Origin of the sequence: Flavobacterium praedii (assembly GCF_026810365.1) — a bacterium.
In the GTDB taxonomy this organism is placed as follows: Bacteria; Bacteroidota; Bacteroidia; order Flavobacteriales; family Flavobacteriaceae; genus Flavobacterium; species Flavobacterium praedii.
On record NZ_CP113948.1, the window covers coordinates 955001 to 1416373 of the forward strand.

Annotated in this window: 375 protein-coding genes, 6 tRNA genes, 2 other RNA genes and 1 pseudogene (2 of these 384 only partly in view); 199 read left to right on the forward strand and 185 right to left on the reverse strand. The window is 32.3% G+C overall.

The window, feature by feature from the left end; translation table 11 throughout:
* The 6 genes from OYT91_RS04115 to OYT91_RS04140 all read left to right on the forward strand — a co-directional run.
* Positions 1 to 311, forward strand: partial view of a PH domain-containing protein gene (locus tag OYT91_RS04115; RefSeq protein ID WP_281239619.1) — the 3' portion only. It extends 205 nt beyond the left edge of the window; the window shows 311 of its 516 coding nt (coding positions 206-516); its start codon lies beyond the left edge, outside the window; it ends in the stop codon at positions 309 to 311.
* Positions 311 to 1831, forward strand: coding sequence for a PH domain-containing protein (locus OYT91_RS04120; RefSeq protein ID WP_281239620.1), 1521 nt, complete (start codon positions 311 to 313; stop codon positions 1829 to 1831). The genes OYT91_RS04115 and OYT91_RS04120 overlap by 1 nt, the downstream gene beginning before the upstream one ends.
* Before the next feature lie 116 nt (positions 1832 to 1947).
* Positions 1948 to 2910 carry a 1,4-dihydroxy-2-naphthoate octaprenyltransferase gene (gene menA, locus OYT91_RS04125; RefSeq protein ID WP_281239621.1) on the forward strand — a complete coding sequence of 321 codons (963 nt, stop codon included), beginning with the start codon at positions 1948 to 1950 and terminating at the stop codon, positions 2908 to 2910.
* 57 nt (positions 2911 to 2967) lie between these two features.
* Entirely contained in the window at positions 2968 to 3645 is a 678-nt protein-coding gene (locus OYT91_RS04130) for a metal-dependent hydrolase (RefSeq protein WP_269222907.1), read from the forward strand.
* Between the two features lie 137 nt (positions 3646 to 3782).
* Positions 3783 to 4976 (forward strand): tetratricopeptide repeat protein, encoded by a 1194-nt coding sequence (locus OYT91_RS04135; protein ID WP_281239622.1) that lies wholly within the window; start codon positions 3783 to 3785, stop codon positions 4974 to 4976.
* A 323-nt stretch (positions 4977 to 5299) separates the two neighbouring features.
* Complete coding sequence (locus tag OYT91_RS04140) at positions 5300 to 6343, forward strand: o-succinylbenzoate synthase (protein ID WP_281239623.1); 1044 nt, start codon at positions 5300 to 5302, stop codon at positions 6341 to 6343.
* A 415-nt stretch (positions 6344 to 6758) separates the two neighbouring features.
* Here OYT91_RS04140 and OYT91_RS04145 read toward each other — a convergent pair whose 3' ends face one another.
* From OYT91_RS04145 to dnaX, 3 genes are all read right to left on the reverse strand, one after another.
* The gene (locus OYT91_RS04145) at positions 6759 to 7316 is read right to left on the reverse strand and encodes an acetate uptake transporter (RefSeq protein ID WP_281239624.1); all 558 of its coding nucleotides are present in this window, start codon (positions 7314 to 7316) and stop codon (positions 6759 to 6761) included.
* Between the two features lie 109 nt (positions 7317 to 7425).
* On the reverse strand, positions 7426 to 7713 hold the full coding sequence (locus OYT91_RS04150; protein WP_281239625.1) for a DUF8439 domain-containing protein: 288 nt from the start codon (positions 7711 to 7713) through the stop codon (positions 7426 to 7428).
* Positions 7714 to 8090: 377 nt separating this feature from the next.
* The gene (dnaX, locus tag OYT91_RS04155) at positions 8091 to 9176 is read right to left on the reverse strand and encodes a DNA polymerase III subunit gamma/tau (RefSeq protein WP_281239626.1); all 1086 of its coding nucleotides are present in this window, start codon (positions 9174 to 9176) and stop codon (positions 8091 to 8093) included.
* A gap of 176 nt (positions 9177 to 9352) precedes the next feature.
* Between dnaX and OYT91_RS04160 the strand changes: the two genes are divergently transcribed.
* The 7 genes from OYT91_RS04160 (at position 9353) to OYT91_RS04190 (ending at position 14892) form a co-directional block, all read left to right on the forward strand.
* Positions 9353 to 10483, forward strand: coding sequence for an NAD(P)/FAD-dependent oxidoreductase (locus OYT91_RS04160; protein ID WP_281239627.1), 1131 nt, complete (start codon positions 9353 to 9355; stop codon positions 10481 to 10483).
* An 84-nt stretch (positions 10484 to 10567) separates the two neighbouring features.
* On the forward strand, positions 10568 to 11281 hold the full coding sequence (locus OYT91_RS04165) for a methyltransferase domain-containing protein (RefSeq protein WP_281239628.1): 714 nt from the start codon (positions 10568 to 10570) through the stop codon (positions 11279 to 11281).
* Positions 11282 to 11324: 43 nt separating this feature from the next.
* Positions 11325 to 12377 (forward strand): type III polyketide synthase, encoded by a 1053-nt coding sequence (locus tag OYT91_RS04170; RefSeq protein WP_281239629.1) that lies wholly within the window; start codon positions 11325 to 11327, stop codon positions 12375 to 12377.
* Positions 12378 to 12395: 18 nt separating this feature from the next.
* Positions 12396 to 12824, forward strand: a complete 429-nt coding sequence (locus OYT91_RS04175; RefSeq protein ID WP_281239630.1) for a 3-hydroxyacyl-ACP dehydratase FabZ family protein — start codon at positions 12396 to 12398, stop codon at positions 12822 to 12824.
* A gap of 12 nt (positions 12825 to 12836) precedes the next feature.
* Positions 12837 to 14111: a beta-ketoacyl-[acyl-carrier-protein] synthase family protein gene (locus OYT91_RS04180; protein ID WP_281239631.1), complete on the forward strand. Its 1275-nt coding sequence runs from the start codon at positions 12837 to 12839 to the stop codon at positions 14109 to 14111.
* Positions 14112 to 14152: 41 nt separating this feature from the next.
* Positions 14153 to 14407: an acyl carrier protein gene (locus OYT91_RS04185; RefSeq protein WP_269222899.1), complete on the forward strand. Its 255-nt coding sequence runs from the start codon at positions 14153 to 14155 to the stop codon at positions 14405 to 14407.
* Entirely contained in the window at positions 14404 to 14892 is a 489-nt protein-coding gene (locus OYT91_RS04190; RefSeq protein ID WP_281239632.1) for a 4'-phosphopantetheinyl transferase family protein, read from the forward strand. Before OYT91_RS04185 ends, OYT91_RS04190 begins: the two co-directional genes overlap by 4 nt.
* 11 nt (positions 14893 to 14903) lie before the next feature.
* On the opposite strand, the gene OYT91_RS04195 is transcribed toward OYT91_RS04190, so the two are convergent.
* On the reverse strand, positions 14904 to 15500 hold the full coding sequence (locus tag OYT91_RS04195) for a 3'-5' exonuclease (RefSeq protein ID WP_281239633.1): 597 nt from the start codon (positions 15498 to 15500) through the stop codon (positions 14904 to 14906).
* 2 nt (positions 15501 to 15502) lie between these two features.
* Positions 15503 to 17419 carry a DUF294 nucleotidyltransferase-like domain-containing protein gene (locus OYT91_RS04200; protein WP_281239634.1) on the reverse strand — a complete coding sequence of 639 codons (1917 nt, stop codon included), beginning with the start codon at positions 17417 to 17419 and terminating at the stop codon, positions 15503 to 15505.
* A gap of 172 nt (positions 17420 to 17591) precedes the next feature.
* Here OYT91_RS04200 and OYT91_RS04205 point away from each other — a divergent pair, with 172 nt between their 5' ends.
* On the forward strand, positions 17592 to 18098 hold the full coding sequence (locus OYT91_RS04205; RefSeq protein ID WP_281239635.1) for a DUF2911 domain-containing protein: 507 nt from the start codon (positions 17592 to 17594) through the stop codon (positions 18096 to 18098).
* Positions 18099 to 18423: 325 nt separating this feature from the next.
* Here the strand turns inward: OYT91_RS04205 and OYT91_RS04210 are convergent, their stop codons facing one another.
* Positions 18424 to 18924, reverse strand: coding sequence for a CAP domain-containing protein (locus OYT91_RS04210; protein ID WP_281239636.1), 501 nt, complete (start codon positions 18922 to 18924; stop codon positions 18424 to 18426).
* Positions 18925 to 19088: 164 nt separating this feature from the next.
* Between OYT91_RS04210 and OYT91_RS04215 the strand changes: the two genes are divergently transcribed.
* Positions 19089 to 19355, forward strand: coding sequence for an MFS transporter (locus OYT91_RS04215; protein ID WP_281239637.1), 267 nt, complete (start codon positions 19089 to 19091; stop codon positions 19353 to 19355).
* Between the two features lie 439 nt (positions 19356 to 19794).
* Here the strand turns inward: OYT91_RS04215 and OYT91_RS04220 are convergent, their stop codons facing one another.
* The 6 genes from OYT91_RS04220 to OYT91_RS04245 all read right to left on the reverse strand — a co-directional run bounded on the left by OYT91_RS04220 (position 19795) and on the right by OYT91_RS04245 (position 26880).
* The gene (locus tag OYT91_RS04220; RefSeq protein WP_281239638.1) at positions 19795 to 20991 is read right to left on the reverse strand and encodes a PAS domain-containing sensor histidine kinase; all 1197 of its coding nucleotides are present in this window, start codon (positions 20989 to 20991) and stop codon (positions 19795 to 19797) included.
* 300 nt (positions 20992 to 21291) lie between these two features.
* A complete protein-coding gene (locus tag OYT91_RS04225; RefSeq protein ID WP_269222893.1) occupies positions 21292 to 21792 on the reverse strand; it encodes a hypothetical protein in 501 nt (166 codons plus the stop codon).
* Positions 21793 to 21820: 28 nt separating this feature from the next.
* Positions 21821 to 23092, reverse strand: coding sequence for an NAD(P)/FAD-dependent oxidoreductase (locus OYT91_RS04230; RefSeq protein ID WP_281239639.1), 1272 nt, complete (start codon positions 23090 to 23092; stop codon positions 21821 to 21823).
* Positions 23093 to 23163: 71 nt separating this feature from the next.
* Positions 23164 to 24498 (reverse strand): DEAD/DEAH box helicase, encoded by a 1335-nt coding sequence (locus tag OYT91_RS04235; protein WP_281239640.1) that lies wholly within the window; start codon positions 24496 to 24498, stop codon positions 23164 to 23166.
* A 206-nt stretch (positions 24499 to 24704) separates the two neighbouring features.
* The gene (locus OYT91_RS04240) at positions 24705 to 26243 is read right to left on the reverse strand and encodes a DEAD/DEAH box helicase (protein ID WP_281239641.1); all 1539 of its coding nucleotides are present in this window, start codon (positions 26241 to 26243) and stop codon (positions 24705 to 24707) included.
* A 109-nt stretch (positions 26244 to 26352) separates the two neighbouring features.
* Complete coding sequence (locus tag OYT91_RS04245; RefSeq protein WP_281239642.1) at positions 26353 to 26880, reverse strand: DUF6155 family protein; 528 nt, start codon at positions 26878 to 26880, stop codon at positions 26353 to 26355.
* 104 nt (positions 26881 to 26984) lie between these two features.
* On the opposite strand from OYT91_RS04245, the gene OYT91_RS04250 reads away from it, so the two are divergent.
* Both OYT91_RS04250 and OYT91_RS04255 read left to right on the forward strand, forming a co-directional pair.
* Entirely contained in the window at positions 26985 to 27260 is a 276-nt protein-coding gene (locus tag OYT91_RS04250; RefSeq protein ID WP_281239643.1) for a DUF3817 domain-containing protein, read from the forward strand.
* 3 nt (positions 27261 to 27263) lie between these two features.
* Positions 27264 to 28520, forward strand: coding sequence for a mechanosensitive ion channel family protein (locus tag OYT91_RS04255; RefSeq protein WP_281239644.1), 1257 nt, complete (start codon positions 27264 to 27266; stop codon positions 28518 to 28520).
* Positions 28521 to 28706: 186 nt separating this feature from the next.
* On the opposite strand, the gene OYT91_RS04260 is transcribed toward OYT91_RS04255, so the two are convergent.
* Positions 28707 to 29093 (reverse strand): acyl-CoA thioesterase, encoded by a 387-nt coding sequence (locus OYT91_RS04260; protein WP_281239645.1) that lies wholly within the window; start codon positions 29091 to 29093, stop codon positions 28707 to 28709.
* 70 nt (positions 29094 to 29163) lie between these two features.
* On the opposite strand from OYT91_RS04260, the gene OYT91_RS04265 reads away from it, so the two are divergent.
* The gene (locus OYT91_RS04265; RefSeq protein ID WP_281239646.1) at positions 29164 to 29565 is read left to right on the forward strand and encodes a glyoxalase; all 402 of its coding nucleotides are present in this window, start codon (positions 29164 to 29166) and stop codon (positions 29563 to 29565) included.
* Positions 29566 to 29671: 106 nt separating this feature from the next.
* On the opposite strand, the gene OYT91_RS04270 is transcribed toward OYT91_RS04265, so the two are convergent.
* From OYT91_RS04270 to pckA, 12 genes are all read right to left on the reverse strand, one after another.
* On the reverse strand, positions 29672 to 32851 hold the full coding sequence (locus tag OYT91_RS04270) for a starch-binding protein (protein ID WP_281239647.1): 3180 nt from the start codon (positions 32849 to 32851) through the stop codon (positions 29672 to 29674).
* A 358-nt stretch (positions 32852 to 33209) separates the two neighbouring features.
* On the reverse strand, positions 33210 to 34865 hold the full coding sequence (locus OYT91_RS04275; RefSeq protein ID WP_281239648.1) for a M1 family metallopeptidase: 1656 nt from the start codon (positions 34863 to 34865) through the stop codon (positions 33210 to 33212).
* 159 nt (positions 34866 to 35024) lie between these two features.
* Complete coding sequence (gene hisIE, locus OYT91_RS04280; protein ID WP_269222882.1) at positions 35025 to 35624, reverse strand: bifunctional phosphoribosyl-AMP cyclohydrolase/phosphoribosyl-ATP diphosphatase HisIE; 600 nt, start codon at positions 35622 to 35624, stop codon at positions 35025 to 35027.
* 75 nt (positions 35625 to 35699) lie between these two features.
* Complete coding sequence (gene hisF / locus OYT91_RS04285; protein ID WP_281239649.1) at positions 35700 to 36455, reverse strand: imidazole glycerol phosphate synthase subunit HisF; 756 nt, start codon at positions 36453 to 36455, stop codon at positions 35700 to 35702.
* A 56-nt stretch (positions 36456 to 36511) separates the two neighbouring features.
* Positions 36512 to 36877, reverse strand: a complete 366-nt coding sequence (locus OYT91_RS04290) for a four helix bundle protein (RefSeq protein WP_281239650.1) — start codon at positions 36875 to 36877, stop codon at positions 36512 to 36514.
* Positions 36878 to 37075: 198 nt separating this feature from the next.
* On the reverse strand, positions 37076 to 37801 hold the full coding sequence (gene hisA, locus OYT91_RS04295; RefSeq protein WP_281239651.1) for a 1-(5-phosphoribosyl)-5-[(5-phosphoribosylamino)methylideneamino]imidazole-4-carboxamide isomerase: 726 nt from the start codon (positions 37799 to 37801) through the stop codon (positions 37076 to 37078).
* A gap of 82 nt (positions 37802 to 37883) precedes the next feature.
* Positions 37884 to 38471 (reverse strand): imidazole glycerol phosphate synthase subunit HisH, encoded by a 588-nt coding sequence (hisH, locus tag OYT91_RS04300; RefSeq protein ID WP_281239652.1) that lies wholly within the window; start codon positions 38469 to 38471, stop codon positions 37884 to 37886.
* Positions 38472 to 38548: 77 nt separating this feature from the next.
* The gene (gene hisB / locus OYT91_RS04305) at positions 38549 to 39685 is read right to left on the reverse strand and encodes a bifunctional histidinol-phosphatase/imidazoleglycerol-phosphate dehydratase HisB (RefSeq protein ID WP_269222877.1); all 1137 of its coding nucleotides are present in this window, start codon (positions 39683 to 39685) and stop codon (positions 38549 to 38551) included.
* A gap of 31 nt (positions 39686 to 39716) precedes the next feature.
* Complete coding sequence (hisC, locus tag OYT91_RS04310) at positions 39717 to 40772, reverse strand: histidinol-phosphate transaminase (RefSeq protein ID WP_281239653.1); 1056 nt, start codon at positions 40770 to 40772, stop codon at positions 39717 to 39719.
* Positions 40762 to 42054, reverse strand: a complete 1293-nt coding sequence (hisD, locus tag OYT91_RS04315) for a histidinol dehydrogenase (RefSeq protein ID WP_281239654.1) — start codon at positions 42052 to 42054, stop codon at positions 40762 to 40764. Before hisD ends, hisC begins: the two co-directional genes overlap by 11 nt.
* Before the next feature lie 124 nt (positions 42055 to 42178).
* Entirely contained in the window at positions 42179 to 43036 is an 858-nt protein-coding gene (gene hisG, locus OYT91_RS04320) for an ATP phosphoribosyltransferase (RefSeq protein ID WP_281239655.1), read from the reverse strand.
* Between the two features lie 434 nt (positions 43037 to 43470).
* The gene (pckA, locus tag OYT91_RS04325) at positions 43471 to 45105 is read right to left on the reverse strand and encodes a phosphoenolpyruvate carboxykinase (ATP) (protein ID WP_269222876.1); all 1635 of its coding nucleotides are present in this window, start codon (positions 45103 to 45105) and stop codon (positions 43471 to 43473) included.
* Between the two features lie 283 nt (positions 45106 to 45388).
* Here pckA and OYT91_RS04330 point away from each other — a divergent pair, with 283 nt between their 5' ends.
* Complete coding sequence (locus tag OYT91_RS04330) at positions 45389 to 47089, forward strand: putative transporter (protein ID WP_281239656.1); 1701 nt, start codon at positions 45389 to 45391, stop codon at positions 47087 to 47089.
* Between the two features lie 157 nt (positions 47090 to 47246).
* On the opposite strand, the gene OYT91_RS04335 is transcribed toward OYT91_RS04330, so the two are convergent.
* Positions 47247 to 49223: an alpha-ketoacid dehydrogenase subunit alpha/beta gene (locus OYT91_RS04335; RefSeq protein WP_281239657.1), complete on the reverse strand. Its 1977-nt coding sequence runs from the start codon at positions 49221 to 49223 to the stop codon at positions 47247 to 47249.
* A gap of 170 nt (positions 49224 to 49393) precedes the next feature.
* Between OYT91_RS04335 and OYT91_RS04340 the strand changes: the two genes are divergently transcribed.
* From OYT91_RS04340 to OYT91_RS04360, 5 genes are all read left to right on the forward strand, one after another.
* Positions 49394 to 50362, forward strand: coding sequence for an isopenicillin N synthase family dioxygenase (locus OYT91_RS04340; protein ID WP_281239658.1), 969 nt, complete (start codon positions 49394 to 49396; stop codon positions 50360 to 50362).
* A gap of 96 nt (positions 50363 to 50458) precedes the next feature.
* The gene (locus OYT91_RS04345) at positions 50459 to 50788 is read left to right on the forward strand and encodes a translation initiation factor (protein ID WP_269222872.1); all 330 of its coding nucleotides are present in this window, start codon (positions 50459 to 50461) and stop codon (positions 50786 to 50788) included.
* A gap of 108 nt (positions 50789 to 50896) precedes the next feature.
* Complete coding sequence (locus OYT91_RS04350) at positions 50897 to 51769, forward strand: nucleoside phosphorylase (RefSeq protein WP_281239659.1); 873 nt, start codon at positions 50897 to 50899, stop codon at positions 51767 to 51769.
* A gap of 1 nt (position 51770) precedes the next feature.
* Positions 51771 to 52241: a DUF4265 domain-containing protein gene (locus OYT91_RS04355; RefSeq protein ID WP_281239660.1), complete on the forward strand. Its 471-nt coding sequence runs from the start codon at positions 51771 to 51773 to the stop codon at positions 52239 to 52241.
* Positions 52242 to 52270: 29 nt separating this feature from the next.
* Positions 52271 to 52837, forward strand: coding sequence for a hypothetical protein (locus tag OYT91_RS04360; protein ID WP_281239661.1), 567 nt, complete (start codon positions 52271 to 52273; stop codon positions 52835 to 52837).
* Between the two features lie 32 nt (positions 52838 to 52869).
* On the opposite strand, the gene OYT91_RS04365 is transcribed toward OYT91_RS04360, so the two are convergent.
* The 5 genes from OYT91_RS04365 to OYT91_RS04385 all read right to left on the reverse strand — a co-directional run bounded on the left by OYT91_RS04365 (position 52870) and on the right by OYT91_RS04385 (position 56907).
* Entirely contained in the window at positions 52870 to 53835 is a 966-nt protein-coding gene (locus tag OYT91_RS04365; RefSeq protein ID WP_281239662.1) for a sodium-dependent bicarbonate transport family permease, read from the reverse strand.
* Between the two features lie 53 nt (positions 53836 to 53888).
* Complete coding sequence (locus OYT91_RS04370) at positions 53889 to 54635, reverse strand: carbonic anhydrase family protein (RefSeq protein WP_281239663.1); 747 nt, start codon at positions 54633 to 54635, stop codon at positions 53889 to 53891.
* Positions 54636 to 54818: 183 nt separating this feature from the next.
* Positions 54819 to 55772: an L-threonylcarbamoyladenylate synthase gene (locus tag OYT91_RS04375; protein ID WP_281239664.1), complete on the reverse strand. Its 954-nt coding sequence runs from the start codon at positions 55770 to 55772 to the stop codon at positions 54819 to 54821.
* A gap of 9 nt (positions 55773 to 55781) precedes the next feature.
* Entirely contained in the window at positions 55782 to 56618 is an 837-nt protein-coding gene (locus tag OYT91_RS04380) for a DUF6671 family protein (RefSeq protein ID WP_281239665.1), read from the reverse strand.
* Position 56619: 1 nt separating this feature from the next.
* Positions 56620 to 56907 (reverse strand): hypothetical protein, encoded by a 288-nt coding sequence (locus OYT91_RS04385; RefSeq protein ID WP_281239666.1) that lies wholly within the window; start codon positions 56905 to 56907, stop codon positions 56620 to 56622.
* 387 nt (positions 56908 to 57294) lie between these two features.
* On the opposite strand from OYT91_RS04385, the gene OYT91_RS04390 reads away from it, so the two are divergent.
* The 3 genes from OYT91_RS04390 (at position 57295) to OYT91_RS04400 (ending at position 60492) form a co-directional block, all read left to right on the forward strand.
* Entirely contained in the window at positions 57295 to 58218 is a 924-nt protein-coding gene (locus OYT91_RS04390) for a LysR family transcriptional regulator (protein ID WP_281239667.1), read from the forward strand.
* 65 nt (positions 58219 to 58283) lie between these two features.
* Positions 58284 to 59408, forward strand: a complete 1125-nt coding sequence (locus OYT91_RS04395; protein ID WP_281239668.1) for an SDR family oxidoreductase — start codon at positions 58284 to 58286, stop codon at positions 59406 to 59408.
* A gap of 151 nt (positions 59409 to 59559) precedes the next feature.
* Positions 59560 to 60492: a transglutaminase-like domain-containing protein gene (locus OYT91_RS04400; protein WP_281239669.1), complete on the forward strand. Its 933-nt coding sequence runs from the start codon at positions 59560 to 59562 to the stop codon at positions 60490 to 60492.
* Between the two features lie 189 nt (positions 60493 to 60681).
* On the opposite strand, the gene OYT91_RS04405 is transcribed toward OYT91_RS04400, so the two are convergent.
* Together OYT91_RS04405 and ung are read right to left on the reverse strand one after the other, a co-directional pair.
* Positions 60682 to 61827, reverse strand: coding sequence for a serine hydrolase (locus OYT91_RS04405; RefSeq protein WP_281239670.1), 1146 nt, complete (start codon positions 61825 to 61827; stop codon positions 60682 to 60684).
* On the reverse strand, positions 61824 to 62498 hold the full coding sequence (gene ung, locus OYT91_RS04410) for a uracil-DNA glycosylase (RefSeq protein WP_281239671.1): 675 nt from the start codon (positions 62496 to 62498) through the stop codon (positions 61824 to 61826). Before ung ends, OYT91_RS04405 begins: the two co-directional genes overlap by 4 nt.
* Positions 62499 to 62679: 181 nt before the next feature.
* On the opposite strand from ung, the gene OYT91_RS04415 reads away from it, so the two are divergent.
* The 3 genes from OYT91_RS04415 to OYT91_RS04425 all read left to right on the forward strand — a co-directional run bounded on the left by OYT91_RS04415 (position 62680) and on the right by OYT91_RS04425 (position 65526).
* Positions 62680 to 64845: an endonuclease MutS2 gene (locus OYT91_RS04415; protein WP_281239672.1), complete on the forward strand. Its 2166-nt coding sequence runs from the start codon at positions 62680 to 62682 to the stop codon at positions 64843 to 64845.
* Positions 64846 to 64907: 62 nt separating this feature from the next.
* Positions 64908 to 65324, forward strand: a complete 417-nt coding sequence (locus OYT91_RS04420) for a thiol-disulfide oxidoreductase DCC family protein (protein ID WP_281239673.1) — start codon at positions 64908 to 64910, stop codon at positions 65322 to 65324.
* Between the two features lie 76 nt (positions 65325 to 65400).
* On the forward strand, positions 65401 to 65526 hold the full coding sequence (locus tag OYT91_RS04425) for a hypothetical protein (protein ID WP_281239674.1): 126 nt from the start codon (positions 65401 to 65403) through the stop codon (positions 65524 to 65526).
* A 71-nt stretch (positions 65527 to 65597) separates the two neighbouring features.
* Here the strand turns inward: OYT91_RS04425 and ettA are convergent, their stop codons facing one another.
* The 4 genes from ettA to holA form a co-directional block, all read right to left on the reverse strand.
* Positions 65598 to 67289 carry an energy-dependent translational throttle protein EttA gene (gene ettA, locus OYT91_RS04430; protein ID WP_281239675.1) on the reverse strand — a complete coding sequence of 564 codons (1692 nt, stop codon included), beginning with the start codon at positions 67287 to 67289 and terminating at the stop codon, positions 65598 to 65600.
* A 51-nt stretch (positions 67290 to 67340) separates the two neighbouring features.
* Entirely contained in the window at positions 67341 to 67523 is a 183-nt protein-coding gene (locus OYT91_RS04435) for a CAL67264 family membrane protein (protein ID WP_269222859.1), read from the reverse strand.
* 69 nt (positions 67524 to 67592) lie between these two features.
* Positions 67593 to 69611, reverse strand: coding sequence for a type I pullulanase (gene pulA, locus OYT91_RS04440; RefSeq protein WP_281239676.1), 2019 nt, complete (start codon positions 69609 to 69611; stop codon positions 67593 to 67595).
* Positions 69612 to 69622: 11 nt separating this feature from the next.
* Positions 69623 to 70627, reverse strand: a complete 1005-nt coding sequence (holA, locus tag OYT91_RS04445; RefSeq protein WP_281239677.1) for a DNA polymerase III subunit delta — start codon at positions 70625 to 70627, stop codon at positions 69623 to 69625.
* Positions 70628 to 70712: 85 nt separating this feature from the next.
* On the opposite strand from holA, the gene OYT91_RS04450 reads away from it, so the two are divergent.
* The 3 genes from OYT91_RS04450 (at position 70713) to OYT91_RS04460 (ending at position 73132) form a co-directional block, all read left to right on the forward strand.
* Positions 70713 to 71168 (forward strand): type I restriction enzyme HsdR N-terminal domain-containing protein, encoded by a 456-nt coding sequence (locus OYT91_RS04450; RefSeq protein ID WP_281239678.1) that lies wholly within the window; start codon positions 70713 to 70715, stop codon positions 71166 to 71168.
* A 39-nt stretch (positions 71169 to 71207) separates the two neighbouring features.
* The gene (locus tag OYT91_RS04455) at positions 71208 to 72200 is read left to right on the forward strand and encodes a glycosyltransferase family 2 protein (protein ID WP_281239679.1); all 993 of its coding nucleotides are present in this window, start codon (positions 71208 to 71210) and stop codon (positions 72198 to 72200) included.
* A gap of 74 nt (positions 72201 to 72274) precedes the next feature.
* On the forward strand, positions 72275 to 73132 hold the full coding sequence (locus OYT91_RS04460) for an OmpA/MotB family protein (protein WP_269222856.1): 858 nt from the start codon (positions 72275 to 72277) through the stop codon (positions 73130 to 73132).
* Between the two features lie 444 nt (positions 73133 to 73576).
* Here the strand turns inward: OYT91_RS04460 and OYT91_RS04465 are convergent, their stop codons facing one another.
* Positions 73577 to 74197, reverse strand: coding sequence for an L-threonylcarbamoyladenylate synthase (locus OYT91_RS04465; RefSeq protein ID WP_269222855.1), 621 nt, complete (start codon positions 74195 to 74197; stop codon positions 73577 to 73579).
* An 87-nt stretch (positions 74198 to 74284) separates the two neighbouring features.
* Positions 74285 to 76618, reverse strand: coding sequence for an ATP-dependent helicase (locus OYT91_RS04470; RefSeq protein WP_281239680.1), 2334 nt, complete (start codon positions 76616 to 76618; stop codon positions 74285 to 74287).
* A gap of 339 nt (positions 76619 to 76957) precedes the next feature.
* On the opposite strand from OYT91_RS04470, the gene OYT91_RS04475 reads away from it, so the two are divergent.
* Entirely contained in the window at positions 76958 to 77440 is a 483-nt protein-coding gene (locus tag OYT91_RS04475; RefSeq protein WP_269222854.1) for a hypothetical protein, read from the forward strand.
* Positions 77441 to 77571: 131 nt separating this feature from the next.
* Here the strand turns inward: OYT91_RS04475 and OYT91_RS04480 are convergent, their stop codons facing one another.
* The 9 genes from OYT91_RS04480 to OYT91_RS04520 form a co-directional block, all read right to left on the reverse strand.
* Complete coding sequence (locus tag OYT91_RS04480; RefSeq protein WP_281239681.1) at positions 77572 to 78495, reverse strand: polysaccharide deacetylase family protein; 924 nt, start codon at positions 78493 to 78495, stop codon at positions 77572 to 77574.
* Between the two features lie 19 nt (positions 78496 to 78514).
* Positions 78515 to 79270, reverse strand: coding sequence for a LytR/AlgR family response regulator transcription factor (locus OYT91_RS04485; protein ID WP_281239682.1), 756 nt, complete (start codon positions 79268 to 79270; stop codon positions 78515 to 78517).
* A gap of 83 nt (positions 79271 to 79353) precedes the next feature.
* Positions 79354 to 80364, reverse strand: coding sequence for a sensor histidine kinase (locus tag OYT91_RS04490; RefSeq protein WP_281239683.1), 1011 nt, complete (start codon positions 80362 to 80364; stop codon positions 79354 to 79356).
* Positions 80365 to 80470: 106 nt separating this feature from the next.
* Positions 80471 to 80863 (reverse strand): hypothetical protein, encoded by a 393-nt coding sequence (locus OYT91_RS04495; protein ID WP_281239684.1) that lies wholly within the window; start codon positions 80861 to 80863, stop codon positions 80471 to 80473.
* A 67-nt stretch (positions 80864 to 80930) separates the two neighbouring features.
* Complete coding sequence (locus OYT91_RS04500) at positions 80931 to 83912, reverse strand: TonB-dependent receptor (RefSeq protein WP_281239685.1); 2982 nt, start codon at positions 83910 to 83912, stop codon at positions 80931 to 80933.
* Positions 83902 to 84882, reverse strand: coding sequence for a YHYH protein (locus tag OYT91_RS04505; protein WP_281239686.1), 981 nt, complete (start codon positions 84880 to 84882; stop codon positions 83902 to 83904). Before OYT91_RS04505 ends, OYT91_RS04500 begins: the two co-directional genes overlap by 11 nt.
* A gap of 11 nt (positions 84883 to 84893) precedes the next feature.
* Positions 84894 to 85574 (reverse strand): SCO family protein, encoded by a 681-nt coding sequence (locus OYT91_RS04510; protein WP_281239687.1) that lies wholly within the window; start codon positions 85572 to 85574, stop codon positions 84894 to 84896.
* Entirely contained in the window at positions 85513 to 86082 is a 570-nt protein-coding gene (locus OYT91_RS04515; protein WP_281239688.1) for a toxin-antitoxin system YwqK family antitoxin, read from the reverse strand. Before OYT91_RS04515 ends, OYT91_RS04510 begins: the two co-directional genes overlap by 62 nt.
* Positions 86083 to 86862, reverse strand: coding sequence for a YHYH protein (locus tag OYT91_RS04520; protein ID WP_281239689.1), 780 nt, complete (start codon positions 86860 to 86862; stop codon positions 86083 to 86085). It abuts the gene before it with no gap.
* A 335-nt stretch (positions 86863 to 87197) separates the two neighbouring features.
* On the opposite strand from OYT91_RS04520, the gene OYT91_RS04525 reads away from it, so the two are divergent.
* Positions 87198 to 87941, forward strand: a complete 744-nt coding sequence (locus OYT91_RS04525) for an LOG family protein (protein ID WP_281239690.1) — start codon at positions 87198 to 87200, stop codon at positions 87939 to 87941.
* 184 nt (positions 87942 to 88125) lie between these two features.
* Here the strand turns inward: OYT91_RS04525 and OYT91_RS04530 are convergent, their stop codons facing one another.
* A complete protein-coding gene (locus OYT91_RS04530) occupies positions 88126 to 88896 on the reverse strand; it encodes a sulfite exporter TauE/SafE family protein (RefSeq protein ID WP_281239691.1) in 771 nt (256 codons plus the stop codon).
* Positions 88897 to 89089: 193 nt separating this feature from the next.
* Here OYT91_RS04530 and OYT91_RS04535 point away from each other — a divergent pair, with 193 nt between their 5' ends.
* Positions 89090 to 89611: a DUF7935 family protein gene (locus tag OYT91_RS04535; protein WP_269222840.1), complete on the forward strand. Its 522-nt coding sequence runs from the start codon at positions 89090 to 89092 to the stop codon at positions 89609 to 89611.
* 115 nt (positions 89612 to 89726) lie between these two features.
* Here OYT91_RS04535 and OYT91_RS04540 read toward each other — a convergent pair whose 3' ends face one another.
* Entirely contained in the window at positions 89727 to 91790 is a 2064-nt protein-coding gene (locus OYT91_RS04540; protein WP_281239692.1) for a M1 family metallopeptidase, read from the reverse strand.
* Positions 91791 to 91894: 104 nt separating this feature from the next.
* Here OYT91_RS04540 and OYT91_RS04545 point away from each other — a divergent pair, with 104 nt between their 5' ends.
* Entirely contained in the window at positions 91895 to 92635 is a 741-nt protein-coding gene (locus OYT91_RS04545) for a Dph6-related ATP pyrophosphatase (protein WP_281239693.1), read from the forward strand.
* Between the two features lie 136 nt (positions 92636 to 92771).
* On the opposite strand, the gene OYT91_RS04550 is transcribed toward OYT91_RS04545, so the two are convergent.
* The 3 genes from OYT91_RS04550 to OYT91_RS04560 all read right to left on the reverse strand — a co-directional run bounded on the left by OYT91_RS04550 (position 92772) and on the right by OYT91_RS04560 (position 95644).
* Entirely contained in the window at positions 92772 to 94232 is a 1461-nt protein-coding gene (locus OYT91_RS04550; protein WP_281239694.1) for an aminopeptidase P N-terminal domain-containing protein, read from the reverse strand.
* Positions 94233 to 94594: 362 nt separating this feature from the next.
* Positions 94595 to 95140 (reverse strand): DUF1697 domain-containing protein, encoded by a 546-nt coding sequence (locus OYT91_RS04555; protein ID WP_269222838.1) that lies wholly within the window; start codon positions 95138 to 95140, stop codon positions 94595 to 94597.
* Positions 95141 to 95197: 57 nt separating this feature from the next.
* Positions 95198 to 95644 (reverse strand): NanQ anomerase/TabA/YiaL family protein, encoded by a 447-nt coding sequence (locus OYT91_RS04560; protein ID WP_281239695.1) that lies wholly within the window; start codon positions 95642 to 95644, stop codon positions 95198 to 95200.
* Positions 95645 to 95811: 167 nt separating this feature from the next.
* Here OYT91_RS04560 and recG point away from each other — a divergent pair, with 167 nt between their 5' ends.
* The 5 genes from recG to pheT all read left to right on the forward strand — a co-directional run bounded on the left by recG (position 95812) and on the right by pheT (position 106738).
* Positions 95812 to 97920 (forward strand): ATP-dependent DNA helicase RecG, encoded by a 2109-nt coding sequence (gene recG / locus OYT91_RS04565; RefSeq protein WP_281239696.1) that lies wholly within the window; start codon positions 95812 to 95814, stop codon positions 97918 to 97920.
* 270 nt (positions 97921 to 98190) lie between these two features.
* Complete coding sequence (locus OYT91_RS04570) at positions 98191 to 99258, forward strand: efflux RND transporter periplasmic adaptor subunit (protein WP_281239697.1); 1068 nt, start codon at positions 98191 to 98193, stop codon at positions 99256 to 99258.
* A 253-nt stretch (positions 99259 to 99511) separates the two neighbouring features.
* Positions 99512 to 102610, forward strand: coding sequence for an efflux RND transporter permease subunit (locus tag OYT91_RS04575; RefSeq protein WP_281239698.1), 3099 nt, complete (start codon positions 99512 to 99514; stop codon positions 102608 to 102610).
* 77 nt (positions 102611 to 102687) lie between these two features.
* Positions 102688 to 104001 carry a TolC family protein gene (locus tag OYT91_RS04580; protein WP_281239699.1) on the forward strand — a complete coding sequence of 438 codons (1314 nt, stop codon included), beginning with the start codon at positions 102688 to 102690 and terminating at the stop codon, positions 103999 to 104001.
* Positions 104002 to 104317: 316 nt separating this feature from the next.
* A complete protein-coding gene (gene pheT / locus OYT91_RS04585; RefSeq protein WP_281239700.1) occupies positions 104318 to 106738 on the forward strand; it encodes a phenylalanine--tRNA ligase subunit beta in 2421 nt (806 codons plus the stop codon).
* Between the two features lie 109 nt (positions 106739 to 106847).
* Here pheT and OYT91_RS04590 read toward each other — a convergent pair whose 3' ends face one another.
* From OYT91_RS04590 to OYT91_RS04670, 17 genes are all read right to left on the reverse strand, one after another.
* Positions 106848 to 109103 carry an OmpA family protein gene (locus OYT91_RS04590; protein ID WP_281239701.1) on the reverse strand — a complete coding sequence of 752 codons (2256 nt, stop codon included), beginning with the start codon at positions 109101 to 109103 and terminating at the stop codon, positions 106848 to 106850.
* A 10-nt stretch (positions 109104 to 109113) separates the two neighbouring features.
* Positions 109114 to 110049 (reverse strand): PorP/SprF family type IX secretion system membrane protein, encoded by a 936-nt coding sequence (locus OYT91_RS04595; protein ID WP_281239702.1) that lies wholly within the window; start codon positions 110047 to 110049, stop codon positions 109114 to 109116.
* 30 nt (positions 110050 to 110079) lie between these two features.
* Positions 110080 to 113577: a gliding motility-associated C-terminal domain-containing protein gene (locus OYT91_RS04600; RefSeq protein ID WP_281239703.1), complete on the reverse strand. Its 3498-nt coding sequence runs from the start codon at positions 113575 to 113577 to the stop codon at positions 110080 to 110082.
* A 276-nt stretch (positions 113578 to 113853) separates the two neighbouring features.
* Positions 113854 to 116166, reverse strand: a complete 2313-nt coding sequence (locus OYT91_RS04605) for a DUF7619 domain-containing protein (RefSeq protein WP_281239704.1) — start codon at positions 116164 to 116166, stop codon at positions 113854 to 113856.
* 134 nt (positions 116167 to 116300) lie between these two features.
* Positions 116301 to 118079, reverse strand: coding sequence for a 30S ribosomal protein S1 (gene rpsA, locus OYT91_RS04610; RefSeq protein WP_269222827.1), 1779 nt, complete (start codon positions 118077 to 118079; stop codon positions 116301 to 116303).
* A gap of 514 nt (positions 118080 to 118593) precedes the next feature.
* On the reverse strand, positions 118594 to 119970 hold the full coding sequence (locus OYT91_RS04615; protein WP_281239705.1) for a nucleoside permease: 1377 nt from the start codon (positions 119968 to 119970) through the stop codon (positions 118594 to 118596).
* A gap of 69 nt (positions 119971 to 120039) precedes the next feature.
* Positions 120040 to 120732 carry a (d)CMP kinase gene (gene cmk / locus OYT91_RS04620; RefSeq protein WP_281239706.1) on the reverse strand — a complete coding sequence of 231 codons (693 nt, stop codon included), beginning with the start codon at positions 120730 to 120732 and terminating at the stop codon, positions 120040 to 120042.
* A gap of 75 nt (positions 120733 to 120807) precedes the next feature.
* The gene (gene porQ, locus OYT91_RS04625; protein ID WP_281239707.1) at positions 120808 to 121830 is read right to left on the reverse strand and encodes a type IX secretion system protein PorQ; all 1023 of its coding nucleotides are present in this window, start codon (positions 121828 to 121830) and stop codon (positions 120808 to 120810) included.
* A 148-nt stretch (positions 121831 to 121978) separates the two neighbouring features.
* Entirely contained in the window at positions 121979 to 124432 is a 2454-nt protein-coding gene (gene lon, locus OYT91_RS04630) for an endopeptidase La (protein ID WP_281239708.1), read from the reverse strand.
* Between the two features lie 232 nt (positions 124433 to 124664).
* Positions 124665 to 125597, reverse strand: a complete 933-nt coding sequence (locus OYT91_RS04635) for a DUF6252 domain-containing protein (RefSeq protein ID WP_281239709.1) — start codon at positions 125595 to 125597, stop codon at positions 124665 to 124667.
* 148 nt (positions 125598 to 125745) lie between these two features.
* Positions 125746 to 127047 carry an MFS transporter gene (locus OYT91_RS04640; RefSeq protein WP_281239710.1) on the reverse strand — a complete coding sequence of 434 codons (1302 nt, stop codon included), beginning with the start codon at positions 127045 to 127047 and terminating at the stop codon, positions 125746 to 125748.
* 193 nt (positions 127048 to 127240) lie between these two features.
* Positions 127241 to 128053, reverse strand: a complete 813-nt coding sequence (locus OYT91_RS04645) for a M48 family metallopeptidase (protein WP_281239711.1) — start codon at positions 128051 to 128053, stop codon at positions 127241 to 127243.
* Between the two features lie 658 nt (positions 128054 to 128711).
* Complete coding sequence (glgB, locus tag OYT91_RS04650) at positions 128712 to 130619, reverse strand: 1,4-alpha-glucan branching protein GlgB (protein ID WP_269222822.1); 1908 nt, start codon at positions 130617 to 130619, stop codon at positions 128712 to 128714.
* A gap of 43 nt (positions 130620 to 130662) precedes the next feature.
* Entirely contained in the window at positions 130663 to 132291 is a 1629-nt protein-coding gene (locus OYT91_RS04655) for a maltokinase N-terminal cap-like domain-containing protein (RefSeq protein WP_281239712.1), read from the reverse strand.
* Positions 132291 to 134225 (reverse strand): alpha-1,4-glucan--maltose-1-phosphate maltosyltransferase, encoded by a 1935-nt coding sequence (locus OYT91_RS04660; RefSeq protein WP_281239713.1) that lies wholly within the window; start codon positions 134223 to 134225, stop codon positions 132291 to 132293. The genes OYT91_RS04655 and OYT91_RS04660 overlap by 1 nt, the downstream gene beginning before the upstream one ends.
* A gap of 369 nt (positions 134226 to 134594) precedes the next feature.
* Entirely contained in the window at positions 134595 to 135875 is a 1281-nt protein-coding gene (locus OYT91_RS04665; RefSeq protein WP_269222821.1) for a glucose-1-phosphate adenylyltransferase, read from the reverse strand.
* Entirely contained in the window at positions 135865 to 137295 is a 1431-nt protein-coding gene (locus OYT91_RS04670) for a glycogen synthase (protein ID WP_281239714.1), read from the reverse strand. The genes OYT91_RS04665 and OYT91_RS04670 overlap by 11 nt, the downstream gene beginning before the upstream one ends.
* Before the next feature lie 189 nt (positions 137296 to 137484).
* Here OYT91_RS04670 and OYT91_RS04675 point away from each other — a divergent pair, with 189 nt between their 5' ends.
* Both OYT91_RS04675 and msrB read left to right on the forward strand, forming a co-directional pair.
* Positions 137485 to 138348 (forward strand): alpha/beta fold hydrolase, encoded by an 864-nt coding sequence (locus OYT91_RS04675; protein ID WP_281239715.1) that lies wholly within the window; start codon positions 137485 to 137487, stop codon positions 138346 to 138348.
* Positions 138349 to 138352: 4 nt separating this feature from the next.
* Positions 138353 to 138745, forward strand: coding sequence for a peptide-methionine (R)-S-oxide reductase MsrB (gene msrB, locus OYT91_RS04680; protein WP_269222819.1), 393 nt, complete (start codon positions 138353 to 138355; stop codon positions 138743 to 138745).
* A 128-nt stretch (positions 138746 to 138873) separates the two neighbouring features.
* Here the strand turns inward: msrB and OYT91_RS04685 are convergent, their stop codons facing one another.
* From OYT91_RS04685 to OYT91_RS04730, 10 genes are all read right to left on the reverse strand, one after another.
* Positions 138874 to 139302, reverse strand: a complete 429-nt coding sequence (locus tag OYT91_RS04685) for a hypothetical protein (RefSeq protein ID WP_269222818.1) — start codon at positions 139300 to 139302, stop codon at positions 138874 to 138876.
* A gap of 142 nt (positions 139303 to 139444) precedes the next feature.
* Positions 139445 to 140317, reverse strand: a complete 873-nt coding sequence (sucD, locus tag OYT91_RS04690) for a succinate--CoA ligase subunit alpha (protein ID WP_269222817.1) — start codon at positions 140315 to 140317, stop codon at positions 139445 to 139447.
* Positions 140318 to 140404: 87 nt separating this feature from the next.
* Positions 140405 to 140704 (reverse strand): nuclear transport factor 2 family protein, encoded by a 300-nt coding sequence (locus tag OYT91_RS04695; protein WP_281239716.1) that lies wholly within the window; start codon positions 140702 to 140704, stop codon positions 140405 to 140407.
* A 64-nt stretch (positions 140705 to 140768) separates the two neighbouring features.
* The gene (locus OYT91_RS04700; protein ID WP_281239717.1) at positions 140769 to 141698 is read right to left on the reverse strand and encodes a UDP-3-O-(3-hydroxymyristoyl)glucosamine N-acyltransferase; all 930 of its coding nucleotides are present in this window, start codon (positions 141696 to 141698) and stop codon (positions 140769 to 140771) included.
* Between the two features lie 81 nt (positions 141699 to 141779).
* On the reverse strand, positions 141780 to 142346 hold the full coding sequence (gene efp, locus OYT91_RS04705) for an elongation factor P (RefSeq protein ID WP_100430761.1): 567 nt from the start codon (positions 142344 to 142346) through the stop codon (positions 141780 to 141782).
* A 106-nt stretch (positions 142347 to 142452) separates the two neighbouring features.
* Entirely contained in the window at positions 142453 to 143238 is a 786-nt protein-coding gene (lpxA, locus tag OYT91_RS04710) for an acyl-ACP--UDP-N-acetylglucosamine O-acyltransferase (protein WP_269222813.1), read from the reverse strand.
* A 61-nt stretch (positions 143239 to 143299) separates the two neighbouring features.
* Positions 143300 to 144688 (reverse strand): bifunctional UDP-3-O-[3-hydroxymyristoyl] N-acetylglucosamine deacetylase/3-hydroxyacyl-ACP dehydratase, encoded by a 1389-nt coding sequence (locus tag OYT91_RS04715; protein ID WP_281239718.1) that lies wholly within the window; start codon positions 144686 to 144688, stop codon positions 143300 to 143302.
* On the reverse strand, positions 144681 to 145724 hold the full coding sequence (lpxD, locus tag OYT91_RS04720; protein ID WP_281239719.1) for a UDP-3-O-(3-hydroxymyristoyl)glucosamine N-acyltransferase: 1044 nt from the start codon (positions 145722 to 145724) through the stop codon (positions 144681 to 144683). The genes OYT91_RS04715 and lpxD overlap by 8 nt, the downstream gene beginning before the upstream one ends.
* A 130-nt stretch (positions 145725 to 145854) precedes the next feature.
* A complete protein-coding gene (locus OYT91_RS04725) occupies positions 145855 to 147084 on the reverse strand; it encodes an HD domain-containing protein (protein WP_281239720.1) in 1230 nt (409 codons plus the stop codon).
* 226 nt (positions 147085 to 147310) lie between these two features.
* Positions 147311 to 147451: a hypothetical protein gene (locus tag OYT91_RS04730; protein WP_194640663.1), complete on the reverse strand. Its 141-nt coding sequence runs from the start codon at positions 147449 to 147451 to the stop codon at positions 147311 to 147313.
* Positions 147452 to 147678: 227 nt separating this feature from the next.
* On the opposite strand from OYT91_RS04730, the gene OYT91_RS04735 reads away from it, so the two are divergent.
* Entirely contained in the window at positions 147679 to 148812 is a 1134-nt protein-coding gene (locus OYT91_RS04735) for a hypothetical protein (protein WP_281239721.1), read from the forward strand.
* A 186-nt stretch (positions 148813 to 148998) separates the two neighbouring features.
* Here the strand turns inward: OYT91_RS04735 and OYT91_RS04740 are convergent, their stop codons facing one another.
* The 3 genes from OYT91_RS04740 to OYT91_RS04750 form a co-directional block, all read right to left on the reverse strand.
* Positions 148999 to 151998, reverse strand: coding sequence for a DEAD/DEAH box helicase (locus OYT91_RS04740; protein ID WP_281239722.1), 3000 nt, complete (start codon positions 151996 to 151998; stop codon positions 148999 to 149001).
* 65 nt (positions 151999 to 152063) lie between these two features.
* The gene (locus OYT91_RS04745) at positions 152064 to 153002 is read right to left on the reverse strand and encodes a nucleotidyl transferase AbiEii/AbiGii toxin family protein (RefSeq protein ID WP_281239723.1); all 939 of its coding nucleotides are present in this window, start codon (positions 153000 to 153002) and stop codon (positions 152064 to 152066) included.
* Positions 152993 to 153778: a type IV toxin-antitoxin system AbiEi family antitoxin gene (locus tag OYT91_RS04750; RefSeq protein ID WP_281239724.1), complete on the reverse strand. Its 786-nt coding sequence runs from the start codon at positions 153776 to 153778 to the stop codon at positions 152993 to 152995. The genes OYT91_RS04745 and OYT91_RS04750 overlap by 10 nt, the downstream gene beginning before the upstream one ends.
* 775 nt (positions 153779 to 154553) lie before the next feature.
* Between OYT91_RS04750 and OYT91_RS04755 the strand changes: the two genes are divergently transcribed.
* The 7 genes from OYT91_RS04755 (at position 154554) to OYT91_RS04785 (ending at position 162351) form a co-directional block, all read left to right on the forward strand.
* Positions 154554 to 155876: a tyrosine-type recombinase/integrase gene (locus OYT91_RS04755; RefSeq protein ID WP_281239725.1), complete on the forward strand. Its 1323-nt coding sequence runs from the start codon at positions 154554 to 154556 to the stop codon at positions 155874 to 155876.
* 1 nt (position 155877) lies between these two features.
* On the forward strand, positions 155878 to 156732 hold the full coding sequence (locus OYT91_RS04760) for a hypothetical protein (protein ID WP_281239726.1): 855 nt from the start codon (positions 155878 to 155880) through the stop codon (positions 156730 to 156732).
* Between the two features lie 84 nt (positions 156733 to 156816).
* Positions 156817 to 157101, forward strand: a complete 285-nt coding sequence (locus tag OYT91_RS04765) for a helix-turn-helix domain-containing protein (protein ID WP_269223894.1) — start codon at positions 156817 to 156819, stop codon at positions 157099 to 157101.
* Between the two features lie 17 nt (positions 157102 to 157118).
* Positions 157119 to 157427 carry a hypothetical protein gene (locus OYT91_RS04770; RefSeq protein ID WP_281239727.1) on the forward strand — a complete coding sequence of 103 codons (309 nt, stop codon included), beginning with the start codon at positions 157119 to 157121 and terminating at the stop codon, positions 157425 to 157427.
* Positions 157428 to 157573: 146 nt separating this feature from the next.
* Positions 157574 to 159874 carry a VapE domain-containing protein gene (locus OYT91_RS04775; RefSeq protein ID WP_281239728.1) on the forward strand — a complete coding sequence of 767 codons (2301 nt, stop codon included), beginning with the start codon at positions 157574 to 157576 and terminating at the stop codon, positions 159872 to 159874.
* A gap of 526 nt (positions 159875 to 160400) precedes the next feature.
* Positions 160401 to 161774 carry a hypothetical protein gene (locus OYT91_RS04780; RefSeq protein WP_269223890.1) on the forward strand — a complete coding sequence of 458 codons (1374 nt, stop codon included), beginning with the start codon at positions 160401 to 160403 and terminating at the stop codon, positions 161772 to 161774.
* A gap of 10 nt (positions 161775 to 161784) precedes the next feature.
* Positions 161785 to 162351, forward strand: a complete 567-nt coding sequence (locus tag OYT91_RS04785; protein ID WP_269223889.1) for a DUF6705 family protein — start codon at positions 161785 to 161787, stop codon at positions 162349 to 162351.
* Between the two features lie 1185 nt (positions 162352 to 163536).
* Here OYT91_RS04785 and OYT91_RS04790 read toward each other — a convergent pair.
* Positions 163537 to 163611: transfer RNA gene (locus OYT91_RS04790), tRNA-Val, on the reverse strand.
* Positions 163612 to 163818: 207 nt separating this feature from the next.
* Between OYT91_RS04790 and OYT91_RS04795 the strand changes: the two genes are divergently transcribed.
* On the forward strand, positions 163819 to 165606 hold the full coding sequence (locus OYT91_RS04795; protein WP_281239729.1) for an ABC transporter ATP-binding protein: 1788 nt from the start codon (positions 163819 to 163821) through the stop codon (positions 165604 to 165606).
* A gap of 95 nt (positions 165607 to 165701) precedes the next feature.
* On the opposite strand, the gene OYT91_RS04800 is transcribed toward OYT91_RS04795, so the two are convergent.
* Positions 165702 to 166871, reverse strand: a complete 1170-nt coding sequence (locus OYT91_RS04800; protein ID WP_281239730.1) for a proline dehydrogenase family protein — start codon at positions 166869 to 166871, stop codon at positions 165702 to 165704.
* A 93-nt stretch (positions 166872 to 166964) separates the two neighbouring features.
* Here OYT91_RS04800 and aroB point away from each other — a divergent pair, with 93 nt between their 5' ends.
* From aroB to OYT91_RS04830, 6 genes are all read left to right on the forward strand, one after another.
* Positions 166965 to 168032, forward strand: coding sequence for a 3-dehydroquinate synthase (gene aroB, locus OYT91_RS04805; protein ID WP_281239731.1), 1068 nt, complete (start codon positions 166965 to 166967; stop codon positions 168030 to 168032).
* A 295-nt stretch (positions 168033 to 168327) separates the two neighbouring features.
* Entirely contained in the window at positions 168328 to 169725 is a 1398-nt protein-coding gene (locus OYT91_RS04810) for a type III PLP-dependent enzyme domain-containing protein (RefSeq protein ID WP_269222810.1), read from the forward strand.
* A gap of 110 nt (positions 169726 to 169835) precedes the next feature.
* Positions 169836 to 170807, forward strand: coding sequence for a deoxyhypusine synthase family protein (locus tag OYT91_RS04815; protein WP_281239732.1), 972 nt, complete (start codon positions 169836 to 169838; stop codon positions 170805 to 170807).
* A gap of 9 nt (positions 170808 to 170816) precedes the next feature.
* Positions 170817 to 171218, forward strand: a complete 402-nt coding sequence (locus OYT91_RS04820; protein WP_281239733.1) for a DNA primase — start codon at positions 170817 to 170819, stop codon at positions 171216 to 171218.
* An 82-nt stretch (positions 171219 to 171300) separates the two neighbouring features.
* Positions 171301 to 173412 carry a DNA helicase RecQ gene (gene recQ, locus OYT91_RS04825; protein WP_281239734.1) on the forward strand — a complete coding sequence of 704 codons (2112 nt, stop codon included), beginning with the start codon at positions 171301 to 171303 and terminating at the stop codon, positions 173410 to 173412.
* Between the two features lie 4 nt (positions 173413 to 173416).
* On the forward strand, positions 173417 to 173896 hold the full coding sequence (locus OYT91_RS04830; RefSeq protein WP_281239735.1) for a DNA-deoxyinosine glycosylase: 480 nt from the start codon (positions 173417 to 173419) through the stop codon (positions 173894 to 173896).
* A gap of 1 nt (position 173897) precedes the next feature.
* Here OYT91_RS04830 and OYT91_RS04835 read toward each other — a convergent pair whose 3' ends face one another.
* The 4 genes from OYT91_RS04835 to OYT91_RS04850 form a co-directional block, all read right to left on the reverse strand.
* Positions 173898 to 174413 carry a DinB family protein gene (locus tag OYT91_RS04835; protein ID WP_269222806.1) on the reverse strand — a complete coding sequence of 172 codons (516 nt, stop codon included), beginning with the start codon at positions 174411 to 174413 and terminating at the stop codon, positions 173898 to 173900.
* Positions 174414 to 174431: 18 nt separating this feature from the next.
* Entirely contained in the window at positions 174432 to 177017 is a 2586-nt protein-coding gene (locus OYT91_RS04840; RefSeq protein ID WP_281239736.1) for a phosphoenolpyruvate carboxylase, read from the reverse strand.
* 91 nt (positions 177018 to 177108) lie between these two features.
* Entirely contained in the window at positions 177109 to 177588 is a 480-nt protein-coding gene (locus OYT91_RS04845; protein ID WP_024981770.1) for an Lrp/AsnC family transcriptional regulator, read from the reverse strand.
* Between the two features lie 76 nt (positions 177589 to 177664).
* Positions 177665 to 178819 carry a M14 family metallopeptidase gene (locus OYT91_RS04850; RefSeq protein ID WP_281239737.1) on the reverse strand — a complete coding sequence of 385 codons (1155 nt, stop codon included), beginning with the start codon at positions 178817 to 178819 and terminating at the stop codon, positions 177665 to 177667.
* A gap of 310 nt (positions 178820 to 179129) precedes the next feature.
* Between OYT91_RS04850 and OYT91_RS04855 the strand changes: the two genes are divergently transcribed.
* On the forward strand, positions 179130 to 179579 hold the full coding sequence (locus OYT91_RS04855; RefSeq protein ID WP_281239738.1) for a helix-turn-helix transcriptional regulator: 450 nt from the start codon (positions 179130 to 179132) through the stop codon (positions 179577 to 179579).
* Positions 179580 to 179679: 100 nt separating this feature from the next.
* On the opposite strand, the gene OYT91_RS04860 is transcribed toward OYT91_RS04855, so the two are convergent.
* Complete coding sequence (locus OYT91_RS04860; RefSeq protein ID WP_281239739.1) at positions 179680 to 180234, reverse strand: 1-acyl-sn-glycerol-3-phosphate acyltransferase; 555 nt, start codon at positions 180232 to 180234, stop codon at positions 179680 to 179682.
* Between the two features lie 62 nt (positions 180235 to 180296).
* Here OYT91_RS04860 and OYT91_RS04865 point away from each other — a divergent pair, with 62 nt between their 5' ends.
* On the forward strand, positions 180297 to 180962 hold the full coding sequence (locus OYT91_RS04865) for a spermidine synthase (RefSeq protein WP_281239740.1): 666 nt from the start codon (positions 180297 to 180299) through the stop codon (positions 180960 to 180962).
* A 61-nt stretch (positions 180963 to 181023) separates the two neighbouring features.
* A complete protein-coding gene (locus OYT91_RS04870) occupies positions 181024 to 181734 on the forward strand; it encodes a potassium channel family protein (protein ID WP_269222801.1) in 711 nt (236 codons plus the stop codon).
* A 1-nt stretch (position 181735) separates the two neighbouring features.
* On the opposite strand, the gene kdsB is transcribed toward OYT91_RS04870, so the two are convergent.
* The 4 genes from kdsB to OYT91_RS04890 all read right to left on the reverse strand — a co-directional run bounded on the left by kdsB (position 181736) and on the right by OYT91_RS04890 (position 185691).
* The gene (kdsB, locus tag OYT91_RS04875; RefSeq protein WP_281239741.1) at positions 181736 to 182461 is read right to left on the reverse strand and encodes a 3-deoxy-manno-octulosonate cytidylyltransferase; all 726 of its coding nucleotides are present in this window, start codon (positions 182459 to 182461) and stop codon (positions 181736 to 181738) included.
* A 3-nt stretch (positions 182462 to 182464) separates the two neighbouring features.
* Positions 182465 to 183268 (reverse strand): KilA-N domain-containing protein, encoded by an 804-nt coding sequence (locus OYT91_RS04880; RefSeq protein WP_281239742.1) that lies wholly within the window; start codon positions 183266 to 183268, stop codon positions 182465 to 182467.
* A 59-nt stretch (positions 183269 to 183327) separates the two neighbouring features.
* The gene (gene ygiD, locus OYT91_RS04885) at positions 183328 to 184158 is read right to left on the reverse strand and encodes a 4,5-DOPA-extradiol-dioxygenase (RefSeq protein WP_281239743.1); all 831 of its coding nucleotides are present in this window, start codon (positions 184156 to 184158) and stop codon (positions 183328 to 183330) included.
* A 108-nt stretch (positions 184159 to 184266) separates the two neighbouring features.
* The gene (locus OYT91_RS04890) at positions 184267 to 185691 is read right to left on the reverse strand and encodes an ATP-dependent DNA helicase (protein ID WP_281239744.1); all 1425 of its coding nucleotides are present in this window, start codon (positions 185689 to 185691) and stop codon (positions 184267 to 184269) included.
* Between the two features lie 366 nt (positions 185692 to 186057).
* On the opposite strand from OYT91_RS04890, the gene OYT91_RS04895 reads away from it, so the two are divergent.
* Positions 186058 to 186870 carry a DUF3822 family protein gene (locus tag OYT91_RS04895; protein WP_281239745.1) on the forward strand — a complete coding sequence of 271 codons (813 nt, stop codon included), beginning with the start codon at positions 186058 to 186060 and terminating at the stop codon, positions 186868 to 186870.
* Positions 186867 to 187469, forward strand: coding sequence for an RsmD family RNA methyltransferase (locus OYT91_RS04900; RefSeq protein ID WP_281239746.1), 603 nt, complete (start codon positions 186867 to 186869; stop codon positions 187467 to 187469). Before OYT91_RS04895 ends, OYT91_RS04900 begins: the two co-directional genes overlap by 4 nt.
* Before the next feature lie 63 nt (positions 187470 to 187532).
* Here the strand turns inward: OYT91_RS04900 and OYT91_RS04905 are convergent, their stop codons facing one another.
* The 3 genes from OYT91_RS04905 to OYT91_RS04915 all read right to left on the reverse strand — a co-directional run bounded on the left by OYT91_RS04905 (position 187533) and on the right by OYT91_RS04915 (position 190960).
* The gene (locus tag OYT91_RS04905) at positions 187533 to 188180 is read right to left on the reverse strand and encodes a hypothetical protein (protein ID WP_281239747.1); all 648 of its coding nucleotides are present in this window, start codon (positions 188178 to 188180) and stop codon (positions 187533 to 187535) included.
* 3 nt (positions 188181 to 188183) lie between these two features.
* On the reverse strand, positions 188184 to 188732 hold the full coding sequence (locus tag OYT91_RS04910) for a hypothetical protein (RefSeq protein WP_281239748.1): 549 nt from the start codon (positions 188730 to 188732) through the stop codon (positions 188184 to 188186).
* Positions 188733 to 188842: 110 nt separating this feature from the next.
* A complete protein-coding gene (locus tag OYT91_RS04915; RefSeq protein WP_281239749.1) occupies positions 188843 to 190960 on the reverse strand; it encodes an outer membrane beta-barrel family protein in 2118 nt (705 codons plus the stop codon).
* Between the two features lie 140 nt (positions 190961 to 191100).
* On the opposite strand from OYT91_RS04915, the gene OYT91_RS04920 reads away from it, so the two are divergent.
* Together OYT91_RS04920 and OYT91_RS04925 are read left to right on the forward strand one after the other, a co-directional pair.
* On the forward strand, positions 191101 to 192459 hold the full coding sequence (locus OYT91_RS04920; RefSeq protein ID WP_281239750.1) for a sensor histidine kinase: 1359 nt from the start codon (positions 191101 to 191103) through the stop codon (positions 192457 to 192459).
* A gap of 10 nt (positions 192460 to 192469) precedes the next feature.
* Positions 192470 to 193159 (forward strand): response regulator transcription factor, encoded by a 690-nt coding sequence (locus OYT91_RS04925; RefSeq protein ID WP_269222792.1) that lies wholly within the window; start codon positions 192470 to 192472, stop codon positions 193157 to 193159.
* A gap of 1 nt (position 193160) precedes the next feature.
* Here OYT91_RS04925 and OYT91_RS04930 read toward each other — a convergent pair whose 3' ends face one another.
* The 7 genes from OYT91_RS04930 to OYT91_RS04960 all read right to left on the reverse strand — a co-directional run bounded on the left by OYT91_RS04930 (position 193161) and on the right by OYT91_RS04960 (position 198695).
* Entirely contained in the window at positions 193161 to 194090 is a 930-nt protein-coding gene (locus OYT91_RS04930) for a ketopantoate reductase family protein (RefSeq protein WP_281239751.1), read from the reverse strand.
* Positions 194091 to 194116: 26 nt separating this feature from the next.
* Positions 194117 to 194452: RNase P RNA component class A (rnpB, locus tag OYT91_RS04935), an RNA gene on the reverse strand.
* A 74-nt stretch (positions 194453 to 194526) separates the two neighbouring features.
* Positions 194527 to 195186, reverse strand: a complete 660-nt coding sequence (locus OYT91_RS04940; RefSeq protein ID WP_281239752.1) for an SOS response-associated peptidase — start codon at positions 195184 to 195186, stop codon at positions 194527 to 194529.
* A 1-nt stretch (position 195187) separates the two neighbouring features.
* Positions 195188 to 196447: a Y-family DNA polymerase gene (locus tag OYT91_RS04945; protein ID WP_281239753.1), complete on the reverse strand. Its 1260-nt coding sequence runs from the start codon at positions 196445 to 196447 to the stop codon at positions 195188 to 195190.
* 3 nt (positions 196448 to 196450) lie between these two features.
* Entirely contained in the window at positions 196451 to 196909 is a 459-nt protein-coding gene (locus tag OYT91_RS04950; RefSeq protein ID WP_269222788.1) for a LexA family protein, read from the reverse strand.
* Positions 196910 to 197178: 269 nt separating this feature from the next.
* Entirely contained in the window at positions 197179 to 198036 is an 858-nt protein-coding gene (locus OYT91_RS04955; RefSeq protein ID WP_281239754.1) for a DMT family transporter, read from the reverse strand.
* A 62-nt stretch (positions 198037 to 198098) separates the two neighbouring features.
* The gene (locus OYT91_RS04960; protein ID WP_281239755.1) at positions 198099 to 198695 is read right to left on the reverse strand and encodes a 2OG-Fe(II) oxygenase; all 597 of its coding nucleotides are present in this window, start codon (positions 198693 to 198695) and stop codon (positions 198099 to 198101) included.
* A 206-nt stretch (positions 198696 to 198901) separates the two neighbouring features.
* Between OYT91_RS04960 and OYT91_RS04965 the strand changes: the two genes are divergently transcribed.
* The gene (locus OYT91_RS04965) at positions 198902 to 199696 is read left to right on the forward strand and encodes an RMD1 family protein (RefSeq protein ID WP_281239756.1); all 795 of its coding nucleotides are present in this window, start codon (positions 198902 to 198904) and stop codon (positions 199694 to 199696) included.
* 47 nt (positions 199697 to 199743) lie between these two features.
* On the opposite strand, the gene OYT91_RS04970 is transcribed toward OYT91_RS04965, so the two are convergent.
* The 6 genes from OYT91_RS04970 to OYT91_RS04995 all read right to left on the reverse strand — a co-directional run bounded on the left by OYT91_RS04970 (position 199744) and on the right by OYT91_RS04995 (position 204277).
* Positions 199744 to 201207 (reverse strand): sigma 54-interacting transcriptional regulator, encoded by a 1464-nt coding sequence (locus tag OYT91_RS04970; RefSeq protein ID WP_281239757.1) that lies wholly within the window; start codon positions 201205 to 201207, stop codon positions 199744 to 199746.
* Positions 201208 to 201331: 124 nt separating this feature from the next.
* On the reverse strand, positions 201332 to 202450 hold the full coding sequence (locus OYT91_RS04975) for a vWA domain-containing protein (RefSeq protein WP_281239758.1): 1119 nt from the start codon (positions 202448 to 202450) through the stop codon (positions 201332 to 201334).
* Positions 202451 to 202690: 240 nt separating this feature from the next.
* Positions 202691 to 203479, reverse strand: a complete 789-nt coding sequence (locus OYT91_RS04980; RefSeq protein WP_281239759.1) for an META domain-containing protein — start codon at positions 203477 to 203479, stop codon at positions 202691 to 202693.
* Between the two features lie 21 nt (positions 203480 to 203500).
* A complete protein-coding gene (locus OYT91_RS04985) occupies positions 203501 to 203881 on the reverse strand; it encodes a YchJ family protein (RefSeq protein WP_269222781.1) in 381 nt (126 codons plus the stop codon).
* Between the two features lie 5 nt (positions 203882 to 203886).
* On the reverse strand, positions 203887 to 204114 hold the full coding sequence (locus OYT91_RS04990) for a hypothetical protein (RefSeq protein ID WP_269222780.1): 228 nt from the start codon (positions 204112 to 204114) through the stop codon (positions 203887 to 203889).
* 10 nt (positions 204115 to 204124) lie between these two features.
* Positions 204125 to 204277 carry a hypothetical protein gene (locus OYT91_RS04995; RefSeq protein ID WP_269222779.1) on the reverse strand — a complete coding sequence of 51 codons (153 nt, stop codon included), beginning with the start codon at positions 204275 to 204277 and terminating at the stop codon, positions 204125 to 204127.
* Between the two features lie 416 nt (positions 204278 to 204693).
* Between OYT91_RS04995 and OYT91_RS05000 the strand changes: the two genes are divergently transcribed.
* Positions 204694 to 207384 carry a PAS domain S-box protein gene (locus tag OYT91_RS05000; RefSeq protein WP_281239760.1) on the forward strand — a complete coding sequence of 897 codons (2691 nt, stop codon included), beginning with the start codon at positions 204694 to 204696 and terminating at the stop codon, positions 207382 to 207384.
* Positions 207381 to 207776, forward strand: a complete 396-nt coding sequence (locus OYT91_RS05005; RefSeq protein WP_281239761.1) for a response regulator — start codon at positions 207381 to 207383, stop codon at positions 207774 to 207776. Before OYT91_RS05000 ends, OYT91_RS05005 begins: the two co-directional genes overlap by 4 nt.
* Here the strand turns inward: OYT91_RS05005 and OYT91_RS05010 are convergent.
* The gene (locus tag OYT91_RS05010; protein WP_281239762.1) at positions 207773 to 208318 is read right to left on the reverse strand and encodes a hypothetical protein; all 546 of its coding nucleotides are present in this window, start codon (positions 208316 to 208318) and stop codon (positions 207773 to 207775) included. The genes OYT91_RS05005 and OYT91_RS05010 overlap by 4 nt on opposite strands.
* 313 nt (positions 208319 to 208631) lie before the next feature.
* Here OYT91_RS05010 and OYT91_RS05015 point away from each other — a divergent pair, with 313 nt between their 5' ends.
* From OYT91_RS05015 to OYT91_RS05040, 6 genes and pseudogenes are all read left to right on the forward strand, one after another.
* On the forward strand, positions 208632 to 208877 hold the full coding sequence (locus OYT91_RS05015; RefSeq protein WP_269222774.1) for a hypothetical protein: 246 nt from the start codon (positions 208632 to 208634) through the stop codon (positions 208875 to 208877).
* A gap of 169 nt (positions 208878 to 209046) precedes the next feature.
* Entirely contained in the window at positions 209047 to 209487 is a 441-nt protein-coding gene (locus OYT91_RS05020; RefSeq protein ID WP_269222773.1) for a KTSC domain-containing protein, read from the forward strand.
* 185 nt (positions 209488 to 209672) lie between these two features.
* Complete coding sequence (locus tag OYT91_RS05025) at positions 209673 to 209906, forward strand: hypothetical protein (RefSeq protein WP_269222772.1); 234 nt, start codon at positions 209673 to 209675, stop codon at positions 209904 to 209906.
* Positions 209907 to 210127: 221 nt separating this feature from the next.
* Complete coding sequence (locus OYT91_RS05030; RefSeq protein ID WP_281239763.1) at positions 210128 to 210883, forward strand: DUF4369 domain-containing protein; 756 nt, start codon at positions 210128 to 210130, stop codon at positions 210881 to 210883.
* 18 nt (positions 210884 to 210901) lie between these two features.
* A pseudogene (locus tag OYT91_RS05035) lies at positions 210902 to 211288 on the forward strand (TlpA family protein disulfide reductase); the annotation flags it as partial.
* Between the two features lie 172 nt (positions 211289 to 211460).
* Positions 211461 to 211541 (forward strand) — tRNA-Tyr (locus tag OYT91_RS05040).
* 127 nt (positions 211542 to 211668) lie between these two features.
* On the opposite strand, the gene OYT91_RS05045 is transcribed toward OYT91_RS05040, so the two are convergent.
* The gene (locus OYT91_RS05045; protein WP_281239764.1) at positions 211669 to 212364 is read right to left on the reverse strand and encodes an SIMPL domain-containing protein; all 696 of its coding nucleotides are present in this window, start codon (positions 212362 to 212364) and stop codon (positions 211669 to 211671) included.
* A 30-nt stretch (positions 212365 to 212394) separates the two neighbouring features.
* Positions 212395 to 213033: a rhomboid family intramembrane serine protease gene (locus tag OYT91_RS05050; RefSeq protein ID WP_281239765.1), complete on the reverse strand. Its 639-nt coding sequence runs from the start codon at positions 213031 to 213033 to the stop codon at positions 212395 to 212397.
* Between the two features lie 124 nt (positions 213034 to 213157).
* Between OYT91_RS05050 and OYT91_RS05055 the strand changes: the two genes are divergently transcribed.
* The 3 genes from OYT91_RS05055 (at position 213158) to OYT91_RS05065 (ending at position 215960) form a co-directional block, all read left to right on the forward strand.
* Positions 213158 to 214036, forward strand: coding sequence for a lysophospholipid acyltransferase family protein (locus OYT91_RS05055; protein ID WP_281239766.1), 879 nt, complete (start codon positions 213158 to 213160; stop codon positions 214034 to 214036).
* Between the two features lie 81 nt (positions 214037 to 214117).
* Positions 214118 to 214987 carry a lysophospholipid acyltransferase family protein gene (locus OYT91_RS05060; RefSeq protein WP_281239767.1) on the forward strand — a complete coding sequence of 290 codons (870 nt, stop codon included), beginning with the start codon at positions 214118 to 214120 and terminating at the stop codon, positions 214985 to 214987.
* A 103-nt stretch (positions 214988 to 215090) separates the two neighbouring features.
* A complete protein-coding gene (locus OYT91_RS05065; RefSeq protein ID WP_281239768.1) occupies positions 215091 to 215960 on the forward strand; it encodes a lysophospholipid acyltransferase family protein in 870 nt (289 codons plus the stop codon).
* Between the two features lie 141 nt (positions 215961 to 216101).
* Here OYT91_RS05065 and OYT91_RS05070 read toward each other — a convergent pair whose 3' ends face one another.
* Positions 216102 to 217589, reverse strand: coding sequence for an aminotransferase class V-fold PLP-dependent enzyme (locus OYT91_RS05070; RefSeq protein ID WP_281239769.1), 1488 nt, complete (start codon positions 217587 to 217589; stop codon positions 216102 to 216104).
* Positions 217590 to 217723: 134 nt separating this feature from the next.
* Entirely contained in the window at positions 217724 to 218368 is a 645-nt protein-coding gene (locus tag OYT91_RS05075; protein ID WP_281239770.1) for a hypothetical protein, read from the reverse strand.
* Positions 218369 to 218797: 429 nt separating this feature from the next.
* On the opposite strand from OYT91_RS05075, the gene OYT91_RS05080 reads away from it, so the two are divergent.
* Positions 218798 to 218871: transfer RNA gene (locus OYT91_RS05080), tRNA-Pro, on the forward strand.
* A 42-nt stretch (positions 218872 to 218913) separates the two neighbouring features.
* On the opposite strand, the gene glmM is transcribed toward OYT91_RS05080, so the two are convergent.
* Positions 218914 to 220302, reverse strand: a complete 1389-nt coding sequence (gene glmM / locus OYT91_RS05085) for a phosphoglucosamine mutase (protein ID WP_281239771.1) — start codon at positions 220300 to 220302, stop codon at positions 218914 to 218916.
* Positions 220303 to 220538: 236 nt separating this feature from the next.
* On the opposite strand from glmM, the gene OYT91_RS05090 reads away from it, so the two are divergent.
* The 42 genes from OYT91_RS05090 to OYT91_RS05295 all read left to right on the forward strand — a co-directional run bounded on the left by OYT91_RS05090 (position 220539) and on the right by OYT91_RS05295 (position 270057).
* A complete protein-coding gene (locus OYT91_RS05090) occupies positions 220539 to 221123 on the forward strand; it encodes an acyl carrier protein phosphodiesterase (protein ID WP_281239772.1) in 585 nt (194 codons plus the stop codon).
* Positions 221120 to 222808: a gamma-glutamyltransferase gene (gene ggt, locus OYT91_RS05095; RefSeq protein ID WP_281239773.1), complete on the forward strand. Its 1689-nt coding sequence runs from the start codon at positions 221120 to 221122 to the stop codon at positions 222806 to 222808. Before OYT91_RS05090 ends, ggt begins: the two co-directional genes overlap by 4 nt.
* Before the next feature lie 294 nt (positions 222809 to 223102).
* Positions 223103 to 224260, forward strand: a complete 1158-nt coding sequence (locus OYT91_RS05100; protein ID WP_281239774.1) for a S1 family peptidase — start codon at positions 223103 to 223105, stop codon at positions 224258 to 224260.
* A 382-nt stretch (positions 224261 to 224642) separates the two neighbouring features.
* The gene (locus OYT91_RS05105) at positions 224643 to 226424 is read left to right on the forward strand and encodes an AMP-dependent synthetase/ligase (RefSeq protein ID WP_281239775.1); all 1782 of its coding nucleotides are present in this window, start codon (positions 224643 to 224645) and stop codon (positions 226422 to 226424) included.
* Between the two features lie 86 nt (positions 226425 to 226510).
* Positions 226511 to 228304: a chloride channel protein gene (locus OYT91_RS05110; RefSeq protein ID WP_281239776.1), complete on the forward strand. Its 1794-nt coding sequence runs from the start codon at positions 226511 to 226513 to the stop codon at positions 228302 to 228304.
* A 278-nt stretch (positions 228305 to 228582) separates the two neighbouring features.
* On the forward strand, positions 228583 to 231426 hold the full coding sequence (gene uvrA, locus OYT91_RS05115) for an excinuclease ABC subunit UvrA (protein ID WP_281239777.1): 2844 nt from the start codon (positions 228583 to 228585) through the stop codon (positions 231424 to 231426).
* Between the two features lie 183 nt (positions 231427 to 231609).
* Complete coding sequence (locus OYT91_RS05120; protein ID WP_281239778.1) at positions 231610 to 232338, forward strand: LOG family protein; 729 nt, start codon at positions 231610 to 231612, stop codon at positions 232336 to 232338.
* A 126-nt stretch (positions 232339 to 232464) separates the two neighbouring features.
* Positions 232465 to 235287, forward strand: a complete 2823-nt coding sequence (locus OYT91_RS05125) for a gluzincin family metallopeptidase (protein ID WP_349293195.1) — start codon at positions 232465 to 232467, stop codon at positions 235285 to 235287.
* Between the two features lie 188 nt (positions 235288 to 235475).
* Positions 235476 to 237884, forward strand: coding sequence for an alpha-ketoacid dehydrogenase subunit alpha/beta (locus OYT91_RS05130; protein WP_281239779.1), 2409 nt, complete (start codon positions 235476 to 235478; stop codon positions 237882 to 237884).
* Positions 237885 to 237966: 82 nt separating this feature from the next.
* Complete coding sequence (locus OYT91_RS05135; protein WP_281239780.1) at positions 237967 to 238644, forward strand: peptidoglycan DD-metalloendopeptidase family protein; 678 nt, start codon at positions 237967 to 237969, stop codon at positions 238642 to 238644.
* A gap of 170 nt (positions 238645 to 238814) precedes the next feature.
* Entirely contained in the window at positions 238815 to 243254 is a 4440-nt protein-coding gene (locus OYT91_RS05140) for a CheR family methyltransferase (protein WP_281239781.1), read from the forward strand.
* Positions 243255 to 243439: 185 nt separating this feature from the next.
* Positions 243440 to 243985 (forward strand): helix-turn-helix domain-containing protein, encoded by a 546-nt coding sequence (locus OYT91_RS05145; protein ID WP_269224628.1) that lies wholly within the window; start codon positions 243440 to 243442, stop codon positions 243983 to 243985.
* 59 nt (positions 243986 to 244044) lie between these two features.
* Positions 244045 to 246999 carry a PAS domain S-box protein gene (locus tag OYT91_RS05150; RefSeq protein WP_281239782.1) on the forward strand — a complete coding sequence of 985 codons (2955 nt, stop codon included), beginning with the start codon at positions 244045 to 244047 and terminating at the stop codon, positions 246997 to 246999.
* Positions 246996 to 247430 (forward strand): response regulator, encoded by a 435-nt coding sequence (locus OYT91_RS05155; RefSeq protein ID WP_269222753.1) that lies wholly within the window; start codon positions 246996 to 246998, stop codon positions 247428 to 247430. Before OYT91_RS05150 ends, OYT91_RS05155 begins: the two co-directional genes overlap by 4 nt.
* 12 nt (positions 247431 to 247442) lie before the next feature.
* Positions 247443 to 247793, forward strand: a complete 351-nt coding sequence (locus OYT91_RS05160) for a hypothetical protein (protein WP_281239783.1) — start codon at positions 247443 to 247445, stop codon at positions 247791 to 247793.
* A 44-nt stretch (positions 247794 to 247837) separates the two neighbouring features.
* Positions 247838 to 248032 carry a hypothetical protein gene (locus tag OYT91_RS05165; protein ID WP_269222751.1) on the forward strand — a complete coding sequence of 65 codons (195 nt, stop codon included), beginning with the start codon at positions 247838 to 247840 and terminating at the stop codon, positions 248030 to 248032.
* 564 nt (positions 248033 to 248596) lie between these two features.
* Positions 248597 to 249070 carry a Dps family protein gene (locus OYT91_RS05170; protein ID WP_269222750.1) on the forward strand — a complete coding sequence of 158 codons (474 nt, stop codon included), beginning with the start codon at positions 248597 to 248599 and terminating at the stop codon, positions 249068 to 249070.
* A gap of 28 nt (positions 249071 to 249098) precedes the next feature.
* A complete protein-coding gene (locus OYT91_RS05175) occupies positions 249099 to 249272 on the forward strand; it encodes a hypothetical protein (RefSeq protein WP_281239784.1) in 174 nt (57 codons plus the stop codon).
* Between the two features lie 37 nt (positions 249273 to 249309).
* Positions 249310 to 249570 carry an NAD(P)H-dependent oxidoreductase gene (locus OYT91_RS05180; RefSeq protein WP_281239785.1) on the forward strand — a complete coding sequence of 87 codons (261 nt, stop codon included), beginning with the start codon at positions 249310 to 249312 and terminating at the stop codon, positions 249568 to 249570.
* Positions 249571 to 249643: 73 nt separating this feature from the next.
* Positions 249644 to 250789 (forward strand): AI-2E family transporter, encoded by a 1146-nt coding sequence (locus tag OYT91_RS05185; RefSeq protein WP_281239786.1) that lies wholly within the window; start codon positions 249644 to 249646, stop codon positions 250787 to 250789.
* 190 nt (positions 250790 to 250979) lie between these two features.
* Positions 250980 to 252434, forward strand: coding sequence for an OmpA family protein (locus tag OYT91_RS05190; RefSeq protein ID WP_281239787.1), 1455 nt, complete (start codon positions 250980 to 250982; stop codon positions 252432 to 252434).
* A gap of 481 nt (positions 252435 to 252915) precedes the next feature.
* Positions 252916 to 253959: a glycoside hydrolase family 130 protein gene (locus tag OYT91_RS05195; protein ID WP_281239788.1), complete on the forward strand. Its 1044-nt coding sequence runs from the start codon at positions 252916 to 252918 to the stop codon at positions 253957 to 253959.
* Positions 253949 to 256345, forward strand: a complete 2397-nt coding sequence (locus OYT91_RS05200) for a glycosyltransferase (protein WP_281239789.1) — start codon at positions 253949 to 253951, stop codon at positions 256343 to 256345. Before OYT91_RS05195 ends, OYT91_RS05200 begins: the two co-directional genes overlap by 11 nt.
* A 120-nt stretch (positions 256346 to 256465) precedes the next feature.
* A complete protein-coding gene (locus OYT91_RS05205) occupies positions 256466 to 256945 on the forward strand; it encodes a PA2169 family four-helix-bundle protein (RefSeq protein ID WP_281239790.1) in 480 nt (159 codons plus the stop codon).
* Positions 256946 to 257005: 60 nt separating this feature from the next.
* Positions 257006 to 257800 (forward strand): MlaE family ABC transporter permease, encoded by a 795-nt coding sequence (locus OYT91_RS05210; RefSeq protein ID WP_281239791.1) that lies wholly within the window; start codon positions 257006 to 257008, stop codon positions 257798 to 257800.
* A 2-nt stretch (positions 257801 to 257802) separates the two neighbouring features.
* Positions 257803 to 258579, forward strand: coding sequence for an ABC transporter ATP-binding protein (locus tag OYT91_RS05215; protein WP_281239792.1), 777 nt, complete (start codon positions 257803 to 257805; stop codon positions 258577 to 258579).
* 19 nt (positions 258580 to 258598) lie between these two features.
* A complete protein-coding gene (locus tag OYT91_RS05220; protein ID WP_269222740.1) occupies positions 258599 to 259378 on the forward strand; it encodes an MlaD family protein in 780 nt (259 codons plus the stop codon).
* Positions 259379 to 259499: 121 nt separating this feature from the next.
* Positions 259500 to 259994, forward strand: a complete 495-nt coding sequence (locus OYT91_RS05225; RefSeq protein WP_269222739.1) for a hypothetical protein — start codon at positions 259500 to 259502, stop codon at positions 259992 to 259994.
* Between the two features lie 11 nt (positions 259995 to 260005).
* On the forward strand, positions 260006 to 260245 hold the full coding sequence (locus tag OYT91_RS05230) for a hypothetical protein (RefSeq protein ID WP_281239793.1): 240 nt from the start codon (positions 260006 to 260008) through the stop codon (positions 260243 to 260245).
* On the forward strand, positions 260242 to 260631 hold the full coding sequence (locus OYT91_RS05235) for a hypothetical protein (RefSeq protein ID WP_269222737.1): 390 nt from the start codon (positions 260242 to 260244) through the stop codon (positions 260629 to 260631). Before OYT91_RS05230 ends, OYT91_RS05235 begins: the two co-directional genes overlap by 4 nt.
* A 114-nt stretch (positions 260632 to 260745) precedes the next feature.
* Complete coding sequence (locus OYT91_RS05240) at positions 260746 to 260877, forward strand: hypothetical protein (protein WP_281239794.1); 132 nt, start codon at positions 260746 to 260748, stop codon at positions 260875 to 260877.
* Entirely contained in the window at positions 260874 to 261329 is a 456-nt protein-coding gene (locus OYT91_RS05245; RefSeq protein WP_281239795.1) for a low affinity iron permease family protein, read from the forward strand. Before OYT91_RS05240 ends, OYT91_RS05245 begins: the two co-directional genes overlap by 4 nt.
* A 133-nt stretch (positions 261330 to 261462) precedes the next feature.
* Positions 261463 to 261648, forward strand: a complete 186-nt coding sequence (locus OYT91_RS05250) for a CsbD family protein (RefSeq protein WP_269222735.1) — start codon at positions 261463 to 261465, stop codon at positions 261646 to 261648.
* A gap of 89 nt (positions 261649 to 261737) precedes the next feature.
* Positions 261738 to 262202 carry a sll1863 family stress response protein gene (locus tag OYT91_RS05255; protein WP_281239796.1) on the forward strand — a complete coding sequence of 155 codons (465 nt, stop codon included), beginning with the start codon at positions 261738 to 261740 and terminating at the stop codon, positions 262200 to 262202.
* Between the two features lie 72 nt (positions 262203 to 262274).
* A complete protein-coding gene (locus tag OYT91_RS05260) occupies positions 262275 to 262430 on the forward strand; it encodes a lmo0937 family membrane protein (RefSeq protein ID WP_269222733.1) in 156 nt (51 codons plus the stop codon).
* Between the two features lie 18 nt (positions 262431 to 262448).
* On the forward strand, positions 262449 to 262706 hold the full coding sequence (locus OYT91_RS05265; protein ID WP_281239797.1) for a YtxH domain-containing protein: 258 nt from the start codon (positions 262449 to 262451) through the stop codon (positions 262704 to 262706).
* 181 nt (positions 262707 to 262887) lie between these two features.
* Positions 262888 to 263361, forward strand: coding sequence for a nuclear transport factor 2 family protein (locus tag OYT91_RS05270; protein WP_281239798.1), 474 nt, complete (start codon positions 262888 to 262890; stop codon positions 263359 to 263361).
* A gap of 2 nt (positions 263362 to 263363) precedes the next feature.
* Positions 263364 to 263807: a DUF1572 family protein gene (locus OYT91_RS05275; protein WP_281239799.1), complete on the forward strand. Its 444-nt coding sequence runs from the start codon at positions 263364 to 263366 to the stop codon at positions 263805 to 263807.
* A 408-nt stretch (positions 263808 to 264215) separates the two neighbouring features.
* Entirely contained in the window at positions 264216 to 266450 is a 2235-nt protein-coding gene (gene pflB, locus OYT91_RS05280; RefSeq protein WP_281239800.1) for a formate C-acetyltransferase, read from the forward strand.
* A 92-nt stretch (positions 266451 to 266542) separates the two neighbouring features.
* Complete coding sequence (gene pflA, locus OYT91_RS05285; protein ID WP_269222728.1) at positions 266543 to 267325, forward strand: pyruvate formate-lyase-activating protein; 783 nt, start codon at positions 266543 to 266545, stop codon at positions 267323 to 267325.
* 118 nt (positions 267326 to 267443) lie between these two features.
* Positions 267444 to 268745, forward strand: coding sequence for a DcaP family trimeric outer membrane transporter (locus tag OYT91_RS05290; protein ID WP_269222727.1), 1302 nt, complete (start codon positions 267444 to 267446; stop codon positions 268743 to 268745).
* Positions 268746 to 268872: 127 nt separating this feature from the next.
* On the forward strand, positions 268873 to 270057 hold the full coding sequence (locus OYT91_RS05295) for an OFA family MFS transporter (RefSeq protein WP_281239801.1): 1185 nt from the start codon (positions 268873 to 268875) through the stop codon (positions 270055 to 270057).
* Between the two features lie 84 nt (positions 270058 to 270141).
* Here OYT91_RS05295 and OYT91_RS05300 read toward each other — a convergent pair whose 3' ends face one another.
* The 4 genes from OYT91_RS05300 to OYT91_RS05315 form a co-directional block, all read right to left on the reverse strand.
* Positions 270142 to 271032 (reverse strand): Ppx/GppA phosphatase family protein, encoded by an 891-nt coding sequence (locus OYT91_RS05300; RefSeq protein ID WP_269222724.1) that lies wholly within the window; start codon positions 271030 to 271032, stop codon positions 270142 to 270144.
* A gap of 33 nt (positions 271033 to 271065) precedes the next feature.
* Positions 271066 to 273141: a polyphosphate kinase 1 gene (ppk1, locus tag OYT91_RS05305; protein WP_281239802.1), complete on the reverse strand. Its 2076-nt coding sequence runs from the start codon at positions 273139 to 273141 to the stop codon at positions 271066 to 271068.
* Between the two features lie 8 nt (positions 273142 to 273149).
* Positions 273150 to 273635 (reverse strand): SixA phosphatase family protein, encoded by a 486-nt coding sequence (locus OYT91_RS05310; protein WP_269222722.1) that lies wholly within the window; start codon positions 273633 to 273635, stop codon positions 273150 to 273152.
* Positions 273636 to 273945: 310 nt separating this feature from the next.
* Positions 273946 to 274446, reverse strand: coding sequence for a CAP domain-containing protein (locus OYT91_RS05315; protein WP_281239803.1), 501 nt, complete (start codon positions 274444 to 274446; stop codon positions 273946 to 273948).
* Between the two features lie 1471 nt (positions 274447 to 275917).
* Between OYT91_RS05315 and OYT91_RS05320 the strand changes: the two genes are divergently transcribed.
* From OYT91_RS05320 to OYT91_RS05340, 5 genes are all read left to right on the forward strand, one after another.
* Positions 275918 to 276514, forward strand: coding sequence for a hypothetical protein (locus OYT91_RS05320; protein WP_281239804.1), 597 nt, complete (start codon positions 275918 to 275920; stop codon positions 276512 to 276514).
* A gap of 34 nt (positions 276515 to 276548) precedes the next feature.
* Positions 276549 to 291992 (forward strand): CLIPPER-2 domain-containing protein, encoded by a 15444-nt coding sequence (locus OYT91_RS05325; protein WP_281239805.1) that lies wholly within the window; start codon positions 276549 to 276551, stop codon positions 291990 to 291992.
* Positions 291993 to 292135: 143 nt separating this feature from the next.
* Entirely contained in the window at positions 292136 to 293047 is a 912-nt protein-coding gene (locus tag OYT91_RS05330; RefSeq protein WP_269222716.1) for a PorP/SprF family type IX secretion system membrane protein, read from the forward strand.
* A 91-nt stretch (positions 293048 to 293138) separates the two neighbouring features.
* Entirely contained in the window at positions 293139 to 293819 is a 681-nt protein-coding gene (locus OYT91_RS05335) for a tetratricopeptide repeat protein (RefSeq protein WP_281239806.1), read from the forward strand.
* 51 nt (positions 293820 to 293870) lie between these two features.
* On the forward strand, positions 293871 to 295832 hold the full coding sequence (locus OYT91_RS05340) for an OmpA family protein (protein ID WP_281239807.1): 1962 nt from the start codon (positions 293871 to 293873) through the stop codon (positions 295830 to 295832).
* A 70-nt stretch (positions 295833 to 295902) separates the two neighbouring features.
* On the opposite strand, the gene OYT91_RS05345 is transcribed toward OYT91_RS05340, so the two are convergent.
* The 7 genes from OYT91_RS05345 to OYT91_RS05375 all read right to left on the reverse strand — a co-directional run bounded on the left by OYT91_RS05345 (position 295903) and on the right by OYT91_RS05375 (position 300904).
* On the reverse strand, positions 295903 to 296403 hold the full coding sequence (locus tag OYT91_RS05345; RefSeq protein WP_281239808.1) for a CAP domain-containing protein: 501 nt from the start codon (positions 296401 to 296403) through the stop codon (positions 295903 to 295905).
* Between the two features lie 160 nt (positions 296404 to 296563).
* Complete coding sequence (gene pdxH, locus OYT91_RS05350; RefSeq protein WP_269222712.1) at positions 296564 to 297208, reverse strand: pyridoxamine 5'-phosphate oxidase; 645 nt, start codon at positions 297206 to 297208, stop codon at positions 296564 to 296566.
* Between the two features lie 32 nt (positions 297209 to 297240).
* Complete coding sequence (locus tag OYT91_RS05355; protein ID WP_281239809.1) at positions 297241 to 298146, reverse strand: ribonuclease Z; 906 nt, start codon at positions 298144 to 298146, stop codon at positions 297241 to 297243.
* Between the two features lie 271 nt (positions 298147 to 298417).
* Positions 298418 to 298750 (reverse strand): ribonuclease Z, encoded by a 333-nt coding sequence (locus OYT91_RS05360; RefSeq protein ID WP_281239810.1) that lies wholly within the window; start codon positions 298748 to 298750, stop codon positions 298418 to 298420.
* Between the two features lie 24 nt (positions 298751 to 298774).
* Complete coding sequence (locus OYT91_RS05365) at positions 298775 to 299701, reverse strand: aspartate carbamoyltransferase catalytic subunit (protein WP_281239811.1); 927 nt, start codon at positions 299699 to 299701, stop codon at positions 298775 to 298777.
* 65 nt (positions 299702 to 299766) lie between these two features.
* Entirely contained in the window at positions 299767 to 300306 is a 540-nt protein-coding gene (pyrR, locus tag OYT91_RS05370; RefSeq protein ID WP_281239812.1) for a bifunctional pyr operon transcriptional regulator/uracil phosphoribosyltransferase PyrR, read from the reverse strand.
* Between the two features lie 151 nt (positions 300307 to 300457).
* Entirely contained in the window at positions 300458 to 300904 is a 447-nt protein-coding gene (locus tag OYT91_RS05375) for a DUF418 domain-containing protein (RefSeq protein WP_349293202.1), read from the reverse strand.
* 53 nt (positions 300905 to 300957) lie between these two features.
* Between OYT91_RS05375 and OYT91_RS05380 the strand changes: the two genes are divergently transcribed.
* Positions 300958 to 301842, forward strand: a complete 885-nt coding sequence (locus OYT91_RS05380; RefSeq protein WP_432419415.1) for an IS982 family transposase — start codon at positions 300958 to 300960, stop codon at positions 301840 to 301842.
* On the opposite strand, the gene OYT91_RS05385 is transcribed toward OYT91_RS05380, so the two are convergent.
* From OYT91_RS05385 to OYT91_RS05410, 6 genes are all read right to left on the reverse strand, one after another.
* Positions 301843 to 302649, reverse strand: a complete 807-nt coding sequence (locus OYT91_RS05385) for a DUF418 domain-containing protein (RefSeq protein ID WP_281239813.1) — start codon at positions 302647 to 302649, stop codon at positions 301843 to 301845.
* A gap of 169 nt (positions 302650 to 302818) precedes the next feature.
* On the reverse strand, positions 302819 to 304435 hold the full coding sequence (locus OYT91_RS05390) for an ABC-F family ATP-binding cassette domain-containing protein (protein WP_281239814.1): 1617 nt from the start codon (positions 304433 to 304435) through the stop codon (positions 302819 to 302821).
* Between the two features lie 298 nt (positions 304436 to 304733).
* Positions 304734 to 306806, reverse strand: a complete 2073-nt coding sequence (locus tag OYT91_RS05395) for a beta-N-acetylhexosaminidase (protein WP_281239815.1) — start codon at positions 306804 to 306806, stop codon at positions 304734 to 304736.
* Positions 306807 to 306937: 131 nt separating this feature from the next.
* Entirely contained in the window at positions 306938 to 308875 is a 1938-nt protein-coding gene (gene nagB, locus OYT91_RS05400; RefSeq protein WP_281239816.1) for a glucosamine-6-phosphate deaminase, read from the reverse strand.
* A 343-nt stretch (positions 308876 to 309218) separates the two neighbouring features.
* Positions 309219 to 310808, reverse strand: coding sequence for a RagB/SusD family nutrient uptake outer membrane protein (locus tag OYT91_RS05405; RefSeq protein WP_281239817.1), 1590 nt, complete (start codon positions 310806 to 310808; stop codon positions 309219 to 309221).
* A gap of 10 nt (positions 310809 to 310818) precedes the next feature.
* The gene (locus OYT91_RS05410; protein ID WP_281239818.1) at positions 310819 to 313872 is read right to left on the reverse strand and encodes a SusC/RagA family TonB-linked outer membrane protein; all 3054 of its coding nucleotides are present in this window, start codon (positions 313870 to 313872) and stop codon (positions 310819 to 310821) included.
* A gap of 268 nt (positions 313873 to 314140) precedes the next feature.
* Between OYT91_RS05410 and OYT91_RS05415 the strand changes: the two genes are divergently transcribed.
* The 3 genes from OYT91_RS05415 to OYT91_RS05425 all read left to right on the forward strand — a co-directional run bounded on the left by OYT91_RS05415 (position 314141) and on the right by OYT91_RS05425 (position 317506).
* The gene (locus OYT91_RS05415) at positions 314141 to 315181 is read left to right on the forward strand and encodes a sensor histidine kinase (protein ID WP_281239819.1); all 1041 of its coding nucleotides are present in this window, start codon (positions 314141 to 314143) and stop codon (positions 315179 to 315181) included.
* Positions 315171 to 315872, forward strand: a complete 702-nt coding sequence (locus OYT91_RS05420; protein ID WP_269222702.1) for a LytR/AlgR family response regulator transcription factor — start codon at positions 315171 to 315173, stop codon at positions 315870 to 315872. The genes OYT91_RS05415 and OYT91_RS05420 overlap by 11 nt, the downstream gene beginning before the upstream one ends.
* A 194-nt stretch (positions 315873 to 316066) precedes the next feature.
* A complete protein-coding gene (locus OYT91_RS05425; protein ID WP_269222701.1) occupies positions 316067 to 317506 on the forward strand; it encodes an MFS transporter in 1440 nt (479 codons plus the stop codon).
* A 293-nt stretch (positions 317507 to 317799) separates the two neighbouring features.
* Here the strand turns inward: OYT91_RS05425 and fsa are convergent, their stop codons facing one another.
* The 3 genes from fsa to ffs all read right to left on the reverse strand — a co-directional run bounded on the left by fsa (position 317800) and on the right by ffs (position 319621).
* On the reverse strand, positions 317800 to 318456 hold the full coding sequence (fsa, locus tag OYT91_RS05430) for a fructose-6-phosphate aldolase (protein ID WP_264564496.1): 657 nt from the start codon (positions 318454 to 318456) through the stop codon (positions 317800 to 317802).
* A gap of 138 nt (positions 318457 to 318594) precedes the next feature.
* Complete coding sequence (locus tag OYT91_RS05435; RefSeq protein ID WP_281239820.1) at positions 318595 to 319398, reverse strand: SDR family oxidoreductase; 804 nt, start codon at positions 319396 to 319398, stop codon at positions 318595 to 318597.
* A 125-nt stretch (positions 319399 to 319523) separates the two neighbouring features.
* Positions 319524 to 319621: signal recognition particle sRNA small type (gene ffs / locus OYT91_RS05440), an RNA gene on the reverse strand.
* Positions 319622 to 319709: 88 nt separating this feature from the next.
* Between ffs and OYT91_RS05445 the strand changes: the two genes are divergently transcribed.
* Positions 319710 to 320759, forward strand: coding sequence for a glutaminyl-peptide cyclotransferase (locus tag OYT91_RS05445; protein ID WP_281239821.1), 1050 nt, complete (start codon positions 319710 to 319712; stop codon positions 320757 to 320759).
* A 4-nt stretch (positions 320760 to 320763) separates the two neighbouring features.
* A complete protein-coding gene (gene hutI, locus OYT91_RS05450) occupies positions 320764 to 322014 on the forward strand; it encodes an imidazolonepropionase (RefSeq protein WP_281239822.1) in 1251 nt (416 codons plus the stop codon).
* A gap of 153 nt (positions 322015 to 322167) precedes the next feature.
* Here the strand turns inward: hutI and OYT91_RS05455 are convergent, their stop codons facing one another.
* Positions 322168 to 323043, reverse strand: coding sequence for a DUF8428 domain-containing protein (locus OYT91_RS05455; protein ID WP_269222697.1), 876 nt, complete (start codon positions 323041 to 323043; stop codon positions 322168 to 322170).
* An 85-nt stretch (positions 323044 to 323128) separates the two neighbouring features.
* Here OYT91_RS05455 and OYT91_RS05460 point away from each other — a divergent pair, with 85 nt between their 5' ends.
* From OYT91_RS05460 to OYT91_RS05470, 3 genes are all read left to right on the forward strand, one after another.
* Positions 323129 to 324169: a formimidoylglutamase gene (locus OYT91_RS05460; protein WP_281239823.1), complete on the forward strand. Its 1041-nt coding sequence runs from the start codon at positions 323129 to 323131 to the stop codon at positions 324167 to 324169.
* A gap of 98 nt (positions 324170 to 324267) precedes the next feature.
* Complete coding sequence (locus OYT91_RS05465; protein ID WP_281239824.1) at positions 324268 to 325518, forward strand: DEAD/DEAH box helicase; 1251 nt, start codon at positions 324268 to 324270, stop codon at positions 325516 to 325518.
* A 158-nt stretch (positions 325519 to 325676) separates the two neighbouring features.
* Positions 325677 to 326144, forward strand: a complete 468-nt coding sequence (locus OYT91_RS05470; RefSeq protein WP_281239825.1) for an Hsp20/alpha crystallin family protein — start codon at positions 325677 to 325679, stop codon at positions 326142 to 326144.
* A gap of 29 nt (positions 326145 to 326173) precedes the next feature.
* Here OYT91_RS05470 and OYT91_RS05475 read toward each other — a convergent pair whose 3' ends face one another.
* The 3 genes from OYT91_RS05475 to aroC form a co-directional block, all read right to left on the reverse strand.
* Positions 326174 to 328384 (reverse strand): response regulator, encoded by a 2211-nt coding sequence (locus OYT91_RS05475; RefSeq protein ID WP_281239826.1) that lies wholly within the window; start codon positions 328382 to 328384, stop codon positions 326174 to 326176.
* A 174-nt stretch (positions 328385 to 328558) separates the two neighbouring features.
* Complete coding sequence (locus OYT91_RS05480) at positions 328559 to 329824, reverse strand: dicarboxylate/amino acid:cation symporter (RefSeq protein WP_281239827.1); 1266 nt, start codon at positions 329822 to 329824, stop codon at positions 328559 to 328561.
* Positions 329825 to 329890: 66 nt separating this feature from the next.
* Positions 329891 to 330952 (reverse strand): chorismate synthase, encoded by a 1062-nt coding sequence (aroC, locus tag OYT91_RS05485; protein WP_281239828.1) that lies wholly within the window; start codon positions 330950 to 330952, stop codon positions 329891 to 329893.
* Positions 330953 to 331272: 320 nt separating this feature from the next.
* On the opposite strand from aroC, the gene OYT91_RS05490 reads away from it, so the two are divergent.
* Entirely contained in the window at positions 331273 to 331773 is a 501-nt protein-coding gene (locus OYT91_RS05490; RefSeq protein WP_269222691.1) for a hypothetical protein, read from the forward strand.
* 42 nt (positions 331774 to 331815) lie between these two features.
* On the opposite strand, the gene bshA is transcribed toward OYT91_RS05490, so the two are convergent.
* From bshA to OYT91_RS05545, 12 genes are all read right to left on the reverse strand, one after another.
* Positions 331816 to 332949, reverse strand: coding sequence for an N-acetyl-alpha-D-glucosaminyl L-malate synthase BshA (gene bshA / locus OYT91_RS05495; RefSeq protein WP_281239829.1), 1134 nt, complete (start codon positions 332947 to 332949; stop codon positions 331816 to 331818).
* Between the two features lie 162 nt (positions 332950 to 333111).
* Complete coding sequence (locus OYT91_RS05500; RefSeq protein WP_281239830.1) at positions 333112 to 335097, reverse strand: heavy metal translocating P-type ATPase; 1986 nt, start codon at positions 335095 to 335097, stop codon at positions 333112 to 333114.
* A 63-nt stretch (positions 335098 to 335160) separates the two neighbouring features.
* Entirely contained in the window at positions 335161 to 336315 is a 1155-nt protein-coding gene (locus OYT91_RS05505) for an efflux RND transporter periplasmic adaptor subunit (RefSeq protein ID WP_281239831.1), read from the reverse strand.
* 9 nt (positions 336316 to 336324) lie between these two features.
* Positions 336325 to 340626, reverse strand: coding sequence for a CusA/CzcA family heavy metal efflux RND transporter (locus tag OYT91_RS05510; protein WP_281239832.1), 4302 nt, complete (start codon positions 340624 to 340626; stop codon positions 336325 to 336327).
* Positions 340627 to 340732: 106 nt separating this feature from the next.
* Positions 340733 to 341050: a DUF6660 family protein gene (locus OYT91_RS17775; protein ID WP_432419416.1), complete on the reverse strand. Its 318-nt coding sequence runs from the start codon at positions 341048 to 341050 to the stop codon at positions 340733 to 340735.
* A gap of 76 nt (positions 341051 to 341126) precedes the next feature.
* Complete coding sequence (locus OYT91_RS05515; RefSeq protein ID WP_281239833.1) at positions 341127 to 341741, reverse strand: phosphatase PAP2 family protein; 615 nt, start codon at positions 341739 to 341741, stop codon at positions 341127 to 341129.
* A gap of 19 nt (positions 341742 to 341760) precedes the next feature.
* The gene (locus tag OYT91_RS05520; protein WP_281239834.1) at positions 341761 to 342243 is read right to left on the reverse strand and encodes an ABC transporter ATPase; all 483 of its coding nucleotides are present in this window, start codon (positions 342241 to 342243) and stop codon (positions 341761 to 341763) included.
* A gap of 77 nt (positions 342244 to 342320) precedes the next feature.
* Positions 342321 to 343097 carry a phosphatase PAP2 family protein gene (locus OYT91_RS05525; protein WP_281239835.1) on the reverse strand — a complete coding sequence of 259 codons (777 nt, stop codon included), beginning with the start codon at positions 343095 to 343097 and terminating at the stop codon, positions 342321 to 342323.
* A 1-nt stretch (position 343098) separates the two neighbouring features.
* Entirely contained in the window at positions 343099 to 343890 is a 792-nt protein-coding gene (locus OYT91_RS05530) for a (Fe-S)-binding protein (RefSeq protein WP_281239836.1), read from the reverse strand.
* 82 nt (positions 343891 to 343972) lie between these two features.
* Positions 343973 to 345307: a 4Fe-4S dicluster domain-containing protein gene (locus OYT91_RS05535; RefSeq protein ID WP_281239837.1), complete on the reverse strand. Its 1335-nt coding sequence runs from the start codon at positions 345305 to 345307 to the stop codon at positions 343973 to 343975.
* Positions 345308 to 345324: 17 nt separating this feature from the next.
* Positions 345325 to 346275, reverse strand: a complete 951-nt coding sequence (locus OYT91_RS05540; RefSeq protein ID WP_269222683.1) for an MlaD family protein — start codon at positions 346273 to 346275, stop codon at positions 345325 to 345327.
* A 57-nt stretch (positions 346276 to 346332) separates the two neighbouring features.
* Complete coding sequence (locus tag OYT91_RS05545) at positions 346333 to 347469, reverse strand: N-acetylmuramoyl-L-alanine amidase family protein (RefSeq protein WP_281239838.1); 1137 nt, start codon at positions 347467 to 347469, stop codon at positions 346333 to 346335.
* A 128-nt stretch (positions 347470 to 347597) separates the two neighbouring features.
* Here OYT91_RS05545 and OYT91_RS05550 point away from each other — a divergent pair, with 128 nt between their 5' ends.
* Entirely contained in the window at positions 347598 to 350273 is a 2676-nt protein-coding gene (locus OYT91_RS05550; protein WP_281239839.1) for a putative LPS assembly protein LptD, read from the forward strand.
* Positions 350274 to 350391: 118 nt separating this feature from the next.
* Entirely contained in the window at positions 350392 to 350772 is a 381-nt protein-coding gene (locus tag OYT91_RS05555) for a RidA family protein (protein WP_269222681.1), read from the forward strand.
* Here OYT91_RS05555 and OYT91_RS05560 read toward each other — a convergent pair.
* From OYT91_RS05560 to OYT91_RS05580, 5 genes are all read right to left on the reverse strand, one after another.
* Positions 350753 to 351127, reverse strand: a complete 375-nt coding sequence (locus OYT91_RS05560; RefSeq protein ID WP_269222680.1) for a methylglyoxal synthase — start codon at positions 351125 to 351127, stop codon at positions 350753 to 350755. The two genes, OYT91_RS05555 and OYT91_RS05560, sit on opposite strands and share 20 nt — an antisense overlap.
* A 4-nt stretch (positions 351128 to 351131) precedes the next feature.
* Positions 351132 to 351983, reverse strand: coding sequence for an N-acetylglucosamine kinase (locus OYT91_RS05565; protein ID WP_269222679.1), 852 nt, complete (start codon positions 351981 to 351983; stop codon positions 351132 to 351134).
* Positions 351984 to 352118: 135 nt separating this feature from the next.
* A complete protein-coding gene (gene gap / locus OYT91_RS05570) occupies positions 352119 to 353123 on the reverse strand; it encodes a type I glyceraldehyde-3-phosphate dehydrogenase (protein ID WP_269222678.1) in 1005 nt (334 codons plus the stop codon).
* Between the two features lie 43 nt (positions 353124 to 353166).
* Positions 353167 to 354153, reverse strand: coding sequence for a 6-phosphofructokinase (gene pfkA / locus OYT91_RS05575; protein WP_281239840.1), 987 nt, complete (start codon positions 354151 to 354153; stop codon positions 353167 to 353169).
* Positions 354154 to 354458: 305 nt separating this feature from the next.
* Positions 354459 to 358979, reverse strand: a complete 4521-nt coding sequence (locus tag OYT91_RS05580; protein ID WP_281239841.1) for a translocation/assembly module TamB domain-containing protein — start codon at positions 358977 to 358979, stop codon at positions 354459 to 354461.
* Between the two features lie 121 nt (positions 358980 to 359100).
* Here OYT91_RS05580 and tsaD point away from each other — a divergent pair, with 121 nt between their 5' ends.
* The 7 genes from tsaD to OYT91_RS05615 all read left to right on the forward strand — a co-directional run bounded on the left by tsaD (position 359101) and on the right by OYT91_RS05615 (position 365710).
* Entirely contained in the window at positions 359101 to 360123 is a 1023-nt protein-coding gene (gene tsaD, locus OYT91_RS05585) for a tRNA (adenosine(37)-N6)-threonylcarbamoyltransferase complex transferase subunit TsaD (protein WP_269222675.1), read from the forward strand.
* Positions 360124 to 360126: 3 nt separating this feature from the next.
* Positions 360127 to 360834: a 16S rRNA (uracil(1498)-N(3))-methyltransferase gene (locus tag OYT91_RS05590; protein WP_269222674.1), complete on the forward strand. Its 708-nt coding sequence runs from the start codon at positions 360127 to 360129 to the stop codon at positions 360832 to 360834.
* Between the two features lie 30 nt (positions 360835 to 360864).
* Complete coding sequence (locus OYT91_RS05595) at positions 360865 to 361506, forward strand: DUF4159 domain-containing protein (RefSeq protein ID WP_281239842.1); 642 nt, start codon at positions 360865 to 360867, stop codon at positions 361504 to 361506.
* A 333-nt stretch (positions 361507 to 361839) separates the two neighbouring features.
* Positions 361840 to 362790 carry a zinc metalloprotease gene (locus OYT91_RS05600; protein ID WP_281239843.1) on the forward strand — a complete coding sequence of 317 codons (951 nt, stop codon included), beginning with the start codon at positions 361840 to 361842 and terminating at the stop codon, positions 362788 to 362790.
* A 75-nt stretch (positions 362791 to 362865) separates the two neighbouring features.
* Positions 362866 to 363957 (forward strand): AI-2E family transporter, encoded by a 1092-nt coding sequence (locus tag OYT91_RS05605; protein ID WP_281239844.1) that lies wholly within the window; start codon positions 362866 to 362868, stop codon positions 363955 to 363957.
* Positions 363958 to 363959: 2 nt separating this feature from the next.
* Positions 363960 to 365138, forward strand: a complete 1179-nt coding sequence (locus OYT91_RS05610; protein ID WP_281239845.1) for a THUMP-like domain-containing protein — start codon at positions 363960 to 363962, stop codon at positions 365136 to 365138.
* A 5-nt stretch (positions 365139 to 365143) separates the two neighbouring features.
* Positions 365144 to 365710, forward strand: coding sequence for a hypothetical protein (locus OYT91_RS05615; protein WP_269222670.1), 567 nt, complete (start codon positions 365144 to 365146; stop codon positions 365708 to 365710).
* 64 nt (positions 365711 to 365774) lie between these two features.
* Here the strand turns inward: OYT91_RS05615 and OYT91_RS05620 are convergent, their stop codons facing one another.
* Together OYT91_RS05620 and OYT91_RS05625 are read right to left on the reverse strand one after the other, a co-directional pair.
* Entirely contained in the window at positions 365775 to 365954 is a 180-nt protein-coding gene (locus tag OYT91_RS05620; protein WP_269222669.1) for a hypothetical protein, read from the reverse strand.
* 450 nt (positions 365955 to 366404) lie between these two features.
* Positions 366405 to 367058 (reverse strand): M15 family metallopeptidase, encoded by a 654-nt coding sequence (locus OYT91_RS05625; protein WP_281239846.1) that lies wholly within the window; start codon positions 367056 to 367058, stop codon positions 366405 to 366407.
* 500 nt (positions 367059 to 367558) lie between these two features.
* Here OYT91_RS05625 and cfa point away from each other — a divergent pair, with 500 nt between their 5' ends.
* The gene (cfa, locus tag OYT91_RS05630; RefSeq protein ID WP_281239847.1) at positions 367559 to 368677 is read left to right on the forward strand and encodes a cyclopropane fatty acyl phospholipid synthase; all 1119 of its coding nucleotides are present in this window, start codon (positions 367559 to 367561) and stop codon (positions 368675 to 368677) included.
* A 227-nt stretch (positions 368678 to 368904) separates the two neighbouring features.
* On the opposite strand, the gene OYT91_RS05635 is transcribed toward cfa, so the two are convergent.
* The 3 genes from OYT91_RS05635 to OYT91_RS05645 form a co-directional block, all read right to left on the reverse strand.
* Positions 368905 to 370050 (reverse strand): hypothetical protein, encoded by a 1146-nt coding sequence (locus OYT91_RS05635; RefSeq protein ID WP_269222666.1) that lies wholly within the window; start codon positions 370048 to 370050, stop codon positions 368905 to 368907.
* Positions 370051 to 370087: 37 nt separating this feature from the next.
* Positions 370088 to 372721, reverse strand: coding sequence for a DUF5916 domain-containing protein (locus OYT91_RS05640; protein WP_281239848.1), 2634 nt, complete (start codon positions 372719 to 372721; stop codon positions 370088 to 370090).
* Positions 372722 to 372789: 68 nt separating this feature from the next.
* The gene (locus OYT91_RS05645) at positions 372790 to 374646 is read right to left on the reverse strand and encodes an alpha-amylase family glycosyl hydrolase (RefSeq protein WP_281239849.1); all 1857 of its coding nucleotides are present in this window, start codon (positions 374644 to 374646) and stop codon (positions 372790 to 372792) included.
* A 205-nt stretch (positions 374647 to 374851) separates the two neighbouring features.
* Between OYT91_RS05645 and OYT91_RS05650 the strand changes: the two genes are divergently transcribed.
* Positions 374852 to 375922 carry a sensor histidine kinase gene (locus OYT91_RS05650; RefSeq protein ID WP_281239850.1) on the forward strand — a complete coding sequence of 357 codons (1071 nt, stop codon included), beginning with the start codon at positions 374852 to 374854 and terminating at the stop codon, positions 375920 to 375922.
* Positions 375909 to 376646 carry a LytR/AlgR family response regulator transcription factor gene (locus OYT91_RS05655; RefSeq protein WP_281239851.1) on the forward strand — a complete coding sequence of 246 codons (738 nt, stop codon included), beginning with the start codon at positions 375909 to 375911 and terminating at the stop codon, positions 376644 to 376646. Before OYT91_RS05650 ends, OYT91_RS05655 begins: the two co-directional genes overlap by 14 nt.
* Before the next feature lie 117 nt (positions 376647 to 376763).
* Here the strand turns inward: OYT91_RS05655 and OYT91_RS05660 are convergent, their stop codons facing one another.
* The 5 genes from OYT91_RS05660 to OYT91_RS05680 form a co-directional block, all read right to left on the reverse strand.
* Positions 376764 to 378980: a glycoside hydrolase family 3 C-terminal domain-containing protein gene (locus OYT91_RS05660; RefSeq protein ID WP_281239852.1), complete on the reverse strand. Its 2217-nt coding sequence runs from the start codon at positions 378978 to 378980 to the stop codon at positions 376764 to 376766.
* A 210-nt stretch (positions 378981 to 379190) separates the two neighbouring features.
* The gene (gene susR, locus OYT91_RS05665; RefSeq protein WP_281239853.1) at positions 379191 to 380768 is read right to left on the reverse strand and encodes a SusR family glycan utilization regulator; all 1578 of its coding nucleotides are present in this window, start codon (positions 380766 to 380768) and stop codon (positions 379191 to 379193) included.
* A gap of 310 nt (positions 380769 to 381078) precedes the next feature.
* Positions 381079 to 381152, reverse strand: a tRNA-Arg gene (locus OYT91_RS05670).
* Positions 381153 to 381172: 20 nt separating this feature from the next.
* A tRNA-Pro gene (locus tag OYT91_RS05675) sits at positions 381173 to 381247 on the reverse strand.
* Positions 381248 to 381314: 67 nt separating this feature from the next.
* Positions 381315 to 381398: transfer RNA gene (locus tag OYT91_RS05680), tRNA-Ser, on the reverse strand.
* A gap of 475 nt (positions 381399 to 381873) precedes the next feature.
* Between OYT91_RS05680 and OYT91_RS05685 the strand changes: the two genes are divergently transcribed.
* Complete coding sequence (locus tag OYT91_RS05685) at positions 381874 to 383058, forward strand: acetyl-CoA C-acyltransferase (RefSeq protein WP_281239854.1); 1185 nt, start codon at positions 381874 to 381876, stop codon at positions 383056 to 383058.
* A gap of 191 nt (positions 383059 to 383249) precedes the next feature.
* The gene (locus OYT91_RS05690; protein WP_269222658.1) at positions 383250 to 384011 is read left to right on the forward strand and encodes a C40 family peptidase; all 762 of its coding nucleotides are present in this window, start codon (positions 383250 to 383252) and stop codon (positions 384009 to 384011) included.
* 61 nt (positions 384012 to 384072) lie between these two features.
* Here the strand turns inward: OYT91_RS05690 and OYT91_RS05695 are convergent, their stop codons facing one another.
* The 3 genes from OYT91_RS05695 to gyrA form a co-directional block, all read right to left on the reverse strand.
* Positions 384073 to 385140 (reverse strand): tetratricopeptide repeat protein, encoded by a 1068-nt coding sequence (locus OYT91_RS05695; RefSeq protein WP_281239855.1) that lies wholly within the window; start codon positions 385138 to 385140, stop codon positions 384073 to 384075.
* 616 nt (positions 385141 to 385756) lie between these two features.
* Positions 385757 to 387025 carry a tetratricopeptide repeat protein gene (locus OYT91_RS05700; protein WP_281239856.1) on the reverse strand — a complete coding sequence of 423 codons (1269 nt, stop codon included), beginning with the start codon at positions 387023 to 387025 and terminating at the stop codon, positions 385757 to 385759.
* Positions 387026 to 387062: 37 nt separating this feature from the next.
* On the reverse strand, positions 387063 to 389708 hold the full coding sequence (gene gyrA / locus OYT91_RS05705; protein ID WP_269222655.1) for a DNA gyrase subunit A: 2646 nt from the start codon (positions 389706 to 389708) through the stop codon (positions 387063 to 387065).
* A gap of 260 nt (positions 389709 to 389968) precedes the next feature.
* Here gyrA and OYT91_RS05710 point away from each other — a divergent pair, with 260 nt between their 5' ends.
* From OYT91_RS05710 to OYT91_RS05720, 3 genes are all read left to right on the forward strand, one after another.
* Positions 389969 to 392536, forward strand: coding sequence for an ATP-dependent Clp protease ATP-binding subunit (locus OYT91_RS05710; RefSeq protein WP_281239857.1), 2568 nt, complete (start codon positions 389969 to 389971; stop codon positions 392534 to 392536).
* A 139-nt stretch (positions 392537 to 392675) separates the two neighbouring features.
* Complete coding sequence (rimK, locus tag OYT91_RS05715) at positions 392676 to 394046, forward strand: 30S ribosomal protein S6--L-glutamate ligase (RefSeq protein ID WP_281239858.1); 1371 nt, start codon at positions 392676 to 392678, stop codon at positions 394044 to 394046.
* Between the two features lie 110 nt (positions 394047 to 394156).
* Positions 394157 to 394672, forward strand: a complete 516-nt coding sequence (locus OYT91_RS05720; RefSeq protein WP_281239859.1) for a DUF421 domain-containing protein — start codon at positions 394157 to 394159, stop codon at positions 394670 to 394672.
* Positions 394673 to 395063: 391 nt separating this feature from the next.
* On the opposite strand, the gene OYT91_RS05725 is transcribed toward OYT91_RS05720, so the two are convergent.
* From OYT91_RS05725 to hutH, 3 genes are read right to left on the reverse strand one after another with little or no spacing between them, the layout of a single operon-like run.
* Positions 395064 to 396398, reverse strand: a complete 1335-nt coding sequence (locus OYT91_RS05725) for an inorganic phosphate transporter (RefSeq protein ID WP_281239860.1) — start codon at positions 396396 to 396398, stop codon at positions 395064 to 395066.
* Positions 396399 to 396426: 28 nt separating this feature from the next.
* The gene (locus OYT91_RS05730; protein ID WP_269222651.1) at positions 396427 to 397071 is read right to left on the reverse strand and encodes a DUF47 domain-containing protein; all 645 of its coding nucleotides are present in this window, start codon (positions 397069 to 397071) and stop codon (positions 396427 to 396429) included.
* Positions 397072 to 397120: 49 nt separating this feature from the next.
* Entirely contained in the window at positions 397121 to 398635 is a 1515-nt protein-coding gene (gene hutH, locus OYT91_RS05735) for a histidine ammonia-lyase (RefSeq protein ID WP_281239861.1), read from the reverse strand.
* Between the two features lie 654 nt (positions 398636 to 399289).
* Between hutH and thrA the strand changes: the two genes are divergently transcribed.
* The 3 genes from thrA to thrC all read left to right on the forward strand — a co-directional run bounded on the left by thrA (position 399290) and on the right by thrC (position 404121).
* Positions 399290 to 401737 carry a bifunctional aspartate kinase/homoserine dehydrogenase I gene (thrA, locus tag OYT91_RS05740; RefSeq protein ID WP_281239862.1) on the forward strand — a complete coding sequence of 816 codons (2448 nt, stop codon included), beginning with the start codon at positions 399290 to 399292 and terminating at the stop codon, positions 401735 to 401737.
* An 88-nt stretch (positions 401738 to 401825) separates the two neighbouring features.
* Positions 401826 to 402746 carry a homoserine kinase gene (locus tag OYT91_RS05745; protein ID WP_281239863.1) on the forward strand — a complete coding sequence of 307 codons (921 nt, stop codon included), beginning with the start codon at positions 401826 to 401828 and terminating at the stop codon, positions 402744 to 402746.
* A gap of 85 nt (positions 402747 to 402831) precedes the next feature.
* Complete coding sequence (thrC, locus tag OYT91_RS05750) at positions 402832 to 404121, forward strand: threonine synthase (protein ID WP_281239864.1); 1290 nt, start codon at positions 402832 to 402834, stop codon at positions 404119 to 404121.
* A 218-nt stretch (positions 404122 to 404339) separates the two neighbouring features.
* Here the strand turns inward: thrC and OYT91_RS05755 are convergent, their stop codons facing one another.
* Together OYT91_RS05755 and OYT91_RS05760 are read right to left on the reverse strand one after the other, a co-directional pair.
* Positions 404340 to 405194, reverse strand: coding sequence for a DUF4249 domain-containing protein (locus OYT91_RS05755; protein ID WP_281239865.1), 855 nt, complete (start codon positions 405192 to 405194; stop codon positions 404340 to 404342).
* Between the two features lie 4 nt (positions 405195 to 405198).
* Positions 405199 to 407457, reverse strand: coding sequence for a TonB-dependent receptor (locus OYT91_RS05760; RefSeq protein WP_281240365.1), 2259 nt, complete (start codon positions 407455 to 407457; stop codon positions 405199 to 405201).
* 863 nt (positions 407458 to 408320) lie between these two features.
* Here OYT91_RS05760 and OYT91_RS05765 point away from each other — a divergent pair.
* Entirely contained in the window at positions 408321 to 408767 is a 447-nt protein-coding gene (locus tag OYT91_RS05765) for an SRPBCC family protein (RefSeq protein WP_281239866.1), read from the forward strand.
* Positions 408768 to 408903: 136 nt separating this feature from the next.
* Positions 408904 to 409311 (forward strand): VOC family protein, encoded by a 408-nt coding sequence (locus tag OYT91_RS05770; protein WP_281239867.1) that lies wholly within the window; start codon positions 408904 to 408906, stop codon positions 409309 to 409311.
* A gap of 330 nt (positions 409312 to 409641) precedes the next feature.
* Here the strand turns inward: OYT91_RS05770 and OYT91_RS05775 are convergent, their stop codons facing one another.
* The 3 genes from OYT91_RS05775 to OYT91_RS05785 all read right to left on the reverse strand — a co-directional run bounded on the left by OYT91_RS05775 (position 409642) and on the right by OYT91_RS05785 (position 411946).
* A complete protein-coding gene (locus OYT91_RS05775) occupies positions 409642 to 410025 on the reverse strand; it encodes a DUF3037 domain-containing protein (RefSeq protein ID WP_281239868.1) in 384 nt (127 codons plus the stop codon).
* Entirely contained in the window at positions 410003 to 410797 is a 795-nt protein-coding gene (locus OYT91_RS05780) for a HipA family kinase (protein ID WP_281239869.1), read from the reverse strand. The genes OYT91_RS05775 and OYT91_RS05780 overlap by 23 nt, the downstream gene beginning before the upstream one ends.
* 300 nt (positions 410798 to 411097) lie before the next feature.
* Entirely contained in the window at positions 411098 to 411946 is an 849-nt protein-coding gene (locus OYT91_RS05785) for an NAD(P)H-hydrate dehydratase (protein ID WP_281239870.1), read from the reverse strand.
* A 362-nt stretch (positions 411947 to 412308) separates the two neighbouring features.
* On the opposite strand from OYT91_RS05785, the gene OYT91_RS05790 reads away from it, so the two are divergent.
* The 14 genes from OYT91_RS05790 (at position 412309) to OYT91_RS05855 (ending at position 425894) form a co-directional block, all read left to right on the forward strand.
* On the forward strand, positions 412309 to 412890 hold the full coding sequence (locus OYT91_RS05790) for a hypothetical protein (protein ID WP_269222640.1): 582 nt from the start codon (positions 412309 to 412311) through the stop codon (positions 412888 to 412890).
* A gap of 348 nt (positions 412891 to 413238) precedes the next feature.
* Entirely contained in the window at positions 413239 to 414333 is a 1095-nt protein-coding gene (locus OYT91_RS05795; RefSeq protein WP_281239871.1) for a serine hydrolase domain-containing protein, read from the forward strand.
* Entirely contained in the window at positions 414330 to 415139 is an 810-nt protein-coding gene (blaOXA, locus tag OYT91_RS05800; RefSeq protein WP_281239872.1) for a class D beta-lactamase, read from the forward strand. The genes OYT91_RS05795 and blaOXA overlap by 4 nt, the downstream gene beginning before the upstream one ends.
* Positions 415140 to 415355: 216 nt before the next feature.
* Complete coding sequence (locus tag OYT91_RS05805; RefSeq protein WP_281239873.1) at positions 415356 to 417215, forward strand: peptidase U32 family protein; 1860 nt, start codon at positions 415356 to 415358, stop codon at positions 417213 to 417215.
* Between the two features lie 170 nt (positions 417216 to 417385).
* The gene (locus tag OYT91_RS05810) at positions 417386 to 417967 is read left to right on the forward strand and encodes a hypothetical protein (RefSeq protein WP_281239874.1); all 582 of its coding nucleotides are present in this window, start codon (positions 417386 to 417388) and stop codon (positions 417965 to 417967) included.
* A gap of 172 nt (positions 417968 to 418139) precedes the next feature.
* On the forward strand, positions 418140 to 418715 hold the full coding sequence (locus tag OYT91_RS05815) for a DJ-1/PfpI family protein (protein ID WP_281239875.1): 576 nt from the start codon (positions 418140 to 418142) through the stop codon (positions 418713 to 418715).
* A gap of 146 nt (positions 418716 to 418861) precedes the next feature.
* On the forward strand, positions 418862 to 419368 hold the full coding sequence (locus OYT91_RS05820) for a GNAT family N-acetyltransferase (RefSeq protein ID WP_281239876.1): 507 nt from the start codon (positions 418862 to 418864) through the stop codon (positions 419366 to 419368).
* Positions 419369 to 419510: 142 nt separating this feature from the next.
* The gene (locus OYT91_RS05825) at positions 419511 to 419975 is read left to right on the forward strand and encodes an Mpo1 family 2-hydroxy fatty acid dioxygenase (protein ID WP_281239877.1); all 465 of its coding nucleotides are present in this window, start codon (positions 419511 to 419513) and stop codon (positions 419973 to 419975) included.
* Between the two features lie 165 nt (positions 419976 to 420140).
* Positions 420141 to 421718 carry a contractile injection system sheath protein gene (locus OYT91_RS05830; RefSeq protein ID WP_281239878.1) on the forward strand — a complete coding sequence of 526 codons (1578 nt, stop codon included), beginning with the start codon at positions 420141 to 420143 and terminating at the stop codon, positions 421716 to 421718.
* A 40-nt stretch (positions 421719 to 421758) separates the two neighbouring features.
* Positions 421759 to 422223 (forward strand): phage tail protein, encoded by a 465-nt coding sequence (locus OYT91_RS05835; RefSeq protein WP_281239879.1) that lies wholly within the window; start codon positions 421759 to 421761, stop codon positions 422221 to 422223.
* Positions 422216 to 422680 (forward strand): phage tail protein, encoded by a 465-nt coding sequence (locus OYT91_RS05840; RefSeq protein WP_281239880.1) that lies wholly within the window; start codon positions 422216 to 422218, stop codon positions 422678 to 422680. The genes OYT91_RS05835 and OYT91_RS05840 overlap by 8 nt, the downstream gene beginning before the upstream one ends.
* Before the next feature lie 4 nt (positions 422681 to 422684).
* Positions 422685 to 424484, forward strand: a complete 1800-nt coding sequence (vgrG, locus tag OYT91_RS05845) for a type VI secretion system tip protein VgrG (protein WP_281239881.1) — start codon at positions 422685 to 422687, stop codon at positions 424482 to 424484.
* Between the two features lie 5 nt (positions 424485 to 424489).
* On the forward strand, positions 424490 to 424789 hold the full coding sequence (locus OYT91_RS05850; RefSeq protein ID WP_281239882.1) for a PAAR domain-containing contractile injection system baseplate protein: 300 nt from the start codon (positions 424490 to 424492) through the stop codon (positions 424787 to 424789).
* 154 nt (positions 424790 to 424943) lie between these two features.
* Complete coding sequence (locus tag OYT91_RS05855; protein ID WP_281239883.1) at positions 424944 to 425894, forward strand: NmrA/HSCARG family protein; 951 nt, start codon at positions 424944 to 424946, stop codon at positions 425892 to 425894.
* Between the two features lie 80 nt (positions 425895 to 425974).
* On the opposite strand, the gene hypE is transcribed toward OYT91_RS05855, so the two are convergent.
* The 4 genes from hypE to OYT91_RS05875 are packed head-to-tail and all read right to left on the reverse strand — an operon-like array spanning position 425975 to position 428423.
* Positions 425975 to 426985 (reverse strand): hydrogenase expression/formation protein HypE, encoded by a 1011-nt coding sequence (hypE, locus tag OYT91_RS05860; RefSeq protein ID WP_281239884.1) that lies wholly within the window; start codon positions 426983 to 426985, stop codon positions 425975 to 425977.
* Between the two features lie 10 nt (positions 426986 to 426995).
* Entirely contained in the window at positions 426996 to 427232 is a 237-nt protein-coding gene (locus OYT91_RS05865; RefSeq protein ID WP_269222623.1) for a HypC/HybG/HupF family hydrogenase formation chaperone, read from the reverse strand.
* A gap of 4 nt (positions 427233 to 427236) precedes the next feature.
* Positions 427237 to 428073 (reverse strand): hydrogenase nickel incorporation protein HypB, encoded by an 837-nt coding sequence (hypB, locus tag OYT91_RS05870; RefSeq protein WP_489886108.1) that lies wholly within the window; start codon positions 428071 to 428073, stop codon positions 427237 to 427239.
* A 5-nt stretch (positions 428074 to 428078) separates the two neighbouring features.
* Positions 428079 to 428423, reverse strand: coding sequence for a hydrogenase maturation nickel metallochaperone HypA/HybF (locus tag OYT91_RS05875; RefSeq protein ID WP_281239886.1), 345 nt, complete (start codon positions 428421 to 428423; stop codon positions 428079 to 428081).
* 135 nt (positions 428424 to 428558) lie between these two features.
* Between OYT91_RS05875 and OYT91_RS05880 the strand changes: the two genes are divergently transcribed.
* The 11 genes from OYT91_RS05880 (at position 428559) to OYT91_RS05930 (ending at position 442323) form a co-directional block, all read left to right on the forward strand.
* A complete protein-coding gene (locus OYT91_RS05880) occupies positions 428559 to 429680 on the forward strand; it encodes a hydrogenase small subunit (RefSeq protein WP_281239887.1) in 1122 nt (373 codons plus the stop codon).
* A gap of 20 nt (positions 429681 to 429700) precedes the next feature.
* Entirely contained in the window at positions 429701 to 431437 is a 1737-nt protein-coding gene (locus OYT91_RS05885) for a nickel-dependent hydrogenase large subunit (protein ID WP_281239888.1), read from the forward strand.
* 21 nt (positions 431438 to 431458) lie between these two features.
* Positions 431459 to 432178: a Ni/Fe-hydrogenase, b-type cytochrome subunit gene (gene cybH, locus OYT91_RS05890; protein ID WP_281239889.1), complete on the forward strand. Its 720-nt coding sequence runs from the start codon at positions 431459 to 431461 to the stop codon at positions 432176 to 432178.
* Positions 432175 to 432705 carry a hydrogenase maturation protease gene (locus OYT91_RS05895; protein WP_281239890.1) on the forward strand — a complete coding sequence of 177 codons (531 nt, stop codon included), beginning with the start codon at positions 432175 to 432177 and terminating at the stop codon, positions 432703 to 432705. The genes cybH and OYT91_RS05895 overlap by 4 nt, the downstream gene beginning before the upstream one ends.
* Entirely contained in the window at positions 432695 to 434977 is a 2283-nt protein-coding gene (gene hypF / locus OYT91_RS05900) for a carbamoyltransferase HypF (RefSeq protein WP_281239891.1), read from the forward strand. Before OYT91_RS05895 ends, hypF begins: the two co-directional genes overlap by 11 nt.
* 24 nt (positions 434978 to 435001) lie before the next feature.
* On the forward strand, positions 435002 to 435631 hold the full coding sequence (locus tag OYT91_RS05905; protein WP_281239892.1) for an FKBP-type peptidyl-prolyl cis-trans isomerase: 630 nt from the start codon (positions 435002 to 435004) through the stop codon (positions 435629 to 435631).
* A 22-nt stretch (positions 435632 to 435653) separates the two neighbouring features.
* Positions 435654 to 436733: a hydrogenase formation protein HypD gene (gene hypD, locus OYT91_RS05910; protein ID WP_281239893.1), complete on the forward strand. Its 1080-nt coding sequence runs from the start codon at positions 435654 to 435656 to the stop codon at positions 436731 to 436733.
* A 5-nt stretch (positions 436734 to 436738) separates the two neighbouring features.
* A complete protein-coding gene (locus tag OYT91_RS05915) occupies positions 436739 to 437440 on the forward strand; it encodes an urease accessory protein UreH domain-containing protein (RefSeq protein ID WP_281239894.1) in 702 nt (233 codons plus the stop codon).
* Between the two features lie 74 nt (positions 437441 to 437514).
* Positions 437515 to 438519, forward strand: coding sequence for a metal-dependent hydrolase (locus OYT91_RS05920; protein WP_281239895.1), 1005 nt, complete (start codon positions 437515 to 437517; stop codon positions 438517 to 438519).
* Positions 438520 to 438530: 11 nt separating this feature from the next.
* Complete coding sequence (locus OYT91_RS05925; RefSeq protein ID WP_281239896.1) at positions 438531 to 439727, forward strand: phospholipase D-like domain-containing protein; 1197 nt, start codon at positions 438531 to 438533, stop codon at positions 439725 to 439727.
* Positions 439728 to 439749: 22 nt separating this feature from the next.
* Entirely contained in the window at positions 439750 to 442323 is a 2574-nt protein-coding gene (locus OYT91_RS05930; RefSeq protein WP_281239897.1) for a cation-translocating P-type ATPase, read from the forward strand.
* Between the two features lie 9 nt (positions 442324 to 442332).
* On the opposite strand, the gene OYT91_RS05935 is transcribed toward OYT91_RS05930, so the two are convergent.
* The 3 genes from OYT91_RS05935 to OYT91_RS05945 all read right to left on the reverse strand — a co-directional run bounded on the left by OYT91_RS05935 (position 442333) and on the right by OYT91_RS05945 (position 445253).
* Positions 442333 to 444177 carry an adenylate/guanylate cyclase domain-containing protein gene (locus tag OYT91_RS05935; protein ID WP_281239898.1) on the reverse strand — a complete coding sequence of 615 codons (1845 nt, stop codon included), beginning with the start codon at positions 444175 to 444177 and terminating at the stop codon, positions 442333 to 442335.
* Positions 444174 to 444710 carry a hypothetical protein gene (locus OYT91_RS05940; protein ID WP_281239899.1) on the reverse strand — a complete coding sequence of 179 codons (537 nt, stop codon included), beginning with the start codon at positions 444708 to 444710 and terminating at the stop codon, positions 444174 to 444176. Before OYT91_RS05940 ends, OYT91_RS05935 begins: the two co-directional genes overlap by 4 nt.
* A gap of 90 nt (positions 444711 to 444800) precedes the next feature.
* Positions 444801 to 445253, reverse strand: a complete 453-nt coding sequence (locus OYT91_RS05945; RefSeq protein ID WP_269222604.1) for a hypothetical protein — start codon at positions 445251 to 445253, stop codon at positions 444801 to 444803.
* 419 nt (positions 445254 to 445672) lie between these two features.
* Here OYT91_RS05945 and OYT91_RS05950 point away from each other — a divergent pair, with 419 nt between their 5' ends.
* From OYT91_RS05950 to OYT91_RS06025, 16 genes are all read left to right on the forward strand, one after another.
* Positions 445673 to 446560, forward strand: a complete 888-nt coding sequence (locus tag OYT91_RS05950; RefSeq protein ID WP_281239900.1) for a YitT family protein — start codon at positions 445673 to 445675, stop codon at positions 446558 to 446560.
* A 3-nt stretch (positions 446561 to 446563) separates the two neighbouring features.
* A complete protein-coding gene (locus tag OYT91_RS05955; RefSeq protein ID WP_269222602.1) occupies positions 446564 to 447157 on the forward strand; it encodes an HD domain-containing protein in 594 nt (197 codons plus the stop codon).
* Between the two features lie 82 nt (positions 447158 to 447239).
* Positions 447240 to 447716 (forward strand): DUF1569 domain-containing protein, encoded by a 477-nt coding sequence (locus OYT91_RS05960; RefSeq protein WP_281239901.1) that lies wholly within the window; start codon positions 447240 to 447242, stop codon positions 447714 to 447716.
* A gap of 447 nt (positions 447717 to 448163) precedes the next feature.
* A complete protein-coding gene (locus OYT91_RS05965) occupies positions 448164 to 449207 on the forward strand; it encodes a tyrosine-type recombinase/integrase (RefSeq protein WP_281239902.1) in 1044 nt (347 codons plus the stop codon).
* 152 nt (positions 449208 to 449359) lie between these two features.
* Positions 449360 to 450457 (forward strand): YbjQ family protein, encoded by a 1098-nt coding sequence (locus OYT91_RS05970; protein ID WP_281239903.1) that lies wholly within the window; start codon positions 449360 to 449362, stop codon positions 450455 to 450457.
* Between the two features lie 168 nt (positions 450458 to 450625).
* Positions 450626 to 451363 carry a hypothetical protein gene (locus OYT91_RS05975; protein WP_281239904.1) on the forward strand — a complete coding sequence of 246 codons (738 nt, stop codon included), beginning with the start codon at positions 450626 to 450628 and terminating at the stop codon, positions 451361 to 451363.
* A 172-nt stretch (positions 451364 to 451535) separates the two neighbouring features.
* Positions 451536 to 452258: an SEL1-like repeat protein gene (locus OYT91_RS05980; protein ID WP_269242523.1), complete on the forward strand. Its 723-nt coding sequence runs from the start codon at positions 451536 to 451538 to the stop codon at positions 452256 to 452258.
* Between the two features lie 165 nt (positions 452259 to 452423).
* Positions 452424 to 453398: a hypothetical protein gene (locus OYT91_RS05985; protein WP_281239905.1), complete on the forward strand. Its 975-nt coding sequence runs from the start codon at positions 452424 to 452426 to the stop codon at positions 453396 to 453398.
* Between the two features lie 641 nt (positions 453399 to 454039).
* A complete protein-coding gene (locus tag OYT91_RS05990) occupies positions 454040 to 455041 on the forward strand; it encodes an IS30 family transposase (RefSeq protein ID WP_281239906.1) in 1002 nt (333 codons plus the stop codon).
* A 153-nt stretch (positions 455042 to 455194) separates the two neighbouring features.
* Positions 455195 to 456094, forward strand: a complete 900-nt coding sequence (locus OYT91_RS05995) for a hypothetical protein (RefSeq protein WP_281239907.1) — start codon at positions 455195 to 455197, stop codon at positions 456092 to 456094.
* Between the two features lie 167 nt (positions 456095 to 456261).
* Entirely contained in the window at positions 456262 to 456666 is a 405-nt protein-coding gene (locus tag OYT91_RS06000) for a hypothetical protein (RefSeq protein WP_281239908.1), read from the forward strand.
* 216 nt (positions 456667 to 456882) lie between these two features.
* The gene (locus OYT91_RS06005; protein WP_281239909.1) at positions 456883 to 457341 is read left to right on the forward strand and encodes a hypothetical protein; all 459 of its coding nucleotides are present in this window, start codon (positions 456883 to 456885) and stop codon (positions 457339 to 457341) included.
* Positions 457342 to 458187: 846 nt separating this feature from the next.
* The gene (locus OYT91_RS06010) at positions 458188 to 459039 is read left to right on the forward strand and encodes a tetratricopeptide repeat protein (protein WP_281239910.1); all 852 of its coding nucleotides are present in this window, start codon (positions 458188 to 458190) and stop codon (positions 459037 to 459039) included.
* 166 nt (positions 459040 to 459205) lie between these two features.
* Positions 459206 to 460006 (forward strand): hypothetical protein, encoded by an 801-nt coding sequence (locus OYT91_RS06015; RefSeq protein WP_281239911.1) that lies wholly within the window; start codon positions 459206 to 459208, stop codon positions 460004 to 460006.
* Positions 460007 to 460230: 224 nt separating this feature from the next.
* Positions 460231 to 461337 carry an adenine-specific methyltransferase EcoRI family protein gene (locus OYT91_RS06020; protein WP_281239912.1) on the forward strand — a complete coding sequence of 369 codons (1107 nt, stop codon included), beginning with the start codon at positions 460231 to 460233 and terminating at the stop codon, positions 461335 to 461337.
* A 2-nt stretch (positions 461338 to 461339) separates the two neighbouring features.
* Positions 461340 to 461373, forward strand: partial view of an HNH endonuclease family protein gene (locus tag OYT91_RS06025; protein ID WP_281239913.1) — the beginning only. The gene runs 1049 nt beyond the window's last position; only the first 34 of its 1083 coding nucleotides appear in the window; its start codon is at positions 461340 to 461342; the stop codon falls past the right edge of the window.

The following is a 461373-nucleotide window of genomic DNA, read 5'->3' on the forward strand; positions in this document are numbered from 1 at the left end:
TTGGAGTTTTAGTACTTTTGGTTCTTTTCTTTTCGAGAATAAGTTTTAAGAAAAAAGGTTTTGCATTTAGAACTCATGACGTTTTGTATAGAAATGGCATAATTGCTACCAATACACTTGTAATTCCTTATAATAGAGTACAGCACGTGGCTTTACATGAAGGATTAATTTCTCGTTTTTTTGGGTTGGCAAAAATCCAAATTTTCACTGCTGGAGGAAGTTCCAGTGATATAGAAATCCCTGGAATTGCCAAAGAACAAGCTGAAAATATCAAACAACTTTTGATGGGTAAAATTCAAAAACAATTGTAATGGGAGCCGATTTCAATGAACCCCAAAGACAATCTATTGTTGGGATTTTTGTAATGTTTGTTTATTCGCTTCAAGGATATGCCAAAGCTTTATGGCCTATTTTGGTGATTTGGATTTTTAAATTTGATCAAATCAATAAAGGGTATTTGTTGGTAGGGACTATAGCTGTTTTTGCTGTAATCGGAATTGTTTCTTATTTAAAATATTTGAATTTTACCTTTTATATCGATCAAGAAAATGAGGAGTTTATTATAACGGAAGGCATTTTCAATAAAACTAAAACAACGATACAACTTTATAAAATTCAACAAGTAAATATTAATCAGTCATTAATACAGCGATTGGTAGGTGTTTATGAATTGGCTGTAGATACGGCTGGCTCCAATAAAAAAGAAGGAGATATCAGAGCTATTTCACATGAATTGGCTTTAGATTTGAAAGCTCGTTTATTAGAGAATGAAAATAAAAAGGTTCCAAATAACGACGATTCAATTAGTATTTCAGATAAAATTTTAACTGATAAAGCTATTCATTCTGAAGCTCCGTTTATAAAAATCGGTTTTTTAAGTTTATTGAAAATTGGAATTACTTCAAACTATATAAAAAGCTTTTTTGTATTACTGGCTTTCTTTTTTACACTTTTCGATCATATCAAGCAAATAACTGGAAGAGATGTTTTGCACGATGAAAATATCGAAGATTATGTGGATAAAAGCCAAGTTGCTACTGCATTTTTGATATTTTTTATCATTTTCTTTTTGGCTGTTATTGTTATTAATTTGGTTAAAACAATTTTTACCTATTTTGATTATAAAATTGCGCGGCAAAAAGGATCGTTATTGCTTTCTTATGGCTTGTTGAATACTAAAAGTACGATCTTAAAACCTGAAAAGGTTCAAATTACAAGTATAACTCAGAATTTTTTTCAAAAGAAGTTGAATGTACTGCATCTTAAAATCAAACAAGCAACTGGTGGAGAAAAAGAAGATCACAAACTCGCTATCGAAATTCCCGGTTGTGACAAACTGGAAAAAGATGCGATTTTAAAATTATTGTTTCAAAAGATTCCCGAAAAAGGAGTAATGCTCAAACCTAATTTTAGAAAACTTGGTTTTTCCGTTTTCCTAACAATCGGATTACCAATGTTGGGCTTTTATTTTGTTAGAGATTTGCTAATGGAAGAATTGCCTACTATTGATTATTTTGTGTTGTTATTTGTTGTTTTTATTGGAATAATTCAGTTTTTTATATTCAAAAACAATCGTCTTTATATTAATGATGATTTTATAATTCTGCAAAGCGGTGCTTGGGATGTAACAAATAAAATTATTATACCCAGTAAAATTCAGGCGATTACAACTTCTCAACTCTTTTGGCATAAAAATATCAATATTGGTTCCTTAACTTTGTATACCGCAGGAGGGAATATTAGTTTTCAATTGGGTAATTTTACAGCTATAAAACAATATGTCAATCTTTGGTTGTACGAAATGGAAACTTCCGATAGCAATTGGATGTAGCCCCCTAACCCCCGAAGGGGGAAAGATTGTAGGTTTTAGAATACAGATTTATAAAAAAATGAGTATTTGTTTAAACTATCAAACAAATTAAACTACTAAACAAACTAAATAACATAATGAAACACTGGATTGAAGCCGCAAGATTAAGAACATTACCATTATCAGTTTCTGGAATAATCGTAGGAAGTATGTATGCGTTGGCAAACCCTACTGATAATGTGTTGACACCAACTGATGTTTTCAATTGGGAAATATTTGCTTTTGCGCTATTAACAACTTTAGGGTTACAAGTACTTTCTAATTTTGCCAATGATTACGGCGACGGTGTCAAAGGAACCGATAATGAGGATAGAGTAGGGCCAAAACGCGCCATACAAAGTGGAGTGATAACACCCCAAGCAATGAAACGTGCCTTGGTAATTACATCAATATTAACTTTGTTTTCGGCAGTGTTTTTGATTTATGTTGCTTTTGGAGAAACAAATCTGGTGTATTCTTTGTTCTATTTAGCTCTTGGAATTATGGCTATAATTTCTGCAATTCGGTATACTGTTGGTAATTCAGCTTATGGGTACAAAGGATATGGTGATATTTTTGTATTCGTATTCTTCGGATTGGTAAGTACTTTGGGGGTTAATTTTCTGTATTCTAAACAATTGGATTCAATACTTATTTTGCCAGCTACGGCAATTGGATTATTGAGTGTCGCTGTTTTAAATCTGAATAATATGCGTGACCAAGCATCTGATGCCAAAGCAGGTAAGAATACTGTTGTGGTAAAAATGGGTGCCGAAAAAGCCAAAAAATATCATTATTTCCTAATTGTTTCCGCTATGATTTCGGTAGTTGCATTTGCGATATTAAGCGATTTTCGTTTTGATCAATACCTGTTTTTATTGGCATACATTCCGTTAACAAAACATTTAATTACAGTATCCAAAAATCAAGATCCAAAATTATTAGATCCCGAATTAAAGAAAGTAGCGTTGAGCACCTTTTTACTTTCGATATTATTATCGGTATGCATGATTTCTTTGATTTCGGATATTTTTGTTAATGTTTTCTTGGGAGGACGATAAGTAATTTCAAAAAATAATCAAAGTAGTATTTTCTAACATTTTTAAACGTATACTAAAATGAAAATAACATTCTACGGTCACGCCTCTTTGGGAATCGAAGTTAGTGGCAAACACATTCTTGTAGACCCTTATATTTCGGCCAATCCAAAGGCGTCACATATCAATATTAACGATCTGAAAGCTGATTTTATACTTTTAACACACGCTCACGGTGATCATATTCTCGATGTCGAATACATTGCGTCAAGAACCAATGCGGTGATTGTTTCGAATGCTGAAATTGCTGGTTATTACGGTAAAAAAGGATTTCAAACACACCCAATGAATCACGGTGGAAGCTGGAATTTTGATTTTGGAAAACTAAAATATGTAAGCGCGATTCACTCCAGTTCTTTTCCGGATGGAACGTATGGCGGGAATCCAGGTGGTTTTGTAATCGAGGGCGAACACAAAAACATTTACATTGCTGGCGACACCGCGCTTACTATGGATATGAAATTGATTCCGATGCGAACCCAACTCGATTTGGCGATTTTGCCAATAGGAGATAACTTCACAATGGATATTGAGGATGCCATTATTGCCTCCGATTTTGTGGCCTGCGATAAAATTCTTGGTATTCACTACGATACTTTTGGTTATATCGAAATCAATCACGAGCAAGCCATCAAAAAATTCTTCGATAAAGGAAAAGACTTGATGTTGCTCGAAATCGGAAGTTTTATCGAATTATAATAATTAGGAGCTATTTCCTGCTATTCGTTTCAATCTTGTGAGCCGAACCCCGGCTCACAAGGATTTTCACTACTATCAGGGCTAGGGCATACCGGATTTCAAGATCATTTTTCTAAAACCAGATTAACTTTTTAATAATGACCAAGCAGCTTCTTTCTTTCATTACACTTCTATTTACAACATTTGCATTTGCTCAACAAGACGGTTACTGGGACAAAGACAGATCGACAACCAAAGAAATCAAGGTTTCCGCCAGAGACCGAATCGTCATAAAAACCGAAGATTTACCCCTTGGAACTACCGAAATTGTTTATAGAATCACTCTTTTGGATGAAAATCAGCAATTGGCCGGCAGTTTGGTTTCGGTTCTGAAATCAATTCCCGATCCTACTGGTATCAGTCAAGGATCTGCAGGAGCTGTTTTTGTCTTGTCCAAAATATCTGGAGACGATAAATGTACATACGCTGTTTTTTCATCCGATAAATTGGCTTTAGAATACAAAGATTCAGGAAAAACAATGGAATCCTGTTTGGTTCAGGACGAACCAGTCAGTAAAGACGCCAAACGTCTTTCAATCGAAAAATCAAAGTGTCTTAATGGAAATGCGTTGTGGTTTGGTTTTGAAAGCAAAAACTGGATCATGAACCAAAAAATCATTTTGGAAGTTGTGCCTTGGGTAGATAAAAAACTAAGTCGAGGATGGAGTCTGGATAACCGAAAAAATATTATTGACCAATGCAAAACATCCAGCTTGGCTCAAAAAATGGTTAATTCTGATGATTTTTGCGTTTGTGTTTTGGATAAAATTCAAACGAAGTACAAATATCAGGAGTTTCAAAAGCTATTGACAGTAGAGCGATCCAAAGCTTTTAAAGATTCAGGAAGCAGTTGTTTTGGCGAAACAAGTACTTCTAATGCAGTTTATTCTGATTTGCGTAATCAAGCTTCGCTTTTGATAAAAAAAGCCAAATATGGGGATGCAATTGAAAAATTAGGGGTAATTGTAAACGATGGTAAAGCTACGGTATTAGATTATAGTGCAATTGGAAGCTGTTATCTGTTGACCAAACAATACGGAAAAGCATTAAAGTATCTTCAAGACGGTGAAAAACTCGATAGTACAGAGTTGTTGTTGCAATTGAATTTGGCGCATGCCTATTTGTTAAATGACAATTACAAAGAAGCCAAAAAAATATACAAGAAATACCAAAATCAAAACGTTACTGATAGTTTGAGTTGGGTTCAAAAAACGGAACAGGATTTCAAGGCTTTTCAAAAAGCGGGAATTCAGAGTGAAGATTTTGAAAGAGTATTGAAATTACTGGAGTAATTAGTTTATTTGGTTTTGCATTGTAAATAGTATGGAAAGATTAAATAATAAATCATAAAAAAAAATAAATTTATTCATACTATATATAGGATTTTTTGTTTTTTCAGTTGGAATAATTTTAAACTTTAAAATGTTTATTTTTAATGAATGGCCAACATACTTGTTTTTTTTTATAATCCTTTTTGGAATTTTATTAATTGGAATTTCTTATTTAAAATTTAAGAAACTCACTTAACATTACATTTGTTTTACCATTCACCATTCACCAATCACTATTAACCATTCACTATTAACCATTCACCATTCACTATTCACTATTCACTTTGAAAGCAACCTACCACAAATACATATTAAATTTCAAACGCCCATCCGGAACTTCTCGTGGAGTGATGACCGAAAAAGAAACTTGGTTTATTGTTTTGGAGCAAGACGGTAAAAAGGGAATAGGAGAGTGTGGTCTTTTGAGAGGGTTGAGTATTGACGACCGTCCCGATTATGAAGATAAATTGCAATGGACGTGTGCTAATATTCATCTTGGTAAAGATCAACTTTGGGAGGCCTTGTTAGAGTTTCCATCCATACAGTTTGGAGTCGAAATGGCATTCCAGTCTTTGGCTAGTAAAAATCCTTTTTTACTCTTTCCATCAGACTTCACAAACGGTACAAAATCGATTGCTATAAATGGATTGGTTTGGATGGGTTCAGCCACTTTTATGAAGCAACAAATCGAGGAGAAATTAGCTGATGGATTTCGATGCATTAAACTCAAAATTGGTGCCATAGATTTCGATAAAGAATTGCAATTATTGCGTTATATTCGGCAACATTTCAGTCCAGAGCAAGTAGAAATAAGAGTCGATGCTAACGGTGCTTTTGATTCGAATGAAGCTTTATATAGATTAAATCAACTAACTGAATTTAAACTACATAGTATAGAGCAACCTATTCGAAAAAACAACACTGACAGTATGGCAGAGCTATGTAGAACCACTCCTTTTCCTATTGCTTTGGACGAAGAACTAATAGGCGTGTTTACAGTTGCTGAAAAAGAAGAATTATTACTCAAAATAAAGCCTCAATACATCATTTTGAAACCTAGTTTTGTGGGTGGATTCCGCGGTACTCAAGAGTGGATTACCTTGGCTGAAAAGCTTAATATTGGATGGTGGATAACCTCTGCATTGGAAAGTAATATTGGCTTGAATGCTATCGCGCAATGGACTTTTTTGCTTAACAATTCGATGCCGCAAGGATTGGGAACAGGTGCATTATATACTAATAATTTTGACTGCCCTTTGCAAGTTTCTCAAGGTCAATTGTGGCACAGCAATGCGTTAAATTGGGATTTGGATATTGATACATTTTAATTAAACCCAGATTCCGCATTAGAAATCTACTACAACTAAATTCTTCTTCAAAACCAAGAACTTACTCCTATTTTTAAATTCAAAATACAAAAGTATTCCTTCTTCAAAAATAGTCCGTGAGCTCTTGCTTTTATTGAATAATTTAGTTTCGCTACTAAGTCTAATGCGGATTCTGGGTTAAAACGAGAATAGGTTATATGCAGTTTTTGCGAGAGTGATGGAAGTGGAGCTCTTTTTTGATGCCGTTTTTTTACGGGATCAAAAAAAGCGGGAACGAACAGCACGACCCGAAGTTTTTACGAAGGGACTCGCCCAAATTAAGAATCATTAAATAATATTTATATAATTTAAACTGAAAAAGGCTCCGAACGAATGATTGTTTGGAGCCTTTTGTATAGTATTGAAGAACTGTATATTAATAAGGTAAAACTCTTTTGTTTTTTACTTCTTCCAAAAGTTCGGCCATTGCGAGGTAAAAAGCACTGCTTCCGCAAATTATGCCAAGACCTCCAGCAATGACTGTGATGGTTTCGCTTCCAGTGAATTTTGATACCGCCAAAAGGAAAAATAAAATGGTTAATGAAAGGAAAACAAATTGCTGTACTTTACTGCCGCCCCAAGTTCCCCACCACATAAATGCGGTAAAAATCCCCCAAATGGCTAAATAGCATCCGAAGAAAGGAGCTGGCGTTGTGCCGGCCATTTCAAAACCGGTGTTTGGAAAAAGCCAAATACCCACTAGGGAAATCCAGAAAAAACCATATGAGACAAAAGCAGTTCCTGCAAATGTTTTTCCGTTTTTGAATGACAATATTCCGGCTATTATTTGGGCCAATCCGCCATAAAAAATACCCATCGATATGATTACAGCACTGACGGGAAAGAAACCCAAATTATGAATATTCAATAAAATTGTGGTCATTCCAAAACCCAAAAGGCCTAAGGGTGCAGGATTTGCTAGTTTATTCTCCATTTTTAGTTTTTTTAATTGTTAGTAAAGTTTAAAAATAACGTTATAGTTTGTTGTTAATTGATATAAAAATAACATTTTGTAATAGAAAAATTTCATTTCTATCCTTTTTTTATGCATCTAAATCCAAACCAAAAGTAGTTCTCAGTAATTCAATATTTGGGTTGATTTCTAGAAATCTGTTGTAGCGATCTTGGTCGGTGAAGCTTCTTTTGATTTCGATACTTTCGTTTACATTTACTTCTATAGTGATATTGTGATTGTGTAAATGGCCGCGTAAATGTCCCAAGAGTCCAATCATTTCGCTTTCAAAATCTATTTTAGAGCCCTCATTAGGTAGTTCAAAAGTAATATTGGCACCATTAAGTTTTGGATCATTGATTAAAAGTAAGGATTCCATTATTTTGTATCCCTTTTCGCCAAGTTTTTGTGCGTATTTTGTCCATTGTAGAAGCATTTCTGTTTCTGAGAAAGGTTCTGTAGGCAATGTGGCTGTATTGTCTGTTTTGACAAATCCTTTTAAATTTTCTTCTAATGCCTTTTTGGCTCGGATACTGGAAAGCGATAAAGCTGAAAATTTAGTTTCGTTATTGGGAATATTAGGTGTTTCAGTATGTTGAGCTTTTGGTTTTTCTGCTATTGAAACTGCGGGTTTTGAGATTTCGCTATTTGAAATTTCCTTTGCATTTACTTCGGTTGCAATTGGAGTTTGAACTTTTTCCTTCGAAATTTCGGCTATGGAATAATCTGCAACTTTTCTAAAATAAGTAGGCGGAATTATAAATTGCTCAACTTTTTTTTTTCTCCATCATAAGTGATAGAGGCTAGTTGCATCAAACAAAGCTCGACAAGTAGTCGTTGATTTTGACTGGCTTTGTATTTTAAATCACAATCATTGGCAATTTCGATTCCTTTTAACAGAAACTCTTGACTGCATTTTTGTGCTTGAATTCCGTACATTTTTTGTGCTTGCTCTCCAACCTCAAGCAATACAAGTGTCGAAGGCGTTTTGCTTACCAATAAATCTCTAAAATGAGTTGCTAATCCTGATACAAAATGATGGCTATCAAAACCTTTGGATAAAATATCATTAAAAGCCATCAATAAGTCTGGTATTTTATTTTCCAGAATTAAATCGGTGACGTTGATGTAGGTTTCGTAGTCTAAAACGTTTAAATTTTCGGTAACCGCTTGACGAGTTAGGTTATCGCCACAAAAAGAAACCACTCTATCAAAAATAGACAAAGCATCACGCATCGCACCATCTGCTTTTTGGGCAATAATATGAAGCGCATCATCTTCAAAAGCAACGCCTTGACTTGTAGCGACATCAGCAAGATGTTCTTTAGCGTCTTTTACGGTAATTCTTTTGAAATCAAATATTTGACAACGCGATAAAATCGTTGGAATAATTTTGTGTTTTTCGGTGGTTGCCAATATAAATATGGCGTGTTTTGGCGGTTCTTCCAATGTTTTTAAAAAAGCATTAAAAGCTGCCGAAGACAACATATGAACCTCATCAATAATATATACTTTGTATTGTCCGGTTTGTGGAGGAATACGAACTTGATCGATCAAATTTCGAATATCATCTACTGAATTGTTGGAAGCAGCATCTAGTTCGAATACATTAAAAGCAAAATCTTCAGTAGGATCATCGTATCCAGGCTGATTGATTTTTCGAGCCAAAATACGGGCGCAAGTTGTTTTTCCAACACCACGAGGTCCTGTGAATAAAAGCGCAGAAGCTAAATGGTTGTTTTCTATGGCGTTGAGTAGTGTGTTGGTAATTGCTTTTTGTCCCACCACATCTTTAAATGTTTGTGGACGGTATTTACGTGCCGATACTACAAATTGTTCCATAGGTTTTTTATTCGAAAGCAAATATAGGACTTGAAAAATCAAAAAACAAATTCCAAAATTTTAATTTTTTAGATTATTATTTTCTTGTAAAATTACTACTTCAATTCGTTTTTCAGATAACATTTGTGTATTTTCACCAAAGATTGAAGATTAATTGTCATAAAAATGACTTTTCTATGAATGATTCTAAAGAGATTGTTATTATCGGAGGAGGTTTGGCTGGACTTACAGCTGCCATACATTTGACTAAAATTGGATTAAAAGTCATTTTGTTCGAAAAAAATGAATATCCAAAACATAAAGTTTGCGGAGAATATGTTTCAAATGAAATACTTCCTTATTTGGATTGGCTATCGCTAAATATATCCGATTTAAATCCTACTCATATCTCGAAACTGGAGTTTTCAACTGCAGATGGAACTAAAGTCAATTGTGGTCTACCGCTCGGGGGTTTTGGCGTTAGCCGATTTGCTTTGGATGCTTTTTTATGTAAAAAAGCCATCGAAAATGGATGTATAATCATAAAGGATAGTGTTGATAATGTTATTTATGAAAAAGATAGTTTTACAATTTCAACTTTAAGCAGTGGGATTTTCGTCTCTTCGATTGTAATTGGCGCTTTTGGTAAAAGATCCACTATTGACCAGAAATTAAAACGGTCATTTGTTCAAAAAAAATCACATTGGTTAGCTGTAAAAGCTCATTATTCGGGAGAATTTCCAGATGATTTGGTGGGTTTGCATAATTTTGAAGGGGGGTATTGTGGGGTTTCAAAAGTTGAAAATGACACTATAAATATTTGTTATTTGGCTAGTTATGAATCTTTTAAAAGATTTAAAAATATTGAGGATTTTCAAAATCAAATTGTAGTTAAGAATCCGCATCTGAAATTGATTTTTGCAAGAAGTAAAATTCTTTTTGAAACTCCATTGTCGATTAGTCAGGTGTCATTTGATAAAAAAGAGATGGTAGAAAATCATATTTTGATGATCGGTGATAGTGCGGGTCTCATTCATCCTCTGTGTGGAAACGGAATGGCGATGGCGATTCACAGTGCTAAGATAGTATCTGAATTGGTAGGGAAATTCTCTTTTGGTACAATCAAATCTAGAAAAGAATTGGAAGAAAGATATATTCGAGAATGGAATGTTAATTTTAAAAAAAGGTTGAAAATGGGACGTGTTTTAACATTTATACTGCAAAAACAAAAATTTTACAAGTTATTGATGAGGATAATGATTAAATTTCCGTTTTTAATACCAGTCATTATTAAACAAACACACGGCAAGTTAATTACGGTTGGATGATTAATTTTAATAACAATTGCAATAGTCATGCCCTTCCAAAATAAATAAGAACTATAGCGTTTAATCTGAAATAATTTAAAATTAGTGCTTGTAGATACACAAAACAGAACAGACGACCCTGAAATCATGGATGATTTTGATTTAGAAGGAGACGAATTAAAAGAGGCGCTGGATAAAATTGCTTCTATAAACCATTTGTTAGGAGGAAATCAATTGACTTTGAGAGGGGTTCGCAAATTGCTTAAAAAAGTTCCACATTTAGGAACTATCACAATTGTAGATGTTGGTTGCGGGAATGGAGATATGTTGCGAAAATTAGCTGATTTCGGTTTAAGTGCTAATTTGAATTTAGATCTGATTGGGGTTGATGCTAATCATTTTACTGTAAATTATGCAATAGATTTGTCAGTAAATTATCCAAATATAAAGTATAGGTGTGAAGATATTTTTAGTAAATCTTTTAATGAATTAAAATGCGATATAATATTGTGTACTTTGACTTTACATCATTTTAAAAACGATGAAATTATTAAATTACTAGCTTTGTTTAACAAAAATTCAAGTATTGGTTTTGTGGTGAATGATTTGCAAAGAAGTAGCATAGCTTATCGATTATTTCAAGGGTTTTGTATTGTTTTTAGACTGAATAAAATGTCGCGAAATGATGGTTTGGTATCTATATTAAGAGGGTTTAAAAGAGAAGAACTGATTGCCTTTTCTGAAGAGTTAAGGTTTAAAAAGTTTAGTATCCAATGGAAATGGGCTTTTCGTTACCAATGGATTGTAGAGAAATTTTAGTGTTGATTATTGAATTTAAAAATAATAGCTTCAAAATAAAATAATGAGTGTAAAAATAAAATGTGTTGCCAAGCAATTGCCTAAGTATTCAAGGACTACAGAGGAAATTCTTCCATTTTTGGATGTTTGGTTAGAAGGGCAGGAGGAACGTTTTATTCGAAAAGTAAAGAAAATATTTGAGGGTGCAGCCGTTGATAAACGATATTCGATTATGGATCCGATAGAAGTTTTTGAAAGCGCATCGTTTGAAGCCAAAAATGATATTTATGTTCGAGAGGTGATTGATTTGGGTGAAAAAGTTTTGGAAAAAGCTTTAAAAAAAGCGCAATGGTTACCGGAGGATTTGGATTATATCATCACTGTGAGTTGTACGGGAATTATGATTCCTTCGTTAGATGCTTATCTGATTAATAGTTTAAAATTGCGACAGGATATTATACGATTGCCTGTTACCGAAATGGGTTGTGCGGCAGGAATTTCTGGAATTATTTATGCCAAGAACTTTCTTCAAGCCAATCCCGGAAAAAGAGCAGCGATTATTGCGGTTGAAAGTCCTACGGCTACTTTTCAATTAGATGACTATTCGATGGCAAACATAGTAAGTGCGGCTATTTTTGGTGATGGTGCGGCTTGTGTTTTGCTTTCCTCGGTTGAAGAGGAGGAAGGACCTGAGATTTTGGCTGAAGAGATGTATCATTTTTATGATAATATTCACATGATGGGTTTTAAATTGACGAATTCAGGTTTGCAAATGATTTTGGATATTGGAGTGCCAGAGACTATTGCTTCTCATTTTGAAGATATTATTCATCCTTTCCTGAAAAAGAACAATTTGGAAATAGAAGATATAGATCATTTAATTTTTCATCCCGGTGGAAAAAAAATTGTTCAAATTGTGGAGGATCTCTTTTCGGGATATGGTAAAAATATTGATGACACTAAAGAAGTTTTGAAGCTTTATGGAAATATGTCAAGTGCAACTGTATTGTATGTTTTAGAACGTTTTATGGATAAAAAACTAGAAAAAGGCTCTAAGGGTTTGATGTTGAGTTTTGGACCTGGGTTCTCAGCTCAACGGGTTTTGTTGCAGTTTTAGTTTTTTTATAATATTTGAATGGAAAAAATTGATATAATTTCAAAATTGCCATATTCCAAACCGTTTTTGTTTGTGGATAAAATCATCAAAATTGATGAAAATGGTGTAGAAGGGGAATATACTTTTGATGCTGATTTGGATTTTTATAAAGGGCATTTTAAAGATAATCCAGTTACACCAGGAGTTATTTTGATCGAAGTGATGGCTCAAATAGGATTGGTTTGCTTGGGTGTATTTTTATTAAATGAAAAAGTTAATAAAAATACTTTAATGGCTTTAACATCAACAGAAATAGAATTTTTAAAACCTGTTTTTCCGAATGAAAAAGTAACTGTTCATTCTCGAAAAATCTATTTTAGATTTGGAAAATTGAAATGCAAAGTGAGTATGCAAAATGAGAAAAAAGAAATAGTTTGCAGTGGGACAATCTCAGGAATGGTGATTTAAAATACAAATAAAATGAAAAATCGAGTTGTCATAACAGGTCTTGGTATAGTAGCTCCAAATGGAGTGGGACTGGATGCGTTTGAACATGCTGTAAAAAACGGTATTTCTGGAATCAGACATTTTGAGGAATTAGAAAGATTGAAATTTTCCTGTCAAATAGCTGGAATGCCTGTTGTTTTAAATGAATTGGCTTTGCACTATTTTACTGAATTAGAGCTTAAAAATTTCAATGCGACAGGTATTTTATATGGTGTTATCGCTGGAATCGATGCTTGGAAAGATGCAGGTTTATCAATGGAAATACGAGACGATCCTGATTGGGATAGTGGAACTATTTTTGGAGCAGGAACATCTGGGATAGAAAAATTTAGAGAAAGCATATATAAGATTGATGATTTTAAAACCCGAAATTTAGGAAGCACAAGTGTTATTCAAACGATGAATAGTGGTATAAGTGCCTATTTAGCAGGTAAATTGGGCTTGGGTAATCAAGTTACAACTAATTCTTCAGCCTGTACAACAGGGGCTGAAAGTATAATTATGGCTTATGACCGCATAAAATCGGGACAAGCCAAGAGAATTTTAGCAGGTAGTACAAGTGATTCTGGACCCTATATTTGGGGAGGATTTGATGCAATGCGAGTTTGTACTTTCAAACATAATGATTCACCAGAAACAGGATCAAGGCCTATGTCTGCCAGTGCTTCGGGATTTGTTCCAGCCAGTGGAGCAGGGTCATTGGTTTTAGAGGATTTAGAAACTGCTTTAGCAAGAGGAGCTAGAATATATGCAGAAGTTTTAGGAGGGGCCTTAAATTCTGGAGGACAAAGAGGATTGGGAACATTAACAGCACCAAATCCAGTTGCGGTTCAAAAATGCATTCAGAAAGCCATGGCAAATGCTGGAATTAAAGGTCAAGATGTTGATGCTATTAATGGGCATCTTACCGCTACGACGAAGGATAGTTTGGAAATTTCAAATTGGAGTGAAGCATTAGGGCGTAAAGGAATAGATTTTCCGTATATCAATTCTTTGAAATCCACCGTAGGTCATTGTTTGTCTGCGGCAGGAAGTATAGAAAGTGTAGCATCTGTATTACAGTTGTATAAAGGATATGTTTTTCCGAATCGAAATTGTGAAGATGTACATCCTGAAATTACTTCAATAATCGATGTTTCTAGAATTCCCATGGAGCTTATTGAAAAAGAGGTGACAATTGTTTTGAAAGCTAGTTTTGGTTTTGGAGATGTAAATGGATGTGTGGTTTTTAAAAAATTCACAACCTAATAATCACTATGAAAATATAATAATTTTAATACAAAATAAATATGGATAGAGAAATTGCATTAGAACAATTAAAGGAAATTGTAAAACCATATGTACAAGATCAAGAATCATTTGATTCGTTAACAGAAGAAACTACTTTTATAAATGATTTGAAAATAAATTCAGCAAATTTAGTTGATGTGATATTGGATATTGAAGAAAAGTTTGATATTATGATTGATAATGAATCAATGGAGAAAATGGCAAATGTAAAAACTGCAATTGAAATTATTGAAATCGAGTTGGCGAAAAAATGATAGGCAATGATATTGTTGATTTATTTTTAGCTCGAAAAGAAAGTAATTGGCGAAGAAAAGGTTATTTGGAGAAAATTTTTACTCAGGAAGAACAAAATTTAATTCATAATGATTCCAATCCAGAACAAATGGTTTGGAATTTATGGACTAGAAAAGAGTCATCGTATAAAATTTATAATCGCGAAACAGGAATTAGCGGTTATTTTCCTTTGCGCTTAAAGTGTCATTTTGAAGATGAATTCTCAGGAATAGTTTCGATTGGTGATTTTGTATTTTATACACAAACGCAAATAACAGATTCTTATATTTATTCAATTGCTGTTTCTAGGCTTGAATTATTAGATAACATTATTACTTTAGAGAACTTTGAAAACATAAAGAAAGAAAATGGAATTCCTTTTATTTTTGATTTACCTTCAAATTCAATTAAACCTGTTTCAATTAGTCATCACGGACGTTTTCAAAGAATAATTACTTTAAGATAATTTTCTAAACATTATTTTATACCCAACCTTTTTTTTAATTTTAAAAATAACAATGCAATAGTGTATGCATCTTCTGCAGGTGAATTTCGATAGTATTTTGGAAGTTTAAAAATAGCTGATAATTCATCAAGTGAAAATTCTTTATCATTAATTTCCATTAATTTGCGATACATAACATCTATATCTAATGCTTCATTTTTTAATCGACCACATCCCAATTTTGTTAATGCACTATTAATCATATCTACATCAAAATCAACATGATGTCCTATTAGAACAGCATTTTCAATATAATCTATAAATGATTGTATTGCTTCAGGCTCACTGAGTTTCTTCATTTTGCTTTCTAAAATAAATTCATTAGATAAACCATTATCATGAAAGTATTTGTATTGCAATAGAATAGTTTCAAAACTATCTCCAATTTGTATGCAGTCATTTATTATAGCGAAAGAACCTATGGATAAGATTACATCTTTTTCTGGGTTCAATCCTGAAGTTTCAGTTGTAAAAACAACAAAACGGTTTGATTTATGTTCAAACTTAGCTAAGTAAGTTTTCCAAAAATCAGGATATTCTTTATTTATGTTTTTTAACCAGTCGAGCATAATTATGAGAATTGAGTAAGTTTGAAATTACTTTTAATTAATTCTTCCAGTTCTTTCATTGGAGCTAAAGCATTTTTTAATTTTTCTTTATCTAGTTTAGACAATTCTTCTAAATTGATAAACTGGCCAGAATTTTCATTTTTCAAGCCTTCATTTACTCTAAATTTAGATAATGTTAGGAAAGCATCCGCACAGTTTAAATAGATATCTGAATTTTTATTATCAATAATAGCTAGTTGTTTGAATCGTAAGTATGTATTGTTTAGTGCTTTTATATTAAAATGTAGTGCAAATAACCTCGCACCATCTATAAGAGGCATTAAAGCTTTGGTTTTTATATCAAATTTATTTTTGTTAGGTTCTTCTTCTTCTACAGCGAATTTTTTAAAGAAAGTAAGAGGTGCATTTTTTCTTAAAGCATCGTTGCCTAAAAAATCAAAAAACAAAACATTATGTTCTAAATTTTTAGAAATTACATTTTCAATAACTTCAAATATTTTTTTCTCACCAAAAATAAGTTCTAAATCAAAGAAAATACTACTTAAATCATTGCTGTTTTCACCTGGAGTATTCATCCAGTTGTCATATTGTTTAGTCCAGTCTGTTAGTGATTTACACCAAAGCATATTGCTTGCCATATGACCATTTGGACATAATTCATATCCCACTTTTTCAAGAATTGCAGTTGTTCGTTTGGCTAATTTTAAAAAATAATCCCTCACATCTCTATATTTGTCAGGTGTAACATCTTCAAATATCAACATACTATCTTGATCAGTTAGTAATAATTGTTCTTTTCGACCCTGACTACCGATGCTCATCCAGACAAATCGAGCAGGGGGTGATCCCAAGTCTAATATTGATAATTCAACGGAACGTTTTAATATAGCTGAATTAATTTCACTGGCAATATTGTTTATATTTGAAAGAGGAATATTTTTTTGAATTGAATTTTGGATTAATTCAGTTAATCGATCTCTAAGATGTTTTAGATCCTTTGCGCTTGTAGCTCTTTTTATCTCTTTGATTAAAACCCCTGGATTATTTGCTTGAGCAATAATTAAATCATGTTCGGAAATAACACCTTTAACAGCAGATTTATCGGTTCCATCAAGAGTTACACACAAATGGGTAACATTGTTTTTTAGCATTATAAGTTGTGCTTCAGCCAAAGAAACGTTTTCAACAACTGTAACAACGGGTGAAGACATAATAGTTTTCATTGTAATTGTAAGTGGAAATACACCAGTTGCTATCTTGGAGCACATATCGGTATGAGTTACAATTCCAATGGGTAAAAAATTTTCGCAAATAACAACACTATTCGATAGATTTTCTGTCATTCGAAAAGCTATGTCTTTGGCAGTGTCATTAATAGTGGCTGTTAGTGGAGATCTATTGTATGAAAGTGTTTGAAAATATTGCATTTCCGATTTTTGATCAACATACGATATGTTGTCAGAAGCGAGTTTACTTCTCAGATTTTCTTTTTCTTTTGGATTCCATGTATTGTTGGCAAAGCTTTCCAGAAGGAAGTTTAATACATCAGGATTATTGGCTACAAATGGTCTAAATGTTGCAATAGGTATTCCATAAACAATACTTTCTTCTCTTGCTTTGGCAGTCATCATGTAATTGTTTTTAGCAAAGAACGGTCTTAATCCTAAAATGTCACCAGCATGGCATTTGTTTAATAAAGTTTCTTCTGCATCAGCGATGACAGATAAATGGATAGCGCCAGATGCCACAACATAAAAACAATCGTGCAATTTATCGTTAATTTGAAATAAAGTGTCGTTTTTCTCTAAATTTAAAACGCGAATACTGGTAGCTATCTCTGATAGTTCTCGAAAAGTTAAGTTGTCAAATGGTGGGTATTCTTTTAGAAAATCAGCAATATGTTCAGCAATTGTATTCATAGTTTTGTAGTAAAGTAATACTTGTAAAAATAATAAAAATAGGCTTCTAAATAAAGCTATAAAAACTATTTTTAATAAATTGTATTATTGTTAAAATTATCATAAAATTTAATATTTTAGGTTGGTATTGTTTCTAAATATTTATTTTTATTGCTAAATAAATAAATAAAATATGAAAATTTTAAAAATATATCTCCTAGTTTTATTCTCGTTTTTTGCTTTTTCATTTGCAAATGCGCAAGATAAGCCAAAGAGCTCTGCCGAAAAAGTAACTGGAATGATTAATGGAGCTAAAATTGAAATTAATTATGGAAGTCCTTCAGTAAGAGGAAGAAAAATATGGGGTGAATTAGTTCGTTTTGGTGAAGTTTGGCGTGCTGGAGCAAATGATGCAACAACATTCGAGACGGATAAAGATCTTACAATAGAAGGTATGAGATTGCCATCTGGAAAATATTCGTTTTTTGTTATACCTAACAAAGAAGATTGTACAATTATTTTTAATAAGGAAGCTAAACAATGGGGCGCTTATAAATACAATTCAAAAGATGATCAGCTACGTATAAAAGTAAAACAACAAATCGCAGATTCTACTACTGAAAAATTAACTTATATCATGAATGCAACAGATGTTGAACTAGTTTGGGATAATTGGATAATTGGTTTTGAAGTGAAATAGGTTGTAAATTAAAACATTAAAAAAGCGTCTTAAATTTTAAGATGTTTTTTTTAGGTTAAAACATTGTGGATATTCACATCAATTTAAAGGGGCAACATTATTATTATACATATGGTTTTTGATAAATTCTATTTTACATAATATAAATTATAGTTCAAATATGTCTAGACAAAAAAAAGTTCAAAATTACTAATACAATTAGAATTATATTTATTATTCATCGTTAAATATGAAAATCTGCAAAAAGTACTCTTTTTAAACTTAAATAAGGAAAGCTATCTAATTAGTGTTTTATTTCTTAGGTTGCATTTTTGTTTTAAAACACTTATATTTTTACAAATATATTGGTATAATATTTTTTATGATTAATTGGGTCTTCTCGTATTGAAATTCCAAAATTTGAAAAATCTCCTTCAATATTTTCTCTATGTTCTGGACTCTTCAACCAAGCATCAAATGCACCTTGTGGACTATTATAGTTATACGCAATATTTTCACTAACTCGTAATGCTCCCAATGCATTAATAATATTCTCAGATCGAGCTACAAAATCATCATGATTTACAACATTGTTGGTAATCATATAATCGTTATGCTCTTCAGATTTATAGGAGACATGATTAATTTTTACCAGAGCATTCAACCCAATACTTGTCCTGTAATCATTAATTAGAGTCATAGTTTTAATTTCTTCAGAACTATAATTATAAACAGTGACAATTGGTAATTTTGCTTCAACTGCATCTGAGTTTTCATTAGATGAACAGGAAGTCATGATAGTTATTATTGATGCAATCAATAATAAACGGAGTTTTTTGGTGTCCATAGCGATAATAAAATTAAGTATGTAAATTGGGGGGATATTAAATGCAAAATTAGGTTCAATGTCTTGCTAGAGTGTTATATAATTATTGATTTGATTTGCATCTTTATTTTTTCAAAACAAATTGGTCAATGAAAGTGTTCTAAAACCTGATTTAAGAGTTCCTTTTGCAAAAATTTTTTGGAATTGCCAATGACCTTCAAACTACTGTGGCTGCTGTTTCTATGTCGTTATCCAGTTATTTTATTGGAATATCGGCAGGACAATTATTATATGGGCCGTTATTGGATCATTTTGGCCGTAAAAAAACCATTGTTTATTGGATTGTTGGTCTATATTTTGGCTTCGCTAGGTTGTGTATAACCTTTGCTCCTTTTGCTAAAAATACGGGAAGTGCATCTGCATTAATGGGTGCTACTCAATTGGTAATTTGAGCTTTAGCTTCGCTTGTAGTGGGAGTTTTTGTTAAAGATTCTATGGTGCCGATGGTTGCCATTATGACTTTTATCACGATTGTAGCTTTCATTATTTTGAATATTGGCAAAAGAATTATGAAATCATGATAGGGCATTAAGCTTTGCTACTATAATGAAATCAAAAAACTTCTTTTTTGGTGAAATATTCCAAGCCCAAAACTAAAAATATTGATACAGCAAAGGTGATAAGATTACTGATATAGTTGTTTTTCTTATCTTAACCTATAGAATTTTTGTTTAATTGTGATCCACCTGGATAGTAAACTGTTGCTACGACCAACAATATAATCAAAATAAATATTACCAATAAATGCAATGTCTTTTTAGCATATACTATTTGATTTAGAAAGTAAAAAAATCTATTTTAAAATTATAATGTCTCTTTTCAACGACAAAATTAGGCACTTTCATCAAACATAATTTCGTCTGAACTGCCAATTTTATATAAAGGTTTCTCAATAGGTAATGTAAAATAAAAAGTAGAACCCTCCCCTTCAATACTTTCGACCCAAATTTCACCACCGTTTTTTTCTAAAAAGCCTTTTACCAATAACAATCCAATTCCGGCTCCTTTATTCTTTTTTCTTGTTTCGGAAAGCGTTTTCATTTGCGGAGTAAAAAGTTTCTCCATTATTTCTTTAGACATTCCAATTCCGGTGTCCTTAATCTGAACAATAATTTTGTCTTCTTTACTTTTTGCCGAAACTGTAATTGAACCCCCTTTTTCGGTATGTTTTATCGCATTTGAAACAATATTTTGAATGATGGAAATCAACATTTTACTGTCGGCAAACACAGAGGTATTCTCTTCGATTTCATGATGAAGATTTATGGTGTTTATTGTAGCCGTTTCATTTAAAGTATCAAAAACCTTATCAATGTATTCGATTAGTTTTAATTTTGTTGGAGAAAAAGTGTCCGATGCGTATTTTATTCTTGCCCATTCTACCAAATAGTCCAACATTTCTAATTCATCAGTAGAAGATTTATAAAGCAAGTCTAGCATTTCCTGCACATTATCAGGATTCATTTTATGGAAATTATCTTTTAAATATTTTGCAGTTCCAATAATTGCTGATAATGGACTTCTTAAGTCGTGCGAAAGGATTGCCATAACGCTCTCTTTGTGAGTATTAAGATCTTCCAGTTCTTTGACGTAATTTTTTATGGCATCCTCAGATTGCTTTCTGTCAGTCAAATCCCTTAAAACCTTGACGTAGCCAAGCATTTCTCCGTTTAAACCAATGAGCGGAAAAACCAATCCATAGGCATAAAACAGGCTTTTGTCTTTGGCAATGTGCCATCTATTATCGGTTGCTCTGCCTTCTTTTAAAGCGGTTTCGATTTCTTTTTTAGGAACACCATTCTTTAAATCTTCCTCTGTAAAAATTAAATCAAAAGGTTCTCCAATAACTTCATCTGTTTCGTATCCAAATATCTTTGTTGATCCTGAACTCCAGCTATTTATTATGAAATCATTATCTAATGTAAAAATGGAATAGTCTTGTAAACTATCAATTATTTGACTATAAAACTCAGCTGTTGGTATGTATTTATTTTTAAGAATTTTAATGTTGTCTTGTTTGTTTTCCATTTAATTTATTTGAGTCATTTTGTTGATATAGCAGCTTATATCAAACCACTATTGATTATACTGTTTCGATTGTATAGCTGATTTTCGGCTAAATTAAGTCTAATCTTCGGATATGTAGCAACATCCAATAAAAACTATTTTTGTATTGAGGAACGAATTGAAATTTATTGTAATTGAAGGAAGTTTTTATTCTTAATATTGAGAAACAAAGGATAATCTTTAATGTGGATTTATTCTGCTTGTACGGATTGAAAATCCAACAATCGGGTTTATAACGCTATAGGGTTTTCATTTATTTTATTATTTTGTTATTTGACCTATACTCAAATTATCAACTATAGTCAAACTAAATAATACTTGCCCATTCATATCTACATTTTTATAATTTCCATCTGCATCAAATTCAACAAATTCTAAAGCGTTACCAGTCCAATATACTTGATTTTCAGAACTAGCATGAATATTAATTTCATTAGAAAATTCTCCGTTACGGTTAATTATTTGCGGATTCCAATTTGTTCGAACATCTAGTTTTTCTGCAACAAATCTTGAAGCTTCTATTGCACATTCCATAAAATCAATTTTACCGTAAGTATTATGCATAATTGCAATTCTATTTCGTAAAAATCTAAACGTTGCATCGGGACTTCTTTCAAACATTGTTGAGACACTTATTGAACATTGTCTTGCTTGTCTTCTTAATTGTCCATGTTTAATAGAATCGCCTAAGTCATGAATTATTTCATACGCCCTATTTTCTTTAGCTAACTGATTTGGGTCAGCTTGTAAAACATTCTTCAACTTGTTTCATAGTAAAAACTATTTTGAGCTATGCATCAACTTTTGTTCTCTTCTCCGGTCTGATAATCATACGTAAGGATTGGTCTTTGGAGAAGTAGGCAATCATCCAATGATAAAAAGTATTCAATCTATTGCGATACGTTATCAAAGACATCAGGTGCACAAATAGCCAAATCATCCAAGCAAAAAAGCCTTTGAAATGCATTTTGGGTTTGGGCAAATCAACAACGGCTTTGTTTTTTCCGATGATGGCCATAGAGCCTTTGTCTTTGTATTTAAAGGGTTTAAGCGACTTGTTTTGAAGTGTTAGTTTAAAATTTTCGGCCAAATTTATTCCTTGTTGGATTGCCACTTGCGCTACTTGCGGGTGACCGCTCGGGAAATCTACATCGTTGAGTTGGATGCATGTATCGCCAATGGCGTAGATGTTTTCGGTACCATTCACTTTGTTGAAAGCATCAGTTGCCATTCGTTTGCCACGGCCGTAACTTTCTGCAGGAATTCCTTCAAACTCCCTTGCTGAAACTCCTGCCGCCCAAATTAAGTTTTTGGTTTGAATGGTTTTACCATCGGCAAAGAATACGGTGTCGTCTTTGTAATCGATCACACGGGTGTTTAGCTTTACGACAACCCCAAGTTTTGTTACTGCTTCAAGTGTATCTGCTTGTGATTCCAAACTCATAGGCGACAACAAGGCGTCTCCCCCATCGACCAAATAAATATTACTGGCTGTGGTGCCTAATTCGGGATATTCTTTGAGTAAAATATTTTTGCTCATTTCGGCAAACATACCAGAAACTTCGACTCCTGTAGGTCCGCCACCAGCAACAACAATGGTTAACAGTGTTCTTCGTTTGCGAATGTCTTTGCAAATAGCAGCTTTTTCGAGGTTTTTCAATAAAGCATTGCGCATTTCAATGGCATCATTCAGCGTTTTCATCGGAATGGCATTTTTCTTGACATTTTCCATCCCAAAATAACTGGTTTCGGCGCCCGTTGCAAAAACCAAGCGGTCATAATGCAATTCTCCGTTATTGAGGACGATTTTGTTTTCGGCAGAAATTACTTTTTGCAATTCGCCCAAACGAAATTGCAGATTCTTTTTACCTGCAAAAAATTTACGGAAAGGATAACTGATACTTGAGGGTTCCAGAAAAGCGGTTGCTACCTGATAGATGAGTGGCGGAAAAAAATTATAATTGTTTTTGTCAACAAGAATTACTTCTATTCCTTTGTGGTTGGCAAGTTCTTTGGCTAAATTAATTCCAGCAAAACCACCGCCTATGATTACTATTTTCATATTGAGACTTTTATGAGAAAGATTGTTTTAATACTATCTCATAAAAGTACAATATATATTAGGCCTAAAATTTAGTTTTTGAATTTTTTAACAGGCTTTTCTGCTATTTCAGTTTTGTTTTGCAATAAATAGTTGGCCAACAATTTTTCAATCAATTCGTCTTTGGTCAGATGATGAAAAATGGTTTTAATTTTTGTTTTTAATTCGGCATCCACATCGTGATTGGGTTTGGTTTTGAAGATTTGCTTCGCCCACAAAAGGGTGTTGTTTTCTTCAATACTCGCAACAGACGGTTTTTTGTATTTGGTAAACTGTATTCCCAATTCTTTTTCGAAATCTGCTATTTCGGCGACTTCTTCAGGTTGCAAAATAGTCAAAGAAAGTCCCTTGGCTCCTGCTCTGGCTGTTCTTCCACTACGGTGCACATAGTTTTCATAGGTGTCAGGCAAATGATAATTGACCACATAAGCCATTTCCTTTACGTCGATTCCTCTGGCTGCCAAATCGGTAGCTACCAAAATATTGATGTGTCCCTCACGGAATTGCTCCATGATTCGGTCACGGATACCTTGTGACAAACTTCCGTGCAAAGCACCTGATGAAAATCGGTTAATGGCTAGATTTTTGGCCAGTTTATTGACAGCAGCTTTGGTTTTGCAAAAAATAATACCGCGTTCTCCGTCTTTAGAATTCAAAAAATGCATTAAAACATCGAGTTTTTCTATCGGATCTACCACTATATAGTTGTGATCAATTCCTTGATTACCGACAGTTTCCATGTTGGCACTTACCTGAACTACATTTTTGTTTAAGTAATTCTGGATCAATTGCTTAATGGTTCCTGGCATAGTCGCCGAAAACAAAAAGGTTCTGTATGTTTTGGGTAATTCGGTTATGATTTCGTCTAGCGCTTCTTTAAGGATCGACACCATTTCGTCGGCCTCGTCGAGAACTAAGAACTTAGTTTCTTTTAGGCTAATGGCAGAGCGTTGCAACAAATCGATTAATCGACCGGGTGTTGCTACGACGATGTGTGTTGGTGTTTTTAATCGTTCGATTTGTGGTTTAATTGGAATTCCGCCACAAACGGCCGCTATAGAAACATCAGGAAGATACTTGGCATAACTTTCTAAATTAGTAAAAATTTGTTGCCCTAATTCTCTTGTAGGTACTAAAATTACGGCTTGTACAGCAGAAACGGTAGTGTCTACTAATTGTATTAAAGGCAAACCAAAAGCAGCGGTTTTTCCCGTTCCCGTTTTGGCAAGTCCCACAACATCGGTACTGTTTGACAACAATAACGGAATGGTTTTTTGCTGAATTTCGGTTGGGGTTACAATTCCCATTTCGGTAATCGCTTTTAGTATTCCTTTTGAAACGCCTAAATCTGAAAATTGTGCTGACATGCTTTTTTGTTTTTTAATTGTAAAATGCTATTGAATAGCAGAATGTTGTTTTAGCCCCGATAGCAGTGAAAATCCTTTGTGGGCTGGGGTTCAGCCCACAAAGATTGTAACGGATAGCGGGATTGGCTCTTGAAAAATATCACCCCCGATCGCTATTTGATTCATATTTTTACTGAATACTAAAAACTGATCACTGATCACTATTTTTAATCGGCTTCGTTCATGATTTTTTCACGATATTTTTTTCCGATTAACAGGGTCATTTTTAGTTTGTAATCGTCCATCAGCCATTCTCTGTAATTCTTGCTGCATTGGCTAAGGCATTTTGAAAAACGTTTGACGCGGTATTCAATATCGGCTTCTAATTCTCTTGAAAGTGCTTTAGCTTCATTTAATTCTTCGGTATTGTCTACGCACATAGCGGCGTGTTGATCTATCGATTTTTCTAGAACCACTTTAGATCTTAAATTTTGAGCGATGACCAATTTATGTTCTTCGTCTACATCAAAAGTTACATCTTCGGTTTTTGGAAATTTGGCACGCAATTCAGGAGGCATAGTGTACTTAAAATGCAATTCTATTTCGCTATCATCTCTTAAGTTTTCTAAGTAAAATTCTGGAGATTTAAAGATATGTTGCCAATTGATTGGGTCACTCCATAGTCCAAAACGAGCAGCATTATTTCCTAAATCAATAACATAGAATTCATCTTTGTTGGGTAGTTTTCGTGAACCACGTCCAATCATTTGATAATATAAGGTCAATGATTTTGTGGCCCTATTTAATATTATGGTTTCTACAGTTGGTTCATCAAAACCGGTGGTAAGAATACCAACAGATGTCAAAATTGCATCTGGTGTGTGCTTGAACCAATGTAAAATTTCTTTTCGTTCTTCGTTACTGCTAGTATTGTCTAAGTGACGAATGGCATAGCCTGCTTCTCTAAAAGTTTCATATACATATAAAGATGTATTGATACCATTATTAAAAATTAAGGTTTTTTTACCTAAAGATTTCTCGGTATAGGCGTGCAATAATTTTTCTTGCATGGCCATATTGGTATATAAATCATCGGATGATTTTACGGTATAATCTCCGTTGATACCTACTTTTAATGATGTTAATCCCACATCATAACTATAGGTAACGGCTTTTGCCAAGAAACCATTTTCGATTAATGAACTGATGGTGTCTCCTACGATTAATTCATCGTAGCTTTCGTGCATGGGTAATTTTATGTTTGAGCTCAATGGTGTTGCAGTCACTCCAAGTATGAATGCATTTTTGAAAGAGCTCAATAATTTTCTGAAAGAGTTGTAATGTGCCTCATCAATAATAACTAAACCGATATTATCCAAATGAAGTTTTTCGTCATTAATTCGATTTTTTAAAGTTTCTACCATCGCCACAAAACAAGAAAAGTCATTCTGGTCTGGAAGTTCTTTTACTTTGCTGTTGATGATTTTATTTTTTACGTCGAATCCTTTTAACATTTTTGAAGTTTGCTTACACAATTCAATACGATGTGTAAGCACCACCACTTTTTTGTTGTGTTGGGATAAATAACGACGAACGATTTCAGAAAAAATCACTGTTTTTCCTCCACCTGTTGGCAATTGATATAATAAATGGTGTTTTGCAGGGGCATTGTCTATTCGCTCAAATATGGCGTCAATGTCTCCTTGTTGGTAAGCGTAAAGTTCCTTTTTGACTTCAATTTCAATTTCTAAAGTGTCTTGATGCATTGTGAATTTTTGGATTTTTGCAAAAATACGCCTAAAAAACAGTTATTCAGCCAAATTTTTTTAAAAATATATAGGACAGATTAATTAAAATTGATTCTAAATTTAACATTTAGTCCTCTAGAAGTTCGATATTTGTTTTGAAATCAGCGACATTCTTCCATTTTTGGGTTAAAGTTTCATTGGTAATAGCAATTAATCGGCTTTTAAAATCAGTGATAATTCCGTTTGAAATGATGAATTTTATGGCCTGTTCGAAAGAGTTGAAGATACTTTTATAAAATAATTCTTGTTTTATTGTGTTTTCTGAAGCAAAAGTTTGAGCAATTTCGATGTTATAAAGCATCACATCAGCAATAACAAATGGGTCTACACCTAAAAGAATAAAATGCTTGATGTATTTTTGTGCTACAGAACGTCGCATTTTTGGTTTCTTTCTTCTTCCTTTTGTTTGCAGTGGAAAATATTCATGGGAAATTTTGAGTTTGCATTCCTGTAATAAAGTTTCCTCCTTTGGGTTGAAGACAAAATTGTAATACACCTTTACAGGACTGAACTTTTCATACAATTCCAGAATTTGTTCTTCCAATTGCTCTTTATTAAGTTCATTCAAATATTTTTTTAAATCGCGCTTGCTCATTTTCAAAGTTTAAGAATACAAAAGTAATTTACTTTGTTAATCAATACAGCAATAATCAATGTTATTACCTAATTTTGCCTTCTTTAATTGTAAAAAAACGACAAATGCTTAAAATTTTTAAAATTACTGCCATTTTAGAAGGCATCTCTTATTTGGTTTTATTTTCGAATATGCTTTTTATTAAGCCAACAAATATCGAACTTTACAAAACATTGTTGTATCCCATCGGAATGAGTCATGGTGTATTATTTATAGGATACATTTTATTGGCTTTTTTGCTAAAAAAGGCTCAAAATTGGAATTTTAAAGTTTTCGGAATTATATTGATTGCTTCGTTATTGCCGTTTGGAACTTTTTATATCGAGAAAAAATATTTGTAAAACATGAACAAAATCATCCAATTTATTTTTGAATTTCTTTACCCTATTTTTAGAAATTGGGGTATGAGTAGAAGTGCGTCAACTTATTGGAGTTTATTTTTTAATACTATTTTATTGTGTTTTTTGGCGTATGGTCTATATGTAGTATTCCGATTTATATTGGTAACTATTATGGCACTCGTTGCTCAAAGAACCAAAACTAAGTTTGATGATTTATTAGTAAGCAATAAAACAGCTAAGTACATTGCTTATCTTTTTCCATTATTTTTTGTCTACAAATCGGTTCCAGTACTACTAGAAAAATTTGAATATTGGGAAAGTATTTTTGGAAAAACTGTTGGGGTTTACATCGTATTGCTTATTTTATGGATTATAAGAACTATTTTTAATTCCTTACGCGATTATTTAAAATTAATTACGCGTTACAGTGATAAACCTATTGATAGTTTTATTCAGGTAATTATGATTGTGCTTTGGATGTTTGGAATTGCATTGATTATTTCTAAACTCTTTGATATTGATCAAAAGGAATTATTAACTATACTTGGAGCGGTTTCTGCAGTAATTATTTTAGTTTTCAGAGATACTATTTTGGGTTTTGTAGCAAGCGTTCAAGTAGCCATAAATGATATGGTGCGAATTGGCGATTGGATTACCATGGATCGTTATGGTGCTGATGGGGATGTGATCGAAATCAATTTGGCTACCGTGAAAGTTCGAAATTTTGACAATACAACCACTACGATTCCAACCTATAGTTTGAGTTCCGACTCTTTTCAGAACTGGCGAGGAATGCTCAATTCAGACGGCAGACGTATCAAAAGACATATCATTATAAAAGCCAGTAGTATTCGATTCTTGGAAGATCAAGAACTTATTGATTTGAAAAAAATAGATCTTTTAAGCACTTATATTGATCTTCGAAAAACTGAAATTGACAACTACAATCGAGGTCATAAAATTGATAAAAGTTTGGCTATAAATGGTCGAAACTTGACAAATCTTGGATTGTTTCGAAAATACATTACCCAATACTTACAGCAATATCCAGGATTAAATAAAGATATGCTGATGCTTTGCAGGCAATTACAACCAACTCCTTATGGTGTTCCTCTAGAAATTTATGCTTTTTCTAAAGACAAACGTTTTGAGAATTACGAATACATTCAAGCTGATATATTTGATCATATCATTGCTTCGATTACCTATTTTGATTTGGAAATTTTTGTTATGCCTTCTGAAAATATAGTAAAATCTTAGCAGTATTTTCTAAGATGAGTAACATTTAATTTTAACCATTTAAGAAATATAAGTTCATTTTAGCCGGGTAAAAAACAATAACTTATATTTCATTTGGGGTTAACCTTTTCAGTCCAATCTACTTTATTGATACGTTAGGGCGCATTTTTTATTATCCATCAGAATTGTAGTCTCTTAGTCTCTTTTTTACCCTATCCTATCTTTTACATACTCAATCTCCGTTTTTCCATGGGCTTTTGGTTTTCCATCAACTCCTAAATTGACCATAGTCGTACTGTCAATAGTGATGATTGTTTCACGTGTCATCATATTTCTGGCTTCGCAAATTAATTCTATCGAACTACGACCAAATTTAACCACATCAATACCAATTTCTATAATATCCCCTTGTCTTGCAGAGCTTCTAAAATTGATTTCCGACATGTGTTTGGTAACTATTCTGGAATTTTCGAGTTGGATGATGGTATATAAAGCCAGCTCTTCATCAATCCAAGCCAATAATTTTCCACCAAATAAAGTGCCGTTAGGGTTTAAGTCTTCTGGTTTTACCCATTTTCTAGTATGAAATCTCATAATTTTTTATTTAATAATGCTAAAATAAGATATTACTAACAGTAATTTTTATATTTTTAAAGAAAAAAAGATGAATCAGAGAGATCAATTAATCAAAGAAATTCGAGGAGAATCATTAGGAAATGTGAGTAATCAGTCATCTTCAGATGAATTATTTCAAAATGAGGTACTTAGGCCTATATTGAAATTTCAAAATGATTTGTTTATTGCTTCTTTTTTAAATTACATCAGTAAATACAAAAGAGATTTTTATACTAAAACAGTCGAAAATAAATTGGCAATTATAGAAAATGCCATTCAAAAAGACATCAAATTTCGAAATGCTTTAAAAGGAATGATTATCGCATTGTTTACTACGGATGAATACTCACTTTATATCCAAAATTCTTCAAGTCTTAACAAAAGAATGATGAATTTATTAATTGAACGATTAAAAAGTCAAGTACAGTTATTTGAAAATTTGGAGCATTAAAGAAAGTGAAATTTAAAACATATTCCTCTTCTTTTTTTAAATTAAATAAAACAAAAAGGCTCAAACTTTAAATCAGTTTGAGCCTTTCTTTTAATATGTAAAAACTTTATTTTTTAATAATTTTTTGTTTGTATTCTTGTCCGTTTTCAAAACGAATTTGAATAAAATACAAGCCATTATTTAAGTTACTCATATCTATAGTATTGTTAACCGCTTTTCCAGCTTGAATCATAATACCATTAATAGATAAGATTTGATAATCTAAAACTGCTGAACTTGAAGATACTTGCAGTTGGCTGCTTACCGGATTTGGAAATATAGAAATGGATGTTGTTTCTGTTAAGGTCTCTTTTGCTAAACTCAATTTAGCAGTACTAGCACCCCATGTATAAGAATATCCATTTGTTTTGTTTAATAAATCTGCCGTTTGATTAGCAGTACCACTAGATCCATTATTAAAAATTAAATTGATAGATGTTGGGCCAGTTATGGTATATTTATAAAAACCATTAACGTCTGCTACCATAGCAATTCCAGGCCAAGTTGTATTTGCAACACTTCCGGCAGGAACGGCATTCCAATAATGTACTTTTGGCACTCCAGTCCAAGTTGTTGGTGGTTTAAAATAAACTGTTAAAGTTGGTACAGTTACAAAAGTATACACTTCTGTTTTCACGGCAGAAGAAGTACCGACAGTATTTATGACCAATGCTTTTACAGTAGTATTTGCAGTAATTGAGAACGTTTTTGCTCCAACAGCTGATGGTGAAGATGTCGTTGGTGTTGTCCCATCCAATGTGTAATAAATTGTTGATGTATTTACATTGGCAGTCAATACTACATTAACTGTTGTTCCTGTAGTAAAGGTACCTCCAGCAGATACGATTGTTAAATCAGGTGCAATTATAGGACATCTATTAGTTGGTTCAGTTGCAAGCCATGCATTATCATAATATTTGATTCCTGCAGTAGCTGTTAAATCGGCAGTTTTTAAAGTCCCGTCATTGAATATCAAGTTAGTTGCACTTACTGTAGATGGGAAAGTATATTTATACCAATCGCCACAGTCTTGTGTCATTGCAACTCCAGGCCAAGTTACAACTGGAGCTGTACCAGTTGGTGCCCAATAGTAGACTTTTACAGCTGCATTCCAATTTGTTGGTTTTTTGAAGTAAACAGTAAATGTGGTTGGTGTTGTAAAATTATAAACTTCAGTTTTTACAGCAGACGAAATTCCAGTAGTATTTTTAACAAATGCCTTTAGAGTTGTATTTACAGTAATGGTAATTGTTTTTGTACCAACTGCAGACGGTGATGTAGTACTTGGCGTTGTGCCATCCACAGTATAATAAATTGTGGATGTATTTACATTTGCAGTCAAAACTGTTGTAATTGTAGATCCAGTTGTAAATGTTCCTCCAGCTTGAGAGATCGTGAAATCTGGAGCAATGATAGGACATCTGTCAACAGGTTCTGCACTTAACCATGCGTTGTCGTAATATTTGATTCCTGCAGTAGCAGTCAAATCGGCTGTTTTTAAAGTGCCGTCATTGAATAACAAGTTTGTTGCACTCACAGTTGAAGGAAAGGTGTATTTGTACCAGTCACCACAATCTTGCGTCATAGCAACTCCTGGCCATGTTACAACTGGCGCTGTTCCTGTTGGTGTCCAATAATATACTTTTACAGCAGCATTCCAATTGGTTGGTTTTTTAAAATATACAGTAAAAGTAGGAGGAGTTCCAAAAGTATAAGTTTCAGTATAAACAGAAGAACTAACGTTAGCTGTATTTTTTACGAAAGCTTTTAATGTTGTATTTGCTGTAATTGCTAAAGTTTTTGTGCCAAGAGCAGAAGCAGAAGTTGTTGTAGGCACTGTACCATCAGTTGTATAATATATAGTTGAAGTTGCATTGTTGGCAGTTAAAACTACATTGACAGCTGTTCCTGTGGTAAATGTTCCTCCTGGTTGTGAAATGGCTAAACTTGGAACATCTACTACATTTCCTTTGTCCCAAATAGCATAATCAGTTCCTGACGCTTTTAAAACCCATCCAGTACCTGGATTCCATAAACCTGGGCCAATTTTTACAGTTACTTTATTGTCTATAGTTGCAGAATAAAATGTTGAAGAATTAGAAACAACAACACTACTATATGCATTTATTCCATTTGCTTTTCTAACGGCCAATATACTATTTATAGCAGTTTCATTAGCAGTATAAACAACTGTTACCCCATCTTTTTTATAAGTTCCTCCATGATAATGTGGAAAAAATACACATGGAATACCTGGATGTGTAAGTATATAAGCATATGCTTTCATTATATTATCGTTAGATGTAAAACTACCAGCTTTTACAAAGGTATCATGATTGTCTACAAACGTAACCGATTTATCAGCATAACCAAATTGACCCGCTAAACCTGGATTTCCGGCTAATACACTGTAGTTTCCATTATTAAACGCAGGTTGTAATGTATTATAATAAAGAGCAAAATCAAAAGCTGCTGATTTTTTACCTGCACCATCAATCCATGTTTTTAAATTATTGATGTTTCCATCCCAATATTCACCTACTGAAGCATAAGGAGTAGAAGAAGAAATATAATCTCCAAAATAACTAGCAGAAAATCCTTTTGCTACATCCCATCTCCAACTATCAAAGCCTAAAGCTTTTAATCGAGTTAAATACTCTTTTACTCCAGTTTGAACTTGAATATTAGTATGATCTAAATCTCTTGCACCATTAAAATCTTCTCCTGTATCAGCATTACCACAAGGCTTAACACCTGTTATGGTTACAAAATTGGCCTCATCACTATTTGTAATTGAACTGCAATCCCAAGTTGGATTTGTAAAATCAGTCCAATTAGTACTTCCAGCTCTATGATTGACAACAATATCAGCCATAGGGTGAATTTTAGGAGAACTTGTATTTAAAGTAGTTAAAAGCGTTCTTAATTGTGCCTCAGAACCATAAGAAGTCTGAGTAAAATTAAACAACTCTGTAGGTATATATCCTACTCCACCCGTTGATTTGCTTGGAGGTGGTAACCATATAAGATTAAAACCAGCAGCAGCATATCCAGCAGCACGGTTATTTAAATAATTGTACAATCCACCTTCTGCAACAACTGAAGGCTGGGTATGCACATCCCATCCAAAAGACTGTAGCATAACATCATTCACATTTGCCGATGATTGTGCTTTTATAGTCATAACAGATGAACAAAAAAACAATACAAATAGTAGTGTTTTTTTTAATAATAAAATATTTTTCATAAAGTTAATTTGGGTTAATAAAGTATGAAATTAACAAATTATTCGTATAATTTTTACTATATATATTATTTAAATCATGGTTTTTTAAAGTTATCACAACTCTATCGTTGTAGTGAAGTTGAATGTTAATAAATTATTATGAAAATATTTAAGTGAGTGAATTTCAATAAACTAAAAATCGATCAAATTGTTTTCTTTATGAGTAATTAACCCAAATGATAGAATTCAAAATTATGGGTTATATCATTTTAATTTTAAACAAAAAAAATGCTCAAACTTTTATTTTGTTTGAGCATTTTTAAACTTTCAAGATTAAAAAAAGTTGCTTTTTAATCTAAGTATTTGACCAATAAGATTCTTATTTTTCCATCTTTTTATTCAAAATGTATAAATTAGGATTCACAACAATTGTTTCAATTTTAGAGGAACTTTCAAATTCAGTCCATTCTGATTTTGGATTCAAAGTCACTTCTGTTCCGTTTAGAGTAACTTTTACAGGTATTTGAAAACCAGCAACAATATTTGTCCAATGGTATTTTAAAGTGTTACCATCAAAAGAATATTCTAATGTTGGAATTCGAATATCTCTCAAATATTGATTAAAGAATGGATTTAAATCCATTCCTACTTGTTGACTCAAATAATCTTCGATTTGTTTGGTGGTAACGGTTTGATGATAAAAAGTACTATTCAAACCTCTTAGAATAGTTCTCCATTTTTCATCATTGTTTACTAACTGGCGTAATGTATGGAGCATATTGGCACCTTTGTAATACATATCTCCTGAGCCTTCATTATTTACATCATAATGTCCGATAATAGGCTTGTCATTTTGGATGTTTTTACGAATGCCTCTTACATATTCATATCCAGCTTCTTTTCCATAATAATATTCCAGAAATAGGCTTTCAGAATAACAGGTAAAACTTTCATGAATCCACATATCAGCTATGTCTTTGTATGTAATATTATTTGCAAACCATTCGTGTCCAGATTCATGGATGATGATAAAATCGAATTTCAACCCCCAACCCGTTCCACTCAAATCACTTCCTAAATAGCCGTTTTTAAAACCATTTCCGTAAGTTACACAACTTTGATGTTCCATTCCTAAATATGGAGCTTCTACCAGTTTGTAACTATCTTCGTAAAAAGGATATGGACCAAACCAATGTTCAAAAGCTTTCAACATTCTCGGAACATCTTTAAAATGTTCTTTAGCTTTTGTTAAATTATCTTTCAAAACATAATAGGTACAATCCAAATTGCCTTTTTCCCCTTTGTATTTCTCAGAAAAAGTCACATAATCTCCAATATTAATATTTACTCCATAGTTATTAATCGGATTTTTTACAACCCATGTATAGGTTTTGGTTCCGTCTTTCAATGCTTTTACAATTTGCAAACGACCATTGGAAACATCGGTCAATTTTCCGGGAACATTCACACTAATTTTCATTCCTTCGACTTCATCATACATGTGGTCTTTGTTTGGCCACCAAACACTGGCTCCTAACCCCTGGCAAGAAGAAGCAATAAAATCATTCCCATTTTTGTCTTTTTCCCAAGTGATTCCGCCATCCCATGGTGGTCTAACCGCTACTTTTGGTTTACCTTGATAAAAAATTTCAATCTCTTTTATAGCCCCAACACTTTGCTCAGAAATCAATGTTATAAAGAAAACATTGCCTTCTCTTTTGTATTTTAATTCTACGCCATCTTGGATTATTTTAGTAATTTCCATTGGTTTTTGCAAGTCAATTTGCATTACAGAATAAGGTTGTAAAACTTTATATAGAATGGTATTAGATCCTGTAATTGTGCTGTCTGCAGGATTTACTTTTATGTCAAGATTGTAATGTTTTATGTCCCACCAAGCTCTTTCTTTGGTGATACTTCCTCTTAAAGAATCTTGTCTTGTAAAAACAATTTCAGATTTGGAAAGCAAACCTTGTGCTTGAACGCCAGTGGAGATTAAAAAAGAGATTACTAATAAATTAAAATATTTTTTCATAAAATTGATTATTTCTCTTCAAAACTACATACTTTTTTTAGATAATTTTCAATAAAAAAAGCCCAAAAGTAATTTATACTAATTGGACTTTGATTGTCTATTAAAATGAATTTTATTATATCTTGATTGTGAATAAGTCAGATAATTGAAAGCTTATTTTTATTTCTGACGACTTTTCAAAACTTCAACCACGTCATTCAGTTGAAAACCTTTGGCTTGAAGTAAGATTAAATAGTGAAAAAGCAAATCAGCGCTTTCGCTAAGGAACAAATCATCGTTATCATCTTTGGCTTCAATTACAACCTCGACTGCTTCTTCTCCTACTTTTTGGGCAATTTTATTAATTCCCAATTTGAATAAGGAAGCTACATAACTTTTTTCAGAATCAGCATTTTCTCTTCTGGTTTTGATAGTGTTCTCTAAATTAGAGATAAAACCATAATCCTGTTTATTTTCGGTTGCCCAGCAAGTATCAGTTCCTTTATGACAGGTTGGCCCCACAGGTTTTGCTTGAATCAATAATGTATCACTGTCACAATCGTTTTTGATGTCAACCAAATTCAAAAAATTACCGCTTTCTTCGCCTTTGGTCCAAAGTCTTTGCTTGGAACGGCTGTAAAAAGTTACTTTTTGAGTATCGATTGTTTTTTGATAGGCTTCGGCATTCATGTAACCCAGCATCAAAACATTCTTGGTTTCACTATCTTGGATGATGGCAGGAATTAACCCGTGCGCGCTTTTTGAAAAATCTATGTCCATAATATAAAGTTAGAAGTTAGAAGTTAGAAGTTAGAAGTTGAAGAATTGAAGTTTAAAACTTTAATTCCACCAACACTATACTCTAACCTCAATATTATTATTTTTAAGTTCTTTTTTTAACGCTTTGATTTCAATTTCTTTAAAATGAAATACGCTTGCGGCCAATGCTGCATCAGCTTTCCCCTCGATAAAGGTATCTACAAAATGTTGCACATTCCCTGCTCCTCCTGAAGCAATTATTGGGATATTAACCAATTGTGATAATTTTGCCAAAGCTTCATTTGCAAATCCATTTTTGGTTCCGTCGTGATTCATTGAGGTAAAAAGGATTTCTCCAGCTCCTCTCTCTTCCACTTCTTGTGCCCAATCGAATAATCGAATTTCAGTAGGAACCTTCCCTCCAACCAAATGCACCATCCATTCGCCTTCAATTTGCTTGGCATCGATGGCAACTACTATGCATTGGCTCCCGAATTTTTGTGCCAAATCATTAATCAACTGCGGATTTTTTACTGCCGAAGAATTGATAGAAACCTTATCTGCTCCGTTTTGAAGCAAAACTTCCACATCTTCTACTGTCGAGATTCCTCCACCCACAGTAAATGGAATATTGATAGTCGCAGCCACTTTTCGAACCAAATCTACTAATGTTTTTCTACGTTCTTCTGTTGCCGAGATATCTAGAAAAACCAATTCATCAGCACCTTCATCCGAATAGATTTTGGCCAATTCGACAGGATCTCCAGCATCACGCAAATCTACGAAATTAACGCCTTTTACGGTTCTTCCGTTTTTGATGTCGAGACAAGGTATTATTCTTTTTGTTAACATTATTTAAAGTTAGAGGTTAGAGGTTAGAATTTAGAAGTTCATAACCGAGAAAAAAATCACTTTAATTTACTTTTAGCTGTGTTTATAGAAGCTACTATTATTGCAACTAATTCATTCGCTTCTTTGCATAATCTTATCATTTCATTTTTCACATTTTCATCTTCTAAATCATATAGTTCCAATAAAATTTCAATAAAAAAATGGCTTTCATCAGCTTCTTCCTCAACTATTTTTAATTTATTGATAAAATCTGCTGTAGATTTGCCTCTTTGAGATGCCCTATAATTTGCACCGACAGAACTCGAACATCTAATCAATTGATTGACATAAGCATTATATTCTCTGGAATGAGGAAAACTTCTACAAAGTTTACCACAATCAATTGCGAATTTTTTAGTTCTTGCTTTTAAATCTTGGGCCATAATTTAAAGTTAGAGGTTAGAAATACGAATTTAGAAATAAATTAGAAAAATTAAATCTTGAAAATTTAGAATCCAAAATATAATTAAAATGATTCAAAGTTTTTTTTCATTCCAACTACTTCTAACCTCTAACTTCTTACTTCTAACTTCTTATTTCTAACTTCTTATTTCTAACTTCTTATTTCTAACTTCTTATTTCTAACTTTGAATTATATAATTTTCCAATTGTTTCAACGAAATTCGACCTTCGTAAATCGCTTTCCCGATGATAGTCCCTTCACAGCCCATTTCAGCTAATTTAGGAAGTTCATCAAATGTAGATATTCCTCCAGAGGCAATCAATTTTATGCCATTGGCTTCCGCTAAAATTTTAGCATACAAATCAAAACTTGGTCCTTCCAGCATCCCGTCTTTGGCAATATCGGTACAAATCACGTACTGAATTCCTTTGCCTTGATAGTCTTGGATAAATGGCACCAAATCTTCATCAGAATCTTCCAACCAACCTGAAACGGCTACTTTTTCGTTATTGGCATCAGCTCCTAAAATAATTTTATCCGAACCATATTCGGCAATCCATTTTTCAAAAATGGCTCTGTTTTTTACAGCAATACTTCCACCGGTGATTTGATTAGCACCAGATTCAAAAGCTATTTTTAAATCAGAATCAGCTTTCAATCCGCCGCCAAAATCAATTTTCAGTTTGGTTTGCGTAGCAATTTGTTCCAATATTTTATAATTTACAATTTTGCTCGATTTAGCGCCATCCAAATCTACCAAATGCAAGTATTCGATACCGTGTGCTTCGAATGATTTAGCTACTTCAAGCGGGTTTTCATTGTATATGATTTTTGTATTGTAATCGCCTTTGGACAAACGAACACATTTTCCTTCTATAATATCTATTGCGGGTATTATTCTCATTTATTTTTATTTAAAGATTTAAAGATTGAATGATTTAAAGATTTGTTAACAAAGCCGTTTAATTTTTAAATCATTAAATCTTTCAATTATTCAATTTTAGAAAATTTGCTAAAATTTTCTCCCCAACATCACCACTTTTTTCGGGGTGAAATTGCGTTCCAAAGAAATTATCATTCTCTAAAGCCGAAGAATATTCCACTTCATAATCAGTAGTTGCAATGGTTTCTTTGCAAATAGGTGCATAAAAACTATGGACCAAATACATGTATTCATTCTCAGCAATTCCTTTGAACAAATCTGATTTAAGATTGTAAATAGTATTCCAACCCATTTGGGGCACTTTTACTTTTGGAGAAAATTTGATGACATCTACATCAAAAATGCCCAATCCTACTGTATTTCCTTCCTCGGATTTGTTGCACATCAATTGCATTCCTAGACAAATTCCGAAAACGGGTTGTTTTAGCGTTGGAATCAAATTATCCAAACCACTTTCTTTAAGCATTTTCATTGCATAACTAGCCTCTCCTACTCCAGGAAAGATTACTTTATCGGCAGCTTTTATTTCTTCCGGATCATTGCTCAAAACTGCCTTGAATCCCAATCTTTCGATGGCAAACATGATGCTTTGAATATTTCCTGCTCCGTAATTTATGATTACTATTTTCATGTTTTTAAACCATTAAGAAATTAAGGTATATTAAGAATTTAAATCTCAATAATTTATAATTCTAAATTTATAATTATCTAAAGCATTCCCTTCGTACTCGGCAAAATCATCTTCTCTGTATCGCGTTTTACGGCAACTTTTATCGCTTTCGCAAAAGCTTTAAAGATGGCTTCAATTTTATGATGTTCATTGGTTCCTTCGGCTTTAATGTTGATATTGGCTTTGGCACCATCTGAGAAGGATTTGAAGAAATGATAAAACATCTCTGTTGGCATTTTACCTACCATCTCCCGTTTGAATTCGGTTTCCCAAACCAACCAGTTTCTGCCTCCAAAATCAATCGCTACTTGGGATAAGCAGTCGTCCATTGGCAAACAGAAACCATAACGCTCGATTCCCAATTTATTTCCTAATGCTTTGGCAAAAACTTCACCAAGCGCAATGGCTGTATCTTCAATCGTATGGTGCTCGTCAACTTCTAAATCTCCTTTAACCAAAATTTCTAAGTCCATTTGTCCGTGGCGTGCAATCTGATCCAGCATGTGGTCGAAAAAAGAGATGCCAGTTTCGATTTTGCTTTTTCCGGTTCCATCCAAGTTCAAATTGATGTAAATATCGGTTTCATTGGTTTTTCTAGAAATAGTTGCCGAACGCGCTTCTAGTTTCAAAAACTCATAGATTACTTTCCAATCGGTAGATTGCAAGATAATCACATCATCTAATTCCTCTCTTTTTACAGCAATTTCGGTGCTTCCTGCTCCTTCGGTGGTATTCATAAAAATAGCTTTTGCACCCAAGTTTTTGGCCAATTCCACATCGGTCAAACGATCACCCAAAACAAAGGAATTGGCTAAATCATATTCAGGATTGTCAATGTATTTAGTCAACATTCCAGTTCTTGGCTTGCGGGTTGGTGCATTGTCTTCCGGAAAAGAACGATCCACAAAAATATCATCAAAAAGAACGCCTTCGTTTTCAAAAGCTCTCAAAATAAAATTTTGGGTTGGCCAAAAAGTATCTTCCGGAAAACAGTCGGTTCCCAATCCATCTTGATTGGTCACCATAACTAATTCGTAGTCCATTTCTTTGGCTATTTTTGCCAAATATTGAAATGCTTTTGGGTAAAATTCCAGTTTGTCTAAACTGTCTAATTGGTATCCTTCTGGTTCTAAAACAATGGTTCCGTCACGATCTATAAAAAGTACTTTTTTCATTGGTTTCTTATTAATTTAACTCTTTCAGGGTTTAAAACCCTGAAAGAGTTATTGCATTGATTAATTTTTTATTTTCTTCCTCTGTTCCAATAGTCAAACGCAAACAATTTTCGCATAAAGGCTGCGTTGTTCTGTTGCGGATTACGATTCCTTTGGCTATCAAATTATCGTATCTTTTGTTGGCATCATCCACTTTAATCAATATAAAATTGGCTTCAGTTGGATAGATTTTTTCAACATATTTTATATCAAGTAATACTTTAAGTAATTCCTCTCTTTGCTTTATTATTGATTTGATTTCAGATTGTATTTCATCGGTATTATCCAATCTTTCCAAAGCTCTTTTCTGAGATAACTCGTTTACATTATAAGGTGGTTTTATTTTATTTAAAACGGCAATTATTTGAGCGGAAGCATAACAAATTCCCAATCGGATTCCCGCCAAACCGTATGCTTTTGAAAGTGTTTGTGTGATGATTAAATTAGGATATTGCTCCAGTTTTTGCAACCAACTTTCTTTTTCCGAAAAATCGATATACGCTTCATCAATCACTATCAAACCATTAAAATGCTCTAATAAAGTCATTACGCTTTCTTCCGAAAATGAATTTCCTGTTGGGTTATTGGGAGAACACAAAAAGATCATTTTCGTATTATCATCAATTGCCTTAAATATTTTTTCAATTTGAGGCTGAAAATCCGTGGAAAGCAATACTTCTCTATTTTCTACCGCATTGATATTAGCCAAAACGCCGTACATTCCATATGTAGGTGGTAACGTAATCACATTATCCACTTTTGGCTCACAAAACGCTCTAAAAATTAAGTCCAATACCTCATCACTACCGTTTCCTAGCAGCATTTGGTTTGTATTTACGTTGTTTTGTTTGGCAAGAATACTTTTTACAGAAGCTTGTTGTGGGTCAGGATACCGATTTACACCATTATTGAACGGATTTTCATTGGCATCCAAAAAAACCATTTCGGCGGTGTCAAAATCCTCAAATTCATCTCTTGCCGACGAATAAGGCTTTAAAACCTTGACGTTGTCACGAACTAAACTATCTAAATTAAAACTATTTATCATTTTCAAGGGCTTTTAATCGTAAAGTAACTGCATTTTTGTGGGCCTGTAATTCCTCGGCTTCAGCCATAATTTCAATAGCCGAACCAATATTTTGTATTCCAACTGCGCTGATTTTTTGAAAAGTCATCGATTTGGTAAAACTGTCTAGATTTACACCGCTATAATTTTTGGCATAACCATTCGTTGGTAAGGTGTGATTGGTTCCTGAAGCGTAATCACCAGCACTTTCTGGAGTATAATTTCCGATGAAAACAGAACCGGCATTGGCAATATTATCAACGTAAAAAGCTTCGTCTTTGGTGCAAATGATAAAATGTTCTGGGCCATATTCATTAATTAATTCTAAAGCGACTACATCATTTTCGACAAAAATCAATTTTGAATTGGCAATAGCTTTTTCTGCAATGACTTTTCGAGGTAAAACCTCCATTTGAGAGTAAATTTCCAGTTCGACAGCGTCAATCAATGTTTTTGAAGTCGATACTAAAATCACTTGGCTGTCTGTTCCGTGTTCGGCTTGAGACAATAGATCGGAAGCAATAAAAGCAGGAACTGCAGTATCGTCAGCCACAATCAATAATTCTGATGGACCAGCTGGCATATCGATAGCGACACCAAACTGAGTAGCCAATTGTTTAGCCACCGTTACAAATTGGTTTCCGGGACCAAATATTTTATACACTTTCGGAATTAATTCTGTACCAAAAGTCATTCCAGCGATGGCTTGAATACCTCCCACTTTTAGAATTTTGGTAACACCACATAAATACGCGGCATATAAAATAGCTGGATTGATGTTTCCTTTTTTGTCTGGAGGCGAACACAACACGATTTCGCTACATCCAGCAAGATTTGCGGGTACCGCCAACATCAATACGGTTGAAAATAAAGGAGCGGTTCCCCCTGGAATGTATAAACCAATTTTTTGGATTGGTCTTTTTTCCTGCCAGCAATTTACACCTTCAATAGTTTCTACTGTAACTCGATTCGTTTTTTGGGCTGCGTGAAATTTTTCAATATTTGACTTTGCCAATTGAATGGCTTGTTTTAATTCATCAGAAATTGTTGCGATGGCAGTTGCAATTTCACTTTGAGAAACTTCTAAATTTGGAACTGAAACGCCATCAAAAAGAGAAGTATATTTTGCCACAGCAATATCCCCTTTGGATTGTACTTCCTTGAAAATTCCTTTGACAGTTACCTCGATATCATCAACTGTTTTGGTTGGTCTTTCTAAAAGGGTTGACCAAGTTTCTGGTTTTGGATTGTATATTTTATTCATTTTAGCCCCCTAGCCCCCAAAGGAGGAATTGCTACAAGAGAGGTTGCCTGTATTTTTAATGTTTTTCAATTTTTTTTTAAATTTCTAGACTTCTAGAGAATTCCCCCTTCGGGGGTTAGGGGGCTTACAGTACCATTTTCTCAATTGGGCAAACTAGAATTCCTTCTGCGCCAACCTCTTTTAGTTGGTCTATTACTTCCCAAAAAGTGTCTTTGTCAATTACCGAGTGCACACTGCTCCAGCCTTCTTCGGCCAATGGCAAAACGGTTAAACTTCGCAATACAGGTAGAATTTTTCCGACTGCCTCAATTTTGTCATTTGGAATATTCATCAATATGTATTTTGATTTTCGTGCTCGTAAAACCGATTCTATTCTGAATTTTAAGGTGTCTATTATTTTTTGAGATTCAGGGCTTACTTTTGGAGAAACAGCTAATACCGCTTCACTTTTAAAAATAACCTCAACTTCTTTCAAATTATTTTTGAATAAAGTGCTTCCGCTAGATACAATATCGACAATTGCATCTGCCAGACCTATATTTGGAGCAATTTCTACTGAACCTGATATTTGGTGAATATCAACTGTTACTCCTTTAGAATTAAAAAAATCAATTACCGTGTTTGGATAAGAAGTTGCAATTCGCATTCCTTCTAAATCTTTTACGGATTTGTAATCGAATGTTTTTGGAACTGCTACCGAAACTTTGCATTTTGAAAAACCTAATTTTTGAATTACTTCAATTTTTTTTCCTTTTTCAACCAATAAATTATCTCCAACAATAGCTATGTCTACGACTCCATCAATTAAATATTGAGGTATATCCGAATTTCGTAAATACAAAACCTCCAAAGGAAAATTAGAAGCTTCTGCTTTTAATTGGTCTATACCATTATCGATAGAGATACCTGCATCTTTAAGGATTTGAATGCTTTCTTCGTTTAAACGACCTGATTTTTGAATGGCAATTTTAAGTGTACTCATTTTAGTTTTTTTAGTTTTTTGTTTAGATTAAAGCTTGAGTACAAAGAATAGGCAATAAAAAACCCGTTTGATGTACTCAAACGGGTTTAGATTATTGTGATTTACACGCATACCATTAACACATCGCTTGAGAGCAATTATGAGAATGATGATGATGTAATTGAATTGATAACATAACTTTATAATATTAGATAACTCTTTGTTTCTTTTGCAAATATAGAGGATAAATCAATTACAATCCAATTTTTATTTTAACGTTTCGATAATTATTTGTTAAATTAAATATGCTTAGGCAATAAATATGATAAAATAGTGAAAAGTAATTAAATATTGTAAAAAATCATGGTTGTTTAAAAATGTTAAACACCTATTAGTACTATTTTACATATTACCAACAGGTGTTTAACCAATCCTAAATAATTATTAGTAATTTACTAATTTAAAACAGCTTCCAAAGAAGGTCCAGCAGCGACTAAACGTTTTCCTTCTTCAGTATCTGTATATTGTTCAAAGTATTTGATGTAACGAGAAGTTAAATCTCTTGCTTTGCTTGCCCATTCTTCTTTATCAGCATAAGTATCTCTTGGGTCAAGGATTCCTTCGCTTACTTTTGGTAATTCAGTTGGAATCGTCAAGTTTAAGAATGGAATGTCAATTGTAGGTGCATTTTCAATTTCACCACTAATAATTGCATCAATTATTGCTCTAGTGTTTTTTAATGAAATTCTTTTTCCAGTTCCATTCCATCCTGTGTTAACTAAGTATGCTTTTGCATTGTGTTCTTTCATTTTACCAATTAATGTTTTAGAATACATTGTTGGGTGTAATGTTAAGAATGCTTCACCAAATGCTGGAGAGAAAGATGGTTCTGGAGCAGTAATTCCTCTTTCAGTTCCTGCTAATTTAGAAGTGTATCCACATAAGAAGTGGTATTGAGCTTGATCATCAGTCAATATAGATACTGGAGGCAATACTCCAAATGCATCAGCAGAAAGATAGATAATTTTGCTTGCGTGTCCTGCTTTTGAAGGCAATACAATTTTGTTAATATGGTGAATTGGGTAAGAAACTCTAGAGTTTTCAGTAATTGAATGATCGTAATAGTCGATTTCTCCATACTCATCAACAATTACATTCTCTAATAATGCATCTCTTTTGATTGCTCTCCAGATGTCTGGTTCATTGTTTTCGCTCAAGTCAATTACTTTTGCATAACATCCACCTTCATAGTTGAATACACCATTGTTATCCCATCCATGTTCGTCATCTCCAATTAAGTAACGTTTTGGATCTGCAGATAAAGTAGTTTTTCCTGTTCCAGAAAGTCCAAAGAATACTGCTACATCTCCTTTTTCACCTACGTTAGCTGAACAGTGCATTGAAGCCATTCCTTTTAAAGGCAAGTAGTAGTTCATCATTGCGAACATTCCTTTTTTCATTTCTCCACCGTACCAAGTTCCACCAATAATTTGGATTTTTTCAGTAAGATTAAATAAAACGAAGTTTTCTGAATTTAATCCTTGTTCTTTCCAGTTTGGATTAGTTGCTTTTGAACCATTCATTACAATGAAATCTGGCTCACCAAAGTTTTCCAATTCATAGATAGAAGGTCTGATAAACATATTTGTAACAAAATGTGCTTGCCAAGCCACTTCCATTACGAAACGAACTTTAAGTCTTGTATCCGCATTTGTACCACAAAATGCATCAACAACATATAGTTTAGGTGAAGTTGAAAGTTGTTCTAATGTTAAAGCTTTTAATTCATCCCAAATTGCTTTAGTTGTAGGATAGTTAGGAGAACTAATTCCACTTTCTTTATCCCAGCAAATTGTATCTTTTGTTACATCATCTTTAACAATATATCTATCTTTAGGAGAACGACCAGTGAAAATTCCGGTTTTTACAGCTACAGAACCAGTATCAGTTAACGCTCCTTTTTCATACCCTTTTCTTTTATGAGAAACTTCTGCTTGGTATAATTCTTCATAAGATGGGTTATAAACTACTTCATGGTATCCTGTGATTCCTAAGTTGTGTAATTCCTGAATAATTTTAATGTTTTTCATGATTTGTTATTTATAATTTGATGTGTTATTTTCTTTCTCAAAGGTACTTTAGTAAATAAGGAAAAAAGCTGATTTTTATCATGTTTAGTAAAAAAATATACGCAAACGTTTTCGCTTTCGTCTTGTTTTACAAGGGTTTACAAAGGTTTTTTATAACTCAAATGAATTGGTTAACAATTTGATTCTTAGAAACAAAATAAAACAAAACTGACTTTTATCATATAAAATTAGCAAATTTTTCAATTTATTTACACTATTATTTACAACTAAAATACTATAAAATATGTTTGAATGGTTTAAATTATTGTTTACTCCGACCGAAACACCGGAGATGACTCAGTCATTAATTGTATTATTTTTGACTATAAGTGTAGGTTTTTTTGCGGGTAAACTTAGAATCGGTAGCGTTTCGCTTGGTGTTTCCGCGGTAATGTTCGTAGGTCTTTTTCTAGGGCATCTTGGCTTTAGTATGGAAGCAGAATTAATTCAATTTGTACGAGAGTTTGGTTTAATTCTTTTTGTTTATGGAATTGGTATTCAAGTAGGGCCAACTTTCTTTTCTTCTTTCAAAAAAGAAGGATTAATTTTTAATGCTTTGGGAGTGGGAACTGTTTTTTTAGGAGGAATTATCACCTATTTAATTCACTTATTTGCCAGCGTTAAAATTGAAAATGCTGTTGGATTAATGTCAGGTTCCGTTACTAATACACCAGGATTAGGAGCTGCAAAATCCACTCTTATTGAAATTCAAAAACAACTCAATTTCCCTTCAGACCATTTTGCGGATCCTGCTGTTGCTTATGCTATTACTTATCCGATCGGTGTATTTGGGATAATTATGATTATAATTTTGGCAAAAAACGTTTTGAAAATTGATTTAAAAAAAGAAGTAGTGTTGCTTAAAGAAAAAAATAAAGATCATGAAAATCAAATCGTTCGTCAAAAATGTAGAGTAACAAAACCTGAAGTTGTTGGAAAAACAATCCGTCAAATATTGAAGGAGTTTCATATTGATGATGTGATTATTTCCAGACAAAAACAAAGTGGAACTAAAGTAGTATTTTCTCCTTCATTAGATTCGACAATAAAAGATAAAGACGTTTTGATGGTAGTGGCCAAACAAAAAGACATTAATAAATTCATTGATATTGTTGGAAAAGTTTCTACAGATTTATTTATTGAGTCTGAAGATGATATTACTACCAAAATACTTAGTGTAACCAAAAAAACAGCTACTCATAAAACATTGGCACAATTGGATTTGTACAATCAATTTGGATTGAAAGTAACTCGCGTTGTGCGTTCTGGATTAGAAATTTTAGCTCAACCTACTTTAGAACTTTATTATGGCGATACTTTATTGGTAGTAGGTGGCAAAGAAGCTATTCAGGAGGCTGAAAATATTATTGGAAATTCTAAAAAGATACTTTTGGAACCTGATTTTCTTTCTCTTTTTGGGGGATTGATTTTTGGAGTTATTATTGGTTCAATTCCAATTATGATTCCTTCTTTGCCTGTTCCTTTAAAATTAGGATTAGCTGCAGGACCTCTTTTGGCCGCTTTATTTATCAGTAGATATGGTGGTGTTGGAGTTATTCATTCGTATATCAATAATGGTGCAATTCACTTCATGAAAGATTTTGGTATTTGTTTGTTCTTTGCTGCCGTAGGGATTAAAGCAGGACATGGTTTTTATGATAATTTTATAGCAAATGATGGATGGATGTGGATTTATTATGGTTGTTACATTACTTTTATACCATTAACAATATTGGTTTTGATAAGTCGTTTTGTGTTCAAACTTAATTTTTATCAAATGGTGGGTATTATGAGTGGTTCTTATACGGATCCAGCTGCTTTGGCTTTTAGCACCAAATATTTAGATTCGGATATCCCAAATCAATCGTATGCAACGGTTTATCCTTTGGTTACCATTAGTAGAATTTTGGTTGCACAATTGCTTATTTTACTCTTTGCGAGTTGATGTTGTAACTATTTATTTCAATTAAAAAGAGGCTGTCTAAATTTAAATAGACAGCCTCTTTTTAATATACAATTGATTTGAACCATTAAGATATTAAGAAAATTAAGTCTTGAAGTCTTCCTTAATAAACTTAATATCTTAATGGTTAAAAAATTTTTTAATACTCCAAAAGCGCTTTTAATTCGGTTTCAAATCGCCCTTTCGGCAAATATTGATCTTCGAGTGCCTTTGTAAACGGAATAGGAGAATCCAAACTGGCCACACGTTTTACAGGAGCATCCAAGAATTCAAAACAATTTTCCATTATCAATGCCGAAATATCGCTGGCAACGCCGCCAAACATAGAATCTTCTTGGTAAATGATGACCCTTCCCGTTTTCTTAACCGATGCATAAATAGCTTCAGTATCCAAAGGTTGAAGCGTTCTTAAATCCAATACATCTGCTTTTATTTCAGGGTTTTTATCTAAAGTTTCCAAAGCCCAATGTACCGCTGCTCCAAAAGAAATAATCGTGACATCATTTCCTTCTTTGAGTAAGGCCGCTTTCCCCAAAGGAATGGTATAATAATTTGTTGGAACATCTTGAGAAAAACTTCGGTACAATTGTTTGTGTTCGAAGAACAATACAGGATTTGGATCATTGATGGAGGCATTCAGCAAACCTTTTACATCATACGGAAAGGCAGGATAAACGACTTTTAATCCCGGTGTTTTGGTAAACCAAGCTTCATTGGTTTGGGAGTGAAAAGGCCCTGCTTGTGTTCCAGCACCGCAAGGCATTCGAACCACAACATCGGCTTTCTCCAACCAACGGTAATGTGATTTTGCCAATAAATTTACTATTGGATTAAATCCTGTCGAAACAAAATCTGCAAATTGCATTTCGACAATCGCTTTGTAACCGTTAATGGACAATCCCATAGCAGTTGATATCACTGCACTTTCGCAAATGGGTGTATTTCGAACGCGCTCTTTGCCAAATTGCTCCACAAAACCATCTGTTATTTTGAAAGCACCACCATATTCGGCAATATCTTGTCCCATGATAACCGATTTTTCGTGTCGTTCCATTGATTGGCGTAAACTGTTGGAAATAGCATCTATAAAACGGATATTTTCTGTTTCCGAATTAGGTTGAAATTCTTCGTGAATATACGGTTTATAAACATCGTTTAATTCTTCTTCATAAGTAGCTCCTATTTCGGGTTCGGCATTGGCCATGGCCCAACTTTCATCAATGTCTTTTTTGATTTCATGTTGAATTTCATCATCATATTCTTTTGTCAGAATATCATTTTGATACAAATAGCTTCTGTAATTGTCTACTGGGTCTTTTGCGGCCCATAAATCCATTAACTCTTTGGGGACATATTTTGTGCCACTAGCCTCTTCATGGCCTCGCATTCTAAAGGTTTTGAATTCCAATAAAATGGGGCGAGGATTTTCAGTCATAGCTATTTTTAGTTCGGTAATTAAATTAAAAACGTCCAAAATATTATTCCCGTCAACAATATGACTTTCGATACCGTAGCCTATTCCTTTATCGGCTAGATTTTCACAACGGTATTGTTCGTTTGTTGGTGTTGATAAACCATATCCATTATTTTCGATGATAAATAGAACTGGTAAATCCCAAACCGCCGCAATATTCAAAGCTTCATGAAAATCACCTTCGCTTGTGGCGCCTTCTCCGGTAAAAACAGCTGTTACTTTTCCGTTTTGTTTTAATTTATTGGCTAATGCTATTCCGTCTGCAACCCCCAGTTGAGGTCCCAGATGCGAAATCATTCCGATAATTTTATATTCTTGCGTTCCAAAGTGAAAACTTCGGTCTCTTCCTTTGGTGAAACCATTGGCTTTGCCTTGCCATTGTGAAAAAAGACGTTGCAAGGGAATATCTCTTCCTGTAAATACACCTAAATTGCGGTGCATGGGTAAAATGTATTCATCTGTATCCAAAGCTGCTGTAATTCCAACAGAAATAGCTTCTTGCCCGATTCCGGAAAACCATTTGGACACTTTTCCTTGTCTGATGAGGATTAACATTTTTTCCTCTACCAATCTTGGTTTCAAAATTCTTTTATATAAATTTAGTAAGGTATCGTTGGATAGGTTTTTTTTATCGAAATTCATTTTTAGGGGTTTATTGATACAATTCAAAGATAAATAAATATAACAGTTTCAATGTTAATTGTTATAATATTTTGAATTATGAATAATTAATGAAAAGAGTTATCTGTTTTATTCTTTATATTTGTCGTTACGAAGTTTTAGACTTCTAAAGTATAAAATACAGACATAATATGCAAAACATTCCTAGTGTTAACTTGCGTGATTTCCTTTCGGACGACCCGAAACGTAAACAAAAATTTGTAAATGAAATCGGTAGTGCATTCGAAGATATAGGCTTCGTAGCGCTCAAAGGGCATTTTTTAAACGATCAATTGGTTGATGAATTGTATGGTGAAATTCGAAATTTCTTTTCGTTGCCATTAGACACAAAACACAACTACGAAATTCCTGGAATTGGCGGGCAAAGAGGTTATGTTTCTTTTGGAAAAGAACATGCCAAAGGCCGTAAAGAAGGAGATTTGAAAGAGTTTTGGCATTTTGGACAATATGTGGATGAAGATTCCAAATATGCTTCAGAATATCCAGATAATGTTGAAGTAAAAGAATTGCCACGTTTTAATATTGTAGGTAAAGAAGCTTATCAAATGCTAGAGAAAACGGGTGTTTATGTATTGAGAGCTTTGGCTTTGCATCTTGGATTGAATGAATTCTATTTTGACGAATTTGCCAAAGACGGAAATTCAATCCTAAGACCTATTCACTACCCTCCTATTACATCAGAGCCGGAGAATGCCATACGTGCAGCTGCTCATGGTGACATCAACCTAATTACTTTGTTGATGGGTGCTCAAGGCAAAGGCTTGCAAGTTCAAAATCACAATGGAGATTGGATTGATGCAGTTGCTGAACCAGATGAATTGGTCATTAATGTGGGTGATATGTTATCCCGTCATACCAATAATAAACTGAAATCTACGATCCATCAGGTGGTGAATCCCCCAAGAGAATTATGGGGTACATCCCGTTATTCTATTCCGTTTTTTATGCACCCCGTAAGTGACATGAAATTAAATTGTTTAGAAAATTGCATTGATGCCGAAAATCCTAAAAAATTCGAGGATATTACCGCAGGAGACTATTTATATGAACGTTTAGTTGACTTAGGTTTAATTGCCCCTCAGCCCCCGAAGGGCGAGTAAAAGAGACTATTTCAAAAACCAAATTCCAATGGTACACTTTTGGAATTTGGTTTTTAATTTTTACAAGTTGAGTTTTATTTTTAGAATAAAAAATTTATGGATTTACAAGACCAATTGAAAAATCTTTTTCCGGATCATGAAATGGGTCCAGAAGAAGTAATCGAAAAAGAAGCGCATGAATTATACGTTCAAAAAGTGCCTATGATTTGCAAATTCGAAAAAAGAAAAGGCAAAGCGACTACTATAATTGAAGGTTATGAAGGAACCGACGAGGATTTTAAAATTCTGGCCAAAGAAATCAAAACCAAATTAAGTGTTGGCGGGACTTTCAAAGATGATTCTATTATCATTCAAGGTGATTATCGTGATAAAATAATGATTATTTTAAAAGAAAAAGGCTTTAAAGTAAAACGTGTAGGGGGATAAGCCCCCTAACCCCCGAAGGGGGAATATTAAGCCTGATAAACTAAAAATCAAATTAAACCTATTTACCCCTAATAGGAGTTCCCCCTTTGGGGGTAAGGGGGATTAACTATGGCTATTCAACAATCCGAATTAATACTCAATCCTGATGGGAGTGTGTATCATCTTAACTTAAAACCCGAAAACATTGCCCACGACATTATTTTTGTGGGAGATCAAGATCGAGTGGCAAAAATTACCAAACACTTTGATTCCATTGAATTTTCGACTCAAAAAAGAGAATTCAAAACCCAAACAGGAATATATAAGGGCAAACGCTTAACGGTGATGTCTACTGGAATTGGGCCTGATAATATTGACATTGTGATCAATGAATTGGATGCACTTGTTAATATTGATTTGGAAACTCGAAAACCAAAAGAAAAATTAACTTCATTAAACATTATTCGTATTGGGACATCAGGTTCTTTGCATGCCGATATTCCTGTAGATAGTTTTGTGATGGCACAATTTGGCTTAGGACTAGACAATATGCTCCGCTCCTATTTGATTGATGCTGTTTCTAATAGTGAAATGGAAAATGCATTTATTGAACACACCAATTGGGACTTACTAAAAGGTAGACCAACAGTAATTCCTTGTTCATCGGTATTAGAAAAAAGAATAGAAAGTAATGTAATATTCAAAGGAATCACGGCAACTGCAGGTGGTTTTTACGGACCACAAGGTCGCGTTTTACGTTTAAATATTAAAGACCCAACCTTAAATTCCAAAATGGATAATTTCCAATTTGAAGGAACCAGAATAACCAATCTCGAGATGGAAACGTCTGCTATTTATGGACTTTCGGCACTTTTAGGACATCAGGCTTTGTCATTGAATGCTCTTATTGCCAATCGCGCCAACGGAACTTTTAGCAGTGATCCATACAAAGCTGTAGATGAATTGATTGCCTATACTCTGGATAAATTGGCAGAGCAATAAAATGGCAGAAACTCACTCAAAAATTTTATTCCGATTTCATAGTGCTATTTTAGATGAAGAAGTAGTTGAAACCATTTGGTCACAAATAATTGATTTGGAAAAAGGAATCTTTAAATTAGATAACGTTCCTTTCTATGGGCCACTTATTGCAACAGAAGATATTTTCTATGCTAAATACGATGAAAATGAAGAAGCCATTGTATATAAAGAAACGATTTCAATTTCTGGGAATTCGATTATTCAAGTTGTGATTTTAAAAGACAATTATGATAAGGAAATTATTAGAGAAAAACTCAAAGTAATGAATTGTCGGTCTGAAGGATTTAATGAAAAGTATTTTGTTGTTGAAATTAAAAAAGAGGTTGATTATGTTGTAGTAAAACATTTTTTAAATGAATATTCTGAATTAGAAGTATTAGATTTTGCGGAACCCTGTTTGTCCAAAAAACACAGTGATGATTTATTGAAATAGTTTTTATATCAGATTTAAAGGCAATGTAAATGATTAAAACAATTTTCAAATCTTCCGATTTATTAACCCAACAAATTCAAAATTTAGGAATTGATACTTGGGACGATTTATTGATTTACGTTAAAAATATTCCCTACGGCCGAAACGCCAACCGTGAAGATTTGTCATTAATTTTAAAAGAAAACAAAGGCACTTGCAGTTCCAAGCATGCTTTTTTGAAAGAAATTGCCAACCTAAATAAAATTCCAAACGTAAAACTCATTATTGGAATTTATAAAATGAACGAAATCAATACTAAAATTGGAACTATTCTCTCTGATAACAGTATTGATTTCATTCCTGAAGCCCATTGTTACTTGAAAATTGATAAAAATCGTATTGATTGTACAACTCCCAAATCGAATTTTGCTAAAATCGAAAAGGATTTATTGGAAGAAATTGAAATTGAACCCTACCAAGTTGGAGAGTTCAAAATCAAATTCCATAAAAATTTCATCAAAAAATGGTTGTCGGACTCAAATGCTACTATCACTTTTGAACAATTGTGGGCGATTCGAGAACATTGTATTACTTATTTATCACAACAATATTTATAAAATTATTTTTATTTTTTAAATATAATTTATTATTAGAAGTGTTGAACAATTAGATAGTAAATTGGCATACCAATTGTGATGTTTACCGGGAATGTTACCGCGAGTGCCATGGGCAAATAAAGACCGGGATTTGACTTGGGTACCGAAATTTGCATTGCTGCTGGAACGGCGATATAGGATGCACTTGCGGCCAATACGGCAAAGATGAATCGGTTGGTGATATCATCGGTGACAAAGGAACTCAAAACTGCGAATATGCAACCGTTGACCAAAGGAATAATCATTGCAAAAAGGAAAGGAAACCATCCGAATGAGAAGAAGGATTTTAGTTTTCTACCACTTGTTACTCCCATATCCAGAAGAAAAATGGCCAAAAATCCTTTGAAAAGGTCATTAGTAAAGGGTTTGATTCCCTCTGCTTGTTTGGTACTCGCCAAAAAGCCGATTACCAAACTGCCAAGGATTAACAATACACTACTATTGGTCAAAGAGTGTTTTAGGACAGCACTGAATTTTATTTTATCAGAAGATTGATCTTTATTGAATATAGATATCAGGACGAGCCCAATGATAATGGCAGGTGACTCCATTAAAGCCATTATAGCGACCATGTGTCCATGAAGGGTTAATTGCTGTGATTCGAGATAGGAAACCGCCGTGACAAAGGTAACAGCACTTACCGAGCCGTAGGCCGCCGCAATGGCTCCTGCATCATAAACACTGAGTTTTCTTTTTAGGATAAAAAAGGTGTACAATGGTATTAGCATCGAAATCATGATTCCAAAGAGCATGGACAAGGCAATCTCGCTCGAGAATTCTTCATGCGACAGTTCTTGTCCTCCCTTAAAACCAATAGCAAACAGCAAGTAAAGTGAAATAAATTTTGATGTATTAGGTGGTATTTCCAAATCACTTTTTAGGAGTACTGCAATCACGCCAAGCACAAAAAAAAGTAATGCTGGATTGGTTAGGTTCTCGAGTAATAGGTTTAAGTTCATGATATTCTGTGTTTATTTATTATTTTATTATTTACTGTCAATTTAAAAAAGTGTTACTCAATAAACTCAAGTTCTCCTGTGCGTAATGTGTAAAAGGCTCCTACAATTTTGATTTCCCCTTTACTTTCCATTGTTCGTAATATTTCGCTTTTTACCCTAATCTCACTTATGGTATGACGAACATTGTTTTGGGCAACTTCTTTGACAAAGGATTCGTTTTTGGATGATTTTTCACCATGAAAATCTTTGCTCATCTCAACTGCGGGCTTTATGTTTGCGAGCATTGAGGTTATGTTTCCTAACTTTACATCATCTATTGCACTTTTTACCGCTCCACAGTGTTGATGCCCCATTACCAATATTAGTTTTGCCCCAGCTACTTTACAGGCAAATTCCATACTTCCCAAAAGGTCTGTGTTTACAAAATTGCCCGCTACCCTGCCCACAAATACATCTCCAATTCCCTGATCAAATACATCTTCTACAGGCACTCTGCTATCGAGACAACTTAGAACCATCGCCTTTGGGTGTTGACCTCCCGTTGCAACTTTTCTAATTTCGTCTGAATGCTCGCGTTGCGTTACGTTACCGCTTTTAAAGCGTTGGTTGCCTTCTTTGAATTCAAGTAAAACCTGATTGGGTGTTAATTGATCCTGTTCTGCTTTAGTCAGCACATGCTGATGTTTATAGGATCCCGTGTGAGATGTATTGTTTTCATTTGAAATCTTGTTTGAATTCGTTTTACATGATGGAAACAATTGTAGGAACAAAACTAAGGTTGCAACTTGTAACATTTTCATAATTTGTTTGATTTAAAATTTGACATTGCAAATGTGGGAACTAAAAAACATAAATTTTCATTTATATTATTAATTAAAAGCATTAAAATTTTTTATGTTTTTATTTCGATTTAATTCTTGTTCGGCATTAATTATTCTGCCATCGTTTACAATGGAAGCGTTTCGTATGATTGATTTCATTCTTTACTTTTTTATAGCTCTTTCCAAACGGTCATTTATAGATTTACCAAGTCCTTTGTTGGGCAAACGCTCTGCAATGATTACGTCCAAGTTGCTTTTGTCCAAACGGTGCATTGTGGCATATAAATTCTTTGCGGCTTCGGCTAGATCTCCTGTTCTGGAGAGCACTTCTTGAAGTATATTTTCGGTACCTGTAATTTCATCCTTGAACAAAAGCAACCCAACTTTTTTACCAGAGAATGATGGTATCAACTCGGGTACATTGTCGGTAAGATAGGTGCTGGTTTTTGGTGCGTAATGTCGCGAAAGCATTCCTGGAGCATCGGGTGTACTGTTTTTAGTAGTTGTGACTTGCACCTTTCCCACGATTCGTTCTATAGCTTCTATTGAAATTGAACCGTGCCTGTAAAGAATCGGTTTATCATTTTCGAAACCAATTATTGTAGATTCTATTCCGTTTTGGCACGCTCCTCCATCCAATACAATTTCCAAATTCTCTTTGAAATAGTTTGAAACATGCATGGCAGTTGTAGGACTTATACAACCGAAAGGATTAGCACTTGGTGCTGCCAGCGGAAATTCAAGTAGTTCCAAAAGCGCTAATGCCACAGGGTGATTCGGTACTCTTACAGCAACAGTCTCTTTGCCAGCAGTGACGATGTCTGGAATGTGAGGTTGTTTTTTCAAAACTAACGTTAACGATCCTGGCCAAAACTCCTTGGCAAGCTTCCAGGCCATGTCTGGAATATCAGAGGCAACCGTGTCTAAAAATGCGGTAGACTTGATATGTACAATTAATGGGTTGTAAAAGGGTCTCTTTTTTAATTCGAATATTTTTTTCAAAGCATTTTCACTATAGGCATTTCCGGCCAATCCATAAACGGTTTCGGTGGGAATAGCTATTATCTCATCATTTATCAAAGCCTGCGCGGCTTTGGTTATATTAGTTGTTGTCATGGATTTTTTTTAAGGATTACAATTGTCGCAATACGTAGGGTCTTCAGATTTTTTTTGGTTTGGATACATTTCTTCTTTTACATAAGAACATTTTTGGCAGGTATAGATATGACTTAAAGTGGATTGGGTTGGAAAACGACACCATTCACAAGGAAGACCCAGTTTGGCATCCGTCACCCCAAAACCTGGGGTATTGCAATTAGGACAACAGGAATTGATTTTATCGGCTAATTTTAGGGCAGCACTTTCAATAACATTCATACGGGTAGGATTGTACATTGCCCGCATATCGGTTTCAATATAAACTGATCCATATAATTTGATGAAATGATTGTACACGTCCACTAATTTTCCCCAATCGCTGATGCCTTTTTCTATTTCAATAAAATCATCGATGGATTTCCTGGCAATCAAGGCGTGTGATGGGAATTTTGCCCTTCCAGCAAATTCATCCAACTCCTGTTTGCTATGTATTACAGCACCACTAAAATTGGTGTCCATACTTAACTCTCTGGCAACAATCTCCAAATTATTTTTTTTGTCGATAAAAAATAAAAACTCATCATCGGCAGGAGCAAAGAAAATGGATGGGTGTGAGCCAAAAGAACCTTCGCTTGCTATGGCCATATCACAATTGGTCAACTCCATAGCCATAAGGCATTTTTTCTTGGCGGTGTTTATTGGATCCTCTTTCCTATCTATTTCTCCTGTAAATGTTCCAAGTTCATCGGTGTCAAAATTTGAAACTACAAAACATTTCACACCTAATTCCCTTGCTAAAATTGGAGCAATTACTTTTTCTTTTTCATGTTTGGTTGCAATTAGCAGTTTTCTTCCAGCAAACATTTTATTCTTCAGTATTAGAAAAACGAATATGAACCGTTGATGTTATCACTATATTCTGGTTTTGTGTTGTTCCTTCAGTTATTATTCTGGAGATTGCTTCAACACTTTCTTTTAGTTCGGGAATTCTTCTTATTGCGATTTCGTCTTCCTTTCCATAACGCTCCTGTGAACTGAAGTTCTTCTTTTGATGGAAATTGATTTTGTTGATGAATAAGTCCATCAATAGTTCCTTTGCCTCAGTTGGTGAAAAATTACCGTCTATAAGTATAATTTTCTCAGTTGTTTTCATGTGCAATACTATTATGATTATAAATTTGAAGATTTTTTAGTCCCGATACTATTGAAATCGCAAGAAATAATTTTTGAAAAATAAACTCTCCTTCCATTAAAGTGGTTATAAAAAAAAGAACCGTCAATATTGCGCTTGCAAAAATTATAATTTCGACTGTTTTCATTTGATACTATGTAGGTTAATTTAAAGTACTTTATGCTTAATTTTTATGGTCTATCTTTTGTATTTTGTATTTTCGAAAGGAACTTTTTAAAAGAAACTCTTGCCTACCTTTATTGATATTTTTCTCAATAATTTTAGAAATTTTATTTAACAGCACAAAACTCCGAATTCAAATTCATTAATTTTTATTTATATTTGTAATGTAATATATTAGATTTTTTTATGAATTATACTTTAAATCAACTCCAGATATTTTTGAAAATAGTAAAAACACAAAGTGTAACAAAGGCATCGGAGGAATTACATCTAACCCAGCCCGCGGTATCGATACAGTTAAAGAATTTTCAGGAACAATTTGACATTCCATTGACAGAGGTGGTTGGGAGGAAAATTTACATCACCGATTTTGGCTATGAAATTGCCGAGGCAGCCGAGAATATCATAAACCAAGTACATGCCATCAACTATAAAACGTTAGCCTACAAAGGACAAATGGCTGGTAAATTGAAAATTTCAATCGTTTCGACAGGTAAATATGTGATGCCCTACTTTCTCGCCGATTTCATGAAAGAACATTCGGGGATCGAGTTGCTGATGGATGTAACAAATAAAAGTAGGGTTATTGAGAGTTTAGAAAACAATGAGGTCGATTTTGCACTAGTTTCCATTTTGCCTTCCAAACTCAATATAGAAAAACTAGACCTGCTTCAAAATAAACTGTATTTAGTGGGGAATACTGATATCACTATCGAAAAAGAGGATCAGGAAGAAAGTTTCTTCGAAAATTTGCCTTTAATTTTTAGGGAAAAAGGTTCTGGAACAAGGCAAACCATGGTTAGTTTCTTTGAAAGAAACGCCATTTCGGTATTGAATAAAATGGAACTCACCTCAAACGAAGCCGTAAAACAGGCATTAATAGCTGGTTTGGGTTATTCAATTATGCCTTTAATTGGAATAAAAAGCGAACTGAGTAACAATGAACTGCAAATAATTCCAGTTAAAGGATTGCCTATTACAACCAACTGGAGTTTAATATGGCTCAAAGGAAAAAAGCACTCCCCTGTTGCAAAAGCAATTTTAAACTATATTGAAAAAGAAAAATCAAATATCGTACATGATAAGTTCGAATGGTACGAAAAATACTAAAAAATATTTTTAAAATAATGAGATTCCTTTTTTAAATCTATCTTTACTTTTTCAAAAAATAAAAAATGAAAATAATACTTACGGGAGCTACAGGTGTTTTGGGATCGCATATTATGTATGATATTCTAGAGCTTTTTATCAAAGAAAAGAAAAACGGAAAACTTTTTATTATTGCCAGAAACAAAGGAAAAGTAAGTGCTTTAGATCGTATTAATGAGCTTTTGACTAGTGATTACACCCCTCAAATTTTACAAAAAAGCGGTTTAGAAAAAGTACATGAATATATCGAAATTATTGATTCGGACTTAGCGAATCTTAAAGGTAGTTTTTCAGAGAAAATTAAAGGGGCTTACTTTATTCATTCTGCAGGCTATGTCAATTTATCTACTGACGAAAACCTAAAAGAAAAGATTTTTGATGAAAATGCCAAAATAACCAAATCTCTTTTCAAGACTTTTTCCCCTTTTATCACGAAGTTCATTTATATCGGCACTGCGTTTTCATCCGGAATACGAGACGGTATAATCGAGAATGATTTCCATAACCTAGATTTCACTCCTGAACATCGCAATGCGTATGAGGACGCCAAATTTCATTCGGAGAATTATATTGCTCAGGAATGCAAAGCTTTGGGATTACCATTTCAGATTTTGAGACCAAGTGTGATTGGAGGTAAAATGCTGGGTACCGAAAGTCCTTATTTCATTCCAAAATACATGGTTTTTTATCTTTTGGCCAAGTTTTTTCATTTTACTTCACAGCGAAGAGGAGAGCAAGAAAATGTGCGTTTCATCATCAATGAAGAAACAGGTTTAAATATCATTCCTGTTGATTATGTGGCCAGAGTAATTGTAAACACTTTTGAACGAGATGACATCGAGCAGCTGAACATTGTAAGTGACAAAAGCTTTAATATCGTGAAAGGATTACAGTTGATTATGAAAGAAGTGGGTTATACCAATTTTACTTTAATCAAAAATCCACTCGATTTTACATATAAAAATACAATCGAAAAGCTGTATTATGAAAGTATTGGTAAGCATTTGAAACCTTATTTTATAACCAGTCCTAACGAATACGACACCACTTTGCTGAATTCAATTCTGGAAATTCCAAAATTAGACAGTCAGGCCTTTACCAATATGATTCGCTATGCCATATCCAATGATTTTAAGGATATTAATGTGTAATTAAAGTTGCTGAGTTGCAAAGTCCCTAAAACTTTTATAAACTTAGTGACTTTGAGAAAAACTTAATGACTTAGTATCTTAGAAACTTAGTAACTTTAAAAAAAAAAAGTACTTTTACAAAAAGCAATAAAGATCCCTACTTTTGGGTATTATGATACAACTTAACAAAACTAATTTTCATATAGTAAAGTCCAAGTTTCAGCTGAAAAAACCTTGGGATAGTTTTGTTATCTTTTTTTTAAGCATCCTGATTACAATTCCTTTATTTATAGTACTTCACCAAAATTTAATCGATCCACATTGGTATTTTAATTTGGATCGAATACTTCTTTTTATTTTAGTTCTGACAATAATTCACTTCGCATTGTACACATTGCGAACCATAATTATTGTTTGTTTAGCACTCTATTTGTTGGTCCTTATTTATGGAACTTTATTTGGGAATTTTAGTTTCAATTCTGTTTTTGAAGATTATAATTCCATGTTGTACACTATGAATAATAATCCATTTCCACAAGATATTATCATCGCCAAATTGCTGCCATTTCCTAATAAAGAAGAGATTTTAAAGGCAATAGAATACGAAAATCCAAAAGTTAGAAACTTTGCGATTATGGCCACTACAAAACATTTCAAAAATTGCAAGGGATATTCAGAGTATAGAAACTTGATTCAATGTTTTGCAGTTTTTAAAGAAATAAATAGTCGTTGGAACTATGTGAATGATCCCAAAAATGGAGATTATATAGCAACCGCACACGAATCCTTACGCTACTTTTCTGGAGATTGTGACGATCATTCCATTTTGATGGCGGCTGCTATTAGGTCCATTGGCGGAACCCCAAGATTGATTCATACCAAAGGTCATATCTATCCCGAAATATTAATTGGAAATATGAAAGACCTTGAAAAAGCAAATTTGCTAATAAAAAATGTATTATTTCCATATGAAAGCCAACACAAGCAACTTAATTACCATATCGACGAGCGCAATCAAGTCTGGCTAAATCTTGATTATACCGCAAAATATCCCGGAGGTCCTTTTCTGTCCGAAGAAATTTTGGGTGCATTGACATTAGAATAAACGATAAAATTAATTCTAGTGTTAGTCTTTTTATTGAAGCTATTTCCCGCGTTTCGTTACAAGTCCTCACAAAAAAAGTAAAGTTTCTAATGTTCTGAAAAGAGCTTCCTTTGGTCGCTTTTCCAGAACAAGAAACTTTTACTTTTTTTGCTCCGGGCTTTCCACTTCACTCGGGGCTAGGGCATTTGTTTATTTCAATTTACTTTTATCGTTTAACCAATAAAGTTGTCTCCCTAATTCGGCCAAAAAAGGCAAACCTATTTCATCATATTCGTAAACGTTGTCATTAAAAATTCCGTCTTTATTGACTAATATTGTGGCCGAAACCATAAACTCAATATTTTTTTCTGAGTCTACAATGTAAGCACAATCAATAAGTGTTCCGTAAGCATCGCCTACTTTATTGTATATTTTTATTGAAGCTGGGATATTTTCTTTAGTATCACCAAACATAAAAAATTTGCAATAACCATCATAATATTCTTTTGGATCGTAACCTGCATTTTTTGGTAAATTTTGCATCGAAAAAAGAATAAATTCTCTGTCTTTTTCTGTAATATGAAATCGTTCACTTTTCTTGAAATTATTGGGAAAAATGATTCTTTTCAAAGTATTATGTAAAGTTTCAAGCGGATAGTAATTCTTATTCGAAAAGTCAAAAGGTTCCTTTACAAGTGTGTCATTATCTAGGTATCCAATTCCTTTTTTGATTTTATTCAATTGCAAAGGGTTATATTTTTCGGTTGTATATTGAGGGAAATTTTCAATAGAAAGATCGTCTTTGTATAACGCAATCGATTTGATGGTTTTACTACCCGAATTTGGAGTTGATAAACGATGATTGATTCTAAAAGGTTTTAATCCTTTAATCTCCATATTTTTATTTAGATAATCAAAACCAATAAATTCAAATAAATTATTGCTAGCATCATTATCGCTTACAGCAAAAATCTTAGAGATTTCATCAGAAAATCTTATTTTATTTGGATTGCCGTCAATTGTAAATTGACTGTTTATAGAAGTATTTGGAATACTATTTAATTTTTCCAAAGCCATAACGGCAATAGGAAATTTTACAGTGCTGGCAGGATAGAAATAGTTGTTTTTGTTGAGGTTATAGGTATAATCTTTAAAGATAATTTTATTATTTTTTTCTCTAATAATTTGAGTATAAATAATTTGAAGTTCATAGGCTTCAGGATTATTCATCACTTTTTTTATCTTGTCATTATCTGAAGTTAAAGCTTTTTTAAGCAAGTTTTGAGCATTGCTAATATTTGTAATCGTACAAATGAATACAATTATAACTAATGAATTAAAGTGTTTTTTTATCATATTATCCAATATATTGGTTCCAATTTATTACTTTTCAAATATATATTTGCTTGACTAAAGTGTTTATTCCCAAACCATTTTCCTTGATTGGCACTCATCGGTGAAGGGTGCCCTGATTCCAATACCAAATGTTTATTTCTGTCAATTTTAGCTCCTTTTTTTTGGGCAAAACTTCCCCATAACATAAATACAATATTTTCTTTTTCTTCCGATATTTTTTGAATAACGGCATCTGTAAAAAGATTCCATTTAAGGTGTTTATGACTATTTGGATTGTCTTTTCTAACAGTTAATGAAGCGTTTAAAAGTAAAACACCTTGTTTGGCCCAAGATTCCAAATTTCCTGATGTGGGCATGAAAATCGAATCCAAATCGGTATTGATTTCTCTAAAAATATTGCGCAACGAAGGTGGAATTCGCACTGAATCATTTACCGAAAAAGATAAACCATTGGCTTCGCCATCGCCGTGATATGGATCTTGACCAATAATAACCACTTTTACATTCTCAAAAGAACAAGTATTTAAGGCTGAAAAAATCAACTCTTTGGGAGGAAAACAAACTGAATTTTGATATTCTTGATCAACAAGCTCGATCAATTCCAGGAAATAAGGTTTCTCTATTTCCTCAGATAAAATAGTTTGCCAGGAAGGATTCAAGTTGATTTGCATATTCAAAGTTTATTTCACAAAGATACACGAAGATTCAAAAGAGATTCGCAAAATTGGCAAAACAAAAACATTATGTTTCTTAGTAAATCGCTGTGGTTTCTATTTTGCTAATCTCTGTGAAATAACCCTATGTTTCTTTCTTAAATAACCTTATTTTTGTAGCGTCAAATCAAATTTATAAATGATCTCCATTACCGAAAAAACGTTACAAGATTTACAATTTCCTACGGTTCTCGAAACGATTTCCGATATTTGTAATACTGATATAGGAAAACAAAAAGCCTTAGAAATAACTCCTTTTAGAGACAAAGATACTTTGATGAGCGCTTTATTGCAGACTTCTGAGTATGTTTCTTCTTTTCAAAACAACAATGCCATCCCCAATCACGGTTTTGATGCTATTACATACGAAATAAAATTTTTAGCCATCGAAGACAGTTTTCTAGAAGTCGGTGGTTTTAGAAAAATTGCCACAATATCCGAAACGACGAATGTACTATTGACGTTTCTGAATAAATTCAATGATTATTACCCTAATCTTTGTGCCAAAAGTTCTGGAATTCAACTTACCAGAGCGATTATCACGCTTGTTGATGCTGTAGTTGATAAATATGGAGAAATAAAAGACAATGCCTCACCAGAATTACTAAACATTCGCCGCAATATGAATTCGGTTCGAGGGAAAATGAACCAAAGTTTTGGAATAGCACTTACGCAATACAACGGTTTGGGATATTTGGATGATATTAAAGAAAGTTTTGTGCAAAATCGTCGTGTTTTGGCTGTTTTAGCAATGTACCGACGCAAAGTAAGAGGCTCTATTTTGGGTAGTTCCAAAACAGGGAGTATTGCTTATATTGAACCAGAAGCTACGCTGAATTACTCTCGTGAACTCAGTAATTTGGAATATGAGGAAAAAGAAGAAATTACTAGAATTCTAAAGCAATTATCGAATGCAATTCGACCATTTTTACCATTGTTGATTCAATATCAAGATTTCCTGAGTGATATTGATGTGATTGCTGCAAAAGCGAAATATGCCAATAGAATCAATGGAATTTTGCCAACAATTACAGAGGAACGCCGTCTTTATTTTAGAGATGCCTATCATCCTATTTTGTATTTGAATAACAAGCAAAAAAAGGAAGTTACGCATCCACAAACCATCGAATTAAGTCAAGAAAATAGAATAATTGTTATTTCAGGACCCAACGCGGGAGGTAAAACCATCTCGATGAAAACGGTTGGTTTGTTGCAATTAATGTTGCAATCGGGAATGTTGATTCCTGTACACGAACGCAGTGAAACGTTTCTATTTGATAGAATACTCACGGATATTGGAGACAACCAATCAATTGAAAATCATTTAAGTACTTATAGTTATCGATTGAAAAACATGAACTACTTTTTGAAAAAGTGCAATAAGAAAACCATGTTTTTGATTGATGAATTTGGTACCGGTTCTGATCCTGAATTGGGAGGTGCTTTGGCCGAAATTTTCTTGGAAGAGTTCTACCATCGGGAAGCTTTTGGATTAATCACGACGCATTATTCGAATCTAAAAATTTTAGCAAATGAGCTCCCTTGCGCTACTAATGCCAACATGCTCTTTGACGAAAAATCATTAGAACCCATGTACAAATTGGCTTTGGGACAAGCGGGAAGTTCATTTACTTTTGAAGTAGCTTTAAAAAATGGAATCCCATTTAGTTTAATCAACCGCGCTAAGAAGAAAATTGAAGTAGGAAAAGTTCGTTTTGATAAAACAATTGCCAACTTGCAGAAAGAGCGTTCCAAAATGGAGAAAACGTCACAAACGCTAAAAGAAGAAGAAACCAAAGCGCGTCAGGAAGGCAAAAAAATGGAAGATATTAATGTCAAAATCAAGCAAAAACTGGAAAGCTACCAGGAGTTATATGACAGCAATCAAAAGACAATTTACATAGGTCAAAAAATTGAAGATATTGCTGAGAAATATTTTAATAATAAAAATAAAAAAGACCTGATAGGTGAGTTTCTGAAAATCATCGAAATAGAAAATTCCAAACGCAAAAAAGCCACTCCTAAAGAAGCAAAAGCGATTATCCAGAAGAAAAAAGAAATTATAGAGGAAGTTACTGTTGTCGTAGAAGAAATCCGCAAGGAAAAGAAAGAGAAGAAATTAAAACCTGTAATTGTAAAACCCAATGTTATTCTAAAAATAGGAGATCGTGTGCGTATGCAGGATGGAAAATCAGTGGGAACCATTGATAAAATTGAAAAAAACAAAGCCGTAGTGAATTATGGTGTGTTTACTTCAAAAGTGAGTTTGGATGAATTGGAGTTTGTTGAACATGGGAAAAAATAGTATTCATTAACACAACTTTGTCAAATTTTTGAACTTTAGCAAATATTTTTAGAAACCTTATCATGCAAAACCTCCCTCTCCATAAAAAAATAATCCTCTTTGACGGTGTTTGTAACCTCTGTAATTCTGCGGTGCAATTTATTATCAAACATGACAAAAAGGATGTCTTTAGATTCGTTCCTTTACAATCAGATTTGGGTTTAGATATTTTGAAATACATTGGAATTGATTTTGCCAAGATAGATAGTATTGTACTTTATGAGCCTGGAGTCGCTTACTACTACAAATCGGATGCAGCATTGCAAATTGCAAAAAGTTTGAATGGTTTATATTCATTTGGAATTATTTTTAAAATTATTCCAAATGGAATCAGAAATCAATTATATGACTATATAGCCAGAAATAGATACAATTGGTTTGGCAAAAAAGAGAGTTGCATGATACCTACTCCAGAATTAAAAATAAAATTTTTAGAATAATTGTATTCTATGATAAATGTCATCTCTTTAGATGGATTGTTATCTTAAATTTGACCAATCTAAAAAATTAATTTTTATGAGAAACTTATCGCTTTATTCTTGGGAAAACGGTGCATTTATAATGGTAATTGTTTTCGGATTGGTAATTATTGGTTTAATTGGAGCAGTTGTATTGATGATAAATTCTGGTAAAAAAAAATGATTAGTTTTTTTGTCTAAAAAAAAGAGGATGCCTTTCTGTGGACATCCTCTTTTACTTTTTATAGAAATAAATTATCTAATCAATTTTCTGTATTTCAATCGTTTCGGAGTCAAATCACCACCCAAACGTTTTTTCTTATTTTCTTCATAATCAGAGAACCCACCTTCAAAATAATACACTTCTGAATTTCCTTCAAACGCAAGGATATGAGTACAAATTCTGTCTAAGAACCATCTGTCGTGAGAAATCACTACCGCACAACCTGCAAAGTTTTCTAAACCTTCTTCCAATGCACGAAGCGTATTCACGTCCAAATCATTCGTAGGTTCATCCAGTAACAATACGTTACCTTCTTCCTTCAAAGTCATAGCTAGATGCAAACGGTTTCTTTCTCCACCAGAAAGCATGGATACTTTCTTGTTTTGTTCGCCACCACCAAAGTTAAAACGGGATAAATAAGCTCTTGAATTCACTTGTTTCCCTCCCATCATGATCAGTTCTTGCCCATCGGCAAAGTTTTCCCAAATGGATTTGTCAGGATTAATATTCGAATGCGCTTGATCTACATAAGCGATTTTCACAGTATCACCCACCAAAAATTCACCATTGTCTGTTTTTTGCTCTCCCATAATCATTTTGAAAATAGTCGATTTACCAGCACCGTTTGGTCCAATAATTCCAACAATTCCAGCTTGTGGTAACGTAAAATTTAAATTATCATACAACAATTTATCTCCAAAGGCTTTAGCTACGTTTTTGGCTTCAATAACATTAGTACCTAATCTTGGACCATTCGGAATATAAATTTCCAAGTTTTCATCCAATTGTTTTTGGTCTTCGTTCAAGAGTTTATCGTAGTTCTGTAAACGTGCTTTTTGTTTGGTTTGTCGTCCTTTTGCTCCTTGACGAACCCAATCCAACTCGCGTTCCAACGTTTTTCTACGTTTAGAAGCTACTTTTTCTTCCAATGCCATACGGTTTGATTTTTGGTCTAGCCAAGAAGAATAATTCCCTTTCCAAGGAATACCTTCACCTCTATCCAATTCTAAAATCCAACCTGCAACATTATCCAAGAAATACCTGTCGTGTGTTACCGCAATTACAGTTCCAGCATATTGTGCCAAATGTTGTTCTAACCAAAGTACACTTTCAGCATCCAGGTGATTGGTAGGCTCATCCAGAAGTAAAACATCAGGCTGTTGCAATAGTAAACGGCACAAAGCTACACGGCGACGTTCTCCTCCAGATAAATTCTTAATGGGTGTGTCACCTTCTGGCGTGCGTAAGGCATCCATTGCAATTTCTAATTTGGTATCAATTTCCCAAGCGCCCAAAGCATCGATTTTATCCTGCAAAGCTGCTTGACGATCCATTAATTTATCCATTTTATCTGCATCTTCGTAGTTTTCTGGAAGACCAAATAAATCATTAATTTTATTGTATTCTTCCAAAACAGCCATTGTTTCAGCAACACCTTCACGAACAATTTCAATAACAGTTTTAGAATCGTCAAGTATAGGTTCTTGTTCTAAATACCCGACGGTATAACCTGGTTGAAAAACTACATCACCTTGATAGTTTTTATCAATTCCTGCAATAATCTTCAAAAGGGAAGATTTTCCAGAACCATTTAGACCTAAAATACCAATTTTAGCTCCATAAAAGAAACTCAAATAGATGTTTTTCAAAACAGGTTTATCTGCACCTTGATAGGTTTTACTCAATTTTTGCATTGAGAAAATTACTTTCTTATCGTCTGACATATTTAAATGTTTTAATTTATTATATGATTAATTATTGGTTTTGAATGTCAATTACAGCCTACCTTTTAGAGAACTAAATACCCATGCGATAGCAAAGAAACCAATACCAACAGCGGCAAATCCCCAGCCTGATACATCTCTGTATTTAAAAACGCCTAAGCCTATTAGTAATAATCCCATGAGCACCATTATAAAGGCAGCCCATCCTAAAATAGTATTTTTATTCATTCCCATAATTGTGGTATTTGTTTTTTGAAAGTTGCAAATATCGGTATTTTTTAGTAGATTTTTAGTTTAAAAGATTTATTCCTGATATAAAATAATTGCACTTCTGCCAGGGATACTTATGCTTTGATTTTGAATTGCTTCTATTCCATTTAAATTGATAATCGCTCCATTACATACCATCTTCCAAGTGCCTTCAAGCTCTTGTTGGATCTCATTTTCGTTTCCATTAAAATAGACTCTTATTGTTTTCCATTTATCACCATTTGCATTATTTTTTAAAGTATAACCAACCAAAAAGGGAGAATCTAAAGTTAAGAATTCCAAATGCTCTTGGATCATTTTTTCAGATGTCATTTTGAATGCTGGATGATTGTTTCTTAATGCAATTAGATTTTTGTAATATTGATTAAGCTCTTTGTTCTCGTGTTTCCAATTCCAATCTATTTTATTGATGCTATCAGAAGAATTATAAGAGTTCTCAACGCCCAATTTGGTACGTTTCATTTCTACTCCCATATGCAAAAAAGGAATACTTTGTGAGGTTAAAATAATGGTGTTAGCTAGTTTGTCCATTTGTACTAACTCCTCTTCACTTGCTTTTGGATTAGAGATTTTTAGCTTGTCATACAAGGTATTGTTATCATGACAAGATACATATCCTATTACTTTTGTTGGGTTATCCGAATATGGAAACTGAGCATAACTACGTTTTAAATCATATTTAACTTGCGGATGATTTGTTGAGGCTACGATTCCAAATTGAATTACGTCTTTGTATTCTTTATTTCCACTTACAAAACCTTTTTCTTCTACATTAGACCAATGTCCTTTTACTGCATCTCTTATATCATCGGAGAAAACAGAAATGTCTTTAAGTTTTTTTACATTGTTTTTTAGCGCTCTTTTTTCAATAGGTAAAGGAGAATCTCCTGCAGTCCATCCTTCTCCATAAAGAAAAATGGTTGGATCTATTTTCTTTAATGCTACCGAAATTTGATTCATTGTTTCAATGTCGTGAATAGCCATTAAATCAAATCGAAAACCATTTACATGATATTCTTTTACCCAATATTTTAAAGATTCTATCATAAATTGGCGAGCCATTACACGGTCTGAAGCAAATTCATTACCACAAGCCGAAGCATCCGAACGTTTTCCATCAGGCCAATTTCTATAATAATAACCAGGAACTAATTGGTCAAAAATATCAGTAGAACTAGTGTGATTGTATACCACATCCATAACCAAACGAATATTGGCTTGATGCAAAGCCAAAACCATTTCTTTATATTCTTTGATACGAACTAAACCATCAAAAGGATTGGTGGAGTAAGAACCTTCTAATGAATTGTAATTCTGAGGGTCATACCCCCAATTGTATTGTTTTTTATCCAAGTTATATTCATCAATTGATTTATAATCAAATACTGGAAGTAAGTGTAAATGCGTAATTCCTAATTCTTTTAAATGGTCTAATCCTGTTGTTTCGTCATATTCATTTTTAGTATTTTTCTCGGTAAAGGCTAGAAACTTACCTTTGTTCTTAATACCTGATGATGGATCAATTGAAAAGTCTCTTACATGTGCTTCATACAAAATTATATCCGAAACTGACTTCAAAACGGGTTGCTTGTCTGTATTCCAGTTGGACGGATTGGTTAGTTTAGGGTCGAATATTAAACCTCTATTTCCATTTACTCCAACTCCTTTTGCGTAAGGATCTGGCATTTCTTTTGACCAATTACCTTTGTTTTTAGCTTGTAAAGTATAATAGGTATTGTGATAATTTCCGTTTAATATGATTTCCCAAACACCGGTTGTTTTATTATACAGTAAATTTTGAGTTGCAATAGGACTTCCGCCGTTTCCTAGTTTGTATAGATTAATTTTTACTTCTTCGACATTGGGACTCCATAACTTAACTATAGTTTTGTTTGTGGTGTATGTTACTCCAAGATCATTCTTTAAATAAAGGGGATATGCATCAAATGAAGCATATTTTAAATTATTTATTTTTGAATTTTGTGCCATAGCAAAATTAACGATAAGTAATATCCCAATTGTGACTAGGATATTTTTTGATAAAGTAAACATAATTTTATTTTTTAATTAAAAATTTTATATAACATTTCTCGTAATAAATCCGCTTGTGTTAAGCTATTTGCTCCTACTCCTTTACTTTTTACGTCGGTATCTCTAAGGGACGCAATAATTTGGCTTACTTTTTTCATTGGGTAATTTTTTAAAGCCATATCGTAGTCTTTTAGAAAAAAAGGATTAACTCCTAATGCCGAAGCCACATTTTTAGGATTTTTGTCTTTCAATCCGTGGTATTTTAATAATTGAATAAAAAAACTAAAAACCAATGCAGTTGTCATAACCAATGGATTGTCTTTTGGGTTTTGGGCAAAATTATCTGCTATTTTGTATGCTTTTAGTTGGTTTCGTTCACCAATCGCTTTTCGCAATTCGAAGACATTGTAATCTTTACTGAAACCAATATTTTCTTCAATATCTTTGGCCGAAATTGTACTTCCAGCGGGCAATATGATTTGAAGTTTTTCGAGTTCATTATTAATTTTACTCAAATCAGTTCCAAGGAATTCGACTAGCATTGCTGAAGCTTTGGGCTCTATGTTGTATTTTTTGCCTGCTAACACTCGCTTAATCCAATCTCCAACTTGATTTTCATAAAGTTTTTTGCTTTCGTAAACAACTCCGTTTTTGGCTAAGAGCTTGGTTACTTTTTTTCTTTTGTCTAATGTTTTGTATTTATAACAAAAAACCAAAACGGTTGTAGACATCGGATTTTCTACATAATGCTCAATTTTATCAATAGTTCTGGATAAATCCTGTGCTTCTTTGACTATAACCACTTGACGATCTGCCATCATCGGATATCGTTTGGCTGTCGAAACTACATCTTCAATAGTAACATCTCTACCATATAAAACAGTTTGATTGAATCCTTTTTCTTCTTCGGATAAAATATTTTTTTCGATATATTCAGCTAATTTGTCAATATAATAAGGCTCCTCTCCCATCAAAAAATAAATGGGTTTGATATTTCCGGCTTTTATATCATTAACAATCTTTATAACTTCGTCCATATTTTGGGTTTCGGGTTTCGGGTTTAAAGTTTCAAGTTAGATCCTTAATCTTTAAACTTTAAACTAAATTAACTAATTTCGCAACATGCAAAAACTCAATTTTCCTTCTTATTCATTTCGTTTCAAAAATAGCGAAAATAAAGTATCTATTTTTGATAGTATAAGGAAAAAATTCATCATCCTTACGCCAGAAGAATGGGTTAGACAACATGTAGTTCACTATTTATTAGAAGAGAAAAAGTTTCCAAAATCCCTTATAAACGTTGAGAAAGTATTAATGGTTAACGGTTTGCGTAAACGGTATGATGTAGTTGTTTATAATTCTAATGGTTCTATTTTTTTATTAATCGAATGTAAAGCTCCTGAAGTAAAAATTACTCAGGCTACTTTTGATCAAATAGCAAGATATAATATGACAATGGAAGCTGAATTTTTGATGCTTACCAATGGACTAAATCATTATTTTTGCCTAATGGATTTTGAAAATGAAAAATATACTTTCCTCGAAAATCTGCCAAAATATAACCATAAAAGTATTTAGATTCTAAATATCTAAATACTCAATATCTAAAAATCTCGAATGAAAATAGCCGTAGTTATTTTGAATTGGAATGGCGTAAAACTTTTAGAACAGTTTTTGCCATCAGTTATTCAATTTTCACCAGAAGCAACTATATATGTTGCCGATAATGCATCAACTGACGAATCAGTTGCATTTGTAAAAAAGAATTTTCCTTCTGTAATGATTGTGCAAAATAAAACCAATCAAGGGTTTGCAGGTGGCTACAATGATGCCTTGCACTCTATTGATGCAGATATTTATGCATTGGTGAATTCAGATATAGAAGTGACTAATAATTGGTTAAAACCCATTTTAGAAACATTTGAATTCGAAACGGAAACGGCTATTATTCAACCTAAAATATTGGATTTCAAAAAGAAAAACTATTTTGAGTATGCAGGTGCGGCTGGCGGATTTATAGATCAATTTGGTTATCCATTTTGCCGTGGGCGAATTTTTGATACTTTAGAAAAAGACAACGGTCAGTATAATGACAAAGTAGATATATTTTGGGCTTCGGGAGCGTGCTTTTTTATTCGCTCTACTGTTTATAAAGAATTAAAAGGTTTTGACGAAGATTTTTTTGCACATCAAGAAGAAATTGATTTATGTTGGAGAGCAATTAATAAAGGATATAAAATAAAATACATTTCTGATTCGATTGTTTATCATGTTGGAGGCGCCACTTTGCAGCAAGCCAATCCTCAAAAAACCTATCTCAATTTTAGAAATTCATTATTAATGTTAACCAAGAATTTACCGCAAAATACATTATTTCAAGCACTTATAATCCGAATGTTGCTGGATGGAATCGCAGGTATTAAGTTTGTTTTTGAAGGTCAATTTACTCATTTTTGGGCAGTTATACGTGCACATTTTTCTTTTTACAGCTTATTTTTAAAGAATTATAAAAAAAGAGAAAAAAATCAAGTTAAAATATACTTTAAAACTAGAAGTGTCGTTTTTGAATATTATGTTAAAAATGGCACAGTTTTTGTTGATGTAATTTAACAATAAATTACATTTAAATTTAACATTTAAAAACTAACTTTGTAAATCACATGTTTAATTAAAATATGCATTCTATGAAAAAAATAATGATTACGCTATCCGCTTTAGCACTTCTAACTTCTTGTGTATCCAAAAAAGAATATGCAGCTTTGGAAGCTAAAAATAAGGAAACACAGGATTTGTTAAATACATGTACAGTAAAACTAAATTCTTGCTTAGAAGAAAGAGCTGGTCTTAAAGCTACAGTAGATGGTTTAAAAGAAACCAACCAACATTTGATAAGTACTTCTAAAGATATGACCGTTTTATCAACTAAAGGTGCTGAAAATATTGAAAAAGCTTTAGAATCTATCAAAGAAAAAGATTTGAAAATTAGCAGAATGCAAGATGCATTAACTAAAAAAGACAGTGTTACTCTTGCTGTTGTAACTAGTTTGAAATCAGTGGTAGGATTAGATGATAAAGACATCGAAATTAACGTTGATAAAGGTGTTGTTTTTATTTCAATATCTGATAAAATGTTATTCAAAAGCGGTAGTTATGAAGTTAGCGACAAGGCAAAAGGCGTATTAGCTAAAGTGGCTAAAGTAGTAAACGACAAACCCGATTTTGAATGTATGGTAGAGGGACACACCGATTCTGATGTTTTGAAAGGAAATGGTGTTTTACTTGATAACTGGGATTTGAGTGTAAAACGTTCTACTTCCATTATTCGTTTATTAACAAATGAATTAGGAGTAAAACCAGAGCAATTAATTGCAGCAGGTAGAAGTTCATTTGTACCTTTAGTTCCAAATGACTCTCCTGAAAACAAATCAAAAAACAGAAGAACTCGCATCTATGTAATGCCAAAAATAGATCAGTTTTATGATATGGTTGAAAAAGAAATGAAAAAGCAACCAGGAGCAACTGCAGAACCGGTTCAGAAATAATAAATTCATTTTATTTTATATTAAACGCCTCGATAGTCTCGAGGCGTTTTTTTGTTTAAACCCAGAATCCGCATTAGAAATCTGGTTTAAATCATATTCATTATGACTTTTATTATTATGAATATATTTATTTAAAGATCGTTTGATTTTTTAATACTGTGGATTTTAACCTTTTCATTGCGCCAAAACATAAAATACAAATTATCTATTTTATAAATACCAATGTACATCTACTCAACAAAGAGCATAAAAAAAGCAGAACCGAAGTCCTGCTTTTATGAATCCCTAATTTTTTCTTTAACAACCAATTAAATATAAATTAAGAATTTCATTCTATGAATTCTAAAAAAAAGTATTAATTATTTAAATATTTTACTAATTAAATACATTATTCCGTACAAAACAATTTTTTTGTAAAAAAATTATATAAAATTTAATATATTTTTAAATAATATCAAGACTTCCCTTACCTTCTCTTATCACAATTGGCTCATCTCCAGACAAATCTATAATAGTAGAACCTATATTATCCCCATAACCACCATCGATAACTATGTCGACTAAATTTTGCCATTTTTCAAAAATAAGTTCAGGATCAGTTGTGTATTCAATTACTTCGTCTTCATCTCGAATAGAAGTTGAAACGATAGGATTTCCCAATTGACGTACAATTTCTAACGCAATCGAGTTATCAGGAATCCGAATACCAACAGTGGTTTTCTTTTTAAACTCTTTGGGTAGATTATTGTTTCCTGGAAGAATAAAAGTATAAGGACCTGGTAATGCTCTTTTGAGTAATTTAAAAGTAGAAGTATCAATCTGCTTCACATAATCGGATAAATTACTTAAATCGTGGCAGATAAAAGAAAAATTGGCTTTTTCAAGCTTAACCCCTTTTATTTTGGCTATTTTTTCTAGTGCACGGGAATTGGTGATATCACAACCGAGTCCATATACGGTATCAGTTGGATAAATTATCAAACCACCATCTTTTAAAACTTTAACAACTTTGGCAATTGCCGCTTCGTTTGGTTTGTCGGGATATATTTTTATTATTTGAGCCATTTCTTTATTTGTTTAAAGTTGAAAAAAAGTTTAAAGGCCTAAAATTCAACTGAATTAAACTTAAAACCTTAAACCTGAAACATTTTCTTATCCAATAATATCCAATTTTGCAAAACGTAACAGCAATTTTTTTAAACCACCTACCTCAAATTTGATTTCTGCTTTTTTGTCAGCTCCTACTCCTTCTAGTCCAATTACTTGTCCTTTTCCAAAACGTTCGTGCATAACAATATTTCCCGGAATCAATTTGTTGTCAAATAAATTAGCCGATCCTGCAGCAGTTGGATTACTGACTGATACTGGTTTTAGTTTTCTAATATTTAAATCCGGTTTTACTCCCCCTTCGGTCGTTGGAGGATTTCCCCCTATCGGTTTTGCCAATCGCAATTTTGATTTATCTACATCTCCAAAAATATCACTGTCAATCGTTGGCTTATAGCGGTAATTACTCTCTGCAGGAGTAAGATATTCGAGGTACTGACCATCAATTTCTTCAATAAAACGGGAAGGTTCACTATCTGTCAATTTTCCCCAACGGTAACGTGATTGAGCATACGTCAAATAGGCTTGATGCTCTGCACGTGTTAAAGCTACGTAAAATAAACGACGTTCTTCTTCTAATTCGCTTCGCGTACTCATACTCATGGCACTTGGAAACAAATCTTCCTCCATTCCTACCACAAATACATGAGGAAATTCTAGTCCTTTCGCCAAGTGAATGGTCATTAAAGCCACACGGTCTTCATCACTTGTATCGTTATCAAGATCGGTTGCAAGAGCCACATCTTCCATAAATTCGGATAAAGCACCACGCGCGCCATCAATTTCTTTTTGCCCCTCAGTAAAATCTTTGATACCGTTTAATAATTCTTCAATATTTTGAATTTTTGCCATTCCTTCAGGAGTAGCATCTTTCTTTAATTCTTGAACTAATCCTGTTTTTTTGGCCACATGATCAGCTAGGTAAAAAGCATCTTGATTCTCATTAATTACTTGAAAACTTTGTATCATAGTCACAAAATCAAGCAATTTATGTTTTGTCCCTGCATTCAGTTTCAAATCAATGCGCTCTATGTTTTGCATTACCTCAAAAATGGATCTTTTGTAATGATTGGCCGCAATTGTTAGTTTTTCGATGGTTGTATTTCCAATTCCACGTGCTGGGTAATTGATAACACGAATCAAAGCTTCTTCGTCTTTTGGGTTAATCACTAATCGCAGGTAACACAATACATCTTTCACTTCTTTGCGTTGGTAAAAAGACAAACCACCATAAATACGGTATGGAATATCTCTTTTTCGCAATGCATCTTCCATGGCACGGGACTGCGCGTTGGTTCTGTATAAAATGGCAAAGGCACCATTATGTAACTGGTTTTTCATTTTTTGTTCCCAAATTGTGCTGGCAACAAAACGGCCTTCTTCATTATCGGTAATACTCCGATTTACTTTTATTTTTGGACCAAATTCATTGGCTGTCCAAACCACTTTATCCAGTTTTACTTTGTTTTTGTCAATAATAGTATTGGCTGCTTCTACAATATTTTTGGTCGAACGGTAATTTTGTTCTAGCCTAAAAGTTTTTACCCCTTCATAGTCTTTTTGAAAATTCAAAATATTATTGATATTTGCTCCACGAAAGGCATAAATACTTTGCGCATCATCTCCTACCACACAAATATTCTGAAATTTATCCGATAAAGCGCGAACAATCAAATACTGTGAATGATTGGTATCTTGGTACTCATCCACCAATAAATAACGAAAACGGTTTTGGTATTTAGCTAGAACTTCCGGAAAACGAGTCAATAATTCATTGGTTTTCAATAATAAATCATCAAAATCCATTGCTCCAGATTTAAAGCAACGCTCGACATAATTTTGATATATTTCACCCATTCTAGGCTTTTTGCTCATGGCATCGGCCTCTTGTAAATCAAGGTCATTAAAATAGGCTTTAACTGTAATCAAACTATTCTTAAAGTTCGAAATTCTACTCAAAACCTGTTTCGGTTTGTAGACATCCCGATCGAGTTGCATTTCCTTGATTATTCCCGAAATAGCTCTTAAAGAATCTTGTGAATCATAAATCGTAAAATTGGAAGGATATCCCAAATGCTCCGCTTCAGAACGCAAAATTCGAGCAAAAACAGAGTGAAAAGTTCCCATCCATAGATTTTTAGCTTCACTGGCTCCCACGATGTCCGAGATACGTTTCTTCATTTCTCGCGCTGCCTTATTGGTAAAGGTAAGGGACAAAATACTGAAAGGATCCACGCCTTGATGCATCAAATATGCAATCCTGATGGTAAGCACACGAGTTTTTCCTGAACCCGCACCAGCAATAATGATCATAGGACCATCCTTTTGCAATACAGGTTCACGTTGTGCCTCGTTAAGTTGTTCTATATATTTTTGCATGAAATAACTACTGTTTGATGCAAAAATAAGAATTTAAGAATGAATAAACGAGCCTTAACAGAATTCAAATAACATAATTTGGATAGCAGTTTTCTGTAGGTAGTTTTTAGATGGTAAACTCTTAATCCGAATACCGAAATTTACATTTGACCTTTGTATTATAAAATTATCCATTTATGATTACATTGTTTTAAAATGCAAACAATTATAAAAATATTCGTATCTATATTCATAGCTTTTTATCGATATGATTTTCAATTAAATATAAAACAATAAACCCCAATTTTTTGTAAATTAGCAATGACTATTGTCACAATTATTAACTTAAAAATTATTACCATGAAAAAACTAGGTCTATTTTGTTTACTGTTGGTTTGCATTGGGCTCCAAAATTGTAAAAAGAAGGAGACACCAAAAGATATTGAAACTATCAAAGCTGGGGATGAAAAACCAATTAGTGTAACATGCTACAAAGCACTTTATGAACAGGATACAATTGATCTGAAAATGAATACTTTAAAAAATGGAAAAATAAATGGTGATATGGTAATGAAAATTATCGATATGCCTGAAAAATCAGGAAAAATCACTGGTGAATTTCATGGAGATACTTTATTTGTTGACTATACGTTTATTCAAGGAACCAACGATAAAAAAGTATTCAAAAATCCGATGGCATTGTTAAAAAAAGACAATCAGCTCATTTTGGGTAGTGGAAAAATTGAAACTTATTTAGGAAGGTCTTATTTTGTTAAAGATACTCCAATAGATTTTGAAAAAGTAAAATATAAATTTTCTACTGTGGAGTGCGCCATTAAATAATTAAAATTCAATTAGGTTTTATTAGTCCTAGCAATTTTTGATAGTTATCTGATTTTGCTAGGACTTTTTTTTTCGATTAAAAATTAATTTTTTGCATTGTAAAACATCCTACCGATGGAGAAATTCTGATATTAAGATAAGTTCATCGTAGTACCTGCCATAACTTTGAAAATGGTATTGTTTATTTTGATATAAACATTAATGGCGCTTGTATTGGTCACTATATTTTTATCTATCGAGAATTTCAGGTTTCTAAACGCATTGATATAATCAACCAAATCAATTTGTTTGGAGTAATATATTGCTTCATTATTGGCTAATATTTTAAAGAATTTTTCGGTTTCATTCCATTTGTTTTGGTCCGTTCCCATTTCCCAACTGTGTCCCCAAATATCTAATACAGCCAATTCTTTGGTTTGCAAAAAATCTTTAATAACGGTATAAAAATGTGCCATTTCTTGAGCATCTTTCTCTGGTTGGTTGGGCTCCCAATACGCTTTCGCAAATTGATGCATCGTTGGAAACCATCTTAAAAAATCTTTTGGGATTTCAAAATTGTATGTATCTCCAACGGTTCTGGCGTATTCAATTCCCAGTCCATTCATGGCATCAATTACAAAATCGTTGGTATTACCAAAAGGATAAGCCATTCCTCTCACGGGATATCCCATCAAGCGTTCGAGCTCTTTTCGATCTTCTACAATTTCATAAATGACGTCTATCTTAGAAATATCAGGTAAATTGGGATGATTAGCCGTATGTACTGAAACTTCGTGACCTTTATAAAGATCCTTCATTTCAGTTCTATCAAGATAACTGGTTGTGCCCAGTTTGTTAGAATTTAAATGAAAAGTTCCCACAAGATGATATTTATTCATCAATTTTACCAATTGTCGGTCTTCGGTTCTGCCATCATCATAACTCAAAATTAGTGCTTTTGTTTTCCCTTCTGGAAAAAGCATTTCAATTCTGGTAGCACTTTTAGCAATTTCAGGATTGGTTTGAGCAACCGTAGAAAAAGCAATCAATAACAGTAATAGGGATATTTTTTTCATAAGTATATAATGTTTGTGTTTAATTATCCAACCATTTTTTGAAATCATTAACGCGATCCCGGCTTACAATTCTAGCATCAGTATCCAGAAATTTTGTAGCAATAGATAAGCGGCTGTTAAAATACGTACTGACTTTCTCTATCGAATGAATATTTAGGATTATTTTCCTGTTGATTCGGAAGAAATTTTTGGGTTGCAACATTGTTTCTAGTTGGTCTAAGGTATAATCAATAAGATGGTGATTTCCTTTTTTCGTAACTAAAAAAGACAAACTTTCTTTGGTTTCAAAATGATGAATTTCATCAATTGGAATAGTATCAATGGTTTGACCAGATTTGACTAAAAAACGTGTTTTAAATTCTTTATTCAGTTGTTGATACGCTGTTGCAATACTCGAAATAAGATCTTTGTTTCCTGATTTTTGTTGCTTTTTAAATTTCGCTATAGCAAATTCTAATTCTTGTAATCCTATGGGTTTTAGCAAATAATCAACGCTGTTTTGCTTAAAAGCTTGAATGGCATAATTATCGAAAGCGGTGGTAAAAATAACAGGAATATCTAGATTTATTTGATTGAAAATCTCAAAACTATTCCCATCCGCCAGATGAATATCCATGAAAATTAAGTCGGCATTTAAGCCTTCTCGGAAAGCTGCTACCGAAGTTTTAATCGTATCGAAATACTCCATTACAATTATAGCTGTGTCTATTTTCTGCAAGAGAACCGTCAAATGTTCTGCTGATAATTTTTCGTCTTCAATAATGACAACTTTCATCTGGTTCTATTTATTGTTTTTTATTGGTCGGATGGAATGTCCAGTTCCTCTTATTTTTTTGACTAATTAATGCAATTGGCATTTCATCTTCTTTGGATTAAAGGTAAAATTACTTTAAAAATTTTGCCGTTGTTAGAAATGATAACTTTGTCATCAGTAAAAAATGAGTAGCGTTTTTCTATATTTTTCAAACCTGTTTTTGTACTGTCGGCAACGTTGCTTCTTGGCAAAATGGGGTTTTCGATTATTAATGAATTGTTCTCCGTGTAAATTAAAACTTTCAACGGATTGGCTTGCGAAGTTTCGTTATGCTGAATGGTATTTTCGACCAGCATTTGCAAACACATTGGTAATAGAAAATCATTTTTCTTGCTTTCTTCTATTTTTATTTCAAAAAGTATACTTTCTTCAAATCGAATTTTTTGCAGATAGATATAATGATTTATAAAATCCAATTCTTCTTTTAAGGGTACTAATTCTGAATTTTTATTATCCAAAACATAACGATAGACTTTGGATAATTCATTGATAAAATGAGCGGCTTTGTCTTGATTTTTATAAACCAACGAAGTCAAAACACTGAGATTATTGAACAGAAAATGCGGATTCAATTGATTTTTTAAATTTTCCAATTGTGCATTGGCACTTTCTGTTTTGTATTTTTCGACTTCAAGCAAGCTATTTTTTAAGGCATTAAAAAACTCAGTTCCAATTTTTATAGATAAAAGTACAAGAGTAAAGAGTATGGCTGGAGGAAATATTTCCATCATTTTACGATCGATAATCCTACCATCACCAAATCTTAATTGATGAAGCGTATACATCAATGTAAATAAGGTAATTGATGTAAAAAAAAGCGAAAGTAAACTCTGAATAATCAATCTTTTTTTTGCGTTTTCAATCCAAGGATGTCTCGTATTTAGAAAACCGTCGATAGCTTCATTTCCTTGCCAAATAATCAGTACAATTGCTGTAATAAATACTAAATCCCACTCAAAAAAATCCTCAATCCGAAAAAAGACAATTTTAAAAAAGAGTGTTATTGCAACCGCAATCCCTAATTTTTGTGTTATTTTAAATTTTGAATTCTTCATTTTTTTCTTGAAACTGCAATTTATAAATAAAATTTGTAAAGAAATCCGGTTTACAGATTAGTTATTTATTGAAAACCTATTTCGTAGTCGTTTGCTAAGCTGTTTTTTACTTGGGAGGATTTCCTTCGTGTGGTGGACGAGTCGATTTTTCGAGTTCGAGATACTTTACAAATACATTTTCAGGGATGACTTTTTTTACTTTGGAATCTCTAATTTTTGCAAGTGCCTCTACTTTCGGTTTTTCCGGCATACGGGGTGGATTAGATTTAAAATCAATTAACTTATCCATTTCTGTAAAAAACTCCTTGTAGACAACACTTATTTTTGCCGTTTGGTTTTTGTCGAGTTGGAGTGGTTGACAAATTTTTTCGTTTACCATTTTTAATCGTTCTTCAATGGTGGGGGGTTTACGTCCTTTTCCATCAGCTTGGGGCTGGGCAAAGCAAAAACCTGCAAATAACACAGTAAATAAGGAAGTTATTACAATAATTGATCTCATAATTATTTGATATTTAATTGGTATTGATTTTGGTTCTAAAAGTAAATTTTACGATTCTTTTTGTCTCTTAAAATTGTAATTTATAAATAAAATTAGGAAAAAAGCCCAATTGATAGGTTGTATTCAAACTCATATTTTTAGTATCATACGTTTGTGAAAATATATTTTTATGATTGGTCACATTTTGTAAATCCAATGAAAAGGATTGGGATAGTTTTTTGGTTTTGCTATTAATGGTATAACTTCCTTTTAAATCCAATCGAAAATAATTTGAATAATTGGCCGAATAGGCAGCTGTTGAAAATACTTCTTGACCCGTTGTTTGCGAAGCTGTTAGGTCTATTGGTGTATAAGCCCTACCGCCAGCATTGGTGAACTTAAGGTCTGTCGAAATTTTATTTTGACCACCTACTTTCCATTCTTTTCCTCCTAAAATATTAAAAACATATTTTCCGTTGAAAGCCGTATTTCGCTCCACGCCATCGCTTCCTTTGTATTTTGAACTGTACAAAGACGATGTAAACAAACCGTAATACCCCTTACTGAAGAATTTTTCAATGGTAACTTCTGCACCATAATTGGTTCCAGTTCCTGCATTGACCAGATTGTCTTCCAAATCGGTTTTGAAGCTTGAACCCGTGTTCAACATCGAATAACTGCTGGAAAAAGTATTCACTGGAACATTAGAAATAGATTGATAATAGACTTCGGTTTTCACCCTCCAATCTTGAAACGGTTGCAAATCGTATCCTAAAACAAAATGCTGACTTTTGGTAAAATCTAAATTTTTGTTGTTAAAAGCATACGAACCATCCGTTTTTTGAGTTTGCAAAAAATATACATTTATCGGCTGCATTTGCGAATGCAATCCATACCCCAAACTAAAACTACTGTTGCTATTTACAGCATATTTCAACCCTAATCGTGGTTCAATTGAAACCGAATTATTCAAGAAAAACTTTTGCGAATGCATGCCTGCATTTAAAGTTAGTTTTTCGTTAAGGTTGAATTTGCCATGAAAAAACACTTGCGCCAAATTTGTAAAACTGCTTGTATCCCAAACCTGTTTCCATGCATCAGTATTATTTTGTTTTGTTTTATAAAATAAATCCAAGCCCATCAATTCATCTTGAATACCTGCTTTTATAAAAAATTTGGAGTTTACTTTTAAACTATAAGTAGAGCCAAAATTATAGCCCGTTTTGGCCACATTGCTAACTTCTTTGGAAAAAGAAGCGTTTGCCATTCTGTCAAAATCATACGAAGTTTGGTCTGTTTTAGAATAATTCAATCCAATAGTCGAACTGATAAATGATTTGGTATTGATTTGTTTGAAATGATTCAACCCTACTATTCCAATTTTACTAGCAAAATCAACTTGATTGCCGTTTCCGTATAAAGAATTTGAATTTCCACCATCAATATTTATGGTGCTGGAAGCCAAAATTCCGAACATGGAGAATTTACCCAATTTAGAGGTACCGCTGTTCAATTTAAACGATAAATCTTGATAGGACGGAGTTGCTGTTGTCCCGATATCAACACCAACCAGTTTAGCAACTCCTGCTAATCCGTAGCGATATCCTACCAAATAGGAAGAACCTTTTTCTTTGTTTATGGGGCCTTCAGTCGTGGCTTCAAGACCAGTAATAATTCCCAATTGAATGGTAGTTTCTCGCTTTTTTGAATTTCCATTTCTAAAACCAATATCAAAAACACCCGAAGTGGCATTCCCATATTCAGCTGGAAAAGCGGATGTAAAGAAATCGGAATTCTTCAACAAATTGGTATTCAATGCACTTACGGCTCCTCCAGTCGTCCCAACCGATGCAAAGTGATTGGGATTGGTCACATTCATTCCGTCAATTCGCCACAAAACACCAACCGGAGAATTTCCTCTAATAACAATATCATTTCTGCTATCATCGGGCGTGCTTACACCCGCAAAATTGGCGGCCAATCGGGCAACATCGCTTCTGCCGCCTGCAAAGCGATTGACTTCTTCCATAGAAAATGTTCTCGCACTTATGGAGGCCAACTTATTAATCGTGCCCGCTTTGTTGGATGTTTTTATAACCACTTCGTCCAGTTTTTTATATTCATCTTCCATCGTTATATCCAAAATCACTTCTTTACCCGAAGTTACAATCACATTTGGAATTACAACTTCTTTATAGCCTACAAACGTGACTTTAATTTCGTAACGATCAGGAGTAATATCTGTTAGAGTATAATTCCCTTTTTCATCGGTTACCGTTTGTTTTTCGGAATTGTTTATTTGCACGGTTGCCCCAATTAGGGCTGTTTGCGATAGTTTATCGATCACAATTCCGCGAATATTCTGCTTGTTATTTTGAGCAAATGTAGCCGTAGAAAGGAACAGAAGAAAAAGTAATTTTTTCGCCCCAAGTGTAGGCTTTATTCGTTTGAAAAATAGCACAATACTCAACAGTAGCACTATTAATAAACCCCAAAAAAATAAAGGCGACATTGCTTTGTCTGAATTTGCAGCTGTTGATTTCCATTTCCCATTTTCTAAAACCAAATTAATTTCTTGCTTATTTTCGTTATTCAAAACGAAAAGTTGGTTGGGCAAGCCTTTTTTTAAAATAATCAAGGAGCTCTGATTGTGTGGAATATCCATAAAAAGTGTATTTTTAAAATACATCGATGTGATTTTTTTTGGAAAACCAAATACCTCTGTTACCAATTTAGTTTCATGTCCTAACAAAACTTGTGGTTTACCAAATTTAAGCGTGTCTTTTGCATTACAAATAAACAAAACACTTTTGTTGAAATGGGCTATTACTAATGCTCGGAATTCTTCGGGTGTTTTGTATGCATTTTTTGAATATTTATAATCAACCTCACCTTCAAAAGCGGTTAATGAACTGTAGATCTGCAAAAAGCATTTCCCTGTTTCATCTTGATAAATCATTACGGTTGACAAATCCGGCTGATGTGCAAATATTGAAAAACTATAAAAAAGGAACAGAATTCCAATTATATATTTTTTCTTTGTTTTGGGATTAAAATAATTAGTTAACATAAGCTCCTTTCAAACAATTAATAAAATTATTTGCTCCAGCTTTGTCTACATGATAATGATATCCTCTTATTGCATCACTATGTCCTCTGCATTCATCGAGATCGGTTGATTCAGCTCCTTTTGTATCCAGTCTTGCATACAATCCATGACCATCAATTGCATAACCAATCATAGGTGCATGTCCATCCGTTTGGGCAATTTCTTTCGATTTTCCATTGGCTGCATGATAATGGTAACCCGCTCCCAAATTGATATGTCCACCGGCATCGTCAAATGGTGCTAGTGTATATGCTGCCAAAATAATGCTAACCGGTGCCGGAGCATCAAATCGAACTCCGTTAAAAGCAATTCCTCTTAGACTAGGTCCAGAAGATTGTGGCCCCATTCCGAATTGTATGGAATTAGTTAGTTTAACAGGACTTACTGGGAGATAATAGGTTTGAGTTAAATTAGCAACGTACGAAGGTAAACATTCCACACAAAAATTTTTGTATTCTGGTCCTACACTTGGGTTTGCAGCTGCCTGGCATTCGGCTTGTGTTTTGGTTTTAATCACTTCGCCTGTACTACTTTTGTACATCATCCAAGTAGGATCAGAAAAAAAAGTGGCTAAATTTTTTATAAATGCACCATCCACATCATATACATTTCCGTCTTTTAACCAAATTCCACCAGCATCTGCTCCATCCGAAATATTTGTGGGACACCATGGACCCATCGCATGATCAGTGGGAGTACCTTTGCTAACAATTTTATAACAATCCACAGTTGTTCCATTTGAGAGTGTCTTGGAAACAATACTTATTGGTTCCGCTAATCCTGCAAGAATAAAATTATCCGAATTTACTTTTACAACGGTGCTAACAGTTGTGTCAACTGCATTTTCATTGTCTTTGCTACATCCGAAAGTAATTAATACTATTACAATTAGCACTGCTATTTTCTCGATTTTGATTTTTTTGTTTTTCATATTAAGTTTTTTTAGTAGGTTTCTTTTTCTAATGTTTTGATATCATCCAGCATTTGTTGCATTTCCAATTCCAAAGTTCCGTTGTAAATGCCTCTTATTCTTTTGGTTTTATCCACCAAAATAAAATGTTCTGTATGCAGGAATTCCGTGCTGTCTTTACTAAAACCAATGTCTTCTTCGGCAAAATAGGATTTGCGGGCCAAACTGTAAATGTCATTTTTAGAACCCGTCAGAAAATGCCAATTTGGATTCGAAATTTCATTTTTAGCTTTATAATTTTTTAATACAGTCGGTGTGTCAATCCAAGGCGTAACCGAATAGGAGAGCAATACAATATTGGAATGGAATTTTAGGCTTTCGTTTACAATTTTTAGGTTGGTTGTCATTTTTGGGCAAATGCTGCCACAGGTCGTGAAGATAAAATTGGCAATGTGAATTTTCCCTTCAATCGATTTTTGAGAAATCAGAATACTATCTTGATCCCAAAAAGAAAAATTAGCAATCGTGTGTTTGATTTTAGATTCCATTTCGGATTTATCGGTAAGGAATATTGGCGTGAATTCGGGCTCGTTATAATAGGGTAAAGCAATGGCTTCCTCTTTTTTATTCGAACAACTTATCAATATTAAACTACTGAACAACAAAAACACTATCCGATACATTTTTACAATTTTTAGTTCCCAATAAACCATATCTTTTTCCTTTTATAATTACATAGTTGGCTCTAATTTTGCCATTGTCATACCATAATTTTTGACTTCCTTCTTCCTGACCGTCTTTAAAATGTGCCAAATGAATTAATTTTCCATCGAACGTCCATTCGCTCAATTCGCCTTCATATCCATCATTTTTGGCAATGAATTCAAACCGTTTGTTTCCGTTTTCCCAATAAGCCAATTGTTTTCCGTTCTTTTTCCCATTGAAATAAAAACGTGATTCCATCAGTTGTTTGTTGGGATACCATTTTTGGCAAACGCCACTCAATTGACCGTTGATAAAACCTTCTGAAGAAATAGTATCTTGATTGGGATATAATTCAAATAAAAAACCGGAATATTTTTCTTTATTTAAATAGACAACATCATTCAAAACCGTAATTTCTTTGGATGATTTTAGGCTATAGATTTTAGGTACTTTTGACTCATTCTTGGAACAGGAACAAACCAAAAGAAACAGAAAATAAATTTTGAAAAATTTCATTTATTGTGAAATAGTTCCAGGTGTTCCGTAAAATCCGTTTCCGTTTAAATAGGGTGCTTCATCGGTAAAATGGTAATGATAAATACCATTTGGATAATCAACAGTTGCGTGAGTATGACCGTGATAAACATCTAAAACGGCATTGGTAACCACCGTTCCGTTCTCTTCTTGTGGGCCATAAACAGGAAAACCATCCAATAAAAATCCTATCAAACCCGATTTTGTCGATTTTACAGTAGTTAAATACAAAGGCTCCACGTGATAATGATACACTCCTTGTTGTTGTGGATGTCCATAATATTTGTCGAAAGTGGCAATTTCGCCTGTCAAAGCTTGGTTGTTAGGTCCTGCATATTGGTTGAAAAGCGCCACTCCATTTATAGCTACACCAATTGCACCTAAAGGCGTAGCAGCATGTGTCGAAGCCACTACAGGATTTAATGGTATTTTGATTGTAGCGGTTTGTTCAATTATCGAATTTGGATTTTTGACAAAAGTATTACCACCAAAAGTGGTTCCAGAATAGGATTCGTATAAGGCATTAGTTGTTGGATAATAAGCACTTTTATGATCTGGCAGATCTTTTGTTTTAATGTAAATATAGGTTCCATCACTGGTAATGCTGGTCGCTCCATATATTTTTTTGTAAACAGCTGGGATTTCAGTTGTTGCTGTGGTTGTATTTGTTATGGTATCTTCGCTGTCATTATTACTGCAACTTATAATGCTGCCAAAAGCAATTCCAATTACTAACAAAGCACTCATTTTTATATTTCTCATACTTGAATATTTTAAAGTTTATTCAAAAGTATTTCTTGTATTCGCTTCTAAAAAGTTAGTTTTGGTTGAGTTGTAGAAAAATCGTGTTGAGTCGTTATAGAGACACAGTTTTCAAAATTTGCAAAGGTAGTTTCGAGAATTTTTTTTTTCAATACTAATAAAGCAAACTGACAAAGTTAATTAAGCACTTTCTTCATTGAATTGGCGTTAATTCGTGTCAAATTTTTGTCAAGTCTAAATTGTGACGACTTTCAAAACAATAATAAAAAATTAATCTTAAATACTTCATCGTCTAGTTGTTATAAAATAAACTATTTAATAACTTTATGGTTGCCATGAAAAAGCTGTCACCATATCGACTATCCAAAGACGAATCGGCTTTCGTCCAAGGACCTTTGTCTCGTTTTAAGGAGTTGGTTTTTACTTTCAAGGTACAATATAACTTTATCAAGGCTTTTCGTAAAATGCACTTTATTGGGCCCTGTGTCACGGTTTTTGGGTCGGCACGTTTTGGTCCGGAGATGGATCATTATCAGGATGCGGAACGAATTGGAGCTGCAATGGCAAAGCTGGGTTTTACCGTAATGACTGGTGGCGGCCCCGGTATTATGGAAGCTGCCAATAAAGGCGCTTATGAAGCAGGTGGCTATTCCGTGGGTTGTAATATTGTACTTCCCGTGGAGCAAAAACCAAATCCGTATCTCCACAAATGGATTTATATTCCGTATTTTTTTGTTCGAAAAGTGATTCTTGTGAAATATTCCTTCGCCTTCATAGTGATGCCTGGCGGAATTGGCACTTTGGACGAATTGTTTGAAGCCCTGACTTTAATTCAAACCAAAATTATTGCCGGATTTCCCGTCGTGATTTTTGATACTGAATATCATAAAAATTTGTGTGAACATATTGATATGATGGTGCAACACGAAAGCATCAGTCCTGCAGATATGCAATTATTGTTTGTAACGGATTCCGTTCCCGATTTGGTAGCGCATATCGAAAATCACGCCATTAAAAAGTTTGGACTGAGGAAGATTCAATATAAACCAAAATGGTGGTTTGGAGAGCGTAGCAGGTAATGTATTTGTTTTTTCTTTTTGGAGTAGTAAGGCAATTGGGTGATTTAGCAGAGCTTTCCTAGAATTAAATAGAATTTGTTTTTTTTAGAAATACTTCGGGGAGTGGGTTTTCAATAAGAATGTAGTTATAGTAGTTTTCTAATGATAAATCTAGGTTTAAGTCTACTTTCAAAATAAGTTTTAATTATTTTTTTAAAAACACATCGTAAGCAAATCGAATTAATGTACCTAATACAACGACTAAAAAGAAGATTCGGATGAATTTATTACCTCGATTGATGGCTATTTTGGCCCCTATCCAACCACCAGTTGCATTACTGGCAGCCATCGGTAAGGCGATAGCCCAGATGATTTTACCTTTGAGCATGAATAAACAGATAGAACCAAAATTTGTTGCCAGATTTACCATCTTGGCATTGGCAGAAGCGTGCAAGAAGTCAAATCCCATTAAGGCGATAAAGGCAACAACAAGAAAGCTTCCCGTGCCAGGACCAATAAATCCATCGTAAAATCCTACCACAAAACTGATTCCAACGCCATTCAAAATTTGGGTTCTTGGAGAAATATCTCTAACTTGATGTTGTCCAAAATTTTTCTTTGCATAAGTATAAATTGCCAATAAAGAAAGAACCACCAGTAATAATGGTTTCATGAAATCATTGCTCACATAGGTTAATACTGTCGATCCCAAAAAGGCAGCTGGAAAGGCCAAGAGCATCATGATAATGAGGATTCGCCAATTGATTGTGACTTTTTTCATGTATTGATAAGCGGCGAATGAAGTACCACTAAAGGCTGGAATTTTCAAGGATCCTATCACTGTAGATACGGGAAGATTAGGTAATAAGATAAGTCCCACCGGAGTTTGTATGAGACCGCCACCACCTACAATTGCATCAATAAAACCTGCGAAAAAAGCAGCTAAACAAAGTAAAACGATGATGTAGGTCTCCATATAATTTGAATTCGATTTGGTATTTCTCTCTTGCAGATTAACTTAGAAAATAAGATTTTTTTTTAAAACTTTACGGTTGTTCGATTTTAAGACAGATAACAAAAATACTATTCCACATTCTATTATTGCAAAAAATTAGCTATTGATTTCGTTTCAAAAACATTATTTTTGCTTTTTTAAAAAATAGAACAAAATGGATATTTCAAAAATACTAGAATTATTGAGTTATACTTTACCCGCAATTATCACAGGGATGGTTGCTTATTACTTTTTTAATTTACATACCAAAAATGAAGAAGGAAGGCGTCGCTATTTATTGATGAAAGACGGGCAAAAAAACTCCATGCCTTTGCGTTTACAAGCTTACGAGCGTATGACCCTGTTTTTGGAACGCATTAGTCTTTCTAATTTACTGACTCGTATTTCTCCTATTTCGACCGACAAAAATGATTACGCCAATTTTGTTATTGCTCAAATCGATCAGGAATTTGAACATAATTTGGCACAACAAATTTATATGACCGATGAATGTTGGACAATTATTACGACTGCCAAAAATGCTACAATCCAAATGATTCGAAAAGCGGCTATGAGTCCAATTGTAAATAATGCGGATCAATTGAGAGAAACTTTGTTGAATGATTTACTAGAAAGGCAAACGCCAAGCAATGCAGCTTTGGGTTATATCAAAAAAGAAGTGAGCCAGATGTGGTAATTTTAGTTGCTTAGATTCTAAGAGGCTAAGTTTCTAAGTTTTTGTTTTAGAAACTTAGCTTTTTTTTGTTCTTTTATAAAATTCTTATAGTCATAGTAACTTAGAATCTTAACCTCTATTCTTTAAGTAATCGATCCAATTGAAATTGTTCTTTTTCATTCAAACTGGGCAATAACGTTTGAAAAGAAGTTCTAATTTCAGGATTTTTTAATAATACTCGAATATTTTCTCTTCCAAATTTCGAAAATTGCCACATATGGTGCGTGGTGGCATTGACTAAATTTTTTAAAATTGCTTCATTGATTATATTGAAATTAATTAAGTATTCTAAAGCATTTTGTCTGGTTGTAGCTTCATAATTGGGAGAAGAATAATTGACCAATTCCTGAATGACTTTTTCTTTATTAACACTATATTCGGGTGTTGAAATGGCTAATGATAACCATAAAATCCTCAAATTTAAATCATTAAACCCAATCCAGTTTTTTGATTTGTCTAAATACTCATTTCTTTTATTTCCAAAATTATTCCATAAATTATACAATGCGAATTCTTGAGTTTGATACGACTTATCATCGAGTAACGTTTCATATTCGATTCTGAATTCTTCAGGTATTTTTTGAAGAGTACTTGCCACGGCCTGACGAACTTGAATGTTTTGAGTTTTCAACGCCAGTCCCAATAATTGCTTTTTGTCTTCAAAGTTCTCTTTCATAAGTTGGCCTACAATTGCTTCTTTTACGGTGAAAAACACATTAGATTGCAATGTTTTTTCGAAAAAGTTATATTTCTCTGCCAATGGTTTGTTTCTGAGTTTATCAACTTCAAGTTGTACTTGCATTGCTTTGTTTTTGGCTAATAATGTATTGGCTACTTCGCTATTAAAACCAGAAGATTCTAGCCATACTTTACTGAAATTTGCCAAATCATAATCAGAAACTTTCTTAATCTCGTCAAAGAAATTTTGTGTAGTTACATTTTGGTAAGCATACTTATTCAGATAACTTTTTACCGCTTTTTTGAAGGCTTTCTCCCCGATTCCATCTCTTAAAACGTGTAATGCCCAAGCTCCTTTTTGGTAAAATGACAGAGAGCTGGCTTTAGCATTCAGCACCGGAATGGTATCCGTTTTGGAGGCCTGTTTGAGTTGCATGGATGATTCGTTTAATTTGGAATAAAAATAATCCTCCCCGTAGATTTCTTTTTCGGCTAGCAAAGCATAATAGGTGGCAAAACCTTCCTGAAGCCAATGATCTTTTCCGCTTTGAGCAGTTATTAAATCCCCAAACCATTGATGTGCTAGTTCGTGTGCATTAACATTGGTATAACTTCTATCTTCAAAACCAACTTCATCGACTACATAACGGGTTGTAAATAAAGTTGCACTAGTATTTTCCATACCAGCATAGAGAAATTCTGAGACAGGAATTTGTCTGTAAATTTTCCAAGGGTACTTCACTCCTATTTCTTTTTCCAAATAATCAAAAATTTCCTTAGAATAGCGATAAGTAGGTTCTTGTTTGCTAATGTCTTTTGGATTAATGTACATATCTAATGGAATTCCAGATTTAGATTTTTGGTGACTTTTGTTAAAATTTCCTATTGCAATCATCAACAAATACGAACTCATTGGTTTTTTCATTTGGTAACTCCAATGTGTCATGTCTTTTTCGTTATATTTTTTTTTCAAAACTCCATTGGACAAAATTTGGTATTTAGAATCAAATATTATTTCCATATTAAAAATTACTTTTTCATTGACATCATCAAAACTAGGAAACCAATGACTGGTATATTTTCCTTGTCCTTGTGTCCAAATTTGTAAGTTTTGGGTTGTTTCTGAACCTACAAAATACATGGTTTGTTTGGGTTTGGCTTGGTATGAAAACTGTAAGTGATTTTTGCCTTTGTGGAAAGGATAAATCAGCAATAATTCATTTCCGTTGGTTACAAAAGGAATCTTTTTGTTGTTTAGTTCCACTTCAGAAAATGTCATATTTTGCGCATCAATTTTGATGGTGTCAATTGGTTTTAAGACATTAAAAACATAGGAAACTGCGCCTGTAACACTTTTTGTATTCGGATTGACACTTATTTTACCGTTAACAGTTTTGAAATCAACCGATTTGGTTTGTTGTGCAAATGTATATAGAGATAGAAGCAGGAAAAGGTATTTCATTACAATTAAATTTGGTACTAAAGATATTCAAAGTTACAAAGGTTTGATTAACAAATCGAACATAATTTGTAAGTTTACTGCCAAAATAAACTAATATAATACCATTGAAAAAGAAAGCCTTATTTAATTGGAGCAGCGGTAAAGATTCTGCTCTAGCATTATACAAAATCTTGCAAGGAGAAGAATTTGAAATTCACTGCTTATTAACCAGTGTAAACCAACAATATCAGCGTATTTCTATGCATGGTGTTCGAGTAGAATTATTGGAACAACAAGCAAATAGTATCGGATTGCCACTTGAAATAATGCAAATTCCCGAAATGCCAACTATGGAAGTGTACGAAGCAGTTATGCAAACCACACTTGCCAAATTAAAGGAACAAGGTGTAACGCATTCCATTTTTGGCGATATTTTTCTAGAAGATTTAAGAAAATACAGAGAAGATAAATTGGCTGAAATAGGTTTTGAAGGCGTATTCCCGTTATGGAAAGTTCCTACCCAAAATTTGATTCAGGAATTTATTGCATTGGGATTTAAAACTATTGTAGTTTGTGTCAACGAGCGTTTTTTGGACAAGAGTTTTGTTGGTCGCATCATCGATCAGGATTTTATTAATGATTTACCCGAAAATGTTGATGTATGTGGTGAAAACGGTGAATTTCATACGTTTACTTTCGATGGACCGATATTCTCCAAGCCCATAGATTTTGAAATTGGTGAAACCGTATATCGTAAATATGAAAAACCAGAAAACAAAGAGGAAACTAATACGGCATGTGATACATCAGCTTCTGATGCCTTTGACTTCGGGTTTTGGTATTGTGATTTGTTGAATAAGCAGTAATTAAACCCTTTTTGTATTTGAATATTTGGCTCTTTAAAACGATAAAAGAGTTGTATTATATAGAATTTTAAAAAATAGAAACCATAACTGATAATGAAGAAATGGTTTCTATAGTGTTATAATTAAGATTTAAAACTTAATCTATTTCAGGTAAAATAAAATCATTCAAAACACTTTTTTCAGACATGAGAGCCTCTATTTTATTTGATTTTCTAGGTGCAATTTCAGATAAGTTTATTGGACTTCCATTAGTTACTAAAATGTTGTCTTCTATTCGAACAGCAATTCCCCACCATTTTGGATCGCAATTACTGCCAATCGGAATATATATTCCGGGTTCAACGGTAACCACCATATTTTTTTCAAATGTTAAAAATAAACCAGGATCATGTACATCTAGTCCAATATGATGTGTTGTTCCATGTGGGAAGTATTTTCTAGAATCTTCTGCTTTTTTAATAATGCCTAATTGTAATAATCCATTTGTAATCACTTTTCGCGCTGCCTGATCGGATGCTGTAAAAACATTTCCAACTCGTACTGATTCAATTCCTTTTTCTTGTGCTTCGTAAACCAAATCATAAATTATCTTTTGCTCTTCAGAAAATTTACCATTGGCAGGAATAGTTCGGGTTAAATCGGCAGTGTAACCATGATATTCAGCACCAAGATCCATTAATACGAGTTCGTTTTCAACTTTGATTTTACTGTTTTCACTATAATGTAATACGCAACCATTATTTCCTGCACCAACTATTGATGGGTAACCCTCATATTCGCTTCCATATTTTTTGTAAATAAATTCATGAACACCTTGAATTTCTGCTTCAGACATTCCTGTATGCATGGCTTTCATTATTTCGCGTTGTCCCATTGCAGAAATTCGAATGGTTTTTGTTAATAATTGAATTTCTTCATCGGATTTTATTTCACGCAAACTGGCCATGTACGTATTTAAAGTTTTTGTATCTATCTTTGCTTTTTTAGGTACAATTCCATTACTATTTGTATTATTCGTTTCCAAATTTGTAGAGTACCCAATTTGTTTTTTAAATGAATTTACTAATTTAAAAATATCAGCTTCTTCATTTTTTAAATCTCGGTAATCTTCTTTAAATTCTGTAAAAAACACATTGTCAAAGCTATAAAAATTTACACTTTCCTTTAGAAATTCTTTTCCATTAAGAGCATTGTCAAATCCTAATTTTTTTACGGCACCTTCAATTCCTAACCGTATACCGGTCCATTGTTCAGCTTTTGGATTTTTTTCTTGAATATATAATTGTTCGTTATAAATTTTACCAAATTTATCAGTTTGTTTATCTGAAAAAATCAATAAAACACAGTTTGATTCTCTATAACCAGTTAAGTAATAGAGGTTTGGATCCTGATGATACACAAAATCGACATCATTGGCTCTGTTATGTATTGGATTTCCAAAAAATACTGCTACACTATTTTTCGGCATTTTTTTACGCAATGCTTCTCTTCTTGCTTTATGAAATTGAGGTGTTAAATAATCATTAGGATTGCCATTTTGTGATATTGCTGTATATACAATTGTGATAATTAGGATGATAGAAAATTTGATTTTCATTTTAATTGGTTAACTATTAGTAGAGAGGTTTTTTTGTTAGAAAAAATGTAAATATATATATTTTTAGTTATGATTTTTTTCTAAAGAAATGATTTTTGAAATATCACTCAAAAAAAAAAGAGAACAATAAAGTAGCTATACTTTAAAGTTCTCTTATAAGAATGTGCAATAATTGAAATTAACCAAACATCAATTTATTAGCCAAACTCTCTAAACGTATCTTGTTTGAATACTTTTGTGTATTCCAATAAAAAATACAGGTATTTTGAATAGAATAATTAAAACTCAGTTTCAAAATATTTAGTTTAGTTAATAGTATAGATGGCATAATTTGTAAAAGGTTGCGTCAATTTTTATAATTATTATTTTTCTTCATAAATTTTAAACAACTGCGACACAGTATTCCAATTGCGAATAGTTGCCGTTACATTCAGTTTTTTCTCGATGTATTTTTGATCAAATCTTGTTTTTCCCGCTCCTACAGCATACTTAATAAAAATTCGATTTTCATCAATATGTGCTTCATCGGGTTTTACCTGACTCATTTTTAAATCATTGATAGAATCACTTCGCAACGCAATGGAAGTAAAAGCTACATATAATTTTTTAGTGTCAACATCTTTCTCTTTCAGAAATGGATTGTTTTTGAGACTTTTTTCTAAATCCGATTTTCCAATTACAACAATAGGAACTTCGTGACCAAATGCTTTAAAAATTTCTTGTTTAATTTGAAAACCCACTTTTGCAGCATTTTCTTCTTCGGTATCCACAAAAACATTTCCGGATTGTATATACGTTTGCACATTCTTGAAACCAATAGCTTCTAAAGTTGCTTTCAAAGCGTCCATTTTCATCATATTGTGCCCTGAAACATTGATGCCACGAAGAAGTGCGAGATGAGTTGTCATTTTTTTATTTTTAGAATTGCAAAAGTATTGTGCTTATTAGTAATAATTAGATATTTCTTAAATTTTTACTTTTACAACCACTTTTTTTACTTTCGAAATTTGCCCTGCTTTTACACCAGGTCTATGAAGATCCTCTGGAAAAAAAAGCGTAAACATTCCTTCCTCTACTCGAAGCATTGACGTTTCGCCTTTGTAGAAAGTGTAATCTTTTTCTAAGTTTTCTTCAACAACCTCTTGATTTGTTAAAGGAGTAAATCCCATAAGTTCAACTCCTTGAATTACGTATTGAATGTCTATGTATTTATGATGACCTTCTAGAACAGAATCTTGCTCTTCCTTGGTATCATATTCCTGAACAATGGCAAAAATAGCATCATTGTCAATTTCGTATTTCCCTGGCTCTATTGTCACTAAATCAGTGTTGGTAATGAATTCAAATCCTTTGGCCAATCTTTTGGTAAGGGTACTGTATAATCTGTAGTTTTCTATTTTGTCAATAACCATTTTATGCTTTTTATATTTGTTCCAAAGATATTGTGAATTATAAGAATTTCCTAAACAATCCCATTTCCAAATTTCCAAACAAAAAACTATCTTCGCTTCAAAAATAAAAATCCGTTTTCATCAGCGCTTTTGCATTTGCAAATTTGTTTAATCCGTGTACAAAAAAAATGTCCAATAATCTCCTAGATACTCCCATAGAATTTCTCAAAGGCGTTGGTCCCAATCGGGGCGTGTTGTTGCGTAAGGAATTGGGGATTTTTAAATATGGTGATTTAGTCAATTTTTTTCCAAATCGGTATATTGACCGCACTCGGTACTATAAAATTAATGAGTTGCAAAATAATATTGCCGAAGTACAGATTATTGGTAAAATTATCAATATCAAAACGGTTGAATTTGGTCGTAACCAAAAACGTTTGGTCGCTACATTTGTTGATGATACAGGACAAATGGATCTCAACTGGTTTCAAGGACACAAATGGATTAAAGAGAGTTTGAAGCTCAATGAAGTCTGTGTTATTTTCGGAAAATGTGCCCAATACGGAAATCAATACAGCATGGCTCATCCCGAAATCGAGTTGTTGAGCGAGCACGAAAAAAGCCTGCGTTCGGCCATGCAACCCGTATATCCATCCACTGAAACTTTGGCCAATCGCGGCATTACAAATCGAGTGATTAACAAAATAATGCAGCAATTGTTTCTGGAAACTCAGGCCTTATTCAGTGAAACTTTGCCTTCTTATTTAACAAATGAACTTAAGCTGATTCCCAAGAATGTAGCTTTGTTCAATATTCATTTTCCCAAAAGTGCCGAAATTTTGGTGAAAGCCCAATTCCGATTAAAATTTGAAGAATTGTTCTTTATTCAATTGCAATTGATAACGAAGAATCTAATTCGGAAACATAAAATAAAGGGACATCCTTTTTCAATAGTAGGACAATTTTTCAACGACTTTTATAAAAACCACTTGCCTTTTGAATTGACAAATGCCCAAAAAAGAGTAATTAAGGAAATTCGAACTGATATGGGAAGCAATGCCCAAATGAATCGATTACTCCAAGGTGATGTGGGTTCTGGGAAAACCATTGTTGCTTTTATGAGCATGCTTCTGGCATTAGACAATGGTTTTCAAGCCTGTTTAATGGCACCAACGGAGATTTTGGCGAATCAGCATTTTATAGGATTGTCTGAATTGGCAGCTTCTTTAAATATCAATATAAAAATACTGACGGGTTCAACCAAAATCGCTGCACGTAGAATTATACACGAAGAACTGGAAAATGGTACTTTGCAAATCCTTATCGGTACCCATGCTTTGCTGGAAGACAAAGTAAAATTCCAAAATTTAGGACTGGCGGTTATTGATGAACAACATCGTTTTGGCGTAGAACAACGCTCCAAATTATGGAAAAAAAATGTTATTCCTCCCCATATTTTGGTCATGACGGCCACACCTATTCCGCGAACTTTGGCAATGAGTTTGTATGGAGATTTAGACATTTCGGTGATTGACGAATTGCCTCCCGGAAGAAAACCTATTCAAACCGTGCATCGTTTCGATTCCAATCGATTAAAAGTATGGAAATTCATTCGGGATGAAATCGCTTTAGGACGCCAAATTTATATTGTCTATCCTTTAATTCAAGAATCAGAAAAAATGGATTATAAAGATTTAATGGACGGTTACGAAAGTATTTCTCGTGATTTTCCATTGCCTACCTACTCCATTTCAATCCTTCATGGCAAAATGAAACCCGTCGAAAAAGATGCAGAAATGAAACGTTTCTCCGAAGGAAAAACTAATATTATGGTTGCAACAACCGTAATTGAAGTCGGTGTTAATGTACCCAACGCCTCTGTAATGATTATCGAAAGTGCCGAGCGTTTTGGATTATCGCAACTACACCAATTGCGCGGTCGTGTTGGGCGTGGTGCCGATCAAAGTTATTGTATCTTGATGACTTCATTTAAATTGTCCAGTGACAGTAAAACCCGTATGGAAACGATGGTGAATACCAACGACGGTTTCGAAATTGCCGAAGTCGATTTGAAATTACGTGGACCCGGTGATTTAATGGGAACCCAGCAAAGTGGTGTGCTCAATCTTCAAATTGCTGATATTGTCAGGGATAGAGAAATCCTATTATTGGCTAGAAATTATGCCATTCAAATTCTCAAAGACGATGCCCCTTTACAAAAACCTGAAAACGCAATCCTTAAAGCCGTTTTTATAGAATTAACCAAAAAGAAAAATATTTGGAATTATATTAGTTAGTTTTTAAAGTTGCTAAGAGGTTAAGAATCTGAGTTTCTATTATTATAAGTAAATTTTTTTTCAACTCACAACATATTTTTCTAATCTTAGTTTCTCAGTATCTTAGAAACTTAGTATCTCAATTTCCAATATTTGTATGTACAAACGTTAAATAATAATCAACAATTCTAATATTCCCAATTCTATAACCTAAATTTGCATTTAACTAAAATTTCTGAAACCTAACCCTATTTTTATATCTAATTTATATAAAGATAAATAGCTCTCCCCATGAAAATAAAAAACATCATTTACACCCTATTAATAATTGGATTTGTTGGATTCATTGGTTATAGAATTGCTTCGAATAAAGCAAAAAACAGCGAGCCAAAAGACAAAGAAGGAAAAGATAAACCAATTACAGTAACAGGAATAGTTGTTCTTCCTAAAACTTTTGACAATAATTTATCGCTTTCCGGTTCTATTGAGGCAAATGAACAAATTGAGATTCGATCAGAAGTATCAGGAATTGTTGAGGGTATTTATTTTCAAGAAGGAAGTAATGTATCCAAAGGGCAATTGTTGTTCAAAGTAAATGATACAGAGTTAAAAGCACAATTAACGCAAACCAGTACCAAAGAAGGTTTAGCCGCAGAAAATGAGAGAAGAGCAAAATTATTGTTGCAAAAAGAAGCGATAAGTCAAGAAGAATATGATTTTGCAAGAGCTGATTATAAATCTGCACAAGCCCAAACCCAATTAATTAAAGCTCAAATTGCCAAAACTGCTGTTCGTGCTCCTTTTTCAGGAAAAATTGGACTTCGTTCTATTTCACCAGGAACTTATATAACTCCAACAGTTTTAGTCGCAAAATTGGTTAACAGCAGTAAATTGAAAATCACTTTTTCAATTCCAGAGAAATATGCTTCCCAAGTAAAGACAAACACAACTTTGAGTTTTACAGTCGAAGGTTCGGATGAAAAATTCACTGCCAAAGTATATGCTATTGAACCTGAAGTTGCTATTACTACTAGAACTCTTCAAGTTAGGGCAATTACCGAAAACAGTCAAGGGAAATTATTGCCAGGAACATTTGCTAATGTACTTTTGCCGCTGAGTGTTATAAAAGATGCAATTGTAGTTCCAACCGAAGCTATTGTTCCTGTTCAAAATGGCAAAAAAGTATATATTTCTAAAAATGGAATGGCCAAAGAGATTATGGTTGAAACTGCCAATAGAACAGATGCTTCTATCTTGGTGCTTTCGGGCTTAAAAGCGGGAGATACTTTGTTGACAAGTGGAGTAATGTCTTTAAAAGATGAAGCCCCTATTAAGGTGATTTTAAATTCAAAAAATTAGATTTTTGATTTAAAAAAACAATCCTTTATTTCAAATTTATATAAAGTTGTATATATAGAATTGTTTTTTTAAATCTAAAATCTTTATTTATAAGTCAAAGCATACGACGCACCCAATTGATAACTAACTATATTGTCTTTAAGTAATTCAAAACTTAATTCAGCAAATTTTAATAGTTTAAAAAAAGAATATTCATTGCTAGCAGAAACATCATAAATCTAAAATCTGCGTTTTAAAATCTAAAATCTTTTAAATGAGTTTATCTACATTAAGTATAAAAAGACCTGTAATGACAATCGTTATGAATTTAACGATTATTTTATTTGGTATTATCGGTTACACTTATCTAGGTGTGCGGGAATTTCCATCTATAGATCCTGCTCAAATTTCGATACGAACCAATTATACAGGAGCCAATTCGGATATTATAGAATCACAAATTACTGAGCCTTTAGAAAAAGCAATCAATTCGATAGATGGTATTCGAAATGTAACATCTTCTAGTATTCAAGGAAGTAGTAATATAACAGTTGAATTTAATTTGAATAAAAATCTAGAGGAAGCTGCTAATGATGTTCGCGACAAAGTATCTCAAGCTATTCGAGATTTGCCGCAGGATATAGATGCTCCTCCAGTTGTTTCTAAGGCTGATGCCAATGGAGATGCAATTATTTCGATGACCGTTCAGAGTGATTCCAGAAATGCCTTGGAACTAAGTGATTATGCAGAAAATGTTATAGGCCAACGATTAGAAACAATACCAGGTGTAAGCGGAATTCAGATTTGGGGACAAAAAAGATACGCTATGCGTTTATGGATTGATCCAGTTAAATTAGCTTCGTATGGATGTACAGTATCGGAAGTTAGAGAAGCATTAAACCAGCAAAATATTGAATTACCTTCTGGAAAATTAACGGGAAGCAACACGGAACTTACTGTAAAAACGGTCGGAAATCTTTCTAAACCAGAGGAATTTAATAATATTATTATTCGCTCAGATGGAGAGAAAATTGTTCGTTTTAGCGATGTTGGTTCTGCAATTTTGGGACCCGAAAATGTAGAAACCAAAATGAGCCAATCTGGTTTACCATTGGTAGGTGTTGCCATCGTACCACTTCCGGGAGCTAATTATTTGGACATTTCTAAAGCTTTTTATAAACAATTTCAAAAGCTTAAAAAAGATTTACCCAAAGATATTAAACTAAATATTGTAATTGACAATACTATTTTTGTTAAACAATCGGTAATTGAAGTAGCTGAAACATTAGGAATTTCGATTATTTTGGTGATTTTGATTATTTTCTTGTTCTTTAGGGATTGGGCAATTGCTTTTAGACCATTAATTGATATACCAGTTTCACTTATTGCTACATTTTTCATTATGTGGCTTTTTGGCTTTTCTATTAATGTGCTTACTTTATTGGCTATTGTTCTTGCAACTGGTTTAGTTGTAGATGACGGTATTGTGGTAACCGAAAATATTTACAAAAAAGTCGAAGAAGGAATGTCACCAATTGAAGCGGCAATTAAAGGCTCGAATGAAATATTTTTTGCGGTAATTTCTATTTCAATCACCTTAGCTGCGGTATTTTTACCGGTTATTTTCCTCGAAGGTTTTGTCGGGCGATTGTTTCGGGAATTTGGTGTAGTGATTGGTGCAGCCGTTTTAATTTCAGCTTTTGTTTCTTTAACTCTAACACCCATGCTCAACGCTTATTTAATGAAAAGCGGAGAACAAAAAAAATCTAAGTTTTATATACAAACAGAACCGTATTTCGAAAAATTAAATAGTTCATATGCTGATGCTTTGAATCGTTTTATGAAGAAAAAATGGTTGAGTTTTCCCATTCTAATAGCTTGTTTTGGACTGATTTATTTGTTTTTTAATATAATTCAAAAAGAAACGGCTCCTTATGATGACCGTTCGGCTATAGTTATGTCTGTAACAGCTCCAGAGGGTTCTTCCTATGAATATACGGATCGATTTATGCAAGAAATTTCAAGATTGGTAGATGATTCTATTCCAGAAAAAAAAGTCGCTTTGGTGATAACTTCCCCAGGTTTTGGCGCTTCAACCGTAAACAGCGGTAGAGTACGTATTGCTCTAGTGGATCCTTCTGAAAGAAAGTTGAAACAAAAAGAAATTGCCGAAAAATTAACAAAAATCACTAAACAATATTCAGTTGCAAAAACGTCAGTTATTGAACAGCCAACTATTGCGGTAAATAGACGTGGTGGTTTACCCGTACAATACATTATTCAAGCACCAAATTTTGAAAAATTAAGAGAAAAAATTCCATTATTTATGGATGAAGCTGCCAAAAATGAAACTTTTTCTATAACAGATGTGAATTTAAAATTTAATAAACCCGAAATAAATGTTTCAATAAATAGAGAAAAAGCAGAGAGTTTAGGCGTTTCCGTAAAAGATATTGCTCAGACTTTGCAACTTTCACTCAGCGGACAACGTTTTGGTTATTTTATGAGAAATGGAAAGCAGTATCAAGTTATTGGCCAGTTCGAAAGACAAGATCGTTCCAAACCTTTGGATTTAACTTCAATGTATGTAAAAAATAGCAAAGGACAACTCATTCAAATGGACAATGTGGTTACTATTGAAGAGCAAAGTAATCCGCCACAATTGTATCATAATAATAGATATATGTCGGCGACAGTTTCTGCAGGTCTCGCTCCAGGCAAAAGTATAAGCGATGGAATTGATGCAATGAATGAAATTAAAGCCAAAGTACTCGATGATTCTTTTACAACCGATTTAGGGGGAGAATCTAGAGATTTTGTTGAAAGTAGTTCGAATACTTCTTTTGCTTTCGGATTGGCATTGTTACTCATATTTTTAATATTAGCAGCACAATTTGAAAGCTTTATAGATCCTTTTATTATTATTTTGACAGTGCCAATGGCTGTTGCTGGTGCTTTATTTTCACTTTGGTTGTTCAATCAAACTTGGAATATTTTTAGTCAAATTGGAACCATTATGTTGATTGGATTGGTAACCAAGAACGGAATATTAATTGTGGAATTTGCCAATCAATTGCGTGAACAGGGAAAATCAAAATTAGAAGCAATTCTAGAAGCTTCGGAAGCGCGGTTACGTCCTATTTTAATGACAAGTTTGGCTATATCCTTGGGTGCATTGCCTATCGCATTATCTTTAGGAGCAGCATCAACCAGCAGAATTGGAATGGGAGTTGTCATTGTAGGAGGTACTATTTTTTCATTGGTACTTACTTTATTTGTAATTCCGGCTTTGTATTTAATGTGGTCTAAAGCAAGAAAGCATTATCCTGAATTTGACCATATTGACGAATATGAAAACGAAGTAAAAAAATAAATTTTCAATTGATTAAAGAAATGGTTTTAATTCAAAAAAAATCAATTCTTTGATAATATAAATGAAAGTAAATAATTATGATAAATACCAAACTATTTTTTAGAAGTCTACTGTTGCTTTTCTTTTGCTTTGCAATAGGAAATGCACAAGGAATTTTAACATTAGAAAATGCCATTAAAATTGCATTGGAAAACAATTATGAAATAAAAATTGCCGACAATAATTTAAAAATGGATAAAACCAATGTTGCCATTGGTAATGCCGGAATGCTACCATCAATTAGCGCCAATGCATCTGATAATAAAAGTGTTCAAAATACTTCGCAAACTCGTTTAGATGGTACTACAGTTGAATTAAAAAATGCTCAGAATAATAATTTAAATTATGGTGTAGGTTTAGACTGGACCATTTTTGATGGTTTAAAAATGTTTGCCCGATTCGATCAATTGAAAGAATTACAAAATTTGAGCGATGCACAGTTAAAAAAGACTATTGTAAATACCGTAAGTAGTGTAAATTCTGTTTATTATGATTTGATTCAAGAACAACAAAAACTAGAAGATTTGGATTCTACAATAGTAATTTCCAAGAAAAGATTAGAATTCACAAAAAATCGTTATACCATAGGAAAAGGTTCAAAACTGGATGTTTTAAATGCTCAAGTTGATTTGAATACCGATCTTGGAAATTTATTAAAAGAAAAACAGATTTATGCCAACGCAAAAACACTTTTAAATAAAATATTGGCTAGAGATTTAAAAAGCGATTTTATTGTTTCTAAGAATATAACCGTTGATAGAAAATTACAGCTATCAGAATTATTAGCATTGGCAGAAAAACAAAACCCTGAATTGATTATTCAAATCATTAATAAAAAGGTATCAGAATTGGATTTAAAGCAAATTAAAGCGGATCGCTATCCAATTGTACAAGTAAATACGGGATACAATTTTAATGAATCAACTTCTAGCCTTGGTTTTAATACCCAATCTTCTGCGCGCGGATTGAATTATGGTTTTACAGCTTCATTAAATTTATTTGATGGAAATGCTCAAAACAGAAATGAAAAAATTGCTAAAATGCAAGTAGAAAATTCAAAGTTAGTAATTGAACAGCAAACAATTAACTTGCAGAGTAACTTGACAGTGGCTTTTCAAATTTATTTAACCAATTTAGATTTGATTGATTTAGAAGAAAACAATACAGCCATTTCAAAACAAAATCTAGATATTACAGCCGAAAAATTCAAAATAGGAACAATAACTTCTGTTGAATTTAGAGCCGCTCAATTGAATTATATCAATTCAAAAATTCGTTTGAGTACAGCACAATTTCAAGCAAAATTATCCGAAATTACTTTAAGGGAACTCGCAGGAAATCTTCAGTTTTAAGAGATTTTCTTAATTAAAATACCCGATTCTTATAACCTTTCTATAGAATTTGATGCTTTTTTTGGTTTTTATTAATCGCGTTCAACAACATTAAAAATTAAAAATATAAAAAAACATGTTGAGGAAAAAATTTAAATACAGCGTTGAACTTTGTTGTAATAGTTTTAAACTTTGATACAAACTAGCTTTGACCCTCAAGAAACATTGATTATATTTGCAGTCTTAAAAATTTTACAATTTAATTACAATTATTCCAAAACAACCTGGAATCAATAGTAGTGGTACTTATTAAATAAAAAACAAATATTAGCTTCGCATGAAAATATCATATAACTGGTTAAAACAGTTCATTAAAATAGATTGGAAATCAGATGAAACAGCTGCATTGCTTACTGATTTAGGACTTGAAGTTGAAATCGTAGAAAAATACCAATCCGTAAAAGGTGGATTGGAAGGAATTGTAGTGGGACATGTTCTTACTTGTATTCCACACCCGGATGCCGATCGATTGAAAATAACCACTGTTGATCTTGGAGATGGAGTTCCTTTGCAAATTGTTTGTGGTGCCAGTAATGTTGACGCGGGACAAAAAGTGCCTGTAGCTACTATTGGTACTGTATTATATGATAAAGATGGAAGTTCTTTTACCATTAAAAAAGGAAAAATAAGAGGACAAGAAAGCCATGGAATGATTTGTGCCGAAGATGAATTGGGTCTTGGCGAAGGTCATGAAGGAATTATGGTGCTTGATAATGCAATTCCAGCTGGTACATTGGCTTCTACAGTTTTTAAAATTGAAAATGACGAAGTTTTCGAAATTGGTTTAACACCAAACCGTGCAGATGCAATGAGTCACTTTGGAACAGCACGTGATTTAAGGGCTGGATTAATCCAAACAGGTATTAATGTAGAATTAATTACTCCATCGGTAAGTAATTTTAGAGTCGATAAAAGAACTCTAAAAATTGATGTTGATGTAAAAGACATTCAATTGGCTCCAAGATATTGTGGAGTAACTATTTCAGGAATTACTGTTAAAGAATCTCCAGATTGGTTAAAAAATAGATTAAAAGCAATTGGAATCAATCCAAAGAATAATATTGTTGACGTCACTAATTATGTATTACATGATTTAGGTCAACCTCTTCACGCCTTTGATGCTGGAAAAATTACTGGAAAAATCATAGTGCAAACCCTTCCGGGCGGAACAAAGTTCACAACATTAGATGACATAGAAAGAACTTTGCATGAAGAAGACTTAATGATTTGTGACGAAAAAGGCCCTATGTGTATCGCTGGTGTTTTTGGTGGTAAAAAATCTGGAGTTTCTGAAACTACTAATTCTATCTTCCTTGAAAGTGCCTATTTTAATCCAGTAAGCATTCGAAAATCAGCCAAAAGACATCAATTAAATACAGATGCTTCTTTTCGATTTGAAAGAGGTATTGATCCAACAATAACAGAATATGCTTTAAAAAGAGCAGCCTTATTAATACAAGAAGTAGCGGGGGGGGAAATTACATCTGACATTGTTAATATATACCAAAAGAAGATCGAAGATTTTGCCGTGTTTTTAAATTTTAAAAATGTAGCAAGAATTATTGGACAAGAATTGCCTAAAGATACAATTAAACAAATTTTAGCTTCGTTAGAAATTAAAGTAAATAGTATTTCAGATGCTGGTTTGGGTTTGACTATTCCTGCTTATAGAGTTGATGTACAAAGAGAAATCGATGTTATCGAGGAAATTTTGAGAGTCTACGGATATAATAATATTCTGTTCTCCAAAAAATTGAATGCTACCGTTTCAAATTCTCCACGAAATGAGGATTATAAAGTGCAAAACATTGTTGCTTCTCAATTAAACTCACAAGGATTTAATGAGATGATGGCCAATTCATTGACAACAGCTTCTTATGTACAACTTTCTGAAATGCTAAAAGAAGAGTATAATGTGACAATGCTAAATCCATTGAGTAGTGATTTGGCAACAATGCGCCAATCTTTATTGTTTTCTGGATTGGAAGCTATATCGTATAACATTAACCGAAAAAATTCCGATTTAAAATTATTTGAATTTGGGAAATCGTATCATAAATTCCTATCCGGTTATGAGGAAATTAAACATTTAACATTATTTCAAACAGGAAATAGAAACCAAGAGAATTGGGCAAGTCCCCAAAAACCTTCCGATTTCTTTTTGTTCAAAGGATATATTGAAGGAATTTTATCAAGATTAGGGATTTCAAATGCAAAAAATGTTGCAGTAAATACAGATGTGTTTTCAGAAGGAATTGCTTTAGGAATAGGTAGTGATATTTTGGTTGAATTTGGTGTTGTTAAGAAATCAGTTCTAAAACATTTCGGAATCAAACAAGAAGTTTTCTATGCCGATTTTAATTGGGCTATAGTTTTAAAATTAATGTCTAGTAAAATTAAATACACTGAAATTCCAAAATATCCTGAAGTTCGCAGAGATTTGGCTTTATTAGTAGATCAAAGTGTATCATATGATTCAATTTATAATATTGCAAGACAAACCGAAAAGGCATTGTTAAAAGATATTAATTTATTTGATGTCTACGAAGGACAAAATTTACCAGAAGGTAAAAAATCCTATGCTTTGAGTTTTATCATACAAGATACAACCAAAACGCTAGAAGATGCTCAAATTGACAAAATTATGAATAAACTGAAAAAGAATTTTGAAACAGAACTTGGTGCAAGTTTGAGATAAAATCTTTTTACTATTTATGAAAAACCTAATTTCAATTAAGAAATTAGGTTTTTTTTATATCTTAAAATCTGTGCCAATCTGTGAAATGGGTGTCGTTTTTTTTGATAAATTACAAATTCTTAATCACAAATTCACTTCTTCTGTTTAATTCGTGTTGCTCTTCATCACAGGAATCTTCTGGAATGCATTTTACAATTGGAACCGATTCACCATAACCTTTGGCAGAAATTCTATTTTTTGGTATTCCTTGTTCCAAAATATAGGTTCTTGTAGCATCTGCTCTTTTTTGAGAAAGGTCTTTGTTGAATTTATCATTCCCGCGATTGTCAGTATGCGAACCAATTTCAACCACCATTTCTGGATATTTATTCATCAGTTCCACCACACGATTTAATATTTTTTTGGATTCTTTTCGAATATACCACATATTATAATCAAAATAAATTGGATCGGTCTTGATGATTAAACGGTCTCTATCTTTTACAACATCTTTCTCGGCGGCAACAATGGCAGCTGTTTTTTCTTTTTTCTTGGCTTCTGCTATTTCTTTAGCCTTTTGATCTGCAATCAATTTGTCTTTTCTCAATTGTTGCACTGCTGCTATATCTGCCAATTTCCTCGCTTCAAGTGCAATAGCATCTTCTTTTTTCTTTAGTTTTAGAGCATTGACATCAGCTATTTTCTTTTCCTGTAGAGCAATTGCATCTACTTTCTTTTTCTTTTCCAAAGCAACCAATTCGGCAGCTTTCAATTGTTGCGCTATAAGTAAATCGGCAGCAACTTTTTTATCCAAAGCCACTTGCTCTTCCTTTTTGATAATTTCTAAGGAACGAATTTCCATAGAACCATCATTTACTTTGTTTCTTTCTCCTGAAATATTGAAGCTTTTTGAATTTTCAGTATAATTTTCTTTGGTAGCAAATACCGAATAATTGGATTCACATTCTATTGTAAAACTAAATTTCCCATCGGCTGAAGTTATTGCTTTTTCCAGCTCTTGATTCGAAGTGTTTTTCAAAATTACAATTGCATTTTCAAGTGCTAAATGGGAATCCACATCAGTAATAACACCAGCAATATATTGTTTGCAATCTTCAATCAGTAAATCTTTGGTTTCTTTCAAAGAATAAATATCATCTTTCCCTTTACCTCCTAGCCTGTCGGATGAAAAATAACCTTCCTTGGAGTCCGAATCAATATAATAAGCAAAATCGTCATAACCCGAATTTACAGGTAATCCTACATTTGAAGCTTTGGAATACGAATTACTTTGAATATCGGAAACAAAAATATCCAAACCACCATAACCTTCAAGCCCATTGGAAGAAAAGTACAATTTGTTGTCTTTGGAAATAAATGGAAATTGTTCTCTCTTGGATGTATTTATCTTATCTCCTAAATTTATTGGAGTACCAAAACTAAAACCATCTACTGTTACGCTAAAAATATCCAATGAGCCCAATGTTCCAGGCATATCCGATGCAAAATACAATGTTTTTTCATCTGGACTTAAGGCAGGATGTTCGACTGAATAATCTGGGCTATTGAAAGGCAAAGTTTTAATATTGATCCATTTGCCGTTGACTAACTCAGCTCTAAAAATCTGAATATTCGAAATTTTGTCTGCATTCTTTCCTCTTCTTCCATTATTAGAATTGTTTCGAGTAAAATACATTGTTTTGCCATCTTTGGTGAAAATAGCATTAGATTCGTGCATAGGCGATTTTAAATCTTTAGAAAAATAGCTTACTATAGAATCATTTGCATTTATATTTTTTAATGAAATACTAACTAAATTAAGATATGATTCATTATTCCATTTGTACTTTTTGTCCAATAGAGTTGGTTTCTTTTTAACCGCTGCAAATACTAAATTATCCCCCAAAACAACCCCTCCAAATTCTGATTTTTTTGTGTTTAATGCCAAATTTTGAATCGAAAATCGTTCGCCAATAGCAGTCACATTTTTAAGTTCTTTTATATCCCTTTCTAATTTTTCAATCGCTGCTTTATTATTTGAACCCAAATAAAATTTTCGCATTAAATCATTTGCTTCTGCGTATTTTCCCCTGGCTTTCAGCGTTTTAGAATATCTAAAATAATATCCTTCGTCCAAATTTTTGTTTTGAGCTAATAAGGAATATTGTTCTTGAGCTTTATTATAATCATTAGTAAAATAATAACAATCACCTAGTTTTTGAATTACATCAACGCTCTGATTTTTAACCATTACCTTTTCATACAAAGGAATAGCAGCGCTATAATAGGTTTTACCAAATAAAACATTTGCCCTTTGCAAATCCTGCTTTTGGGCTTTTGCAAATTGGATTGAAAATACGAAAAGGAGTATGTATATATATTTCATGTTTACTTTTTTAGAAGAACCTAGGTGATTTATCATACCCTTTACCCAATAAATCCAAATTGTATAAGAGTACAATTTCGTGAGAACCCGAATTAAACTGACTTAGATTTGAGGTGGTGTAATCATAAGAATACCCTATTCTTAAACTAGGTGTTACATTGACATTCATTAGTATACTAACCGAATCACCAAATCGATAAGCTGCTCCAAGTTCAAATTTTTCATTGTATAACACATTGGCTGTCAGGTCAACAGAAACCGGAGCGCCTTTTACAAAAATGGACATAAAAGCAGGTTTGAATTTGAAGTTTTCATCAATATCAAAAACATAACCTCCAGTAAAATAAGTATGTATTTCTTGTGGTCCAAACGAATTAATAGGAGCTCTTGATTTGATATGTTCTGCCGAAAGCAAGTTGGGTATTGAAATACCAACATAATAATTATCGGTAAAATAATACCCTCCTACTCCGATATTGGGTACTGTTTCATTTGTGTTTTGAGAAAATGCATCATCGGTAGAAATATTACCACTATTCAATTGAAAGCCATTAAAATTGGTGCTTATGGAAGAAAAACCAGCTTTTAGTCCAAATGAAATTTTTTGTTTTTCATTCAATTGAAGGATATAGGCAAAATCAGCAAAGAAATTGGTTTCCTTTTTGGCGCCATCACCAATATCATCAGAAATTAAAGAGAACCCTGTTTCTATCTTTTCATTTATTGGTGTATGAGCAAAGAGTGTTAGCGTTTTTGGGGCTCCTTTAATTCCAGACCATTGGTAACGATACAAACTTCCTAAATTAAGTATGGAAGGTGTATTGGTAACATAGGCTGGATTTACTGCACTCATATTTGTCATATACTGCGTAAAATGAGGGTCTTGCTGTGCGGATGCCTTTAGTATAGAAAGGAAAAAAAACACTAGAAGTATTATTTTCTTCATTAGAATAAATTTTATAAGTAAAAAATTGAATTATCGGTTTAAATAAAGTTGGCCTTGTTTTGGAGACAAATTGTCTTTATTATAATTGATAACATAAAAATAAACTCCTGTTGGTGCGTCACCATTAATAAAGCTGGAATTGGAATTTTTTCCGTCCCAAGCAGGTTTGTAGATATTGCCTTTAAACATCAAATTGCCATAGCGATTGTAAATTTCTAAAGTATAATTAGGGAATAAAAATTCGATATCAACTATTTCAAAGGTTTCATTTACTCCATCTCCATTTGGTGAAAATCCATCAGGAATCAAGAAGTTATCTTCTGTTGCGGTACAATCGGTTAGAGTAACCGTTGCTACCAATGGATTGGAATAACAGTTTGTATTTGTATCTAAATTAAAACCATAATAAGTTGTTCCTTCCAAAAGCAACTCGCTATTAGTCAGTACCGTGCCATTTGTAGCTGAATCATACCAGGTTAAATTACTATTCGAATTTGTATTGTTTGATAAATTAAGAATAGTAGGTTTATCTATTCCGCAAAATTTTTGCCCGTTTTGATTTAAAGTTGGAGAAGGCACAACATTTATAAACACATTAATTGAAGCCGCAGCTGATTCACATCCAGTTGTACCATTAGCTTCTTTTACATAATAAGTACCTGAAACCAAAAGTTTATTACTAGCCAATGGTGTTGAATTAGAAAGTGAATCATACCATTTGTATTGATTCCCATTTGGATTTAAACTGGCTACCGTTTTTAAATCTGTCTCACAAAATTTTTGATCAGTTGCAATTGGAATATTAGGTATTGTATTTATATCAAAACTTTTGGATATTGGACTTGGAAATAGTGCTGAACAACTATTTGATACATTGGTTAAATTATTTATATTCAAAGTATTATTGCCATTTGCTGAAAGCGAAGATGCTGGAATTAAAAAATTTGTTTTACCCCCACTTACTGCCAAAGAAACTGTTTGAGAACCTATTGTATTAGCTCCATTTACAGCATAGCTCAATGTGATATTCGTTAAAGTTCCCAATCCAGTAATATCAACATTTACGTTTTGACCCAAACATCCATCTTTGACATTCACAACCATATTTGTGACATCTGGTACCGCATTGACAACAAAAACTTTCGTTAGAGTAGAACTGTTGGTACAAAGTGTCAATGAATTTGTAATATTGGTAATTGATAGCGTAGTATTTCCTGCATTTGCAATTAAGTTGGACGCAATTTGAAATGATCCCAAACTGCCAGCAATAGTTAAAATTGCAGATTTGGCTGAAACAATATTAGCGCCTGTTAAATTGTAAAGAATATCATAATTCCCGTCCGCCAAATTGGAAGCTCCAGAAAAATTGACCATAGCATTGAATCCTTGGCAAATAGGCAAAATTGTAAGTGTTGCATTATTGATTTGTGGTGTACTATTGATTTGTACTGCAATCATTTGTAAAGGAGATTCACATTTTGTCAACGCATTTACGTCTTTTACAATGTAATTTTCAGATAGTAATGGAGTTGTACTTATTAATGGAACTGTACTTAATGCAGAATCGAACCATTGATATTGTGCACCTTGTGGTTGTAAATTGGCAACTGTTGGAGTATCAGCAGTACAAAAATTTTGGTCAATTGCAACAGGAATTGCTGGAATTGGATTTACAGTAAAATCTTTAGGAATTAATGTTGTAATCGAACAACCAGTTAATACATTGGTCACTTTGGTAATAGTAAATGTCTTCAATCCAACATTTGGAATATCTGCCGCTGGAATAACAAAACTCTTTGTGCCTCCAACAACAGTCAACGCTAAAGTTTGAGTTAATACAGAATTGACTCCAGAAATTAAATAATCTATAGAAATATCCGTCAAAGAACCTAAGCCAGTCAGGTCAATTGTTGCAGGCAGTCCTTGACAAATATCTTTTATGACAATGGTCAAATTTGAAACATCAGGTAAAGGATTTACAGTAAATTCTTTATTCAATGTCGACAAATTGGTACAACCAGTTGTAGTATTAGTGATTTTGGTAATGGTAACAGTCGTTTTACCTGATTTAGGTATTAAACCACTTGAAATTGGAAAAGAAGAAACTCCTCCAATAACATTCATAACACCCGAAACTCCACTTATTATATTTAATCCTGTCAAATTGTATAAAATATCATAAGTCCCATCGGTAAGATTTGAAGTTCCCGAAAAAGCTACTGTTACATCTTCATTTTGGCATACAGGATTAATCGTTAGTGTCGCATTGTTAATTTTAGGAATTGGGTTAATTTGAATCACTCCTGAAATTAACGGAATTATATTGTTACAAATATTAAGTGTTGACCCACTAACAATATTTGTAACGGTTATGGTATAATCTCCAGAAGCAGAAAAATTACTTCTATCAATTGGAAAAGTCAAAACATTATTAAAAAAGCTACTAGTTTTAGTTATTGGTGATCCATTACCCGATATTGTATAGGTCACGGAATAGGTTCCGTCTGGAATATCTGTAACATTTTGTATAGTTCCAGAAAATGCAGTTGTTGCAATTTCATTTTCACAAATTGGAGTATTTAAGTTTAAAGTGGCTCCTGTATAATCAAGTAGTTTTTCTATTGTGATATCGACATTCGAGGTTTCATCATCACAAACATTATTATCTGTGAATACCGTATACGTAAAACGATAACTTCCTGGACCTTTGGTATTATAAATATTTTGGATATCAACAGTAGAATCTGTATCGTCGTTATTGTCAATTTCATCAGTTAAGACTTCGGTCCAAACTCCACCTTGGTCTTCACCTGTTAATAGATCATTTAAATTAAAATTGGTATAAGAACTTAACCCATTAGAGCACAATCTTAAATCAGTAGGAATTCCAGGTTCCGGAGAACGATAAATTGTAACAAAAACTTTAGCATCAGGAGGTGCCGCACAAGAACCTATAGCGGGTATTGAATACGTATATTCGTAAGTAGTATCATAATTTAAATTTGTAGCATTTAGAATATTTTTGGTTAAACCCACAGCACTTGTATTTCCAACCCAAGTGCCTCCAGACTGAGGTGCTAGAAAGCTACCATTAAAAGCCTCAAATAAATTATAGGCCATATTGGCATTACAAATCGAAGAATTGAGCGCAGGTACCCCTGTGTATCCTCCAATGGTAACGGTTACAATGGCAGTGTTATCAAGACAACCAGAAACTCCAGTAACGGTATAAGTATAATGATACACACCACTTTTTCTGATTAATTGTGCATTTAGAATACCCGTTGTTTTATCAAATCCTCCTGATTTATCATCATCTTTCCATGTTCCTCCAAGAGTATGACCTAAGTCTAATATTAGATTAAGATCAATATTTTGACTAGCAGGATTTGTAATATCACAAACATCAATGGATTTGTCATTTCCTGCACATTGCGCATTTACTTTTGTAGAGCATAAAAAAAATATATAGAAACTTAAACAAACGTAGCATATAAAATGTTTTGACGAAAATAGTTTTGGAATCATATAAAATGTAGGATTTTCCCAAAAATAAACATTTTCTCATAACTTAACATACATTTAACTTAATATTTAAGATATTTTTTTTTAATAATACATTCTTTAGTGAAATAATTCAAAATAGTAGTTGATATAAATAATTATACTTTCGTCATTTAATAGTAATATAAGAACTGAAATTTATTGTGATTAAATATAGCACAAAAAACAGCCCCACATTGCTGTGGGACCTTCTATATTCAAAAAATCAAGAAATTATTTTTTTTCTGATTTTTTTAAAATTTAGTTTTTTATAAACTTCATACTTGAACTTCCTTTGTCTGATTTTATTTTTATAAAATAATTTCCAGAACTTAAATTAGATACATCAATTTTTGAAGTATTTTTTAAATTAGGAAGCGCAATTACCATTTGTCCCAAAATGTCATAAACAGCAATGGATTGAATTTCGACATTCTGAATTTCAGAAATGTTTAAAACTTCATCTGCTGGAATTGGATACACTTTAAAATAATTAGAAAATTCAAAGTCTTGTGTTCCTAAAGTTGTCGCAAATTTAGTTGTCGCTTTATTAGTTAACACAGGGAAATTATAATCAAAATAGATGTTAGCTTCATTATCAAATGAATCTCCTACTTTCAAAGTCGATTTGGTTTTGATCTTAAAAGCAATATAACCGTCATTGTTGGCATCATCAAAAGGAAGATTAATATTCTCAAAAATAAACTCCACTTTATTGCCGTCAGAAATTTTAGTGATGTACGAATGGCTGGCATCATTTGGAACCAAAGTCGAAATATCGAATTTTGATAAGTCAATCATATCTTTTACAACAATATTCTGTGCAGCATAATTTCCAGTATTTTCAAAACGGATTAAATAATGTACATATTCACCAATTAAACTCGGAGTAATAACATCACCTTCTAAACACGTTTTGTCATTTGGATCTAAAGAACCTACAACTGTATGATTCAAAACAAACATATTGTCATTTGGATTTTCATCAACATCAGCTGAGTTTACTGTTGCTGTATAATGCAAAACAGTGCCGCTATTTACTGCTGGAGTTTCCATCGGACTATTTACATTTAAAGTAAAGGTAATTTCACGAGTTTCAAATGGCTTTAAATCGGAGAAATTCCAAGATAAACTATTTGTGTTTTGACTAGAAACTATAGGATTCGAAACCACTACATCCAAAACAGCATCGTCAAAAGATAAATTAACAGTTCCTGATTGAGCTACATTTCCTTTGTTTTTGTAAACTAGTTTATACTTTGAATCAAAACCAGGTCTAGCCACTTCTAATGGAATTAAGGTGATTTCTAAATCAGGATGTACACCATTTGCAGTAATACAAAAATCTTGAATAAATGGACTCGTTTGTGATGGGAAATCAACATTTACTGTTGAAGGTGATACACTAAAAAATGATGAATTTTCTACAATAATAGGGGTAATAATATGTTTTCCTTCTTGAGGATGAAGGTTGTAGTTTCCTGATTTATCACTTATGAAATCTTGAGTTATTATTCCGTTTGTAATATTAAATTTCAGGAATGGATATATAGGATCTTCATTATCACATCCATTATTATTAGAATCCCATTTCTGACTACCATTTATACTATAAGATATTCCGCCTGGTATAAAAGTACAATAGGAGCTTATCACACATTTACCTCTTAATTCAGGATAGTTATAATCCATTCCAGCCTTCATATTTTCTAATTGAAATTCATCTACACAAATGTATTTTAATAAATTTTCACCTATGTTATTTCCTACATATATACTTTCGTAACTTCCGTTTTTTACAAATACAGAATTTAATAGATAATTATTGGAAAGATAAATGATTTTAGCACTATGCATTTCAGAAGCATCAAGTGTTGTAAGTTGATTGTCTCTACAATCTAAATATTCCAATTTATCAATTCCTGACATTTTTAAATCAGAAATATTTGAACCTCTACAATCAATATCTATTAGACTTGGTAGATTTTGCAATAATAAAGTGGTTGAGATTATATAGCTATTTGATTCATTAAATCCTACACAATGAACTGTCTCCAAGGAAGGTAAATTTGCAATTGTTAAATCGTTAAGAGCATTATGTGCACAATTTAAACTTTTAAGAGCGGTAAGTCCTGTTAAATCTAATTTAGCAATTCCATTATTATAGCAGTTCAAATAAGTTAACTTTGAAAGCCCAGCAAGATCTAACATATTTAAACGAGTAGAATTGCAATCTAAATACTGTAAATTTTTTAAATTTGAAATATTAATTTTTTTAAGGTTAACATTCCCTTGTATTTTAAGAGACCTGAGATTAGTGAAATATTCTATTCCTGTTATATCAGTTATATAGGGATGATTTTCTTCAACAATGCCATACGCATCTAACGCTTCAATAACATCAATTTCTTTGTCCCCATTTTTATCAAGTTTAATATCTTCTCCATTAATACCCTTAACAGCATAATAATTTACAACATTATTTTTAAATGATGCATCGGGAAAATTAATAATCTGTGCACTCAATCCATTAAAAAAACAAAAAGCCAGAACTAAAAAGTAGATTTTTTTCATAAGTAAATATTTAGAAAAGCAAATATATACTTTTGAAATTATTTAACACTTTTTCTTATTAAAAAAAATATAATAATTACAAAAAAAAAGCCCCACATTGCTGTGGGGCTTTCTATATTCAAAAAATCAAGAAATTATTTTTTCTCTGATTTTTCCATTTTAGCTTTCAATGCAGCCAATACATCATTGTTATCTCCTAAAGTTGCAGCTGGTGCGTTTGTAGATGATGCAGATGAAGTATTTTCAGTTACAGCTTTCACGTTTTTCTCTTCTTCTTCACGGAAGATAGCAGTGTGAGATGCAACTACTCTTTTGAATTCTTTGTTGAATTCAATTACTTTGAAATCAGCAGTATCACCTTTTTTCAATTTCTTACCGTCTTCTTTTTCAAGGTGACGAGTAGGAATGAAAGCAACGATATCATCTCCGAATTCTACAGTAGCTCCTTTGTCAACGATTTCAGAAATTTCACCATTGTGGATAGTTCCTACAGCGAAAGAATCTTCGTATTGATCCCAAGGATTAGCAGTAGTTTGTTTGTGACCTAAAGATAATTTACGTCCATCAACATCTAATTCTAATACTACAACATCAAGTTTTTCACCAACATTTACAAATTCAGATGGGTGTTTGATTTTCTTAGTCCAAGATAAGTCAGAGATGTAAATTAATCCATCAATTCCTTCTTCTAATTCTACGAAAATTCCAAAGTTTGTAAAGTTTCTAACGATACCTGTATGTTTAGAACCTACTGGGTATTTAGCAGTGATATCAGTCCAAGGATCTTGAGTCAATTGTTTGATACCTAATGACATTTTACGGTCATCTCTATCTAATGTTAAGATAACAGCTTCAACAACATCTCCAACTTTTACGAAATCTTGAGCAGAACGTAAATGAGTTGACCATGACATTTCAGAAACGTGGATTAAACCTTCAACACCTTCAGCAACTTCGATAAATGCACCGTAATCAGCGATTACAACTACTTTACCGTTTACTTTATCACCAATTTTTAAATCAGCATTCAAAGCATCCCATGGGTGAGCGTTCAATTGTTTCAATCCTAATTGAATTCTTGTTTTCTCATCATCGAAATCAAGGATTACAACGTTTAATTTTTGGTCTAATTCAAGAACTTCACTTGGGTGGTTGATTCTACTCCAAGAAAGGTCAGTAATGTGAATTAATCCATCAACACCACCTAAGTCAATAAACACACCATAAGAAGTAATGTTTTTAACAACACCTTCTAATACTTGTCCTTTTTGTAATTGACCGATGATTTCTTTTTTCTGTACTTCAATATCCGCTTCAATAAGCGCTTTATGAGAAACAACAACATTTTTGAATTCGTGGTTGATTTTTACCACTTTGAATTCCATCATTTTGTTTACATATACATCGTAGTCTCTAATTGGTTTAACATCAATTTGAGATCCTGGTAAGAAAGCTTCAATTCCGAAAACGTCAACGATCATACCACCTTTAGTTCTGCATTTTACAAAACCATTAACGATTTCTCCTGTTTCGTTAGCCGAAATAACTCTATCCCATGATTTGATAGTACGTGCTTTTCTGTGAGATAATACTAATTGACCAGTTTTGTCCTCACGGATGTCAATTAATACTTCTACTTTATCACCTACTTTTAAAGCTGGGTTGTAACGGAATTCGTTTAATGAAATAACACCTTCCGATTTTGCGTTGATATCAACGATAACGTCTCTATCTGTGATTCTTACAACTACTCCTTCAACTACTTCTTCTTGGTCAGTTGCAATGAAAGTTTTTGATACTAGTTCTTCGAATTCTAATAAGTTTTTCTCATCTACTGCATCGATACCTTCTTCGAAGTTATGCCAGTTAAAATTTGCTAAAAACTCTTCTTGTGATTTTAATTGTTCAGACATGCTGATAAAAAATTTGTATTCTGTTTTTCTTGAGTTTCTCAAAGCGATAGAAAAAACAGAAGTTGTTTTACTTAAATTGTTGATACCTAAAGGAAACTCCTATCCACCAAAAGGTGTGCAAAAGTAATTCATTTATTTAATATGGCAAAATATTTAAAGCGAGATATTTATTAGGAACACAAAAAGAAGCAATAAAAGGTTTTGGAGCGAAAAATTAGGCGTTTTTGGAGGTATAGTTCCCGCTGTCCTTCCAATCTTTTATAAGCTTAGTCAAAGTTTTGAGCTTTGACAAAGCTTATAAAAGGATTTTCCCTCCCATCTGGGCTAGTTAGGCAATATTGTGATGTATCGGCAATAAAAAAAACAATTTCAAAAACGAGAGCATGTTAATTCAGTAATCTTTGTCAAAGTTCAAAATTTTGACAAAATTATCCTTTAGTTTTGAAAAGTCTTAACTAAAAACCCGTCTCGTTTTTTAGAACGAGACGGGTTTATTTAAAATTTTTACTGTTATTTAATGATTTAAATTCTCCATTTCATTTGGATCATGTTTATGTTTAAACAAAATAGCAAATGCTATAGCAATAATCAATGAATAAATTGCAAATGCCAACCAAATGGTATGCCAATCCTTCATTAACAAAGCCGAATCCAATAATCCATCTGTAGAAACCACTTTACCTTGACTTTTTACAAATTCTAACATATTCGGATTTGTAACATCTGTTTGTAAAAAAGAAGCTAAGTCAGTAGTCGTGGTAAAAGACTTCGTAAAAAAGCGATCAATAGCCCATCCCGAAGTAAAACTTCCCAATATGGCTCCTACTCCATTGGTCATCATCATAAACATCCCTTGAGCTGAAGAACGATTTTTGGCATCCGTATGCGTTTCTACAAACAACGAACCTGATATATTGAAGAAATCAAAAGCCATTCCGTATACAATGCAAGACAAAATAATCATCCACAATCCATCTACTGGATTCCCAAACGAAAATAATCCAAATCGCAATACCCAAGCCAGCATACTGATCAGCATCACTTGTTTGATTCCAAAACGTTTTAAGAAAAAAGGAATTGCCAATATAAATAAAGTCTCCGAAATCTGAGAAATCGACATGATAATAGTAGAATATTTTACCACGAATGAATCAGCATATTTTGGAAAATGTTTGAATTCATCCAAGAAAACATCTCCATATGCATTGGTAAGTTGTAATGCACCTCCCAAAAACATAGAAAATATAAAAAATAAAGCCATTTTATAATCAGCAAATAGTTTAAAGGACTCCAAGCCTAAAGTTTCCATCAACGATGCATTCTCTTTGGTCAATCGTTGTGGCTTACATTTGGGCAAACTAAACGCATAAAGACCTAATAAAACTGCTGCTATTCCTGCGATATAAAATTGGTAAGCATTTGCTTTATTTCCTGTTAAGTTGGTAATCCACATAGCGACTATAAAACCAATTGTTCCAAAAACCCGAATTGGTGGAAAGCTTTTAACAACGTCTAAGCCATTTGTTTTTAAGGCATTATATGAAATTGAGTTGCTTAAAGCAATAGTTGGCATATAAAAACACATGGCAACCAGCATTATATAGATAAAAGTTGTTGGCGTAGTAACTTCGGGTAAATAAAATAAAACAGCACCATACAAAATATGTAAAACACCATATAATTTCTCAGCATTAATCCACCTATCAGCAATAATTCCTGTAAGAGTTGGCATAAACAAAGAAGCAATTCCCATGGTGCTAAATACCAACCCAAATTGTGTTCCTTCCCAATTTTTGGTGCCAAACCAATAATTTGCAATGGTAATTAACCAAGCTCCCCAAACAAAAAATTGAAGAAAACTCATTAATGTTAACCTATTTTTAATTCCCATAAAATATATTTTTATTATAAAAAAGTATCAGCTTGTAAAACTACTATTTAAAATCAAACTTGCAAGTATTTATTCATTTTGTAATACATCATTTATCAACTCCAAAACAACATCAAATTGTTCTTTGCGATCCAAATAGGAATTGTCAACTTCTATAGCGTCTTCTGCCATTATCAAAGGGGAGTCATCTCTGTGAGTATCAATATAATCGCGTTCTACTACATTCTTTAAAACATCTTCATAAGAAACTAAATCTCCTTTTGCCTGTAATTCGTCAAAGCGTCTTTGTGCACGGGTATCTGCTCCTGCCGTCATGAATATTTTCAATTCTGCATTAGGAAAAACTACGGTTCCTATATCTCTACCGTCCATCACAATTCCTTTTTCTTTCCCCATTTGCTGTTGTTGTTCTACTAATTTAGAGCGTACTTCTGAAATAGCGGCTATTGTGCTAACAAAGTTTGAAACTTCCAAAGTTCTAATTTCAGTTTCTACATTAACTTCGTTCAAATACATTTCGGCAAATCCCAATTCAGGATTAAATTTAAATTGTAATCTTATTGTAGGCAATAAATCTATTAATCTGTCTTTATCGAGGAACTCTATTCCGATACAATTATTTTGCATCGCAAATAACGTTACAGCACGATACATGGCACCAGTATCTACATAAACATACCCCAAATGTTTGGCCAATTGCTTGGCCAATGTGCTTTTTCCTGTGGATGAAAATCCGTCTATTGCAATGGTAATTTTTTTCATGTTTTTATTTATATATATGCGAACAAATTGCGTTCAATTTTCTCTTATCTATTTTCTTTACTCTTTTTATAAATATCATTCTCCCAAATTAATCATTAATCCAAATAAACTTGTATTTCCTGCCAATGTATATTTAGAATAGGAATAATTGAATTTTAGTTTGTTTAATTTGAGTCCAAATCCTAAAGAAAGGCCTGAAAAATTACGCTGGTCTTGAATTTGTAATTCGGCTCCTCTTCTAAAATTATATCCTAATCTAAGATTGAATGCTTTTTTAGGGAAAAGTTCTACTCCAAAAATCATATGACGAAGTGTATTGTTCAAAAAAGAAATTTTCTCTTTGGTAACCGTTCCATCTATTGAAGTTTCTGAATTAACTGGATTGGAAAATGCCAAATTCCATTGTTGTAAATTTTCAACTGTCAGATGCCAACGAATAGGAACATGATCCAATTCCTGAGAAACTCCTGCAATGATTTCAAAAGGTAATTTTTCTCGGGTACCGTCGTAAGTTGTAAATTGGGTACCAATGTTCATTAATGTTAATGCCCAATTCACATCATTTTTCTCATCAATATATACCATTCCAAGATCTACTGCTGCTCCAAAAGAGTTGTAACTTTCTAATGTAGATTCGATGAATTTAGCATTTGCACCTAAATGAATATCGGTATAGGGTATGTTGTAGGCATAGCCCAAAGAAAGGGCAATTTCACTTCCTGTAAATGAAGAAGTAGGTAAACCATTTTCATCATAACCATCAAATTTACCGTAATTGATATAATTTATTCCTGCTTGAAATGTTTGTAAATGCTGATCGTAAGTGTAAGCGTATGAAGCTGTTCCATAAGTTACTTCTTGGTAGTAATTTCCGTAATTAATAGAGAGGTGATTGTCCATTTCTTGATTAATAGAGGCTGGATTAAAAAGTGCTTGATTGACATCTTCATCATAAATTGTAATAACTTTTCCTCCTAATGCTGCTTGTCTTGGTGAAGCAATTAAATCTAAAAATTGATAAGTGTACTTCCCTCCTATTTGTCCGTAAGTCACAGAACAAATTAAAACTAAAAAGAAAAATAAAAGTTTTTGGGACATGCCTACAATTGCTATTTTGAATGTATAAAACGCAATTGCGAAGATAAAATTATTAATAGAAATAAAGATACATTCTAAAAACAAATTCCAAGTTCCAATAAAATCAATTGGAACTTGGAATTAGAAAAATAATAAATTTTAATACGTACTATTTCAATACTTTAGCATTTTTTACTTTCTCTTTTGTAATTGCAATTTCTAAAACTTCGCTCATTTCTTTTACATAATGAAAGGTAAGACCTTCTAAATATTCTGGTTTGATCTCATCAATATCACTTTTATTTTCGTGACATAAAATAATTTCTTTGATATTCGCTCTTTTGGCAGCCAATATTTTTTCTTTGATTCCACCAACAGGTAAAACTTTACCTCTCAAAGTAATTTCTCCTGTCATGGCCAAGTTTTTCTTTACTCTTTTTTGTGTGAGCAATGAAACTAACGAAGTTAACATCGCAATTCCAGCGCTAGGTCCATCTTTTGGTGTAGCACCTTCTGGGACGTGTAAATGGATGTTATATTTAGAAAGTAATTCTGAATTTAACCCCACTAATTCAGCATTGGATTTTATGTATTCTAATGCAATCGTTGCTGATTCTTTCATAACGTTACCTAAATTACCAGTAATCGTCATTGATCCTTTTCCTGGTGATAATAAGGATTCTATAAAAAGAATATCTCCACCCACGCTCGTCCACGCTAATCCAGTAACTACTCCTGCTACATCATTATTCTCGTATTTGTCACGTTCTAATCTTGGAACACCCAATACTTTTATAATGTCTTCGTCGGTTACTTTTTTATTGTATTCTTCTTCCATTGCTACCGATTTCGCAGCATTTCGAACGATTTGTGCAATTTTATTTTCCAATCCACGTACACCAGATTCACGAGTATACCCTTCTACAATTTTTTCTAATTGCTTTTTACCAATACTCAAATCTTTGGCTTTCAATCCGTGTGCAGCCAATTGTTTTGAAAATAAATGCTTGCGGGCAATTTCTACTTTCTCCTCAATGGTATATCCTGACATTTTTATGATTTCCATTCTGTCTACTAAAGCAGGTTGAATGGCTGCCATATTATTGGAAGTTGCTATAAACATCACTTTAGATAAATCGTAACCCATTTCAAGGAAATTATCATAAAATGAATTGTTTTGTTCTGGATCTAAAACCTCTAATAATGCTGAGGATGGATCACCATTATGGCTAGAGGATAATTTATCAATTTCATCCAAAACAAACACAGGATTTGAGGTTCCTGCTTTTTTCAAACTTTGAATGATTCTTCCCGGCATTGCTCCAATATAGGTTTTTCTATGACCTCGAATTTCGGCTTCGTCTCTTAAACCTCCAAGAGAGATACGAACATATTCTCGACCCAATGCTTCGGCTACAGATCTTCCAATAGAAGTTTTTCCAACTCCTGGAGGTCCTGTTAAACAGATTATTGGCGACTTCATGTCATTTCTTAATTTAAGAACAGCCAAATGCTCAATCATTCTTTTTTTGACATCTTCCAATCCAAAATGATCTTTATCTAATACTTTTTGAGCATGTTTTAAATCAAAATTATCTTTAGAATATTCGCCCCATGGCAATTCTAAAAATAATTCCAAATAATTTCTTTGTATTCCAAAATCAGGAGCTTGTGGATTCATTCTACGCATTTTAGACAATTCTTTCTCGAAATGTTTTTGCGTTTTTTCGTCCCATTTTTTGGTTTTGGCTTTCTGACTCATTTCGTCCATTTCTTCCTCCTGCGAAACACCTCCCAATTCTTCTTGGATGGTTTTCATTTGCTGGTGCAAGAAATATTCTCTTTGTTGCTGATCTAAATCAAAACGTACTTTAGACTGAATATCATTTTTTAATTCTAGTTTTTGCAACTCTACATTCATATAACGCAAAGTTTCCAGAGCACGATCTTTTAATCCATTGATGGACAATAAATCTTGTTTCTCTTTTACAGATAGATTCATGTTTGAAGAAACAAAACTGATTAAAAATGAGGGACTTCCAATGTTTTTAATGGCAAAAGTTGCTTCAGAAGGAATATTGGGACTTTCATTTATAATCTGGACAGCCAATTCTTTTACAGAATCAATAATTGCATTAAACTCAGAATCTTTTTTAGCAGGTCTTTTTTCAGGAACTTCTTTAATTTTGGCTTTTAAATAAGGCTCTTCAGAAACTACTTCGGTAATTTCAAAACGCTTTTTTCCTTGCAGAATTACGGTTACATTTCCGTCGGGCATTTTTAAAACCCTTAAAATACGTGCAACAGTTCCTATTTTATGGATATCATCTTTTGACGGATCTTCATCTTCTTCATTAATTTGAGCAACAACTCCAATAACTTTTCCTGCAGCATTGGCATCGTTGATCAATTTAATTGATTTATCTCTTCCTGCAGAAATTGGAATGACAACTCCAGGGAATAATACGGTATTTCGTAAAGGTAAAATTGGCAAAGAATCGGGTAATTCTTCATTGTTCATCTCCTCTTCGTCTTCTGGAGTCAATAATGGAATTAATTCTGCTTCAGAATCAAATTCTTGAAGTGACAGATTGTCAATGGTAAGTATTTTATGATTTGACATAGTATTATTTAAGTCTTTTTGTCATTAATTTTCTAAATCGGAACACAAATATAAGGTAACATATCAATATTCGATACTAATATTGATGCATAAACACATTATAATATTGCAGTGATTAATAAGGCAATCATTATGCCAAATCAATTTTGTTGCTATTTAAATTAAAGTACTTTTCAATTTTAAAGGTAAAAAATCCGCACTAAGGCGGATTTTAAATAAAAAAAAGATCAAATTAATAGGAAACACTAAAAGCTCCATCTGTAACAGTATAGGTTGCTGTAGCAAAAAGAGAAGTATATTTTGTAGTGAAAGTACCCTTAATTATTCTCTTTGCTGTATCATGACTCGTAATTACAACAGAGCCTGCGCCTGTGAAATTTCCAGTAGCAGTCATGTCTTTACTATATTGAAAAATATAATCCATTCCATACGCGTCAACTGCGTAAGTCCCTTGTTTTATTGTACTTGGTAAAGATATTCCAAGAGTCTCAACACTTCCTTTTCTTGCAGATATAGATATTCTACCGCTTTGTAAAATGGCAAATATGTTAGTAGGCACAAAGGCTACTCCATCTAGTTTTGCTGAAAAAGTATTTGAAGTTGGTGTAGGTGTTGGTGTTACTACATCAGCTGCAAACGAAATATTTGTAAAAGAACCCTTTGTGAATTTTTTTGTTTCTCCTTTGCCATTATTGCCCATGAAATCAATTCCTGTAAATTCAAATGTACCAGATATTTTCTTTGTAACATTATCAATAGATAAAATTGTCAAAACTCCAGTATCTGTATAATTTAAAATTCCATCAGCGACCTCTTTAGGCACACATATATATGCATTTGCACCTCCAGCTGGAGTATAAACCAAAACTAAAGGTTCGTCTATATTGCTAAAATTTTTCCATGTATAAGTTCCCACTTTATTCGTTGGCAAAGTAATTTGGATAAAATCTCCATTTGGTGCTCTAAGTCCTGTTATTGAAATATATGTTTCATTTACGATTGCTTGAACTGCTGTTGAAACAAAAGTTTTTCCATCAAAATCAACTTTTAGAGTACCATTTTCTACCACAGATACACTATCATCAACACTCTCGTCTTTACTACAAGAATTTAAACTTAAAACCAAAACTAAAAGGGATACAAATAAAATACTAAATTTTTTCATTGAATTAAATTTTTTAAATTAAAATGTAAATTTACTACATTTTTAATTTAAAAATGTTTTTTATTTGTAAATTTCTTATTAAAATTATATATAAAAAAAATTAAACAAGAAAAATTATTAGTTAAAGACAAATATCTTATAAGATTTTCTATTTCAAAGTATTTGTTTTGGGAACCTTATTTAATAGAAATACGCCAATTATAAAAAAGACAGCCAATAACACGATAGCAAGTCTTGGACTTCCGGTAATTTGATCGATAGCACCATAAACACACATTCCGATTACAATACCAATTTTCTCAGTAACATCATAGAAGCTGAAAAAGGAAGCAGTATCCTCGGTTTCTGGTAAAAATTTAGAGTAAGTAGAACGAGATAAGGCTTGTATACCACCCATTACAAATCCAACCAATGCAGCCATAATATAGAATTGAATTGGTGTGACAATAAAATATGCTGCCGAACAAAGCAAAACCCAAAAGCAATTGATCGCAATCAATGTTGGAATGTTTCCATATTTAGCAGAAGCTTTTGACGTTAAAATTGCTCCAACCACAGCAATGATTTGGATTAATAAAATACATATTATCAATCCAGTTTGACTTTGACTAGGAGATTCCCAAGTTATTTCTTGAGAACCAAAATAAGTAGCAATTAACATTACGGTTTGTACGGCCATACTGTAAACAAAAAAACTAAATAAATATCTTTTTAATGGAATATTTGTTTCTAATTGTCTCCAAACTTTTTTTAATTCTTTGAAACCATTTAAAACGACTGCTTTTGTTACTTTTCGATCAGTATTTTTATTTCCTTTTGGTAAAAAATAATAGGTGTATTGACTAAAAATAATCCACCAAATTCCTACCATAATAAATGAATATCTCATTGCAGCTATTTTTTCTGAATCTTTAGCACCAAGAACCATTATTAAACTCGCAACTAGCAAAATAACACTGCCAATATACCCTAAAGAATAGCCTTTGGCACTTACCGCATCTTGTTGTTCATTGAAAGCGATGTCTGGCAGATAAGAGTTATAAAACACCAAACTTCCCCAAAAACCGATTAAACCCAAAAAGTAAAATAATAAACCAACATAAATATTATCCAAACTAAACCAGTTCAATCCTATACATGATAATGCTCCTAAATAGCAAAAGAATTTCATGAATGATTTTTTATTGCCTACATAATCGGCAATTCCCGATAATAATGGTGAAATAATGGCTACAACCAAAAAAGCCGCTGCAGTAACAAAACTAATTAATGCGGAGTTTTTTAAACTCATTCCAAAAACAGTTATGTAATGATCTCTATCGGCAAATAAAGATTCATAAAAAATTGGAAAAATAGCTGAAGAAATTACTAATGGATAAACAGAATTTGCCCAATCATAAAAAGCCCATGCATTTAATAATTTTTTGCTTCCTTTTGCTAAATCTGCCATATTAATTAGTTTTTTATATTCGCGAATTTATTTATTTTTTTGGTGGAATGACAATAAATAATGCTTTTTCATATATTATTTTTTCAATAATACATTATTACTATTATTGTGTTTAAGAGGATTCATAAAAAAAGCTATTCCTAAAAAAGAATAGCTTGAATCGTTCAAAAAAATATTTAATAACAGTTGATCGTTATTTATAAAAAGCATTTACTTTTGTAGCAGCTGCTATTGCTTCTGGAATTAAAGCTTGTAAATTAGCCATTCTTGTAGCATCTGAAGGGTGTGTACTAAGAAATTCAGGAGGCGATTGTCCTCCAGACTTTGTAGCCATTCTTTGCCAAAACACAATAGCTTCATCTGGATTATAACCCGCAATTGCCATTAAAGTAAGTCCTATTTTATCAGCTTCGCTTTCATGATTTCTGCTAAAAGGAAGCATTACTCCTACTTCAGAACCTAAACCATAATATTGTTGCCACATTTGCTGTTTCTCGGCACTTTGTTGACCTGTAGCAACAGCCACTCCTACTGCGCCCAATTCTTGTAACTGAGAGGCACTCATCCTTTGTGCGCCATGATTTGCCAATGCATGTGAAACCTCATGTCCTATAACGGTTGCTAAACCAGCTTCATCTTTAGTTATTGCTAAAATCCCTGAATACACAACAATTTTTCCTCCAGGCATACACCAAGCATTAACTTCTTTATTATCAATTAATTTATATTCCCATTGGTACCCATTCAAATAACTAGTTTGTCCCAGATAGGCCAAATATTTTTCAGCGGCTTTTTTAATCTTTAGTCCAACTGTTTCAACCCTTTGCGCATCAACTGTTCCTAAAATTATTTTATTCTCCTTCAAAAAAGTTCCATATTGTTGAAACGAAGAAGGAAATAATTCGCTGTTTGAAACAAAATTAAGTTGTTTCTTTCCTGTAATCGGATTAGTAGCACAAGAATAACTTAGCCCGATAATGACTATTATTAATAAATACTTTTTCATGATGTCGTCATTTAATGTTAGTACAAAAATGCAACTTTTATGTTTTTAATATTTACATAATTAATATCAAAAGTATCAACTTTAGTATAAAGGATGTGAACCAAGTATAAGATTTTTGAAAATTTAAATATTCAGTAAAAAAACAATAATATTTTATTTTAAACCCTTTGGGTACATTTTTTTTAAACCCTTAGAAACAAAAATTTTCTAAGCTCAAAAAAGAAACTTTTCACTTATTTGGAACACATATAGTGCTCTATGTGAAAGGCATATTTTTTTTTTTGATATTCTTTTCTTAAATAAAGTCTATGTTCTATGTGTTTTATAAAAATTTTATGGATTACACCCAACGAGTTATTTTAAGTCTTTTTGAATCAACCAAGAATCTGTATTAGATATTGTTACTAAGCTTAATTATTCAATTATGGCAAGATCTCACGGACTATTGTTGACCAAGGAATACTTTTTCCTTTCGATTTTAAAAAAGGAGTAAGTTTTTGGTTTTGAAGAAGAATTCAGATGCAGTTTATTTCTGATGCGGATTCTGGGTTTAGTTTAATTTCTTGGGATGCATTAAAAATAAAAACCTATTGAATAAATACTAACCGTAAAATTAATATTTCATTCAATAGGTGTTTTTTTTATTTCAATTATAAAACTAAGATATTTTGAATACTGTAACACTTAATGGAGGGAGTAATAAAGCTGTAGAATATTCTTTTCCATCATAAGGATTAGTTTCAATGCTTATTTTTTTAGTGTTTTTTACACCACTACCTCCAAAAACAGTATCATCACTATTGAATATTTCTACTAGTTTACCTGTTTTTGGCAAACCTATTCTATAATTTTCACGAACTACTGGGGTGAAATTTAGCACTATAATCAAATCATCTTTAGGATTGTTTCCTTTTCGAATAAAAGACATTACTGCATTCTCATGATCTGAATAGTTAATCCATTCAAATCCTTCTTGACTAAATTGTTTTTCGTGTAATGCAGGTTCCGTTTTGTATAATTCATTTAGTTTGGTTATCACTAATTTTATACCGTTGTGAAATGGGTATTGTAATAAATGCCAATCCAAACTACTTTCGAAATTCCATTCACTGCTTTGTCCAAATTCTGCTCCCATAAACAATAATTTGGTTCCAGGATGTGTAAACATATAACCATAAAGTAAACGAAGATTTGCAAATTTTTGCCATTCGTCTCCAGGCATTCTTCCTAGAATAGATTTTTTGCCGTACACCACTTCGTCATGTGAAAGCGGCAACATAAAATTTTCAGTATAGGTATAGGTCATTGAAAATGTCAAATCATTTTGATGGTATTTTCTATAAATTGTTTCTTTTTGAAAATATTGCAAAGTATCGTGCATCCAACCCATCATCCATTTCATTCCAAAACCCAAACCTCCAATAAAGGTTGGTCTTGAAACCATAGGGAAAGAGGTACTTTCTTCAGCAATTGTTTGAACGCCTTCATAATTGGTATAAACAGCTTCGTTGAAATCCTTTAAAAAGCTGATAGTATCTAGATTTTCTCTTCCTCCATAAATATTAGGTTCCCACTCCCCTTCTTCTCTGGAATAATCCAAATATAACATTGAAGCAACAGCATCTACTCTTAAACCATCAACATGATAATGTTGTAACCAAAATAAAGCATTACTGATTAAGAACGAACGCACTTCATTTCGTCCATAATTAAAAACCAAACTTTTCCAATCGGGATGATATCCTTTTCTACGATCGGGATGTTCAAACAAATTAGAACCATCAAAAAAGCCTAAACCATGAGCGTCATCTGGAAAATGCGATGGAACCCAATCCAGAATAACTCCAATACCCGCTTCGTGTAATTTATCTACCAGAACCATAAATTCTTGAGGTGTTCCAAATCTAGAAGTGGGTGCAAAATAACCTATTAGTTGATATCCCCAAGAAGGATCGTACGGATATTCCATTACAGGCATAAACTCTACGTGAGTAAATCCTGTTTCTTTTACATATTTAACCAATTCATCTGCTAGTTCTAGATAAGTTAAGAATCGGTTTTCATCTCCTTTTCTTTTCCAAGATCCCAAATGCACTTCGTAAACCGAATATGGTTTGTCTAAGTCATTGTGCTCCTTACGGTTTTTCATCCATTTAGCATCTTTCCATTTGTAGTCAAGATCCCAAATTACTGAAGCCGTGTGAGGTGGTTTTTCACAATAAAAAGCAAATGGATCTGCTTTTTCGGTTATAATACCATTATTGCTAGATTGGATTTTGTATTTATATGTAGTTCCTGCTTCTAATCCTGGAATGAAACCTTCCCAAATACCAGATGAATCCCAACGCACTTGCAATTGATGCTCGCCTTGAATCCAATAATTAAAATCGCCAATAACAGAAACCGTTCTTGCCGAAGGTGCCCATACTGCAAAATAAACCCCTTTTACACCATCAACTTCAATAAGATGTGCACCAAGTTTTTCATAAAGTCTAAAATGTTTTCCTGCTTTGAATAAATCAATATCAAAATCGGTAAAAAGGGAATAGGTTTGTACTTTGTTCATTTCTATTTTTTATTTTTTTGTTGAAATTGTTTTCAACTAATTTTTATTTAAAATTCATAATACTGGCAATTCCTGTTAATGGAATTACAGACCATCGAGGTCTAGAATTTAACTCATAACCTAATTCATATATTGCTTTTTCCAAAAGACAGTATTTTAATAAAAAATCAATTTCTTTTTTATATCCAATATTAAGATTTCCACCTTGAGCCACTTCGGTATAGGTATTCAGAAATACTCCTACAAAATATTTATATAATATTTCTCCGGCTTGAAAAAGTTCTTCTTGTTCAAATGGATATTTATCTTTATTATTAAATATACTGGCATATATAGAATAATGAAACGAACGAAACATTCCAGCAACATCTTTTAATGGTGGCTGTTTTACTTTTCGATCTCTAATGGTACTTTCTGGTTCTCCTTCAAAATCAAGTATAAAAAAATCATCTCCGCATACTAAAACTTGGCCTAAATGATAATCACCATGAATTCGGATGCGTTCAGATTTCATTTGTGTCCAATCAAAATCAAGGAATGCTTTTCTAATTTCTTTCTTATGATCTAAAAACTGATTGGCTAATTCTAACGTTAAACCATCTAATTTATGCAAATTATTTTCTAAAATATTCAATCTATTTTGAAACTGATAGGTTAATCTATTTTTTAACCAAACGGAATAATCTCCATTATAAGTTAATGGAGTAAAAGCAGTTTCGTAAATATCGCTTCCTAAAGCAATATGCATTTCGGCGGTTCTTGTTGCCAAAGTTTGAATTTTTAAAAAGATACTTAAACCTGCCCAGTCAATAATTTCATGGGGAACATCGCTTAATTTTAATCTTTTGAATAATTCAATTTGTGGAAGGTTTTTGATAGAAATCTTTTTGTTTTTTAAATTATCAAATATACGATCTACTTCTTCGAGCATATATTTCCAAGCATCTCCTTGATTGGGAACCAATTCTTGCATTAAACCAAGTGTTATATTTCCATCCGATGAAACGATACTTATACTTCCAGTGTAAGCAGGCGAATGTTTGAAATTCATTCTTTCGGTAAGAAATCGACTTATTTCATAATCGGGATTCATACTAATATAGATTCTTCTGAAAATTTTAAGAACCAAATTATCGTTATAAACAATGGATGTATTACTTTGTTCTACACCCATAAAATGAGATGAAATATATTCTTTAGAGTGTAATGCTTTTCCTTTGTGAAAGGTAACCTTTGACTCTTCATTTTTTTTGGAATGGATAATTTTATCAAAAAGTAATCTTCTAAAATCTTCTTGGTGCAATGCATCAACAAGGTATCCTTCCTGCTCGTTCATTTTTACAGGAGCGATAACAGTATTTGTATCTAAATCTTCTTCAGACATGAAAGCCAATGGCATAAAATAGTGTTGATAAAATGCTTCTTTAAAATTAACTTCTAATAAAACTCCATAATAGGTATTCCCAGAAGATTCAAGTTTAAAATAATGTACAACTTCAATATATTTTAATGTACTCGCTTTGCCTCCATACCATCTTTTATTGATAATATAATTTTCTAGAATATCAGATGCGAAAATTTTCACAAAACTTTCATCTTCAAATGCATCTTTCCAATCTATATTAAAAACTAAAGGATTTTGATATTCGGCTTCGTTAATTTTGTCAACCATTATTTCTGTATTTTAAATAAATGAAAAGGCAATTCAGGTGAAAGTTCAACATAATTCCATTCATTATTCCATGAATAGGCATTTCCAGTTATCAAATCAGTAATATCAACATGTTGTTGTCCAATTTTGTCAATAGGAAGTTTTATCATTGCTTTAGCTGTTTGATGTGAGTCAAGACTAACTACCATTAATGTTTCATTATCTTTGTTGTCATCATATTTATAATAAGCTATAACTTGTTCATTATTTGTTTCACAAAAAACAATGTTATTGGTTTGCTGCAATGATAATTGTTCTTTTCTAAGATGATTTACTTTTGTAATAAGTGTGATTAATTTATTTTGAAGAGTCCAATCCCATTTATAACATTGGTATTTTTCAGAATCCAAATATTCTTCTTTACCTGGAGCCATTGGTGTACTAACCATATATTCAAAAACAGGTCCATAAATACCAACATTTGAACTCAAAGTTGCCGCTAGAAAATATTTTTGAAGATGTATCGATTCATTACCGTTTTGCAAAGCAAATGGATTAATGTCTGGAGTATTTGGCCAAAAGTTTGGTCTGTAGAATTCTTTTTGTTCAGTTTGTGTAAGTTCCTCTACATAATCTGTCAATTCTTTTTTTGAATTTCTCCAAGTAAAATAAGTGTAAGATTGACTGAAACCTTGTTTTGCCAATTCGTTCATAATTTTTGGACGCGTAAAAGCTTCTGCCAAAAACAGTACATCTGGATGTTTCTTTTTTATTTCGGTAATTAACCAACCCCAAAAATAAAAGGGTTTAGTATGTGGATTATCAACTCTATAAATTTTGATATTACATTCTTCTATCCAAAATAAAGCAACATCCAGTAGTTCTTTCCAAAGATTTTTCCAATCGCTACTTTCGAAATAAATAGGTTGAATATCTTGGTATTTTTTGGGTGGATTTTCAGCATATTGTACTGTACCGTCTGGACGCCATTTGAACCATTGTGGAAAATCTTTTACATAAGGATGATCTGGTGCAGCTTGTAAAGCATAATCCATAGCTACTTCTATGCCTAATTCTTGTGCTTTCCTAACTAGCTCTTTAAAATCTTCTATTGATCCTAATTCGGGATGAGTTGATTTATGTCCACCATGATGAGAACCAATTCCCCAAGGAGAACCAACATCACCATACTCGGCATTTGTAGCATTATTTTTGCCTTTTCTATTTACTTCTCCTATTGGATGGATTGGTGGGAAATACAAAGTGTCAAATCCCATTTCTGAAACTCTAGGAAGCAATCGTTCACAGTCTTTAAAAGTACCATGTCTACCTTCCTCAGGTGAAGCAGAACGCGGAAAAAATTCATACCAAGTACTAAATAATGCTTTTTTTCTATCTACATAAATTTGTAATTCATTCGATTTATTTTCTAAAAATCGAACGGGATATTTTTTGAATATTCTAATGAGTTCCTCTGATTTAGTTTCATGAACAGCATTGTCATATTCCGACTCAGATGTAAAATAATAAATAAGACGATTTAGATATTCATTTTCATAACTCTCTACACGATCCAAAATAGCACGAATATATTCGACTCCTTCAAGTAATTCTGATTTTACATACTGATTATCATTGATTTTACGTTCTGTCCCATGTTGCCAATTAAGTGCATAGTCAACCCAACCTTCGACAAAATAAGTATATTGTCCTTGAAGATTTACATCAAATGTAGCAAACCATTCATCATTGTGCGATGGAGTCATTCGAACCTCTTGCCAATTTTTTTCAGATTCGTGTTTGAATTTTACACAACATTCTATAACATCATGTCCATCTGAAAAAACATCAGCTGATACATTGATTTTTTGACCAATAATTCTCTTTATGGCAAAACTACCACCGTTTAATTGTGGCAAAACATTTTCTATTATAATACGAGTTTGATTTTGCATGATATTAGTTAAATTGAATTTGAAATTTAAGGATTTTATAATAATTAAAGAAATAAAATTTAATAAATGTAAATATTTTACCTGTAGGGAATATAATTCATATTTTGTTGTGAAATAAGAGTAAAACATAGGAAATAATTCATTTTATTTCATGCTAAGCAATTTTTAAACCGATTACTTTTCTATTAAAAAATACAAATTTGATATAAAAAAAATGCATCATTTTTTGATTATCGTTCAATTGTTGAAAATGTTATTTAAATTTAATGTTTGTAAAAATTAGATGTAATAAAATATTTTAATTACAAAGCAAAAAAAAATAGATTGAACATAAAAATGGACAATCTATTTTTAAATTATTTATAAATATTACTTCAGTATAAAGTTATTTGGAATAATAGCTCCTTTTCGAATAACGATTATTCCTTCTTTTATACAATACAATTCATGATTTGTATCTTCCAATTGCTTTCCTCCTTTTATATAAACATCATTACCAATTCTACTGTTTTTATCTACAATAGCATTGTCGATAAAGCATCTTTCACCAATACCTACAAGTGGTATTTCGTCTATAATATCTTGATTGATATCATCAATATTTTGATAAAAATCATTACCCATTACATAACTGTGTTGAATAACAGTACCTTCGCCTATTCGAGATCTATTTCCTATTACAGATTTTTTGATTTCTTTGGCATGAATGATACAACCGTCCGAAATTAGCGATCTTTCTACCATAGTTTTATGAAACTTGGAAGGGGATAATAATCGAGGTCTAGTATATATTTTATTATTGTCATCAAAAAGATTGAACTGAGGCATGTCATCTGTTAGACCGATATTTGCTTCGAAGAAGGAGTCTATATTACCAATATCAGTCCAATATCCTTCATATTGGTAGCTTAAAAGTTTTTTATTACCAACAGCTTGTGGGATGATTTCCTTACCAAAGTCTTTAGCTTCAGGGTCAGACATCAACTCGATTAATAATTTTCTATTAAAAATATAAATTCCCATTGATGCCAAATAATGTTTTCCTTGGCTTTTCATTTCATCACTTACCTCCGATTTCCAATCTGGTAATAATTCTTTGGATGGTTTTTCAATAAAAGATTCTATACAACTTTCCGAATTTGTTTTTAAAATTCCAAATTCAGGTGCGTCTTTGTCATTTACAGGTAAAGTTGCAATTGTTATATCGGCATTAGCTTCAATATGGGCTTCAACCATTTCGTTAAAATCCATTTGATACAATTGATCACCTGACAATATTAAGGCATAATCAAAATCATGATTTAAAAAATGAGGCATACATTGTCTTACAGCATCAGCGGTTCCTTGAAACCAAGTTGGGTTATCTGGAGTTTGTTCTGCAGCTAAAATATCAACAAATGAATGACTGAAAATACTAAAATTGTATGTGTTTTTGATGTGAGCATTCAATGAAGCCGAATTAAATTGAGTCAAGACAAACATCTTATAAATGTCTGAATTTATACAATTCGAAATTGGAATATCTACCAATCTATATTTACCAGCAATTGGCACTGCTGGTTTAGATCTTCTAGCTGTTAACGGGTATAATCTGGATCCTTGGCCACCTCCTAAAATAATAGCGATTACATTCTTTTTTTTAGTTTTCATATCGTCTTGTAATAATTAAATTGTAAAGTTGTAAATATTCTTGGCTTATATTTTTCCAAGAATGGTCTGTATGCATTCCTTTTTTTCTAATTTTAGTAAATTTATCTTTGTTTTTATATAAATCTAAAGCTCTATTTATCGCACAACATACATCGCTAACTGTAGATTCTTGGTGACAAATTCCATTTCCATTTTCTTCAAAATCAACTATTGTGTCTTTTAATCCACCTGTTTTGTGAACAATTGGAATAGTACCGTAGCGTAAAGCATAAAGTTGATTTAATCCACAAGGCTCTACTCTTGATGGAATTAAAATATAATCGGAACTTGCATATGTTTTGTGCGCTAGTTCTTCATTGTAACCAATATATACATTATAATTTCCTTTAAATATGGGTTTTAATTCTAATAATTGGTTTTCAATTACAGGATCACCGTAGCCCAATATGAGAATATTAATTTGTTTTTTTTGTTTTATTAATGAAGTTAAAATAATTTCTGGAAGTAAATCGGCACCTTTTTCATTATATAATCTTCCAATAAAACTGAAAAGCGGTAGCATGGGATTCATGTTAAATTGCAAACACAATTTTTCTTTATTCTTATATTTTCCTTCAGCACTATTTTCAACAGTAAAATTACAATCTAACATTTTATCTTTGTTTGTGTCCCAAACATCAGTATCAATTCCATTAAGAATTCCTTTAGACTTGAATTGTACGCTTTGTAATAAGGTCTCTAATCCGTTATCTGAATAATTGAGTTCTTTTAGGTATGTGGGAGAAACTGTGGTGACTTCATCTGCACATTTTATCCCTGCAGAAAGAGAGTTGATGCAATTCCATCGCTCTATTTCTTTTATATGAATTAAATCAAATTCTGGTAGATAATACAATTTGTTAAATGAAAAAATTCCTTGGTACAAACCATTATGTATGGTTATCAAGGTGTTTATGTTTTTTAATTTGTGGTATTTTGGACAATATTTTTTCATAAAAGGAATTAACCCTGTATGATGATCATGACAATGGATTATATCAGGCAGAGAGTTTCTTCCAATGATCCAATCTAATGTAGCAATTTGAAAAGATAAAAATCGTTCAATATCGTCCTCATAATTATAGATATTTGGGCGATCAAAAAGTTCAGGTATCTCAATTAGATAAAGTTCAAATCCCAATTTATTTGTTGTTTCTTTCAAAACACTAAAAGGGAAATTAAAATTGCCTAATTTTATTTTACCCCAATGAACACATTCAAATTCATTTTCTAATCTAAAAATATTTTGATAACAAGGTATTACAACTCTAACTTGGTAGTTCTCGCTGTTTTGATATTTTGGTAGTGAACCTAACACATCAGCTAAACCACCCACTTTTGCAACTGGGTAACATTCTGCTCCAATGTGAAATATTTCCATTAATTAGTTTTGATTTTAATAAAAAAGGATAAATTATTTAATTCATTTATTTTCTTGCAAAAATTAAAAATATATTACATTTATAGAAAAATAATGAATTAAATTAACATTAAATTTATACTACTTTTAAGTTTTTTAAATTTAGTTAAAAAAAATTGTAATAAAAAGCGATTCTTCAATTTTATTAAAATGACAAAAAACACGTTAAATCATACAAAGCCATTGAAAATTCCAAAAATTATAATACTATCTAGTAAGTTTATTGCTTTTTTGTCAACAAAATGGGTCACATTATATGCTTCTAAATTATTTACAACTCCAATAAAACATAGACTTCCTAAACGAGAAATTAGGATGGATAAGGAAAGTGTTCAAAAAATGCTATTCATTCCATCTATAAATCGAAAGATTAATGTTTATGAATATGGTAATAGTTCGAAAAAAATAATACTAGTCCATGGATGGTCAGGAAGAGGAACACAATTGTGTAAAATTGCCGATGAATTAATTTATCATGGTTATTCTACTATCAGTTTTGATGCACCAGCACATGGGAAATCACCCGGTAATTCAACAATAATGGTAGATTTTATTGCTTCTATTTTGGAAATTGATAAACAATTTGGTCCATTCGAAGTTGCAATTGGTCATTCTTTAGGAGGAATGTCAGTCCTTAATGCTATAAAAGAAGGATTAAAGGTAGAAAAAGCGATAATTATAGGAAGTGGTGATATAGTTCAAGATATAACGGATGATTTTATAGCTAAATTAGAATTGGAGCCTCAAATAAGTAGTTTATTATGTGCACATTTTGAAAAAAAATATGGCGGAAAAATGGATGATTATAGTGCCTACAAAGCTGCACAAACAACACTGATCCCCACTTTGGTTGTACACGACGAGAATGATCCTGAAGTTTCCGTAAAAGCGGGTTTACACATTTATCAGCATTTAAAAAATGGTGAATTAATGATAACCAAAGGACTAGGACACAGAAAAATTCTTGCTGATAATCAAGTAATCGAAAAAATAATTACTTTTATTAAAAATTAATGGTATGATTTATCCTTTGGTTAAAACAGAAAAAGAATGGGAAGAAGAATTAGGTTCTGAGCGATACAAAATTCTACGCCAAAAAGGAACAGAATATCCACACACAGGCAAATATAATTTACATTTTGAAAATGGTGTTTATTGTTGTGGTGGTTGCGGCACTCCTCTATTTGAAAGTAATTCAAAGTTTGATGCACATTGTGGCTGGCCCTCTTTTGACGAATCAATACCTGGAAGAGTTGAGTATATAGATGATTTTACACACGGAATGAAACGCACTGAAATTGTTTGTGCAAATTGTGGTGGACATTTGGGTCATGTCTTTGAAGATGGCCCAACAAAAACGGGGCAACGGTATTGTGTGAATTCTTTGTCTGTAGATTTTAAAGAAAAATAAACATATTTTTCTTTAAAAAAATATATTAAACAAAAAAAGCTTCACATCCCTGTAAAGCTTTTTTTGTTTATTCCCTATTCTTCACTAAACTTTGTAATGAAGTTGAATATCGGTTTGATTTTAATGTATTAAAAAGCTACATTCCATTTTGGTAATTTACCTTTTTCATCAAGAAAATTTTGCAAAATTTGACCTTCAACACTAGTTGGAATTGCTTTTGCAGTATCATTAAATGTTTCAAACCATAAAACTTCTAACGCATTGATATTTTCTTTTTTCATTTGTGCTGGCCAAGAATATTTTCTTCCGGTTTTAGCAAATTGATGACCATTTACAATTTTATCATGTAATCCTCCATTTTTACTTTTCAAGGTTCCGTCATTTTGAACCGTACCTGTTGAAGCAACCATAATTAATTCTTTGATATCTTCTGCAATAGCATAAACAAGAAATACTCCACTTCCTGATTCTGATGCATTACAAACTTCTTCTAAACTATCTTCCTGTGTAAAGGTAAAATTTCCTTTTACTGTGAACTTTTCTAATTCTTTGTACATATTTTTAATTTTTAAGTAACTACGATTCTAAGAATCTGTGTTGTTAAGTTTTTGATTACATTCCAGACATTTTAAAAATGTAAAAAAGTCTCAACAAAATATTGAGACTTTTTTTGGAATTTATTATTTAAATAATTGGAAATTATCCAAGTACTTCTTTTACTTTTTTACCAATTTCAGCCGGTGAGTCAACAACGTGAATTCCGTTTTCTCTCATAATTTGTTTTTTTGCTTCTGCAGTATCGTCAGAACCACCAACTATTGCTCCTGCATGTCCCATTGTTCGTCCTGCTGGAGCTGTAACACCTGCAATAAATCCAACAACTGGTTTACGGTTTCCATCAGCTTTAATCCATTTAGCAGCATCTGCTTCTAATTGACCACCAATTTCACCAATCATTACGATACATTCTGTTTCTGGATCGTTCATTAGTAATTCAACAGCTTCTTTTGTAGTTGTTCCAATAATAGGATCTCCACCAATACCAATTGCTGTAGTTATCCCTAATCCTTGTTTAACAACTTGATCAGCAGCTTCATAAGTTAAAGTTCCTGATTTGGAAACAATTCCTACTGTTCCTTTTTTGAAAACAAAACCAGGCATAATTCCAACTTTAGCTTCACCTGGAGTAATTACACCAGGGCAATTTGGACCAATTAGTCTAGCATTTCTATCTTTAACATAACTGTTTGCTTTAATCATATCAGCTACTGGAATTCCTTCAGTAATAGCAATGATCACTTTTATTCCTGCATCTGCAGCTTCCATAATAGCATCTGCAGCAAAAGCAGGAGGGACAAAAATAATAGTAGTATCGGCACCTGCTTGTTCTACTGCATCTTTTACAGTATTAAAAACAGGAAGATCCAAATGTGTAGTTCCTCCTTTTCCAGGAGTTACACCTCCAACAACATTTGTACCATATTCAATCATTTGCGAAGCGTGAAAAGTTCCTTCGCTACCCGTAAATCCTTGAACAATTATTTTTGAATCTTTATTAACTAAAACACTCATGATATATTTTTTATGTAGTTTTTAAAATTGTGACGCAAAAGTAAAGCTTTTGTAATTATTTTGTACTTTTTTTTAAAATAAAAATAATTATATGACTTGACTCATTTGAAATCCCTTATATAATTTATTGTCTTTTATTTCCCAAATAATCATAATATGTGCCAACAACATTTCCTCTCTAGGGTTTTCAATTGTTTTTACATAATGTGAAAACCGTACTGAAACTATATTATCTTCTTCAAGGATGTGACTTATTCTAGCTTTCGTACGAACATAGGCTCTGCTAATTTCATTAGTCAAATTTAATATTTCATCATAATTCATTTGAATAAAACCTTTACTGCTGTTCCAATCCAAAATGCAATCAGGATGCAAAAATTCTTTCATAATCGTTGGATTAATGAATGCATCTGACTTATAAAAACTTTTAACTATTTCTTTAGCAGACATATTATTTTAATTTTTCTATTATACCAGGAATTTTTTTAATATTGGCCAATTGCTTTAATTTCTCTCTAGACTCTTCAATTGGAGTACCAAAATAGCTTTTTCCACCTTCTACTGATTTAGTTACTCCAGTTTGACCCATAATAACCGCTTTTGAGCCAATTGTTATACCGCTTGTAGTTCCAACTTGTCCCCAAATAGTCACTTCATCTTCAATTATAACACAACCTGCTATGCCAGTTTGAGAAGCAATGAGGCATTTTTTTCCAATAATAGTATCATGTCCAACATGAACTTGATTGTCAATTTTGGTACCTTCACCAATAGTTGTATCTCCGGTAACACCTTTATCTATAGTACAAAGAGCTCCAATGCCGACATTGTTTTTTATTACTACTCTTCCTCCCGAAATTAATTGATCATATCCATCGGCTCTTTTTTTGTAATAAAATGCATCGGCACCTAAAACAGACCCAGAATGTATTATAACATTATCTCCGATAATTGTATGATCATATATACAAACATTGGCATGTATCAAACAATTTTCTCCTATAACAACATTATTGCCTATGAAAGCATTTGGTTGGATAATAGTTCCCTTACCAATTTTTGCGGAACTGGAAACGGCAACATTAGCATTTATAAAAGGCATAAAATGTTTTGTCAATACATTGAAATCTCTAAAGGGATCATCTGATATTAGCAATGATTTTCCTTCAGGGCAGTCCACTTTTTTATTGATTAAAATAATGGTAGCCGCAGAATTTAATGCTTTTTCGTAATATTTTGGGTGATCTACAAATACAATATCTCCAGATTCTACAACATGAATTTCATTCATACCATAAACAGGAAACAAAGGGTCGCCAATAAATTCACAATGAAGCAAATTTGCAATTTCTTGTAGAAAATAAACTTTTGGGAATTTCATATAAAAAAGTATTCAGTTTTCTAAAATAGTTTCAGTTTTCAGTAATAAATATTAATTAAAAAACTGAAACTGTTTTATAAACTATGCTTTAACACGTTCCATATAAGAACCTGAAGTAGTATCTATTTTTATTTTGTCACCTTCATTGATAAATAAAGGTACGTTAACGGTTGCCCCAGTTTCAACAGTAGCCGATTTAGTAGCATTTGTAGCTGTATTTCCTTTTATTCCAGGTTCAGCATAAGTAACTTCAAGTATAACTGATGCAGGCATATCTACAGAAAGAGGTAAATCAGTTTCAGTATTGATACTTACCATAACATTTTCTCCTTCTTTTAATAAATCTGGAGAGTCTAGTATGTTTTTATTTAAAGAAATTTGTTCGAAAGTTTCTACATTCATGAAATGAAATAAATCACCTTCTGGATATAAAAATTGAAACTTATGGTTTTCAACTCTAACTTCTTCAATTTTATGTCCAGCCGAAAAAGTATTGTCTAATACTTTACCATTACTTAAGCTTCTTAATTTTGTTCTAACAAATGCGGGACCTTTACCTGGTTTCACATGAAGAAATTCAATGATTTTGTAAATATCATTGTTATATTTTATGCACAATCCGTTTTTAATATCTGATGTAGATGCCATTTTACTGTTTGTTTGTTAATTCGTTAATTAGTTGAATGCGATCAATCATTATTATAATTTGTTTTTCGATTAAACGAATTGACAAATGATAGATTAATCAATTTTGTTAATAGTTTCCAGAATACCCTTTCATTACTCCCCTAGAAGAATTTCGTATAAAATCCAATATTTCGTCTCGCTCAGGAGTTGCTTCCATTTCGGCCTCAATAATGTCCATCGCTTGAGTGGTATTGTAATTTTTTTGATATAGAATTCTATATATTTCTTGGATTTCTCTAATTTTTTCGGTCGTAAAACCTCTTCTTCTTAATCCTACAGAATTTATTCCAACATAAGATAAAGGTTCTTTCGCTGCTTTTGTAAAGGGAGGCACATCTTTTCTAACCAATGATCCACCTGAAACCATGGCGTGATCTCCAATATGAATAAATTGATGAATAGCTGCTAATCCTCCAATTACAGCATATTTACCTACTATAACGTGACCTGCAAGAGCAACACCATTTACAATAATAGCATTATCTCCGATATGGCAATCATGAGCAATATGTGCAGTGGCCATTACCAGACAATTATTACCAAGAGTTGTTTGACCAGATGCAATAGTCCCTCTGTTTATTGTAACACATTCTCTAATGGTACAATTATCTCCTATTATTGCTAAAGAATCTTCTCCACCAAATTTCAAATCTTGAGGTACAGCAGAAATTACAGCCCCAGGAAAAATGTTACAATTTTTTCCAATTCGAGCTCCCTCCATAATTGTAACGTTTGAACCAATCCAAGTTCCATCTCCAATGACCACATTGTTATGAATAGTTGTAAAAGGCTCAATTACAACGTTTTTGGCTATTTTCGCGCCTGGATGAACGTATGCTAACGGTTGATTCATCTGCTATTTTTTTAATTAATATTATTATGATTTTAGCGTTTATTAAGCTTTAATCAAAAAATTATTGTTTTCTTGCTATTTGTGCCATTAATTCAGCTTGAGCAACTAATTTACCATTAGCGTATGCATTCGCTTGCATGTGACAAATACCTCTTCGTATAGGAGTTATCAAATCACATTTGAATATAAGTGTATCACCTGGTAATACTTTTTGCTTAAATTTTACATTATCTATTTTCATAAAGAATGTTAAATAATTTTCAGGATCTGGAACCGTACTTAATACAAGAATTCCACCTGTTTGCGCCATGGCTTCCACAATTAATACACCAGGCATAACCGGTGCATCCGGAAAATGTCCTACAAAGAAATTTTCATTCATTGTGACATTTTTCATACCGACCACATGACTGTCAGACATTTCAATAATTCTATCAATCAGTAAAAATGGTGGTCTATGTGGTAAAACCGCCATTATTTTATGAATATCCATTAATGGCTCAAGGTTCAAATCATAAGTTGGAACGTAATTTCTTTGTTCATTCTTAATAATTTTAGCCATTTTCTTTGCAAATTGAGTATTTACAAAATGACCCGGTTTATTGGCTATGATTTTTCCTTGAATTTTTGTACCAATTAAAGCCAAATCCCCAATTACATCTAGTAATTTATGTCTTGCAGCTTCATTTGGATAATGTAAAGTAAGATTGTCTAAAATTCCATTAGGTTTTACCGAAATTTCGTCTTTACCAAAGGCTTTCTTTAAGCTTTCCATTGTTGTTTCAGAAATATCTTTATCAACATAGACAATGGCATTGTTCAAATCTCCTCCTTTAATTAATCCATTTTCCAAAAGAGATTCTAGTTCGTGCAAAAAACTAAAAGTTCTTGCATTGGATATTTCAGATTTAAACTCAGAAATACTTTTCATAGTAGCATTTTGAGTGCCTAAAATTTTAGTTCCAAAATCGACCATTGCTGTTACACTATAATGATCACTCGGCATAACCATAATTTCACTTCCGGAAGCTTCATCAGTAAATGAAATTACTTCTTTTACAACATAAACATTTCTATTTAATTCTTGGTCCACTATACCGGCTTCCTCTATGGCTTCCATAAAATACTTTGAAGAGCCATCCATTATTGGAAGTTCAGAAGCATCTAGTTCTATAATAATATTATCAAGATCACAACCCATTAATGCAGCTAAAACATGCTCGGGAGTTTGAATTTTAACTCCTAGCTTTTCTAGATTCGTGCCTCTTTGAGTATTTACAACATAATTTGCATCTGCCTCAATAACTGGTTGTCCTTCGAGGTCTACACGAACAAACGTAAATCCATTATTAACAGGAGCAGGTTTAAAAGTCATTTTAACTTCTTTCCCTGTATGTAATCCAACTCCAGTAAGTGAAATTTCTGTTTTGATGGTCTTCTGTTTAACCATTGTTTCCATTTTTTTGGTTTAATATTTGTTTTTTTAACTCTTCTATCTCTTTTACCAATTTAGGTAAATTTTTAAAATGCACATACGATTTATTGTAATCCGAATATTCAAAAGTAGGCGTGCCTTGTAAAACGGCATTATCCTTTATATTTCTAGCTACACCTGACTGAGCTTGTATTCGAACATTGTTACCAATTGTCAAATGACCTACAATTCCTACTTGTCCACCTACCATACAATTTTCTCCTAGTTTTGTAGAGCCAGCTACACCAGATTGTGCTGCAATAACAGTATTGCGTCCAATTTCAACATTATGTGCAATCTGAATTTGATTGTCCAATTTTACTCCTGTTCTAATTATTGTGGATCCTAGTGTTGCTCTGTCAATTGTTGAATTGGCTCCTATATCAACAAAATCTTCAATTATTACATTTCCAATTTGTGGAATTTTGCTGTATGTTCCATCTTCATTTGGTGCATATCCAAAACCGTCTGCCCCAATAACTGTTCCAGAATGAATCGTACAATTATTACCAATTACTGTTTCTGAATAAATTTTGGCGCCAGCAAAAATAATCACATTATTCCCAATATTTACATTGTCACCAATAAAACTTCCAGGATATACTTTTACATTGTCTCCTAACACCACATTATCTCCTATATAACTAAAGCTTCCTAAATATAAGTTTTCACCATACTTGGCACTTTTTGAAATAAAGGATGGGGTTTCGATACCACTTTTATTTAACTTCACTTGATTATAAAACTCCAATAATTTTGAAAACGCTTTATAGGCGTCTGCTACTTTAATAAGTGTTGTTGTTATTGGTGATTCTGGCTCAAAAGTATCATTAACTATTGTAACAGAAGCTTTTGTAGTATAAATAAAGTTTGTGTATTTTGGATTTGATAAAAAAGTAAGTGACCCTTCGGTACCTTCTTCGATTTTGGATAAACGATATACTTCAATGTTGGGATTACCAACAATTTCTCCTTCTAATATTCCTGCTATTTGTTCAGCTGTAAATTTCATCTTATTGTATTGTATTTTTAAAAAGTATAAGATGGAACATACAAATGTTTGTTCTCATTATATAAAATAAAAATAGATTGATACGTTTTATATCGACAAAAATATAAAAAATAGGTTTTAAATGTTAATTTTAAAGCAGTTGTTTTGGAAAACAAATATAATACTTAGTGACTAATTTTGATAACGATTTCAAATTCAACTGATCAGAGGCTTCAACAACATCTTCTATTGTTCGGTCTTTATTCAAAATTCGGATAGGTTCTGCAACTTTACTATAGGCTTGACTTTTTATTTTTCCTTTAAAAATAAAATAACTGGATTCGGCCAATGAAATTTTATTTTGAATCGAAAAACGTTCTTTATGAATATTTAATTCTTCTAATGAAACTTTATCATTGGTTAATTTGATTTTCAAAAGATCTCTATTGATAATCATTTTGCTTAAAGTGGAGAGTATAAAATCATCTTGGTTTTCCCATGTTTTCAATGCGCTTATTATGTCAAAATCATCCAACTTTGTAAATAATTTTAAAGTTTTTTCATTAAAAGTATCAATGGTGATCTTGTTTTGCATAAAAAACAACAATGGTTCGCTGCATGGTAATTCAATACCTCTTTCTGTCAATTCTTTGGCGCGTTTTAATACTTTGGTCAATATTAATTCGGCTGCAAGACTTGTTTTATGAAGATATACCTGCCAATACATCAATCGTCTAGACATCAAAAATTTTTCTACAGAATAGATGCCTTTTTCTTCAATAACTAATACATCATCTACTACATTCATCATCTGAATTAATCGTTCTGAATTGACATTTCCTTCAGAAACACCAGAATAAAAGCTATCTCGTTTTAAATAATCCATTCTATCCATATCCAACTGACTCGATATCAACTGCAACATAAACTTTCTATGATATTCCCCTTTAAAAACTTGAATAGCAAGACTCAATTTACCATCGAATTCAACATTGAGTTGATTCATTAGTAATAATGATATTTCTTCATGGTGAACATCTTCAACAATACTACTTTCCATCGCATGCGAAAAAGGGCCATGTCCTATATCATGCAATAATATGGCAATATATAAAGCATTCTCTTCTTCAGTATTTATATTTACCTCTTTAAAACGTAAAACTTCAACTGCTTTTTGCATCAAATGCATACATCCCAAAGCATGGTGAAACCGTGTATGATTGGCTCCTGGATATACTAAATAGGATAATCCCATTTGGGATATCCGTCTTAATCTTTGAAAATAAGGATGTTGGATTAAATCGTAAATTAATGGACTTGGAATGGTTATAAACCCATAAATCGGGTCATTGAATATTTTTAATTTATTTATTTGAGACACTATTCATTTTTTTAGGTTAACAAATATAATTAAAATAGGACTAGTTTTAAATGGAGTATAAAAAAGGATTGTATTATTTATAAAGACAAAAAAAAACTTCTCAATTTCTTGAGAAGTTTTGTGGGCTTTTAGGGACTACAATCGAACACTTGATACCTATTTTGACATTTTTTGATAATATAAAATAGGTTGCCTTGCGCTTCGAATCCCAGTTAGACTAACACTCTCAATCTTTTGGCTTATGTATATGAGGCTTTAAAATAGGATGTTTTGGCTGATTAGGTGGTGTCACTCTTCTTCTTTCATCTGGTGTTCCGTCTGGTGTTTTAGGTTTTGGACCTGGTTTAATTGCTTGAATTTTTTCCATGATACGTGTTTATATTAAAATTATTTTTTCAACGAGACTTCTTGAAAAGCCTATATTCTAGATACAAATAACATTAATAAAAGTATCATCTCATTACAGAAAACCATAATTTACGAAAACTTATTTAAATAAAAATGTCAATAAATTCGTTAGATTTTTCAATTTTTCCGCTCAATATCTAAAAGACTTTCTATAAATTTAATAGAAATTATTATAAAAGGAAGTTTATGGAAACAAAGGAATTTACAAGGAAAGAATTATATGATTTGGTGTGGTCAACATCACTTAGTAAGCTGACATTACAATATGCTTTTTCAAATGAAGGGTTAAAAAAACTCTGCAAGCAATTCGAAATCCCTATGCCTGATAATGGCTATTGGATGAAATTGAAGTTCAATAAAGTAATTGAAAAGCCAAAATATAACCCACTTTTTGATGGAGAAGATAAAATCATATTAACTATACGAGAAGATGGAAATCTCGTTAACATTGACCAATCTCCACTTACTATAAGAACGAAAGAAATCTTAAGTGATGCTAAATCCCCTTTAATTGTTCCCGAAAGATTAAGCAATCCAGACATTTTAATTCAAAATACTATAACATTTCACGATAAAAGAAAGAATGATCATTATTATAGGGATGAAAAAATTGATATTGTTTCCATTTATGTAGTACCGGATAATTATAGTAGAGCTCTAAGAATAATGGATACGTTTATAAAATTACTAAGATACAGAGGTCATTCATTTAGAAGAGATATAAATAAAAGAGGACCATGTATTGTAGTAAACGATGTTGAATTTCATTTTGAAATAAGAGAAAAGAATAAAAGAGTCCCTTCGGATAAACCTTATGGATCATCTACTTACATTCCAACAGGTATTTTAATTATAAAAATTGGGGAAAGTTATAAGGCTAAAGAATGGAATGATGGTGCTGTAAAATTAGAAAATCAGTTAGCTAAAATTGTTGCTAAGATTGAATTAGAAGCAAAGGAAGAATTAGTATGGAGAGAAGAATGCAGGTTGCACCATATTAAAATGGAAGAGGAGGAAAAAATAAGAAAGGAATTCCAGAAGAAGAGAGAGGTTGAACTCCAGAGAACAAAAGAATTATTTAATAATGCAATATATCACAATAAAGCTAAAATAGTTAGAGAATACTTGAATGAGTTAGAAACTAAAGCATCATTAAATAATCAACTCACACTTGAAGTACAAGATTGGTTAAAATGGGCAAAAGACAAAACAGATTGGTTTGATCCAATGATAAAAAAAGAGGATATACTATTATATGAATCCGATAAAGAAGATCTCATTCAGATTAAAAAAAAAGAAAATAATTTTTATAGATATTAAAATTTAAGACAAATGACAGTGTCCTTAAATATATAAGGTAGCGATTTAAATACTTAAATCTTTAATTTTATAATAAGAGGTTCAAATTTTGGACTAAGAGTCCACTATTATATTAAAATATTACTTTCCGCTTTTTCATACACTATCCATGCCTTTGATATGCCTTATCTATACTCTGTGTCCCGTTTAAGTTAGCCTCTCTTCAATCAAATTTTTCCAAATGATAAAACCTTTTCTATCCGTGGAATAATCGTGAAGTACTTTACTGAAATTATCGGGCAGATTTTCTATAAAAGATTGTCTGCCATTATTTCTAATGGTATTTAGGTAGTTGTCAATTTGTTTTAATATGTCGGGAATAAATTGTTTGTCTTTGTCAAAATGCCAAATATAGGTTGCTTCTTCTGTATTTAAGGTTTCTAAAACAAAATGAAATCCTGTTTTTCCCGCTAGAAGGAAAACAAATGAAAATGGATTCAAAACGAATCGGATTTTAAGAATAGTTCTCTCGTGATGCTTAGCTAAATATTGTAAATGCGCTTGATGCTTATAATTTTGATTCTGCAAAAAATCATTCACTAGTTCATCTCCAGAGTCATATAGTTTGATATTACTTTCATTCTGCAATTGATTAATATCCAGCAAATTTTCTTGATCTATTGTGGTTGCTTTGCTTAAGAATGTCTTCGCAATGAATTTAAACTTCACTCCTTCAATCAATTTTTGAGTTATTTTTTCTAGATCATTGGATAGCGCCAATTGTGAAATCAATTTTCCGTTTTCAAATTCAGCGTGAATTACAGCAGTAATGTTTTTAATTTTGAGAGTCTTGGAGAAATAATCTTTCAAAACTTCAAATTCGGGTCTAATTTCAAAATTTTCAATATCAAATTCAAGTTCAGTTTTCATTTCAGGATCACTGTATTTAAAAGCAATACTTCCGTATCTAAATTCAAGCTTTTCAAATGGAATCTTTATTTTTTGATCAATAATGAAAGAATCTTTTGAAACAGTAATTTCCTCTTCGGGTTCGTCAAATAAGGTGGCTAGTTTATCTATTTTTCTGTAATAGGTGTTTCTCTTCATAAACATTTTGTTCAAGTAATCAATCTTAATGTCTCGATAATCATAAATTGTTGGAGCTATTTCCGATCGTTGGACTCTACCGATGTATTGAATTAATTTGCCCTCAAAAGAAAAAGGATAAACAAGAAATAGACAATTGGTGTTTTGCAGATCAGTTCCTTCACCAAAGAATTGCCCAGTGGTGATTAATACTTGATAATTTCCGTACTTTAGTAATTTCCATTTTGAATTTTTGGCACTTTCAGAATCTTCTCCACTTAAAGTAATTACTTCATAAGATTGTTTTAAATATTGATTTAGCGAGTCAATATGTTCTTTACGTTCTGTAATAATAACAACTTTTTTGTCAAATTTCAATTCATTAATCACATCTTCAAGAATTGATTTGTTTCGAGTAGAATCGTGAACTAGAATTTTTGATAAAGTTTCAAATTTGTCTGTTTTTGAGTTGAATGGCACATCAAGTTCAGTGTTTCGAATGATAATTTTTGGCCTTTTAGATGTGCTTATTTCATTTGATTTTATTTCAGCAATTACTTCACCTAAATGAATAAAAATAAGTTTACTGTCATTGTATTTTCGAAATGGCGTTGCTGTTAAGCCATACAAATAAAAGGTTTGTAATTTTGAAATTGCATTTCTAAATGTTTCAGCAGGGATATGATGACATTCGTCCACAATGATAGTCCCAAAAGCATTTAAAATTTTTCTGGTATCAGGTTTTTCTAATTCTTTTGATAAACTCTGAATCATAGCAACCGTTATTTGCTTACCGATTTTAGTTTTGCCTTGTCCAATTTTGCCAATCTCATTTTTTGGAATTCCAAGAAAAGTTTCAATTCTTTCAATCCATTGGTCGGCAATTTGTTTGCGATGAGTGATTATTAATGCAGGTTGCTTTTTCTCCGCAATAATTTTTAGCCCGACAATGGTTTTCCCAGAACCCGGCGGCGCGACAACAATTCCTAAATCTTTCTTTTCAATCGCATCAATCACTTTTTGCTGATGTTCCAAGAGTTGTGCGTTGAATAAAAAAGAAACTTCTTTTAATTTTCTCCTTTCATCCCTGAAATCATATTCAATTTTACTTTCTCTACAAAAGCGAATTATTTTACCAATAAAACCTCGTGGAATGATTACTTTGTTTTCCGTTTCTTTAACTAGTTTGAAATAACGTTCTGTCCCAAAAGTATTTTTTCCAATCTTCTTTTTGACTAAAAATTCCGTATTTAGAAAATTTAATTCTTCTTTCAGAAAATTAATTAATGCAGTTGAAATGGCAAAGCGATTAATTTTTATGTCGTTTGCCAATCTTATAGTTAATTTTTCATTGTGTAATTTTGGAATAATCGATGCAGGAATATCTTGTTGTGCATTATAAATTTGATGTAGTTCATCAAGTTTTATCATCGAAATTTTTTGTATATTCTTTATGAAATCCCATTGATTTGGGATTGGTTCTAAGCTTTCAATATCAATAAAACAACTGTTTCCTTGTTGGTAAGTTTTCTTATATAACGGAAGTGCTATCAAATTTCCAAATCCTTTTCCGGACAGAAAATCCTGATTGGGAAACATTCTGTCAAAACTGGAACTTTTGTCAAACAAAGAAAAAACTCCTGTTTGCTCTAAAATTGAAATGAAAATCTTTCTGCTTTTTATAGCTGGATAAGGTTGTTCAAAAAATATCCAAACGTGTCCGCCTTTACCCGAACGAGAACGTTCCAAATAGGCTGATATTCCTTTTTGATTACAAGCGTATATAAACTTTTTACAGTCTTCTAGCCAATCAACTTTATCAAAATCAGCAACAATAAACCACGATGTATTGTCTTTGAGTAAAGGATAAATTCCAATGTGCTGTTCGCCATTGAGGTGTTTTTCAATTTCCCTTTCAGAAAGTGCTAAATATTCTTTATCTGCATAGTTTTGAAAAGTTCCACCATTCATTTTATGAGCTCGATAACGATATGGGTCATAAAAATAGGCTGGCATATAGCCACTTTTGCTCCCTTTTTCCCAACGAACCGCAAACACATCTTCTCTTCCCGTAAAAACAAATTTGAATAGTTGGATGTTATTTATTGGATTTGATTGCATAATTTTGATTATTCAAAAATCTTTTTTAAAGAAATTACAAGCAAATTGAATGCTAGATTTTCAGGCTATTTTATATTTGCTGGGTATAATATATTTTGCAATTTTTCAAATGCCTCTTTATGCTTTTGAGCAGGAATCTTTTTAAGATTTATCATTTTCCAAAGCACTGAAGGAAGATTAGCAATTGTAGAAGTGTTCTCTATTTCCAGTAAATCCCAATCAGGAATTTTGTTTTTGAAAGACAAAAGAAATTTCTTTTCATTTTCGGTCATTTGAGAGTTTATTTGATAAATCAAGTTTTCTCTAGCTTCTTCCAATTGTTGTAAAGGAACATCTACTTCAGCCATTTGTTTAAACTCTGTTTCGTAAATTTCAGTAATATCTTTTCGATTTGGAGCCAATAGTTCTGACATTGGTCTTTGATGACTTATTAGAAATATTAAGAATGTTTTTCGTAAATTATCTGTTAGCCCTTCGTTTTCGAGAAGAAATTTTACATCAAATAAATCTCTCGGATGTTGTCTGTCTAAAGCAGCGCATAATTTACCAGCATATAAATCGGGAAGTGATGCTACTTGCATTTCTACATATCCAAATTCTCTTTCTACTTCTTCTACAACCTCCATTCTTTCTTCTGGAAAAACCGTTCCTCTGATTACTGGAGATAATTCTACTTTAATGCGTACTTCTCCTTGACTTACAATTAAGCGTAGTGCATCGCTTTGTTCGTGTGCATCTTGTACTTTACTTCCCGGTATTTTTTGCTGAATCGATTTACTTATTCTTGATAAAGCTGCTCTAATATTTATCAAAGCTGTTTCTCGATCCTCCATTGGTATGTATAGTAAATCGATGTCAACCGAAAGACGAGGAAGTGCTCTGTAAAATAAGTTAATTGCTGTCCCTCCTTTTAGCGCAAAACATTTTTCGGTGTCCACTAACGGTAAAACACGAACTAAAAGTTGTACTTGTCTGCGGTATATATTGTTTGCATCTATAGCCATTCTGGAACTGTTATTTTATATTTATTATCTAATTTTCCACCTTTTATCAGCATTCTGTTTCCAGAACCCAATGTTATGTTTTCTCGATTTATTTTACCCAACCAAACATAATTTTGACGATCTGCAAACCAAAAGAAAAGCCGTTTTACTTTCACATTTTGACAGTATTCCAGTATTTTTTGAAGATTTCTAGGCGACAATGTTGTTAACCCTTGCATTAATTGATCTGCGTGTTCAAAAGTTATTTTTTGCGGAACGTCTAATAACACTTCGAGATAAGCTCTTTCAGGCGAAGACAGGATTAGTTTTCTATTATCATTATCCCAATCTCTTTCTGATGTAAAAGGGTGTAATTGTTTGTTTTCTTCTGATTTTTTAGCAAATAAACTATTGGTAGTATGTCTAACAAATTTCACATTCAAATCTAAATTTACAACCCATTCTGGTAGTACATTATTTCCAAATAAATGTACTATTTTATTTTCCGAAAGTGATAAGTAATGAGATAGCCCCTGCATTTCAAGTGCTGTCAACCCACCTATAACCAAATCTGTTTTAAATATTGACTGCAAGGAGAAAACTACCGATTGCCAAGATATTTTACTGGCATTTCTAACATATACCCCTTTACTTATGGATTCCAGTTGGTTACTTTTGACCAAATTGTCTATTGCGTGACGAGTTAAATTATTCTTCATAAGCCATTTATGAGTGGTTACTAAACCCTCGGGCATTATTTCGTACAACTCTTTTCTTCGTATTACATTTATAGCCATAATTTAAAAGTTTCGCTTATTGCGGTGTTAATTGCCGTTATACAAATATAATATAAATTATTTGGTTTACAAAACACTATATTAACGGCGATTATCGCCGTTATTTCTAATTATATTAAAATATATAATTATTGTCATTTTTATTATAAATGCAGTATGTAGATTTGTCATTGTAATTTAATTCAAAAGGATTCACAAATTTTTAGTTGCTTATCCAACATTTTTTTCAATGATCACTTAAGGTTCGAATGGCATTTTCAGTAAAGAAACTTTAGGGCATGATGGAGGAACCGAAAAAGGAAAATAAATTTCGAACCAAAAAAAACCTCCAAAATCAAATGACTTTGGAGGTTTTTAAATTATGGTGTATCAGGTTTACAGTCTAACACTTAATACCTGCTTTGACTTTTTTTAAAACTATAAAATGATATTTTTAAAATTGAGAATGTTTAAAAAAATATGTTTCTAAGTTCTATGCTTAATCCTATTTTTATGACTAGCGTCAACAAATAAACTTAAAAGTTTTAAAAAAACAAAGCCACTGTCTTCCAGTGGCTTTGTTTGTCTTTATGTGGGCGATGAGGAAACAGAACTCTATTAATTTGTAAGAATTAAAAAAAGGAGTAAAACTGTTATAAACTCAATTAAATTAATACTTTTTTAAATTTTATACTTACAAAAAAATTAAGCTGAATTAAGGTAAATTCGAATAAATAAGAATCTTTTCGGGAATATTTCGGGATTTTAACTATATTCGTATCCTAAAATATTGGATATGAACCTAAAATATTTCATTAAAAAATCAAAGTCTGCAACTTCTAATATTTACGTCCGTTTTTGGGACAGTAACCGCATTGACCAAACAGCAGGAACAAAACTAAATGTTCAGTTTGAGCATTGGAACAAAGATAAGCAAGAAGTTAAAAATATCGCTACCATTTCCAACAGAGATTTTACAAACAGTAAATTACGCAATTTAAAAACGTTTATTCTCGACCAGTACAATATTGATTTTAATTCACAACAAAACATAAATGATACTTGGTTAAAGACACAGATAAATATTTTCTTTGGCAGAGTCAATACCGATGAATCGCATAAAATTTATTTTGTGGCTTGGATAGAGAAATTTATTGCCGATTGTCCCAACAAAGCAACGCCACCCTCAGAAAGCACCGTTATAAAATTCAACAGGGTTAAAAACAAACTTACCGATTATCAAACCCACTTCGATATAAAACTTCGATTTCAAGATATTGATTTGAAATTTTACGAGAGTTTTTTATTTTACTGCCAAAAAATAGAAATACTGAACAATAATACCGTTGGAGGGTTTATTACCATCATAAAAAACTGGTGCAGTAAAATAGAAATTGAAGGATTACCAATTAGTCTGCAATACAAACACAGTGATTTTAAGGCTATTTCCAACAAAACAAAAGATGTTTACCTCACAGAAGCCGAAATAGACAGCGTTTTTAACTATAATTTTGAGCAAATGGAGCGATTGGACAGAACTAGGGATAATTTTATAATCGGATTACGTACAGGGCTTAGAATTTCGGACTTTATGAAACTAAAGCAACTCAATATCGTAGGGGATTATATAGAAATTGAAACTAGCAAAACTGAACATCCCGTAGTTATTCCGATGCACCCCCAAGTAAAGGCGATTTTGCAAAAAAGAAACGGAGAACTTCCTCCTACTATATCTGACCAAAAATTTAATGAATATGTAAAAGAAGTTTGTAAAACTATAGGGTTTGCCCAAAAAGTGGACGGGGCAAAAATGATGAATAAAAAAGACGAAAAGGACTTTTTTGGGGACAGTAAAGTCAAAATAAAAAGTATGATGCGAAAAGAGTTTGGCTCGTATCCCAAACATGAACTTATAACCTCCCATACTTGCAGACGTTCCTTTGCCAGTAATCTTTACTCCAAATTGGACAATCCTACGATAATGGCAATTACAGGGCATAAAACGGAAACCATGTTTTTGAAATACATAAAAATCACTCCGAGAGAACACGCAGAAAAGTTAAAAGAGCATTGGAAAAAAGTAGAAGCCGAAAAACAAGCAAAAAAAAAGAAAATATAAAATGAGCATTGATTACAAATACATAAGCAGGCCTTATACCTTAGATGATTTAGTTACAGGAAATCCCATTTTCAAGGTGTATTATGATTTTTTTTATAACTACTATGAATGGGAACAAGACAATGATGCGATAGAAGTTGATAATTATACCGACAAAGAACATCTGGAATTGCTTTTTAATGAGTTTCTGAATATAGTTGGATTGTTGCTTTTTGAAAACGTAACATACAATGAAACATTCAAAAAGCTAAAACTAAAAACGGAACAAATAGAAATGCTTTGGTTCATGTCAGATTGCATTCCTTTTCTTTTAGAAGACCATCCTTTAACGTACGATTCTGATATTTCAGAAAGAACAAGGGTTTTTATTAACAAAATTAAAAAATCAGAGGCATTTGAACAAAACACAGAAATAAGAGAAACACTTTACCCAATAGTGGAGAAATTCCTTGATGATTCAAAAAATGCCTTTACATATGAACATATATATGACTTAACTTACTTCTTTGATGTGCATCATAACAATTGTATTGAGCAAGTCATAACGGCTACTAAAGCTAAGTTGAAAAGAAAAGAAGACAAAAACACTACTTTTAAAGGTTTATTCACAATGGAAACACAAGAGATGCTAGACGCATCACAAAAAGTATTATTGATTGAGGAGTTAATCAGAAGTGATAAATGGGGAAATGCAACCGAAAGGAAAAAAGCGGAAATAATATCTCAAATTATCGATAGGAATCCTGACAATATCAGACGAATATTAGCGGAAATAAACAAACCGTTATCAGCTACATCACAGAAATTTAAAGAAGATTTACTAAAAGCACAAAAGACAATTAAAATTTTGGGGTAACCTTTGGGGTACACCCCAAAGGTTAAAAAAGATGCATCTACATTAAGTTTGCCGTAATATAATCTTAAAAACAAAAAGAATATTATGGTAAACGTACTTCAATTAGAAAACACAAATGCTTTAGATTTTAAAAATGAAATCTTAAAAGGCGTAAAAGACTGCCTTGTAATTTTTGCAACTACTTTGCAAAGCGAAAGCGAGCAATTATTAACCCGTGAAGAAACGGCAAAAATGCTGTCTGTTTCACTTGTTACCCTTTGGGACTGGACGCGAAAAGACATTATTCCTGCCTACAGAATCGGAAATAAAATACGATACAAAAAGAGTGAGGTTTTAAAATCATTGATTCAAAAAAACAAATTTGAATAATTTTTAAAGCCAAACTTATGGAAACGTTAAAAATCCTAAACTACATTCGAAACAAAAAGGAATTACAAGAACTGTATTTAAGTCAAATGGCAGAATTGTATATCCGAAATGAAATAAACCAAATACTTCGAGAAACTCGAATGTCAATTCCAGCAGGAATGCGGATGAATTTCAAAAATATCACTACACGGGAAGCTATTATTTTTATCGAACAAAACGGCACACCCGATGGCTATACTTTATCCGACGAATTGAATATCAAATTAAAAGAGTATCAGGAATTGTTGGTAAATAAAAAAATATCGTCAAAAAAAGAAAAAATATGATTTGTTTATTTCTGAGGAAATCTTGCTTTTTAATTTAAATTCTATTTGAATTTACAGTAAAAATAGAGTTATACTCCTTTAAATGAATAAAATAACAAACCCATTGCAGTTATACGTTTGCAATGGGTTTTAAATGGATAAAAAATATGACTAAAAAAGTATTAACCAAAGATATAATTTTTCAATACACAACCCAAGAAGCTATTTATATAAAACTTCTAAATCTAGATGATTTTCCCAAAGGAAACATTTCAAGTCCATTCTCTGACGATAAAAAACCATCATTCAAAGTCTGGAAAAATGGAAGTTTCAAATGCAACAGTACAGGAAAACAAGGAGACGTATTTCAATTTGTTGCAGAGTTAAGAAACTTGGATTGCAAAAGCCAGTTCAATGAAGTATTAAATATCGTTGCATCCGAAATGAATTTGTTTATAAAAACAGAAACGGTCGCAAAAACCTTTGCAAAAAAAGGACAAACTTTTGCAAAGCCTTTGCAGAAACCGTTGCAACACCTGTTTTATAAGGGAGAAGCAGTAATGTTAGACACTGTAATAGATAAAGAAACCGTTGAAACGGCATTGCAACAACCGTTGCAACAGTTGTTGCAACAGACAGAAAAAAACGTTGCAAAGGAAAAAACGCCTTCACTTTTAACCGTTTCCACAAGGGAATTCACAATATTGGATTTAGAGTACTGGAATACATTAGGAGTCGAAAAAGCAACATTAAAAAAGTATGAATTACATTCTATTTCAAGTTACACTTGGACTGGTAAAAAACCGATTTATACCAAAAAAGAAAGTGTTGCTTTTGCAATTGCGTTGCACGGGAATTTTAAACTTTACATTCCAAATCAAATCGAAATTGGAGTAAATAAAAATGTTTTACCTCCATTCCCAACAGGTGTTTTTGGAATAGAACAATTAGGCGTAGAAAAAAAAGAAAATTTAATCATTTGCGCAGGCGAAAAAGATGTAATCGTAGCCACTTCAAGAGGTTTTCACGCTGTAACTTTTGGAAGTGAAGCAATCCACCCAAAAGACGAACAAATTCAAAAATTGCAATCCCTTTGCAACAACTTGTTTATATGTTATGACAATGATAAAACAGGAGAAAATGGGAGAAATGCAATCGTAAAACGTTTTTCTAAAATCATTCCTTTGCTACTTCCCGAAAAAGAAGCTGTAAAAGGCTATGACATAACCGACTATTTTCAAGAACATAATTCAGAAGATTTTCAAAAAATCATAAGCTTGGCAGTAAAAAATAAAAATACGGTTACAGTTCAAAACGTTGAAAACAAAGGTCTAACTACGATATTTCACATAGCAGAAGATTATTTACTGGAAAATTATGATTTCAGAAACAATATGATTTCTCTTGAAATTGAAATTAGTCATAAAGACGAAAATAAATGGACTTCCTGCAATGAAAATTCCCTTTGGTTGGAGATACAAAAGAAAAGCATAAAAATCCCTTTAAACTCCTTGATTGCCATTTTGAAAAGTGATTTCGTACCGAATTACAACCCACTAATAAATTACTTTACCAATTTGCCTGAGTGGAACAAAGAAACGGACTATATAAAACAATTTTCAGAGTATGTAAAACTGGAACAGGGAGAAAATAAAGAACAGTTTGAATACCATTTTAAAAAATGGTGTGTAAGAGCCGTAAAATGTGCCACAATTGATGATTACTTCAATAAACAGGCGTTTGTGTTGACCGATGACGGAAATGGTCAGAACATCGGTAAAAGTTCATGGTGTCGATTTCTTTGTCCAAGTGAACTGTCAAATTATATGGCGGAAGACATGAGTGACGATAAAGACGCCCGTATTTTGCTTTGCAAGAACTTTTTAATCAACCTTGACGAGTTAGCTGCTTTGTCCCGAAAAGAGATAAACCAGTTAAAATCCTATTTCAGTAAGGCGCAAATAAACGAAAGATTACCCTATGACAGAAAAAATTCAATAATTCAAAGGGTTTCCAGCTTTATGGGTTCTACCAATATGACTACTTTTTTACAGGACGAAACGGGGTCGGTTCGTTGGTTGTGTTTTATTGTAAAATCAATAGATTGGAATTATAAAAAAGAGTTTGACATAAATAATCTTTGGACACAAGCCTATGCCCTTTCAAAAGACAAAAGCTATGATGAAGCGTTGAGTATTGACGACATAAAACAAAACGAAACCCGAAATGAAAAATTTCAAGTTATTTCACCCGAACGAGATTTGATACACAAACATTTTGAAATTCCAGTAAAATTAGAATTTGGCGAATTTTTAACAGCCACAGAAATACTACATCATATCAGTTTGTACACATCAGGTGTAAGACTTTCAAACATTGGAATCGGAAAAGCATTAAAAAGCATTGGTTTTAAACGAGATAAACACAATCAGGTTTACGGATATTGGATGAAAAAGAAAACTTTTTAAAAATAAATTTACAGTAAAAACAAAAATCACCGCAAATATACTTTTCTTCTTACCTATTTTACCTAATCTTTATAAACTCCCACAAACAGTGATCTAATAGCAGGTAACTTATATAGATTTCTTCTTACCTTAACTTACCAATCTTACCATTATTAAAACTTTGAAGCTATAAAAAAATAGGTAAGATAGGTAGCAATGGTAAGATAGGTATTTTAGTTGTTAACCCTTGTTGTCATTGGGATGGGTAGGATAGATAAGGATATTTCAATTTTTTAGACTCAATGAAAACTTTTTATCGATTAATTTTTATTTTTCTGTTTAAAAAAAAACTCAAATATCACTGAAAGTGGGTATTGTAATTTACCAATAGAGGAGTTAGTTTTGCGTCAGAAAAGTTAAACACTATTTTTAAATAATTATTAACCTTCGAATTAACATGTATGACGAAAGGTGTTTTACGATATGGGGTAAACAAATCCATTTCTTCCCAGCATTAGCAAAAAGAAAAGGTAAAAAAAATAAAATAATGAAACAAAAATTAAATAAAATTACAAGTGTAATTCTATTTTGCTTAGTTCTTATCTTCTCAGGTTGTGTGAGAGATGAATTACCTATGGATAATACAATGATTAATCAAGAACCCAAAATTGCCGAAGCGAAAAATTGGTTTGAAGATTACAAAGCCAAAGAAAGTTTTCATCCCATTTTTGCGGACATCAATTACCATTGGGAGAATGCTTCCATAATAATACTGGAAGATGGCTCCAAGGCGGTAACTGTACCGATAACAGACATGAATACAAATCCAGAATACAAAGGCGAAAGAGTTTTATATTTGTATCCATTTGAAGAAAGTTATGATGCCGTTGTCTATGAGTTGAGCCCTGACTCGAATCAAGCCCCAAAAAGTGTGGGATTCAAAAATTTAGAATCTTATAATGGTTATATTAGCACATGGGATTTAAAAAAAGGTTTTATAAAAGCACAAAAATTCACAAACAGCACCGCAACAAAGGCGGTGGTCTTTAAGGTTGTCTCTGATGAGGATTTAAAATTACATAAAAGTACTTCGAAAATCATTGATTTGGATGAAGTAATAATAGAGGGTCCAGGAGGCGGTGGCGGAGATTATCTTTATTACTCCTATGTATTAAGTGGCGGTAGTTTTGGCTCCAATAATATAGGAGGCTCAAATACAGATAATTATTTTAACCCACCCCATGGCGGCGGCAGTACTTCCAGTAGCACTAAGCCTACTATAGATGATGCAGAACAGGATCCTTGTAGTAAAATCAAGAAACTGAAAGACGACATCAAGCATATGAAAGCTTTGGCTGAGCTAAAAAAGAATTTAAAATTACAGTATGAAACGGGGTATTACATTAGCAAGTCTAAAGGATATGTGGCTGGAACTCCAGATAGCAACCTCGCATTGACGGGAACAAGATATTCTGATAGTTATGGGATTATGCATGTACATGAAGACACCTTTACACATCAGGTCAATAATGGAGGAATTAGACCTGAGATTGTGAAACCTATCCATATGTTTTCGCCTAAGGATGTTAATACATTTTGTTCTTTGTTAATCACTGCAAATAAATACAAAACATCATCTTTAGACGAAATTTTTAATGAAATGGTTAGCGGTTCTGGCACCTATCAATTACGTTTCGAGGGAGATATTAATGATGTTAAAAATTTTGATTTTGATTCTTTAAGTAAGACTTATGTAGACTATATGAAGCCATATAAGGATGATTTAGAGTCAGGATTTCTTTCTTTTATGAAAGAATACATTGGGATTAACGGTATCACACTTTATAAAATAAATGAAGACGGGACATCCGAAAGTAAAACTTTGTCTGTAAATAATCAATTAACAACTAATCCTTGCTAAATAAAAAAAAATGAAAAAACTAATCTACTTAAGTGTCTTATTGCTATCTATATTAAATATCAACGCTCAAAAAATAGTGCCATTGGAAAATGAAGATGACTATAAAATTATCAATCGAAATGAACAAATTTATTTTAAAGATGTCAATAATGTTTTGGGAAAGTTTGTTGGAACTTGGAAAGGGACTTATGGGGATAAAAAATATGAGTTCAGAATCGTAAAATACACGAAAACATTTAAACTTATAAAATATGATAAATTATTGGTCCGTTATATTATAACTGATTTAAATGGGAATGTTATAGATAACACTACTTCATTACCAGATTCCAGTACGTATGTCGCTGAAGGACGTTATTATATTAATGAAGGTTATTATTTGACTCATAAGGCAAAAGGTGGGAATTGCGCACAAGGGGGTCAAATGCTTCTTTATGTAGACGAAAGCAATAAAAATGCAATAAAAATGGATGTAATTTATAGAAATGAGATGGGTTTTGTAGATTCCGCAGAATGCCCAAATATAATTAATGCATATTTCCCAACAGGAGTTATTTTTAATTTAATAAAACAGTAAGGTATAAAATGTAAATGCATAAATGTTCGTGATAGCTAAAAAAAGCCTCTATTCAGAGGTTTTTTTAGGTTTGTCATCTAAAGTGCTTAATGTTTTTTTTAATCAATTGAATTCGTCGAGGCTTTGCCTCGGGGTTAGAGAAGAAAGTTAGAAAACCTTAGGTTTTAGAAACTAAAAATTTATTTTTTCCCGATTGATACCTTTATGTCACTGTATCGGGGTAATTCATTAATTTAATAGCAGATGAAATCAAAAATAACAATCCTATCAATACTTAGTTTTTTACTTATTTATTTGTATTGTTCTGAATATTATTACATACTAAGTCTTGATGACTCCTATTATGTAATAAACTATTTTTGGATAGCACTTTTAATTATTTTGATAATTGGTCTCATATTAATAATAAAAAAATATTCAAAAAAAAACGTGATAGAAAACCCAAAATTTAAGTATTAATAAATACAATCATAAAAAAAGAATAGTGTGCAGTCTAAATAAACTGCACCTATCTTTTTCTTTATGCGTAAGGTTTTAAGAAAATACCTATGAAGTATATATCTATATTACGCATTATAATATTTGCTAATCAGTTATTTTTTCTAAAAGAGTACCTTTCTTTTGAAATTAAAATAAATAACCAAACGGGCAAAATTATATCAGGAACAAGGCTTTAATTAAAAAAAACAAACTATGAAAATAGATCAATTCGAATGGGCATTATTCTTTTGGCAACTTATTATATTAGCTTTTTATGTATTTTTGGGTTATTTACTATATTTACTTTTTAAATTTTTAAAAAAGAATTTAAACAAATAGTAAGTTGTTTAAAATTTTAAAAAAATTGGTTTTAGTTCTTTTGCTAAAACCAATTTTTTTTTTTTTTGAATTTTATACGATAGTTTTAAAATGAAGACTCAAAATAAATAGCAACTTAATTAGAATTTCTCATATAAAACTATATTTAGGATTATATTATTTGCCAATAGAGTGTTATTTTCTTTTCAATATTATACCTTTTTTTCGTAAAATCCGACTAATTTATCTAATAAATTGAATCCAATAATCCCGAAAAACAAAGAATTACAATTAATGGGAACAAAATATTTTCGGGAAAAATTCGGGAAAAACCAAAGCAAAAAATCCATAAACATCAGTAAATAAGATGTTTATGGATTTTACATGTGGGCGATGAGGGGTTCGAACCCCCGACCCCCTCGGTGTAAACGAGGTGCTCTGAACCAGCTGAGCTAATCGCCCTTTCGGATTGCAATGTCTTTCGTTATTGCGAGTGCAAATATACAACTAGAACTTGTAATTGCAAGCATTTTTTTAAAAAAAATGAATTAAAAATACGTGGTTTTTCTTTGTGCACTCAAATACAGTGTTTTATTATAATCTAAATCTATATTTTTTTTTGGATATCAACTTTTTATAACCTTACATTTGTATCATAAAACAAATAAAATGGCGAGATACAAAGAAAATGATTTACCAAAATCAAAAATTAATGCAAGTTCACTTCAAAAAGCAATTCTGATTTTTAAATATGCCAATAATCATAAATGGAAATTTTATGTAGGATTGGTTTTCTTGCTACTTACAAGTGTTACAGCCCTTGCATTTCCAAAATTTATGGGAATGCTTGTAGATTGTGTAAATAAAAAAGATGCCCATTTAGCCAATCAAATTGCTTTAGGATTAGGATTGGTTCTTTTATTACAATCACTATTTTCCTTTTTTAGACTTTATCTGTTTGTTAATTTTACCGAAAATACTTTAGCAAACGTTCGTTTGGCACTATACACCAACTTGGTTAAATTGCCAATGTCTTTCTTCTCCCAAAAACGTGTGGGAGAATTGAATAGCAGAATAAGTAATGATATTACTCAAATACAAGATACTTTAACTACTACAATTGCAGAGTTTTTAAGACAATTTATATTGATTATCGGGAGTTTTGCAATGCTAGCTAGTATCAATATCAAATTGACTATAATGATGGTTTCAGTAGTGCCATTAGTTGGTGTAGCAGCTGTTATTTTTGGACGCTTTATTAGAAAATATTCTAAAAAAGTACAGGATCAAGTAGCCGAAAGCCAAGTGGTAGTCGAAGAAACGATGCAAGGAATTAGTATCGTTAAAGCTTTCGCTAATGAATGGTATGAGATTGCCCGCTACAAAGAAAAAATTAAGGAAGTTGTTAAAATGGGTATTAAAGGAGGGCAATTCAGAGGTTTTTTCGCTTCCTTTATTATAATTTGTTTATTCGGAACAATTGTAGCTGTAGTTTGGTATGGAGTACAATTGAGTATTGCTGGTGAAATTACAGTTGGTCAATTATTTACCTTTATATTGTACTCGAGTTATGTAGGTGCATCTTCTGGAGGAATTGCAGAGTTATATGCGCAAATGCAAAAAGCAATTGGTGCAACCGAAAGAGTTTTTGAATTATTGGATGAAACACCAGAAAAAATCAATTCAAATTTACATATTCCTTCTATAAATAAATTAAAAGGAGAAGTTACCTTTAATAATGTTACTTTTAGTTATCCCTCCAGAAAAGAAGTTCAGGTTTTAAAAGGGATTAATTTTACAGCCAATTTTGGTCAAAAAATAGCTCTTGTTGGACCTAGTGGAATGGGAAAATCTACAATTGCATCTTTATTATTGCGTTTTTATGATATTGATGGAGGGGAAATTTTAGTAGATGGAAAAAATATTTATGATTATGATTTGGAAAATCTTCGTGGTAATATGAGTATTGTTCCCCAAGATGTTATATTATTTGGTGGAACTATTAAAGAAAATATAGCTTATGGAAAACCAAATGCTACAGAAGAGGAAATAATAATTGCTGCTAAACAAGCTAATGCATATATGTTTATCGAAGGTTTTCCGGAGAAATTTGAAACAATCGTCGGAGAGAGAGGAATTAAACTTTCAGGAGGTCAAAGGCAACGAATAGCAATTGCACGTGCATTGTTAAAAAATCCATCCATATTGATTTTAGATGAAGCTACTTCCTCTTTAGATAGCGAAAGTGAAAAGCTAGTTCAAGAAGCGCTTGAGATTTTAATGGAAGGAAGAACGAGTATTATTATTGCTCACCGATTATCAACGATTCGTTCTGCTGATCAAATTTTAGTTCTTGACAATGGAAAAATAAGTGAACAAGGAACGCATCAGGAATTAATTATCATTGAAAACGGTTTGTATAAAAATTTGAGTAATTTACAGTTCAGCAATTCTTAGTTACAATTATTAACCTTAAAAAAAATCCATTTGTTAAACTTAACAAATGGATTTTTTTATAAAACATATAAAATTTTTAATTCTTAAAATGAATTCTATTTCCCTTTTCTTCTATTTCGTTCTGCTTTGATCATAGAAAGTTCTCTGCTTGTTTGTCCAGCAACTGAAGTGTTTTCTTCAGCACGACGTATCAAGTATGGCATGACATCTTTTACAGGTCCGAATGGCAAATATTTTGAAATATTATAACCGTTGGCAGCTAGATTGTAACTGATATTATCACTCATTCCGTAAAGTTGTCCAAACCAAATTCGATCCTCATTAGTAGCAATTCCTTTTGCTTTCATCAACTCCATTAATTTATAGGTACTCTCTTCGTTATGTGTTCCGGCAAAAATGGACATCATATCTAGATTTTCTGCCATATATAGGACAGCTGCATCGTAATTCAAATCGGTAGCTTCTTTAGTAGCACATATTGGTGTTGGGTATCCTTTTTCCTGAGCACGAAGATTTTCTTTTTCCATATAAGCACCACGAACTAATTTCATTCCTATATAGAAACCTTCAGCTTTAGCTTTTGTATGTAAATTTTTAAGAAAATCCATACGATCCCAACGATACATTTGTAAAGTATTAAAAACAATTACTTTTTCTTTGTTGTATTTTCGCATCATTTCAGTAACCAAATCATCGGCGGCATCTTGCATCCAGCTTTCTTCAGCATCAATTAATAAAGCAACATTTTTTTTATGAGCTTCACTACATACTAAATCAAAACGATCCACTACTCTATCCCATTCAGCTTGCTCTTCTGAAGTTAAGATTTGTTTTTCGCCTATTTTCTCATATAAATCCAAACGCCCCAATCCTGTTGGTTTAAAAACTGCAAAAGGAATAGCTTTTCTTTCTTTGGCAAACTCAATCGTTTTTAGAGTCATCTCTAAAGCTGCATCAAATTGATTTTCTTCTTCTTTTCCTTCTACAGAATAATCTAAGACAGAAGAAACTCCTTTAGTATACATTTTATCAACAACTGATAAGCAGTCATCTTCGGTTACACCTCCGCAAAAATGATCAAAAACAGTTGCGCGAATAAGACTTTCAACAGGAAGATTTGCCTTGATGGCAAAATTGGTTACTGCTGTTCCAATCCGAACTAAAGGTTGATTATTAATTAATTTGAAAAGAAAATAAGCTCTATCGAGTTCTGTATCACTTTTTAATGCAAACGCAATTTGTGTGTTATTAAATATATTACTCATTATTTGTTATATTTTTTATGCAAATATAAAGAGAGTAAGCGAGTATAATTAGCAAAATTTACCTTATTTTGCGCTTTCAATAAAATTAAAATCATGCAATCTATTCAAGCCAATAATTACCCAGTACATTTTAATGAAAATGGATACGAAAAACTAAACCAACACATAAATGAGAATAAATATTCGAATTTATTTATAATTGTTGATAGCAATACCAATGAATATTGTTTGCCAAAATTACTTTCGGTACTGGAAACAGAGTTGTCTATTGAAATTATTGAATTTGAGGCAGGAGAAATCAATAAGAACATTGAAACCTGTATCGAAATATGGAAAGTTTTAACAGAGTTGGGCGCTGACCGTAAAACATTGATTATTAATATAGGTGGTGGTGTTGTGACTGATTTAGGAGGTTTTGTGGCTTCTACATTTAAAAGAGGTGTAGATTTTATACATATCCCAACAACATTATTATCAATGGTAGATGCATCAGTTGGAGGTAAAAACGGAGTTGATTTGGGTAATTTAAAAAACCAGATTGGCGTTATAAATACACCTAAAATGGTGTTAATTGATACGCAATATTTAGAAACTGTTCCTCAAAATGAGATGCGTTCCGGTCTAGCTGAAATGTTGAAACACGGATTGATTTTTGATAAAGCCTATTGGGAATCTTTTTTAGATTTAAATGCAATTGATTTTGCAGATTTTGATGCACTAATTTACCGTTCGGTTGAAATTAAGAACAATATTGTTATGCAAGATCCAACTGAAAAAAACATTAGAAAAGCATTGAATTTTGGTCATACGTTAGGGCATGCAATCGAAAGTTATTTCTTAGAAAATGAAAATAAAACTACTTTGTTGCATGGAGAAGCAATTGCGGTAGGTATGATTTTAGAAAGTTATATTTCTTTGCGAAAAAATTTAATTACACAAGAAGAATACAATCAAATTAAAATGACTCTAAAATCAATTTATGATACCATTATTTTTGAAGAAAATGACATAGATCCTATTCTTGAGTTGCTAATTCATGACAAAAAAAATGAGTATGGATCGATTCAATATGCCTTGATTGAAGGCATCGGTCAAATAAAAATCAATCAATCTGTTGAGAATGAATTAATTTTAAAAGCATTTCAGGATTACAAATCTTAGATTTTTTTTAATAAAAAATGATTGCTTTACGTCTATTTTATTTTTTACATTTGTTCCAATGAATAAAAATCAAAATACTAAAAAATTTTCTGCTAAAAGAAATAGAAACAACAGGTCCTTTTTGAGCCTTTTGAAACGTTTCTATGGTATTAAAGGGAATTTTAGTTTTGATCTATTTCAATATTTTAAGGCAGACTACGATAAGCTTCAGATAATTTATGCAAATATTAGAGTTTGAATTACTTTTAATTTTATTTTTTCTAAATACAATTAATACAAAACTCTACAAAAACAGATGAACACTAAATATTCGGATTTAATAAATCAAACCTATTATTTTCCTCAGGAAGAATTTAAATTAAACAAAGACAACCTTCAATTTCATAATATTGATCTTATGAAATTGGTTGAAACTTATGGTACACCATTAAAATTCACCTATTTGCCTCAAATTTCCAACAACATAAACAAAGCCAAAAGTTGGTTTCGAAAATCGATGGAAAAAAACAAATATGAGGCCAAATATTATTATTGTTATTGCACCAAAAGCTCGCATTTTGAATATGTAATGAACGAAGCTTTTAAAAATAATATTCACATTGAAACATCTTCTGCTTTTGACATCAATATTGTCGAAAATTTATTAGATAAAGGAAAGATTAATAAAAGTACTTACATCATTTGTAATGGTTTCAAAAGAGATCAATACATTGAAAATATTGCTAGATTAGTCAATAATGGTCATAAAAATACTATTCCCATTATTGATAATTATGAAGAATTGGATTTATTACAAGGACAAATTAAAGGAAAATTCAAAATTGGAATTAGAATAGCTGCAGAAGAGGAACCTAAATTTGAGTTTTATACTTCAAGATTAGGCATTGGATACAAAAATATCGTTCCTTTTTATAAGAAAGAAATAAAAGAAAATAAAAAATTGGAACTTAAAATGTTGCACTTTTTTATCAATACAGGTATAAATGATAACGCCTATTATTGGAATGAATTAGTTAAATGTATCAAGGTTTATGTTGCTTTGAAAAAAGAATGCCCAACACTTGATGGATTAAATATTGGTGGAGGTTTCCCTATCAAAAATTCTTTGGCATTTGAATATGATTACCAATATATGATTGATGAAATTATCAATCAAATTAAAATTGCTTGTGATGAAGCCGAAGTTGATGTTCCCAATATTTTTACCGAATTTGGATCGTTTACAGTTGGAGAAAGTGGTGGCGCGATTTATCAAGTTTTGTATCAAAAACAACAAAATGATAGAGAGAAATGGAATATGATTGATTCCTCTTTTATCACAACATTACCAGATACTTGGGCCATAAACAAACGATTTATTATGTTGGCAATCAATAGATGGAATGATACTTATGAAAGAGTTTTGTTAGGAGGAATGACATGTGATAGTGATGATTATTACAACTCAGAACAAAATATGAATGCTATTTATTTACCAAAATACAACAAAGAAAAGCCTTTATATTTAGGGTTTTTTAATACGGGTGCTTATCAAGAAACTATTGGAGGCTATGGCGGACTGCACCACTGTTTGATACCACAACCTAAGCATATTTTGATAGATAGAGACGAAAATGGAATTCTTGCCACAGAAGTTTTCTCCGAACAGCAAACATCAGAAGATGTACTAAAAATATTAGGTTATAGTAAATAATCATTAATTTTTTGAGAATTTGGAAATTTGATATGTATAATTTTCTTTTATTTGTATATCCAAATCTCTAAATAACCTTTTGAACATTAAATAAAAAAAAAGAAAAGAATATGAGTAAAGGACCAATCAGTCAGTTTATTGAAAAGCATTATCTGCATTTCAATTCTGCATCTTTAGTTGATGCTGCAAAAGCATATGAACAGCAATTAGCCAATGGTGCGAAAATGATGGTAAGTATGGCCGGCGCAATGAGTACAGCTGAAATTGGAAAGATTTTTGCCGAAATAATTCGTCAGGATAAAGTTCAAATTATATCTTGTACAGGTGCCAATCTGGAAGAAGATATTATGAATTTGGTTGCACATTCTCATTATGAAAGAGTTCCAAATTATCGTGATTTGACTCCGCAGGATGAATGGGATTTATTAGAAAGAGGATTAAATAGAGTTACAGATACTTGTATTCCTGAACACGAAGCTTTTCGTCGTCTTCAAAAACATATTTATAAAATTTGGAAGGATGCTGACGATAAAGGAGAAAGATATTTTCCACATGAATTTATGTATAAAATGCTTCTCTCTGGTGTTCTTGAAGAATATTATGAAATTGATTTAAAAGACAGTTGGATGTATGCAGCAGCTGAAAAAAACTTACCTATTATTGTACCTGGATGGGAAGATAGTACAATGGGTAACATTTTTGCATCCTACGTTATAAAAGGAGATTTGAAAGCTTCAACTATGAAATCGGGTATTGAATATATGGTATTCTTATCAGATTGGTATCCAAAAAATAGTGCTAATGGAGTAGGTTTCTTTCAAATCGGTGGTGGTATAGCTGGAGATTTTCCAATATGTGTAGTGCCAATGTTATACCAAGATATGGAAATGCATGACATCCCATTTTGGAGTTATTTCTGTCAAATTTCAGATTCTACAACTAGTTACGGATCGTATTCCGGAGCAGTTCCTAATGAAAAAATCACATGGGGTAAATTGGATATAAATACTCCTAAATTCATTATAGAATCCGATGCTACCATTGTAGCGCCATTAATTTTCGCCTATTTGTTAGATTTATAAAAATTATTTATGAAAAGAGTAATAGTTGATTACGCAAAACTGACCAACGAAATTTTAAATCTTTTGGTCGAAAAATTCCCTGATGGATATGATGATTCGGATATCATTAGATTTAGAAATGCCAAAAATGAATTAATTGAAGCAGTAGAAGTTCGTACTGAAGATACCATATATTTAGTAAAAGTAAGTACTAAGTTAGCAGACAGAATTGGTAATTTTGATGAAGACGATGAAATTGATGATGTTGTTGAACCAATAAGTGGTTTAGAATTGGATGTTGATGATGCAGATGATGATGACGATGATGATGACAATCTAGACAAACCAGATATTGATAGTGACGACGACGATGAAGATGCTGAGGATAAAGATATTATCGACGAAGAAGATGACGACGATGATGAAGATTAAATTTTAATTGTATAAAAAATAGTAAGGAACTCAAATTGAGTTCCTTTTTTTATTAGATTTATCTTTTTAAATATAAGCCAAAATGACAACAGAAATATTACACGCCAAACTCAAAGAGAGTTTTGGGTTTGAAAAATTCAGACCCAATCAAGAAGATATTATCAATTGTATCCTTTCAGGAAAAGATACTTTGGCAATAATGCCAACTGGAGGAGGAAAATCAATTTGTTTTCAACTACCAGCATTAGTATTACCAGGAATCACAATAGTTATTTCACCACTAATTGCCTTGATGAAAGATCAAGTAGATAGCCTAAAAGCCAACGGAATAGCAGCTTGTTTTATTAACAGTAGTCAGTCTAGTGATGAACAACAATCGCATATTCAAAATTTAAAAGACAATAAATTAAAGTTGGTTTATGTAGCTCCAGAGAGTTTGTCTTATTTAGAAAATGCTTTTGCTCAAATTACTGTCAGCCTAATTGCTATTGATGAAGCCCATTGTATTTCAGCTTGGGGTCATGACTTTAGACCAGCTTATACGAATTTGGGGTATTTAAAAAACCGCTTCCCTTCTACTCCAATCTTAGCTTTGACTGCAACTGCAGATAAAGCAACCCGTACGGATATTTGTAATCAATTAAATTTAAATAATCCCAAAACTTTTGTTGCTTCATTCGATAGAAAAAATTTAAGTCTGGAAGTTAGACCTGCTTTGGATCGAGTGAAACAAATCATTGATTTTATTAAAACTAAACCTAATGAATCAGGAATTGTTTATTGTTTAAGCAGAAAGACTACCGAAGAACTTGCTGCAAAATTGCAAAAAATCGGCATTAAAGCAAAAGCCTATCATGCAGGTTTAGAAAACAAAATGCGTTCTATAACTCAAGATGAATTTATAAATGATGATTGTCAAGTGGTTTGTGCTACTATTGCTTTTGGAATGGGAATCGACAAATCGAATGTCCGATGGGTAATACATTATAATTTGCCTAAAAATATTGAGGGTTATTATCAAGAAATTGGAAGAGCTGGTAGAGATGGCTTACCATCCGAAACTGTATTGTTCGAAAGTTACGGTGATATGATTCAGTTGCAAAAATTTGCATCCGAAGGATTGAATGCAGATGTACAATTGGCAAAACTCGAAAGAATGAAACAATACGCTGATGCCTTGAGTTGTCGCCGAAAAATATTGCTTTCTTATTTTGGAGAATTGGTTTCTGAAAATTGTGGAAACTGTGATATTTGCAAAAATCCTCCAGCTTTTTTTGATGGGACAATTATTGCACAAAAAGCATTATCTGCCATTATCCGTTTACATGAATCGGAAGCGTTACCCGTAATTGTTGATTTTTTGAGAGGATCTAAAAATGCTTCGATTTATGACAAAGGCTATCAAAATTTAAAAACCTATGGAGTTGGTACTGATATTTCTTGGTATGATTGGAATCAATATATTATTCAATTAATTAATTTGGGATATTGTGAAATTGCCTTTCATCAACAGAACAAAATAAAATTAACTCCTTTTGCAAAAAAAGTATTATTTGATGGAGAAAAAGTACAATTGACTACTGTGCAAAAAATGGATAAACAAAAAACTGAAATTAAAGAACGAGTAAGTAAAACTGTTGCAAATTCGCTTTTTGAAGTTTTAAGAAAACTACGTTCAGAAATTGCCAAAGAAGAAGAAGTTCCTGCTTATATTATTTTTAATGATGCCACTTTGAAACAAATGGAAATTCATCGACCAATGAGTGATGATGAATTTCTTGCAATAGATGGAGTTGGAAAAGCTAAACTCGAAAAATATGGTGACGCCTTTATAAAAGCGATTATTGAATTTCAAAAAAATAAAACTATCAAACCTAAAAAAGGAAATTCTACTTACAAAGAAACTTTAGAATTATTTCAAAGTGGGATGACCGTTGAAGATATTGCATTAAAAAGAAAATTGGGAGTACCAACTATAGTTTCACATTTAGCCAAATTATACAGTGATGGACATCCAATAGATTTGAAAATTTATATTAATGAACAAGAAATTTTAAAAATTGCTGATGCAAAAATAAAATTGGATTCTCCTTCTGCCCTGAAACCGTATTTTGATTTTTTTGAAGAACAACTTTCGTATGATAAAATTAGAGTTGGTCTAGCAATTATTGAAAAAGAACAAATAGCACTTTAAGTTTATGACGATACACTCTTTTCCATATTTCATCAATTCAAAAACTGAAATTTTAATTTTAGGTACTATGCCTGGAGTTGTGTCGCTTGTCAAACAAGAATATTATGCTAATCCGCGAAATCATTTTTGGAAAATAATTTACACCCTTTTTGACATATTACCAATTCCTGAAACTTTTGAAGAAAAAATTCAATTGCTTCAATATAATAAAATTGGTTTATGGGATGTTTTAGAAAATTGTGAAAGAAAAGGAAGTTTAGACATTCACATCAAGAATAAAAAGGAAAATGATTTTGAAATGCTATTCAAAGAATTTCCATCTATTACCAAAATAATTTTCAATGGAAAACAAAGTCATGCTTTTTTTTATAAAAGATTCGGACAAATAGAAGGCATCACTTATTATGTGATGCCTTCGACTAGTCCTGCAAATACAATGTCTTTTGAAAACAAGTTGAAAATTTGGTCAACTTGCTTTGAGTAATTTACAAATATCTTTCTGCAAAAACTTTTTGATGATGTTTCATGTGACCAATAATCAAAAAACCTAATGCTCTTACCGAAACTTCATTTTCCGAGGCAATTCCAATTCTAGCTAATTGTTCTCCTGAAAAACTTTTGAACATTAATAAGTTAGAATGTCGTACCGCTGAAAATTCTGTTAATAATTCTTGAATACTTCTACTTTTTGCATTAGTATTGACAACATAATCATTTTCTTCAAATCCTGGTAAAGGTGTTTTGTCGTTTCTAGAAATTCTTAGTGCTCGATAAGCAAAAATTCTTTCGGCATCAATAATATGCTGAATAATTTCTTTAATCGTCCATTTGCCTTCAGCATAACTATAATCAAATTTATCCAATGGAATATTTTGGATAAATTTGATGAAATCGTGTAAACTTATTTCTAATTCTTCAAATAATTCAACATTATCAAGAGCTTTTATATATGTTGAATTGAATTTTGAATATTCATTAATTGGCAATTGATTTGAATTCATAAATATAGAATTTAAATATTAAGCTGAATTTCTACTAGCATTTGTATTTCCAAAAAGAGATCGAGTTACTATTTTTTCATACACACCGATCAAGTCTAAATCAGGGTTCTCTTTTTTATTTAATTCATTAATTTTTAACAAAGCATATTGTTGTATTGTCAACAATGGCAACACAATACGCTCTCTCATCTTAATAGAAGCTATACCATCAGGATAATTTTCCATAAGTTCTTTATGCCCTGCAATTTTCAATAACAAACGTTTGGTTTCTAAAAATTCATCATAAATAATTTGCCAAAAAGCTCCAAATTCAGGATCCTTACTCATATAAGCTGTTAAAGGAAAAAATGATTTAGCCAAAGACATCATACTATTTTCTAACAATGTTTTTACAAACAAAGAATTATTATATAAATCTTGAACCTTATCCCACTGATTTGTATCTTCAAAATATTTTAAAGCTGATCCTACACCAAAAAATCCAGGAACATTTTGTTTTAATTGACTCCAAGATCCAACAAATGGAATAGCACGCAAATCAGCAAAATCGAGATTCTCAGATTTACTTCGTTTTGAAGGTCTACTACCAATATTTGTTTTGGCATAATATTTCAATGTACTCATTTGTTCCAAGTAAGGAATAAATTTTGGATGGTTTTTGAAACTTAAATATTTATCATAACCTAAATCAGCAATTTGGTCTAAAGTTTCTTTTTCTTCAGAAGTCAGTTTGTTTTGTCCTTTATTGAAAACTTGATTTGCTACACCAGCACTTAATAGATTTTCCAAATTATAGCGACAAGAATCTAAAGTTCCAAAATTTGAACTAATAGTTTGTCCTTGAATTGTAATTTGAATTTCATTATTTTCAATATTAGGTCCAAGCGAAGCATAAAATTTATGTGTTTTTCCTCCTCCTCGAGCTGGTGGTCCACCACGTCCATCAAAGAAAATAGCATGAATTCCGTATTTTCTAGAAATTTCAGTAAGCGCTTCTTTGGCTTTATAGATACTCCAGTTTGCCATTAAATATCCACCATCTTTTGTACCATCAGAAAAACCAAGCATTATAGTTTGTTTGTTTTCTCTATGAACTAAATGTCTGGAATATTCAGGATTTGAATATAATTTTTCCATTACCAAATGGGCATTTTGTAAATCATCAACTGATTCAAATAAAGGGATTACATCGACAGTTGCATGTTCCCAATCACACAGTTTAAATAATGAAAAAGTTTCCATAACATTTAAGGCACTTTCATTATTGCTAATGATATATCGGTTTGCACCAAATTCACCATTTTTTTCTTGAATAGTTTTTATAGCATGTATTGAATCTATCGTAGATTTTGTCATTTCATTTTCAAAATCAGCAGAATCCAAATTTCCTTTTACTCCAGAAAGTACTTCTATTTTTTCATCTTCTGATAATTGAAAGTAATTATTAGGAAATATATTGGTTTTAGATTTTGAATAGTAATCTACAATATCATAAAATACAGATTGGTGAATTTTACTATTTTGTCTAATATCCAAAGAAGCGAAATGAAAACCAAACAGATTCAATCGGATAAGAAGCGCATCAATTTGATCAACATATAATGATTGATGTTGTTCAACTATAATGGTTTTAATTTTGTTTAGCTGAGTTTCAAATTCTTCTAAAGTTATAAAAATCTCTCCTTTAGAATAAAAAACAGATCGGTATAGCTTTTGTTCTAATTCCATAACTAAAGTATCTACAACAGGAAAGGTAAGTTTACGTTTTAGATTACGGATTTCGATATAATAACATTTCAAAATTGAAGTTCTCAATCTTTCGGCTACTTTTAAAGTAATTTCGGTTGTAACAAATGGATTTCCATCACGGTCACCACCAGGCCAAAAGCCAAGTTTAATCAATGGGTTTTTTATTGATTCGCCTTCAAAAACATTTTTTTGTAAATAATGTACCATTTCACCAGATGTGTTATAAAACACATTTTCGAGATACCAAATTAAACTAATGGCTTCGTCATAAGGATTGGGTTTCTCATTTTGAATAAAAGGAGTTTTCCCCAATTGAGCCAATAGTTGTTTGATATCCAATAAGTTGTTACTTCTAATAGCATCGGTTAAATCGTTTATGATACCTAAAACAGGACCAGGATAAAACTGGGTTGGATGTGCAGTTAATACAGTGCGAACATTAAAATTTTCTAAAAAATGTATTAACTCTTCTTTATTATTTTTCACATCAGATCTTTCTTTGATATCACGAAGTGATCCTCTACCTTCCATATTATTTACTACTGGAAAAGCGGCATCTTCTATAGCATCAAACAAAACAATTTGACGTTCAATGTATTGAATAAAATAAAACATCAAATTTATTTTATCTTTTTCAGTGGCATCTGTCAAATATTTTTCAGAAAAGAAATCAAAAATTTCCGTTGGTGTTTCTTGTTTTTTGAATCCATTATCACATAAATCACTGAAAATAGGTAATAACACACCTGTATTGTCAACAGAATCAAAAGGTAATGTTATAAAAACACTGTTGTATATATGGTATTTTGATAAAACATTTTGGTTAAAACGTTCTATTTTTGGTAATGTGTACATAATGATACATTTATATAGTTTGGTTAATTTATCATAAAAAAACCCCAAGAATTCACTTGAGGCTTATTTATTCATAGCATTCAAGGTTTGTTTACATTTCTTTAAAAATAGTATGCATCAAACGCTTTTTATCATTTATACTTTCTTCAAGAGAAATCATTGTTTCTGTTCTATAAACACCTTCGATATCATCTATCATGAAAATAACATCTTTAGCATGTTTTGTGTCTTTTGCTCTAATTTTGCAAAAAATATTGAATTTACCAGTAGTAACAGATGCAACAGTTACAAAAGGGATTTCATTGATTCGCTCTAAAACAAATTTTGTTTGAGAAGTATTATTAAGAAATACACCTACATATGCTATAAATGAATATCCTAATTTATCGTAATCAAGAACTAAAGAAGAACCCATTATAATACCGGCATCTTCCATTTTTTTAACTCTAACATGAACCGTTCCAGCTGAAATCAATAATTTTTTAGCGATGTCAGTAAACGGAACTCTTGTGTTGTCTATCAACATATCTAAAATCTGGTGATCTACTTCATCTAAACGAAACTTACTCATAATTCTTTAATTATATGGTTATTTTATATCAAAAAAGTTAAAAATATAAATAAAAATTAAATTAACAGATAATAAATTATTTTTTTAATAACCCATTAACGAAAAATACTTTTTTATCAAAATTGAAATTTGCTATTTGATTTTCTTTTGGATAATTTGAAAATGCATCAAAATAAGTTGCTTCTTTCGCATCATACTCAAAATGTCCAAAATATCCTTTCAAATCACCTACTTCAACTATGTAAGCATTAAAAATTATTTTATTGTCAATTAACTCTTCTTTATATTGAGCTACAAAATTCGTGATTATTTCGATACCATCATAATTTATTTTGACATTTTTATACATAAAATCAAAAAAAACGACATTATTCTGAGGAATGTTCAAATATTTATCATTTCTATTGCTAACTACATCGTTTTCGCTAAGAATGATAAAACTTGAAATCAAAGATATGAAGATGCATTTTCTTGTTATTTCTCTATCGTAATCATTAGGAAAATGTCCAGCTTCAAATAAAACCGTAGGTACACCCATATATTGAAATGTATCTCCTATGCAATTAAGGTTAAAAGAATCATCAAAACGGCCAACTTGACCAGGAATGTATTTTTGCAAGACGTCATTTATACCTGCAATTAAATTAATTGCTTTCAATCGAGAATCATTAATTTCTCTTTCTTCATTATAGGATGGTGCTAAAAACGAAACTGTTGCAGGTTTTCCGGTATCATCAACACCAAAAATTGTACGTTGATCATGAAGATTGAAACAATAATCAGGTTTTAATTCTTCAAAAATATTTCTTAAAACTTGACTTTCAGGTTGAGTAAGGTTTTGGGAATCACGATTTAAATCTATATTATTCGCATTTACTCTTGTATAGGCTTTGGCCCCATCGGGATTTAACATTGGAATGCAATAAAAAGTAAAAGTTTCCAATAGTTTTTCGACTAAGTCGGATCCATTGTTTAATACGTTTATGAAGTCAAAAAGCGCTTTTGTCGTTGTGCTTTCGTTTCCGTGCATTTGCGACCAAAGATAAATTTTAAGTTTACCGTTTCCTTTTTGGTAGCTGTAAATGGGTTGTCCTAAAACAGATTTCCCAATTATTTTTACATCCTTTTTTAGGGATTTATTGTTCAATAAGGGTTCGATATTTTCTAATGTAATATAACGACCTTGAATTGTATTTTCTTTATTTTGATCGAATAGTTGTTCTAAATTCATGGTATAATGTTTAATTTACAAAAGTAAACATCTTTGTATTTACAATTGTAAATTTCAAAAAGTGAGTAAAGATTAAGTTTGTAAACAGTATTTATAATGAATCATTAATTCTTTATCCTACATATTTAGAGTGAATTTACAATTAATTTTTATCAATATAATATCCTATAAATCAATTATATATGTATTTTATATTTAATAATTACTTTAAGTTAATTAAAGGTATTTACTGAATTTAACATTGTAAATTAGGTTACTTCACTCCTATTAATTACATTTGTAAATACATCAATTTGAAATACAATTTACAATGGTAAACACGGATGATTTCATAAAAAGATTGGAAATTATACTTGAATATTACAGTCTTAATGCCTCTTCATTTGCAGACAAAATTGGCGTGCAACGTTCTAGTATGTCTCACCTTCTCTCTGGTAGAAACAAACCTAGTTTAGATTTTATATTAAAGATTATCGATTTTTTCCCTGATGTAGATTTATATTGGATACTAAATGGTAAGGGAACTTTTCCTAAATCAGTTGCTATTGAAAATTTGAGTAATGACATAACAGATAGCAATACTTCTACTCCAATTGATTTGTTTACTCCTATTTCGAATTCGCATGAACCAATTGTTGATCAATCAAAATTTAAACAAATGATAAGGCCTGATGAAAATGAAAATAAGGATGAAATTGAAAAAATTGTATTCTTTTATAAAAATGGCACATTTAAAATTTTCTCATCTCAGTTCTCCTGAAAACGGAATTCAATGCTATAATTGGTAAATGCCTGAGAATTGAATATTTTGTATAATATGTTATAAAAAATATTTTAAGCAATTCTCAGGAGGTTAATTTTTAAGTTACTTTAAATCCTTTTTCTGGAATTTTACCTTTTGCATCAATAAAGTGTTTCTTCAAAATAATTAAATCAGAATCAATTGAACCAGTAGGATAAAATGGATTTCCTATTGCTACTATTTTTTTTTCAAAATTTATAGATATTGGAATAATTGGAACATGTGCGGTAATAGCGATATAATAAAAACCGGTTTTAAGTTGTTCTACTTTTTTGCGTGTTCCTTCTGGTGATACGCCCAAACGAAATGTTTCTCTTGACTTATATATATTTGCTATGGATTCTACCTTATTTAAACCACCAGTTCTATCTAAAGGTGCGCCTCCTAAGTATTTAAAAAAATAACCGAAAGGAAAACGGAATAATTCTTTTTTACCAATCCAATTAATATCAAGATCTAAAGCCCCTCTGCAAAACATAGCTACATAAAAATCATGCCAACTCGTATGTGGCATTACCATTAATACTGATTTTTTTATTTCTTCATCAAGACTTCCTTCAATTTTCCAACCCATTACGTTGTGAAAAATCCATTTATATATTTGTTTCTTCATTAGCCATAAATTTTGTACAAATTAAATAATTATTATCTTATTTTTGATAAAAACATAAAATAATGCTTCGGAAATTATTAAGTTACCTAATACCAATTAAAATATACAAAACTAAATCAACTTTAAGTAAAACCATTGAAGTTACATGGGCGAATGGTGAGTTGGTACTCGATTCTGAAAATACTAACTATTCTTATGGAAGTTTGCAGCGTATTTTAAGAAAAGGGTTAATGCATTTTGGATTTGAAAAAATTGCTAAAATGGAGCATATCTTGGTTTTAGGAGTTGCTGGCGGAAGTGTCATTAAAACACTGGTAGATGAAATTCATTTTGAAGGGCAAATCACAGGAGTAGATATTGATAAGGAAATAATAAAAATTGCAAACGAATATTTTAAACTTTACGAAATCAAAAACTTAAACATAGTTATAGATGACGCGTTTGAGTTTGTTTTGAAAACAAAAGATAGATATGATTTGATAATCATCGATATTTTTCAAGACACTACAATGCCAAATTTTTTGTTCGAAAAGTTTTTTATCAATCGAATTTGTTTTTTACTTAAGAGCAAAGGATTAGTACTTTTTAATACGATGTGTTTGACAGCAGGGGATAATTTTAGAAATCAAAATTTCATTAAAGATTTTGATGATGTGAATTTCAAAATTCAGTCTATACCCAGAATCGAATTGCACAATGAATTGATTATTATTGAAAAATTGGAATGATATTGTTTCTTTTTGATCTTTTAAAATTTTACTTTTACTAGATATATTTAATGGCATTATTATGAAATCAATACTAAAGAAGTTATTATTGGGTAAAGCTGTTAGAGAAACGAAATCTAAATTTAATCCTTTAGAAAAACGATTTCAAAACATTAAGGCGATTTGGAATAATGATCATGAAGACGATAATGGATTGGAAAAAATTGTACGATTATTTCTTTCCTCTTCTCAATTGCTTTTTCCTGGAATTTACATTAAATATTTTGCCCATAAAAAAGGAGTTGAGTATGAAGATTTAGCATTGGATTTTTATGTATTACTCAAAGTTTGTTTTCCATTAATGATTTTAATCAACCATTGGCAAGAATATCATTGGGTTGTTGTGATTTTAGTTTATGTCTTTTTGGAGACCGTTTTTTACATTCCAACACTTATTTTTGCTTCCGATATGTTTTCAAGACCACGTTCTTATAAACGTTCCATGCTTTTGCTATTTTTTAATTATCTGGAAATTTCGTTTGCTTTTGCTGTTTTATATTCTTGTGGTAATTATTTAAACAAACCTTTTTATCATTGGTTTGACGCCATCTATTTTAGCATCATAACCTCTTCTTCCATTGGATATGGAGATTATCATCCCGTAACAACCATTGGTAAATTTCTAGTAACTACACAAGCTTTATTATTCCTATTTTTTGTAGTACTTTTTCTTAATTTTTTCTCTGCAAAGATTAAATCTAAAGGCTATTTTGATCATGACAATCAAGATTGATTCAAATCATCTTTCTCGCTTTTTCCAAGTCTTCAGCAGTGTCAATTCCTATTCCAATATGAGTGGTTTCAACCATTTTGATTCGTTTTCCAAATTCGAGATAGCGCAATTGCTCTAATTTTTCGGAGGCTTCCAATGATTTCATTGGTAAACTATAAAAGTCCAACAATGCTTGTTTTCTAAAAGCATAAATACCGATATGTTGCATATAACGAACGCCTACATTTTTTTCTCTTGGATACGGAATCACAGATCGTGAAAAGTATAAGGCAAATGAGTTTTGATCGACAACTACTTTAACATTATTTGGGTTGTTGATTTCGTTCTCCTCTTTTATTTCACGCATTAAAGAAGCCAAATCAACTTGTTTTGATTCCTCATTTCTAAAAACTGCTATCACTTTTTCTAATGGCTCTTTGTCTATAAAGGGTTCATCCCCTTGCACATTCACAACAATATCAACGTCTAGATTTTCTACAGCTTCAGCAATTCGATCGCTTCCGGATTCGTGCTCTTTGATGCTTCGAATGGCTTTTCCACCGTTGGAAACAATTTCATTATAAATTAAATCTGAATCGGTTACTACAAACACATCATCAAACAATCGAGTATTTATAGCTGCTTCATAGGTTCGAAGGATTACCGTTTTACCTCCTAAATCCTGCATGAGTTTTGCTGGAAATCGTGTAGATGCGTAACGGGCGGGAATGACTGCTATTATTTTCATTTTTTATTTTAATTTTTTGTTTTCAACTTCTTTTAAAATGCTCATTTGCTGTATTGCTATTTTATTAAGTTTTACTAATCGTTCTTTTTGCGGTAAATTTTCGTTGATAAAATGAGCATTCAAATTTTCAAGATTTGACAAACAAATCAATTCATTTATTGAGGCATAATCTCGAATATTTCCTTTCAAATCAAGATTTTGTTCGCGCCATTGTTTAGCAGTTACCCCAAACAAAGCCATATTTAATACATCGGCTTCATTAGCATACACCATTGAAATTTGCAAATCAGAAAGTATTCGGGGTATTAAATTATGCTTAATAGCATCTGTATGAATATGATAGTTTATTTTTGTTAATTCCCTGTGCACGGACCAACCAATATGTTTTTGTTCTTCTTCTTTTAAACGCTGAAATTCTTTAACAATATAAAGTTCAAACTCAACTGAAATCCAACTGGCAAATTTAAAGGCGATATCTTTATGTGTAAACGTCCCGCCGTATCGTCCTGATTTTGAAATAAAACCAATGGCACCAGTTGTATTTATCCATTTTTGTGGCGACATTGTAAAAGCATTCAGACCTGCCTCTTTTTTAAACCCCTCGAATTCGAGGGGTTTAAAATTGGGGTTATATAATATTTCCCAAAGCCCTAAAAACTCTAATGTATTTCTATTTCGCATCCAATTTCCAATGGTTGCACTTGTATCGTCAGTTTTGTGTTTTGCAATGTCTGTAATAGAAATATAATCATTGTCATTGATTGAAACAATAGTAATTTCGGTGTCTTTAACTTTAATTTTAGCCATCTATTGCGTTTTCTAAATTATATTTTTTCTCAAATATAAGATTTTTCTATAAAATCAATCTACACAATTTTAACCGATGTCATACTCAACGACCCAGCAACCAATTTATCATTAAACAAACTCAATTCCTCTGATTTTCCTTTTAATCCCAAGGTATAAATTAAGGGTAAATAATGTTCGGGTGTGGGAATTGACAATTGGAAAGCTTTGCTTTGTTTTTCGAAATCAATAAGTGGTTGAAAATTTCCATCAAGCAAATAGTCATTGATATCAGATCTAGCTTCAACTGCCCAATCGTAACCGTAATTATCCGTATTGATATTTCTAAAATCGACCATTCTCAAATTATGAATGATATTTCCACTGCCTACAATCAGGATTCCTTTGGTTCGTAAAGCACTTAATTTTTGCGCCAATTCAAAATGATATTGTCCTGATTTTGTGTAATCGATACTCATCTGAATTACAGGAATATTAGCATCGGGATATAAATGTTTAATTACACTCCAAGCACCATGATCCAACCCCCAATGTTGGTCTAATTCTACTTCGGTTGGAAGTAATAATTCTTGAGTTATGGTTGCCAATTCAGGGCTTCCTTTGGCAGGATATTGCACTGCAAATAATTCTTCCGGGAAACCTCCAAAATCATGGATGGTTCTCGGCAATTCCATTGCTGTAACTTTGGTTCCGTTAGTAAACCAATGCGCCGAAATACACAAAATAGCATTGGGTTTGGGTAATGTTTTGGCCAAATCACGAAAACCGGTCACAAACTGATTCTCTTCAATAGCGTTCATAGGGCTACCGTGTCCCAAAAATAAAACCGGCATTTTTTCGGTATTCGAAAAAGAGCCTGATATTTTATGTAAATCGTTTAGCGTGTTCATAATAAAAACATTTAGTATTGTTTTTTAACCATTAAGAAATTAGGCAATTAAGATTTTAATATTTATGCTAAATGAAACTTAATTTCTTAATAGTTCAATTTTTGAATGTTATTCTGTAAAACTTTCATCTTTAAAGCCTATCAAATATAGCTTATTTTTGGCTCTTGTCATAGCGGTATACAACCATCGGATGTAATCTCTGTCAATACCATTTGGCAAATACGGTTGTTCTATAAAAACAGTATTCCACTGCCCTCCTTGCGATTTATGACAAGTAATGGCATACGAGAATTTGACTTGCAAGGCATTGAAAAATTCGTTTTCCTTTACTTTCTGAAACTTTTTATATTTGGTAGTTTCACTTTCATAATCTTTCATCACTTCTTGATACAAACGATTGGATTCCTCGAAAGTCAAAGACGGAGATTCACTTTTTATAGTATCCATCAAAAGCACGGTTTCAAAAGGTTTCTGATCGGGATAATCAATCATTCGTATTTTTACTTTGGCAAATTTAAAACCGTATAATTCTTTTATGCCAAACATTTCTAGAACTTCAATAATATCTCCATTGGCAATAAATCCGGCTTCATCCGAGTCTTTTAGCCAAAAATAATTATTCTTCACCACCATCAGGAAATCGCCTGTAGACAATTCACTTTCTTTATCTAGGATTTTGGTTCTAATTTGTTCATTGTATTGATTCGCCCTTTTATTGGAACGAACAATAAAAGCCGTGTCTTCTATACTAAAATTACTGTAAGCCGAATGAATTGCATCCTGAATATCATACCCATCAACCAACCGAACAATGTCTTTGAATTTTCTAACATTGAATTTAAACTCGGTTATAAAAGTATCTTTCAATAATTCCCTCAACTCAGTGGCATTATGCAAAATTCCTGAATTTTCTTCTTGACGCATTACTTCGTCGAGTTCAATATATTCAACTTCTTTGTTGTAATTTATACTCAGCGTATGAATATCCAAAGCTGGGCTTATATCCAAATTCACAGGTGGTAATTGCGCTGTATCACCCAAAAGTAGCATCTTGCAATTGGTTCCCGAATATACATACGAAATCAAATCATCAAGTAAGGAGCCGTTTTCATACAATTTTGAGTCCGAATTGGTGTCTGAAATCATCGAAGCTTCATCGACAATGAAAATAGTGTTTTTATGCTTGTTTTGTTGTAAAGTAAAAGACACGCCTCCCCCTGAATTTTTCTTTGGGAAATAGATCTTTTTGTGAATTGTAAAAGCAGGTTTGTTCGAATAATTGGCAATTACTTTGGCCGCACGACCAGTTGGGGCCAGCAAAACATATTTTTTATTAATCTCCAATAAACTGTTTACAATTGTAGAAATGACCGTTGTTTTTCCCGTTCCGGCATATCCTTTCAGTACAAAAATCGTTTCATTATGGGTATCAGTCAAAAAAACAGCTATTTTCTGAAAAAAAATATCCTGATTGTACGTGGGTTGAAAAGGAAATTTTTTCTGTAAATGGCTGTAAAATAAGGAGGAATTCATTAGGTGTATTTTGATTGCAAAGTAAGGCTATTTCGATGGCAATTTCAATGGCAAAATTCAATTTCAATAGCAATGGCAAATTTTAATGGCACTATTAATAACAAAAAATCCAATTGTTTACTTTTAGCCCTGATAGAAGCGGAAATCTTTTTAATTTTCCTTTAAAAATTAAAAAATTGTAGCGAATAGCAGGTTCCATATTTACAAAAAATGCCTTATGTTTCTGCTTCTGAAATTTATAATAAAACTCCCTTTTTTTGAAATTTGATTATCTGTTCATTGAAATTTGAATTTGCCATTGATTTTTGCCATTGCAATTGGTATTGAGCTTTAAATTCGTAAGTTTGCAATGTTGAAAAAAATACTATGAATACTATTATAACCGATAAGAAATACAAAAAACTTTCTATTCAAGTTTCACTCACTGGACTTTCCTTTTGTTGCTTTGACACGCTTCACAACAGGATTGTATCTGTAAATGAAATTCGTTTTGATACTTTTCATAAATCAACCAAGATTGAGGAATTGTTTTCGGATGCTTTTCGAAATTATCCAGAACTGAATGACAGTTATGATGAAATCCAAGTGATTCATAACAACAATCTTTCAACATTCGTTCCCACTGCCCTATTCGATGAACATTTTTTAGGCAGTTATTTGCAATACAACACCAAAGTTTTTGAAACCGATTTTTTTGCATTTGATGAAATCACCAATTATCAAATGAATGCGGTTTACATTCCGTATGTGAATATCAATAACTTTTTCATAGATCAATTTGGCGCTTTCGATTACAAACACGCCAATACCATTTTGGTTTCCAAACTTTTGGATGCTTCCAAAAACAATGACACTAAGAAAATGATTGTCCATTTTAATCCTGGACATTTTGAAATTATTGTTATTCAGAACCAAAAATTACTGTTATTCAATTCATTCGAATATAAAACAGCCGAGGATTTTATTTACTATTTGCTTTTTACAGCCGAGCAGTTAAATATGAACCCCGAGATTTTTCAATTGGAATTATTAGGAGCTATTTCTGAAGATGATGATTTTTATAAAATCGCATTTAAATACATTCGCAATGTATCTTTCTTTGATGTAACTGATTTGCAAAAAATCAATTCGTTTTCAACTGCACAAAATCAGCAACATTTTATACTTTTTAACTCATGAGAATCATATCTGGAAAATACAAAGGAAGACGCATTTTTCCACCAAAAGGGCTACCTGTTAGGCCAACAACTGACATGAGTAAAGAAGCTTTATTCAATGTTTTGAATAATCATTTCAGTTTTGAAGGCTTGAAAATACTAGATTTATTCTCGGGAACGGGAAATATCAGTTATGAATTTGCTTCTCGAGGATGTACCCCAATCACGTCTGTAGATGCTGACTTTGGTTGTGTAAAATTCATCAAACAAGTAGCTACTGAATATGATTTTAATATTGCCGCTACCAAAAGTGATGTTTTTTCCTTTTTAGAAAAAAACAAAACGAGTTATGATATTATTTTTGCCGATCCTCCTTATGCTTTAGACCAAAAGACTTTTGAGAAAATTGTTTTATTGATTTTCGAAAAAGAATTACTAAATGAAGAAGGAATGATGGTTATCGAGCACTCCAAATATACCAAATTGGATCACATGATCAATTTCTCGTTCCAGAAAAGTTATGGAGGATCTATTTTTAGTTTCTTCGAATTGGATTCTGCGGATGAGGAAGAAATGGATGATGAGTCCAATATAAAAACTACTGAAGACGACGAAGATTAAAATTTCCTTTTGAATATAAAAAAAAGCCCTAATTTTTCAATATTAGGGCTTTTTTGGTAAGAATTATGATTTTCTTTTGCCTCCAAAATAGACAAGAAACCCCAGTCCAAGTGTGTCTTTTGTATTTAATGTACTATCTGAGTTTATTGTTTTTAATGCAGTTCCTAAATTAACACCATTGAAATACAAAATTAGATCAGCAGAATGATAATATTTCTCCGAAAAATTCACTGAAATACCAATCCCAATTCCCAAAGAATGGTCCCAGGTGCTTGCTGATTTATTTTCTACTATAGGTTTTGATAAATCGTTTGGATTTCTAGTTGAGAGTTCTGTTTTTCCAAACACTTTGGAATAGGTGTACTTAGGTAAAATTACTAAACACGTCTCAGAATCATCGGGATTTCCTAGATAAATTTTTGGGCAAAAACTATAATTTATTGCAGTTGTTGTTCTTTCAAAAATACTCTGTACAAGTCCCGTTTCGGTATAGTCAGTAAAGGTTTCAGGAGTACCATACATCACGCCCAACTCTATTTCAGGTCTGAAATTATTGATGATTTTAAATTCTAAACCCGTACTTGCACTTCCAAAAATAGATCCATTATAATCTGTGTCTAAATAACCCGCTATTCCTACAAAAGTACGAATTCGTTGAGCTTGTAAGCTAGATGTGATAACAAGTAAAATTGCTAAAAAAATATTTCTCATATTTTATTTCCCTATTACCCAGCCCAAAGAAAAATTAAGTACAGGGACAAAACCACTATCTTCAGAGTAACTGTTTACAGTGTATCCAGCTCCCATATTGAGCCCTAAATTAAAATTGCCTTTGTATGTTCGCTGAAATCCCCAAACTGGTGCAATAGTAAAGGAAGTTTCGGTTGAGGAATAGGAATCATTGCTCGAAATTGGTCTAAAATTATAATTAGCATGTAAAGCAATAAAACCTCCTGAATTATTAGATGTAACTTTTCCTTTAGAAGCTCTTTTTTCAAAATTATAATAATGGCGAAATTGTTCTGTAATAGTCGGATAAAATGACCAACCCGAACCATAATAATCATTATTTCTATAACCAATTCCAAAACTTAGTTCTGAATAAAGCGTGTTTTTTGTATTAAAGCCGTGCTCATATGCAACACCAGGTAATAGCAGGTTAATTTTAAATAAGTTTTTCTCAACAGAAGGGTTTTCTTGAGCAACGACATTAAATAAAGGAGTAAAAAGTAAAAAAAGAACAATAGAGAGAGACAATTTCATAAATAAAAGTATAGATATTAATTAGCCTCAAATGTAATACTATTATTATATTTAAAAAATAGAAGCAGTTATTTAGTACTTTTTAAATCATAAATAAGCAATATAAACTTTTATCGGATCCTATTAGAATTATCATCAATATTTTTTTCTTTGAACTCAGTAGTTATTATTTTGCCAAATGAATATTTAATAGCTATTGAAAATTCATGTGCATCAACCAAATATCTGGCTGTTGAACTAATACTGTTTATCGTAAAACTTTCTTTGTAAATCGTATTTCTAAAAATGTCATTATAGCTTAAAGTGCAATTCCAATAGGTGAAAAATGATTTTGAAACTCCTAAATCCATAATAAACAAAGATTTTCTTTTAAAAACTCCTTCTTTTTGTTCCGTTAATCCCCAAGTTGAAATCACAAATGTGTAGCCTTTTAGTAGTTTAAATTCATTGCTTGAATAATAATATAAATACGGTTTTGTTGTGATAAATTCAGCAGAATCATCTTCTATTTTATTCAGTATACAGCTTAGGCTGTTGGTAGAAGTCCAAATTTTATAAGTAAAAGGCAAGGTGAATTCTAAATTAAAACCTGTTTCTTTTTCAAAATTAATTTCTTTAAAAGTGAGTATTTTATTTTGATTGTCAAATATAAAACTGCTGTAAACAGGATCTGTATTTTTATAATAAGTTAGTTTTACTGATTTATCGTGATATTGAAAACTAGATGAAATCTGATTGTTAATAGTTGGATCTAAATTGATATTTCTCGAATATAAAAAATATGGATTAATATAAGTCGACCCCTGACTTGTAGATGAATAATTGGGTCTCGAGATGCTTTTGGAATAATTTACGGTTATCGATTTGGTGCTGTCAATAGGTATGTCAAACTGTGCTTTCGGAAAAAAATCAGTGTAGTTCTTGCTGATTAAAGGAGTGATGTCATTCTTAAATTGTCCTACAATATTGGTATTTTCGACTCTTAAACCAACTGAATAGCTAATTTTTTTCAAACTTCCTGATAATTGTGTATAGCCTGCGCTATTTTTCTCTTTGAAATTATAAATAGAGTTGATTGTATTATTGGTCTCATAATTTAAGATTTCAAAATTTGTTTTTGCTTTTGCAAACAAATAAAGCCCGCCGTATTCCAATTTCATTTCATTTTTAAATTTCTTTTCAAAATCTGCCCTGCCAGAAAAAACAGCTACATTAAATTTTTGATCACTTTTTTGGGCCAATTCAAATTGAGTGTTATTAAAATTATTCTGAGCCAACGACTTTGAATCCTGATCAAAATTAGAATATTGAAAACCAGTAAATAATTGTGTGTTTATTGATTTTATTTTCTTGGAATAATTAATAAAAGAGTTAATAAAATCCTTTTGGCTCTTATTATCACTGTGTGTTATAACATTATTTTCTACATTTCCATTCTTATTGTAGGTTGTAGTGTTTATATCAAAAGGTTCGCTTTGCAGTTTACTGTTGATACTAATTGAGAAATAATCTTCCTCATTGATTTTATAAAACAAGCTTCCACCAAAAATAAACTGCTTTCTTTTGGTATTTGCGGTAGCAACGTTATAATTCGAAATGATATCCGCATCTGGAATTTGATAATCAATACTATGGCTTTCCCAGGGACTTAATTTATTGTAATTAAAATTGGCTTTCCATTCCCATTTATTCTTTTTGAAACTTGAATTTATCCCCAGATAATTATTGAATTCTTTCTTGAACGAAGCCACCTCGGAAACATTGGTCTGCGAACCTTCTTTTTTGCTGAATTTTCGCGTTATCAAAATAACGGCTCTTCCTTCGGCTTCATATTTAGAAGATGGATTATTTATAATTTCAATGGTTTTTATGTCGTCTACAGACAAGGCATTCAAATCATTCATACCTACTTTTTGATTGTCAATATAAATCAATGGGTTTCCTTTTCCTATGACTGTTATATTCTCCTTGTCGGCGCTGATGGTAATATTGGGCAATTTAGAAAGCAAATCTATTGTATTTGGAGTTGCATTCAGAATCGAATTGGCCACATCAACTTTGATATTTCCATTTTTATTGGTAAACATTTTCTTTTCTTTTGTAATCACTACTTCGCTTAATTTATTGGAAATACTGTCATTTTCGGTGTTATTTTGTCCGTAACCAAAGGCTGAAATAATAAGACAGATTATAATTTTTGCATTCTGAATTCTTAATTTTTTTTTCATTAAAATAGTATGTTTTGTGATTTTGAAACACTGCAAAAATGAATCTAAATACCCGTTTTGTGAGTTAATCGAAGGTTAATGCGGCGTTAATGGCTAATTTGAATAATAAATGAATTATTTTTGAATTCAAATTTTACCGAATGAAGCAAAGAATCAATTTATTAATCGCATTTTCTATTATTGCTCTGATTACCTTATCGGTTGTGCAATGCTATTTGGTTAAAACAGCTTATGATTATAAAGTAGCCCAGTTTCACTCGGAGATCAAAGAGGATATTGCCAAAATAACGAATGATTACAGCGATATTGATTCGGCTTACGTGAATAAAAAGGAAAGACTTTATAAGCTATTGGCACAAAATTATGTTTTAGATAAAAAGTCAAAATCTGCAATTAAAAACACTTTAATTTTAGATGAATCTAATGACACATTAACTCGAAAAATACAGCTTAGATTCAAAAGAGATTTCCCAAATATTGACATTGATTTTGCTATTGTCCTGAACAAATTTGTCATTTATAATAGCTATAAAAAAAGTGATACTATTTTTTCTGAAAAGCCTCTTATACAGAATAAAATCTATGGTAATTTAAAGTCTTTAAATAATGCCTTTTTGGTTCGGAATTATGTCAGTACAACAAATGGTTCATCCCAAATGCAAGATTATAAATTACTTACCGAAGATTCAATGTACGTGTCCGTGATTGATTGGGAAATGATCATTTTCGAAAGAATGAGAATTATTTTGTTATTATCACTCCTATCGATTCTAACTCTAATAACTCTTTTTGTAATTGCAATCAAAGCTTTAATCAGGCAAAAGAAAGTTAGCGATGTCAAAACCGATTTTATCAACAATATCACACACGAACTTAAGACTCCTTTGACTACTTTGGGAATTTCTACAAAAATATTGGAACGTATAGATATCCGTAACAATGAAGAGCAATTCAATAGTGTTTTGAATACTATTTCCCGACAAAATCATCGATTGCAAAATTTAATTGATCAAGTAATGGCGAATTCCTTTGGAGAAAATGAAATTGAACTTCAAAAAGAAAAAATAGATGCAGAATTATTTTTAAAAGCTATCGTTGACGATTTTGAGGTTACATTTCCTAAAGTAAATATCGAAACTCATTTTAACACAAAAGAAACATCTTTGGTTTTAGATAAATTTCATTTAACAACAGCTATTTTAAATGTTCTCGAAAATGCTGTGAAATATGGAAGTAACACTATTACAATTAATACCGAATTAATCAAAAGCCAATTTAATATCAGTATTAAAGATGATGGAATTGGAATTTCAAAAAACAAACATTCCTTTTTGTTTGATAAGTTCTACAGAGTCGAAGAAGGTAATTTGCATAATGCAAAAGGATTAGGTTTGGGGCTTTTTTATGTAAAGCAAATTATAAAAGCACATCAGGGTACAATTGATGTTATAAGTGATTTAGGTAAAGGTTCGGAATTTACAATTGTGTTTAAAGTTTAATAATCTGCCATTGAAAAAAGTACTTTTAGCCGAAGATGATGCTGATTTTGCAAGCGTTCTCAAACAATATTTAGAATTATACCAATATGAGATCAGTTGGGCAGAAAATGGTGAAGAAGCATTGGCTATTTTCCAAACTGAAAATTTTGATATCTGTGTTTTTGATGTTATGATGCCCAAAATGGACGGATTTACCCTTGCTGAAAAAATCATCAAAATCAATCCCGAAATTCCTTTTGTTTTTCTAACTGCCCGAAAATTAAAAGAAGACAAAATCATTGGATTAAAATTGGGTGCTGATGACTATATTGTAAAACCTTTTGAAGCCGACGAACTTGTTTTACGCCTGAATAATATTTTAAAAAGAAGCAATCAAAAACAGACTCATTACCCAATAGCAGATGAATTGAAAATTGGGGCTTATTTATTTGATACCAAACGTTTAGCTTTAAAAAATAACACTATAACACAACAACTTACCGAAAAAGAAGCGGCTCTTATTCATTTTTTTTATACTCATAAAAATCAAATGGTAAAACGAGAACAAATTTTGAAAACGATTTGGGGAAGCGACGATTTTTTTTCGGGAAGAAGTATGGATGTCTACATCAGTAAAATTCGCAAGTATTTCAAAGATGATTCTCGAATAAGCATCGAAAGTGTTCGTAACATTGGGTTGGAATTTAAGATCAACAACTAAATTATATAGCTTGTTGTGATAATTTCTCCAATACCTTTTGGTATGTTGGTGTGCCAATTTCATATTTCAAACCTTCATTTACCACAAATTCAGTCAAGGAAGCCAATTCAATTTTTCGTCCTGCTATCAAATCCCGATGCATGGAGGAAGTAGCTTCTTGTGGTGATTTTTCTAGTTTTAATATAGTTTGAAAAACAATGTCATTCGGTAAATCGAGCCCTTTGACAGCAGCAATCATGGTAATTTCATTCAATAAAGAAACATAAAATTTCCTGCTTGATTCACTATTTAGCAACTCACCAATGTTTTGGTTTAAATACGAAGTTGCTGAAGCCAAAGCCGAAATAAAGATAAACTTCTCCCAAACCGTTTCTTCGATAGCATCGACTAAATAACTTTCGATTGAAGCATTTTTGAAAATGGTTTGCAAAGCATTCATTCTAGAAATGGAAGCCATATCCGATCCAAAAAATATTTTTTCGTAAGGACCAACTTTTTTAATCACACCAGGTGAAACAATCATCGAAACAATATAAACGCAACCTTGCAAAACTTCATTATCTGGAAAAAGAGTACAGATGCGCTCTGGAGCATCTACACCATTATACAAAGGAAGAATTACTGTGTTTTTTGTAATCACATTTTTTATAGAAGTCAGACTTTCTTCAATATCATACGTTTTTGTAGCACAAATCAGGTAATCTATTTTACCTATTATTTCAGGATTATCAGAAACTAAATCTGGGAAAACAATTTTCTCACCATTATCAGATAGAATTTTTAATCCGGATTCCTTAATGTTTCTTAGTGTCTCGCCACGAGCGATGAAGATAATTTCGACGGTTTTTGATTTAGCATATTCTTTGGCTAATAATCCTCCAAAATAACCACCTACACCACCTAAACCTAGAATTCCAATTCTTGTTTGCATAGAAAAAAGTATTTCTCAAAAATTTAAAAAAATGCAGACCTATAAGCCGGATTCTGTCTCCAATAAATCGGAGCCTTATCATTTATCTAGATCCCGCATTGCTACGAGACTCAAGCTATCTACCCTTCAGCAACGGACGGGAACCCTTGAATGCTGATATACTTGATATTTCACCGCATAGAGTTTACCTGGTTTCACTACAGCATTACCTGTACATACTTTCTGTTGCACTTGTCCTAATCTCGCCCGTAAAGACGAAACCGACGGGTGTTACCCGCTATGCTTCCCTATGGTGTCCGGACTTTCCTCCCTCCCGATCCCGATAACTATCAGGACGGAACGACGATAAGGCGGTCTGCGGTGCAAAAATAGGTTTTTATGACGTAATATCAGGAATTAACTTTAAAATAGAATACACGAAACCCCTATTTATGCATTAAAAAAGAGTTTCAGGTCTGTTGTCGTGAGGTTTAGGAATTGGAAATCCAACCAAATTTGCCTGATACGGAAAAGCAAAATCCTGTATAGCATTTGAAGCATCCAGCCAAGCGTTTTCGTCTTTTCGATTCAAAACAACAGGCATGCGTTGTTTGGTGTTGTGGATGTATTGCATTAATTCGTTGGCCTCGGTGGTGAGCATTGTGTATGTAAAAATGGTTTCACCTGTTTGAGGCTGTACCCAATGGCTGTACAATCCTGCAAATGCAAAAAGAGCTTCTTCTTGAGAGTAGATTTGGTATTTGTCTTTGGATTTTCCTTTGGGATCATTCCAGTGCCACTCGTAAAAAGCGGTAGCCAGGATTAGGCAACGATTGTTTAAACTATTTTTGAAAGAAGGTTTCTCTCCTACCGTTTCTATTCTGGCATTCAAGGTGTTTTTTCGGACACTTTCGTCTTTGGCCCAAGTAGGGATGAGTCCCCAACTGTAATTGGTAGAAATGATTTCGGGAGATTTGTCTCGAATTATAGGTGTTTTCAAGTGTGCAAAACCACTAATAGTATCCGATTCTAGAAACTGCAACGGGTTATCTACTTTGGCTTTGAAGCGAGTTTCGGCTTTTTTGACATTGGTTTTTAGTTGGATTGTGAAGCACATATTACTGACAATTTATCGTGATAATGTCTTTTAGATTAGTCGAATAGCAAGGCGAAAGATGTTCTTGGCGCATTTTCCATTTTCGTTTTAAATCTTGTCCGCCAAATTTGACCTTCTCCCCCATTTTCACATTCATTTTATCGAGCACTTGCATCAGGACTTTATGCTTCGGATTTTCGTATTCAAACATTGATAATTGTTGGGTTTGATCTTGTGTAATTCCCATCAAAATGACGCCTGCTTTTTTGTAATGAAATCCAGGTTTAAAAATTTCATTCAGTACTTTTTGAGCGTATTTATTTAACTCAAAAGTAGAAGAGGTTGGGAACGGCAATTTAACGGTTTTATACCCACTGTATTGTGGTAAATCTTGCCGAAATCGGTTGGTGTAAATGAACACTTGAATGAGTTCGCAATTGCTTTTTTGGTTGCGTAGCTTTACAGCTGCTAGGGACGAAAACGTAGCTATTCGTTCTCGTAATTCCTCTTGGGTTTGCATCATCACATCAAAACTTCTAGTGGTTGCAATGTTTTGTTTGGGTTTAATATCTTCAAACTGGATGGTAGGCTCGCCTTCTAGGTCTTTTTTGAGTCTTAATCCTACTACACTAAAGTATTTTCGAACATAGGAATCACTCAATTGTGTAAATTGGTACGCATTGGTCACCCCAATGGATTGGAGTTTTTTAGAGAATTGTCTGCCTATGCCCCAAACATCTTCGATCTTGGTCCATTTTAAGGCTTTGATGCGTTTTTCTTCGGTGTCGATGATGTAGTAGTTTTGGGTGCGTTCTGGGTATTTTTTGGCAATTTTATTAGCTACTTTGGCCAAGGCTTTGGTGGGAGCAAATCCGATAGAAATTGGGATTCCAATACCTTTTTTTATAATGCGGTGCATTTCTAGTCCAATTTGATCAAAATTGGCATAGTGATGACCGTTGAAGTTTATAAAAGCTTCATCTATACTGTAGACTTCGACATCGGGAGAGAAGTTTTTGATTAGGGTCATCACGCGATTAGACAAATCGCCGTAAAGCGTATAATTGGAAGAGCAAACTACAATATTGTGTTGTTTTACAAAGTCTTTTATTTTGAATATTGGAACTCCCATTTTTACGCCCAACGCTTTGCTTTCATTGGATCGTGCCACAACACAGCCGTCATTGTTGCTCAGGACAACAATGGGTTTGTTTCGTAAGCTAGGCTTGAACACACGTTCACAACTAGCATAAAAGTTGTTGCAATCCATTAAAGCGTACATGTCTTATCTTTTTCGATGGTATTTGAGTGTATTTATGACGATTCCCCAAATTTGGAACGAATCATTATCGGTGATTTGAATGGGTTTGTAATTGTCATTTTCGGGCATCAACCAAACGCAATCTTTCTCTACACGCAAGCGCTTGAGTGTAAACTCATCGTGGATTAAACAAACGGCAATATCACCGTCTTCGGGATCTAATAATCGATCGACAGCAATGATATCATTGTTTGAGATTCCAGCTCCTTCCATAGATGAACCGCTCACACGTGCACAAAAAATGGTCGATGGAGAACTGCCAAATACTTCCTTGTCGAAACTGATTTTGAGTTCTTGAAAATCATCGGCAGGGCTTGGAAAACCAGCAGATATTCCTTCGTCAAAATAAGGCACTTCATTGATAGAAGTCATATCGGAGGTTAGGAATTCAAGAGAAACAGTATTTGGAATTCGGATTGGCATTTTACTGGTATTTGAATTACAAAGTTAGTTAAAATGAAAAATTGAAGGTCTAACAGCAACGTTAATGTTGATAAAAAAATGAAGCCTGATTGTCAGGTTTATACAAAAAGGAATTAATAACGAAACACTTCTTTTTTAGCAGGAATTGCGTGAGGGATAGCGCCAAATTACCGAAGTAATGGCAATAGCCCGACCCCATGAAACAAAGGGGCTGTATGAGCGGCATGCTAAGTAAGCCCCTTTGCTTCATGGGGTCACGCCCAACTCTTTTAGTAGTTTATTTGTGAAAGCACTATTAGAACAATCGCGATCAAGGCCAATAAAAGCCCTGTAAAATTGAGTCGAGATATTTTTTCCTTGAAAATAAAGATTCCGACAAGACTGCCGATTACGATGACGCCCATATTCATTCCGGCAAAAACGGTGGAGGGATTTTGAGCAAATGCTTGATGAGCTTTGAGGTAGAAAAAAATATTACAGAAGTTGAAAATCCCAACTAGTATACCCCAAAAAATATTTTTAGAACTGAATTTTTCCTTTCGAAAAAGGATGGTGAATAAGGCGTAAAGTCCCATTATTACTAAGGCGATTGCAAAAATAACGAACAAGGAGGTCGTAAATGGCAGTTTGGTATACAATGCGATTTGCTTGAACAACACATCGATTGTTCCAAAGCCGAGTACTACCATAACAGGATACATCCACTTGTTTTCTTGGTTGGATGTAGGCTTGATGAGTAGCAATACGAGTGCTGGAAAGCCAATCAAAATTGCAGCAATTTTCAGGGAATTGAATTGCTCGTCAAAAATAAACCAAGCGGCCAAAATGGGAATAAAAAGAGATAAACGTTGGGCAGCATCGGTTTTTACGATTCCCATATGTTGTATGGACAGCACCAAAACGATAAACACGGTTGGTAATAAAACACCAAGAAGGGTATAAATAGGCCAAGCCGAAGAACTGGCTAGTGCCTTGAAATCGGGGCTGAAAAAGCAATAAGAAAGTAAAAGAGCAGTTGCATAATTGAATGTTATGATTTGAATACTACTCGATTGATTTTTGTGCGCGATCTTGAAGAGCACGCCCACTGTAACACTACAAATAATACTCAGAATAAGAAATAGCATGGTCCTAAAATTTATCTCACAAAAATAGTGTTTTAATTTTTTAAAACCACTTTCTTCTAAAATTACCGATCACTCTTTAGCCAGCCTGTAATGCTCATTCGGGTATTTTGAGTAACGAGCACTTCGTGAACAAGTTCATCACTTTTGAAGAAAACCGTTTTGCCTTGCGTAGGGCTTATTTTTTGGTTGTTATTGTCTTGATGAATGAGCAGTTCACCTCCATGACTTTCTTGCCAATCACTGTTTAAATAACTAATGATTGAATATTTTCGACTTGGATTGTTTTTGAATTGATCTAGATGCTTTAGATAAAAATCGCCTTTTTCGTAAAGGGAATAATGGAACTCATAGCCTGTAATTCCGGCATAACAACTCTCATTTAAGTATAAAATAAAAGCTTCCATTTGAGCAAAGAATTCATTTTCGAAAGCGTTATTGTGTTTTTTGTCCAACCAATAAATAGAATCACTGCGAATAGCACCATCATAAGACAGTTTCTCAGAATTCCCGATTCCAGCAGCCGATAATTGACTGTTGTCGTTTAAATTATGTAGATTTTGTTTTAAGTTATTGGCTAATTCTGCACTCAAAAAATGTTCGGATATGCCAACTCTATTTTCGATATAAGTGGTAATCAAATCTTCAAAACTGTTTTCCATATCCTATTTTGATGGACTGAAAATAGCGCCAACGGGGCAAGATAGACTATTAAAAATGGGAAAGGTCACAAAATAAAATAAATAAAAATTTTCTGATTGATTTGATTTCTTTTTAATCAAAATAGTACTCTTGTAATTTTTAATTTTAGAATATAATTGGTTAATTTTAATACGCCATTTTGCAATAAATAGAAAAAATGTCGAATATGATAGAATCTGATTTAATAAAAATTGAAGCCATTCAAATTGCGGAAGCTTTTAATATAAAGAAAATCCGAACAGAATTTGAAGTTGAAACGTATTCCAGTTCGATTTCGGAACTTTTTTATGCTTTTAAAAGTAAAAATCAGTACCTCTACATTTTTGATTATGGCGTAATTGTTTTTGCAAATTATACGGCTTCCGATAAAAAAGAGTTTATTGAATTTGTTAAAAAATATGCTATTGAGATTGTAGATGTAAACTTGTTTGAAGAATACACAATTGAGATTGACAAAACACTTTTGAAAACCTATGTCAAAAACAATTCGGTAACAGTACCTTTTGTCGATTCATCTGTATTGAGAATTGTGATGCTTAATATTGCTCAATCTGTGGCACTTGAGTTTTACGAAACACTTTCTGATGATCTTATTACATCCTCGAAGGAGTATATTCTTGAATTGGAAAAGCGAGGTCGCTTAAGCATTTCAAAAACCAATCTGCTGAAATATATTGGAAAAGTATTGAACGTAAAAAACAGTATAGTCGACAATTTATACATTCTTGACGACCCAAATCTTGTGTGGGATCATGAAGATTTAAATTTATTGAATAGAAGTCTTAAAACAAATTTTGATATTATACCTAGATTTAAAGATTTGGATTATCGATTGGGTATTGTTGAAGATAATCTAAAACTCTTTACGGATGTTTTAAATGTTCGGGAAAGCTCCCGACTGGAATGGATTGTGATTATTTTGATAGCGATAGAAATTTTGATAGCGTTGTATTTTCATTGATAAAAAGTAAAAAAATAGGGTTTAGAAATTCTAAACCCTATGTTCAATTATAATTTACTGATATAACTTCCGTAGATATCCTTAAACTGATACCCTTCGGAAAGGCGATCTTTGCTGAGTTTTTTGTATTCGACTAATGCCCAAAGAATGAATTCTTTCATAAAATAGCTATCGTTTTTTTCTAATTGTGGTTGGTATTTTTTGATTAAAATTTCCAAAGGAGTTACACTATCCAAAATTCTTTTATATTCCTCATCAGAACAATCGTCCAGTAATTCGAATCCGCTTTCTGTAAAAAACCAATCTAAAGTGTCTGAATAAGCCGTTTTTTCGCCTTGTTTTTCTAATTTTTCGATTTTAGGGAAATAAGCTGGGAAAAAGGTATGAATAGAATCTCCTATTAAATGTTGCGCCACAATAGCTGCTCCCTCCTGCTCTCCTTCATACACCAATTCTACTTTACCAGTAATCGATGGAATTATCCCCATAAAATCGGATAAACGAAGAGTTGTTTGGTCAATTCCAGAGCGCAAAGCACGACGTTCGGCTGTACTCAATAAGTTTTCGAAAGCAGTAATACTCAAACGAGCACTTACACCGCTCTTGTTGTCAATATACTCACTTTCGCGCGCTTCAAAACTGATCTGCTCTAATAAGTCTTTGGCCAACGAAGGAACATACACCAACTCACTTTGTGTTTGATCTAATTTGGCTTCTTGCTCTGTTATTGTTCTGGCAATTTTGATGGTATCGGGATAATGAGTCAAGATTTGAGAACCAATTCTGTCTTTCAAAGGTGTTACAATACTTCCACGATTGGTGTAATCTTCGGGATTGGCAGTGAATACAAATTGCATATCCAATGGCATTCTTAATTTGAATCCTCGAATCTGTATGTCTCCCTCTTGCAGTATGTTAAACAACGCTACTTGAATCCTTGCTTGCAAATCCGGCAATTCGTTAATTACAAAAATAGAACGATTGGCACGGGGAATCATTCCAAAATGAATCACGCGATCGTCTGCGTAAGAAAGTTTTAAATTAGCCGCTTTGATAGGATCAACATCGCCAATCAAATCGGCTACTGTAACGTCTGGTGTAGCCAGTTTTTCAAAGAATCGTTCGCTTCTGTGCAACCACGAAATTGGGGTTTCATCACCTTTTATTTCAATGATATCTTTGGCAAAACGCGAAATAGGATGAAAAGGATCGTCATTGATTTCGGATCCCGTCACAAACGGAATATACTCATCCAATAATTCGACCATTTTGCGAGCCAATCTGGTTTTGGCTTGACCCCGAAGTCCTAGTAAATTAATATTATGACGGGACAAAATAGCGCGCTCTAATTCGGGGATAACGGTGTTTTCGAAACCATGAACTCCCTCAAAAGTGGGCACTCCTGATTTAATTTTCTCCCTTAAATTATGACGCAATTCATCTTTGATACTTTTGCTTATGTATCCTGATTTCTTTAATTCTCCAAGTGTATTTATATTTTCTATTTTCATATTATTTTTACAATTTTATTTTTTGAACCATTAAGGGATTAAGATAATTAAGCCTTATTTATTTAATTTTAATGGATTTATAAGTATGCTTAAATGATCACTAAAAAAAATGACCACTGAATACTTATTTCACCCTCTTCTTTCTATTGGTTTCATAATCTTCAAAAATCATTTCGCCCAAACCTTTTAAACCGGTATAAAAGGCTTTCCCTTGATTGGCTTCGGTAAAATGATTGACAAATTGCTGTAAATAAGGATCATTGGCAATCATAAAAGTGGTAATGGGAATATGTAATTTTCGAGCTTGTTGGGCTTGATTGTAACATTTATCCACAATGTACTGATCGAGTCCGTTGCTGTTCATATAATAGGAACCGTCTTTTTCGCGAACACAACTTGGTTTCCCATCGGTTATCATAAAAATTTGTTTGTTGGTATTGCGCTTTCTGCGGAGTAAATCCATAGCCAATTGCAAGCCAGCAACGGTATTGGTATGATAAGGCCCCACTTTTAAATAAGGCAAATCCCGAATGGCAATTGTCCATGCATCGTTACCGAAAACTAAAATATCCAGTGTGTCTTTTGGATACCGAGTAGTGATTAATTCGGCCAAAGCCATTGCTACTTTCTTGGCTGGTGTGATTCGATCTTCTCCATACAAAATCATACTGTGACTGATATCAATCATCAAAACGGTGCTCATTTGAGATTTGTATTGAGCATCTTCGACTACAAGATCATTTTCGGTCAGCATAAAATCGGCTACACCATTGTTGATTTGGGCATTACGTAAACTTTCGGTCAGGGAAATCCTTTCTAAGCTGTCTCCAAAATGAAATTCTCGAAACTCACCCGTGTGTTCATCGCCGTTTCCAGCATATTTGGTTTTGTGGTCGCCACTTCCCGATCGTTTTAAATTTCCAAAAATATTGTCCAAAGCTTGTTGTCGAATGGCGCGTTCGGTTTTGGCGGTTATGCCAATTCCCGATGTTCCATCGTCTTTGAGTTCTTCCCGGATGTATCCTTTTTTCTTTAAATCTTCAATAAAATCATCGATAGTATACGCTGAATCTGTGAGTTTGTATTCTTTGTCGAGCTCACGCAACCATTCTATAGCTTCATCAAAATCTCCCGAAGTATGTGTGATAAGCTCTTTGAAAATGACAAAAAGTTTATCAAATGGAGATTGAAACGGAGCCTCGTAGGTCTTGAAATAAAATCCTTTTTTGATAGTGTCCTTCATAAATATAAAAATACATCATTTTTAATCGAACCTGCCTCAAACATTCTATAATTTTACGTTAAAAGGATTGTTCAAGTGTAATGTTGTGAAGAATAATTTAATCAAAATTTAATTTGCAAAAATTTTGAACCATTAAGATATTAAGTAAATTAAGGGCTGTAGCTGTTCTTAATGAAACTTAATATCTTAATGGTTTAAAAAAATTGTTTACAACATTTGAAATGCAATTATAAAAAAAAATCAATCTACTTTTCTAAATACAACTTCTACACCCGATGGATTGGTAAGTGTCAATCGCATGTTTGCTACTTTATAGGTTGTTGTACTTTGCAATGCTTTCAAGAACTCGTTTTCTTTATTATTTGGTCCGCAAGCCATTCTTGTAGTGATGATATTATTAAAACGAAGTAATCCTCTTTCAAAGAATACTTTACCATTCATGCGATTGCAACCTGCAAATCCCATGAATTGATTGGTTGAACTATTGATTTCTAGATTGGGTAATTCTTTCATAAAGTGGTCCAAAGTTGCTTTTTCTCCATTTAGTTTTTCTAAAACCCAAATATCGTGCAAACGAGGATCGGTAATATAGTTTCCGCAACCGATAAAAAATATGGAAACAGTATCTTTTACAATTTCTATTTGAACCGAATACGTTGATTTTTCACCAGACATAGTATTGAAGCATTCTTGATGCATGATCTGTATAATCATTAATCCCGCCGAAGTTTCAACTCGGTACATTTTCACATTGGCATCCATCGCACGTATAGGCTCAATGTGAGCGCCACTTAAAGACTCAAAGCCAGGTTTCAAAGAGTTGAATTCAATGGTTTTTTCAGAAATTTTCAAACTCCATTCGGGGTCATTTCCTTTGCCTCTAAAATAAATTCCCTGATCTAAATTTTCCATTTGTTGTTTATATTCGATAGTTGGTTCAGTTTTTGCAACTTCTTTTGGTTTTGCAGAAGCACTTTTGCAACTTGAAATTAATAAAAAGACTGAAAGTAATAGAATACACTTTTTCATAGTTTTTATAAATTAACTGCTTTATTTAAACGTTCCATCCAGATAAAACCATTTGCCATTTTCTTGTTTAAAAGTAGAAAACTCATAATGTACTTGGTTTACATTAGTAGCATCTAAAAAATAGGCTTTAAATTCAACCGTATTTTCAGTTGAGGAAATAATCTCCAATTTTTGCCATTTATTGGCTGTTGCCCAAAGTAAAATATCTTCTCTGGAATACTTTTTTCTTTCTGAAATATGTGTAGTGGCCAGTAAATAATCTGCTTGATGGGTTGCATAAGCCGAATATCTTGATTTCATCAATGCCAAAGCAGTTGGAGCAGTTTGAATTCCATTAATAAAAGGAGAGCAACAACTTTCAAATGATTTTCCAGAACCACAATAACAGGATATATTTTCCATAATAGTTATTCAGAATCTGTTGGATTGATTTTAATATGCAATTGATTCAATAATACCTGAAAATGACTAATCTGCATTAAATCTTCATCATCGTCTGTGTGATCTAGAATCTCATCTAGTTTTTCACTCACTTCAAGTAATTTATTATTGGCTTCTTTGGTTTGCTTACTGGCTATCAAGTCAATAATTTCTTGAACGCCACTTTTTAAATTTTCCAAATCTAAGTTTATCATAATCTATGAGTTAACAATTATCCGAAGCTTTACCCTCATTGAACTTTTTAGTAATCTGTTTTAGTTTTTCTTTACGATCCATCGCTGCTTTTTTGGCTTTATCTTGTGCCTTGTGCAGTTTGTCGTTGTGTTTCTTGATATTTCCTTCGTTATTTCTGCTCATTGCATTTCTCTTTTTGATGTTCCTTATCTTTTATATGAAATATGAATTTTATAATAAATCATTTTCAATATAAAAAGAGTACAAAGTTCGGTTTTATTATTGAAAAGGAGTCTGTTTTATACTGATAAATCGCCCTTTAGATTTTCTAAAAATAAAATTAAACTGATTTTTTCATACTTTTCTAAAATTGATTTTATATCTTTAATTTAATAATTAAAATTATTCTTATAAATTTTTAACTTTCTAGGATTTTTCGACATATTATGGAGTTTACAAATAAAAGGCTTAAATTCTTACGTTGGTTCATAATAAACCCCAAGACGACAGGTTTTTTTATTTTTTTAATACTAAGTCTCGGAGTTGCAAATGCAATTCAACAAAGGATTGAAATTATCAAAGAAAATGAGCGTCGAGAAATGCAAACAATTCTAGAAAGGATTGACCAAAATATTGATCAGTGTCTCAAAAGTTCGTACACAACTACTCTTACCCTTGCATTAACTATAAATGACAAAGGTATACCAGATAATTTTGAGACCATAAGTAAGAAACTAATTGAATCCAATGATTGGATTAGTATCGTTCAACTAGTACCAAATGGAGTTATTAAATATATATATCCTCTAAAAGGAAATGAATCTGCTTTAAATCTTAATCTTTTTACTACTCCAACTATTAAAAAAGAAGCCATTCAATCTATCACGAATGGAAGAATGTTTTTTGCTGGTCCTTTGAACTTAAAACAGGGCGGAACTGCAATTATAGGAAGGTTGCCTATTTTTAAAAAAAATAAATTTTGGGGATTTTCTGCTGTTGTTATCAATTTTGATCATTTAGTAAAACAATCAGGAATAAATGCAATTGATACTTCTAAATATAGTTTTCAATTTTCAAAAATAAATCCTAATAATAAAAAAGAAGAATTTTTCTTTCCTTTAACAAATAATACACATAATAAAATTCAAATTTCTTCAACAATCATTGATGGCAATTGGAAAATTTATTTGATTAAAAAGAAGGATCCTAACCATTATTCAATACTAATTTTACCATCAATTTTAGGAATATTACTTTCATTAATGATCGGAGTTTTTACAACCCTTATGTTGAATAGACCAAAACAATTGCAAGAATTGGTAGCTATTCAGTCCGAAAAACTTTTAAATAGCGAAATAAAATTTAAAACTATTTTTGATCAGGCTCCTTTAGGAATTGCTCTTGTAGAAGCTAGCACAGGTAAATACCTTGAGGTAAATAAACAATACTGTAATTTATTAGGTTTTACAGAAAAAGAAATGAAATTTAGAAGTTTTCAATCATTTACACATCCTAAAGATATTGAAATAAGTGAATTGAATTTTAAAAAACTTGCTGAAGAAAAAATCAATGAATATCGCATTAAAAAAAGATACATTGCCAAATCCGGAAAAATTATCTGGGTAAATTTAAATGTATCATCATTAACTAATTTAAAAGTAGAATCAAAAACAAATATTGTTATCGTTGAAGACGTTACATTGCAAAGGCAAAATGTAGAAAATCTTAAAAAAAGTGAAAATCAATTTAAAAGTCTATTCAAAAGTTCTCCAATTCCGTTATGGGAAGTTGATTTTTCACTGATAAAAAATCACCTCAAAAAATTTGATCTTATTGGTAAAGATAAAATTTTTGTCGAAAAATATTTAAAAGAAAATTCAGAAATCGTAAAAGACTGTATTCCTCTAATCAAAATTATAGCGATAAACTACGAATGTTTACAAATGCTTAAGTTAAAATCAAAAGAATCAGTTATTTCTAATTTAGAGCAAATACATAATTCTGAATCTATAAATGATTTTATAAAACAATTGATAGCTGTAACACAAAACAATTATCAATTGGAATATGAGTCTAAAATAAAAAATAGTAACCAAGAGTCCATAGATATTCATTTTAGATGGAATGTAGTTCGTAGATACGAAAAAACTTTCGAACGTATTATTGTTTCTACTGAGGATATTACTACCAGAAAAAGAAACGAAAAAATAATTCTTAATTCTCAACAAAAAATTAAATCTATCATAAATACCATTGATGGAATTGTATGGGAATGTGATATCGAAACCTATACCTTCACTTTTGTTAGTAAAAAAGTAGAACAAATTTTAGGTTATACTTCTGCCGAATGGATAAACGAACCCGATTTTTGGAGAAATCATATTCACCCCGAAGATAGAGAATGCGCTTTGGAATATTGTAAAACTAAAACCAAAGAACTATCAAACCATGATTTTGAATACCGAATGATTTGTAAAGACGGAACTGTCATCTGGATAAGGGATATGGTAAATATAGTATATGAAAACGGCAAAGCTGTTAGCTTGCATGGAATAATGATTGATATTACTAAATCTAAAAAAATTGAAAAAGTATTAAGCAACTCATTCCATTTAGTTTCCAAACAAAACGAAAGGCTTTTAAATTTTTCCTATATTATATCACATAATTTAAGATCACATACTAGTAATATAGCCTCAATTGTATCATTAATACAATCTTCTGAAACTGAACAGGAAAAAGAACAAATGATGCAGTTATTGGTTTCGGTATCCAACCTACTCAATGAAACAATGCTGCATTTAAACGAAGTGATCAATATACGCACCAATGTAAACTTAGTGACTGAGTCTTTAAACTTAAAAGAGTACATTGATAATGTTATGAAAATATTTTCAGAGCAAATAATATCCAAAGAGGTAAAAATATCAAATTTGATCCCTGATGATTTAATGATAAATTACAACCCCGCTTATTTGGAAAGTATTCTTTTTAATTTAATTTCAAACGCAATTCGCTATAGTCATCCAGACAGAAAAATTAGTATTGTTTTGAAATGGGTCATAGCCAATGATAAAAAAATCCTAGAAATATCAGATAATGGTATAGGTATTGACTTAGTAAAATATGGAAGTAAAATTTTTGGAATGTACAAAACTTTTAGCAATGACCCAACCTCAAAAGGTGTTGGATTATTCATTACAAAAAATCAAATAGAAGCAATGGGAGGAACTATTACGGTAGAAAGCAAACTCAATGTAGGGACAACATTTAAAATTGAAATCGTATGAGTCTAAAAACGATATGGGTAATAGATGACGACCCGATTTATCAAATTATTGTGAATAAAATCATCAAAAAGTCAGAGTTATTTGTAAGTGTATCCAGTTTCAAAAACGGGAAAGAAGCCATTTATGCGCTACAAAATGCTATAGAAAATACAGCAGAACTCCCAAATGTAATACTTCTAGATATAAATATGCCCATTATGGACGGCTGGGAATTCATGGAAGAAATGGTACTCCTAAAGCCTCAAATAAAGGTACCGATAAGCATATATATAGTTAGTTCCTCTATTGCTTTAGAAGATAAAAGCAAAGCCAAAAAGTATCCCGAAATTATCGCATATTTATCAAAACCTGTAAACAATAATGATTTGATATTGATTTCAGCAAATAATTAAACAAATTCTCTTTTTATTTCCTCCAAAGTTTTATTGGTAAAAATTAATTCGTCAATAATTTCCTTGCGCAATAAATCAATATCGTCATAATCAAAATACTTGGCCCAAGAAGTCAACTCAAATAAATTCCGAATCTGTTTAATTCTTTTTGCAGTAAAAAAACTCGTTCTTAAAATGGCCTTAGAATCATATTTCGGATTATTTCGATGTTGGTAATTAACAGTTCTCTTTGTGTAATTGGCTTCCAAGTAATATAGTTCATCTTCTGTATTATCAGGATAAAATTCGTTCCAAGCTGCAAAACCTAATTTAAATTTGAATGGGGTTTCAGGTTCCAAAGGTTCCAAGCGCCACTTACTATTGGCTAATCTCCCCCAATGATTAGAATAGCGATACATACCCTCCGTTGTATAATAATATTTACTACCCGATTTACTATCATATTGAACTGGCATTCCAGATATACAATCAGGCAAAATTTCCTGAAAAACACAAAAAGTATTTTTAAATGATTTTGGACTCGGTCTAAATATTTTTTCCATAAATCAAAGGTAAACACAAACTGAGGTAAGTACCAAATCTATTCATAAAACTACTTAATTTTACTATTTTGGGCGTGACCACATTTGCAAAAGGGCCCCAACATACAAACCGCTTATTTGGCCCTTTTGCAAATGCGGTCGGGCTATCACGAGCGCTATGGCGCCTTGTTCTATCCCTCACGCTTTCGCTATCAACTCTATCCTTACACAAAAAACTCAAAGTATTCCGTACACCATTTCAAATTCAAATTCAGTATAAGTTCCTAATAATTGCTTAACTTTGCAGCCAGAATTATTTTAAAATAAAGAGATTATGACCAAAGCATCAGAAGAAAGAATGTTACAAAAAGGCGTTTTTACAGGAATAATGGAGCAAGATGAAAACAACAATTATTTTTGTGGGATCTATCTTTTAGACTTCAAAATGGCTCAAAAACACAATCTTGGGGATTGGATTACCATTAAAAGTATTATCGAAAACCCAAGCGACATCAGCTACAATAAATATCCCAAAAAATCTAAAAACTTCGACAAAGCCAATATGAAGCCTGAACAATAGGCTTTTATATCCCAAGATAAATTATCAAAAATCAAAAAATATTTCTTTTTTTGATTTTTTTTTTGCTCTAAACTGAAAAGTTAAAAAAAAGTGTACCTTTGCAAAAAATTGTCGATTTTCAATGAAATAATTTTTATTGAATAGTAAAAGACAAGTAGTTACAATATTTATGAAAAAAATAGTTGAATTTCGCAAACTGCTTAATGTAGAAAAAACAGTAGAGCTAAAAGAATTAAAAACCATTTATCGCAATGCGATGAAAGATGCACATCCAGATAAATTTCAAGGAGATGATGCAGGTCTAAAAGCTGCCGAAGAAAATAGTAAAAAAATTATTGAAGCGTATCATTTTTTGGTAAGCATCAATCCAGAGACTGTTAAAGCAAACTTACCTGAGTATACAGAAACAATCGCTACATCAACAATAACTGATTATAAATTTGTTGAAGGTCGTTTAATAATTAATTTCTCAAACGGGAGTGTTTACGAGTACATAAGTGTACCTAAAGCAACTTACGTAAAAATGGTAAACGCTGATTCCCCAGGTCGATTCGCAAAAAGACATATACTTAATGCATTCACTTGGAGAAAAACTACTAATCAAGAATAGTTTTTTTTTAAACGCTCAATATGGTATTAAAGCACTCTAAAATAGAGTGCTTTTTTTATTTTATTTTTTGGATAGTTAAAAATATTAGAAAATTTTAATTACAAAATATTGATTTTATTAACGTTTTTTTAACAGGTTTTTTAATAAATTAGCCTACCCAAAGTATATAACTAAAAAACAAAACCATGAATGAATCAGACAACATTTACCGAAAACAATACAAGAATGCACATCGAACGTATGAAAAACTTAAATTAATTCAATCTGAAATAGATTTTAAACTTAAATCAAATCCTGTTTGTTCGCATTTACATAAAGACTTAAGAGAAGTTAATTTGAATATTAAAATAACTTTAAATGAAATTGAACATATTGAATCGCATCTTTTAGAAAACGAAGGATATAAAACCCAACAATAAAACCAAAAAAAAGTCCTTTTTAAATTATTTTTTTTATAACCTATTATTAGGAAAAATATACGGTTTATTTCCTAACGATATCAATATTTTAACCATAAGAATTAATAGGTTTTTAATAACTCTAAATACTAGAAAATTATAACATAAATTTAGCGACTAAAGTTGTTATTAATTTATAATTTTAAATACTTTTGTAACCTTTAAACAATTAACTAATAAAAATGAAAAAAATTATTTTATTTCTTACTACAGCTGTATTACTTACTTCTTGTAACAAAGACAAATACACAATCTCAGGAACTGCGAAAGGATTTGAAAACGGAAAAACAGTTGTTCTAGAAACTCAAGATGACAAAGGGATGTTGATCGCTGTAGATACTGTAAAAATTGAAAACGGAAAGTTCGAAATTAAAGGAAAAATTACTGAACCAGCTTTTCATACTTTACAAATTGAAGGTGCACAAGCAAAAGTTCCTTTCATCTTAGAAAATGGTGATATTGCAATTGTTATAAACAAAGATACAATTCAAAAATCTAAAGTTTCAGGTACTTATAATAATGATGAGTATGTAAAATTTAATGACGAAATCACTAAAATCCAAAAGCCTTTGATGGATTTCCAAACATTAAATATGCAAAAAATGCAAATGGCACAACAAGCTAAAGATACTGCAACTATCAATGGTTTAATGAAACAATACACACAAATTCAAACTGAAATTGGTGCAACTTCAAAAACTAAGTATGTAGACTACGCTAATACACATCCAAAATCTTTTATTAGTGCATTAATTATTCAAGGGATGAGCAGTGATCCAACTGTTGATTCAAAAAAAATTGAAACAATGTACAATACACTTGATGAGGCATTAAAAAACTCTAAACCAGGTAAAGCAATTAAAACAAAATTGGCAGAATTAAAAACACCTTCTGTTTCTTCAGCTTCAGGTACTCCTGCAGCTCCAGTAGCAAAATGAAGGACAGATTTCGCTGCTCCTAATCCGCAAGGAAAAACAATTACTCTAAAAGAGAGTTTAGGAAAAGTGACAATTGTAGATTTTTGGGCATCATGGTGTGGTCCATGCCGAAAAGAAAATCCAAATGTAGTAGCTATTTATTCTGAATTACATGCGAAAGGCCTAAATATAATTGGTGTTTCCCTTGACGAAGATCCTGTAAAATGGAAAAACGCTATTGCAAAAGACAAATTGATCTGGACACAAGTTTCTAATCTTAAAGGCTGGGAAGATCCTATTGCAAAACAATATAAAGTCGAATCCATACCTGCTACTTTTATTCTGGACAAATCCGGAAATGTAGTCGCTCAAGATTTAAGAGGCGACGAATTAAAAGCAAAAATCATAGAATTATTAGGGAAATAATACCTTTTACTTCTAAAAAACAAAAAATCTCCCTAGTGGAGATTTTTTATTTTATTCAATACCAATACATTAAAAATAATAATAAAATAAAGTGCAAAAAAAGTTTGTAAAACTAAAAACTGTCTCTATATTTGCACCCGGATAACGCAATAAGCGTTACCAAATAAGGCTCGGGGAGATACTCAAGCGGCCAACGAGGGCAGACTGTAAATCTGCTGTGTGAACTTCGCAGGTTCGAATCCTGCTCTCCCCACAAAGAACGCTTCAAGAAATTGAAGCGTTTTTTTTATTCAAATTCCCAAAAAAAATCCTATCTCATCAAAAAAATAAAATAGGATTCAATTTGAGAATATTCAGTAATAAAATGAAGCATCTTTAATTTATTCCAATTTAAAACTTACACTAACATTGGCAATAATTTCAATTTCTCCTACTGCCAATGTCTCTCTTGGGGGAGCTGCCGCAGATTCATCCATAGACATTGTTTTCATAGTTGCATATACCGGTTGAGGGTAATATGTTTGTGAATTATCATTTATAGTGATTGCTATTCCGACTTTTTGTCCCAAAACCGAAACATAATCGTCTGCCTTAGTTTTAGCTTCTCTCATGGCCAATTTTCTAGCCTCAGACTGATATTGCGTCAACTTTGAAGATTGAAAAGTAACATTATCTATTCTGTTAATTCCTTGTGTAACTAAACCCTCCATCAATTCATCATATTTAGATAAATCTCTCAAAAGTATTTCTATCGTTTGTGTTGCATTATAAGAGTGTTTCTTTTTTTCATAATCATATTGGGGATTCAATGAAACTCTTTTGGTTTTATAATCGGATGGTGCTAGATTCATACTTTTTAGTAGTTTTAAAACAGCATCCATTTGAATGTCATTTTGTTTTTTGACCTCTTTAGCATTGTTCCCTTTTGTTTCTACAGTTGCTAAAATAACAACCTGATCTGGAACCACCTTTACTTTTCCTTCTCCCATCACGCTTATTTGGGGAATTGGTTTAACCTCTTGGCTATAGGCCAAAACTGTAAACATACAAATAACAAACAAAATTAATTTTTTCATAGTATTGATTTTATATATTGATTTTAATTTTTAAATTTTCCCTGTTTTAGCCATCACAAAAAGAATAACTATTGGTATTGCTAACAAAATGGTCATTAAAGCATGTTCTTGTATTAAATCCGGATTTCTCATTATAGTAATTAAATACCCTCCTATTGCACCTCCAAAATGTGCAGTATGACCAATATTATCATTCTTTGCTCTCATTCCGTAAATGGAATACAATAAATATAAAATTCCGAAAATATAAGCCGGAATTGGAATAATAAAAAACAATCCTAACATCATATCAGGTTGTAACAATATTGCTGAATACAAAACTCCCGTCACTGCTCCAGAAGCGCCAACTGCTCTATAATTATAATCATCTTTATGAAATAACATTGTCAACAAACTTCCAAATATCAAACTTCCAAAATAAATCAATACAAATGAAAATTCCCCCAAGTAGTTAAAAACAACAGGTGCAAAGAAATAGAGTGTCAACATATTAAAAAACAGATGCCCCATGTCAGCATGAAGGAAACCAGATGAAATCAATCTAATTTGCTCTCCAGCACGAATACTGCCAATATGAAATTCATATTTTCTAAAAAAATAAGGATCATTAAATCCTTTATAACTTATCAGTACATTGGCAACAATAATTGCAATTAAAATGGTATTCATAAAAAAATAGGTTTAAAATATTACTGTAAATCTAATTAATATTATAATTCTAAATCCTAATGAACTCACAAACTATCAAACAAAAGTGAATATTTATTTTATCTTTACCGAAAATTTTTGATCAATGCAATATCTTAATTACTTAATTGCCTACCCATTTATTTGGGCAATTTCAATTCTTCCTTTTCGCATACTTTACTTATTTTCAGATTTAACTTATATCATTGTTTATTATTTGATTGGATATCGAAAAAAAACGGTTAAAGAAAATTTAGTTTTAGCATTACCTCATTTAACAGATAGTGAAAGGCTAATTATCGAAAAGAAATTTTATAAACACCTTTGCGATATGTTTCTGGAAATGATTAAAACGATGAACATCTCAAAAGAACAAATTACCAAACGTTTTGTTTTTACCAATTTGGATCTCTATAAGGATTTAGAAAAACAAGGAAAAAGCATCGCCTTAATGGGGGCACATTATGCAAGTTATGAATGGTCACCCGCAATTAATTTTTATTCTGATTTTCAAGTTTATCCCATATACAAACAAATTAAGAACCCTTATTTCGAAAAGTTAGTTCATAGGATTAGATCTATATTTAATGTAACCCTAATTACTACCAAAAAAACGATTCCAACTATTATAGAAAATAATCAGAAAAATAAAAAAGGCCTTTATTTATTTGGTAGTGACCAGACACCAAAAATCAATTCCGCTCAACATTGGACAAGTTTTATGGGGGTAGAAGTACCAGTTCATACTGGAGCCGAAATGCTTGCTAAGAGATATGATATGAATGTACTTTTCTTGAAAACTAAAAAAGTAAAACGAGGATATTATGAAGCTTCTTTCGAAATACTTTCTCAAAATGCTGTAGAAACCCCAAATTATCAAATCACAGATCATTTCATAAAATTAGTAGAACAACAAATTTATGAAGCACCAGAATATTATTTATGGACACATAAACGTTGGAAACATAGAAAAGATCAAAAATAAAGCATACTATAATTTTCCTTAAAAGTTAAAACTTTTGATCAAACAAAATTATTTAATATATATTTACAGAAATTATATTTAATGCAATATATCCTATATTTACTTGTATACCCTATTTTATGGAGTATTTCAATTTTACCCTTTCCAATACTTTATCTTTTATCTGATTTTGTTTTTGTAATTGTATATCGAATAATTGGTTATCGAAAAAAAGTCGTAAGAGAAAATATGTCTTTGGCATTAACCCATTTATCCTATGAAGAACGACTGATTATCGAAGAAAAATTCTATCGTCATTTATGTGATATGTTTTTGGAAATGATCAAAACAATGACCATTTCTAAAGATGAAATTTGCAAAAGATATGTTTTTAATAATTATGAAGTATATGCCGAACTTGAAAAACAAGATAAAAGCGTTGCAATTATGTGCGCACATTATGCAAGCTACGAATGGGTAGTTTCTATGAATTATTACACTAAATTTCAAGGTTATGGTATTTATAAAAAAATCAAAAATCCTTATTTTGATAAATTAGTACATTCTATTCGGTCCAAATATAATGCCTCATTAATAACAACCAAAGAAACAATTCCCACAATCATAACCAATCACAGAAATAAAAAACTCTCTGTTTATGGCTTTGCCAGTGATCAATCACCAAAGGAAGGAGCTGCACATCATTGGGCAAAATTTATGGGAATAGAGGTCCCAGTTCATACCGGTGCCGAAATGTTGTCCAAAAAATACAACATGAATATAGTTTTTCTTAAAACTAAAAAAGTAAAAAGAGGTTTTTATCAAGCCACTATTGAAGTACTGACTGAAAATGCTAATCTAGTTCCTAATTATGAAATTACGGATCAGTTTCTTAAACTCGTAGAAAAGCAAATTATAGAAGCACCTGAATTTTATTTATGGACCCACAAGCGATGGAAACACAAAAGATAACAACTTAAAATTAAGTGCTTTACAGATTTTATTTTAAATCAAGAATCACCTATTTTATTCAAGAAAAAGATTATTTATTTATATTTGTAAAAATTTTAAATAAATGCAATACTTCATATATTTATTAGTTTATCCTATAATTTGGTTAATTTCAATTTTACCGTTTCGATTACTATATATATTTTCTGATATTGTTTATTTTCTCGTATATCGAATTGTAAAATATCGTAAAAAAACAGTAAAGGAAAACCTAGCCTTAGCCTTACCTCATTTATCAGACGAAGAACGCATTATTATTGAAAAAAAATTTTATCACCACATGTGTGATGTGTTTTTGGAGATGATAAAAACTTTAAATATCTCAAAAAATGAAATTTGTAAAAGATTTGTATTCAAAAACATTGAAGTTTATAAAGAATTAGAAAAGCAAGGCAAAAGTATCGCTATTGTTTGCTCTCATTACGCTAATTATGAATGGATTATATCTTTGAATTATTATTCAGAATTTTCATCATATGGGATTTACAAACAATTAAAAAACCCCTATTTTGACAAATTGGTTCATAAAATACGTTCCAGATTTAATGCTAAATTAGTCACAACTAAAAAAACAATTCCTACCATAATCGAAAACAGTAAGAATAATATATTGTCTGTATATGGTTTTGCTTGCGATCAAACACCTCATATTAAATCTGCTTTTCATTGGGAAAAATTTATGGGTATTGAAGTTCCTGTGCATACTGGAGCCGAAATGTTGTCCAAAAGATATAATATGAATTTGGTTTATCTTAATACTAAAAAAATAAAACGTGGTTATTACGAAGCCACTTTAGAAACTATTTCTACTAATCCAAAAGAAGCTCCGAATTATCAACTTACTGATCAATATTTAAAACTTTTAGAAAAACAGATTTATGAAGAACCTGAATATTATTTATGGACACATAGAAGATGGAAATACCGACGTTGATTTTTTTAAAATACGTGTAAATTTTAGTTTTTTATAAAGTTGAAAAAATAAAAACTCACCCTTTTAGAGAATAAAACTTTAAAATGAGTGAGTTTTTTTAATTGTCTGTTATTGATTTATAATTTTTGAAACGTAGATTTTTTATAAAGTAAACCAATCTTGAACTAATGAATCTTCAACAGCAATAGCATTTTTATGAATAAACTCGTTGGTTTCTTTATTATAATTGTAGTCTAAAGCCCAATTTTTATGATTTTCGACTAAAGATTTGATACTATTGCATACATATTCTATTTCATTGGTTGTCGTTGTAGGATGAATAGACATTCTAATCCAGCCAGGTTTTCGGATCAAATCTCCCAAACTAATTTCGTCAATTAATTTATTGGAAGCTTCCTGATCTACGTGTAATAAAAAATGGCCGTAAGTCCCAGCACAACTGCAGCCACCACGAGTTTGAATTCCGAATTTATCATTCAATAATTTCACGCCTAAATTAAAATGTAAATCTTCAACAAAAAATGAAATTACACCCAATCGATTATGATGTTGTCCAGCAAGAATTTTTAGATTAGAAATATTTCCTAAGGAGTCAAAAACATACTCCACAATTTCCTGTTCGCGTTTTAGAATATTATCAATTCCCATTTGCTCTTTCAATTGAATAGCCAATGCTATTTTGATAACTTGAAGAAATCCAGGTGTTCCACCATCTTCACGATCTTCAATATTGTCAATGTATTTGTGCTCTCCCCAAGGATTTGTCCATGAAACTGTACCTCCACCTGGACAATCAGGAACCATATTATGGTATAATTTTTTATTAAAAACCAATACACCAGATGTTCCTGGTCCCCCCAAAAATTTATGGGGCGAAAAGAAAATGGCATCCAAATAGGAATCGGAATCTTCGGGATGCATATCAATTTTAACATAAGGCCCAGAACAAGCAAAATCAACAAAGCAAACACCATTGTGTTGATGCATTAACTTAGCAGCTTGATGATAAGGTGTTTTTAAACCTGTTACATTAGAACAAGATGTAATAGAAGCTATTTTATAGGTTCTTTCTTTGTGTTTTTCTAGTAAAATGGAAAGATTTTCTAAACTAAAAAGACCATCTTCACAAGATGGAATTACTTCTACATCAGCAATTGTTTCAAGCCACGAAGTTTGATTGGAGTGATGTTCCATGTGTGAAATAAAAACAATTGGCTTTTTCTCCGCTGGAATATTGATAAAATCCTTTAGGTTTTCGGGAACCTTTAAACCCAATATTCGTTGAAATTTATTGACTACACCTGTCATTCCGGTTCCATCTGTAATTAAAACATCATCTAAATTGGCATTTACATGTTTTTTGATAATGTGACGGGCATGGTGATAGGATTTTGTCATTGCAGTTCCAGAAACAGTAGTTTCAGTATGGGTATTGGCAACAAAAGGTCCAAAGTCATTAATTAGTTTTTCTTCTATTGGTCGATACAAACGACCACTAGCAGTCCAATCCGTATATATTATTTTTTGCTGACCATAAGGGGATTCAAACTCTTGATCAATTCCTATTATATTTTTACGAAATTGTTGAAAATATTGTTCTAATTGTGATTGAACTTTAATTGTACTCATTGCATTTTTAATTTGGGACCAAATATATTGCTTTTTGTTTTAACTGAAAATTTTCTAATCTTTTCATTTTTTTAAGAATATATTTTTATGAAATTATTTTATAAAAATTAATAACTTCATCAATGCTTTTAACATTAATATTTAGTCACATAAGTATCTTTTGTATTTAAATACATATTAGTACAAATTCCATTTTCCATTTCTAATTCGAATCGTCCACCGGCATATATTTTAGACTTACTAGCATGTGGTGAACCCCAACTCCAATATAATTCAAGATCACAAATTCCGTTCTTACAATTAATTGGCAAAGTGTATTTACTGGCTATTGGAAATAATTTTGTTACAGTTGTTGCTCCTCCTTCGCAAGTTATTTTTGCCGTTACATCACTTATTAATTGTACATGATTATTTTCTTTTGACAATTCCCTTTTAATTTCTTGAGAATTAATTTCATCATTATGTATTGCAGTTTTAGCATCAATTTCTTTTATAATCACAAAAGGCTTATGTAGTCTCTTTTCTGATGAATTTGTGATTGCATTGTCTTTTGTGCTACCAGTATTTATATAATCAACAGTGCAACTCCCATCCGCACATTTTAATATAATATTGCAATAAACTTGCTTCAAATTGTCTTGAGGTGCTTTGTTGTTTTGAATATTACTTCTGCTTTTGCCAATTTTGGTAGCATTTATTTCAGAATTTTGGGCATTTATAAAATTTGTAAAACTTCCAAAAACAGTTAAAAACGTTATTTTAAAAAATATATTTTTCATAATTAGCATTGTGTTTATTTAGATTATTCTTTGAGTATTTTGTTTTATAGATCATAATTTATATTTAAATGAACCCTAAAGTTACGATATTAATAATTGTTTTTACCATCAAAATATCAATTTAATTAGTTAATTATTGAATGCTTCTTTTGACATACATTGAACTTCATTTCTTTATTTAAAATAGTTTACAAGACTAAAATTTTATTAAATAATTTGGCTTCGCAATGAAATAATACCAATTTGAAATTCAAAATAGTTTATTTTGATTTTCCTCGGTGCAACCCTATTGTAACAAAAAGGAAATTGAATTGAATTATTATATAATTATAAATTCAATGTGGATTCTTTGCACAAACTATACATGAAAAAGCAAACGAATATTTCTTTTATTTTATATAAAAAAATATATTTGCATTCAGTTAAATTCGGGATGTAGCGCAGCCAGGTAGCGTACTAGCATGGGGTGCTAGGGGTCGCTGGTTCGAATCCAGTCATCCCGACAAAGCATAAAAAAACCGACAATTACGTCGGTTTTTTATTTTTTATATTCCAGCTACAGCTTTTATTTCATCAATAATTCGCAAGGCCAAATCATCTGCCAGTTTCTGACTAGATGCTTCGGTATAAATTCGAATAATAGGTTCCGTATTCGATTTTCTTAAATGAACCCAATTATCTGCAAAATCGATCTTCACACCATCAATGGTAGTAATGTCTTCATTTTTATATTTTTCAGTCAAAGCGACAAGAATTGCATCAACATCAATTTGTGGTGTTAACTCGATTTTGTTTTTGCTCATATAATATTCAGGATACGAAGCGCGTAAAGCCGAAACAGACATTTTTTTGTTGGCCAAATGAGTCAAAAACAAAGCCACACCTACCATACTATCACGACCATAATGTGACTCTGGGTAAATGATTCCGCCATTTCCTTCACCACCAATGATTGCGTTGTTCTTTTTCATCAACTCTACTACATTTACTTCACCAACAGCGCTAGCCTCGTAAGTACCGTTATGTTTGTTGGTCACATCACGCAATGCACGAGAAGAGGACATATTGGAAACTGTATTTCCTGGCGTTTTACTCAAAACATAATCAGCACAAGCAACCAAAGTGTATTCTTCACCAAACATTTCACCGTCTTCACAAATAAAAGCCAAACGATCTACATCTGGGTCAACAACTACACCTAAATGCGCTTTTTCTTTAACTACCAACTCTGAAATATCAGTTAAGTGTTCTTTCAAAGGTTCTGGATTGTGAGGAAAATGTCCGTTGGGTTCACAGTATAATTTTACCACTTCAACACCCATTAATTCTAATAATTTTGGAATAATAATCCCTCCTGATGAATTAACACCATCAACGACTACTTTAAATTTAGCCGCTTTTACTGCTTCAACATCTACTAAAGGTAAGTTCAAAACTTCGTCAATATGAATGTCCATATAGGCGTCATTTTGAGTAATTTCACCCAAATTATCAACATCTGTAAAATCAAAAGCTTCATCTTCGGCAATTTGAAGAATTTTTTCTCCTTCAGCACCATTCAAAAACTCTCCTTTTTCATTCAATAACTTCAGTGCATTCCATTGTTTTGGATTGTGAGAAGCTGTTAGAATAATTCCACCATCGGCTTTTTCCAAAGGAACGGCAACCTCTACAGTTGGAGTTGTTGATAGCCCCAAGTCAATCACATTAATACCTAATCCTATTAATGTATTGATTACCAAATTATGAATCATTGGTCCCGAAATACGAGCATCACGGCCTACAACAACGGTTAACTTATCTTTTTTAGAATAATTCTTTAGCCAAGTTCCATACGCTGAAGCAAATTTTACAGCATCAACAGGGGTTAAATTATCCCCTACTTTCCCTCCTATTGTTCCTCGAATACCGGATATTGATTTTATTAAAGTCATTTTTTAAAATTAATGGTTATTTTAATACAAATATAAAAAAGTTGCGGGGTTTCTGAGGTGCTGAGACGCTAAGTTTTATAAAAATAGGTTCTTGAATTCTTGAGTTTCTGATAATAATAAGAATCATTCCTTAACTCTGATGTTTTATTTTATGAAATAAACAGTAAAAAAGTTTATACATTTACGAATGTAAACTTAGAAGCTCAGCATCTAAGAAACTTAGTAACTTAATAAAAATGAACTTCCTTGCACACATTTATTTATCTGGTGATAACGATTTGATAAAAATCGGAAACTTTATGGCGGATGGAATAAGGGGAAAACATTTTGAAAAATATCCTCTAGAAATCCAAAAAGGAATTGTTTTACATCGCTTTATTGATACTTATACCGATGCACATCCTGTTTTTAGAGAAAGTACCAAACGTTTGCATCAAAATTATCATCATTATTCAGGCGTAATTGTAGATGTTTTTTATGATCATTTTTTGGCCAAAAATTGGAGTAATTTTTCAGGTGAATCCTTAGTAGACTTCACTGAAAATTTTTATCAATCTTTACGTGATAATTATAATATTTTATCCGAAAGAACCAAGGGCATGATGCCTTATATGATTGAATACAATTGGTTAGTAAGTTACCAAACCGTTGAGGGAATCAGTAGAATTTTGACACAAATGGATAGTAGAACTAAAAACGAGTCGAAAATGCGGTTTTCTCCAAATGAACTTGTTGCATATTATTCCGAATTTGAACAAGAATTCACAACTTTTTTCGAAGATTTAAGAATTGAATCCAAACTAAAATTAATAACGTTATGAAAAAAAGTATTCTTCTTTTTTTAATCAGCATAAGTTTAAACTGTTTTGCTCAAAAGGTGATTAATAGCAGGAATGGACTCGTTGTTGACAAAGCAATGGTGGTTTCAGCGCGAGAAGAAGCTTCTAAAATTGGAACAGAAATTATGCAAAAAGGAGGAAATGCTTTCGATGCCATGGTAGCCACCGAATTGGCTTTGGCAGTTGCCTATCCGTACGCAGGAAATCTTGGTGGTGGCGGTTTTATGGTATTTCGAAAAGCCAATGGAGATATTGGCTCACTAGACTATAGAGAAAAAGCACCTTTGGCCGCTACCAAAAATATGTTTCAAGATAAAGACGGAAATGTTATTAAAGGAAAAAGTACCGAAACGGCTCTTGCAATTGGTATTCCCGGAACCATTGCTGGAATTTTTGCCGTTCATGATAAATATGGTTCAATGTCAATGAATGAAATTTTGAGACCCGTTATTGCATTGGCCGAAAAAGGGGTTGTTGTTACCCGAAGACAAGAAAAAAGGCTGAATGATTACAGAGAATCTATTATTAAAGCAAATGGAGTAAATACCAAATTTGCCACTGTTTACAAAGAAAAGGACACCATTAAATATCCTGTTTTGGCCCAAACATTAAAAAGGATTGCTAAAAATGGTCGAAATGAATTTTACAAAGGACAAACCGCCAAAACTTTAGTAAAATACCTTCAAGGAAAAGGTTCAATTATAACTATGAAAGATTTGGCAAAATATGAGGCTAAATGGAGAACTCCTCTTTCTTTTAAGTATAAAGATTTGAAAGTGATTTCGATGTCCCCACCAAGCAGTGGCGGTATTTGTCTGGCACAGATTTTTAAAATGATTGAGCCTTATGACTTATCCAAGATGGGGCACAATTCGGATGAATCCATTCAACTTATTGTAGAAGCCGAACGCAGAGCCTATGCGGATAGAAGTTATTTTCTAGGCGATCCTGATTTTGTAAAAATACCGTTAAAAGCTTTGATGGCTGATGATTATTTAAAAGAAAGAATGTCAAGTTTTAATGTAAGTAAGGCAACTTTATCCTCTGAAATTAAAGAAGGGACAGTTAACTATAATGAAAGTACAGAGACAACCCACTACTCTATTGTTGATCCTTTTGGGAATGCAATTGCAGCAACTACAACTCTAAATGATGGATATGGTTCCAAGTATTATTGTGACGAATTGGGCTTTTTTCTAAACAATGAAATGGACGACTTTAGTTCTAAACCCGGCGAACCCAATATGTTTGGATTAGTAGGAAATGAAGCCAACAGTATAGCTCCGCAAAAAAGAATGCTGAGTTCAATGACTCCCACAATAGTCGAAAAAAAAGGAAAATTGTTTATGATTGTGGGATCACCTGGAGGATCAACTATTATAACTTCTGTTTTACAAACTATTCTCAATGTATACGAATTCAATTTAGGAATGCAGGAAGCGGTAAATGCTTCTAGATTCCATCACCAATGGCTACCGGATGTGATTACATTTGAGCCAAACACATTTGATACGAATACTTTTGAAAAATTAAAAGGCAAAGGATACATCATCAACGAAAAAACGACTCCTGTAATCGGAAAAGTTGATGCTATTTTAGTGCTGCCTGATGGAAAAATAGAAGGAGGTGCCGATTTTAGAGGTGATGATAAAGCCGTTGGATTCTAGTCATTGGATTGTATAAAGGACTGCAATTTTATACATTGTTTGATTATAAAATTGTATTATATTCTTGACTTTGCACAATAAACTCTTTATTTCTTTGTGCTAAAAATATTTCATCCTATGAGGTAAAAAAAGTCATTTTTATATTATAAAAAAACTTTTCTGTTTAACTGAAAACTGCAAACATTTAGTAAACAGTTATTTAATTAAAATTAAATTCTTTTTTTCAATTAAAACAAAATAGCTTTTATTTAGTGGGTTTTCTTTTATTAAATTTGCTTTTAAAAATGGAATAAAATGTCTGAAAATCAATCTTCAAAAGATAATAATGCAAGTACTTCTCAAAACAACAATAAAGCTAGAAATAAAAAAATTGCTTTACTAATTGGCGGATTATTTGTCCTTGGTTTAATAATCATCCCAAGGGTTTGGGCAAAATTTCATAAAAAAGAAATTGTATGTCTCAATAATCAAACTGCCATTTATGAAAAATACAAAGATGCTGTTGTTTTAGTTAAACACACCTATGCATTGCAGATTTCAATAAAGGGTTCTGAACCTTTTCAAATTACAGTCGATGACAGTTCATTAGCAGAAAAAACAATTTCTGGAACTGGTTTTTTTGTTTCGGAAGATGGAAAAATAGTAACCAATCATCATGTTGCAGAACCATGGAAATATACTGAAAACAAATTAGAGGATTTTAGTGAATTAAAAAATCACATTTCAGCAGTTCTACCTGATTCTATTGATAAAAAAGACTATAAAACGTATCTCGAATCTCATTGGAATGATTATTATGAAAATGAAGGTGAGGAAGATTATTCTGAAGAAGATGCTCCTGTAGCAACAACTACACCAGTTGCCAATGTGGACTCTTCAAGTGTAAACACGGAAGTAAATGACTTAATATCTGATAATCAATCAGAAGAAAAAGCAATCACAAGCCAAATTACCTATACAAAACTTGAAGATGTAGAGATTGTTCCTAAAACAGTTGAAATAAGTGTGGCATTACATGGTTCTAAAGATGATTGGTTGCAATGTAAAGTCCTAAAAATTGCTGATGGTGATGAAGTTGATGTAGCAATTTTACAACTTTCAAGCGAAACCTTACCTGCTTCTGTATCCGATATTGTCGATTTGGATAATGCCGTAAAAGATGATGCTTCATTAAAACCTGGCACCAATGCTATTTTAATTGGTTACCCAATGGGATTACAACTGGCCAATACCCGTAGAGGAATTAAAGTTCAAGTTTATGAAGGTCAAATCAATAAAGAGTCTGATGGTGTAAGTATTCAATATAATGTTACCTCTACACATGGAGCTAGTGGTTCACCTGTTTTTAATGAATGTGGACAACTTATTGCTATCAATTATGCTGGATATGACGAGGCGCAAGGATATAATTTTGGAATTGTTGCAAAACACGCCATGTCTTTGATGCAATAACTACACTTTTTCAAAACAACTTTAAACAAAACAACTTAGTATACCGTTAACCCAATTTCAGAATTAAACTTTATTTCGAAGCTACATTATGCAATAAAAAATTACTGCCCGTGTACTATTTATATAAATGCAAGACGTTTGTCTTTACTATTTAAAAATAATACAAAGTGCCATGTTTTGAATATGATTCCGGACATTGTAGTCTTCTCTTGCAAATCTTAGAATAAAAAATAGCTATAGATTTAAACGGTATTTTATTTACAAAAAATAATATTTTTCAAAAGATTATACTTTTTTAGGTAATCATAAAAATAAAAATACTAATTTCATTAGTGAATTTATTTTTCATAATAATTAAATTCTAATTTTTTAAACCAACACAATGTACTCCAATATAAAAAGATTATTCGATATTCCTGTCTATCAAAAAAACAACAAGGCCTTACTTCATGCTTTCAATACAAAAGAAAATGGAGTTTGGCAAAGAGAATCTACAATCTCTTTTTTAGAAAAAGCACAAATATTGAGTAAAGCATTATTAGAAATTGGAGTACAAAAAGATGATAAAATAGCGATAGTAACACATTTAAATTGCACACAATGGCATCTTGTGGATATAGCCGTTCAACAGGTAGGTGCTGTATTGGTACCCATCTATCCTACTGTTTCAAATGCCGATTTTGAATATATTCTAAATCATGCCGAGGTTAAATTTTGTTTTGTATCTGATGTGGAATTATTAGATAAAATTGAAGAAATTAAAGGTTTAGTTCCTTCTCTTCAGGAAATTTTTGGTTTTAAAAAATTCAAAAATTGTAGAAATTTAGCAGTTTTACATCAAATAGGTAAAATTAGCACTCGTGACTCTGAGCTAGAAAATATAAAAAACTCAATTCAAACGGAAGATTTAGTAACCATTATATATACTTCTGGAACAACTGGAAAGCCAAAAGGAGTAATGCTATCACATCGTAATTTGATTTCAAATATTATCTATATTTCGGATTGCATGCCCAAAAATGTAAAAAGAGCATTGAGCTTTCTACCTATTTGTCATGTTTTTGAACGAATGGGATTGTATCGTTTTCAATTGGATTCAGTCGAAATTTATTTTGCCGAATCAATTGATAAAATAGGAGAAAATGCTCAAGATATAAAGCCCGAAATAATGACAGTTGTTCCTAGAATGATTGAGAAAATTTATGACAAAATCCTTTCTAAAGCGAATGAATTAGGAAAAATAAAAAGATTAATTTTTGACTGGTCATTGCATATAGCCAATCAATATGAGCCATTTGAAGAAAAATCATTTTGGTATAATTTTAAATTAAAGATCGCTAGGAAACTTATTTTCCAAAGATGGAAAGATGCTCTTGGTGGAGAAATCAAAGCTTTAATTTGCGGAAGCGCACCATTACAAACCAAATTAATTAAAATATTTGATGCTGCTGAGATTCCTATTTTAGAAGGATACGGAATGACCGAAACGGCTCCAATTATTTCTGGACCGCAATGGAAAAAAGGAGAATATAAAGTAGGATCTGTTGGTAAACCATTAAAGAATATGGAATTACGAATAGCAGATGATGGTGAAATTTTAGTTAAAGGGGAAAATGTAATGATGGGATATTACAAAGAAATAGAATTAACTGCGGAAAACTTTACTGCAGATGGTTTTTTTAAAACTGGAGATATCGGACATTTAGATAGTGAAGGATTCCTGAAAATTACCGATAGAAAAAAAGAAATGTTCAAAACCTCAGGAGGTAAATATGTTGCACCACAAGTTATTGAAAACAAATTAAAAGCATCCAACTTTATTGAAGAAGCTATTGTAGTTGGTGCTGGTGAAAAAATGCCATGCGCTTTAATTGTTCCCGATTTTGATTTTATCAGATCATGGATTATCACAAAAAAATATAACACTATTGACGTTTCTTCTTTTCAAAGCATTGTTGAAAACAAAATTATAAAAGACAGAATTAATGAAGAAATAGAATTAGTAAATTCTAATTTAGGGAATTGGGAACAAATAAAAAAACATACTTTATTACCTGTAGTTTGGTCCATTGATACTGGTGAATTGACACCAACTTTAAAATTAAAAAGGACTGTTATTATGGAAAAGTACAAAGCAATTTATGAAAAATTGTATGGTCGCTAATTGAAATTAATATTTAGAATTCTTATTACTTTTTTTAATAATTTTATAAAAATCAATTTTTGTGTAAAACAATCTTCAAAAAATAAATGTTTAAAAAATATATTTCAAAAATAGAGAACATTATTGCTTTATCACAATCGTTATTAACACCGAAGCAATTTATATTTTTATCCAGTGTTTTAGTTGGAATTTCATCTGCTTTGGCAGTAATTATTCTAAAAACTTTTGCGCACTGGGTTTTTAGATTTGCCACTTATGTCACTATTCATACAAACTTTCTTAAAGTTGGTTTTTTAAAAATAATGTTGCCAATTATTGGGATAATGCTGACTGTATTTGTTGTAAAACGGTTTTTGGGAGGAACTATAGAAAAAGGAACATCACAAATCTTATATGCTGTAGCCAAAAAAGCAAGTATTATCCCAAGAAAACAAATGTATGCTCAAATTGTTACTAGTTCGCTTACAGTTGGTTTAGGAGGTTCAGCGGGACTTGAAAGTCCCATAGTTATTACTGGAGCTGCATTTGGTTCTAATTATGCTCAAAAATACAAATTACATTATAAAGACCGAACCTTACTCATCGGTTGTGGTGTAGCCGCTGGGATAGCGGCAGCTTTTAACGCACCAATAGCAGGAGTACTTTTTGCCGTTGAAGTTTTATTGGTAGATGTCAGTATTTCAGCGTTTACACCAATTATGATTGCTGCTGCAACAGGAGCTTTGGTATCGGCAATCGCTCTAGACGAATCCATATTATTAAATTTTACCAGTCGTCAAACTTTTAATTATCACAACACCCCCTACTACATACTTCTCGGCTTGTTTACAGGATTTGTTGCTGTATTTTACGCGCGTAATTTTCAAAGGACAGAACATTTTTTTAGTCACATTCGATTTTCAGCCTACAAGAAAGCTCTTTTTGGCGCATCCATATTAGCACTTTTAATTTTTATTTTTCCAACACTTTTTGGTGAAGGATACGAAAGCATCCGATCATTATCTGAAAGTGACCCTGGTGAATTACTTGAAAACACCCTTTTTAGAGGATTTAGAAATAACAGTTGGGCATTATTAGCATTTGTTGGATGTTCATTTTTGTTAAAAGCCTTTGCAACTGGAATAACGTTGGGAAGTGGCGGTAATGGAGGGAATTTTGCTCCTTCCCTATTTTTAGGTTCTTACGTTGGTTTTTTCTTTTCTAAACTATTGAATTTAACTGGTTTAACCAATTTACCCATTAGTAACTTTACCATGGTTGGTATGGCGGGTATTTTGAGTGGATTGTTTCACGCACCACTAACGGCCATTTTCTTAATTGCCGAAATTACAGGAGGTTACGGATTGATGATTCCCTTAATGATAGTATCGTCCATAAGTTTTGCCATTTCAAAACGATTTGAAGTACATTCGCTGGACGTTAAGGGATTAGCCAAAAAAGGACATGCTTTTACGAGCAATAAAGACGCCAATGTACTATCGACTTTAGACACAAACGCCATTATACATAGAGATTATCTAACCATATCACCCGATGAAAATCTTGAGAAATTAGTAGATTTAATATCGCATTCCAATCAAGTTATTTTCCCTGTAGTTTCAAAAGAGAATAAACTATTAGGAATCGTGCATTTTAATGATGTTCGGGAAATTATTTTCAATTCGTATCGTGTAAAATATACTTTGGTGAAAGAAATTATGGTGCAACCTACTGCCGTTATTTACCCTTTCAATAATATGGAAGTAGTTATGAATAAATTCGAATCCTCAAGAAAAGCCTATCTTCCTGTTATTAGTGACGATACATATTATGGTTTTATATCCAAATCCGAAGCTCTGGAAGCCTATAGAACCAAGTTAAAATCGATGACAATAGAATAATTTGGGCGTGACCCTGTTGTGTACATGGGCTAATATTCGTGCCGCTTATAGGCCCATGTACACAACAGCGTCGGGCTATCACGAGCGCTATGGCGCCTTGCTCTATCCCTCACACATACCTAAGACCTTTACAACAAACAAAACGATTTTCTTTATTTCAAGAACATAGAAATCGTCAATCTTAAATCAAAACACAACCCTGTTTTTTAACACAATCTTCCATACTGTTCTATCAAAAGTAGTAATCAAAATGGTAACTTTGCTTTTTTGCAAAAATTATGCTAGATACAAACAATACGATTGAAGTTCAAGGTGCCCGAGTACACAATCTAAAAAATATAGACGTTTCCATTCCGAGAGAAAAACTGGTAGTTATTACGGGGCTTTCGGGCTCTGGAAAATCTTCATTGGCATTTGACACCATTTATGCCGAAGGGCAACGTCGTTATGTAGAAACATTTTCGGCTTATGCCAGGCAATTTCTTGGTGGATTAGAACGCCCCGATGTCGACAAAATTGACGGCCTTTCCCCTGTTATCGCTATCGAACAAAAAACAACCAGCAAAAGTCCACGTTCTACAGTAGGAACGATTACCGAAATTTATGATTTCCTGCGTTTGCTTTATGCCCGTGGTGCCGATGCCTATAGCTACAATACGGGAGAAAAAATGGTTTCCTACTCGGATGATCAGATTAAAGATTTAATTATTCAGGATTTTACAGGGAAAAGAATAAACATACTTGCTCCGGTTATTCGTGCCAGAAAAGGACATTATGCGGAACTTTTTCAGCAAATAACCAAACAAGGCTTCCTCAAAGTTCGTATAAATGGCGAAATCAGGGAAATTACAACAGGAATGAAACTCGATCGCTACAAAACCCATGATATAGAAATTGTAGTTGATCGTATCGAGGTAACTCCTTCTTCGGGGGCGGGGGGGCCTGAGGAAAAACGATTGTCCGAAAGTATAAATACAGCCATGCATCACGGCGAAAATGTATTGATGGTTTTAGACCAAGATACCAATGAAGTACGCTATTTCAGTCGGAATTTGATGTGCCCAAGTACTGGAATATCCTATCAAAATCCGGAACCGAATTTATTTTCATTCAATTCGCCAAAAGGTGCCTGCGAGCACTGCAACGGATTAGGAACTGTCAATCAAATTAATGTTGACAAAATTATTCCAAACCCTAAATTATCCATCAAAGCTGGTGGTTTTGCACCTTTGGGCGAATACAAATCATCTTGGATCTTCAAACAATTGGAAATTATTGGAGAAAAATATGGTTTTAAACTGACTGATGCCATCGAAAAAATTCCTGCAGAAGCAATGGAAATGATTTTGAACGGCGGGAAAGAAAAATTCACCATCAATTCTGAAGTTTTAGGAGTTGCCAGAGATTATAAAATTGACTTTGAAGGGATTTCCCATTTTATAAAAAATCAACACGACGAAAGTGGTTCAACAACAATAAAACGATGGGCAGCAGCATTTATGGATGAAGTAAAATGTCCTATTTGCGAAGGTTCCCGTTTGAAAAAAGAAGCCAATTACTTTAGAATCTACGAAAAAAGCATATCCGAATTGTGTGATATGGATATTTCGGATTTAACGGTTTGGTTTTTGGAATTAGACCAACATTTATCCGATAAGCAAAAACGAATTGCAACCGAAGTAATCAAGGAAATCAAAGATCGATTGGCATTTTTGATGAACGTAGGTTTGGATTATTTGGCTTTGAGTCGAAGTTCCAAATCGCTTTCAGGCGGTGAGGCACAACGCATACGATTGGCGACACAAATTGGGTCACAGTTGGTCGGCGTTTTGTACATTTTGGATGAACCAAGTATAGGTTTGCACCAAAGAGACAACGACAAATTGATTCATTCCTTGGAACAATTGCGCGACATCGGGAACTCTGTAATTGTGGTAGAACATGATAAAGACATGATCGAAAGAGCCGATTATGTAATTGATATCGGACCCAAAGCAGGGAAATTTGGAGGAGAAATCATTAGTATTGGAACTCCTGCCGAAACATTGGCATCGGATACGATAACAGCTCAGTATTTGAATGGAAAAATGAAGCTGGAAATACCTACAAAACGTCGTGAAGGAAATGGTAAATTTCTAAAGTTATTAGGCGCAACGGGAAATAACCTAAAAAATGTGACGATTGATTTACCGTTGGGCAAAATGATTTGTGTGACTGGCGTTTCTGGAAGCGGAAAATCGACTTTGATCAATGAAACCCTCTACCCTATTTTGAACGCCTATTATTTTAATGGCGTAAAAATTCCGAAACCGTATAAAAAAATTGAAGGTTTAGAACATATCGACAAAGTGATTGATATTGACCAAAGTCCGATTGGACGAACACCGCGTTCGAATCCTGCTACGTACACTGAGGTTTTTACCGAAATCCGTAATTTATTCACAATGACCCCCGAGAGTATGATTCGAGGATACAAAGCAGGTCGTTTTAGTTTTAATGTCAAAGGCGGGCGTTGCGAAACTTGTGAAGGTTCTGGAGTTCGAACCATAGAAATGAATTTTTTGCCCGATGTGTATGTAGAATGTGAAACCTGCCAAGGTAAACGTTTTAACAGAGAAACATTGGAGATTCGCTATAAAGGGAAATCCATTTCGGATGTATTGAATATGACTGTTGATGAGGCAGTTCCGTTCTTTGAAATGATTCCGAAGATTTACAGAAAAGTAAAAACGATTCAGGATGTTGGTTTGGGTTATATTACACTTGGACAACAAAGCACTACACTTTCTGGTGGTGAAGCACAACGCATCAAACTAGCAGGAGAATTATCCAAGAAAGATACTGGAAACACGTTTTATATTCTGGACGAACCAACAACAGGTTTGCATTTTGAAGACATACGAGTGTTGATGGATGTGATCAACAAATTGGTAGACAAAGGAAATACCATCTTGATCATCGAGCACAATATGGACGTTATCAAACTAGCCGATTATATTATTGACATCGGTCCCGAAGGCGGAAAAGGTGGCGGACAGCTTGTAGCCAAAGGAACACCTGAAGAAATTATAAAAAATAAAAAAAGCTATACAGCGCAGTTTTTGAAAAAAGAGTTAGCTTAGTGTTTAGCTTTGTCAAAGTTCAAAACTTTGACAAAGATTAATTTTTAAACCAAAAGTTAAATTGAAAACGGATGCCCTAGCCCAGATAGAAACGGTATCCTTTTCTTGTCTCGTTTTTTTTTAACGAGACCAGAAAAGATACAAGTGGATAGCTGGAAATAGCTCCTAAATAAATAATTAAATATGAGATTAGAAGATTTTGATAATGATGAAGATAAAGTAATTCAAGATAAACTGAAAAGAAAAACTTGGAATGAGATACGAACCAATGATAGTTGGGCAATTTTTAAAATCATGTCCGAGTTTGTAAATGGATACGATACGATGAGTCGGATAGGGCCTTGTGTGACTATCTTTGGGTCGGCGAGGATAAAACCAGAAGACCAATACTATTTACTGGCTGAAAAAATTGCTTTCAAAATCAGTAAAGCAGGCTATGGAGTGATTACTGGTGGCGGTCCAGGAATTATGGAAGCGGGTAATAAAGGAGCGCACTTGGGTGGTGGAACTTCGGTGGGATTGAATATCGAATTGCCTTTTGAACAACATTTTAACCCTTATATTGACCGAGATAAAAATCTAAATTTTGATTATTTCTTTGTTCGAAAAGTGATGTTTGTCAAATATTCGCAAGGATTTGTGGTTATGCCTGGAGGTTTTGGAACAATGGACGAATTATTCGAAGCAATTACTTTAATTCAGACCAAAAAAATAGGCAGATTTCCAATAATATTAGTGGGAACAAAGTTTTGGTCGGGATTAATCGATTGGATAAAAACAGTACTGATAGAAAGAGAACATACGGTAAGTGCCGAAGATTTGAATTTATTTAAACTCGTGGATACCGAAGATGAAGTAGTTGATGTTTTGGATAAATTCTATAAAAAATATGATTTAAGTCCGAATTTTTGATAGAGAGAGCCATTTTAAAGATGGCTCTTTTTTTTGCAATATTTTGACTAAAAATACTTAACTTTTCTTAATATTTTGTAAATTGTATTAGTTTTATATTTTTCGATTAACTTATACATCCCCAAATTGAAAACTTGCCATAAAATTGTATTCCTTATTGTTTTATTGGTTTTCCAAAAACAATATGCACAGCATCACTCCAAGATGTCTGTTGTTGTAGATATGGATGCTAAAACTCTAACAATTGACCAAGAAATTACTTTTTACAATCAGACAAATGATACTTTAACGTCTATACTATTAAACGATTGGAATAATGCTTTTTCTGAAAAATACAGTCCACTTGGAAAACGTTTTTCGGACGAATTTTATAATAAGTTTCATATGGCGCTTGAAAAAGATTGCGGTGGGACTATCAATTTATACATAGAGGATGAAGATAAAAATGCTTTTGTATGGGAAAGAACCAAACAAAATCCTGATTATATTAAAGTCCTATTAAAAAGAACAGTACTTCCAAACCAAAAAATAAAACTGCATCTTTCGTATGTATCAAAAATTCCTAGTGAAAAATTCACCAAGTATGGTCATTTTGAAAGTTACGGAATGCATCTCAAGAACTGGTTCCTTACACCTGCCCGTTATGAGGAACACCAATTTGTAAAATACAGTAACGAAAATCTTGATGATATTGCCAATGCAGTTTCTGATTTTGATATTGATATAAAAATACCATTAAAAAATGCAATAACTTCGGATTTATCAATTACCAATTTGGCAAAAACAGAATTTGAAACACATGTCAACCTATCGGGTAAAAACAGAGCTGATATTGATATTATTATAGAAAAAGAATCCAGTTATAAAAGTTATACAATTGGTGACTTTGAAGTCATGACTAATATTAGTTCAGGGAGATTTAGTGACTCTTTGAAGTTTGCAATCATTAAAAAAGTTGTCGATTTTACAAGTAATAACATCGGAAAATTTCCGTTTGAAAAAATTATCATTTCAGAGGCCGATTATGAAAAAAATCCATTTTACGGATTGAATCAATTGCCTAAATTCATGCGTCCTTTTAACTCTGATTTTATATTTGAGATTAAATTTTTAAAAACCTATTTGAATAATTATCTTAGAAATAGTTTACGCATAGATGCCAGAAAAAACAATTGGATTTTTGATGGAATTCAAGTCTATACCATCATGAATTATATTGACCAATACCATCCCGAAAGTAAAATGATGGGATCGGCATCAAAATACTATTTACTCAAAGGATTTAAAATGGCCCAAACTGATTTTAATGAACAGTTTAGTTATTATTCTATGCTGATGTCAAGAAAAAATTTAGATCAACCACTCAATGCTCCAAAAAACACATTAATTAAATACAATGTTCAGATCGCCAACAAATACAAAGCAGGCTTAAGTTTTGAATACTTAGATGATTATTTGGGACAAAATTTAGTTTCTTCTGGTATTCAACAATTTTACGCCCTTAACCAACAAGGGCAAACAAGTAGAAAAGATTTTGAAAACATTTTAAAATCAAAAGCCTCCAATAACATCGATTGGTTTTTTAAATACATTGTTGATAGCCGTGAGACAATTGATTATAAATTTGGTGATGTAACAAAGACCAATGACAGTATTACTTTCATCGTAAAAAACAAAGGAGTGCCTTTGGTTCCAATGCCAATATTTGGAATTAAAGACAAGCAGGTTATTTTTAAAAAATGGTTGGAACCCAATGAAATTGATACAACACTGACCTTCGACAGAAAAAGTATAGACAAATTAGTTTTGAATTACAACAATGAAGTACCCGAATTCAATTTAAGAAACAATTGGAAATCATTGAAAACCTATTCGTTAAACCGTCCTTTGAAACTAACTTTTTTTGAAGATTTGGAAGATCCGCATTATTCACAATTGTTTTATGTCCCTACTTTATTTTTTAATAAATATGATGGTTTTGCTCCTGGAATTAGTTTTTACAATTACAGTTTTTTTGACAAACCGTTTATGTTTGTTTTAAATCCAATGTATTCTATCAACACCAAATCGATTGTTGGGAGTTATTCATTGGCAGTAAATCAATATTTACGTGAAGGAAGACTGTACAATATTCGGTATTCCCTAAATGGTTCCTATTACCATTATGCTCCAGATGCAGCCTATTTGAAATTATACCCTAGTGTATCACTTTTTTTGAGAGAACCGAGCTATCGAGACAACAGAAAACAGGCTATAACTCTCAAATACAACATTATAAATAAAGAACCATCAGCCATTGTGATTGATAGTACAGATAATTATTCGATCTTGAATTTAAAATATTTTAATATAAAAACAGAAGTTACCAGTCATGTAAAATTTTTAACAGACGTCCAATTTTCAACTTATTTTGGTAAACTTTCGGCAGAAATGGAATATCGTAAATTATTTAATGACAAACGCTATTTGAATATTAGAGTATTTGCTGGAACTTTTTTATATAATACTAATGATACTCAAAAATATAATTTTGGTGTTTCAAGAGTTAATGATTATTTGTTTGATTATTCCGTTTATGCTCGATCTGATACAACAGGAATTTTGAGTCAGCAATATTTAATAGCGCAAGGAGGTTTTAAATCATTTGTAGAATCTTCAGAATCGAATCAATGGTTAGCAACCACAAATATCAGTTATAGCTTACTGTGGAATTGGGTTGATGCATATGCTGATTTTGGTGTTCTAAAAAACAAACGAGAACAAAATGAGTTTATTTATGATAGTGGAATACGCCTAAATTTGGTTCAAGATTACTTCGAATTGTACTTTCCGGTATATTCATCGAATGGATTTGAAGTTACTCAAAATAATTATAGTGAAAAAATACGATTTATCTTTGTTTTTAGCCCAAAATCATTAATTAATCTTTTTACCCGAAAATGGTTTTAATTCAAAATAAAAACTTTAATTTTTTGAACTATTAGTTGATTAATTAAGTTTAAATTTATTATATCGCAAAAATACATTCATTTTAGTGGAAATTATTTCATAAATAATTACAAAAATACAGAATCGTATAATGATATATACGTAGTTTTTGATTAGATTTGCACCACTAAAGTGATACTTTTAAAATTATGATAAAAGAGAAAGTCAATACTAGTTTAACATTTGAAGATTTTAAAACCGAAGTCTTAAATGATTACCGAATTGCCATAATAAGTCGAGAATGTAGTTTATTAGGCCGTAAAGAAGTATTAACTGGAAAAGCCAAGTTTGGCATATTTGGAGATGGAAAAGAAGTTCCACAACTTGCCATGGCCAAATGTTTTAAAAATGGAGACTTCCGCTCCGGTTATTATCGTGATCAGACTTTTATGATGGCAATTGGGGAATTAACCATAGAACAATTTTTTGCTGGTTTATATGGTCATACTGATATTGATCTTGAACCAATGTCAGCAGGAAGGCAAATGGGAGGTCATTTTGTAACCCATAGCTTAAACAAAGACGGTTCTTGGAAAAATTTAACACAACAAAAAAATTCCAGTGCAGACATCTCTCCTACTGCGGGTCAAATGCCTAGATTATTGGGATTAGCACAAGCTTCAAAAATATACCGAAACGTTTCTGGAATTCCTAATGCTGATCAATTTTCAATAAATGGAAATGAAATTGCATGGGGAACTATTGGAAATGCCAGTACTTCAGAAGGTTTATTTTTTGAAACCATAAACGCTGCTGGAGTATTACAAGTGCCAATGGTAATGAGTGTTTGGGATGATGAGTACGGTATTTCAGTACATGCAAAGCATCAAACTACTAAGGAAAGCATTTCAGAAATCCTAAAAGGATACCAAAAAGAGGAAAACTCAAATGGTTTTGAAATATTAAAAGTGAAAGGTTGGGATTATGTAGATTTAATTGCAACTTATGAAAAAGCAGCCGAAATAGCTCGTGAAAATCATATTCCTGTTTTAATTCACGTTGATCAACTTACACAACCACAGGGACATTCCAGTTCAGGTTCACATGAACGATATAAAAATGCTGCCCGTTTAGCATGGGAAAAAGATTTTGACTGTATTCGTCAAATGAAATTATGGATGATTGCCATTAATATTGCATCACCAGAAGAAATAGATGCTATTGATTTAGATGCTAAAAAGGAAGTCTTTGAAGGCAAAAAAGCAGCTTGGAATGCTTTTATAAGTCCAATTATTGAAGAACAAAATGAATTAGTGGCAATCTTGGAAAGAATAGCTGTAACAAGCTTCAAAAAAGATGAAATTCTAAAAACCGTTTCTAATTTAAAGAGTATTAAATCTCCTTTGAAAAAAGAAATAATAGTAGCTGCCCGTAAAACATTACGTTTACTAATCATTGAAGAAGATAAATTAGAATTATCGCGTTGGATCACTAATTACATCAAAAAAACACAACCTAAATTCAGTAGTAATTTATTTTCAGAATCCGATAAAAATGTGTTTTCGGTAAAAGAAGTTTTACCAGAATATTCAAATAATGCTGTCGCGGATACAGATGGTAGAATGATTTTAAGAGATAATTTTGATGCCATTTTTTCAAAATATCCTGAAACTTTAATTTTTGGTGAAGATGCTGGTAACATTGGTGATGTAAACCAAGGTCTTGAAGGAATGCAAGAAAAATATGGAGAATTACGCGTTGCCGATGTAGGAATTCGTGAAGCAACTATATTAGGTCAAGGAATTGGAATGGCATTAAGAGGTTTACGACCAATTGCCGAAATTCAGTATTTAGACTATCTTTTATATGCTATCCAAATCATGAGTGACGATTTGGCGACCTTACAATACAGAACAGTTGGTAGACAAAAAGCACCTCTTATTATTCGTACGAGAGGCCATCGATTAGAAGGAATTTGGCATTCCGGTTCACCTATGGGAATGATTATCAATGCTATCCGAGGAATTCACGTGTTAGTACCGAGAAACATGACACAAGCTGCCGGTTTTTATAATTCATTATTAGAATGTGACGAGCCAGCTTTGGTTATTGAATGTTTGAATGGTTACCGATTAAAAGAAAAGATGCCTTTGAATTATGGTGAATTCAAAACACCAATTGGTGTAGTCGAAACATTAAGAAAAGGAACAGACATAACACTTGTATCTTATGGATCAACACTCAGATTAGTAGAACAAGCTGCCAAAGAATTATTTGAAACCGGAATTGATTGTGAAGTTATCGATTTACAGTCATTACTTCCTTTTGACATCCATAGTGATATTGTAAAAAGTATTATAAAAACCAATCGTTTATTGGTAATTGACGAAGATTTACCTGGAGGAGCATCAGCATATATTTTGCAACAAATTATAGAAAAACAAGATGCTTACAATTATTTGGATAGCAAGCCCCAAACTTTGACAGCCAAAGCACATAGACCTGCTTATGGTACAGATGGTGATTATTTCTCTAAACCTTCTGCCGAAGATATTTATGAAAAAGTATATGAAATGATGCATGAAGTAAATCCCTCAAAATTTCCAAGTTTATACTAAGAATAAAATATTATATTCAAAATCCCAATCTGCACCGGTTGGGATTTTTTTTATCTTTATTCAAAATTAGCACTATTCCAAAATGACTTCATTAGAAAATTTATTTTTAGATCTAAAAGACATCCAAGTTTTAGACAAAACTATTCCTTATACCCAATATGTACCTTTGAACTTATCGGAATCTAATTTGGAATTATCCCAATTAGACATTTCAAATGCCTCAAAATTTGAAAGGTTCATCGAAAGCCATTTGGATAAAAATAAAGCAAGTGTAGCCTATGGTGGTTATATCGAAACACGAAATTTGTACAAACGAAGTACCGTATTTAAAAATAATAACTCGGAGGAACGAAACATTCACATTGGTTTGGATTTATGGATAAAAGCAGGAACATCTGTTTTAGCAGCTCTGGATGGAAAAATTCATAGTTTTCAAAATAACAATAACTTGGGTGATTATGGTCCAACAATTATTCTGGAACACCAATTAAAAGATTATGTATTTTATACTTTATACGGTCACTTATCAGTAGAAAGTATTGCAACCCTTCGAGTTGGTGATGTTTTTACCAAAGGACAACAATTGGCAACATTAGGAAATGCTTCAGTAAATGGTGATTATGCTCCTCATTTGCATTTTCAAATCATTAAAAATATAGAAAATAATTTTGGAGATTATCCCGGCGTCTGTAGCACTACTAAACTACCTTATTATTTAAAAAACTGTCCAGATCCAAATTTGTTATTAAAAATATACTAAGCTATTTGCAACTTCCATTTATTGATACACTATAAAAAAGAGACAATCAAATTAGTACATTCGATTATTCCCCACTATTTCCTTTTTTATCACTTGTTTTTCAATAAATTAACGTCCGCTTCATTCTTGTTCATTTATAAAGATAAGTCCTTTATTAATAGTTATTGGCATTGCTTATCACTACATTTGGTATGGATATTCCCTATAAAGGGATGTGCTATAGAGAAAACTTCTTTTTAGTCCTATATTCCAAAGTAAATATTGGTACAATGAAATCAATTCAGAACATAGACCACAATGATTTACTTACTCCCATTGAAGAAACCACTATAAAATTTAACAAAGACATTTCATTTAATAAAACACTTACAAAAAAAGAAAGCGTTTCTAAAAATGAAAAAAAAAATGAATCTTTTACAGTTGTAGCCATAGGTGCATCTGCAGGTGGTCTGGAAGCAGTCACTCAATTACTTAAAAATATTTCTCCTACTACAGGTATGGCTTTTATTTATGTCCAACACCTTAGCCCTGATCATAAAAGCTTACTCGATGTACTGTTGTCAAAAGTTACTCAAATGGAGGTTCAGGTCATTGACAATATGGAAATGATGAAACCCAATAACGTTTATGTAATTCCAAATGATAAAGAAATCGAAGTTACAGACGGTCATATAAAACTAGTCCCCAGACCCATTAACCGTACCTCAAATTTCTCCATTGATCTCCTTTTTTCCTCATTGGCAGAAACCCACCATCAAAATGTCATTGGTATTATTTTATCGGGATCAGCCAATGATGGCACCAGAGGATTGAAAGAAATTAAGCAAGCAGGTGGAATTACCTTTGCTCAGGACGATTCAGCTAAGTTTAGCAGTATGCCCAAATCAGCAATTGCCGAAGGTATTGTAGATTTTGTTTTATCACCAAAAGAAATTGGAATAGAGCTAACACGAATCAGTCAGCATCCTTTACAAATCATTGTACCCTTAAAAAAAACGCAAGAAACAGAAATTGAAAATAGTAATCCAGAGTTGAAGGTTATTTTGCAACTTTTGCATAAAAACAAAAAGGTTGATTTCAGTCACTATAAAATGAATACCATAAAAAGACGAATGCTTCGTAGGATGTTAATTCATAAAATTAAAACTTTAAAAGAATATTCCGAAATACTTACGAATCAAAGTAATGAAATTGAAATACTATATCAAGATTTATTAATTAATGTTACTGCCTTTTTTAGAGATGCTGAGCCTTTTTTGTATTTAAAAAAAATTATTTTTCCTAAATTATTGGAGGCTAAAGAAGCGGGAGAAACATTGCGTATATGGGTAGCTGCATGCGCAACTGGTGAAGAAGTTTATTCTATTGCTATGATTTTGTTTGAAATACAAGAAAAAAATCGCAATAACATTCCATTTCAAATTTTTGCCTCCGATCTTAGTTCAGATGCCATTCGGATTGCTCGAATCGGAGAATATTCTGCCAGTCAAACCCAAACAGTTTCTCCTGAAAGACTACAGCGTTTTTTTACAAAATCTAAAAAAAAATACCGAATTTCAAAAGAGCTTCGTGACGTTTGTGTATTTGCAAAACACGATATTTTGCGGGATCCTCCATTTTCAAGAATGGATTTTATTAGTTGCAGAAATATGTTGATTTATTTGGACACGATAGCGCAAAAAAAAGCCATTTCTACATTTCATTATGCCCTTAACGATGGAGGCTGTTTGATGCTTGGCAAATCAGAAACTATTGGAACAACCGCACAACTTTTCACCATTTTAGATAAAAAATACAAATTCTATTCTCGAAAAAAAAATTCGGGATTGCGAACCATTCCAGATCTTACTTCACACCTTTCTCACACTACCATGCCAGATAAAAATACAACACCAACCGCTACTTTCAAAAAAACGCCATCCTCTGTAAACGGTACAATTGGGATCGCTTTTGATGCAGTATTATTAGATCAACATGTACCAGCCAGTGTAATTATCAACTATGATTTGGAAATCCTACAATTTAGAGGATCTACTTCCTTGTATTTGCAACATTCCCCTGGTAAAGCTAGTTTTAATATTCTAAAAATGGCACATATCGAAATCACATTTGAATTACGAAATGCCATTCATCATGCCATTAAAACAAAACTTCCTATACGAAAAATGGGAATTGAAATGAATCGGAATCCAATAGACAATACCATTCAAATCGTGAATATTGAAGCTATTCCTCTTAATATTGAAGGGGAAGAACCCTTGTTGATAGTCATTTTTACAGGATACATTCAACACGAAACAGAAGAAGAATCTATAAAAGGACAGCAAAATAATACGATTGCCAAAGACCGTCGAATAAAAAAATTGGAAGAAGAACTGGCTGCAGCTCGTGCAGATATGGGTTCAATTACGCATGATCAAGAAGCTGCCAATGAAGAATTACAAAGTGCCAACGAGGAAATTGTATCAAGTAATGAAGAATTACAAAGCTTGAATGAAGAACTAGAAACGTCCAAGGAAGAAATAGAATCGACCAATGAAGAATTGGTATCCAGTAATCAGGAATTGCAATCCAGAATTCAGCAAGTAGAAGAATTGAACCATTATAATGAAGCTATACTTTCAACAGTACATGAACCTGTACTTATTTTAGATAAAAACATAAAAATAAAATCAGCCAACAAATCATTTTGCAAAACATTTCATGTAAACGAAGAAGAATGCATTGGGAAATCATTGTACAAATTAGGCAATAACCAATGGAATATTCAAAAATTAAGAGAGCTAATAGAAGAAATCGTCCCTAAAAACAACCGCTTTCATGATTTTGAAGTTGAGCATGTTTTTCCAGTTATTGGCAAAAAAATAATGTTACTCAATGCCCATCGTATCATTCAAGCTCGTGAAAATGAAGAATTAATTGTGCTAACAATCATAGATATTACCGATGTTAGAAACCTTGCTATTGAACTCCAAATTAAAGAAAAAAAAGTTTTGGAAGTACAGCTTGAGATGGGAAAAAAAGCAATTAAATCTATAGAAGACAGCAATAAACGTTACAGCATGATGCTATTGCAATCGCCTTTCTCTTTTGCGATATTAAAAGGAAAAACAATGGTAATTAGTCTAGCCAACGACAGCATAAAAGAACTTTGGGGAAAAGGAAATGAAGTTGAAGGAAAATCAATTTTTGATGTTTTACCTGAATTAAAAGATGGTCCTATTCCGAAAATGCTCCAAGAAGTATACGCTACAGGTATTCCTCAAGAAGGATATGAACTTTTAATTCCATTGAATCGTAAGGGAAAATTAGAAAATGTATATTTCAATTTTGTTTATCAACCGTATCTTGATGCTGATGAAACCATTTTGGGTGTTACCATAATTGCTTATGAAGTAACGGCACATGTTAATCTGAAAGACGAATTAATTAAAGCGAGACGAATTGCAGAAGAAAAAACTAAGATTGCCGAAAATGCCTTAAAATCGAAGCAACAATTTTTATCGAATATGAGTCATGAGATTCGTACACCAATGAATGCAATAATTGGTTTTACAAATGTGGCCCTAAAAACCGATTTGAATAAAGAACAAAAAGAATTTATCACCGCTATTAAATCTTCAGGAAGTGCGTTGATTGTTTTAATTAATGACATACTTGACCTTGCCAAAGTAGATGCTGGTAAAATGACATTTGACAAAAAGTCTTTCAATATTTTAGAATCTATTGCTGATATCTTTTATTTATTTGAATCGAAATGTTCTGAGAAAAATATAAAATTAGAGCAACAATATGACAAACGAATTCCAGAATATATTGTAGGGGATTGTATGCGTTTACGTCAAATTATTTTAAATTTAATAAGTAATGCAATCAAGTTTACTTCAAAAGGAAAAATTATATTGAGTGTTAAAATGTTGAATGAAGATTCCGAAAAAACTACAATTGAATTTACCCTAACCGATACCGGTATCGGAATTCCAAAAAACAAACTAGAACATATTTTTGATAATTTTGAGCAAGCCTCTACCGAAATTTCTAGGTTATACGGAGGCACAGGTTTAGGACTTGCAATAGTCAAACAACTTGTTGAACACCAAGGCGGTACATTACTTGTAAAAAGCAAAGAAGGCAAAGGCTCCACTTTTGGATTTATTATGGATTTTGAAAAACTTTGTGCCGAAATTCCGTTAGAAACAGAAAACTGTATCCATACGATTGAAGGAATAGAAAACATAAAAGTTTTAGTAGCCGAAGATATACCACTAAACCAACTATTAATTAAAATCATTTTAGAGGAATTTGGTTTCCAATGCGATATTGCCGAAAATGGAAAAGTAGCTATAAAAAAACTAAAAGAAAATAATTATGATATTATCCTAATGGACATTCTTATGCCCGAAATGAATGGTTTTGAGGCCACAGATTACATTCGGAATACTTTGAAATCTAAAATTCCAATTATAGCGCTTACCGCAGATGTAACCACTGTTGATGTTCAAAAATCTAGAACCGTTGGAATGAATGATTACATCTCTAAGCCAATTGATGAAAAGCTTTTATATGAAAAAATCATTAAGCAACTCAAGAAATCAATACCTAAAAAATAGGACATTGTAAAAAAGTGAATAATCAAATTACAACTAACTATTCATTATGTACTTGCAATAAATAAATTAATAATCAGTGAATTATACAACAAATTAATAAAGTAGTATAACATCTTTTTTTGACTTGCTTACGACCTTTACTCTATCTCTTAAACAAGAACAACTTGAAATTATACATCAAATATATGGTAAGTAATCGCTGCAAAATGGCAGTGAAAGAAGAATTGAAAAAACTTGGCCTTCACTTTATAGTGGTAGATTTAGGCGAAGTGGAAATCATGGAAACTATTTCTATGTATCAACGCGAACAACTCAAATTGGCATTATTGGATTCTGGTTTAGAATTAATGGATGACAAAAGAGCCATGCTTATTGAGAAAATAAAAAATGTAATCATTGAATTGGTTCACCATACCGATGAAAATATTAAAATCAATTTTTCGGACTATTTACATGAAAAATTAAATCACGATTACACCTATATGTCCAATCTTTTTTCGGAAGTACAAGGGACAACAATTGAACAATTTATCATCTCACACAAAACCGAAAGAATCAAAGAGTTAATCATTTATGGCGAACTCAATATCACCGAAATTGCTTGGAAAATGGGATACAGTAGTGTAGCGCATTTATCGAGTCAGTTCAAGAAAGTTACCGGATTATCCCCTACCCATTTTAAAAAATTAAAAGACAAAAGACGAAGCCCAATTGAGGAAATCGGAAATTAACGTAAGCATAGTTTTGGAAATCCAATCCTAATAATTAACAAACAATACCACGCCTCCCCATGCAAGAATCACAATATGCCAGAAGTTTAATTGAAGCCAGTTTGGATCCTTTGATAACCATAAGCACTGAAGGAAAAATTACGGATATGAATGAGGCGTTGACGCATATTACCGGAATATCTAGAGAAGAATTAACGGGTACTTATTTTAAGAATTATTTTACAGAACCCAACAAAGCCCATGACGTTTATCAAGAAGTCTTCGACAAAAATTCTGTTTCAGATTCTCCACTTACCTTACGTCATATCAATGGTACATTAACTGAAGTTCTCTTTAATGGATCTGTTTATAAAGATAATCAAGGAAATATAAAAGGAATTGTAATAGTGGCCCGAGACATTGCCGAGCAAAAATGGGCATTAGAATTGCGAAATGCGAACAAAGAATTGGCTTTTCAAAATGATGAAAAAGAGAAACGTGCCGATGAATTAGGCATTGCCAATAAAGAATTGGCTTTTCAAAATGAAGAAAAAGAAAAACGCGCGGCAGAATTAGGTATTGCCAACAAAGAACTGGCTTTCCAGAATGATGAAAAAGAGAAACGAGCCGATGAATTAGGCATTGCTAATAAAGAATTGGCTTTTCAAAATGAAGAAAAAGAAAAACGTGCAGCAGAATTATTTATTGCCAATAAAGAGTTAGCCTATCAAAATGATGAAAAAGAAAATAGAGCCGCAGAATTGGTCATTGCCAATGAAGAATTGGCCTATCAAAATAAAGTAAAAGAAAAAAGAGCTGCAGAATTAGTTATTGCAAATAAAGAATTAGCTTTTCAAAATGACGAAAAAGAAAAACGAGCAGACGAATTATATATAGCCAATAAAGAGCTTGTTTTTCAAACAGGTGAGAAAGAAAATAGAGCTGCCGAACTCGTTATTGCAGATCTTGAACTCGAATTTCAAAATAAAGAAAAAGAAAAACGTGAAATTGCCAACAAAGAATTAGAGGCACATAGTTATTCGCTCAAATTAGCTTCCCAATATTCTTTGAGTTTAATTGAAGCCAGTCGGGATCCTTTATTTACCATTTCACCTAAAGGGAAAATTACGGATACTAATGATGCAACTGTACAAGTAACCGGTGTATCACGTGAAAATCTTATAAGTTCCGATTTTTTTGATTATTTCACCGAGCCCCAAAAAGCACGAGAAGGATATAAAAAAGTTTTTTCAAAAGGTTTTGTTGTTGATTATCCATTAACCATCATGGATGGAAAATTTACCGATGTGTTGTTCAACGGTTCGGTATACAAAGATGATTTAGGAAATGTTGTAGGCGCTGTGATGGTTGCCAGAGATATTACGGAACAAAAAAGAATTGCAACAGAATTATTTGAAGCTAAGGTTTTTGCAGAATTAGCTACAGCACTTGCCGAAGAAGCTAAGAGTAAAGCAGAATCTGCTACACAAATTGCCGAAAATGCAGTAAAAGCTAAACAGCAATTTCTATCAAATATGAGTCATGAAATTCGGACTCCAATGAATGCAATAATTGGTTTTACAAAAGTAGTTTTGAAAACAGAATTAACCGCCAAGCAAAAAGAATATCTGATGGCAATAAAAATGAGTGGTGATGCTCTAATTGTACTGATAAATGACATCTTGGATTTAGCAAAGGTAGATGCTGGTAAAATGACGTTTGAACAAACTCCATTTAAAATACAAAAATCATTATCCTCGATGCTTCATTTATTTGAAACCAAAATCCAAGAAAAAAACTTAAAATTAGTATCGGATTATGATAACAATATTCCGGAAGTTTTATTGGGTGATCCGGTTAGATTGCATCAAATTATTTTAAATTTAGTAAGTAATGCAGTCAAATTTACAAATAAAGGTGTTATTACCGTAAGTGTTCATTTAATGTTTGAAGATGACGAAAAAGTCATAATTGAATTTGCCGTTAATGATACAGGGATAGGAATTTCGGACAATAAAATTGATCGGATTTTTGAAAATTTTCAGCAGGCATCAAGCGGAACTTCCCGATTATATGGAGGAACCGGACTTGGACTCGCTATTGTAAAACAATTGGTAGAATCGCAAGGGGGCAGTATTAGTGTTAAAAGTAAAATAAATGAGTATTCTCGTTTTAGTTTTACTTTACCTTTTCTAAAAACAAAAAAAGAAGCAGCTATAGAAAACGAAATCATGGAATTGGATAATAAAATTAAAGGTATTAGAGTATTGGTAGTAGAAGATATGGCTCTGAATCAGTTATTAATGAAAACAGTATTGGATGATTTCGGATTTGAACGAGACATTGCTGAAAACGGAAAAATTGCCATCGAAAAACTCAAAACAAATCAATATGACATTGTATTGATGGACTTACAAATGCCTGAAATGAATGGTTTTGAAGCCACAGAATACATTCGGACAACGTTGAAATTGACTATTCCAATCATTGCATTAACTGCAGATGTAACTACGGTAGATTTGGCAAAATGCAAAGCTGTTGGCATGAATGATTACATTGCAAAACCTATTGACGAAAGAGTTTTGTATAGTAAAATTGTAAGTTTGATTCAAAAGCCACAAAATTCAATAGTAAATACGAATAAAACTCCTGAAATCACAATTGTTGAAAGAGAAAAATGCATTAATCTAGATTATTTGAATCATCGTACAAAATCCAATCCTAAATTGATGATCGAAATGATTGGCCTTTATTTGCAACAAACACCAGAACTCATCAATACCTTGAAAAAAAGCTTATTGAATCAAGATTGGAGTTTGCTAAATGCCGCCATTCACAAAATGATTCCTTCTTTTTCAATTATGGGAATTCATTCCGATTTTGAAATTATGGCAAAAAAAATTCAGAAATTTGTAGTTATTCAGCAAAAAAATGAAGAAATGGAAGATATGGTTTTGCAACTTGAGAATGTATGCCTACAAGCCTGCAAAGAATTAGAGCTAGAATTAGAAATATTAAAAAAATCAATAAAATGAATACCACCAATAAAATAAAACTGTTCTTGGTTGATGATGATGCTTTGTTCTTAAAATCTCTGGAAATTGAGTTCTTGGATCATGCCGATTTTGATATAGAAACCTACTCTACTGGAGAACTTTGCTTGGCTAATCTAGCCAACAATCCCGATGTAATTATTTTGGATTACCATTTGGATGGAATTGATTTGAATGCAATAAACGGTATTGATACTTTGGATAAAATAAAAGCATATAATTCTGAAATTGCGGTCATCATGTTATCCTCACAAGATAAAATAGAAGTTGCAATTGATTGTATGCACCATCAAGCCTATGATTATGTAGTAAAAAGTGAAACTGCATTTGTGCGTTTGCAAAAAATAATTTCCTCGCTTTTTGAATTTAGAAAAATTAAAAAAGAACTTAATTGGTATATGGAAAGAATGTAAAAAACATTTAAAATGAAAAATAAAGCACAAAATTCAAAACAAGGTATTCTTCCTAAAGAAAAAGAAGAACCTTATACATTATCAGATTATCCGGAAACTGAAGATATTTATAACCAATTACACAAAGAATCTGATGTAGATCCGGAGGATATTTCTAAAATGAAAGAAATCCAAAAAATCCAACCCGTTGAAAAAAGAAATGAGAAAGATTTCAATGACGATAAAACAGGTAGTGATTTAGATATTCCAGGTTCGGAACTAGACGATATTCAAGAAGAAATTGGTAATGAAGATGAAGAAAACAACTATTACAGTTTAGGTGGAGATGATCACAACGATTTGGATGAAGATCTACAAGAATAAAAACAAAAGTACAAACGCCTATAAATTATTTAAAAATTAAAATTATGAATATCAAAAGAATTTTTGGTGCATTATTGACAGCTCTAGGAATTGGAGGACTAATCTATGATGCAGTTATATTTACTAATACATCAGGAAGTGACAGAGATATAAAAGCACTTGTTATTTTTGGTGTTTTGGGAACGGTTTTCTTTATGGCTGGCATTAGTTTAATCCGAACCACAAAAGATGAATCATAAATTTGTCAACTTATTACCACTTCCTCAAAAATAAATGGCAATAAAAAAAATACTTTTTCTGATTTGCCAGGTTGGCACAATGGCATCAAGAACATAGAAGTTTTCCAACCTTCCGTCTATGACCAACGAAATGGTACACGAGCTTGATACCCATTAATCAGTGATTGTATTTCTTTTTTGAACTATTTACACTTCCAAATTTGTCACCTAAACACTTGTAATTCATTCCCATAAAATTTAAATTCTAATAATGAATGACCGTCTTGGTCTAGCTAATGGAATTTAGCAACCTACTATTTTTTCTACTTTAAAATAACAATACTAGTTCTCTTTAACATCTTCTATTCTACTTCTATTCAGTTTTGTTTTAGTTTATCATAAATCACAAAATATTGATTTTAAACAAATTAAACAGCCCAAAGAACTGTAAATTCTATAATTATTATCAAAAGTTATGTAACCCAATTTCCTTCTCAAGTTACCATCTTTGTGTTGTACTATTTTCTGAATTTGGATTGACTAAATCAGAAAAATTAAATTAACAAATATAAAACACAAGAAAATATGGAACCACAAATTGGAATTAGTAAACAAAATTTACAAAAAAGCATTGCATTTCTATCTTCAATTTTGGCAGATGAAATGACACTGTACATTAAAATTAGAAAATTTCATTGGAATGTATCGGGTAATAGTTTTATGGAATTGCATAAATTATTCGAAAACCAATACAAACAATTGGAAGCATCAATTGATGAAATTGCAGAACGCATCAGTAAATTGGGCGGTAAAACAATTGGTACTATGAAAGAGTTTTCGGAACTAACCAGACTCAAAGAAAATCCAAATCAGTATCCTTCACAAAAAGATATGATTCTTGAACTGTTAGAAGACCAAGAAACTGTAATTGTTCAATTGAGAGAAGATATTAAAGTGTGTTCTGTAGAAAATAAAGATGCTGGTTCGGCTGATTTTATGACTGGATTGATGGAAGAACATGAAACTATGGCTTGGATACTTAGGCGATATTTGAGTTAGTACAATACTAAAGTTTAAAATTATTAAAATGAAAAAAGTAGAAGAAAAATTGATGTCCAGTTCTAAAAGTAATTGCAAAGTAGGGAAAATTACGGTTCCCAAAAATGGAGCAGGTGATTCATGTGTTTTACAAATTGATTTTAAAACAGCTGATTTCAAAAAATCAAATATTGCTTTTACGGAAAAGGCAAAAAATCTCTAGAAATCAATTTATCATATAATCTTTAAAAATAATAGACATGTATCATATTTCAATTATATCCTCAAGTATCAGGACTGATCGAAAAAGTAATACTGTTGCATTGTACTTGAAAAAGTTTGTAGTTGAACACAAATTAGCTACAGTTGAAATAGTAGATTTAAAAACCTATAATTTTCCATTATTTGAAGAACAATTACAATTTCAAGAAAAACCAGCAGCTATTTTTATTAAAAAATTACTTTGTTCCATTAAATTGGTTAAAAAAGAGTTGTATCCATCGGATGTAATTCAATTTTAAAAATAAAAACAACAATTCGAGTGTTATCACGCGTGAATTTTCAGGCAAGATAACACTCGAATTTTCATTTAAAATGACTCCAACCCTATTAAATCTTACTATAAATACTAGAAAAATGACCACCTCTTCAACAACTGTCTCAAAGAAAATATTTTTGTTATTTCTTATCATTGCTGCCTTATATTATGGCCAAGTATTTTTAATGCCTTTTGTAATTGGAGGAATTTTGGCCACTTTATTTTTACCTTTTTGCAATTGGCTAGAGAAAAAGAAATTTCCAAAAGGATTAGCAGTTTTTCTATGTTTTTTGGCATTATTACTGGTTGTTTTGGGATTAATCACGCTCCTTAGTTGGAAAATATCCGAAGTAATTAATGATGTTGCACTCTTAAAAGAAAAAGCTGTAGATACTGTTGCTTATCTTCAAAAATACATTTTCAATCATTTTAATATTTCAATTGATGAACAATTTAAAATCCTAAATGAAGAAAAGCCATCGTATACCAGTATAGTACAAATTCTATTGGGTTCACTAGTTATAATTGTTACCAATATCATTTTGGTTACAGCTTATTTTTTATTTTTATTGTATTATCGTTCCCATATTAAGCAATTTATATTAAAACTCACCGCCATTTCAGAACAAAAATCAATGGAGCTAATTTTGCATAAGATTGCAAATGTATCCCAACAATATTTGGTTGGACTTTCAAAAATGATTTTTTGTTTATGGATTATGTACTATGCAGGTTTTAGTTTCATCGGTTTAGAAAACGCATTCTTTTTTGCTATACTTTGCGGATTTTTAGAAATTGTTCCTTTTGTGGGCAACATCACTGGAACGTCACTTACTGTTTTGATTGCTGCTATGCATGGAGGAAATCTTGCCCTTTTGGGAGGTATTGTTATTACCTATGGAATTGTTCAATTCATACAAGGCTGGTTACTTGAACCTTTAATGCTTGGACCTCAAGTAAAAATTAATCCTTTATTTACCATTATTGCATTGGTATTAGGGGAACTTTTATGGGGAATACCAGGAATTATTTTGGCCATACCATTAACGGCTATGTTAAAAATTATCTGCGATCATGTTGAAGCATTACAGCCATACGGATTTTTGATTGGAGAAATTGAAACAAGTAAACCTTCAAATTCAATTTTATTAAAGAAATTAAGGTCTTTTTTTAAAATTAAAAAAAATACTAAACAGATATAATTGTTCTAAAAAAAAACATTTTCAGCACTACCCTTAATTTTCTCAACAATTCCCATTGCATATTAAACTAAAATCGTAATACTATGCCTTTTGCAAAGGTGTGAATGATGCAACATTTAACAAAAGTTTTGTAACTACAAAGCTTGATATCTGAATGACCTTTGTCTAAATAATTTAACAAAAACACAAAATGAAAAAATTACTATTTTTATGTACGTGCTTAGCATTTACATTTATTATGAATGCACAAACCGAAGACCGAAAATGGAATATTGGAATATCAGGTGGTGCAACACAGTATAACGGAGACCTAGGAAATGATTTTTATAAAACCGATATGACGTTTTATGGAGTTGGAGGTTTGTCTGTTTCAAGATATTTAGGAAAATATTTTGATTTGAACTTAGCTGCAAATAAAGGAACTGTTGCTTATAACCGTCCCGATGGTTATTTCAATAGTGAATTTTCATCACTTGCATTGAACTTAAAAATTAATTTTTTGAATCCAGAATACGTGGTTAGACCTTATGTATTTGGTGGTTTAGGAGTTATGCTTTTTGATAAAAAACTAGATGTAAATAGTAAAAAAATCGATTACCTGTTACCAACAGCGGGTGGTGGATTAACGTTCAGATTGAGTCCAATTGTAATGCTTAATATACAAGAAACTTTTATGTTTACAGATGGTGATGATAGAGATGGTGTTACTGGAGGAAGTAAAGATTCCTTTTTGATGCATACAGTTGGATTGTCATTCAACTTAGGGGAGAAAAAAGATGCCGATAAGGATGGTGTTTCAGATAGAAATGACAAATGTCCAGATACTCCAACAGGTATAGCTGTAGACAAAAACGGTTGTCCACTAGACAAAGACAATGATGGAGTTGCAGATTATTTAGATGAATGTCCAGATGTTGCAGGAGTTGCTACATTGAATGGTTGTCCAGATAGAGATAAAGACGGTGTAGCAGATGCAAAAGACCGTTGTCCAGATGCGGCTGGCCCAGTTGCTTTAGCAGGATGTCCTGATGCTGATAATGATGGTGTTGCAGATATTGATGATAAATGTCCAAATACACCGGCAGGTCAACAAGTAAATGCTGCTGGTTGCCCTATGGATAATGACAAAGACGGTGTGGTTAACAGTGAAGACCGTTGTCCTGATATTGCTGGTCCAATCGCATTAAAAGGTTGTCCTGACACTGATGGAGATGGTGTTGCTGATATTGATGACCGTTGTCCAACAGTAAAAGGAAACATTATAAACAAAGGATGTCCTGAAATTGCTCCCAAAGATGTTAAAAGAATAGCTTATATCGCAGGTAAAATTTTCTTTGAAAATGCCAGTGCTAAGCTAAAAACTTCATCTTATGTTGAGTTAAACGAGTTGGTACTTATCTTAAACCGTTATGATGGAACCAAATTACAAATTGAAGGTCATACTGATAGTAATGGTAGTGATGCTTACAACATCAAACTATCTCAAGAACGTATGGATTCTGTAAAACAATATCTTATAAGCAAAGGTATTCCTGAGTCAAGATTGCTTGCTTTAGGATTTGGGGAAGGTAAACCAATAGCAAGTAACAAAACTGCTTTGGGTCGTGCTAAAAACAGAAGAGTTGAGTTGAAAACAACATACTAAAAATTTAATTGGTTTAAATATTTTTTTTTTAAAGGGGGCTGTTCTAACAAACAGTCTCTTTTTTTTTAAAAGAAATTAAAATCTGTTAATTCTATAACTTATAAAAATAAAATTGTAATCCTGATCAGCTGTATAAATAGATCTTTGCAGTGTAATAAAATTGTAAAAGCAATACGATTTACACTATAATAAGGAACACATTTACAATCGTATTTTGAATATAATATAAGTAAATAAGAATTCATTTTTTAATATAAAGTAGGTTTGGGGCGAAGGGGGCTGTTGGAAACAACAGCCCTTTTCTATTGATATAAAATACTTTTCTAAAGAAAAAAATCATTCTATTCATTTGCCATGTGTATATAACTATTTATAAAACTGTAAATAATATAATTTAAAATAAAAGTATTGTAAGAATTTTGAGTACTATATATTGACCTTTATATATCTAAACTTTATGCATTAAGCCAAATATAAAATCATGATAGCAGTAAAAAAAGAAGGTATCCTTATACAAAAAACTGAACTTAATTTTGAGAATGAAGGAGTATTGAATCCTGCAATAATAAGAGATGGTGATTACGTTCATCTTTTTTACAGAGCGGTCAGTTTAGGGAATTTTTCCAGTATAGGATATTGCAAACTCAAAGGACCTTTATCTGTTGAAATAAGGGATATTGCTCCTGTAATTGTTTCAGAATTCAGTTATGAATCCCATGGTTTAGAAGACCCTAGAATTGTAAAAATTGAAAATATTTATTATCTCTCTTATACAGCTTATGATGGTGTAAATGCATTGGGAACAATGGCAACATCGACTGATTTAGTGAACTGGGACAAAAAAGGAATAATAGTCCCTCAAATTACCTACGATGAATTTAATGCAATTACATCAAACAATAAAATAAACGAAAAATACTTTCGATATAATAATCATGAAGGAGTAACTAAAAAACAAGGTGAAAAAGTATTGATGTGGGATAAAAACATCATATTATTTCCTAGAAAAATAGATGATAAATACGTTTTTCTGCATCGTATAAAACCAGATGTTCAAATTGTTGTTGCTGTAAAAAGTTTAGAGGAATTGAATCCTCAATTTTGGAAAAACTATTTTATCAAATTTGATGAATGCATCGTAATGAAGCCCAAATACGAACATGAAGCTAGCTATATTGGTGGTGGTTGTCCGCCTATTGAAACAAAATTAGGCTGGCTTATTATTTATCATGGAGTTCAAGATACAATCAAAGGATTTGTTTATTCTGCTTGTGCTGCTTTATTGGATTTGAAAAACCCTATGAAAGAGATTGCAAGATTGCCCTATCCCCTTTTTAAACCTGAATTAATATGGGAATTGAAAGGCGAAGTCAATAATGTATGCTTTCCTACTGGAACTGCTTTATTTAATGATACCCTTTATATTTATTACGGAGCCGCTGATGAGCGAATAGGTACGGCCTCTGTAAGTATATCCAAATTATTAGAAGAACTAATGCTTAATACCCTTAAAAATGAGAAATAGAATTCCCGCACAAAATAGTACTATGCTTCCAGTTGGATTAGTAAGTACAGAAATTAGATCAACTGTTACTAATCATTTGGTACTTGAAAGTTCTAAGAAAATTTCAGAAATTTTGTTCATTACCTCTTTTCCTCCAAGAGAATGTGGCATTGCAACCTATTCACAAGATTTGATTAAAGCATTAAATAATAAATTTAAAAATTCTTTCGACATAAAAATATGTGCATTAGAAACAGATACTGAAAGACATCACTATCAAGAACCCATAAAATATATCCTGAATACGGATCAACCAAATGCTTTTTATAATTTATCTGAAAAGATAAATGCAAATAGTTCGATTAAAATGGTATTGATACAACATGAATTTGGATTTTTTAGAAAAAACGAGGCTAATTTGATACAGTTTTTATACAAAATTACAAAACCTGTAATTATTGTATTTCACACTGTTCTACCTAATCCTGACAGCTCATTTAAAGTAAATGTACAAGTGATAGCCCAATTGGCTCATTCAATAATTGTCATGACCCATTCTGCAGAACAAATTTTAAAAAATGATTATGAAGTGGATCCCAATAAAATAACAGTAATAGCTCATGGAACTCACCTAGTACCCCATTCTGACAAAGAACTTTTGAAAGCAGAATATAATTTGTCTGGAAAAAAAGTGCTTTCTACTTTCGGTCTTTTAAGTTCCGGAAAAAGTATCGAAACAACTCTAGATGCCATGCCAAGCATTATCAAAAAAAATGAAAATGTTTTGTTTTTAATAATTGGAAAAACACATCCTTCGGTCATGAAAGAAGAAGGTGAAAAATACAGAACGATGTTAGAGGCCAAAATTGAAACGTTACAACTACAAAATCATGTATTGTTTGTAAATACATTTTTGCCTTTAACCCAACTTTTAGATTTTTTGCAACTAACAGATATTTATTTATTTACATCAAATGATCCAAATCAGGCTGTGAGCGGAACATTCTCCTATGCAATTAGTTGTGGTTGTCCCATTATTTCTACACCTATACCGCATGCTTCTGAAGTATTAAGTGATGGTGCTGGAATCATAATTGATTTTGGAAATTCTAAACAATTAGGTGAGGAAGTCAACCATTTGTTATTAGATAAAAATTTGAGAAATAATATAAGTTCAAAAGGACTTCATAAGATTGCGCCTACTGCCTGGGAGAACTCCGCCATTGCCCATGCTTTATTATTCGAAAAAACAGGAAATAAAAACATGAATTTAGAATATAAAATTCCAGAAATCAATTTAGATCATATCAAAAAATTGACCACGGATTTTGGTATGATTCAATTTTCGATTATCAACCAACCCGACATTGAATCAGGATATACTATAGATGACAATGCCCGTGCCATGGTGGCTATTTGTGAACACTTTGAATTAACAAAAGACAAAACAGATTTAGATTATATCAAAATATATTTAAATTTCATTAAATCATGTTTGCAAGAAAATGGTAGTTTTCTAAATTATGTAGATGAAGATGGTGATTTCACGGAACAAAACAACGAGACCAATCTGGAAGATTCTAATGGAAGGGCAATTTGGGCTTTAGGATATTTGATTTCTTTGGGATCAATTTTACCAATAACATTGGTAGAAAATGCAAAATCAACTTTACTTCATGCAACAGTAAATTTAACAAAAATTCATTCGACTAGAGCAATGGCATTTATAATAAAAGGACTGTACTATGCAAATTCCAAAGAGAAATCAACTACTAATATTGGAATAATAAAAAAACTGGCCAATAGAATGGTTGAGATGTACAAACACGAATCTAATTCCAATTGGATTTGGTTTGAAAGTTATTTAACTTATGGCAACAGCATTTTACCCGAAGCAATGCTTTGTGCGTATTTAAGTACTGGTGATACTACCTACAAAACGGTCGCTAAAATTTCTTTTGATTTTCTTTTGAGTAAAATATTCAAAGAAAACAGTATTAAAGTAATATCTAATAAAGGATGGTTGCTCAAAGAAGACAACACTGACAAACAAGTAATTGGAGGAGAGCAACCTATTGATGTTGCCTATACAATATTGGCGCTAAGCAAATTTTCTATTGCTTTCAATAACAAGGAATATAGTCAAAAAATGAAAATTGCTTTCAGTTGGTTTTTGGGAAATAACCATTTACATCAAATCATTTATAATCCTTGTACAGGTGGATGCTACGATGGTCTAGAAGATACTTATGTTAATTTAAATCAAGGTGCAGAATCAACAGTAAGCTATTTGATGGCACGTTTGGCTATTGAAAAAAACAATAGAAGATCTATAAAATTGCAGACTTTAAGCCAAATTAAAAAAGAAACAACATTGAAATTAAGTCGTCCAAAACTTTTGGTTTAATATGTAAATATTATAAAATTCACTAAAAATTATGAAACATTTAGAGAAGCTAAAGTATTGAACTTTGTCTATTAATAAATAGCATTTCTAATTTTCAATAATAACCTTAATTTGAATTCGATGAATACAAAAAAATCTATTAGTGTTTTAAATACTTTTATCGGAATCAATAACAATCGGTTTGAAAGTTATATAAAAGCATCAAAGCAAACGAATGAATCCGACTTAATAATATTGTTTCTTGGGTTTCAAGAAAAAAGCCAAAGATGCACAGCTGAATTGGTTTCTGAAGTTCAAAAATTAGGAGGAAAACCATCAAAAAACTCCTCAGTCAAAATATATTTTTCCCGAATTTGGTTGCAAATCAATTTAAAATTCAAAATTAATGATCGGGAAGATCTACTAAATCGATGTGAATATGATGCTGATATTACCCTAAAAAAATACCTGGCCGTATTGCGTAATAACACAGCGCATTTATCTCCAAAACACCAAAATATATTACATGCACAACATCAATCCATAAAAAAAGAGCATGATACTTTAAAAGGTCTTGGCGATTTATTGGTAACCTGTAGAAGATTCAACTTAGATGCCTAAACAATACTCTTCATAAACTAGGGTACATTCTAAATCAACATTACAACTCCTTTTTAAACCATGAAAAGTCCTGTAAAGATTACAAAAGCTTCAAATACAAAATCCTATCTAAAAAATATTTTTGAAGATATCGGGAAAGCAACGCTATTTACAACGCGCTTTTTCAAAGAAGTTGCAAAAGGCCCTTTCGAATTCAAAGAATTTATTTGGCAATGTTACGCAATTGGTTATAAATCCTTACCAATAGTTAGTATTACTGGTTTTATAATGGGTTTGGTTCTTACCATACAATCTCGTCCTACAATGGCAAAATTTGGTGCAGAATCCTGGCTACCCAGCATGGTAGGACTTTCATTAATTCGTGAGATCGTTCCCGTAATTACAGCCTTAATTTGTGCAGGAAAAATAGCCTCAGGAATTGGAGCCGAATTAGGTTCGATGAAAGTTACCGAACAAATTGATGCCATGGAAGTTTCGGCAATAAATCCTTATAAATACTTAGTTGCAACCAGAATTATGGCCACCACAATTATGATTCCAATTTTAGTTATTTATGCTGATTTTATTGGAATTTATGGTGGATATATCGGATACAATATCCATGAAAACATGGGCTTTTACCGTTATTTCTCCAATGTTTTAGAACATCTTGAGTTTTTGGACATTTTACCTGCTGTCCTAAAAACTTTTTTCTTTGGTTTTGCAATTGGTTTGGTGGGCTGCTATAAAGGATTTAATGCGGAAAACGGGACCGAAAGTGTTGGAAAAGCGGCCAATACGGCTGTAGTTACTGCATCATTAACCATATTTATCATTGATATGATTGCCGTTCAAATAACTGATTTATTTTACTAAACATGATACAGCATAAACCAGTGAAGGAAAAAAAAACAAGCACACAATCTACAGAAATAATTCTAGAACTAAATAATGTTTGCAAATCATTTGGGGATAATGCAGTCCTGAAAGGCATTACTCTTTCTGTAAAAAAAGGAGAGAATTTAGTGATTTTAGGCAGGTCTGGATCTGGAAAATCAATCACTATAAAATGTTTGGTTGGTTTAATTCATGCTGATGAAGGTGAAATCAAAATTTTTGGAACCGAAATCACCAAACTTAATGAAACTGATCTAAATGATATAAGAGTTCGTATTGGTTTTCTTTTTCAAAATGGTGCCTTGTATGATTCGATGACTGTTAGACAAAATTTGGAATTTACCCTAAAACACCATTCTCCAAATGCATCATCGGAGGAAATCGAAAAAGCCATAATAGAAGCACTAGAAAGTGTTGGTCTAGAAGAAGCCATTGACAAAATGCCTTCTGAATTGTCTGGTGGAATGCGAAAAAGAATCGGACTTGCAAGAACCGTTATTATTAAACCCGAAATCATTTTGTATGATGAACCTACAACTGGATTAGACGCAATAACATCTAGAGAAATAAGTGAATTGATTTTGTTTGTTCAAAAAAAATACAAAACAACCTCTATTATTATAACTCATGATATGGCCTGTGCCAAAATAACAGCAAACCGAATTATGATTATAAAAGATGGTGTTATCTGTGCAGAAGGCAGTTATGCCGAATTAGAAAAAAGCAAGGATGAATGGGTTCGATCTTTTTTTATTTAATTAATAAAACACTCAAATTATGTATAAAGAATCAGGGTTCACATGGAAATTAGGAATGTTTGTAACTATAGGGTTGATTCTCTTTGTTGGAACCATATACTTTGTTGGAAAACAAAAAAATTTATTTGGATCTACTTTTACCCTACAATCACAATTTAAAACAGTAACTGGATTAAAAGTTGGAAATAATGTCCGCTTTTCTGGAATAAATGTCGGAACAGTAAGTGAAATTACCCTTATCACTGATTCAACTGTAGCCGTAAAATTAATAATTAAAGATGAAGTGCGACGCTTTATAAAAACAGATTCCAAAGCTAGCATCGGCTCTGATGGATTAATGGGTGATAAAGTACTTACTATCTCACCTGGGACAAAATCCAATAAAAGCGTAAAAGACAATGCAATTATAGCTTCAATCAAAGCAATCGAAATTGAAGACATCATGAAAGGTGTAAAAACCACAGTGGATAATGCTTCGATAATAACTGATCAACTTGCCGAATTCAGTTTTAAAATCAACAATGGAAAAGGAACTTTATCCAAATTGTTAATGGATGAAAATATGGGTAAAAAACTAAATGCAACAATGTCTAATCTAGAGACAGGAACGAAAGGTTTTAGTGAGAATATGGATGCCGCTAAACACAACTTTTTATTGAAAGGTTATTTTAACAAAAAGGAAAAAGCCGCAGCCAAAAAACAAGAAAAAATTCAAAAAGATAAAGACAAAGCTGCTGCAAAAAAAGAAAAAGAAATTCAGAAAGAATTGGATTTGAAAGACAAAAAGGAAAATCCGTGAATTATGATATTTTTTATAGTAATAGTATAACATCAAAATATGTTTTCAATATGATCTTTGTAAAATCAAAATTAAAAGAGGAAAAATAAATTTTCTCTTTGAAATGAAGATGTCAAAAAAAATGAAAACAATAAAACTAATTGCCCTAGCCCTATTCTTGTTTACGTCTACAGCAAACCATGCCCAAGTTTCTATTAATGTAAATTTTGGAACACCTCCACAATGGGGACCAACTGGTTATTCTGAAGTATCTTATTATTTTTTGCCAGATGTTCAATCCTATTATGATATACGTGCCCAACAATTTATCTTTTTGAATAACGGAGTTTGGATAAGATCTCATAATTTACCTAACCGTTATAGAAACTATGATTTATACAATGGATATAAAGTAGTGCTAAATGACTACCACGGTTCAAGACCTTATGGCCATTATCAAGAGCATAAAGTAAAATATTATAAAGGATATAATAATGGACATCAAGAGAACTATAGATCGGTTGCGAATTATAAAAAAAATGAAAATAGAAGCTACAATAACGGCAACCAAGGTAATAGAGATAATGATAATCATCATGATAAAGAAAACAATGGTCATAAAAACGGTAAACATTAATTCCTAATGTAATGGAGACTATAAATGAGTTGAATAATCAAATTATGAATACTACAATTGTAATACGAAAGGATTATCCTGAGTTATCTAAATACCTTCTTGAAATGCCAGAAACTATTCCAGATATTGAAAATCCGGAAATAAACAGAAAAGTGCTAAATGAATATCTAAATTCCTTAAAAGAAATAGTAGATAAATATGCACCAAATCATAAAATTGACTTTCCAAGTAATATAAAAAAAAGAAAATGAAAACAGTAAAAAATTTAGGTATTTGGATGGATCATTCCATTGCTCATATCATTGAATTTACAGATCAATGGAAAGAAGCGAAAACTATTGAATCCAATTTTACGCATCAAGATAAAGTAGAAAGCCTTGTAAAAAGTGAATCAATAATGCATAATAAAGAACAACAGTTCCAAGCAGGATTCTATAAAAAACTAGAAGATCTTATTTTAAATTATAATAATGTCTTACTTTTTGGTCCAACCAATGCAAAAAATGAACTGTTTAATAGTATCGAAAAAGATCATCGCTTTGCAAATATCAAAATAGAGATTAAAGAAGCCGACAAAATGAATATTAATCAGAAAATCGCATTGGTAACGGATTACTTTGATGGGGCAAAAAAATAAGTATTCTAATAAAAACTTAAATTTAAGACTACGGGAACGTTTGTCAAAAATTTGGTTCAAGCCCTGCTATTAAAATGGTGGGGCTTTTATATTATTTTTAAAAAATTAAATGTTATGAAATCGCCATCATTGAAGCTGTCGCAATTGAAAATCATCGAATACCAAAACAAAATAGTAACCGATGAGATAACCACCAATGAAGATCTAGCGAAATATTCCTATAAAAAAATATTATCTACATTATGAATAAAATATACAGCCATACTGAAAATCTTTTCGAAAAATTGGTCTCTTTAGCAACTACTATATTAGGAAATTCTATTTCATTTCTAATAGCTTTATGCCTAGTGTTGTTTTGGTGGATCAATAGTTTGTTTATTAACAACGACACTCATCTTATTATTGGTGACATCATTTTTGGGGTTACTTTCTTAAGTTTATTTATTATCCAGAAATCTTTCAATCGATTCTCCGCTTCTTTACACCTTAAAATAAACGAATTAGTTTCATCACATGAACCTGCCAGTAATGCAGTAATGAATGCAGAAATCAAGACAGAAAGAGAAATTACGGAATTATCAAAAGAGTATTCGGAACTAGCAGAGCAAATTAAAGATTTGAACGAAGAAATTAAAGAGGAATTTAATAGGGAATTGGATAAAACTCTAAATGAAGATGAAAATCAAATAAAAGAGTAATCAAAATGAAATAATAAGCAGACAAAAACTGTAAATGATATAACTCTTTGCGAGAATTTTATAAGCCTTTTTTGAACGTATAATCCCATCTTTGTATAGATGTGAAAATGCTTTCACACTTAATTATAACAAAATGAACACAACAGAACTAAACGGAAATTGGGACGAGCAAAAAGGTAAATTGAAACAAAAATTTGCTGCGTTGACAGATAATGATTTATTATTTGTTGAAGGAAAAAAAGACGAAATGATGGGTAAACTTCAAATCAAATTGGGAAAAACTAAAGAAGAACTTCACAAAATTATTCAAGCACTATAAATAGCTGCTGTAAAATGTATCCATTTAATCAGTATTTTTTAAATGGATACATTTTTATTCAAAAAAAATCAATTTCAAATATAATTACTATGAAAAAATCAATTTTTACCCTTGCAGTTGCCACTTTTGTTATTGGATCTTCCATTACTAGTTGCAAACCAAATACCGAAAAAGTTCAAGACGCACAAGAAAATGTTGACAGTGCAAAAGTTGCCGTAACAGTTGCCGAAAACGATTTGGATCAAGCAAAAAGAGTCGCTACCGCAGAAGAATGGCAAGCATTCAAAGATGAAACCAACGCGAAAATAAATGAAAACAATGCCAAAATTGATGAGTTAAAATTAAAACTTAATAAAACGGGTAAAAATATCGATAAAACATACCAAGTAAGTATCGATGCAATGGAACAAAAAAATAAGGATTTAAAAATAAAAATGGATTCTTATAAAAACGATGTCAACAGTGATTGGAAATCTTTTAAAAGAGAATTCAACCATGATATGGATGAATTAGGTCAAAGTTTAAAAGACTTTACAGTGAACAACAAAAATTAAATAAATACGTTATGTCGTTGTAATAGTGAATGATTGCAACACATTCTTAATTTTAAATAAAAATCAAAAAAAATGAGCAATCTTCTTTATACAATCGCAGTTATACTAGTTATTTTTTGGGCAATCGGGTTCTTTGCTTACAGTGCAGGATCCATTATTCACATATTACTTGTTATTGCTTTAATAGCAGTAATATTAAGAATAATTCAAGGTAGAAAAGTTTTATAATTATTAAAAAATAATCACATGAAAGCAAATAAAATCGCATTAGGAGTCTTGGGTGCAATTGCCACAGGAGCTGTATTGGGAATATTGTTTGCCCCTGCGAAAGGAGCAGACACCAGAAAAAAAATTCTTCGAAAAGGAAATAATTATGCCGATGATTTGAAGGATAAATTCGAAAATATATCAGGAACATTAAAAAGCAATTATGAAAAAATGTTCCATGAAGGAAAATCAAAATTAGATAATTTAAAAAACGAATTAAAAAACAGCAGTATTTAATTTTTATTTTAAAGTGTTAAAAGCCAAATTGTAAAAAACAGTTTGGCTTTTTTTATGGCATTAGATAAGTGAAAAAAAATCAATCATGAACGTAAATGCAAACTAAAAAGTAAAGCCAATTATAAGTCAATCCTTTTTTTGTAAAAAAAATGACTAATTTTACTTTCAAAATTGATTTATAATGAACCCAAACGAACAAATACTATTTAAATTCTATTCTGCTTTTGCAAATGGTGACGCCAGCACAATGGGTGAATGTTATCATGAAAAAATTCAATTTCAAGATCCCGCTTTTGGTATATTAAAAGGAGAAGATGCCCGCCAAATGTGGAAAATGTTAACCGAAAAAAGTAACGGAAACAGTACGATTGAGTTTTCAGACCTAAAAGCTGATGATTATTCAGGAACAGCCAAATGGATAGCAACTTATATTTTTAGCAAAACCAACAAAAAAGTAGTGAATGTAATTCATTCTGAGTTTAAATTTCAGTATGGTCTCATCATTAGGCATATCGATAACTTTGATATCTGGAAATGGTCCAAACAAGCATTAGGTTTCAAAGGTTTACTATTGGGATGGACGGGATTTATGCAAAAACAAATACAAAAACAAGCTTTGTTTGCATTAAAAAATTATAGAATTAAAAATTCCTAAAGATGATAGAAACTTTAATCACTTTGTTTAATAGAGATCTCAATAAACTAAAAATTGAGATTCAATCATACCAAAATGAAAGCAAAATTTGGTACACACAAAAAGAAATCTCTAATTCTGCAGGAAATTTATGTTTGCATATAATAGGAAATTTAAACACATATATAGGAGCCCAAATAGGAAAAACAAATTACATTAGAAATAGAGAACTTGAATTTTCGAATAAGAATGTGCCAAAATCAGTGTTATTAACGCAAATAGATGAAACAATTATAATGCTAAATCATTCTTTAAAAATGGTATCAAATGAAGATTTAATTAAAGAGCACCCTATTTTAATTTTTGAAAATAAAACATCAACAGAATTTCTATTAATTCACCTTACAACACATTTGGCATATCATCTAGGTCAAATTAATTTTCATAGAAGATTACTTGATAGTTAATACTTTTTTGGTTTATTGTAATTTTTTAGGCTATAATCACTCCATTTAATTGCATAATAATCAAATATAAATTTGAAAAATAAGCCAATACAGAATCTTTTTATTTCATATTATTTAATTTTTTTTGTTCAAAAAAGTAAAATTTCAGCGTAAAATAGAAGAAAATAAATATTTTAACAAGAAATAACTCATTAAAAAATTTTACTATAAATTTTATCTATAACGTAATAGCTTCTTGGAATCGTCATCAAAATAAAGAAATATCAAAAAAATGATCTACATATTTTTGAATACTTTAATTATTACTTAAAAATGAAACTTAGCGTTTTTATAAACCCAAAAATCCGTAATTTTACTAGTATAAATAAGCTTTTAAAAGCTAAACGTTAACTAAATAATTTTTTTAAAATGAAAAGTACGACTGAAACATTATATTTTAAGACTGGAAATTGGAATAATGCTATTGATGTTTATGACTTTGTATTGAAAAATGTCACTCCTTATGAAGGAGATGATTCTTTTTTGGCAGGGCCATCAAAAAAAACAACTGTCTTATGGGATATTTGTAAAGAAAATTTACTTAAAGAGCGCCAAAAAAACGGATGCTTAGATATTGACACCAATATTATTTCAAATATAACATCTTTTGGACCTGGATATATTAGCAAAGAAAACGAAATCATTGTTGGATTACAAACCGATATGCTTTTAAAAAGAGCAATGAAACCGTTTGGAGGTATAAAATTAGTAGAATCAGCTGTTGCTGAAAGAGGTTTGAAAGTTTCTGATGAGGTAGTCAAAATTTTCAATTATGCTAAAGACCACAATCAAGCTGTTTTTAGTGCTTATGATAGCGAAATCAGAGCTTATCGTTCAAAACATTTATTAACTGGGTTACCAGATAATTATGCTAGAGGTAGAATTATTGGTGATTTTAGAAGACTGGCACTTTATGGAGCCGATCGATTAATTGAAGCCAAAAAAGAAGATTTTAGTGCTGTAGTTGGAGAAATGTCCGATCACAAAGTACGATTGAGAGAAGAAATATTCGATCAAATAAAAGCATTGCAGGATATGAAAATCATGTCTAATTCGTATGGAATTGACATTTCGAATCCAGCATTGAATGCACAACAAGCTGTACAATTTACCTATTTAGCTTATTTAAGCGCAGTAAAAGAACAGGATGGTGCAGCAATGTCTCTTGGAAATGTATCTTCTTTCTTAGATGTATATATCGAAAATGATTTGCAATCAGGAGTTATTACTGAGGAAGAAGCTCAAGAATATATCGATCAATTTGTTATGAAACTTCGTTTGGTACGTCATTTGCGTCCAGGTGCTTATGATACTATTTTTGGTGGAGATCCAACATGGGTTACTGAAGCAATTGGTGGACAATTTAATGATGGAAGAACAAAAGTGACCAAAACCTCATTTAGATTCTTACAAACATTATATAATCTAGGACCATCACCTGAACCTAATTTGACTATTTTATGGTCTCAAAATTTGCCAAAAGGATTTAAAGATTTTTGTGCAAAAGTTTCAATTGATACTTCATCTCTACAATATGAGAATGATGATTTGATGCGTACCAATAGAGGATCTGATGATTATGGTATTGCATGTTGTGTATCTTACCAAAAAATTGGTAAAACAATTCAACATTTTGGAGCACGTGCCAATTTGCCAAAAGCTTTACTTATGGCCTTGAACGGTGGTAGAGAAGAGGACAAAGGTACAATCGTTATTAAAAACATTCCTCAAATGGAAGACGGTGTGCTTGATTATGATAAAGTGATGAACATGTTCAAGGTAACTCTTGCAGAAGTAGCTAGAGTATATGCAAAATCGATGTACATTATTCACTATATGCATGATAAATATTATTATGAGAGAGCTCAAATGGCTATGATTGATACCGATCCTAATATTGATATCGCTTATGGAGCTGCTGGAATTTCTATTATCGCCGATTCACTTTCTGCTATCAAATATGCAAAAGTTACTCCAGTTAGAAATGATATTGGCTTAACTGTAGATTTTAATATAGAAGGTGAGTTTCCTCAATTTGGAAATGACGATGATAGAGTTGATGGTTTAGCTAAAGAAATTACTAGCATCTTTATTGATGAATTAAGAAAACATACTGCTTACAAAAACGCTACCCCTACTCTTTCATTATTGACTATTACTTCAAATGTAATGTACGGTTCGAATACCGGTTCTACTCCAGATGGACGTAAAGGCGGAGAAGCTTTTGCACCAGGAGCCAATCCAATGCACGGTAGAGACGTAAATGGAGCAATTGCTTCTTTGAACTCTGTAAGCAAATTAAATTACGAAGATGCACAAGATGGAATCTCTTATACTTTTACAATGGTACCAAAATCTTTGGGATCTGATAAAGAAGAGCAAGTTTCTAATCTAACGACAATTTTAGATAGTTATTTTGGAAGAAATGCCCATCACTTAAATGTAAATGTCTTGGATAAAGAAACGTTAATGGATGCTTACGAACATCCCGAAAAATATCCTCAATTGACTATTCGAGTTTCAGGATATGCCGTAAACTTTGTTCGATTATCAAAAGCGCATCAACTTGAAGTGATTACTAGAACATTTCATGAAAATTTGTAAATAATCTACAACACTAAATTATAATAAAACCACAATAAACTGTCTAAAGTAAAATTTATTTTTCATTTTAGACAGTTTTAATTTTTGAAATAATGTATTTTCCAAAGCAAAAATCTAAAGAAGAATCAATTGATATACTTCATTCTGACTCTATACGAATTCATTCTATTGAAACACTAGGCACACATGATGGCCCTGGAATACGAATGGTGGTATTTGTTCAAGGATGCCAGTTTAGATGTTTGTATTGTCAAAATCCAGATACTTTAGATATTCATGGAGGTACTTTTATCCCCATTGAAGATATAGTTGGGAAAGCTTTGCATCAAAAATCCTATTTTGGAAAAAAGGGAGGTGTTACTGTTTCTGGTGGCGAGCCTTTATTACAACGTGATAAACTGATTCAACTTTTTGATCAACTCCATGAAAATGGAATTAAAACCTGTTTGGATTCTAATGGTAGAGTTTTGGATGAAAAAACAAAGATTCTATTAAATAAAACCGACTTATTACTTTTGGATGTTAAGCATATCAACAACGATTGGCACAAAAAACTAACCGGTTTAAAAAATAAAACAACCCTTGCTGTTGCAGAATATAGAGAAAGCACTGGAAAACCAATGTGGTTGCGATACGTACTTGTGCCAGGTTGGACAGATCAAGAAGAATATTTACACGAATGGGGCCAATATTTCACCAATTATACAACAGTTGAAAGAGTAGAAATCATTCCTTTTCATCAATTAGGAAAACACAAATGGGAAATATTAGGTTTTGAATATCAATTAGAAAACACCCTTGCTCCAACAATTGAAGAAAAAAATAAAGCATTTGAGATTTTTAAACTTTACTTCAAGAATGTAAAACTCAAATAATGCTTTAATAAATGTATTTCTAAGTAATTAAAGTATGTAAGAATATTTTAATTGTTTTAAAATAGCTGTTGAATCCATTTATTCTTTATAAAAAGGATTTTTTAAAAATAACAAAGAAATGAGAAAACTATACATTTTAATTCTTTTGGTGACAATGGTGTCCAATAAAGGATTTTCACAAACACAAAAAATAGAAAACAACAATTCAGTTCCTACAGAAAAAGAATGGGATTATAATTTTTACGGTTATATTAGAACTGATTATATTTTTGACACTAGAAAATCATTTCAAGTGAGGGAAGATAATTTAAATTATTATCCGCTAGATAAAGTTTTAGACATCAATGGAGATGATTTAAACGCAACGGGTTCTTATAATTTTTTATCAATTGATTCTAGATTTGGTTTAAAAATAAAAGGTCCTGAAATTTGGGGAGCAAAAATTTCAGGAAATTTAGAAGGCGATTTTTTTGGTAATACAGAAGCCTCAATTGGTTTAGTACGATTGAGACATGCTTTTGTAAACATGGATTGGAAAGAAACTTCATTGACAGTCGGGCAAACATGGTATCCAGCATTTATTCCTGAACTATTTCCTGGTGTCGCTAATTTTAATACTGGAATAATGTTTAATCCATTTGGTTGGGCGACACAAATAAAAGTAAAGCAAAACTTTACAAAGGAATTATCATTTGCATTAACATTGTATAAAGAACGAGAATTTGCCACTGGAACAGCTATTGGCGGCACACAAAATTCTGCTTCTATCAATTCACCTATTCCTTCTATTCACGGACAATTTCAATTTAAAAATGCAAATTGGCTGGCTGGTTTTGGTGCAGAATTTAAATCACTGCAGCCATTAACTGAATATTCTCCAACTGCTACAACCAAAGCAAAAACTACTGAAAAAGTAACCAGTACCTCTTTTATTGGTTTTTTAAAATATTCTGACGACCTATTTTCAGTAAAAGCGTATGGTATAACAGGAGGAAATACAATTAATTTTTTAATGTTAGGTGGGTTCATAGGCTATACAAATCCGTTGCAACCTGAAAAATACAAAGCCACTAAAACCAGTTCTTTTTGGATTGATATTGCCAGTAATGGTAAAAAAATAGCGCCTGGAATTTTCGTAGGATATACTAAAAATAATGGAAACTCAAAAGACGGCCTTGCTCCTGGGGAAATTGTAAAATACTACATTAGAGGAATATCTGGGACAAGGGTAGTTGATGATGTTTGGAGAACATCTGGTAGGATTGAGTTTAAACACAAAAAATTTAAAGTTACTCCAGAATTAGAATATACCGCTGCAACTTGGGGAGATTTAGATCTTAATTCTAACGGAAAGGCAGATTTAAATAAAGTTGATGTTGGTAATTTACGTGGATTAATTTCATGTAGTTTAACTTTTTAAATAATAAAAAAAACACTAGAGAATTGATAAAAAAATGAAATATAAATGAAATAATATCGATTTAGCATTACTAGAAGTTAAACCAAAATAAATCTATTTTCAATATATATAATCAAAAATAAAAATTATGTCGAGTAATAAATATTTAATTGTACTAGCAGGTATGATTATGCAACTTTCAATTGGATCCATTTATGCATACAGTAAATGGATTGAACCTTTATCGAAAGAATTGAACTGGGAGGCTCATGATACTAAAACTGCTTTTAGTTTAGCCATTTGCTTTCTTGGTTTAACAGCTGCTTTCGCAGGAAAATTTGCTCAAAAAATTGGACCAACAAAAGCGGGATTAATTGCAGCTCTTTTTGTAACAATAGGATTATTGGGAAGTGCTTTGGCAGTCAAAATAAATTCTATTCATTTGTTTTACTTAACATTTGGTGTATTACAAGGTGTTGGTTTAGGATTTGGGTATGTTGTTCCAGTTTATACCGTTGTAAAATGGTTTCCTGATAGACCAGGTTTAGCTTCTGGAATAATAATTATGTCTTTTGCTCTTGGATCTTTGTTGGCTTCTTTTTTAATTGGACCGCTCTATGCCTCTTTAGGATTGTCAGGCGCATTTACAACTTTAGCAATAGGCTATGGAATATGTATGTTATTAAGTGCCTTGTATTTAGCAAATCCTATAAATTTAAAAACATCACTTCATACACATGTCGATTTAACTGCGAAACAAATAGTAACAGACAAACGTTTTATTGCACTTTGGTTATTATTATTTTTGAATGTTTGTGGCGGAATAGCTATAATTTCAAAAGCAGCTATTTTGGGAGAAGAAGTTGTCGGAATGACAGCAACACAGGCTACTATGTTTGTTGCAATTATTGGTTTGTTTAACGGTTTAGGTCGTCTGTTTTGGTCAAGTATTTCAGATAAAATAGGTTGTTGGGCGACATTTATGATTTTTATTAGTATAAATGTTATTTGTTTTGCTTTAATACCAAGTTTTTCTACAAATCAAACTTCATTTCAAACCCTAACTTACATCATTATTGCAGGTTACGGAGCTGGTTTTGCAACAATGCCATCATTTGTAAAAGATATTTTTGGCCCTGAAAAATATGGTCAAGTACTCGGATATGTTTTAACCGCTTGGTCTGCAGCAGCATTTGTAGGACCGATACTGCTTGGATTGACCTCACAAATCACAATATTTTATTTATTTGCTGGATTATTAGTACTAGCGTTGCTTGTCGGAATATGGTTGAAAGGATTACTCAAAGCTTCTGCTCTAGAATTGAAATCATAAGATATTCCTAGAATATATAAAAAAAAGCCAACTTAATTATTTTAGATTAAGTTGGCTTTTTTTTCTTTTTATCAAGAAAACATATTATACTTTTCCATAATACATGGCTTTAACAATACCATCAGAAAGTCCAATTTTTGGAACAAAAATTTGCCTTGCACCACTCCATTTCATTGCGTTTAAATAAATTCGAGTCGCTGGTACAATAACGTCTGCACGATCGGGATTTAATCCTAACTGAGAAATTCTTTGCTCATAAGTAAGTGAACTCAAATACGCATATTGTGCATTCATATAAATATAGGACAAAGGCTTTTCTTGTACTTTTCCAGACATTTTAAATAATTTATTGATATTTCCTCCAGAACCAATCAAAGTTACTTCTTCAAAGTCGGCAGTATTAATTTTTATCCATTTCTCAATTTCATCCCAAACTACATCACATACCATTTCATTTAGTAATCGAACTGTACCCGCTTTGAAAGATCTTGAATTGACCATTCTACCATTTGAAAACAACGTAAATTCGGTACTTCCACCACCTACATCTACAAAAAGATACGTTTCATCCGTTTTTAATAAATGATGTAAATCTGTAGAAGCTATTATTGCTGCTTCTTTTTTGCCATCAATAATTTCTATTTTTATATCAGCTTTCTTTTTAATTAAGGCAACTACTTCTTTTGCATTATAAGCTTCTCGCATTGCTGAAGTTGCAAATGCCATGTAACGCTCTACTTTATGTACTTTCATTAATAAATTAAAAGCTTTCATTGCATCAACCATTCTTTCGATATTCTCTGAAGAAATTTCTCCTACCGTAAAAGCATCTTGTCCCAAACGTATAGGAACCCTAACTAAAGAGCTTTTATTGAATTGAGTTTCTTTACCATCTTCTTCTACTATATTGGTAATTAATAAACGCATGGCATTCGATCCAATATCAATAGCAGCATATTTTTTAATTTTAATCATTTTCTTTAGTATGCAATTTTTCTATTAGTACTTTTAATTTTCATTTAATTCTTCTACAAATTCAACTTTTCTTTGATAATATTTGTAGGTTTCTAATTGAGCTCTAAAAACAGGATCATCATTTCGTATTCTATATTTATTATCTAATTTATAAGAATGGTATCTTGCTTTAACATTTCCTTTCCAACCAATGTCAAAATTCTCTATCAATTCCTGTTTTATTTCTTCATTATATATAGGACATGTAACCTCTACTCTAGCGTCTATATTTCTTGTCATCAAATCTGCTGAAGAAATATATACTTCTGTAATTCCAGCATTTCCAAAAATATAAATCCTTGAATGTTCCAAATAATTATCTACAATACTTATTGCTTCAATATTTTCACTTAATCCCTTGACACCTGGAATTAAGGAACAGATACCTCTTACTTCTAATTGAATTTTTACACCTGCATTACTGGCTTCATATAATTTATCTATCATGGCCAAATCAGACAAACTATTCATTTTCAACTTCATATATGTTCTTTTTCCTGCAATGGCATGTGCAATTTCTCTATCAATCAATTTCACAAAACGATGCCTTGTGTATTGTGGTGAAACAATTAAGTGTTTGTATCGTTGTGCTTTATAATTAATATCAAAAAATTCAAAAATTTTAGTTATATCTTTTAGAATTTGAGAATGACAAGTAAATAGTGTTACATCTGTATAAATTTTTGCAGTAGATTCGTTAAAATTTCCTGTCGAAATAAAACCATAACGTTTTATTTTATTTTTCTCCATTCTTTCAATTACACATACTTTGCTATGAACTTTCAAACCTTTGATCCCAAAAACCAGCTGAATTCCTTCTGTTTGCATTTGTTCTGAATAGGATATATTTGAGGCCTCATCAAACCTGGCTTGCAATTCTATTTGAACGATAACTTTTTTTCCGTTTTTTGCGGCATTAATCAAGGAACTAATAATCTGAGAATTTTTGGCTAATCTATATAAGGTTATTTTTATAGAGGTTACTTTTGGATCTAATGCTGCTTCTCGAAGAAACTTTATTAAATAAGCAAACGACTGATATGGTGCATGCAACAAATAATCCTTTTCGGCAATTTTTTCGAGTATGCTTCCTTCTAGACTTAGACCAGGAATTGGAAGTGGATCATTTTTTTTATAAAGTAAATCAAATCTTCCTAAATTAGGAAAATCCATATAATCTCGCCTATTGTGATAACGCCCGCCAGGTATAATACTATCTGTTGAATCTATGTTCATTTTATCCAGAAAAAAACTGAGTGTATCCCTATCAATTTCTTGATCATAAATAAAACGGACAGGCTCTCCTATTCTTCTATCTTTTACACTGGAAGATATTTTTTCGAGCATACTCTTACTTAAATCACTATCAATGTCTAATGAAGCATCTCTGGTAATTTTGATCATGTGAGCAGAAACACTTTCATAATTGAAAATATTAAAAATACTACTCAAATGTATTCGTATTACATCATCAATAAGAATTACATATTGCTTATTATTAGATTCAGGCAATACCACAAAACGATTCAGCATTTTTGGCATTTCAATAATTGCATAACGTACTTCCTGATCTTTTTTCATTACCATTTTAACGGCTAAATAACCTAGTGAATCCTTCAATACTGGAAATTCTGCTAAGTCATTTAGTATAATAGTAACTAGTTCAGGACTTAATTTTTGAATAAAAAAATCTTTTAGAAATATTTCTTGGTCTTTATTTATACCATTTTCATTTACTATAAAAATATTTTCTGATTCTAATTGTAGCTCAATAATATTTAAAATTCGTAAACTTTCTGATTGTTGTTGAATTACTATCTCGGTTATATCCTTAATCAATTGTTGAGCAGTAACACCTCCAAAATATTTTTCACCAGAAATACCACTTAAACTTAATCGTCGTATAGCAGCAAATCGTACTCTAAAAAATTCATCCAAATTATTGGAAAAAATTCCTAAAAATCGTAGCCTATCTAATAATGGAACACTATCATCTGCAGCCTCTTGCAATACCCTAGCATTAAAAGCCAACCAGCTTTTTTCTCTATCAATATATTTTTGTTCTAACACTTTTTTGCTTATTTTAAATCTCTGGGGAATAGTATTTTTTTTGTCTTTCCTTTACTAATTGATTCCCAGCTTTCATTATCAAATTCAATATGAACAAATCCAGCTGTAGGAACATTATCTATGTAAACGTCTCCAAATTTATTAACAAAATTTGTAATAGCCTCGTTATGTCCGAATATAATTATGTTATCAAATCCATTACTGTATGTTTTAATAATTTTTTCTAATTTTCTTTCATCAAAAGTATAAAGTTCATCTTTATAAAGTATACTCTCCAAAGGAAAATTGAAATTCTGCGCAAATATAATTGCTGTTTCTATTGCTCTTTCAGCAGTACTACTCCAAATACTATATATTTTAGGTAAATATTCAATACAATTTGAAGAAATAAGATGTGCACTTTGCATTCCTTGAGATGTTAAGGGTCTATCTTTATCATGTAAAGGTGCTTCCCAACTTGATTTTGCATGCCGAATTAAAATTAGATTTTTCATACTTCTCAATTATTTTTTATTAAACTACTTCTCTAACAAATAGATAGAATAGAATTCAGAAAATTAATGACTTGGAAATGAGCGATAATTCAAACTATAAAATTTGAATTCTAAATCATAAGGGAGCTACAATTTACAAAAAAAAATACAGTAATTGCATTAATTTTTGAATCATAAAAAATATTAACTCAAAGTCTATTTTATTCTTTACTTTTTTAATTTGAAAAAAAGAATAATTAAACTTTATAAAATATAAAAAAAGCTGCCAAATATCGACAGCTTTCTTACAAACATATAAACAAACAATAACTTACATTTTAACAAAAATATTAGTATAATACTTTCTACCATTTATTGGGTTCTCTTTTATAGCTATACCAAAATGTGTAAAATCACCTTCAATGTTTTCTCTATGATGTGGGCTTTTCATCCAAGCATCAAAAGCTCCTAGTGCGCTATTATAATTGTAAGCAATATTTTCACTTACTTTAATTGCTCCTAATGCTTTGATGATATTATTGGATCTTTCAACAAATGCATCATGATTAACTACATTATTTTCTATCATATAAATATCATGTTCTTCAGATTTATAGGAAACATGGTTAATTTTCTCTAAAGCATTTAGACCTATACTTAATCTATAGTTATTAATTATAGTCATTGTTTCTAGTTCAATTGGACTATACTCATAAACCGTTACAATTGGCAATCTCTCTTCTATTTCATTTGAATTATCTTCGGGAGAGCAAGAAAATGTTGTTGCTACCAATGTAAAAATACCTAACAAACGGAGTGCTTTACTTAACATGATACATTAGTTTTAAGTTTAAAGAAGATTGTGGGGCAATATCCTTAACTGATAAATTTAACAGTCAATCAAATTTACATTAAATCCGTTTAAGTGCAAAATATAATCGATGTAATGCATCTTTTTTAATATTAAATAAGAATAATTCTTATATTTAATTTTTTATTATTGTATTAATGAAGATCATATCAATTTAATAATTGAGTAGTATTACGATTCGTTATATTTAAAATTAAATAATGAAACTCGTTGGGTGTAATTCATAAAACTTTTATAAAATGCATAGAAACATAGACTTTATTTTAAAAATGAATATCAAAAAGAAATATATTTCTTTCACATAGAGCACTATGTGTGTTTAAAATAAGTGAAACGCCTCTTTTTTGAGCTTAGAAAATCTATGTTTATACGTGTTTAAAATAATTACATCCTACGGGTCAAAGAATTAAAAAAGTATAAAGTTTTAATAAAAATTATACTATTTATACAAAATAATTGAGGAGAATTTCACTTTAACTTTTCCATTTAACCATTTAAAAAAATGGTTAAATTTTAAAAAATAAAATAAGTAATCATTAGACATTGACTACAAAAGCCAAAATATATAGTAAGTACACTATTATTTATTAAGATTAAACTTTTGATTTTCAACAGTTCAAGCTTTTTTTTGTTTAACGAATTATATAGTTCAAAAAAACCTTTTAAAAACATCTTTATCACGTAAAGTCTAAGATTTATTACATAATAGAATATAAATAGCTCTTTTTTTTTGGGGAATTGTTTTAAAAAACTAAAAATTTATAAAATACAGTAATTTAATATTGTAATTTAATTCAAAATCCGACTACTTAAATAAAAATATAGCATTAAACAAAATAAAAATATTTCTAAAATTCTTAATAATTATATTCCCTTTTTAACTTTTCAACGAGTATTTAGGTTATTTAAAGACATTGATAATATAAATTGAACATTCTTTATAAATTTGAAAAAGAAATTAGATTGTGTTTTGAGTTTTACCCCCAATCGAAATAAGAGCATCTATTTCTATATAAAAACCTACTACAACAAAATCAGCTTAACACCTGATTTTCAAACTTTTTGATTTAAACCCCCATTTTCAAATCAAAATTTATTATAAAAACTGATAACAAATTCAAATTTATTCTTCAATTGATATTGAAGATAAAATGAAATTAAAATTTTGATTTATTCCCCAATTGAATCAAAATAAAACAACCTACTTTATAGTGATCTAATCCTCAAAATAAGTTTTAAAGGATAAAATTTAAAATTTTGAAATATCCCAAATTAGTTCAATATTTTAAAGTGAAAAACCTACTTATCATACCAATTTATTAATCATGAATTTTGAAAAACATATTTAAAATTAGATTTAAAATGATCTAAATTAAATATTTATTCAAAGTTGATTACCCAAAAATAATTCTATTTTGTAAAACTATAATATATGAAAACTAAATCTACTCCCTTTAAAATCATCTCTCTTTTCGCGCAAAATATTTCGAGATATAACTTAAAATTTAATGAAAAATTTGAAAGTATTTTTAATTTCAAATTTTATAAATTTTTCTTGCTTACAAGTTTAATCTTACTGATTTCAATAAATATGAATGCTCAAAATGTTGTAGAATTGAACAAACATTTCTATCAGTCAAGACCTTCAATAAACCTCTCATTATCTGAAGATAATAAACATTTGAAGAGTTTAATTTATGAATTAAATTCTTCTGTGATTATTAAAAAAGGAATACTCAATACCTTTTCCAATGCCCCGTTTTTAACTGTTGATATAGAGGCAAATTCAATCAGTAAACTAAATGAATTGAATCCACTATTTAGAGAAGTTGAATTAATTATTATTCGTATAAATAATCCTGAAGATTTATCAATTATAGTAGACACAGCAAATCTTACTCAATTCCCTAAACTTAGGTATATCTATTTCTTATGTTCTTTTAATTGTACCTCAGGGCAAATAAACAACCTAATTAAGTCGGAAAATTCACAAATTAAATATCTCTACTTAATTTCTATACCTTCTTAACAATTACTAGATTAAACTTCAAAAAATCATTGACATGAAAAATAATTACTTAAATACTGTTTTAAAAACCATAAAGTTTTTATTAATAATGATATTAATTTTTGGTAATGTAAGTATTACAAATGCACAAAATGTGACTTTTGCAAAACGAGGTATTTCTAGAACTATTAATGGTGACTTTCAAATGATAGGAAACACAAATCTTACGTTAGTTTCCTATACAGATAGTGATAACAACAGTAATAATGACATGAAAGTTGTTGACACAGACGGTGATAATTCAACAACAAATTCATCTTCTGCAACATTAAATTTTTCAACAGAAAATGGTGCAAATATTAACCAAACGACTATACTTTTTGCGGGATTATATTGGTCAGGGCGTACTAGTGATAATGTTACTGACGCACGTAAAAAACAAATAAAAATTAAAGGTCCAAGCGGAAGTTATTCAAATTATACCGCTTCTGAAATTAGATTTCCTGGGACTCAAAATATGTATGTTGGATTTGTAGATGTTACTAGTTTGGTTCAATCTCAACGTAATGGGTCTTATACAGTTGCAGATATGGCAGTAAGTACAGGAAATGGAGGTTCAATTGGATACTACGGTGGATGGGGAATGATAGTTGTATACGATAATCCACAAATGAACCTAAGAGATATATCTATATTTGATGGATATGCTTTTATTGATGGACCTGACAATACCAACTTTACCTTAGATGTTACAGGAATTAATACCGTTAAGTCTGGTACTGTAAATATGAAAATGGGTTTAATGGCTGGCGAGGGAGATGTTGGGATTTCTGGTGATTATTTTGAAATAAAAGACCAAAGTAATAATTGGGTAAGATTAAGTCATGCAGACAATTCCACTACAAATTTCTTTAATAGTTCAGTATATCCAAGAGGAACAAGAAATCCAGATTTAAAAAACAATACTGGAGTCGATGTCAGTATGTTTACAATTCCTAATGCAAACAATTCTGTTATAAAAAATGAACAAACTTCTGCTTCATTTCGATATGGTTCAACACAAGATACATACGTTATTTATTGTTTAACAACTTCATCTGATGCCTATTTACCTGGAATAAAATTAACAAAAACCTGCACACCAGGTTGTTATTCTACAGCTGGAAGCATTTTATCATATCGTTTTGAAGTTAAGAATGATGGTAATGCACCACTTAATACTGTTGTTGTTACCGACACTAAGACTTCAACACCAGTTTATTCATCAGGAGATAGTAATACAAACAACATTTTAGATATAAATGAAACTTGGATCTTTACTGCAAATTATACCGTAACCGCAAATGATTTAAATAGTTCAAGTATAGTAAATACAGCTGAAGTTACTGCTAAGGACCCACAAAATAAATCTGTAAAAGCATCAGGTAGTAATACTGTTTTCAAAGCACCAACTGTTGCAATAACATCACAAACTAATGTTTCTTGTAATGGAGGTGCTAATGGCACAATAGACATTACAGCTTCGGGAGGTACAGGAACATATACTTATGATTGGGCTGACTTACCAGGAACTAATGATTTAGAAGATCGTACAGGTTTGGTTGCAGGAACTTACAAAGTTACTGTGAAAAATCCAAATGGTTGTGCTTCAACTGAATTAAGTGTGACAATCACTCAACCTGCTGCCATAACTGTAACAAATACTAAAACAGACGTTTTATGTTTTGGAGCTTCTACTGGCGCCATTAACATTACGGCTTCTGGCGGAACAGGTGCTTACACTTACGACTGGGCTGATTTGGCTGGAACCAATGATATCGAAGATCGCACTGGACTAGCGGCAGGAACGTATACCGTAACTGTAAAAGATGCCAATGGTTGTAGCACTACTGCTTTGTCAGTAATCATTTCACAACCTGATTCGGCTGTGGCTGTGGCTAAAACTTCTCAAACCGATGTTTTATGTTTTGGGGCTTCTACTGGCGCCATTAACATTACGGCTTCTGGCGGAACAGGTGCTTACACTTACGACTGGGCTGATTTGGTTGGAACCAATGATATCGAAAACCGCACAGGACTAGCGGCAGGAACGTATACCGTAACTGTAAAAGATGCCAATGGTTGTAGTACTACTGCTTTGTCAGTAATCATTACACAACCTGATTCGGCTGTGGCTGTGGCCAAAACTTCTCAAACAGACGTTTTATGTTTTGGAGCTTCTACTGGGGCCATTAACATTACGGCTTCCGGCGGAACAGGTGCTTACACTTACGACTGGGCTGATTTGGCTGGAACCAATGATATTGAAGACCGCACTGGACTAGCAGCAGGAACTTATAACGTAACTGTAAAAGATGCCAATGGCTGTAGTACTACTGCATTATCAATAATCATTACACAACCTGCTTCGGCTGTGGCTGTGGCCAAAACTTCTCAAACAGACGTTTCATGCTTTGGAGCTACTACTGGAGCTATTAATATTACTGCTTCTGGCGGAACAGGTGCTTACACTTACGACTGGGCAGATTTGGCAGGAACCAATGATATCGAAGACCGCACAGGACTAGCGGCAGGAACTTATACCGTAACTGTAAAAGATGCCAATGATTGTAGTACTGCTGCATTATCAGTAATCATTACACAACCTGCTTCGGCTGTGGCTGTGGCCAAAACTTCTCAAACAGACGTTTCATGCTTTGGAGCTTCCACTGGAGCTATTAATATTACTGCTTCTGGCGGAACAGGTGCTTACACTTACGACTGGGCTGATTTGGCAGGAACCAATGATATAGAAGATCGTACAGGACTAGCGGCAGGAACTTATACCGTAACTGTAAAAGATGCCAATGGTTGTAGTACTGCTGCATTATCAGTAATCATTACACAACCTGCTTCGGCTGTGGCTGTGGCAAAAACTTCTCAAACCGATGTTTTATGTTTTGGAGCTTCCACTGGAGCTATTAACATTACTGCTTCTGGCGGAACAGGTGCTTACACTTACGACTGGGCTGATTTGGTTGGAACCAATGATGTTGAAGACCGCACAGGATTAGTGGCAGGAACTTATACCGTAACTGTAAAAGATGCCAATGGTTGTAGTACTGCTGCATTATCAATAATCATTACACAACCTACTTCGGCTGTGGCTGTGGCCAAAACTTCTCAAACTGATGTTTTATGTTTTGGAGCTTCTACTGGCGCCATTAACATTACGGCTTCTGGCGGAACAGGTGCTTACACTTACGACTGGGCTGATTTGGTTGGAACCAATGATATCGAAGACCGTACTGGACTAGCAGCAGGAACTTATACCGTAACTGTAAAAGATGCCAATGGCTGTAGTACTGCGGCATTATCAGTAACCATTGGTCAACCAGAAGCGGTATTAACTTGTTCCATTATACAAAACAAAGCAGTTTCTGCTAATGGTTTAAGCGATGGCCAAGCAACTGTTACTCCTCTTGGCGGAAATGGCGGATACACTTATCTTTGGGACAACGATGAAACAACTGCAAAAGCAGTGGCATTAAATGCTGGATTGCACACCGTTACCGTTACCGATTCCAAAGGATGTAAAACTACTTGCGAAATTACCATCACTCAACCTGATGTATTGTCTTGTAGCATCACTCAAGATGCGCCTGCCAAATGTTATGGTGATAGTAACGGTAAAGCAACTGTTAGTGCAATTGGCGGAAATGGAGATTATACTTACTTATGGGACAACGGTGAAACAACTGCTCAAGCGGTTGGTTTAAATGCTGGTTCACATACTGTAACCGTGACCGATAAATTAGGATACAAAACAACTTGTAACATAACCATTGGTCAACCAGAAGCGGTATTAACTTGTTCAATAATTCAAAATAAAGCAGTTTCTGCTAATGGTTTAAGCGACGGTCAAGCAACTGTTACTCCTCTTGGCGGAAATGGCGGATACACTTATCTTTGGGACAACGATGAAACAACTGCAAAAGCAGTGGCATTAAATGCTGGATTGCACACCGTTACCGTTACCGACTCCAAAGGATGTAAAACCACTTGCGAAATTACCATCACTCAACCTGATGTATTGTCTTGTAGCATCACTCAAGATGCACCTGCCAAATGTTATGGTGACAGCAACGGTAAAGCAACTGTTACTGCCATTGGCGGAAATGGAGACTATACTTACTTATGGGACAACGGTGAAACAACTGCTCAAGCGGTTGGTTTAAATGCTGGTTCACATACTGTAACCGTGACCGATAAATTAGGATACAAAACAACTTGTAACATAACCATTGGTCAACCAGAAGCGGTATTAACTTGTTCAATAATTCAAAATAAAGCAGTTTCTGCTAATGGTTTAAGCGATGGCCAAGCAACCGTTACTCCTCTTGGCGGAAATGGCGGATACACTTATCTTTGGGACAACGATGAAACAACTGCAAAAGCAGTGGCATTAAATGCTGGATTGCACACCGTTACCGTTACCGACTCCAAAGGATGTAAAACCACTTGCGAAATTACCATCACTCAACCTGATGTATTGTCTTGTAGCATCACTCAAGATGCACCTGCCAAATGTTATGGTGACAGCAACGGTAAAGCAACTGTTACTGCCATTGGCGGAAATGGAGACTATACTTACTTATGGGACAACGGTGAAACAACTGCTCAAGCGGTTGGTTTAAATGCTGGTTCACATACTGTAACCGTGACCGATAAATTAGGATACAAAACAACTTGTAACATAACCATTGGTCAACCAGAAGCGGTATTAACTTGTTCCATTATACAAAATAAAGCAGTTTCTGCTAATGGTTTAAGCGATGGCCAAGCAACTGTTACTCCTCTTGGCGGAAATGGCGGATACACTTATCTTTGGGACAACGATGAAACAACTGCAAAAGCAGTGGCATTAAATGCTGGATTGCACACCGTTACCGTTACCGACTCCAAAGGATGTAAAACCACTTGCGAAATTACCATCACTCAACCTGATGTATTGTCTTGTAGCATCACTCAAGATGCGCCTGCCAAATGTTATGGTGATAGTAACGGTAAAGCAACTGTTACTGCCATTGGCGGAAATGGAGACTATACTTACTTATGGGACAACGGCGAAACAACTGCTCAAGCGGTTGGTTTAAATGCTGGTTCACATACTGTAACCGTGACCGATAAATTAGGATACAAAACAACTTGTAACGTAACCATTGGTCAACCAGAAGCGGTATTAACTTGTTCCATTATACAAAACAAAGCAGTTTCTGCTAATGGTTTAAGCGATGGCCAAGCAACTGTTACTCCTCTTGGCGGAAATGGCGGATACACTTATCTTTGGGACAACGATGAAACAACTGCAAAAGCAGTGGCATTAAACGCTGGATTGCATACTGTTACCGTTACCGATTCCAAAGGATGTAAAACTACTTGCGAAATTACCATCACTCAACCTGATGTATTGTCTTGTAGCATCACTCAAGATGCGCCTGCCAAATGTTATGGTGATAGCAACGGTAAAGCAACTGTTACTGCCATTGGCGGAAATGGAGACTATACTTACTTATGGGACAACGGTGAAACAACTGCTCAAGCGGTTGGTTTAAATGCTGGTTCACATACTGTAACCGTGACCGATAAATTAGGATACAAAACAACTTGTAACGTAACCATTGGTCAACCAGAAGCGGTATTAACTTGTTCCATTATACAAAATAAAGCAGTTTCTGCTAATGGTTTAAGCGATGGCCAAGCAACTGTTACTCCTCTTGGCGGAAATGGCGGATACACTTATCTTTGGGACAACGATGAAACAACTGCAAAAGCAGTGGCATTAAATGCTGGATTGCACACCGTTACCGTTACCGATTCCAAAGGATGTAAAACTACTTGCGAAATTACCATCACTCAACCTGATGTATTGTCTTGTAGCATCACTCAAGATGCGCCTGCCAAATGTTATGGTGATAGTAACGGTAAAGCAACTGTTACTGCCATTGGAGGAAATGGAAACTATACTTACTTATGGGACAACGGCGAAACAACTGCTCAAGCGGTTGGTTTAAATGCTGGTTCACATACTGTAACCGTGACCGATAAATTAGGATATAAAACAACTTGTAACGTAACCATTGGTCAACCAGAAGCGGTATTAACTTGTTCCATTATACAAAATAAAGCAGTTTCTGCTAATGGTTTAAGCGACGGTCAAGCAACTGTTACTCCTCTTGGTGGAAATGGCGGATACACTTATCTTTGGGACAACGATGAAACAACTGCAAAAGCAGTGGCATTAAATGCTGGATTGCACACCGTTACTATTACCGACTCCAAAGGATGTAAAACTACTTGCGAAATTACCATCACTCAACCTGATGTATTGTCTTGTAGCATCACTCAAGATGCGCCTGCCAAATGTTATGGAGACAGTAACGGTAAAGCAACTGTTACTGCCATTGGAGGAAATGGGGATTACACTTACTCTTGGGATAATGGCGAAACAACTGCCCAAGCGGTTGGTTTAAATGCTGGTTCACATACTGTAACCGTGACCGATAAATTAGGATATAAAACAACTTGTAACGTAACCATTGGTCAACCAGAAGCGGTATTAACTTGTTCAATAATTCAAAACAAAGCAGTTTCTGCTAATGGTTTAAGTGATGGAGAAGCAACCGTTACTCCTCTTGGCGGAAATGGCGGATACACTTATCTTTGGGATAATGCTGAAACAACTGCAAAAGCAGTGGCATTAAATGCTGGATTGCACACCGTTACCGTTACCGACTCCAAAGGATGTAAAACTACTTGCGAAATTACCATCTCTCAACCTGATGTATTGTCTTGTAGCATCACTCAAGATGCGCCTGCCAAATGTTATGGTGATAGTAACGGTAAAGCTACTGTTACTGCCATTGGAGGAAATGGAGACTACACTTACTTATGGGACAACGGTGAAACTACTGCTCAAGCGGTTGGTTTAAATGCTGGTTCACATACTGTAACCGTGACCGATAAATTAGGATATAAAACAACTTGTAACGTAACCATTGGTCAACCAGAAGCGGTATTAACTTGTTCAATAATTCAAAACAAAGCAGTTTCTGCTAATGGTTTAAACGATGGCCAAGCAACTGTTACTCCTCTTGGTGGAAATGGCGGATACACTTATCTTTGGGACAACGATGAAACAACTGCAAAAGCAGTGGCATTAAACGCTGGATTGCACACCGTTACTGTTACCGACTCCAAAGGATGTAAAACCACTTGCGAAATTACCATCACTCAACCTGATGTATTGTCTTGTAGCATCACTCAAGATGCGCCTGCCAAATGTTATGGTGATAGTAACGGTAAAGCAACTGTTAGTGCAATTGGCGGAAATGGAGATTATACTTACTTATGGGACAACGGTGAAACAACTGCTCAAGCGGTTGGTTTAAATGCTGGTTCACATACTGTAACCGTGACCGATAAATTAGGATATAAAACAACTTGTAACGTAACCATTGGTCAACCAGAAGCGGTTTTAACTTGTTCAATAATTCAAAACAAAGCAGTTTCTGCTAATGGTTTAAGCGATGGCCAAGCAACTGTTACTCCTCTTGGCGGAAATGGCGGATACACTTATCTTTGGGACAACGATGAAACAACTGCAAAAGCAGTGGCATTAAATGCTGGATTGCACACCGTTACTGTTACCGACTCCAAAGGATGTAAAACCACTTGCGAAATTACCATCACTCAACCTGATGTATTGTCTTGTAGCATCACTCAAGATGCGCCTGCCAAATGTTATGGTGATAGTAACGGTAAAGCAACCGTTACTGCCATTGGAGGAAATGGAGACTACACTTACTTATGGGACAACGGCGAAACAACTGCTCAAGCGGTTGGTTTAAATGCTGGTTCACATACTGTAACCGTGACCGATAAATTAGGATATAAAACAACTTGTAACGTAACCATTGGTCAACCAGAAGCGGTATTAACTTGTTCCATTATTCAAAACAAAGCAGTTTCTGCTAATGGTTTAAGCGATGGCCAAGCAACTGTTACTCCTCTTGGCGGAAATGGCGGATACACTTATCTTTGGGACAACGATGAAACAACTGCAAAAGCAGTGGCATTAAACGCTGGATTGCACACCGTTACCGTTACCGACTCCAAAGGATGTAAAACCACTTGCGAAATTACCATCACTCAACCTGATGTATTGTCTTGTAGCATCACTCAAGATGCGCCTGCCAAATGTTATGGTGATAGTAACGGTAAAGCAACTGTTACTGCCATTGGAGGAAATGGAGATTATACTTACTTATGGGACAACGGTGAAACAACTGCTCAAGCGGTTGGTTTAAATGCTGGTTCACATACTGTAACCGTGACCGATAAATTAGGATATAAAACAACTTGTAACATAACCATTGGTCAACCAGAAGCGGTATTAACTTGTTCAATAATTCAAAACAAAGCAGTTTCTGCTAATGGTTTAAGCGACGGTCAAGCAACTGTTACTCCTCTTGGCGGAAATGGCGGATACACTTATCTTTGGGACAACGATGAAACAACTGCAAAAGCAGTGGCATTAAATGCTGGATTGCACACCGTTACCGTTACCGATTCCAAAGGATGTAAAACCACTTGCGAAATTACCATCACTCAACCTGATGTATTGTCTTGTAGCATCACTCAAGATGCGCCTGCCAAATGTTATGGTGATAGTAACGGTAAAGCAACCGTTACTGCCATTGGAGGAAATGGAGACTATACTTACTTATGGGACAACGGTGAAACAACTGCTCAAGCGGTTGGTTTAAATGCTGGTTCACATACTGTAACCGTGACCGATAAATTAGGATACAAAACAACTTGTAACGTAACCATTGGTCAACCAGAAGCGGTATTAACTTGTTCCATTATACAAAACAAAGCAGTTTCTGCTAATGGTTTAAGCGATGGCCAAGCAACTGTTACTCCTCTTGGCGGAAATGGCGGATACACTTATCTTTGGGACAACGATGAAACAACTGCAAAAGCAGTGGCATTAAACGCTGGATTGCACACTGTTACCGTTACCGATTCCAAAGGATGTAAAACTACTTGCGAAATTACCATCACTCAACCTGATGTATTGTCTTGTAGCATCACTCAAGATGCGCCTGCCAAATGTTATGGTGATAGCAACGGTAAAGCAACTGTTACTGCCATTGGCGGAAATGGAGACTATACTTACTTATGGGACAACGGTGAAACAACTGCTCAAGCGGTTGGTTTAAATGCTGGTTCACATACTGTAACCGTGACCGATAAATTAGGATACAAAACAACTTGTAACGTAACCATTGGTCAACCAGAAGCGGTATTAACTTGTTCCATTATACAAAATAAAGCAGTTTCTGCTAATGGTTTAAGCGATGGCCAAGCAACTGTTACTCCTCTTGGCGGAAATGGCGGATACACTTATCTTTGGGACAACGATGAAACAACTGCAAAAGCAGTGGCATTAAATGCTGGATTGCACACCGTTACTGTTACCGACTCCAAAGGATGTAAAACCACTTGCGAAATTACCATCACTCAACCTGATGTATTGTCTTGTAGCATCACTCAAGATGCGCCTGCCAAATGTTATGGTGATAGTAACGGTAAAGCAACCGTTACTGCCATTGGAGGAAATGGAGACTACACTTACTTATGGGACAACGGCGAAACAACTGCTCAAGCGGTTGGTTTAAATGCTGGTTCACATACTGTAACCGTGACCGATAAATTAGGATATAAAACAACTTGTAACGTAACCATTGGTCAACCAGAAGCGGTATTAACTTGTTCCATTATTCAAAACAAAGCAGTTTCTGCTAATGGTTTAAGCGATGGCCAAGCAACTGTTACTCCTCTTGGCGGAAATGGCGGATACACTTATCTTTGGGACAACGATGAAACAACTGCAAAAGCAGTGGCATTAAACGCTGGATTGCACACCGTTACCGTTACCGACTCCAAAGGATGTAAAACCACTTGCGAAATTACCATCACTCAACCTGATGTATTGTCTTGTAGCATCACTCAAGATGCGCCTGCCAAATGTTATGGTGATAGTAACGGTAAAGCAACTGTTACTGCCATTGGCGGAAATGGAGACTATACTTACTTATGGGACAACGGTGAAACAACTGCTCAAGCGGTTGGTTTAAATGCTGGTTCACATACTGTAACCGTGACCGATAAATTAGGATACAAAACAACTTGTAACGTAACTATTGGTCAGCCAAGTGCTCCTTTAAGTGCTACAGCGGTTATTGTAAACAACAATAATTGTGTTGGATGTAGTAATGGTTCTATTGACATTACTGTTACTGGAGGAACAACTCCTTATACTTTCTTATGGTCTAATGGAGCTATTACTGAAGATATTTCAAACTTACCAAATGGTACGTATAATGTTGAAATTACCGATAAAAATGGTTGCAAAGCCAATTATACTTATGTGATTTCAGAATCAAGCATCAACATTACTAAAGATGGAACTTATGTAGATTCCAATCAAGATGGTATTACCAATATAGGTGATGAGGTGACTTATAATTTTGTGATAACAAACACAGGAAGTGTACCTCTAACAAATATTACAGTATTCGATAACAATGCAGTTATCACAGGAGGGCCTATTGATATTTTGGCTCCTGGAGCAACAGATTCAACTACATTCTCAGGTAGTCATATCATCACACAAGATGATATCAATACAGGTTATGTGTACAATTTAGCAACTGTTACTGGTAAAGATCCAGAAGATAAAACCGTAACAGATACTTCTTCTGATCCTACGCCTTGTACTACTTGTCCAATCAATCCAGAATGTCCTGATTGTACTATTACTCCACTTGAACAAACTCCAGGTATCAATATTACCAAAGATGGAACTTATGTAGATTCCAATCAAGATGGTATTACGAATATTGGTGATGTAGTTACTTATAATTTTGTAATTAAAAATACAGGAAACACCACTTTAACGAATATAACTGTTACAGATAACAATGCTACTATAACTGGAGGACCAATAGCATCGCTTGCGGTAGGTGCAACTGATTCTACAACATTCTCAGGTAGTCATGTAATAACTCAAGATGATATCAATACAGGTTATGTGTACAACTTGGCAACAGCTACTGGTATAGATCCAAAAGGAAATCCTGTAACGGATACTTCTTCTGATCCTACGCCTTGTACTACTTGTCCAATCAATCCAGAATGTCCTGATTGTACTATTACTCCACTTGAACAAACTCCAGGTATCAATATTACCAAAGATGGAACTTATGTAGATTCCAATCAAGATGGAATTACGAATATTAGTGATGTCGTAACTTATAATTTTGTAATTAAAAATATAGGAAACACCACTTTAACGAATATAACTGTTACAGATAACAATGCTACTATAACTGGAGGACCAATAGCATCGCTTGCGGTAGGTGAAACTGATTCTACAACATTCTCAGGTAGTCATGTAATAACTCAAGAAGATATCAATACAGGTTATGTGTACAACTTGGCAACAGCTACTGGTATAGATCCAAAAGGAAATCCTGTAACGGATACTTCTTCTGATCCTACGCCTTGTACTACTTGTCCAATTGATCCAGAATGTCCTGATTGTACTATTACTCCACTTGAACAAACTCCAGGTATCAATATTACCAAAGATGGAACTTATGTAGATTCCAATCAAGATGGAATTACAAATGTTGGAGATGTAGTAACTTATAATTTTGTAATAAAAAATACAGGAAACACCACTTTAACGAATATAACTGTTACAGATAACAATGCTACAATCACTGGAGGACCAATAGCATCGCTTGCGGTAGGTGCAACTGATTCTACAACATTCTCAGGTAGTCATGTAATAACTCAAGAAGATATCAATACAGGTTATGTGTACAACTTGGCAACAGCTACTGGTATAGATCCAAAAGGAAATCCTGTAACGGATACTTCATCTGATCCTACGCCTTGTACTACTTGTCCAATCAATCCAGAATGTACTGATTGTACTATTACTCCACTTGAACAAACTCCAGGTATCAATATTACCAAAGATGGAACTTATGTAGATTCCAATCAAGATGGAATTACAAATATTGGAGATGTAGTAACTTATAATTTTGTAATAAAAAATACAGGAAACACCACTTTAACGAATATAACTGTTACAGATAACAATGCTACAATCACTGGAGGACCAATAGCATCGCTTGCGGTAGGTGCAACTGATTCTACAACATTCTCAGGTAGTCATGTAATAACTCAAGAAGATATCAATACAGGTTATGTGTACAACTTGGCAACAGCTACTGGTATAGATCCAAAAGGAAATCCTGTAACGGATACTTCTTCTGATCCTACTCCTTGTACTACTTGTCCAATCAATCCAGAATGTCCTGATTGTACTATTACTCCACTTACCCAGTCACCTGGATTAGTAGTTATTAAAACGGCTACAACTTCAAGTTATAGCATTGTTGGGGATGTAATTAATTATACCATTATTGTAAAAAATACAGGAAATCAAACATTGCATCAAATAACAGTAAAAGATCCATTGACTGGATTAGATACAATAATAGAAACATTAACACCAGGTGCCAATTCTGAGTTTACTCAAAGTTATACAGTAACTCAAGAGGATCTGAATAAAGGATCTGTTACCAATGTAGCTAAGGCTGATGGATTTACACCAAATGAAACTCCAATTAGTGCTTCAGATGATGAAATTGTAAATGAAAAAACAAATCCAATTGATGCTGTAGATGATAACGCCGGTATAATTGTTGGTGTGAATCAAATTACTCCAAATGTGATTAACGTATTTACAAATGATACTTTAAATGCATTACCGGTAAATCCTGCCGATGTCATCCTTACAACTGTAACTTCAAACCCATTCCTGCAAATGAATCCTGATGGTTCAATTGATGTATTGGCAGATGCTCCAGTGGGAACACAAACAATGACTTATCAAATTTGTGAAAAATTAAATACAACTAACTGTGATACCGCAATAGTTACTGTTACGATTGAAGCTCCAAGTATAACTGTAGCAGGAGAAGGTACTTGCACAAATGACGTTCCATATTTTAGCTACACCACAACTGCTAATAATTTCACTCCAGTAAATGGATTGACTTTAACTTGGACAGACAGTAAAAACAATGTTGTTGCTACAATGACAAACTTACCTTTAAGCGGAAAAGTATTATGGCCAGGTGCTGTAGTTGATGCAAATGGCAATGGAATCGATTGGCCAGGCTGGTTATTAGTTGATGGTAAATGGATAGAAGGTTCTGATGGATTCGAAAACCTAAGACCAACTGCATCCGTAACATTTACAGTAAATCCAAGTGAAACCATTACAGTAAATTACCCACCATCAACTCCATACTGTACCGCTAGACCAGTATTTACAATTGATGCTGTTGATGATACTGCAGGGCCAATAGACGGCATAAATGGCGCTACAAATGTTCTTAACGTATTCAAAAATGACACTTTGAATACCGTTGCAGTAAACCCTACAGACGTTACTTTAACTTTAGTAACAGCTGATCCAACAGGATATATGACAATGAATACTGATGGCTCAATAGATATTAAAGATGGTACTCCTGCTGGAACTTATATTTTGACTTATCAAATTTGTGAAAATGCAGACGAAGGAAATTGCGATACAGCCACTGTAACCATAACCGTTATTTGTACTGATAAAACTAAAATATCAGGTATTGTTTTCAATGCAGGTACAAACACTCCTTTGGCAAATGTTCCAGTAAATTTAGTACCACAAGGAACTACTACTGGACCAATCCAAATAAAAATTACCGATGCTCAAGGGTATTATAATTTTACAGGAATGGTTCCTGGAGATTATTTGGTTCAAGTACAAGATGCCAATTTGAATGCTGCATATCAATTATATCCAATAAATTCAAGTTTATTTTTTACCACTTTAGAAAATTGTAAATATCAAACTCACGATTTTGGATATGACAAATCCGATCTACCAGTATTAGGAGACTTTGTTTGGTACGATGTAAATAACAATGGAATTCAAGATGAGTGGTTTGATGCAAACAATGACGGATTAGTAACTAAAAATATTCCAGATGCAAATGGAGGTTTTGATTACAGTAAATGGGAATGGATAGATCTAAATGGTGACGGAAGCTATAAAGGATCTAATAATGTTGGAGAGTTGAATGCGGCCGGTTTTGGTAATGCAAAATCTCCAAATCTATTTGTAACGGGGCCTAATGATTATAATAAAAGTGTAATCATTGGTATTCAAGGTTTCTGGAGAAACCGACCACCAGTTGGAGCATTTGGAGATTACAAAGTGGAATTAAAAATGGATGCCAATTTAGAAGCTCAATCTTCAGCATTGGGAGCTACAGGATTGGTAAAAGTTTTACCAAATACAAGTAAAAAAGAAAATACTAAAAATACTGGCAAACCAACAAGTTTCGAAGTTTGCGGCCCTACTAATGGCAACCCACAAACAGTTGCTGTAACAGCACTCGATCCAGTACACTTGGATATTGACTATGGTATAAGTTGCAAAATGTTTGACGACATACAAGCTACCAATGACGTCTTTAATGTAACACAATGTTCTATTCTAAACGAATTAAGAAATGCATTAACAAACGATTTAATAAATGGATCTACTGCCAATTTAAGTGATTTTAAATTTAAATTATTAACGGCAATTAAACAATTTATTACAATTGATGAAAATGGAAATATAAAACTTATTGACGGAATAGCTACTGGACAATATACATTTGACTATCAAGTGTGTGAAGCATCAAATACTGCAAATTGTAGTACTGCAACAATCACCATAAACGTTGGTGGAATTGAACCGGCAACAATTTCTAGCACTACTTGTAATGCAGATACAACTCCATTAGATCTTAACACATTATTGCCTGCTGATGTTGCAAGAACAGGAACTTGGATTGATACTGATAATATAGGTGGCCTAAATGGTTCTATTTTAAATGCTTTTGGACTCCCTATCAATAAGTACAAATATGAATACAAACTGGCAGGCGATTGTCCACGTAGTATCTTCTTAGTTTTAGATGTTAATGATGATTGTAAAGTATTGGCGTGTAAATCGATTATTATACACAATGCGTTCTCAGCAAATGAAGATGGTATAAATGATTATTTCAAAATTGAAAACTTAGAAGATAATCTTTGTTATAATAACTTTAGAGTTGAAATATACAATAGATGGGGTGTTCTAGTTTTTGAAAAAGATAATTATAACAACGAAGGTAATGCATTTAGAGGACGATCTGAAGGTAGAACAACTATTAATAAAAACGAAGGATTACCAACAGGAACCTATTTCTACATTATTAGTTATGATACTTTTGACGGACAAGGAAAAACATTAAAAGTGAAAAAAGATGGTTATTTGTATTTAGTCAAATAAATCCAAATTAAAATACTCTGAGAAACAAAAAACCTCAGAGTATTTTAAACTATCGCTAAATAAAAGATTAACACTAAATTGAAATACCCTCAAAACTAAGCTATTAAAGCAAATAGCCATTTTAAACCAACAAAAAGCTAACTATGAAAACAAAATTATTTTCAATCGTTTTGATGTTTACAGCTATTGTGAGTTTTGCGCAACAAGATGCTCAGTATACACAATATATGTACAACACAATAAATGTAAACCCAGCTTATGCAGGATCAAGAGGAGCTTTGAGCTTTTTTGCTTTGCATCGTACACAATGGGTTGGGCTTGATGGTGCACCAATTTCTAACACTATTTCGGTTAATACTCCATTCAACAACAGTAGACTTGGTCTAGGTGTATCACTTGTAAATGATGAAATTGGACCATCAACTACTAATTCAATATCAACAGATTTATCATATACTATTCCTGTTTCTGAATCCTATAAATTATCATTTGGTGTTAAAGGAACTATTAACTTATTTAATTTAGACATAAACAAATTAAATCCAAGTGATCAAGGTGATCTCCAATTTCAAAATTTTAACAACGATGTTTCACCAAATGTGGGTGCTGGAATTTATCTACATTCTGACAAAGCTTATTTAGGTTTTTCTGTTCCTAATTTCATAGAAACAAATACCTATAATGATAATGATGTTGCTATTTATAAAGAAAAAATAAACTATTACTTAATTGGAGGATATGTTTTTGATTTAAGTCCTACCATAAAATTCAAACCTACATTTATGACAAAACTTGTAGAAGGATCTCCCTTACAAGTTGATGTTTCAGGAAACTTTATGTTCAATGAAAAACTTACAGTAGGTTTGGCATATAGATGGAGTGCAGCCTTAAGTGCCATGGTTGGTTTTCATATATCAGAAGGTTTGTATATAGGATATGCATATGATTTTGAAACTACAGAATTAGACAATTACAATTCAGGTTCACATGAAATATTCTTACGTTATGAAATATTCAAGAAAAATAATAAAATAACAACACCTAGATTCTTCTAATATTTTCATTTATTAAGAAGATTTGGTAAAACATTGGATATGCAACTTTTAAAAACAAAATTATAGTTGTTTACTCTTAATAACAGATGTCATGAAAAATATAGAAATCCTTTGTTTCTTACTTACTAGTATATTTTCATCCAATAGTTGGGGACAAAATACTGCTATTGACATAAATAATAAAAAAGTAAGCACTACACAAAGTAATATTTTGATCATGAAAGATAAAACATATACTCCAAATAAGAGGATTAAATATTATCATGTTGAAGAAATTACGATGATGAAATTTGGAGGATATAAAACAGTTTATGATGTTTCAAATCCAAAACTAATTAGGACTTATGATTTGGGTACTAATAATAAAAGAATAGTAACACCCATATTTGTTGATGGAGACCAATTAGAAAAATCAATTTTAAATTCGGATACTTTACTTAGAAGTAGCATTCCAAGTAAAATATTATTTTCTGATACTCCCAAAAAAGCAGATTCGTATGCATCCATAGACATTATTAAAACCTATGAAAGGGTAGCAGAAAAAGGTTTTGAATCTTTGGATATGATGAAAAAGCTAGCAAATTCCTATTTTTTTAATGATGAATTTGATAAAGCAGAAAAATATTATACTAAAATTTTTGCCAAAACCACTGATATTGAACCCGAATATTATTATCGATATTCAATCACATTAAAAGCGGTAGGAAAAATTGAAAAATCGAATGAATATTTAAAAAAGTTCAACCAATTATCTAGTAACAGTACTAGATAAATAACTAATAGTAATCAAAAAAACAGTACAGATTTCTAAAAAACTATTATTATGAAAAACATTACAGTACTTTGCCTAACGATACTTTCCTTTTTTACTCTAAGCACTAATGCGCAAAAAGCTAAAGTATTGAATGCGGATAAAAAATACGATAAATACGCCTACGTAGATGCCATAAAAACATACGAAAGATTAGCCGAAAAAGGGTATAAATCTCCTGAAATGTATGAGAAATTAGGAAATGCTTACTATTTCAATTCTGAATTAGACAAAGCGGCAAATTGGTATGAACAATTATTTGCATTAAATTCTAATGTCGATCCAGAAATCTATTACAGATATGCTTTTTGTTTACGATCTATTGGTCAAAATGAAAAAGCCAATGAGATGCTTAAAATGTATATTGAAAAATCGGATAATTCTACCAAAGGAGAAGAATACATAAAAGAAGTGAATTACTTGGATAAAATTAAAGCTAATTCTGGTAGATATAACGTTTCTGATGCAGGAATAAACTCAAAATATTCAGATTATGGCAGCTCTTTTTACAATGACAAATTGGTATTTACTTCTTCAAGAGATACTGGAAGTTTAGGCCAAAGAAAACACACTTGGACAGATCAATATTTTACTAATTTATATGAATCCAAATTGACGCCAGATTCATTATTAACAGATAAACCAAAAAAGTTTTCAAAAGGTGTAAAATCCAAATTTCATGAAGCAAGTGCCATTTTTAAAAAAAATGGCAATACTATGTATTTCACCAGAAATAATTATTTGGAAGGAAAAAAAGGTAAAAATGAAGAAAATGTAACCTTGATTAAGTTATACAAAGCCAGTTACATAAACAATGACTGGAAAAATATTACCGAATTACCTTTTAATAGCAACAACTATAGTACAGCACATCCCGCATTAAGTCCAGACGAAAAAACATTGTACTTCGTTTCGGATATGCCAGGCACCATTGGCGAATCTGATATTTTTAAAGTAAGTATTAATGATGATGGCAGTTTTGGCACACCTGAAAATTTAGGAAAAACCATAAACACTGCCGGAAAAGAAACATTTCCTTTTGTTACAGATGAAAATGAAATCTATTTTGCCTCAGACTCCCATTCTGGTCTTGGTGGTCTTGATATTTTTGTTTCTCAAATAAATCCAGACGGCACTTTTGGAGAAGTTCAAAATGTTGGAGCAGATGTCAATTCCACAAAAGATGATTTTGCATATTTAATCAATACCAAAAACAGAATTGGATTTTTCTCTTCCAATAGAGATGGAGGAAAAGGGTATGATGATATCTATCGTTTCAAAGAAATAAAAAGACTAGCAAAAAAATGTGTTCCAGAAATAAGCGGAATTATATCTGAATCTAAAGATGGTAAAAGCATTCCAAATACTAAAGTGTCAAATGCTAAAGTATCTTTATTCAATGATAAACATATATTGATTAGTTCTAAGGAAACCGATGAAAATGGCTATTATCTTTTTAATGTAGAAAGTAAAAACACGTATAGTATCAGAGTTGAAAAAGAAAAATACGATACTGCAGAAAAAACAATAACAATCCCTGTTAATGAATGCAAAATACAGTTAAACTTGTCTATACAACCCACTATTTGTAAGGTAACTATTGGGGATGATTTAGGAGGATGTTTTGGTATAAAATGGATTTATTTTGACTTAGATAAATCTAATATTAGACCTGAAGCTGCCTTAGATTTGGCCAAAATTTTGGATGTATTGAATCAATATCCAACAATGAAATTAGACATTCGTTCCCATACAGATAGTCGTGCTTCATTTAAGTACAATGATGGTTTGTCTGAACGAAGAGCAAAATCCACTAGAGAATGGTTGATCAAAAATGGTGTTGCACCAGATCGATTAGGAAGTAAAGGATACGGTGAAACTCAATTAGTCAACAAATGCTCTGATGGTGTACAATGTACTGAAGAAGAACATCAACAAAACAGACGTAGTGAGTTTATTATAACTGGATTATAAAATATTTTTTTAGCAAAAAAAACTACCTGTAATATGGTAGTTTTTTTTTGCTTTATAGAAATCTCAATTTTTAAATTTTTACAAAAATATTAGTATAATATTTTTTCCCATTTGCTGGATTTTCTCTTATCGAAATACCAAAATGTGTATAATCACCTTCAATATTTTGTTTATGTCCTTCGCTATTTAGCCAAGCATCGAAAGCTCCTTGAGCACTATTGTAATTATAAGCAATATTTTCACTTACTTTTACTGCACCCAAAACTTTTATAATATTAGAAGAACGAGCTTCAAAATCATTATGATTTACAACATTGTTTGCAATCATATAATTATCATGTTCTTCCGATTTGTAGGAAACATGATTGATTTTTTCTAATGCTTTTAACCCAATACTAACACGGTAATTATTAATCAAAGTCATTGTTTCCAATTCTACAGGACTATAATCGTAGTTTAAAACGAGAGACGAAGTTTGATCTGATTCTGTTGAAGTAGTTTCCTCAGAAGTACAGGAAATAAAAAATAAAATTGCAATAAATGAAGACACACGAAGTAATTTCGAATTCATATAAATAGTAGTTTAAATCTAAAGTAGATTGGGGGCAAACTCCTTTAATGTTAACGGTTTAGGCTAATTATTAATCCAAATAAACTGACTTAAATCCAAATCACCAAATATAATCGACGAACTACATCAAAAACACAAAAGATAATACAACATTCTTACATTATGGGGCTAGACGTGAAATTTTCCAAGAATAATCTTCTTCAAGTGTATATCGAATTCGATCATGCAAACGGTTAGGCCTTCCTTGCCAGAATTCAACTTCTTTAGGAAAAACAATAAAACCACCCCAATGTTTTGGTCTTGGAATTACTGAACCTTCGTAATCTTTTTCTAATTGTTTTAAATTTTCTTCCAAATAATTTCGAGAAGGTACAACTTCACTTTGATTGGAAACTATGGCTCCTAATTTACTTCCATCAGGTCGGGATTCAAAATAGCCATCTGAATTGTTTTCTGATGTTTTTTGTGCTATTCCTTTGATTATGACTTGTCGCTCTAAACTTTCCCAGAAAAACGAAAGACAAACATTTGGATTATTAGCTATCGCCCTACCCTTTTCAGAATTATAATTAGTATAAAAAATAAAACCTTCCTCGTTGAATTTTTTTAAAAGCACTACGCGCGATTTTGGAAAACCGTCTAAACCAATTGTTGAAACAGTCATAGCATTAATTTCACCAGTACCTTCAAAATCTTCTACTTCATGAAACCATCTGTTAAAAAGATTAATTGGGTCTTCTGGAATTGAAGATTCTAATAATTCACTTTTTTCGTATGACTTTCTATAATTACTTAAATCGCTCATTTTATTTAGTTTTATACTATTTTATTTTACTATTAAAATTCAAAACTTTTTCCATCATCAGCTAATAATACATTTTTAAAAACAGTTTCGGCTTCCTCTTTAAACAATTGAATGCTATCATACCGTGTAGAATAATGCCCTAATATTAATTGATTTGCATTGGCTTTCAAAGCGATTTTTGCAGCTTCTTTAGCAGTAGAATGCATGGTTTTTGAGGCTAATGATTCTTCGGATTGCAAAAAAGTAGATTCGTGATACAAAACAGTAACATTTTCAATTAGTGGAATTACATCTTCACTGTATTTTGTATCCGAACAAAAAGCGTAACTCAATGCAGGAATTGGATCAAATGTTAGTATTTCATTTGGGACTATTCTACCATCTTCCAAAGTGATGTTTTTACCATTTTTTAAATTCTGATAATAACAGGTTTCTATTTCATAAGATTGTATTGCTTTCATATTGAGTCCACGTTCACCAATTTTTTCTTGAAATAAAAAACCGTTGGTATATACGCGATGTCTTAATGCAATTGTCTTGACTATTACTTTATCATCTTCATAGATAATTTCACTTTTCTTTGATTCCAATTCATGAAAAAACAATTGATAATTTGTCCATGAATTGGACAATCGCAACTGCAAATCAATTATTTCTTTGATTCCTTTTGGTCCATAAATATGCAAATCATTTGTTCTCCCCAGAAGGGCAAAAGTAGAAATCAAACCGATTAAACCAAAAAAATGATCTCCATGCAAATGAGAAATAAAAACATGATTGATTTTTGAAAACTTCAATTTGTTTTTACGCAATTGCACCTGAGTTCCTTCACCACAATCAATCAAAAAAAGTCTGTTTTTAATTTCTAAAACCTGTGAAGTAGGATTGGTCAATGTACGAGGAGTTGCGGCATAACAGCCAAGAATTGTTAGTTTCAAATTTATTTTTTAGAGTTAAAAAAGTTCAAATTGGAATATATTTTTGAAAACACCTTTTTATTCAATTATTTAATGATGAGAACAAAAAGGTCTTGAATGACCGCAAGTGCGTGAGGGATAGAGCAAGGCGCCAAAGCGCTCGTGATAGCCCGACCGCATTGAGAAAAGGGGCTGAATGAGCGGTTTATATATTAAGCCCCTTTTCTCAATACGTTCACGCCCAAATAATTATATTTTAAAATAATAAGGTATTAACTGTTTTTTAGACTTTTTAAAAACCCAAATCTCTTTCAATTTCATCCATTTCAATTAAATCTTGCGCTTCCAATTGAGTAGGAACAACGATTATAGACATAGGAACTTTGTTGTAATCAATATCGCTAACAACAAAAACAATTGATTTTTTTTCTTTTTTATGTTTTTTGGCTAAATCAGAAAAGATTTTGATTGATTTTACATCCACTGATTTGTCATGTGAGATATCTAAAATAAGATTATGCTCTTTGAAACTATTGTACTGGCTATTTATTTTATCTAAAAATGCCACAATATCTCCTTCGGTATCTTTAATTATAACCGTATGACCTTTTGTTGTTACTTTCATTGATATTGTGTTTAATGGTATTTTTTATTGAAGTTTTGAAGCCAATAGATAAATGACTGCCATCCTGATTGCCACTCCATTTTCTACCTGATTTAAAATTACAGATTGTTGAGAATCGGCTACATCGCTAGTAATCTCAACACCTCGATTAATAGGTCCTGGGTGCATAATTACAATTTCTTTATCGAGAGAATTTAATAAATCTTTATCTACTCCATATTGCTGTGCATACTCCCTTGTTGATGGAAAAAAATTAACATCCATTCTTTCATTCTGCACTCTTAACATATTTGCTACATCACACCATTCTAGCGCCTTACGTAAATTAGGTTCTACAGTTACTCCAAGTGATTCGATGTATCTTGGGATAAGGGTTTTGGGACCACATACTTTAACTTCGGCGCCTTGCATTTGCAAAGCATAAATATTAGATAGTGCTACTCTAGAGTGTAAAATATCTCCAACGATTACTACTTTTTTACCAGCCACATCGCCTAACTTTTCTCTAATGGAATAACTATCCAATAATGCTTGTGTGGGATGTTCATGAGCTCCATCGCCTGCATTTACAATACTTGCCTTTACATTTTTGGACAAAAAATAGGCGGCTCCAGGATTGGAATGTCTCATGACAACCATATCCACTTTCATCGATAGAATATTGTTTACGGTATCTATTAAGGTTTCACCTTTTTTTACTGAAGATTGAGCTGCAGAGAAACTAATAACGTCTGCTGATAATCTTTTTTGTGCCAATTCAAACGATAATTTTGTTCGGGTACTATTTTCAAAAAATATATTAGCAATAGTAATATCTCTTAAGGAAGGCACTTTCTTAATTGGACGGTTTATGACTTCTTTAAAATGATCGGCTGTTTCAAATATTAGGTTAATATCATTTTCATTAATGTACTTAATTCCTAATAAATGATTTACACTTAATTCGCTCATTATTATTTTATTTTCAGATTTTAATTTTATGCAAGTGAATTTGAAATGGAGGTATAAAAACCAGATTAATTGGTTAACAAATACACCCCATCTTCTCCATCTTGTTCTGTCCAACACACTTTGACCTTTTCTCCATTTATAGCGTCTACTTGGCGGCCTCTATAATCTGGTTGAATTGGTAAATCTCTACTAAAACGACGATCTATTAACGCTAACAACTCAATTCCAGAGGGCCTACCAAAAGATTGAATTGCAGTTAGAGCTGCACGAATACTTCGCCCGGTATACAAAACATCGTCTATAAAAATGACTTTTTTATCTTCAACCAAAAAATCAATTTGTGTTTTATTGGCTTCCAAAGGTTTGTTGGTTCTACGAAAATCATCTCTAAAAAAAGTAATATCCAAATAGCCCAACAATACATTTGGTATATGATATTCTTTTTCTAATAAAGTTTTCAAACGTTCTGCCAAAAAAGTACCTCTAGGTTGAATTCCTATCAAAACAGTATTCGAAAAATCAAGATGTTTTTCAATTAATTGACAAGCCAAACGATTCAAAATAATATTGACTTCTTTTGAATTGAGTAACACTTTTTGATTCATATTCTAGAAATTATTTATTTAAAAGATATAAGGTTGTTATGCTTAGTTTTAAAATTTACCAATCGGCTTTAAAACTATTTTGGTTTGGTTAAGCAAATATACAAATTCCGATTTAGGATTTATTCATTACAAGTCTAGAAAAAAATATTTATTATTTTCTAAAAGAAATCCATGTTGCTTTATGCCAAATATACTCCATAGGGCCTTGCTTATGTGTTTTTAACCACCATGTACAAAATGCTAATTGAAGTACAAATAAAACAATTCCGATTAGCAAACAATAAGTAGCTCCAGTATATTCTACAAGTCCCAATCCGTAACGGTAATAAATAAAAGAACCTACAATGGATTGCATGATATAATTGGTTAAACTCATTTTTCCAAAAGGAATGAGCTTTTCCAAAAAATTATTTAAAGATTTTTTTTGATATAACAATAGGAAAGTAGAAACCAAAATAATCATAAATGCACAGTTTGACCATGAAGTTACAATTATTGAAAGACTATTCATAGTTGCTTTTCTTGCTATAATGTCTGGCAAATATATTTTTAACCCGTTGGGTGTAATTATTTGCAGTAAAATAAATTGATTAGATATTGGTCAAGATACTGAAATTCAGTATCTTGAAGTCGCCAAACAAACCAATATCTATGTCAAATATAGTAAAAAATTATTTTAGAGTTTTAGAAGTTATAAGTTCTTTGAATTGTAAATTAGAGAATAAATCAGATGTCGGCAGAAAACAAAAAATGTCTGATTTAGAAGTAGTTGCGTTAAGTTTGACGGCTGAATTCATGTCTATTGATAGTGAAAATTCTTTATTTAAAGAGATTAATAAGCAAGAAATACCTAATTTAATTGAGCGAAGTCAGTTCAATAAACGAAGGCGAAAATTGTTTTTCTTTTTAGAAGAAGTAAGAACAAAATTAGCATCTCGGTTTTTAGAATTTGAAGATTATTTCATCGTGGATAGTATGCCGTTGGAGATTTGCAAATTTGCACGTCATAGGAGGATTAAAATCTGTAAAAATGAGTTTGAAACAGCTCCTTCAAAAGGGTTTTGCGCTTCTCAAAACAACTGGTTTTACGGATATAAATTGCATGGAGTTTGTTCTATAAATGGAATTTTCCATTCATTGGATATTACAAAAGCAGAAGTTCATGATGTTCATTTTTTGAAAAATATAAAACAACAAATGTCTGATTGTGTAGTGCTTGGTGATAGAGGGTACTTATCTCAAAGCATTCAATTAGATTTGTTTCAAACGGTTAATATAAAATTAGAAACACCCAAAAGAGCTAATCAAAAAGATTATAAACCACAACCTTATATCTTTAGAAAATCAAGAAAAAGAATTGAAACATTATTTTCACAACTATGCGACCAGTTCAGAATTAGAAACAATTATGCAAAAACTTTTGAAGGATTTAAAACAAGAATTTTAGCAAAAATAACAGCATTAACATTGGTTCAATATGTCAATAAATTCATCTTTGATAGACCAATAAACAATATTAAAAATCAAACAATTTAATTACACCCAACGGGTTATTTTTAATAAAAACAAAGGAATAAAAAGGGTAATGGCATATTGCAATGCTTTTTTCCAAAACAAATTACTTTCAATTGATGCAATAAAAAGTTTTTTGCGTCCAATAAGCATCCCTAAAAGAAATAAAGAAGGAGCTTGAAAAAAACGACCATTTTCCCAAGACCAAAAAACAGATGCTAATCTTCCGATTCTAATATTTCCGATTGCATAATCCAAAAAGGAATTGCTTTTAAAATACTCGCCCATTAGGCCAAAATAATGATCCGATACATTAGGAGCTGGTACAAATTCGGGATGTAAAAGCATATAAAAATACCTAACCCATTCAAATGGTTGTAACATCAAAATTATTGCCGTTATAAAAACAGCTTTGTCATTCCATTTACAAACAGGAATTAATGCAATTCCCAATACAGCATAAATCATTAGAATATCACCTTCGTAAAAAATAGTATTTACAAACCCAAATCCTAATAATAGCAATAAACGCCAAAGAAATCGACCTCTAAAATCATTTCCTTTTTTTTGCTGATTATCATTTTGGATATAAAAACTAAAACCAAAAAGTAATGCAAAAATGGCATACGATTTTCCACCAAAAAGAAAAAACAAGGTCTCCCAAATTATTTTATCTAAAAATTTTATCCATTCTGGCAGGGCTTCTGGAAAATTATAGTAATCAAAATGTTCAATATTATGCAACAACATAATAGACATGATTGCAAAACCTCTTAAGGCATCAACTACTTCAACTCTAGGAGTTTTTAAATTAAAAGAACTGTTTGACATAGGGGCTTAAAACATAGAATTATTTTCTCAAAAGTATCTCAAATTTCAATTAAAAACTAAAAATCGATTTCTAAATTCATTATAAATTAGATATACTTTCTAATGTTATTTTTCAAAAAAAAAAGCTCCTACAAGTAATGCAGGAGCTTAATATTTAAAATATTATATCTTAAGAATACATTTTCGTCCTTAATTCTTGAACTTTTTCATCGTCTAAATATTCATCAAAAGTCATATAACGATCGATAGCACCATTTGGCGTTAACTCCACTACACGATTACCAACTGTTTGAGCAAATTCATGATCATGAGTTGTAAAAATAACTGATCCCTTAAAGTTTTTTAATGAATTATTGAAAGCTGTAATCGATTCTAAATCCAAGTGATTCGTTGGTTCGTCTAGCATTAAAATATTAGCACGTTCCATCATCATTCGAGACAACATACAACGTACTTTTTCTCCTCCAGATAATACTCTGCTGGTTTTTAAAGCTTCTTCTCCAGAGAAAATCATTTTCCCAAGGAAACCTCTAATAAAAACTTCATCACGTTCTTCCTCCGTTTTGGCCCATTGACGCAACCAATCCACAAGAGTATAATCATTTTCAAAAAACGAATGATTTTCAACAGGTAAATACGCTTGGTTAGTTGTAACTCCCCAATCAAATGTACCAGAATCTGGTTGTTGATTTCCGTTTAATATCTCATAAAATGCGGTAGTAGCACGCGAATCTTTGGAGAAAAGAACAATTTTATCCCCTTTGGCCATATTCAGATCTACTCCTTTAAACAAGATTTCTCCATCAATCGAGGCACTTAAATTTTGAACATTCAAAATTTGATCACCCGCTTCACGATCCTGATCAAAAATAATGGCAGGATAACGACGGCTCGAAGGTCTAATCTCAGAAATATTCAATTTAGAAATCATTTTTTTACGAGAAGTAGCTTGTTTAGATTTGGCCACATTTGCAGAAAAACGACGTATAAATTCTTCTAATTCTTGTTTCTTTTCTTCGGCTTTTTTGTTTTGTTGTGCACGTTGTTTCGCAGCTAATTGACTGGATTCATACCAAAAAGTATAATTCCCGGAATAATGGTTTATTTTACCAAAATCTATATCGGAAATATGAGTACAAACAGAATCTAAAAAGTGTCTATCGTGAGAAACTACAATAACTGTATTTTCATAGTTTGCTAAGAAATTCTCTAACCAAGCAATAGTTTCAAAATCCAAGTCATTGGTAGGCTCATCCATAATAAGTAAATCTGGATTTCCAAAAAGGGCTTGCGCCAAAAGTACTCTCACTTTGATTTTTCCTTCCAAATCACCCATCAAAGTGTAATGATTGTCTTCAGAAATACCAAGATTCGACAGCATTGAAGCAGCATCAGAATCGGCATTCCAACCGTTCATTTCTTCAAATTGTACTTGCAACTCTCCTATCCTATCGGCATTTTTATCATTGTAGTCTAGGTACAACGCATCCATTTCTGTTTTCACAGCATATAGGATTTTGTTTCCCATCATCACGGTTTCCAGTACCGTATGTTCGTCAAACATATTGTGGTTTTGATTTAAAACCGACATACGTTTTCCTGGTTCCAAATGAATATGCCCCGAAGTTGGGTCAATATCACCTGCAATTATTTTAAGAAAAGTTGATTTTCCAGCACCATTGGCTCCAATAACTCCGTAAATATTTCCGTGTGTAAAGGTTGTATTTACTTCGTCGAACAAAATTCGTTTGCCAAACTGAACTGATAAATTATTGACTGTTAACATGAATGTCTTTTTATTAAAATTTTGTGCAAAAGTACAAAAAAATGTCGATTTTTTTTATTCTGAAACAAGAATTAGTTTATCCCGATAATTTAAATCATTTAAACTTACACACATTATTTATTAACCAAAAAACATTAAAACGAACAACCCTGAAATAATAAAACCTGATAACGAATCATCAGGTTTTGACTATTGTTTTCCTAAAAAAACAAGAATAATTCAAAATAAAAAAACCATATTAAAATACAAATAACCAAACTCAATCTTAACGATTATAACTTTTATTTTTGAATTGAAATTAAGCTTGAACTAACTTTTTCAAGCTATTATATACCGCTAATTCAACATCGGCATGTTCTTTAGAATTACATTTTTCCAGTAATTCATTCAATATAGAAATGTCTATATTTTGTTTTTTATTTATTTTTAACAAAAGCTGTTCCGCTAAATCATTTAAACTTTTAGACAAAGGCAATAAGGGCTGAATCAATGGCGCATTTTGACTTAGGACATTCAAATCAGAATTCATTTTGGTCCATTTATTCAAATAACCAACAACAACTCTTTCATTTTCAATTGATTTATCACTCAAATAATTTGTTACCACTTTATTAAATTCCAAAGCATCTGAGGCATCTGGAATGCAAGCATCAGCAAACAACGTAAAAGGGGAATACGTTTGATATTCTGTTCCCTCAGCATTTCTTGAATATTTTTTAAGCGGTTCACATATATTTGAAAAATCTACTAAAGATTCACTTTTTTGATTATTACTGATATTCCTTAGCAAAGCTTCTCTGCTTTTAATATGATTCAATCCCAATTCTTCCAATCTAAAGGAGAAAACATTCATTCTTTTGCGTAAGCTAATCATGTCTGTTACACTTTCATCAGACCATAAACGCTCTGCAATGGCGGCTGTTCTTGGCCAAATTCTGGAATCGATAGTTGTGGGAGTAACCAATTCGGACCACATGGTGGCTTCACCTCCAAGAATTCTAGCTTTTTCTTCTTCAGACAAAGTAACATTTTTAGGCATTGGATCCACTGTATAATGATCTTCAACGCCATAAACCAAATCAATATAATACCCATTAGACAATACCGTTTTGTACCCTCCTTTTACTGCATCAACAAGCGATTTTCCAGCAGGAACACCTTCATTAATCCCTTTCCATGAATGAATTATGGCATCTTTAGACATGTTTTTGGTCATGATTTCCTCCCAACCCATTAATACTTTATTATGCTTTTTGAGCATTGGAATCAGTTGCATGGTGAAATACGTTTGCAATTCATGGTTGTTTGCTAAATTATGTTTCTTTTTAAAAACTTGAATTGCTGGATTACTGTCCCAATCTTTACCTTCGTTTTCATCACCCCCAATGTGAAAAAATTTCCCAGGAAAGAGCGGACAAACTTCATCAAAAAACTCACTTATCAATTGATACGTTTTGGGATTTGAAGGATCCAAAGTTGGAGTAAAAATACCTGAATTTCTTTCGAGGTTATAGGATTGAATTTGAGTGAATTTTTGCTCTTTCTCGCCCGAATTAATATTTACATCAACAACTTTACTTCCTATTTCTGGGTAAGCTGTGAGTATTGCCGTTCCGTGGCCGGGCATGTCGATTTCCGGAACTATCAAAATTCCTCTTTCCCCTGCGTACTTAACAACGTTCTTTATTTCTTCTTGGGTATAATAATTCCCGTCCGATGCCATTTGAATCAGTTTCGGATGTTTTTTCATTTCGATTCTCCATCCTTGATCGTCTACTAAATGCCAATGAAAAACATTCATTTTTGCAGCGGCCATCGCATCTAAATTTCTTTTTATTACATCGACGGGCATAAAATGTCTTGCAGCATCTATCATTAAACCTCTCCATGTAAATCTTGGAAAATCGGATATTTTTGAGATTGGAAAATAGAATGATTTACTATTATTTTGTACCAATTGTAGCAACGTTTCCAAGGCATGCAATGCACCAAGATCCGAAGTAGCATTAATTGTAATTTTATTTTTAGTAATATCTAATAAATAACTTTCATCTTCATACAATTCAATTTTTCCGTTACGGACACAATTAATTTGAAGTTCAGCTGAAGGAACTTCATTTAAACCTGTTATGAAACCTTGGTTAAAAAACAAACCAGTTCGACCATCCAATCGTCTCAAAAAATTAGTAGCACCACTAAAAACTCTTGAATTTGGAGCTCCAGTAATATTTACTTTGAAGTTTTTTGTTAAAGCAAAACTACCTTCTGATAAAGAAATATTTTGTGGCCAAGGCATAATATTTAATTGCTCTTTGGTAATTTGAGCATAAGATATAAAATTGGCAAATAAAAAAAGTACGATGTATTTCATTATAATAAAGAAAGTAGATTTTGAATCTTGGTTAAAAAATCAATTGATAACAAACGCTAAACTCAAGAATTTAAACTCAGCAAAAACTTACAGTCTAGCGTTTTACTTAACAATCAAAACAAAAGTGGTATTTAGTACTCAAAACGTTTAAAAGCTTCAATGGCTTCATATTCGGCTAGTCCTAATTTATCATATAATTTGGCTGTGTTTTTATTTCGATCCTCGGCACGTACCCAAAATTCTCTGGAGTCATTACCTTGAAACATTACCCTGTCTTTTTGAGATTGATGATACAAAATAGCCTGTCTTTTTAAGAGTACTTCGTCTGGACTCAAAGGAACAGCCATATCAATTTCATGAATATCCCATTCGTGCCAAGCACCTCTGTACAACCATAACCAACAATCGTTCATGAATGGTTTCGATTTTAATGCTTTCATGGCAGCAAAAATAGCATTCAAACAAACTTCATGAGTACCGTGAGGATCAGCAAGATCACCTGCAGCAAATACTTGATGAGGCTTAATTCTTTCTATGATTTCTTTTACGATTGCAATATCCTCAGGTCCTAATGGTTTCTTTTGAACCATACCTGTTTCATAAAACGGCAAATCTAAAAAGTGAGTATTTTCATCTTTCAAACCGATGTATCTTGTTGCGGCATAAGATTCGCGTCTTCTGATCAATCCTTTTAATTTACGAACTTCATCAGAATCATTTTGACCTTTTGCTTTTGAATTTATAAAATCTATTACGGATTGGAAGTTGATTCCAGATGTATCTTCACCAACAAAATCATTGCATACTTCGGCAAATTTGAGTGCTTCATCATCTGTAACCGCAATATTTCCAGAAGTTTGATACACTACATGCACATCATGACCTTGTTTAATCAATTTTGCAAATGTTCCTCCCATAGAAATAACATCATCATCAGGATGAGGACTAAACAGAATTACTCTTTTCTTGGCAGGATTAGAACGTTCCGGTCTATTAGCATCATCTGTATTTGGTTTTCCTCCAGGCCATCCTGTAATGGTATGTTGTAATACATTGAACATATTGATATTCAAATCATAAGATGAGCTACCCGCTGCCAATAAATCGGACATTCCATTGTTGTTGTAATCTCTATCCGTTAATTTTAGAATTGATTGATTTGTATGTTGACAAAGCCAAACAATTGCTTTGTTTTTCAATTGTTCCGTCCAAATACACTCCCCTACTAACCAAGGAGTCTCCAATCGCGTTAACTCGGATGCGGCCCCTTCGTCTAAAACGAAAGTCGTGTTGTTATGATTTTGTAGAAACGTTGCAGGTACTTCTGAACTGATATCGCCTTGAATGGTTCTTTTTATAATTGAAGCTTTATTTTGTCCCCAAGCCATCAATACAATCCTCTTGGATCTAAGAATGGTTGAAACCCCCATTGTGATAGCTTTTTTTGGTACATTTCCTATTCCATTAAAATCACCTGAAGCATCCACTTTAGTAATATGATCCAATGTTATGATTCTTGTACCAGAATTGATATGTGAACCTGGCTCATTAAAACCAACATGGCCTGTTCGACCAATTCCTAATAATTGAAAATCAAGTCCACCCGAACTTTTAATTTTCAATTCATAATCAACACAAAACTGATTTAAGTCTTCTAATGCAACTGTACCGTCAGGAATATTTATATTTTCTGGTCTAATGTCAACATGATTAAAAAGATGTTGATGCATAAAGTAATGGTAACTTTGATTACTTTCCTTTGGCATCGGATAATATTCATCTAAGTTAAAAGTAACTACATTATCAAAACTCAATCCTTCCTCCTTGTGCATGCGTACCAATTCCTGATATACTTTTATAGGTGACGAACCTGTTGCCAAACCTAAAACACATTTTTTATTTTTTTCTTGTTTGGAACGAATTAAATCTGCAATCTCTTGAGCAACGATTATCGAAGCATCCATTGAATTTTTAAAAATTACATTGTGTATTTTTTCAAAACGGGTGTCTTCAAATTGACCAGCAGGCTTGTAACTGATGTCATTAACTAAGGTTGTTGTAGTTCTCATGTTATTTATATTATGTATTTTAAATCTAGAAGAATAGTGGTTTAAATTGTAGTTAATTATTATTTTAACAAATGACTAAAGACTTAGAACACTTGTTTATTTTGAATCAATACAGTAGCTGTTTTGATTTATATGTAAATTTTATTTTCTTAAAAAATAAAAATAAATTTCAATTTTAGTAAGCTCTTAAAAAAAGCGATAACACTTTACAAATCGGAGCGATTGGTTATATACCCTTTGAATTAATTAAAAAAATCTTGCAACATCATTTTTCAATTTTTCTTTTTTTTATGTCCAGACAAGCTTTCACTTGTCTGGAATAAAAAATAACTAATTTAGTATTTTAGAAATTAGGTCCAGTAGTATCCCACCAAAGTCTAGTTCCTCCATTATCAAGTCCTCCTAATTTTGCCAATCCTGTAGCTACTCCACCTGGGTTACCATCTTTCTCAGATTGAGCAAAATTGATTCTACGTGGTCCAAACTCGGTAGTTATTTTACCTCCACTGGTATTTTTAAGGACTGGGAAAAGTTTTGGATAACCTGTTCTTCTATACTCAGACCAAGCTTCTTGACCTTCTGGGAATCCAGCGATCCATTTTTGAGTAATAATTTTTTCTAACTTAACCTCATTCGAAGCTGCATCATCCCAAGCAACAGTGATTTTACTAACTGCAGGAGAATTATTAACAACATAAAAAGGTATTGCAATTGAAGCCGCATCAACATAATCCTTTGGCTTGTTTGTATTATTTTGAATATAAGTTGCCGCACCACTTATACCGTTTTGAGCAAACGATAATGTTATTCCATTTTCATAAAAAGCTTTAGCAGAACCTGATGTCCAACCTCTTAATACAGCCTCAGCTAATAAAAAACTAGTTTGTGCTGCAGATACAAAAACAATATCACCGGTTTTTACTACATCACCAATTCTTGAGAAATCAGCGTGATCTGCTTTTGAAGCAATTTCAATTCCAGTTCTGACACCTCTATATTCACCAGGGAATTGAGTTGATGCGCTAAAATATTTTGATATCCTTGGGTCATTGTACCCACCTAATATAGACTCCATGTCAGCAGACATACAAATATCACCCCAGCCTGAACTAATTGTGTTGATAGCATTTGGAGTAGCAGATTTCAAAACAAAGTTATCTTCGTTTGTAGTCATCACACCGTACTTATTATTAATTGCTAACAAAGCTTGAGATTTAGCTAAAGTTGGATTAATCTTAACAAGTCTCATTGCTAAACGAAGACGCAATGAATTAGCATATTTTATCCATAAATTACGTTTACCTCCATAATTAGATTGATCAATATTCTCAACTGGTTTTGCATTTGAATCTGCTCCAATCATTAATTGATTAATTGCAGTGTCTAGTTCTGAAAACATTTGTGTATAAACTTGTTCTTGAGAATCATATTCAACAACTGAATTTTCGGTACCAAATTTTGAATACACAATTGGGCCATAAATATCAGTTACTCTATGCATTCCTTGTACTTTAAGAATTAAAGAGATTGCATAAACATCTTTTGATTTCTCTTTTGCAAGCTGTTCAACTTTTAAAGCATTTGCCATAAAATTACCATATGCAATATTCCAGATAAAACCATTCCAACCATCAATTAGATTGTAAGTCGTATTATTTGACCCACCTGCAAAAGCAGTCGGAGTTGCCATATATCCAGACCAAATATCAGCATTCAAGTTTTGCTGCAATTGATATTGCCATTCAGGCATTTGAATAATTACATTATTGAACATAACTTTCATTGGAGCTGCAACATTACCAAAATCTTGTGATAACATTTCTTCTGTAGCTCCTTTAGGATTGGTATTTGTTGATTCAAAATCACTTGTACATCCTACAGCTGCAATCATCGAAATGTATATAGCAGCTTTTTTTATTTTGTTTATTTTCATGATATATTATTTAGAAAGTAACATTTAAATTTAAACCAATGCTTCTTGTAGAAGGCATTCCAAAAAGATCAACTCCTTGTAGTGTCTCTCCTGAACTTAATGATACATTAGGATCAAAAGGAGCATCTTTATAAATAAAGAACAAGTTTCTTGCAATTAAAGATAAATTTGCAGATTGTATAAATGGAAAGTTCTTTGTATTAAAAGTATAGCCAAGTGAAATCTCTCTAACATTTACATTTGTTGCAGAATACATATATTCACCAGTTGCTTTATCAATTCCTCCTACAGCTTTATAGTATTTCTCTGCATCCATAGAAGTTACAGCTACACCATTTTTGTCAACCGCATTTATTGCAACACTACCTGCATTTCTTGCGTCACCAGTTTCCTTAGAAACACCGTAACCATCAAGAACAGATTGAGTTAAACTCATTACATCTCCACCTACTCTAGCATCAATTAAAACATTTGCAAAGAAAGAACCAAATTTAAATGCATTTTGAAAACCTAACATATAATTTGGGTTTGCATTACCTACATTTTCATACTGTCCTAATTGTACATTTCCTTTATCGTCTAACAAAATTTGCCCTTTATCATTACGAAGTAATTTTTTACCTTCGATTACACCAAAAGGTTGCCCTTCAATAAGTGCATAACGATAGTTCATATTATTACCATCTGTCAAAGTAATTCTACGAGAATCTCCTCCTGATGAAGGAATTTCTTCAACAACATTTTCGTTCAATGAATAATTCACCGTTGCGTCCCATGAAAATTTATCATTTTTAATAACAGTTCCAGATACTACAAATTCCAATCCTTTATTTGAAATTTTACCAGCATTGATTCCATAATACTGATAACCAAATGGGTTTGTAGCTGGAGCCAACACTTCAACATATTGATTTTTTGTTTCAGAGTTATAATAAGACAACTCAAAACGCAATTTATTTGAGAACATTCTCCATTCTGTACCAATTTCAAATTCTGATTTCAATTCTGGTTTTAAAGATTCTCCTGGTTTTGGACCTACTCTTGGAGATACAATTTGTCCATTTACAATTGTAGAAGTTGGAGAAGTTACAAAAGGAAAAATATCATTACCTACTTGAGCATATGTAGCTCTAACTTTTCCAAAATTAATCCACTCAGGCATCGTAATCATATCACTTACAATTGCAGTTGCTCCAGCAGATGGATAAAAATAAGACATCGTATCGGTATTAACCAAAGTTGACGACCAATCATTTCTACCTGCAACGTCTAAATATAACATATCTTTATATCCAAAATTAGCAGTTGCAAATACAGAATTAAGCTCTCTTACTCCTCCTACTGTTTGAGAATTTGTAAAATTGTTTGAAAAATTAGCCAAATTAAAATAGTTTGAGTAAGTTAATCCTCTCCCTGATTTTCCTGAATCTAAAGTTGTAGCTTCATTAGCCAAAGTTTTATTAAAACTTGTTCCAACTATAGAATTAAATGTCCAAGATGAATTTATGTTTTTGTTTATTGTTGCAATTAAATCACCATAATTTTGAGTGCTTAACGTATTCACATTAATATATCTTCCAGATTCACTTGCAAGAGCAGGTGTTGTTGTTGCATGCACTTTTTTATCAAAAATACTTTCAATACTATTATAGCTATATCGTCCAGAAATATTTAACCAATCTGCTACTTTGTAATCTAAAGCCAATGATCCATTAAAGAATTTATTTGAATCTATAGAAGCAGCTTTGTTTGTTAACCAATACGGATTTTGAATAACTTCATTAATTATTGGATATTGTTGTGCATTAAGATTTCTTGAAAGATCAAAATTTTGATATTGATCTTTATAAAAACCAAAATCATTTCCTCTAGGCAACAAATAAACCCCAGTCAATTGATTATAATATAATCCGTTAACAGGTCTATTATTTAACGTTTGAGCAGCATATTTCGCATCTGCAGAAATAGTTAATTTATCATTAAACAATTTACCAACTTGACGGATACCAAAATTGTTTTTACTTAAATTATTTCCACCAATAATACCTGAAGCAGTAGTATTAGCATATGATAAATTAGTAGATGCAACTTCAGAACCTGTTGAAAATTGTAAAGATGAAATTTGAGTAACACCTGTATTAAAATAGTCTTCAACATGATTTTGTGAAGAACCTTTTGCTCCCCAAGATAAATCATTACTTAATTTTGTCACACCTAATGATCCTGCATGGTAATCTGTTTGAAATTTAGGCAAATTAGCTACATTATCAAAAGTAGTAACTGAATTAAATTTTAAATTTGCTTTTTGATTTTTTACTTTTTTTGAAGTCAATAATATAACGCCGTTTGCTCCTTGGCTACCATACAATACAGATGCAGCAGCACCTTTAAGAACAGTCATACCTTCATAATCATCTGGATTGATAAGAGAGACAACATCACCACCATCACGGCTTCCCCCAGCTTCTGCACCAGAAGCTTCGTTTGGTTGTGTAGAAGATCCATTAAACAATGGAATACCATCGATAACATACAACGGTTGATTATTTGATACAGAAGAATTACCACGAATTATAACTTTTGTAGATCCACCAACACCTGCAGAAGATCGTGTAACAGCAACACCAGCAATTTTACCTGCAATTGTATTTACCAAGTTGGCATCTTTCACTCTTGTCAATTCTTCACCTTTTAATTCTTGAGCAGCATAAGTAAGCGACTTCTTAGTTTTTTTAACCCCTAACGAAGTTACTACTACCTCTGACAATGCAGTTGAAGATTGCGAAGTCAATTTTACTTGAATTTCAGAAGACTCACCCACTGTTATAGTTCTTGAGTCATATCCAACATAGGAAATTACTAATCTCGAACCGACACTTGCATCGATAGTAAATTTACCATCGAAATCTGTAGAAGTCCCATTTGAATCTCCCTCTACTTTAACATTTGCTCCCGCCACTGCAGTGCCAGTTGCATCAGAAACAAAACCCTTGATTGTTTTCACTTGAGCAAGGGAAACCTGCGCAGTGAAAAGAACCATTACGATTAAAAAAACTTTTCTCATTTTAAATTATTTTTGTTAGTTATGGTGTAAATTTATCGTTAACGTTTTCACAAAAAAAAAAAATTAAACCAACAGCATTGTTTTTTAAACCAACGACATGTTTTTTTCAATATTACGTTTTTCGAAAACGTTTTCATCACTTTATTTTTAATCGATATTCCATATTTTTAGATTTTTATTCAACAAATAAGCGTTTTTAATAACAAAATGATTATTGTTGCAAAATATATACGAATTAACAATTGACTTTTAAAAGTAAAACATCTAAATGAAAAAAATCAATTTTCAAATAAAACTAAAATACCATCTTTGGTTTTGGATTATTTATTTCCTTCTTAACTTTTTACGTTGGGGAGCTTATTTCAATGATTACAGCTACTCTTTAAAATCCAATTTGATTGAATTTGCACTTCATATTCCTTTAGTATATTTCAATTTGTTTATACTTGTTCCTTTGTTTGTTTTAAAGTCAAAATATTTTAAATACACCTTATCACTAATCTCAAGTTTAAGTGTGGTTTATTTATTAAAAACAGGACTAACTTACTTTATTATTTCAAAAAATATTTGGCCGGAAGCCAACCGTGATTATAAACCCTTTGAAATTAATCATATTGTTGCAGTTTGTATTGGTGAATTATATGTTTTGGCTATAGCCACATCCATTTATTTAATGCTAACTTGGTTAAAAGAAAGAGAACGTAATAAATCAATATTAGAGAATCAGAATAAAATAAAATTGAAATATTTAAAAAACCAAATTCAACCACATTTTTTCTTTAATACGTTAAATAATCTCTACGCTCTTTCATTAGAATCTTCAAATAAAGTCCCAGATGTAATTATTAAACTTTCAAAACTAATGGAATATGTGTTGTATGACATTGAAAACACAAAATATGTTCCATTAATAAACGAAATTGATTACATTCAAAATTATATCGAAATAGAAAAACTTAGATTTGAAAATGTTGAAGTTTCCATAAACTTAGAATCCAATATCGATACCATAACCGTACCGCCATTACTTTTTATTTCACTAATAGAAAATGCGTTTAAACATGGAGGATTAAACAACGAAAATCTCAAGATAAAAATTAATTTTCGGATCATTAAATCTAACCTAGAATTTGAAATAATAAATAATTTTGTAATTTCACAACCTGTAAAATCCAAAAAAGGAATTGGATTATCAAATACAAAAAAACGACTCAAACTCATTTATAAAAATGATTTCATCATAACTCAAATGATTAAATTTAATTTTTATGTTATTAAAATACAAATACCTTTAAATAATGAAGATTAAATGCGTACTAATTGATGACGAACCTTTGGCAATAAAAGTTTTGCTCAATTATTTTGAAAATTTTTCTGATTTTGAAGTATTGGCAACGTTTAATAATTCATTGGATGGATTAGAATTTATAAATTCCAATAAAGTAGATGCAGTTTTTCTTGATATAAATATGCCAATGATGACTGGATTTGAATTAATCCGATTACTTGAAAACAAAACACGAATAGTAATAACTACTGCATTTAGAGAATTTGCTGCCGAAAGTTACGACCTCGAAGTATTGGATTATTTAGTCAAACCTATTCCATTGCCTCGCTTTATAAAATGTATTCATAAAATTGAAGGAGAATTCAATTTAAAGAATAATATAAAAACAGAAAATCATCGAGCGGAGCCACATATCTTTATCAAAGTAGATAAAAAAATGGTGAAAATTAATATTGATGAAATCTTTTTTATCGAAGGGATGAAAGAATACATAAAAGTAGTTACCTCAGACAAAACATACATAACCCATAAATCATTAACTTCCCTTACCGAAGAATTACCAACTGAACGATTTATGCGCATTCATAAATCATACACTATTGCTTTAAACAAAGTAAAATCAATAGAAGGAAATCGAATCCAAATCTCCTCATATACCATTCCAATTGGGCGAAATTATAGTAAAGAAGTTAAAAACAAAATTCTAGAATAAGTTCTAGTTAATAATTCGTTTTATTATATAAATATCAAAGCAAATTCGCCATTTGTTGAAGAAATATTGTTGTTTATATAAAAATTAAAAACTTTATATCAGAAAATTTTTTTTTAAAACTCTTAACAAATATATTTACAGTCTTGCAGCATCAAAAATTAATAATTAACAATAAATAATTAAATTTTTAAATTATGAGTTCAGAAAATTCACAAACAAAGTGGGGTCAATTCATCCCCCTAGTTATCGTATTCTTCTTCTGGGGATTTGTAGCCGCAAGTAACGACATTTTAATTCCTGTTTTCAAAAAAGCATTTGATTTAACCCAAGGCGAAAGCCAATTGGTTGCTTTTGCATTTTATATTGCCTACACCGTTGGATCACTTATTTACATGGGCGTTTCATTTTTAATCAAAGAAGATTTAGTAAACAAAATTGGATATAAAAACGGATTGTCACTAGGGTTACTTATTTCAGCCTTAGGAACATTATTGTTTTATCCAGCGGCAAACACTGGATCTTTTGCATTAATGCTTGCAGGTCTTTTTATAGTTGGTTTGGGATTTTCACTACAACAAACAGTAGCAAATCCATTGGCAATCGCATTAGGTCCAATCAAAACAGGCTCACAACGTTTGACATTAGCTGGTGGTATCAACAATTTAGGTACAACAATAGGTCCACTAATTGTTAGTTTTGCTATATTTGGTTCAAGTACAAATTCAAATACAACTGCTAGTATTGAAAGTGTAAAAATCCCTTACTTAATACTAGGATTTGCCTTTTTATTGGTAGCAATTTTATTAAAATTTTCATCTTTACCTGAAAGACCAGCATTAATTGAAGAAACAGCATCACATGATGGAAGTGTAGTAAAAAATTCAGCTTTGCAATACCCTCAATTAGTTATGGGAATGATTGCAATATTTCTTTACGTTGGTGTTGAGGTATCTACTGCTAGTAATTTACCTGCTTATATGGAAAGTAAATTAGGATTCTTAACCAAAGATGTAGCGCCGTACATTTCATTATACTGGGCCAGTTTAATGATTGGTCGTTGGACAGGAGCCGTTGAAGCTTTTACAGAAAACATGAGTTTATTAAAAATTTTACGTTTTCTTGCTCCTTATTTAGCTTTTGGAGTGTTTTTAGCAGTAAATGCTATTGCCAAACATGATTTAACTCCTTTTTATATTTATGGATTAGTAATTTTGGTTTTAATTGCAGCTGACATGGCAAGTAAAGGAAATCCAGCCAGAATGCTTCTTATCTTTTCTTCTTTAGGTATTTTAGCCACTGTAATTGGTATGACAACTAGTGGTATGGTAAGTGTATATGCCCTTACTAGTGTGGGGTTATTTTGTAGTACATTATGGCCATGTATTTTCACTCTAGCAGTAAGTGGATTAGGCAAAAACACAAGCCAAGGAAGTAGTTTTTTAATTATGATGATAATGGGTGGAGGTTTCGTTAGTGTTTTTCAAGGTAAAATTGCTGAAATTATTGGAATACAAAATAGTTATATTGTAGGTGTTCTTTGCTTTGCTTATTTAGTATTTTACGCTTGGAAAGTAAGCAGCATTTTAAAATCTCAAGGAATTGATTTTGACCAAAAATTATCTGGAGGGCATTAGAAAAGTGTTCAGTATTAAGTTTTTTTTTAGTATTCAGTAAAATGGGTACAAATAAAAATCCCATTTTGCAATTAGCAGAATGGGATTTTTTTAGAATAAAATTTTGATTCTTTTGATTAAAATCAAATCGCTGAGAATAGCATATTTGATTTTTATATGAACCTAGTTCCAAATATAGAATTCTCATTCATTTTGGAATTAAACTTAAAAAGTCCCATTTCTAAATGAAATAGGACTTTTATTATTTAAATTTCTTCACTGATCATTTAAAACCTGATCACTGAATCTTCATCTTACTTATTCCCTTTTTCAAAATCAGCAACAAACTGAGCCAGACCAATATCTGTTAATGGGTGTTTTAATAAACCGTAAATTGCAGATAATGGACCTGTCATTACATCAGCACCAATTTTTGCACAGTTTACAATATGCATTGTATGACGAACAGATGCAGCAAGAATTTGAGTTTCATAACCATAGTTATCATAAATCAAACGAATCTCTTCAATAAGAGCTAAACCATCTGTAGAAACATCATCCAAACGACCAATAAATGGAGAAACATAAGTAGCACCCGCTTTGGCAGCCAATAAAGCTTGACCTGCTGAGAATACTAAAGTTACATTAGTTTTAATTCCTTTATCAGAAAAATATTTTGCAGCCATTACTCCCTCTTTGGTCATTGGTAATTTAACCACGATTTGTTCGTGTAAATCTGCCAATTCTTCCCCCTCTTTAATCATTCCGTCGTAATCCAGCGCATTTACTTCTGCACTTACATCACCTTCAACCAAATTACAGATGTCTACATAATGTTTTAAAATGTTGTTTTTACCTGTAATTCCTTCTTTAGCCATCAAAGATGGATTAGTCGTAACTCCGTCTAAAACGCCTAATGCTTGTGCTTCTTTAATTTGAGCTAAATTAGCTGTGTCAATAAAAAATTTCATAATGTATTTATATTTAATTGTGTGTTTAAAAATTTCGGTGCAAAATTACGAAATCAATATTAATAAGGATTGAAATTTCAAAAATCAATTTTAAAAAAATAAGAATAATCAAACCAATTTTATAAAGTATACCTTATACTAAAGTTTATAATGATTCATTAGCATTTTTTCATATACTTTATCTGGAAGAATCCTTTTTAATACAATAGAAAATTTTTGCATAAAAGCACCTACTTTATAATGAATCTTAGGGTTTGGATTTTGAATAATTGAATAAACCGCTTCCGCCATTTCATTTGGATTACTACCACTATCTACATGTTCATCCATAGCTTTAAGTGTATTACCATAAGCCAACTCATAATCTGAATTTTTTAAAACTGGAGCATGATAACGTCCTGCTGCAATATTGGTAGCAAAATCACCCGGCGCAATATTGGTGATTTGAATTCCAATTGATTTCACTTCCATACGCAAGGCTTCTGTAATTAATTCCAAAGCGCCTTTTGAGGCTGAATAAATACTGCGGTAAGGCAATCCCATATAACCGGCAATCGAAGTAATATTGATAATCAATCCAGATTTTTGAGCCCTCATTTGAGGTAAAACCGCTTTCATTACTTCAATTGGACCAAAAAAATTCGTTTCAAAATTATTTCTAATTTCATTCATTGGAATTTCTTCCAAGGGACCAGTGATTCCAACACCAGCATTATTAATTACTACATCCAGCCTTCCGGACTTAGCTATAACTTCGGCAACAGCCAAATGTATTGAATCAGCATTTCTAACATCTAAAGCAATTAAAGGAAAAATCGAATGAAGAATTCGTTCTGGATTTCTACTGGTACCATATACCACAAATCCTTTGTGATGCAAAAATTCACCAATTGACTTTCCTATTCCTGAAGATCCTCCTGTAATTAAAACTACTTTACTCATTGTTTAACTTTAAGAATTATATAAATTGTAAACATTTACACTTCAAATCTAATTCATTTAAATCAGAAACGACCTAAAATAAAAAAATCCTCCCGAAGGAAGACTACTTTTTGTAATTTTATAAAAAATGGCAAGCGACCTACATCGCACCGCTCAACCACGTACCCTTGCTATGTTCCCATCCTGGGGGAGTCTGCAGGAGCTGGTCGTGTAGGACTTGCCGGTGCAAATATACAATCTTTTTATATTTTTGCAAGTGCTTTGTACCTTAAAATTATCGTTGTATATTGGCTTTTTAAAATATTAAAACTATGAAATATTATAACTTCCTATTTATCATTTTATTAGGAATCACTTTGATTAATTGTGGAGATACAAAAAATGTTGAAAATTCCATTTTTACTTTTGATAATTCCAGTTTCAAACCACAATTCCTGTCTGATGACGCACTTTCTTTGAGTATTTTAAACCCAAGTAACAAAGAAATAGACAGCATAATCTATTTTGTTAATGATAAAAAAGTTGGCGCTAAAAATGGAAAAACAAAATTAAACTTCGCCTTAAAAGACCAAAAATTAGGGTATCAATACTTAAAAGCAATAGTTTATTTTGAAGGTAAAAATTCTGAAGCCACAGAAAGAGTCGAACTGGTTTCGAATGTAGTGCCCAAATTATTAAAATTTAAAATAATAAATACTTTTCCGCATGACACAGCTTCGTTTACGGAAGGATTCGAATTCCATAATGACACATTATGCGAAAGTACTGGTCAATACGGTAAATCCTATTTTAGAAAATACGATTACAAAACAGGAAAGATATTCAAACAAATAAATTTGGATGCCAAATATTTTGGAGAAGGAATCACCTTTGTAAATGGCAAATTATTTCTACTCACTTATAAAGAGAAAACAGGTTTTGTCTATGATGCCAAAACATTGAAACTTGAAAAAACCTTTACATACGACAAAGATATCGAAGGCTGGGGAATGACTAATGATGGTACATACATTTATCAGACAGATGGAACTGAAAAAATCTGGAAAATGGATCCAAAAAACCAAAAAATGATAGAATACATCAATGTTTATTCTGGCAGTTCTAAAATTAAATCCATAAATGAATTAGAATTAATAAATGGAAAGATATATACCAATGTTTGGCAAAAAGATGCTATTGCTGTCGTAAATCCTTTATCGGGTGCTGTAGAAGGAATTTTAGATATGTCAGCCTTAAAAAAATTAGTAAAAAACGCAAATGCTGATGTTCTGAACGGTATTGCCTACAATCCAAAAACAAAAACCATTTTTGTAACTGGAAAAAATTGGGATAAAATGTTTGAAATAACAGTTTCGGAATAAATTCATGACAACCTTAATTATAAATATCAAAGAACTTCTTCAAATACGAGAAAGTTCAATTTTAAAAGTTTCAGGTGCTGAAATGGCTATTTTACCTACAATCAAAAATGCTTTTTTACTTATAAAAGACGATTTGATTATTGATTTTGGGTATATGGATAATATACCTCTTTTTACCGTTGATAAGACTATCGATGCAACTGGGAAAACAGTACTACCAACTTGGTGCGATAGTCATACACATATTGTGTACGCAGGCAATCGCGATCAAGAATTTGTAGATCGAATTAACGGAATGACCTACGAAGAAATCGCCAATCGAGGTGGCGGAATCTTAAATTCAGCAAAAAAACTGAATGAAACCTCTGAAGAAGAAATCTACAATCAATCGAAAGTACGTCTCGAAGAAGTTATGGGTTTGGGAACAGGAGCCGTCGAAATCAAATCGGGTTATGGACTTACTGTTGAAGGAGAACTCAAAATGCTTCGTGTAATTCAACAATTATCTAAGAACTACCCTATAACCATAAAAGCGACTTTTCTGGGTGCACATGCCTTCCCTGCTCTTTTTAAAGAAAACAGAAAAGGATATATAGATTGCATTATACATGAAATGCTGCCAGAAATTGCAGAAAATAAATTAGCTGATTTCATTGACGTTTTTTGCGAAACAGGTTATTTTTCTGTTGAAGAAACAGAACAAATAATGAAGGCAGGGATTCAATTAGGTTTAAAACCAAAAATACATGTTAACCAATTCAACTCTATTGGTGGAATTCAAGCTGGAGTAAAATACAATGCACTATCTGTAGATCATATTGAAATCATGAAGCCCGAAGATATTGAAGCTTTAAAAAATAGCGAGACAATGCCTGTAGCTTTGCCTTCCTGTTCTTATTTTTTAAGTATTCCTTACACACCTGCACGTGATATAATTGCTGCTGGACTTCCTTTGGCTCTTGCAACCGATTATAACCCTGGCTCTACTCCTTCTGGAAATATGAATTTTGTAATTGCCACAGCTTGTATCAAAATGAAAATGACTCCTGAGGAAGCTATAAATGCAGCTACCATAAATGGCGCTTATGCTATGGGGATTTCAAAAACACATGGAAGTATCACTTTAGGAAAAAAAGCAAATTTAATCATTACTAAAGAAATCCCATCCTATTATCAATTGCCTTATGCATTTGGAAGTAATTTAATTGATACTGTAATTCTGGATGGTGAAACATATAATTCAAAAGAGACTTAAACAGATTCCATACTTAAAATCTACTTTACCTGGATTATTAAACTTCATAACGAATTCAAAATCAAATTATTAATTTAATCATTTTGATTCAGGGACAAAAAAAAGAGCGACATTCAAAATTGAATATCGCTCTTTTTTTTATAGTATAAAATATTATCTCAATGAGAAATTAGTTGAAGAAACCAATTGATCTTTATCAAAAACATTTACAGTATACATTCCTTTTGCAAAGTCTTTACCCGCTAAATCTTGAGAAACTTGAACAGTTTTATTTTCATATTTCACACTAGAAATAAAGCTATATGATAACATTTTTTCTCCAAAAGATATTGTTTTAGCCTCACCCAAAACATTGTTTTTACTGTCAATTACTTGAACATAATAATCTTTATCTCCTGATTTTGCAATAGAATTTTCAGCAATAGTAAAACTAATTTTAAGAACATTAGCTCTACTAGCTTTATCAGTTGCAATTTCTTTACCTGAACTTTTTAATTTATAAGCAGCAGTTTGTAAATTTAACACCGATAATCTAGATCCTTTTTCAACTGTTTTAGATAAATCTTCATTTTGACCTACTAAAACTTCATTAAATTTTTGAGCTTGACCCAAAACCACTACAGTGCTATCACGAGAAATTGTTAAACTTGTATTTTGTTTTTTCAATCCTTCATTTTCTTTCATCAATACTTTCAAATTACCTTGAAGCGTTTGTACTTGATTTTTATATTTTGATAAATCCCCATTTGATTGTTTCAAATCATCCATCAATTTTACCACTTTGTCTCTTTCTTGTATTAATTCTTCAGACATTGAAGTATTTTCAGCTATTGCAGCATCATAAGTTGCTTTTAGATCTTGCAAATCTTTCATAACTGATTCTTTTTCAGTACTTACTTTTGTAATTTCTGTATTAACCGTTTCAACTTCTGAGGACATTTTAAAAATATACACTAAACTTCCTACTAATAAAATAGCTAAAACTGCGATAACGGCTTTTAGACTTGAATTGTTTTTTTGATTTTCCATTTTAAAATATAATTGTTTTTACAAATTTAATAATATATATAACGCAACTTAATACATTTATATTATTTTTGGGAAATATATTTTTATGGAAAAACTTATCACATTCAGTATTAACGATCTAGCCAAAATCACAAACCATCGAAATGGTGAAATCAAATTTGGCGAAAAAATGCTTACAATACCTAAAGGCATTGATCCGATTGATTTTATTAAATCAAGTGAAGCAAAGTTTGTTTTATTTGGCATTCCAGAAGACATTGGAGTTAGAGCTAATTATGGTAGACCAGGAGCTGCATCCGCATGGGAAAGCGCCATAAAAAGTATCGCTAATATACAACACAATCGTTTTTCAAAAGGCAATCAAATTATTGTATTAGGACAGCTCAATGTAAAACAAGAAATGAAAGAAGTTGAAGAACTTGATTTTAACGATATTGATGATCGATCAAAATTGAGCCAATTAGTTGAGAGAATTGACAAAGAAGTTTCTCATATAATATGCAAAATCATTCAATCTGGCAAAATACCAATAGTTATAGGTGGTGGACATAATAATTCCTACGGAAATATTAAAGGAGCTGCTTTAGCCAAAGGAAAATCCATTAATGCCATTAATTTTGATGCACATTCTGATTTTAGAATTTTAGAAGGTAGGCATAGTGGAAACGGTTTTTCATATGCTTACGAAGAAGGCTTTCTGAAAAAATATTTCATTTTTGGTTTACACGAAAATTACACTTCTAAAAGCGTATTGGATATAATAAAAAAAATAGAAGACCGGGTTCGTTACAACACCTATGACAGTGTAAATATTAGAAAAGAAAAAGATTTTCATCAGGAAATGGTTAATGCTCTCGATTTTATAAAAAATGATCCTTTTGGCATTGAAATTGATTTGGATGCAATACCAAATATTGCCAGTAGTGCTATGACGTTAAGTGGTTTTTCGATAGAAGAACTTCGACAATTTGTTTCTTTTTTTGCAAAAAATAAAAACGTTGCCTATTTGCATATTTGCGAAGGAGCACCAGATTTAGGAGAAGAAAAAAACAATCATTTAATTGGTAAACTTATTGGGTATTTAGTCACAGATTTCATGAAATCACAAAAAACAATTATAGAATAAATCTTACCTATTGAACCGGATTACTAATCAACAAAATAATAACACTATCTTTGTAACCTTATCTATGTAATTAATACAAGATATTTAATATATAAAATATGTTATTCGAAGATCTATCACTTTCCAAAAGTATACAAAAAGCCGTATTTGAAGAAGGCTATACCAATGCAACTCCCATACAAGAAAAAGCCATACCGTTAGTTTTGGCCGGCAAAGATTTAATCGGTTGTGCACAAACTGGAACTGGAAAAACTGCTGCATTTGCTATTCCCATAATACATCAATTGCATCGAATTGTAGGTTCGTCAAAAAAATCAAAAGTAATACGTGCTCTAATTGTAACTCCAACAAGAGAATTAGCGGTACAAATTGGACAAAGTTTTGATATCTATGGAAAATATACCAACTTAACACAATTAACGCTTTTTGGAGGTGTTTCTCAAAACCCACAAGTAGATGCATTAAAAAACGGAGTTGATATCCTAATTGCAACCCCTGGAAGACTATTAGACTTGCACAAACAAGGTTTTATTGATTTAGACCATCTTCATACTTTGGTTCTTGATGAAGCGGATCAAATGCTAGATATGGGTTTTGTTAATGATGTAAAAAAAATCGTAAAGCTTACACCAAAAAATAGGCAAACTCTCTTCTTTTCGGCAACAATGCCAATGGCTATTCGCGAATTAGCAGAAATGTTTCTTACCGATCCTGAAACTGTAACCGTATCTCCAGTTTCATCAACTGCTGAAAATGTAGAACAAAGAGTCTATTTTGTTGAAAAAACTGAGAAAAGAAACTTACTTTATCATTTAATTAAAAATGAGAATTTATCGGATGTTTTAGTTTTTTCAAGAACTAAACATGGTGCCGACAACGTGGTAAAAGCATTGAGAAAAAACAATATTGCTGCAGAAGCAATTCATGGTGATAAATCTCAAAATGCAAGGCAACGCGTTCTTGATGCTTTCAAAAACAAAGAAGTTGGTGTACTTGTAGCAACAGATATTGCTGCCCGTGGAATTGATATTGATCAACTACCATTTGTCATTAATTTTGACTTGCCAAATATTCCAGAAACATATGTACATCGCATTGGAAGAACTGGGCGTGCAGGTAATGGTGGAATCGCTATTTCTTTTTGCAGTAAAGACGAGCATGGGTATTGGAAAGATATTCAAAAATTAATAAAAGTAGACGTTAAAACAATTAATGAGCATCCATATCCATGGCATTCGGGAAGTCCATCAAGTGAAAATACTGCTCCAAAAAACTCAAATCGAAGCGGCGGAGCTCACAAATCTAGAAAATCTGAAGCTTCAAAACAGAACAAAAAACGTTGGTATTAAACCAACATAAATTGCACCATAAATTATAAAAAAGCACTTCATAACAACACGTTAAAAAGTGCTTTTTTTTAATGTTAAAATATTATTTATCAACTATTTACAAGTTTAATATAACTACTTTTGATATAGTAAAATAATAACTTTAATAAATCAAATTTATGGAAACTTTAGTAAAAAGAGACGGAATGTTTCCGTCCATTATTAGTCAGTTTGCAAACCCACTTTTTGAAGATTTTTTTACAAGAGATATCTCTGATTGGGCTGACAGAAGTATTTCGGCAATTGGAGTTAATTTACCATCTGTTAACTTAAAAGAAACAGATACAAAACTTGAAATTGAACTAGCTGCGCCTGGTTTAAAAAAAGAGGACTTTAAAATTGAAGTTGAAAACAATATGCTTAGTATTTCTGCTGAGAAAGAAGAAAAAAAAGAAATAACTAATAAAAAAGATGATTATGTTCGAAAAGAGTTTAATTATAAATCTTTTTACAGATCCTTTAATCTTCCAGATTATGCAGATGAAAACAAAATAGAAGCTACATACAAAGATGGAATTCTAGATGTTATCATTGCTAAAAAACCTGAAGATAGAAAAAAATCATCAAAATCTATTTCAATTAAATAAATATAATATTGAAAAAAAAAAGCGTTGTATTAACTTACAACGCTTTTTGATTTTAATATGAGACAATTAATTACTTTAAACAATTGAATTGTCTCAAATGGCTTAACAATAATATCATTCATTCCTGCCATAATTGCTTCGTCCGTAATTTCATTCTTATCAAATGCAGTTAATGCAATTATAGGGGTTTCTATACCAATTTGTCTAATTCTTCTTGATGTTTCGAACCCATTCATTAATGGCATATTGATATCCATCAAAATAACATCAAATTGTTCTTTCTCTAATATTTCCAATGCCTTATAACCATCATCTACTACTTTACAAGAATAATTATTTTTTTCGATAGTTTTTTTTGTAATCAATTGGTTGATGTGATTATCTTCGACAACTAACACATTAAAAACTTGACTAGAAGTTAAATCAACTTGAATATTATTTATAATTTCTTTAGACTTATCCAAATCACATTCAAAGTCTATAACAAAAGTAAAAGTAGTACCGACCCCTAACTCACTTTCAACAGTAATATCACTCTCAAAAAGCCCCAAAAGCCTCTTAACAATTGATAATCCAAGACCTGTTCCTTGATAATCTAATTGCTTCCTTCCTACTTGAACAAATTTATCAAATATTTTATCTTGATCTAATGGAGAAATCCCAATTCCATTATCTTTTATCATTACTTTAATAGTATGCTTTTTACCAACAACTTGAACTTGATTGGCTATTAAATACACTTCGCCATTTTTAGTAAATTTCAATGCATTACTTACTAAATTCATCATAATTTGAGCAAATCTCAATTTATCTCCTATCAAGTTATCAGGAATCGAGTTATCTATTTTTAAAAAAACTTTATTATTATTTTTTTTTGCAATAAATGATAATGAATTTACAATCATATTAAATTCATCTATCAAATTAAAGGTCAAATTATCCAAGACAATTTTATTTTCTTCAATTTTATTAATTTGCAAAATATCGTTTACTAGCGACAGCAAATAACGAGCAGAAAATTTCAATGAATTGAGATGAGGGCTTGAGGCAAGTTCTTTATGTTCTTCTAAAAGTAAATCGGTAATCCCAACAACTCCATACAGCGGCGTCCGCAATTCATGACTAATTGTAGAAACAAATTGTGTTTTCAGAATTGAAGATTCTTGAGCTTTCTGATTGGCAATTTTTAATTCTTCGTTAGCTAATAACAAATCTGCATTCGATTTAATACGAAATCTATTATTTTTTATTAATGAATTTAGAAACAATAATAAAACAAAAATTGCTATAATAAAGAGTAATACAATAATTCTAGATTTTTTTAAACTTTGATACTGTAGATCCTTTTCATTCTCGATTTTATCAATTGTTCTTTTATATTCATCCAACTCTAAGTTAATCCCTTCAATATTGGCTTTAGATAATTTTTCTTCAGCGTATAATTCTTCTGTTAGATTATTGTAAAGTGCTAAATTTTCGTAAGCATTTTTATATTTTTTATTTTTTAATAAAAACTTAGAATATTCGTAATATGAAACGGCTAAATCTGATTTTTCATTTCTTTCTTTCCCAATTTTTATGGCTTCTAAAAAGTGTTTTTCTGCTTTTTCTGTATCATTTTTATAACTGTAATACATCCCGTTAAGCATGCTAATTATACCAGTTAAAGTAACATCTTTGTTTTTTTTATAATACGAATTCACAAATAACAACTCATCTTCTCCTTCTTTGAAATTCCCTATATCAAAAAAAGCCCAAGCCATATTAAGGTTTGTAAATGCCATTTGAGAAGTGTCTGAAATTCTTTTGCTACACTCTAAAGCTTTTTTGTAATAAAGAATACCTTTTTCGTATTTCTTTTTTTCAAAACAATACATATTTCCCAAATTATTATTGACTCTTTGTTTTACAGAATCATTTTCGGATAAATTGGCATAAATTAAAGCTTTATTGTAATAAAAAATAGCTTTATCAAATTCTATTAGCTCATTATAATTTGCTGCAACATTATTGTAATTATCGGCAATAAGTTCGTTGTCTTTTATTAAAATTGCTTTACGCAAAGCAACTCTTGAAATCAATAAGGATTTTTCAAAATTTCCTGATTCACGTAGTTTAGATGCTTTTGAAATTAATTTATTAATTTCACTATTGGTTGGTAAATTAGCTTGAGCAATTACTACAGTTCCCGAAATATTAAACAAAAAAACAATTAATAGAGTTATTCTTATTAGGGGCATAAAAGTGGTTATTTTTTCAAATATACAGCATAATCCATAGATATATCACATTTTATGCAAGAATTTTTCACAATTGCAACATAAATTTACATACAAAAAAGCAGTTACATTATAGATGTAACTGCTTTTCTTTTAAAAAATAATGTCTGAAATAAAAGAGTATTGAGTCCTATTTTAACTATTCTCTTTTTCATCTTCCCATTTCCCCACTACTGAAGTTGCTAATGCATTTCCTAATACATTGGTTGCACTTCTAAACATGTCGCAAAAATGGTCAATTGGCAATATTAAAGCAATACCTTCTATTGGAATTTTAAACATCCCACAAGTAGCGGCAACTACTACTAAACTTGCTCTTGGTACACCTGCAATTCCTTTACTAGTCAGCATTAATACAAAAAGCATCGTAAACTGTGTTGGATAATCTAAATGTACACCATAAGCTTGTGCAATAAAAATACCTGCAAAAGTCATATACATCATACTACCATCAAGGTTAAATGAATATCCTAAAGGCAACATAAAAGAAACAATTTTATCTTTTACTCCAAATCGTTCAAGTTCTTCGGTAAGCTTTGGAAAAACGGCTTCTGAACTTGTAGTTCCAAAAGCTATAATCAATGGACTAACGATATGCTTTAATAATGTTTTCATTCTTTTTCCAAGAAAAAAGAATCCGATAGCAATAAGTATTATCCATAGTGTTCCAATTCCGATAAGAAATGAACCAAAAAATTTAAAATAAGTAAAAGCTAATTCTTGAAAATCTCTTACAGCAAAAACTCCTGCAATAGCACCAAAAACACCAATTGGAGCAAATTTCATTACAAAATTCACCATTTTTAAAACAATATGCGAAGTTCTGTCTAAAAAATCAATCACTGGTTTTGCATGATCTCCTATTGAAGCGGCAGCTAATCCAAAGAAAATTGAAAAAATTACTATTTGTAATATTTCATTGGTTGCCAGTGCTTCAAATAAACTCTTAGGGACAATATGTTCAATAAAATTTTCAAATGATAAACTTTGTGTTTTAGCTGTAACATCAGAAGCTGCAGTCAAATCTACATTGGATAAATTTAATCCAACTCCAGGCTGCAATAAATTCACGTACAACATGCCTATTAACAGCGAAATAAAGGAAGCTGTAAAAAACCAGGCTAAAGCTTTTCCTCCAATTCTTCCAACGGCTTTTATATCTCCTAATTTTGCAATTCCAACAACAAGAGTCGTAAAAACCAATGGAGCAATAATCATTTGAACTAAACGAATAAAAATTGTTGCTAACATTTTTATTTTGTTGCTAAATTCTTGAGCCGTTTCAATTGTAGCCGAATTATGAATAATCACTCCTAATACAGCTCCTAAAAGCATTGCAATTAAGATCTGACCGGTAAGGCCTTTAAAAAAGGGTTGTTTTTTGGTTGTAATCGTATTCATTAAATTAATTTCAAGGTTAAATCTCAATATTTAGCTCGTCAAAATACTGAGTATGCTTTATTTTAATTAAAGATAGGTTTTATTTATCAGATAAAAATCAGCTAAGACAATCGCAGCCATAGCTTCTACAATTGGTACGGCACGAGGAACTACACAAGGATCATGTCTTCCTTTACCTGTCATTTCTGTAATATTTCCTTTATTATCTAATGATTCTTGTTTTTGCATTATAGTTGCAACTGGTTTGAAAGCAACACGAAAATAAATATCCATTCCATTACTTATTCCACCTTGAATTCCGCCCGAAAGATTCGTTTGTGTTGTCCCGTTTGGATTGTATAAGTCATTGTGTTCGCTTCCTTTCATTTTAACTCCTTCAAAACCACTTCCAAATTCGAAACCTTTTACGGCATTAATAGACAACATTGCTTTTCCTAGCTCTGCATGTAATTTATCAAAAACAGGTTCTCCCAAACCAATAGGCACATTTTGAATAACACAAGTTACGGTCCCTCCTACTGTATCGCCTTCTTTACGAATTTGACGAATGTAATCTTCCATAATTATGGCTGATTCTTCATCTGGACAACGAACAGGATTGCTTTCTATTTTAGAAAAATCCAATTCTTGGTATGGTTTTTCTAAAAAAATAGGCCCTACTGAAGATACAAACGCATTAATTTTAATATCTGGAAGCATTTGCTTAGCAATAGCACCAGCAACTACTCTACTAGCTGTTTCGCGAGCTGAACTTCGGCCACCACCACGGTAATCACGCACACCGTATTTTTTTTCATAAACAAAATCAGCATGACTGGGTCTATAATTGTCTTTTATGTGCGAATAATCATCTGATTTTTGATTGGTATTTGGAATAATAAAACCTATTGGTGTTCCAGTAGTTTTGCCTTCAAAAATTCCTGATAGAAATTGAACATCGTCTGGTTCTTTTCTTTGTGTAACAATTGCTGATTGACCTGGTTTACGTCTAGACATTTCAAATTGAATTGCATTCAAATCCAATTGAATTCCAGAAGGACAACCATCTATAATTCCTCCTAATGCTTCACCATGAGATTCACCAAAAGTTGTTACTCTATATAATGTACCGTAGCTATTTCCTGCCATTGTAATAAAATTTTAGGCAAATGTAAGTCTTATGAATTAAAGAAAAAATTTTAAATTAGTAATATTTTGATATAATTTGACTCAAATTCGTTATAAAAAAGATATTTTTTTACAAATAGTAGAAATCAAATTCTTAAAATACAATGTAATATTCTTTATAAAAACACTAAAAACTATAATTTTAAATACTATTATATCATTTTATATTATGAAAAAACAAAACTTAACAATCTGATTAATCAACCATTAATTAAATATTCAAGTATTTTTTTTATTATATTTATAAAACTTAAGGATTTCAAATACTAAATAAATTAGAAATGAATAAAAATCTTTACTCCATTTATACAGTGATCGTTTTTTCATTAACTGTTCAAGCACAAGAAATTAGTTCTAAAAATACAATCGGATTGCGTTTTGGTAACAATCATGGTTTTGGAGTTGAGATTACTTATCAAAAAAAGATTTCTCTAAAAAATCGATTAGAACTAGATTTTGGTTTTACTAATGATAACCATACCGATGCACTCAAAATATCAGGTATTTATCAATGGTATTGGAAAATTGAAAAAGAATTAGATTGGTATGCTGGTTTTGGAGGTGGTTTAGGGTCTTGGAATACCAATGATAATTACAATAATGAATATGCTGGTGACAATGGACTATTTGCGGTACTAAATGGTAATATTGGAATTGAATATAATTTTAAAGAAATCCCAATACAATTAGCCATGGATACAAGACCTGAATTTGTTTTTAATAATTATGAAAAAAACGATTTTGGTTTTAATGTCGGATTGGCAATACGATATAGATTCTAAAAAAAACCCATCTTATTGTAAAACAAGATGGATCTACTAAAATTACTGATACTGATTTATTGCCTTTTCATAAAGAGCTTCATAAATAGGAAGTATATTTTTAATATCGAATTTCTCTGCTACGTGCAAAGCATTCTTTTTGAATTGAGCAAGAACGGCATCCTCTTTTAATATTTTTAAAGCATTTTGCGCCATTTCATTTATTTTTCCAACATCACTCAAATATCCAGAAACACCATCCATATTCACTTCAGGTAAACCACCAGAATTACTTGATATTACAGGCACACCACAAGCCATTGCTTCTAAAGCAGCCAATCCGAAACTCTCTGTTTCTGATGGTAAAAGAAACAAATCTGTAAGACATAAAATGCGATCTATTTCATTACTATTTCCAAAAAATATCACTTTATCCTGTATCCCAAACTTTCGACACATTTTTTCAGCCTTTTCTTTTTCTGGTCCATCTCCTACCATCATCAATTTCGCAGGGATTTCTTTCTGAATTTTATAAAATATTTTAATAATATCCGGAATTCGTTTTACTTTTCTAAAATTACTGATATGCGTAATGATTCTTTCATTAGGATTGGCCATTACCGAACGACTACAAGGAACAGTAGGATCGTACTTGTTTTTATCTAATTCTATAAAATTAGGGATTACTTGAATTTCATTTTTTATATTAAATAATTTCAAAGTATCCTCTTTTAAGCTTTGGGAAACTGAAGTCACAAAATCTGATTTATTGATACTAAAAGTTACTGCCGGTTTATAAAAAGGATGATTCCCAACCAATGTAATATCCGTACCGTGCAACGTCGTTACCATTGGAATATTAATGCCTTCGTCTTTCAACATTTGCTTGGCCATATACCCAGCATATGCATGAGGAATAGCGTAATGCACATGCAACAATTCTATTTTATACAATTTTACCATATCCACCAATTTACTTGACAAAGCCAATTCATACGGCTGAAAATGAAATAATGGATATTCTGGAACTACTACTTCGTGATAATGAACATTTGGATTTAATAATGCCAATCGCACCGGTTGGCTGTATGTAATAAAATGAATTTCGTGTCCCCGTCTGGCTAATTCAAGACCTAATTCTGTAGCAACTACGCCACTTCCGCCAAATGTTGGATAACAAACTATTGCTATTTTCATGTATAGATAATATTTAAATTTTGGAAACATGGTATCGCCATATTGTATTGGTTTATCACAACAAACTTGTTGTTAATGGCGATTTCATGTATGTTTTTTAAGTGGAACGAAATTAAGGAGATTAGGTCTCTTTAAGTATAAAATTAAGTTAAAATTTAACTTTTAAAATTTCATTCTCTGAATCCGAACAGCATTCAAAATGGCTAATAACGCTACTCCTACATCTGCAAAAACGGCCTCCCACATTGTTGCTAAGCCTCCTGCGCCAAGAATTAAAACAAATGCTTTCACTACAAATGCCATGGTTATATTTTGCCAAACAATTTTTTTCGTTTGTTTCCCTATATGTATCGCTGTGTAAATTTTTGTCGGTTGGTCGTTTTGAATGACAATATCAGCCGTTTCGATAGTGGCATCACTTCCTAATCCTCCCATTGCAATTCCAGCATCGGCAAGGGCAATCACTGGCGCATCGTTTACGCCATCGCCAACAAAAGCCACTTTTAAATTTTGTGATTTTAATGCTTCAACTTTTTCTGCTTTATTTTCGGGTAATAAATCCCCATAAGCCGAATCGATATTCAGTTCTTTAGCAACAGCATCGACAACGACTTGTTTATCCCCCGAAAGCATTATGGTTTCGACATTTATTTTATGTAAACTTTCAATAGCTTCTTTGGCATCTTCCTTTATTTCATCTGCAATTAAAAAATAACCTGAATACACATTATTTATGGCAACAACTATAATGGTAAATGGCGAGTTATCCAGTTCCAAATCATAATTAATGTTGAAACGCTGCATCAACTTTACGTTTCCAACTATTATTTCGGCATCATTTACCTTTCCTTTCAATCCGTGTCCTGGGATTTCTTCTACTTGAGTAACTTTTAAAGTTGCATCTAATCCTTTTGCAAATTCTACAATTGCCGTTCCCACAGGATGTGTAGATTTAGATTCTAATGCAGCCGTATATTGGACCAGATCATCTTCTGAAATACCTACGGCCTCCACTTTTTGAACTGTAAATATGCCTTTTGTCAACGTACCCGTTTTATCCAAAATCACCACTTGAATAGCAGACATTATATCTAGAAAATTGGAACCTTTAAATAGTATTCCATTTTTGCTGGCAGCTCCTATTCCTCCAAAATATCCCAATGGAATGGAAATCACCAACGCACAAGGACAGGAAATTACCAAGAAAACCAAAGCTCGATACAGCCAATCACTGAACACATAATGGGCAACAAAAAATAGGGGCAACAAACAAATTGCCATTGCCAAATAAACTACAATTGGAGTGTATATTTTTGCAAACTTTCGAATAAACAATTCAGTAGGTGCTTTTTTGGCAGTAGCTTCTTGTACCAATTTCAAAATTTTAGAGAGCTTACTGTCGGTATAAGCAGTCGTAACTTCAACTTCAACAACTGTGTTTAAATTGATCATCCCAGCCAATACAACTTCATTTTTTTTCTTACTATCTGGCTTGCTTTCACCAGTTAAAGCGGCAGTATTAAAAGTAGCACTTTCAGAAATAAGTTTTCCGTCTAAAGCTAATTTTTCTCCTGGTTTTAATTGAATAATGGCTCCAATACCAATTTCGGATGCTTTAACTGAAACCGTTTTATTGCCTTCTAAAACAGTTGCAAAATCAGGTCTTTGATCTAATAATAATTTAATATTGGACTTGGCCCTTTTAACCGCTAGCCCTTGAAAATTCTCACCAATACCATAAAATAACATTACGGCAACACCTTCTGGATATTGACCAATAGCAAAAGCTCCTAAAGTAGCTATTACCATCAATGAAAATTCTGAAAAATACTGCCCTTTTTTAATACTCTCAAAAGTTTCTTTTAAAACTGGAAAACCAACCGGAATATAGGCAACAATATACCAACCAATTCGAACCCAATTTGTAAACCAAGTTTGAGGAAAATAATTATCCAAAACAATTCCAATCAGCAATAAACAAAAAGAAATTACAGATGGAAAGAACATTTGAAAATAACTTCCATCTCCGTGCGAATGGTCGTGGTCATGACTATCATCATCTGAATGTATGTGTTCATCATGAGTCGAACAGCAACTATCCGATTTATTTGTTTTTATATTTATAGAATCTTTAAATGTCTTATCCATTTTGTTTATTTATATCAAAATTATAACATAATAACCAATATTACAGTTAGTAAAATAACTGTTTTATTCTTCTCCACTACCTTTCGTCAATTCTGACAATAAATAATACGCTCCTTTGATTACAACTTTAGCTTCGGCTGGAACTTCATCTATTACCTTAACTTCGGTAAAACCTAAATCTGTAGTACCAATAGTCACTTTTATTTGTTGAAAGGTATTTTTACTTACTGAAACAAAAATAAAATGGTCGTTTCCGTTGTTCACTATTGCTTCTGTTGGTAGTGCCGTTGTGTTGTTATTATCAATTTTTACTCTCGCCTCTACATACATTCCCGGCAACAGCGTTTCAGTAGTTTCATTTATTTTGGCGTGTACCAAAACCGCTTGTTCATTGGGTTCAAATGCTTTGTTAATAGCATAAATTTTAGCTGGATGTGTATGCGAAACATCATTCGCATCACTAAAAGTAATTGATTGACCAATTTTTATTTTGTGAATGTCTTTTTCAAAAACTTTTAAATCCAAATGTAAAAAGTGATTGTCAATGATTTCAAACAAGACAGCGTTGGCTTCTGCAAATTTACCCATACTTAAATTAATATGCTGAATATACCCGCTTATTGGTGCCGAAATTGCAATACTCGAAGCAATATTTTTTGATGATAATTTACTTGCATTAATACCCAATTGTGCCAATTTAGAACTTAATGTTACTTTTTTGGCTTGGACAATTTGTAATTCTCTTTGAGCTTGCTGATACGTTTTTCCTGCATTGATATTATCATCTCTCAATTCTTTTTGGCGTTGGTATTCTTTTTCCAAATAATTAAGGTTAGCATTGTTCTCTAAGTAATCTTGTTGCAATTGTATCACTTCAGCATTGACAATGGTTGCCAAAGTTTTTCCGGCTGTTACAAACTCCCCTTCTTGAACCAAAATGTTTTTTACTACGCCTCCCATCAATATACTAACTTGTGCCTGATACTGTGGTGGCAATGATAATTTTCCATTTATTTTTAAGGTTGTCGTTAGGTTTTTATTTTCAAAATTACCCAACTTTAAATCAATAGCTTTTATTTGTGCATCTGTAAAAGTCACAACGTTTCTTTCTATTATTGTTTCCTTCGAATCATTAGTTATTGGTTCTTTCTCTGAATTATTTTTGCAGGAGATTAGAGCTAAAACTAGAAAGAATAAGATTGCTATATTATTTTTCATTGCTGTATTTTATTTGTTTACTAAATATTGAATGTTGATTATCGTTTGATTGTAATTGTTCATTGCAATCAAATAATCACTTTTAATTTTGTTGGCATCTTTAAGGTTTTGGGTATATTCGATATAACCAATATCTCCTGATTTGTATAGCCGTTGCGCCGAATTGATAATCATTTCTGCCATTGGAATTCCATCGGTTTTATAATAATTGAGTTGCTCCAAATACTGTTTTTGTAGTTGGTATTGTTGCAAATAGACAGTTGCCAATTCCTGTTGCGATTTCTCTAATTCTTTTTTAGCGATTTCAGTTTCTAATTTTGCCACTTGTGTTTTTGCCTCAATTCCATTTCTAAATAATGGAATATTAATCCCTACACTTCCATAATAAAACGGAGTTACCTTGTCTAAGCTCTGTGCATTAACCCCCAAATTAAATGATGGATTGGCTTTAGCTTTTTCAGATTTAATCGCCAATTCTTTAGCAATAATTTGCTGTTGCAAAAACTGTAAAACGGGATGATTTTTGACTAAAGTACTATCGCTTAGATTAATTTCGGGTAAAGCTTCATATTTTGTTGTGGCTTTATAATCTGCATTATTCCGAGTCCATTTTTGCAATTCTGCCAAATAAAAAGATACTTGAGTACTGACTTCTCCCAATTGCAATTTTAAATCCTTGTGTTGCAATGTGGCATTTATTTTTTCGAGTTTATTGCTTTCGCCAACCTGAAATTTCTTGTCTGCATACTTTTCATAATCTGCAAAAATGTTGTCTATTTCGAGTAGCAAATTGTATTGTTGCACATTATAAATCCAAAATAAATAAGCACTTGAAACACTTTTGATCAGTTCATTTTTGGTAACGGCTTCAAAAGATTTGGCAACGGTTACATTTTGATTCAGCAGATTTCTATCGGCTTTATTCGATAATTTAAAACCTTGAGCAACTCCTATATTATAATCAAACAATTTACTGTTCATTTGACCCAAATTACTATTAATATTGAATGGGTCCAGAATAGTAGCTATTTTTGTTAATGCTTGTTGCTGCTCTGTTTGCAAAGTTGCCTGTTGTATGGTTGGATAATTTTTCAACGCAGATTCTATCGCATCGTTCAATTGCAAAGGACTATTTTGTGCATTAGCATTAAAAGAATAACAACTAAAAAGCAAAACAACAATTGATGCAATTTTAGGATTAACTTTTATTTTTTTTGATGACATCACTAAATAATATAAAACTGGTAAAACAAATAAAGTCAGTAAAGTTGATGTTAATAAACCACCAATCACTACAGTTGCCAATGGTTTTTGGACTTCGGCACCTGCACTTGTACTTAAAGCCATTGGCAGAAAACCTAATGATGCGACTGTTGCTGTTGCTAAAATTGGTCGCAATCGAGCACTGCTGCCTTTGTAAATGCGTTGCAAAAGATTGTCTTCTCCTTCTTCTTTAAGTTGGTTATAATAGCTAATTAATACTATTCCATTCAAAACAGCAACGCCAAAAAGTGCAATAAAACCAACTCCTGCCGAAATACTAAAATTCATTCCACGGCTCCACAAAGCAAATATGCCACCTATTGAAGCTAAGGGAATTGCAGAGAAAATTATAGTAGCTTCTTTGAGGGAACGGAACGACAAAAAGAGCAGAAAGAAAATAAGCAAAAGCGCTAAAGGAACAGCCAATAGCAATCTCCCTTTGGCTTCTTGAAGGTTTTGAAATTGTCCTCCGTATTTTATAAAATAGCCTTCCGGTAATTTTAATTTGGCATCTAATTTTTTCTGAATTTCCAAAACTACACTTTCTACATCACGGCCACGAACATTGGCTTCGATAACAATTCTGCGCTGTGCTTCCTCCCTGCTTATTTGTGATGGTGCAGTTTTAAAATTGAGTTCGGCGACTTCGTTCAACGGAATTTGATTCCCTTTTGGTGTTGGTATCAATAAAGATTTTAAAGCATCAATATCGGTATTTTCATCTTTAGGAATACGAACAACCAAATCAAATTTTCGTTCGCCCTCATACACTACACCCGTTGTCCCGCCTGCGTAAGCCGTATTCAGAATTCGATTCACCTCTGCAATATTCAAGCCGTATTGCGCAATTTTGTTTCGATTGTATTTCACAACTAATTGTGGCATTCCTGTAACTTGCTCGACTTTTATATCGGTCAAACCCTCTATTTTGTTAATAATTGGAACCGCTTTGTTGGCTTCTGAAAAAAGTTTATCCAAATCATCGCCAAATATTTTTATGGCAATATCTGACTTTACACCTGCAATCAATTCGTTAAAACGCATTTGAATGGGTTGCTCAAAAGATATATTACAACCTGGAATTTGGCTTAATTTTTCATTCATTTTATCGGCTAAATCTTCTTTATTATCGGCTGTTGTCCATTCTTTTTTGTCTTTTAAAACCATTATCAAATCAGCACTTTCAATAGGCATTGGATCTGTTGGTATTTCACTGCTCCCAATTTTGCTAACTGTTTCTTCAACTTCTGGGAATTCCTTTAAAAGTCTTTCTAATTGGGTCCCTACTTCAATGGTTTGAGGCAAACTACTTCCTTGTCTAATGGTATAATTTGCTGCAAAATCGCCTTCGTCTAATTCAGGAATAAACTCTCCACCCAATGAGTTGAAAAGAAATAATGAAGCTACGAATAAAAAAACTGCACTACCAATAACCTCAAATTTTCGTCTTATAGCAATAACTAAAACTGGTTGATACCAATTATTTAATTTATTGATAAATCGGTCCGTAAAATTGGGTTCATTACTGATTTTTTTGCTTAAAAAAAGACTGCTCGCCCAAGGCACATACGTAAGAGAAAGTAATAATGCCCCAACGATTGCAAAACTTACCGTTTGCGCCATTGGCATGAACATTTTACCCTCGACACCGCTTAACACAAACAACGGAATGTAAACAATCAGGATTATAATTTGCCCGAAAATGGCAGAACTCATGATCTTTGATGAACTTATTATTACTTCATGATCCATTTTATTTTGAGAAAGTGTATTGTGCTTATAATGCTTTGAAAAAATATGCAAAGTGGCTTCGACAACAATAACAGCGCCATCTACAATTAATCCAAAATCCAAAGCACCCATACTCATCAAATTGGCGCTTAAACCAAGCAGGTTCATTATGATTATGGCAAAAAGCATCGCTAACGGAATAACAGATGCAACTATCAAACCGGCTCTCAAACTTCCTAAAAACAATACTAAAACCAATATTACAATTAGAGCTCCCTCTAACAAATTGGTAGAAACAGTACTAACGGTTTTCTCAATAAGTTTGGTTCTATCAACAAAAACATCAATTTTGACGCCTTTGGGCAATGATTTTTCAATTGATTGCATCCTTTCTTTGACACGCTCAATTACTCTAACAGCGTTCTCCCCTTTTTGCATTAAAACAACACCTCCAACAGTTTCTCCTTTTCCATTTCTGGTCATAGCTCCATAACGAGGTGCAAATCCAAATTTAACTACGGCAATATCTTTTATTAAAATGGGAACACCCGAATTGTTTTTTACAACGATGTTATTAATGTCATCGATGTTTTGGATTAATCCTTCGCCACGAATGAAATAAATATTGGGGCCTTTGTCAATATAACTTCCTCCTGTGTTTTCATTGTTGTTTTGCAAAGCATCAAAAACATCAATAAGCGTAAGATTGTTGGCCGCCAATCGTTCAGGCTTTACCGAAACTTCGTACTGCTTAAGTTTTCCACCAAAACTACTCACATCAACTACTCCAATAGTTCCTAGTAATTGACGCCTTACAATCCAATCCTGAATCGTTCTTAATTCGGTTAGATTGTACTTTTTTTCATATCCTTTTTCAGGAATCAAAACATATTGATAAATTTCACCAAGTCCTGTAGTTGGAGGCAATAACTCTGGCATCCCGTATTGTTTCGGAATATTATCCGTCGCCATTTTTATTTTTTCATCAACACGTTGACGAGCAATGTTCACTGGCACGTTATCTTTGAAAACAATTGTAATTACAGACAAACCCGAACGGCTTGTACTTCGTAATTCAACCATTTCCGACAATGATTTGAATTCAGTTTCTAATGGATAAGTTATAAATTGTTCTACTTCTTGAGTAGCAAGGTTTGGTGCAGTGGTTATTACTTGCACTTGATTATTGGTTACATCTGGCAATGCATCAACACTTAATTGCGTAAATGAATAAACGCCAAACATAACAAAAATCGATAATAGAACTCCTGTAATCAGTTTGTTATTAACTGAAAATGCTATTATTTTATATATCATTTTTTTAATATAATGAATGAGAAATTGGACCTAAATGGTCTATTATTTTGTGGAAAAGCCACAACTCTCTATCCTAATATTCAATACTAATTGAAATCAGGTTTCATTATACTATTTGAGGGGGTTGCCAAATACTTCCGAAGAAATTGGAAGAAAGAATGGATTTATATTCTGGGATTTTATTTTCTTCAAACTTTTTAAAAATAACAAAATCTAAATTTTTAATAGTTGTATCAAATGCAAAAATTTGAGAATTACAGCAGTTGCAAAAGCAAAAAGGGGAACAAGAATCATTATGTTGATTATGATTTGAGCTACTTTTTTCAACAACAGTGTGCATTGAATTATTCCCTTCTATATCTGTACAAGGCAAACACGAGAGTAGAATAAACAGTACTGACAATATTGAACTAGTCCATTTCACAAAAACAAAAATACATTTTACAATTAAAACTCAATACTTTTAAACTTAACACTTAAACTTTAAATCCTTAAATAAATTATTCCCAAAGCTTTTTCTGGTGAGGAGCTCTTTTTTTATTAATCCACTTATTTAATTTATAACACAAAAAAGCAGAACCACTACCTACAATAGCACCCGCTAAAACATCTGTGGGATAATGTACGCCAAGATACATGCGGGAATAGCCTACCGCACCTGCCCACAAGAAAGACGGAGCAATAACATACCATTTCGGGTAAGCCATACTCAAAGATGTGGCTGTTGCAAAAGCAGCTGAAGTATGAGCCGAAGGAAAAGAATAACTGCTTTCTTCAGTAACATTATCTATCTCGGGATAAGTTTCGTAAGGTCTGTCTCTTTTAGTACTGCTTTTTAAAGCTATAGAAACAAACGCCGAAGCAGCTAATGATTCTCCAATAAAAATTGCTTTTTTCTTGGTCATACTATCTTTTTCTATTAATCCAACTGCATATATAATTACCGGAGTACCGATACTGACAGGCATAGCACTATTGGTAATGCCAATCATCGTCGACTCGATACCAGTATTTCTATTGCTATTTATTTTCTTTAAAAGATCAATATCTGAATTTTGGGCATTAGAAAAAGAAACACAAAAAAGGAACACAAAAAAGGAAAGATTTTTTACCATTTTAACTTTATAAATTAGCTTAAAAAAAACGGCTGTGCCAGCTATCTATGGCAGGAACTTCCCATGATTCATTAAACTCTTCAATATTATTAACCAAATTATTAAAGACAATAGTATTTTCAGTAACAGCTTTGTCTTTAACCATTTTTTTAAAATCAATTAATGGTTTATGTGCAATATGCTCTCCAAGTTTGAAAGTAACATTCATTTTGTCTAATAAATCTACATTGTATTTTTTTTCTAGACTTTGAATGAATTCTACAGAGGAGTCGATAGAACAACCCGTTGCTGCTTGCACTTCTTGATTAACAGCAATTATTATAAAACGATTATATTTCAACAAATACGATGATTCAAGACTTGTTCCGTGTGCAGCCCATTCGTTAAGAAATGCTTGTAAATCGGTTTCGATTTCAGAAAACTCTGCATCCGAGAATTTTCTATTTGATTGATAAATCCAAATTCTTGATTCTTCGGGTAAATTTTCAAAAGGAACGTACATGGTATTTATATTTTAGATTGCAAAATTAATTTTATTGAGATTTATTTTTAGTTTCATCAAAACTAAAATTTTATTTTTTAAAATGATGAAACAAATCCAAATCCAACTTGCTTACCATTATAATAAGGGATGAACGCAGATTTTTTATTTGGATTACTTTTTGATGCGAATATTTTATTTATTTTAGGAAACAACCAATAACCCGCTTTGGCACTTAAAATTCCTATTCCTGCACCTGCAGCTACATCGGTGACCCAATGCCGATTATTATATACTCTAAATGCACCTGTGGCTGCGGCAACAAAATAGCCCGAAACACCATACCAAACAGAAACATCTTTATATTCTTGATATAGAAATTCAGCACCCATAAAAGCAGTTGCGGTATGTCCTGAAGGAAAAGAATTATTACTTGTCCCGTCAGGTCTTTCTACTTTTGTGATTGACTTTAAACTTAAAACAGTAATATTCATTATTAAAAATGAACTGGCAAGAATAATTGATTTATCTTTCAGATTATTTTTTCCTTTTACACCAAAGGCACCCAAAGCATAAACAGCAGCTCCTGGGGCATATTGGGTAAAGTCATCAATTGTTATTTGTTTATCGATGTGCTCTACTACTTCTTCACTAACTTCAGAATTAAAATCTTTAATTTGATCACTATTAATACCAATTACACCAAATCCTATTAATGTAGCAGGTAGTATTAATTGTTTGGGATTGAATTTAAATTGCTTAACAGCACTCGAATCAGGAATTGAATCTTGAAAATTTGTTTTTACCAATGTCTGAGCAAATAAGGAACTCCAAATTGGCATTAACAGTAGTAAAACAATTTTCTTTAGCATCATTTTATAAGTCTTGAGCGTTGGCAATCAATTCGGCTATATCCATAACTTTAACATCGCCTTCTCTTTCTTTGTTTTTAACACCGTCGGTTAACATCGTATTACAAAAAGGACAACCAGCAGCAATAATATCTGGCTGGGTTTCTAGTGCATCTTCAGTTCTTTCCACATTGATTTCTTTGTTGCCAGGTTCAGCATCTTTAAACATTTGTGCTCCACCAGCTCCACAACATAAACCATTAGCTTTAGATCGTTTCATCTCTAACAATTCAACATCCAATTTCTGAATTAATTCTCTTGGAGCTTCATAAATGCTATTGGCTCGACCTAAATAACACGGGTCGTGAAAAGTGATTCGTTTACCTTTAAATTGACCTCCTTCAATAGTCAATCGACCAGAATCCAATAATGATTTAAGGAATTCGGTATGGTGAACAACTTCATAATGTCCTCCCAATTCTGGATATTCATTTTTTAAAGTATTGAAACAATGCGGACAAGCCGTAACAATTTTTTTTGCTTCGTATGCATTTAGCACTTCTATATTCATCATTGCTTGCATCTGGAACAAAAATTCATTTCCAGCTCGTTTTGCAGGATCACCAGTACAACTTTCTTCAGTTCCTAGAACAGCAAAAGAAACATTAGCTCGATTTAATATTCGAACAAAAGCTTTTGTTATTTTCTTTGCTCTATCATCAAAACTTCCTGCACAACCTACCCAAAATAAAACTTCTGGTTGTTTTCCTTGAGCTAGCATTTCGGCCATAGTTGGCACTATTAAATTTTCTGACATAACGTTTTATATTATTTTTTGCATAAATGCCTAAAGCATTTAATTATATTTCTTTTCTTTTTAAAACAAATCCTTCACAAAACTAATTCTCGTTTTTCCAATTCAAACGATCCTGTTGACTGTATTGCCATGGAGCACCATTGTTTTCAATATTGGTAATCATTGTATTTAAAGGCATTGGAGCAGCGCTTTGTTCCATAACTAAATAACGTCTCATATCTAAAATTATAGATAAAGGACTGATACTTACAGGACATTCCTCAACACAAGCGTTACAGGAAGTACAAGCCCATAATTCCTCAGGAGTTATGTAATCATTTAATAAAGATTTGTTATCTGGCACAAAAACACCTTTATTACTATCAATATTTTTACCAACTTCTTCAATACGATCTCTTGTTGACATCATAATTTTACGAGGTGATAACTTTTTCCCAGTTTGATTTGCAGGACATGATGAAGTACAACGTCCGCATTCTGTACAAGTATAAGCATTTAATAATTGAACCCAATTTAAATCTTGAATATCACTAGCACCGAATTTACTTGGGACAGCATTTTCAGATACTGGTGCTGCTGCAAAAGGATCTGCATTAGGATCCATCATCAATTTTACTTCGGCAGTTACAGAAGCTAAATTATCAAATTGTCCTTGTGGATTTAAGTTGGCGAAATAAGTGTTTGGGAAAGCCAATAAAATATGTAAGTGTTTTGAAAAATACAAATAGTTCATAAAAATCAAAATCCCAACAATGTGTAACCACCAAAAACCTTCATTTAATAGCATCACTAATTCATTAGACATCCCATTAAAAGCTGGTGCAATAAATTGACTTACTGGAAAAGATCCTGCTTTTATAAAATGAGAAAAACCTCCAGGAACATTTTGCAAATGTAAATCGGTAGCGTTCATTAATAAGAACAAAGTCATTAAAACTACTTCGAAATACAAGATATAATTAGCATCATTTTTCGGGCTTCCATTTAAATCTGAACTGATGAATCTTTTCAGTTTTATAATATTTCTTCTGATCCAAAAGGTAAAAACAGCAACCAAAACAAGAAGTGCTAATATTTCGAAAGAACCAATTAACAAATCATAAACAACTCCAAGAGGAGCAAAAACTCTATGAGTACCAAATAACCCATCTATAATAATTTCTAATAATTCGATGTTGATAATAATGAAACCAACATATACAATAATATGAAGAATACCTGCAACTGGTCTTTTAACCATTTTGGATTGCCCAAGAGCAATCATAGCCATATTTCTCCATCTTACTTTTGCATTATCTTTACGATTAACAGCAACACCTAGATTTATATTTCTGATGATTTTTTTAACATTCAAATAAAAATATCCGAATCCAATAAACAAAAGAATGGCAAATAACACATTACTTAGATAACCCATAAATAGTAGTTTTTTTTTTATTTTGTGATAGAATCTTTAGGAGCACTATAAGGTTTGTTCTTCTTTCCAAAAACAGACACATTTACATAACGCGTAGGATTTAAGCGAACGTCTTGTAATAATAATTCTAACTCTTTAGACGTTTTGGATAAGTTTTCATATAGTGCGTCATCCTTCATTAATTTGCCCATTGTACCTTTACCCGATTCTAAACCTTTCATCAAAACGTCGACTTTAGTCAATGTTGCATTTAAATTACGAACAGTTAAACCTAAATCTGCTTTATTTAAAGAATCAGAAATTTGAACAAAGTTTTCAGATACTTTTTTGAAATTAGATACAACGCCTTTCAATTGTCCTTTATTTTCATCTAGAATTAAATTTGCACTTAATCCAGCTTTGTGAAACTGTTCCATTGTAGCACTAAGTTCTGCTAAAGATTTTTTTAAATCGGCTTGACCTTTAGCATCTAAAACAGTATTAAAACTAGAAATCAATTGATCAGCACTAGTCATTACCTTTTCAAGTTTAGCCATAACAGGTGTTGCTTTGTCTCCTAGCGAAGCTATTAAACTAGCTTCAATAATACCTTTTAAATAATCACCACTTTCGGCAATATTTTTATCGGAATAATTGGGTTGAATCGATATTTGCTTACCACCTATAAGACTAGCATCATAAATTGAAGCAGTACTAGTTTTAGATATTGGAAAATCAGTATCAATCTGTAATTCAACCAATAAAACCCCTTTATCACCTATGGAAATAGTTTTGACTTTTCCAATCGTAAGGCCATTTATTGTAACCAATGCTGATGGTGCAAGACCTTCTACATTTGTGTATTCAACATAAAAAGTTTTATAATTATTAAAAAGATCTTTCCCTTTTAAAAAATTATAGCCCCAAATGAACAATAAAATTGATGTGATAACTAAAATGGCAGTCTTTAACTCTTTTGTAATTTTCAAAATATCTATTTTTTTTTATAATGCGCAAATTTAATACAAAATATTCGAAAGTATAATCTATTTAATAGCTTCTTGAATGCTAATTTTTTTTCCGTTTTTAAAAGCGATTAAAAAAGCAGAATTATATCCTTTAGTTCTTGCCTCCTTTAACTGATTTTTAGCCATTTCATAATCGGATGTTTCTCCATATAAGTACTTATAAATATTATCTTCGTATACTATTGAAACATTTTTCAATCCATTAAAATTTTTCGGTTCCAAAGCCAACTTTTTTTTACTTGCTGAAAGTTGAATCTTATAAATAGAACCAAGAGTATCTTTTTTTATTTTTACTTTGTCTGCATCTATCATCTCATTAGTTTGCACTGGATTTTCTTTTAAAATTTGAGATGGTTTTTCTCCAAAAATTTCAGCACCTCCATCACCAAAGTATTCATTTTTATAACTTATAATAGCATCTGCAATTGCTTTAGCAATATCATATTGTCCCTCTTCAGAATTTAACAATTCACCTTCTGTAGGATTGGAAACAAATCCAGTTTCTATCAATACTCTTGGCATATATGCTTTATGCAACACCATAAAAGGGGCTTGTTTTACACCACCATGTCTTATTTTTTTTCCTAATAATGCAAATGCATCCTCAACTTTACCCGCTAAAGAAATACTGTTATCTAAATACTCTTCTTGCATCAAAGTCATTCCTATCATCGTTTCTGGAGAGTTTGGATCAAAACCTTCGTATTTTTGTTTATAATCTTTCTCCATAGTAATTACAGCATTTTCAGCTTTTGCAGCTTCTAGATTAGAGGCTATTTTATTCATCCCCATAACATACGTTTCTGTACCATCTGCTGCAGTATTTCTGTTAGCATTTAAATGTATAGAAACAAAAATATGCGAATCTGCTCTATTGGCAATATTAGCACGTTCTATTAAACCAATAAAAACATCGGTCTTTCTTGTATAAATAACATCAATTTTAGGATACGATTCTAAAATTTTACCCACTTTTAAAACAATAGCTAATGCAATATTTTTTTCAACACGTCCGCTATAATTTGCTCCAAAATCATGTCCTCCATGACCAGCGTCTAATGTCACTTTAAAATTATTGGATTGGCTGTATGAATTTATAGCAAACATTACTATTAAAAATGAGAATCCAATTTTTATTTTTTTTGATAAATACATCTAATAGTTAATTTAATTATAAGACTTCCGTTATAAATTTATGATTTGATTATTTTTGCCAAAAAATTATAGTAATTTTGGCTCGCGAATATTCGAGTCTTCATTTTACAAAAATAGCATTTAAACCTTTGCATACAAACTTATTTAATATCGTTTTACTATCATTTTTCCTATCTTTAGGCAGTTCTAATTTATATTCACAAGATATAAAAAAGAATCAAACTTCTATACCTTCTAAAAAACAAGAAGTTAAAAAAACTATTGAAATAGATAGTAGTAAAAATTCTTTGGCTCAAACCCCAACTGACACTGTAAAGTTAGACACTATTAAAGTTAAAAAAAACTTCCTTAATGGTAAAGTAAAATACAAAGCAGAAAAGTCCGTAAAAATTGAACAGAAGAAAAAACTCATAACATTATACGATAAAGCCGAATTATATTACCAAGATGTGGAATTGAAATCGGGTATTATAGTTATGGATTATGAAAAAAATGAAGTTTATGCTGGAAGAATTAAAGATTCCGTAGGCAATTATACTCAATTTCCAAATTTCAAACAAGGATCTAATGTTATAGAACCAGATTCCATTCGCTTCAATTTTAAAACCAAAAAAGCATTGATTTGGAATTCTAGATCTTCACAAGGAGAGTTTAATGTAAAAGCGGCCATTACTAAAAAAGAAAATGATTCGGTTTATTTTCTAAAAGGAGCACGATTTACAACTTCAAAAGACATAGACAACCCCGAATATTATTTTCAAACCAATAAAATTAAATTTACACCTGGTAAAAAAATTGTAACTGGTTTCACCAATATGGTTATTGCGGGAGTACCTACACCCCTATTCCTTCCTTTTGCCTATTTCCCTTTATCCAAAGAAACAAGTACTTCTGGGATAATTCTTCCTTCCTATAATGATTCAAACGACAAAGGATTTTCACTTCAAAATGGAGGATATTATTTTGCACTAAGTGACTATTATAACTTAACAGTCACAGGAGATTATTATACAAATGGGAGTTATGGAATAGGAATGCAAAGTTCTTACGCTAATCGTTATCATTTTCAAGGAAATTTTAATTTTAGATTTGAAAATAATATTATTAGTGAAAGAGGATATCCTGATTACTCAAAAACTAAAATTTACAATATTCAGTGGTCGCATTCCCAAGATTCAAAAGCCAACCCAAATTCTACATTTTCAGCTTCTGTGAATCTGGGAAGTAGTGAATATTTTAAACAGACTATAAATCAAGTCAATGTTGGTTCTTCATTAAACAACACATTAAGTTCTTCGATCTCATACAGTACTGTTTTTCATTCAGTTCCCGAAAGCAGAATATCGTTAACTGCTACTCATTCGCAAAACACCCAAACAAAAGAAATAAACATGACTCTACCTACATTACAGTTTAGTGTAGATAGAATTTATCCTTTTGCTTTAAATGATGGAGCAAAAAAAGGCCTACTTAAAAATATCAACTTACAATACAATTTAAACGGTAGAAATAGTTTTGTAACCACTGATTCATTGTTTTTTTCAAAAGAGATGTTTAGTAATGCTGAAATTGGTTTTCAACACAATATTCCATTAAGCACTAACTTTAAAATCTTCAAACATTTTAGTGTTTCTTCTTCAGTAAATTATCAAGAAGTTTGGTATTTTAATACCATCAAAAAAGAATTCAACGACCAACTAGGTACCGTTGTTACAACTGACATAAAAGGTTTTGATGCATTTAGAACTTATTCATCATCAACAAGTTTGGGAACTACAATTTATGGTACATTTAATTTTGGAGCAGACAAGAAAATACAATCCATAAGACACGTTATGCGTCCTGCTATTTCGCATAGTTACACACCTAGTTTTGAAAAATACTATGATACGTACGCAACAGATGGTAGTGGTACAATGAAAAAAGATTACACCCGTTTTGAAGGCGGAATGTACGGAACACCAGGCAATACAAGTTCCAATAATATAGGCTTCAATCTTAGTAATACTTTTGAAGCTAAAGTAACGGATAAAGACAGCACAAAAGTAGAGCCAAAGAAAATTATGCTACTTAATAATTTAAACTTATCCACGAGCTATAACATCGAAGCCAAGGAACTTGCATGGTCACCTGTTAGAGTAAGTGGCGGTACCCAATTTTTTGACAATAAATTAAATGCCAATTTTGGGGCTACATTAGACCCTTATGCTATTGATAATTCCGGAAATAGAATTAACACTTTTAATATTAACAATGGAGGAAGTCTGTTCAGAATGACAAGCGCCAATTTGACCATGAATTATGCACTTTCAAGTGAGAGTGGAAAAAAAGATAAAAAATCTTCGCAAGGTAAAAGAAATGGTGGACGAGAAGATGATTTATTTGGTTCAGATATTGATGTTGGTAGTGTTAGAAATAGCCAATTCAATAATGAGGAGGAAAATGAAGACACCTTAACTGAATTCTTTAGATCAAAATTACCATGGGACATGACGTTTGCCTATTCTTTGACGTACGGAAACAATAATAGAGAGAAAAAGATAATTGGTAATTCAATTATGATTTCAGCAAATACCGATTTAACTCCAAAATGGAAAGCGGGTATTTCAACGGGTTATGATTTTGTTCAAAAAGGAGTTACTTTTACTCAATTGCGTTTTGAAAGAGATTTATTGAGCTGGAGAATGGATTTTAACTGGACCCCTTTTGGTGATAATGCAAGTTGGAATTTTTTCATTGGTATTAAATCTGGGGTGTTAAGTGATATTAAATGGGAAAAACGAAATCTAACAAATCAAAGATAATAGCCATCTAATACACGAATTATCTTCAATTTTATCTCAAAAACTATTTCAAATAAAGAATTTATTCAAATAGTGATACTTTTAATATAATATACTCCAATAATTAAATTTTAAATCTATGAAAACAATAATTTACACCGAAAAAGCTCCCGCACCTATTGGACCTTACAATCAGGCAGTTTTAAAAGGGAACACTTTATATACTTCTGGTCAAATTGCACTACATCCTGAGACTATGGAGTTGGTAATCGATACTATCGAAGCAGAGACCAAGCAAGTAATGGAGAATATGAAAGCCGTGCTTGAAGCAGCAGGAATGACTTTTGAAAACGTTGTAAAAACAACCATTTTCATTATGAATATGAATGATTTTGGAAGTATAAATACAGTTTACGGATCTTATTTTAACGAAAAAACCGCTCCAGCTCGTGAAACGGTTCAAGTGGCTTGCTTGCCAAAAAACGTAAATGTTGAAATATCTATGATTGCAGTGCTATAGCATTCAATAATAACTGTGCCGTTGCTTCATTAGTTGCCAACGGTACATTATGAACATCGCATACCCGTATAAGCATATTAACATCTGCTTCATGAGGATGACTTGAAAGTGGATCTTTGAAAAAGAAAACCATTTGAGTTTTACCTTCAGCTACTCTACCTGCAATTTGCGCATCACCTCCCAAAGGACCAGAAAGCATTCTTTTAGTTTTAAAACCTACTTCTTCAGCTCTCCCGCCAGTTGTTCCTGTTGCTATAAGCTTTATGTTTTCTTGGCTTAAAATCTCACGATTCTTTATAAGAAATTTAACAATATCCTCTTTCTTACCGTCATGTGCAATTATAGCTATTTCCATGAAATTATTTATTGGTAATGTGATAAGCAATAAGGCCATCAATTGGTCTTCTTAGAACATTTCCTAATTGAAGTTCATATTTTTCAAAAATTTCTGCTAATTCCTCTTTTAAGTAAAAAGCAATTGAACCTACAAAATGCACAGGAACTTCTTTACAATTTTCGAATTGCTTGATGTAATTTTTAATGAATGATTTCATTGCTTTAAAAATAATTTTTCTGCAAAATTCATGCTCTTTATTTTGAATCAAAAACTTAGCAAAAGTGGCCAAATAAGCATTAGGATTAGGCTCTTTATATAATTTATTTTTAATATAATCCGGTTCAAGATTGTATTCCTTTTCAAAAACATCCGCTAATTCCTTTGGCATTTTATTGAAGTAATATTTTCTAATTAATTCTTTACCAAAAACATTTCCACTACAATCATCCATTACGATATACCCTAATGATTGCACTCTTTGTTCCAATACTTTACCATCAAAATAACTGCAATTTGAACCAGTACCTAATATACTTACAATTGCTTTTTCTCCTTTTGGTGTAGTTGCAAATACTGCAGCATAAGTATCTTCTTCAACAACAACTATTGCATTTGGAAAATAGGATTTAAAAATTTCAGAAAGCATTAGTTTCATTCTATCTGTACCACAACCAGCACCATAGAAAAACAAATGGGTAGCTGTTTTTTTATTTTGTAACAAATCAAAACGGTCATTTATACGCTCAAGTATTTCATCACCATTAAGAATTTCTGGATTCAACCCTAAAGTTTGGGTAGTAAACATCACTTTTCCACTTTCATCTATTGCAATCCAATCTGCTTTAGTAGAACCACTATCAACTATTAATCTCATATTATATGATTTATGGGGTTACAATTTTTTGTTCCGTATTTATATCAATACTTTCACTCATAAAGGTATTAAATTGAACAAAAAAAATAAAATCCCATTAATTTTACTTAATGGGATTTTGTAAAATTAAAATTATTATTTTAATGAAGTAATATGAACAGCTAAGTCAATTAATTTACTTGAATATCCATATTCATTATCATACCAAGAAATGATTTTAAAGAAAGTAGAATTCAAACCAATTCCTGCATTTGCATCAACAATAGATGTTCTTGAATCAGAAACGAAATCTTGAGAAACCACTAAGTCTTCTGTAAATCCTAAAACACCTTTCATTGTAGTTTCAGAAGCTAATTTAAATGCAGCCATAATTTCAGCATAAGTAGTTTCTTTTGCCACTTTTACTGTTAAATCTACTACAGAAACGTCAACAGTTGGTACACGCATTGACATACCTGTTAATTTTCCATTCAATTCTGGAATTACTAAACCTACTGCTTTTGCAGCTCCTGTAGAAGATGGGATGATATTACAAGATGCAGCACGTCCACCTCTCCAGTCTTTTCTAGAAGGACCATCACAAGTCATTTGAGTTGAAGTAGTAGCATGAACTGTAGTCATCAAAGCCTCAACAATTCCAAAGTTATCATTCAATACTTTAGCAATTGGAGCTAAACAGTTTGTTGTACAAGAAGCATTAGAAACAACAGTATCAGTTGCTAAAGCTTTAGTATGATTTACTCCCATAACAAACATTGGAGCATCAGCAGATGGTGCAGAAATAATAACTTTTTTAGCCCCACCAGTAATATGTCCATTAGCTGTTTCAATTGTAGTAAAGAAACCAGTACATTCTGCAACTACATCAGCACCAACTTCATTCCATTTTAAATCTGCTGGATTTCTTTCAGCTGTAACGCGAATATGTTTTCCATTTACATGTAATTGTCCTTCTATTACTTCAACAGATCCATTAAAACGACCGTGAACTGAATCATATTTTAATAAATAAGCCAAATGATCTACATCTAACAAATCATTAATTGCAACAACTTCAACATTATCTCTATTGAAAGATTCTCTAAAAACAATTCTTCCAATTCTACCAAATCCGTTTATTCCTAATTTTACTTTTGACATTGTATTTAATTTAAATTATTTTTTATTTTATTTTTTTTCTATTTTATATAGACATTATATCTGAAACACGAAGTAATTCTTCATCGATTTCACTATGTCCTTTGATCGCTTGTTCTAATGGAGTTAATTCAATTTTATCACATAATAAACCAACCATAAAATTTGATTTTCCATCTAATAAACTCTCTACAGCTTTTACGCCTAAACGGCTTGCTAAAACTCTATCAAAACAAGATGGAGCACCACCTCTTTGCATGTGTCCTAGTACAGAAACACGAACATCGTATTCTGGGAAATTAGATTCCACGTAATCTTTTAATTCAAATACTGTTTTTCCAATTTTATCTCCTTCAGCAATTACCACAATACTAGATGATTTTCCAGCTGCTTTGCTTTTACGTAAAGAATCTAACAATCGATCTAATCCTAAATCTTCTTCTGGTATTAGAATTTCTTCAGCTCCAGCTCCAATTCCTGCATTTAAAGCAATATGTCCTGCATCACGTCCCATAACTTCAATTAGAAATAATCGATTATGAGAACTTGCTGTATCACGTATTTTATCAATTACTTCTACAACGGTATTTAATGCGGTATCATATCCTAAAGTATGACTTGTACCAAATATATCATTATCGATTGTTCCTGGAATTCCCATTACAGGAAAACCAAACTCTGAATTAAATAACAGAGCTCCTGTAAAAGAACCATCACCACCAATTACTACCAGCGCATCAATACCGGCTTTAACTAAATTTTCATGTGCTTTTTTTCGACCTTCAGGAGTTCTAAACTCCAAAGATCTAGCAGATTTTAAAATAGTTCCACCTTTATTCACTATGTTATTTACTGAACGGGGACCCATTTCTTTAAAATCTCCTTCAATCATTCCTTGATAACCTCTATAAATACCAACACATCCTATGTTATGAAAAGCACATGTTCGTACAACCGAACGAATAGCAGCATTCATTCCTGGAGAATCTCCTCCAGAGGTAAGTACACCTATCTTTTTTATTGTTTTTGACATTTTTTTAAGTATTAAAGTGTAAATTTAGCAAATAACATAGACATTTTAGGGGTGCTTTCTAACATTTTAATAAAATAACCGAAATTCAAACGTTTTCGTTGATAAGTTTTTTTGAATCAAAAAAGTCTATCATTTAATTCATTTTTAAAATAAAAAATAACTTAAAAATGAACTCATTTTACAATTTAAACCTTCTTTTAAAAAGTCATTAATCTAATAAAACAGAAAAGGATACTAATTTAAGTTATAAAGTTAACTAAAATTAACCACAAAACCACAACACTCTAAATATCATATACTTACAACTAATCTTCCTCAGGAAGTACAGCATCTTGATTTACTTTGGGTTTTTCAGGATTTTTTGTTTTGGATTTTGGAAAATTTATAAAATCAGGGTTCAAATTAGAATCAGAGTTATCTTCTTTGTTATTAGATTTATTTTCTTTAGTCAATTTCCTATTACCAAACATTTTATCCACTAACTCTCTAAAGGTATCAAAATCTATTTCATAAATTATACCTCCTCCTTGCGTATAACCAATATCTTGACCAATGTAATTCAAATCATTTTCTTTGTTGAAAACATGAAAATTAAAAGACCCATCATCATTTACTCTATATTTCACATCAACAGCACCAACAATAGCAGATTCGTTTACACCTCCAAAAGGAACACCAATTTTACCATTTATCGTAATTCTCTCATTCACCTTAGACGAAACAATAGCTTCCACCCTTCCATCTGTTTGTGAGCTGGGTCTATTATCAGGAGAAACCACATTGATATTCATTTCAAATTTTTCATCATTAGATTGAATAATGCTACCCAACATACTAGATGCCGTTTCGTACATACTAGAAGTTACAGCTTGATTTGAACCATCTTTACTTAAAAAACTACCTGTTGATAGCAAATACAACGCTTGCGTTTGTCTAACATCTTTATCTGCCAATTCTGTTTGCAGTTCAGATTTTAAAACACTAGTAATTGTTGGGAAATCAATCATAAAATCTGGTTCAGGTCGAGTTAAATCTCCTCTTATACCAATAACAACTTCAACATCAACTTTTTTATTTACACTGGAGTTTTCTAATAACAAAGCTGGATTGGCAGATGTTTTATATACAGCTTCAAGATTTAATTGGGCTTTCATTGGATTTCCTTCCCAAATAATCGACCCTCCTTTTTTAACTTTAAATTTTTTATCAATTAATCCGCCATATTTAAAATTATAAGTCCCATCATAAGGCAAGAAATCTCCCCACATATTAAAATTCCCTAAGGTGTTGATTTTAAACAAAAGAGTTCCGTTGCCTCTTCCTTTCATTCCATGTCCTGAATTCCTGTCCAAAATTACTTCTACTTCAGCATTAGGATTGATTTCTAAATCAAAATCCAATTCTAAACCATTATAATTTTTAGTTTTATCAACAATCCCGTTAAATAAATTGAATTTTTCTTTTGGAGTTATAAAATGAATGAAGCTATTCTCACTAACACTTTCTGCATTATTAATTGGAATTTTCAAAGAAGATCCTTTTTCGGATTTAGCATCTACTTTTATCACTAAACCATTTGCTGGTCCTTTTATCGATGCATTTCCATCAATAAATGCAGTCCCAAAATAAGCCGCATCCTCACTATCTTTTGTATCTAACACCAGCAACCTTTTTGAATTTATCAACAAATCCAGTTTCCAATCAGAAAAATTCTTATGCTCTACAACACCATTTAAACTACCTATTGTATTGTATTTTGTATCTATTAAGGTATTGTTTCTAAAAAGAAACTTTTCGTTTGTGAGATCTACAATTGTTTTATCCTTTAAAGCATAATCAACATTTAAGTATGGAATTGCCAATCCTCCATCATTTACATACAAACGACCATTAATATCAGGTTTATTCAAAGACCCACCTATGGATGCATTACCAGAAACTAAACCTCTTATATTTGATATCACATCACCTCCCAACGAACTTAATGTAGCTAGATTAAAGCGATCAAATTTTAAATTCAAATCGAACAATGTTTCTTTACCTACAATTTCAAAATTTCCATCTGCACTAAATGATTCGGAATCTTTATTTTCAATAGTAGAATACAAAGTGAATTTTTTGAAATTTTCATCCCCTTTTATATCAAAATTTAATTTTCCTAAACTATAATTATTTACATCTAAACTGTCAATAACTAAAGAAGCAGTGGGTTTATAAACGTTTTTGTTTTGATTAAAATTTACTGTTCCATTTAGATTTCCATTAATAACAAAACTATCTTGTGCAGACGTTAATGCATTAACATCAAAATTTTTGAAATAAAAATTTATATCTTTATAGGAATTACCTTTAAATCCTCCATTTAGTTTTACTTCTTGATTTTTATTCGAAAGTATAAAATCATCAAGTGTAAATTCGTTTAACTTTTTATCAAATATCAGACGATTATTGGACGAATTTGCTTCATTTAAAAACCACAAACTATTTTTTAATTTAATTTCAGATTTACTAAAACCAATTACATTTTTATTTTCTTTATTAATAGTATGGTATAAATCCAAATTAAAATAATCTGCTCCTTTGGTACCTCCTTTAAATTCGGTTCTAAAAAATAATGTATCTTTTGAGGTTACGTTAATTAGATTAAAATCGCGGATTTTATAATCCTTATATTTTATGGTATCCATTTCAATATAAGCATTGTATAATGGATTCTTATTATCTAAGGAAAATCTAATATTATCAAATAAAACATCGTATGCCGTTATTTTTGGAGAATTAAAATTAAATCTGAATTCATTGGTATCAGCGTTAATATTTCCTTTAACCAATGTATTTTCACCGAGTTTAATTTCAGGAAAAAATACTTCAATGATCTTATTGTAGATTTCAAAATTAAACTTCAAAAATTGCCCTTTTTTTACTTTTACAGGCTTGTAATTAGTATAAAGACTTCCCAATGAATTAGCAACTAAGCCTTTCAATTCAGCATATTTGTATTTCCCCACAACAACACCATTTGCTATATCAGGAGCTGAAATTTTTATCGTACGAATTCTAGAATCATCAAAACTCGAATTTAAATTAATATCATTGAACTGATAGGTATTTGTAGAGTTTACATACGACGCATTATTTGCATATATATTCCCGTACATATCATCAAATGAATTTCCTCGAATATCAACAATTATATCCCCATTAAATTTGGAAATAGTATCTTTTACAAAATTTAATTTATGCAATTCAGCTTTATCAATTTTTATCTGAAAATCATAATGACTTTCTTTTTTGCTAAGATCTACCAATCCATCAAAGTTCATTTTTAAATTAGAATCATTTACTTTGACAGCACCTTTATAAAATGGTAATTTAAAATTTCCATCTAAAGTTATATTTTTATAATTATACCCATTATAAGCAAAATTTGACACCAGCCCTTGTATTGATGTATCTAAATCTTTGACAGAAAATCCTTTACCATCGATATCGACATTTAAACTAACTTTTGTCAAATCCTTGTTATCTAACAAGTTTCCAACATTAAAATCATTCAAAACAACATAACCTTTATAAGCTGCTTTATCACTTTGATCCATATTAGCTATGGTAAATTTTGATTTTACAAGACCCAAATCTGTATTTGCAGCAAGATTAGCTCGAATTGAAGTTGTCGTAAGTTGAGTGTTACCTATTAACGATACATCTCCAAACTTTTTAAGAATTATTGGTAATCTCTTACCTAAAATATTAGGCAAAATGCGAACTAAAGCTTCGTAATTAGTGGTTAATTTATCGAATTTACCATTCATATAAAATTCCTGAGTTTTATCCCCTAAAATATTTTTGAAATTAATAAAACCCATTAATTGAGTTCCTTTATTATCTTTTAGATTTAAATCCAGAAACTTCAAATTGTTCAAAGTACCTGTTATATGAGATTTAAGATTAAAATATTGATGTTTACCCAACTCATTATAAAAACAACGAATATCATTTGAAGCTAATTTTGATTTTTTTATTTTGAAATCAAACTCTACTTTATTTACAAAATCAGAGAAATCCTCAATTACATAATTTAAAGCTGCATATCCTTTGACACTAGATTCTTTGGTTTCAATCTCCATTTTATCTAATATCATGTGTTGTTGCGTAAAACTGTAATTACCTTTTAAACTCTTTACATACAAACCTCTATGATCCAAAAAAGACATTTTTTGAATATTGGCATACACTTCGGGTCCATAAACTTTAAAATTGGAAACTAAAATATTTAGTTTTGTAAAATCAACAGATTTTGGTGTTTCGTGATTTTCATCAGTCAAAATAAATCTACCGTTAGATAAATCAATACTGGTAGCGGTCAACAAAAAATGTTTTTTAGAAGGAACTTTACTTTCACCAAAAGCATCAATAAAATAATCTAAATTGGTTTTCTTTTCTTTTTTGTAGGTCTTTAAGTTAAACAAAACGCCATTCATTGCTAAATCACCAAAAATCAAATCACCATCTAATATTTTTTTGGCTCCCAAAATAGAAGTATTTATTGTTTTGACAGAAATCAAAGTGTCTTTATGATGGTCAATTATCAATACTTTTTTTAGCTTAACGCCACCAAAAAGCGTTAGTTGAACTTCATCAATTTCCAAATGAATGCCATAGTCTTTGCTGATGCTCTTCATGAAATACTGTGCTACAGCTGTTTGAACAATAGGCAAAGTAATCGCTATGAAAAATACTAGTAAAAGTAATATTAATCCAAGTAAGGTGCGGAATACTATTTTTTTAATCTTTTTGATAAGTATCGTTTTTATTTTTTTGTACAAATAAATAATTTGCCTTTAGAAATGGTAAAACCTTAATTAAAAATCTTTAATTTTGGCACAGCTGTAAAAATACTATTTTTATAGTAATCCATCAAATATACTTCAAAAATCATCTGTTGATATGCAAATTAAAGAGGTTTTCATCCTTGCCATAGAAAGTTCATGTGATGATACTGCTGCTGCCGTATTATGTAACGACAAAGTTTTGTCAAATGTTGTTGCCAATCAATTAATCCACAACCAATATGGTGGTGTAGTTCCAGAACTTGCGTCTCGTGCTCATCAGCAAAACATTGTTCCTGTAATTGAAGCAGCATTAAAAAAAGCAAACATCAAAAAAGAGCAATTATCAGCTATTGCATTTACACAAGGTCCTGGACTAATGGGATCACTTCTTGTTGGAAGTTCATTTGCTAAATCAATGGCGTTGGCATTAGATATCCCACTAATCGCAGTGAACCACATGCATGCCCATATTTTGGCTCATTTTATTTCGGAAGAAGGATTTGACAAACCAACTTTTCCTTTTTTAGCCTTAACTATCAGCGGTGGACATACGCAAATTGTACGAGTAAATGATTTTTTTGATTTAACTATTATCGGAGAAACTACAGATGATGCAGTTGGAGAAGCCTTTGATAAAAGTGCCAAAATACTAGGACTTCCATACCCTGGTGGACCTTTGGTTGATAAATATGCCCAATTAGGGAATCCAAAAGCATTTCCTTTTACAAAGCCAAAAGTTCCAGGTTTAGATTTCAGTTTTTCGGGTTTAAAAACAGCAATTTTATATTTTATTCAAAAGAAAAAGATAGAGAACCCTCAATTTATTGAAGAAAATTTAAATGATATTTGTGCTTCTATCCAACATACAATTATAGAAATTTTGATGGATAAATTAAAAATAGCCGTCAAGGAAACAGGTATAAAGCAAATCGCGATTGGCGGAGGTGTATCTGCAAATTCTGGAATTAGAAACACATTAAAAGCTACTGAAGAAAAATACGGTTGGAAAACTTTTATCCCTAAATTTGAATACACCACTGATAATGCTGCAATGATTGGAATTGTAGGTTATCAAAAGTACTTATCACAAAAATTTGAAACAGCAACAGTTGTTTCTAAAGCACGAATTCAATTCTAAACTATGCAATTATTTTATAACCCTAACATAAACGAATCCACAGAAACTTTTTCTTTTGATAAAGAAGAAAGTAAACATATAATTAAAGTATTACGAAAAAAAGATACAGATATATTATTCGTAACCAATGGATTAGGACTATTATTTAAAACTGAAATTACATTAGCATCAGACAGTAAGTGCACGGTACAAATTTTATCTTTTGAGAAAACGCTAACACCAAAACACAAATTACACCTTGCGGTTGCACCCACAAAAATGAATGATCGATATGAATGGTTTCTTGAAAAGGCTACTGAAATTGGCATACATGAAATCACTCCAGTTTTTTGTGATCGCTCCGAAAGGAAAGTCATAAATCCTGAAAGATTTGAAAAGATTATCCTTTCTGCAATGAAACAATGCAATCAGATGTATTTACCTAAATTAAATCCTGCAATTTCATTGAAAGAATTTTTAAAAAAAGAAGATACAGGGACACTATTAATTGCCCATTGTGAAGAAACCAATAAGAAATCACTTAAATCTATTCTACAACCCAATACTGATTACACGATTTTAATAGGACCAGAAGGTGATTTCTCAAATAAAGAAATAGAATTGGCACTTGATAAAAATTATATCCCAGTTTCTTTAGGTGAAACAAGATTGCGTACAGAAACTGCTGCAATTGTTGCTTGCCACTCTGTTGTTTTTATCAATGAGAATTAAATTTAAAATAACTTATCAGTATAAACCATTATGAAAAAAACAATATTTTTAATTCTATTGTTTGCTACTTCAAGCTGTTTCGCACAAGAAATTGCTTTGCTTAAGTATAATGGTGGCGGTGACTGGTATGCAAACCCAACCTCATTACCAAATTTAATTAAATTTTGTAACGCTACAATTAATACAAAATTAAAATCAAAACCTAGAACTGTAGAGCCAAGTAGTCCAGATTTACTCTCCTACCCTTTTATTCATATGACTGGACATGGGAATGTTGTCTTTAACGATGCAGAAGTAATTAATTTAAGAAATTATTTGCTGGCAGGCGGCTTTTTACATATCGATGATAATTATGGCATGGATGAATATATTAGAAAGGAAATAAAGAAAATTTTCCCTAATGATAATTTAATTGAGATTCCATCAAACCATGTTCTTTTTCAGAAGCCTTTTATTTTCAACAATGGATTACCAAAAATCCATGAGCATGATGGAAAAAGACCCCAAGCATTTGGTATATTCATTAAAGGAAAATTAGTTTTACTATACACCTATGAATGTGATCTTGGAGATGGTTGGGAAGATTCTGAAGTACATAATGACCCCTATGAAGTTAGAGAGAAAGCTTTAAAGATGGGTGCCAATATTATTAATTATATATTCACGAATTGACCTTTTACAACATTCTGAATCATTTATATAATTCATATTCAATACTTTTATATTGTAAACTATTTTACACATTGCTCTTCTGTAATTTTTTTAACAAGATTTACATTACTTGTATTTGATTATTTTTTAAAAAATTCAAAACACAACTATGATTTATTAGGTTTTTAGCTACGTAATTTCCCCTAAATTACTATGTCTCAAGTCAATAAAACCGATAATTTTAACAAATAAAGAAAAAATAAAGTTACTAATATTAGAAATAATAAAGCTTTTGTTATAAAATTGTAAAATAATTAACCAAACAAACTTTTATTTAACAAATTTATTAGTATTATGAAAAAATTGATTTTATCAGCAACTGTATGTTTTATGTTGTTTTCATGTCAAAACGAACAAACTGAATTAACAACTGATGCTACAAATGCTATTACCCAAAGAACTTGTGCCTCACAAGATGTTTTAGAAGCACAAATGAAAGCTGATCCAACATTAGCCATTAGAATGAATCAAATAGAAGCATTTACTCAAAATGCATTATTGACAAAACGATTAGTTAATGGAAAAGTTGAAATTCCAGTTGTTGTCAATGTTTTATACAGAACTACTGCTGAAAATATTTCAGCAACGCAAATTCAATCACAAATTGATGTGCTAAATAAAGATTTTAATGCTTTAAATTCTGATTACAACTCTGTACCAGCACTTTTTGCAGGTGTAAAAGCTAATGTAGGAATTACATTTGTATTGGATCAAGTAATTAGAAAATCGACTACTAAGACATCTTGGGGAACTACTGATGCCATGAAAAAAACGAGTAAAGGTGGTCTAGCACCAACATCTCCAACAACTAAACTAAACTTATGGGTTTGTACAATTGGAGGAGGAATTCTTGGATATGCTCAATTTCCTGGGGGTGCATCTGCAACAGATGGTGTAGCTATCGATTCTAAATATTTCGGATTATCTGGATCTGCAAATGCTCCTTATAATTTAGGTAGAACAGCAACTCATGAAGTAGGACACTGGATGAATTTGAGACACATTTGGGGAGATGCAAATTGTGGAAGTGATTTAGTATCTGACACTCCTACACATAATGATGCTAATTATGGTGTTCCAACTTACCCACATTATAGCACTTGTACAGGTACTCCTGTAGAAATGACAATGAATTATATGGATTATACCGATGACAATGCTATGTATATGTTCTCTACAGGCCAAAAAAGCAGAATGTCTGCCATATTTGTTTCAGGTGGAGCAAGAGCTGCTTTTGGAGTATAATTTAATTTGTTATTCCTTTTTAAAACTCGCTACTTGTTAGCGAGTTTTTTTATCTTTATAACCTAAAATAAAGACATGATATCATCAAAAATTATTGCTAATGGAATTTTAAGAGCTATTGCCACTTTGGTTTTAGTACTAGCTTTACTATATTTTCTATTTCAAATTCAAAATGTATTAATTTATTTAATTGTTTCCTTAATTCTAACTTTGATTGGGATACCTATTCTTGATTTTCTAAAAAAAAGATTAAAATTCAGACATACAATTGCAGCCATTTTTGTTTTAACATTTTATGTTTTAATTATATTTGGATTTATAATGCTCTTCATTCCCTTAATTATTTCACAAGGTCAAAACTTATCACTTTTAAATACGGCTGAAATTGAAAGAAATAGCCTTGAACTAATCAAACAAATCAATACTTTTCTAGAACAACACCATATTGATTCTTCGGCAATATTTGATGGCAAAAACTTTAAATCAATATTTAATTTCAATTTAATTCCCAACTTTTTAAACACTGTAATAGGAACAATTAGTAATTTTGGAATGGGATTGGGATCTGTACTATTTATTACATTTTTCTTTCTTAAGGACAAGTCAATATTTTTAATCGGCGCAAAACTGCTGATTCCTGACTCACACGAAGAAAAAATTTTAAATTCATTAAATAAAATAAATCTGTTATTATCCAGATATTTTATTGGATTGCTTTTGCAATTACTCATTGTCTTCATTCTTTATATTATTGTTTTATCAATTTTTGGAATACCCAATATTTTTGTGATCGCATTTTTGTGTGCAGTCCTTAATATTATTCCATATATCGGGCCATTAATAGCTTCAATTTTAGCGGCCGTTTTAACCATGATTAGCAATTTAGGTTCCGATTTTCAAAGTGAAATCTTACCAACAACCATTTATGTTTTAATAGGTTTTTGGATCGTTCAGGTAATAGACAATAACCTATCACAACCTATCATTTTTTCTAAAAGCGTAAGTTCTCACCCATTAGAAATATTTTTGGTAATCTTGATTGCAGGTTTCTCCTTTGGTATTTTAGGCATGATCATTGCGGTTCCTTTATATACAATTATTAAAGTAATCGTTAAAGAGTTCTTCCCAGACAATAAGTTCATTCAACTGATAACAAAAAACATATAACATTGAATTTAGACATTTTAGAACCTAAAATACAAGCGTTTATAGAATTAAATATTGGAGTTGAAGTTTCAAAATTGGCACTTCAAAAAAATCCATTTCCTAGTGTAGAATGGATTTCTATTTTAAATCAAATTGCAGCAAAATCAAAAGCTAAAGATAAACTTCCAACTTGGTTTTTGACCCCAAATATTATTTACCCCAATAAAATTTCTGTAGAACAAACATCTTCAGAAAAAACAGCAATATATAAAGCCAGTATTGTTTCAGGTGAAAATTTAATTGACCTAACTGGAGGATTTGGTGTAGACGACTATTATTTTTCTAAAAAAATAAAAAATGTTATCCACTGTGAAATCAATGAAGAATTATCGAATATTGTACAGCACAATGTTAAACAATTAAATATAGCTAATATCAATTGTTTAGCCGGAGACAGTTATGAAACATTGACCAAAATAAACATTAATTGGGACTGGATTTACATAGATCCATCAAGAAGAAATGATGTCAATGGAAAAGTTTTCATGCTAAAAGACTGCCTTCCAAATGTACCTGAAAATTTAGAATTCTATTTTAAAAAAAGTAATTCTATTTTAATAAAAACAGCTCCAATACTCGATATTTCGGCAGGAATAAATGAACTTGACTATATTAAAAAAATACATATCATAGCAATTGAGAATGAAGTAAAAGAACTTTTATGGGAATTACATAAAAACTACAAAGGCAATATTACCATAAAAACAATAAATCAAACAAAAGATACGAAAGAAACATTTGATTTTATACTAAACGAAAACACTACTTTATCTTCTTATAATTTTCCAGAAAAATATCTGTATGAGCCCAATAGTGCTATCATGAAATCGGGAGGTTTTGATGAAGTAGGACTCTTCTATAAATTGAATAAGTTGCATAAACACTCCCATTTATATACCTCGAAAGATTTGAAAAATTTTCCAGGTAGAGTTTTTGAAATAAAGAATAGCTTTTTTTATACTAAAACCAACATGAAACTATATTTGGAAAATAAAAAGGCTAATATTACAACTCGAAATTTTTCTGATTCAGTTGATCATATTCGAAAAAAATGGAAAATAAAAGATGGAGGAAATGAATATTGTTTTTTCACAACAGATGTAAATGATAATAAAATTGTTTTAATTTGCAGCAAAAAATAAAAAAAATGAAACAATTACTTTTACTTGCTTTTTGCATTTCAAGTTTAAACCTATTTGCCCAAAAAAATTGTGAATATTCAACGAATGTCACTGATTCTATAGGCACCTATAAAGCAACTAAAGAATATTTGATAAATGAAAAAGTTTTTGCCGGAAACTCAAATTACATATTTTATTTTTTAGCATTAACTGATGGAATCCCGACCCTAAATGTTCAATTTATACAAAAAAGTAAAGATTTCATGAAGGCGACATGTTTTGATAAAAATTCAAAAATATATTTACAACTTCAAAATGGAAAAATAGTTACATTAATTCATATTGATCAAGAAAATTGTGGTTCAATGGTCCGAGATGATAAAGGATTTGACAATAGAATTAAAACTGGAATCTTTATGTTTACAAAAGAAAATTATGAAGATTTAAAAACTATACCTGTAACATTAATGCGAATAAAATCCTTGACAGAAGCAGAAGATTATATAATTAAAAAAGAATTCACAGCAGAATTAGATGGAAAAGTATACCATCCTGAAAATTATTTTATAGATAATATGCGCTGTATAGAATAAACTAATTCATTTTATATAAAAAAAACATTTTCAAAAGATAACTAATCCAATTGAAAATGTTTTTTTATGCTGTAAATTGTTCCTGATTTTCATTATGTTTATCAATATTGAAAACATAATTCTTAACATTTTTTACTACGATAGGCATCAAAACACCTACTACTACTACTTCGATAAATGTAATTCCTGATTTATTTTCTGGGCCAATGCATTTAAAAAAACTATTTTGCAATATCCTTTTCATCTTCAATATGTATTATTCTTTAATATGGTTGGATAATGAAATATCAACTTTTCATAATGATGATGTCAATTCCACATTTTAACCAAATCAAAAAATTGAATTCAAAAGCAACTTTTAAGCGTACTATTATATTCAATATGGGGGTTACTGATTTTTTAACTTCAAACCATTGTTTTTAAATGATTTATGGCGCAAAAGTAAATATATAAAACAATAAAAACACAATTTTATCGATGAAATGCGTATTTTTACTCATTTTTAAAGCATTAACCTACATAAAAGCTAACATTCAAGCTTTAAGTCACTTAGTATTTATATTTTTTTTCACAAAAAAATCATTTAAAATAAACACAACTGCAACTTCCTAAGTATAAGAAAACAAGAAAAAAGAAATCTTTATTTAAAATAAAACAACTAATAATGGTATTTAAAATTAAAAACAAACGTATATCAATTGCAATTCCATTTAAAATTAGAAACGGAATCTTTCAATCCTGCTTTCAAATTATAATGCCACCATTCAGAATCAAATGAATTAAAATGAGATTTTTTCATTATTTTTCTTAATTGATTTCTATTGTACTTTATAGTTGAAGAAAATTCAGGATAATCATGACTGGCTTCTTTACCAAAATAATCAAAAGTTGTCCCCATATCCAATTCATTTCTATTAATATCAACTAAAGTTATATCTACAGCACCTCCTCTATTATGAATAGAACCTTTACTCGGATTTGCTACATATTGGGGATTTGGAACAATCGCCCACATTCTTTTTTGAATATCTAAGGGGCGATAACAATCAAAAATCTTTATTTTCAAACCACTTTTCATAAATCTACGATTTGCCTCAATCAATGCTTTTACAGTTTTATAACGCAAATAACATTCGGCACAATCATACACTTTAGATTTTAGAAAATTATCATCGGTAGCATATTTCATATCATAAACAAAATCTTGACTGTAATCTTTTAAATTAACAAATGTTGTATCATTGATATCCGTCTTAGATTTAGAAATATTCAAAATAGTTTGAGAAAAACAGCTTATTGCACTTGACAGAAAAATGAAAACCAAGAAATTTTTAAAATAGGGGATCATATTAATTAAATTTTCATAAAAATAGCAAAATAAAAAGTAATGAATAAAAAGCGACTAAATTAGTAAAGATTTTTAAAGGATTTTATCAGTATTGATGATTCATCTTTTTTTTCAACTCTAAAAAATACGCAATTAAATATTAAAGATAACAGATTATATATTAATGTTTTAAAATTAAAATAAATACTCTTTTTTTTATTTATATAACTGATTAAACTTAAAATTGTCTATTTTTTTGTACTTTTAATAGTCCCAAATTTAAAATAATTCCTATTGATTTAATAGCAAGATATAAATAAATGCAAGTATTATTAAATAATATTTAGACTAAAATTACTTCGCTTTTTTTGAATTATTTTATAAAAAACTAACTATACCCAAACATAATATACAGAATGCCTCAAAGAATCTAACATGCATAATGAAAGCCTATTATTCATTTCATTTGAATTAATTTATTAAGATTATAAGTAATATTTTAACAACTTAAATTAATAGACATGAATATTAATAAAGTTTTAATAGAACGATTATTATCAGAAGCTGGAATTACTATTGATGGGAAAGAATCATTTGACATTCGCATAAAAAATTCAAAATTTTACGAACGTGTATTACGTGATGGATCAATTGGATTAGGAGAAAGTTATATGGAAGGCTGGTGGGAATGTGATGCTCTAGATGATTTTTTCTGTCAACTTTTTTTGAAACAGATTGAAAAAAAATTCTCTGATAATTTTAGTCTTAAGTTGCAAATTTTTAAGACTAAACTATTCAATCTTCAAACCAAATCAAAAAGCCAATGTGCAATTGAGAGCCATTATGACATTGGCAATGATTTATATAGTAAAATGCTTGATCCATTAATGATGTACTCCTGTGGCTATTGGAAAAATGCAACAACTTTGAAAGAAGCGCAAGAACAAAAACTAAAACTGATATGTGAAAAATTGCATCTTAAACCTGGACAAAAAGTGCTTGATATTGGATGTGGATGGGGTGGATTTGCCTATTACGCAGCAAAAAACTATAAAGTAAATGTTGTTGGAATTACCATATCAAAAGAACAACATGAATTAGCAAAAAAACGTTGCAATGGGCTGAATGTTGAGATTCGCTTTCAAGATTATAGGGATATTGATGAACAATTTGATCGTATCGTTTCTATTGGAATGCTTGAACATGTGGGCCACAAAAACTACACTACTTTTATGGAAACTATAAATAAAAACCTGAATGATACCGGCATATGTTTGCTACATTTCATCGGAGGAAATGAAACCAATCTTGCATTAGATAGTTGGATCAATAAATATATTTTCCCTAATGGTTTAATTCCTTCATTGGCACAGATAGGTAAAGCGATGGAAAACCAGTTGATCATCGAGGATCTTCACAATATTGGTATCCACTATGATAAAACCCTCATGGCTTGGTATATGAATTTTAAAAACTCTTGGAATGAAATCAAAGAAAATTATAACAATACTTTCTATTTAAAGTGGATATTTTATCTTATGTCTTCAGCTGCATCCTTCCGTTCTAGACGCCTAAGCCTCTGGCAAATTGTCATTAGAAAGCCGGGTCTTCTTGTGGAATATGAAAGTGTACGTTTTTGATTTTTTTAATGATTATACAGAAATAACTAAACTTTTTACGATCACAGATTAATAACATTTACTACGTAATCAAATCAATTATGTAAACTAACAATTATAACTTCATCCACTTTTAAAAGATAAAAAAAGAAATATATTCAATAAATTTCTTTTATAAAATTTTATATTTAGACAAAAAAATAAAGGAAAAATCTAAATCTGATATGTTATATAATCATTACTACCTTTTAATATTTATCTACCTCCGAATAATTTTTAGGCACATCAGCATACTCTAAGATTTGCTTCCAATATTCCACAAGACTTTCCGGTCTTGGTCTCCAATCAGGATCTGCAATGTTTTCTTTGGCTGCTTGCCAATTCTTTTCTGTAACAAAAGAGAAATCAATATCACAACCTGAAAGTTTGTTCATGGGTTTTAAAAATACATACCCATCAGTAATGTCTTCTAAAGCTAAGTTTGCATGCCCTATGGAATAATAACTGTCATCAGGCAACTTCCCTAATGGGGTATTAATTACATCAAAACCTATAGGTATATTATTCAATTTTCGCATTATAGTTTCAATTGCACCATTCGCAGGAGAAATTAATAATGGCTTAGTATCAGGTCTATTCATGAATGGCTTATGTAATAAAATAGTATATACATTCTGTGGATATTTAGCATATAAAATGTTCCCAAAATAACCATTTTCCAATCGTACAAAATCCATTCCCAAAAAATCATACACTGGAAATCTATACTTTGTAAAAGCATGAATATCTCCGGTAAGAATTAAAATCTTTTCTCCTTTCTTTATAATTTCTTTCTCAACAATTCCAAATCTATATACTTCTGTATTTCCTTTGTAAAATACTTTCTTCATCTTTTCTGGAGTTCGGTAACCTGAAAAAGAAGACCAATTGTATCGATAACTTAAATTTAAAATACGAAATTTCTTTGCTGAAATAGGTATTGTTTTATTAAAAGCCCACACTGCTTGATAAACATCCGTATATCCTTTAAAAGCCCAACCTGAATTATAATTGAACATCAATTTTCGGGCTATATCTTCGTTATATTCTGGTGCCAAAAGTAAAGAATCAAGTGTCTTTTGATTTTCGCTGGCTCCAAATTCCATCCCAATTGTATAAACTCCTTTATTATATAAAAAAGGAACCAAACTTTTTACCAATTCTAAATTCTCCTTAACCCTATGTTCTTCGGACAAAAGGACTATATCTTTTGTTCTAAATTTAGAAGCAATATATTCTTCAGGGGACATTTTGTTTGCTGACAAATATCGAATTGAAGTTTCTATAATTTCCGATTGTGAAAACGAAAAAATCGGAACTAATATAAAAATAAACAGAAATATTTTTTTTGGCATAATAAAAATTTTCTTTTAAAATTAATAAAACTTTCAATTATAACAAAAAGCGATATGTTGCTTTTAGTACAAATGTATTTTGAGGTTTTTTTCCTAAAATTTGTGCATCCAAATTCACAAACAAATCATCTAAGGGGTTTCCTGAACCATTAGTTCCTTGTGACCACACCAAATAAATTTCGGAACCTGGTATGTATTCCCAACGCAAAACCAAATTGGAACGAAATTGAACAAATGAAAAATCAGGATTCAAAAAAGAATAATCCGTTGATCCATTTTGATTCTCATCTACTTTATAACTATTTGTATTGCTATCATAAGAAATTTGATTTTTTGCATACGAAACTGTTCGATTCCCAAAGTAAGAAGCTCTTGGGTTGGTAACATAATTAAATTTTGAATATTTACCTGTTGACGCAAATGGCTGTCCATAATACTGTATGGTGAAATTTGGATTTATATTATAATTTAATCGCAAAGAAGCACTAATAGTCTGTTGATCCAAATGCGAAGTGACATAACGTATACCTTTTTCAAAAGAAGATTGGGTCACATATTGAGTTTTGCTTTGGTTGATATTAAAATTAGGATTAATAGTAATCGACAACGAATTTGTAGGTTGGTATGTAACACTTGGATCCAATTCCTTGTATGAAAACGAATTGTTTTTTCCCTGCGCAAAAAAAATACCTGTTTGAAAACGAATTTTTTTTCTCGTGTCGGTGCCGAAAACGTTATAACTTACAAACTCTTCTGAGAATCTGAATTTTGGTCCACCTTGTAAATACGCATTATTGAATATTCTGGGTTTGTATGAAAAACCAATATTTGCCCACCAATAATTTTTAAATTCTGCTTTTCCTAAGAGATCATAATACGTTCTATTATGAAAACCCCCAAAATCATAAGTTGTAAAAGGCTCAAAACGAACCATACCACTTCTAAAAGCGGCAAATGGTTTTAAGGACTGATAGCTAACATATAATGTTTGTTTAATTTCATCGGCCTGACGAAGAAAACCTATGTCATTGAGTTCTAATTCCGGTGAACGCCATGTCACACTTGCATTGTATCGCCAATGTCCATCAGACACCTTGCCTGCTTCGATTTTTCCTCCCGTTCCTGTTAATGATGTTCGATTAGTATCTACCGAAACATAATCTGCATCTACGCGCTGAAACAAATGCGTTATTTCCTTTTGCGTATTGGTAATGGATTCTTTTGATCCAAAAACATGGCTACCTACAATATTTCCTGCAATAAAATACTTCCTGCTTTTCCAATTGTGCTTAAAATCCAATCCTCCCGAATATGCCGCTTCTCTTAATAATAAAAATTGTGGCTCATCCGTCTTTCTATTGGTTGCAGTTACAATTGCACCCAAAAAACTATTTCTATCATTAAAATCTTTTTGGGCACGTCCAACCAAATAATTGGTAAGTGGTTCTACCAACACATCGCTACGTTCCGACACCTTATCAATTTTTGCGTATTCATTTCCAGTAATGCTTTCTAAAATACCTAATGACCAGCCATCCTTTGTTTTACCACTAAATTTTGCAGCACCCAAAATAGAGGTATTTTGTGGTCGCTTGACAAATTCTCCAGTTGAAGTAGAAATAATACCTTGAGGGCTTCTGCCGATACGTCTAGAATAAAAAAGATTATCTTCATTATTTCCAAAATTATAATCGAAAATATTTTTGTTTTCGATGAAAAATAGACGCTTTTCCTGATGAAATACTTGAAATCCATCCAGAGCAATTACCGCTGGATCAGCTTCTACCTGACCAAAATCGGGCTTGATAGTTAGGTCTAAAGTCAAGTCATTTGTAATTCCAATTTTAGCATCAAGACCCGCTTTCAAACTAAAATCTTGCCCTTCTCGAAAAGGATTCCCTATTTCTTGTTCATATGTATCTAATTGCGTTAAGAAATAGGGCTGAATTTCAATCTGTTTTTGCGGTTTCAAATTAATTAATCCTCGTAATTCTCCAAACTCACTTACCCATCCAGGGGCATCTGCCGGAATGCGTTGCCAGATGGAACGTTCCTGTTTTCGAAAATACCGGCGAGTTGCTTGAAAACCCCAAACCTGATCTTCGCTGGCACTAAATTTTAACTGACTCAATGGTATTTTCATTTCTGCAGTCCAGCCTTCGGTATCCATGTTGGTTTTTACATACCAAATTGGATTCCAACTCGAATCCCAATTATTACCATTATCAGCAATAAATTCATCACTTTTAACTCCTGAAGCTGATATTGTAAATGAAAATCCTGTTCTTTTATCATGATAGCTATCGATATTTACCTCTACAAAATCACCATCAAAACCATCTCGTCTCGAAAGCCGTTTTACAATTTTATCTGGTTCCTTATCATAACACTTGAAAGCAACATACAAAAACTTGGAATCATACAGTATTTTAAACTTGGTCTGCTCCGTGGGAGGCGTATTTTCATCTGGCAAATTTTCAATAAAATCCGTTTGCCACTCCACAATATCCCAACTAGCATCTGTTAAAAGTCCGTCAATAGTTGGCGAAGTATTATTTTCTAATGATTTCGTGGTGTAAAACCTTTTTTCTACACTTTTAGAGCTCTGCCCAAAACTGAATTGAAATAGCAGGAATAAAAGAAATAGGTATTGATTTTTGTATGTTTTCATTTCAAAATTATTGTTAATCAAAGAAATATATGGGTATACTAAAATCCAATATTAAAATAATCATTACTTTATTTTTTTAATTCTAAGACCCACATTTTCATGGCAGGAATAGTTGTTATATTCGAAGTATTCAAGCCATCCTCAGTAATAACATTTTTTGCAGTTGTAAAACCAGCTGTTCTTTCGTCATACTTATGAAAGTCAATTTCTTTTTCAGAATTGCTCGTATTCATAACACACATTATGGTTTGATTTTCATCATATCTAAAATAAACATACAAACCATCTACAGGAACATAGTGCATCATTTTTCCTGTTTTAAGCGCCGATGCTGTTTTCCTGAAATTGGCTAATTTTCGAACTAAATTTTGAGTTGATTTTTCATCCTCTGTCATTCCTTTTCCTGTAAACGCGTTTTTAGCATCTTCTTTCCATCCTCCGAGAAAATCAGCACGAACCAATCCATCTGGAGCTTTAAGTCCTTTCATCAACACTTCCGAACCATAATACAGTTGTGGGATTCCTCTACAAGTTAGTAACCATTGAAAACCAATTTTTTGCTTTTCGACATTCTCTCCCATTAATGAAAAAAAACGGGATTCATCATGATTATCTAACAACAGTACTTTTTGCATTGGGTTTTTACTTAAAAAATCACTGCTCAAAGTATAGTACAACCTGTTCACTCCTTCTTTCCATCCAAAAGGTTCTGTCAAAGCAGGAATAATTCCATAATATAAACTTTGAAAATCCACCACCGAAGGCAAGTTGCTTTTGAAACTAACATCCATATTATTTTGCTCAAAATACGACTGATTTGCCACGCCATGAACCATAATTTCACCAAAAATGGTTATTTTCGGGAATTCATCCATTATCGCTTTATTGCAACGATTCGCAAAATCCAAATCATTATAAGTATAGGTGTCGAGGCGAACTCCATCAATACCAAACTTTTCAATATGCCAAATGCAGTTTTGAATAATGAAGTTTGCCATAAATGGATTGTCTTGATTAATATCTGGCATTATTTTATCAAACCAACCATCGCTCATTCTTTTTTTATCCGATTTTGTTCCATAAGGATCAAACAAAGGAATCTCTCTATAATTTGTTTGTGTATAAATAGGCCAACGATGTACCCAATCATTTGCAGGTGGATCCATTTCTAAAAAGTGAAAAGATCCTAAATGATTATAAACCGCATCAAAAATAAGTTTCATACCTCGTTTGTGCAATTGATCACTTAATTTTTCATACATAACATCTCCACCGTATCGAGCATCAATTTTATAATGATTGGTAATGGCATATCCGTGTTCAGTCCTTTTCTCCATATCATTTTCCATGATTGGAGTAAACCATAAAGCAGTAACACCAAGTTCTTGAATATAATTTAAATTATTTAGCACTCCTTGTAAATCACCTCCATGACGATCATACATTTCATTTCTATTAAGAGATTGATCACGCATTCCTTTTACCTGATCATTCGATATATCTCCATTGCTGAAACGATCCACCATAATCAAATCAATAAAATCACTCGAAGTTACTCCCTGTGCATATTGTGTTCCATTACCTGATCTTCGATTATACAACGGCCACTTTATTTTATGCTTACCTCCTTTTTGATTTAATTCGATAATTACATTTCCAGCAACTGCTTCAGGCGCAATAACAATATCTATGGCAATGTATTTTTGGTTCGGAAATGAATACGTTTTGCCAACAGTTATTCCCGGATAATTTATTTCTACTTTGTCTGAAATAAATGGATCATCGGTACTTCGAATGAGTAATTGAATTGAATTAGTCTTCATTCCTGTCCACCAATTTGTGGGATAGACTTCGGTGTTTTTGGCATTTGTCACCAAAGAAAAACCAAATAATAGCATTAAAATATAAGTTGTTTTCTTGATCATAATTTCTAAAGTTTTTAAAAGTCTGTTAAAGTTATTTTACTTTTCGGATATCAAAAAGCAACTTATTTAAACAACCTGATTTGAGTTGTAAACAACATAAGTGCAACTAATGTTATTTAAATACAAAAAAGTGTTTTCTAAACCAGATCAATTTTTATTGTAAAACAAAACCCTTAGCTTTACATGACAGAAAATTAATTCTACAATGAACAATTCAGCTATGTATTCCGGAAGTACATCTCAAAAATTAAAAATGTATACAATCTATTGGTTGGGATATATCTTATTATTTAGTTTGATACAAGGACTACCAACAGCAGATTTTTTGAGAGCATTATCCAATGAATTTTATAGCGTGTTCCCGAAAATATTATTTGTTTTACTGATTGTTGAAGTAGCTATGCCGGTTTTGTTCTTCCAGAAAAAAAAGACACTTTTTATTTTTACCTATATATTATCAATCCTTTTCTTTGCCTTCATTCAGCGATTAATAGACAATTACATAATTATTGCTTATAATTTAACCGAATGGAAAAGTGAACCATTACTATCGGCACCCGTATATTTGTACAATGTGATTAAATTACAGTTTGTAGTCACCATCCCTTTAGCGATAAAACTGGTCTATTACCTAGCTGAAGAGAAAAACAGGGTGCAAACAATCCTGTCAGAGAAATTACAAGCTGAATTATTTTCATTACGAAATCAATTTCACCCTCATTTTTTATTCAATGTACTCAACAGTTTGTATTCTAGAATTCTAAGTAAATCGGATGATTCTGCGGATATTGTTCTTAAAATCTCTGATTTTCTTCGGTATTCCGTCTATGAGGTAAATACCAAACATATCCCTTTAGAAAAAGAAATTGAATATCTGAAAAATTATATTTCGCTACAACAATTGCGATTTGACAATCGACTCGAACTAAGTTTCAGTACCAATGGAATTATAAAAAACCAAGTAATCGAACCTTTCTTAATACTTCCATTCATTGAAAACAGTTTTAAATATTGTTTAGACGATACGAATTCCCAAGCATGGATTACCATTTCTATAACTGCTTCAGAAGACTGGCTAAGCATTAAGATTGAAAACAGTTTATCTTCTAATTGTATGAAAAATAAAAATAGTGAAACCCAATACAGCGGCGTTGGAATTAATAATGTAAAAAGAAGATTGGAATTACTATATCCAAATCAACATATTTTGACCATAAAAAATGACGTTGATTCCTTTTTTGTTTCTTTAAAAATTAAAATTAATGACATCCCATAAAATCAATTGCATCATTATAGAAGATGAACTTCCAGCCTCCATATTACTTGAAATGCATATGGCTAAATTTGATTTCTTGGATTTGAAAGGTAAATTCATGAGTACAAACAATGCTATAAATCTTATCAAGAACCAAAAAATAGATTTACTGTTTTTGGATATTAATTTACCAGGAAAATCAGGAATTGAATTTGCAAAATCGTTACCAAAGGAGATCGGAATCATTTTCACTACTGCCAATCCGCAATACGCCGTAGAAGGATTCGAATTGGATGCTATTGACTATTTATTGAAACCAATTTCATTTGAACGTTTTTCTAAAGCAGTACATAAATACTGTAAAATTAAGAAAACAAATCAGGAATTTGAACAACTAAAACAAGCAGAAACCGAACGTCCTTTTATATTTGTTAAGTGTGAAAGAAAAACAATCAAACTTTATTTGGACGAAATTGACTATTTTGAATCACAAGGCAATTATTTAAATATCCATACCGAAACTGATTGTTTTAAGACACACCAATCCATTACCGAAATGATTGAGAAATTACCCGAAGGATTATTTTGTAGAATTCATCGTTCTTTCTTGATTACAATTAAAAAAGTTACTCAATTCAATAGTCGTTCAGTTACTATAAAAGATAAAAAATTACCTATTGGACGATTTTATGCTTCAAAAGCAAATGAATTATTGCATTCTATTGTAAAACCAAAAATAATTTGAAGCCTTAGGATCAATTAGCTACTATTATTTTAACTATTTTCCTTGTATTAAATAATAAAAGCTACAATTTTTAAAAAATCGTAGCTTTCACAACTAACTATAATCACTAAAATGATCTTATTTCAGTATAAAACTCACTTTCGATTTTATATCTGTAGAGGATGATCCGATTAAAGCTTCAAAATCACCTGGCTCAGCAATCCATTCGTGTTTTTTATCATCAAAAAAACTTAGAGCAGTTTTATCAATCACAAAAGTCACTGTTTTTTCTTCCCCTGCTTTAAGAGAAATTTTCTCAAAACCTTTTAATTCTTTTACAGGGCGAGGCAAAGATGATTTTAAATCACTAATATATAACTGAACTACTTCGGAACCTTCACGAATTCCAGTATTTTTAACTTTAATTGAAAATGAGATTTGATCTCCACTTGACAATTGTTTTTTATCAGCAATTGCTTTACTATATTCGAAAGTCGTGTAACTTAACCCATGACCAAAAGAAAATAAAGGTTTTATCTTTTGTTTGTCTGTCCAACGGTATCCTACAAAAATACCTTCTTTGTAAGTTACATCATCTCCGCCTGGAAATTCACCTAATTGGTGAGCACCGTTATCGTTTATTTTTACTGGAAAAGTAAATGTCAATTTTCCAGATGGATTCACATCCCCGACCAAAACTGCCGCCAAAGCAGTTCCAGTCTCACTACCCAAAAACCAACCTTGAATAATACCTGGAACATCCTTTATCCATGGCATAGCTACAGCATTTCCCGAAATATTTACAAAAATCACATTTTTGTTTACCTTAATCAATTCACTAATTAATCGATCCTGATTGTACGGAAGGCCTAAATCTTTACGATCGTTTCCTTCCGCGTCTTGAAAATCACTTTTGTTCAAACCTCCGATAAAAAGGACAACATCAGCATCTTTGGCTACATTTACGGCTTCGTTAATTAATTCTGCCGCAGATCGTTTGTCTTCCAGACTCACTTTTGCCACTACACCATTATAATTACTGGTTGGATCTCCCACATAACCACGCGCATAAACCACTTCAGCTTGATTTCCAATTCTATTCTTTAATCCTTCAAGTGGTGTAATTTCATATTTTGCTTTAAGCGAAGAACTACCACCACCTACCGTCATCATTTTAATTGCATTCTCACCGATAACTGCGATTTTTTTTGTTTTAGATAAATTAATTGGAAGAATATTATTTTTATTTTGTAATAAAACAATTCCTTCTTCAGCAATTTTTAAACCAGCTTCAGCATGTTCTCTTGTTCCGAATGACCCATACGGTCTGTCTTTATTCATTGTAGTTAAAAATGATAAACGCAAAATACGTCGTACTTTTTCATCAAGTTCTTTTGTTCCAACTTCACCAGATTTAATCATAGTTGAATATGGTTTTGCCAAATAATAGTTATCATACGCATTACTGGTTCCCCATGAAAGTCCATTTGTCCAAGAACCAAATTCCATATCCAATCCATTATGAATAGCTTGTTTGGTATCATGAACTCCTCCCCAATCTGAGATCACAACACCTTTGAATCCCCATTCACCACGAAGAATATCATTCAATAAAAACTCATTATGGCAACAATGTTGTCCTCTATATTTATTATATGATCCCATTATTGCCCACGCATCACCTTCTTGAACAGCTGCTTTAAAAGCGGGTAAATAAATCTCATACAATGCACGATCATCGACAATCACATTAACGGCATTACGATTTGTTTCTTGATTATTTAATGCAAAATGTTTTACACAGGCAGCAACTCCGTTAGATTGTACTCCTTTGATGTACGGCACCACCATTTTGGAAGTTAAAAAAGGATCTTCTCCCATATATTCGAAGTTACGGCCGTTTAATGGTGTTCTATAGATATTTACTCCAGGTCCCAACAATACATTTTTGTTTCGGAAACGAGCTTCTTCTCCTATTGATTTCCCATACAAGGAAGCCAATTCTTTGTTCCAAGTTGCTGATAAAGCTGTAAGTGCCGGAAATGCAATGCATGAATCATTTGTCCAACCTGCTTGATCCCATTCGTCCCATAAAACTTCAGTACGAATTCCATGAGGTCCATCAGTCATCCAATTATCAGGAATTCCTAAACGCGGAACACCTGGCGAACTGAATTTTGATTGTGCATGAATCATCGCAATTTTTTCTTCAGTCGTCATTTTAGAAAGTGCATCTTCTACACGCTCTTTAATATTCTTTGCATCATCAAGATAAACAGGAACTTTATTTTGTGCATTCAAACTGAACGAACTCAACAGCAGTAAAACAACAATTGTTTTAACATTTTTAAACATAACTCTTAAATTTATTAAAGCATTAAAATTTACAATTTAGGATACCAATTTTCGAAAGTATCTTTATTAGGATATTGTAAAGCTAAAACCTAATAATGCAGCTTTTAATTTTAAATAAAAAAAGTAGTGATTCTAAAAATCAATCAATTATATATCAATTATTTACTAGATTACGAACACAAAAAAAAGTAGTGAATTTAAAACTTATAGTTAACTTTTGAATGCTACTAATCCAATTTTCATGACCGTTTCTTCAAAATTATTTCGGTCAATTACAGCTTTGTTCCGAGCTCTTGTGCGGTAATTATAAATAGTACTTAAGGAATAACGAAGAAAAGCAGCTATTTTTACACTATCTGATATCCCAAGACGAATTAAGGCAAAAATACGAAGTTCAGTATTTAACAACTCTCCTTGTTTCAATACAATTTGCTCATCCTTAATAAGTAATGCATTAAAATCTTTTACAAAAGTGGGATATAGATTTAAAAAAATCACATCGAAATTCTCGTATAATTCTTCGAGCTCTTTCTCAACCAAAGTGGTAGATTTTAACATTTTATAAATATCATCAAACTGTTTGACAGCGGCTTTTTTGTTTAAAATAATGCGATAATTTTCTAACTTATTAATGTAAGATGAACACAGATTAAAAAAATGCGCAATATATTCTTCCTTAATGTGATTGGATTCCGATAATTGTGCGTTTCGTTCCTGTAGCTGATTGTTAGTTTTAGTAATATCTTTATTTAATTCGGCTAATTTTTCACTGGTTCTAAAAAGTTCTTCTCGAATGCGAGATACTTTTTTCATTTGTTTATAAACATAAATCACCGCTACAATTAAGAATCCCGATAGCAAACTGATGCAAACCAAATAAAATTGCAATTCGTTTTTTCTTTGGGCTTCCCTTTCTAAATAAGCTGTATTAATTATCGAATAGACCTCAGACATGAGCAGCGTTCGAAACTGAACATTACAATAAAGAGCATCTTCAATGGCCGATTGTGTGAGTTTATAAGCCATATCGACATCTCCAATTTCATAAAAAACTAAAGCCAATTCCTGTAGCGAAGCATTATCTTTTATGGCATTTTTTATATCTGCTGTTGCTGAAAGTGCAAAATATTTTTTTCTTAACTCTAATTGATTTTTACTTTCATAAATATACCCAAGAAGGTATGTAATCATAGCATATTGTGAATCTTCCAGTTTTGTATGTTCTAATAAAATCAATAATTGCTTTTCAGCAAGAGTTCCCTTTTTAGTGAAAATATTTTTCTGAATTTGATTGATTTTATAATTCAAGGAATTAGGTTGTAGAACACCTAATAAAGAATCCCTATATTTTATTATTTGATCAATGTGTTCTTTACTATTACTATTTGCATTGTAATGTTCGAAAAACTCTTTATACACTAAATAATAATAAGGAAGTAGCGATTTGTCTAATGCTTTTTTAGTTATGCTTCGCAAAATAGACTCAGATTCACGGTATTTCCCAGATGAAGAATAGAGGTTGGCCAATTGCAATTGAGCTAAATCTAACAAATATTTATTTTTAAGCTCTTTAGAAATCAAAAGATTCTTTTTAACATATAAAATTGCCGAATCAGAATTGAATTTTTGGTATTCTGTATATAAAGTTTTATTATAATTATACTCTTGCTCTTTCGATAAATCTACTGATTTAATTTTTTTGAAGTTAACAATGCGTTCTTCTTTTAGTAAAACATATTGCTGTTTATTTTTTAATGCATCGTTTAGCTTATCAAAAATAGAATCCATATTACCCGATGAATAACCAGAATAACTTATCGCAAAAAACAAAAAAAATTGAAGATAATTTTTCAAACTATAATAACTAAAAGATGTGAGTTACAAATATAATAAAGTAGCTATGAAAAAAATGGTTTTAGATTTCAAAATACAACAGCAACTTCATTATTAGATATCAAATAAGATATTTTGTAATAGTTTCTTTTTGTTCAAATTAATTAATCTTTTTGCTTAATCACCAACTTTTGTACATGATCCCATGAACCATTAATATCAACATATATAAATGCAAAAAACCCACTAAAATAGTGGGTTTTTGTGAAGGCAGAAGGATTCGAACCTTCGACCGCCTGCTTAGAAGGCAGGTGCTCTATCCAGCTGAGCTATGCCTCCATTGCTCTTGAATAATAGTGTCGGGGTGGCAGGATTCGAACCTGCGGCCTCCTGCTCCCAAAGCAGGCGCGATAACCGAGCTACGCTACACCCCGAATTTCAAAACTTTAAATTCTATGATAATTATTGAATCTTGCTAAAATCCTTATCATAAAAAAATCGCGGAGAGACAGGGACTCGAACCCTGGCACCGATCACTCGATGACAGTTTAGCAAACTGCTCCATTACCACTCTGGCACCTCTCCAAAACCTTAGGAAACGTGTCCTGTTTTGCGGTTGCAAACTTAAGACATGTTTACGTTTCTCACAACTTTTTAAGCAACTTTTTTCATATTTTTTTTATGATTATTTTAAACATCTTAACTATCAAACAAATAGACACGAATAAAAAATGGCATTATTTATCATTTATCAGCCAAAAGCCACATTAAGGACATTTTGAAACTAGAATAAAAATTAAATTATAAATAATTCACTTTACTACTAATTCTTGAAATATAATATAGACTCCTGAAAACAGCAAAAACATTATTTTATTTAAAAACCCTAATATCTATTCATTAATATTAGTAGAATTTTTAAATTCATCTCATTATTGATTTACCCATAAAATTCAAATAAACCGTACAATTATCATTAAATCATTAATTATAATTTGAATAAAATTTGAATCTATCAAAAATAGTTTAAATTTGCTTTATAAATCAACATATAATAAACATGAGCAAAAGAGTTGTTATCGTTTCGGCTGTTAGAACACCTATCGGCAGTTTTATGGGTGGATTATCTACAATTACAGCACCAAAATTAGGGGCAACTGCTATAAAAGGGGCGCTAGACAAAATAAAATTAGATCCAAACTTAGTCCAAGAAGTATTCATGGGAAATGTTGTGCAAGCTGGCGTTGGTCAAGCACCTGCACGCCAAGCTGCGCTATTTGCCGGTCTATCTAATGATGTTATTTGCACAACAGTCAATAAAGTTTGTGCTTCTGGAATGAAAGCATTAATGTTAGGTGCTCAAGCCATTCAATGTGGTGATGCCGAGATTGTAGTTGCTGGAGGGATGGAAAACATGAGTTTAATTCCACATTATATGCACTTAAGAAACGGAACTAAATTTGGACCAAGCACCATGATTGATGGACTTCAAAAAGATGGCCTTACAGATGCATACGATAATAACGCTATGGGTGTAAGTGCCGACTTATGTGCTGCAGAATATAATATTTCTAGACAAGAGCAAGATGATTTTGCAATTCAATCATACAGTCGTTCAGCAAAAGCTTGGAGTGATGGTAAATTTGACAACGAAATAGTCCCTGTAGCTGTACCTCAAAGAAAAGGAGAACCACTATTGTTCTCAAAAGATGAAGAGTACACAAATGTATCCATTGAAAGAATACCTTCTTTAAATGCCGTTTTCACAAAGGATGGCACTGTAACAGCTGCAAATGCCTCAACCATCAATGACGGTGCAGCTGCAGTAATACTAATGAGTGAAGAGAAAGCAATTTCGCTAGGTTTAAAACCATTAGCTTACATAAAAGGATATGCTGACGCCGCCCAAGAACCTAAATGGTTTACAACAAGTCCAGCCAAAGCTCTACCAAAAGCGTTAGCAAAAGCGAATTTAACTATAGAAGAAATTGATTTTTTTGAATTTAACGAAGCTTTTTCGGTTGTTGGAATTGCTAATGCTAAAATACTTGGCTTAGATAATAATAAAATAAATGTAAATGGAGGCGCAGTATCATTAGGCCATCCCCTTGGATGCTCTGGAGTTCGTATTATTGTAACACTGATCAATGTACTAGAACAAAACAATGCTAAATATGGCGCAGCTGCTATTTGCAATGGTGGCGGTGGAGCATCAGCATTTGTAATCGAAAGATATATTTCATAAGTAGATATTATTTGTTTTTTATAGGAATATGGCATCGCCAGACTTTCATTGGCGTTTACGACATCTTCTTTCATGCGATTTCATAGCTATTTAATTCAAATAAATATAAAATATTAAAAAATACAATTTGAAAATGACTATTTTTACAGCCATTTTTGATTTGTATTTTTTTTTAATTCTAATTTATATAAATGTTTGGAATTTGTAATTTAGCCATGATTCCTCTTCGCGCGGAAGCTAGTGACAAAAGCGAAATTGTATCTCAAATTTTATTTGGGGAACATTTTGAAGTTTTAGAACAAAACAAACAATGGACCTACGTTTTAACACAATATGATAATTATAATGGCTGGATAGATAGCAAACAATACCAAGCAATTACAGAATCAAATTACAATCAACTATCTTCGGATGCTATTATACTAAATGCTGATTTAATTGAATACATAAGCACTCCGAACAACATATTAATACCAATTCCACTAGGGTCTTCATTATCTTTTTTAAACTATCCAGAAATAAACACTTCAAAATTCAATTTTGAAGGCACTAAAGCTAGTGGGCAAAAGCCGAAAAATAAAATCCTTGAAACTGCTTTTATGTATTTAAATGCTCCATACTTATGGGGAGGAAAAACACCTTTCGGAATTGATTGTTCAGGCTTTACACAGATGGTCTATAAATTAAACGGCTATACACTTCTGCGCGATGCATCTCAACAAGCTAAACAAGGAGAAGCATTAAGTTTTATTGAAGAAAGTGAACCTGGTGACTTAGCATTCTTTGACAACGAAGAAGGAAACATAACTCATGTAGGAATAATTATGGAAAATAATTATATCATCCATGCAAGCGGAAAAGTAAGAATTGACCGCCTGGATCATTTAGGCATTTACAATGCTGAAAACAATAAACACACCCACAAACTGAGAGTAATCAAAAAAATAATATAAAAAAAATGCTAGAATTTAATCTAGCATTTTTTTTTATATTATTTTTTTAAAGTAGTTTTTTTTACATACTAGTGGATTTTAAGGCATTATAATCATCGGTCATATCTAACGATCTATAAACCCCCAAAAGCGATTTAATAACATCCAGATTTTTAGGTTCTATTGCCAAAGCTTTTTTCAAATATGGTATAACACTTTTAACTAAATCATCCTTTTTTGTTTTCAATTTATCATATTGTTCCATTTCTTTCGGAGTATTTCCTAATGCATTCATCTCATCCATTATAGGTTTTTTACCTTCTAATTTTAAATAAGCCATATTTATATACCCATCTATATATTTAGGATCAAGTTCTAAAACCTTAGTATAATAACTTTCAGCTTTGGCCAGATTATTTTTTTCAAGATATAAAAAAGCTAAATTTTTATTAATCTCCATTTTCTTGGAAGGTGAATCTTCGTTTCGAGGTTTCTCATAAAGCTCTGACTTTAAACTAACTTCCCTAACACTTGGCGAAATAAATCGTTCTTCTAATTTTGTTTTTTTATTTGTGGCATAATAAGAAACTCCCTTTCCTGAATATTTAAGTTTATCCAACTCTTCATAATATTTAATAGCAGAATCATAATCTTTAACTAACATAGATGAAGATGCCGCATAATATAAATTCAAAGTATCCTTTTTATCTAACAAATATACTTTATAGCTTTTCTCGGCACTTTCTTTATACTTTCCAATTTTGTAATCATCCGAAGCACCATTCACAAGAACAGACTTCATATCGCGTAAAGCTATATTGGCTTGTAAAGTATATTTAAACTTACCTGATTCACTTTCGGCATTTATCAATTCTTGATAAGCCTCAGATGCCAATGATAAATTATTTGCTACATCAATTTGTTTTGAGGCAATATCTTTTAAAACATTTCCTTTTAAAAAATAAAAATCGGACTTCTCTTCATCTGTTGAATTAACAATAAGGTATTCTGTCTTTTTTAAAACTACTAAAGCATCTTGAGAATTTCCACTATTAAAAATTGCTTGTGCATTTTTAATTTGTTCTTTTTGAGCAAAAACGCCAACATTTATCAATAACACTATTGATAGCATTACAAATTTTCTTTTCATTAGGTTAAGTATTAATATTAATTTTTGGGTTTGGTTGTGTAAAAAATCTTTAAATAATTGTTATTTATAAAATGATTTTCAAAATATATATTTTATTTTAATTACGATTTTAAGATCAAACATTTCATTATTCAATTACGAAATCATATTTCTAAATAATTAACAAAACTTAACATACAACTGTTTTTAAGATCTGTTTTTTTAATTAATTATGATACTAATTTGCATCTAAAATAAAATATAAATTTGATTGAACAAATATTTTTAAGACTTATTTCAATTTAATTACAACGATTTCGTAAATCAACCAATATTCAAGTAATTTTTTAATATAAAATGAATTATTACTATCTTCATAGTCATTATAGTTATTAAAAAAACAAATAATTTAAAAAAACATATTTTAATTCTAAAATTCATATTTTTCTTAAAAACTATATTACAGATTAAGAATTCATACAAAAAAAAATACAACCCTTAAATCAGATCCATTTTAATATCTATTTGTATTAATTTTCATATTTATTAAATAAAAAAATCCAATAAATAATCTGTAAAAAAAATCCTGCAGCGAATTAAATATCGTGCAGGATTCAATTTAGTCTTAAATTATCAACTACATTTTTGCTTTTAACGCTTTGTATTCAGTTGTCATTTCTAGAGCACTATAAACATTCAATAATGTCTTCACTACATCTTCATTTTTAGGCTCTAATTCAACTGCTTTTGAAAGATAAGGAATGGTGCTTCTAAACAAGTCTTCTCTTTTCTTTTTCAAAACATTATATCGTTTCATATCGTCATTAGAATTCCCCAATTTATTCATTTCATCAATGATTGCTTTTTCATCTTCTAATTTTAATGCTGCCATATTTATGTAAGCATTAATATATTTTGGATTTAATTCTATTACTTTATTATAAAATTTTTCAGCTTCAATACTGTTTTTAGCACCTGCACTTACTACACCTAAGTTAAATATCAAATCAACATCGTTTGGATTTTTTTCTAATGCTTCAGAAATCAACTTTTTGTATGTAACCATATCTTTGGATTCAAGATATAAATTAGCTTCTGTTAATATTAAAGAAGTATCATCAGGATTTGCAATTCTAGCATCCGAAACTGCTTTTTTTGCTAGGTCCATTTTTCCTTCCTGAACATAAATCAAAGCAATATTTTTATAGATCTCACCTCTTTTTGAAGGCACATTTTCATTTCTTGGTTTTTCATGAGTTCCCATTTTAACCATACGATCTCTATCAGCAGCAGTAGTAAAATAGTCTTCTTGAGCATTTACTTTATTAACAGCATAAAAATAAGTAGCTTTTCCAGAATAGTTTAATACTTTTAACTCTTCATATAATTTAAGAGCACTATCATAATCTTTAGCATTTACATAAGTAGATGCAGCATAATACAAATTAATAGTGTCTTTTTTATCCAACATATATGCCTCATATAATTTTTTAGCGCCATCAGCATCTTTAGAAGCTTTGGTATCAGCAATTGCAGAATTTATTAATTTCCCCTTAATTTCAGCAATTGAGGTAGCTGCCTGAGTGGAATACTTAACTTTACCCGAAGCTTTTTCTAATTCTAATAATTCTTTATATGATTTTGCTGCAAGACTCAAATTCTTACCTTCTTCTACATTTTTATTAGCCAAATCCAAATAAGCATTCCCTTTTACAAAAAAATACTGTGCTTTTTCAGCATCTTGAGCATTGGTAATCAAATATTCCGCACCATCCAAAATTGTTATAGCTTCTTGCGAATTCCCTCCCTTAATAGCTTTTTCAGCTGCTTTTATTTCATTTTTTTGAGCAAAACTTGCTACTGATAAAAATAATGCTGACGCTATTATTACATATCTACTTTTCATATTAATCTATTTTATATTTATTATTCTAATTATTTAATTACGCCTCATCATCTGAATCATCTTCTTCCAAATCATCTTCTTCAACTTCTTCTTCATCCTCATCCTCGTCTTCATCAGACACTCCTTCATCTTCTAAAACCTCAAGTACAGGCTTCACTCTTTCAATGGTTTCAGCTTCTATAACATTACCGTCTTCATCAAGAACCACTTCAACAACATCATCTTTCATAACTTTTGTTACTGCAGCAATAGAATCTTTTCCTTTAAGGTTTATTAATTTAACCCCTTGAGTAGCACGTCCCATTACACGTAGATCTTCAATCGCCATTCTAATGGTTAATCCTGACTTATTAATAATCATTAAATCATCAGCATCAGTCACAGCGTTTATCGAAATTAGTTTTCCTGTTTTTTCTGTTATATTAAGCGTTTTAACACCTTTACCCCCACGATTAGTGATTCTATAAACATCTTCACCATCTTCATCTACTAATTTAGTACGCTTACCATATCCGTTTTCAGTAACCACTAAAATTTGAGAATCGTTTACACTATCTTTTTCAACTGTAACCATACCAATAACTTCATCAGTATCATCTTTTAAAGTAATACCACGAACTCCTGATGCGGTTCTTCCCATCGGGCGCGTTTTTGTTTCTTCGAAACGAACTAATTTACCAGATTTTACAGCTAAAATTATCTGACTTTGACCATCTGTTAATTTTGCTTCTAATAATTCATCACCTTCTTTAATAGTAATTGCAGCCACACCATTGACTCTAGGCTTAGAATATTTCTCCAAAGAAGTTTTCTTAACCTGACCTTTTTTGGTCACCATTACAAGATTATGACTGTTTATATAGTCTTTGTCTTTTAAATCTTGAGTACAGATAAAAGCTTTTACTTTATCATCACTTTCAATATTTACAAGATTTTGAATAGCCCTTCCTTTAGCAGTTTTACTTCCTTCTGGAATTTCATAAACCCGCATCCAGAAACATTTTCCTTTTTGAGTAAAGAACATCATATATTGATGATTTGTTGCAACAAACATATGCTCTAAGAAATCTTGATCTCTTGTACCAGCACTTTTTTGTCCAACTCCTCCTCTATTTTGTGTTTTGTATTCAGACAAATTCGTACGCTTGATGTATCCTGCGTGCGAGATTGTGATTACTACGTTTTCATCAGCAATTAAATCCTCAATACTTACATCTCCACCAGAATATTCGATTTGAGAACGACGTTCATCACCGTATTTGTCACGAATTTCTGTTAACTCTTCTTTAATCAAAGCAATTCTTAAGTTTACATCTGCCAATAAAGCTTTTAAATGCTCGATTAACTTCATGATTTCTTCATATTCTGATCTTAACTTATCTTGCTCAAGACCCGTTAATTGACGCAAACGCATTTCAACGATTGCACGCGATTGAATATCTGATAAATTAAATCGCTCTATTAATTTTTCTCTTGCCTCTTCAGTACTTTTAGATGCTTTAATTAAAGCAATTACTTCGTCAATATTATCTGAAGCAATAATCAAACCTTCCAAAATATGCGCTCGTGCTTCCGCTTTTTTCAATTCAAATTGCGTTCTGCGCGTTACCACATCATGACGATGCTCTATAAAATAATGAATCAAATCTTTTAGATTCAACATTTGTGGACGCCCTTTGACGATTGCAATATTATTTACACTAAATGAAGATTGCAATTGTGTAAATTTATAAAGCGTATTCAAAACTACATTTGGCGTTGCATCACGTTTTAAGATGTAAACAATACGCATACCGTTTCTATCCGATTCATCACGGATATTCGCGATACCATCTATTTTCTTTTCATTTACTAAGTCAGCAGTACGTTTAATCATATCCGCTTTATTGACTTGGTATGGGATCTCAGTAACAATAATTGATTCTCTACCATCAACCTCTTCAAAACCAACTTTGGCGCGCATAACTACCCTACCTCTACCGGTTTTAAAAGCTTCACGAACTCCTTCATAACCATAAATAATACCTCCAGTTGGAAAATCTGGGGCTTTGATATGCGTCATTAATTCATCAACCTCAATGTCATTATTGTCCATATAAGCCAATGTACCATTGATCACTTCTGTTAAGTTATGAGGAGGCATATTTGTGGCCATACCTACTGCAATTCCTGTTGCCCCATTAATTAACAAGGTAGGAACACGAGTCGGCATAACCGTAGGCTCTTCTAAAGTATCATCAAAATTTAATTTAAAATCAACCGTCTCTTTATCTATATCAGCCAAAATTTCTTCCGAAATTTTGCGCATTCTAGCCTCAGTATAACGCATTGCAGCTGGACTATCACCATCAACAGAACCAAAATTACCCTGACCATCTATCAATAAATAACGCATACTCCACTCTTGAGCCATACGAACCATGGCATCATATACAGAGGTATCTCCATGTGGATGATACTTTCCTAATACTTCTCCAACGATTCTTGCGGATTTCTTGTGAGCCGATCTAGAGTTTACTCCTAAATCATGCATTCCAAATAATACTCTTCGATGTACTGGTTTCAAGCCATCTCTAACATCTGGAAGTGCTCTGGATACAATAACTGACATCGAATAATCGATATAAGCTGTTTTCATTTCATCTTCAATGTTAATAGGAATTAACTTTTCTCCTTCAGACATAATATATTCTTAAATTAAAATTATTTTGTTTTAAAAAATCCCGCTAATATAACCTTTCTCAATATGATTTCAGGTATAAACAACCAGAAATTTATTCATTTTATTAACAAATTAACATTGCCATTTAGTTAATAAATTAAGTTCGTTTTAACTGTATGTTCATTATTTTTTTTGTCACTTAGCTTTAATCGATTTTAAAGGTATGATTTTTGCTTTTAAACATCTTATTCACTAAATTTACAATAACAATACATAATATTATGGATGATAATTTTTCACCAAGAGTAAAAGACGTTATTACCTATAGCAAGGAAGAAGCATTGCGACTTGGCCATGATTTTATTGGTACTGAACATTTAATGCTCGGCATTTTAAGAGATGGCAATGGAAAAGCAATTCATATATTGAATAACCTTGATATAGATCTAGACCACCTTCGGAGAAAGGTTGAAATTCTAAGTCCTGCCAGTCCTAATGCTGAAGTAAGTATTGAAAAGAAGAATTTACACCTAACACGACAGGCAGAACGCGCTTTAAAAACTACTTTTTTAGAAGCAAAAGTTTTTCAAAGCTCTTCAATTAGCACTGCACACCTACTATTATGCATCTTACGAAATGAAAATGATCCCACAACCAAGCTATTGAATAAACTTAAAATTGATTACGATGTAGCTAAAGAACAATACATTAATATGACTCCAAACGAAGAAGAATTTTTAGAAAACTTGCCAAAAAACGAATCATATAATGATGATTCAGGACAAGATGACAGTCTTAAAGAAGGGAATTTTAATAATCCTGCCAACAAATCAAATAAAAAATCTAAAACCCCAGTACTTGACAATTTTGGGAGAGATTTAACAGAGATGGCTGAGGAAGGAAAACTTGACCCTGTAGTAGGACGTGAAAAAGAAATCGAACGTGTTTCTCAAATTTTGAGTCGCCGTAAAAAAAACAACCCCCTTTTAATAGGAGAACCCGGAGTTGGTAAATCAGCAATTGCCGAAGGACTTGCTTTACGTATCATTCAGAAAAAAGTTTCCCGCATTCTTTTTAACAAACGAGTGGTAACACTTGATTTGGCAAGTCTTGTTGCTGGGACGAAATACAGAGGTCAGTTTGAAGAGCGCATGAAAGCAGTAATGAATGAATTAGAAAAAAATGATGATATCATTCTTTTTATTGATGAAATTCATACTATTGTAGGTGCTGGCGGAGCGACTGGTTCATTAGACGCTTCTAATATGTTTAAACCCGCATTATCAAGAGGGGAAATTCAATGTATCGGAGCCACAACATTAGATGAATATCGTCAATATATTGAAAAAGATGGAGCACTTGAAAGACGATTCCAAAAAGTAATTGTCGAACCAACCACTGTTGAAGAAACAATAACAATATTAAATAACATAAAAGATAAATACGAGGACCATCATAATGTAACCTATACTCCAGAAGCAATTGAAGCCTGTGTAAAGTTAACAGATCGATATATGTCAGAACGCTTTTTGCCAGACAAAGCAATTGATGCTCTTGATGAAGCTGGTTCCCGTGTTCATATAACCAATATTGATGTACCGAAACAGATTTTAGACTTAGAACGTCAATTGGAAGAAGTTCGTGAATTGAAAAATTTAGTTGTAAAAAAACAAAAATACGAAGAAGCAGCAAAACTTAGAGATGACGAGAAAAAAATAGAAAAAGATCTTGCAATTGCTCAAGAACAATGGGAAGAAGATTCAAAAAACAATCGAATTCTTGTTAGTGAAGACAATGTTGCAGATGTCGTTTCTATGATGACTGGAATTCCTGTAAATCGTATTGCACAAACCGAAAGCAACAAACTGGCTAAATTACCAGAACTTATTCAAAATAAAGTTATTGGACAAAATGAAGCCGTGTTAAAAATAGCTCGCTCTATACAACGAAATCGAGCAGGATTGAAAGATCCAAATAAACCAATTGGTTCTTTTATTTTCTTGGGTCAAACAGGTGTTGGTAAAACACAATTGGCTAAAGTTCTAGCTAAAGAATTATTCGATTCTGAAGACGCTTTGGTTCGAATTGACATGAGTGAATATATGGAGAAATTTGCAATTTCCAGATTGGTTGGAGCACCTCCAGGATATGTAGGCTACGAAGAAGGAGGACAACTCACAGAAAAAGTTCGAAGAAAACCATATTGTGTAGTATTGCTTGATGAAATCGAAAAAGCACATCCTGACGTATTCAATATGATGTTACAAGTTCTTGATGATGGTTTTTTAACAGATAGTTTAGGTCGAAAAATTGATTTTAAAAACACAATTATCATTATGACCTCAAATGTTGGCGCACGTCAATTGAAAGATTTTGGACAAGGAGTTGGATTTGGAACCGCTGCCAAAGTAGCACAAGCAGATGATAATTCTAAAAGCATTATTGAAAATGCATTGAAAAAAACTTTTGCTCCTGAATTTTTAAACAGAATTGATGATGTTATTGTATTTAATACTTTAGAAAAAGAAGATATTAATTTGATAATTGAAATCGAATTGAAAAAATTAGTTGATCGTGTAAAAGAACTAGGATATCAATTAAATCTTTCTGACAAAGCAAAAGCTTTTATTGCAGATAAAGGATTTGATAAACAATTTGGAGCAAGACCACTTAAAAGAGCAATTCAAAAATATGTAGAAGATGCACTTGCTGAAGAAATTATCACTTCAAAAATTTCATCTGGTGATGAGATCTTTATGGACATCGAAGAAGGCTCTCAAGAATTGACTGTAAAAGTTCACAAAGCTGAAGAACCTAGAAACCAAGCTGAAGAACCTACAAATCAATAGTTTACAATAATTCACAGAATTACAAACCCGTTACGTTTTAATAACATAACGGGTTTATTCTTTATATAAATTTGTAGTATTTTTTAAAAACAAATTTTTACATTTGATAATTATATAAAAGTTCAACAAAAATTAATTTATGCTTCAAAATAAAGTTATACTGGGTAGTGAAGAATGGTGCTCTTTTCCAGAATTAGGAATTCCTACAATTAAAGCTCGTGTAGACTCTGGTGCCAAAACATCTGCTTTGCATGCCATCAATATAGCTCCATTTATAAAAAACGATGCCAATTGGGTAAAATTTGACATAAATCCAATACAAAACAACATAAAAACGGTAATTCATTGTGAAGCGCCATTGGTAGATAAAAGAATCGTAAAAAGTTCAAGCGGATTTAGAGAACATCGGTATGTTATTCAGACGAATCTAGCTATAGGGGATTCTAAATGGCCTATTGAGATGACATTGACCAATCGAGATTCGATGGGCTTCAGAATGCTATTAGGACGTGAAGCAATGAGCGGAAGAATATTAGTTGATCCTGAACAAAAATATCTTTTAGGACAACCAACCCCTGAAAGCCTTAAAGAATTGTATATTAATTCTGAAAAAGCCAGTTCAGGATTACGAATTGGACTTTTGGCTAGCAATCCTGAACTTTATAGCAACAAAAGAATCATGGAAGCTGGAGAAATGCGCGGACATGAAATGCACTTTTTAAACATCAAGGAATGTTATATGAAACTGGATGCCAAAACTCCAGAAATCCATTATCGTGGTGGAAAAATACTAAATCAATTTGATGCCATAATTCCTAGAATTCGGCCTAGTATCACCTTCTATGGTTGCGCTTTGACCAGGCAATTTGAAGCGTTAAAAGTATATTGTTTAAACTCCTCAACTGCTATCACACAATCTAGAGACAAATTATTTTCATTACAACTATTATTAAATCATGGAGTAGATATCCCAACCACAGGATTCGCCAATTCCCCATTAGATACCGATAATTTAATCAAAATGGTCGGAGGTTCTCCACTTATTGTAAAATTATTAGAAGGTACTCAAGGAAAAGGAGTTGTAATGGCCGAAACTAAAAAAGCAGCAGAAAGTGTAATCAATGCTTTCAAAAGTCTAAATGCAAATATTTTGGTTCAAGAATTCATCAAGGAAGCAAATGGAAAAGATATTCGTTGTTTTGTAATTGATGGCAAAGTAGTCGCTGCGATTCAAAGAGAAGCCATGCCAGGAGAATTTAGAGCTAATATTCATTTGGGAGGTACTGCGTCAATAATTAAAGTCACACCTGAAGAAAAAAAGATAGCAATTAAAGCAGCTAAAGCTATGGATTTGAAAGTAGCTGGTGTGGATATCATTCGCTCTGCAAAAGGACCTTTGTTGCTTGAAGTAAATTCTTCTCCAGGTCTAGAAGGAATTGAAGGTGCCACCAATAAAGATATTGCTGGTGAAATGATAAAAGCAATTGAGAAGAATTTTAAAATTAAGTAGCCTATTATTTTTGAACACTAAAAACAGACGGAAGATCGAAAAAACAATTTAAAAACTTAGCGTGCTGTTTAGCTTATTTAATTTGAATTCAAAATCCGAAATCCGAAAATATGAATCCCTACCTTGATGTAATTATCCGAAGTGCAGCTGTATATTTATTCATGGTTATTGCCTTACGTATTTTTGGCAAAAAAGAATTATCGCAATTGAATACGGCTGATGTTATTTTGATTTTATTGATTAGCAATGCGGTACAAAATGCAATGGTTGGAAACAACACAACACTTTTGGGTGGTATTTCAGCTGCAACTGTATTATTTACAATTAATTTTACTTTAAAAAAATTAATGTATCGCTTTAAAAAATTCAGTGATTTTATGCTCGAAAAACCTGAAATTCTCATTCATGATGGCACTTTGGATTTTAAAATCTTAAGCAAACTGAACATCACATCGGATGAATTGAAAGAAGCAATGCGGGAACATGGAGTTGAATATTTTGCTGATGTAAAATTGGCTATGCTTGAGATTGATGGTAATATTAGCATCATAACTGGAGATAAAATGCTAAAACAAACCCATTACAAGCGAAGAAAAAATCATAAAAACTTAATTCAAGGAATGTAAAAGCTTTTAAATTCCTAATAACTTTTCTTTCCATTGTTTTCTATCACTATCCATTAAAGATTTGATCCAGCTGTTGTTTTTTTTGAGAAAGTTGAATAAATCACTAAATTTCTAAATTAGCCCCGATAGTAGTGGCATCTCCCGATTTAGAAAAACAAGGCTTTTTTGCCGTAGTTTTTGTTAATTGGGAATATAACGGATAGCGGGACTTCAGGTCTTCCTTACGCAATGCTGTGCTCCTAAAAATACTATTTCAAATTCTGATTCTATGTTAGACTTCATGACGAATTCAAAAGCTGAATCTGGGTTTTAAAAACTTTTCTTTTGCATGTAAAAAAAAACCATTCTATTACGAATGGTTTTTTTTTATAAATTTTGATAGTAAAAAATATTACAAGAAAATACTAAGAAAGTAGTAGCACAAAGCAGCCAATAAAGCTGAAATTGGTATTGTTAAAACCCAAGCCCAAATTAAACTAACTGTTACACCCCAACGAACAGCTGAGATTCTTTTAGTCAAACCTACACCAATAATAGATCCGGTGATTGTATGCGTTGTACTTACCGGTACTTTGAAGTGTTCTGTGATATATAAAGTTAATGCTCCGGCAGTTTCTGCCGCAACACCTTCAAAAGAAGTCACTTTGGTTATTTTTGACCCCATTGTTTTTACAATTTTCCAACCACCACTAAGTGTTCCTACTGCTATTGCCGTATAACAAGCTAATGGTATCCAATCTGGCATTACACCTTTGATACCTTTATCGTCGTTAGCAAGGGTTACTTGTAACCAATCCGGTAGACTTTCTATTGCAACTCCACTTGTTTGAATATAAACAGCAACTGCAGCTGCAATAATACCCATAACTTTTTGAGAATCATTACCTCCATGTCCCAAACTAAAAGCAGCAGAAGAGACCAATTGCATTTTCTTTAACCAAGCATTAGCTTGGTGCAAATTAAGACTACTGAATATCAAACAAAACAAACTTACTGTTAGTATGATAAAAGCAACCAAAAACCATTTTATGTTATGTGATTCAAAAACAACACTCCAGAAATGTGAAACAAAACGAGGTTTTTCAATATCTGCAAAGCTCACCATTTGACCTTGAACAAACCAAATAGTTAAAACCATTAAGGCCACCGTAAAAATCTTTGGAAAAATACTTTTTCGAGAAGCATTTAGCAACCAAATTGAAATTAAATATGACATCAATGCACCTAATAAAGGAGCCAATACAATGAAGGCAATAATAATAAGCACTCCTGATGGCATTCCACCATCTTTTCCTGCCTTATACCAGCTTACAATATTGTACCAATGATGAACATTTCCATCTATAGTGTAATCAGAAAATCCATGTACAGCAAAGGCATGAGCCAATGCAGCACCAGCAAAACCACCAATTAAAGTATGGGATGAACTTGAAGGAATTCCTTGCCACCAGGTAATTAAGTTCCAAATAATAGCCGCAACTACACCAGCTAGAATAACGACAAGGTTAATCTCACTTGCTTCGGCTGTTTTTGCAACCGTATTTGCCACTCCCAAACCAAATACCCAATAGGCCAAAAAGTTAAAAAAAGCGGCCCAAAGTACTGCTTGAAAAGGAGATAACACCTTTGTCGCTACTACTGTAGCAATTGCATTAGCAGCATCATGAAAACCATTAATATAATCAAAAATTAATGCTAGTACTATAATAATTATGAGTAAAGTCATATCTATATCTTAGATTGATCGAATTAAATTAAGAATGTTTTACTGTAATGGATTCCAAAACGCTAGCAACACTCTTACATTTATCAGTTGCTGATTCTAAAACTGACAACACTTCTTTGTATTTAATGATATTTTTGGCATCGGTTTCGTTTTCAAAAATCTCAAAAACGGCTTTATTGTAAACCATATCCGATTTATTCTCCAATTTATTGATTTTAGCACAAGCATTGGTGATGGTTTTCATGTTTTCTAAGTTTTTCAACTCTTTAACAGCAACATCAATGTTTTGACAGGCTTCTAAATTGATTTCGGTCATTTTACGAATGGACTTTGTAATTTTATCCACTTGATATAAACGCATTCTAGAAGCAGCACCATGAAGATAATCAGCTACATAATCAATTGAAGTAATCAAAGAGTGAATATCTTCTCTATCAAAAGGAGTAATAAAATTTCTACTCAATTCCAAATTGGTTTGACGAGTAATATCCTCTCCTTTTTGTTCTAATTCATCTATTTTTACAAAAAGAGCTTCTCTTTCTTTCAAAGGAAGATTCACAGCTTCGTGTAAAATTGAAGCCAATTCGATTAAATTACTAGACGCTTCTTCAAAAAGAGGAAAGAATTTTTTGTCCTTTGGGACTAAAAATTGAAAAATACTATTTAATGACATTTGTTTATTTTTTAGTAGTGCAAAATTAATTCATTATTTAAAGCCAATGTTAAGCTAATGTTAACAAATCTTCTTCTATTTGAAAACTATTTAAAAACGAAACAGTTTTCTCAATATCGTAATGCAATATTCTATCCTCATTTACCAAAGGAACTTCTTCCCTGTAGGATTTTAAAAACATTTCGATAAAGTCACTAGAATGCAAAGGTCTACGATATTCAATTGCCTGTGAAGCATTCATTAATTCTATAGCCAAAATGCGTTCCAAATTATCCATTACTCGCAAACATTTTGTAGCACCATTTGCCCCCATGCTCACATGATCTTCCTGTCCATTACTAGAAACAATACTATCTACACTTGATGGAGTCGCCAACTGTTTATTTTGACTTGCGATACTTGCAGCAGTATATTGCGGAATCATAAATCCAGAATTCAAACCAGGATTATCAACTAAAAATGCAGGAAGATTTCGCAATCCTGAAATCAATTGATACGTTCTACGTTCCGAAATACTACCTAGTTCAGCCAAGGCGATAGCCATAAAATCCAATGCTAAAGCCAGCGGTTGTCCATGGAAATTGCCTCCTGAAATAATCTGGTCGCTTTCGATAAAAATATTAGGATTATCGGTTACCGAATTAATTTCAGTTTTGAACACTTTTTTCACATAATCAAAAGCGTCTTTTGAAGCGCCATGCACTTGTGGAATACATCGGAAAGAATAGGGATCTTGAACATGATTTTTTTGTTGTTCTATTATTTCACTTCCATCCAAAAATTCTTTCACCCTTTTGGCTGTTGCGATTTGACCATTATGTGGTCTTATATAATGTATTAGCTCATTGAAAGGCTCAATTCTACCATCAAAACCTTCTAAGGAAATTGTTCCGATTAAATCGGCTAAATAAGAAAACTTATTGGCTTTCATCAAAATATGCGCACCATAAGCACTCATAAATTGAGTTCCATTAAGTAATGCCAAACCTTCTTTAGATTTTAAAACGATTGGCTCCCATCCAAAATGCTTTAACACAACACTCGAATGCACTTTTTTACCTTCGAACCAAACTTCTCCCTCTCCTAATAAAGGCAATGACAAATGTGCCAAAGGAGCTAAATCCCCAGAAGCTCCCAAGGATCCTTGGGTGTATATTATAGGAAGGATGTCATTATTATAGAAATCAATCAATCGTTGAGCCGTTTCTAACTGAATTCCTGAATGCCCATAACTTAACGATTGAATTTTAAGCAACAACATTAGTTTAACAATATCATTTGGAACTTCATCCCCAGTTCCACACGAATGAGACTTTACAAGATTTTCTTGAAGCTTAGAAAGATTTTCATTTGAAATTTTCACATTACAAAGAGACCCAAAACCGGTATTAATTCCGTAAATAGGATCTAAATTGGAAGCCATTTTAGCATCTAAATACTTTCTACACTTTAGAATATTTGTTTTAGCTTCTTCAGAAAGTGATATTGATTTATGATGCGAAATAATCTCTTGTAAACTTTCGAAAGAAAGTAGGCTTGTACTTATATAATGTATATTATCCATTTCATTTGATTTTAAGTGTTCAAAATTCAACAAATCAATATTAAAAAGCAATTATTTTTGAGGATAATTAAAAATATGATTTAAACCTATTTCAACTTTATTAAATTAGCCCCAATATATCTTATATAAAAACATATAAATCGAACAAAGTTTACAATTATTGTTTTAAAATTAATACCCGCATTTTTTGATTAATAATCAACATAAACCCCGATGAAAATCAATTTTAAAACAAAGATAATCTCAATAAAAGCAGAAATAAATTATGCAATATTAAATTTTATCCCATATTAAAATCAAATATTAAACTATTCGTAAAAACACTCCCAAAAGCTTTGTTTTTTTATAAAAAACAGTACTTTTGGAAAATCAAAAATGAAAAATTTTAACAGTACATATCATCCTTCGATAACAACTCAAACTAGAGTTGAACTTGCTGTTACAACTACATCTACTACAACTACTACCCCTTAGGGGTATACATTTTACATATAATCCTATTAACTGTACTTTTCTTTAAAAGAAAGAAAGTGTTGGGTGTATAAAAGACATTTGCATTTAAAAAAAACACTATAAAATCGTTAGACTTTGACAAGAATGTTTATCAAATAAAATAACGAAAATAAATTACAATAAAACAAATACAAACTTATCATGAGAGTATTAAAATTTGGCGGAACTTCGGTAGCCAATGCGGAAAACATAAAATTAGTTTTAGACATCGTAATAAACAAAGCCCAAGAAGAAAAACTTGTAGTAGTCGTATCCGCTTTAAGCAAAGTGACCGATTTACTGCAATTAGCAGCTTCGAAAGCAGCGGCTAATGATGAAAGCTTTAAAGACATTGTTACCGAAATTGAGAAAAAACATTTAGAAGCCCTTAAACAACTGATTCCAGTTAGTGAACAAAGTGGTTTATTAAGCCACATTAAAAGAATCATCAATCACTTGGAAACATTACTTGATGGATGTTTTCTTTTGGGTGAATTATCCCCAAGAACTTTGGATACTATTTTAAGTTTTGGAGAATTACTATCATCTTATATCATTGCCGAAGCTTTAAAACAAAAGCTAAAAAATAGCGGATATAAAGACAGTCGAGAATTGATTAAAACCAATAATCAATTTGGGAAAGCAGCCGTAAACTTTGAGGTTTCAAACCAATTAATTGCAGCTTTTTTTGCATCCAATGACAATCAAGTCGTAGTGATGCCTGGTTTTATTGCCACTTCTGAAGATGGAATTAACACTACTTTAGGTCGTGGTGGGTCTGATTATACTGCAGCAATTATTGCAGGTGCTCTAAATGCAAGTGATTTGGAAATTTGGACTGATGTAAACGGAATGTTTACAGCCAATCCAAAAATTGTAAAACAAGCACAACCAATCGCTACAATTTCGTATCAAGAAGCCATGGAATTGTCTCATTTTGGTGCCAAAGTATTGTATCCACCAACAATTCAACCTGTTTTAAGAAAAAACATTCCCATTTTAATCAAGAATACTTTCGAACCGCAAGCCGAAGGAACTCTAATTTCAAATGCCGTTTCAGCACAAACAAATCCTGTAAAAGGGATTAGCCATATTGACAACATTACTTTGATTACTCTGGAAGGTTCTGGAATGATTGGGGTTGCAGGTTCTTCTAAACGTTTATTTGAAGTTTTATCGAATGAAAGCATTAACGTGATTTTTATCACTCAAGCATCATCGGAACATTCAATATGTATTGGTATATTAAATTCAGATGCCGATACTGCCGAAAACGCCATCAACAAAGCGTTTCAAATAGAAATTGCCCAAAACAAAATTGATCCTTGTATTGTAGAACAAAACCTTTGCATTATTGCTTTGGTAGGTGAAAACATGAAAAACCACCAAGGTTTGAGCGGAAGAATGTTTAGTACTTTAGGAAAAAATAACGTTAACATTCGTGCGATAGCTCAAGGTGCTTCCGAAAGAAACATCTCGGTTGTCATCAATGAAAGAGACGTTAAAAAAGCATTAAACACTTTACACGAAAACTTTTTTGAAGAGAACACCAAACAATTAAACTTGTTTGTAATGGGTGTTGGAAATGTAGGAGAGAAATTCATCGAGCAAATTAACCAGCAAAAGAAATTCCTAAAAGAAAATTTAAAAATAAACCTTAGAGTTATTGCAGTTTCTAATTCTAGAAAAATGTATTTTGACGAAGATGGCATTCCATTAAAAGAATGGCAATCGCTTCTTGAAAAAGGAGAAACTGCCAACAAAGAACAATTTATCACTAATGTAAAAGCACTCAATTTACGCAACAGTATTTTTGTGGATATTACTGCCAATGAAGAAGTATCTAAAACTTACGAGCAGTATCTAAAACAAAATGTAGCCGTGGTAACTTGCAACAAAATTGCCTGTTCATCTGCGTATGACAATTACAAAAACTTAAAAAGTTTATCCCGTCAATTCAATGCACCATTCTTGTTTGAAACCAATGTTGGAGCTGGATTACCTATTATTGATACCGTAAAAAACCTGATTGCATCTGGAGATAAAGTACATAAAATTCAAGCCGTTTTGTCAGGTAGTTTGAACTTTATTTTCAATAATTTTGATAAAAATAATACTTTTCATGACGTAGTCAAAGAAGCTGGAGTTCAAGGGTTTACAGAGCCAGACCCAAAAATAGATTTAAGCGGAATTGACGTAGCCAGAAAGATCCTTATTTTGATTCGTGAAAGCGGTTACCAAATGGAAATTGACGCTATCGAAAATAAATCATTTCTTCCGGCAGCATGTATGGAAACTACCAATAACGATGCTTTTTTTGCTTCCTTAAAAGAGCATGCTAAACACTTTGAATCCATTTTGGCTGAAGCCAAACAAAAAGACAGCCGATTAAAATTTGTAGCTCAATTTGAAAATGGAAAAGCAAGCGTTGGTTTGCAATTCATTCCAAAAGACCATCCGTTTTACAACTTGGAAGGAAAAGACAATATTGTTTTATTCTACACCGATCGTTATGTAGATCAACCGTTATTGATAAAAGGTGCAGGTGCTGGAGCTGCTGTTACCGCTTCGGGAATTTTTGCTGATGTGATTAGAATAGGAAATAACTAGTGTTCAGTGATCAGTTAATTAGTAATCAGTTAAAAACTGACTAGAAAAACTTTATGTCTTTGTGCCTTTGTGGCAAAAACTAAAAAAAATGAAAGAAATAAAAATATTTTGCCCAGCCACTATTGCGAATCTTTCGTGCGGTTTTGATGTACTCGGACTTTGCTTAACCACTGCGGGCGATGAAATGATCGTTCGCAAATCAGATGTAAAAGGAGTGCGTATTACAAAAATATTGGGAGCCGATTTACCAATGGAAACCGAAAACAACGTTGCTGGAGTTGCTGCTTTGGCGATGCTGGAAGAAGTGGAAACCGAATTCGGATTTGAAATTGAGATCTACAAACACATCAAAGCAGGAAGCGGAATCGGAAGCAGTGCTGCCAGTTCAGCGGGTGCGGTTTTTGGAATCAATGAATTGTTGGGACGCCCTTTTACTAGAAAAGAATTGGTAAAATTTGCGATGCAAGGTGAGAAATTGGCCAGCGGTAATGCTCATGCAGACAACGTTGCCCCTGCCCTTTTGGGAGGTTTCACTTTGGTAAGATGTTCAAATCCTTTGGATATCATCAAAATTGAAAGTCCATCTGATTTGTATGCTACAGTGGTACATCCTCAAATTGAATTAAAAACATCAGATGCACGTTCGGTACTGAAACAAACTGTATCCTTAAAAAGTGCCATTACCCAATGGGGAAATGTGGGCGGATTAGTAGCAGGATTGTACACTCAAGATTATGAATTAATCGGACGTTCATTACACGACGAAATCATAGAACCCGTTCGCAGTATGCTGATTCCTGGATTTGATTTAATCAAACAAACGGCTTATGAAAACGGAGCTTTGGGTTCTGGAATCTCTGGTTCTGGGCCTTCTATTTTTGCTTTAAGCAAAGGAAAGGAAAACGCCGACAAAATTGCCAAAGCCATGAGTGCCGTTTACGATCAAATGAATTTACCTTATGAAATTCACGTTTCCAAAGTGAATGACGAAGGGATGAAAATTATTTAAGAAGTATTTAGTCCTTAGTGATTAGTAATTAGTACTAAGAACTAAAGACTATTCACTAATTACTATTCACTAATCACTAAGAAGAATGAAATATTACAGTTTAAACCATAATGCACCAAACGTTTCTTTTCAGGAAGCAGTAATACAAGGATTAGCAACAGACAAAGGGTTGTATTTTCCAGAAACTATTACGCCTTTGACTCCAAGCTTTTTTGAGACTATCGAAAGTTTATCCCATGAAGAAATCGCTTTTGAAGCCATCAAACAATTTGTGGGAGACGAAATACCTTCCGAAACGTTAAAACAAATCATATCCGAAACATTATGTTTTGATTTTCCTTTGGTCGAAGTTGAAAACGGAATTTATTCGCTTGAATTATTTCATGGTCCTACTATGGCATTCAAAGATGTAGGAGCGCGTTTTATGTCACGTTGCCTTGCCTATTTTAACAAAGACAATACCGAAAGTAAAAATACAGTTCTTGTAGCGACTTCTGGAGATACAGGAGGTGCCGTAGCCAGTGGTTTCCTTGGTGTAAAAGGTGTTGATGTCGTTATCCTTTATCCTTCGGGAAAAGTAAGTGACATTCAGGAAAAGCAATTGACTACTTTGGGTCAGAATATAAAAGCCCTTGAAGTAGATGGTGTTTTTGATGATTGCCAAGACATGGTCAAAAAAGCGTTTTTGGACGAAAGCCTAAATCATATTCAATTGACTTCTGCCAATTCGATTAATATTGCGCGCTGGTTACCGCAAATGTTTTACTTTTTCTTTGCTTACAAAGCATTAAAAGCACAAAACAAACCGCTAGTTTTCTCTTGTCCAAGCGGAAACTTCGGAAATATTTGCGCGGGTATTATTGCTAAGAAAATGGGATTGCCTATTGAACATTTTGTAGCATCTACCAATGTAAACGACACAGTTCCTAGATTCCTTGCCAACGGAATTTACGACCCAAAACCATCTATCGCAACGATTTCGAATGCTATGGATGTAGGAAATCCAAGTAACTTCATTCGAATTCAAGAAATGTATCAAAATGATTTGGAGCAGTTCAAAAAAGATTTTACGTCATACACTTTTACCGATGCTGAAACTTTAGTAGCATTAAAAGCCATTTATAACGAAAGAGGTTATATCGCCGAACCGCACGGAGCTGTTGGCTATTTGGGATTGAAAAAAGAATTGCTGAACATACCAGATGCTATTGGTATTTTCTTAGAAACGGCACATCCTATTAAATTCTTAGATGTTGTAGAACCTGCTTTAGGCGTAACTTTGCCCCTGCCAACTCAAATTGAAAGCGTCATGCACAAAGAAAAAGTGAGTGTAAAAATCTCAACTTATGATGAATTAAAGGCTTTTTTAGGTTAATAAAAAACATTATTTTCAAACGAAACATTGACCGAAAGGTTGATGTTTTTTTTTATTTTTTATTTTAACAAGGCTTATAATTCGCTAAAGTGAACTTTAGGTCCTGCTAAAAAAATATTGTTACTTCTATTGTGAATAAAGTAGAAATACTATTTCTAAATTAACTATTAAATTAGGGGAACTAAAGCATTCTAGATTTTCAATCAATAAAAACAACCTCATTCTTGTTTTCTAGTTTGCAACGAAACAACCGATACACCATATCCCGCCCATATACCTAAACCTCCAATGATATTAGACTTTAAACTTGTATTGGCGGGGAAAATTGGATTTAAACCATTAACGATTTCATTTTGATAATCATTCCAAAAATCAAAAGCTGCCTTATCCATTGTTCTTAATTTTACAAATACAAAGTCGCCATCAGAAAAATAAGGCTTAAACTGATTACTTGTTATTAATAATACTCCTCTATTAATTTGAAAATTAACATCCGAAGATGAAAAATTGTCATCATTTAAATTACCATAGAAAGCGGGAACATAAACAGGTTCTTTTCCATCGACTTTCGTCAAAATCTGATAATGATTTTTTTCATTAACTGGGTCATCAAATTTAACAAAAACATAACCCGTTGAATCTAAGGGATTATTTTTAACATAATTTAATTCTCGAATAGGAACAGACTTTGGAATTGTAGTAGTCGATTTTAAAACACTTCCAACATATTCGACTTTTATGCTATAGGTATTTCCTGATTTTCCAACAATAGTTTTTCCAGTGTAAATCAAAGGTGGAATCCAATTTTTATCAAATTGCGGAATCAATACTTCTGAGTTGGTTCCATCCGAAACGGTAACTTTTGCAAAGAGAAATAGATGTTTCAGAATCGACAAAGTATCAACCGTTGATCCGATAGGTACACTTGTGGATAAAACAACATGAGAAACGTCTCCTTCTTCTATATATCCCTGTAATACTATTTTTGAAACCACTTCTACCTCTTCCTTATAATCCACCGTAGTACATCCCAAAAGAAACACCAAAATCAGTACTGAATAGTTTGTTTTCATCTTTCTAAAATTTAAATTTCCAATTCAATGTAGGTAATATGCCATATATATTTTTTTCTTCTTGATTAACAGAAACTGAACGCCCTTCGTTATCTATATTCAAATTAAAATGGATATAAATAGGATTTGAAATATTTAATGCATTGTATATAGAGATACTCAATGCGCTTTCTTTTTTTGGTTTTTTTACAAACCAATAAATCACAGATATATCGGTACGAAAATAGTTGGGCATCAATGCATTATTATAGTTTCCATATTCTTTAATTGGATTATTATTTATAAAATACCAAGTTGTCGGCATGGTAAACCGATTTCCCGAACTAAAAACCTGGGTTATTCCAGCAGACCATTTAGAATTAAAATCATAGGTACCAACCAGAGCAAGATTATGTCGCCTATCATATTTAGAATAAAAAGGACTCCCATTATTGATTTCATCAAATTGGCGTATAGACCAACTGTTTGTGTAGCTCAACCATCCTTTTAGTTTTCCTCTTTCTTTCTTAAACATAAATTCGAATCCATAAGCCTCCCCATTCCCCACAAGCAAATCGTTTTCTAAGGTTGAAATTTCGTTAAACTGGGTTACTCCATAAGGATATTCGAGTAGATTATGCATCGATCTGTAATATCCATCAAGAGAAACATTATATTCGCTAGATAGAATTCGACTGTAGCCTCCCGAAAAAGAATTCGCCGATTGCCATGGAATCCCATTGCCACTAGCAACCCAAAAATCGGTTGGAAAACCAATGCTAGAAGTGGTTACCAAATTCAAATATTGATTTTGCCTAGTATAAGACACAAAAAAAGCATCTTTAGTTGTCGGACTATAGCTCACCCGAATACGAGGTTCCAATTGAAAATTATGATCTGAAGTTCTTGTTGCGCCTGCATAATAGTAATTGAATCTCAAGCCTACTTCGGCACTAACTGTCTCCAGTAATTTTGGTTTGGCAATAGCAAATACAGCGTAATAACTAGAATGTGTTGTAATTGATTTTCCAGTGGTCGCTATCGATTTTATATTTTCAATTTCAATGTTTTGCGGTTGTAATTCATAATAAGCACATTGAAATCCACTTTCAAAAGGTATTTTGCCAAGGGTATAATTTATTGTATTAGTAAACCCAAATTCTTTTACATAGGAAGAAATACCCAACTGAACATTCTCTTGTCTCATTAGTAAGTCATTTTCATATCTAGAAAAATAAACCGAATTAACCATTTTTACTTTTCCCGAAAATGTTGATTCCCAAGAGGGTGTTAAAACAAAATTACTCCATTTTAATTTTGCATCGAGACCCATATTTGAATCCACTATTTTCAATACGTCTCCACTTATGAAAGCATCAAAAACAAATTTTTGTGTTCTCGAAATCTCTGAAATAAAGATAAAATTACCATCTGAAAAACCATAATTAAAATCCTTTTCATTGTTTTTACTCTTTTTATTTGAAGAAAAAAGAGGCCCAATTATTTCATCAATATAGGTTTTTCGACCCGAAATAAACATACCTGTTTTCGTACCGATCGGGACTGCCATAGTAAGCTGAGATGCCAACATACCTGCATTTCCTTCTAACGAAATTTTGTTGGGAATCTCCCGATAAGGAGTTACATAAACAGTCGAGCTTAACCTACCACCAAATCCAGCGTATGTACTCGATTTATCAAATTGAATTTCTTGAATTGGATCGGCATTATAGAACGGGAAAACACCTAATAAATGAGCCATTCCATATACAGGAGCATTAGCATAAAGCATTAAATTGTGTCCTGGATCTCCTCCTCGAACATACAAATACCCATTAGCATCACCAGAATTTTGAACTCCTGGAGTTAACTGCAACAATTTAATAACATCAACTGTTCCTGTCAAATTAGGAACCAAACTCAACTTATGAGGGTCAAAAGATAATTTTCCGCCACTTACAGTTTTTATTTGTTTTTTAGCAAGAGTTGAAATAACAACAGTCTCTAAAACGGTGTTTTCTAATTCTAACACAAACGAAAGGGATGTGTCCTTTTGAATAGACAATTCCTGTTTTAAGCTATTATATCCGACACAAGATACATCAATATGGCAAACTCCTTTTGGTATTTTCAACAGAAAAAAACCTATAGAATCTGTTACGGTGTTAAAAATCTGTTGTTGCAATGCGATCTTAACCGATACTCCTTTGATTTCTTGCATAGTACTTGAGTATACGACACCGTTGAGTATCACTTTATTTTGGCCAAAAAAAGTGTTACCCACTAGTAATAGTATAAGTACAATTTGCTTCAATGGTTAGTTATTTTGAACCTTTAATTTACGATTTAAATATGTTAACATTTAAATAAAAACTTTTATTTAAATGTTAATTTTAAAAGAAATATTTAACAGATTTAACATTTATAAAAAACAATCCTCATTCTAAACAACAATCGAAACACATCTGAATATATTGGTTTTCAGTGTGGTAATCGATATTGTGAAATTTGTTGAATGAAATTAAGAAAGTTACTTCTCTATAGACTTAATTAACACACTGAGTAAAAATCAAATCTTAACAATGAAAAATATAACGTTGCTTTTTTTGTTCTTAAAAGTATTATTGTAAAAGAAAACTTTTTTGTAGTCTTTTTTAAGACATTCCATCTTATATGGGTTTATCTTAAAATTTGTAAAGTAGGGATACTAACTTTAGGCTTTACTTTGCCATTGCCAACACAAATAGAAAGCGTGATGAACAAAGAAAAAGTGAGTGTGAAAATCTCAACTTATGATGAATTAAAGGCTTTTTTGAATTCTAAGTAGTTTTTTCTAAAAAAAAATAAACCATATAAGTCCTATAAGATTTTTTAAAGAATTACAATCTAACCCAATAGTCTTGATTTAATGCCATTTAAGTTTTGCCAGTGATTTGTAAAATTTAAATGGTTTTTTTATACCAAAAAATATCTCTTCCCTGCTAGCGAGAGCATCACGCTCGTGAACGCCACGAAAAGCCAATAGGAAATCTAACGAGTGTGACGCTCGCGCTAGCATTTGAGAAAAAGTTTATTTCAACAAACCAGATAAATTTAATCCAGAAAACAGTAATTTTAACTTTCTTTATAATAAAAAAAAAAAAAAACATGCCAAATAAAATTACACTTCATAGAGTTTTTTCGGCACCTCCAGAAAAAGTGTACAAAGCATTCTCAGACGCAGATGCAATGGTGTCTTGGATTCCTCCTTATGGTTTTACCTGCAAAGTACATAGCATGGATTTCCAAATAGGCGGAAAATATAAAATGTCGTTTACCAATTTTACTACGGGTAGCAGTCATTCTTTTGGTGGCGAATATTTAGAAATTGTGCCAAATGAACGATTAAAATACACCGACGAGTTTGACGCCCCAAACTTACCGGGACAAATGATTACCACAATCGAACTGCGAAAAGTACTATGTGGTACAGAACTTATTGCCACACAGGAAGGAATACCTGATGCAATACCCACTGAAATGTGCTATTTGGGCTGGCAAGAATCCTTAGATAAATTAAAACGTTTGGTAGAACCTAATATCCCCGATGCTTAACGCAGTACAACCATATATAATTCATTTGTCATTTCAACGAAGGAAAAATAACATTACATGAGCAACTAATGAGATTTCTCCTTCGTCGAAATGACAAAACAAGCAATAAATATTCTTATTAAAAAACTAAAAAAAAGTGGCTAAACAAATTTTTATCAATTTAGCAGTAACTGACTTGCAAAAATCTATGGCTTTTTATACTGCATTAGGCTTTACAATTAATCCTCAATTTTCGGATGACAGTGGAAAGTGCATGGTTTGGTGCGAAAATATTTTTGTAATGCTCTTGACACACGAAAAGTTTTCAAACTTTACAACCAAACCAATTGCAGACACAAAATCAAAGGTAGCAGGACTTTTTTCATTATCGACTGAAAGTGTTGATGAAGTGAACAGCATTGTGTCAAATGGATTAAAGGCTGGCGGAATAGAACCTAGCGAAATGAAAGATTATGGTTTTATGCAACAGCGGACTATCGAAGATTTTGATGGGCACACTTGGGAAATTTTCTATATGGATGTTTCAAAATTTCCAACAGCATAATAAAATAAGTCAATAGCTAACCCTAATTGAAAACTACAAAATAACAAACCGTTATCTTGTAGTTTTTTTACATCAACTTTTCACCACTAAATTTCTCCTTCAACGTAAAGCTCGCGTAAGGGATTACCTCATATTGTATTTATTTTCATTGGAGTTCAATGAATTTCATTTGCGGAGGTATCTCCCGATTTATAAAAACAAGACTTTTTAGCCGTAGTTTTTCTAAATCGGGAATAAAACCAAAAGCCCGACCCCAAAGTAGCAGGAAGCCGAATCATTTACGAAATCTTCTGCTTTGGGGTTACGCCCAAATTATAAAAATGGTAGGAGTTACAAAACCAATTCTTCAAACAAGCGTTGAATGGTTTTATCCAAATCTGTGCAGAAACCCGAATGCGGTCTGGAAGTTTGTATTGCCGAGCTTCGGATAGCAGTGAGCCAACGAAAACGAGACGGAATATCGAACTCGCCAATAGGACCGCCGGCTTTACCTCCGTGAGCAATTTTTTGAAAGGAAGCCAAATTCAATTCGAGTTGCTCCAAATCAAAATCTTCTGAAAATAGCAGCAACTTAGCTTCATTAACCGAATAGAGCATTTTTATAAATTTGGCGCTTTTGCAAAACAGAATTACGCCTACATTTAGGAATTCTTCGCGATCTACCTTAGGCACAACACGAATAACGGCATATTCATATAAGTTTTTCTCTTGCATTTTGGGCTTCATTTATAAAAATTTCGGAATGATTTAATCTTGTCCACAAAAACTGAAAGTAAATGGATCTGATTTCGTCTGGAGTTTGCTCGTTGTCCTCCCAATAGAGCCAATCTTCTGGTATATAATTAACAATATCTTGCAATATTTCTTTGGTAAGTAACTTCCTGAAAGCAAAATCGGTTGCTACCAATTCACTGGCTTGAGGCAACAACACATGGTCTTTTATCAGGGCAAAAGGGCTTTTGGCGTGCGTTTCCCATGTATTCCAAGAATGGTGAAAATAGAGTGAAGCACCATGATCAATGAGCCATAACTCTTTGTGCCAAATAAGCATATTGGTATTTCGGAACGTGCGATCGACATTGGTAATAAAAGCATCCAACCAAACAATTTGCGATGCCAACTCAGCAGATAATTTGGTCACTACGGGATCAAAAGTAATGGCGCCAGACAAAAAGTGCAACGCTAGATTTAGTCCCTGACTTCCTTGCAATAAATCCTGAATTTCCTCATCGCCTTCGGTACGGCCAAAAGCTTCGTCGAGATTGGCAAATACCAATTCGGGCATTTTTAGATTGAGAACTCGAGCAATTTCACCGCCTATCAGTTCAGCAATCAAGGCTTTTACACCATGTCCCGCACCTCTAAATTTCAACACATATTTAAAATCATCATCCGCTTCGGCAAGTGCGGGCAACGAACCACCTTCCCGCAGCGGCGAAATGTAGCGCGTAACATTTACGGTTCTTAATTCAAGTGGTTTTTTCATGGTACAATTTTACGAACTACAAACTTACAAATAACTATTCTTTTTGAAGATGATAAGTTACTAAGAAACTAAGATGCTAAGGTTTAAGTAGGCAGTTTAAACCCGTTAAAAGTATATCAACAATTAACTATGCTAACATTTAAATAATAAACTAAAAAATGAGACATTATTAAAGTTGTTTAGAATCTCTAACCTTTGTCAAAGTTTAAAACTTTGACAAAGGTGGTAGACGAAATTATATGAATATAGATTTTTTGACTTACTGTTAAAATTTACCAAAACCAAACATTTTAAACAATCTTAAACGTCCAAACTCAAATAGGCTTTCCCAATATGTTCAATAATAGACGTAGCGATAAAAGATTGATAACCCGTTTCGGGCAAAGCGATATCTGCCGTTAAACCGTGTAGGTAAACACCCAATAGTGCAGCATCAACAGGTTTGTAGGATTGTGCTAGCAAACTTGTAATCATACCCGTCAAAACATCTCCACTTCCCGCAGTGGCAAGAGCGGCGTTTCCGGTAGTGTTTTCATAAATATTTTCGCCGTCAATAATGTAGGTAGGCGCTCCTTTCATCACAATAATAACTTGGTTCACCAACGAAAAAACTACTGCTTTACCAAACTTCTCTTCTTCGGTGTACCATTTTCCTATTAAGCGTTCCAGTTCTTTGGGATGTGGAGTCAATATTGTTCTTGGAGGCAAAAGTGCTACCCAAGAAGGATTATGAGACAGTATATTCAGTGCATCAGCATCAATAACCAAAGGTAAACTAGTTTTAGATAAAAAATCATGAAAGGCCTTTTGGGTTGCCATTTTTTGTCCCATTCCTGGGCCAATTCCTATGGCGTCAACCTCTAACTCTATACTAATATCTGTCAGGTATTTTTCGTGCTCATCGGTTACTACCATTACTTCTGGAATGGTAATTTGTAGAATTTCATAACCACACATAGGAACAAAACTGGTTACCAAACCACAACCTGTTTTCAATGCAGCTTTACTCGACAAGCTTATAGAGCCAATCTTACCATAGCTTCCACCAATAATCAAAGCATGTCCCTGTATACCTTTATGTGTGAATTTATCCAAGGGTTTATACCTTTTTAAAATTTCATTTCGATCAATAGCAATTGGAGTATTCATCAGCTTATAATTTCTATTAAAAGTACGAAATTCTTAAACTCAAATTTCAATAATCTAAATTCAAATTTATTATTATTTTATTACATTTTTCATTGGCAAAAGTTGCATTAAAATTAACCATTGAAACTTAGGTTTGTTTTTATAATACTTATCGATACTTAATTGAAAGAAATAAAAATTTAAAAAAACCGAAACGATGTACTATATTCGAAATAATTCTAAGCACATTTTTTATGAATACTTATTGTTTTCAATACTATTTAGAAACCGAAACATATTAATAGTAATTTATTGTTAGTTTAACATTGCAAAAAATGAAATAAAATATTTTTGCAAAAAACTAATACTATTATAAAAATTAAATGAAAAAATTATTACCTATTGTTGCTGCAATGCTTTTTGCTTTTTCTTCCTATAGCCAAACTAGCAATTATGCCACTCTCAAAGTTAAAATATCAAATCAAGTAGTCGATTCGTTAGTAATCGTATCCTATAAAAATCCAAATTTCAAAAAAGTCATCAAAGCGGACAAAGATGGAGTATTGAAAGATACTCTAAATGTAAAAAGTGACAAATATTATATAAGTAACCTTACGAGTTTTTTTCCAAACGGCATTTACTTAAACAATGGTTATGATTTAAAAATAAGCATCGACGCTAAACAACCTGGAAAATCATTAGAATTCACAGGAAAAGGAGCAATAGAAAATGAGTTTGTAAATACTTTCGCAAAAAATGAAGAGGAATTCGACTATGAATCATTAATGCAATTGGATGAAAAAGATTTCTACAAACAAATAGAAAAAATACGTTTAAATTTATTTTCTTCATTGGATAAAAAGAAATATTCCTCTGATTTTGTGGTCTACCAAACAGCCTATTTGGATACATTTGTAGAAATGAAAACCCAAACCTACAAAACTATTTTAGAAAGCAAACAATAATAAACTTTCAAACCGTTTAACGCTTAAAGGAATTTACAAATTTTCAATCTGCCCCAAAAAGTTACACACTATTTGGGGCATTTTTTTTGAAAGAAAAGTGAAGTGAACTTATGTAATTAAATTTAGAAAGAGTAGAATTAATTTTAAAGAAACATTTTTCAAATAATCATCTTTTTAACCAACTGCAAAAAGCATCTCAAATAAACTATAAAAATAACAACAACACTACTATTAAAACCCGAAGACTTTTAGTACTTTTATCATTTTATTGCAAATATAAAAGAACTAAAAAAAACAATTTAGATTAAAATACAAAAACTTATAAATCAATAACATTATACATTTTAAATGAATAATAAATTTAATACCAAATATTTTATCTTTTTTATTATTCTATTTGTGAGTTGTCTTTCCTTTGGACAAAATAAAAATTCTTTCGAAAAAAAAATTGATTCCTTAATTGAAAGTAAAACAACAAAACCTTTCAACGGAATTATTTTAATTTCACAAAATGGTAAAGTCAAATATTCCAAAATTGTTGGTTATTCAGACCTTGAAAAGAAAACCCCTTTACAAATCAACAACCAATTTGTAATAGGCTCCATTAGCAAGCAAATTACAGCGGTTTTGGTACTACAAGAATATGAAAAGGGACATTTAAAACTAAATGAACCCATACACACCTACTTACCCGAACTCACGCAAAAATGGACAGATACCGTTACAATTCATCATTTATTAACTCATATGCATGGTATTGTAGCACTTGATAAACCAACAGCGTTCAAAGTTGGATCACAATTTAATTATTCCTATTCCAACACAGGTTATGATTTGTTATCAAAAATCACAGAACGAACTTCAGGAAAATCCTTTGCTATGCAATCAAAAGAATTATTTCAAAAATGTGGAATGAAAAATACTTTTCATCCCGATGATAAAGAATATAAAAACTTGGTAAAAGGATATTCTGAACAAGAAAACGGAGAGCTATTTTTTGAAGAAAATAGTTTCAGAAATGCACCAGCGGCTGGTTCTTTTGTATCAAACGCAACCGATTTGAATATTTGGAATCAGAACTTACAAGCTGGCAAACTTTTAAAACCAGCTGCTTTTAAAATAATGACTTCAAAACAAGAAGGTGCAATTAGACAACATCCATTGTCTGGAATTACCCATTATGGATATGGCATAACTATAGATACTAAAGATAAAATGACACAATTGGGTCAAACCGGTTTTGCACCAGGATTTGTATCTATGAATTTTTATTTCCCTGAAACAAAAACAAGTCTGATCATTTTAGAAAATATTGTTTATGAACCAAACGATTTAAAAAAAACATTCTTTTATCACAGTGAAATTTTAAAAATTGTAAGACAGAAATTAAAAGAAACCAATGCTAATTCGGCAAATACTGATAATTCAAAAAAAATAAAATGAAAAAAATAGCCATCCTTTTAAACATATTTTTATTAGTTAACATTTCTGTTCAAGCACAAAAAAAGAGCGAAATTAAAAAACCCGAATTTGGAACTATCTTGGACAGTTTGAAAGTAAAAGGAGCCATTTTAATTTATGATGTAAAAAACAACACTTACTATTCGAATGACTATGCTTGGGCAAAAACAGGAATAATTCCAGCCTCTACTTTTAAAATTCCAAATTCAATTATTGCTTTGGAAACTGGAGTAATAGCAAACGATTCGGTTATTTTTAAATGGGATGGAGAAAAACGCAATAATAAAAAATGGGAACAAGATTTGACTTTCAAACAAGCTTTTCAAGTTTCTTGCGTGCCTTGTTACCAAGAAATAGCTCGAAAAATTGGCGTTACGCGAATGAAAACCTATTTAAAAAAATTAAATTATTCTGGAATGGCTTTCGATACTCTGACTCTTGATAATTTTTGGTTACAAGGAAAATCAAAGTTCTCACAAATGCAGCAAATTGATTTTTTAGAAAGCTTGTATTTTTCAAAATTACCCATTTCAAAACGAACTGAAAATATCATGAAAAACATTATGTTAATAGAAAAAACCGAAAGTTATACTTTAAGGGGAAAAACGGGTTGGGGTATGCGAGGTGAATTGGATAATGGCTGGTTTGTGGGTTATTTAGAAACCCAAAATACAGTATACTTTTTTGCTACAAATGTCGAAATGAAAAATGCAACTATGGAAAGTTTCCCTGCTATTCGAATGAATGCAACCAAAGAAGCATTTAGGAAAATGAAGTTGATGAATTAAGAGTCAATAAAATTTAAACTACAGAATAATACCTAAAATTTTAAATTTAGGTTTCTCATTATTTATTATTTCTATCAAAAAAAACTGTTTTATGAACTACTTTTTAAAATAAATCCTTTTAGGCTAGAAATCTTGGAATAATTATAAGAACTTTGCACGCTTTTTGTGAAAAACAATCCAAGAGTCCATTAGAAATTATAAAATGATCATCAACTGATGAAGAAGAAAGTAGAAATATTAGCGCCTGCAAAAGATTTAATTCACGGTATAGCTGCAATCAACAGTGGTGCTGACGCCGTATATGTTGGTGCTCCGCAATTTGGAGCACGTTCCAATGCCACCAACTCTATTGAAGATGTTGCTACCTTGGTGCAATATGCCCATTTATACAATGTTCCCGTTTTTGTGGTTTTGAATACCATTCTTTACGATAACGAATTGGAGACCTGTCGTCAGCTAATTTGGAAATTATATGACATTGGTGTTGACGCGCTTATCATTCAGGATATGGCCATTATGGAAATGGACTTGCCTCCTATCATCTTGCACGCCAGTACACAAGCCAACAACAGAGATGCCGACAAAATGAAATTCTTGGCCGATGCCGGAATCAAACGTGTGGTTTTGGCTCGTGAATTGAACTTACACCAAATCAAAGAAATCAGTACTACAACTGATGTCGAACTGGAATTTTTCGTGACAGGTGCTTTGTGCGTTTCTTTCAGCGGGAATTGTTATATGAGTGTTGCTAATGGAGAACGTAGCGCCAATCGAGGTTCTTGCGCTCAAAACTGCCGTTTACCGTACAACCTGATTGATGGTCATGGAGAAACTTTAATCAAAAGTACACACTTACTTTCTATAAAAGATTTTGACGTTTCGAATGAAATTCCAAATTTAGTAGAAGCGGGGGTTTGTTCGTTTAAAATCGAAGGTCGTTTGAAAGATATCGTTTATGTAAAGAACAACGTTTCGTACCTTAGACAAAAACTAGATGCTTTCTTGGAAGATAATGATAAATACACTAAAGCTTCTTCTGGAAAATGTACTTTTACGTTTGACTCTGCTTTGAACCGTACCTTTAACCGCGGTTATACCGATTATTTTGTTAACGAGCGTCATGATACTATTGGTTCTTGGGAAAGTCCAAAATCCAAAGGACAATACATTGGTAAATTAATCCGAACTGTTGGAAATGCTTACGAAATTGAAAATGGAGAATTATTGAACAATGGTGATGGTTTGTGCTACATCAATGAAAATAACGAAGCTGAAGGAATCTATGTCAATAAAGCAGAAAATGGTTTGGCTTATCCAAATGTTCTAAAAGAAATCAAAGACGGTACTTTCATTTACCGAAACAATGACGCTGCTTTTATAAAAATCGTTGAACGCGAGGATAGTGCTGTTCGAAAAATAAGTACTTCATTGTTATTATTCGAAAACGAAACTGGTTTTGAGTTACTTGCTACAGATGAAGATGGCAATACGAGCACAGTTCAATTGGTTCATCCAAAAGAACAAACCAAAAACAATCAATCCATCGAAGAAAACATCAAAACGCAGTTGGCCAAAACAGGTTTTACGCCTTATACAGCCGATGAAATAACAGTTCAATTTTCAGACAATTGGTTTTTACCCATTTCAAAAATCAATGAAATGCGCAGAACGGTTTACGAGCAACTAACAGAAACTCGTTTGAAAAATTACAAACGCGAAGAACGCAAAATCGAAAAAACGTCTCACCCTTACCCTGAAGAAAAATTGGATTTCATGTACAATGTTTCCAACAAATTGGCTCGCAAGTTTTATGAGCGCCATGGGGTAACCGAAATCGAGAAAGCCTTTGAATTGCAATGGGATCCAGGGAAATCGCGTGTAATGACAACCAAATATTGCATCAAATACGAGTTGGCCAAATGTCCAAAATACCACAAAGACACTATGGAAACCAAACTAAAAGAACCTTTGGTGTTGAAACAAGGCGAATTGGAATACAAACTGAAATTCAATTGCAAACCTTGCGAAATGGAAATTTGGGAAAAAGACGCCGAATTTGAAATTGAAGAAGATTAAGGTCTCAATTCTTTAAACTCACATACAAAAACCACAAAGTAAATTGCTATTTATTTTGTGGTTTTTTTTATGTTTAATTTTGGAATAAATCGTCATAAAAATAACGAACACTGAATTCAGTGGGGTATTATTTAAAATCCTAAATTTGTAACAAACCAATAAAACCAAACATGAAAAATCTATTTACTCCCCTATTCATTATAGCATTTGTGTTGATTTCCTGCAAAAATGAAGCTGAAAACCAAGCTCCTAAAGTAGTTGTTCCTTTTTATCAAGTTGCCAATCAGCAGCAAAATCAAACGTTAAAAACTCCACAGCCAAACCAAAGTCAAAGTCTATACCCAGCCCCATCTGCTCAAAATACAACGACTCAGACACAAACCGTGACTGCTCCAGTGGCTGTTGCAAAAGGAATGAATCCTTCACACGGTCAACCAGGTCACCGTTGCGATATTCCTGTAGGAGCTCCCTTGAATTCTCCAGTTGCTACAACAAATCCATCGACAACTCAAGTAACTTCTAAACCAACTGTAACAGCAATTCCATCAGCAATATCAACTCCAAAAGGTATGAATCCTCCACACGGGCAACCAGGACACCGTTGTGACATTCCTGTTGGATCTCCACTAAATTCTCCAGTAGCCGCTGCTAAACCTGCAACACCTCAAGTGGTTCCAAATTATATCGTTTCCCCTCCTTCAACAAGTGAAGTTCCTGCTGTAACTCCTGCAGCAACAACTCCTCCTCAATAAGAATATAATTTAAAAAAGTTAGAGCACTAAAAATCAAATTAGTACACCCTTTTTTCATAACTTTATAAAAACATAAAAATCAGATTCAACTTATTTAATCTTTGTCAAAGTTCAAAACTTTGACAAAGATGTCATAATAAAAAACTGGTATTAATTTAAAAATTAAAATAAAATGAAAAAAGTATTGTTCTTAACAGGTGATTTCACCGAAGATTATGAAACTATGGTTCCGTTTCAAATGCTAGAAATGGTAGGATATACTGTTCATACTGTTTGCCCCAATAAAAAAAAGGGAGACACTGTAAAAACAGCTATTCATGATTTTGAAGGCGACCAAACGTATACCGAAAAACCAGGTCACAATTTTGCTCTAAATTATAGTTTTGATGATGTAAAAGTGGAAGAATACGATGGACTAGTTATTGCAGGAGGAAGAGCTCCCGAGTATTTGAGATTGAACGAAAAAGTACTTGAAATAACAAAGCATTTTTTTACCACCAATAAACCCGTTGCTGCCATTTGTCACGGTATTCAAATTTTAACCGCAGCTGGCGTTGTCAAAGGACGAAAATTAACTGCTTATCCTGCAGTAGGTCCAGAAGTAACATTGGCTGGTGGAGAATTCCAATCTATTCCTGTTGATGGAGCATTTGTTGATGGAAACTTAGTCACCTCCCCTGCTTGGCCAGCTCATCCGAGTTTTATAAGAGAATTTCTTAAAATTATGGGAACCAAAATTGAAATTTAATTTCACATCAAAATAAGGCATTACTTTAAAGTTTATATTTAAGTAAAACAATTCAATAACTACAACAAGAAGTAATTTTGTTGTAGTTTTTTTTACCTTTGAAAATCATTACCTTTTTATACCAATACAAGATTACAATTAATTTTATGATTACAACAGCAACACTAGAAGATGTATTTTCTTTAGAAAAATTAATCAATTCTGCCTACCGTGGAGAAACTTCAAAACAAGGTTGGACCACAGAAGCAAACCTTTTATCTGGAAAAAGAATTACTTTAGATGAATTATCAGAAGTTATTCAAAACAAAAGCAATAGCATTTTAAAATACACAAAAAACAATCAAATCATCGGATCTGTTTTACTGGTCAATAAAGAATCCAAACTTTATTTGGGAATGCTAACCGTTTCACCAGAATTGCAAAATAGCGGTATTGGAAAATTATTACTAAAAGAAGCCGAAGTTCATGCTTCATCAATGGGTTTGCCTAAAATTGTAATGACCGTAATTTCCATCAGGAAAGAATTAATTGAATGGTACAAACGCCATGGTTACGAGGACACGGGAGTAAGAGAACCATTTCCGCTTAATGATACCGATGCAGTTATTGCGAATCAACCATTAGAATTCATTGTTTTAGAAAAAAAACTTTAAAACTACTATAACGTTTGAGATATATTTATAAATTAGTAAAAAAAAATATTATTTATGAAATGAGCATAACAGAACATTGGTTGTAAAAATCAATCTTCTTCTGCGAATTACATATGACCACTAAAAAAATAAATATATACATATGAAAACATTAGATCAATGGTTTGAAGAATACGCAGTAAGCCACCAAAACCCAAAAAATAAGGCCATACACTATATTTGTGTTCCTGCTATTTTCTTTTCAGTATTGGGTTTATTGATGAGTATTCCGAGTGGATTTTTGAATTCTATTTTTCATTTAAACCAACCTATCATTGAAAACTGGGGATTTGTAGCTTTGCTATTTGTTTCTATATTTTACTTCAGATTGTCTGTTCCTATGGCTATCAAGATTATCATTTTCTCTTTTCTTTGCTTGATTCTAAATCAATACATCGGACAGTTTGTGCCACTTTGGGCTTTCTCAATTGGAGTTTTCGCTATCGCTTGGATTGGACAATTTTATGGACATAATATTGAAGGCAAAAAACCATCATTCCTAAAAGACATACAATTCTTGATGATTGGTCCTGCTTGGGTGGTACAAAATTTATTTTCAAAAAAATAATGGATTGATATTATTATTTTATTCATTATACTCTTACAATAAAAAAAGAACTACTTTTACTTAAAGCTACTTGCAATACTTATTTTTAGATTGCACTATTTATAAGCAACTCTAATCTTGGTTTTTTGTTTTTGTAGAACAATAATGATTAAAATTTAAATGTCAATGAAATCATCCAAAATCGAAAAACCAGGTGTTTATATACAAGAATTAAATGCTTTTCCAAATTCAGTTGTAGCAGTTGCTACTGCTGTTCCAGCATTTATTGGTTACACACCGCAAGCAGTATACAAAGGTAAATCTTACAAAAATGTGCCAGTAAGAATCACTTCCTTTTCAGACTTTCAGGCCTATTTTTGTTTTCCAAACCCTCCGCTTCCTGCTAGTCCTGCTAAACAATACAGTCCCGAATATTATTTAGTACAACAAAATAGCCAACCCACAAAGGGAGATTCTATATTGATTAATGGTTCTTATTATTCTATAGTTCCAGATTCCAATACTATTTATTATTTGTACAATAGTGTAAAGCTTTTTTATGAAAATGGCGGTGGTGATGCTTATATTGTTTCTGTTAGTTCGTATGGTCCTCCTTCCAAAAAGGCAATGACTCCATATACAACAATTGCAAATCCAAATGTGCAACTCAATGACTTATTGTCGGGACTTGCTTTATTACAAAAGGAGTCCGAACCTACAATGTACATCTGCCCGGAAGCAACCTTATTAAGCATTGAGAACAACGCAACACTCATGCAAAATATGCTTCTTCAATCTTCAAATATGCAAACGACAATGTGTATTTTTGATGTCATTGGAGGTAATAATCCCGATCCCATTTTATACACAGAAGACATTTCAAATTTTAGAATGAATACAGGTACTATTGGCCTGAATTATGGAATGGTCTACTACCCTTTTATTGGAACAACCATCATGCAAAATCAGGACATTGATTATACCAACTTATTTGGTGGAGACATAAAACAATTAGAAGCCATCATTAATCCTACGAGTAATCCCAATCCAAGCATCAGCACAATTATTGCAAACATCCAAAATCCGGAGAGTGGTTTGACGGTTACCCAAAACAATAATGCTCTAATAATTGCGAGCCCAATCTATTCCTTGATAATAAAACATGTATTAAATGATGCCAATATTCTTCCTCCAAGTGGTGCAATGGCAGGTTTAATCACTACAATTGACAATCAGGTAGGACCTTGGGAAGCACCCGCAAACACTTCTATCGTTGGAGCTGTGTCATTGCCCATTTGTATTTCAGAGAGTCAACAGGGTAATTTAAATATAGATGCTGTTTCAGGAAAATCCATAAATGCCATTCGAATATTCAATGGACTTGGTATTTTGGTTTGGGGAGCAAGAACTCTGGATGGAAATAGTCAAGACTGGAGGTATATTCCTGTACGAAGAACAATGATTTTTCTTGAGCAGTCTTGCAAATTAGCTGCTCAGCCTTATGTATTTCAACCGAATGACAAAAATACTTGGGAAGCTGTAAAATCAATGTTATCAAACTTTTTAACACAGGTATGGAAACAAGGCGGACTACAAGGTGCCAGTGCATCCGATGCCTTTTTAGTGGAATGTGGTTTGGGAACAACTATGACGGGTGAGGATATCCTTAACGGATTTATGACTGTTACCATAAAAGTTGCTGTTGTTCATCCAGCCGAATTCATTGTCCTAACATTCCAACAACAAATGGCAATCCCCAATTAATTAACTAACGAATGAATTTTAATTTGAAAAAATAAATAATATGGCAACAGATGATGGTAGCATAGAAGGCGCAACATGGCCAATGCCAAAATTTAGGTTTGAAGTAGACTTAGGTACAGAACTTACAAAAGTAGCCTTTCAGGAAGTATCTGGAATGGATGTAGAAAACCAAATAATAGAATATCGAAGTACTAATAGTCCTTTATTTTCTGTAGAAAAAATGCCGGGCATTACCAAATACGGAAATATTACTATGAAGCGAGGCATCTTTGTGAATGACAATACTTTTTGGGATTGGCATCAACAAATTGTAATGAATACAATCAAAAGAAGAACGATTGTAATAAAATTGTTGGATGAAAGTGGAAATGTAACTATGCAATGGACATTAAACAACGCGTGGCCCACTAAAATTACCAGCACCGACTTAAAATCAGATGGAAATGAGGTAGCCATTGACACCATAGAAATTGCACATGAACAATTAATTATTTCAAATGGATAATGATACTCCAATAGAATTTTATTTTAAACTTACTTTTAAAGATCAAGATATTGCTTTCCAAAAAGTTTCGGGTATTTCAAAAGAATTCAGCATTGAAGAAGTTTCTAGTGGTGGTGAAAATCAGTTTAAGTACCGCTTGCCAACTGTTTCCAGTAGCGAAAATTTAGTTCTCAGGAGAGCTATTGTACCACCTGATTCCTTATTAGTGAATTGGTGTGAAAGTTGCATTAATCAAGGATTGTCCAGTCCGATTCAACCCGAAAAAATGACATTAAGTTTAGTCAATGCAAACGATCAAACAATTATGCAATGGACTTTTCATAACGCTTATCCTGTAAAATATCATGTTTCTGACTTGAACACACAGGAAAATGCCATTATTATAGAATCATTAGAACTGGCCTATACCTATTTTGATGTTTCTACAATTACAAATACTACTAATCTTTTTACCTAAAATAATGAGTACAACAAGCGAAATATCAAGTGGTTCAATTGCCACGTTTTCTATCAAAGTCAATGGAGAAATAATTCCAGATTTGTTTAATATATACTCAATTCATGTTGAAAAAAATATAAACCGAATCCCAATTGCCAAAATAGTAATTCTGGATGGTGAGCCCAATACTGGAACATTTGATGCTAGCTCATCAGCTACATTTCTGCCTGGTGCCACAATTAGTATTGAAGCAGGATATGATTCAAAAAATGAGTTGATTTTTAAAGGAATAATTACAAGCCAATCGATTCGCATTGACAGTATAGTGGGTTCAGCATTAGAAGTTGAATGTCGAGATCCTGCAGTTAAAATGATTGTGGGTCGAAAAAGCATTACCTATAACAATAAAAAAGACAGTGATATTATTTCATCTATTATCGGAAGTTATTCGGGCTTAACTTCGGAAGTTTCGACCACTACAACTACATGGCCCGAACAGGTTCAATATTATGTAACCGATTGGGACTATATTTTGGCTCTTGCCGAAGCAAATGGATTAATTGTAACAACAATAAACGGGAAAGTTGCTGTTAATGCACCAGACAGCAATACCTCATCTGTTTTGAAAGTCTCTTATGGAGATGGCCTGATGGAATTTAATGCAAAACTGAATTCCATTCCTCAACTTGGAAATGTAACTTCTAATTCTTGGGATTTTAAAAATCAAGCAATACTAAATGGTCAAGCCACTCCAAATGAAGCTGGAGCTGGCAATCTATCTACAAAAAAACTTTCCGAAGTCATAGGCCTTTCTGTCTATCAATTACAAACCTCAGCACCATTAGAAACCACTGATTTAAACAGTTGGTCCAAAGCACAAATTGTAAAAAGTGAATATTCGAAAATAATAGGCGAAGCAAAATTTCAAGGTACGAGTTTAATTGACCCAGGAAAATGTATGACTTTTGATGGGCTTGGAGATCGTTTTAATGGTGATTACCTCATCTCTGGCGTGATTCATGAACTATCAGAAGGCAATTGGCTTTCGACAGTAAATCTTGGTCTTTCTCCAAATTGGTTTACAGAAGAACCCGATGTGATGGCACCACCAGCATCTGGCCTTTTGCCTGGAGCTCGAGGCCTTTTGAACGGAACAGTTAAACAACTATTTGGCGATCCTGATTCTCAATATAGAATTCTGGTAAATGTTCTATTCTTTGACACTAACGGAGCAGGTATTTGGGCAAGACTTTCCAATTTTTATTCCACTAGTGGAGCAGGTGCCTTTTTTTTACCTGAAGTAGGTGATGAAGTAATTCTTGGTTTTTTAAATGAAGATCCCCGTTTTCCTGTGATTTTGGGAAGCTTGTACAGTAATTCGAAAATAAAACCTTTTACTGGATTAGAACCCAATGAAAAAAATTCAATAAAAGCCATCGTTTCCAAATCTGGAATTTCAATTGAATTTGATGATGAAAATAAAATTTGGACAGTGGCTACACCCAGTAAAAACACCATAAATATTAGTGACAAAGACAAACAAATTACTATCAAGGATCAAAACCAAAATAGCATCGTAATGTCCAGTAGCGGCATCGATATGTCGAGTCCAAAAAGCATAAACATTTCAGCTCAGGAAAAAGTAACCATCAAAGGAACTCAAGGGATTGAAATTGAATCCAATGGCGGTGATGTTGAAACAAAAGGGTTGAATATAAAAGAATCAGCAGCTATGCAATACGCCGCTCATGGTGAACAAATGGCGGAAGTATCAGGAGGAATGGAATTAACGCTGAAAGGCGCAATGGTAATGATAAACTAGACAATATGCCAGCAGCAGCAAGACTTACAGATTTTCACGAATGCCCAATGGTAACTCCAGGCTTACCTCCTATTCCGCATGTCGGTGGTCCAATCGTTGGCCCAGGAGAACCAACCGTATTAATAGCTGGATTACCTGCCGCAAGAGTTGGTGATATGCTAGTTTGTGTTGGTCCACCAGATTCGATTATTAAAGGATCTACAACAGTAATGATTGGCGGAATGCCAGCAGCAAGAATAGGTGATCAAACAGCACACGGCGGATCAATACTATTGGGAGCTTTTAACGTTATCATTGGGGGATAAAAAATTTAACCATCATTTATTGCAACTTAGTTTCATACATTTTACAAAACTAGTACTTTATAAATCGTACATATACAAAATATAACTCACTAATAATCTAACATATAGTACATTTTCATTAATTTTATATTCTTAATAAAACAAATTAATAAAAATGGAAACTAAAAAAATAATCACCGTATTTGGTGCCACAGGAGCACAAGGTGGAGGATTGGCCATAGCTATTTTGGCCGATACAAATAGTGAATTTTCAGTAAGAGTGGTGACAAGAGATTCTAATACTGAAAAAGCTAAATCTTTTATTGAATTAGGGGCTGAAGTTGTCGAAGCTAATATTGATGATATACAAAGCATTAAAAATGCTCTAAAAGGTGCTTATGGTGCTTATTTTGTTACGTTTTTCTGGGAACATTTCTCGGTAGACAAAGAACTACAAGAAGTGCGAAATTTTATTGAAGCGGCAAGAGAATCCCATCTTAAACATATCATTTGGTCAACATTGGAAGACACTCGAAACTGGATGAAATTAGACGATGACAGAATGCCTACTTTACAGGAAAAATACAAAGTTCCTCACTTTGATGGAAAAGGAGAAGCCGATCATTTTTTTAGAGAGGCCGATTTGCCTACTACTTTTTTAAGAACTTCTTTTTATTGGGATAATTTCATCCATTTTGGTATGGGCCCTCAAAAAGGTGAAGACGGGAATTACTATATTGCTTTCCCAATGGATGACAAAAAGCTAGCGGGAATTGCTGCGGAAGATATTGGTAAATCTGCTTATGGAATATTCAAAAAGGGAAATGAATTAATTGGAAAAACAATCGGTATTGCTGGAGAAAAATTAAGCGGATATGAAATGGCTGAAAAACTCTCAAATGCATTGAATATACATGTCCTTTTTAATCCTGTAAGTCCCGAAGTATATCGCAATTTTGGATTTCCAGGAGCTGATGATTTGGGAAATATGTTTCAGTTTAAAAGAGATTTTAATGATGATTTTAATGCTGCAAGAAATGAAGTTTTCGCAAAAGAATTGAATCCTTACCTTCAAAATTTTGATGCATGGCTTACCAATAATACTTCAAAAATTCCTATCGATTAAATTTTAAAAACAGACCAACAAAAATTGGGGGCAGTTCGTTTCATAATCACGTTTATCTTTTCTTTCTTAGATTGAATAACTCAGCAAATTCTAGGCAACTGCTCCCCAATAAGTGGACTCACCACTCTTTTTCCTCCAAAAGAACTCTCTAGAATGATTTTGGCTTTTTCATCGTTGGTAACAACTCCAATTACGGATGGTTTTTGGCCCATACTTTCTAAAATTTGTATAATTTCAGTTTCAGACTCTTTGCTTGTAATACACACAAATACTCCTTCATTGGCAACGTACAGTGGGTCTAATCCTAGAATTTCGCAAGCGCTTTTTACTTGCTTATCAACACTAATAGCATCGTCTTTCAAAAGCATTCCAAGTTTGCTTTCGGTGGTAATTTCATGTAAAACAGAGGCCAATCCTCCACGTGTGGCGTCTCTAAGAAAATGGATTTCATTACCACAATTGTCCATTAATGTTTCTACAAACTTGTTCAGATTATTGGTATCACTGAGGATTTCACTTTCAAATTGCAGCCCTTCCCTTTCAGACATAATCGCCATTCCATGAGAAGCTATCGGCATATTGATGATAATAGAATCCCCTGCTTGGATTCTTTTAATACTAATATTTGCATTTTTATGCAAAACTCCAACCCCTGCAGTATTGATGTAGATTTTATCTCCTTTGCCTCTCTCAACCACTTTTGTGTCGCCAGTAACAATTGAGACTCCTGCTTTGTCGGCAGTTTCTCTGATTGACTTTATAATTGCTGTAAATTCATCCATTCCAAAACCTTCTTCAATAATAAATGCCAAGGAAAGGTATTTTGGTATTGCACCACACATGGACAAATCGTTTACGGTACCATTTACCGCCAATTCGCCTATATTTCCTCCTTTAAAAAATATCGGATGCACGACATAACTATCGGTTGTAAAAGCCAATTTGCCTTGTATATCAAGGAAAGCACCATCATGTCGCACATTTAATATTGGATTATCCAAATATTTAAAAATCACTTCATTTAGCAATCTAGTAGTGTGCTCTCCCCCGCTTCCGTGATGTAAATTGATTTTTTCCTGAGATTCTTGCATTGTACTAAAATTAAATTTCTTCGCCCATTTGTTTCAGAACTTCCATGGTGATTTTGGCTTCTTCTTCATTTATGATTGCTATGGCAGCTCCAACATGAACTAACAAATAATCTCCGATCTTGGCTTCGGGAACCAATGTCAAATTTACTTCTTTCACAACACCGTCAAACGAGACACTTCCTATTCTGAAAGTTTCGTCAATTTCTTGTGTTATTTTTTCTAATTTACCAGGAATTGCTAGACACATATCTTTAGTTTATTATGGATTTTTTTAAAAAATCATACCAACCTTCCATACCTTCGCCTGTATAAGCTGATACTTCAAAAAAGGTAAGATGAGGATTTACCTGTTTGGCATAATTTTTCAATTTTTCGATATCAAATTTCAAATAAGGAAGTAAATCAATTTTGTTAATGATGCATATTTGAGAACCATAAAACATATCTGGATATTTAATCGGTTTGTCTTCCCCTTCGGTAACCGAAATAATAACAGCTCGAGTATTTTCGCCCAAATCAAACATAGATGGACATACTAGATTTCCAACATTTTCAATCATCAAAATCGAATGATCCGCTGGAGCCAATTCTTTGACGGCTTTTGAAATCATATCACTATCCAAATGACATCCTTTACCTGTATTGATTTGTATTACGGGAACTTCAAGTGCAGCGATTCTGTCGGCATCATTGGTAGTTTGCTGATCACCTTCAATTACGGAGAAAACTATTTCTTTTTTCAGATCAGCAATGGTTCTTTCCAAAAGAGAGGTCTTTCCAGAACCTGGGGAACTTACCAAATTTATAGAAAAAATGTTTTTAGCATCAAAATAGCCTCTGTTTCGCTCCGCCAATAAATCATTTTTATGTAAAATTTCTTTTTCTAAATCAATTTCTTTGGTTTCATAATGAAGATGTACATGATCGTGATCGTGATCATGCGTGTGTTCATGATCATGCGTATGTTCGTGATCATGCCCATGATGATGCTCATGCGAATGAACGTGAGAAGTTTGTGCTTTTTTATTGTTTACGTCTATAATTTTCACCTGGTTATTATCAGGATTACACCCACAAGTTACACACATATCCTTTATCTATTTGAGATTACTAATTTATTGATTTTAAATTCTTTTCCCGAAATAATACTTTTAAAAGGACTATTGCATTTGGTACAAGAATCATATATTTTTTCTAAATGATATTCAAAATCACAATCCAAGCATTTGGCTTTTCCTTCGGGTTGAGCAATGGTGACTTTTGAATCTTGCAAAACCGTTCCTTTTGTTGCCAATTCCCAAATAAAATTTAAAGAAGCTATTTCTATCCCGGAAAGCTTACCAATTTCTAAAAAAATTTCCAAAACTCTTTCGTTTTTATCTGTAATTTCTTTTTCGGATGTTTTTATAATGGATGTCACAATAGACAATTCGTGCATAATTATGATATTTTAGCATTACCTACAAAATAACTACAAATATAGCATCAAAAATATGATAATTATCATAAATCAACATACGAAAACGTTGTATATTTGTTTGATTTACAATTTATTAACAATAAATTAAATGTTATGAGTCAAGAAATTAAAAAAAACGAAACCTATTATGAAAGTATTCAGAGACAGGGATACAACCGAAGGGATTTTTTAAAATTTGTGGCCTTCATTGGTGCTTATATGGGAGTAGAATCTTCTACATTAGGACAAATTGCAAAATCCTTATCGACTAAACCAAGACTCCCTGTAATATGGGAACACTTTCAGGAATGTACGTGCTGTAGCGAATCGTTTATACGCTCAGACCACCCTATCGTGGCGGATATTATTTTAGATAAAATTTCTCTTGACTATACCTTAACATTAATGGCCGCATCGGGACATCAAGCAGAAGCTGCCAAAAAAGCAACCATGGAGAAATATAAAGGAGAATATATCCTTTGTGTCGAAGGATCAATTCCTTTGGGTGATGACGGTAATTATTGTTGTATTGGTGGAAGAAGTGCGGTAGAAATTTTAAAAGAAGCTGCTGCTGGAGCAAAAGCAATTATTGCATGGGGAAGTTGTGCAACATCTGGCTGCGTTCAAGCTGCTAAACCAAATCCTACTGGTGCTGTATCCATTGATAAAATTATAACAGATAAACCGATAATCAACGTTCCTGGTTGTCCACCAATTGGTGAAGTTATGGCTGGTATTATTGTACACGTTGTCACTTTTGACAGACTTCCAGAACTTGATGACGCAGGAAGACCAAAAGCTTTCTATTCCAAAAGAGTACATGACAGCTGCTATAGAAGACCTTATTTTGATGCCGGCTTATTTGTAGAAAATTTCGATGACGAGAATGCAAAAAAAGGCTATTGCTTATACAAAGTGGGTTGCAAAGGACCAACTACCTATAATGCCTGTGGCAACATCAAATGGAACGGAGGCGTTAGTTATCCAATACAATCCGGTCACGGATGTCTTGGTTGCAGTGCCAAAGGATTCTGGGATGCAGGAAGTTTCTATTCGAGAGATTTAGCTATGGGAGGTGCAATTGAAGCCGATGCTGATACAATTGGAAAAGTAGCTTTGGGTGCCGTAGTTGGTGGCGCTTTGATACATGGAACCATTTCTAATATTGCAAAAAGGAAAGAATTAGAAAGAAGAATTAAAGACGGAATAGACGTTGAATCAAACATTGAAGATTAACAAACCAAAAATAGAACAAAATGGCAGAAAGAATCGTAGTCGACCCAATCACCAGAATTGAAGGACATTTAAGAGCCGAAGTAGAAATCTCAGATGGAACTATACAAGAAGCTTTTGTTTCTTCAACAATGGTAAGAGGTCTTGAAAATATAGTAAAAGGAAGAAATCCAAAAGATGTTTGGGCATTTGTGCAAAGAACTTGTGGTGTTTGTACCGCAGTTCATGCCACAGCATCGGTTAGAGCTGTTGAAGATGCTTTAGGAGTAAAGGTACCGCCAAATGCAGAAATGGTTCGAAACATCATGCTTGGGTCATTATACATACACGATCACGTTGTTCACTTTTACCATCTTCATGCTTTTGATTGGGTGGATGTGGTAAGTGGCTTAAGTGCTGATCCTGTGAAAACGTCACAATTGGCTCAAAGCATTTCAAATTGGCCCAAAAGTTCCCCAGGTTATTTCTCGGATTTGCAAAAAAGACTGAAAAAATTTGTTGCAAGTGGTCAATTGGGAATTTTTGCCAATGGCTATTGGGGGCATCCCCAAATGAAGCTCCCGCCAGAAGCAAATCTTATGGCAACAGCCCATTATCTTGAAGCTTTGGAATGGCAAAAAGAGATTGTGAAAGTTCATGCTATTTTTGGAGGTAAAAATCCTCATCCTAACTTTTTAGTTGGAGGAATGGCCTGCGCTATAAACCTTGACGATGCAAGTGGTCTTAACGCTGAAAGATTGGCTATGGTTGAAAAATTGCTGATCCAAGGAAAGAATTTCGTGGAGCAAGTTTACATTCCAGATGTATTGGCAATTGCGGGTTTCTACAAAGATTGGGGAGCCATTGGTGGATTCCACAATTTTATGAGTTTTGGCGATTTTCCAATGCAAGGATACAACAACACCAATACCAATACTTTCAAATTCCCATCGGGTGTAATTCTAAATAAAGATTTAACAAAAATTCATAATCTTGATTTAAGGGATTTAAAAACCGTTGAAGAATATGTAAATAATTCATGGTACGATTATGAAGGCGATGGAAATGCAGGTCTTCATCCTTGGAAAGGTGAAACCAAAATCAATTATTCTGGTCCAAAACCACCCTATACCCATTTGGATGTAGACAAAAAATACAGTTTCATTAAAACGCCAAGATGGAAAGGCCATGCCATGGAAGTAGGCCCTTTGGCGAGAACGCTAATTGGTTATGCATCGGGAAGACCTGAATACAAAGAAATTGTTGACGCAACACTGTCTAAACTTCAAGTGCCTGCAGCAGCTCTTTTCTCCACATTAGGAAGAACAGCCGCTAGAGCTTTGGAAACACAATTAGTCGCCAATTGGAATTTGGAATTCTTTACTACTTTGATAAGCAACATCAAAAATGGAGATACCAGAATGTCCAATATGGAAAAATGGGAAACTTCTACTTGGCCATCCGAAGCAAAAGGAGTTGGATTGGTTGAAGCACCAAGAGGCGCATTAAGCCATTGGATCGTAATCAAAGATGGGAAAACAGACAATTACCAACAAGTGGTTCCATCTACTTGGAATGCCTCTCCTCGAGATCCAAAAGGACAAAGATCGCCTTACGAAAGTGCCTTATTAAACACTCCAGTTGCTAATCCGGAGCTGCCATTAGAAATCATCCGAACGCTTCATTCTTTCGACCCATGTATTGCCTGTGCGGTGCATTTGTATGACGAAAAAGGAGACATCATCAAAGAAGTAAATGATATTTCTGTCTGTAGTATATAAAAACCTCAAAAAATCTTTATTATGACAGTACAAGATTATAAAAGAGCCTACGTTTGGCAACTTCCAGTTAGGGTATTTCATTGGGGTAATGCCATTGCAATAGTGGTATTAATTATTACAGGGTTACTAATTGCGCATCCTCCTGGAATCATTTCCTCCAAAGAAGCATCGGCTCAATTTTGGTTTGGATACATCCGAAAAATTCATTTTATGAGTGCTTATATAATGTTTGCTTTATTAATCATGAGAGTCTATTGGGCTTTTGTTGGAAATAAATATTCCAATTGGAAAGTATTTTTCCCTTTTAATAAAAATAGAGCTGCTAGTTTTTGGCACACTATCAAACATGATATTTTTCTTTTGAATGAAGAAGTTCATAACGACAAAAATGTGCATACGGGACATAATGATGTTGCGGCTGCGTCCTACCTTGTCATGTTTTTTATGGCATTGATAATGGTCTTTACGGGTTTTGGATTGTATGCCGATAATGCGACATGGTTTCTTCCTCGATTATTCAAATGGGTTCCCGAATTTTTGGGAGGTGACACAAATACAAGAGTAATTCATCATGCTACGATGTGGACCTTCATCTTATTCTCGGCTGTTCACATCTATTTGGTATTATTCCACGATTGGTTGGAAGGACGAGGAGAATCATCTGCCATGGTAAGTGGTTATAAATTTGTGCGATCCGAAAGAACCAAAAAAGAAATCGAAGAAGAAAAAAAACAATTATGACAGATGAATTATTTCCGCATAAAACGGATGAATTTCATAGCAATAATAATGAAATTCTAATTTTAGGTATTGGCAATTATTTAATGGGAGATGAAGGAATTGGCGTTCATTTTGTGAATAATTTGGATGCATCCGAATTTCCAGAAAACATCACAATCATTGATGGAGGAACGGGAGGATTCTTGCTGGTTCCTTATCTAGAAAGTCATCCCATTGCCATTATTGTTGATGCCACTATGGACGGAAAAGAAGCAGGAACCGTAACGCTTTTGAAACCAAAATTTTCAAATGATTTTCCATTAGCGCTAAGCGGACACAATTTCGGATTGAAAGACATGGTCGAAATACTGACTTTATTTGACAGAATGCCCGAAATATATCTGTACACTGTCTCTATTGATTGCATGGACCCAATGGTTACAGAGCTTTCGCCAAAAGTGAAAGAGGCATTGAACGTAGTAAAAACTAAAGTGCTGTTGTTGTTAAATGAATTAAAAACAAAAAATAACCTTTTAATTGAACACTAATATTTCTGCTATTTACATTTCCGGAAGAGTTCAGGGAGTAGGCTTCAGACCTTTTATATATAATTTGGCAACAAAATATAATATAAAAGGTTTTGTTACTAATAATGAATTTGGGGTTTTTATACTTGCCAATGCAGATCCAAACGATATTGATACGTTCTACAAACAAATATCAATTCAAAAACCTATTGGAGCCAAGATAAGTTCAATTCGAATAGAAGAAATAGATACCAATGAAATCTCAACTTCTTTCTTTATAAAACCAACCGAACCAAATTTAGATATCGACTTGCCGCTGACACCCGATTTTGCAATTTGCCACAATTGTTCTAAGGAAATGCTGGACACCAAAAACCGAAGATATCATTACCCTTTTACGACCTGCACCCAATGTGGACCAAGGTACACCATAACAAAAAAGTTTCCTTTTGAAAGAGAAAACACAGCCATGAATGCTTTCAAGATGTGTGCAAATTGTGCTAATGAGTATACAAATAACAGCGATATCCGATTTCACTCGCAGACAAATTCGTGTCCAAATTGTGGTATTACATTAGAAATGAGTACAAATACGGAAGAAATTCTGTCGAAAGAAAATGCAGAAATATTTAAAATCATTAGCAAAAAACTAGAACTAGGTAAAATTATTGCTCTAAAAAACACCGCTGGCTATTTGTTAATTTGTGATGCAACCAATGAAAAAGCGGTGCAGGAATTACGAATTAGAAAAAAAAGAGTTTCAAAGCCATTTGCTGTTTTATTTAAAGACATTGAAACCATAAAAACATACCTAAACACAAATGAAATTGAAGAAAACGAATTGAAATCAGTGGAAGCTCCAATTGTGATTTTAACATTAAAAAATGGGTTGGATTTGGCTCTAAATGAAATTGCTCCCAATCTAGAAACCATTGGTGCTTTGCTTCCAAATTCAGGTACTTTAAAGTTAGTAACCGAAAATTTTGACAAACCAATCATAGCAACTAGCGGGAATTTTCATGGCTCCCCGATCTGCGCCACCGAAATGGAAGCATTCGCTGCATTGCATAAAATTGCTGATTATTTTCTTCATAATTCATTACATATCCAGCATCCACAAGATGATTCGGTGGTGAAATTTTCTGAAAAATTTTCAAAAAAAATAATTTTACGTCGTTCACGTGGTTTTGCGCCAAATGTCATGAATTTTAAAACACCAAATAGCAATCAAAAAATACTGTGTTTGGGAGGAGACTTAAAAAACACAATTACAGTTTTGCCCAATAATAATTGTTACGTAAGTGAATACATTGGTGATTTGGCTAACTATGATACCTTTTTGAAGTTTGAAAAAACAATCGAAAATTATTTCGAAATATTCAATTTTAGGCCAGAGGTAGTATTGATAGACAAGCATCCAAAATATGAAAGTTCAAGACATTCGAAAACATTCATAAATTCAACAAACAAAGTTAATTTACAAGAAATACAACACCATCAAGCTCATTTTTCAGCCATTCTTGGAGAGAAAAATTTATGGGATTCACCCGATAAAATAATGGGTATCATTTGGGATGGAACTGGTTATGGCACAGAGAATGAAATTTGGGGTGGAGAATTTTTTACTTACCAAAACAAAAAAATGGAAAGGATAGGACATTTAGATTACTTCCCTTGGATTTTAGGTGATAAAATGTCAAAAAATCCAAAGATTTCTGCATTGTCCATTTGTGAAGCGAATCCAGTTTTAAAAGAATATTTTGACAATAACGAATGGAATGTCTATTCTAGAAGTATCCAGAATTCTGAAATTAAAACGTCTTCCATGGGGCGATTATTCGATGCAGTGAGTTTTATTTTAGGTTTTAAAAAAGCTGTAAGTTATGAAGGGGAAGCTTCACTATTTTTGGAGAAAATAGCACAAAAACAATTTTCCAAAAGCAAAAATGCAGTAGTGGATTATCTTGAAAATATTGAATTCTTAAATAATTGCATCCCCACCAAACTCCTTTTCGATAGAATAATATCAGAAAATAATAAAAAAACAGAAGTGGCAGAAATTGCATTAAATTTTCATTACACCTTGATAAAGTCAATTGAGAAAATTGCCATTCAAAATAATTGTAATATATTAGCTTTCAGTGGCGGAGTGTTTCAAAACGCACTACTTATTGATTTACTCTGGACCTTTCTACCCAAAGATTTTTGCCTACACATACATGAAACTATTTCACCCAATGATGAAAATATTTCTTTTGGCCAATTAAATTATTATCTAAATATAAAAAACTAAGCTAACCTTTTTAGACTAAAAAAAATGAACATCAACGAATTATTAGGAGAAATACAAAAAACAGATGAATCGGATAAAATATCCTACTCTGCTGGAGTAATTATGGGTCAAAGCTTAAAGGATATTGGATTTGACGAAATACAATATGACGATTACGTGGAAGGAATGAAATCGGTTTTTAACGATTCTGAACCCAAAATCAGTAAAAAACGAGCAATTGAAATTTTTCAAAATTATGTTGTCTTACTTCAAGAAGATTTAAAAGATAAAAATGCGGAACTCGGTAAGGCTTTCTTAGAAAAAAACGCCAAAAAACCTGGAATCATTTCACTTCCCAACGGCATGCAATACGAAGTTTTACAGGATGGAAAGGGCGAAATTCCAACTGAAAGCAGCATTGTAAAAGTAATCTATGAAGGTAGTTTGATAGACAAAACCCTATTTGATTCCACTCAGGATACCGGACCGTTAGAACTGGAAGTGTCAAAAACCATTCTAGGATGGCAAGATGCTTTGCAGATGATGCCAGTGGGCTCGCGTTGGAAACTTTTTATACCGCATCATTTGGCTTATGGGGAATTTGGCGCTCAACCTATGATCCAACCCAATTCGACAATAATTTTCTTAATTGAATTGCTGGAAATTGTGAACTAATTGAATATAAAATTCACTTTGCATGAAATATTTAACCGAATATAGAAGTCCAGAACTCGTCAAACATTATTTGTCAGAGATTCAAAAAATCGTTACAAAACCATGGAATATCATGGAAATTTGTGGTGGTCAAACCCACTCTCTGGTAAAAAACGGGTTGATTGATTTGCTTCCAAAAGAAGTCAGAATGATTCATGGCCCTGGATGTCCGGTATGCGTCACTCCTATTTCATTAATCGATAAAGCCATCGAACTCCTAAAACAAGGAGTCATTGTATGTTCATTCGGCGACATGATTAGAGTTCCAGGTTCTACCAAAAGTCTGTTGCAAGCCAAAGCAGACGGAGGTGATTTACGAATACTGTATTCCCCTCTTGAAGCTGTAAATATCGCGGTCGAAAATCCAGACAAAGAAGTAGTTTTCTTCGCTGTAGGATTTGAAACTACCGCCCCCAGTAATGCGCTTTCGGTAATTCATGCACAAAAATTACACCTGAATAATTATTCCATTTTGGTCTCCCACGTTTTGGTTCCTCCTGCAATGGAAGCGATTTTATCCGATAAATTTTGCAATATCGATGCATTTTTAGCAGCAGGCCATGTGTGTACCATCATGGGACTGGAAGAATATTACCCGATTGCCGAGAACTATAAAATTCCGCTTGTAGTAACTGGATTCGAACCAGCCGATTTGGTTCAAGGGATTTACCATGCCGTACTTCAATTGGAAAACGGAACCCATTTTGTCGACAATCAATACAAACGAATGGTGAAAGAAGAAGGAAATACTAGAGCAAAAGAGGTGATATTGGATGTTTTTGAAATTGGAAATCAAGAATGGCGTGGTATTGGAGAAATTCCAAATAGTGGTTTTGTGATGACCCAAAAATACAAACAGTATGATGCCAACCAGAAATTTTCAATTGAAGTAATTCACTGTGAAAAATCCAAAAACTGCATTGCAGGAGAGGTATTAAAAGGAATAAAAAAACCACACGAATGTCCTGAATTCAACAAAACCTGTAAGCCCTCCAATCCGCTTGGAGCACCAATGGTTTCGTCTGAAGGTGCATGTGCTGCTTATTATCATTATTCAATTTAGAAATTATGCTAGGCATTTATATCACTGTTTACGCTGGATTGGAGCACGCTTTCGAGGCCGATCACTTGTTGGCGGTGAATAGTTTGGTTTCTAACAGAAATAAAATTAATGATGCCGTAAAAGATGGCGTTTATTGGGGGATTGGTCACACGCTCACCATTTTTGTGGTAGGTGTTTTAATGATTGGGTTTAAATTTAGTGTCAACGAACAAATTTTTAATTACTTAGAAGCTTGTGTTGGAATAATGTTAATCTTTTTAGGAATATTCAGATTAACTAAATCTTTCAAAAAAGGAACACACAAACATACATATACGCATAGTCATTCTAATTTAAAACCCCATTCCCATACTTATTCTCACTCCCATTTTTATGTAGTTACAAATCATAACCATACTCATAATCTTAAAGATCACAAAGCGGCTTTTGGAGTTGGATTGGTTCACGGATTGGCCGGAAGTGGCGCTTTGGTAGTATTGGTACTTACACAAATGAAAACTGCGACGGAAGGATTAATGTATATATTAATTTTTGGAATTGGTTCTATATTAGGAATGTTTATTGCTTCTGGGTTATTCAGTATATCCTTCAGCAAATCGATTTTAAAATCTCAAAAACTTCAAATTCTTTTAATTATTATATCATCACTACTTTGTATATTTTATGGAAGCCTTGTTGTATATACAAATTTATTTCTTCTTCTCTAAGCCAAAGAATGCCGCCCTTTTTCTAGAATAGCAATTTGTAACGAATAAAAAATACTGCTAAAACAAAAACAGCAATGGATACAGTATCACATATCGTTTTGGGTGCCGCCGTAGGTGAAACAATTTTAGGTCGAAAAATAGGTCGAAAAGCGATGCTATATGGAGCCATCATTGGAAACATTCCTGATATTGATGTACTTGGAATATTTTTTCTTAGTGACTCAAAACAATTATTATTCCATCGTGGCATTACCCATTCTTTGTTTTTTGCGGTATTAATTACTGCTTTGTTTGGTTGGTTCTGCAAGAAGCGGATAAAAAACAACTGGATGCTCTGGACTTTGATGTTCTTCGCAGCAATGCTATCCCATCTTTTAATAGATTCATTTACCTGTTACGGCATGGGATTTTTTGAACCCTTCAGCCAACATAGAATATCCTTCAATACTATTTTTGTAGTCGATCCTTTTTATACCCTACCCTTTTTGGTTTGTATGGGATTGGCTTTTAGAGCAAAGAACAAAACTCCTCTACGAAAAAAATGGACTATTACAGGATTATGGATTAGTTCGACCTATTTAGCTTTTACCATCCTAAATCATGTGTACGTACAAAACGTAATGAAACAATCCCTTGAAGAACAAAAATTGGCATTCGATCATTTTACGGTAACTCCAACCCCGCTCAATAGTTTTTTGTGGATGGGATATTCTCATGATAAAAATGGTGCATGGATTGGCTATTACTCCATTTTTGATAACTATAAAAAAATTAAATACCACAGACAGCAACGCAATGATTCGTTACTTATTCCTTTTCAAAATAAAGAATTGGTTAAAAATCTAAAAGTACTTTCTAAAGGGAACTATTGCATTTCAAAAGAAGATTCCATTGTCTATTTCAACGATATCCGATTTGGTCAAGTGAGCGGATGGAATACCATAGCTGATGAAGCCTATGCTTTTAAATTCAACCTCAACAAAAACGCCGATAATAAAAGAGCTTTGAATAGACTAAAATATAAAGAATCAACAAGCGATTGGTTTGTCTCATTAGTCAACCGAATTAAAGGAAAATAACAACAAAACTAATGCAAGAACAAGAAACATATAGCCCCATTTATCATGAAAACAGTAACTTTCATGAAAAGGTAACTCTTGTTCATAGTGGAGAGGATTATTTTTTGCGCGCTAAAGACCTTATTTCAAAAGCCTTGTCAGAAATTCATTTGCAAATGTATATTTTTGAAATTGATGATACGGGCATAGAAATCATCAATACTCTAAAAGAAGCGGCATTACGAAATGTAAAAATTTTTATGCTTCTGGACGGATATGGGTCTTATTCTTTTCCAAATTCAATTATCAAAGAACTTTTGCGTTTGGGAATAAACATTCGTTTCTTTTCCCCTTTTTTATCTGGAAACAACATATATATCGGTCGGCGGCTGCATCACAAAATAATTGTTTTTGATGGCACTGTTGCGCTTGTTGGCGGAATCAACATTTCGAACCATTATAAAGGAAAAGCCATGAAAACTCCCTGGCTGGATTATGCCATTCAAATTGAAAGTTATGAAACTGCAAAGCAACTCGAACAATTGTGCCAAAACATTTATTTTAAACAAAAAAGGACTCAACGAATAAAATTTCTTTCGGTTCCCTACTTTGATAATGGAACAACAGTTAGAATACTTCAAAATGATTGGCTAAAAAGAAACAATGAAATTGCGAAGGCTTATGTAAAATCAATTCAAAAAGCGCAAAAAGAGATCCTAATTGTCGGATGTTATTTTCTCCCTGGCCGCCGTCTTACAAAAGTTTTAAAAAAAGCAGCGAGGCGAGGTGTCAAAATAAAACTCATACTGTCCGGAATATCAGATATTCCTATGATGAAACGAGCAACCTGTCATTTGTATTCCTCTTTTCTTCGTAACAATATTGAACTGTATGAATGGAATGTCTCCGTTTTGCATGGCAAAGTAGCATTGGTAGATACAAAATGGGCCACAATAGGTTCTTTCAATTTGAATCATTTGAGCTCCTATGGAAGTATAGAGACCAATGTGGAAATAGAATCGAAATTATTTGCCAAAACTCTGGAATCTGATTTGAAGAATGTAATTTCGAAATGTGAAAAAATCACTCCAGAAACTATTAGACAAAAAAGCAATACCTTTATTCGAATGGCCAACTGGTTTTCGTATCAATTTGTGAGAACAACTTTAAAAATCATGACCTATTTACCTTATAATAGGTTTATGAACAAATTCAGGGAAGAAAATTGAAAACTAAATAAAGCTTTCTATTATGAACTGGCATTTACTTCAACTTTCAGAAATCGAACAATTATTGAATTCTTCTCCAAAAGGAATAGATAGCATTACAGCTTCGGAACTTCTATTGGAAAACGGAAAAAATCAAATAGCAGATCATAAAAAGAAAACACCATTGCGAATGTTTTTACAACAATTCTCAGACTTTATGATTCTTGTTCTAATTGCCGCTGCCCTAATTTCGGGTATTTTAGGAGATTTGGTCGATACTCTTATTATTTTGGCAATCATTTTGATTAATGCTGTAGTGGGATTTATTCAAGAATATCGTGCAGAAAAAGCGATGGAAGCATTAAAAAATATGGTATCAAGTACAGCCCGCGTTTTACGGGAAGGAAAAACAATAGACCTCGATGCATGCGATTTAGTTCTAGGAGATGTTGTCGTACTCGAAGCCGGAAATATTATCCCTGCAGACATTCGTTTTATAGAAACCCATCAAATTAAAGTAGATGAATCAACACTAACGGGAGAGTCACATAATACCGAAAAAATAGCCAAAACACTTCCTGAAGGCACTTATGGTTTGGGAGATCGCACCAATATGGGATTTAAAGGAACGAATATTACCAACGGACGCGGATTGGCTTATGTTGTGGCAACTGGCATGAATACCGAATTAGGGCATATTGCCAAAATGATTCAACAAGACGAAACAGCAACACCGCTCCAAAAAAGACTGATTGCTTTTGGAAAAAGATTATCAATTGTCATACTCCTTATTTGTGCACTTATTTTTACAATAGGTTGGTTGCGTGGAGAAGCTATTCTTGCCATGTTACTAACATCAATATCACTTGCAGTTGCTGCTATTCCTGAGGCTATGCCCGCACTAGTGACAATTGCTCTGGCATTTGGAGCCAAACGATTGGTAAAAAACAATGCGCTGATTCGAAAACTCCCTGCTGTAGAAACACTAGGCTCAGTTACCTACATTTGTTCTGATAAAACGGGTACATTAACACGGAACAAAATGACTGTTCAAGAAACGGATGAAATTCAAAACACAAATGATTATTTATCTTTCTTTCAAGAGAATACTTTACTGAAAGCAATGGCACTGAACAACGATATTTCGATAACTAAAGACAAAAAGTGGCTGGGTGATTCTACCGAAATTGCCTTAGTTCAATATGCATTTGACAATAATATAAATAAATATACAGTTGAAAAAATATTCCCAAGAGTAGCCGAATTACCTTTTGATTCAAACCGAAAATGCATGACCACATTACATCAAACAGAAAAAGGAATACTCGTTATTACCAAAGGGGCTGTTGATGAATTGTTTAAAAAACTGGATAAAAATCAAAAAGCACTAATTCCAGAAATTGAATTCAGAGTAAATAAAATGTCCGAAAAAGGATATCGAGTGTTGGGATATGCAATAAAACTTTTGCCTTCATTACCCGAAAAATTAAGCATTGAATCCGTTGAATCCTCACTAACCCTAATTGGTTTTGCCGGAATGATTGATCCACCAAGAGAAGAGGCCAAACAAGCAGTTGCAGAATGCAAACAAGCAGGAATTATTCCGGTAATGATTACTGGAGACCATCAGCTCACTGCAAAAGCAATTGCAATACAATTAGGAATCATTGCTTCCGAAGAGGATTTGGTATTAAGCGGAACAGAACTTTCGGCACTAACACAACCTCAATTCGAAGTAATTGTAGAAAAAGTACGCGTATATGCTCGTGTAAACCCAGAACAAAAATTAAAAATTGTTAAAGCATTACAGGATAAAAATCAATTTGTAGCCATGACGGGTGATGGCGTGAATGATGCGCCAGCCCTAAAAAATGCCGATATTGGAATAGCAATGGGCATAAACGGAACCGAAGTTTCCAAGGAAGCTGCCCATATGATATTGCTTGATGATAATTTTGCAACTATTGTAAAAGCAGTCAAACATGGACGAAGAATTTTTGACAACATTCTGAAATTTATAAAATACACCATGACCTCAAATTCTGGAGAAATATGGGCCATATTTCTAGCGCCTTTTTTTGGATTACCTATTCCATTGCTTGCCATTCACATTCTATGGATAAATTTAGTAACCGACGGATTGCCGGGATTGGCACTTGTATCAGAACCATCAGAATCTAATATTATGTCACGGCCTCCAAGAAGTACAAAAGAAAACATTTTTGCAGGAGGAATGGCATTGCATATTTTATGGGTTGGATTCTTAATGGGAGTCGTTACATTAGCCATGCAAGCATGGTCCATGCACTATAGCCAAAATCATTGGCAAACAATGACTTTCACGGTATTATGTCTCAGTCAAATGGGACATGTTTTGGCCATCCGATCTGAACAAGAGTCTATTTTTAAAATTGGTTTACTATCGAATAAGCCAATGTTGGGAGCCTTACTTTTGACTGTTATATTGCAAATGATGATTATTTACACTCCTCTTTTCAATAGCCTTTTCAAGACACAACCGCTAACTATTATGGAGTTAGTCATTACTTTTGCTGCTTCCAGTGTGGTTTTTTGCGCTGTAGAAATTGAAAAATCATTCAAAAGAATGCGAAAATAACAGCACGTTTCATCCGTATTTCGCTGTTTTTAATTCATTAACAAAATACATTTTCATCATCCCTTTATTTTTGACCGCTACTTCTCCCCTATATTCACAATCAAAGGCATTATTGATGTATTTATAGGTGTTTTCGGAAATATTGATTTTTCCGGGAATAGAATTGGTTTCCATTCGAGAGGCAATATTTACGGTATCGCCCCAAATATCATAGGCAAATTTCTTAGTGCCTACAACTCCAGCTACGACGGGACCTGTATTGATTCCGATCCGAATTTTAAAACGTGTTTGATGGTTTGGATTCTCGGTTAATGACTCATTTACAAATTTTAAAATTTCCTTTGCAGCAAGTACAATTTTATAGGCATGATCTTCGGTTTGAAAAGGCAATCCACCTGCACACATGTAAGAATCTCCAGAAGTTTTTATTTTTTCCAAATCATATTTTTCAATTATCGCATCAAATTTTGAAAAATAATAGTCGATGCTTTCCACCAATTTTTCGGGAGCCAAATTTTCTGCATACAATGTAAATCCTTCAAAATCCGTAAACAAAACTGTAACCGACTCGAATCGTTTTGCGGCTACTTTTCCATTAGTTTTCAACTCAAGAGCAGTTTCTTCGGGAAGAATATTCAATAATAAATCATCGGATCGTTTTTTCTCGGCTTCAATTATGATATTGGTTTTTTGTATAAATCGGTACCTTCGGAATAAACCCAAAGCAATAAAAAACACCAGAACTAGTGAAATAATAGAAGCTATAGTTATAATTCTTTGGTTTCTTTTTTGGATTTGCATCAAATCCACTTCGGCTTGTTTTTTTGAAACTTCAAAATTCGTTCTTAAATCGGCCGTTTTTTCAATCGTTTCCAGATTGTTTATGCTATCCCGATACACAATATATTTTTTATAATAAATATACGATTCTGGGATATTTCCCAATTTTTGATAGAGTTCCGAAAGCAACAAACTAGACTTCCGTACTTGATCTTTTAACCCTTGTTTTTGGGCAATTTCTAAACTTCTTTTGGCATACGTTAGAGCTGTATTCCAATCATTCCTACTGAAATAAATATCTGCCATTGAAGAAAGGTAATCCGAAATCCCATAATAATCCTCCAGTTTTTCGAGCATAGTAATGGCTTCGGTAATATTTTTTATAGCCAAATCATCTTTACCTTGTTTGGCATAAACCATACCCGTATTCCCTAAAGTATAAGCAATACCAATTTTATATTTTTCTTTCTTAAATATAGTTCCAGCTTCGTTAAAATAATTTAAAGCCAAATTAAATTTTAAATTCTTCGAATACTCATCACCAGCATTTAATAAGGCTAACGCTAAGGAATTACTATCTGTTGTTTTTCTTAATATTCGAATGGATTTTTCATAATATTGTTCTGCATTTTTAGAATTACCCAAATTTGAATAAACGTCTGCAATACAAGTATAAGACATCCCTTCTCCCGTTACAAAATTCGCTTTTATTGCGGCATCTATACTTTTAAAATAGGAATCCAAAGCTTTATTAAAATCACCTGAAATATTGTTTTTATTTCCTTTTTGACTGTATCCTCTATACAGGTACAAATAATTTTTTTCTTTTTTGGATAACGCAATGAGCTCCTCAGCATATTGCAATGATAATTGGAGATTATTGGTTTCGTTGAAAGCTAAATTCCGCAACAATTCCATTTTATCCACTTTAGAAAGCGTATTTTTTTTATAAATTTCTGCAAGACTATCCGCTACTTTTTGGTCTTGAGCAAAAACATAAAATTGCTGAAAAAAAAACAGCACAAATACTACTCTCTTTATATTAAAAATTTCAACAAGTTGTTTTTTAGTCATAAATTCCCAGTAATTTTTGGATCAATACGAAATTTTTGTCTAAACTCCCTTTTTTCATATACACTGCAAAACATTGTATAAGTATCTTCCTTGTTGATTAATTGCAAATTTTCTTCAATTCTTGCTTTAACATAACTTTTAGGCCCTCTAGTTCCTTTTATTATAGCATTCGGAAAAAATTTAGGCGCATTAGGATCTACAATTAGTGGTTCGCTCACAATTTTGTCAATAGCTATGGAGTAGTTTTCATCTGCAGACTTACCTATCCACTTTACATTTTTATGAAGATAAACCTTTGATATAAAATCATCTATACTTTTTTTCGCTGATTTTCCTTTATTATTGTCATATAAAATACAAAAATCATTTACATGTTGCTGATCGGGTTGTTGAGGTGGAATAATCGTTTTCAAATAGTTATGAAGTCCTTTTGCGTCAGCTACTTCCAATGTAATTTTAATTTTACCTCCATTAGACAATTTGATTTTCAAAAATCCTTTTTCTGTCAAATACATTTTTACTTTTCGTTCCATTTTATAATTATAAAAAGTTAAAATTCAAAATTTGATTAACGATAGGTTTTATAAAAAAATGGTAAAATTTTAGGGGTAAAATATTGTTTCTCAAGTATTCGAAATCAACTTAGGATCAATAAGATACTTTTTGGCACTATTGTTATAATGAATACTAAACTCAATTTTATAGATATTCAAAGTTTTGGCCATATCCAATTGATCTTTAATAGTGGCAACCACTTTGCTATGGCAACCTCCGCTGCCCAAAATAGTTGTATCATCTTCTAAGAAACATTTGTCGTTGGGATCATTCAGATCAAAGTCATACACAATTCTGTCAATAGCGATAGAATAATCAGCATCTGATGACGTGCCAATCCATTCTACATTTCGCCCTAAGTACACATTCGACAAAAAATCTTGTACTTTTCCATTTTCAGAAAAACCATCATTATCATCAGACAAAATAGTTTTGGTATCTATTTCCTCTTGTGATGGATTCGACATTTGATAGAGACTGCTGGCATCAACAGTCAAAACTATCTGCACATTTTTACTCATAAGTTATAGATTTTAAAATTAATTAATTCAAAAAAATATAGGTTAAAATAAAATGTGGGACAACGTAATAAAAAACTGATTTACAGTACTATATAATCATATTTTATCAAATTTACATTTTTTTAAATCAAAAATTAACATTTAGGATAAAAATATCTAGTTTACAGGGCTTTAAAAAAAAATAAACAAAAAAGAACAATTTAAAAGAAGTAATTTCCTTAAATTTACAACAATAACTAACTGTATCATAACAATATAAGCACTGATAGTTAGCTTTTTCGTTCTTTATAAAATGATAAAATTGGTTTTACACTTGCAATAAATCAACATCAGAACCATTATTCAGGCCTTAGTATAAGTCAAGATTGCTATTAAAGAAGATCACCTTTTATGATAATTACCAATTAATTTTTACGCCTATGAAATTCAACCAAGAACCAATCGATTGGAAAGAAATATTCGAATTAAAGAACATTATTCTCAATTTTGTAGGAGTAGCACTGATTACGTTGGCTTTGAAAGGATTTATGATACCCAACAAATTTTTGGATGGTGGTGTTATTGGTGCATCGATCCTTATTCATGAAATATCACATATTCCATTTAGTCTTTTAGTTTTGGTACTTAATATTCCTTTTTTATTTATAGGAAAAATGGTTTTGGGAAAAACATTTGCGTTACAAAGCTTATTGACATTCCTCTTGATTGCAGTAAGCATGACATTTATAGAAATCCAACCGGTAACGTCAGATAAACTTCTGATTGCATTATTTGGAGGATGTTTGATCGGAATGGGAATGGGATTTGTCATTCGGAGTGGTGCAGCCGCTGATGGTATTGAGATTTTGGCGCTATTGACTACCAAAAAAATTGGTCTTAGTGTCTCCGAAGTAATCTTTGGAATAAACACTACATTATTTCTATGTGCCGCATGGTTCTTTGGCATTAGTACCGCTTTATATTCAATAGTTACCTATTTTTCGGCCATAAAATCCTTGGATTACATAGCTCACGGAATTGAACAATACACCTCTCTACATATTATTTCGTCCAAAAGCGAAGCCATTAAATCCCTAATTGTACAGCATTTTGGAAAAGGAATTACGGTTATAAAAGGAGAAAGAGGATATTTACCACACGCATTTCATGAAAAAACCGATTGTGATATCATAATAACCGTAGTAACGCGATTAGAATTACTCCGAATAAAAGAAGAAGTAAGCCAACTCGATCCGCACGCCTTTATGTACATTCAATATATCAAAGAAGCGAGAGGCGGAATTTTGAGAAACAGAGCCAAACACTAGAATATGAAAAACTGGGAATCATTATGTCATACCGTTATGGATTCATTAAAGGAGAACTTGGCACCTCATTTGACCTATCACGATTGGAAACATACCGAACACGTCATACGCATGTCCGAATATATAGCGCGCAAAGAAAACGTATCCGAAAATGATATTTTACTTATTAAAACAGCCGCATTATTTCATGATGCTGGTTTTATCACTACAATATCTGAGGGACACGAGGAAGAAAGCATTCGATTGGCTCAAGAAAAACTACCACAATATGGATATACAAACCTTGAAATTGAATGCATTGCTGGAATGATAAGAGCAACATCCATTCCTCAAAAACCCAATACAAAACTAGAATGCATCATAGCCGACGCCGATTTAGAATATTTAGGCACCGATAGTTTTGAACGAATAGGGAATAATCTCTATCAGGAATTGAAATACAGCAATCCGAATCTTACCTTAGCAGAGTGGAATGAAATACAAATTAAGTTTCTACAATCCCATTTCTACCACACCCCTTTTTGTTTGGAACATCGAACTCCAATTAAAGAGAAAAATATTGAAAAACTTATCCAACAAAAAGAACGTTACTTATAACTCTTTTGAATCGATTATAGAATATCACAAAAAAAAAGTACACCAATAGTTCTCAAAATTCAAACAAAAAACACTTCATTAAATGATTTCATTGACCAAATTACTCCACCTTTTAAAAGAATTAGAAAACAACATCCCCAATCAAGACAGCACCAACTTACTGGTTTCAAAATCAACTGTGGGTTGGCATATCGAACATACTTTATTGACCTTAAATTTAGTTGTAAGCGCCATAGAAAAATCGGATCCTGGTTTGTACAAACATAAATTTAGTTTAATTCGAATGCTCATTATGACTACAAAAAAAATCCCCAGAGGAAAAGCCAAAGCCCCAAAAATGGTTCAACCAACATCCAATTTTGATATCGTAACTCTAAAAAATCACCTAGAAAAAGCAAAAATAAACATCCGCAAATTAGACACTTTCGACACCAATAAATATTTTGAACATCCCTATTTTGGACCTTTAAAATTAAAACCAACCATTCGTTTTTTAGAAATTCATACCCATCATCATCTCAAAATTATAAACGATATAGTCACAAAACCAAAAAAGTAGATCAAAAAATATTAGGCACAAAAACAGCATTTGGGCGAGCCACCATACAGTCAAAGGGCCAACTTAGCAAACCGCTCATTCGGCCCTTTGCCAGTATGCTGTCAGGCTGTATGCGCTACTTCGGTAGCTTGCGCCCATCCTTCTCGCGCAAACTCATCACCTTAATAGGAAAACTACAAATAAGGATATAAATTCAACTGATTTAACCTATTTTTCAATCACTTTTCTGCAAAAAATTTAAAAAATCTTCCTGAACATAAAAAATAGATTCTCAACGTAATAATATTGTCTCTTTCGTTAAATTACAAGAACTAATGTCACCATTTTTAAAAAACAGAAAAAACACAACCCTTAAAACGCATTACTATTCACAAAAAAAACCAAAACTTAATAAAAATTTACCTATCTTTATAATTCAACTATACGCCATACTGAATTATACGCCTTATGAACTGGAAAGTACAACTCATCAAACATCGTGGTGTGAGCAGAATCGCCATATATTTCGAAAAAAATCAAGAATGGATTGATCGAATAAAACTGCTAGAAGATTCCCGATGGAGCCAAACACTAGGCGTCTGGCATTTGCCTGACACCTTCGAAAACCGAATGATATTTCAAATTGTAAAATCTCCCGTACAATTACCATCAAAAGAAGGAATAGAACAAATCGAAAAATTCAAACATTGGTTATTGTCCCGTCGCTATAGCGAAAGCACGATAAAAACCTACAGTGAATCCTTGAAATCCTTCCTAACATTTTACAACGACAAACCGGTCGCGGAAATATCAAACGATGATTTAATACGGTATAATAATGAATACATATTAAACAACAAATTATCCGAATCCTTTCAAAACCAAATTATTAATGCCTTAAAATTGTTTTTTTCTTCAATTAGAGAAACAAAAATGGAAATTGATAAAATGCATCGACCAAAACGAGCCAAATTATTACCCAATGTTTTGAGCAAGGAAGAAGTAAAAATGATATTAAATGCACATAATAACCTAAAACATAAAACGATGTTGAGTTTAATCTATGCATGCGGATTGCGCAGAAGCGAGCTTTTGCATTTAAAACCTTCGGATATCGATTCAAAAAGAGGCATTGTAATTATTCGCCAAAGCAAAGGAAAAAAAGATAGAATAGCCCCTTTATCCGACAAGATTTTAGTCATGCTTCGAAATTATTATTTGGCATTTAGACCAAAAACGTGGTTATTTGAAGGTCATATAGTTGGAGAAATATATTCGGAAAAAAGTCTACAAAGTGTTTTAAAAAAAGCGTTAAAAAAAGTAGGCATAACCAAGCCCGTCAGTTTGCATTGGTTGCGACACAGTTTTGCGACCCATTTACTCGAAAGCGGAACCGATTTGCGATATATCCAAGAGCTTTTGGGTCATAACAGCAGTAAAACAACAGAAATTTACACGCACGTAAGTACCAAAAATATTCAACAAATAAAGAGTCCATTTGATGATTTATAAGAAATATTTTCTATTTTAGCAAAATAAAAGGGATGCCATTTACCAGACCTATCCACCCATTTTTGGGTAGATTGGCCTGACGATGTAAGACCTATATACTAGTTGGGCATCATTATAACTAATCGTACTAAATAAGAAACACAAAACAAACTATGGCAAATCCTAAAGACATTTTAGTAATAACAACTTCTTCTGCAGAAGGTTTAAAAATTAAAAAACATCTAAAACCAGTTTCTGCTCATATTGTAGCAGGAACAAATTTATTTAGTGATTTTTTGGGAGGATTAACAGATGTATTTGGAGGTCGTTCAAGTTCCTATCAAAAACAGCTTTCTTCTCTATATAATGAAGCAATTGAAAGAATAAAATACAATACACACGAAATTGGTGGAAATTGTGTAATAGGTTTGAATATTGATATGGACGAAATTTCAGGAAAGGGAAAATCAATGTTTATGTTAACTGCCATAGGAACAGCAGTAATTATTGAAAAAGACGAAAAATTAAATTCATTATCGAACACGAATGAAAAGTTTGAAAATGTTGGAGTCGAAAGGATAAACAATTTAAGACAAAGAAAAAATATAATTGAAAAAGCTGAAAAACGAGAGTTACATTATGATGATGAAACTTGGAGTTTTATAACATCAAATCAAGTTCAAGAAGTTTTTCCAGCACTATTAAGGAGATATACCAACGTAATTGAAAACTTTGAATCAATGCAAGATGCTTATAATTTTTTCAATAAAAATTTCATAAGCTATATTGATGCTCAAGAAGAAAGCAAAAAAGTAAGTTTACTTTACGACAAAATTGAAACCGAAACTAATCATCAAGTTGCTTTATATTTATCTAAAGTAATCAAAGAATTAAACTTATTTGATTATGAAAAAAATATGAGTTTACTTAAAAATTCAGATTTCAAAAAACAAAAAATTGGTTTAAGAATAGCGACTTATGACAAATCATTTTATGACAAAGAAGATATTGTAAACTTAAATCAAACCAAGACTTTTATTTCTGAGACTTTTAAAGAAAGAGGCGAAATATCAACAAAAAAACAACTTTTATCATCGAAAGAAAAAGAAGTTTGGAATTGTGAATGTGGAAATAAATCCGTTGAAATTGGAGAATATTGCGGAAGTTGTAAAAATGATATTTTTGGATTTAAAGAATCTGAAATGAAACCAACCGACATTGTGAAATATATTGACCAAAAAATTGAACTAATAAACGAGTATATAAAATAACGATGCCCAACACACGCTACAAGCAAGCTGGGCAATTGGCTTAATTTGAAAATAGTTTGTATTTGATGCATTTGTTTTTAACCGAAAGATTACGCATCTTTAATCCCAGCCTGCGTGTAGCGCGGGGACGTTAGCAGAAATAGTAAACCAACACATATACATAACAATATGGGATTTTTTAACCTTTTTAGCTCTAAACAAAAAAAGCAAACTGATTTAAAAGAAAGTGATAAATTAAATTCACAATCTGAAAAAATCACTATAAATATTAACAATGAAAAATACCTAAAACCGTCAAATTGGACATCCAATTATATTTACGGATTTATAAATGGTAATCCAGTACAAAAAATTGCTAACCAAAATAATTTAATAGAAATTATTAGAAATACGGTTGGAAATGGAAAAGGCTATATTGCAATTGACTCTATTTTTCATCCTTATAACCTAATAAATCATAAAGGTGCTACAGCTTGGGATTTAGCTTGGTTTTGGTTATATGTTCAAGACCAAGGAAAAATTATTTCTGAAATTGCAAAAAATGAAACTGCAACAATTGTTCAATCCGAAAAATTAAACTTAAATGAAAATTTTAGAATTTGGCCAAATGATAGTTTAAATCCAAGTAAGAATAAACAATATGACAAATTTGTTCCCTTTATTCTACCTTACTTAACTTATTCGATAGATGATAATGATTATAAACATTGGATAAAAATGATAAATGCCGAATTGCAATTACAAGGACACGCTCATACTTACATAGAAAATTTCAATAGCGTTTTATCAAATAACATTGAAGGACATATAATGACTATAGGTTTTGGAGAATTTGACAGAGAAAATTTAGATGACTTAATAAATAAATTTACAAATTTTTATGACCAAAATATGAGTGAAAAATAGAACTACTTCTGCTAACACACGCTACAAGCAATTTGGGTATTTGGCTAAATTTTAAGTTGGTCTTGTATTTGGAAGATTTGGCAAATCCGAATAATGGGCTTAATTTAGTCCCAAACTACTTGTAGCGCGGGGACGTTAGGCACAAGCTTAAAAGACGACACAATTAATAAAGATGACCATAGACACAGAAATAGAAACTTTAGAACAAGCAAAGAGATATTTTATATCAATGGGATGCAGCGGTTTTCATATGATGCGAGAAAATCCTCAAAGATTTGATGAATACAAAGCACTTGATATTGACCCAAACATTGAATCTGAATGGATTAAAGAAGAGTTTGAAAACAAAATAGAGTATTTCAATACAAATCCGACAAATGAGTATGGACATCTCTTGAGAAGTTTGGACTCTATGATTGAACCAAAAGAATTCTATCTTGAGAAATTACTTGAATTAGTAATAAAAATAAAAGATAGAATACCGTTAGACCAAATAGAATATGTGTTGTCGACGATAATTGGAAATAATGGAACAAAATCTAAAGGTGGTCTAATTCAAAAGTCTTATGATTTGAAACGACCTGATCTGGCAAATAAGTTTTATGCTCAGACAAAATTATTACTAAAAAAGACAGAAGAAAATTCGATTACCTTAAATTCTGTTCGAGGGTATTTGATTGATGTGATTGATTACTACAGAATAGAAGAAAGTAAAGAATTTATAATTGACTTGCGTGAAAAAAGTTATTCTGATCAATTTAATTATTTTAAGGACGGTGCGGAAGAAGGCAATAAATATTCAATGAAAATGCTTTCTGATTGTTATAAAGAAGGTAAAGGATGTATAACAGACATTGACAAATCAAAATATTGGGAACAAAGAGCGAAAGAATAAAAAAGCCAGTGCCTAACACACGCTACAAGCAATTTGGGTATTAGGCTTAATTTAAATATGGTTTTGTATTTGGGAGATTTGGCAAATCCGAAGAATGGGCTTAATTTAGTCCCAAACTGCTTGTAGCGCGGGAACGTTACCAGCAATAATTCAAGAAAAGAAGTAATGAAAACACCAAAATTATTAATACTAATTTTTCTATTATTAGGAAAACATATAAATGCTCAAAATAAAATTGACCATTTTTTTAAAATAAAAATAGAACAATCTCTAATTTCGAGAGGAGATAATTTTCCGGATTTTAGAACAAACAAAGATAGTTTGGACGTGTTTTTATTTACACTTCATAAAGGTTATTCTCCAAATGACTTTCAAAACTTTACAAAGTTTAAAGACGAAAAAATGTCAAATCTAATTTCCTTATTGGAATCCAAAAATTGGCTTCATCAAATAAATAATCAATACAAACCAACAGTTTTCATTGCCGACTCAAAAGATGGAAAATTACTTTATAAATATGCAAAACCCATTTCTAAAAAAATAACAAAATCAATAACTAAAAATTTATCCGAAATAAAATCACAATTTGACAAAACGGAAATTTCAAAAAAACAAAATTTTCAAAAATGGTCATTTCTGATTTTAAGTGATGTTTTATTAGATTCTTGGCAAATTGATAACGTTGAAAAAGATTTTCTTAAGAAAGAAGATAGACCTTTAAGACATGGAAATTATTATTATTACAAAATCAGTGAAAATACAAATCCACAAATAGAATCTTTTGGGATTTATGGCAATCAATCTCAAAAAATTGGAGATAAATATAATAGCGTTTATGGAAATAACAGACTTAATTTAAGAATATCTTCATCTGAAAATCTAATTTCGAAATCAGACAACAAAATTTTCGATGAAATGGCTAAAATCTACTTACCTGACTTATTAAAAATTTTAGAGGATGAAAGAAATTATAGTAAAAAGATATATGCTAAATTAGGCTATGACAAAGAAATATCTTTTGAAGAATTTTTTATTTGGTGGTATCATTTCATTTATACACAATCAACTGACGAAATGAATAAAAAAGGAATTTTAACAATCCCAGCCGATGGAAATTTTGATTACGTAACAGAAGATTAAATAATTACTGCTGGTAACACACGCTACAAGCAAGCTGGGCAATTGGTCTAATTTAAAAATAGTTTGTGTTTGATACATTTGTTTTTAACCGAAAGATTACGCATCTTTAATCCCAGCCTGCGTGTAGCGCGGGAACGTTAGCGATTATTGTTCCGTTGAAATCGAGCAATTTACGTTAATAAGAAAGAAAAAATGGAAACTAATCTGCTCCTACTCTGCCGACAAAAATCAAACGGAATTGATTGCGGATTTTGAAAGTCGAGTTTCAAAATGGAATTTGAAAGTCGATTTTTTTTGAGGTTTAAGAGGAATTTTATTCTCCTGATTTTTGGATTGCTTGAAAGTGTTTTCGGGACGGATTTTGAAAGTGGATAAACTTCCGCAATTGGAATGGATTATTGGAATCGATAATCAGAGGTGCTTAACTAGTGTGTCACAACAATCGCTAACACACGCTACAAGCAATTTGGGTATTTGGCTTAATTTGAAGGTGGTTTTGTGTCAGAAAGATTTGGCAAATCCGAAGAATAGGCTTAATTTAGTCCCAAACTGCTTTTAGCGCGGGAACGTTACCAGCTATTTTGACGCAGAGTCAAGAATCTAACGCAATTTTATAACCAAAAAATGTATAAAATTGTAGTATGAAAACAGCTTACAAAAGACTCAATCGTGATCATAGAATTGAGATTGAAAAACTAATCGCTTTGGGCAAGAATAACAAACAAATTGCCACTACTCTCTCGGTTCATCCAAGCACCATTTCTAGAGAACTAAAAAGGGTTAAAAATGAACCTTATGACAACCTAAAAGCAGAAGTAAATTATGTCCATAATCTAATGGACAGACGCTTAGGAACATCCAAAATTAACAGCAATCCAAAACTCAAAAAAATTGTATATTCACAACTGGAATTACATTGGTCTCCAAAGCAAATTTCAGATGCTTTAAAACAATTTTATCCCTTTGATCCAACTATGCAAATCTCGCACGAAAGTATCTATTATCACATCTATATTCAGCCTAAAAAAGAGGTCGAAAAATTGCTAATTTCTCAACTTAGGCAAAAGAGAAAATACAGAGGAAATACACGCCGAGGTGCTGATAAAAGAACGACAATTAAAGACCCAATTCGCATTGATGAACGACCTGCCGAAGTACTCACTCGCGAGATACCAGGTCACTGGGAAGGCGACTTGGTACTGGGAAAGAACAGAGAAAGTGCTATTGGAACTCTGGTAGAAAGAACAACCCGATTTTTAATAATTGTACCTCTCAAAAAGAGAGATTCCACAACCGTGAGAAAAGCTTTTGAAAGCGAGTTTAGAAAGCTTCCTGACAACCTAAAATTATCTTTGACCTATGACAACGGAACCGAGATGGCACAACACAAAACCTTCACTAGAAATTCCAAGGTAAAAGTCTATTTTGCGCATCCATATAGTCCGTGGGAAAGACCAACAAATGAGAATACAAATGGGTTAATTAGAGACTATTTTCCCAAAGGAACTGACTTTAATTTAATATCAAAAAAGCAACTCAAAGAAGTACAAAATCAGCTTAATGAAAGGCCTCGAAAAACACTCGAATACGAATCGCCTCTTAATACGATTAGTCGATTATATATGAACCAAAATTTTATTTAATATTAGGTAAATTCAAAATAAATCGTAGCTTTATTTTTTGAATTTAGAAAGCCTAAAGACAATCAAAATCTGGCTTTCTGAATTTGAAAAATAATGCAAAACTCTAAAGCAAAAAATTGCGCTAGAAACTTGAATCCGCCTGAAAAACCGAAAATGAAATACGACTTATTACATACAGAAATCTATCAAACTCCTTGTCCTGACTGCAAAGCAATTTCATTTCCAATTACGAATGAAAATTTATCAAATTATTTTCATGGAATTAAAATGAATTGTCCTAAATGTAATGCTAATCTTGACTGGTGGACTTTACTTTTAAGACACTTTGACTGGGAAGTTCCTTCATATACTTATGCGATTGTAGGTGGATTTACAACTAGTTTGAGGATTTACATGAAAGCTGGTGAAATTTTTACTTTGAATTTAGAAGAAATTGGAATTCCTAAGGAATCTAAAATTCTTCAAATTAGTTATACTCCAAATGGAAATGGATTGTTTCCTATCGAATTACATGGAAATACACCGGCAAGGCATTACATTCCAAATAGTATCAATTTATATGGTCGTCCAATAGGAGAACCATCAGAAGAAACCCCTGTTGCTGTCCAAATTAATTGGGCAGAAAAATTAAATGATAATCAAATTTGGGAAAATCTTATTAATGCTGTAGAGTCTTTTACTGTTAAAGATTATAATTCTTGTGTAATTCCATCAAATGTATCCGTAGAATCAACGCTATATAACATTATGACTAAATATTTTTCTCCATTTTCCGCAAAAGATAGAGTTGAAGATTTTTTAAATAATGGAGCAACATATAGTCATCAACTAAATCTTTTACTTCCCCTAATTGCGCATACTAATAGTTTTCCTAAAATGCCTGATAATATCAGAGGTAACTTAAATAAATTACGAGGTTACAGAAATTCACTAGCTCACAAAGGAAAAACAGATAAACAAATAGATAAAAAAACAGTTTCGGAATTAATATGTTCAGCAGCATTTGCTCTCTCTTATTTAAATTTACTAGAAGAAAAAATAAACGGAAACTAAAAAAAACAGCTGGTAACACACGCTACAAGCAATTTGGGTATTAGGCTTAATTTGAAATTGGTTTTGTATTTGGAAGATTTGGCAAATCCGAAAATAGGGCTTAATTTAGTCCCAAACTACTTGTAGCGCGGGGACGTTAGTGGCTATACATCCAAAAAATCGTAAATATGAAATCCAATTTAATTGAATTTGTTAGCGATATTTCAATTTTGACTTTAGATGATGAATTCACATCAGAAAGCATAAAACTTGCAATCGATAGTATTAAAGTTGATGAAATTGAATTTACTAAAAATGGTTGCTTTATCACATTTGACAACTTACTCAATGTAAATAAACTCCATTCAAAAAGCACGAATTATAACCAATCTGATTTTAGATTTGATGGTGTTGAACTTGAAAATTGTGAAATGAATTTACTTTGCGATATTAATGTCTACATAATTGATTTTAAAATTGACCATATAGAAATATGGAATAAATTAGGAACTGAAATGAATAAAATTCCTATAAAATATACTCTTAAACAAATGTGGAAAAAAGATGATAATAAAATATTGGAAAGAAAATAGTAAAGGGTAAATTAGAAACAATTATTGTAAATAACCAGTACAGCCACTAACACACGCTACAACGGATTTGGGCAATTGGCTTAATGGAAAAATTGGTTTGTATTTGGGAATATTTGGCAAATCCGAAGATAAGGCTTAATTTAGTCCCAAACCCGCTGTAGCGCGAGAACGTTGGCAGAAACCGTTTTGAAAATCACGTAAAAAAGAAATACATAAATGCAAATAACTTCTGAATTCAGAACACTGTTTATAATCAGAAAAATTTTAGGAATAACTTTCATTTTAGCAGTTGGTTGTTTTTTCATAAACTCAGCGTTAGAAAAAAACGAATGGGAAATATTACTCTTAATCATATTTTCAGAATTAATTCTATTATTTTATCTCGTAAAGGACTTTCAGAAAATCTACAAAATAAAAGTTGCTGAAAATGGAATTTATAAAATATCTGTTTTCCTCAATAAAACTCAATTCATACCGTATAATGAAATTAAAACTGTTCGTTCGGAAAAAGTACAAGGTTCGAGCACCGATGCAGGAGAAATAACTTTAGGTTATTTTGAAAGTGTGCTTATAACAGACAAAAATCAAAAAATATTAATTAGTCCTGACCATTTTGAAAATTACAATGAAATTATGAAAACCATAAAACTAAATAGAAACGGAGAAAATTACTAACAATTACGGCTATCTGCCAACACACGCTACAACGGATTTGGGCAATTGGCTTAATGGAAAGATGGTTTTGTATTGGGATGATTTGGCAAATCCGAAAATAGGGTTTAATTTAGTCCCAAACCCGCTGTAGCGCGAGAACGTTATGAGCTAGTTGAAAAAAGTGCATTTCATTTAAAATCAGGCTTTTAAAAATTATTTAGTTGTACAGAAAATCAAATTCTGAAGCGTAAAAAATGGAGTTTTTAATTGGAAGTTTATCGCGAAAAGCAAAAATTACAGTTTGATGTTTAGAAACTGAAATGCAGAACTTGAATTTTGGAACTTCTAAACTGAATCTGAAATTGAAGACTTGAAATACGGAACTTGAAAAGCAAACTTGAATTTCGGAGTTTTAAACTGAATCTAAAATGAAGAACTTGAAAAGCGAATTTGAATTTCAGAGTTTTTAATGGAAATAAACAATCGTTTTGATTCTCAAATTGAGATGAAAAAATAAGAATGAAAATTGGCTGAAATTTAGATTCGAATTGGTTTTTAAATTTGCCAATAATTGGATGAAATTAGATTAAAAAAGGGAATGAAATTAGCTGAGATTTGGACAAGAATTGGGTTTTGTGCCTGCCGAAAATTGGTTTAAAATCTATTAATAATTAGGAATATCAGCTAGAAACAACCAGCTCATAACACTCGCTACAAGCAATTTGGGCATTAGGCTTAATTTGAAGTTGGTTTTGTATTTGGAAGATTTGGCAAATCCGAATAATGGGCTTAATTTAGTCCCAAACTGCTTTTAGCGCGGGGACGTTGGCGGTTATATTACCGCAGAACTTTAAAAAACAACATTTTATGAAATATATTTTAATCCTTTTTACATTTTTTTCAATTAGTTTAAATGCTCAAAATATTTTAAAGTTTGACAAAACAAACGTTCAATGTGAAGATAAGTGGATTGCATACCAAATGGAAAAAGATAGTACTTATACATTAGGATTTATTTATATCGATTCACAAGCAGGATTAACATTAAACTATGAAGGAAAATTTAAAATTGAAAAAGATGGTAAATTTATTCTAATAGATAGTGAAACTAAAAATGAAGTAGGTTTTATAAAAGCAAGGCTTCAACCAAACAGAACTGCAATAGCTGAAATTCCTGAAGCAAAATTTAAAGAACTAAATATTGAAAAAACACCTAGTTGGTTAAAAACATATAAAACTGATGAAAATTCTGTCGAAAGATTATATCGTTGGGGTTATATGTATAATGGCTGGAACGAATGCGAGAAGGCTTTAACTTTTTTAGAAAAAGCAGATAAAATTAATCCGAAATTTAAAGGATTACAAACTGAATTAGCATTTTCTTATAATGCTTTACAGAAATTTGATAAGGCAGAAATATCATTAAAAAAAGCAATTATAGAAAATCCAGAAGACTGTTATACTTATAAAGAATTGGCTTATACTTATACAAAACTTTTGAATTTTGAAAAAGTAGCAGAAACTTATTCAACAATGTCTAAAATTTGTAAGGAACAAAATTTCATTCAAGAAACTGCATATAATTTAGCATATGAATATTTTAAAACAAAAGATGTAATTAAGTTTAATAAGTGGAAAAGTGAGGCTGAAAAATGGTCTAAATCTGAAAATCAGTACACACAAAACTTAAATAAAATGGAATCTGAATTAAATAAATAAAAAATACAACCGCCAACACACGCTACAAGCAATTTGGGTATTAGGCTTAATTTGAAATTGGTTTTGTATTTGGAAGATTTAGCAAATCCGAAAATAAGGCTTAATTTAGTCCCAAACTGCTTGTAGCGCGGGGACGTTAGCACTCATTAACAAAAAAATCGCATAAATGACATATTATTTTGACATTGATAAAATTGTAAATTTTTTAGAAAAATATAAAAATGACTTACCCAAACTTTATAATTGGAATGCGAGAATAGAAAAACTTTTAGACCTTGAAACGCTAACCGAAAAACAAATTACAGAATTAAATAGTTTATCATCTTATCAAAAAGAGCTTGAACTAAAGAAGATAGTTGGTCAAAAACTAAATGATTCTTTAAAATCAAATAGCGAATTATTTGATAAACTTTGTTTGTGGATAATTAAAGATTGGGGAGGAATAACAACGGCAAAAGATATTGATACTTTAATCTTAATTAAAGATTTTCTAATTAAAGACAAACCAAATTTTAATAGAATAGCTAGTTCTTCAAAAGTTGGAGCGTATTTATACCCAAATAGAAACGTAATTTATGATTCTCGTGTTGCTTATTCACTAAATTGGATAATACTTTCTGAAAATGCAGGACAAAAATATTTCCCAATTCCAGAAGGACGAAACTCAAAAATGTCAGCATTTGACTTGAATGTTTTGATAAGATTGAAAAATATTTCTCATTATCAAACAACTGACATTAAACATTTAGATCACAGACTTTTTATAAAAAAAGCAGATGACAAAATTTACATCGATAAAAAAGATGCATACTTTCAACTTAACAATCTCATAAAACAAGTAAATCAAAGATTGTGGAAAGGAGATAAAGAAAAAGAAGAAAATTTATACTTTACTGAAATGTTATTATTTTCAATAGCTGACAGAGAAATATTTATTGACATAACTGAAAAATATAGTACTAAATAAATTAACGAGTGCTAACACACGCTACAAGCAATTTGGGTATTTGGCTTAATTTGAAGTTGGTTTTGTATTTGGAAGATTTGGCTAATCCGAATAATGGGCTTAATTTAGTCCCAAACTGCTTGTAGCGCTGGGACGTTGGTGGCAAGACTAACGGAACTTCGGGGCTAAAAACAACTGTCCAACAAAAGAAAACCGTCAGAATTGTCGCCGTAAATCGGACAATAATGACGGCGAAAACAAAGAATGAGCGACTAACAGAAGCTAAGAACAATAAAAAGGACGAATTCTACACACAACTTTCAGACATTGCAAATGAACTGAAACATTACAAAAAACACTTTAAAGATAAAGTCGTTTACTGTAATTGTGACGACCCCAGAATTAGTAATTTCTTCCACTTTTTTTCTCACAATTTCGAGAAATTTGAACTCAAGAAATTAATTACAACTTGCTTCCAAAATCAAGAAAGAGATTTATTTAGTAAACATAACTCTGATAGTGCAATTTATCTAGAATACAATGGCGATAAAAATGGTAACTTTATTCCTGACATTAACGAGATTGGTATAAAACAATTAAAAGGTGATGGTGATTTTCGTAGTAAAGAAAGTATCGATTTACTAAAACAAGCCGATATTGTCGTTACTAATCCGCCTTTTTCCTTATTTCGTGAATACGTTGCTCAACTTATAGAACACAATAAAAAATTTGTAATTATAGGTCATCAAAATGCTACCAAATACAAAGAAATTTTCAGACTTATAAAAGACAATAAAATTTGGTTAGGTTACGGATTTAAAGGAGGTGCTGGACATTTTATCAACCAACATTACGAGGATTATGCTACTGCAACCGACAGAAGAGAAGGTATGATTAGGGTCTCAGGGGTTCATTGGTTTACAAATATTGACCTTAATAAGCGTCACGAAAATTTAATTCTTTACAAAACGTATAACGAAATCGATTATCCAAAATACGACAATTACGACGCCATTGAGGTAAGTAAAACAAACGAAATACCACTAGATTATTCAGGTGTTATGGGGGTTCCAATAACATTTTTAGACAAATATAATCCTGACCAATTTGAAATTGTAGGAATGACTTCAGGCAGAGATGAATTTGAAGCCACTCCAACAAAAAAATACATCAACCCTAAACAACACAACGAAAACGGTACGATTATCAACGGTAGTAAAGCAAATACTAGCTCAACAATTTTGTATAAAACAAAACCCGAAGGCGTTTATTACACAGCAGATAATGTTGATGGTTATTTAAAAGTTCTTTATACAAGGTTTTTGATTAAAAACAAACAAATACAAAACTAGCTATGAACATAGAATTAAGAGAAATTACAATACGTG

Excerpts from the sequence above, each read along its gene's own strand:
- OYT91_RS05895 (WP_281239890.1), top strand. The coding sequence starts at position 432,175 with ATGACAGATGAATTATTTCCGCATAAAACGGATGAATTTCATAGCAAT.
- OYT91_RS04250 (WP_281239643.1), top strand. The coding sequence starts at position 26,985 with ATGCTTAAAATTTTTAAAATTACTGCCATTTTAGAAGGCATCTCTTAT.
- OYT91_RS05995 (WP_281239907.1), top strand. The coding sequence starts at position 455,195 with ATGAAATACGACTTATTACATACAGAAATCTATCAAACTCCTTGTCCT.
- OYT91_RS05795 (WP_281239871.1), top strand. The coding sequence starts at position 413,239 with ATGAATAATAAATTTAATACCAAATATTTTATCTTTTTTATTATTCTA.
- OYT91_RS05725 (WP_281239860.1), bottom strand. The coding sequence starts at position 396,398 with ATGACTTTACTCATAATTATTATAGTACTAGCATTAATTTTTGATTAT.
- OYT91_RS04750 (WP_281239724.1), bottom strand. The coding sequence starts at position 153,778 with ATGGCTATAAATGTAATACGAAGAAAAGAGTTGTACGAAATAATGCCC.
- OYT91_RS05385 (WP_281239813.1), bottom strand. The coding sequence starts at position 302,649 with ATGTCAAACAGTTCTTTTAATTTAAAAACTCCTAGAGTTGAAGTAGTT.
- OYT91_RS05620 (WP_269222669.1), bottom strand. The coding sequence starts at position 365,954 with ATGAAAAGGATATTGCAAAATAGTTTTTTTAAATGCATTGGCCCAGAA.
- vgrG (WP_281239881.1), top strand. The coding sequence starts at position 422,685 with ATGAGTACAACAAGCGAAATATCAAGTGGTTCAATTGCCACGTTTTCT.
- OYT91_RS04180 (WP_281239631.1), top strand. The coding sequence starts at position 12,837 with ATGAAAAATCGAGTTGTCATAACAGGTCTTGGTATAGTAGCTCCAAAT.
- OYT91_RS04600 (WP_281239703.1), bottom strand. The coding sequence starts at position 113,577 with ATGATTCCAAAACTATTTTCGTCAAAACATTTTATATGCTACGTTTGT.
- OYT91_RS04715 (WP_281239718.1), bottom strand. The coding sequence starts at position 144,688 with ATGGTTAAACAGAAGACCATCAAAACAGAAATTTCACTTACTGGAGTT.
- OYT91_RS05190 (WP_281239787.1), top strand. The coding sequence starts at position 250,980 with ATGAAAAAATTACTATTTTTATGTACGTGCTTAGCATTTACATTTATT.
- OYT91_RS04245 (WP_281239642.1), bottom strand. The coding sequence starts at position 26,880 with ATGAGCAAGCGCGATTTAAAAAAATATTTGAATGAACTTAATAAAGAG.
- OYT91_RS04900 (WP_281239746.1), top strand. The coding sequence starts at position 186,867 with ATGAGAATCATATCTGGAAAATACAAAGGAAGACGCATTTTTCCACCA.
- OYT91_RS04170 (WP_281239629.1), top strand. The coding sequence starts at position 11,325 with ATGAGTGTAAAAATAAAATGTGTTGCCAAGCAATTGCCTAAGTATTCA.
- OYT91_RS05840 (WP_281239880.1), top strand. The coding sequence starts at position 422,216 with ATGGATAATGATACTCCAATAGAATTTTATTTTAAACTTACTTTTAAA.
- OYT91_RS04640 (WP_281239710.1), bottom strand. The coding sequence starts at position 127,047 with ATGGCAGATTTAGCAAAAGGAAGCAAAAAATTATTAAATGCATGGGCT.
- OYT91_RS05270 (WP_281239798.1), top strand. The coding sequence starts at position 262,888 with ATGAACCCAAACGAACAAATACTATTTAAATTCTATTCTGCTTTTGCA.
- OYT91_RS04120 (WP_281239620.1), top strand. The coding sequence starts at position 311 with ATGGGAGCCGATTTCAATGAACCCCAAAGACAATCTATTGTTGGGATT.
- ygiD (WP_281239743.1), bottom strand. The coding sequence starts at position 184,158 with ATGAACACGCTAAACGATTTACATAAAATATCAGGCTCTTTTTCGAAT.
- pfkA (WP_281239840.1), bottom strand. The coding sequence starts at position 354,153 with ATGTCAAAAACAATAAAAAAGATAGGTGTACTTACCTCTGGAGGAGAT.
- OYT91_RS04895 (WP_281239745.1), top strand. The coding sequence starts at position 186,058 with ATGAATACTATTATAACCGATAAGAAATACAAAAAACTTTCTATTCAA.
- OYT91_RS04470 (WP_281239680.1), bottom strand. The coding sequence starts at position 76,618 with ATGCAAAAATATATAGAACAACTTAACGAGGCACAACGTGAACCTGTA.
- OYT91_RS04525 (WP_281239690.1), top strand. The coding sequence starts at position 87,198 with ATGAAAAAGCTGTCACCATATCGACTATCCAAAGACGAATCGGCTTTC.
- OYT91_RS04905 (WP_281239747.1), bottom strand. The coding sequence starts at position 188,180 with ATGAGAAATATTTTTTTAGCAATTTTACTTGTTATCACATCTAGCTTA.
- OYT91_RS04380 (WP_281239665.1), bottom strand. The coding sequence starts at position 56,618 with ATGTTTGCTGGAAGAAAACTGCTAATTGCAACCAAACATGAAAAAGAA.
- OYT91_RS05765 (WP_281239866.1), top strand. The coding sequence starts at position 408,321 with ATGCCAAATAAAATTACACTTCATAGAGTTTTTTCGGCACCTCCAGAA.
- OYT91_RS04675 (WP_281239715.1), top strand. The coding sequence starts at position 137,485 with ATGACAAAAAACACGTTAAATCATACAAAGCCATTGAAAATTCCAAAA.
- OYT91_RS05235 (WP_269222737.1), top strand. The coding sequence starts at position 260,242 with ATGAAAACAGTAAAAAATTTAGGTATTTGGATGGATCATTCCATTGCT.
- bshA (WP_281239829.1), bottom strand. The coding sequence starts at position 332,949 with ATGAAAATAGCAATAGTTTGTTATCCAACATTTGGCGGAAGTGGCGTA.
- OYT91_RS05030 (WP_281239763.1), top strand. The coding sequence starts at position 210,128 with ATGAAAAAAATTATTTTATTTCTTACTACAGCTGTATTACTTACTTCT.
- OYT91_RS04965 (WP_281239756.1), top strand. The coding sequence starts at position 198,902 with ATGATAGAATCTGATTTAATAAAAATTGAAGCCATTCAAATTGCGGAA.
- OYT91_RS05530 (WP_281239836.1), bottom strand. The coding sequence starts at position 343,890 with ATGTCAGAAAATTTAATAGTGCCAACTATGGCCGAAATGCTAGCTCAA.
- OYT91_RS05300 (WP_269222724.1), bottom strand. The coding sequence starts at position 271,032 with ATGATTAAAATTAAAAAATATGCTGCTATTGATATTGGATCGAATGCC.
- OYT91_RS05935 (WP_281239898.1), bottom strand. The coding sequence starts at position 444,177 with ATGACTAAAAAACAACTTGTTGAAATTTTTAATATAAAGAGAGTAGTA.
- nagB (WP_281239816.1), bottom strand. The coding sequence starts at position 308,875 with ATGAGAACTACAACAACCTTAGTTAATGACATCAGTTACAAGCCTGCT.
- OYT91_RS05255 (WP_281239796.1), top strand. The coding sequence starts at position 261,738 with ATGAAAAAATCAATTTTTACCCTTGCAGTTGCCACTTTTGTTATTGGA.
- OYT91_RS05090 (WP_281239772.1), top strand. The coding sequence starts at position 220,539 with ATGAACTTCCTTGCACACATTTATTTATCTGGTGATAACGATTTGATA.
- OYT91_RS05950 (WP_281239900.1), top strand. The coding sequence starts at position 445,673 with ATGAAATTCAACCAAGAACCAATCGATTGGAAAGAAATATTCGAATTA.
- cfa (WP_281239847.1), top strand. The coding sequence starts at position 367,559 with ATGAATATTAATAAAGTTTTAATAGAACGATTATTATCAGAAGCTGGA.
- hisA (WP_281239651.1), bottom strand. The coding sequence starts at position 37,801 with ATGAGAATAATACCCGCAATAGATATTATAGAAGGAAAATGTGTTCGT.
- OYT91_RS05920 (WP_281239895.1), top strand. The coding sequence starts at position 437,515 with ATGGATACAGTATCACATATCGTTTTGGGTGCCGCCGTAGGTGAAACA.
- OYT91_RS04510 (WP_281239687.1), bottom strand. The coding sequence starts at position 85,574 with ATGGTTTATTGGGAACTAAAAATTGTAAAAATGTATCGGATAGTGTTT.
- OYT91_RS05145 (WP_269224628.1), top strand. The coding sequence starts at position 243,440 with ATGGTAAGTAATCGCTGCAAAATGGCAGTGAAAGAAGAATTGAAAAAA.
- OYT91_RS04390 (WP_281239667.1), top strand. The coding sequence starts at position 57,295 with ATGAATTATACTTTAAATCAACTCCAGATATTTTTGAAAATAGTAAAA.
- OYT91_RS05565 (WP_269222679.1), bottom strand. The coding sequence starts at position 351,983 with ATGAGATTAATAGTTGATAGTGGTTCTACTAAAGCAGATTGGATTGCA.
- pyrR (WP_281239812.1), bottom strand. The coding sequence starts at position 300,306 with ATGAATCAAAAAGTGTTACTCAATTCAAAAGAAGTCAATATTATTTTG.
- pulA (WP_281239676.1), bottom strand. The coding sequence starts at position 69,611 with ATGTTTACTTTATCAAAAAATATCCTAGTCACAATTGGGATATTACTT.
- OYT91_RS04910 (WP_281239748.1), bottom strand. The coding sequence starts at position 188,732 with ATGAAATTGTCTCTCTCTATTGTTCTTTTTTTACTTTTTACTCCTTTA.
- OYT91_RS06020 (WP_281239912.1), top strand. The coding sequence starts at position 460,231 with ATGACGGCGAAAACAAAGAATGAGCGACTAACAGAAGCTAAGAACAAT.
- OYT91_RS05175 (WP_281239784.1), top strand. The coding sequence starts at position 249,099 with ATGAAAAAAGTAGAAGAAAAATTGATGTCCAGTTCTAAAAGTAATTGC.
- gap (WP_269222678.1), bottom strand. The coding sequence starts at position 353,123 with ATGTCAAAAGTAAAATTAGGAATAAACGGATTTGGTAGAATTGGAAGA.
- OYT91_RS05825 (WP_281239877.1), top strand. The coding sequence starts at position 419,511 with ATGAAAACATTAGATCAATGGTTTGAAGAATACGCAGTAAGCCACCAA.
- OYT91_RS04800 (WP_281239730.1), bottom strand. The coding sequence starts at position 166,871 with ATGAGTAATATATTTAATAACACACAAATTGCGTTTGCATTAAAAAGT.
- hutH (WP_281239861.1), bottom strand. The coding sequence starts at position 398,635 with ATGGATAATATACATTATATAAGTACAAGCCTACTTTCTTTCGAAAGT.
- OYT91_RS04645 (WP_281239711.1), bottom strand. The coding sequence starts at position 128,053 with ATGAAAAAGTATTTATTAATAATAGTCATTATCGGGCTAAGTTATTCT.
- OYT91_RS05065 (WP_281239768.1), top strand. The coding sequence starts at position 215,091 with ATGCAATACTTCATATATTTATTAGTTTATCCTATAATTTGGTTAATT.
- OYT91_RS04425 (WP_281239674.1), top strand. The coding sequence starts at position 65,401 with ATGAGAAACTTATCGCTTTATTCTTGGGAAAACGGTGCATTTATAATG.
- OYT91_RS05545 (WP_281239838.1), bottom strand. The coding sequence starts at position 347,469 with ATGTATTTATCAAAAAAAATAAAAATTGGATTCTCATTTTTAATAGTA.
- OYT91_RS05315 (WP_281239803.1), bottom strand. The coding sequence starts at position 274,446 with ATGTTAAGTAAAGCACTCCGTTTGTTAGGTATTTTTACATTGGTAGCA.
- OYT91_RS04535 (WP_269222840.1), top strand. The coding sequence starts at position 89,090 with ATGGATATTTCAAAAATACTAGAATTATTGAGTTATACTTTACCCGCA.
- OYT91_RS06010 (WP_281239910.1), top strand. The coding sequence starts at position 458,188 with ATGAAATATATTTTAATCCTTTTTACATTTTTTTCAATTAGTTTAAAT.
- OYT91_RS05005 (WP_281239761.1), top strand. The coding sequence starts at position 207,381 with ATGAGTCTAAAAACGATATGGGTAATAGATGACGACCCGATTTATCAA.
- OYT91_RS05260 (WP_269222733.1), top strand. The coding sequence starts at position 262,275 with ATGAGCAATCTTCTTTATACAATCGCAGTTATACTAGTTATTTTTTGG.
- OYT91_RS04655 (WP_281239712.1), bottom strand. The coding sequence starts at position 132,291 with ATGGTTGACAAAATTAACGAAGCCGAATATCAAAATCCTTTAGTTTTT.
- OYT91_RS04420 (WP_281239673.1), top strand. The coding sequence starts at position 64,908 with ATGCAAAACCTCCCTCTCCATAAAAAAATAATCCTCTTTGACGGTGTT.
- OYT91_RS05940 (WP_281239899.1), bottom strand. The coding sequence starts at position 444,710 with ATGGAACGAAAAGTAAAAATGTATTTGACAGAAAAAGGATTTTTGAAA.
- OYT91_RS04835 (WP_269222806.1), bottom strand. The coding sequence starts at position 174,413 with ATGAATTCAAATCAATTGCCAATTAATGAATATTCAAAATTCAATTCA.
- OYT91_RS05025 (WP_269222772.1), top strand. The coding sequence starts at position 209,673 with ATGAATGAATCAGACAACATTTACCGAAAACAATACAAGAATGCACAT.
- OYT91_RS04955 (WP_281239754.1), bottom strand. The coding sequence starts at position 198,036 with ATGCTATTTCTTATTCTGAGTATTATTTGTAGTGTTACAGTGGGCGTG.
- OYT91_RS04260 (WP_281239645.1), bottom strand. The coding sequence starts at position 29,093 with ATGAGATTTCATACTAGAAAATGGGTAAAACCAGAAGACTTAAACCCT.
- OYT91_RS05060 (WP_281239767.1), top strand. The coding sequence starts at position 214,118 with ATGCAATATATCCTATATTTACTTGTATACCCTATTTTATGGAGTATT.
- OYT91_RS04175 (WP_281239630.1), top strand. The coding sequence starts at position 12,396 with ATGGAAAAAATTGATATAATTTCAAAATTGCCATATTCCAAACCGTTT.
- OYT91_RS05445 (WP_281239821.1), top strand. The coding sequence starts at position 319,710 with ATGAAATATTATAACTTCCTATTTATCATTTTATTAGGAATCACTTTG.
- OYT91_RS05905 (WP_281239892.1), top strand. The coding sequence starts at position 435,002 with ATGAACATCAACGAATTATTAGGAGAAATACAAAAAACAGATGAATCG.
- OYT91_RS04765 (WP_269223894.1), top strand. The coding sequence starts at position 156,817 with ATGGTAAACGTACTTCAATTAGAAAACACAAATGCTTTAGATTTTAAA.
- OYT91_RS04340 (WP_281239658.1), top strand. The coding sequence starts at position 49,394 with ATGCAAAACATTCCTAGTGTTAACTTGCGTGATTTCCTTTCGGACGAC.
- OYT91_RS05435 (WP_281239820.1), bottom strand. The coding sequence starts at position 319,398 with ATGAGTAAAGTAGTTTTAATTACAGGAGGATCTTCAGGAATAGGAAAG.
- OYT91_RS05135 (WP_281239780.1), top strand. The coding sequence starts at position 237,967 with ATGACTTCATTAGAAAATTTATTTTTAGATCTAAAAGACATCCAAGTT.
- OYT91_RS05045 (WP_281239764.1), bottom strand. The coding sequence starts at position 212,364 with ATGAAAAAATTAATTTTGTTTGTTATTTGTATGTTTACAGTTTTGGCC.
- OYT91_RS05785 (WP_281239870.1), bottom strand. The coding sequence starts at position 411,946 with ATGAATACTCCAATTGCTATTGATCGAAATGAAATTTTAAAAAGGTAT.
- OYT91_RS05185 (WP_281239786.1), top strand. The coding sequence starts at position 249,644 with ATGACTCCAACCCTATTAAATCTTACTATAAATACTAGAAAAATGACC.
- OYT91_RS05470 (WP_281239825.1), top strand. The coding sequence starts at position 325,677 with ATGGAAACTTTAGTAAAAAGAGACGGAATGTTTCCGTCCATTATTAGT.
- OYT91_RS05605 (WP_281239844.1), top strand. The coding sequence starts at position 362,866 with ATGATATCATCAAAAATTATTGCTAATGGAATTTTAAGAGCTATTGCC.
- OYT91_RS04495 (WP_281239684.1), bottom strand. The coding sequence starts at position 80,863 with ATGAGATCAATTATTGTAATAACTTCCTTATTTACTGTGTTATTTGCA.
- kdsB (WP_281239741.1), bottom strand. The coding sequence starts at position 182,461 with ATGAAAATAATAGCAGTCATTCCCGCCCGTTACGCATCTACACGATTT.
- OYT91_RS04990 (WP_269222780.1), bottom strand. The coding sequence starts at position 204,114 with ATGATAAACTTAGATTTGGAAAATTTAAAAAGTGGCGTTCAAGAAATT.
- OYT91_RS05220 (WP_269222740.1), top strand. The coding sequence starts at position 258,599 with ATGTATAAAGAATCAGGGTTCACATGGAAATTAGGAATGTTTGTAACT.
- porQ (WP_281239707.1), bottom strand. The coding sequence starts at position 121,830 with ATGTCCCAAAAACTTTTATTTTTCTTTTTAGTTTTAATTTGTTCTGTG.
- OYT91_RS05830 (WP_281239878.1), top strand. The coding sequence starts at position 420,141 with ATGAAATCATCCAAAATCGAAAAACCAGGTGTTTATATACAAGAATTA.
- OYT91_RS04370 (WP_281239663.1), bottom strand. The coding sequence starts at position 54,635 with ATGAAAATGTTACAAGTTGCAACCTTAGTTTTGTTCCTACAATTGTTT.
- OYT91_RS05730 (WP_269222651.1), bottom strand. The coding sequence starts at position 397,071 with ATGTCATTAAATAGTATTTTTCAATTTTTAGTCCCAAAGGACAAAAAA.
- OYT91_RS04795 (WP_281239729.1), top strand. The coding sequence starts at position 163,819 with ATGGCGAGATACAAAGAAAATGATTTACCAAAATCAAAAATTAATGCA.
- OYT91_RS05335 (WP_281239806.1), top strand. The coding sequence starts at position 293,139 with ATGAAAAATATAGAAATCCTTTGTTTCTTACTTACTAGTATATTTTCA.
- OYT91_RS04540 (WP_281239692.1), bottom strand. The coding sequence starts at position 91,790 with ATGAAATACCTTTTCCTGCTTCTATCTCTATATACATTTGCACAACAA.
- OYT91_RS05150 (WP_281239782.1), top strand. The coding sequence starts at position 244,045 with ATGCAAGAATCACAATATGCCAGAAGTTTAATTGAAGCCAGTTTGGAT.
- OYT91_RS04580 (WP_281239699.1), top strand. The coding sequence starts at position 102,688 with ATGATAAATACCAAACTATTTTTTAGAAGTCTACTGTTGCTTTTCTTT.
- OYT91_RS05205 (WP_281239790.1), top strand. The coding sequence starts at position 256,466 with ATGAATACAAAAAAATCTATTAGTGTTTTAAATACTTTTATCGGAATC.
- OYT91_RS05050 (WP_281239765.1), bottom strand. The coding sequence starts at position 213,033 with ATGAATACCATTTTAATTGCAATTATTGTTGCCAATGTACTGATAAGT.
- OYT91_RS04240 (WP_281239641.1), bottom strand. The coding sequence starts at position 26,243 with ATGCATCAAGACACTTTAGAAATTGAAATTGAAGTCAAAAAGGAACTT.
- OYT91_RS05320 (WP_281239804.1), top strand. The coding sequence starts at position 275,918 with ATGAAAACTAAATCTACTCCCTTTAAAATCATCTCTCTTTTCGCGCAA.
- OYT91_RS05215 (WP_281239792.1), top strand. The coding sequence starts at position 257,803 with ATGATACAGCATAAACCAGTGAAGGAAAAAAAAACAAGCACACAATCT.
- OYT91_RS05405 (WP_281239817.1), bottom strand. The coding sequence starts at position 310,808 with ATGAAAATAAACAAAATAAAAAAAGCTGCTATATACATTTCGATGATT.
- OYT91_RS04160 (WP_281239627.1), top strand. The coding sequence starts at position 9,353 with ATGAATGATTCTAAAGAGATTGTTATTATCGGAGGAGGTTTGGCTGGA.
- OYT91_RS05640 (WP_281239848.1), bottom strand. The coding sequence starts at position 372,721 with ATGAAAACATACAAAAATCAATACCTATTTCTTTTATTCCTGCTATTT.
- OYT91_RS04270 (WP_281239647.1), bottom strand. The coding sequence starts at position 32,851 with ATGAAAAATATTTTATTATTAAAAAAAACACTACTATTTGTATTGTTT.
- OYT91_RS04995 (WP_269222779.1), bottom strand. The coding sequence starts at position 204,277 with ATGAGCAGAAATAACGAAGGAAATATCAAGAAACACAACGACAAACTG.
- OYT91_RS04595 (WP_281239702.1), bottom strand. The coding sequence starts at position 110,049 with ATGAAGAAAATAATACTTCTAGTGTTTTTTTTCCTTTCTATACTAAAG.
- OYT91_RS05230 (WP_281239793.1), top strand. The coding sequence starts at position 260,006 with ATGGAGACTATAAATGAGTTGAATAATCAAATTATGAATACTACAATT.
- OYT91_RS04970 (WP_281239757.1), bottom strand. The coding sequence starts at position 201,207 with ATGAAAATAGAAAATATAAATACACTTGGAGAATTAAAGAAATCAGGA.
- OYT91_RS04855 (WP_281239738.1), top strand. The coding sequence starts at position 179,130 with ATGGTAAACACGGATGATTTCATAAAAAGATTGGAAATTATACTTGAA.
- OYT91_RS05170 (WP_269222750.1), top strand. The coding sequence starts at position 248,597 with ATGGAACCACAAATTGGAATTAGTAAACAAAATTTACAAAAAAGCATT.
- OYT91_RS04465 (WP_269222855.1), bottom strand. The coding sequence starts at position 74,197 with ATGGCTCAAATAATAAAAATATATCCCGACAAACCAAACGAAGCGGCA.
- OYT91_RS04460 (WP_269222856.1), top strand. The coding sequence starts at position 72,275 with ATGAAAAAAATAATGATTACGCTATCCGCTTTAGCACTTCTAACTTCT.
- OYT91_RS04700 (WP_281239717.1), bottom strand. The coding sequence starts at position 141,698 with ATGAAATTCCCAAAAGTTTATTTTCTACAAGAAATTGCAAATTTGCTT.
- OYT91_RS04330 (WP_281239656.1), top strand. The coding sequence starts at position 45,389 with ATGTTTGAATGGTTTAAATTATTGTTTACTCCGACCGAAACACCGGAG.
- OYT91_RS05820 (WP_281239876.1), top strand. The coding sequence starts at position 418,862 with ATGATTACAACAGCAACACTAGAAGATGTATTTTCTTTAGAAAAATTA.
- OYT91_RS05250 (WP_269222735.1), top strand. The coding sequence starts at position 261,463 with ATGAACACAACAGAACTAAACGGAAATTGGGACGAGCAAAAAGGTAAA.
- OYT91_RS05340 (WP_281239807.1), top strand. The coding sequence starts at position 293,871 with ATGAAAAACATTACAGTACTTTGCCTAACGATACTTTCCTTTTTTACT.
- OYT91_RS04550 (WP_281239694.1), bottom strand. The coding sequence starts at position 94,232 with ATGAAAATCAAATTTTCTATCATCCTAATTATCACAATTGTATATACA.
- OYT91_RS05365 (WP_281239811.1), bottom strand. The coding sequence starts at position 299,701 with ATGAGCGAATTAAGTGTAAATCATTTATTAGGAATTAAGTACATTAAT.
- OYT91_RS05615 (WP_269222670.1), top strand. The coding sequence starts at position 365,144 with ATGAAACAATTACTTTTACTTGCTTTTTGCATTTCAAGTTTAAACCTA.
- OYT91_RS04850 (WP_281239737.1), bottom strand. The coding sequence starts at position 178,819 with ATGAATTTAGAACAACTATTCGATCAAAATAAAGAAAATACAATTCAA.
- OYT91_RS05490 (WP_269222691.1), top strand. The coding sequence starts at position 331,273 with ATGAATAAAAATCTTTACTCCATTTATACAGTGATCGTTTTTTCATTA.
- thrC (WP_281239864.1), top strand. The coding sequence starts at position 402,832 with ATGAAATATTACAGTTTAAACCATAATGCACCAAACGTTTCTTTTCAG.
- OYT91_RS04745 (WP_281239723.1), bottom strand. The coding sequence starts at position 153,002 with ATGGCTATAGATGCAAACAATATATACCGCAGACAAGTACAACTTTTA.
- OYT91_RS05560 (WP_269222680.1), bottom strand. The coding sequence starts at position 351,127 with ATGGAAATAGCTATAATTGCACATGACGGTAAGAAAGAGGATATTGTT.
- OYT91_RS05240 (WP_281239794.1), top strand. The coding sequence starts at position 260,746 with ATGAAATCGCCATCATTGAAGCTGTCGCAATTGAAAATCATCGAATAC.
- OYT91_RS04480 (WP_281239681.1), bottom strand. The coding sequence starts at position 78,495 with ATGAAAAAAATATCCCTATTACTGTTATTGATTGCTTTTTCTACGGTT.
- uvrA (WP_281239777.1), top strand. The coding sequence starts at position 228,583 with ATGCTAGATACAAACAATACGATTGAAGTTCAAGGTGCCCGAGTACAC.
- OYT91_RS04950 (WP_269222788.1), bottom strand. The coding sequence starts at position 196,909 with ATGCCAATCCGAATTCCAAATACTGTTTCTCTTGAATTCCTAACCTCC.
- OYT91_RS05780 (WP_281239869.1), bottom strand. The coding sequence starts at position 410,797 with ATGAAAAAACCACTTGAATTAAGAACCGTAAATGTTACGCGCTACATT.
- OYT91_RS05110 (WP_281239776.1), top strand. The coding sequence starts at position 226,511 with ATGTTTAAAAAATATATTTCAAAAATAGAGAACATTATTGCTTTATCA.
- OYT91_RS04810 (WP_269222810.1), top strand. The coding sequence starts at position 168,328 with ATGAACACTAAATATTCGGATTTAATAAATCAAACCTATTATTTTCCT.
- OYT91_RS05970 (WP_281239903.1), top strand. The coding sequence starts at position 449,360 with ATGGCAAATCCTAAAGACATTTTAGTAATAACAACTTCTTCTGCAGAA.
- OYT91_RS04405 (WP_281239670.1), bottom strand. The coding sequence starts at position 61,827 with ATGATAAAAAAACACTTTAATTCATTAGTTATAATTGTATTCATTTGT.
- hisIE (WP_269222882.1), bottom strand. The coding sequence starts at position 35,624 with ATGGACATAGATTTTTCAAAAAGCGCGCACGGGTTAATTCCTGCCATC.
- OYT91_RS05625 (WP_281239846.1), bottom strand. The coding sequence starts at position 367,058 with ATGATCCCCTATTTTAAAAATTTCTTGGTTTTCATTTTTCTGTCAAGT.
- OYT91_RS05075 (WP_281239770.1), bottom strand. The coding sequence starts at position 218,368 with ATGAAAAATATATTTTTTAAAATAACGTTTTTAACTGTTTTTGGAAGT.
- OYT91_RS04530 (WP_281239691.1), bottom strand. The coding sequence starts at position 88,896 with ATGGAGACCTACATCATCGTTTTACTTTGTTTAGCTGCTTTTTTCGCA.
- rimK (WP_281239858.1), top strand. The coding sequence starts at position 392,676 with ATGCTTCAAAATAAAGTTATACTGGGTAGTGAAGAATGGTGCTCTTTT.
- OYT91_RS05710 (WP_281239857.1), top strand. The coding sequence starts at position 389,969 with ATGGATGATAATTTTTCACCAAGAGTAAAAGACGTTATTACCTATAGC.
- pheT (WP_281239700.1), top strand. The coding sequence starts at position 104,318 with ATGAAAATATCATATAACTGGTTAAAACAGTTCATTAAAATAGATTGG.
- OYT91_RS05960 (WP_281239901.1), top strand. The coding sequence starts at position 447,240 with ATGATTTCATTGACCAAATTACTCCACCTTTTAAAAGAATTAGAAAAC.
- OYT91_RS04735 (WP_281239721.1), top strand. The coding sequence starts at position 147,679 with ATGGAAACAAAGGAATTTACAAGGAAAGAATTATATGATTTGGTGTGG.
- lpxA (WP_269222813.1), bottom strand. The coding sequence starts at position 143,238 with ATGAATCAACCGTTAGCATACGTTCATCCAGGCGCGAAAATAGCCAAA.
- OYT91_RS04485 (WP_281239682.1), bottom strand. The coding sequence starts at position 79,270 with ATGAAAGTTGTCATTATTGAAGACGAAAAATTATCAGCAGAACATTTG.
- OYT91_RS05265 (WP_281239797.1), top strand. The coding sequence starts at position 262,449 with ATGAAAGCAAATAAAATCGCATTAGGAGTCTTGGGTGCAATTGCCACA.
- gyrA (WP_269222655.1), bottom strand. The coding sequence starts at position 389,708 with ATGTCTGAAGGAGAAAAGTTAATTCCTATTAACATTGAAGATGAAATG.
- OYT91_RS05245 (WP_281239795.1), top strand. The coding sequence starts at position 260,874 with ATGAATAAAATATACAGCCATACTGAAAATCTTTTCGAAAAATTGGTC.
- pdxH (WP_269222712.1), bottom strand. The coding sequence starts at position 297,208 with ATGAGCGATTTAAGTAATTATAGAAAGTCATACGAAAAAAGTGAATTA.
- OYT91_RS04130 (WP_269222907.1), top strand. The coding sequence starts at position 2,968 with ATGAAAATAACATTCTACGGTCACGCCTCTTTGGGAATCGAAGTTAGT.
- OYT91_RS05130 (WP_281239779.1), top strand. The coding sequence starts at position 235,476 with ATGATAAAAGAGAAAGTCAATACTAGTTTAACATTTGAAGATTTTAAA.
- OYT91_RS05945 (WP_269222604.1), bottom strand. The coding sequence starts at position 445,253 with ATGAGTAAAAATGTGCAGATAGTTTTGACTGTTGATGCCAGCAGTCTC.
- OYT91_RS04255 (WP_281239644.1), top strand. The coding sequence starts at position 27,264 with ATGAACAAAATCATCCAATTTATTTTTGAATTTCTTTACCCTATTTTT.
- OYT91_RS05790 (WP_269222640.1), top strand. The coding sequence starts at position 412,309 with ATGAAAAAATTATTACCTATTGTTGCTGCAATGCTTTTTGCTTTTTCT.
- OYT91_RS05700 (WP_281239856.1), bottom strand. The coding sequence starts at position 387,025 with ATGAAAAGTAGATATGTAATAATAGCGTCAGCATTATTTTTATCAGTA.
- OYT91_RS05390 (WP_281239814.1), bottom strand. The coding sequence starts at position 304,435 with ATGTTAACAGTCAATAATTTATCAGTTCAGTTTGGCAAACGAATTTTG.
- OYT91_RS05505 (WP_281239831.1), bottom strand. The coding sequence starts at position 336,315 with ATGAAAAATAATATAGCAATCTTATTCTTTCTAGTTTTAGCTCTAATC.
- OYT91_RS05360 (WP_281239810.1), bottom strand. The coding sequence starts at position 298,750 with ATGAAAGTAACAACAAAAGGTCATACGGTTATAATTAAAGATACCGAA.
- OYT91_RS05510 (WP_281239832.1), bottom strand. The coding sequence starts at position 340,626 with ATGATATATAAAATAATAGCATTTTCAGTTAATAACAAACTGATTACA.
- OYT91_RS05000 (WP_281239760.1), top strand. The coding sequence starts at position 204,694 with ATGCAAACAATTCTAGAAAGGATTGACCAAAATATTGATCAGTGTCTC.
- hisB (WP_269222877.1), bottom strand. The coding sequence starts at position 39,685 with ATGAAAAAAGTACTTTTTATAGATCGTGACGGAACCATTGTTTTAGAA.
- OYT91_RS05695 (WP_281239855.1), bottom strand. The coding sequence starts at position 385,140 with ATGAAAAGAAAATTTGTAATGCTATCAATAGTGTTATTGATAAATGTT.
- OYT91_RS05685 (WP_281239854.1), top strand. The coding sequence starts at position 381,874 with ATGAGCAAAAGAGTTGTTATCGTTTCGGCTGTTAGAACACCTATCGGC.
- OYT91_RS04980 (WP_281239759.1), bottom strand. The coding sequence starts at position 203,479 with ATGAAAAAGTGTATTCTATTACTTTCAGTCTTTTTATTAATTTCAAGT.
- OYT91_RS04770 (WP_281239727.1), top strand. The coding sequence starts at position 157,119 with ATGGAAACGTTAAAAATCCTAAACTACATTCGAAACAAAAAGGAATTA.
- OYT91_RS05325 (WP_281239805.1), top strand. The coding sequence starts at position 276,549 with ATGAAAAATAATTACTTAAATACTGTTTTAAAAACCATAAAGTTTTTA.
- tsaD (WP_269222675.1), top strand. The coding sequence starts at position 359,101 with ATGCAAATTAAAGAGGTTTTCATCCTTGCCATAGAAAGTTCATGTGAT.
- OYT91_RS04385 (WP_281239666.1), bottom strand. The coding sequence starts at position 56,907 with ATGAAAACAACTGAGAAAATTATACTTATAGACGGTAATTTTTCACCA.
- recQ (WP_281239734.1), top strand. The coding sequence starts at position 171,301 with ATGACAACAGAAATATTACACGCCAAACTCAAAGAGAGTTTTGGGTTT.
- OYT91_RS05460 (WP_281239823.1), top strand. The coding sequence starts at position 323,129 with ATGGAAAAACTTATCACATTCAGTATTAACGATCTAGCCAAAATCACA.
- OYT91_RS04635 (WP_281239709.1), bottom strand. The coding sequence starts at position 125,597 with ATGAAAAAATTTAGTATTTTATTTGTATCCCTTTTAGTTTTGGTTTTA.
- OYT91_RS05500 (WP_281239830.1), bottom strand. The coding sequence starts at position 335,097 with ATGGATAAGACATTTAAAGATTCTATAAATATAAAAACAAATAAATCG.
- susR (WP_281239853.1), bottom strand. The coding sequence starts at position 380,768 with ATGGATTCTATTTTTGATAAGCTAAACGATGCATTAAAAAATAAACAG.
- OYT91_RS05155 (WP_269222753.1), top strand. The coding sequence starts at position 246,996 with ATGAATACCACCAATAAAATAAAACTGTTCTTGGTTGATGATGATGCT.
- OYT91_RS04200 (WP_281239634.1), bottom strand. The coding sequence starts at position 17,419 with ATGAATACAATTGCTGAACATATTGCTGATTTTCTAAAAGAATACCCA.
- OYT91_RS04135 (WP_281239622.1), top strand. The coding sequence starts at position 3,783 with ATGACCAAGCAGCTTCTTTCTTTCATTACACTTCTATTTACAACATTT.
- OYT91_RS04560 (WP_281239695.1), bottom strand. The coding sequence starts at position 95,644 with ATGGTTATTGACAAAATAGAAAACTACAGATTATACAGTACCCTTACC.
- OYT91_RS04755 (WP_281239725.1), top strand. The coding sequence starts at position 154,554 with ATGAACCTAAAATATTTCATTAAAAAATCAAAGTCTGCAACTTCTAAT.
- OYT91_RS06005 (WP_281239909.1), top strand. The coding sequence starts at position 456,883 with ATGCAAATAACTTCTGAATTCAGAACACTGTTTATAATCAGAAAAATT.
- OYT91_RS05815 (WP_281239875.1), top strand. The coding sequence starts at position 418,140 with ATGAAAAAAGTATTGTTCTTAACAGGTGATTTCACCGAAGATTATGAA.
- OYT91_RS04360 (WP_281239661.1), top strand. The coding sequence starts at position 52,271 with ATGATTAAAACAATTTTCAAATCTTCCGATTTATTAACCCAACAAATT.
- OYT91_RS04570 (WP_281239697.1), top strand. The coding sequence starts at position 98,191 with ATGAAAATAAAAAACATCATTTACACCCTATTAATAATTGGATTTGTT.
- OYT91_RS05520 (WP_281239834.1), bottom strand. The coding sequence starts at position 342,243 with ATGTACGTTCCTTTTGAAAATTTACCCGAAGAATCAAGAATTTGGATT.
- OYT91_RS04220 (WP_281239638.1), bottom strand. The coding sequence starts at position 20,991 with ATGGAAAACAAACAAGACAACATTAAAATTCTTAAAAATAAATACATA.
- OYT91_RS05965 (WP_281239902.1), top strand. The coding sequence starts at position 448,164 with ATGAACTGGAAAGTACAACTCATCAAACATCGTGGTGTGAGCAGAATC.
- OYT91_RS04395 (WP_281239668.1), top strand. The coding sequence starts at position 58,284 with ATGAAAATAATACTTACGGGAGCTACAGGTGTTTTGGGATCGCATATT.
- hisG (WP_281239655.1), bottom strand. The coding sequence starts at position 43,036 with ATGAGTACACTTAAAATTGCCATTCAAAAATCAGGTCGTTTAAACGAA.
- OYT91_RS05105 (WP_281239775.1), top strand. The coding sequence starts at position 224,643 with ATGTACTCCAATATAAAAAGATTATTCGATATTCCTGTCTATCAAAAA.
- lon (WP_281239708.1), bottom strand. The coding sequence starts at position 124,432 with ATGTCAAATCATAAAATACTTACCATTGACAATCTGTCACTTCAAGAA.
- OYT91_RS05480 (WP_281239827.1), bottom strand. The coding sequence starts at position 329,824 with ATGAATACGATTACAACCAAAAAACAACCCTTTTTTAAAGGCCTTACC.
- OYT91_RS04660 (WP_281239713.1), bottom strand. The coding sequence starts at position 134,225 with ATGCAAAATCAAACTCGTATTATAATAGAAAATGTTTTGCCACAATTA.
- OYT91_RS04435 (WP_269222859.1), bottom strand. The coding sequence starts at position 67,523 with ATGGGAATGAATAAAAATACTATTTTAGGATGGGCTGCCTTTATAATG.
- OYT91_RS04275 (WP_281239648.1), bottom strand. The coding sequence starts at position 34,865 with ATGAAAAAATATTTTAATTTATTAGTAATCTCTTTTTTAATCTCCACT.
- glmM (WP_281239771.1), bottom strand. The coding sequence starts at position 220,302 with ATGACTTTAATAAAATCAATATCCGGTATTCGAGGAACAATAGGAGGG.
- OYT91_RS04515 (WP_281239688.1), bottom strand. The coding sequence starts at position 86,082 with ATGAAATTTTTCAAAATTTATTTTCTGTTTCTTTTGGTTTGTTCCTGT.
- OYT91_RS04235 (WP_281239640.1), bottom strand. The coding sequence starts at position 24,498 with ATGTCAGCACAATTTTCAGATTTAGGCGTTTCAAAAGGAATACTAAAA.
- OYT91_RS05645 (WP_281239849.1), bottom strand. The coding sequence starts at position 374,646 with ATGATCAAGAAAACAACTTATATTTTAATGCTATTATTTGGTTTTTCT.
- OYT91_RS05290 (WP_269222727.1), top strand. The coding sequence starts at position 267,444 with ATGAGAAAACTATACATTTTAATTCTTTTGGTGACAATGGTGTCCAAT.
- OYT91_RS05345 (WP_281239808.1), bottom strand. The coding sequence starts at position 296,403 with ATGAATTCGAAATTACTTCGTGTGTCTTCATTTATTGCAATTTTATTT.
- OYT91_RS05010 (WP_281239762.1), bottom strand. The coding sequence starts at position 208,318 with ATGGAAAAAATATTTAGACCGAGTCCAAAATCATTTAAAAATACTTTT.
- OYT91_RS04945 (WP_281239753.1), bottom strand. The coding sequence starts at position 196,447 with ATGTACGCTTTAATGGATTGCAACAACTTTTATGCTAGTTGTGAACGT.
- thrA (WP_281239862.1), top strand. The coding sequence starts at position 399,290 with ATGAGAGTATTAAAATTTGGCGGAACTTCGGTAGCCAATGCGGAAAAC.
- OYT91_RS04575 (WP_281239698.1), top strand. The coding sequence starts at position 99,512 with ATGAGTTTATCTACATTAAGTATAAAAAGACCTGTAATGACAATCGTT.
- OYT91_RS05425 (WP_269222701.1), top strand. The coding sequence starts at position 316,067 with ATGAGTTCAGAAAATTCACAAACAAAGTGGGGTCAATTCATCCCCCTA.
- pflB (WP_281239800.1), top strand. The coding sequence starts at position 264,216 with ATGAAAAGTACGACTGAAACATTATATTTTAAGACTGGAAATTGGAAT.
- OYT91_RS05660 (WP_281239852.1), bottom strand. The coding sequence starts at position 378,980 with ATGTTTAAAAATGTTAAAACAATTGTTGTTTTACTGCTGTTGAGTTCG.
- ung (WP_281239671.1), bottom strand. The coding sequence starts at position 62,498 with ATGCAAATCAACTTGAATCCTTCCTGGCAAACTATTTTATCTGAGGAA.
- OYT91_RS06000 (WP_281239908.1), top strand. The coding sequence starts at position 456,262 with ATGAAATCCAATTTAATTGAATTTGTTAGCGATATTTCAATTTTGACT.
- hypE (WP_281239884.1), bottom strand. The coding sequence starts at position 426,985 with ATGCAAGAATCTCAGGAAAAAATCAATTTACATCACGGAAGCGGGGGA.
- dnaX (WP_281239626.1), bottom strand. The coding sequence starts at position 9,176 with ATGGAACAATTTGTAGTATCGGCACGTAAATACCGTCCACAAACATTT.
- OYT91_RS05835 (WP_281239879.1), top strand. The coding sequence starts at position 421,759 with ATGGCAACAGATGATGGTAGCATAGAAGGCGCAACATGGCCAATGCCA.
- OYT91_RS04870 (WP_269222801.1), top strand. The coding sequence starts at position 181,024 with ATGAAATCAATACTAAAGAAGTTATTATTGGGTAAAGCTGTTAGAGAA.
- OYT91_RS04290 (WP_281239650.1), bottom strand. The coding sequence starts at position 36,877 with ATGGCCCAAGATTTAAAAGCAAGAACTAAAAAATTCGCAATTGATTGT.
- OYT91_RS04865 (WP_281239740.1), top strand. The coding sequence starts at position 180,297 with ATGCTTCGGAAATTATTAAGTTACCTAATACCAATTAAAATATACAAA.
- OYT91_RS05745 (WP_281239863.1), top strand. The coding sequence starts at position 401,826 with ATGAAAGAAATAAAAATATTTTGCCCAGCCACTATTGCGAATCTTTCG.
- OYT91_RS04230 (WP_281239639.1), bottom strand. The coding sequence starts at position 23,092 with ATGAAAATAGTAATCATAGGCGGTGGTTTTGCTGGAATTAATTTAGCC.
- OYT91_RS05650 (WP_281239850.1), top strand. The coding sequence starts at position 374,852 with ATGAACAATTCAGCTATGTATTCCGGAAGTACATCTCAAAAATTAAAA.
- recG (WP_281239696.1), top strand. The coding sequence starts at position 95,812 with ATGTCCAATAATCTCCTAGATACTCCCATAGAATTTCTCAAAGGCGTT.
- OYT91_RS05475 (WP_281239826.1), bottom strand. The coding sequence starts at position 328,384 with ATGCCCCTAATAAGAATAACTCTATTAATTGTTTTTTTGTTTAATATT.
- OYT91_RS04500 (WP_281239685.1), bottom strand. The coding sequence starts at position 83,912 with ATGTTAACTAATTATTTTAATCCCAAAACAAAGAAAAAATATATAATT.
- OYT91_RS04195 (WP_281239633.1), bottom strand. The coding sequence starts at position 15,500 with ATGCTCGACTGGTTAAAAAACATAAATAAAGAATATCCTGATTTTTGG.
- OYT91_RS05410 (WP_281239818.1), bottom strand. The coding sequence starts at position 313,872 with ATGAGAAAAGTTTTTTTAATCGTAATGGTTCTTTTCACTGCGCAGGTT.
- OYT91_RS04375 (WP_281239664.1), bottom strand. The coding sequence starts at position 55,772 with ATGACAACAACTAATATAACCAAAGCCGCGCAGGCTTTGATAAATGAT.
- hisF (WP_281239649.1), bottom strand. The coding sequence starts at position 36,455 with ATGTTAACAAAAAGAATAATACCTTGTCTCGACATCAAAAACGGAAGA.
- OYT91_RS05775 (WP_281239868.1), bottom strand. The coding sequence starts at position 410,025 with ATGCAAGAGAAAAACTTATATGAATATGCCGTTATTCGTGTTGTGCCT.
- OYT91_RS04210 (WP_281239636.1), bottom strand. The coding sequence starts at position 18,924 with ATGGACACCAAAAAACTCCGTTTATTATTGATTGCATCAATAATAACT.
- OYT91_RS04920 (WP_281239750.1), top strand. The coding sequence starts at position 191,101 with ATGAAGCAAAGAATCAATTTATTAATCGCATTTTCTATTATTGCTCTG.
- OYT91_RS04780 (WP_269223890.1), top strand. The coding sequence starts at position 160,401 with ATGAAACAAAAATTAAATAAAATTACAAGTGTAATTCTATTTTGCTTA.
- glgB (WP_269222822.1), bottom strand. The coding sequence starts at position 130,619 with ATGAACAAAGTACAAACCTATTCCCTTTTTACCGATTTTGATATTGAT.
- hisH (WP_281239652.1), bottom strand. The coding sequence starts at position 38,471 with ATGAAAATAGTAATCATAAATTACGGAGCAGGAAATATTCAAAGCATC.
- OYT91_RS04820 (WP_281239733.1), top strand. The coding sequence starts at position 170,817 with ATGAAAAGAGTAATAGTTGATTACGCAAAACTGACCAACGAAATTTTA.
- OYT91_RS04490 (WP_281239683.1), bottom strand. The coding sequence starts at position 80,364 with ATGAAGAATTCAAAATTTAAAATAACACAAAAATTAGGGATTGCGGTT.
- OYT91_RS04915 (WP_281239749.1), bottom strand. The coding sequence starts at position 190,960 with ATGAAAAAAAAATTAAGAATTCAGAATGCAAAAATTATAATCTGTCTT.
- OYT91_RS05655 (WP_281239851.1), top strand. The coding sequence starts at position 375,909 with ATGACATCCCATAAAATCAATTGCATCATTATAGAAGATGAACTTCCA.
- OYT91_RS05295 (WP_281239801.1), top strand. The coding sequence starts at position 268,873 with ATGTCGAGTAATAAATATTTAATTGTACTAGCAGGTATGATTATGCAA.
- aroB (WP_281239731.1), top strand. The coding sequence starts at position 166,965 with ATGCAATCTATTCAAGCCAATAATTACCCAGTACATTTTAATGAAAAT.
- OYT91_RS05225 (WP_269222739.1), top strand. The coding sequence starts at position 259,500 with ATGAAAACAATAAAACTAATTGCCCTAGCCCTATTCTTGTTTACGTCT.
- OYT91_RS05100 (WP_281239774.1), top strand. The coding sequence starts at position 223,103 with ATGTCTGAAAATCAATCTTCAAAAGATAATAATGCAAGTACTTCTCAA.
- OYT91_RS04840 (WP_281239736.1), bottom strand. The coding sequence starts at position 177,017 with ATGTACACATTACCAAAAATAGAACGTTTTAACCAAAATGTTTTATCA.
- OYT91_RS05455 (WP_269222697.1), bottom strand. The coding sequence starts at position 323,043 with ATGGAAAATCAAAAAAACAATTCAAGTCTAAAAGCCGTTATCGCAGTT.
- menA (WP_281239621.1), top strand. The coding sequence starts at position 1,948 with ATGAAACACTGGATTGAAGCCGCAAGATTAAGAACATTACCATTATCA.
- OYT91_RS04150 (WP_281239625.1), bottom strand. The coding sequence starts at position 7,713 with ATGGAATCCTTACTTTTAATCAATGATCCAAAACTTAATGGTGCCAAT.
- OYT91_RS05330 (WP_269222716.1), top strand. The coding sequence starts at position 292,136 with ATGAAAACAAAATTATTTTCAATCGTTTTGATGTTTACAGCTATTGTG.
- OYT91_RS04265 (WP_281239646.1), top strand. The coding sequence starts at position 29,164 with ATGAATCAGAGAGATCAATTAATCAAAGAAATTCGAGGAGAATCATTA.
- OYT91_RS04880 (WP_281239742.1), bottom strand. The coding sequence starts at position 183,268 with ATGGCTAAAATTAAAGTTAAAGACACCGAAATTACTATTGTTTCAATC.
- OYT91_RS04960 (WP_281239755.1), bottom strand. The coding sequence starts at position 198,695 with ATGGAAAACAGTTTTGAAGATTTGATTACCACTTATATCGAAAATAGA.
- OYT91_RS05850 (WP_281239882.1), top strand. The coding sequence starts at position 424,490 with ATGCCAGCAGCAGCAAGACTTACAGATTTTCACGAATGCCCAATGGTA.
- OYT91_RS04785 (WP_269223889.1), top strand. The coding sequence starts at position 161,785 with ATGAAAAAACTAATCTACTTAAGTGTCTTATTGCTATCTATATTAAAT.
- OYT91_RS04930 (WP_281239751.1), bottom strand. The coding sequence starts at position 194,090 with ATGCAAACAAGAATTGGAATTCTAGGTTTAGGTGGTGTAGGTGGTTAT.
- OYT91_RS05015 (WP_269222774.1), top strand. The coding sequence starts at position 208,632 with ATGACCAAAGCATCAGAAGAAAGAATGTTACAAAAAGGCGTTTTTACA.
- OYT91_RS05535 (WP_281239837.1), bottom strand. The coding sequence starts at position 345,307 with ATGGGTTATCTAAGTAATGTGTTATTTGCCATTCTTTTGTTTATTGGA.
- OYT91_RS04670 (WP_281239714.1), bottom strand. The coding sequence starts at position 137,295 with ATGGAAATATTTCACATTGGAGCAGAATGTTACCCAGTTGCAAAAGTG.
- OYT91_RS05975 (WP_281239904.1), top strand. The coding sequence starts at position 450,626 with ATGGGATTTTTTAACCTTTTTAGCTCTAAACAAAAAAAGCAAACTGAT.
- pflA (WP_269222728.1), top strand. The coding sequence starts at position 266,543 with ATGTATTTTCCAAAGCAAAAATCTAAAGAAGAATCAATTGATATACTT.
- OYT91_RS05120 (WP_281239778.1), top strand. The coding sequence starts at position 231,610 with ATGAGATTAGAAGATTTTGATAATGATGAAGATAAAGTAATTCAAGAT.
- blaOXA (WP_281239872.1), top strand. The coding sequence starts at position 414,330 with ATGAAAAAAATAGCCATCCTTTTAAACATATTTTTATTAGTTAACATT.
- OYT91_RS04730 (WP_194640663.1), bottom strand. The coding sequence starts at position 147,451 with ATGGAAAAAATTCAAGCAATTAAACCAGGTCCAAAACCTAAAACACCA.
- hisD (WP_281239654.1), bottom strand. The coding sequence starts at position 42,054 with ATGAATAAAATATACAATCCAAAACCAGAAACTTGGTCAACCCTTTTA.
- OYT91_RS05555 (WP_269222681.1), top strand. The coding sequence starts at position 350,392 with ATGAAAACAATAATTTACACCGAAAAAGCTCCCGCACCTATTGGACCT.
- OYT91_RS05855 (WP_281239883.1), top strand. The coding sequence starts at position 424,944 with ATGGAAACTAAAAAAATAATCACCGTATTTGGTGCCACAGGAGCACAA.
- hutI (WP_281239822.1), top strand. The coding sequence starts at position 320,764 with ATGACAACCTTAATTATAAATATCAAAGAACTTCTTCAAATACGAGAA.
- hypD (WP_281239893.1), top strand. The coding sequence starts at position 435,654 with ATGAAATATTTAACCGAATATAGAAGTCCAGAACTCGTCAAACATTAT.
- OYT91_RS05180 (WP_281239785.1), top strand. The coding sequence starts at position 249,310 with ATGTATCATATTTCAATTATATCCTCAAGTATCAGGACTGATCGAAAA.
- OYT91_RS05525 (WP_281239835.1), bottom strand. The coding sequence starts at position 343,097 with ATGATGCTAAAGAAAATTGTTTTACTACTGTTAATGCCAATTTGGAGT.
- OYT91_RS04890 (WP_281239744.1), bottom strand. The coding sequence starts at position 185,691 with ATGAATTCCTCCTTATTTTACAGCCATTTACAGAAAAAATTTCCTTTT.
- OYT91_RS05165 (WP_269222751.1), top strand. The coding sequence starts at position 247,838 with ATGAATATCAAAAGAATTTTTGGTGCATTATTGACAGCTCTAGGAATT.
- OYT91_RS05915 (WP_281239894.1), top strand. The coding sequence starts at position 436,739 with ATGCTAGGCATTTATATCACTGTTTACGCTGGATTGGAGCACGCTTTC.
- OYT91_RS04815 (WP_281239732.1), top strand. The coding sequence starts at position 169,836 with ATGAGTAAAGGACCAATCAGTCAGTTTATTGAAAAGCATTATCTGCAT.
- OYT91_RS05055 (WP_281239766.1), top strand. The coding sequence starts at position 213,158 with ATGCAATATCTTAATTACTTAATTGCCTACCCATTTATTTGGGCAATT.
- efp (WP_100430761.1), bottom strand. The coding sequence starts at position 142,346 with ATGGCATCTACATCAGATATTAAAAACGGATTGTGCATAAAATATAAC.
- ggt (WP_281239773.1), top strand. The coding sequence starts at position 221,120 with ATGAAAAAAAGTATTCTTCTTTTTTTAATCAGCATAAGTTTAAACTGT.
- OYT91_RS04190 (WP_281239632.1), top strand. The coding sequence starts at position 14,404 with ATGATAGGCAATGATATTGTTGATTTATTTTTAGCTCGAAAAGAAAGT.
- OYT91_RS05465 (WP_281239824.1), top strand. The coding sequence starts at position 324,268 with ATGTTATTCGAAGATCTATCACTTTCCAAAAGTATACAAAAAGCCGTA.
- OYT91_RS05985 (WP_281239905.1), top strand. The coding sequence starts at position 452,424 with ATGAAAACACCAAAATTATTAATACTAATTTTTCTATTATTAGGAAAA.
- OYT91_RS04520 (WP_281239689.1), bottom strand. The coding sequence starts at position 86,862 with ATGAGAAATATAAAAATGAGTGCTTTGTTAGTAATTGGAATTGCTTTT.
- OYT91_RS04555 (WP_269222838.1), bottom strand. The coding sequence starts at position 95,140 with ATGACAACTCATCTCGCACTTCTTCGTGGCATCAATGTTTCAGGGCAC.
- OYT91_RS04355 (WP_281239660.1), top strand. The coding sequence starts at position 51,771 with ATGGCAGAAACTCACTCAAAAATTTTATTCCGATTTCATAGTGCTATT.
- OYT91_RS05810 (WP_281239874.1), top strand. The coding sequence starts at position 417,386 with ATGAAAAATCTATTTACTCCCCTATTCATTATAGCATTTGTGTTGATT.
- OYT91_RS05590 (WP_269222674.1), top strand. The coding sequence starts at position 360,127 with ATGCAATTATTTTATAACCCTAACATAAACGAATCCACAGAAACTTTT.
- OYT91_RS05395 (WP_281239815.1), bottom strand. The coding sequence starts at position 306,806 with ATGAAATACATCGTACTTTTTTTATTTGCCAATTTTATATCTTATGCT.
- cmk (WP_281239706.1), bottom strand. The coding sequence starts at position 120,732 with ATGAAAAAAATTACCATTGCAATAGACGGATTTTCATCCACAGGAAAA.
- OYT91_RS04400 (WP_281239669.1), top strand. The coding sequence starts at position 59,560 with ATGATACAACTTAACAAAACTAATTTTCATATAGTAAAGTCCAAGTTT.
- cybH (WP_281239889.1), top strand. The coding sequence starts at position 431,459 with ATGACAGTACAAGATTATAAAAGAGCCTACGTTTGGCAACTTCCAGTT.
- OYT91_RS05515 (WP_281239833.1), bottom strand. The coding sequence starts at position 341,741 with ATGGTAAAAAATCTTTCCTTTTTTGTGTTCCTTTTTTGTGTTTCTTTT.
- OYT91_RS05720 (WP_281239859.1), top strand. The coding sequence starts at position 394,157 with ATGAATCCCTACCTTGATGTAATTATCCGAAGTGCAGCTGTATATTTA.
- OYT91_RS05310 (WP_269222722.1), bottom strand. The coding sequence starts at position 273,635 with ATGAAAAATCTAATTTTAATTCGGCATGCAAAATCAAGTTGGGAAGCA.
- OYT91_RS04830 (WP_281239735.1), top strand. The coding sequence starts at position 173,417 with ATGACGATACACTCTTTTCCATATTTCATCAATTCAAAAACTGAAATT.
- OYT91_RS05805 (WP_281239873.1), top strand. The coding sequence starts at position 415,356 with ATGAAGAAGAAAGTAGAAATATTAGCGCCTGCAAAAGATTTAATTCAC.
- OYT91_RS05070 (WP_281239769.1), bottom strand. The coding sequence starts at position 217,589 with ATGAGTACAATTAAAGTTCAATCACAATTAGAACAATATTTTCAACAA.
- OYT91_RS05690 (WP_269222658.1), top strand. The coding sequence starts at position 383,250 with ATGTTTGGAATTTGTAATTTAGCCATGATTCCTCTTCGCGCGGAAGCT.
- ettA (WP_281239675.1), bottom strand. The coding sequence starts at position 67,289 with ATGTCAGACGATAAGAAAGTAATTTTCTCAATGCAAAAATTGAGTAAA.
- OYT91_RS04605 (WP_281239704.1), bottom strand. The coding sequence starts at position 116,166 with ATGAAAAAAATCTACTTTTTAGTTCTGGCTTTTTGTTTTTTTAATGGA.
- OYT91_RS04940 (WP_281239752.1), bottom strand. The coding sequence starts at position 195,186 with ATGTGCTTCACAATCCAACTAAAAACCAATGTCAAAAAAGCCGAAACT.
- OYT91_RS05415 (WP_281239819.1), top strand. The coding sequence starts at position 314,141 with ATGAAAAAAATCAATTTTCAAATAAAACTAAAATACCATCTTTGGTTT.
- OYT91_RS05200 (WP_281239789.1), top strand. The coding sequence starts at position 253,949 with ATGAGAAATAGAATTCCCGCACAAAATAGTACTATGCTTCCAGTTGGA.
- OYT91_RS05020 (WP_269222773.1), top strand. The coding sequence starts at position 209,047 with ATGAAAAAAATAGTTGAATTTCGCAAACTGCTTAATGTAGAAAAAACA.
- OYT91_RS04860 (WP_281239739.1), bottom strand. The coding sequence starts at position 180,234 with ATGAAGAAACAAATATATAAATGGATTTTTCACAACGTAATGGGTTGG.
- OYT91_RS04985 (WP_269222781.1), bottom strand. The coding sequence starts at position 203,881 with ATGGAAAATATATCCTGTTATTGTGGTTCTGGAAAATCATTTGAAAGT.
- OYT91_RS05885 (WP_281239888.1), top strand. The coding sequence starts at position 429,701 with ATGGCAGAAAGAATCGTAGTCGACCCAATCACCAGAATTGAAGGACAT.
- OYT91_RS04365 (WP_281239662.1), bottom strand. The coding sequence starts at position 53,835 with ATGAACTTAAACCTATTACTCGAGAACCTAACCAATCCAGCATTACTT.
- OYT91_RS04185 (WP_269222899.1), top strand. The coding sequence starts at position 14,153 with ATGGATAGAGAAATTGCATTAGAACAATTAAAGGAAATTGTAAAACCA.
- OYT91_RS04450 (WP_281239678.1), top strand. The coding sequence starts at position 70,713 with ATGCAAAAACTCAATTTTCCTTCTTATTCATTTCGTTTCAAAAATAGC.
- OYT91_RS04665 (WP_269222821.1), bottom strand. The coding sequence starts at position 135,875 with ATGAAAACTAAAAAAAAGAATGTAATCGCTATTATTTTAGGAGGTGGC.
- sucD (WP_269222817.1), bottom strand. The coding sequence starts at position 140,317 with ATGAGTGTTTTAGTTAATAAAGATTCAAAAATAATTGTTCAAGGATTT.
- OYT91_RS05755 (WP_281239865.1), bottom strand. The coding sequence starts at position 405,194 with ATGAAAACAAACTATTCAGTACTGATTTTGGTGTTTCTTTTGGGATGT.
- OYT91_RS04685 (WP_269222818.1), bottom strand. The coding sequence starts at position 139,302 with ATGTACAAAGAATTAGAAAAGTTCACAGTAAAAGGAAATTTTACCTTT.
- holA (WP_281239677.1), bottom strand. The coding sequence starts at position 70,627 with ATGGACGAAGTTATAAAGATTGTTAATGATATAAAAGCCGGAAATATC.
- OYT91_RS05865 (WP_269222623.1), bottom strand. The coding sequence starts at position 427,232 with ATGTGTCTAGCAATTCCTGGTAAATTAGAAAAAATAACACAAGAAATT.
- OYT91_RS04845 (WP_024981770.1), bottom strand. The coding sequence starts at position 177,588 with ATGAGTAAGTTTCGTTTAGATGAAGTAGATCACCAGATTTTAGATATG.
- OYT91_RS04455 (WP_281239679.1), top strand. The coding sequence starts at position 71,208 with ATGAAAATAGCCGTAGTTATTTTGAATTGGAATGGCGTAAAACTTTTA.
- OYT91_RS05875 (WP_281239886.1), bottom strand. The coding sequence starts at position 428,423 with ATGCACGAATTGTCTATTGTGACATCCATTATAAAAACATCCGAAAAA.
- OYT91_RS05210 (WP_281239791.1), top strand. The coding sequence starts at position 257,006 with ATGAAAAGTCCTGTAAAGATTACAAAAGCTTCAAATACAAAATCCTAT.
- lpxD (WP_281239719.1), bottom strand. The coding sequence starts at position 145,724 with ATGAAATTTACAGCTGAACAAATAGCAGGAATATTAGAAGGAGAAATT.
- OYT91_RS04760 (WP_281239726.1), top strand. The coding sequence starts at position 155,878 with ATGAGCATTGATTACAAATACATAAGCAGGCCTTATACCTTAGATGAT.
- OYT91_RS05955 (WP_269222602.1), top strand. The coding sequence starts at position 446,564 with ATGAAAAACTGGGAATCATTATGTCATACCGTTATGGATTCATTAAAG.
- OYT91_RS05880 (WP_281239887.1), top strand. The coding sequence starts at position 428,559 with ATGAGTCAAGAAATTAAAAAAAACGAAACCTATTATGAAAGTATTCAG.
- OYT91_RS05380 (WP_432419415.1), top strand. The coding sequence starts at position 300,958 with ATGTCAAATATAGTAAAAAATTATTTTAGAGTTTTAGAAGTTATAAGT.
- OYT91_RS04415 (WP_281239672.1), top strand. The coding sequence starts at position 62,680 with ATGATCTCCATTACCGAAAAAACGTTACAAGATTTACAATTTCCTACG.
- fsa (WP_264564496.1), bottom strand. The coding sequence starts at position 318,456 with ATGAAATTTTTTATTGACACAGCTAATTTAGCTCAAATTAAAGAAGCA.
- aroC (WP_281239828.1), bottom strand. The coding sequence starts at position 330,952 with ATGGCAGGAAATAGCTACGGTACATTATATAGAGTAACAACTTTTGGT.
- OYT91_RS04740 (WP_281239722.1), bottom strand. The coding sequence starts at position 151,998 with ATGCAATCAAATCCAATAAATAACATCCAACTATTCAAATTTGTTTTT.
- OYT91_RS06015 (WP_281239911.1), top strand. The coding sequence starts at position 459,206 with ATGACATATTATTTTGACATTGATAAAATTGTAAATTTTTTAGAAAAA.
- rpsA (WP_269222827.1), bottom strand. The coding sequence starts at position 118,079 with ATGTCTGAACAATTAAAATCACAAGAAGAGTTTTTAGCAAATTTTAAC.
- OYT91_RS04350 (WP_281239659.1), top strand. The coding sequence starts at position 50,897 with ATGGCTATTCAACAATCCGAATTAATACTCAATCCTGATGGGAGTGTG.
- OYT91_RS04775 (WP_281239728.1), top strand. The coding sequence starts at position 157,574 with ATGACTAAAAAAGTATTAACCAAAGATATAATTTTTCAATACACAACC.
- OYT91_RS05595 (WP_281239842.1), top strand. The coding sequence starts at position 360,865 with ATGAAAAAAACAATATTTTTAATTCTATTGTTTGCTACTTCAAGCTGT.
- OYT91_RS04590 (WP_281239701.1), bottom strand. The coding sequence starts at position 109,103 with ATGAAATATATATACATACTCCTTTTCGTATTTTCAATCCAATTTGCA.
- OYT91_RS05600 (WP_281239843.1), top strand. The coding sequence starts at position 361,840 with ATGAAAAAATTGATTTTATCAGCAACTGTATGTTTTATGTTGTTTTCA.
- OYT91_RS05635 (WP_269222666.1), bottom strand. The coding sequence starts at position 370,050 with ATGCCAAAAAAAATATTTCTGTTTATTTTTATATTAGTTCCGATTTTT.
- OYT91_RS04335 (WP_281239657.1), bottom strand. The coding sequence starts at position 49,223 with ATGAATTTCGATAAAAAAAACCTATCCAACGATACCTTACTAAATTTA.
- OYT91_RS05925 (WP_281239896.1), top strand. The coding sequence starts at position 438,531 with ATGCAAGAACAAGAAACATATAGCCCCATTTATCATGAAAACAGTAAC.
- OYT91_RS05930 (WP_281239897.1), top strand. The coding sequence starts at position 439,750 with ATGAACTGGCATTTACTTCAACTTTCAGAAATCGAACAATTATTGAAT.
- OYT91_RS04505 (WP_281239686.1), bottom strand. The coding sequence starts at position 84,882 with ATGAAAAACAAAAAAATCAAAATCGAGAAAATAGCAGTGCTAATTGTA.
- OYT91_RS05420 (WP_269222702.1), top strand. The coding sequence starts at position 315,171 with ATGAAGATTAAATGCGTACTAATTGATGACGAACCTTTGGCAATAAAA.
- OYT91_RS04475 (WP_269222854.1), top strand. The coding sequence starts at position 76,958 with ATGAAAAAACTAGGTCTATTTTGTTTACTGTTGGTTTGCATTGGGCTC.
- OYT91_RS04615 (WP_281239705.1), bottom strand. The coding sequence starts at position 119,970 with ATGGGAATTAAAAATAGGTTAACATTAATGAGTTTTCTTCAATTTTTT.
- pckA (WP_269222876.1), bottom strand. The coding sequence starts at position 45,105 with ATGAAAAACATTAAAATTATTCAGGAATTACACAACTTAGGAATCACA.
- OYT91_RS05275 (WP_281239799.1), top strand. The coding sequence starts at position 263,364 with ATGATAGAAACTTTAATCACTTTGTTTAATAGAGATCTCAATAAACTA.
- OYT91_RS04345 (WP_269222872.1), top strand. The coding sequence starts at position 50,459 with ATGGATTTACAAGACCAATTGAAAAATCTTTTTCCGGATCATGAAATG.
- OYT91_RS04145 (WP_281239624.1), bottom strand. The coding sequence starts at position 7,316 with ATGGAGAATAAACTAGCAAATCCTGCACCCTTAGGCCTTTTGGGTTTT.
- OYT91_RS05160 (WP_281239783.1), top strand. The coding sequence starts at position 247,443 with ATGAAAAATAAAGCACAAAATTCAAAACAAGGTATTCTTCCTAAAGAA.
- OYT91_RS05980 (WP_269242523.1), top strand. The coding sequence starts at position 451,536 with ATGACCATAGACACAGAAATAGAAACTTTAGAACAAGCAAAGAGATAT.
- OYT91_RS05195 (WP_281239788.1), top strand. The coding sequence starts at position 252,916 with ATGATAGCAGTAAAAAAAGAAGGTATCCTTATACAAAAAACTGAACTT.
- OYT91_RS04695 (WP_281239716.1), bottom strand. The coding sequence starts at position 140,704 with ATGAAAGAATTTTTGCATCCTGATTGCATTTTGGATTGGAACAGCAGT.
- OYT91_RS05990 (WP_281239906.1), top strand. The coding sequence starts at position 454,040 with ATGAAAACAGCTTACAAAAGACTCAATCGTGATCATAGAATTGAGATT.
- OYT91_RS04975 (WP_281239758.1), bottom strand. The coding sequence starts at position 202,450 with ATGAAGGACACTATCAAAAAAGGATTTTATTTCAAGACCTACGAGGCT.
- hisC (WP_281239653.1), bottom strand. The coding sequence starts at position 40,772 with ATGATAAATAGTTTTAATTTAGATAGTTTAGTTCGTGACAACGTCAAG.
- OYT91_RS04205 (WP_281239635.1), top strand. The coding sequence starts at position 17,592 with ATGAAAATTTTAAAAATATATCTCCTAGTTTTATTCTCGTTTTTTGCT.
- hypB (WP_489886108.1), bottom strand. The coding sequence starts at position 428,073 with ATGTGTGTAACTTGTGGGTGTAATCCTGATAATAACCAGGTGAAAATT.
- msrB (WP_269222819.1), top strand. The coding sequence starts at position 138,353 with ATGATTTATCCTTTGGTTAAAACAGAAAAAGAATGGGAAGAAGAATTA.